This is a genomic window from Jeotgalibaca sp. PTS2502 (genome assembly GCF_001975685.1).
GTDB lineage: Bacteria > Bacillota > Bacilli > Lactobacillales > Aerococcaceae > Jeotgalibaca > Jeotgalibaca arthritidis.
The window spans coordinates 346027-807399 of record NZ_CP019433.1; the positions used below are offsets into that span (position 1 = coordinate 346027).

Below are 461373 nucleotides of genomic sequence, written 5' to 3' on the forward strand. Positions count from 1 at the left end.
CTTCTTACCTAGCATAAAGGAGTTTAATTTGAAAGACAAGAAGAAATACTTTTAAAACAAGTCAAAATTATTGGAAGTAAAGCTTTTCTTTTTCTAAAAAGGATGCTATAATCATTTTTATGCGACGAGGCGACTTGCAATGTTAATCATTGCAGTTGATGCGGGACATACGTGCTTAGCACACCACAGGAAGTGGATGTAAGATAAAGATGGATGTGAACCATTCTTTATCCATGAGTAATCATGCCGCAATAAAGAGGGGACTGGGAAATAACTCCAGTCCCTTTTTTATATACGAATAATTGTTGCGCAAATGTGCTCAAAAAGGCAGCCCCGACATGCGTTTCCCGAATAATACTCGGATGGTCTACGACCACCCTGCGTTTTTTCGGTCCAACGATTCGGGGCTAAACGCCTTTTTTCCCACTCTCCTCTTTTTCTGTTTCTATCCATATTGCTTTTTAAACCTTACCGCCACTGCTATACTTAATATGAAATAGGGATTACTTAAAGGAGGAAAAAACATGAAGAAGGGTCTTAGTATCATTGTTATTTTATTAGCATTTATTTTATCGGCTTGTTCTGACCAAGGTGGAAGCACGGATAGTTATTCGCCAGGTATGGTTGGTGATTATCAAGAAAATAGTTTGGATAGTGAATCAAATTTGATTGGTGAGAAGGTTATTAAGACAGTTACTTTGAATTATGAAACACTAGACTTTAGCGAAACACTATCTCATGTTCAAGAGACAATTAATGCTTTCCAAGCATATATTGAATATTCTTATGAATCGAGCTACTCACCATCAGGCACATTTGGACCTGATGCAAGAGAGTACAAACGTGTTGAATACACCTTGCGTGTGCCAACAGAAAATTTAAGTAACTTTTTAAAAGAGCTTGAGGGAATGGAGGCAACAAAGGTAAGTGAGCAAATTGGATCAGAAGATGTGACCCAAACTTATCGTGATACAGAAGCACGTATTGAAGTGCTAAATCAAAAAGAAACACGCTTAACGGAACTATTAGCAGAAGCAACGACGATTGAACAAATTCTTCAAATTGAGGATAATTTAAGTAACACAATCGCTGAACGGGAGAGTTTACAGACGCAACTAGAATCGATTGACGATTTAATTGCTTATACAGAAGTTTATTTAACTATTTCTGAACGACAACGCTTATCTGAAACACGTGGTAGTGGAATCTCATTCTGGTCACGGTTAAAAGAAGCCGTTCTAGATTCTATATTTGTTTTCTATTATTGGCTACAAGATGCGGTTATTTGGTTGGTTTATGCTTTGCCATTCTTAATTATTATTGGCTTGTTACTGTTGCTTTTCATGGGAGTGAGCCATTGGTTCCAACAAACAAGCTTTTACAAGAAAAGGGAAGAAAGAAGAGAAAAAGCATTAGTGGCACAACGTGAGCGATTGGCAAACCGTAAACGACCAAGCTCACCGTCAATAAAACCTGTCGAAAATAAAGTAAAACAGCCAACAGAAGCCGAAGATAAAAAAGAAACACCGCCTTCAGACCAAGGTAAATAGTTATGAAAGGAGCATTTCGATAAGAAATGCTCCTTCTTTTTATACCCAATATTATCTACTCTTGTGTTATGATTATCTTATAGAGGAGGGCTGGAAAATGACAAAAAAGAAACTTTTTGTGATATCTTTGGATGCGTTTGGCGATGCTGATTTGCAGTTTGCAGCAACACTGCCTCATTTTAAACGTATTATGGCTAAAAGTGCCCAAGTAACGGGTGTGCGGACGGTTTATCCATCTCTTACTTATATAGCACATACATCCATTGCGACGGGAATGTATCCAGATAAACATGGGATTATTAATAACACTCATTTACAGCCAGAACGTTTAGACCCTGACTGGTATTGGTATGCAGATGAAATCAAAACGGCAAGCTTTTTTGACGTTGCTAAAAAAGCCGGCTACACAACAGCAGCTATTTTGTGGCCAGTAACGGGTAGAAGCAAGTCGATTGATTATAATATTGCTGAAATTTTCCCCAATAAACCATGGCAAAATCAAGTCATGGTTTCTGCTTATGCCTCTACTCTAAAGTATGTTCTTGAAATGAATAACAAATATAAACATTTAAGAAAGGGAATCGATCAACCAGAATTAGATGACTTTGTAACAGCAGCAGCAGTGGACACGATTATCAATAAGAAGCCAGATTTAATAGCAATTCATTTAGTTGATCTCGATAGCATGCGTCATGAATATGGGGTTCGTAGCCATCAAGCTAGAGAAGCGATTATTAGAATGGATAACCGACTAGGCCAATTATTAGATGCTATGGAAGAAGCAGGAACTGCCGAAAATACCGTTCTTGCAGTATTGGGGGACCACTACCAGATTGATACCCATACTGTGGTGCGTCCTAATTATTTATTTTTAGATAAAGGGTGGTTGAATGTTAATCGTAGAAATGCGATTAAATCGTGGAAGGTGATTGTAAAGGCTGCAGATGGAGCAGCTTATATTTATCGAAATGATCCAACTATTACCAATAAGATGATTTTGGATGCTTTAAAGGGGATTGATTCTCGAATTGAGACGATTTATACAGCTGATGATATGAAGTGGGACGGAGCAGATTCCAACTGTATCTTTATGATTGAAGCAAAAAAAGGCTACTATTTTGCGGACGATTTGACCTATCCCTTTATGGAGAGTACAGCTAAGACTGTCAAAGGTAGAAAACTATTGAAAGCAACTCACGGTTTTCATCCTGAAAGGAAAAATTATACAACGATGATGCTCTTATCAGGGCCTGGTATTGACGAAAAGGCGAGACTTGATCGCGCACGTTTAGTAGATGAAGGCCCAACTTTCCTCCATGCCATTGGACTAGATTATCCAACTAAAACAGATGGTCGTATTTTGCATGAACTCTTTTTGAATAAACCAGCACAAAAGCGATAGCCATAACAGAGCTGTTGCTTTTTTTTGACTGGGATGAGTGGAAAAGTAAAAACTTAACAATTGAGGAGAACGTTCATTAAATGTTAACAAAGTATAAACAATAGACTCGCATCACTATGCATATATTGTAAAAATGGTAAAACATATTGAGAGTGTTTTCAATTTAACTGAAAAGCTATTATATGAGAGAATTGTGAACAGACCCTGTCAATTCTTTCATTAAAAGGGATCAGGAGTAGCAAGATTATTAGCAGAAAAATCTTTCCAGTGTTATGATAGGTATATAATTATCCTAATGATATTATCATTTATAACAGTGGTAAAACCATCAATTTTTTGCAGAGAGGAGCTATACAAATATGAAAAGAAATATCTTTCAAGGTTTAGAAGAAGAACTTTATTTGTTTAATCATGGTAATCATTTTGAAAGTTATCACGTTTTTGGAAGTAAACGAAGTTTTGAAAATCAGTTAGACGGTTGGCGTTTCACACTTTGGGCCCCTCATGCGAAGAATGTCTGTTTAGTAGGCGATTTCTCTCATTGGGAGAGCATCGAAATGAAAAAAATAGGTGAGACAGGGGCTTGGTCTGTCTTTACACCAACGGCTAAAGAAGGAGACTGCTACAAATATCAGATTGAAGACCAGCAAGGTCACCAATTTTTAAAAATTGACCCCTATGCGCATGCCTTTGAGCTTCCACCCAAAGATGCCTCTCTTGTTAGCGATTTGCCCGATAAGAAGTGGCGCGATGGCAGATGGCAAGCCAACAAAAAACGAAAGAAAATCTATCAAAAACCTCTTAATATCTACGAAGTTCATTTTACTTCATGGCGCCGCCATCCTGATGGGCGTTCATACAGCTTCAAAGAGTTAGCAGCTGAATTAATTCCTTATGTGAAAGAAATGGGTTATACCCATATTGAATTTATGCCTATTATGGAACATCCGTTAGAAGCATCATGGGGTTACCAAATAACTGGCTACTATGCTGTTGCTGCTAGATATGGAACAATTGAGGATTTTCAAAGCTTTGTAGAAGAGGCACATAAAAATGGTATTGGTGTCATTGTTGACTGGGTACCAGGACATTTTTGTCGTAATGACTACGCACTAGCCTATTACGATGGTAGCCCGACGTTTGAATACGATGATATCAATCGGGCCAATAATGTGAGATGGGGCACCTTAAATTTTGACCTAGGTAAAAATCAAGTTCATAGTTTCTTAATTTCCAATGCTATTTTCTGGATAAAAGAGTGCCATGTTGATGGTATTAGAGTAGATGCTGTATCTAACATGCTTTACTTGGATTATGATGAAGGGCCTTGGACACCTAATGAAGATGGTAGTAATGACAATAAACAAGGCGTTAATTTTTTGAAGAAATTAAACACCGTAGCATTTGGTTATGATGACACAACCTTAATGATTGCCGAAGAGAGCACGTCTTGGGCAAATGTCACAAAACCGGTTGAAATGGATGGCTTGGGCTTTAATTATAAATGGAATATGGGTTGGATGAACGATACACTTAAGTTTTTCTCGGTTGACCCTCTTTATCGTAAGGACCATTTTAATTTGCTAACGTTCTCCTTTATGTATTCCTTTAACGAGAACTTCCTCTTACCGATATCTCATGATGAAGTTGTTCACGGCAAGCGTTCCTTACTCGGCCGTATGCCAGGTGATCGCTACAATCAATTTGCTGGTCTAAGAAGTTTACAAGCCTACATGTTTGCTCATCCTGGCAAGAAACTTAACTTTATGGGGAATGAAATTGGTCAGTTTTTAGAATGGCGATTCAATGAAGAGGTAGAGTGGGGTGTTCTTCAACAGCCGTTTAATACCGAATACCAATTCTTCATTAAACAGTTAAACCAGCTTTATATAGAACAGAAAGCTTTACATGAAATCGACGATTCTTATACAGGTGTTGAAATAATCGATGCAGATAATCATGCTGAAACCATCTTGTCGTTTATTAGAAAATCAGAAAAAGAACGTGATTTCTTAATCATTATTAGTAATTTTACACCTATCGAGAGACGGTCATTTGTCGTAGGTGTTCCTTATGAAGGCACATATGAGGAGTTATTAAATACGGAAATGAAAGAATTTGGTGGTACTTGGACGACTAAACAGGCGGACATGAAGACGACAGAACAAAACTATAAGCAATTCAACCATATAATAGAAGTGACTGTTCCTGCTTCAGGAACGCTCTACATCAGACCAAAACGTATTTATGGTGTCACTAAAAAGTAGAAGGAGGGGAAGGGAAGACATCTTCCTGACAAATATGAAGAATGAAATGATCGCAATGGTTTTAGCCGGTGGACAAGGAACACGGCTAGGAAAACTAACACGTGAAACAGCTAAACCAGCAGTACCATTCGGTGGACGTTACCGAATCATTGACTTTGTTTTAAGCAACTGTACGCATTCTGGGGTTGAACAAGTTGGTGTTGTCACTCAGTATGAACCGCTCGAATTAAATGACCATATTGGTAACGGTGAATCTTGGGGTTTAAGTGGACACAACCGTAATGCGACTATTTTACAACCTTATACGAATTCCGAAGGCGAAAACTGGTTTACAGGAACAGCTAATGCCATCACCCGAAACATTCCTTATATTGATTCTCAAAATCCTGAATATGTTCTGATTTTATCAGGAGACCATATTTACAAAATGAACTATTCCACAATGCTTGATTCCCATAAAGAGCGCCAAGCTGACTTAACAGTAGGGGTTATTCCCGTACCTATTGAAGAAGCTTCTCGTTTTGGAATTATGAATACAGATGAAGACCATGCCATCGTTGAATTTGAAGAGAAACCTGCAGAGCCGAAGAGCAATTTAGCCTCAATGGGTATTTATATTTTCACATGGGATAAACTCCGCAAATATTTGGTTGAAGACCAAAAAAATGGGAAACAAATGGTCGATTTTGGGCATGATGTCATTCCTGCCTATCTAAAAAATAACGAAAAGATCTTTGCTTATTCTTTCAATGGTTATTGGAAAGATGTTGGAACGATCGAAAGCCTCTGGGAAGCGAATATGGAATTTTTAAATCCAAATCACAGCCTGCATATTCGTGATGACGAATGGCGTATTCATACGAAAAGTCCGATTGCACCGCCGCAATATATTTCTGAACACGGGCAAGTAACGAATGCGATGGTAGCAGATGGCTGTTATATTGATGGTTTGGTAGAAAATTCAATTGTTTCTCAAAATGTCCAAGTTGGCCAAGATAGCCAAATCTCAGATAGTATTATTATGGCAAATGCAAAAATAGGAAAAAATGTTGAAATTGCCTATGCCATTATTGGCGAACAAGCAGACATTAAAGATGGTAGCCGCATAATTGGTAAAAAAGGTGCGATAGAAGTCATCGGATACGCTGAAGTGATTGGAGGAACGGATAATGAAAACAAATAGTATGTGTGCGCTCTTAAGTTTAACAGATTCAAGTAGTAAAGATTTACAACCTTTAACTCGGTTTAGACCAGTAGCAGGCCTGCCATTTGCTGGACGTTATCGTGTGATCGACTTCTTACTTTCTAGCATTAGTCACGGTGGGGTTGACTCTGTTGGTCTCTTTATTGGTGGAAGTGGACGATCTATTTATGACCACATTAGAAGTGGCGCTGCGTGGGGATTAGAATCAAAACTTCGTGGTGGGATTTTTACATTCTCCCAAACCTATCTGAAACAGTTAATGGGTGACGAAAGTTTTGAAGATGATAATTTTTATGCGAATCATAAGGCATTTTTACGTAAATCATTAGCTAAGTATGTCTTTGTATCAGGTGGGAAAATTGTCGCTAAAGTTAATTTAAAAGACGTTCAAGCTTTTCATGCTAGTCAAGCTGATGACTTAACGCTTATCTATAAGACGGTTCCTGTTGATGCTGTTAAAGACCATCCTTATGAAAAAATTGTGATTGCAGACAGTAAACATAAATTGAAGAGCTTGATTTCAAGTTTAGATTGGAATTACCCACAAGAGACTGTTGGGCAGAGTATGAATATGTATCTACTATCTGTCAAAACACTCTTAGATATCATTGAAAGAGCTGATCGTGAAGGAATCCATATGGACATCGATCGATTAGTTGCCTATTACTTGCCATCGCTCAATGTCAATGCTTATGAATACAAAGGGCCAATGTCAAACTTAGATTCAATTGAGGCTTATTTTGAAGCTAATATGAGCTTACTAGACAAGTCCGAATACGATAAAGTCTTTTGTGAAGGTCAAGCCGTTATTACAAAGGCAAAAAGTGAAGCACCAACGTATTACTACCCTAAAGCGAATGTGAATAGTGCTCTTGTTGCAACAGGCTGTTCTATTTCCGGAACAGTTGAAGAATCATTGGTTTTTAGAAAAGTATGTGTTGAGGAAGATGCAGAAGTGCGTCATTCACTAATCATGCAAGGTGCAAAAATTGGAAAAGGTGCAATCTTAGAGTATTGTATTTTGGATAAAAATGTCACCATTGAACCAGGAGTTGTATTAAAGGGAACAAAAGATAAGTTGATTGTCATTGAAAAAAATAAACGTGTGACAGCTGAAGGATGAGTGAGAGATGAGAATTTTATTCGCAGCAGCTGAAGCAGCCCCCTTCTTTAAAACAGGGGGGCTGGGTGATGTTGCCTATGCTTTACCTAAAGAACTTGTAAAACAAGGAGTAGATATTCGTGTTGTTCTCCCTTTTTACAGCAATATGCCTCAAAACTATCAAGACATGGCAGAAGACGTGCTCCATTTTGATATGAAAGTAGGCTGGAAAACCGTCTACTGTGGAATAAAAAAAATAGAATTAGAGGGTGTCACTTATTATTTTATTGATAACCAAGACTATTTTTTCCGAGGTAACTTGTATGGTGAATGGGACGATGGGGAACGCTTTGGTTTCTTTTCGATGGCGATTATTGAAATGATGGAAAAAATTGATTTTATTCCAGACATACTCCATGTGAATGACTGGCATACAGCCATGGTTCCCGTGCTGTTAGTTGATAAGTACCATTGGATTGATGCCTATCGACATATTCGCAAAGTTATTACCATCCATAATATTCGTTTCCAAGGTGTTTATTCGCCTGAAATTTTATCGAGCGTTTTCGGAACAGGTATGAATATCTTTCATGAAGATGGCGTGAAGTACGGTGATAATGTTAACTATTTAAAAGGCGGTATTAATTTCTCGGATTATGTGACAACCGTTAGTCCGACTTATGCTAACGAAATTCAAACACCTGAGTTTGGAGAAGGATTAGAAGGTGTCTTACAATACAACAATTGGAAGATCAGAGGGATTATTAATGGCATTGATTATGACATCAACAATCCTGAAACAGATAATTTAATTCCACATCATTTTTCATTAACCGATTTTTCAGGAAAGGTTAAGAATAAACTGGCTTTACAAGAAAAATTAGGACTTCCTCAAGACGAGTCTATTCCATTGTTAGCGAGTGTTAGCCGCTTAACCGATCAAAAAGGCTTCCAATTGATTCAAGAAAAAATGCAAGAATTAATGGGAAGTCGAGACGTTCAGGTGGTTATTTTAGGAACAGGAGATCCTCAATTTGAAGATTCATTCCGATATTTCCAAAATGAGTATCCTGATAAATTTAGAGCGCTCATCGATTTTGATGTTGCCTTAGCACAGGAAATTTATGCGGCATCTGATTTGTTTTTAATGCCGTCAGCCTTTGAACCATGTGGCTTGTCGCAAATGATTGCCATGCGTTATGGCACATTACCCCTAGTTCATGAAACAGGTGGTTTAAAAGATACCGTCATGCCATACAACTCCTACACTGGAGAAGGAACCGGCTTTAGTTTCTATGGATTTAACGGTTATAACTTGTTAGGAACGATTTATCGTGCGCTTGATGTTTACGAAGAACAACCACAAGCTTGGGAGTTATTAATGAAACAAGCTATGGAAAAAGACTTCAGTTGGAAACAGCCAAGTCAACACTATATCGAATTGTATCAGTCGCTATGTCAGTAACCTAAAGCTGTTACGAGGAGGAGTAAAATGGGAAAAGTGAGTATTCAGCAATTTAAAAAGGATTTTGTCAAAGAGTTTGACCAGCTATATGCTTATAGCTACGATGAGGGAACACCAAGAGAACAATTTTTGGCCCTAGGTGAAGTCATTCGCAATTACTATATGGATAACTGGAAACAAACAATTTCTGATTATAAAACGAATGAAACGAAACAAATCTTTTATTTCTCCATGGAGTTTTTACCAGGAAGAATGCTAAAGAGCAACCTACTTAATCTGGATGTTTTGAAAACTGTTCAAGATGGATTGAAAGAACTCGGCCTCAATTTGGATGAAGTGAGCCGAGGAGAAGCAGATCCTGCACTTGGAAATGGTGGATTAGGTCGCTTAGCTTCTTGTTTTATGGACTCTATTGCTTCAACAGGATTAGCAGGTCATGGAAACGGTATTCGTTATCAATATGGTCTCTTTAAGCAAAAATTTATTGATGGTTACCAAATTGAATTACCAGAAAATTGGCTGAGAAACGGGAATGTTTGGGAAGTGCGTAAAGAAAATAAAGCGGTCATCGTTCGTTTTAGCGGTCAAGTTTATCTTGAACCAGATGATGAAGGTCGTCTCTATCCACGTTACGAAAATACGCAAAATATTCTAGCAGTTCCTTATGATGTTCCACAAGTGGGTTATAAGAATGGTGTTGTTAATAATCTTCGTTTATGGTCAGCGGAAATTCCTTATGGTGAAGAATATTTATTCCGAACTGAGGAAGAGCGCGATGCGGTTAATCAAATTACAGAAGTTCTATACCCGGATGACTCTAATTACGAAGGAAGACTTTTACGATTGAGACAAGAGTATTTCTTCTCATCTGCAGGTGTTCAGAGTGTGATTCGTTACTTTAAGCTATTGGATGAAGATTGGAGTCTATTGCCTGACAAGATTGGTATTCATATTAATGATACCCATCCAGCACTGGTTGTACCTGAATTAATGCGGATTTTAATTGATGAAGAAGGCTTAACGTGGGATCAAGCTTGGGAAATCACTAAGAAAACGATTAGTTATACTAACCATACCATTCTTCAAGAAGCGATGGAACGCTGGCCAGTGGATATGATGGCTCATTTACTACCGCGAATTCACCAAATTATTGTGGAAATTAATCGCCGTCATATTAATAAAAAGTTACCTTTGTATGGTGAAGAATTAACTTATCGAACAGCTATTATTGACCATGATCAAATTAAGATGGCTAACCTTGCTATTATAGGCAGTCATAGTATTAATGGTGTGGCGAAACTACATACGAATATTCTGATTAATGAAACATTGCATGATTTTTATCTCATGTATCCAAACAAATTTAATAATAAGACCAATGGGATTACACAACGACGGTGGGTACAGTTGTCTAATCCAGCTTTAACTGAGCTATTAGACAATACGATTGGAACAGATTGGAAATGCAATCCTGAAGAACTCATTTTACTTAAAACCCATGCAGATAACAAAACAGTCTTAGACAGACTGGAGACTGTTAAGTTAGACAACAAGAAACGTTTTGCTGCATACATTAAGAAAGAAATGGGTATCGAGATTGACCCAACCGCAATCTTTGATGTTCAAATTAAACGTCTCCATGCTTATAAGCGTCAGTTATTAAATGTTTTGCATATTTTGGAGCGCTACAACCGAATTAAAGATAATCCTGACATTGCGCTACCAAAGCGTGTATTCATATTTGGAGCAAAGGCTGCGCCAAGTTACCATTATGCCAAACAGATTATTAAATTAATCAATGCGGTAGCTGAAATGGTAAATAATGATCCAGAAATTAGAGACTTAATTAAAGTTGTTTTTGTGGAGAATTACGGAGTCAGTCTAGCTGAATTAATTATTCCAGCTGCTGATATTAGTGAGCAAATTTCACTAGCAGGAAAAGAAGCTTCTGGAACAAGTAATATGAAATTGATGGCAAATGGTGCTGTTACCATGGCCACTATGGATGGAGCGACCATTGAGATTCATGATGCTGTTGGCAAAGATAATATTTATATTTTTGGACTTAAGAACGAAGAGGTTCAAAAATTCTATCAAAACCAAAATTATAACGCTCGAACCATCTATGAAGGTAATGCTAGTGTGAAACGTGTTTTAAATATGTTAATTGACGGTTCTATTCCAGGCATTTTCAATGAAGGACAGGATATTTTTGATAGCTTAGTTAAATTTAATGACGAGTACTTCTTATTGAAGGATTTTGATTCTTTTATCAACGCCCAAATACAGGCTGATAGTGATTTCTTAGACAGAGACAAGTGGAATAAGATGGCTCTTTTAAATATTGCGCATTCGGGGCCATTCTCTTCTGACTATACAATCTTGCGCTATGCAGATGAGATTTGGAAGATTGAGCCTCAAGTGGATGATGCAACGCCGATCTACTCTAAAGTAAAACCAGCAGAATAAAGGATCATAAAAAGCGATAGGAAATGGTTATTTTCCTATCGCTTTTTTATTAGTCAGTATATTCTTTGTAATAAATAACAATTTCCTCTTCGGCTTCATCAAATAACTTAATTGATTGTGGTTGATGATCTTCAATGATGACATCGTAACCGAACGGGTCCTTGAAGATAATTTGATGATCTCTTATTTCTTGGAAAGCCAGTCGAAAAGGCTTTTCATTTGTTAAAACTGCTGAATCAGACTCTATGACAATAATAGAGCGTTTATCCGCAGAAAGCCATCTTCCGTTATATGGATCAAGTGGGTGGCTATTAGCTAAAGGGATATGTTTCTTTTTTAAATTCTTCTTGCTCAGACATAAGGGCATAAAACCGATAAAAAGAGGAAAAATAAACCACAAATATTTACTTGCTTTTTTTAACTTCAAATGAGCTCATCCTTTTTTAATTTCTATTACTATTATATATGTAAAGTTAAAAAATGATAGAAACAGTTCTACTACAAAATGATTACATTTATTTCACTCTTTTCTAAAATTACCATTGCGATTATAGCCGTGTCATGCTATCCTAACGATACTGTTAAAATGAAAAATAGATTAGAAAAAGAAAAATGATGAGGTATTGCGATGAAAGTTATAAAATTTGGAGGTAGTTCCTTAGCCAATGGAACACAACTTAGAAAAGTTTTAAAAATTGTTCAAGATGATCCCGAAAGACGTATTGTCGTTGTATCAGCTCCTGGGAAACGTTTTTCAGACGATAAGAAAGTGACCGATCAGTTAATAAAAATGGCAACGTTGGTTCAAAATCAGTCATCTTATAAGGTAGTCTATGAAGATATTATTAGCCGTTATGCTGATATTGCGGAAGAGCTAGAACTCGATAAGCAAGTAATAGTTGAAATTGAAAATCATTTCGAAAAATTGTTACGAACAGAATTTCGATCAACAGACTTGCAAATTGATGCCTTTAAAGCAAGTGGAGAAGATAACAATGCTAAACTAATCGCAGCTTATTTCAAAAAATCAGGATTGCCAGCTCGTTATTTAAATCCAAGAGAAGCGGGTATCTTTGTAACAAGTCAACCTGGTAATGCACGTATCTTGCCAGAATCCTATAACTTCCTTAGCCAACTAAGAGATACAGAGGAAGTATTAGTTATTCCAGGATTCTTTGGCTACAACGAAAACGATGAAATTATTACATTCTCTCGTGGTGGATCTGATATTACAGGAGCGATTGTTGCCAATGGTGTTCAAGCGACTCTTTATGAGAACTTTACAGATGTCGATGCGATTTATGTAGCAAATCCTAATCATGTGCCTGATCCAGAAAAAATTCACCATTTAACTTACACTGAAATGCGCGAACTCTCATATGCTGGTTTTTCAGTGTTCCATGATGAAGCGCTATTACCAGCTTTCCATGCAGGTATTCCAGTTCACGTGAAGAATACCAATAACCCTGAAGGTAAAGGAACTAAAATTACGCGGACGCGTCCTAAGACATCACATATTATTTCAGGGATTGCCTCTTCAAATGGTTTTGTTAGTATCCATGTTAGCAAATATTTGTTAAATAGAGAGCTAGGCTTTATCCGTAAATCAACGCAAATTTTTGAGGAACTTGGTTTAAGTATTGATCATATGCCATCTGGAATTGATGAAGTTACCTTTATTATTAGAAAAGATCAATTAACGCCTGGAAAACAGGCAGCACTATTATACCGTTTGAAAAACGAGCTAAGAGCAGATGACGTTCATGTTCAAGGAGATGTCTGTTTAATCATGATTGTAGGAGAGGGCATGGTTGCGTCTGTCGGAACAACAGCGCAAGCAACACAAGCCCTAGCAGACGCTGGTGTCAACTTGGTTATGATTAACCAAGGCGCATCAGAAATCAGTTTGATGTTTGGTATTATCGAAGAAGATGAAGAGAAGGCTGTTAAGGCCATCTATGATTCATTCTTTAACTAAAAAAATCTGGGAAATTTTGTAGTGACCCCCTAAATTCGGACGCGGATTTAGGGGGTCTTTTATATGGGCGAAAAATATAATAAAGAATTAAAAATAAGAATTGTAAGGGAACATAGTCGTGGGTACTCCACTAAGTTTCTATCTGATAAATTTGACATCGCACACGCTACTATCAAAACCTGGTGTCGACAATATCACATGTATGGTGAGGCGGGAATTGAAAAAAGTCTGTCTAAAACGAAATATAGTGGTGAATTTAAACGATCTGTTCTAAACTATAAACAGCTAAACAAGATGTCCTACGCTGAAACAGCTATACACTTTAGTATAAAGCACTCATCGACCATCGCCAATTGGCAAAAAATATATGACACTAAAGGGTTTAATGGCTTGAATGGTTCGCAGGGACGTCCTAAGAAAGAAGGAGCCTCTGATATGGTGAATAAAAAGCGTCAACCAAGAAAACTCACACAGTCTGAATTAGAAGAGCTTATCGTATTAAGAGAAAAGAACCAGCTGTTAGAAGCAGAATTAGCCTACCTAAAAAAGTTGGACGCCTTAATCCAGAAGAAATCACTCACAAAGAAAAAACCAAAATCATTCTAGAATTAAGGCTGGAACAACCTGATGTCACACTGAATAGATGGTTTAAACTAGCAGAGCTACCTAAGAGTTCATTCTATGAATGGAAAAATAAATTAAGTCTACAGGACGACATGGATCCCTTGGTCGAAGAGATTAAACACATTATCGCGGCATCAAATCATGCCTATGGCTACCGTAGAGTGACGATTGCTTTGAAAAAAATGGGATACACTGTCAACCATAAGCATGTGTTAAGAATTATGAGAGAGAATCATCTTCTGTGCGTAAAATTTACACGTAAAAATCGTCGCTATCGTTCATTTAAAGGAGAAGTCGGTACAATCGCTGAAAATCATCTCAATCGTAACTTTGTGACGACTCAACCCAATGAAGTTTGGGTCAGTGATGTGACCGAATTTAAAGTGGCAAATTCGGAAGAGAAACTTTACTTATCAGCGATTATGGATTTGTACAACAGTGAAATAATCGCCTATAGTATGAGTCAATCGCCGACTGTCAGATTGACTAATCAATCACTTGAAGAGGCGCTAACGCTGCTTCCTGATAAACACAAGCTTATGATACATACAGATCAAGGGTTTCACTACCAACATCAATCTTGGGTCAATCTACTTAAGAAGCATTCTATTTGTCAAAGCATGTCTAGGAGAGGAAATTGTCTGGATAATTCGCCAATGGAAAATTTCTTTGGTCTACTGAAACAAGAAATGTATTACGGTGAGACAACTGAAAGCATTCATCATTTAAAAGAAGCGATCGCTACATATATTTATTGTTACAACAATGAACGAATCAAAATAAAATTAAACGGCCTGTCACCTATTCAATATAGGTTACAAGCCGCTTAGAATAATTATTCAATTAAAGTCTAAAGTCCGTGTTTAAGGGTGCACTACATTTTCCCAGATTTTTTTATTGAATAAATTTAGATTGGTAATTTTTAGAAATAGTCATGAGATCACTATAAAATTGTGTTAATTCTTCTCTTAGGCCGTCGTCCGACAAATGTTGCAAGACACCGTCAATGACAGCAGCCTCTCTAACAGCATCATAAACAGGCAAATGATTCTCTGCCTTTACAAGAGCGATTTCTTTAGCGACATGCATACGTTTTTCAAATAAAGCTACTAGTTCTTTATCAATTTCAGTAATGGCTTGGCGTTCCTTTTCTAACATTCAATCAAACTCCTTCATTTTCAATTCTTATCTTAATGATAAAAGAAGAATAAAAAAAAGCAATGAAAATCGAAAATGAAACGTAAATTAGAATAGTTGTTGACAACATTAAAATATAATGATAAATTAGTAGCACTAAAACATTTAGGGGGGAAGTTAAGATGAAGTTAGTTCTACGTGCAGCATTTACATATTTTAACTACTTTTACTTTTACTTTTTTAAAGGTAAGAGTGATTTTTGTTGCACACAAATAGGATAACTACATCGAACATTCTCATAACAGTATTTACATAATGACGATAATAATCTCTGTAGCCTAGCAACGATGATCACCGGATAGGGATCATTGTCGTTGGGCTACTTTTTTGTTTTAGGAATAGGGAGGAAAAAAATATGATCATCACATTAGAAGAAACAGAAAATAAGTTAGCTCAGTTACCATACAAGAAAGCTAGTCGCGCATTGCATCCAGAAGACAGTGTCATAGATGTTGGCAATATAAAAATCGGCGGCGGCCATTTCGCTATGATTGGTGGACCGTGTTCGATTGAAACTTACCAACAATTAGAAGAAACAGCTTCTTATGTCAGAGCAGCAGGTGGTAATGCCCTTCGTGGTGGTGCATTTAAACCCCGTACCTCTCCTTATTCATTCCAAGGTTTAGGTAAAGAAGGTCTTGACATGATGCATGAAATTGGTGGGAAATTGGATATGCCTATTGTTTCGGAAGTGATGGCAATCAGTCAGATTGAATTATTTGAAGATGTTGACCTTTTTCAAGTTGGTGCTCGAAATATGCAAAACTTTGACTTACTAAAAGAATTAGGGAAGACAAATAAACCCATTCTATTAAAAAGAGGTTTGTCGGCAACCATTGAAGAATGGTTAATGAGTGCAGAATACATTATGTCAGAAGGTAACGAGAACGTTATTCTTTGTGAACGAGGAATTCGAACCTTTGAAACAGAAACGCGAAATACACAAGATTTATCGGCTATTGCGGTCGTCAAACAAGTCAGTCATTTACCAGTTGTTATTGACCCAAGTCATGCAGCGGGACGACGAGATATTATTGAATCTCTGTCACTAGCTGCTGTTGCAGCCGGAGCGGATGGCTTAATTATCGAAACTCATCCCGACCCAGCCAATGCAACGAGTGATGGTGATCAATCGTTATACCCAGAACAATACAGAGCGTTAACTGAAAAAGTATGGAAGTTACACGCATTTATGAAAGACCTACACGCTTAAGAAGAGGAAGGTGTCACCATGGAAACCGTTCATATAGGGGTTGATAAGCCCTATGATGTCAAAATTGGCAGGGGGTTGTTAAGAGAGGCTGACCGCCATTTAGCAGCTTTTGTTGAAAATAAGCACATTATGATTATTACAGATGAAACAGTTATGAGTCATGGCTATGTTGACCAACTTCAATTAGCCTTATCAGATATTACCGCTGGAATTCATGTGGTAGCTTTTCCAGCCGGTGAAGCGCAAAAATCAATGGATAATGTGGTGAGATTGGTCCAAAAACTCGCTGAATATAACTTTTCAAGACAAGATATGGTGATTGCTTTAGGAGGAGGCGTTATTGGGGACTTAGCTGGTTTTGTCGCTAGCATATATTTAAGAGGAATTGATTTTATTCAAATCCCGACAACACTTCTTGCAGCAATTGATTCATCAGTTGGTGGTAAAACGGCCGTTGATTTACCACAAGGAAAAAATTTAGTGGGTGCCTTTTATCATCCTAAGGTAGTGCTTTGCGATGTGGATACGTTCCAAACCTTGGAGCCATCGGTTTTTGAGGATGGTTGTAGTGAATTGATTAAGTACGGCATGATTATGAATCCTAGTCTTTTGGAGGCTCTGATCAATCGTCCGCGTCCTCTTCAAGCTAGCGATGACGATATTATCGAAATGGTTAAGGTATGTGTTGAAATGAAGCGACAAGTTGTCCTTGAAGATGAGTTCGATAATGGCTTACGACAACTGTTAAACTACGGTCATACATTGGGCCATGCCTTTGAACAAGTCAGCCATTATGACATCAGCCATGGGCGGGCTATTGCACAAGGGATGTCTGTTTTTCTACAAATGGCTTATAAAGACAATCAACTTGCAGATGATTATAAACAGACACTTGATCACTTGCTAAAGCAATATCATTTGCTAAATGAAAAATATCATTATAGCAGTCAAGAGCTCGCTAAAGCGATGATTAATGATAAGAAGAGACGAAATCAAGATATTACCATTGTTTTTCCGACTGAATTTGGAAAGGCTGATTTATTTCATTACGATGTTCAGTATTTCTTAGACTGGTTTGATAAGGAGTGGCAAACATATGACATCGATTCGTGATATTAGTGCAACAACAGAACTAGCTGCGGTGATTGGACAGCCTATTAAACATTCAAAATCACCAGCGATTTATAACTACTGCTTTGACCATGCTGGCTTAAATATGGTTTATCTAGCATTTGAAACGAGTGAATCAGAAACAGTTGACCGAATAAGACAGCTACAAGGGCTTGGTGCTAGAGGGATTAACGTGACCATGCCAGGCAAGGTGGAAGCTTTACAGTGTGTGAGTAAACTGGATCCCGTTGCGCGTTATGTGCAAGCCATCAATATGATTGTAAAAGAAAATAATCAGTGGGCAGGCTACAATACGGATGGCAAGGGATTTTGGGGATCTGTTAAAGCACAAGGACAAGAGTTAGTTGATAAAAAAATTGTTTTATTTGGTTCAGGCAGTACAGCCAGAGTGATTCTTGCGCAAGCAGTTGTTGAAGGCTCTAAGCAAGTGACAATTATTGCTCGCGGCTTGGAGCGGCCATTAGCCATCAAGGACGTTATCGGGCAATTAGAGGCCGATTATCCAACTATAAAGATAAACTTACTTGATCAGCAGAATGAAGAGCAGCTCAAACAAGCATTGTGGGAAGCAGATATTGTTGTTCAAACAACGTCAGTTGGGATGTCACCTCATCAAGATCAGTCTATTTTAAAGGATAGTGACTGGTTAAATCCCAATAGCTTTGTTTGCGATATCGTTTACGAACCAAGAGAAACATTATTTTTAAAGCAAGCGAAAAAGAGAGGCTGTCAGACGTTAGGTGGCATTCATATGTTAGTCTACCAAGCCAGTTTCAATTATCAGCTGTTTACAGGCGAAATGATGCCAGTTGCTGATGTACTTTCAATATTAGAATCGAAATAATGGATAGAATAGGGGAATGGATATGTTGAGATTTATTACAGCAGGAGAATCACATGGACCAGTATTAACAACGATAATTGAAGGATTGCCGGCAGGAATGCCATTTGATATTGAAGCAATTAACCAAGCCTTGGCTAAACGCCAAGAAGGTTACGGTCGTGGAAACCGTATGAAAATTGAGACGGATAAAATTCAAGTCACAGCAGGCGTACGCCATGGGAAAACTTTAGGATCACCTGTGACCCTATCCGTTGTCAATAAAGACTATAAAAACTGGCAAAGTGTCATGAGTGCAGAAGTTGTTGAAGAAGAGAAAGAGAAGAAGAGTCGTGTTGTTCACCGTCCTCGTCCAGGACACGCTGATTTAGTAGGCGGAATTAAGTACCACCATAAAGACTTAAGAAACGTTTTAGAGCGCTCTTCTGCCAGAGAAACGACTATGCGTGTGGCGATTGGTGCAGTGGCAACTCAATTATTAGAGCAACTAGGTGTTGAAGTGGTTGCTTATGTTTGCGAACTTGGTGGGATTAAAGGGCAAGTAGATGTGTCACAAATGCCATTAGCTGAAATTAGAGATCGTGCTAACCAATCACCTGTAAAAATGGTCGATGCTGATAAAGAACAACAAGTAAAAGACAAGATTGATGAAACGAAGAGAGCTGGTAATACATTAGGTGGCGTCGTTGAAGTTATTGCTGAAGGATTGCCAGTTGGTTTGGGAAGTTACACTCAATGGGATAAAAAGATTGATGCTAGACTTGCGCAAGCAATGGTCAGTATCAATGCTTTCAAAGGTGTTGAATTTGGTGACGGCTTTGAGGTAGGTAGACGTTACGGTAGTGAAGTAATGGATGAAATTGCTTATACACCAGAGCAAGGGTTTTACCGTTTAAGTAATCATTTGGGTGGTATTGAAGGTGGTATGACAAATGGGATGCCAATCATTGTTAGAGGTGTCAAAAAGCCAATTCCAACGCTTTACCGTCCACTACAAAGTGTTGATATTTATTCAAAAGAAGAATACCAAGCAAGTATTGAACGAAGCGATACAACCGCTGTTCCAGCAGCAAGTATTATTGCGCAAGCCGTTGTTGCGACAGAATTAGTTCAAGCTGTTTTAGAAAAATTCCCTAACGATAGTTTTGATGAATTGAAAAAAGCAGTTAACGATTATCGTGAATACAGCAAAAACCCGGATATGTGGATAGAAGAGGAGTAAACAAATGAGACCATTAATTCACCATGCCAAACAACTAAAGGGAACATTAACGATACCAGGCGACAAGTCTATTTCTCACCGTAGTATTATGCTAGGTGCGATTGCTGAAGGTAAAACTCGAATTACAGGCTTTCTTCGGGCAGAAGATTGCTTGAGCACGATTCAAGTTATGCGTCAGTTAGGTGCGACCATTCATGATGACGGTGAGAAAATTGTTGTAGAAGGTAAGGGAATGAATGGACTCACTGCTCCAAGTGAGTTACTAGATGTTGGAAACTCTGGCACGACGATTCGTTTGTTAGCGGGACTTTTAGCTGGACAACCCTTCAAGAGTGTTTTAGCAGGTGACCAGTATTTAAATAAGCGTCCTATGCAACGTGTCATTACGCCTTTAAGCCAAATGGGAGCAAAGCTTCATGGCCATGAAGGGACCGAATTACCGCCGCTAACAATTGAACCGGTTGATCACCTACAAGCGATTCGCTATGAGATGCCAGTTGCGAGCGCTCAAGTGAAATCCGCCATTATCCTAGCTGGCTTGCAGGCTGAAGGTGAGACGGTTGTTATTGAAAAGGAACGGTCACGTAACCACACAGAAGAAATGTTACAACAATTCGGCGGTCAAATTGATGTGAACGGGAAAGAAATCCGCCTAAAAGGTGGACAAACACTTAAAGGACAAACCATTGAAGTGCCAGGTGATATTTCCTCAGCAGCCTTTTTCCTTGTTGCCGGTTTAATTGTACCAAATAGTGACTTACTTTTAAAAAATGTAGGCATTAACGAAACACGTTCAGGTATCATCGATGTCATTAAAAATATGGGTGGTAATATAACCATTAGCATGCGTCCAAATGGGATTAGTGCGGATATTCGTGTTCAAACGAGCCAATTAAAAGCAACTACTATTAAGGGTGAAATGATTCCGCGATTAATTGATGAGATTCCGATCATTGCGCTTCTAGCAACACAGGCAGAAGGTGATACAGTCATTGAAGATGCTGAAGAATTAAAAGTAAAAGAAACGGATCGTATTCATGCGGTAGCATCTCAATTAAACAAGATGAATGCTCACATTAATGAGACGGAAGACGGCATGATTATTCATGGAGGCAGTTCATTACAGGGAGCAGAAGTAGATAGTTTTGGTGACCATCGCATTGGGATGATGCTGCAAGTCGCAGCGTTATTAACACAAAGCGAGGTTCATATGAAAGATGCGGACTGTGTAAATATCAGTTATCCGACTTTCTTTGATGAGATTGCTAGACTCGTTCAGGCCTAGAAAGGAAGGTGCGTGATGGCTGAAATATTAATTGGTTTTATGGGTGCTGGGAAAACAAGTGTCGGCATACAATTAGCTAAGGCATTGAATAAACCCTTTATAGATTTAGATGCAGAAATAACGAAACAGATTAATATGCCAATTGCGACTTACTTTGATCAATATGGCGAGCAAGCGTTTAGAAAAATTGAAGCAGCGACATTAAAGGAATACCACCATCAAAACGTAGTGATTTCAACAGGTGGTGGCTGTGTGGAAACAGCCGACTGTCTAAAACTCCTTCAAAATCATGACTGTGTTATTTATTTACAAGCTGGTTTTGAGACACTTTGGCAGAGAATTATTCAAGATACAACCAATATACGTCCGCTTGCACAAGCTAAAGAGACAGACACTGTTCAAGCCTTGCTTGAAAAACGCCTTTCTTTATACGAAGCTGCAGCTTCATATGTCATTCAAACGGATCAACTTTCTACAGAAGAAATAGTAAGTGTGATAACAGACAGTATTGATACTAAAAAGGGGTGATTTGCTTGATTTCAAATCGTATTCACCAGATTCAACTATCCGCAACATTAGCGGCAACTCAAAAGACGAGAGAGCTAAAGGAAGCGGGCATTGATGTGATTTCTCTTACAGTAGGGGAACCAGATTTTGATACCCCAGCTTATATTTTAGATGCGGCTAATCAAGCGATGTACGAAGGAAAGGGTCATCATTATACAGCTAGTGCGGGTATTAGCGAATTGAGAGAAGCAATCTCGACATACCATAAAAGCTATGATGACATTGACTACAGACCTGATCAAATATTCGTTTCAGCAGGAGCTAAGTTAGTTTTATATTACCTCTTTCAAAGTCTAATTAATGAAGGCGATGAAGTACTTGTTCCAACACCTTACTGGGTGAGTTATAGCGAGCAAATTAAGCTAGCAGGTGGTGTGCCTGTTTTCATAGAAACCCGTATAGATGATGATTTCGCAGTAACAGAAGAACTTCTGGAACGTTATACCACTAAAAAAACAAAGCTGCTTATTTTAAATTCACCGTCCAACCCATCTGGTGTGGTTTTTAATAAGGAACAGTTGACTACAATAGGAAACTTTTGTGTGAAGCATAATATTTTTATTATTTCAGATGAAATTTATAATCGACTTGTATTTAATGGTGCGACAAGTCCATCTATGGCGTCACTGTCAGAGGCTATCAAAAAACAAACCATTGTTGTTAATGGGATGTCTAAAGCATTCGCGATGACAGGATGGCGAATGGGTTATGCGATGGCAGACACCACCATTATTCAAGCTTTAGATAAAATAGCGAGTCAGACGAGTGGGAACCCAGCTGGAATTAGTCAGTATGCTGCTTTAGCTGCCTTAACCAATGCAACTGATTTTCTTAAATACAACCAAGCCTTATTTGAAGACCGACTCAATCATGCCTACCCACTCGTTGCGTCATTAGAGGGCTTCAAATTGCACGCTAAACCACAAGGGGCCTTTTATCTGTTTCCAGATTGCAAGGAAGCGTCAAAATTAACCGGTTATGATAATGTGGATGATTTTGTCATGGCCCTTTTAGAAGAAGCTCACGTGGGTCTTGTTGCTGGAAGTGGTTTTGGAATGCCAAACCATGTTCGTTTCAGTTATGCGACTTCAGAAGAGACGTTTCATGCAGGTGTTAGACGAATTGCTGAGTTTATTGAGAAGAAAAGAAAATAAGTCATAAAGAAAGTCATCAGGAGGTTTAACTATCCTGATGACTTTCTTTATGTTTAAAGGCGAGCAGACGGAGACCGTTTAGAATAACCAAAATGGTGCTTCCTTCGTGGCCAACGACACCAAGCGGAAGATTAATCAATTGAAGTAAGTTAGCAGTAATCAGAACGATAATCACAGCCAAAGAAAAAACAATATTTTGTAGGGTGATTTTCCTTAAACGTTTGGACAATAAGACGGAATAGGGAAGGAGACTTAAGCTATTATTAATGAGAACCACATCAGCTGTTTGCATAGCGATATCCGTTCCTTGGCCCATAGCAATCCCAATATCTGAATGAGCAAGTGCGGGTGCATCATTAATGCCATCCCCGACCATAGCAACACGCTTGTACTTTTTTTGTAAATCGTCTATTAACGTTGCCTTTTCAGCGGGCAAGCAATTGGCATAATAATCATCTAGTTCGAGTTCGTGGGCAATTGCTTGCGCCGTATAAAACTGATCTCCCGTCAGCATAACGGTTTGGATGCCTCGTGCTTTGAAGAAACGAATAACGTCCTTTGCCTCTTCCTTGACCGTATCGAGTAAGGCGAAATAGGCAATAATCTAATGATCTGCTGCCAAATAAATTAATGTTTTTCCTTCTTCGGATAAGCGTTGTGTTTCTTTTGAAAAAGGATTTACACCGTCAATAAAATCAGCTTTTCCTATTCGCCAGTCGATCTGATGATAATGTGCCGATAAACCAAAACCGGTTGAATCAATTTTATTAAGGAGAGATAGGGTATGAAAGGGTCTCTCTTCAATAAAGTTGATAAATGCTGCAGCAATGGGATGCGTTGATCCTTGTTCAAGGGCATAGACAATACTGAGTACTTCCTCTTCGTCATAGCGGTTATCAATAGCATAGTCCGTTACAACCGGTTTGCCATTTGTTAATGTAGCTGTTTTATCAAATGCGATGCAATCTAAATAGGCAAGATTCTCAATAGCGATCCCACCTTTAAATAAGATTCCAGCTTTAGCAGCATTAGAAATGGCGGATAGTGTAGCGGGGACTGCGGATGCAACAAGGGCACAAGGCGATGCTACAGTTAGTAAAACCATACTGCGATAAAAGGATTCACTCCATCCCCAGTCTAGAACAAAATAAAAAATAAATAACATGAGGCTGACAAAAATAAGGACAGCTGATACATAGTAATTTTCAAGTTTGGTAATCAAGCGAGCAGTTTTAGAAGGGGTGTTTTGAGCTTCTGTGACTAGACGAATAACTTGGGCAAACAATGTATCATCTGCTTGTTCATTAACGGTAATCGTAACCGCTTCTTGCAGATTAATACTGCCAGCATAAACTTGTTGGTCCTTTGTTTTCTCACTTGGCATAGACTCACCATTAATAGAAGATTCATCGAACATGCCAAATGCACTTGTTAATAAGCCATCAATAGGAACACTTTCTCCTTTAGCTACAAAAACACGATCACCGATCGTTAATTCGTTAACATCCACCTGCTCTAAACTCCCATCTAGTTGATAGCGTTGAGCAGTTTGTGGAACAATAGTCATTAATGACCGAATGGCATCGCTACTTTTCATTTGCGCATAATGTTCAAGTGAACCTGATAGAGAAAAAATAAAGATTAATAAGGCACCTTCAAACTAGTAACCGATCAATGAGGCACCAATGGCAGCCAAAACCATCAACACATCTACATTCAAGCGTTTATTTTTAACGGTATCAATAATGCCTTCTTTAGCTTGCGAATAGCCACCGATTAAAAAAGCACCGATAAAAATTAAGGCTGATTCTGTATCTAATTGAATAGTTTGAGCATAAAAACCAATTAAAATTAAAATACCACTTAGGAGAGTTGCTACCATTTTTTATATTTCTTTTTAAGACGTTTAACATTTCAATCACCTATTCTTTCTTATTTAAATCTATCAAAAAGAAATAGAAAGATTAATGATTTTGTTAGCTAGTAAATGACTCTCATTCTCCCTTATCATAATTTCTTCAAATATATGGGTCGAAAACGCAAACAACATCAATAGGAAAATAAAATGACTTGTGGTATCATTAATTAAAAGAAGAGATCAAACTATTGAAATGAATATATGTAAAGGTGGCGTTAATATGTTTAACTTCTTCAAGAAAGATAAAAAAGAAACAGTTGCACCAGTCGAAAAAGCGACATTGTATGCACCTGCAAACGGAAGAATTGTTCCGGTTACAGAAGTTGCTGATCCAGTATTCTCTCAAAAAATGATGGGAGACGGTTATGCTGTTATTCCAACAGATGGTGATATTTATTCACCAGTTGAAGGAAAGGTACTGAGTGTTTTTCCAACGAAACACGCGATTGGTATTCAAATGGCAAGCGGGATTGAAATTCTGATTCATATGGGATTAGATACAGTTGAATTGAATGGTAAACCTTTCGAGACATTTGTCAGTGAAGGCGATACGCTAACTGCTGATACATTAGTCGCAAAATGTGATTTAGCTTCATTAGCTGAGGCTGGTAAAGACAATGCTATGGTTGTTGTCATTACAAACATGGATAAGGTAAAAGAGTTTGTTCTAGACGAACATGCTGATGTTCAAGCTAAACAAGCAGTCGGTAGCGTTCAACATTTATAAGATAAAAAAAATAAGTGTATGGAAGTTTTTACTTCCATACACTTATTTTAATTAACTATTAAAATGTCACACAAACACACTCTGCTGCATATGTTTCTTTATCTAGTAATGTTAAATGACCGCTTTCTTGATCACGTTTGAATAATGTCAAGTTATCAGAATCTTGATGACCGACAATCACATATAATTCGTCCGGTGAAAAATTAAAGTCACGCGGTGTTTTTCCTTCAGTTGGAACAATTTCTAGTAATTCCAATGATTGGGAATCTTCAGAAACTGCAAATACGGCAATTGAATCATGACCACGATTTGAGAAGTAAACAAATTTACCATCGTGACTTACACGAATCGCTGCACCACTGTTAAATGATGTGTGTGTGTCAGGGATAGTCGCTACGCGATAAACATATGTAAATGAAGCAGTTGCTTCATCATAAGTTAAGATTTCAATCTCGTTACTTAGTTCGCAAACTAAATAAACAGTTTTGTTGTTTGGGTGGAAAACCAAATGACGTGGGCCTGAACCCGCTTTTGCTGTATAGGTGGCACGTTCGCTTAATTCACCGGCATCAGATACATCGTAGCTGACGATTGTATCTGTTCCTAAGTCACAGACAAGGAGTGTTTGTGAACCTGGTGCATAATCTGCGTAATGAACATGAGGAGATGCTTGGTTTTCGTGAACGCTACTTCCTTGATGGTGTTTGCGGTCCGTTTGAATGATACAACCATCTTCTTGTTCTTTGTAAACACTGACAAAACCACCGTGATAGTTGGCAGTGAACAATAAGCCGCGTTTTTGGTCATAGGAAATGTAGCAAGGTGCAGAGTCTTCAGAAGTTGTTGCTGCACGTTTCACATAATCTCCGTTTTCATCTAAATCGAAAGCTGTTAGCCCGCCACCACGTTCTTCTTTAGAAATGGTATACATGGTTTTTTTGTCATCAGAAAAAGTCAGATAAGTTGGTGTATCCACTTCTGCAATCAATTTGTAGTTAACTAATTGCTGAGTTTCTGTATTAAGGGTAATTTGGTGTACCCCTTTACTCGTTTGTTTTGTATACGAACCTAAGTATAAGGTATGCTCCATCAATTAATTCCTCCTTGGTGATAAGTCTTAGTGATAGTATATCAAATTATAGGAGAAAAACGCTTTATAATGAATAAAAAAACAAAAAATCTCAGATACTTTGTTTTATCGACTAATGTGATAGAATAACAGTATCATCGTATAAAGGAGCTTTTTAACTATGATTAGCGAAATTGTCCATATCGGAAAAGAAGCGGTTAGTACCGAAGAAAATATTCTAATTTTATTTGGAGAAGATGCATCTCCTGCAATAAAAAATGTGTCAGTTCTACAGTCCTTCAAAGAAAAGGATGATGATTTTGAATTAAAACTGAATCATACTATTACGATAGGTGATCAAGTTTACACCATAACCTTTGTTGGTGAAAATGTAAGTGCTAATTTACGTGCGCTAGGACATTTAACACTTGTTTTCAAAGAAGTCGATGAAGACAACTTTATTGAAACAAGTGTCTACTTAACTCCACATCAATTACCTCATATCGAGACAGGAATGACAATTACTTATCAATAAGTGAAAGTGAGTGAGTAGAATGGAGAGAAAACAAACAGATCATCATTTCCAAGTGACGAGAACATCTTGGTTTGAAAGATGGTTTTTAAATAATAAAATTGTAACGACCTTATTGATTGTCTTATTGATTTTATTAATCATTTTAATATTTTCAAAAATTTCACATCTGTTTCAACCGGTAGGTAGTTTTTTTAGTGTGATTGGCTTTCCATTGATTTTAAGCGGCATTTTATACTATTTAATGAACCCATTGGTGAACTGGTTGGAAAAGAAAAAAATAAATCGAACAGCCGCAATTTGGATGGCTTTTCTCGTTCTTGTTTTATTAATCATCTGGGGAGTAGCCATTTTAATTCCAGTTATTCGTGAACAAACGATAGGGATCATTGATGATATTCCTGAGTTCTGGGTTAAGATTAATGAGCTGTTTAACAATTTGTTTACCTACGACTGGTTCCGTTCTTTTCAAGAACAGTTTAAAGAGATTAATACCAGTGTTTTTGATGCCTTATCATCGTGGGCAAATAACTTCCTGTCCAATACCTTCTCAGGGATTGGTAGTGTGCTAGGCGTTGTGACGAATGTATTTGTTGGTTTGATTACAATGCCGATTATTTTGTATTACTTATTAAAAGAGGGGGATAAGTTTCCATACCAGATTCTTGCCTTCCTACCTACCCGCCACCGTTCAACCATTAGGGATTTACTGAAGAAAATTAATTTACAAATCAGTCAATATGTTCGCGGTCAAATCACAGTTGCCTTTTTCGTAGGCTTAATGTTTGTGATTGGTTATTCGATAATTGGGTTAAATTATGGAATCGTTCTTGGCGTTCTAGCTGGATTCTTAAATGTCATTCCATATTTGGGCTCTTTTTTGGCGATGGTTCCGGCTATTATTGTAGGCTTAGTTGATTCACCGATTATGTTAATTCAAGTACTGATTGTTTTTAGTATTGAACAGTTTATTGAAGGCCGTGTGATTTCACCTCAAATTTTAGGGAGTAATTTATCTGTTCATCCGGTTACCATCATGATCGTGTTATTAACGGCGGGTAAAGTGTTCGGCTTAGTCGGATTTGTACTAGGTATTCCAGGGTATGCAGTTTTAAAAGTTGTTTTCTTACACGTATTTGAGTGGTATAAGAGCTACTCTGGCTTGTATCATGAGCAGAGCCAAAGTCCACCAACATCTAACGTAATAGAAGAAGAGTAAAAAAGTGAAACGTCGTTTCACTTTTTTTGTGCATACGATTTGACACATGTGACAACTTGTCATAAAATGGGGTGTGTGTTGTGACAAGATGTCACTTTTTTATTTAATAGAAAGAAGGTGTGGCTTTGCCTAAAAAAACTTTTTTCAATTTATCAGATGAAAAACGCCAACGCTTAATGTCAGCCGCTTATGATGAATTTTCTAAGATGCCATTAGAAGAGGTCTCAATTAATGTGATTATTCAGCAGTCTGATATTTCAAGAGGGAGTTTTTACCAGTACTTTGAAGACAAGGAAGATTTATACTTCTATTGTCTTGATCTTTTAAAGAAAGACCAAAATGAGGGGATTTCGAATTGTTTTGTCCAAGCTAATGGCGATGTGATAGAAGGATTACGATTAACCTTTAAGTTTTTGTATCATTATTATGTTCATAGTGACTATAAACAGTTTTACCATCACTTCTTTGTCAATATGTCGTACAGAAGAAGTCGCAATATATTTGAAAAAGAGACGAAGGATAAACAAAACAAGGATCTTGTTTGTCGATATAAACACTTAGTTGATCATATTGACCAATCAAGTTTGAGCTTTAGTGGTGAAGAGGAATTATATGAGTTTGTTCAATATATTTTTCAAATGATTCATTGGACATTGTCTAAAGTCTTTCTCCAAAGTCTTTCAGAAGAAGAAGCGTTTAAGATGATTAACAACCGCTTATCGTGGTTGGAAAATGGTATTCGAAAAAAATAGAAACAATGTAGGAGGTTCTCTATGATTGAATTAGGGAAACGAATGTCATGGAAAGCATTTCTTGCTTCTGTGTTATTTATTATTATTCAGGTTTTTGCTGAATTAAATCTTCCGAATATGACATCAAGTATTATCAATGAAGGTATTGCAACTGGTGACTTGGATCATATTTGGAGTACAGGTATAAAAATGCTCATACTAACAGCTATTACGATTGCTGCTGCTATTGTAGGGGTATATATTTCTGCGCAAGAAGCGCAACGAGTAGGACGACAGATTCGTGGTGATATTTATAAAAAAGTCATGTATTTATCAAAAGATAAGGTGGATAGTATTGGAGAAGCATCATTAATTACACGTTCTACAAACGATGTTGAGCAAGTTCAATTAGTCTTTATGATGTTTTTGAGAATGATGATGTTTGCACCGATAATGGGAATTGGGGCAGCGGTTTTATCTTATACACAAAACCCAGATTTGGCTCGGATTTTCTTTGTATCTGTGCCCGTTTTAATTGTATTTGTATTTCTCATTATGAGAGCGGCTATTCCACTCTTTAAACTTATTCAAAGTAAGACAGATCGCTTAAACTTAATTTTCCGTGAAGGCTTAACGGGAGTGCGAGTTATTCGTGCCTTTAATAAAAGTAACTATGAAGAAGCACGATTTGCAGAAGCCAATAAAGACTTTATGGATAACAACGTAAAGGCCATGTCGATTATGAGTTTACTAATGCCAACAATGACACTGGTGTTAAGTGTGACAAATATTTCTATCGTCTTAATCGGCGGGGAATTCATCGCAATTGGAAATATGCCAGTAGGGAACTTAGTAGCCTTTATTAGCTATTCATTTATGTTACTGTTTAGTTTTATGATGCTATCTGTTATTTTATCAATGGTGCCTCGCGCCCAAGTTTCGGCAGCACGTATTAATGAGGTGTTAAACCTTGAAAGTAGCATTCAAGATGGCCCATACAGCTTTTTTGAAAGTCATACGAAAGCAGAAAGAGGAACACTTGAATTTGAACATGTGACTTATGCCTTCCCAAATGCTGAACGTGCGGCCTTAAAGGATGTCAATTTCTCAATGAAAACAGGTCAAACATTGGCTGTTATTGGAGGAACAGGGTCTGGTAAATCAACAATTGCTAACTTGATGATGCGTTTTTATGATGCAACAGAAGGTGTTGTTTCATTAAATGGTCGTGATTTGAAAGATTTAAAACAACATGATATTCATGAACGTATTGCTTATGTGCCTCAAAAAGCTAATTTATTCTCTGGAACTATTCGTTCTAACTTACTATTTGGTAATGCAGAAGCAGACGATAATGCCTTATGGAAAGCATTAGAAGTGGCGCAAGCCAAAGACTTTGTTAAAGGTCTTAAGCACGGTTTAGATTCTCCAGTTGAACAGGGAGGAACCAACTTCTCTGGTGGGCAACGTCAACGCTTGTGTATTGCACGTGCAATTGTGAAAAGTCCAGATGTCTATGTCTTTGATGATTCATTCTCTGCTCTTGATTTTAAAACAGATGCAGCATTACGTGCCGCTCTTAAGACAGATATTGATGATGCGATAGTCGTTATTGTTGCGCAACGTATCAGTACGGTTATGGAAGCAGATGAAATTATCGTTTTAGACAACGGTAATGTGGTCGGTCAAGGCAAGCATGATGACCTAGTAAGAGACAATCAAACGTACCTAGAAATTATGAAATCTCAATTTAAAGAAGGTGAAAATGAATGAGAAATGCACCACGAGGAGCAGTAGTCAAACCTAAAGATTTTTGGGGAACACTTAAACGACTGCTTAAATATATGTCATTGAAAAAATGGCTACTATTATTCGCCTTTTTACTATCAGGGACTGCTACTATTTTACAAATTTTTACACCAAAAGTTTTAGGTAGTGCAACAACGGTTATTTTTGAAGGTGTGATGAAAGGGTCTCAAGAAGGAGCAGATGGTATAGCTCGCTTCCCGATTGACTTTGATACGATTAAAAGTATCTTAATATTACTGTTTGGCCTTTATATTGCTAATGCTGTCTTGGGCTACATTGCACAGTTTACACTTGTTCGTATTGTTCAAAAAACGGTTTATGACTTGCGTCAAGACTTCAAGAAAAAAATGTCACGTGTTCCGATTTCTTATTATGACAGCAATAGTAACGGTGACATTATGAGTCGTGCTATTAATGATGTGGATAATATCGCGCGTCAGCTCGTTCAAATTGTTAACCAAGCGATTATTAGTGTCGTTCAATTTTTCGGGATTTTGATTTTGATGTTAACCATTAGTTGGAAACTCAGTTTAGTAGCCTTAATTACAGTTCCGTTAAGTGCCTTCATTATTTCGCGTATTGCCCCAAAGTCACAAAAGTATTTTGGCAAGCAACAACGTGAATTAGGTAAATTAAACGGACAAATTGAAGAGAATTTTTCAGGACATACCGAAATTATTGCCTTCAACCAAGAAGAAAAATCCATTGAAATCTTTGAAGAACAAAACGAAAAACTTTTTAAAGTTTCCTTTAAAGCACAATTTGTTTCAGGTGTTTTGATGCCATTGATGAACATGGTTAAAAACTTAGGTTATGTTTTTGTTGCTGTTTTAGGGGGATTGGAAGTTGCAAATGGGGCAATGAGTTTAGGTAATGTACAAGCATTCCTGACTTACACCAACCAATTCTCAGAGCCAATGAAACAATTAACCAATATCTTAAATACCATTCAATCTATTATTGCATCAACAGAACGTATCTTTGAAGTTTTAGATGAAGAAGAAATGCCAAACACTAAAACGAATAAACCAAAAGTTGAAACAGATGAGAAATTAACATTTGAACACGTTCGCTTTGGTTATGGCGATTCAGCTGACTTGATGACTGACTTTAATTTAAGTGTCAAAGCTGGTCAAATGATTGCTATTGTTGGACCAACTGGAGCAGGTAAGTCAACTATCATTAACTTATTAGAACGTTTCTATGATATTAGAGGAGGAAGCATTCGCTTAGATGGTACGGATACACGCGACATTGACCGTGATGAATTACGTAACCACTTTGCCATGGTTCTTCAAGATACATGGTTATTCCATGGTACTATTTTCGATAATATTAAATATGGTGCTCGAGAAGGTGTTTCGGATGAAGAGGTTTATGCAGCAGCTAAAATGGCTCATGCAGATGAATTTATTCGCACATTACCTGATGGCTACCAAACTTATCTGAATGAAGATGCAAGTAATATCTCACAAGGGCAACGTCAGTTATTGACGATTGCACGTGCCTTCATTCGAGATCCTGAAATTCTAATTCTTGATGAAGCGACATCGAGTGTTGATACGCGAACTGAAATTCTGATTCAACAAGCAATGAGAAAATTACTTGAAGGAAGAACGAGTTTCGTTGTTGCCCATCGTCTATCTACTATTCGTGACGCTGACAATATTATCGTTATGAACCAAGGAGACATTATGGAAACAGGTAACCATAATGAATTGATGGCACAAGGCGGATTCTACGCCGATTTATATAACAGTCAATTTAACGAAGCATCTTAATAATCATAAGAAAAGCGGACAAGTCCGCCTTGGCCTATGAAAAAATAGGACATTTGACCCTGAATTATCAGAAGACTTCACGCTTCAGCGGGTTAGTCGAATGATAGGCGTTAGCGAGCAGCGATGCGCGCAATGGGGCAAATTTATCTTTTTTTCACTAGGTCAGGACTTGGGAGCTAGACAGTGATGGCTGAACGTATAATCCCCTAGTCCATAAACTAGACGTCAGAAGGTTGAAACCTTCTGACGTTTTTTTATGTACAAGTAAAACTGTCGCCTGATATATTTTTTTCCTCACTCGATAGAGTTGTTGAAATTTAACCGATCTATGTTATACTTGATATATAACAAATAGAGCTGAGGTGGTTGAAATGTTTTTAGAAATTGAGCGGACGAGTCCGATTGCAATTTATACTCAATTGACTAGTCAAATAAAAAAAGCCATCGTCAAAGAAATTTTAGTCGAAGGGGATGACTTGCCGAGTGTTCGTGTTTTAGCGAGCGACCTAGGTGTTAATATGCATACTGTTAATAAGGCCTACAATATTCTGACAGAAGAAGGGTTGCTTTTAAAAAGTAAAAAAGGTTATGTCGTGAGCCCGAAAATTAATCGCCAAACTAACGAAGAGCAAGACGTTGAAATGAAGAAACGTTTGGAAGATGTATTAGTAGATATACTCGTTCATAATCATTCTCAGAAAACTGTTCAAGAATGGTTGTCGGAACTCACTGTAGCATTAAGAAAAGGGGATAACTAGGATGTGGTTATTTATTGGATCGATGGTACTTACCGTCATTACTATGGGGGTGACAACTGGCTTAACGCCATACTTTAGTCGAAGGGCAACACCATTTGGTATTAGTGTGCCAGTCGATGAGTTAAAGTCAGATTTTTTAAAAGGTCTCTTTAAGAACTATATCACGATTAATGTTGTGATCAGTGCATTACTTGCACTTCCCATGCTTATCATGCCCTTTTTTTTTAAGGATGAAGCGGTTGAGGTTGCGGTATCGATTTACCTTATAGTGAGTATCTTTTTATTTATGGCGATATCATTTGCCTTGTATCTGTTCTATCGAAAAAAAATAACGACTTGGAAAAGACAGTTTATTAATGACACATCAGAAATAAGAAAAACCGTTGTTATTGATACTAATTTTCATAAAGACTTAAAACTAATTTCCAGTCGTGCTGTCATTTTGTGGCAACTCTTTATTATTGTGATGACTACTTTGATTGCTTTATTGAATTATGATCGTATACCCAATCAAATCCCGATTAACTTTGATTCGCAGTTTCAAGCTAATCAATTTGTAATGAAGTCTTACGTCACGGTTTTAGCATTTCCTAGCCTGCAAATGCTAATGATTCCTATTTTATATTTATCCTACTATTCCTTTATTAAATCACGTCAAAAACTTTCTCCTTTGGCGCCACTTGTGTCCAGTCTAAAGAGTAAGCTATTTCGCCAAGCATGGACGCGTTTTTTCTTTGCAGTCTCGATATTGACACAGCTATTAATATCAGTCTTGTTTCTAACAACTACATTGTTGGATGAGACTTATATTTGGATTGCTATGGTATCTATTTTTACCTTTCCAGTCGTTACCATAGCTAGTTCGATCTATTTATCTCTTAAGTACGGTCAAGCTGGTGAAAAACTAAAAATTGACAATGATGATGAGACTAGCCAATACTACCAAGATCCCGAAGATAATGATAAGTGGTTAGCAGGAATGTTTTATTATAATCCCGATGACGCAGCTATTTTTGTCGAAAAACGCTTCGGTATTGGAACGACCGTAAATTTAGCCAGATGGCAGGCTTGGGCGTTCACATTAGGCATAGTGATTCTAACGTTAGCGATGGTCCTTTGGGGATTATTACTGGATCAATAAAAAGTATATAAAAATCCGTCAGGAAGATTTTTCTTCCTGACGGATTTATTTTATAGTCTAGGGGATTATACGTTCAGCCATCAATGTCTAGCTCCCAAGTCCTGGCCTACTGAAAAAAAGATAAATTTGCCCCATTGCGCGCTTCGCTGATCGCTAACGCCTATCATTCGACTAACCCGCTGAAGCTTGAAGTCTTCTGATGATTCAGGGTCAAATGTCCTATTTTTTCATAGGCCAAGGCGGACTTGTCCGCTTTTCTTATGCTAATAAGTTCTTTTTTTGATGGTTTTTAATAGCTAAATCAACAATACGTTCTGCTAAATGGTTGTTTCTAACTAATAGAGGACCATGGAAATAAGAGCAGAAAACATTTTTATAACGTGCGCCTTCTGTTTTATCCTCACCATTATTTCCTTTACCCACTTGAACAATACCTAAAGGCTGAACACCGTCACCTAAGAATGTCCGACCGTTGTGATTTTCAAAACCATTGTAAGTATCGCCTGTCTCTTCATCAACGATTGTAATGTCTCCGATAAAGCGATTATTATCTTGGTTCAAAGTGTAGTAATCAATAGCACTAATGCCACTAATTTTTTTACCTTTAGCATCGACATAGTAGTGACCTAATAATTGGTAGCCGCCACAAATGGCAAGTAAGACACCATCGTTATCAATGTAGGTTTTAATAGCATCAGCTTTTGCTTGGATATCTTTTGAAACGATATATTGTTCATAATCCTGACCGCCACCGAAGAAGACAAGATCATAGTCATTGGGATTGAAGGGTTGATTTAAACTTACAATGTCAGTTTCGACTTGAACGCCTCTTTGTTTAGCGCAGTATTGCAACATCAGTAGGTTTCCGTTGTCGCCATATGTATTTAATAGATTTCCGTATAAATGACCAATGCGTAGTTTCAACTATTTCATCCTCTCTTTGATGTAACCACGTTCTGCTAATTCTTTTCGTAAGTTAAGAACAGCTGTATAAGTTGCCATCACATAAATTTTTTCTGTCGGTTGATTTTGGAAAGAATCAATAAGAGAACCGACTGTATCGTAGCTCGTCATTTCTTCTTCAGAGAGTCCTGCAACTTTCAAACGCAATTGCATTTCCTCACGGCGAATACCACTTACGCTAACGCTCTCTATAGAATGAGTCGTTAGTTTTTCAAAATCGCCATCCCAAATCCAGCTCACGTCAGTACCATCTGCTGGACGGTCATTTAAAACAACCGAAAGTGAGAAGGGATCTGTTTCATAATCAAGCAAATCAATAATCTGGTTTAATCCCACTGGGTTTTTAATGAGGTTTAAAATAATCGTTTTATTACCGATTTTAATGGTTTCTTGGCGACCGAATTTTTGTTCAGCAGAAGAGAATCCCTTTTGAATCTCTTCAACGCTTAGGCCAAATTCTCGACCTACTGAATAAGCAGCTAGAGCGTTGTAAATATTATAGAGTCCAGCAACATTGATTTTAAACGGATGACCATCGATTTCAAAGGTTGATGATTGGTAATCCAAATGATCAACAGCTGTCACCGCGTACTTCAACTCAGGACGTTTAAACTCACAATTCGGACAATAGTACTTGCCAAGGTTTGCATAAGTATTAAATTTATAATGTAAAATATTTTGGCAGTTGGGACATAAGACACCGTCTGTATTATAGTGAGCCATTGTCTCGCCATCTTCTTGATGGTTAAAGCCAAAATAAATTTGTGGATTAACAATATCTTTAGAATTAAAAATAGGGCTATCACCATTAGCTAAAATAGTTGCATTTGGAGCTAGTGCAGCACCATCAACCATTTTTTGATAAATCGTATAGATTTCACCGAAACGGTCCATTTGATCACGGAAAACATTCGTATTCACAATAATTTTTGGTTTAATATATTTAGTCACATGAATTAAACTTGCTTCATCGACTTCAAGAATCGCCATTTTCTTTTGTCCAGCTTTTGTTGGTTGCGGATCTAAAAATGTCGAAATAATCCCTTGTGCCATGTTTGCACCTGTTGGATTGGTTAAAACGCGGTCAAATTTTTGTTGTAAAACATGGTAGGTTAGGGAAGTTGTTAGTGTCTTACCATTTGTACCAGTAATGATTGCGACTTCATAGTCTTTTGATAATTGTGCCAATACAGCTGGATCAATTTCAGCTGCCAGTTTACCAGGTAAACTGCTTCCGCCGTTCGTAAATTTACGTAGTGCCCATTGTGTTCCTTTTCCGACCGAAATGGCCAATGCTCCCCTTATACTCAAATGTATCTCTCCTTCAAAAATTCTCTTTGACATCATAGCATAAAACGTGTTTATTCTGAAAGCCGACGATAGCACGAACAGGTCGATAATCGTTAATTTTTAATATTTCTTAACATTCTGTTGAAATAAAACTGGATGATTGACTTTAAAGCTATTTCTTACTATTATATTACAAGATAATAACTATGGAAAATGTTGATGAGGTGTAAAATGGCACAATTATTTTTTAAATATGGCGCGATGAATAGTGGGAAAACAATTGAAATTCTAAAAGTTGCCCACAATTACGAAGAACAAAATAAGCCAGTATTAATTTTTACTAGTGCTATCGATGACCGTGATCAAGTTGGCTATGTCGCAAGTAGAATTGGTCTTCGTAGGGAAGCCTATGCTATTCGCGAGGACACAGATATTTATGAAGTGGTAAAATCTGAGAGGGAGAAACCATACTGTGTACTTTTAGATGAAGCTCAGTTTTTAGCTAAACATCATATATTACAATTAGCTAAAATTGTAGATGAGTTAGGTATACCGGTCATGGCTTTTGGTCTTAAGAACGATTTTACAAATGAGTTATTTGAAGGATCGAAGTATCTGTTGCTTTATGCAGATAAATTTGAAGAAATAAAAACAATTTGTTGGTATTGCCATAAAAAAGCATCGATGAACATGCGTATTATAGATGGTAAACCTGTCTATGAAGGTGAACAAATTCAAATTGGCGGCAATGAATCGTATATTCCAGTTTGTCGTAACCATTATTTCCATCCAGAACTGTAGGCTGCAGCAAACGATTTATATTTGAAAATAGAAGGGTTTTGAGAAAGATGTTTGATCAACTTGATGCATTCATCATCCGCTACGAAGAACTAGGAGAACTATTAAGTGATCCAGAGGTTATTTCGGATACAGCACGTTTGATGGAGTTAACGAAAGAAGAAGCAAATTTACGTCCAAAAGTAGAAGTATTTAGACGCTACAAAAAAATGGAAGAAGAAATTGCTGAGACAGAAGAGATGCTCTCTGAAAAATTAGATGCAGAAATGGCTGAATTGGCAAAAGAAGAACTATCTGAACTGAAAAATGAACGCATTGAACTTGAAGAACGTATTAAAGTTCTACTGTTACCTGAAGACCCAAATGATGGCAAAAATATTATCATGGAAATTCGTGGTGCTGCTGGTGGGGACGAAGCGGCTTTATTCGCAGGAGATTTGTTTGAAATGTATAGCAAATACTCTGAGAATCAAGGTTGGAAAGTAGAAGTCATGGATGCTAATATTACGGGCATTGGTGGTTATAAGGAAATTATTCTTATGATTAAAGGGCAAAATGTATTCTCTAAATTGAAATATGAAAGTGGTGCCCACCGTGTACAACGTGTGCCATCAACTGAATCACAAGGTCGTGTTCATACATCAACTGCAACAGTTGTGGTTATGCCAGAAATGGAAGAAGTAGAGCTAGACTTAGCTGATAAAGACATTCGTGTCGATATTTACCATGCAAGTGGTGCCGGTGGCCAGCACGTTAACAAAACAGCATCTGCTGTTCGGTTAACTCATATTCCAACCGGTATTGCTGTTGCCATGCAAGATGAGCGTTCGCAGCTGAAAAACCGTGAAAAAGCAATGAAAGTTTTGCGTGCACGTGTTTTTGATAAAATGTCTAGTGAAGCACAATCTGAATATGACGCAAATAGAAAATCTGCTGTGGGGACAGGGGATCGTTCGGAACGGATTCGTACGTACAACTTCCCTCAAAACCGTGTGACAGATCACCGTATTGGTCTCACTATTCAAAAATTAGATCAAATATTAAGTGGTAAGTTTGATGAGATCGTCGATGCTTTAATCCTCGCTGATCAAACTGAAAAACTGGAGAATTTAAATAATGGAATCAATTAGTACGCGAACATATCAGCAAGTTGTTCAAAGTGCCGTGAAATACCTAGAAAAATTAGAATTAAATACTTATATTGCAGAACGCTTACTCCTAGACCGATTGGATTGGACCAAGACAGACTTTATTCGTCACCTCAACGATACATTGGAAGAATCAGTTTATCTTCAGTATTTAGATGATCTTAATGAGTTTATCAAGGGGAAGCCATTGCAATACATCGTCGGTAAAGAATGGTTTTACGACTATACCTTAAAAGTCACTCAAGATACGCTTATTCCGCGACCAGAAACAGAAGAGTTGGTTCACCGCGCACTTAGTCATTTGAATAAAGTAGCCAAGGATAAACCTTTGCGTATTTTAGATATCGGAACAGGATCAGGTGCTATTGCAATTACGATGAAGAAGGAACGCCCGCAAGATGATGTAACAGCGACTGATATTTCTGAGAAGGCATTAGAAGTGGCTATTGAAAACGCTGGAACACATCAAGCAGCAATCCGCTTTTTAAAGGGAGACTTGCTTGAACCCGTGTCACTTGAAACCTTTGATTGTATTATCAGCAATCCACCTTATATTGGTTACGATGAAAAAGACTTAATGGATTCGTCTGTTCTCCAATACGAACCCCACACGGCTTTGTTTGCTGAGAATCATGGCTTGAGCCTATATGAGCGTCTTGCTTACGAACTGCCATTTCACTTAAAAACAGACGGTTGTTTATTTATGGAAATTGGTTTCCAGCAGGGTGAAAAATTGAAATCACTCTATCAACAAGCTTTTCCAGATAAAGAGGTTTCAATTGAAAAAGATATTAATGGCTTAGATCGTATGTTAATTGTTAAATAAAAAGAAAGAGCTAGGATGAAACTCCTAGCTCTTTCTCGCTTAACCGAACAATTCAAGCGTAATCACTTAATTATGTTCGGTTATTTTTGATTTTCGACAGCTGGAAACGCATCTTTATATAATAATGTGTGTTTTTTTATAGATTATTCTATTAAGCTAAAATGAACTGTGATATACTAAAGATAAATTTAATCATCCTTTAATAAAAAGGAGTTCAGGGGGAATGTTGAGTGTTTGATAAAGAAATTTTTGATGCAATTGAAAAAGAAAAAAATCGCCAAGAAGAAGGAATTGAGTTAATTGCTTCAGAAAACGTAGTATCAGTGGATGTTTTAAGAGCACAGGGCAGCATTTTAACAAATAAATATGCAGAAGGATACCCTGGCAGACGTTATTATGGGGGCTGTGAGTTTGTCGATGTCATTGAATCTTTAGCTATTTCACGAGCAAAGGAATTATTTGGCGCAGAATATGCCAATGTTCAACCACACTCAGGAAGTCAGGCTAACATGGCTGCTTATATGGCATTGGTTCAACCAGGTGATAAAATTCTTGGTATGGACTTGAATCATGGCGGTCATTTAACACACGGATCTGCTGTTAACTTTAGTGGTAAGAACTACCAATTCATTTCTTATGGTATTGATAAAGAAACAGGAGCAATAAACTACGATACCGTTCGTGAGATTGCTATTAAAGAACAACCACAATTAATTGTAGCAGGAGCAAGTGCTTATTCACGTCATATTGATTTTAAAAAATTCCGCGAAATTGCTGATGAAGTTGGCGCGAAATTGATGGTTGATATGGCTCACATCGCTGGTTTGTGCGCAACAGGTTATCATCAAAATCCTGTTAAATACGCTGATGTGGTTACTTCGACAACTCATAAAACATTACGTGGCCCTCGTGGTGGCTTAATCCTTGCGAAAAAAGAGTACGCAAAAAAATTAAATTCTGCTATTTTCCCTGGTATCCAAGGTGGACCACTTGAACATGTCATTGCTGCTAAAGCAGTTGCCTTCCTTGAAGCCCTACAACCAGAGTACAAAGATTATATTAATCAAGTTGTTAAAAATGCTAAAGCAATGGAAAATGCCTTTAAACAATCACAGTTTAACGTGATTAGTGACGGGACTGATAACCATTTGTTACTATTAGATGTTTCCCCTTATGGCATTAATGGAAAAGAATTGGAAACACTATTAGATGAAGTGGGTATCACCGTTAATAAAAATGCGATTCCATATGACCAACTACCACCTACAAAAACAAGTGGTATTCGAATTGGAACACCAGCGATTACAACACGTGGATTTAAGGAAGATGAATCGACAAAAGTAGCAGAATTAATTATAAAAGTAGCTGCTAATCAAGATAATCCAGCTGTTCTAGATGAAGTGAAAAACGACGTGCGTCAATTGACACAGGCCTTTCCACTTCACATTGGAAAATAAGTCAAATAATACCCGTCAAATGCATAAAATTTCTAGCCAAAATGATTGTAATACTATACAATAGAAAAAGTGAAATTTTGAGGGGGAATATAAATGGCACGAGTAACAGTTATGGATCATCCATTGATTCAACATAAATTAACCATTATTAGAAAAAAAGACACAGGAACGAAAGATTTTCGTGAAGTTGTAAGTGAAATTGCGATGCTAATGGCTTATGAAGTAACAAGAGACATGCCTTTAGAAGACGTGGAAATTGAAACGCCACTTGTTAAATCTGTTCAAAAAACATTGAGCGGTAAAAAAGTTGCCATTGTTCCCATTTTACGTGCTGGTTTAGGCATGGTTGATGGCTTCTTAGCAATGCTTCCAGCAGCTAAAGTAGGTCATGTTGGTTTGTACCGTGATGAAGAAACGCTTGAACCTCACGAGTATTTCGTAAAAATGCCTGCAGATATTGCAGAACGTCAATTATTTGTTGTTGACCCAATGTTAGCAACAGGTGGATCTGCCGTTGCGGCAATTGAAGCATTAATTAAACGTGGCGCAAAACCACAAAATATTAAATTTGTCTGCTTAGTAACAGCGCCAGAAGGTGTAAAAGTTTTAAATGAAGCTTATCCTGACGTTGAAATTGTTACGGCGGCATTGGATGAAAAATTAAATGAAGTTGGTTACATTCTTCCAGGTTTGGGAGATGCTGGTGACCGTCTATTTGGAACTAAATAGTCTAATAAAAACATGTCTTATCCTATGTGGAAAAGACATGTTTTTTTCAATATATTGCAAATGAGGAATTATTTACAAAATAAAAACAAGCATTTTGTTGTTCAATATTTAGTTACACAATGTTGAATTTACAATATATTGATTGATATGCGTAAAAAAATAATAAATATTTTTGATTATTTGGGTTAAGCGTGGTATTATGGTTTTGCAAATGAACCCTGCTGTTTTCATGGATAATGACATTAATTAAACTGGAGGGCTTATTCTAGCTGTATAGAAATGAAAAGAGGTGAAACGATTGGAACATGAATCGAAAGTGATTGAATTCATGGGGATTGGCTTTAGCGTAAATATTCTGATTAGTGTGGCAGTTACCTGCTTCATTGTCTTTCTATTTTGCTACGTTTGTACAAGGAATCTAACGCTACGTCCGAAAAAAGGGCAACTCGTTATCGAGTATATAGCTGATTTCGTAAAGAACATGATTGCAAGCTCAATGGACTGGAAGACAGGTGAACAATTTTTCTTGTTAGGTTTTACACTATTCCTTTTCATATGGGTTGCAAATGTCTTGGGGTTATTCTTAATTTTAAATATTGGAGGCTACTCTTACTGGAAGAGTCCAACAGCGAGTCCCGTGGTAACACTGGCGCTTGCTTTAATGGTACTTCTTTTAACGCATTATTTTGGAGCAAAAGAGCAAGGCTTCAAGGACTATTTTATGAATAGTTACATTCGACCGGTTCCGGTTTTAATGCCCATTAAGCTACTAGAAGAGTTCACAAATGCATTGACGTTAGCGTTACGTCTGTATGGGAACGTTTATGCTGGTGAAATTTTACTGGCCCTGATTGCTTCGTTAGCAAATGCAGCAGGACCACTGACATGGGTAGTGGGGATACCACTCCAAATGGTTTGGCAAGGATTTTCAATTTTTATAGGGTCTATTCAGGCCTTTGTATTTACAACCCTAACAATGGTGTATTTATCGCATAAAATTGAAGCAGAGTAAAAAAATAATATAAGTTTTTTAAAACAAAGGAGAAATTAATATGAATTTTATAGCAGCAGCGATTGCGGTTGCAGGAGCAGCCATCGGAGCTTCATTAGGGAACGGTAAGGTTATTTCAACAACAATCGAAGCGATTGCTAGACAACCTGAATTGCAAAGTAGATTACAAACGTTAATGTTTATCGGTGTAGGGTTAATTGAAGCTGTGCCCATTATGGCTGTAGTTATAGCATTCTTACTTATTTTCCAATAACCAATTAACAGATAAATTGATAGAGGAGGAGAGAATGTGACACTAGGCTTAATTTTAGGAGCTTCGACAACATTGGGTGATTCACTGGTAACATTGATTTCGTTTCTACTATTATTTGTTGTCATTAAAAGTGTTGCGTGGAAGCCACTAATGAATATGTTGGCTCAACGTGAAGAAGCGATTAATGCTGATCTTGATAAAGCAGAAACAGCTCGCCTAAGTGCTGAAATGCAACTAGCAGAGGTTGAATTACATCTTCGTGAAGCACGGACAAAAGCAAATGATACACTATCACGAGCACAAGCTGAAGGAACAGAAATGCAAAGAGCAATTGTTGAAGAAGCTAAGGAAGATGCTCGTAGAATTCGTACTCAAGCAGAAAAAGAAATTGATTTAGAGCGTAAACAAGCATTTACATCACTTCGTTCAGAAATTAGTGAAATGTCAATTAGCATTGCTGAAGGTATTATCGGTAAAGAACTGAATGCAGACGATCAAAATCGCTTGATTGAAGAATTTATAAAAGGATTGGAAGATTAATATGGAAAGAGAAATCATTAAAGACTCCTCTCTGAAACTATTCGTTACAACCTTTTATAACAACATTGAGAGTTCAGAAGTTGCCAACAAAATGGCTTATGAACTAAACCAACTTCGCGATAACCTACTTGAGGTTATGGAGGAAGAGAAAGACCAAGCTGTTATTGAACAAAAATTACGAATTGCGGTTCAATTCTTATCAGAGCCATCATTAGCATTTTTATCTGATATTGATACAGCAGCTTACGTTAATGCGATTAATTTGTTTGATGAGCTGCATCGTGAAGATCGGGAGCCGGTAAATATTACCATTACATCAGCAGTGGCGCTCACTCATGAGCAACGTGATCGTATCATTAAGGCCTTTCGTAAAAAAGTTGAAAATCATCACCTGTATGTCAAAGAGGTTGTTGATGAATCAGTGTTGGGCGGAGTTAAATTAGAATCTGATAATTATGCATTTGATAACACACTTCGTACAAAACTAAACGGAATGAAAAAATATCTATTAGAAGACCAATGAGATTGAAGAGGTGAAGAATGTGGCGATAGATAAAGATAATTTACATTCTTTGATAAAAGAACGAATCAGCTCTTTTCAATCTGTTCCAGAAATGGAAGAAATTGGAAAACTGACCTATGTCGGTGATGGGATCGCTAGAGCGACTGGTTTACAAGACGTTATGAGTGGCGAGCTCCTAGAATTTTCAAATGGTGCCATTGGTATGGCACAAAGTTTGGAAAAGGATGACGTCGGAATTGTTATTTTTGGTGAATTTGAGACCATTCATGAAGGTGACGTTGTTAAGCGTACTGGACGTATTATGGATGTTCCAGTTGGAGACGCTCTAATTGGTCGTGTCGTGAATGCTTTGGGACAACCAATTGATGGACAAGGTGCTATCTTAACGACTAAGAAACGCCCTGTTGAGAGTGAAGCACCAAGCGTTATGGACCGCCAATCTGTAGCAGAACCATTACAAACAGGATTAAAAGCCATCGATGCTTTAGTGCCAATCGGCCGTGGTCAGCGTGAGTTGATCATTGGAGACCGTCGTACAGGGAAAACAACCATCGCTGTTGATGCTATTCTTAATCAAAGAGGAAAAGATGTTATTTGTATTTATGTGGCAATTGGACAAAAAGAATCATCCGTACGTAATCTAACAGAAATGTTAAAACAACACCGTGCGATGGATTATACCATTGTCGTATCAGCAAGTGCATCACAACCAGCTCCAATGTTATACATTGCGCCATACGCTGCAACAGCAATGGCAGAGGAGTTTATGAATCAAGGGAAACACGTATTAATTGTTTATGATGATTTATCAAAACAAGCAGCTGCTTATCGTGAAATGTCATTACTATTGAAACGCCCACCTGGCCGTGAAGCTTATCCAGGGGATGTTTTCTACTTGCACTCACGTTTATTAGAACGATCTGCTAAGTTAAGTGATGAAATGGGCGGTGGCTCAATTACATCATTACCAATTGTTGAAACACAAGCAGGAGACATCTCAGCTTATATTCCAACGAACGTTATCTCAATTACAGACGGACAAATTTTCTTGGAGAGCGATTTATTCTTCTCTGGTATTCGACCAGCTATTTCAGCAGGTCTATCTGTTTCTCGTGTTGGTGGGGCAGCGCAAGTAAAAGCGATGAAGAAAGTAACCGGTACATTGCGTTTAGATCTAGCTTCTTATCGTGAACTTGAAGCCTTTACACAATTCGGTTCTGATTTAGACGTTTCAACACAACAACGACTAAACCGTGGTCATCGAACTGTGGAAGTTTTAAAACAAGACTTGCATAAACCGATTGCTGTTGAAAATCAAATTGTTATTTTATATGCCTTGACACATGGATTCCTGGATACCGTACCAGTTCGAGATTTAAAACGATTTGAAAAAGAATTGTTTAATTACATGAACATTAGCCATTCAAGTTTGATGAAACATATTGTTGAAACAAAATCATTGCCAGATGAAGAAGAATTATCAGCAGTTATAAAAGATTTTGTAGAGACCTTTGTTCCTCATAATTAAGAATGGACATCAAAGTAGCCAGTTGTTTTCTAAAGTGAGGTGAGAAAATGGCTTCTTTAATTGATATAAAAAAAAGAATTGCATCAACTAAAAAAACCAGTCAAATAACTAGTGCGATGCAGATGGTTTCTGCCTCTAAGCTAACTCGTGTTGAACAACAGGTTCGAAACTATCAAATGTATGCGAAAAAAATTAGAGAAATTGTGACACATATTGCAGGCTCTCAGCTGATGTTTCTTGAAGAACATGGTCATGTTGCCGCACAAGAACAGCAAGACATTGATTTTAATGACTTGTTAATTAGACGACCCGTTAAACGGACCGGCTATTTAATTATTTCATCAGATAAAGGGCTGGCTGGTAGTTATAACAGTTCTATACTGAAAGCAACACGTGATATGATTTTAGAAGACCATCAAACATCTGATGAATACGTCATTATCTCAATTGGTGAAACACTTGCTAATGATTTGAAAAAAAGCGGGATTCATGTTGAATATGTCGTTAGCGATTTAAGTGATCAACCTTCCTTTAATGAAGTCACGCAAGTGGTTTCGCAAGCAGTGAAGCATTTCCATGATGCTGTATTTGATGAACTGTATGTTTGTTATAATCATCATGTCAATGCATTGACATCACAATTTCATGTGGAAATGATGCTTCCTTTAGGTGATTTAGATCATGAAGAAGTAGAAGAGCATGAAATTGATTATCTGTTTGAACCAACTGAAGGTGACATTTTAGAAGTATTATTACCGCAGTATGCGGAAAGTTTAATTTATGGTGCCATTATTGATGCAAAAGCTGCTGAGCATGCATCACGTATGACGGCCATGAAGAGTGCAACAGATAACGCAAAAGACTTGATTGATCAATTGACAATGGAGTATAACCAATTGCGACAAGCTGCCATTACTCAAGAAATTAATGAAATTGTTGGCGGTGCACAAGCACTCGATTAATGATAAAGGGGATGCATGAATAAATGAGAACAGGACACATTGTTCAAGTCGTAGGCCCTGTAGTAGATGTTCTATTTCCGCTAGATAATGAACAACCAGATATTAATAATGCTTTATTGGTTGATAAGAAAAAACTAGATGGGACAATTGAAACCATTACACTAGAGGTCGTTCTGCAACTTGGTGAAGGGGTTGTCCGCACAATCTCGATGCAATCTACTGATGGCTTACAACGAGGGTTAGAAGTAATTGATACAGCTCATCCAATTAAGGTACCAGTTGGTCAAGAAACACTCGGCCGAGTATTTAATGTATTAGGACAACCGATCGACTTAAAAGAAGATTTTGCAGATGATTATCCGCGTGAATCTATTCATAAAGAAGCACCGAAATATGATGAATTAAGTAGTAGTTATGAAATTCTTGAAACAGGAATTAAAGTTATCGACCTACTAGCGCCATATTTAAAAGGTGGGAAAATTGGGTTGTTTGGTGGAGCGGGTGTTGGTAAAACCGTTCTAATCCAAGAATTGATTCATAATGTGGCTGACCAACATGGTGGGATTTCCGTCTTTACTGGTGTTGGAGAGCGTACGCGTGAAGGGAACGACCTTTACCATGAAATGCAAGAATCTGGTGTAGGTAAACGTACCGCTATGGTGTTTGGTCAAATGAACGAACCACCTGGCGCTCGTATGCGTGTAGCCTTAACAGGTTTAACGATGGCAGAATATTTCCGTGATCAAGAGAAACAGGATGTACTATTATTTATTGATAATATTTACCGTTTCACGCAAGCTGGTTCAGAAATTTCTGCATTATTAGGAAGAATGCCGTCAGCCGTTGGTTATCAACCAACCTTGGCGACTGAAATGGGGCAACTACAGGAACGTATTACGTCAACAAACGATGGCTCAATCACATCAATCCAAGCGATTTATGTACCAGCCGATGACTATACTGACCCTGCTCCAGCAACAACATTTGCCCATTTGGATGCAACAACTAACTTGGAACGTCGCTTAACACAACAAGGGATTTATCCTGCAGTTGATCCATTGGCATCATCTTCAAGTGCCTTGTCTCCTGATATTGTTGGAGAAGAACACTATGAAATTGCAACACAAGTTCAACAAATTTTACAACGCTACCGTGAATTGCAAGATATTATTGCGATTTTAGGGATGGATGAATTGTCAGATGCAGAGAAGACTTTAGTAGGGCGTGCGCGTCGTATTCAATTCTTCCTATCGCAAAACTTCCACGTAGCAGAGGCTTTTACAGGCGTTCCGGGGTCATTTGTACCTGTTAAGGAAACCGTTAAAGGGTTTAAAGGTATTGTAGAAGGTAAATATGATCAAGTCCCAGAAGAAGCATTCCGAAATGTGGGTTCCATTGAGGATGTTCTAAAAAAAGCAGAAAGCTTAGGGTATAAAGGGGTGTAGAGAATGGCTATTTTGAATGTGAATGTAATTACACCAGAAGGTATTATTTTTCAGCATCATGCCAAAGAGGTTCATGCTGAATCAACAGATGGTGGCATTACCATTTTGCCGAATCACACGCCGATTATTTTGCCGCTAAAAATTGGAGAGTTAAGAGTAACCCGTGTGACGGATGACTTTCAACAAAACCATATTGCAATTAACGGAGGAATCATGGAAGTCCGTGATAACGAAGTCAATATTATTGCCAATACAGCGGAACGTGCGAGAGATATTGATATTGATCGTGCTGAAATGGCTAAGAAAAAAGCCGAGCAAAAAATGATGAAAGCTAGAGACGAGAAAAACCAAATGGAGTTTCAAAGAGCAAAAGTTGCTCTTTCTAGAGCAATTAACCGTATTGGTGTCTCTGAAAAAAGAATGTAAGCAAAAGCCAATCTGTTTTTTAACAGGTTGGCTTTTTCAATTTCAACAATCGTATTATTTCATTTATTCCCTTCCCTGTTATAGAATTGAAACAAGGCATCAATTCATGAAAAAAGAAGGCACTTTCTATCGTGAAACTGTAATAAAGTCTTTTTATTATTTTATATAAGAGTCTCATATAAAAGGAAAGGTGTTAATTATGATGTCATTTTTATTAAAGTTATTAAGAAACTTTATACTTGTTTTTTTTTTCATCGATTTGTGTTAGTATAGTTTGAGACTATGAGGAGGTGTAGGTAGATGAACAGTTTATTTGTGTTTGGTCTATTGGAGCTAATTTCTCATATGTTATTTATTTTTTTGTCTTTTTGGGCTATGAAAGCAGTAAGAATAGAAAGTTGGATTCGAAAAAACCACGTCCCTGAAGCGAGAGTATTATATGTCTTGCTGTCAATTGCGTTAGGTTATACATGCAGCTCATTCTTTCTAGATTTTCTTCAAGTATCTAGAAGCCTATCCTTATTAATAACAAACTAAAATGTTTAAATACGATACAAATTAAAAAGGCGATTAAAAACGGCCTTACATTATCACGCACTTATTCTCGGAGGGATTTTTAAAAATGGAAAAAATGATTGTTCGAGGCGGTAATCGTCTTGTCGGAACTGTAAAAGTAGATGGCGCTAAAAACGCTGTGTTACCTATTGTAGCTGCAACAATTTTAGCATCTAAGGGAAAAACAACTCTTAAAAACGTTCCTATTTTATCTGATGTTTATACAATTAATAATGTATTGAGAAATATAAACATTGATGTTGATTTCAATGAAGAGGAACGTACGATTGAATTAGATGCAACTGGCGACGTTAGTTGGGAAGCGCCATTCGAATATGTTAGCAAAATGAGAGCATCTATTGTTGTAATGGGACCGTTGTTGGGTCGTTTAGGGAAAGCTAAAGTAGCACTTCCAGGCGGTTGTGCAATTGGAACCCGTCCAATTGATTTGCACTTAAAAGGTTTCGAAGCAATGGGAGCAACCATTAAAATTGAAAATGGCTTTGTTGAAGCGTATGCTGACAAATTAAAGGGCGCGCGTATTTATATGGACTTCCCAAGCGTTGGGGCAACTCAAAACTTGATGATGGGCGCTGTCTTCGCTGAAGGAACAACAACATTAGAAAATGCGGCACGCGAACCTGAAATTGTAGATTTAGCTAATTTCTTGAACCGCATGGGTGCACGCGTTTACGGAGCAGGAACAGAAACAATTCGTATTGAAGGTGTTGAAGAATTGCATGCTGTAGAACACAGCATTATTCCTGACCGTATTGAAGCAGGTACATTTATGGTAGCTGCTGCAGTCAGTAATGGAGATGTTTTCGTAGAAGACGCAATTGCTGAACATAACAAACCATTGATTTCTAAATTGAAAGAGATGGGTGTTACTATTCAAGAGAAAGAAAATGGTATTCAAGTTATTGGACCAAAACAGTTGAAAGCAACTGACGTGAAGACGATGCCACATCCAGGTTTTCCAACGGATATGCAAGCGCAAATGACAATTGCTCAACTTGTTTCTCAAGGAACAAGTACGATGACAGAGACCGTTTTTGAGAACCGCTTCATGCACTTAGAAGAATTAAGACGCATGAATGCTAACTTTAAAATCGAAGGACAAACAGTGCTATTATACGGTAACTCTGCATTCCAAGGCGCAGAAGTAGCAGCAACTGACTTACGTGCAGCAGCAGCTTTGATTATTGCTGGTTTAGTCTCTGAGGGCTATACGCGCGTAACAAACTTAAAACATTTAGACCGTGGTTATTACGGATTTGATGCTAAATTAAGAGGGCTAGGTGCTGAGATTGAACGTGTGAACGAAGAAGATCATGTTCTTTCAACAGCAGACCTAGATGCCTTATTTGTAGCAAAATAAACGAGATTGACGATATTTTTACAGAGTGAGAGGGGAACAATGTGGCTAAAGATATAGGAATTGACTTAGGAACAGCAAACGTATTAGTCCATGTTAAAGGAAAAGGGATTGTATTAAACGAACCTTCAGTTGTTGCTGTTGATACAACAACAAACCGCGTATTAGCAGTAGGGGCAGAAGCTTATCGAATGGTAGGACGTACGCCATCTAATATTCGTGTCATTCGTCCATTAAAAGGGGGCGTTATTGCTGACTTTGATATTACAGAAGCAATGCTGACGCACTTTATTGATCGCTTGAATGTAAAGGGCCTTTTAACGAAACCAAATATTTTAATTTGTTGTCCAACTAATATTACGACAATTGAGCAAAAAGCAATTATTGAAGCGGCTGAGAAGAGCGGCGGTAGAAATGTTTACCTTGAAGAAGAACCTAAAGTTGCAGCTGTTGGTGCTGGTCTAGATATTTTCCAACCAAACGGTAACATGGTTATCGATATGGGTGGTGGTACGAGTGATGTTGCAGTTCTATCACTTGGTGGTATTGTAACAAGTAGTTCAATAAAAACAGCTGGGGATAAATTAGATTCAGATATTATGAACTATGTCAAACGTGAGCACAACTTATTAATTGGTGAGCGTACAGCTGAACAAATTAAGAAAAATGTTGGAACAGCATTGTTGCCAGAGAAACTAGACAGTATGGAAATTCGTGGTAGAGACATGGTTACTGGACTTCCGAGAACTATTGTAATTACTTCAGAAGAAGTTTACAATGCTATGCATGATACGTTAATGTTGATTGTAGAGCAGGCTAAGGAAGTTCTTGAAATTACACCACCAGAATTAGGAGCAGACATCATTAATACTGGTATTGTCTTAACCGGTGGTGGAGCCTTGATTAAAGGCATTGAACAATTATTCAGTGATGAATTAGGCGTACCAGTCTTTACATCACCAGATTCATTGGACTCTGTTGCATTAGGAACAGGTATTTTACTTGAGAACATTGGCAAGCAAAAACGTAGCCGCCAATTTGGACCGAGCTGGTTTAGAAGGTTAACACAAAGAAACTAACAGTAAAGGACGTTAAATATGAAGTTTGATTTTAAACCTATTTTTAAATCATTATTCACGATTATTATTTTTGTGGCATTAGCCGTTGGTTTATTTGCTCTGGGGCTAATAATCGGTTATAGTGTTCTCGGTGATGGCGAAGCCATGCAAGTATTCGACCGCCAAACTTGGGAACATATATTGGAATATGTTAAATAAGAATAGAGAAGCGTTAACGTTCTTTATTATGTGCTCCATTAATGCGTCATAAAAGCCAAACAGCCATAAGTCATTCTATAGAACGACTTGTGGCTGTTTTTTTAGGCGTTTTTCATTGTCAAAGTTCTTGAAAATGATTGTTTATAAGGTTAACCTTTGCTATAATAATACTATTGTGTCTCCTTAGTGTAATGGATATCACTCAAGATTCCGGTTCTTGCGATGGGGGTTCGATTCCCTCAGGAGACGTAAATAGAAAAGATGGTTTGCGAAAAGTCGTCAAAAGTGTTGATAGAACAAGGTTTCTAAATGACACAATAGTATGAAAAGGACTTTTTTAAAATAATATCGGAAAAATATCGGCAAAAAAGGACTGGGAAATAACTCCAGTCCCTTTTTTATATACGAATAATTGTTGCGTAAACGTGCTCAAAAAGGCAGCCCCGACATGCGTTTCCCGAATAATACTCGGATGGTCTACGACCACCCTGCGTTTTTTCGGTCCAACGATTCGGGGCTAAACGCCTTTTTTCCCACTCTCTTTTTTTGTCCTTTTGTTCGATATCCTCACATAGTTTTTGTGATAAATCATCAAAAAACAATAGAAAAAGCAATTTGTGTTATAAAATCTAACAAAATGACGGTTTATTTTTAAAAATATTATGCTCTATAATTTTTGATGAAAAGGACAGTGAAAACTTGATATAACAACGTTAGTAAGCATTCTTCCAAACGTTAAATGAAACTATAGTTAGAATACACGTATAAAAATGAATTTACAATGAGAAACTATGAGGTTATAATGATAATACTTTTTAATGCTTATTGAGGAATAGGAGTGGAGCTATGACTTCGTATCATGATTTGAGTAAGAAGGAATTAACATCTAATGGAAAAAAATACCATTATTTTGATATTGCTGAAGTAACAACTGCTTTGGGTGTATCAATTGATAAGATTCCTTACACCATTCGTATTCTGTTGGAATCGTTAATACGACAAGAAGATGGTATCGATATAACAGAAACGAACATTGAACAACTAGCAAAATGGGCAGAAGATCGGCAAGATGGCGAAATACCATTTAAACCGACGCGTGTTATTCTGCAAGATTTCACAGGTGTTCCTGTTATTGTTGACCTAGCATCTATGAGAGAAGCGCTCATTCGCTTCGGTGGTATAGGTGACCAAATTAACCCAGAGATTCCAGTTGACTTAGTCGTTGACCATTCTGTTCAAGTTGATGCTTACCGAACGCCAGAAGCATTAGCCTTTAATGCTGCCCTAGAATTCGAACGAAACAAAGAACGCTATACGTTCTTGAAGTGGGCACAGAATGCTTTTTCTAACTATCGTGTTGTTCCGCCAGCGACAGGGATTATTCACCAAGTTAATATAGAGTATTTATCAGACGTCGTTGTTTCTAAAGAAGAAACGGGTGAACTGTGGGCATTTCCAGATAGTTTGGTTGGGACGGATTCTCATACAACTATGATCAATGGAATCGGTGTATTGGGCTGGGGAGTTGGTGGGATTGAAGCAGAGGCATGTATGTTAAATGAACCCTCTTACTTTCCAATTCCAGATGTAATTGGCGTGCGCTTTGTTGGTGATTTAAAAGCGGGCGCAACTGCGACAGACTTAGCTCTTAAAGTGACCCAAGTTCTTAGACAAGCAAATGTCGTTGGTAAATTTGTTGAATACTTTGGAGAAGGATTAGCATCACTAACGTTAGCTGACCGAGCAACCATTGCTAATATGGCGCCTGAGTACGGGGCGACCTGTGGCTTCTTCCCAGTTGATGATGAAACATTACGGTATATGGCGTTGACAAAACGTTCGGATGAAACCATAACTCTTGTGAAAGATGTTCTTACAGCTAATCATCTCTTTTATAAACCAGAGGTAGAGGCTGTATATTCAAATGTCATTGAAATTGATTTATCAGAAGTTGATTCAAACCTATCTGGACCAAAACGTCCGCAAGATTTAATTCCTTTATCTGATATGAAGAAATCCTTCCAAGCCGCTTTAGAAGGGCCAGAAGGCAACCAAGGTTTCGGCTTAGATTTAAAAGAATTAGAAAAATCAACAAAGTGTGTCATTGACGGTCAAGAACATGTAATCAAAACAGGTGATGTTGTTATTGCCGCTATTACAAGTTGTACAAATACGTCTAATCCTTTTGTTTTAATATCCGCAGCTTTATTAGCGAAGAAAGCTGCCGAAAAAGGCCTGTCAGTATCGCCAATTGTAAAAACATCGCTGGCTCCAGGGTCAAAAGTTGTGACAGCCTATCTAGAAGATGCTGGTCTGATGCCGTATCTAGAAGCGTTAGGTTTTAATTTAGTCGGCTATGGTTGTACAACGTGTATTGGGAACTCAGGTCCTTTGCTACCAGAAATTGAAGAAGCGATACAAACAGGTAATTTGCTAGTATCTTCTGTACTGAGTGGTAACCGAAACTTTGAAGGACGGATTCATCCTCTAACTAAAGCCAACTATCTAGCATCACCGCCTTTAGTTGTGGCCTATGCCTTAGCAGGTAATGTGAATATCAATTTAACCACTGAAGCACTTGGCAAAGACAAAGACGGGCGAGATGTCTTTTTAAGTGATATTTGGCCAGAAGCAACAGAAGTCAATGACTACATTGACAAATATGTTACGCCAGAACTCTATCAAAAATATTATGCAGAAGTTTTCCATGCTAACGAAGACTGGAATGCGATCCAAACCACTGATGAAAATGTCTATGAGTGGGATATGGCTTCAACATATATTGCTAACCCGCCTTATTTTGAAGATATGAGTCCAGAAGCAGGCGAGATAGAACCATTAGTTAATCTTGGTGTGCTAGCTAAATTTGGGAATTCTGTTACGACAGACCATATTTCACCTGCCGGCGCTATCGGTATGCGTTCACCTGCTGGTAAGTTCTTAAAAGAAAATGGCGTTTCGCTTCGAAACTTTAACTCGTTCGGTTCGCGTCGTGGTCATCATGAAGTCATGATGAGAGGAACCTTTGGAAATATTCGGATTCGAAATCAAGTGGCAGAAGGTACGGAAGGTGGCTACACCACTTATTGGCCAACTGGCGAGATTATGACGATATATGATGCAGCTATGAAATACAGAGAAGACGGTACTGGGCTAGTAGTAATAGCTGGTGAAGATTACGGTATGGGTTCTTCGCGTGACTGGGCTGCTAAGGGAACAAGTTTACTAGGTGTAAAGGCTGTTATTGCCAAGAGTTATGAGCGGATCCACCGTTCAAACTTAGTGATGATGGGTGTCTTGCCTCTTCAGTTCTTAGAAGGAGAAGATGCAGATACACTTGGTTTAACGGGTGAAGAAAGCTTCTCTGTTGATTTGCCAAGAGAAACTGGTATTCGTGAAGTTGTTAATGTTCGAGCGCTTCATCCAAATGGCGAAAAAATTAACTTCCAAGCAATTGTACGTTTCGATGCGGAAGCAGATATTCGTTATTACAAACATAAAGGTATTCTTCCGATGGTTGTCCGTAAGAAATTGGAAACCATGCAGACATGAATCCCGAAAGAATTGAAGGTGAAAGAATGGAAATTGTAGGCGGCTTAGCAAATATCTATGCTTGTGATACCGAAATCAGTTCGATCATTGATGATGAATTGGCGTACGCGGGTTATAGCATCCAAGAATTAATGAATAATGACGCTAGTTTCGAAGAGGTTATCTTTTTACTGTGGTACCGTCATTTACCGACTCAAGACGAGCTCGCAACTTTTCAACAAGAATTGAAAGATTGGTCGAGTATTTCAGGTGAAGTAGAAGCTTGTTTAAGAATTCAAACACGACAAAATCTTCATCCGATGAGTGTTTTACGTACGACGGTCTCTTTGTTAGGGGTTTTTGATCCTTATGCTGAAGAAAATTCAGAAAAATCAGTTAAGATTCAAAGCTTATCTTTACAAGCGAAAATGCCAACAATTGTTGCTGCTTTTTCAAGGCTTCGTAAAGGGTTGAATCCGATTCAACCGAGAAATGATTTAGGATTTACTGCTAATTTTCTTTATATGTTAACGGGTGAAGAACCGACAGCAACTCAGGTAAAGGCATTAAATCAAGCGCTTGTTCTTCATGCCGATCATGAACTGAATGCATCGACCTTTGCTTCTCGTGTGTCAGCGTCAACCTTATCAGATGTATACTCTTGTGTGACTACTGCTATTGGCACGTTAAAAGGGTCGCTTCATGGGGGAGCTAACGAGCGAGTATTTGATATGCTAGAAGAGATTTATAACAATGGAACAGCTGCAGAATATTTACAGAAAAAGTTAGATTCTAAAGAAAAAATCATGGGTTTTGGCCACCGTGTTTATAAAACAGTAGACCCACGTCAAAGTTATCTAAAAGAAATGGCTTATCAACTGACTCATGATACGGAAGATGCGAGATGGTACGATATATCAGTCGAAATTGAAGAGTATATCCGTGATGCAAGAGGGTTAATACCCAATGTCGATTTCTACTCTGCAACGGTCTATCATGTGTTGGGAATTGAAAGTGATCTCTTTACGCTGATTTTTGCTATGAGCCGTGTATCGGGTTGGTTAGCACATATTAAGGAGCAGCGCGAAAACAATAGTTTGATTCGTCCGCGTTCACGCTATATTGGCCCAAGTGGTCAAGTTTATATTCCAATTGACAAGCGATAGTAACCAAGGAGGATGTTTATGGTAGATGGAGCAAAAATTCAAGTGGTTGATGGTAAGTTAGTGACACCTGATTATCCTGTTATTCCCTTCATTGAAGGAGACGGGATCGGACCAGATATTTGGAAAGCAGCTGAACGCGTTTTTGATGCAGCAGTTGAGAAAGCCTATCAAGCAAAACGCAAAATTGTTTGGAAAGAAGTTCTAGCAGGAGAGAAAGCATATGACCAAACAGGAGAATGGTTACCTAAAGAGACCCTCGATGTGATTGATGAATACTTGATTGCTATAAAAGGACCTTTAACAACACCGATTAGTGGCGGTTTCCGTTCGTTGAACGTTGCTTTAAGGCAAGTGCTTGATTTATATGTTTGTTTACGGCCTGTTCGTTATTTCGAAGGGGTACCATCACCGTTAAAGCAACCTGAATTAACAGATATGGTTATCTTTAGAGAGAATACAGAAGATATTTATGCCGGTATCGAATTTGAGAAGGATAGTGACCAAGCACGGAAAATAATTGACTTCTTAATTAATGAAATGGGCATCAACAAGATTCGTTTCCCTGAAACAAGTGGGATTGGTATTAAGCCTATTTCTAAAGAAGGGACAGAGCGTTTGGTTAGAGCAGCTATTAGGTATGCCATTAAGGAAAATCGTCCGACAGTCACACTCGTTCATAAAGGTAATATAATGAAGTACACAGAAGGAGCCTTTAAAAATTGGGGATATGACCTAGCTGAAAAGGAGTTTGGCGATGCTGTCTTTACTTGGCAACAGTATGATCGGATTAAAGCAGCAGATGGAGCGGATGCAGCGAACAAAGCGCAAGACGAAGCTGTTGCTGCCGGTAAAATTATTGTCAAAGACGTCATTGCAGATATTTTCCTTCAACAAATTTTAACGCGTCCAGCTGAATTTGATGTTGTGGCGACTATGAACTTGAATGGGGATTACATTTCAGATGCTCTTGCTGCCCAAGTAGGCGGTATTGGTATTGCGCCTGGAGCGAATATTAACTATCTGACCGGGCATGCTATTTTTGAAGCAACACATGGGACGGCACCGAAATATGCAGGTCTTGATAAGGTTAATCCATCGTCAGTTATTCTCTCTGGAACTTTAATGTTAGAGCATATTGGATGGGGAGAAGCAGCTGATTTGATTATTGCTGCTCTTGAAAAAACCATTTCAAATAAAACGGTAACCTATGACTTTGCTCGTCTAATGGATGGCGCAACTGAGGTAAGCTGTTCGCAATTTGGAGACTTGTTAATCGAAAACTTATAAGGACTGATTAGAAACAATCGAAAAAACATTCGATTGTTTCTTTTTCGAGCAAATGTCCTATAATAATTTCAAAAGTTTGGTAAAATAGGTTAGAATAAGCTTCTTTCTAGGAAGGTCAAACAGCGACACTTAATTATTGACCTTGTTTGACCTTTGTTATACAATGAGAAATGTAAAGAGAGAAATTATCGCATAGGAGGAAACTAACATGAATTTAATACCTACAGTTATCGAACAATCATCACGCGGTGAACGCGCTTATGATATTTATTCAAGACTTTTAAAAGACCGCATCATTATGTTGAGTGGCCCAATTGACGACAATACAGCTAACTCTGTTATCGCTCAATTATTATTCTTAGATGCTCAAGATCCAGAAAAAGATATTTATATTTATATCAACTCACCAGGTGGTTCTGTATCAGCAGGGCTTGCGATTTACGATACAATGAACTTTGTTAAGGCAGATGTTCAAACAATCGCAATGGGAATGGCAGCTTCAATGGGTAGTTTCTTATTAACAGCAGGAGCTAAAGGGAAACGTTTTGCCTTGCCAAACGCTGAAATTATGATTCACCAACCATTAGGCGGTGCGCAAGGTCAAGCAACTGAAATTGAAATTGCTGCACGACACATTTTAAAAACGCGTGAGCGTTTGAATAAGATTTTATCTGAAAAAACAGGACAACCAATGGAAGTTATTGAGAGAGACACTGACCGTGATAACTATATGAGTGCTGATCAAGCAAAAGAATATGGTATTATCGATGAAGTGATGACAAGCTCTAAAAGTTTAGCGTAATGTGTTTAAGGCAGCCGATTATCAGGCTGCCTTTCTTATTGCGCATAATGGGACGACAAATGACCAATACAACTATTAAAAAATAGTAAGAAAACAAAGTTAAAAGTATAAAGGCTTGTCAAATGCTATTAAAATTGTTAGAATAAAATGCGTAAGGTTAAGAAATGCAGATTACTTCTCCTTTTTTCAACTAAAAATAAAATAATATTTTTTAAAGAAGAATTTTTCTTTGTTGGACTTAAATCGTCCAATATATTAGAGATGGGGGATTATATGAAGAATTCCATTTCCGTCTTACAGAAAATAGTTCCTGATTTATTATCAGTTCTTCATTCTCGTTATCGAATTTTGAAAGAGATTCGAGAGTCCGCACCAGTTGGACGACGGGCGTTATCGGAAAAGTTGAATCAGTCTGAACGTACCTTACGCACAGAAACAGATTTTTTACGAAAAAACGGTATTATCTCTAGTTCCAAGGCTGGTATGACCTTGACTCTTAAAGGGAAGAAGATTCTTTTTGAACTTGAACAAACTGTTGATCAGTTTATGAAGATGAATGAAAAAGAAGAGGAACTAGCTAAAAGGCTGAAATTACAACTCTGTCGCATTATACCGGGAAACCTTGATGATGACCCGGACGTGCTCGACCAGTTAGGAATAGCAGCAGTCGAAATGTTCGATGAGCTTTTACCAGAAGGTGAATTCATCGTTGCAGTAGCAGGTGGAAGTACCATGGCCGCTATGGCAAGACATATGACGACAGATTTATCTGATAATCGTAAGTTCACATTTGTTCCGTCACGAGGCGGCTTAGGTGAAGTGATGTCCATTCAAGCCAACACTGTGAGTGATCTGATGGCGCAAGCAACAGGCGGGGAAAATACAGCATTATTTGCTCCGGACAACCTAAGTGCACAGGCACTGGATTCATTGAAAGATGAACCAACCATTCGTTACACAATTAATATGATGAAACGTGCGAATTGCTTGTTATATAGCATCGGAAATGCTAAAGTTATGATGGAACGACGGCGCATGTCAGCTGACGAAAAAGAACGGTTAAATGAGAGTGAAGTAGTCGGAGAAGCATTTGGGTGTTACTTTGATGAAAAGGGTAATATCACCTCTCGTTTATCGCGTTTTGGTCTTCAAATGGAAGACGTCGAAGAAATTCCCTATGCGATAGCCATAGCAGGAGGAGAATTAAAAGCAAAAGCGATTAAAGCTTATTCACATATCGCACCTGATCATACATGGCTTGTAACAGATGAAGGTGCCGCTAACTCGATTTTAAAAGGGGATACCCTTTAAAATAAAAAAACTGATTATCCTAAAGGAGGAAATCTTAGTATGACAACAAAAATAGCAATTAATGGGTTTGGACGTATTGGTCGTCTTGCATTCCGTCGTATCCAAGAACTTGAAGGTATCGAAGTGGTAGCAGTAAACGACTTGACTGACGCAAAAATGTTAGCTCATTTGTTAAAATATGACACTACACAAGGACGTTTCGATGGTGAAGTTGTAGTTAACGAAGACTCATTCACAATCAATGGTAAAGAAGTTAAAATCTTCTCACACAGAAACCCAGCTGACAACCCATGGGGTGAGTTAGGTGTAGAATTTGTATTAGAATGTACTGGTTTCTTCAACAGTAAAGATGCAGCAATGGCTCATATCGAAGCTGGCGCAAAACGCGTTCTATTATCTGTTCCTGCAGGTAGCGATGTTAAAACAATCGTTTACAACGTTAACCATGAAACATTAACAGCAGACGATGTTATCGTATCTGGTGCTTCATGTACGACTAACTGTTTAGCTCCTATGGCTAAAACATTGAACGATGAGTTTGGTATCGTTTCAGGTCTTATGACTACAATCCACGCTTACACAGGTGACCAAAACACATTGGATGCTCCACATGCAAAAGGTGACTTCCGTCGTGCTCGTGCCGCTGCAGAAAGCATCATCCCTAACACAACTGGTGCTGCTAAAGCAATCGGTGATGTTTTACCAGAACTTAAAGGTAAACTTGATGGCGCTGCACAACGTGTTCCTGTAGCTGCTGGTTCGTTAACTGAATTAGTTACAGTTCTAGACAAAAAAGTTACTGTTGACGAAGTTAACGCTGCAATGAAAGCTGCTGCTAACGAATCTTACGGTTACAACGAAGATCAAATCGTTTCTGCAGACATCGTAGGAATAACTTATGGTTCATTGTTTGACGAAACTCAAACTAAAGTAATGACAGTTGGAGACCAACAATTAGTTAAAACTGTTTCTTGGTACGATAACGAAATGTCATACACAGCTCAATTAGTTCGTACTTTAGAATACTTTACTAACCTATAAGATTTGAATTAATCCGATAGCGGATCGTAAAGAACGAAAAGCGGGGAAGCATCGCGCTTCTCTGCTTTTTTTATGAAAACTCAAACTGGGGGTCATTCTATGACAAAGAAAGTTGTAACAGACTTAGCTGTAACAGGTAAAAAAGTTTTAGTTCGTGCAGATTTCAACGTACCAATGAAAGACGGCGAAATTACTAACGATAACCGTATTGTTCAAGCATTGCCAACAATCAAATATTTATTAGAAAATAACGCAAAAGTTATCCTATTTTCTCACTTAGGTAAAGTGAAAACGGAAGAAGACAAAGCTAAATTGTCTCTTAAACCAGTTGCAACACGCCTAGGAGAATTATTAGGCAAAGACGTAACATTTGTTCCGCAAACACGTGGTGCAGAATTAGAAGAAGCAATCAACAATCTAAAAGACGGGGATGTTTTAGTATTTGAAAACACTCGTTTTGAAGACGTTGATGGTAAAAAAGAAAGCAAAAACGATCCTGAGTTGGGTAAATACTGGGCTAGCCTAGGTGACTTGTTCGTTAACGATGCATTTGGAACAGCTCACCGTGCTCACGCATCTAACGTAGGAATCGCTTCAAACTTAGAATCAGCAGCAGGTTTCTTGATGGATAAAGAAATCAAATTCATCGGTGGCGCTGTTGACGAACCAGCACGTCCTTTCGTAGCTATCCTTGGTGGAGCTAAAGTAAGCGACAAGATTGGTGTTATCGAAAACCTACTAGAAAAAGCTGATAAAGTTATTATCGGTGGCGGTATGGCTTATACGTTTGCTAAAGCAGAAGGTAAAGAAATCGGTACATCTCTATTAGAAGCTGACAAAGTAGAATTAGCTAAAGACTTAATTGCTCGCGCAGGCGACAAATTAATTTTGCCAATCGACGCTCATTTAGCAACGACATTCAGCAACGATGCTTCAGCAGGTATTGTTTCTGCAGATGAAATGCCTGAAGATAAAATGGCATTAGACGTTGGTCCTGCAACTGTAGAATTGTTTGCTAAAGAATTAGAAGGCGCTAAAACAGTTGTATGGAATGGTCCAATGGGCGTATTCGAATTAGACAACTTTGCTAAAGGAACAATTGGTGTTTGTGAAGCTATCGCTAAATTAGACGATGCAGTAACAATCATCGGTGGGGGAGATTCAGCTGCTGCAGCAATGCAATTAGGCTTTGCTGAAGACTTTACTCACATTTCAACAGGTGGCGGTGCTTCTCTAGAATACCTAGAAGGTAAAGAACTACCAGGTGTTGCATCAATTTCTGATAAATAAAAACCGTTGTAAGATCAAGTAGGAGGATTATTATGCGTAAACCAATTATCGCTGGTAACTGGAAAATGAATAAAACTGCTGAAGAAGCGCACGCGTTTATCGAAGCAGTTAAACATGCCGTACCATCAAATGACAAAGTAGATTCAGTAATTGGATCACCAGCTTTGTATTTAGAAAAAATGATTTCAGATAGCAAAGGTACTGACCTTAAAGTTGCTGCTCAAAACTGCTACTTTGAAGAAGAAGGAGCATTTACAGGCGAAATCAGCCCGAAAGCTCTTGGTGCATTAGGAACTGACTATGTGATTATCGGACACTCTGAACGTAGAGAATACTTCCACGAAACAGATGAAGATATTAACAAAAAAGCACATGCAATTTTCCGTAACAACATGACACCTATCGTTTGTTGTGGTGAAACACTAGAACAAAGAGAAGCTGGGGAAACAAATGACTGGATTAAAGGTCAAATTACTAACGCTTTGAAAGATTTGACTGCTGGTCAAGTAGCTAGCTTGGTTATTGCTTACGAACCAATCTGGGCAATCGGTACTGGTAAATCATCGACATCACAAGATGCTAACGACACATGTGGCGTTGTACGTCAAACAGTTCGTGACTTATATGACGCTGATACAGCAGATAAAGTTCGCATCCAATACGGTGGAAGTGTTAAGCCAGAAAACATCCAAGAATACATGAGTCAAGAACATATTGACGGTGCTCTTGTAGGTGGCGCAAGTTTAGAAGCAGACTCTTTCTTGCAACTATTGGAGGCAGTAAAATAATGACTAAAAAACCTGTAGCAATCATCATTCTTGATGGCTTTGGTAAGCGTGACGAAACAGTTGGTAATGCTGTTGCTCAAGCAAATAAACCAAATTTTGACCGCTACTGGAACGAATTTCCTCATGCAACAATGGCAGCATCTGGTTTAGCTGTAGGCTTACCAGAAGGCCAGATGGGTAATTCAGAAGTAGGACATACAAATATTGGTGCTGGTCGTGTTGTCTACCAAAGTTTAACACGTATCGATAAAGCAATTAGTGATGGTGAGTTTTTAACAAACCCAGCATTAACAGCTGCTTACAACCATGCGCTTGACAATAACTCAAGCTTGCATTTATTTGGTTTGTTGTCTGACGGTGGTGTACACAGTCACATTAACCATGTACTTGCTTTGCTAGAGAGTGCAAAAGAAAAAGGAATCAAAAACGTTTACCTACATGCTTTCTTAGATGGACGAGACGTTGATCCTCATGCTGCACCTGGTTATATCAAGACAGTAGAAGATAAAATGCAAGAACTTGGAGTAGGCGAAATTGCATCAGTTTCAGGTCGTTACTATGCAATGGACCGCGACAAACGTTGGGAACGTGTTGAAAAAGCATATGACGCTGTTGTCCTTGGAAAAGGTGAAGAATTTACATCTGCTCAAGCAGTTGTAGAAGCAAGCTATGCAAACAATGTAACCGATGAATTCGTTATGCCAAGTGTCATTGTTAAAGATGGCAAACCAGTTGCGCCAGTTCACGATAATGATGCTGTTATCTTCTTTAACTTCCGTCCAGACCGTGCGATTCAATTATCAAATGCCTTTACAAATGTAGAGTGGGCAGAATTTGATCGTGGCGTACGTCCGGAAAATGTTAAATTTGTTTCAATGACACTATACCAAGATTCTGTTATTGGAGAAGTGGCTTTCCCGCCAATTCCATTAACAAACGTGGTTGCTGAAGTGTTGAGTAACAAAGGCTTAACACAGCTACATGCTGCTGAAACTGAAAAGTACCCACACGTGACATTCTTTATGAATGGTGGTAAGCATGATCCATATGAAGGCGAAGACCGTATTCTGATTCCATCACCAAAAGTAGCTACTTATGACTTAAAACCAGAAATGAGTGCTTACGAATTAGGCGATGCAATGGCGAATGCTATTGACGAAGACAAGTACGACGCTATCATCTTGAACTTTGCAAACCCAGACATGGTGGGACACTCAGGTATGTTAGAGCCAACCATTAAAGCAATTGAAGCTGTTGACGAAAACCTAGGTAAAGTCGTTGATCGTATTTTAGCACACGATGGTTACGCAATTATTTTTGCTGATCATGGTAACGCAGATACAATGATTACACCAGAAGGAACACCACATACAGCTCATACAACTGTACCTGTTCCTGTTATTGTAACGAAAAAAGATGTGACATTGCGTACTGACGGTAAACTAGCCGATGTAGCACCAACAATGTTAGATTTATTGAATGTTGAGAAACCAGCTGAAATGACTGGTGAATCATTGATTATTAAGTAATCACTGCTTGTAAGAAGTGGTTGCAATCTTAGTAAAAGTTGTCTAAAATTAGTATGTAAAACCAAGTATTGTTTTATAAAAAGGAGAGAAAAAAATGCCATTCATTACAGATATTTTGGCTAGAGAAGTTCTTGATTCACGCGGTAACCCAACAGTAGAGGTTGAGGTATACACAGAAAGCGGCGCATTCGGACGCGGTATGGTTCCATCTGGAGCATCTACTGGTGAACACGAAGCTGTAGAATTACGTGACGGCGACAAAGATCGTTACTTAGGAAAAGGTGTACAAAAAGCTGTAGAAAACGTTGAGCTAATCGCTGACGCTGTTATCGGTTTTGACGTACGTGACCAACTAGCTATCGATAGAACTATGATCGAATTAGATGGAACACCAAACAAAGGTAAATTAGGAGCAAACGCTATTCTAGCTGTTTCTATCGCTGTAGCTCGCGCTGCTGCTGACTACCTAGATGTACCTCTATACCAATACCTAGGTGGGTTCAACTCTAAAGTTTTACCAACTCCAATGATGAACATTATCAACGGTGGATCTCACTCTGACGCACCAATCGCGTTCCAAGAGTTCATGATTCTTCCTGTTGGAGCACCAACATTCAAAGAAGCACTACGTTGGGGAGCTGAAATCTTCCACAAACTTGCTTCAATCCTTAAAGCTCGTGGCCTAGAAACATCTGTAGGTGACGAAGGTGGATTCGCACCTCGTTTCGAAGGAACTGAAGACGGTGTTGAAACAATTCTTGAAGCAATTAAAGCTGTAGGTCTAGAACCAGGTAAAGATGTTTACCTAGGATTTGACTGTGCATCTTCAGAATTCTACGAAGACGGTGTCTACGACTACTCTAAATTCGAAGGTGAAGGCGGAGCTAAACGTACTGCTGCTGAACAAGTAGATTACTTAGAAGAATTAGTTAACAAATACCCAATCATCTCAATCGAAGATGGTATGGACGAAAATGACTGGGATGGATGGAAACTATTGACTGAACGCCTAGGCGAAAAAGTTCAATTAGTTGGTGACGATTTGTTCGTAACAAACACTGAAATCTTAAGCAAAGGGATTAAAAACCACATCGGTAACTCAATCCTAATCAAAGTTAACCAAATCGGTACTTTGACAGAAACATTTGAAGCAATTGAAATGGCTAAAAAAGCTGGTTACACTGCTGTTATCTCTCACCGTTCAGGTGAAACAGAAGACGCAACAATCGCTGATATCGCTGTTGCAACAAATGCTGGTCAAATCAAAACTGGTTCATTAAGCCGTACTGACCGTATCGCTAAATACAACCAATTATTACGTATCGAAGATCAATTAGGTGAACTAGCTGTTTACGAAGGTCTAGAAGCATTCTACAACCTAGAAAACAAATAATAACCGTTTAAGTTAAAAAAGCTCTACTTGCATGAAAATGCAGGTAGAGCTTTTTTGCGTTTATCGAACATTTTTTAGGTTTATAATTATGAGAGTTCGGAAATAGCTAAAATGATATAAATTTGAATAAGAAGAGGTTTATGTTAAAATCAACTAAAATGATGATTTAACTCCTAAAAGGCAAAAAAATATAATTTGTTATTCACGAATATTATTTTTTTAGTAACTTTCTCTTTTACCCTTTTTTAATTGTTAAAATCTGCTATAATAATTTATGAAAATAGAATTAAAAAAATATTAGAAAAAGCAAATGAGGCGATATGATGAAAACAACATGGAATTTTTCGGCTGGTCCAGCTGTCCTACCAAAATCTGTTTTAGAAAAAGCTCAACACGAATTACTATCTTATGAAAATAGTGGCATGTCCGTAATGGAGTTGAGTCATCGGTCCTCGCTTTTTCAAGCTATTATTGATGATGCAGAAGCTCATTTACGCCAATTAATGGCCATTCCAGATAACTATAAAGTTTTATTTATTCAAGGTGGGGCAACGCTTCAATTTGCTGCTGTACCGTTGAATCTTTTGAAAGATGGTAAGGCTGGTTATATTGTCTCTGGCTCATGGGGAGAAAAAGCTTATCAAGAAGCAGCAACTCTAGTTGGTGACCGAGCTGTTATCTTAGCAAACACAAAAGAAAACAAACATACCCTTATTCCTGAAGTTACAGAAATTCCAGAAGGATTAGATTATATTCACATCACAACAAATAATACGATTGAAGGAACAGCATACCAAACTATTCAAACATTTGGGGATGTACCAGTCGTAGCTGACATGTCTTCAAATATTTTATCTGCTAACTACAACGTCAGTGATTTTGGTCTAATTTATGCGGGAGCACAGAAAAATATTGGTCCAGCAGGCGTAACAATCGTCATTGTTCGTGAAGACCTCTTACAAGATACCCCAGGAATTCCAACTATGCTTGACTATAAGACATATGTCAGTTCTGGATCAATGTATAATACACCACCAACATTTTCGATTTATATGGCAAAATTAGTATTCGAGTGGTTAATCGAATTAGGCGGCGTTAGTGAAATGGTGAAAATAAACCAAGAAAAAGCGGGTCTTTTATATCAAACGATTGAAGATTCTGATTTCTACCAATCACCTGTTCAAAAAGAATTCCGTTCGCTAACGAATATTCCGTTTACACTAACAGATGACACTTTAACAAAAGACTTCTTAAAAGAAGCACAAGAGCGCGGTTTTGTTAACTTAAAAGGTCACCGTTCAGTAGGCGGTATGCGCGCGAGTTTGTATAATGCCTTTCCACTAGAAGGTGTTCAGGAACTAGTTGCATTTATGAAAGAATTCGAAGAAAACAGAGGAGCTAAATAAGCATGATGAGAGATATTCAAACCTTTAATATGATTGCAACAGAAGGGTTAGACCTTCTGGATAAAAAAGAATACAGCTTAAATGAGACACAAGACGCAGAAGCAATTTTATTAAGAAGTAAAAAAATCCATGATTTAACCTTTAATGAAAGCTTGCTTGCGATTGCGCGTGCAGGTGCAGGTGTGAATAACATTCCAATTGAACGTGCTTCAGAAGAGGGGATTGTCGTTTTCAACACACCAGGTGCTAACGCTAATGCCGTTAAGGAAATGGTTATTGCTGGTTTGATTATGGCAGCTCGCCCCATTTACCGAGGTATAAACTGGTTGAAAGAACTAGAAGGCGAGGATATTTCTGAGCAAGTAGAAGCTGGGAAAAAGCAATTTTCAGGAACAGAACTAGCTGGCAAAACATTAGGTGTAATTGGGTTAGGCGCAATCGGCTCTTTATTAGCCACAGATGCTTATCATTTAAAAATGGATGTTATCGGCTATGATCCATATGTATCAGTTGAAACAGCTTGGAATATATCAAGACGTGTTAAAAACGCGAAAACATTACAAGAAGTATTGAGAGATTCAGACTATATCTCAATTCACATTCCCGTAAATGCTAATACAGAAGGGTATGTTGATAAAGAATTTATTAACCAAATGAAAGACGGCGCTGTATTATTGAACTTTGCTCGAAATGAATTAATTGTTAAGGAAGACTTGTTAGAAGCATTAGAAGAAGGAAAATTGTCTAAATACGTGACCGACTTTGCTGAAAAAGAATTTTTTGACAACGATAAAATTATGATGTTCCCACATTTAGGCGCATCAACCGATGAAGCAGAGGTACAATGTTCAATTATGGCAGTCAAAACATTGAAATACTTCTTAGAAACAGGAAATATTATCAATTCTGTGAATTTCCCAACGATTGATGTACCATTACAATCACCACTACGTATTACCATTGTCAATCGTAATGTTCCTAATATGATTGGTCAAATTTCAGCAATTTTAGCCAAACATTTTGTTAATATTGATAATATTCTGAACAGGAGTCGTGGGAATTACGCCTATACGGTTATTGATATTCCAGAGGTTGAAATGTCCTTGTTAGAAGAGGTAACCGGTCAAATTCAAGAAATATCAGGTGTAATAAAAACGCGTATCATAGAAAGGAAGTAACAGTATTTATGGTAAAGATTAAACCGTTCCAAGCCGTTCGTCCCAATAATTATGATGTCGATAAAATCGCTAGTCTCCCATATGATGTGGTAAATGTTATAGAAGCAAAAGAACTAGTCAGCAATAATCCCAAGTCATTTTTAAGAGTTGACCGTGCAGAAGTAGACTTATCAGATGATGTTGCTGTTGATGATGACCGTGTTTATGAGATGGCAAAAACAAATTATCAAGACTTTTTATCAAAAGGATGGCTAGTAAAAGAAGAAAAACCAAGCTACTACCTTTATCGCTTGACACGTAATGGTAAATCGCAATACGGTATTGTAATGGCCATTTCAGTGGACGACTATATCAATAACACGATCAAAGTACATGAAAAAACACGTCCAGATAAAGAAATAGACCGTATTCGACATAATGATGCGCTTGATGCCAATACAAGTCCTATTTTTTTAACTTATAAAGACCATAGCGAACTTAACGATCTATTATTGGACTTTAAAAACCGCAAGATGGGGATTTATTGCTTTGAAAGCTTCTATAACGTGGAGCATTACGTCTGGAAAATTGACGAAGATGACTTAGTTGAAAAAATTACCAACTACTTTAGAGATGATATTGAGGCATTGTATATTGCTGACGGTCATCACCGTATGGCTGCTGCAGCTAAAATTACAAAACAAAGACGTGAAGAATTCCCTGATGAACCTGATGATGCAGAACTCAATTATTTCTTAGGAATTGCTTTCCCAACGTCTCAATTAGAAATTCTGCCATATAACCGTCTTGTTCATTTGCCATTAAAGGATGGCGATTGGGCAAAGATTGAGACTTATTTTACGGTTGAAGCCTTAGATGATGCGCAATACCAACCACAAGAAAAAGGTAGCTTCGGTATGTATATCGATAAGAAATGGTACAAGCTAACGATTAAAGATGACAAGAGACCTGAAAACTATGTAGATGGTTTGGATGCTTCTTTATTACAGAATTTCTTATTTGAACCAATATTTGGTATTACTGATCCCAAAACAGACCAACGTCTCGATTTTATTGGTGGTATTCACGATAAAGCAACCTTAATGAAATTAGCGGATAAAGACGCTAGCATTGCCTTTTCGCTTTATCCAACATCAATGGACGAATTATTGACGGTATCTGATCTAGGTGAGCAGATGCCACCGAAATCAACTTGGTTTGAGCCAAAGTTATTGAGTGGATTATTCTTGCATGAGTTGGAAACAGAAAAGGGTAAAAAATAGATTGACTACTAGAATCACGTGTTCAATTATGATATACTAAGCGGTAGTATTTAAAGGAGGTCCACCATTGTACGACGTCTTATTAATCGCTTTAATCATTGTATCAATTTTACTCATTATCTCTGTCTTGTTACAACCGTCTAAAACTAATGCAGCAAGTGCATTAAGCGGTGGAGCAGAGCAGTTATTTGGAAAACAAAAAGCAAGAGGCTTTGAAGCTGGTCTGAGAAGAGTAACAGCTGTATTAGGTTTTCTATTTATTGGTTTAGCTATTGCTCTAGCTTATTTGTCTTCAAATTAAAGATAATATGATGAATTTAAGAGAAAAGGACTGGGACTTTTGTTCGAGTCCTTTTTCTATTTAGTAGGTTTTTTTTGAAATCTAACGTACAATAAACGTAGAATATGAGCAGAGGAGTAATCACATGAAAGAAATAAAATTACCACAACCATTTTTCTTTGAAAAAGGGAAACGAGCAGTTTTGTTACTACATGCTTACACAGGCAGCTCGAATGACGTTCGGTTGCTTGGCAGAACGTTAGAGAGAAAAGGCTATACCGTATACGCTCCTCAATTCACTGGACACGCGACAGAGCGGTTTGAAGATATTCTAGATGAAGGCAGTCCCCAACAGTGGCTGGCAGATGGTGAAGCAGCAACAGCCTTTCTACGCTCAAAGGGCTACGAAGATATTGCCGTTATGGGACTTTCCATGGGTGGTATTATTGCAACACGTTTGCTTGAAACTGGCAATTATATCGGAGGCGGATCGTTTAACTCACCTGTTTTAAATATTGGTGATAGCAAAGTACCCGCTGCATTCGTTAATTACTATCGTACATTTAATAAACATATTGGCAAAACCTCAGAAGAAATTGAGGGTAATATTGACAGAATTAAAGAAAAGCTTGGTCAACAACTGGCTGAAATACGTGAGTTTACCGATATCGTTCAGGCAGACTTAGATAAGATTACCGGTAGTTACTATATTGCTTCTTCGGGTAAGGATGAATTGATTGATTATATGAATGGCCGTGTCTTAAGAGACGCCATTAACCATGCCACAGTCGACTTCCAATTTTTCCCAGAATCAACCCACGTGATTACTGTAGGATCAAAGCGCGACGATTTTGAAGCATCCGTCATCAACTACCTAGACAAGCTAAATTGGAAAGAGGAAAACTTATGACACAAACAGAACATGTTCTTAATCAAGTCATTGATTACTTACAAGAACATCAATACGACAGTTATTCAGTGAAGCAATTAAGCGTAGCACTAGGCTACGATGATTCGAAAAGCTTTAATAACTTAGTAAAAGCAATTGCTAAAGCTGAACAAGCTGGGCAAATTGTTTTAAACCGAGAAGGAAAATTTAGAATTAAACGAGATGATGCGACATTAGTCGGAACATTCCGCGCCAATGATCGCGGCTTTGGCTTCGTTGATTATGACCCAGCTGAAGATGATATTTACATCTCAAAAGAACAGACCGCTAGTGCCATGGAAGGCGATCAAGTCGAAGTTGTGATCACTCATAAACCTGAGCCTTGGAATAGTAAAGGTCCGGAAGGTAAAATCACTAAAATCATTTCACGAAAAACCAACCGCATAGTGGGTGAGTTTTTGCCTTATGATGCACCAAGAAGGGAGGAAACAGGCTATTTAGGTTATGTCATTCCTCAAGATAATAAAATTAAACAGATGATCTTGTATGTTCAGCCAACTGGTCTTTATCCCGTTGAGGGAAGCATTGTTGTCAGTGAAGTTGTTGACTATCCAAATAGTGATAATCCTGTTGCAATGACAGGTATCGTAACTCAAGAAATTGGACATAAAAACGCACCTGGTGTCGATATTTTGTCCATCCTTTATAAACTAGGGATTCCGACAGAATTCCCAGAAGGTGCTATTCAACAAGCAGAAGCCATTCCCTTTGAGATACCAGAGGACGAATATACGAATCGCCGAGACTTAAGAGACCAAGTGACCATTACGATTGATGGGGCAGATGCCAAGGATTTGGATGATGCCATTTCAATGACTATTTTAGCTAATGGAAACTATCAATTAAGTGTCCACATTGCGGATGTTTCTTACTTTGTAACTGAACACTCAGCGATTGACCGCGAGGCTTTTGAGCGCGGAACGAGTGTCTATTTAACAGACCGTGTGGTGCCAATGTTACCGCAGAAACTATCAAATGGTGTCTGTTCTCTCTTACCGCATGAAGACCGCTTGGCTATGTCGTGTGTGATGGAGATTGATTATAAGGGCGATATCGTAAAATACGATATTTTCCCGTCAATCATTAACTCAAACCAACGTTTTACCTATAGAGCAGTAAACGCCATTTTAGAAGAACGTGACCGTGAAACACGCGATGCCTTTATCGAGTATGTTAATCTACTTGAAGATATGGGCGGCCTTCATAAGATTTTAGAGAAAAAACGGAAAGTGCGCGGCTCGATTGATTTCGATACGACCGAATCAAAAATAATCGTTGATGAAGCAGGCCATCCTCTTGATATTAAAGTTGTGGAACGTGGTGTTGGCGAACGTCTAATTGAATCATTTATGTTAGCAGCCAATGAAACAGTAGCAGCACACTTTACGCGTCGTAAACTACCGGCTATTTACCGGATTCATGAGCAACCGGATCCTGTTAAAATGCTTCGATTTATGGAATTCGTGACGACATTTGGAATGGTGGTTACGGGATCGAACGAAAGTATTAAACCAAAGCAACTGCAAAACATTTTACAAAAAACGGCAGATGAACCATACCATGCCGTTGTTGCCAGCGTCTTATTACGGAGTATGAAACAAGCAAAATATGATACTAATCCAATTGGTCACTACGGTTTGGCGACTAAAGACTATACGCACTTTACATCACCAATCAGACGTTATCCCGACTTGATTGTTCACAGATTGTTGCGTATGTATCTGACTGACAAGCAAACCGCTGAACAACGTGATAAGTGGGAACAAAAACTGTCTGACATTTCTGTTCAAAGTTCAGTAACAGAACGCCGCTCAGTGGATGCAGAACGTGAGACTGACTCTCTGAAGAAAACAGAATTTATGGTTGATAAAGTTGGCCAACAATTCGAAGGTGTCATTAGTTCAGTGACTAAATTTGGTATCTTCGTTGAGTTACCAAATACCATTGAAGGATTGGTTCATATTTCGAATATGAAGCAAGATTATTTTAACTACCTAGAGAGCCATATGGTGCTACTGGGTGAACGAACAGGTATGATTTTCAGAATTGGTCAAAAAGTCCGTATTGAAGTAACTAAAGCAGATGTTGATTCACGTGAAATTGACTTCGCCTTAGTTGAAGATGATGAATTGACAGTGTATAATCAAGAGATACAAACACCTAGCCGCAAGAAGAATGGGAAGAGTAAACCGAGATCGAAACAAGACCGAGGTATGAAAGGTCACCGTAAAAGACGGAAAGATAACGGTGAATCACGAGAAAAGACTTCTAATAAACATGGCGGGGAAAAGAAAAAACGTTCTAAAAAGAAACGTTAAAAAATTCTGAAGCAGAAAATGAGGTAGAAGTGATGCCAAAGGGAGACGGAAAAGTTCTTGCCCAAAACAGAAAAGCCAGTTACGAATATAGTATTTTGGAAACATTTGAAGCAGGCATGGTTTTAAAAGGCACGGAAATTAAATCCATTCGTAATGCTCGTATTAACATTCGAGATGGCTATGTGTCCATCCGTAATGGAGAAGCGACATTGCAAAATGTACATATCAGTCCGTTTGAACAAGGAAATATCTTTAACCATGATCCACTTCGTTCACGCAAACTCTTACTGCATAAAAAGCAAATCAATTACTTAGCTAATCAAACAAAAACACAAGGGGTTACCGTAATTCCATTGAAAGTTTATATTAAAGATGGTTATGCAAAAGTGTTAATTGGTGTCGCTCAAGGTAAGAAAAAATACGATAAACGTGAGTCGCTAAAACAAAAAGATATGAAACGTGAAGTCGATCGTGCATTAAAGAATCGTTATTAGAATAAGGAAAGGGAGTAGTTTTTATGAAAACTACTCTCTTTTTTTTGTGACAAAAATGCGTATTTATTAAAATACTTTCATCAAATGTCTAATTTAGACTGTTCATTTGACGGTTTAAAAGATATGATAAATATAACGATGATTGTATGGAGGTTAGACCATGATTGTTCAAACAGATAAATACCTGCGATTACTGTCGAAAGAATATCCAACGATTGCCGATACGGTTACTGAGATCATCAACTTAGAAGCGATCATGAACTTACCCAAAGCGACCGAGCATTTTATTAGTGATTTGCACGGGGAATATTATGCTGTTCAACATGTTCTTAGAAATGGATCAGGTAACGTTAAAGAAAAAATTAAAGAGGTTTTCCAAGGTCGTTTAAGCACCAAGGAAATGAACCAGCTCGCTACCATTGTCTATTACCCCGATAAGAAAATAGACTTGATCGTAGCTTCACTTGAGAGTCAGGAAGAAATTGAAGAATTCTTTATTTTGACAACGACACGCATTACAGAACTCTGTGCCTTTGTTGTGTCTAAATATACCCGTTCGAAAGTTAGAAAAGCTTTGCCAAGTGATTATGCCTATATTATTGAGGAGCTTTTGTTCAAGGATGCAATAATGTCGAATAAAGAAGACTACTATGATAAGATTATTAAGACGGTTATTTCTTTAAAAAGAGGAAAAGAATTAATTTCTGCATTTGCCCATGTTATCCAACGACTAGTGGTTGACCATATACATGTGGTTGGTGATATTTATGATCGTGGCCCATACCCAGACCGTATTATTGACACCTTAATGGATGGTCATGAATTAGATATTCAATGGGGAAACCATGATGTGTTATGGATGGGTGCAGCGAGTGGTTCAGCAGCTTGTATAGCGAATGTGATTCGGATTTGTGCGCGCTATGATAATCTTGAAATTATCGAAGATGCTTATGGAATCTCGTTGAGGTCGTTGATGTTATTTTCAGAAATGAATTATACAGAAGATCGACACGAACCATTTATGCCAAAAATCAATCCAGACTCGGAAGAAAAAAATTATCCAGAAGAAATTCGTCAAATTGCGAAGATGAATCAAGCGATTTCGATTATCCAATTTAAGTTGGAAGGCGAGATCATTAAGCGTCATCCTGAATTTGAAATGAATGATCGCTTGTTACTGTCTGATATTGATTATGAAAAAGGAACCATTCGTCTAGATGGTAAGGAATACCCATTAACGTGTGACTACTTTCCAACGATTGATCCAAACGATCCCTACAAACTCACTGCTGAAGAAGAAGTGGTGATCCAACGGTTGACAGACGGCTTTATGAACTCAGAACGCCTTCACAAACACACCCAATTTTTGTACAGCAAGGGAAGCTTATATCTTAAATATAATGATAATCTTCTGTTCCATGGCTGTGTACCACTTAATAAAGATGGCAGCTTTATGGAGATGACGATTAATAATAAGTCATATAGCGGAAAAAACTTGCTAGATAAATACGAAGATATTTTGAGAAAAGGCTACTTAAACCGCAAAAATGGTCTAAGTAACCAAAAAAATCTTGATTATATCTGGTATCAATGGGAAGGAAAGGCCTCGTCACTTTTCGGAAAAGATAAGATGACGACCTTTGAACGCTTGTATATCAAAGATAAAGCAACCCATCTTGAAGAGAAAAATATCTACTACAAAGAGCGGGACAATGTGGCAACTTGCGAAATGATTTTAAGAGAATTTGATTTGGATCCGTCAAAAGGTCATATTATTAATGGCCACACGCCAGTTAAAGAAAAGCGTGGGGAAAATCCTCTGAAGGCTGATGGCAAGCTTATCGTTATCGATGGTGGCTTTTCAAAAGCTTACCAAGATACAACCGGTTTAGCCGGTTATACCTTATTATATAATTCATTTGGTATGCAACTCGTTTCTCATCAACCCTTTACTTCGGTAACGGACGCATTGGTTAATGAAATTGATATTGTGTCTACACGTCGAGTAGTGGACAAAGAACTAGAACGAAAAACAGTACGTGAAACAGATGTCGGCGTGCGTTTAACCCAACAAGTCAAAGATTTACAAAAATTATTGTTGGCCTATCAAGAAGGACGTATTGTCGAAACTGTCAAAACGAAATAGATTTTTAAAGAGGTGTAAGATGACTAAGGGAGTCACATTTTATTTTATGAGACATGGCGAGACCTACTTAAATCAGTACAATCGCATGCAAGGTTGGTCAGACGCTCCTTTGACTAATAGAGGGAAACGCGATGTATCACGCAGTGGAGCAGGACTAGCAAACATCAAGTTTGATGCTGTTTACTGCAGTGACTTAAGACGAACATTTGAAACAGCACAAATCATTTTAAATGAAAATGAACACAAAGACACACCGAGTGTGAAAGCAATGCCTGAATTTAGAGAAATTTTCTTTGGTTCATATGAAGGTTTGGATGCGACCGAAACATGGGCGCAGCTGCACCAGTTTTTAGGATTTGAAAATGGGATTGATTACTCAGATAACACATCCGTTATTAAAGAATTAAACGGAATGCGCAAAATGGATCCCTACCACGAAGCAGAAGACTACTTAACATTCTGGTTGCGTGTCGAACGTGGCTTAATCAAGTTAATTGATAAGCACCGTGATTCTGGACAAAACATTTTGATTGTTTCTCATGGGATGACCATTCGAAACATGATCCATGCTCTTATTCCAGATTTCGAAATCGATCGTCATTTAGATAATGCCAGTATTTCAGTGGTCAGTTACTATGAAGGCTTCTATCATTTAGAAAAATTCAATAGTACCGAACATTTCGCACCAGACAATACACCGAGTGGCAATGATGAGCCTACGAGCCATAAAATCTTGCCATCTGATAAAGAAACAGACGAATAAAAACGAAACCGGTCTTTGAAAGTGATCATTTACTTTCAAAGACTGGTTTTTTGGTTATTTCGGTTTTTGCAAATGAATAATGGTTTTCAAAGACCGCTTTTCCAATAAAAGAGGGGAAACAAAAAGCCCTTGAAAAAATCAAGGACTTTTGCATTCCAGACGGCTCTGGAATAGTATGGAGATGGCGGGAGTCGAACCCGCGTCCAAATATATCGGCACTTCCAAGTCTACGCTCATAGTTAAACAATTTAGAGTTCGCCTCGTGTTAGCCGTTTAACAGGCGTTACACAACGCTAACCTGATTAGTCTCTTCCGATTCCTCCAGGTGGAAGGTCACGGCGTAGTCCACTAAGTTTGAGACCCTTACTTGAGTACATGGACGATACCAAGAGGATCTTAGCTAGCTGGTTTTACGCAGCGAAAGCTAAAGTATTATTGTTTGTTTTTGCAGTTATATTTAACTGGAACGTTTTTGCGTAGCCGTAACCTACGAAGCGCGTCAAAAGCTCGACCTATACCTGTCGAATCCGTAACATCCCCTTAATCAGATTAAGGGTTACTCATATTGAGTACAATTAATTATACCGTAAAGCATTAATTTGTCAAATAAGTCACTTTTTTCAGCATAATGGCGTATAATTATTATTAAACGATATATGGGGGATATGATGGTCTTATTAAAACAACTGGCTTACGGAAGTCCCGACTACCAAGAAACCATAGCACTCAGAAATACAATAATGAGAGAACCGCTAGGACTATCCATTTACGACGAAGATTTAACGAATGAAGAAGAAGCCGTTATTATTGGTGCATTTAGCGACAGCAGTTTATTAGGCGTAGGAATTGCGATACTACAAAATAAAGACTATCACATTGACTACATTTGCGTAGATACACGACAACAACAAGGCGGGATTGGTCGATTAGTACTCAACGAATTAGAAAAAACAGGCCACAGCCAAGGGGCTAAATCGGTTAATCTAGCAGCACGACTATCAGCGCAAGGCTTTTATGAAAAGCAGGGCTACCATACCGTTGGAGAACCTTATATTATGCCATCTGCGCCAGTAGGACATATTCGAATGGAAAAATCTCTCGTGTAGCAGGTTAAGCTTTTCTCAAATTTTTGCGACATATTTTTATTTTAATCATTCTTCACGTATAATTAAACTAAGAGCTTTATTGTTACTCGCAAGTAAAAGAGTAGATGAGGAGTGAAAGCTATGTTTACCAAACAACGCTTAACAGCTGCCTATGAAGGTGCAAGGGTGGAAGTCTTTGATGAGACGACTAAATATGTATTCATCAGTGATCAACACCGAGGCGATGGCAGTTTATCAGACGAATTCACTCGCAACCGCAATATTTTTCAGTACGCCATTGATTACTATTACAAAAATGGGTACACCTATGTTGAAGCTGGTGATGGGGATGAACTGTGGGAGTACCAAGATGTCAAACACATCAAAAACGCTCATCCAGAAGTCTTTTCAACGATTAAGAAATTCTACGATGATGATCGTTTTATTATGATGTATGGCAATCACAATATCTATATGAAAAATCAGCACTATGTCGAAAAGCATTACGACCGCAACTACGATGAGTATTCAGAGACTTTTTTTGATTTTCTAAAAGACCTGAAGCCGATTGAAGCCCTTGTTTTAAAACACAAGAAGACAGGTCAAGAAATTTTTACTGTTCACGGTCATCAAGGGGATGCCCCCAACGATCAATTTTGGATGTTTACCATGCTATCGTTGAAATATTTTTGGCGCTTTCTACATGCCTTTGGGATTCGAAATCCAGTGAGTCCCGTTAAAAATATTCATCGCCGCCACAAAATAGAAAAAAATTATTCCAAATGGATCGCTGAAAATAAGATGATGCTCATTTGTGGGCACACTCACCGCTTTAAATTTCCAAAGAAAGCGACACTGCCTTACTTTAACATTGGGTGTTGTGTTTATCCGACGATTATTACGGCCTTGGAATTAAATGGCGAGATTATTCAGCTCGTTAGATGGAAAATAAAGGCTAATGAAGATGGGCTATTAAATGTGGTTCGCGAAGTGATGCGAGGACCGGCCCATGTATCTGAATTTGATATGAAACACCCCGACTATCAGGGTATTCTTTCGCTCGAAAGTGATACAGATAAACGATAATAAGAAAAAGAAAGCAGGGATTGAATGATTAACATTAAAAAACAGTCACTATTATTAGGTGCGGTTTTATTATTAGCAGCCTGTACCGATACAACTAATCCAAATGTGGGTTCAGCAGAAAGTAGCTCAGAAGCGGTGGTTGAATCGGTTGAAGAATCGGTTGAAGAATCAACGAACAGTGCAGTTGAAAGTGAATCAGTTGCTGAATCAACTGACGAATCAATTGACACGGAATTAAACCATGACGAAGCAGCAAAAATTGAAGCAGCAAAAATAGCGATTTCAGATTTAACTGGTTTAGAAGAAGGTGATGACTTCCTTTACCTGATTGATGGTGTAGAAGGAGAAATCGTATCTATTAATATTCGTGAAAATGGTGACGCAGCGGCTAGCTCAAGAGGATTTTTCCGATACGATAATGAAACAGGAAATGTACAGGAATTGGATATTATTACCAATGAGTATGTCGATTACCCTGCTAATTAATAAAATTAGAGAATAATTAGAAATACCATTGACATAGTCTCATTAGAAATATAGAATAGCTACATAATCAATAGTCAAATGACGAGAGGAGGAACTAAGATGCAAAATAGTATAATGGCAATGACTAGAAAAAACATGTTTAAAAACAGCATCTTAGTACTCCAAGCTGTCATTTTTGTGAATATTGAGCCTTAGGATTCTATTTTGTGATAAACAAAAATAAGAGTCCTCTTCTTGTTGAGTAAGGGCTCGTTGTGAAAGGTGGGCCCGCTCTTAGCAGCAGTCCATCTTTTCTTTTTAGCAAAAATATCAGTGTTAAACTGGAGGAATAACTATGACAGCAGAAAATCTTAAAACCGTAGACTTAGATTGGGAAAACTTAGGTTTTTCTTATATGAAGACAGACTATCGCTATATCTCTTCTTGGAAAGACGGCCACTGGGATGATGGCCAATTAGTAACAGATAATACCATTACGATTAGTGAAGGCTCTACGGCTCTACATTACGGTCAATCGTGTTTTGAAGGCCTAAAAGCTTACCGAACAAAAGAGGGCGATATCCAACTCTTCAGACCAGATGAAAATGCCAAACGCATGATTAAAAGTTGTGAACGTTTGATGATGCCAACAGTGCCGGTCGATAAATTCGTGGACGCCGTTAAACAAGTGGTTCGTGCGAATGAAGCTTGGGTTCCACCCTATGAATCAGGTAGTACCTTGTATATTAGACCTTATTTAATTGGCGTAGGGGACAATATTGGTGTAAAACCTGCACCAGAATATATTTTCTCTGTTTTTGTAATGCCAGTAGGTCCTTATTTCAAAGGTGGCTTAGCACCAACCAACTTTATTGTGTCTGACTATGACCGTGCTGCTCCGCATGGTACAGGTGCAGCTAAGGTAGGTGGCAACTATGCCGCAAGTTTACTGCCAGGTAAACTTGCTCATGACCGTGAATTTAGTGATTGTATTTATTTAGATCCAGCTACGCATACAAAAATTGAAGAAGTTGGCTCAGCTAACTTCTTTGCGATTACGCATGATAATGTGTTTGTGACACCGCAATCGCCGTCGATCTTACCAAGTATCACCAAATATTCACTTCTTCATATTGCTGAACATCTATTAGGCATGAAGGTAGAAGAGCGCGATGTTTATGTCGATCGTTTGAATGAATTTAAGGAGGCAGGTGCTTGCGGAACAGCTGCTGTTATTTCCCCGATTGGTGGCATTCAAAACAAAGATGATTTCCATGTGTTTTATTCGGAAACGGAAGTTGGACCGATTACACAGAAGTTGTATGAGCTACTAACAGCTATTCAATTTGGTGATATTGAAGGACCAGAAGGCTGGGTTTACAACGTATTTGAATAAAAATATACGGCTGATTCCAAGTGAATCAGCCGTTTTATTTTACCTCAGCCACAGGCTTTGGTAAGATGAAGCTAATAAAATAAAAGGTTGTGAGAGACATGGCTGCTTTATCAAAGGAAAATCAAAAATTTGATTTTGGGAAAATACTTGGCATCGCCATGACCCAATTTAAGCGTGCCGAAATGGGAAGACAGGCCGCAGAATTAGCTTACTATATTCTTTTGGCACTCTTTCCTATTTTACTTGCATTAGGAAATATCATTCCACTATTGCCCATACCAACCGAGCAAGTCCTTGAATATGTAGAAATAGGTGTGCCGACAGAAGTGGGATCTGTTTTATTACCTATACTAGAAGGCTATCTCAGTGGTGGGAGTAGCGGTGTCGTTTCAATAGGGGTGTTTGTATCGATTTGGCCGGCATCCAAAGCCTTTACCGTTTTCCAACGCGTTCTCAACCAAGTGTATAATGCTAAAGAACGTAAGAATTTTATTGTGACCCGAATCTTCTCCTTTCTGATTACAGTCTCGTTTGTTTTCTTAATTGGAGCGGTCTCCTTTATCTTTGTTTTCGGTAGAGAAATTTTAAACTTAGTCCAAAATATATTACCCGTCGACCTTGTCGGCATCATCACCACTTTTGAATATTTCCGCTGGATTGTTGCACTAGTCGTCTTAGTGGTGATTATGTCCTTTATTTACTTTATTGTGCCAAATGTTAGGTGGTCCTTTAAATTTGCTATTCCCGGTGCCGTTTTAGCAACGATAGGCTTCCTTGGTGTTTCCCAACTATTTACCTTATACATCCGATTTGCAGGAGGTCAAGCGATTGGGAACGGTGCGATAGGTGTCTTTATTGTTTTGATGATTTGGCTCTACTTAATTAGTAGCGTATTTATTGTTGGCGGCATTTTGAACGTTATTATTTATGACTATACTCATGAAAATAAAATTATCATCGATGAAGGTGAAACCTATCTATCAGTTGTCTATTCTGATAAAGCGCAAGACTATCTCGCAACGAAACAAATTTTAAGAAAAAGATTAACCAAAGAAAGTTTAAAAGTAAAGACGAAAGACTTGCCCGGACAAGAAGATTATTCTGACTGGCAACGTTAAGAAAAAAGGTAGGAGTCCTTTAAAGATTCTTACCTTTATTTTATTGATTTTTATCTATATAATAACTTAATGACGTTGTATTTAGAAAGAAAGGAATCACTCATGAGAAATCAGCAAAAAAATTCAAAACAAGATGTGTCCAAAATTGATTATGGCATCATCTTAGCGGTCATGTTGCTAGCTATTATTAGTATCGTGACACTCTATTCAACCATGTACCTAATGAGTAGTAGTCCAGCTATCCGTCCGGTTATTATGCAAATTGCCTGGTATGCGATTGGAACAATTGCTGCCATCATCATGATGAATTTTGACTCCGAGCAACTGTGGAAACTAGCTCCTATTGCTTACTTTTTTGGAGTTGTCTTATTGATATTAGTGCTCATTTTCTACGATAGAGAGATGGCCGCTAGTCAAGGGGCTAAGAGCTGGTTCTCCTTTGGACCTGTTACGTTTCAGCCTTCAGAAGTCGTTAAAATTTCACTCATTATGATGTTAGGACGAGTGATTACCAATCATAATATGGAAACAGAAGGGCGAACAGTTAAAACTGACTGGTTTTTGCTTGCTAAAATTGCCGCATGGTCGCTGCCACTGATTGTCCTCGTTTTGGTCCAAAATGACTTAGGAACCGTATTGGTTTATATGGCCATTATTATCGGAATGACCTTAATGTCTGGTGTATCGTGGAAAATTTTACTGCCTGTCTTCTTAATTATTGGTGGTGTAGGTGCGCTACTGATTTTCTTAGTTGTCTACGACCGACAACTCCTTATCAAACTAGGCTTTATGGACTACCAATTTGCCCGAATCGATTCGTGGCTCGATCCATTTGCGGATAGTAGGGGAGATGCTTTCCAATTGGCTCAAAGTATGAAGGCCATTGGATCAGGTAGACTTCTTGGTAAAGGAATTGGTGTATCAGAAGTTTACGTGCCAGTTCGCGAATCGGATATGATTTTCGCTACCATTGGTGAGAACTTTGGCTTTATCGGCGGCTGTTTCGTCGTTCTAGTTTATTTTTTACTCATTTATCAAATGGTTCGCATTTGTTTTGACACTCAAAATGAGTTCTATGCCTATATGACAACAGGTGTAATTATGATGATTTTATTCCACGTTTTAGAAAATATTGGGATGACAATCGGACTCTTACCGCTAACAGGGATTCCACTGCCGTTTATATCGCAAGGTGGATCATCCTTATTAGGAAACATGATGGGAATTGGTTTGGTCATGTCAATGAGGTACCACTATAAATCTTATATGTTCTCAGATGAAGCAGAACACTACGGTATGTAGAAAAGGGAGGAATATGTATGTTAGTCTATTACGGACATCCAACATGTACGACGTGTAAACGAGCAGAGAAATGGTTGGATGTAAACAACATTGCTTATGACTGGAAAAACATTAAAGAAGAAACACCGAGTAAAGAACTATTAACGCAATTATTAGAAAACGAAACGGTCACGAAACGTCGTTTGTTCAATACGAGCGGTAACTTATATAAAGAACTTGGCTTAAAGGATAAACTGGACGACTTGACAACCGAAGAAGCTGTCGCTTATCTTATTAATGATGGCATGCTAATCCGACGGCCGTTTGTTACAAATGGCAAAGAGGTCACAGTTGGTTTCAAAGAAGACCAATTCAGTGAAATTTGGGGCTAGGAGGAACAGAAATGGCAGAATTAAAATATAGTTTAGACGGCTTTTGGTTTGAAAAGGTAGACGGGCAGGTTGTTGTTGGTTTATCGGAAAAAGGCCAAGATGATCTAGGTGAAGTCAGCTTTATCGACTTACCATCAACTGGCGACATCAAAAAAGACGATACCTTAATTGGTGTGGAAGCAGCAAAAGCTGTTACAGAATTAACCTTGCCTCTAGACGCAACGATTGTGGAAGTGAATGAAGACTTGTCTGATCATCCTTCACAATTAAACAGCCAAGATCGTAGCGATACGTGGATTGTTAAATTAGTAGATGTTGATGAATCAGCATTTTCACAATTAAAGAACGAATCAGGCTTATCATAAGCAAAAGAGAGTCATCAGGATGAGTTAAAATCCTGATGACTCTCTTTTTAGTTATCCTTCAGCTCTTGCGACTAAATCATTGAAGAAAGCTTGGCTGACAGCATCATGAGGGATCATGGTTTCTGGATGCCACTGAATGGCAACCACATTTGAACCCATATCCTCAACCGCTTCGATAATACCATCTGGGCTATTGGCAACAACCCTTAATCCTTTTCCAACTTCCTTAAGGGCTTGGTGGTGGAAGGAATTAACCATCAATGATTCACCCGTTATCTCAGCGATGTAGCTATCCTTTTCAACACTGACCATATGAATCGGAATGTTAAAGGAAGAGCGTTGAACGTGCTGAATGAGCGTTTGCTCGTATTGACTGTCTAGGTCTTGGTATAAACTGCCACCGTAATAAACATTGACGATTTGCATACCGCGACAAATTCCTAAAACAGGGATGCCTTTTTTGATAGCTGCTTTTAATAAAGCGAGATCAAATAAATCACGCTGAGGGAAAATAGCCTGTAATTTTGAGTGAGGTGCTTCACCGTAATGCATAGGATTGACATCATGACCACCCGTTAAAATTAAGCCATCAATCAAACTGACATAACGCTCAGCATCTTCTTCACTTCCAACTGGTAGGATCAGCGGACTAGCTCCAGCAGCTTGAACGCCGCTAACGAAATTATGAGGTGTATAGGAAACGGAATTTCCTTCAAAGGCAGTTGTGACCTGTAAGAGTTGATTGCCAGAAATTCCAATAATTTTTTTCATGTTAAACATGCAGCTCCTTTAAATAATAGTCTTTTTTATTATGCCACAAATCAACAGTTTAAAAAAGACTGTTGGCTGATGTAAATAAGAATGATTATAAAGAACCAAAAATAGCCTATTATACAAGACTTCTGCGAGAAGTTATTGCGAATCATTCTCAGTTAGTTTAGAATGATTATAATGCAATGATAAAGAAATGAGAATTGCTGTAAAGATAAGAAGGAGAGGAAAGCGTTCATGTCTACTTTAGAAATAAAAAACTTACATGTTTCAATCGAAGATAAAGAAATCTTAAAAGGTGTTAACCTTGTTATGAATACAGGAGAAATCCATGCCATCATGGGGCCTAACGGTACAGGGAAATCTACCCTAGCTCAATCAATTATGGGACACCCAAGTTATACCATCACAGAAGGGGAAGTATTGCTAGATGGTGAGAACGTATTAGAGATGGAAGTGGACGAACGCGCACGTGCTGGTCTTTTCCTTGCGATGCAATACCCAAGCGAAATTACAGGAATTACTAATGCTGAATTCATGCGCGCAGCGATTAATGCTCGCCGTGAAGAAGACGATAAAATGTCAGTGATGGATTTCATTAAAAAATTAGATAAACATATGGATACATTAAGCATGCCAGAGGAAATGGCAGAGCGTTACTTGAACGAAGGGTTTTCAGGTGGCGAGAAGAAACGTAACGAGATTCTTCAATTAATGATGATTGAACCTAAATTCGCGCTTTTAGATGAGATTGACTCAGGTCTTGATATCGATGCCCTAAAAGTTGTATCAAAAGGGATTAATGCGATGTTATCAGATGGCAGTGATTTTGGTGTCTTAATGATCACTCACTATCAACGTCTATTAAACTATATCGAACCAACCTACGTTCACATTATGATGGATGGTCGCGTTGTAAAATCTGGTGATGCAAACTTAGCGAAACGTTTGGAAGCAGAAGGCTACCGCGGTATTCGTGACGAACTAGGACTAGATATTACAATCGAAGAAGAAGAGTAGGAGGACGAGAGAATGAAAGACGAAAAGTTGAACCATCTTCAAACCTTCTCGGCTTTCCAAGAAGAGCCTACTTGGATGAGTCAATTACGCCTCGATATGGCGGGAAAAGCTCAAAACTTGCCATTCCCAACAATTGAAAAGGTAAACTTCCATCGTTGGCCACTTATGGACGAGAAGATTGACACTGAATATGGTGAAGAATTAATTAATAGCCAGCAACACCAATATGCGCAAGGTGATAACGGTAAGATTGTTCAATACGGTAAAGTAACCTTATTTGAACAACTACCACAAGAATTAGTTGAACAAGGTGTTATTTTTACGGACATCTTTACTGCTATGAAGGAGCACCCTGAGCTAGTTGAAAAACACTTTATGACGCAAGCGGTAAAAGCAGATGAAAACAATTTAACTGCTTACCATGCAGCTTATATGAACAGTGGTGTCTTTTTATATGTACCGAAGAATGTTCATATTTCTGAACCACTCGAATCACTCTTTATTCAAAATAGCCATGTCAACGAGACATTCGCTAAGCACGTTTTAATTGTCGCTGATGTTAATAGTTCAGTCACTTATGTTGAAAAACTACAAACAGATGGCCCAGAAGCAAACACAGCTAATGTCGTTGTTGAAGTCATCACGAAAACAGGCGCACAAGTGAAGTTCTCTGCTGTTGACCACCTCGGTGAAAAAACGTCAGCCTACATTAATCGCCGTGGCCATTTAGCGAAAGATTCTTCTATTGAATGGGCAATTGGCGTTATGAATAACGGTAACGTGATTTGTGACTTTGATTCTGACTTAATGGGAGACGGCTCACACAGTGAAATTAAAGCTGTTGCCATCTCAACTGGTCGTCAAATTCAAGGGATTGATACACGCGTAACCAACTATGGTAACCACTCAATCGGTCATATTTTACAACACGGTGTTATTTTAGACCGTTCAACCTTAACCTTTAACGGTATTGGCCATATCATCAAAGGAGCGAAAGGCGCAGATGCACAGCAAGAAAGCCGTGTGTTAATGTTGTCTGAACAAGCTCGTGGTGATGCCAACCCAATTCTATTAATTGAGGAAAACGAAGTAACAGCAGGACATGCTGCCAGCGTTGGCCGTGTAGATCCAGAAGAAATGTTCTACTTACTGAGTCGTGGGATTCAAGAAGAAGAAGCAGAACGTTTGGTTATTCGTGGATTCTTGGGAACAGTTATTGCAGCTATTCCACTAAAAGAAATCCGTGATGAACTTGTTGATGTGATTGACAAAAAACTAACCGCAAGCCGATAAGCGATAAAAAAGGACTGATTGCAGTGCTCGATTCTCATACAATAAAAAAAGATTTTCCTATTTTGTCTCAAACTGTCAATGATGAACCATTGATCTATTTAGATAATGCAGCGACTACACAAAAGCCGACTGCTGTCTTGGATCAATTACGAGACTATTACCTAAACGATAATGCCAACGTCCACCGCGGCGTTCATACTCTGGCAGAACGAGCGACACAAGCTTATGAAGCCAGCCGTGAAAAGGTACGGTCATTCATCAATGCAGCCTCTACAAAAGAAGTCCTTTTTACAAGAGGAACGACCACTGCATTAAACTGGGTGGCCAGTGGCTTCGGCGATTTAGTTGTGTCGGCAGGGGATGAGATTTATATAACACCAATGGAACACCACTCTAATGTGGTGCCCTGGCAACAATTAGCCAAACGCAAACAGGCCAAGCTGGTTTATTTACCGATTACCGAAGACGGTGTCGTTGACCTCCTAGCCGCTAAGGACATCATTTCTGAAAAAGGAAAGATTTTGGCGATTTGTCATGCCTCCAATGTGATGGGGTCAACCCACCACATTCCCGATTTAGCTGAACTCATTCACCAAGTCGGCGGCTATATTGTCGTTGATGGGGCGCAGAGTGTGCCACACAAAAAGGTAGACGTTCAAGCTTTAGAAGCTGATTTTTTCGCTTTTAGTGGGCATAAAATGTGCGGGCCAACGGGAATTGGTGTATTATATGGCAAACAAACGCTGCTCGAACAAATGCAACCAGTCGAGTTTGGTGGCGAGATGATTGATTTCGTCTATGACCAAGAGTCAACCTGGACAGAACTTCCTTGGAAGTTCGAAGCAGGGACACCTAATATTGCTGGTGCGATTGGAATAGGAGCAGCCATTGATTACCTTGAAGCGATTGGAATGGATCAGATTGAAGCCCATGAACAAGCGCTAATAGCTCATTTAATGCCGCAACTAGCGGATATTGAAGGGCTGACGATTTATGGACCAAAAGACCACCGCAAGCGCTCAGGGATTGTTACCTTTAACTTAGATGGCGTTCATCCTCACGATTTAGCAACCGCCTTTGATATGGAAGGCATTGCCATTCGTGCCGGACACCATTGTGCCCAACCACTAATGAGACACTTAGACACGCCGGCAACTGCCCGTGCCAGTTTTTATTTTTATAATACTTTAGAAGATGTGGACCAATTCGTTGTGTCGCTCAAGACCATAAAGGAGTTTTTCACTAATGGCTTTATCTAGACTAGAAAACTTATACCGTCATGTCATTCTCGACCACTCATCCCATCCGCGCAATTTTGGCGAATTGGAACAAGCAACGGGAATGATTGAATTGAATAACCCAACCTGTGGGGATGTCGTTCAACTTCATTTGCAAATGGACGGCGACCGAATTGAAAATGTGAAGTTTTCAGGACACGGTTGTTCGATTTCCACTGCTAGCGGCAGTATGATGACTGAGCAGATAAAAGGAAAAACCATCCCAGAAGCACAAACGATGATTGAAGAGTTCTTGCTATTGGTTCAAGGGAAACTCGAAACAGAACACCACCACTTAGGCGACGCTGAAGTGTTAGGCGGCGTTTCTAAATTCCCAGCGCGAATCAAATGCGCCACACTCTCATGGAAAGCATTAGAACAACTACTAAACAACCAGTGATCATAAAGGAGGAATAAATAATGAGTGAAGTACCTGTAGTGGACGATTATAAATTTGGTTTCTCCGATGATGCCGAGATAATCTACACAACCGGAAAAGGCTTGTCTGAAGAGATCGTTCATGAAATCTCTAAGAAAAAAAATGAGCCACAATGGATGCTAGACTACCGTCTAAAAGCATTAGACGTTTACCGTAAAAAAGGATTGCCAGATTGGGGACCAGACTTGTCAGGCCTTGATTTTGACGATATTACTTATTACCAAACCGCAACAGACCGTGTGGCACGCACATGGGATGATGTGCCACAAAAAATTAAAGATACCTTTGAACGGATCGGAATTCCAGAAGCAGAACGTGCTTACCTAGCGGGAACGACGGTTCAATATGAATCAGAAGCCGTTTACCACAGCATGAAGGAAGAATTTGAAAAATTAGGCATTGTCTTTACGGATACAGATACAGCCTTAAAAGACTATCCTGAAATCTTTAAAGAGCACTTCGGAACAGTTGTCCCACCAACGGATAACTTTGAAGCAGCCCTAAACTCAGCCGTTTGGTCAGGTGGAACCTTTATCTATGTGCCTAAAAACGTGAAGTGTGAAGTACCACTTCAAACTTACTTCCGTATGAACAACGAAGGATCAGGACAGTTTGAACGTACCTTAATCGTTGTTGACGAAGGCGCAAGCATTCACTACGTAGAAGGCTGTACTGCACCAACATACTCAGAGAGCAGCTTACATGCGGCTATCGTTGAGATTGTGGTTAAGAAAGACGCTTACTGCCGTTATACAACCATTCAAAACTGGTCGAATAATGTTTATAACTTGGTAACCAAACGTGCTCACGCTTATGAGAACGCAACAATGGAATGGATCGATGGTAACTTAGGTGCCCATACGACTATGAAATACCCAAGTGTTTACCTAAACGGACGTGGCGCTCGTGGAACGATGTTATCTGTTGCCTTTGCAGGAGAAGGACAAGTCCAAGATACAGGCGCAAAAATGATCCATAACGCACCACAAACATCGAGCTCAATTGTTTCAAAATCAATTGCCAAAGATGGTGGCGCAGTAAACTACCGTGGTCAAGTTCGCTTCGGTAAAAAATCAGAAGGATCTATCTCACATATCGAATGTGATACCATTATTATGGATGACTTATCATCATCAGATACCATCCCATATAACGAGATCCACAACGGCAACGTCGCACTCGAGCACGAAGCCAAAGTATCAAAAATCTCAGAAGAACAATTATACTACTTGATGAGTCGCGGACTAAGCGAACAAGAAGCAACAGAAATGATTGTCATGGGATTCGTAGAACCATTCACCAAAGAACTTCCAATGGAATATGCAGTTGAGTTGAACAGACTGATTGCATATGAAATGGAAGGGTCAGTGGGGTAACACCTAATCATAAGCTAGAAACCTTTATACAATAGGGTTTCTAGCTTTTTTTTATTGCCTTTATTTTGAAAGGTCTGTGCTTTTGTCTGTGCATTGGTTAAAAACCAACAAAATTAGCAAACTTTGCAGCCGTCTTTTCTTTTTCTTCAGGCATCACATGAGAGTAAATTTCTAGAGTGACCTTCACATCTGACCAAGCCAATTTTGGATTGGTTGGTTTCTAGGTGACCACAAAAGTGTGGTGAGCATAATAAAGGGGGTGGCCGAAAAATCAGCCACCCTAATAATGAAACGAATGAGGTGAGCGTAGATTTGCGCTGAGCTATTAGGTGACCTAGCGAATTGCTACCAGCTAAATACAGAACAATAAGAGTAGAGCCGAAAATTCGCTGAATGAATTAGCTGGGCTGAGTTTTCAGCCGAGGTACTCCGTTCTTGGTCAGACCAGGGAAGGATACGTCTTATCAATCAGTAGAATCGGCGTTTTCTTTAATAGTAATGCCTATTTGAAGTTTGGCTCAATTTTGAGCAGAAGTATCTTTTTTTCAAAATTGAAATAAAGTAGGGTGAATGTTTCAAAAGGGAGGCAGCTGAAATTAGGCTGACTGGTTTACTTAGCAGGACGTGGTAACGAGAAAGTGTGGGAGTATTTTTCATTTTAGAAATCAGATGTATTTATATAACAAAAATGCTCTCATTAGTATTTTTATTTGGTATACTGAGAATTAAAAGGGAAGAGGTGTAGCTATATTGAGTAAAGTGTTTAATTTGGTAGAAGATAGTAAAGAAGATGAAAGAGTGTCAAATGACCAGCTTTTTAATATTAGTTCCTGGGGAGCAGACTTATCTTTTCGAGAAATATTGATGATGTATGAAGAGGATGAGCTAGTAAAACCAGAGCTGCAAAGGAATTATGTTTGGACAAAACTTGAGGCTAGTAGATTTATTGACTCTATTTTATTAGGATTACCAGTGCCTAGTATTTTTTTTGCTAAGATGGAAAATGAACAAAAATTAATTATTGATGGTTATCAGAGAATAATGACAGTTAACGATTTTGTTCGTGGCATTTTTAGTGGAAATGATCAATCATTCAAGCTATCAAATACGGAAGCTATTAACAAACGATGGAGGAATAAAACATTTGCGGAACTGACTATCGCTGAAAAAACAAGAATACGAGCAACTACGATACACGCAATCATATTTGAACAACGTGAACCGGATGATAACAGTGGAATGTATCAAATTTTTGAAAGAATTAACACAGGTGGAAAAACGTTGAAATCACAAGAAATTAGAAATTGTATTTATCAAGGAGATATGAATCAATTATTGATAGAGCTTAATGAGCTACCTACCTGGAGAAATCTCTTACAAAGTGATAAATTCGATTCTAGAATGCTAGATATAGAACTGGTATTAAGGTTTTTTTCTATGAATTATTTGTATAATCACCTTCCTGAAACACATTCGATAAATTTAACTAATTACATGAATGATGTTATGTTTAGTAAAAAAACAATGGACGGGAAAGAGAAAGAAAAGCTACAATTTACTTTTGAAAGAACGTTAGAGAAAGTATTTGAGTTATTTGGGGACAAAGCATTTCGAAAACCTAGTAATAATAATAGAAAAAGTAAAGTAAATCCAGTACTGTTTGATGCTGTTTCAGTGGCAACTGTCAAGGCTCTCGAAAATAATTTATCATTTCCCATTCAAAAAGAAATAATAGAAAGATACAACAATCTTTTCGAGAATGAAGAGTTTGTTGGTATGATTTCAAATCGAACGACTAATATTGAAAATATCATTGGTAGGATAGACTATATCTACAATGACGTTTATGGTGGTTAGTTTGTTATGGGAAAAAATATAAAAGAAGAAGAGATGTATAATTTAGATGTGGAAAGTAATTTACAAGAAGCTTTATCAGAATTAACTGCAATCAAAAATATTATTGATAAAAATAAGTTAGGCTCATCAGTTCCTTATCTAGTTAATTACGCAGTGATTAGATCTAGCGGTTGCTTGGAGAGATGTTACAAGCAATTGGTTTTTGATTTTCTACAAGTAGATCAGAAACATCAATTAAATAAGTATCTAAAGAATAATGTGTTAGAATCGTCATCTAATCCGAATACCGGAAATATTTTAAAGACACTCCAAGGTTTGGACGGTCAATGGTCTGAGAAATTTAGCAAACATATTACTGAGATTAGTTCTACTGATGGGCATAAATCTAATTTAAATAATTTAGTTCAGTCTAGAAATGATTTTGCGCATGGTGTTAATTTATCTAACTTTAAAATAGATACAATAATAAAAAATCTAGAATCAGGTATTTATATTTTAAGAATTCTTGATTGTGTATTGAATGATACTGAGGTAATTTATTGATATCAGGTTTTAAAAATGCATATAAAACTATCGACAAAGTAAACTATAATTCTACCGGCGTGGTGGATTTAATTTGTCTGTGCAAAGGTCTGTGTATATCTGTATACCTATATGAATCTACTTGATTACGAACTTGCTATAAAGCTGATTGTACCAAGCTAAATGAAGTTAAATAAACCTACTGAAATACCATAAATCGTATGGAAGGGTCTGTGGGGTAAACTATTATATACAGGTCGGGAACGTTGATATTACAACGTTTCCGATTTTTTTATAGCAATAAAATTCTAAAATGAATTACCATTTGAATTACCCCTGTATGAGGTGCTAAAAATTGATGTAATTCGCAAATTTATCCGCTACTTCTTCTTCTGCTTTTTTGGTAACATGAGATTGAAACAATGAATATAAGGAATATTAACTCCAAAAAATGAAAAATAGCTAACTTACTTAGAAAACATTATAAAAAAGAGTGGATAGAGTGAAAATTGGAGAGTAGATAGTATTTTATCTTTTTAATCATCTCAGAGAATAGAAGGTGGAATTATGAATAAAATAATTAAACAGAAAATTAAAGAAGTTGAAGAAAGAGAAAAGGTTAAAGTTATCCTAGCGGTTGAGTCGGGTAGCAGAGCATGGGGCTTTGAGTCAAAAGATAGTGACTATGACGTGAGATTCATCTATCTACGAGAAAAAGATGATTATTTGAAATTGGAAGGTCTAAGAGATGTTATAGAGTGGCAACTTGATGAAACATTAGCCATTAACGGGTGGGATATTCAAAAGGCTTTGAGATTACTGTATAAATCGAATCCTACATTATTTGAGTGGTGCTCATCCCCAATCGTTTATTATGAAACGTCTGAGGCTGATGAGTTAAGAAAGCTATTAACATCTTACTTTTCTGATAAGAAGCTACTTTATCATTATTGGAATATGGCGAGAACTAACTATCGTGAATATTTGAAGAACGATAAAGTAAAGGCTAAAAAATATTTTTACGTATTAAGACCAATTTTAGCTGCTAACTGGGTTCTAGAACATAATAACAATCCACCTATGGAGTTTGAAAAATTAATTGAAGATCAATTAAGCTCTGATCTAAAGCCTATTGTATATGACCTTTTAGAAAAGAAGAAATCAATTAACGAGCTAGATTTAGTGGATAGAATAGATGTCTTAAATCAATATATCGAAGAGAATATTGATAATCTAGAAGAGAAGGCTCAAAGTTTACTAGATAAAAATGATATCAATTGGGAGCCGCTGAATGAGTTTTTCTTGAAACTATTAGGTGAGTAGTTTTTATAATTCACCATAGTAGAGAATTTAGTAATATGGCAAATAAAAAACGATTAAGAATGCTAGCAAACAAAACAGGTAATTACTTTATATTTTTTTTCGTATAGATGTCCTAAGCGTAGAAAAATTATAAAATTAACCAAATAAAATATTCTTTTATCATCTATTATTATTTTTGTTTGATATAATTTATTTTATATAAATTATAATTGAGGCGGTATCGAATGTTTTCAATATACATGAATGAACAGGATAAAACGAATCAAATAACAGACTGGAGACTCTCGAGTAAAGGAAACCAATTGATGGTGACCGTAGATTTCCCCTCAGGTAAATCATTTACACAACCGTTAGACTTATGTAAGATTACACCGCAAAATGAAATAGAGGCAGGACTTTTATCTAGCGAAGAAAACATCTATCATCAAATAGATAAAGCGACTGAATATGGTGATAAATATCTTGTTGTAAACTATCCAAATGATCCAAAAAAGTATGTTATGAAGTCGGAGAACGTAAATATTATTGAGAATTCTAGCTTGAAAAACGAAAATATATTTTCTTATTTTACTAAAATTGTGAAAGAGCGTGTTAATCAGGCTAGTCCAAAGAATAAACCTATGGCCGAAAATATAGAGAGACAATTGAATAAAGTTATTCCTTATAAAGGAACTGCTCTACATGCTTATTGTTATGGTAAGAACGAAATTAGAGATTCTTTGGAGCATTATATTTTTCCGTTTGGTTTAAATGAGAGTCAATTGGAAGCAGTTGAAAATGCTTTTTCTTCCCAAATTAGCATTATTGAAGGCCCTCCTGGTACTGGAAAAACACAAACTATTTTGAACATCATTGCAAATATTTTAGTGAATAAAAAAACAGTGGCGATTGTATCAAATAACAATCCAGCAGTTGAAAATGTATATGAAAAGATGAAAAAAAAAGAATTAGATTACCTTGTTGCCAAACTAGGGAGTTCAAATAATAAAACAGAATTCTTTTCAGCATTGAAGGAAGTGCCACTTTATAATTCGGATTCTGAAGCTATTAGTATAGAGGAAATTGACGAGATTTTGGTAAAGGTGAGAACAGGCCTAACTACACAAAATATAGTGGCACAATTGATAGCAGAAATCAGTGAGCTATCTATTGAGAAAAAACACCTAGAAGAATGGTATGAGGAAAATGAACGTGGAAGTTTAATGAATGTTGGCAGATACAAATTGAGTCCAGAGAAAACTTCTGATTTACTTGCCTATATGAACTTCCTTTCTCCAAAAAAACTTTCTTTCAAAGAGAGGGTTCGTTTGTTATTAGATTTTCGAATATTTAGAACTAAGTTTTTAGATATTTATACTGAACGAATAAATTTTATGTATTCTTTACAGTGTTATTATTATGAAATAAAGCTACAACAAAAAGAGCAGCAATTAGAAAAGTATAAGAATGATTTGAAGAAAGATAACTTCAAACAATTATTAGAAGACTTAACTGACAAATCAATGCAATATCTTAATCAAGAATTATCCAAGACAATTCCATTGAATTCGAGTTTTACCAGCGATAATTACAAAAAGGATTTCTCTAATTTTATCAAGCGATTTCCTGTAATTGGTAGTAGCACACATTCGATTATTAATTCAATAGCGGATGGAGCTGTATTGGACTATGTCATTATTGATGAAGCATCTCAACAAGACATTGTTCCAGGTATTTTAAGTTTGGGATGTGCAAAAAATATTATTGTTGTGGGTGATCGTAAGCAACTTCCACATATACCAGAAAAAACAGACATTGCGGTTCCTTCTAAATATTATGATTGTACAAAGTATAGTTTGTTAGATTCATTTGTTAAGTTATTTAATGATCAAGTTCCAATAACCTTATTGAAAGAACATTACCGTTGTCATCCCAAAATCATCCAGTTTTGTAATCAGCAATTTTATAATAATAAACTAATACCGATGACTATAGATGAAGGAGAATCTTCGATTCAGCTTATTACCACATCTAAAGGAAATCATGCCCGAAAACGAACTAATTTGAGGGAAATCGAGTCTCTAATTGAAGTTGGTGGGTCTGATGAAATAGATATTGGTTTTATTGCACCCTATAATAATCAAGTCAACTTGGCAGGAGCTTATTTACCAGAAAAGTATGCTAGAGCGACTATTCATAAATTTCAAGGAAGAGAATGCAAAGAGATTATTTTTTCAACAGTATTGGATAAGAAAGAAAATAATCAAAACTCTATTAATTTTGTAGATGATCCCCATCTAGTTAATGTAGCCGTTTCAAGAGCGATTAATAAGTTCACTTTAGTAACTGGCGATGATGTATTTACAAGGAACAATCGAAGCTTAGCGGCTTTAGTTAGGTATATTAAATACTATGCTCCTGATGACCATGTTCATGATAGTCCTGTAATTTCAGCTTTTGATTTATTGTATAATGAGTACGATCGTTCTCTAGAAAAATTAAATGATAGATTGAATTTAAAAGATTCATATTTTAAATCTGAGCGGATTATGGCTGCCGTATTAAAGGACATTTTAAAGAAAGAAGAATTTATGTCTTTAAAATTTCATATGCAGATTGATTTAATTCAGATTGTCTCAGTTAAGAATAATTTATTTAATGAAAGAGAATTAGAATTTATGAAACAAAAAGCAAGTTGTGATTTTGTCATTTATTATAAGGTCGGGAAGAATCCAATGGGTGTCATTGAAATTGATGGTAGTAGTCATGAAAATAGGGTGCAGCAAGAGCGAGATGTACTAAAAAATGCTATTTTGCAGAAAACAGACATTCCTTTGCTTAGACTTAAGACAGTTGAGGGTAATATTGAGAAAAAAACATTATCATTTTTAAACGAGTGCATTATTAAGAGTCATGTCAATGAGAATTAAGGAAGTTAATTTTGGAGTTTTTTTACCTTTGCTTCTTTATTCAGAGCTTCAAGTGACTTTTTGCTCTCGAACCTCTGGATTTATCAAGAATAAAGAGGTTCAAACGTCTTTTCACTCCCGAACCTCTGGATTTATCAAAAAAATAGAGGTTCAAGCGACTTTCCACGCCTGAACCTCTTAATTTTTCCAAAATAAAGAGCTTCACTCCGATTTTTAACCTCGAACCTCTCAAACAGCGCAACCAAACCAAAAAGTTCTAACCTTCACAAACTGCGTTGCAAAATCCCGACAACTCCTATACACTTAATGTATCAAGATAAAAGGAGGAATCGCTATGAAAGGCTGGCAATTTGTAGGAACAAACGAACCGTTAGAACTGATTGAAAAGGCTGATCCAGTTGTTGAAGCTGGTAAGGTTGTAATAGATGTCAAGGTTGCAGGTTTGTGTCACTCTGATGTGGGTGTGTTGAGAGATCCAGGTTGGTTAGAATTACTTGGTGATTTACCGATTATTATGGGACATGAGGTAGCAGATGTTATTTCTGAAATAGGTGAAGGGGTTAGCGACTTTAAGGTAGGTGACAAGGTAGCGGTTTGCCCGACTGGCCCTAGTAAAACGACACCGGGTTATCATTATGACGGTGGATTTGGCACCAAAGTATTGGCGCCGGCAGAGGATTTAATTTTGATTCCAGATGGGGTGTCTTTTGCTCAAGCGGCAGCTGGAACGGATGCTGGGATGACGTCTTACCACGCAACCTTTACAAAGGGTGGCGTTGAAGCGGGCATGACTGTTGGGATGATTGGGATTGGCGGTCTGGGACAGATTGCGCTGGAAGCAGCTCTGGCTAAAGGAGCGAAGGTTTATGCTATCGATACGAATCCAAATGCAAGAGCTTTGGCAGAGGAATTAGGCGCGACTGGTGTGTTCGAAAATGTGAAAGATATTTCAAAGTATCAGCCAGATGTAATTATTGACTTCGCTGGCTTTGATATTACGACTCGAGAAGCACTAGAAGCAGTTGGCTTCCAAGGTAAAGTGGTGCTCGTCGGCATGGGTAAATTAGAAACGACCATTAATGTGACATCTATGATTACTAAACAAGCAACACTAATCGGCAGTAATGGTGGAACGAAGGAAGATATTATTGCGGTCTACGATATGATTGCTAAAGGACAGCTCCATCCAAAAATAACAGAGATCACATTAGATGAAATTCCAGAAGGGATTCAGTTGTTAGAAGATAATAAAGTGACAGGTCGTTTGGTTGCAGTAATTGATCGTTAGAAGTAAGACATTTTGCCTACTTTCTTTGAAATTCTGTTATCGGTATCAAATGCGATAAGACTGGGAAAATTAGACAAACTGTCTTTTTTTAACTGAAATTCCTATTGTCTAATTTAATGAATAGTGATATTCTTCATATATAGCGAAAGCGCTTGCTCATCGATGATTACTGGTTTTGTTGCCTTCATCGTTTTGCGAGTTATTTCTACTTGCTTAGTGTAATCGTTTTCCAAGCGGGTGCTCTGCTACTAAGGAGGGGTGGAAAGGGCAATAATTTCATTATCAAGAACAAGCTTTTATTTTTTTATATGAGCAAGGAAAAAATTAAGCGAATTGAGGAGATTAATATGAAAAAATCTTTACTTTCTTTATTATCAATGATGAGTGCAGCGACGTTATTGGCAGCATGTGGTGGATCTGATCCTGACGCAAGTTCAGGAAATGACGGTGGCGAAACAGCCGATGCAGGGACTGTTTACTATCTAAACTTTAAACCTGAAATTGCAGATGCGATTGAAGACTTAGCAGAAGCTTATACAGAAGAAACAGGCATTGAAGTGAAAATGGTAACGGCAGCGAGTGGTACCTATGAGCAAACCTTGAAAACGGAAATCACCAAATCAGCACCGCCAACTGTGTTCTTTATTAATGGACCAATTGGCTACAATAATTGGAAAGACTACACATTAGACTTAAGTAAAACAGACTTATACAGCTGGCTAGTTGATAAAGACTTAGCCATTACAGAAGATTTGAGTGTCTACGGCTTACCAATTACGGTAGAAGGCTATGGTATTATTTACAACAATGCAATTATGGAAACATACTTTGCTTCAGCAAATAAGAAAACAGACTATACATCAGTTGATGACATTAATAATTTTGATGCATTAAAAGCGGTTGTAGAAGATATGACAGCCTTGAAAGATGAATTAGGTATTGAAGGGGTATTCTCTTCAACATCTCTAGCATCTGGTGAGCAATGGCGCTTCCAAACTCACTTAGCTAACTTACCGATTTACTATGAATACAAAGATAAAGATGTTGATAGCTTAAGTGAAATTGATTTTACCCACTCAAAAGAGTACCAAAACATTTTTGATTTATACTTGAACAATTCAACAACAGCACCTGGATTGCTAGGAAGCAAAACAACGACTGATTCAATGACTGAATTTGCTTTAGGAAAATCAGCAATGGTTCAAAACGGGAACTGGGGCTGGGGCCAAATTAGTGGTACGGAAGGGAACGTTGTAAACGAAGAAGATGTTAACTTTATGCCAATCTATATTGGGGCTGAAGGTGAAGAGAGTCAAGGGCTAGCGATTGGGACAGAAAACTTCTTAGCAATCAACAGCCAAGCCGCTGAAGAAGATATTCAAGCCTCAATTGACTTTGTTGAATGGATGTACAGCTCAGAAACAGGTAAGGATTATGTGATTAATGAATTTGGGTTCATTCCAACCTTTAACAGCTTTACTGAAGATGAATTCCCAACTGATCCATTAGCACAAGATGTCCTTGCTTCAATGAATGATGAAATGCAATACAGTGTACCGTGGTCATTTACAACATTCCCAAGTGAACAGTTCAAGGATGATTTCGGTAGCGCATTATTAATGTATGCACAAGAGCAAGCAACATGGGACGAAGTAACAGAGACTGTTATCGAGTCATGGGCTCGTGAAGCATCCTTAACACAATAATGATACTGAATAGATTAGTCTTCTTAGAGTCTCTAAGAAGACTAATCTCATTATTTTTACGAAGATTGTACATCAATCAAACATACTAAAGTAACAATGATTTTTTTGAATAGGAGGTCATGGTTTTGCACAAATCACTAAAGAAATATTTTCCCATATTCGTTTTACCGACACTGGTCGCCTTCGTTATTGCCTTTTTAATTCCATTTGTATTGGGTGTTTATCTATCATTCACTGAATTTAATACAATCGTCGATGCAGCTTGGGTTGGCTTTGAAAACTATAAGAAAGCTTTTGCGGACCCTGGTTTTATGAGTGCCTTGTGGTTTACAGTGAAGTTTACAATCGTCTCTGTCATGACGATTAATGTGATCGCCTTTTTCTTAGCCTTGCTACTGACAGGCGCAATTAAAGGAACGAAATTATTTAGAACGGTCTTTTTCATGCCCAATTTAATTGGTGGTATTGTACTGGGCTATGTGTGGTTAGCTATTATAAACTCTATTCTTTATAACTTCGGCGTAACGATTACCTATAGTCCTGAATATGGCTTTTGGGGCTTGGTTATCTTGATGAATTGGCAATTAATAGGCTACATGATGGTCATTTATATTTCTGGTATTCAAAATATTCCAAATGACCTTTACGAAGCAGCCCGAATTGATGGGGCGAACAAACTACAAATTCTAAAAGACGTGACTATTCCCTTAGTCATTCCATCCGCAACAATTTGTTTATTCTTAACCTTAACTAACTCATTTAAACTATTTGATCAAAACTTGGCATTAACAAATGGTGCGCCCGCAGAAACAACAAATATGTTGGCGTTGAATATTTATAAGACATTTTACGGTCGTATGGGCTGGGAAGGTGTTGGACAAGCCAAGGCGGTTATTTTCTTCATCATCGTTGGGATTATCGCCATTACCCAAGTTTACTTAACACGTAGTAAGGAGGTAGAAAACTAATGAATACATCATCCAAAAAATTCAGCGATAAGGTCTGGTTCATTATTGTGTTGGCACTAGCGATTCTATTTTTAGCGCCTATTTTCCTTATCTTAATTAATTCCTTCAAGGGAAAACTGTTCATTAGTGAAGATCTGTTCTCGCTACCGAATGCAACAACCTTTGTTGGCTTAGAAAACTATACACGTGGGATTAGCACCGTAAACTTCTGGCAGGCCTTTATGTATTCTATTTTTATTACGGTATTCTCAGTTGGAACGATTGTCTTATTGACATCCATGACAGCTTGGTTTATTGTCCGTGTTAAGAATAAATTCACTTCATCTTTATATTATCTGTTTGTTTTCTCGATGATTGTACCTTTTCAAATGGTGATGTTTACACTCACATGGTTTGCCAACCAGTTAAGTTTAGACAATCCAATAGGCATTATTTTCATCTATCTTGGTTTCGGTTCGGGTTTATCCGTCTTTGTTTTCACAGGATTTATTAAATCCGTCCCCAAAGAAATTGAAGAGGCGGCTATTATTGATGGCTGTGGACCGATACGCACCTTCTTCTTAGTTGTCCTGCCGATTTTGAAACCAACTGTTATTACGGTAGCTATTTTAAATGCCATGTGGATTTGGAATGACTACTTATTACCATACTTGTTGCTAGGAACGGAATACAAGACCATTCCAATCGCCATTCAATACCTACAAGGCTCATACGGCAATACCGACTATGGTTCTCTCATGGCACTGCTTGTTCTAGCGATTATTCCAGTGGTAGTTTTCTATCTAGCCATGCAAAAGCACATCATCAAGAGTATTACCTCAGGGGCAGTCAAAGGGTAATTAGCCTTTGACTAGTCTTTTATCTTTTCTTTCCAAAGTGATGTAATAGAGAAGACAAATAAGAAACGGGGCGTGATGATGTATCAAGCAAATGAAAACCGTTATAAGAATATGAGTTATCGTCAAGTGGGTAAGTCTGGTTTGAAATTACCGGCAATTTCACTAGGCTTATGGCATAACTTTGGCGATGTTGATTCACTCGAAAACCAACGTGCTATTTTAAGAACGGCCTTCGATAATGGCGTTACCCACTTTGATTTAGCTAATAACTACGGTCCACCAGCTGGGTCGGCTGAAACAAACTTTGGTCGTTTGTTTAAGGAAGATTTTAAAACTTATCGTGACGAGCTCATTATTTCGTCTAAGGCAGGTTATTATATGTGGCCAGGTCCTTATGGTGAGTGGGGGTCTAAAAAGAGTATTATCGCTAGCTGTAATCAAAGTTTACAGCGGATGGGATTAGACTATGTGGATATTTTCTACCACCATCGTCCAGATCCCAACACGCCAATTATTGAAACAGCTCAAGCACTTGATTTATTGGTTAAACAAGGAAAAGCCTTGTATATTGGGGTTTCAAATTATTCGCCTGAACAAACAGCAGAGATTTCGAAATGGTTTAAAGAATGGCATACGCCATTTATTATCCATCAACCTGCTTATAATATGTTTAATCGTTGGATTGAAGACGGCTTAACAGATGTATTAGCCGAAGAAGAATTGGGTGCGATTGTCTTTAGTCCATTGGCACAAGGGTTATTAACCAACCGCTATTTAAATGGTATTCCGGAAGGTTCTCGTGCGCATCGTTCAGATAGCCCATTCTTGTCAGCAGAAAATGTCGATAACACCATCAATACGGTTCGCCAATTAAACGCGGTCGCAGAGAAACGTGGTCAAACATTGGCTGAAATGGCTCTAGCTTGGAACTTGCGTCAGCCTGTGGTTTCAAGTGTATTAATTGGGGCATCGCGTGTCAGCCAATTGGAGGACAACTTAAAAGCCCTTCAAAATCTTGATTTCTCAGCAGAAGAATTAGCAGAGATTGATCGTATATTAGCAAAATAAAGACTAAAAAAGGAGCAGGGGAATCATTTCCCTGCTCCTTTTAGCTCGTTTAATCGGTTAGTGTTTCGAGGATCGTTTTGACCGTAACGGTACCATAAAACAAATTGTTTTCTGTGATAATCACTCGCTCATAGACTTTATGGTTTGAGCGAGCCATGGCTAAATGTGAAACCGTATTGATAGGTGTATAGCGGTCCACAGATAAGAATTGCTTAGTCATCACATTCGCAATTTTTGTAGAGGGTTGGTTTTCTTCTTCCATCCATTCTAAAACAGTCTTTTGACTAATCAACCCAACCGGTCGCTTGTCTTTGACAACTGCTAAGGCTAAACATTCCGGATCGTTCATAAAATAAGTATAGACCTCACCGATCGTATCATCCGGTGAAAAGACATCTGTTTGAGTAGATAGACTGTCAATCGTCTGTTTATGCTGTTGACTCAGCTGCGATTTCTCGTTAAGCGTTTCAATTGTTTTAATGACAGTTGGTGGGATAGCTTGAATAGCCGTTTCAGGTTTTTGGAAATAATGACCTTGGCCGTAGTGAACACCTAATTTAATGATCGCTTCAAGTTCGGGATAGGTTTCAATGCCTTCCGCAATTAATTTAACATTTGAAACTTTAGAAAATTCAACCATTCCTTTAACGAGAGCCCTCTTGATATTACTCAAATGAATATTGCGAATCAAATTCATATCCAACTTAATGTAGTTGGGGTCAACATCACTAATCAGATTAAGGCCGCAGTGGCCAGCGCCAGTGTCATCAATTGCGATTTTATAATCTTGATTTTTATAATGTTCAATCGTCGCTTTAAAGCCACTCATATCATCAATAACCGTTCGTTCTGTTATCTCGAAAATGATATGAGTAGGAGAGATACCATACTGCTCTAAAAACGATTTAGAAAAACTCTCTTCTAAAGAATAGTTCGTCATAATATTAGGATTAATATTTACAAATATTTTCTTATTAAAATCAGGTGTTATAAAGGTTTGAACAGCCTCAAAAGCTCTTGTTCGACACAATAAGTCTAGTGGCCATAATAAGTCATATTGGTTAGCAGCCACAAATAATTGCTCTGTATTCTCAAACGCACTTTCGCCAACAATCCTGCTCAGTGCTTCATAGCCCAAAATATCACCATTTTCTAGCGATACTATTGGCTGAAAGACATTCCGTATTCGTTTTTCTTCGATAATACTTTTTAAGGATTCCTCTTGGCTAATCATTTCACACCTCCATCTTAAAAGAGTTGGTTCCTTTATAGTTTATTATAGTATATTTATCGGCTAAGTATACTATTTTTGTTGTGAATTTATCTGAATAAATATATTTTGGAATTAAGGGCTTATATTTCAGTACGAAAGTCTAATTTTAAAGGTGAATGGTCTAAATATGATGGTATATCTTTTTATAAATGAATTATAATAGGGTGTAAGCGTTTTATATGAAAGGAGTCTGCTATGACCACTTATACCTATACTAATCCGATTATTAAAGGGTTTAACCCTGACCCCAGTATTTGTCGTGTTGGGGATGATTTTTATTTAGCAACGAGTACCTTTGAATTTTCCCCGGGATTACCTGTTTATCACAGTAAAAATTTAATTGATTGGGAGCTGGTTAGTCACGGCCTATCACGACCAGAACAAATGACCTTATCACGTAAAATTCCGAGTGCGTTTGGTCTTTATGCGCCAACCATTCGGGAGATTAACGGCCGTTTTTATATGGTTTGTAGCAATGTTGCCGATGATAATTTTGCTCAAGGGAACTTTTTGATTTGGACGGACGATATTAGCGGTGAATGGTCTGATCCGATTTGGCTAGACACACCGGGAATTGACCCGTCACTTTTTGTGGATGACGATGGTACTGTTTATTATTCGGGTACGCATAAAGATATTTATGTGCGCCAATTAGGGGGAGTGTCACATGATTCATCAAACAATTGATTCATTTTATGAGAAAAGCTCTGCACGTTTAACGACCTATATTATTGAAAATTCGCCTGAGATTGATGTAAATCGTAAACGGCCGGCGATTATAATTTGTCCCGGTGGCGGCTATGAATTTTTATCCGATCGAGAGGCAGAGCCAATCGCAGTGAAGATGATGAGCTACGGTTATCAGGCGTTTGTGCTAGAATACAGCGTAAAACCGGCAGTTTATCCAACAGCTCTTGAAGAATTAGCCAGTGCCGTACGATTAGTCCGTCAAAATAGTGACGACTGGCACGTTGATCCAGAGCAAATTATTGTAGCTGGCTTTTCAGCTGGTGGTCATTTAGCTGCTAGCTTAGGTGTCTTGTGGCAAGACGACCATTTAGTGCAAGCATTAGGTGGAAAGAAAGAAGACTGGCAACCAAATGGCTTATTGCTAGCTTATCCTGTCTTATCAAGTGGCGAATTTGCCCATGAAGGATCCTTTAAGGCTTTGCTGGCAGACAATTATGCCAGCTTAAAAGACGAGCTATCTCTGGAGAAACGGGTGAGTGCATTAACGCCACCAACATTCTTGTGGCACACGCTAGAAGACGGTCTTGTACCAGCAGAAAATAGTTTGCTTTTTGCAGATGCTTTGCGAAAAGCGGGTGTCCCTTACGAATTACATATCTTCCCTAAAGGAGGCCACGGATTGAGTTTAGCGACACATGAAACAGGCGGCAGAGGCGATTACGAGCGTGACGAAGCCGTTGCCGTTTGGCCGCAACTCTTTGCAACTTGGGTTAAACATAACGTTAGTTAAATAGAATAAAGAGGTTCAGAGCCTAAATGCTGTTCGAACCTCTGAATTACTTAAAAATAAAGAGGTTCAGAGCCTAAAAGTCGCCCGAACCTCTGAATTACTTAAGAATAAAGAGGTTCAGAGCTAAAAAGTCGTCCGAAGCTCTGAATTACTTAAAAATAAAGAGGTTCAGAGCCTAAAAGCAGCCCGAAGCTCTGAATCACTTAAAAATAAAGAGGTTCAGAGCCTAAAAGCAGCCCGAAGCTCTGAATCACTTAAAAATAAATGTAAAGAACAGTTATAAAATGTAGGAAAATGACAATGTAAAATTGTTGGTTTTCCTACATTTTTTATATACTCTTCTTATCCCCTATAGAATTGGAGTGGAATAGGAATGAGAAGAGATATCAGAGAAGGAGTGAAAAAACATATGATTGATGGCATAAAGCCCAATTATACTGCGTTAGCGGAACAATACGGATGTGACTATCGTACGGTTAAAGCAGCGTTACAAGGTAATAAACCTAAAACAAGGAGGACATATCCGAGTAAATTAGATTCATTCAAACAAATCATAGATATTAAGTTAGAAGATCAATGTACCGCTAAAAGTATCTTCAAATTCATACAAAAGAAAGGGTTCGATGGGAGTTACAGTCTTGTTAGAGACTATTGCCGTGGAGTGAAAAAAGAACGGATACAGAAAGCAACGGTACGCGTCGAATATACGCCTGGTCTTTCAGCACAAATCGATTGGAAAGAAGAAATGCGACTGATAAGCAGTCAGGGAGAAGTCTTCCGCTTTAATATTTTTCTTTATATATTGCCCTACTCAAAGAAGAAATTTATTACGCTTACCTTTGATCGTAAACAAGATACATTGTTTGAGTGCATGAATGATGCCTTTTATCACACCGGTGGTGTTCCAGAAGAAATATGGTTCGATAATATGAAAACTGTCGTCGACCGATCACGAACTCAATTCTCTCAGGTTCATTTAAATGATCGTTTCTATTCTTTTAGTAAAGATGCAGGGTTCAGAACAATGGTCTGTCGCCCTTTTCGCCCCCAAACAAAAGGTAGCGTAGAAGCTCTCGCTAGAACAATGGACCGGTTACGGGTTTACAATCATGAATTTTATGATTCGACAGATCTCATTCGAATCGTTGACGAACTTTGTGATGAATTAAATTCGGAAGTGTCTCAAGCAACGGATGAGATTCCTGATATACTTTGGAAAATTAATGAAAAAGAGCACCTGCATAAGCTAAAAGATGACTTGTTAAATCCTTATTTTGAAGACTCTATTCGCCGTAAAGTCACAAAGGAAGCAATGGTCATTTTCCGCAAATGTAGGTACTCTGTAGACCCTCGCTATATCGGAAAAGAAGTTGACTTGGATCTTTCCGAAAACGAAGAGCACGTGCACATTTATTATAACGGAGAACAGATTCGTTCGCACCCACTTACCACAAAAAGATTGAACTATAACCAAGAAGATTTGGTTCAGATACTTAAATCAGATGTCATGAGCCACAAAGAAGAAGATGACATCCAAGAACATATTAAACGAAGTTTAAAGCAATATGATTTACTGGAGGTGCCTTCGAATGAGCAGTAACTATCAAAAGCTATTAAATAATCTAGAGGCCTTGAATTTAAAACATATGAGAGAATATGTGCCAAACTATGTTGAAATTGCCAATCGGGATGAGCTTTCTTTAACAGAAGCTCTTCTAGAATTAACTAATCAAGAATTAGATTTTCAAACGAATCAGACTGTGGAACGTGTCATCCAGCGCGCACACTTTCCCAAACGGACATCACTTGAAGAATTTGATTTCAACTTTCAACCAAGCGTTAACAAAAAAGAGATTCTAGACTTGAAACATATGGCTTTTATGGAGAAAAAAGAAAACTTAGTTTTCATTGGAAACCCTGGTGTAGGGAAAACACACCTTGTCATCGCATTAGGCATTGAAGCATGTCATCAAGGCTACCGTACACTGTTTATCAGTTGTCATGAATTACTTTTACGTCTTCGTTCTGCCTTTGAAAAAGGGACCGTCGATCGTGTTCTGAAACGATATGCCAAATATGATCTTTTGATCATTGATGAAATAGGTTATTTACCAATTCAAAAAGTTGAAGCTAACCTCTTCTTTCAACTATTAACGATGCGTTACGAAAAAAAATCAACAATGATTACGACAAATATTATCTTATCTCGATGGGGGGAGCTATTTCAGAATTCTGAAATAGCCGCCGCCATTCTTGATCGTCTGGTTCACCATGTTAAAGTCTTCAAGATTACTGGAAAATCATATCGTATGAAAGGGAAAATATAAATGGACTTCTAAATTAGACTGTCAAAAACCTACATTTTTATTCTGTCATAAACCTACAATTTTATACTGTCCTTGACAAAATAAAGAGGTTCAGAGCCTAAAAGTCGCCCGAAGCTCTGAATCACTTAAAAATAAAGAGGTTCAGAGCCTAAAAGTCGCCCGAAGCTCTGAATTACTTAAAAATAAAGAGGTTCAGAGGCTAAAAGTCGCCCGAACCTCTGGATTACTCAAAAATAAAGAGGTTCAAGCCATTAAAAGCGCTCGAACCTCTTTGTTTTTATTATCTCCGCTCAAAGTCTAAGTACCTGCTACCTTGATAAGATAATTTGCCGCTATCACCCTCAGCTAATTGCCCGTATTCTTTGCCACTTATTCGAAATTCAAGGCGCTGGCTGCCGTCGAATTGAAAGGTCACATAATAAGTCGTCGAAGTCGACGGATGATTGTGATGGATGCCTCCTGGACCATGATGAACATTGTTGTGCCGCTTAATATCTGCCCGTTTTGACGTGACGCGCGCCTCCACAGACCGAATCGGTGACTGATTATTGCTATTCCATGTTATGATGCCTCTGACCGCTTGGAAAATAATAGTGCCAATTACCATGATAAAGATGATCGGGATGAATGATTCAACTAGAAAAAACATGCCAACACTCCTTTATTTGCTCAATCGTTATCGTTACTTCCATTATACCCTTTAGAAAAGCCATTAAGCAATCGCATGATAGTATCATTAAAAGTGTTCTTTTTCTCGAACGTTACTGTTATACTAATTCAGCGATGAAAAAGAAAGTAGGACATTATGGAAAACAAAACATTTGAATCATTCGGTCTAAGCAATGAAATCCTGACAGCTCTAGCTAGCTTGCGCTACCGCAAACCAACAGCTGTCCAAGAAGAAGTGCTGGCACCAGCCTTAACTAAAAAAGATATTATGGCTCAGTCACAAACTGGTAGTGGGAAAACAGCTGCCTTTGGTATTCCCCTATGCGAACAAATTATCTGGGAAGAAAATAAGCCACAAGCTTTAATTATTGTACCGACACGTGAATTAGCGCTACAAATTAAAGAAGAACTAACGAACATCGGCCGCCTAAAACGTATTAAAGTGACAGCCGTTTTTGGGAAGTCTCCCTTTAAAATCCAAAAATCAGAGCTCAAACAAAAGAGTCATATTGTTGTTGGAACACCGGGGCGTTTACTTGAGCACTTGCAAGAAGGTACTTTGAAAGTTGATAAAGTAAACAGCCTTGTACTGGATGAAGCCGATGAAATGCTAAATATGGGCTTTATTGATCAAGTAGAAGCGATTATTGACTATTTACCAACCGACCGCCAAACCATGCTGTTTTCAGCAACCATGCCATCTGAAGTAGAGCGATTAGCTGAGTTCTATATGAAATCTGACCGTCTAGCATTGTCATTAGAATCAAAGCAAACAAAACCAGCTATTCAGCAATCGTTTATTAAAGTGGGAGACATGGATAAGCCACAACTCTTACTTAATTTACTAACGATTGAAAACCCTGATGCGAGTATTATTTTTTGTAATACAAAAGGGGCCGTTGACGACTTAGTGACCTTCTTAAGCAAAGAGGGCATAACTGTTGATAAATTACATGGTGGCATGGATCAAGATGATCGCCTAGCTGTCATGAGTGATTTCCGATTAGGGAAATTACGTTACCTCGTAGCGACAGATGTGGCTGCACGAGGAATTGACGTAGATACTGTTACACACGTCATTAACTATGATGTTCCTTTTGAAAAAGAAAGCTTCACTCATCGAACAGGGCGTACAGGCCGTGCCGGTCGAAAAGGCCTAGCCCTAACCATGGTGTCCGACAAAGACACTTACCAATGGCAAACGGTTCGTGATTATGCCTTTGACGAAACGGATGAGCTGACGGAAGTCTTTCCGCCGAGCCAACGCCTTGTATCGCGTATGCAAGCTGCCTTTGAAACGAAAAGCCAAAGTCGCCTGACACCAAAAGCTCCACGTAACAAAGACCTCAACAAAGGCATTACCAAAGTTTATTTTAATGGTGGAAAAAAGAAAAAATTACGTGCCATTGACTTTGTAGGGACTCTGACGAATATTAAGGGTGTGGATGCGGACGATATTGGCATTATTACCATTCAAGAAAATGTGACTTATATCGAAATTCTAAATGGCAAGGGAAGCTTCGTCATTTCAGAAATGCAAGATAGAACGATTAAAGGTAAACAATTAAAAGTAAGAAAAGCTCGTAAATAACCAATAAGCGCCAAGTTAAGAAATCACTTCTTAGCTGGGCGCTTTTTCTTATAGTGCGCTCCATTTTTGACTCTCTACTAAACAGGCATGCCTGATTTCATCAAAATGGATTTTTTCTTGGTTAATATAAATACCCATAGCATCAGCGCCTTTAAGATAGCCAACCACATCATCAAAATAATTGCCTTCATTGTCAACTGCTTCCAGTTGGATAGCGACTTGCTTGTTTTTGAGCCTCGCTTCTTCCAAAACTTGACCAATATCGTAGAGATCCATTTGTGGTTTTTGTCTATTGATGCTTAACTGCGCTGCAGCATATTTTTCCTGCTCTAACGAATGTTCAGATAGGTAAAATCCTGCCCATTTTTTCATACCACGATCGCGATAGTGGTCATTTAAATACTTACTCATCACTGAATACCCTCCATTCCGCCAGCATGGCCACCAACTAAGCTACTTCGATGAATGGCAGTTGCGCCATCCAGTAAACTGCTAGCGTGTACAAGTGACTGAAAGCCATACTTTTCTCTAATTTTATCTACCAAATAATCGAGTTGTTCTTCGGCGATTTGCTTTTCTGGGTCCTCAAATAGATCTAATTGAATATCAGAACTATAGCTTAGTTTAGAATAGGAAATTCCAATTCGCCTCACCGCTTGTCCACCATAATAGTTGTCAAACAGTTCTAAACAATAAGCAACCAATTTTTTAGAATGAGAAGTAGGTGGTATTTTGAGTTGACGAGAGAAACCTTCTGCCATTTCATATTTAGAGTAACCAACATACAAACTCACACATCCCGTTTGGCAGTGTCGCCTACGAATCCGAGCCGCAACTTGTTCAGCCATTTCACGAATGACAAGTTTAATTTCATGTCGGTAAAGGTAGTCTTTGGGCAAAATTTGCGAATTACCATAACTTTTCTCCAGAGGCTTATAGCGCTCGCGAATATTGCTACGATCAATTCCCCATGCGTTGGCAAACAACTGCTCCCCAATGATACCCATCTTTTCTTTTAACTGATAAAAGTCACTATGAGCCAGGTCGTAAACCGTGTGAATGCCCATTTTATTGAGCTTTAGTGCTGTTCGACTGCCGATTCCCCACATATCGCTCAAGTCATTTATTTTCCAGATTTTATTGGGAACATCTTGATAGCGCCATTCCGCAATAAAGTCGCGGTTATGCTTTGCCTCAATATCTAGCGCTAACTTAGCTAGTAACATATTATCGCCAATCCCAACGGTGACATACAGGCCAGTTTGCTGATAAACCTGTTTTTGAATCGTTCGGGCCATATCGTAAGCTGTTTTTTCCTTGAATAATGCTAGACTAGGGCGAATCGATAGAAAGGACTCATCAATGCTGTAAATATATAAATCTTCATCGCTGACAAAATGACGGTAGATTTGGTTAATCTCATTATTTTTCTCAATATAACGTGTCATTCGAGGTGGAACAACAATCAGATCAGGATGGGGCGGTATATCGTATTTGCGCGTCACATTGTTAATTCCGAGAATTTCTTTAGACTTGGGAGAGGCAGCTAAGACAATGCCACCATCGTTTTCAGCATTACTCATCACGACTAGTAAAGCTCTTAGCGGATGATAACCACGATCCACACACTCAACAGAAGCGAAAAATGATTTCACATCGATACACAAAATATCGTCGCTCCTCTCAGACGAATAATCGAACATCACCATCAATCCTCCTTTACCCATATTATAAGAACATACGTTCGATTTGTAAAGGGGAACAAAGAGGAAAGTTTTGCTAGAAGACTTTCGCTTGTTCACAGCGTAAGTTATAATGAAAGTTATATAACTACAACATATTGAAATTAAAGGAGCATGGTATAATAATGCAGGAGCAACAATCAAAAACACTTTATCAAGCGCTATGGAATAGTGCTGATATTTTGCGTTCAAAAATGGGAGCAGGTGAGTATAAGGACTATCTACTAGGACTTATTTTTTATAAATATTTATCAGATCGTATGCTTTATCACGCGGCTGACCTGTTAGAAAAAGAGGTTAATAATTTAGATGAGGCTCAACAAGTATATGTAGACGCCTTTAATGACCCAGAAGATAAAGACGATCTGATTGATACTTTAAAATATGATTATTCATATGCTTTAGAACCAGAATTGACTTTTACTGCTATTGTTCAAAGAGTTAATAAAGGTAAATTCCAATTGGAAGAGCTTGTTCAGGGGTTTAGAAATATTGAACAAAGCGATGAATTGTTTGAAAATCTTTTTGAAGACGTGGACTTATATTCTAAAAAATTAGGTGCAACTCCTCAAAAGCAAAATCAGACCATATCAGCTGTTATTAAAGAGCTAGCTAGTCTTGAGCTTGCTCATCAAGGTGATGCATTAGGCGATGCTTATGAATATTTAATTAGTCAATTCGCCTCTGATTCTGGTAAAAAAGCAGGTGAATTCTATACACCACAGTCTGTTTCAACATTGATGACACAAATTGTATTGTTAGGAAAAGAGAATCAAAAAGGATTTAGTGTATACGACCCTACGATGGGATCAGGTTCACTATTATTGAATGTAAAAAAATTATCCAACCAACCAGGAACGGTAAATTATTTTGGACAAGAATTAAACACGACTACCTATAATTTAGCTCGTATGAATATGATTCTGCATGGAGTAGACGTTGCTAATCAACATTTACATAATGCAGATACATTGGATGCTGACTGGCCAACAGAAGAACCAACAAACTTTGATGGTGTATTAATGAATCCGCCATATAGTGCAAAGTGGTCTGCAGATAAAGGATTTTTGGATGATGCTCGTTTCTCTATGTATGGCGTTTTAGCACCAAAATCAAAAGCTGATTTTGCATTTTTACTTCATGGCTATTATCACTTAAAAGATACGGGTGTTATGGCTATTGTTCTACCACATGGTGTTTTATTTAGGGGAGCAGCTGAAGGTAAGATTCGTCAAAGTTTATTAGAAAATGGCGCAATCGATACAGTTATAGGTTTGCCAGCAAATATCTTCTTTAGTACAAGCATTCCAACAACTGTTATTATTCTTAAAAAGAATAGAGAGAGTAAAGACGTTCTTTTTATTGATGCATCAAACGACTTTACTAAAGCTAAAAATCAAAACAATCTAGAAGAAGAGCATATACAGAAAATACTAGAAACTTATAAAAATAGAAGTCATGTAGAGAAGTATGCCCATCTTGCAACATTTGAAGAGATTGTAGAGAATGACTACAATTTAAATATCCCTCGCTATGTTGATACTTTTGAAGAGGAGGAACCAATCTCCTTAAAAGAAGTTTCAAAAGAATTAGCTGATATTGATAGACAAATTGCCGAGACAAATGCAGAACTTGCTAAAATGGCTCAAGAATTAACAGCAGCAACACCTGAGGCACAAGAAGAATTAGACTACTTTATTAACTTTTTAACAAGTATCGATTCAAAAGGTGGTGCTTTCAGTGACTAAAAAAGCGCCAGAAATCAGATTTAAAGGGTTTGAAGACGATTGGGAACAGCGTAAGTTGGGAGATGAGTCAATTATAGTTGCTGGTGGTGATATTGATAAACAAAAAATATCTGATGTAGGAAAGTATCCAGTATTAGCAAATGCATTAACCAATGATGGTATCGTAGGATATTACAAAGAAGAATATCGTGTCGAAGCTCCAGCTGTAACTGTAACGGGTCGTGGGGATGTGGGGCATGCACGAGCTAGAAAAGTTAATTTTACGCCAGTAGTTCGTTTATTAGCAGTTAAATCTGAACATGAAGTTGTTTTCCTTGAGAATGCAATTAACAATCATAGCGTGCTAGTGGAATCTACTGGTGTTCCGCAATTGACTTCACCACAGCTCGGAAACTATAAAATATACTTCCCTTCTTTTGATGAAGAAAGAAAGATAGGTGAGATTTTTAGTAACTTCGACCACTTCATCACTCTTCATCAGCGTCAGTCAAATCAATTAGAATTGATAAAACAGGCATTATTACAGAAGCTATTTCCCAAAGCGGGTGAAACCATTCCTGAACTAAGGCTTAGGGGCTTTAATGAACCTTTGGGACAGGAGAAGTTTGAAAAGGTGCTTAAAATACACCCTTTCCGTCAGTACTTGGCTGAATCTGTTGAAAATGGCAGGTATGAAATTGTTCAGCAAGGAGATAACCCTATTATTGGTTACGCAAATGGCGTACCTTTTCAAAATTTTGATGGTGTGACATTATTTGGCGATCATACGGTTTCTTTATATAAACCATCAAAACCTTTCTTTATAGCCACTGATGGAGTAAAAATTTTAAGTGGCGAAGATTTTAACGGAAAATACTTATATACAATGTTAGAGCGCTTTAAGCCTAAATCTCAAGGTTATAAAAGACATTTATCAATCCTTAAAAGTGAGGTAATCTATTATACTAAAAACAGTACTGAACAGGTGAAGATTGGAGAATTGTTTAGTCAATTCGATCGCATTATTACTCTTAATCAAAATAAAATAAAAAAATTGACAAAAATAAAAAAATCTCTCCTGCAAAAAATGTTCATTTGATTTTTATATTTACTCTTATTCTCCTAATATGTGTTTAGGTGTTTTACACCTAGATACTATTAGGAGGTTTTTTTATTGAACAAGAAAAATGAATCAAGTAAATTATTCCATATATATTTTGAGGGATGGGTGGAATTATATAAGGTTGGGGCGGTTAGAGATATTACTTTAAATAAATATTATATGACAAAAAAGAAAATTCAAGAGCTGGCTCCTGATCTCAAATTATGTGAGTTGACACGAACAACATATCAAACATTGCTAAATGATTATGCACTTACTCATGAGAAACAAACGACTATGGATTTTCACCATCAAATAAAAGGAGCGGTTCTGGATGCTGTTGAAGAGGGTTTAATTGCTTCAAACCCGACACGGAAAGTAATTATTAAAGGAAAAGAACCAAAAGAAAAGAGACAGAAATTTTTAAATCAATTCGAACTACAAGCATTAATAAAACAATTAAACCTTACACAAGAATTAAACTGGGACTGGTTTATACTATTAATAGCAAAAACTGGGCTTAGATTTTCTGAAGCTTTAGCACTTACACCAGAAGATTTTGATTTTTTTAATCAAAATCTGACAGTTAATAAAACATGGAACTATAAAACATCTGCTGGTACATTCCAACCAACTAAGAACAAATCTTCAGTAAGAAAAATACCGATTGATTGGCAGATTACAATGCAATTTTCAAATTTAGTTAAAAATTTAGAAAAAGACAAACCCATCTTTGTTGAAACAAGAGTCTTTAATTCTACAATTAACAAACGTTTGAATACATTATGCACACAAGCCAGTATTCCCATAATTACCCTTCACAGCTTAAGACATACACATGCTTCATTGTTATTATTTGCAGGTGTATCGATAGCCAGTGTCGCTAGACGGTTGGGACACTCCAGTATGTCTACGACTCAGGAAACCTACTTACATATTATCCAAGAATTAGAGAACCAAGATAATGAGAAAATAATACGACATTTAGCTATGTTAGGTTAAGTTAAAAAACCATCATATTCCTCAATGTAGAAAGGGAATATGATGGTTTTTCAGATAAACATTTTTGTTAGAAGAGATTTTTTAAATTGTTGGTAACCATTTATTTTTATTTGATAAAGGACGATAGTATCGTCTAAAGACTTGAAGAAGTCAGCAATTTTATATTGTTCTTCTTCTAAAGGCACTAAAAGTAATGCTTCTTTTAAGTCTGTAGAATTAATAGATTCAAAAGTTGAGCCAGTACTAAAACGTGTCCAAAATCCAATATCTTTCATTTTAATTAAGCTTTGATAAATAAAATCATTGCCTCTAATACCGGCGACTCCACGTCCTAAAACAACATTATAATCAGTCTTACCAACATCTCCAACAGGCGCTCTCACACTTAAAATAATATCATTAGGTTCTGCTGTTTTCGTTATTTGTGTAGTCCATATTCTAGGGGAAACGCGACCATTTTTCATATCAGCATTACCTTGAACTAAGATGTGATCATCAGAATTTTCTGTATAATTTTCTCCATTTGGGGATTGTCCCATAGTAATTTGACTAACATCAGATAACTTACGCTGTTCCCAAGATTCATTAAAGTTTGTAAATCGTAATTCAGGAACGGTCTCACCTGTTTTCGGAAATGATTTCTGTAATAATGCTCGTTTAAGTAGTTCTAATTGTTTTAACTTACGCTGATGAAGGGCGATAGTGTTATCAAGATATTTAAAGAAATTTCCAATACGCTCTTGTTCAGACATATATGGAATATAAAAATCTGTCTTAGAAACAGATCTCCAGTCTGAACGGGGCATTTTCGTTCCTGAAGTATCGTTAGCAACTTTTTGATATTTATCAGTTTGGATTAAATAATAGCAAAAATTTGGACTTGAATTTTTTGCTTCAAAAACCCAAAAGTCCCCTAGTGCAATACCTTTAAAATCAGTGAATAACCAATTTTTTAGATAAGGACGAAGTTTTCCGTAAAGGATATTATTTGGTTCAAATAGTATACCTTTTCTATTATCGAATTTTGAACTTATATCTTTGTTCAATCTACCTTCCCCAGCAATAATATCTTCAAATTCAATTTTTGGGAGATTAACTGAATCAGAGCTTTTATTTAATCTGTTTACTATTTGGCTAAACTTACGCTGTTCCCAAGGAAAAACAAAATGATTTTGTAACTTTCTTCACTAAATTCATAACTAAAATGATATACTTATTTTAATAGACTATAAGTAGAAGAGGGGGATTTTAGTTGCTTAAAATGACGCCTGAGCAAGTATTAGAAGATACATTAATTAATAAGCTTATAAATGGTGATTCTCAGTGGACCTATCGAGAAGACTTACGTACTGAAGAAGATTTATGGGAGAATTTCCGCCAAAAACTAGAAAATAATAATAAAGATATTTTAAAAGATAGACCTCTTACTGAACAGGAATTTTATCAAATAAAAAACCAGTTGAATTTTTCTAGCTTTTATAAAGCTGCTGAGTGGTTAACTGGAGAGAATGGCATCGCAAAAGTTGAAGTCCAACGTGAAGATGCTAGTCTAGGAATAATTCGATTAAGAGTCATTAATCGGCAAGATGTTGCAGGTGGAATATCATCTTACGAGGTTATTAATCAGTTTAAATCAGATAAACGATCATTTGAAGATTTAAATAGAAGATTCGATGTTACGCTATTAATCAATGGTTTGCCAATGATTCATATAGAGTTGAAGAATAGAAACCATCCTTATATGGATGCGTTTAGACAAATACAAAAATATATAAAAGAAGCTAAATTTACTGGGATTTATTCTACTCTTCAAATGTTTGTAGTTACAAATGGGTCGGATACACGATATATTTCGGCTAGTACAAAGCTAAACGAGCAGTTTTTAACTAAATGGGTTGATGGGGGTAATCATCCAGTAACAGATTATTTAGAGTTTGCTGAGGATGTGTTATCTATCCCAATGGCGCATAAAATGGTGACACAGTATACAGTTATTGACTATGATAAAAAGAATTTAATTGTTTTAAGGCCATATCAAATTCATGCAATAGAGGCTGTAAAGAAAGCATCTGGAGAGATGAAGTCTGGATATGTTTGGCATACTACAGGATCAGGAAAGACACTGACATCCTATAAGGTAGCTAGAAACTTATTACAAATCCCATCAATAGATAAAACCATTTTTATTGTTGATAGGGTAGACTTAGACCAACAGACAACTGCCTCATTTACGTCATATTCTAAAAATGACGTCATTGAAATTAATGAAACAGATAATGTTAACGACCTCATAAAAAAACTATTATCAGATGATAGAACGCTTATCATCACGACTATTCAAAAGTTAAATCATGTGATGAAGAGATTTGCTAAGCAAGAGGGAACAAAGCGCTATGAAAAATTAACGCAACGTAAAATTGCATTTGTTGTTGATGAATGCCATCGTGCAGTAAGCGCAATGAAAAAGCAAGAAATTGAAGAATTCTTTATCCATTCGTTGTGGTATGGTTTTACAGGAACACCGATATTTAAAGAAAATGCTAAAAAAGAAGTTGGTAACTTAGCTCGAACTACAGCTCAACTTTATGGAGAAAAGTTGCATGAATATACCGTAAAAGAAGCGATACATGACAGCGCAGTATTAGGCTTTCAAGTAGAGTACAAATCAACTTTTTCAGAAGATGAGCTTGATAGGATTATCAGTACAATAGAAGGAAAAAGTGAAGAACATGTTAGCATGATGGATCTAGAAGAGAAAGAAGTACGCTTGCCTAACAGTATTTATGAAAATGAGCAGCATATGCTTGAAGTTATTAACTCAATTATCAATAAATCACGTAAAAAATTAGGGTTCAACATTCAAGGCTCAGGAGAAACATTTAGTGCAATTTTAACGACATCATCGATTGCCCAAGCACAGAGATATTATGACTTATTTAAAAAAGTGAAAGCAGGAAAAACATCCGTTACCATTAGCGAGCAGACTAAAAAAAGGCTGCCGGATTTCCCTAAAGTAGCCATCACTTATTCAATATCTGAAAACGAAGAAGCATCGATTACGAATCAAGAAAAGATGAAAGAATCAATTAGAGATTATAATGAAGAATTTGATACTAATTTTTCTATGGAAACACTACGCGCATATAACGGTAATGTAAATGAGCGATTAGCTCGCAAGAAGGAAAGATATAAAGTTCGTTCAGAACAGCTTGATTTAGTAATTGTAGTTGACCGATTATTAACAGGCTTTGATGCGCCAAGTTTGTCAACTTTATTTATTGATCGACAACCGATGAAGCCACACGACTTAATACAGGCTTTTTCAAGAACAAATCGCTTAATTAATAAGTATAAAAAATATGGACAAGTAGTCACGTTTCAAACACCTAAAACATTTGAAGAACGTGTGAAAGAAGCATTGATACTTTATTCAAATGGAGGAGAGAATGACGTTTTAGCGCCAACCTGGGAGGAAGCAAGAAATCGGTTTATTAATGCTATTAATGAGATCGAAGAAATTGTGACCGATCCATTTGAGATAGACAATTTAAATAAGATAGCTTTGAAACGTTTTGTGAAGGCTTTCCAAACATTAGATCGGACATTTACAGCAGTTCAAGTTTATTCTAATTTTGAAGAAGATCAGCTAGGTACAATATTCCCTATAAAGATGTCAAAAATAGAAGAGTTAAGTGGCAAGTATGTAAATGCAATTGAAAAAATAAGAACAGAACCCGTTGATGCTGAAATTATTGAAATAGATATTGAATATGAATTAAAGTCAATAAAAACAGAAGAGATAAATTATGAGTATATTTTGATGTTAATCCAAGCGTTTGTACCTAGTGGTGATGATGAATATGAATTGCTTGCTAAGGAAGATGGTAAAGCAACCCAAGAAGTTAATAAATACTTAGATGAACTATCACAAACAAATCCAAAACTCTCATTGTTAATGAGAAATCTTTGGAATGATATTTTACAAGAGCCAGAAAGATATCGTGATCAAAATATTTCTTATATACTCCAAGATAGAGTTGAAAAGACAAGGGAAAATGTCGTACATGGCTTCTCGAAAAAATGGCACGTAAAAGAAGAAGATCTTAGTTATGTAGTGGCAAACTATAATCCTAAAAAAGAGAAACAAAGCGGAGAAAGTGAACTTAAACAATCATCTGATTATGAAGGGTATAAATTATCAGCAGAAGACCCAGTACCTAAATTACGTTATTGGAAGAATGTTCGAAAAGAATTAAACGATATTATGAATGAGGAAATTTTACCTTTGCAGCAAAGATAAAAAAATGAGTGCAACCTATGTTAAAAGGTTGCACTCATTTTTACTGCCGTTTAATATCCTTCACCAATTCCTTAAAGACTCTACCGCTAGAATCGCGCATCGCTTGGTGGAAGCTATCCTGTGTAATGGCTTTTAAACCAATATAGTAGCTGTCTCGGTCTGCCCAATCGATAAGAACGAGGCCTTTATCTAATTCTGGATGGAATTGTTGTAGGGTTCCATCAAGGATATAGATACCGCCGTTGTCTTTAAAAATAAGGGTACAGGTTATAAACCATTTGCCTAAACGATCTTTTTTCAAAGACACACCGACACCTAGTTGCTTCATCATTTCCGTAGCAAAACCATATTCACTTAAATGAAGTTGAACTTGACGTAAGCTTTCTTCTACCCAAATAGCAGCTTTACCCGTTAATTCCTTGCTATAGCGTTCAGGAGAAAGGGGCTCAAGGTAACTACCAAAAATATGAAAGGGATTGGTGTATTTACTTAAGTAGTCTAGGGGTTCAATTTGCTCGATGACAGCTTCAACAGTAGGAACTGGAACAGGGAAGCTAGGTTCAAATAATTCGACTTCACCTTCAGACTCTAAAAACAAATCAACATCACTTTGTCTAAAGCGATATTGCCCTGTGCGTCCACGTGTTTTGATAGCCTGAAGACGGCCATCACGTAACATATTACGAACGGTATTAGGATGAATATGTAATCGTTCAGCAACCTCATTTGTTGATAGTAGACGATCTTGTTTATGCTCCATTTCGTCACCTCTGTTATCATTTGTTATTCTTATTGTTGTAATTATATAATAAATGATAACAATCAGCAACACAGGGTTGAATTTATTCTTTATCAGTATGTTCCCTAATTAGCTTAACTAATGTTTGCCAATCCGTTGTAACAATCTCTTTTAACGAGCGCTTATATAAAACAGCGGCTGGGTGATAGATAGGAAAAATTAAATAGCTCTCTTCAGTTTTTTCATAGCGAGAACGATCATCAGAAATCTTATAAATAGGGCTCTCTAATAATTGACCATGATAAGTTGAAATAGTATAGGCATTTCCGAGAAGACGTTGGAGGGCAATGTTGCCCATGGGCGCAATAATTTTTGGTCGAATAGTTTGAATTTCATAATCTAGTAAGGGAGCTGACGCTTTTACTTCTGCTTTCGTAGGAGTACGGTTTGGATAACTATTGATTATTTTTCCTGTTTTATCAACCTTACTTTTTATTTTAAACGGACGACTTCGCACCGAACTCGTAATGTAAATATCTGAGCGGCTGAGATTAACCTGTTTCAATTCCATATCCAACTCTTTTCCCGCTTGACCGCTAAAGGGGATGCGACTAATAAGTTCTGTTTGACCAGGAGCTTCACCGACTAACATGGCGACCGCATCAAGAGGTCCTTTTCCTCCTAAGAAGCCTTCCAATTGAAATGACTTCGTTTTTTTGTTGACTTCATTAAGCAAATCCTGTGGGTATTCCATAAAGATGTCGCCTCCTTTTATTAATCTTATGATAAAATTTGAAGTAACATTTAGCAAACAATACGAAAAAGGGGGGCATGATAAACTCATCATAGCGTTAAAGGGGGAATTGAATCCTCTCGTTTTAAAAATCAATCACAAACCGAACGTTGAAACCAAATTAGGTATGACTTGGCAAATGGATCACCTTGATTACTTGAAAAACAAAAACTGGAATAATCTAAGCAAAAAGACTAGGGGTTTATAGTTTCAGCCATCAATGTCTAGCTCCCAAGTCCTGACCTAGTGAAAAAAGATAAATTTGCCCCATTGCGCGCTTCGCTGCTCGCTAACGCATATCATTCGACTAACCCGCTGAAGCGTGAAGTCTCCTGACAATTCAGGGTCAAATGTCCTATTTTTTCATAGGCCAAGGCGGACTTGTCCGCTTTTCTTATATTATAAAGTTGAAAACGCTTACTGATTCTGATAAATTAAAGATAGATTAAAAAAGGAGTGATTGTATGACACAAACCGTTTATACGAACTACTGGCAAGGGCGATACAACGACATTCGAAAAGAACACGGTAGCTATTTGACTGAAGAAGAAGCGATTGACGGCATTAAAGCGTGGTGGGAATTACATAAAGAAAAGCATGCTAATGTGAATTATAATCGCACTAATTCGGGCGCTTTAGAAATTACTTATGGGAATCATGATTATGTGTATCGGATTGAGAAACGAACGATTTCAGAAAAGTTACCCTCTCGTTCTTATCGTTTAAAAAAAGCTGGAGAAATTCAATCTTTACGATCAAAATATATGATAGATGAAGAGTTTTACTTGTTTGATGAGCTAGCAGAGCCGTTTCGGGATCGACTAGTCTTAGCAATGGCAGATGTCCAACGAGCAAGAAGCTTCCTTTACGATAGTGAAGGGCGCCTCATCCGTGAACTAGGAAGTAAACCGAATCGACATTTGTCAGGTGCTCTATCTTAAGAATAAACATCCTCTTAAAGGCGAATCAGCTAATAAGGGGATGTTTCAATTTGTGCTAAAAAATGATACGAATTTGGCCGAATCAGCTCTTTTTTATTCAATAAAACATAAGAAGTCCGATTAAAACGTTTTATTTCCGATTATTAGAAAAATCAAATAATATAATTCTGGTATAAGAATTACATCTTTGATATTCTTATTTTATAACACTTGTTTAAAACTGTTTTTTAATAAAAGTAATGATATTCATTTACCAAACAAGGATTTGTTAAAATATATTATTGAAAATAATGGAGGCTGTCCTATGATAGAAGTTATCGATTTAAAGAAAGTTTTCGATAATGGATTTGAAGCGTTAAAGTCTGTTAATTTTACGATAGAAAAAGGTGATTTAGTCTGCTTACTAGGCCCGAGTGGCTGTGGGAAATCAACGATATTGAACCTAATCGCAGGTTTACTTAGTCCAACAGACGGGGATATCCGTTTTGCAGACCAGTCTGTTGTCAAAACAGAACCAAAAGATCGAAACATCGGTTTTGTTTTCCAAAACTATGCGCTTTATCCGCATATGACGGTTTTAGAAAACATTATGTTTCCATTAACAGTAGGACAAAAGAAAATTTCTAAAGAAGAAGCAAAAGTAACTGCTGAAAAATTTATGAAATTAACAAATATTGAAGAGTTATACAACAAAAAGCCAGGCACACTGTCGGGTGGGCAACAGCAACGTGTAGCAATTACGCGTGCATTAGTTCAAAATCCAGAGGTATTATTGTTAGATGAGCCCTTGAGTAACTTGGATGCTCGTTTACGATTGAAGATTCGTGAAGAAATCAGACGTTTAGTGAAGGAAGTGGGAATTACAACGATATTCGTAACCCATGACCAAGAAGAGGCTCTCTCAATCAGTGACAAGATTATTCTTCTAAATGAAGGTGTTATTCAGCAAAATGATGATCCTCAAAACTTATACTTAGAACCAGCTAACTTATTTGTAGCGAAGTTTATAGGAAATCCAATTATTAATACACTTCCAGTAACCGTAAAAGATGGCCAGGTCATAAACGATCAGTTCCAATTCCAAGTTAGCCAATTTTCAGCTAGTCGTTTTAAAGAAACATTAATTGATGGTGAATATGTATTGGGAATTCGTCCAGAAGATCTATTGGTAACAGAGGCTGAAGGTCTCTTTACGACAGAACTAACCAATGTGGAATTAATCGGAAGAGAAAGAATTCTAAACTTCCAACTTGGTTTAGATCGAATGAAATCAATTGTTAGCATTGAAGAAGAATTAGAAGAAGGAACTTCAGTGACATTTGATTTGAATTATTCGAAAGCCTTTATCTTCAAGAAGACGGGAGAGCGTATCTATTAATGTTTAAACGAGGCTATAATCCTGAAAATCAGCTTAAAGCTTGGTTATTCCTTCTACCAGCTTTAACAGTTATTATGTTATTTAGTATTTATCCCTTATTCCGTTCGTTTTTTATGAGTTTCCAAAAAGGAACATTGGTTAATCCGCAGTACGCCGGTTTAGAAAACTATCAACGTGTCTTAACAGATCCTGTTTTTTACAGGGCTTTAGGTAATACGGGGCTGTTCGCTTTTACTGTTGTTCCAATTGGCTTACTATTGTCACTGATTGTGGCATGGATTATTTTTGAAAAAGTAAAACATAAATCTTTTTTTGAAACAATCTTCTTTCTTCCATATGTAACAAGTACCATTGCCATCGGGATTGTGTTCCGTTATTTCTTTAATGGGTCATATGGGATTGTCAATTATGTTTTGGGACTATTTGGTATCTCCGGTTTGAATTGGCTAGATGATGTTAGTCTTAGCATGCCAACCTTAATTATTTTTGGTGTTTGGACGAGTTTAGCCTTCAATATCATTATTCTACTAGCAGGCCTACGTAATATTGATGAAGAGCACTATAAAATTGCGAAGATGTTTGGTGCTGATAATTGGGAGATTTTCAGACGCATTACCTTCCCGCAACTCGTTCCGACCATTACCTTCTTATTAACGGTAAACTTGATTTCATCATTTAAAGTATATACGCAAGTTTATGCTTTATTTAATGGACAACCTGGGATTGCTAAAAGTGCAACAACGGCTGTCTTCTATATTTATGATAAATTCCATATTGCAGGTCGTCCTGGTTTAGCTATGGCGGCAACGGTTATCTTATTCCTGCTTATTTTATTAGTGACGTTTATTCAGAATCAACTATTAAAGAGAGTGGGGAGATAAGCATGAAACATGTCGCAACAGTTATATCAATGACATTCTTAGCTATCATGGCAGTCATTACCGTCTTTCCATTTATTTACATGATGCTAGCTGGCTTAATGACTTATAGTGAAGCAACAAGTATTCCGCCAACCATTATTCCAGAAACCTTCCAGTGGGGAAACTACTTAGAAGTATTTGAAACGGCACCTTTTGTTCGCTATTTCTTCAATACAGTTTTTGTTTCATCAGTGACGACTGTCGCAACAGTCTTCACATCTATTCTGGCGGCGTTTGCCCTAACTAGTTTAAAGTTTAAATTCAAAAAAGTTGTAATGGGAATCATGATTTCATTACTAATGGTTCCTTATGAATCCATTATTTTTACAAACTACAATACTATTTCTAGAATGGGATTATTGAACTCCTATTCTGCATTAATCATTCCGTTCTTAACGAGTATTTTCTATATTTACTATTTATACGGCTACTTGCAAAGTATCTCGAGTACCTTCTACAAAGCAGCTAAAATTGATGGCGCATCTGATATTGAGTACATCACTCGCATATTAGTACCAATGTCGAAACCAGCCTTAGTGACGGTTGGGATTTTAACCTTTATTTCAAGCTGGAACTCATTCTTGTGGCCGTTACTCGTAACCAACGAGAAAAAATTCCGACTATTGAATAACGGACTGTCTGCCTTTACAACTGAAAGTGGAAGTGCTGTGCACTTGCAAATGGCTGCAGCGACCTTAACAGTCATTCCAATCTTGATTATTTATTTAATTTTCAGAAAAGAAATTATGCAAGGAGTGGCGAAAAATGGTATCAAAGGATAAAACAACGGTTAGCTTTCACAGTGGGATTTTGACCATTGGGGGAACGGTAATCGAAGTGTCCTATAAAGATTCACATATTTTCTTTGACTTTGGAACGGAATATCGTCCAGAGTTAGGTCTAACTGAGGAAAGTTTAGAAACACTTCTGAACAATCGCTTAGTACCTGAATTGAAAGGTTTATATGACGACCGATTAGGCTATGTCTATAAGGGCGAAGATGAAAAAGAATATGCTCATACGGCTGTTTTCTTATCGCATGCCCATCTCGATCATTCTAAGATGATTAATTACCTTGATCCGAGTGTTCCGTTATATACAATGAAGGAAACAAAGGCAATTTTGAATTCATTAAACCGCAATGGTGATTTTTTAATTCCGTCGCCATTTGAAGAAAAAGGTTTTACGCGTGAGATGATTGGTCTTAATAATCATGACGTTATCCAAATTGGTGACATTAGTATTGAAATTGTCGCTGTTGACCATGATGCTTATGGTGCTGCTGCATTGCTTATTCGTACACCTGATCAATTCATTGTTTATTCAGGCGATCTACGCTTGCATGGCTACGATAGAGACAAGACAGAAACGTTCTGCAAGCTAGCGAAACATACGGATCTATTGATGATGGAAGGTGTTAGCATCAGCTTCCCAGAACGCGAACCAGATCCTAAACAGATTAAAGTATCAACTGAACAGGAGCTTATTCAAAAATTTGTTCAATTGATGACTGATTATCCAAAACGCCAGATAACATTTAATGGTTATCCAGCTAATATCCTACGCTTTATTAAATTAATTGAATTCTCGCCACGTACAGTTGTGTTGGAAGCTAATATGGCTGCCTTACTCAAAGAAGTACGCGATATAAATGTCCGCTATTACTATGCGGAAGATAGCACAATCATTCAAGCATTGGATCCATCGCTTGAATTACCTTACGAAGTTTTAATTAACGATGAGACAGAGTATTTGTGGCAAGTCGTTAATAAATTTGAAAACTTACAAGGAGGAGGCCTATACGTTCATAGTGACGCGCAGCCATTGGGTGATTACGATCCTCAATATGCCGTGTTCTTAAACACTTTGGAAGAAGCAAATGTAGAATTTGTTCGTCTTTCATTAACAGGACATGCTTTTGAAGATGATTTAAACGCAATCATTCAAATGATTGAACCAAAGCTATTGGTTCCTATCCATACGTTAAAACCAGAAAAACTGGAAAATCCGTATGGTGACAGAATTCTGCCGAACCGCGGCGATCAAATTATTTTATAATAGAGATAAGATTAAGGGGAGAGTATACAGATGAAGATCAATAAATTGGCAACAAAACTGTTTTTAGCAACAACAGCTCTAGTGCTTGGTGCATGTGGAGGAAGCAATGGAGAAGAAACAGCAAACAACGATGAAATCGTAACAGAGTTGCCAGAGGAGACAACTGTAACATTTTGGCATGCAATGAACAATGCGCAAGAAGAAGCATTAATTAAATTAACAGATGACTTTATGGCTGAAAACGAAAATATTAAAATCGAATTGCAAAACCAATCATCGTACGGTGATATGCAAGCGAAAATTAATTCGACTTTGCCATCTCCTAAAGATCTACCTACAATTACTCAAGCATACCCAGGTTGGCTTTGGAATGCAGCACAAGATGAGATGCTTGTAGATTTACAGCCGTATATGGATGATGCAACAATTGGTTGGGGAGACCAAGAAGAAATTATCCCATCGTTATTAGAAGGTGCAACAATCAATGACACGCTATATGGTATTCCTTTCAACAAATCAACAGAAATGTTGTTCTACAACGTTGATATGTTAGAAGAATACGGTGTTGATGTACCAACGAACTTCGATGAATTAAAAGAAGCATCTCAAACAATCTATGACAAATCAAATGGTTCAGTTGTTGGGGTTGGATTCGACTCATTAAATAACTACTATGCGATTGGTATGAAAAATAAAGGTGTTTCATTTAATAAAGACATTGCCTTAGACAGTGAAGAGTCTAAAGAAGTGATTAACTACTATGCAGATGGTGTTCGTGATGGCTACTTCCGTATTGCTGGGTCTGATGGTTATATGTCAGGTCCGTTTGCAAACGAACAAGTTGCAATGTTTATCGGCTCAATTGCTGGTGAAGGATATGTTAAAGCAGATACAGAAGGCAAATTTGATTATGACGTAGCAGCTCGTCCAGAAGCAATTAACTTGCAACAAGGAACAGACATTTACATGTTCAACAGCGCAACTGCAGAGGAACGTACAGCAGCATTTACTTATATGAAGTTCTTGGCTGAAGCTGAAAATCAATTGTATTGGGCAAACATGACAGGTTACATGCCAATTCTTGAATCAGTTGTAAACAGCGATGAATACAAAAATTCAACAGAAACAAAAGTACCTGCTCATTTGTCAGAAGCAACAAAAGAATTGTTCGCTATTCCAGTTGAAGAAAATGCTGATCCAGCATACAACGAAATGCGCGCAATTATGGAAAATATCTTAGTTAATACTGATAAAGATATTGATGAATTAATCCAAAATTCTATTCCACAATTAGAAGACGTTTGGAATCAATAAGATAAACGAACCGAGATCGTACACTGTACGCTCTCGGTTTTTTTGTCGCTTAATATATGGATATCGTTAACTCTTTTTTTCGATTACTGGTAAAGTTAAGTTAACATAGTTTTAAAGGAGAAAAGGGTTATGAAAAATCGATTGCTTTTACTGGCTTGTATCAGTTTGCTAGCAGGGTGTGGCTCTAAAGGTGCAGAAGAGGAGACTGCACAGAGCTCACAAGTTTCATTTGAAGAGAGTGTGAGTGAGTTATCATCGGTAGAGTCAAGTTCTGATGAACCTGTCATTTCTGAATCTGACACTCATATTTTCGACTTGTTGGTTGACGAGACAACATTTTTAAATGAGTATGGCTATCAAGCTTGGTTAGATTATAGCCGCATTACAGCAGCATATAAATTGGATGATGGCACAACAACAGGAAGCACCAGCGCTGAAATCGATGATATGTTAGATGGCAGTATTGAGAAAGTAGAAACCGTTATTAGTGAAAATGAAAAAATTATTCTCTATCGTTATCCTGATATAGAAGGCGGAGAATATAGCGAAGTATCTTCTTTCTTAGCGGAACTGAGTTTTTATTTTATTAACGATTCGCTTGTTTTTTCATCGGTGACTCCTGGGCTTTATCAATTATATATTGACCAAGCACAGCCCTACGAAGTATTAGGTAACTTATATACTGTTGATGAATTGAAACAAACGAACGCTCAAATTTTAACGATTGCAGAAAGTATGGTTAACGGTGAACTACTTCGTCAAATTATGGTGCCGGGTCAAGAAGTTGAAGGTCAGCAACACACAGGACTGAATGCTGTTTATTTCTTTGTATCTGGAACAGATATCATCCAATATGCCTACGTGCCCTTTGAAAATGTCTCACAGGATTTCCCTACCGGCTCAATTTTAACGTATAATAGTTATATCAACCATATTTCTAATCAATAGTGAAAAGTAGGTGGCAAAATGGATAAAAAATGGCAGTGTCTGCTTATTCTCTTTTCAGCGTTTATGCTGAATATGATGTCAACAGCAGAAGCATCGGCAGAAAATCGTTTGTTAGATTTACGTATTGATATTCAGTTAAATGAAGATGGTTCGGTGGATGTTACTGAGTATCGACAAACCGATATGGACGAAGGTACGGAACTTTATATCGTGATGGATAATTTACAGGAATCAGAATTGCTTGATTTTTATGTAACAGGATTTGATGAGAATAATGACTGGGACTCTTCAGATTCACAAGCTGAAAAAAGTGAACAATACGGTATCATCGAAACATCAGATGGCTTAGAACTCGTATGGGGAATTGGTGACTACGGTCAAAATAACTATGAGGTGCATTATAGTCTATCAGATGTTGTCAGACAGTTAGAAGATGGTCAATCTTTACTTTGGAACTTTGATACGTTTTCTGATATTCCAGCCGAGCAATTAGTCATTGAATTGTCCGGACCGCAACCATTTAGTCAAGAAAATACGAAGCTATGGGGATTTGGTTTTAATGGCGATATGACGATTGAAAATGGCAAGATTGTTTGGTTAGCCAATGAGCAAGTCGGCAACCGACAAAATGCCATTGTTCTTTTACAATTTCAAGATGGGATGTTTAATCCACAAGTGACAGAAGCGATGACAATAGCTGAGCAAGAAGAAATGGCAAAGGAAGGTTCAGCATATAATGTCGAAAATATGAGTCAGAGCAATGATAAAATTGCATTTGGAATAATAGGAACCATGTTGGCGGGTGGTGCGATAACGATAGGTGTCATTTTTAGACATATCTTTAAAGTGAAAAAAATAAAAGAAGAAGCAGGAGATATGCTATCTGGTTCAAAACGTATTCAGAAAAATAGCGGCCTTCTTTATGATAAGGTTCCGTTCGAAGACCGTGATTATCCTGGGCTGGCGTATTTACTTAATCAGTTTGCAACAGGTTATTTTGAAAATTATTTTTCAGTCTTTTTACTAGAGTGGGTAATAGAGGGTAAAATTGATATGGTTACTCGTGAGGAAAAAAGTGTGTTTAAAGATAAAGTAAAAACGGATATTGTTATACACGATTTTGAAGAAGCTCGAAAAAAAGAAGGTCGTAGTTTTGCATCATTCGTTGATGACATTATGGCAGATCCATCTAAAGAACGTTACGAAACAGGTATGTGGCTAATGTTATTAGAAGCTGCAGATCAAACCGGTTTAGTTAGAGATACAGCTATTCAAAGATGGGCAAATGATAATGCTAGCGATGTAGAAACCTTTGCGGACTTCTTAACTGACTATTCGATGCATTATCTTGAAGAACAGTCTCTCATTCAATTTGATGAAGTTCAAGCAGGTAGGTCACGGATACCTATTGCAATTGCTAGTCCAGAAGGTGATCTATTATTTGATCAATTGATTCAATTCTACAACTACTTAAGTCAAACTAAGTTAGATAAGTTGGAACAGGTGAATGTATCAATGGACGATTACTTAATTTGGAATAGTTTGTATAATAAGAATGATGAGCTGACTAAAGAATTCAAAAACTTTGTTCCCAAACCATCAGAGTCGTATAATCATGACAGTTACGATCATTATTATTGTTATTGGTATGGGACAAGAGGATTTAATCAATCTTGGTCACAAGGCTTATCAAGCGGTGGCTTCCACTCCAGTCAATCAGCTGACTATGGTGGTGGCGGTTCAACTTCAATCGGCGGCGGAGGCGGCGCTGGTGGAGGTGGCGGCGGTGGAGCACGCTAAGTTTAAATAACAGTAAGGGTGATTTTATGCATTCCGAATTATTAGCCAAGCATGGTTTAACACATTTTATTACAGGTTCTGATTATAACTTCCGCTATCAAACAGTAGGGGGAAATATTAAGAAAGAACTTGAACGAGCGTTAGCTCATCATCATCTATCCATTAACCAACTCTATACAGGGCACCAAAGTCATAGTGCGAATGTTCGTTATGTAGATGGTATAAATGGTGAACCCTTTGTTATTGGAAAAGCTTTTCAGGATACAGATGGATTAATGACAGATAAAAAGGGTGTGGCACTCTTAGTGAAATTTGCGGATTGTACACCACTATTAATCTTTGACCCTGTCAAAAAAGTTCAAACAAGTGTCCATTCAGGGTGGCGTGGAACTGTTCAACAGATATCCTTATCTGCTATCCAAATAATGGAAGATAAATTTGGTTGTAAGCGAGAAGACTTGCTGATTTATGTCGGTCCATCAATTGGACAGGCTCACTATCAAGTAGGTAAAGAGGTTTATGATGCGTTTGAATCATTTCCCGACCGTGATAGCTTCTTTACAGAAGACGGTGATAAGTTCCGTTTAAGTATGACTGATGCTAATCTATCTATTTTAAAACGAGCTGGTATCAGAGACGAGCAATTGGATGTATGCCGCGAATCCACATTTTCAAGTGACCATCTTCATTCAGCACGAAGAGAAGGTAAAGGTTATCAACTAAATGCGATGATTAGTGTTTTAAATTAAACAAAAGAGGCTAGGAAATTGATAAGCTCCCTTCAAAGTAGACACTGAAAAAAACAAACTACTTTGAAGGGGGTTTTTTTCTATGACTAGAAAACATACCGATCCAGAACTGTTACATTTAATTGATTTACACCTAAGGGGTGTTTCTTATCGAACGCTTGTTGATCAGCACCATCTCAAACTATCTGATACCACTTTTATGAATTATGTCCATCGGTACCAGGACCATGGCATGGAAGGGATCTGCTCCCAGAAGAATTACCGCAGTTACTCGAAAGAATTCAAGCAGAAAATTGTAGCTGAATACCTACAGACGGGTTACGGCTTTTCATACTTAGCCGCTAAATATAACATTCCATCTAAAACAACGGTAAACAAATGGGTAATTCGATATACTGAAGGAAAAGAGAATGAGACATATTCTCCGAAATCTGAGGTGTACAACATGACGGGTGTTAAAAAATCATATGAAGAAAAATTAAAAATCGTAGAAGATTACATAGCCAATCGCCTGACTTATCTGGAAGCAGCGGAGAAAAACCATGTAAGTTACAGTAACATTTATTCCTGGGTGAATAAATACAAAAAGCATGGACCGATAGGTCTGGAAGACAACCGGGGCCGCGGGAAGCCCACGGAAATTCAAACAACGGAAGAACGTTTAAACGCAGAAGTAGAGACACTCAAAGCCCAGAATAAATGGCTAGAAATGGAGAACGATGCGTTAAAAAAGCGCCGAAAAATCGCTGGGAATCACAAATCACAGGGGTTAGACAAGAAGTGGAATATTTAACTATTGAAGAATTAAAGCATAAATATCCCGTTATCCATCTTTGTGACATACTGGGTATCGCCAAATCCAGCTACTATAAGTGGTTAAAACGGGAACCCTCAGAAACAGAATTAAAACGCCTGAAACTGATGCGGGCGATCAAAGGAATCCACGAGGCATTCGGTGGGATTTACGGCTACCGAAGAATGACCATCTTTCTCAACTTTTTTAGAAGAGCGAAAGTGAATCATAAGTGTGTACACCGCCTCATGAGAATCATGGGGATCACAGCCGTCATCCGTCGCAAAAGAAGGAACTACGTGCCACACAAAGCCGCACATGTGGCTGAAAACATCTTAAACCGTGATTTCCACGCAGAAAGACCCATGGAAAAGTTATTGACGGATGTCACGGAATTCCGGTTGACCAATGGGACAAAACGTTACCTGAGCGCTATTTATGACCTCGGGTCAAAGAAAATCGTGGCTTATAAAACCAGTCACCGCAATGACAACCCGTTAGTACTGGATACACTAAAGCAGATTTTGGGTGATGTAAAGCCTGAAACCACACTGATTCATAGCGACCGCGGTTCCCAGTACACCTCCCATGCCTTTAACAAGATGATTAAAGATCACCAGATAATCCATAGTATGTCACGCGTCTCGAAATGTATTGACAACGGCCCTATGGAAGGCTTTTGGGGTACCCTCAAGGTGGAGATGTTTAACCTGGATACGTTTGACAGACCAGCGTACTTAGACCGGAAAATCAAGGCATACATCGCGTTCTTCAACAATGAACGCGTTACTTTGGATATGGGATTAGCAATTCCTACGGAAGAGAAGATTCTACAAATGATTACATAAACGCTACAAAAAAAGACCACACATTTTTACATGCATGGTCTAAAATACTTTGTTTTTTTACCTGTCTACTTGACAGGGGGCAGTTCAAATAACACCAGTCCCTAAAATATACACGAATAATTGTTGCGTAAACGTGCTCAAATGACGTTTATGAAGATGAAGTAGAAACAGATTCTACACAATATGTTTCAGCACCTCAGCCAGTTGTTCAACAAACAACGAGCGGCTTCAATTTTAATGGCCGTCACTTTGAGTTTAGCTGGTTCTCGGGATCGGGGCAAGTTCCTGCAGATAACGATGTTTACCGTTGGTCTGATGACCCATCTCACTATTTGATTGAAAGAATGGGAACAGCAGGGGCTTATATTAAAGAAATTGGTGTAGGGTCTCGATTTATTATTGATGGACAATCTTATGCAGTTTTTATGGTAGATTCAGGAATCGCTAACGACATGAATACTTATTACAATATGAAGGGTGTTGGCGCAAATGGTCGATTTGATTTAACAATCCGGTATGCTCATCCAAGCTAAAGTCATTAAAATAGCAGCTATAGAACTAAAGTGTTCGGTAGCTGCTATTATTTATTTTTTTAAAGTTTGTTTTTGACAAGCAAAACAAAAGGTGGTATTATTATTTCGAAATCGAAATAATTGACATAGATAGGAGGGAACGATATGTCGAATCGTACAACTAATTCTTTGAAAGCATTAACAGTATTAATGCGGTCGTCCCAACATGTTCAAGAAAGTATCAAACGTAGTATCTCTAACTTTGGTTTAAATCCTTCTGAATTTGGTGTACTTGAGTTATTATACCATAAAGGTGAGCAACCGATACAAAATATTGGAAAAAAAATATTGCTAGCAAGTAGCAGTTTAACCTATGTGATTGATAAACTAGAATCAAAAGGCTTGGTGTCTAGAAAACCGTGTGAAACAGATCGCCGCGTTATTTTTACTTCTATTACAGAAGATGGTCGCAAATTAATGGATGAAATTTTTCCATTGAATGAGAAAGATATTGAAAAGATCTTCCAAGCGCTTGAACCAAGTGAATTAGAGCAATATGTCGAACTTGTAAAAAAAGTAGGCATTCATGCAGAAACTCTAAATAAGAATAAATAATTTTTTAAAAACCTCAGGTGGATTGCCTGAGGTTTTTAAATTATATGGTAAAATGGAAGTTATAAACCTTTAAAGTTTAACTTAAACGAATGGGGCGTTAGCGAGTGTTCACTAATGGGAATCAACAGATTCATATCTACCATATCAATGACCTGCATTCTCATTTTGAGAACTGGCCAAAAATAAGACGATTTCTTCGCCAGAAAAAGGAAGAGCATCAGGCTAATGGAGAGACTGTTTTTATCTTCGATATTGGTGATTTTCTTGACCGAGTTCATCCCTTAACCGAAACAACAAATGGTAAGGCTAATATTGAATTAATGAATCAAATTGGCTTTGATGCTGTGACCATAGGGAATAACGAAGGCATTGGTAATACAAAAGACGTTTTAAACCGGCTTTATGAGGATGCTAATTTTCCGGTTTTGTTAGCTAATTTAGTTGATCTTGAAGATAGTAAGCAACCTGATTGGGCACAAGAAAGTCTCATTTTATCTACACCAGAGGGTTTTAGAATCGGTCTTGTTGGTATAACAGCACCATTGTATCTCAGTTATTTACCTAATGGCTGGCAGCCTAAAGAATCGTTTGAAGTGCTACCACTGTTATTACAAGAGCTGGCTCCCCAAGTAGACATGATTATTCTCTTGTCTCATATGGGAATTATTGAAGATGAACATATGGCTGAAATGTATCAAGACATTGATTTGATTTTAGGAGCCCATACTCATCATGTTTTATCAGAAGGGAAATTAATTGACAACTGTCTGTTAACTGGAGGAGGTAAATGGGGCGCTTATATTGGTCACAGTGTTGTGACTGTATCTCCTAATCATGACGTTATTGATAAAAAGACGGAACTTATTCATTGTAATGACTTAGCAGAATGGTCTTTGGATCAAAGTGAGATTAATCGTCTTTACAAGAAGGGGATTCAGCAATTAACCAGTCAAGTTGTAGCTGACATGCCAATTGAATGTCAGTCCGATTGGTACCATTCAACCAATCTTGTCCAATTAGGGCTTGAAGCCATTACAGAATTTGTTAGTATTGATATTGGATTATTGAATGCTGGTTTATTTTTAGACTCTCTTGCTAAAGGAGTAGTTACAAAAGCCGATCTCCACAGGATGTTACCTCACCCGATGCGCTTAATAAGGTGTAAAATGTTAGGTAAAGACTTTTGTCGGATGGTTTTCGATATGGAAGACCAACGCGACGAATTAAGAATTAAAACAGTGATGGGAATGGGATTTAGAGGAAAGGTATTTGGTGAACTCTGTTACAAAGGAATTAAAGTTGATGTCAAAATGGGAGTTATCTACTATAATGGAACAGTCATCAAAGATAACGATAACATTGAATTTGTGACAGTCGATCATTACCGCTATGTTTCCTTCTTTCCTCTGATTGAAAAGAAAGGCGAAAGTGAGTTGCTTTTTCCTCACTTTCTAAGGGATGTCGTAGGTCAATATTTAGAGAAGCATTTTCCAATTTCATATAGTAAATGAGGCGATAACGTGAGTGAGCAAAAGAAGAAAAAAGATAGTATAAAAGAGCAGTTAGATACAACATTAGAGACGCTTGCAACTCCTGAAGAGGAGGTAAAAAAAGAGGAAGAGAAAAAGCTTCCTCAAAGTCAAGTTGAATTGATAGAAGAAAACAAAGTCAAAATTGAGAACAGTATTTATACCATAGTGGTCAATCATCGTGATGCTGTACAAGCAGAAGCATTAGCAGGTCGTTATAACAGTATTTTAAATAAGTATGATTATATCGTTGGGGACTGGGGCTATGATCAACTTCGATTAAAAGGATTTTTCCATGATAGTAATCACCGAGCGGCTTTTGATAAAAAAATAAACTTTTTAGAAGATTATTTGTATGAGTTCTGTAATTTTGGTTGTGCATATTTTGTTTTAGAAAAAGATCAAGGTGATAAACCAGCGAAAAGTAAGAGCAAACGTCGGAAGAAACGACAAGTGAGAGATAAGGTTGTTGACGAGCAACAGCAACCACAAGCAAAAAAACAAAAGAAAAATTTTGCTATTAAAAATAGCGATTCAAAACCGCAACATAACCAAAAGAAACCAAATCAGCCGAAAAAAGCTGCTCAGCCAAAGACGACATTTAAAATTCACGAGAAAAAAGATTAAACGATAAGGGAGTGGTAACGATTAAAGCTTATAAAGGATATTTAATTGATTTGGATGGGACGATGTATAGCGGAACGCTACCAATTCCAACTGCGAAACCATTTATTGAAAATTTAGTCGCAAAAGACATACCGCATTTATTTTTAACAAATAATGCGACACGTACACCGGAAGAAGTGGCTGCTTATTTGAAAGAAATTTGTGATATTGATACAACGGCAGATCATGTTTACACCAGTGCTATCGCTGCTGTCGACTATGTGGTAAAAAAACATCCGGCGGCTAGAACCATTATTATTGGAGAATCGGCTCTAATTAAGGAGGCGGAGTCTAAGGGACTAACGTTAACGGATCAGGATGCAGATGTGGTTATACAAGCACTTGATCGAACACTGACCTATGACAAGCTCGCGACTGCGAATTTGGCAATTCGAAACGGCGCAGTTTTTATTGCCACTAATCCTGATACGAGCATCCCAACTGAAAAAGGCTTTCTACCTGGAGCGGGGGCATTAACGGCCTTTTTAAAAACAAGTACACAAAAAGAACCTATCGTAATTGGCAAGCCCTATGCCTTTATTATGGATGGTGCTTTAGAACGCTTAGGTTTAGCTAAAGAAGATGTTGTTATGGTTGGTGATAATTATAATACGGATATTCTAGCGGGGATTCATTATGATATGGATACCATATTAACTTTGACCGGTTTTACAAGCCGAGAGGATCTCTCTTATATCGATGAAAAACCAACTCATATCGTCAATGACTTAACAGAGTGGGTTGTGCTCTAATGAAGAAAACAAACTTGTTTATTTTTATTGGCTCAGTGGCTATTTTTCTATTTATTTTATCCTTTGCCATTGCTTTTACGATTAATTTTACACCCTTATATGCCTTTGATATCTCTTATTTAGATATTGAGCGGGCCACCGGTTTTTCTAAGGATGTCATTATGACTAATTATCGTATCCTTTTAGATTATTTGAATTTTCCATGGGTATCTGAATTGAATATGCCAAACTTTCCATCATCTGAAAGTGGACTCTTTCATTTTTATGAAGTGAAACGTTTATTTTTACTCGACTACACTATTATGATTATAACAGCTCTTTATAGCATATTTTTTATCAAACGTATCAAAAAAGAGGGGATGAGATGGCGGTTAATTTTACCGACTAAAATCATGATGGTTTTACCTGTGGTTGTTTTAGTGTTTATTTCTTTAAATTTCTCAACACTATTTACTACTTTTCATGAACTATTCTTCAATAACGATGCCTGGTTATTCGATTGGCGAACAGATCCTATCATTCTCGCTTTGCCACAGCAATTCTTTATGCATTGTTTTATAGCTGTCTTTCTTATCTTGGAAATTGGACTAGTGTTTGTTCATTTTTGGGCCAAGTCAGCAAACAAAAAACACCGTTCTGTTTAGGAACGGTGTTTTTGTTATTTCATAATGTCACTCTTATTGGGATCGTCATGAGCGATACGACTTGCTGCAGCTGCAGCAATGGCACCGACAATATCATCTAAAAAGGTATGACAATGCTCATCAGTTTTATCGTTTAGAGTGCTTAAGATGCCGGGTTTAACTTTATCGATGTAGCCATAGTTAGTAAAGCCTATAGAGCCATAAACATTAACAATAGATAGGGCGAGGATTTCGTCAATGCCGTATAGGCCTTCATCATTAATTAAAATGTCCTGAAGTGGTTGAGATAAAATACCTTTTTCAGCTAGAACATCAAGCTCGATACCTGTAATAACAGCATTTTGAACTTCACGTTTTGTTAGAACCGACTGCACATTTTCCCTACATAAATCAATTGATATGTCCTCTACATAATCTTTTTGAAGAAATAATACTAATTCTGCTATGTCATCTAGTTCAACACCACGCTCACTCAATAATAACAAAGCACGTTGATGTAATTCGCTACCGCTTTTTACCATATTGCTCTCTCCTTCATAGTTAGAATAAACTGGTTGAATGCATCGGTTGAACCCGATTGTTAGGGTTAATATAGGCCATGGCATTATTAACAGCAGTTGGCGCTTCACCAAAACCTGTTGCAATAAGTTTAACTTTACCATCGTATGTACAAATATCACCAACCGCATAAATACCTGGAATAGATGTTTCCATTTTTGTATTCACAACAATAGAATTTCCTTTGACTTCATAACCCCATTTTTTTAATCCACCAATTGAGGAAGAGAAGCCGTAATTAATTAAGAAATCGTCCACTTCAATCTCTTGAGTAGTATCTTTTCTTGATTCTTGTAGCACGACACTGGATAGGGTTCGTCCATCGCCTTTTATTTCGATGGGAACAAAAGGCGTTACAATTTCAACAGAAGATTTTGATAATAAATGAATACTGTGTTCTTGTGCACGGAATTGCGGACGACGATGAATGAGGTAGACTGTTTTAGCAATTGGTTCAAGTGTTAAAGCCCAGTCAACTGCTGAGTCACCACCACCGCAGATAGCGACTACCTTGTCCCGGAAACCTTCGATATTATTAACGAAATAATGAAGGTTAGCATCCTCGTATTGGTCTGCATGGTTGATTTCAAGTTTGCGGGGACGGAATGCGCCATTCCCAGCCGTAATAATAATTGCTTTTGTGTAATGCTTTTGTTTTGAAGTTTGGATTTCGATAATCCCATCCTCATCCTTGTGGAAGTCAAAGGCTTCTTCATTACAATGGATGGTTGTATCGAAGCGACTCATTTGTTCTTTCAAGTTCTTAATTAAATCTTCTCCAGTAATTTCTGGCAGACCAGCGATGTCGTATATTTTCTTTTCGGCGTAAAGCATACCTGGCTGACCGCCAATTTGAGGGAGCGCTTCAATAATTTTTACCTTTGCTTGTCTTAGTCCAGCATAAAAGGCTGTAAACATTCCAACCGGACCGCCACCTATAATCGTTAAATCAAAAATCTCTTTTTCACTAGTCAAAATAAAACCTCCAAAATCTATCAATTAACCTAGGCGAACGTAAATCATATTGACAACAAAAGTCACAGCAACTCCTGTTAGTAAACCAACAAAGACTTCCAAAGGTTTATGTCCAAGGTACTTCTTCAAAATCATTTTTGTATCATGAATAGGCTCTTTAACATAACCATCATCCTGTTGATTCGAAAGGTTTCGGATTTCCTTAATCATCTGAACAAGAACAAGTCCTTGTTCACCACTTTGTCTTCTAACCCCCATAGAGTCAAACATAACAATCACGCCAAAGGTTGTTGCAATCGCCACATAACCAGAAGAATACCCATATTCTAAAATTAAAGCAGTAATGAGTGCCGTTACGCCAGCCGAGTGTGAGCTAGGCATGCCGCCTGTTGTTGTGACAATAGAAACAGATGTTTTACTGTCTTTCAGTAACAAGGCGATGGGATATTTGATTGCTTGGGTAAAGATAATAGCTATTAAAGAACATATTAAAGGGAAATTATTAAATAGTATCATTTTATAAGCATCCTTCTCTAGTAATGAAATATAGGTATATGATAACACGAAAGCACTTAACTGACACAATAAAAATGACAGAAGATGTGGAATGACTTTCATACAATGTGATAGAATGGTAATTAAAGGGGGAGAAATAATGAATTTATATCCACAATTGCAAGAATCAATTGAAAATGAAAAAACAGTCATCATAAAAACAACAAAAGGTGACATTGAATTAAGACTATTTCCAGAGCATGCACCTAAAGCAGTTGAGAACTTTTTAGGACTAGCTGAGAAAGGTTATTACGATGGCGTAATTTTCCACCGTGTTATTAGCGACTTCATGATCCAAGGTGGTGACCCAACAGGAACAGGTATGGGTGGTGAAAGTATTTGGGGACAATCATTTGAAGATGAGTTCTCAATGGATTTGTTTAACTTGCATGGTGCTTTATCAATGGCTAATGCTGGTGCAAATACAAACGGTAGCCAATTCTTTATCGTGACTAGTAAACATGTTCAAGAAAATATGTTAGGTCAACTGAAAGATGGCGGCTGGCCAGAAGAAATCGTTGAAAATTACCGTGAAAATGGTGGAACACCTTGGTTAGATCATCGCCACACTGTTTTTGGACAAGTGAAGGCTGGTATGGATGTTGTTTATGCTATCGAAGGTGTCGCTAAAGGAGCAAACGATAAACCAGTAGAAGATGTTGTCATTTTAGGCATTGAACTATAATAAGACTTACTATTTCAACTCAATGGTAGGGCGATATCAGTCTGTCATTTTCTCCTAAAATCATGTTATAATGAATGTATGTATATGAAAAAGGAGAGTAACATCACTATGGACTATAAAATAGGGGATATTATTAAGGGAAAAGTAACAGGCATCCAGACATATGGTATCTTTGTTGCTCTTGATAAAAATACCCAAGGACTTATTCATATTTCGGAATGCAAACATGGGTTTGTAGCGGATTTAGATACAATGATTCAAGTGGACGACGATGTTGAGGCGAAAATCATTGATATTGATGAGTACACAAAAAAGGTCAGTCTTTCCTTGCGTGCGATGGAGACACTGATTGCACCGACACAGCCGCAACGTAAGAAACAAAGACGAAGACGGTATACACCTCAAATTGGATTTAAAACCCTACAAGATAAAATGCCGAAATGGATAGAAGAAGCGAAGCTTGATGAGAAAAATAGATTATCCAATATGAATGATAACCAATAGATATGATGGAAGTGAGATGAACAGGCATGACAGAGAGCAAACGTGTTGCTGGAACGATTATGGTAACCAACCAGCAAGGCGAAACATTTTTTCTAGTTAAAGACAACGATGGTGTTTCTTCATTTATTTATGAACGAATTGAGGAAACAGAGAAACTTCACATGGGTATTATTATGGAAACCTTGCTAGAGTTTGTAACGGTTGATTCAGAATCAATTCGATTGATGGATTTGACTAATATAAAAGTGCAAGATAAAACATCACCGTTGTTCGTCTTTGATTTAGTTGAAAGGCCTGAAGATGAAATGACGCTCTTAAATCAATCGGGATTGGTGACATGGCGAAGAACGAAAGACTTAACAGAACTGTTAAGCAAATGTGATTCAAATGTTGTTCCAACGTATAAAAGTTAATTGCAATAACTTATAAATGTATAAATGGATGGAGGAAGTAAAAAAATGGCACATATTCAATTTGATTATTCAAAAGCATTGAAATTCTTCGGTCAACACGAAGTTGATTATTTACAAGATCAAGTAACAACTGCTGATAAAGCATTAAGAGAAGGTACAGGTGCAGGTAACGACTTTACTGGTTGGATTGAGTGGCCTGAAAAATACGACAAAGCAGAATTTGATCGTATTAAAGCTGCAGCTAAAAAGATTCAAGACGACTCAGAAGTGTTAGTTGTCATCGGTATTGGTGGTTCATATTTAGGCGCTCGCGCTGCAATTGATTTCTTAAACCATACATTCTACAATGTGCAAAATACAGCTGACCGTAAAACACCTCAAATCTTCTTTGCAGGTAATAGCATTAGCTCTACTTATCTAGCAGATTTGATTGAAGTCATTGGTGATCGTGATTTTTCTGTTAATATGATTTCTAAATCAGGTACGACAACTGAGCCTGCTATCGCTTTCCGTGTATTTAAAGAATTACTAATTAAGAAATATGGGAAAGAAGAAGCTGTTAAACGTATTTACTCAACAACAGACCGAGCAAAAGGTGCGGCTAAACATGAAGCAGATGTAGAAGGCTATGAAACATTCGTTATTCCTGATGACATCGGTGGACGTTTCACAGTTTTAACAGCAGTAGGATTACTTCCAATTGCAGTTAGTGGAGCGGATATTGATGCAATGATGGAAGGTGCACGTGATGCTCAAGAAGCATACTCAAACCCAGATTTGAAAGAAAACGGTGCATACCAATACGCTGCGATTCGTAACTTGTTATACCGTAAAGGGAAAGTAACAGAGTTATTAATTAACTACGAGCCAAGCATGCAATACTTCTCAGAATGGTGGAAACAGTTATTTGGAGAATCAGAAGGAAAAGACTTGAAAGGTATTTACCCATCAAGTGCTAACTTCTCAACTGACTTGCATTCATTAGGTCAATATATCCAAGAAGGGCAACGTAACATTTTCGAAACTGTTATTAAAGTAGAGAATGCTCGTAAAAACATTACGATTCCTACTTTAGAAGAAGATTTAGATGGACTTAAGTATTTAGAAGGAAAAGAAATTGACTTTGTAAATACAAAAGCATACCAAGGAACACTATTAGCTCATACTGATGGTGATGTTCCTAACTTACTTCTAACAATTCCTGAACAAAACGCTTATACGCTAGGATATATGATTTACTTCTTTGAAATTGCTGTAGGTATTTCTGGTTACTTGAATGGTGTTAATCCATTTGATCAACCAGGAGTAGAAGCTTACAAGAAAAATATGTTCGCACTATTAGGTAAACCTGGATTTGAAGAGTTAGCTAAAGAATTAAACGAACGTCTATAATAGAATGAAGAGGAACATGTCCGCTTATAACGAAGCGGATATGTTTTTTATTTTAATCACTTTTAGAATTGACAGGGCTTTCATTATTGTGGTATAGTGTTTCTTACAGGGAGTTAAGAAAAAAGAAAGAAAATCGTTGACAACTATTTTACTTTCGTGTTACTATTTTCAAGTCGCTTCGAGAGCTTATCAAACAAGCGGAAAAAACTTTTCAAATAAGTTTTAAAAAACTGTTGACACATAATTAACACCGTGGTAATATATAGAAGTTGTCGCGACACAAGCTTAACGTAACACGTGATAACGGATTTGACCTTTGAAAACTGAACAAAGAATGAACGAACCAAACGTGCAGGGTCATTCTTATTAATAAGAATGACACAACGAATCGCGATAATAATCGCAAAACATTAAGTCAGCAAAAAGAGCTATTCAGCTTTTCATGTCGGGTTTCTGTACAAGAGCCCACACTTAACATGAGAGTTTGATCCTGGCTCAGGACGAACGCTGGCGGCGTGCCTAATACATGCAAGTCGTACGAATTGATTAAGGAGCTTGCTCCTTATGACGTTAGTGGCGAACGGGTGAGTAACACGTGGGTAACCTACCTTCAAGAGGGGGATAACATCCGGAAACGGGTGCTAATACCGCATAGTTTCAGCTTCCACATGGAAGCCGAAGGAAAGACGGCCTTTGTGCTGTCACTTGGAGATGGACCCGCGGCGCATTAGTTAGTTGGTAGGGTAACGGCCTACCAAGACGATGATGCGTAGCCGACCTGAGAGGGTGATCGGCCACATTGGGACTGAGACACGGCCCAAACTCCTACGGGAGGCAGCAGTAGGGAATCTTCCGCAATGGACGAAAGTCTGACGGAGCAACGCCGCGTGAGTGAAGAAGGTTTTCGGATCGTAAAACTCTGTTGTTGGAGAAGAACAAGTAGGAGAGTAACTGCTCTTACCTTGACGGTACCCAACCAGAAAGCCACGGCTAACTACGTGCCAGCAGCCGCGGTAATACGTAGGTGGCAAGCGTTGTCCGGATTTATTGGGCGTAAAGCGAGCGCAGGCGGTTCCTTAAGTCTGATGTGAAAGCCCACGGCTCAACCGTGGAAGGTCATTGGAAACTGGGGAACTTGAATGCAGAAGAGGAGAGTGGAATTCCATGTGTAGCGGTGAAATGCGTAGATATATGGAGGAACACCAGTGGCGAAGGCGACTCTCTGGTCTGTAATTGACGCTGAGGCTCGAAAGCGTGGGGAGCAAACAGGATTAGATACCCTGGTAGTCCACGCCGTAAACGATGAGTGCTAAGTGTTGGAGGGTTTCCACCCTTCAGTGCTGCAGTTAACGCATTAAGCACTCCGCCTGGGGAGTACGGCCGCAAGGCTGAAACTCAAAGGAATTGACGGGGACCCGCACAAGCGGTGGAGCATGTGGTTTAATTCGAAGCAACGCGAAGAACCTTACCAGGTCTTGACATCCCTTGACACTCCTAGAGATAGGACGTTCCCTTCGGGGACAAGGTGACAGGTGGTGCATGGTTGTCGTCAGCTCGTGTCGTGAGATGTTGGGTTAAGTCCCGCAACGAGCGCAACCCCTATTGTTAGTTGCCAGCATTCAGTTGGGCACTCTAATAAGACTGCCGGTGACAAACCGGAGGAAGGTGGGGATGACGTCAAATCATCATGCCCCTTATGACCTGGGCTACACACGTGCTACAATGGATGGTACAACGAGCAGCAAACCCGCGAGGGCAAGCGAATCTCTTAAAGCCATTCTCAGTTCGGATTGCAGGCTGCAACTCGCCTGCATGAAGCCGGAATCGCTAGTAATCGCGGATCAGCACGCCGCGGTGAATACGTTCCCGGGTCTTGTACACACCGCCCGTCACACCACGAGAGTTTGTAACACCCGAAGTCGGTGGGGTAACCCTTATGGGAGCCAGCCGCCTAAGGTGGGATAGATGATTGGGGTGAAGTCGTAACAAGGTAGCCGTATCGGAAGGTGCGGCTGGATCACCTCCTTTCTAAGGAAATTATATGGAACCTGCCGATGTTCACATTCTTGTTCAGTTTTGAGAGGTTAACTCTCAAACGCATTGTTCCTTGAAAACTGAATAGTATAACATGAAATATAAAGTAAGAAACCAAAACATTTTACCGCGTTACACGTTGAACAGTTTTTTAACGAAAACAGTTTGATAGTAAAGGCCAGCAATGGCTGAAACTTGACCATAGGTTAAGTGAATAAGGGCGCACGGTGGATGCCTAGGCACTAGGAGCCGATGAAGGACGGGACTAACTCCGATATGCTCCGGGGAGCTGTAAGTAAGCTATGATCCGGAGATTTCCGAATGGGGAAACCCAATATCTTTGATAGGATATTACAAACACGTGAATACATAGCGTGTTTGAGGTACACGCAGGGAACTGAAACATCTCATTACCTGCAGGAAGAGAAAGAAAATTCGATTCCCTGAGTAGCGGCGAGCGAAACGGGAAAAGCCCAAACCAAAGAGCTTGCTCTTTGGGGTTGTAGGACTGGGACGTGAGACTGCAATGGATAGCAGAAGCTGGCTGGAAAGCCACGCGAAACAGGGTAAAAGCCCCGTATGCGAAATCTAACGCAGCTCTACCAGTATCCTGAGTACGGCGGAACACGAGAAATTCCGTCGGAATCCGGGAGGACCATCTCCCAAGGCTAAATACTCCCTAGTGACCGATAGTGAACCAGTACCGTGAGGGAAAGGTGAAAAGCACCCCGGAAGGGGAGTGAAATAGTACCTGAAACCGTGTGCTTACAAGTAGTCAGAGCCCGTTAATGGGTGATGGCGTACCTTTTGTAGAATGGACCGGCGAGTTACGATCCCATGCGAGGTTAAGTTGAAAAGACGGAGCCGCAGCGAAAGCGAGTCTGAATAGGGCGAATGAGTATGTGGTCGTAGACCCGAAACCAGGTGACCTACCCATGTCCAGGTTGAAGGTGCGGTAATACGCACTGGAGGACCGAACCCACGCACGTTGAAAAGTGCGGGGATGAGGTGTGGGTAGCGGAGAAATTCCAATCGAACCTGGAGATAGCTGGTTCTCTCCGAAATAGCTTTAGGGCTAGCCTCGGATAAACGAATCGTGGAGGTAGAGCACTGTTTGGACTAGGGGCCCTTCTCGGGTTACCGAATTCAGATAAACTCCGAATGCCATGGATTCAAGTCCGGGAGTCAGACTGCGAGTGATAAGATCCGTAGTCGAAAGGGAAACAACCCAGCCCACCAGCTAAGGTCCCAAAGTATCTGTTAAGTGGAAAAGGATGTGGGGTTGCACAGACAACTAGGATGTTGGCTTAGAAGCAGCCATCATTCAAAGAGTGCGTAATAGCTCACTAGTCGAGTGACCCTGCGCCGAAAATTTACCGGGGCTAAACAGATCACCGAAGCTGTGGATTCAACCATTAGGTTGAGTGGTAGGAGAGCGTTCTAAGGGCATTGAAGCTAGACCGTGAGGACTGGTGGAGCGCTTAGAAGTGAGAATGCCGGTATGAGTAGCGAAAGACGGGTGAGAATCCCGTCCACCGTATGACTAAGGTTTCCTGGGGAAGGCTCGTCCTCCCAGGGTTAGTCGGGACCTAAGCCGAGGCCGATAGGCGTAGGCGATGGACAACAGGTTGATATTCCTGTACCAGTTGTTTTTGTTTGAACGATGGAGGGACGCAGGAGGCTAAGGAAATGCGTGCGATTGGAAGAGCACGTCCAAGCAACAAGTCTTGTAGAGAGTCAAATGCTTTCTACTATACGGACAAGTTGTGATGGGGAGGGAAATTTAAGTACCGAAGTTCCTGATGTCACACTGCCAAGAAAAGCTTCTAGTTAGAAACCAACTGCCCGTACCGCAAACCGACACAGGTAGTCGAGGAGAGCATCCTAAGGTGAGCGAGCGAACTCTCGTTAAGGAACTCGGCAAAATGACCCCGTAACTTCGGGAGAAGGGGTGCTGACCGCAAGGTCAGCCGCAGTGAATAGGCCCAAGCGACTGTTTATCAAAAACACAGGTCTCTGCAAAATCGAAAGATGACGTATAGGGGCTGACGCCTGCCCGGTGCTGGAAGGTTAAGAGGAGAGGTTAGCTTCGGCGAAGCTTTGAATTGAAGCCCCAGTAAACGGCGGCCGTAACTATAACGGTCCTAAGGTAGCGAAATTCCTTGTCAGGTAAGTTCTGACCCGCACGAAAGGCGTAACGATTTGGGCACTGTCTCAACGAGAGACTCGGTGAAATTATAGTACCAGTGAAGATGCTGGTTACCCGCGACAGGACGGAAAGACCCCATGGAGCTTTACTGCAGGTTGATATTGATTGTTTCTGCTACATGTACAGGATAGGTAGGAGCCATTGAAGTCGGGACGCTAGTCTCGATGGAGGCGCCATTGGGATACTACCCTTGTAGCAGGACCACTCTAACCCGCCACCCTTATCGGGTGGGGAGACAGTGTCAGTCGGGCAGTTTGACTGGGGCGGTCGCCTCCTAAAATGTAACGGAGGCGCCCAAAGGTTCCCTCAGAATGGTTGGAAATCATTCGTAGAGTGCAAAGGCAGAAGGGAGCTTGACTGCGAGACCTACAAGTCGAGCAGGGACGAAAGTCGGGCTTAGTGATCCGGTGGTTCCGCATGGAAGGGCCATCGCTCAACGGATAAAAGCTACCCTGGGGATAACAGGCTTATCTCCCCCAAGAGTTCACATCGACGGGGAGGTTTGGCACCTCGATGTCGGCTCGTCGCATCCTGGGGCTGTAGTCGGTCCCAAGGGTTGGGCTGTTCGCCCATTAAAGCGGCACGCGAGCTGGGTTCAGAACGTCGTGAGACAGTTCGGTCCCTATCCGTCGCGGGCGTTGGAAATTTGAGAGGAGCTGTCCTTAGTACGAGAGGACCGGGATGGACACACCGCTGGTGTACCAGTTGTTCTGCCAAGGGCATTGCTGGGTAGCTATGTGTGGACGGGATAAACGCTGAAAGCATCTAAGCGTGAAGCCCCCCTCAAGATGAGATTTCCCATCATTTTAAATGAGTAAGACCCCTGAGAGACGATCAGGTAGATAGGCTAGAAGTGGAAGTGCAGCGATGTATGGAGCGGACTAGTACTAATCGGTCGAGGACTTAACCAATAATAAAACGGTAATCAAGTAAAATAGGTTTTAAACCAAGGGTTTCATGTTAACTATTCAGTTTTGAGGGAACAACCTCAAAGAAACACTGTGGGCATAGCCCAAGTGTATCATGTCTGTAAACTGCTAAAGCAGCAACAGCCATGACAATATGTGCGGTGGCGATGGCAAGAAGGTCACACCTGTTCCCATCCCGAACACAGAAGTTAAGCTTCTTAGCGCCGATTGTAGTGAAGGGTTTCCCTTTGTGAGAGTAGGACGCTGCCGCGCATTTTTTATGTTGGAGGTTTAGCTCAGCTGGGAGAGCGTCTGCCTTACAAGCAGGATGTCAGCGGTTCGATCCCGTTAACCTCCATAGTCATAGCAATATGACAAAATTAGTCATACTTACATATCAACGTATTGTTGAGTCATTAGCTCAGTTGGTAGAGCATCTGACTTTTAATCAGAGGGTCGCAGGTTCGAGCCCTGCATGACTCATTTTTTGTTTTAAAAAATGAAATAAAAGGGTTATTATTTTCATAATACTATTTATATTGCCGGCTTAGCTCAGTTGGTAGAGCATCTGATTTGTAATCAGAGGGTCGAGGGTTCAAGTCCTTTAGCCGGCATTTTTTTGCGGAAGTAGTTCAGTGGTAGAACATCACCTTGCCAAGGTGGGGGTCGCGGGTTCGAACCCCGTCTTCCGCTTTTATTTTTTGATAAGCACCCATAGCTCAATTGGATAGAGTACCTGACTACGAATCAGGCGGTTGCAGGTTCGACTCCTGCTGGGTGCATAAAATTACGGGAAGTAGCTCAGCTTGGTAGAGCACTTGGTTTGGGACCAAGGGGTCGCAGGTTCGAATCCTGTCTTCCCGATTTTATTTTAAGCATTATGGGGGCTTAGCTCAGCTGGGAGAGCGCCTGCCTTGCACGCAGGAGGTCAGCGGTTCGATCCCGCTAGTCTCCATTCCATAATGAATTATGGTTAAAAGGTTTACGGTTCCGTGGTGTAGGGGTTAACATGCCTGCCTGTCACGCAGGAGATCGCGGGTTCAAATCCCGTCGGAACCGCCATGCGGGTGTAGTTTAGTGGTAAAACTACAGCCTTCCAAGCTGTTGTCGGGAGTTCGATTCTCCTCACCCGCTTTTGGAAGTAGGGCCTATAGCTCAGCTGGTTAGAGCGCACGCCTGATAAGCGTGAGGTCGATGGTTCGAGTCCATTTAGGCCCATATTTTTAATGGGGAAGTACTCAAGTGGCTGAAGAGGCGCCCCTGCTAAGGGTGTAGGTCGGATCATACCGGCGCGAGGGTTCAAATCCCTCCTTCTCCGTTTTTAAAAGAACAAGGCCCGTTGGTCAAGCGGTTAAGACACCGCCCTTTCACGGCGGTAACACGGGTTCGAATCCCGTACGGGTCATTTTTGTCTAGTTAAGTCTTAGTAATTGACTAGATATTAAAAATAGCATATTATTATTTTATCTCGGAGGATTACCCAAGTCCGGCTGAAGGGAACGGTCTTGAAAACCGTCAGGCGTGTAAAAGCGTGCAAGGGTTCGAATCCCTTATCCTCCTTTATAACTTTTCTAAAAGTTATCTATTATTTTACTATCGCGGGGTGGAGCAGTTGGCAGCTCGTCGGGCTCATAACCCGAAGGTCGCAGGTTCAAGTCCTGCCCCCGCAATATTATAACATTTGTTATGATCACTATTTTAAATAGTAAGGCTTGGTAGCTCAGTTGGTAGAGCACTTGATTGAAGCTCAAGGTGTCGGCGGTTCGATTCCGTCCCAAGCCATTTTTATTTGCGGGTGTAGTTTAGTGGTAAAACTACAGCCTTCCAAGCTGTTGTCGGGAGTTCGATTCTCCTCACCCGCTTAAAAGAAAAGGGCCCGTTGGTCAAGCGGTTAAGACACCGCCCTTTCACGGCGGTAACACGGGTTCGAATCCCGTACGGGTCATCTTAAGACCCTTTAAGCTATCTATCTTCCCAAATAAGGAAGATAGATAGCTTTTTTATTGTTTCTAACTCTAAAAAAACACACACTTCCTTTTTAAGGGAAGTGTGTGTTTAAAAAACCGGTAAGATAAAACTATAAATAAGTATAATGAAAAAAATGACGAGAGAAATATAGTTCGTCTTATTGAGCTGCTGTCTAATCTGAGTTAAACATAGGGGGCAGAGTGTTGCTATAAGAAAAAATCCAAATATAACAACGATATAAATGGATACTTTATTAATTAAAAGGACGACTACTGCTAACGTGCTGCCAACTAGAAACAAACCAGCTATAATGGGTTTGAATTTTAAATACACAAATCGTGAAAATTGACTTGGGTCTTGGTCGATCTGTAGCATTTTCCTTTGCTGAACAACGATAAGAATGCTCACAAAGCATAAGACTGGCAATAAGTAAGTAACGATTGTAGCTGAAATAAATTGAGCTTGGAAGTAAAAAGCTAATAAGTTTAAGATAAGTCCTTTGAAAAAGAGCTGAAGAACATAGTAAAATTCTGTTTGTTCTAAGCTTATTAATGGTTGATGCGCAATGTAAATAAATAGGCTATAGAGCAATAGTAGAGACACTGCTAACCAATTTACTGAAACTAGGATTAAAAGCAGTATAACAACGCCTATTACACCTAAAAGATGTCTTAATAAGGAAGAGTTAATCATTTTCCCTTGTTGTTTCTTAATAAGATACTTTTCTTGTAACCCAATGGCTAGTAAAAAAGAATAAAGTAAGAAAAATGGGTAAAGCTGAAAGGAATTTGCTTTTGCCCCTAGAATAGATCCAATCCCAATAGAAGCGAATGGCAGTAAGAGCCATGCTAGAAATGTATTGTTGAGATAGTTTAATAGATTTGTTTTGAGACTGTTCATTTTGTTCCTCCTCTGTTTTGAAGGCATATACTCCTTAATCATAGAAAAAGTACAACATGATGTCAAGAAAGACTTACTTCTAACCAAACATTTAGTTGCATTTTAACCTATAAAAGCGTATAGTTTAGTTGTTGCTCTTTTAAGGCTGAAAGCAATATCCCGATAGGATCCAATGAATGGATTTGCCTTGTAACCAAAGAAAATGGGGGAAATGAAAATGGTAGAAAAAAAATTATTTACATCGGAATCTGTAACGGAAGGACATCCAGATAAGATTGCAGATCAAATTAGTGATGCAATTCTAGATGAATTGTTAAAGCAAGATCCTAACGCACGTGTGGCATGTGAAACAATCGTCACAACTGGTTTAGTAATGGTGTTTGGTGAAATTACAACATCTGCTTATGTTAACATTCAACAAGTTGTTCGTGATACAGTAACAGAAATCGGTTATACACGTGGTAAATATGGCTTTGATGCAGAAAACTTAGCTGTAATGGTTTCTTTAGATGAACAATCTGGTGATATTGCATTAGGGGTTGATCATTCTCTAGAGACACGTGATGATGAATCTAGTGAATCAACAGGAGCAGGGGACCAAGGGCTTATGTTTGGTTTTGCTATTAACGAAACAGAAGAGTTAATGCCATTGCCAATTAGTTTAAGTCATCGCTTAACAAATCAACTTGCTAAGGTTCGTAAAGATGGGACATTAGATTATTTACGCCCAGATGGTAAGGCGCAGGTAACGGTTGAATATGATGATAATGGTAAAGCTGTTCGAGTTGATACTGTTGTCTTAAGTACACAACATGATGAGTTTGTAACCTATGAAACCCTTCAAGAAGATATTATGAGACATGTTGTTAAAGAAGTGATTTCTTCTGATTTACTTGATGAACAAACAAAATATTATATTAATCCAACAGGTCGTTTTGTAACAGGAGGACCGAAAGGCGACTCTGGTTTAACAGGTCGTAAGATTATCGTTGATACCTATGGTGGTTATGCGCGTCACGGTGGTGGAGCATTTTCAGGTAAGGATGCTACGAAAGTAGACCGTTCAGCAAGTTATGCCGCGCGTTATATCGCTAAAAATATTGTAGCAGCTGAAATTGCTGATAAATGCGAAATTCAATTAGCATATGCGATTGGTGTTGCAGAACCTGTTTCAATTTCGGTTGATACGTTTGGAACTGCAAAAGTGTCTGAAGAACGCATTATCGAAGTTGTGAGAGAACTCTTTACATTGACACCAGATGGCATCATTGAAATGCTTGATTTGAAACGTCCAATCTTCCGTAAAACAGCTAGTTACGGTCACTTCGGCCGAGACGATCAAGATTTTACTTGGGAACGTACAGATAAAGTAGCTATTCTAAAAGAGAAATTACTTTAATATGAAAACCAAAATTGACTGAAAAAAGTCGATTTTGGTTTTTTATTTTTTACCTTAAAGTTGCTAATTTAACAATTTATTGAAAAAAACACTTATAAATGGGTGTTTTTTCTAAATGAAATCGGTCACAACTTACATTTAAGAAATTTAGAATATCGTTAAATAATGACTATATAGAGTGATATGGTAAAAATACCACACTTTGAGTCAATGAAAGCGTTAAAGAAAACATAAGTGGTCATGGTTATGAAAGCGGTTATTCATTATAATAATTGTAATAGCCGAGAAGGGGGATTGCATGTTTGAAGAACAAGAAAGCGCTGTAGTCGCAGCCACTCGAATGAGAGGCATTACCTACTCCTTAGATTTCCATACGCATAAAGAATATGAGTTGGTCTTATTACATGGTGGTAACTGTCGTTTCTTAGTGGGCAATCAATTTTTTTACTTGCAGCCTGGACAGCTTTTAATGCTAGATGGTATGAAGATTCATAAAGCATACGTTTCTGGTGATCCCCAAGATTATGAACGAAGCGTTTTACGTTTTGATTCAGATTGGATTCGTCCGCTATTACAAGGTATAAATTTAGAACGATTATTAAATCTGTTTGAAGAGAATGGTAGCGGTTTAATTCGGATTTTTAAGAAGCGAGATGAAGCAATCATCGAGAATATGATCGGTGAAATCACAACTTTAGTCGACTTAGAGAAAAATAGAGTGAATGAAGCACGTTTGAAATTAGCGGTTGTTCAGTTACTGATTCAAATCTCTATTTCTACCGATCATATTATTCGTAAAGATCAAGGTTTTCGAGATGAGAAAACGGAAATCGTCGAAAAAGTATCTAATTTCTTGTTTAAGAATTATAACCGTTCTATTTCAATCGACGACGTATCTCAAGCGGTCAACCTAAGTAAGTCTTATATGTCTCATGTTTTTAAAGAAGTAACTGGACATACGATTATGACATACTTGATGCAATATCGTTTGTCGAAGGCGCGTAGTCAAATTACTCAGGAGCCAAATCAATTAATCAAAGTGATTTCTCAAGAAAATGGCTTTGAGAGTGAGGCTCATTTCAGCCGATTTTTTAAGAAAAACATCGGCCTTTCACCTAGTCAGTACAAAAAACAATATTATCAATTTATTAGTGGAGGAGAATTTAAATGACAGAAAAAGTAAAATTAGGAATTATTGGATATGGAGCAGAAGGTGGCATGTACGCTAGCTTCTTTGCGCAAAAGGATGAGCGTTTAAATGAAGATGTGATTGAATTAGCAGCAATTTGTGATATTGATCCAGCTAAACGTGAGAAAATTGCTAAAGACTTCCCAGGTTTACCTGTTTTTGATAACTATTTAGACTTATTAGATTCAGGCGTTGTTAATGCGATTGTCACAACTGTTCCTCACTATGATCACGTTGTTATGGGTATTGATGCCTTAAAACGTGGCATTCATTTATTAGGGGAAAAACCAGCTGGTGTTTATACAAAAGAAGTAGAACGCTTAATTGAGGCTTCAGAAGAATACTCAGACACTACGTTTGCTATTTTCTTTAACCAACGTACAAATCCATTATACCGTCGTGTGAAAGAATTGATGGATAATAAGGAAATTGGTGATTTACAACGTGCTACATGGATTATCACAACATGGTGGAGACCACAAGGCTACTACAACCAAAGTGGCTGGCGTGCAACTTGGGGCGGAGAAGGCGGCGGTGTTCTCGTTAACCAAGCACCTCATCAATTAGACCTTTTACAATGGATTTGTGGAAAACCAGAAAAGGTAATTGCTAAGCTACAATATGGTGCTGGACGTAACATTATTGTTGAAAATGAAGTCAATGCATTACTTGATTTTGGTAACGGTGCAACAGGTTCATTTATTACGTGTACGAACGATATGATCGGGACAGACCGTTTTGAAATTTTCGGTACAAAAGGAAAAGTCATTGTTGAAGATTCTAAAAAATTAATCATTAAAAAGCTTGTTAATCCAGAACAAGAAATTTCTGAGAAAATGGACATGGCTGATGTTGTGAAATTATTCATGGGTCAAATGAATATGTCTGATTATGTGAAAGAAACAGTTGAAGAATTTGAAATGGTTATGGGACAACAACATATTGATGTTCTAAATAACTTTGCTAACCATATTGTTAAGGGTGAGGCATTGTTAGCACCTGGTGCAGAAGGAATTAACGGTGTTCGTTTAGCGAATGCGATGCATTTATCTGATTGGTTAGATAAAGAAGTAGACTACAACCATGATCATAATCTTTATTTAGAAGAATTAAACAAACGTATTACTGAAGAAGGAAAATTTAGCACAAAAGCATAAGAGGAGGATTTTTTAATGGCTAAAATTGGTGTACAAGGTTCAACAGTTAAACAACAGTTTCAAGAACTAGGCGTTTACGAAAGGATGAAAAAACTATCTGAGATTGGTTATAAATCAGTAGAAATCTCACAAATTGAGACTTCTCCAGAAAATATTGAAGCAATTAAAAAAGCGTGTCAAGACTTTGACATGGAAGTAGCTGCTATGAGTGCGTCTCTAGAACCACAAGTAAAAGATGGCGAATCATTGACGACTCACTACGATAAAATTGTTGCCGATTGTAAGGCTGTAAATGCTGACTTATTGCGCATTGGAATGCTACCTATTCAAGCAATGGCTAGCTTAGACTTAGTTTTAGAATTCTGTGAAAAAGTAAATGACGTTACTCAAAAACTAAAAGAGGACGGTATTACACTTTACTATCACAACCATCACGTTGAATTCCGTAAGTATGACGGTAAATTCTTATTAGATATTATTCGCGAAAAAGCGCCACTACTAGGCTTCGAACTAGATGTTCATTGGATTCAACGTGGGGGAGCAAACCCACTTGAAGTGATTCGTGACTACAATGGTAAAGTTGAATTAATTCACTTGAAAGACTACCGTGTTGGTGAACTTCCTCAAGAAGCAGTAGATGCTTTATTTGAAGGTGATGCAAGCAAATTTATGGACAGCTTTAAGAACTTGATTGAATTTGCAGAACTTGGAACAGGTTCATTACCACTAAAAGAAATTATTGAAGAATCATTATCATCAGGTGTACGCTACTTATTAGTAGAACAAGATGATACATATGGTGTTGATCCTTTCAAAAGCTTGAAAGTATCCTATGACCATTTAGTTGAGTTAGGCTATTCACACCTATTCTAAACCATAAACAATCAGCTCTACTCATTGAGTAGGGCTGATTTTCTATTTTTTCTTTTCAATAGCAACCACAAAGGGTGGCTGATTTTTTTGATTAATAAAGCCATACTGTAAGACCGCATAGTCTTTTTGATCGAGCCTACTTAAGTAGCCAAGAAGGGCATCTTTTTCTTCTTGCCCTGTTGGATGCCCACTGTAAACCACGATAACGACCAAGGCCCCTATTCTTAAATGGGGGATGAGTTGTTTAATGCTTTCTATCGTAGATTCCTTTAGTGTCGTGATTGACTTGTCGCCACCGGGAAGGTAGCCTAAATTGTAAATAGCAGCACTAACTTGTTTTTGACTAGGTAAATAGTCTCCAATAAACTGGTGTCCAACTTGGTGTAAGTGTACTTGTTTACTCAGACCGGTTAGCAATAATTTCTCGGATGCCGTTTGAATGGCTTGTTCTTGAATATCAAAGCCAATGACACTGCCGTTTGGCCCAACTAAACTTGCCAACAGAATGGTATCGTGTCCATTTCCTACTGTAGCATCAATAACTAAATCACCAGTAATAACACATTCTTTTAAAAGGGAATGACTAAAATCAACAGCCTTTTTAAGCATGTTATGACCTCCTTTTTTTAAAATAGTATAGCACAGTGTTGACTAAGAACAAAAAAACGAAAGTATGTTTATTACAGTTTGATTACATTTATAACAAATTGTGAAAAAAGTAAAAAGAGAGTTAAAAACCCTCTATAATGGAGCTATCTGAAATGCTTTAAAATTCGATAGGAGTGGTTTATTTGAATATTTCTAGAAAACGGTTGCATACCATCAAACAAGCAAAAAACATACAAGATAAAATCCTTTCTTCTACAGAACAAATGAAAAAGGGCTTTGCCTTAATGGGAGCTTCTGCACTTGTATCTACTATTGCTGCGCCTATCCAAGCGAATGCCAAGGAAAATGATTCAGCCAAACAAACAACAACTAAAATATACTCTGATAATGCATTTTTAAATACGATTATTCCATCGGCTTCTAATAGTGCAGCTAATAATGATTTATATGCATCGGTAATGTTAGCACAAGCAATCCTTGAAAGTGGATGGGGAACAAGTTCATTGGCCTCAGAACCAAATTATAATCTATTTGGAATTAAAGGAAATTATAACGGTCAGACAGTTGAAATGAGCACCTTAGAAGATAAGGGTAATCAAAATTATTATGAGATAAAAGCTGAATTCCGTAAGTATCCGTCATATGCGGAATCTCTTGAAGATTATGCTGCTTTAATTAAAAACGGTACAAGTTGGGATTCAAATTATTATAGTGGTGCATGGAGATCGAATGCATCAACTTATGAAGATGCGACAGCTTACTTAACAGGACGCTATGCGACAGACAGTGCCTATAATACGAAATTAAATCGTATTATTGAAACACATGGATTAGCAGAGTATGATTCACCAACCACAACAACACCAGTAACACCAGTAACACCAGTAACACCAACCACAGTAACACCAGTAACACCAACACCAGCAACACCTGAACCTGCTGGTCAAACAGGCACAAGCTATACGGTCAAATCTGGTGATACCTTGTATCGCATTGCCTTAAGTAATGGGACTACTGTTGCTAATCTAACAACATGGAATAGTTTAAAATCAGAAAGTATTTACCCAGGTATGACACTCATCGTATCTAAAACGACTAGCCAGCCCGTTGAAACAGCACCAACAACTCCAACGGTAACTAATCCAGCTGTTAATACTAGCTCTTATACGGTCAAATCTGGTGATACGCTGTGGTCAATTAGTCAGAAGTATAAGGTGACTATTGCTCAAGTAAAATCTTGGAATAATTTGAAAACTGACTTTTTACAAGTTGGTCAGAAGTTAGTAGTTTCGACTTCAACAACACAAACAGGTCAAACAAATACAGGAAATACGACAACACCTAGTCAGACAGTGACTACACCAACGGCTAAAACAATTACCGTCGTTAATGGTGACACCTTGAACAAGATTGCGACTAAAGCAGGTATGAGTTTAGCAGAGCTTAAGTCAGTGAATAATCTGACGTCAGATGTGATTTACCCAGGTCAAATTTTATATACAACCACAAAAGCAACTACAGAAACAACCACAGTTGTTAAAGAACAAACTGTTCAACAAACTAAACCTAATCCGTCTGTATCTACGAAAACAATCACCGTCAAATCTGGTGACACACTGTATCGTTTAGCAACAAGCGCTGGTTTATCATTAGCTGAATTTAAGTCTATTAACAACTTGCAATCAGATCTGATTTATCCAGGTCAAGTGTTAGTAACATCAAAGACAACAGTCGTTGTAAAAGAGCAAGAAAAACCCGCTCAAACAACACCTGTAACGAACCAATCAACTTATACTGTTCAAAAGGGTGATACCTTATATGCAATTGCAACTAAAGCAGGCGCATCTGTTTCTCAAATAAGAGAATGGAATAAATTGGCTTCCGATTTAATTTTTGTCGGTCAGTCGTTAACGCTGGTTGGCAAAACAGCAGTAGTTGAACCAACCCAGACAATTGCTCCATCAGGGAGTTATGAAGTGAAGCGTGGCGACACACTTTACTCCATTGCTAAAAATAATGGTATTAGTTTGACACGGTTACTGGAAATAAATGATGTCAACTCATCAACGATCTATCCCGGTCAACTATTGAAAGTAAAGTAAGTCTTGAAAAAAGCCTATATATTTGATAAAATACGGTAAATAAATTGAAAAACGTTGAGAAGGATTAGTAGGCTAGATGAATCGATAGCGAGTGCATGGTTGGTGGAAATGCATGATTCAAATATCTGAACTCACCTTTTAGTTGTCATACTGAATATAGTAAGTATGACCGGTTCACCTCGTTAGCGGTATGAGAAGAGAATGATTATTCATTCTAATTAATAGGTGGTACCACGATAAAATCGTCCTATAGATTTCCCAAGGGGATTTCTATAGGCTTTTTTATTTTCTCAACGTTTTTACTATGTTTATAAAAAGGAGCAAAGAAACATGTCTTACAATCATCAAGAGATTGAGAAAAAATGGCAAAAGTATTGGGATAAAAACCAATCATTCAAAACAGAAAAAGGAACAGAAAAACCTAAATATTATATTCTAGATATGTTCCCTTATCCATCTGGGCAAGGCTTGCATGTGGGCCATCCGGAAGGCTATACAGCTACTGATATTTTAGCGCGTATGAAACGTTCACAAGGCTATAATGTTTTGCACCCAATGGGATGGGATGCCTTTGGTTTGCCTGCAGAGCAATATGCCCTTGATACAGGAAATGATCCTGCTGAATTTACAGCTCATAATATTAAGACATTTAAACGTCAAATTAAATCACTTGGATTTAGTTACGATTGGACAAGAGAAATAAATACAACCGATCCATCATACTACAAATGGACCCAATGGATTTTTACAAAACTATATGGAAAAGGTCTTGCTTACGAGGCAGAAGTATCCGTTAACTGGTGTCCAGCTTTAGGAACTGTTTTGGCAAATGAAGAAGTCGTTGATGGTGTGAGTGAACGTGGTGGACACCCTGTTTATAGAAAGCCAATGCGTCAATGGATGTTGAAAATCACTGCTTATGCAGAACGTTTGATTGATGATCTAGAGCTAGTCGACTGGCCTGACAGTATTAAAGAAATGCAACGTAACTGGATTGGTCGTTCTGAAGGATCAAATGTGACATTTGATATTAAAGGAACTGATAAAACCTTTACAGTCTTTACGACTCGCCCAGATACTTTGTTCGGCGCAACTTACACGGTTATGGCACCAGAATTGCCATTAGTTCAAGAGATTGTATCTGATGAGCAACGTGAAACTGTTCAAGCTTATATTGATTCAGTTGCTTTGAAGAGTGATCTAGAGCGTACAGAACTTTCAAAAGATAAAACAGGTGTCTTTACGGGTGCGTATGCGATTAACCCAGTAAATGGCAAAGAGATTCCGATTTGGATTTCTGACTATGTTCTGTCTACATACGGAACAGGTGCGATTATGGCAGTTCCTGCTCATGATACACGCGACTATGAATTTGCTAAAAAGTTTGAGCTTGAAATTATTCCTGTCCTTGAAGGCGGCAATGTTGAAGAAGAAGCCTTCACTGGAGACGGAAACCACATCAATTCTGACTTCCTAGATGGCTTGGATAAAGCAACTGCAATTCAAACTATGAATGAATGGTTGACTGAGCATAAGGTCGGCGAAACGGTTATTTCTTATCGTCTCCGTGACTGGTTGTTCTCACGTCAACGCTATTGGGGAGAACCAATTCCAGTTATTCACTGGGAAGATGGCACGTCAACAACACTTCCAGAAAATGAACTGCCTTTGTTGTTGCCTAAAACAGATAAAATCCATCCGAGTGGAACAGGTGAATCGCCACTTGCTAACATCGATGAGTGGGTGAATGTTGTTGATCCTGTTACAGGGATGAAAGGAAGACGTGAAACGAATACGATGCCACAATGGGCTGGTAGTTCATGGTACTTCTTGCGCTTTATGGATGCTCATAACAGCAATGCCATTGCAAGTGAAGAAGCAATGTCTTATTGGCAAAATGTTGACTTGTATATCGGTGGTGCAGAACACGCTGTTCTTCACTTACTATATGCGCGCTTCTGGCATAAATTTCTTTATGATATCGGTGTTGTTAAAACGAAAGAACCATTCCAAAAACTATTTAACCAAGGTATGATTTTAGGCGAGAATAACGAAAAAATGTCTAAATCAAAAGGGAATGTTGTTAACCCAGATGATATCGTTTCTGAGTTTGGTGCAGATACATTAAGACTTTACGAAATGTTTATGGGTCCTTTGGATGCAAGTACAGCTTGGAGTGAAAAAGGAATTGAAGCAAGCCGTCGCTTCCTTGATCGTGTATGGCGCTTGTTTATTGATGATAATGGTCAATTGCGTGACCGTATCACAAAAGTAAACACAGGTGAACTAGACAAGGTTTATCACCAAACAGTTAAGAAAGTAACAGAAGACTATGAACAACTACACTTCAACACAGCTATTTCACAAATGATGATTTTTGTTAACGAAGCTAACAAAGCAAAAGCTTTGCCAGTGGAATATGTTAAAGGCTTTGTTCAATTGCTTGCGCCAATTGCGCCTCACTTGGCAGAAGAAATTTGGGAAAAACTAGGCAACTCAGACAGCATTTCTTATGTGGCATGGCCAGGCTATGATGAAGACTATCTTGTAGAAGATGAAGTAGAAGTTGTTTTCCAAGTTAATGGGAAGGTGAAATCACGTGCCAAAGTATATGCATCTCTATCAAAAGATGAGTTAACTGATGTGGCGATGCAAGACGAGAAAATTAAAGAAGAAATTGCAGGGAAAACAATCCGTAAAGTGATTGCAGTTCCTGGTAAATTGGTTAATATTGTTGCCAACTAATATGTTTTAATAAAAAGGATTGAGCTGAGACGCTCAATCCTTTTTATATTGAGATGACTAATCAATATAGCCTTCAAAATATTGTTGTATCTTACATCTTATCCCCCAAATCTAAGATACAGCAAACTGTCGCCCAATCTTGTAGAGTGTGTCACCACTTTTAACCGTATAAGTTGTTGTCAATCCTGTGTTTGAAAGTGATTCAAGACCTGTTAGTTGAGAAATGGTCACGAAGCGATAGCCCATACTCTTTAAGGAAGGAATAATTTTTTCTAAAGCTGCTGGTGTACCACTTGCGCCAGCGCCTGTATGCATTAGAATGATAGAAGAAGGTGTCATTTGATTTAAAATATGATTAGTAATGGTCGTCGAGTAATTGCCGTTTCAATCGAGAGAATCGATGGTCCAAGGGCCGGTATAAGTATAACCACCATTTCCAACAGTTTAAAGAAGAAGTGAATGGGTTGAGCCGAATGGTGCCCAGAAGAAAGGCTTGGCTGATTGTGAAAGCAATCAAGAGGGTGACTAATCATCGTGTTGTCACTTTTTTGTGAGTTATCATGATAATACTCTTTCTATGTGAATGAAAATAATTACTAGCCACGTAATAAAGAAGCCTTTTCTTGCTTTTATTATATCACTTCTTATTAATAATGAACAGATTTATAGTTTCCGTTCTATAAAACCAAGATGGAAATATTAGCAAAGGAAAGCTATAATAGATAAAGGTCAAAAAGACATCTAATGAAAAAACAGGCAGAGGTTGAATAATATGCAAAATTATAAAACAAGAGCTGAGCGTAAGCGAGCTGAAAGGCTAAAGGAAGAAGAGCCTATTGAAATTGAAGAAGACTTACAACAAACGATTCAGTTTGACCAACCATTATTAGTTGATGAACTAGAAGAAGTTATTCGTAGCGAATCCGAAGAAAAAATGGTTGAAGGAACATTTTGGATGACTTTCGGAAGCATTTTTTCGCGTCTTTTAGGAGCACTCTATATTATTCCATGGACTGCTATGATGGGAGCCGGATCACAAGTTGGAAACGCCTTGCTTTCGGTTGGTTATGCACCATATCAATTGTTCCTATCAATTGGTACAGCTGGTTTTCCCTCAGCAATGTCAAAGCAAATCGCTGAGTTTAATGCTAAAAAGCAATATAAAGCAGGCCAAGACCTTTTCAAAAAGAGCTTACTTTTTATGCTCTTAACGGGATTAGCGAGCAGTGTTGTGATGTACTTATTAGCGCCATTTATTGCTGCTAATAGTCCAATTGCATCTTTAGCGGATAAAACCTTAGTAATTCGATCTTTAGCGCCGGCATTGCTAATCGTACCAGTGATGAGTTTAATCAGAGGGTATTTTCAAGGTTATCAGGATATGATTCCTTCAGCGATTACACAAGTCGTTGAACAAATTATTCGTGTTGCTTATATGTTATTAGCAACCTTTGTTGTCATGAAAATATTAGACGGAAGAGTTGCAACTGCTGTTGCTCATTCCACTTTTGCTGCTTTCGTAGGAGCCTTTGCATCTCTTATCATGTTGATTTGGTACTACCAACGACATATGAAAAAATATAGGAAGCTGTTGGCCGCTGATCAATCAACAGTTAGCATTGACATTTCGAGTGCCATTAAAAAAATGGTGGCTGAGTCGATACCCTTTATTGTCGTTGGTTCCGGGATTACTTTTGGCAAGTTTATTGATCAATTCACCTTTGAACCAATTATGCTTCGTTTGACGGATTACAATAAAGATGTCATCGGTGAATTATTTAGTTTATTTAGCTTTAACGCTGATAAATTAATTATGATTATTATCTCTCTAGCAGTAGGGATGTCAGCAACATCAATTCCTTTGTTAGTTGAGAATTTTATCAAGGAAGACTTTAAACAACTTAGAAAACAAATTGAGCAAATTTCAAAATTATTTTTCTTTGTTATGCTGCCAGCAGCCTTTGGAATGATGGTTGTATCACGACCTATTTTTTCTGTGTTCTATGGGTCATCGCAATATAATGCACTTGGCTCACAGCTATTAATGATTGCCTGTGTGATGAGTATTGTTTTAGGAGCCTTTACGATTGTAGCATCTATTTTGCAATCATTTGGTGACCATTTATCAGCTATTATTTATCTAGGCGTTGGTCTACTCGTAAAACTAGTTGTTCAGTATCCCTTTATCTATTTTTTTCAGACTGCGGGAACGCTATATGCGACAACTCTTGGCTTTTTAGTTACAACAGTCCTGTGTACGTGGAAAATTCATAAGCTTGTTCAACTAAAGTGGGATGAAACGCTACGAAGTATTGGTTTAATGGCCTTGATAACAGGCTGGATGACCGCAGTTGCTCACATTGTATTACGTCTATCTAGCTTATTTTTATCAACCGATAGAAGGGGAACAGCCTTTGTGATTGTGGTTTTAGTTGCTGGTTTTGGTGGCTTTGTTTATATCTATTTAGCTTTAAAAACAAAGATAGCAGACGAGGTATTAGGAGAACGTGTGGCAGGTTTGCGTAGGAAATTAAAGATATCATAAGGAGCGATCATGTGAGATTAGATAAATTTTTATCTCATACGGGATTTGGATCACGTAAAGAAGTAAAAGTCTTATTGAAACAGAAAAAAGTAGTGGTTAATGATAAAGTGGCCTCTAAGGGTGAGATGAAAGTTGATCTTAACCAAGACCAAGTCGTGGTTAATGGCGAACGTATTCAGTACCAAGAGTTCCACTATTTGATGTTACACAAGCCAGCAGGTGTACTGAGTGCAACTGAAGATATGAAGCAAAAAACAGTCATTGATTTGCTATCAGAAGAGTATCAGCACCTTAATTTATTTCCTGTTGGTAGACTAGATAAAGATACAGAAGGCTTGTTGCTCTTAACAAATGATGGCGAGCTCGCTCACTTTCTACTATCACCAAAAAAAGAGGTAGCCAAACGCTATTATGCAAGAGTGGCTGGCATTATGGATGAATCTGATTGTGAGGCCTTTAAAAATCGTATCGTTTTGGAAGACGGTTTTGAATGTCTGCCCGGAGAACTTGAAATCAAGTCAGTGAATGAAGAGAAACAAAAATCTGAAGTGTTTATTACCATTAAAGAAGGTAAATTCCATCAAGTTAAGCGAATGGTCAAAGCGAGAGGTAAGGAAGTCACTTATCTGAAACGTTTAACCATGGGGAGTTTAGTACTAGATCCCAAGCTTCAATTAGCAGAATACCGTTATTTAACTGAATCTGAATTAGCAGATTTAAAAGCGTATTTGCCAAATAAATAAGTGGAAATGCTGAATCAATCAGTAAAAAATGATAAGATAGAAGAATAGTGCTCCTAATGGGAGATAGAAGTTTAAAAAGGACGTGTTTTTATGGAAATCAATTGGCAAAGTGAAGTTGAAAAAAGAAAAGAAGATATTCTTGATGATTTATTTACAATTTTAAGAATTGATAGTGTTAGAGACGATGCGAAAGCAACAGCAGAAATGCCTGTTGGTCCAGGACCGAAAGAAGCATTAGAAGCGTTCTTAGCAATTGGTGAACGCGATGGTTTCCTAACTAAAAACGTTGGAAACTTAGCAGGACATATTGAATACGGAGAAGGCGAAGAATTGATGGGTGTCTTTGGACACGTTGACGTTGTACCAACTGGTAGCGGCTGGGACACAGATCCGTTTGAGCCTGTTATTAAAGACGACCGCATTTATGCACGTGGATCAAGTGATGATAAAGGCCCATCTATGGCAGGTTACTATGCCATTAAGATTATTCGCGATTTAGGACTACCTATTTCTAAACGTGTTCGTATGATTATCGGAACTGACGAAGAGAGCAGTTGGAAATGTATGGACCACTACTTAGCTCATGAAGAAACACCTGACTTTGGCTTTTCACCAGATGCGGATTTCCCAATTATTAACGGTGAAAAAGGAAACCAATCCCTTTATATCCAATTCCGTGGAGACAATAAAGGTGGTAAAAACCAATTGTTGAGTTTTGATGCAGGTTTGCGTGAAAACATGGTTCCTCAAGATGCGACTGCAGTCTTTACAAGTGAAGAAGCTGACGTTATCGAAAAAGCATTCTTTGAATTCGTTGAAAACAATCCTGTGACAGGAACTATTCATGTTGAAGGAGAACAAGTAACGATTGAGTTAGTTGGTAAATCATCACATGGTATGAACCCAGCTGGCGGAATCAATGCAGGAACCTACTTAGCTGTTTTCTTAAATCACTATCAATTTGGTGGAGACGCTGCTAAATTCCTACAATTGATTACAGACTACATTCACTTGGAACATACAGCTGAAAAATTAGGCTTAGCTCATACAGATGAAGTTATGGGTGAATTAACCATGAATGCGGGTATCTTTACCTTTACACCAGAAAAAGGCGGCAATATCGCCTTAAATTTCCGTTACCCAACAGGTGTAACAGCAGAAGGATTAGAAATTAAAACAGAAGCTGCTTTAAGCGAATTTGGTGTGACTATTGCTAGGAGTGACGGTAAATTACCTCACTATGTTCCAGCAGATGATCCATTGGTAAAAACATTATTGGACGTTTACGAAAAACATACAGGCCTAAAAGGACATGAACGCTCAATTGGTGGCGGAACTTACGGACGTCTACTAGAACGTGGCGTTGCTTACGGAGCATTGTTCCCAGACAGCATTGACACAATGCACCAAGCAAACGAGTTCCTAGCATTAGATGACTTGTTTAGAGCAACTGCTATTTACGCAGATGCGATTTATGAGTTGATTAAATAACTCTTAAATAAAAATAAAATAACAGAGACACGCGCTTTTAATAAGCGTTTGTCTCCGTTTTTTGATGGCGTAACTTCATAAAAATAAAATGTGTCTAAATCATAAACAATTCTTTTTAGTTAATTAAAAACCATCTAATAGCTATTTTTATAGTTTAAACTGGGTTACAATCATTTTTAAAAAGGGGTATACACAATGTCAACGGAGTTAATAAGTGAAGCGTTTAAAGATGTGTTTCAGATTGCTTTTAATATGGTGTTTCCATATATTGCTCTCATGTTGAGCTCAGAGTTTTTTGTTATTTCTGGTGTAAATATGTTTAAGTTAGCACGAGAAAAAAATTATTTAAAAATGATTGGAAAACTCATGTTACTGGTATTGTCCTTGCTTTTGTTTTATTGGGGAATTAATAATACAGCATTCAATGCTAGCATAATCATTTACCTTTCAATTGCTATTGGAGTATTGAAAGGGATGGTTACGATAACGAAGTAAATTTATCTGTTACCACGCGTTTTATTGTAACCATTATAGTAGGAATTATAAGTTTTGGTTAGATTTCGCTCAAGTTCATTTAGTGAGAAAAAATATTTACATATAGAGGTATGATTTTAATTTCAAATTGATTACTACTCCCTCTACCAACAAATTCAACCAATATTCACGCAAATTTGCATAAATGAAAAAAGATGCTATAATATATCTCATATGAAAGATATCAATACACGAGATTTTTGTTTTTTTGAGGACGTTTATTCACACTGGCGTAGCTATGGAGCTACAAGGATGTATTAGAGGTTAGGGAATACATCGTTTAAATGAGAAATAATTAAAAATGAAGTAATAGTTTTGCCCCACTTTAAATATTGAATATTGATTAGTTAGATAGCCTTCTCTAGTTTACTAGAGAAGGCTATCGTTCATTTTATGGACACAACTATTACTAAGAAATAACATTTTGAAATATTCATTTTGCTAAAAAATGCACAGAATATCCAAGATATTGATTTTTAAAGGTGATTTATTTATAAACTATCATCAAATTACTTATTAAAACAAAAAAACAATAAATGATTGTCATAAAAAAACTCAATAAACAACGTTTATCATCTTGCTATCTGAAACAAAGTTGTCATATTTATAATACAGACGAATAGCCTTTAAAATGATATACTCATTGAGGTATTAAAGGAAAAAGGAGAATCTTTGTTGAAAAAAAGATATTTTGCATTAGCATCTAGCATATTACTGTTATCATCATTCGGAAATTATACTGATATTCAAGCCCATAGTTTAGATGACTTAAATCGCGAAAAGCAAGAACTTGAACAAGAAACAGAAAATGTTGAAGAAGAAATTAATAAAAAAGAGTCATCAATTGTTGAACTCGAGAAGGAAAAAGATGACCTTCAAGCAAATGTTGAAGAGTTGCAAAAGAATATTGATCTCCTAATGAAACAGTTAGAAGAACAAGAACAAAAGCTCATTAATATAGAAGATAAAATAGTGTTATTGGTTGAACGGATTGAAGAGTTAGAAGTTGTTATTGAACAACGAACAGCAAAATTAAATAACCAAGCTCGTCTGATTCAAACAGAAGCAAACTTGACTGATTTTGTTACGATTGTTGCCAGTGCAGAGTCTTTCACTGACTTGGTCGGGAAAGTAGGTACAGTTAATCGTTTGATTACTGCTAACAAGGAGATCGTTCAGCAACAAGAAAATGATAAGTTAGAAGTTGAAGAATCGAAAGAAAAAGTAGAAGCAGAAAAAGTAGCTGCTCAAACTTTAAAACAAGAGATTACAATTTCAAAGAATAATGTCGTTGCTCAACAAGATGAATTAAATGTTGAGATTTCTAAAATCCTTGATAATGTTGCGTTAACTGAATCAGAAAAACAAGGATTAGAATCTACCAAAGCCTTATTAACAGAGAAATCAAGTCAAATTGCTAAGGATATTGCTAGCGAGGAGAAACGATTAGAAAACGAGCGTATTGCGCGTGAAAAAGCTGAAGCAGAAAAATTAGCTCAAGAAAAAGCAGCTCAAGAAGCAGCAAATAGTGTCGTTTCAACTGTTATAGAAAAATCATTAGCACCAGCAACTAATTCTTCAGGCTTTATTCGTCCGGCATCTGGTTATAATTCTTCGCCATATGGCTTTAGAATTAGCCCCGTTGACGGTGAACACCGTATGCATAATGGGACAGATATTGCAGGAGGTGGACCAATTGTTGCAGCGCAAAGTGGTGTTGTAGAGATTGCAGCATTTGATGCAACATATGGTTACCATGTTGTCATTAACCATGGCTCGATTAACGGTAAGGAAGTTAAAACGAAATATGCTCATATGACGCCAGGCCTACAAGTTGCTCCAGGGCAAAGTGTTCAGCAAGGGCAACAGATTGGAACAATGGGAACAACGGGTCAATCAACAGGTGTTCATTTGCACTTTGAAGTGTTTGAAAATGGGTCATTTGTTAATCCGATTAATTATATTTCAATCTAATCCGAAAGTCGCTGGTTTAACCAGCGACTTTTTTTTAATTCATTGCTATAATGGGTAGCGTTGATAGGGGGCAAGAGAGATGGAACGAATAACATCTACGAATAATCAAAAAATAAAAGAATGGCGGAAGCTTCATACTGCTAAGGGTAGAAAACAAGCAGGTTTGTATATGATTGAAGGGGAACACCTTTATATTGAAGCCTACAACCATCATATTAAAATTGAAGTAATCATAGTGTCTGACCATTACTTAGAAAAAAATCCTCATATTGAAGCAACAGTTATTGTTAGTGATTCTGTGATGCAGTCGCTGTCTCAAACGGAAACAGCACCGGGAATTATTGCCATTTTACCAATTGAAGAACCAACTATGCCAAGCCAATTAAATGGCAAATATATCCTTCTTGATGCCGTTCAAGATCCAGGTAACGCTGGTACGATTGTTAGAACAGCTGATGCTGCAGGATTTGATGGTGTTGTGTTTGGAACGGGATCGGTAGATGCCTTTAATGACAAGGTAGTTCGTTCTATGCAAGGCAGTCAATTCCACATACCCATTTACCGTGTGGATTTAGCTAATTTAATCAATTCCTTTAAAGAAGCAGGGACTCCTGTTTATGGGACAGCTCTTGATGAGCGTGCAAAAAGACACAAAGAAATTCCTTTTACTGATTCAGTGGCCATTATTATGGGTAATGAAGGTAACGGTGTTTCTAAATCTGTTTTAGAACAAACAGACGCTAACGTTTATATTCCAATCATTGGGAAAGCAGAATCTTTAAACGTTGCAGTTGCCGCAAGTATTTTGATGTATCATTTCGTTAATTAAAGTTGTTACCAATATGTGACATTTTTATCAAAATGACAAAAAAGTAAGATAAACCACTAGTCAAGCATTCAAATTCATGTATAATAAGAGACGTACTTTTAATAAGGAGAATGATGAATGACAGACTTGAAGTGGGGAAAAGATGAGGAATTCATTTCGTATATAAGCGATTTGTTGAAAACTGAAGAAGTTCAAATGTTAAAAGATATTACTCAGCACTATCACAGTACTCGTTTAGATCATTCAATCTCTGTGGCATACCGCAGTTATTGTATCGGCAAAAAACTTAACTGTGACGTTCGGGCTATATCAAGAGCGGGTCTATTACATGATTTGTTTTACTATGACTGGCGCACGACAAAGTTTGACGAAGGCTCTCATGCCTACGTACATCCAAGAATTGCGTGTGAAAATGCCTTGAAATTAACTGAATTATCTGATTTAGAAAAAGATATTATTCTAAAACATATGTGGGGAGCAACGATTGCTCTACCAAAATATAAAGAGAGCTACATTGTTACCTTAGTAGATAAGTATTGTGCTTGTGACGAAGCTTTATCACCTTATGTGAACCGTACGAGAGATACTTTTCGCGGCAAATGGGCCTCACTTAAAAGGAGTATTTTAACTAATACGATTAGTTTTTAATAAAACAGATAAAAGTGGACGATAATCGTCTGCTTTTTTACTAAATTAATAGAATTGAGAAGGTGTAAATAATGGGAAACATGAACCTTTCAGGTGACTGTATTTGTCCGCGTTTTGAAAAAACATTTACTATTTTGGGTAAAAAATGGACTGGTCTGATTATCGAAGTGTTATTAGTAGATAACCGCCGTTTCAAAGATATTTCAGAGCAAATTTCAGGAGTAAGTGACCGTGTATTGGTTGAACGTCTGAAAGAATTAGAAGAAGAAGGTATTGTTCTTCGAACTGAAAATGAAGAAGGCCCTATTAAAGTGATGTATAGCTTAACTGAAAAAGGAAGATCGCTAGAAAAAGTCATGGCTGAGATTCAAACATGGGCAGATAAATGGATTTGTGTAGAGGCTTGACGAAGTCTTGAAAGACTGTTAAATTAATTAAAGAATAAAAGAAATGCATAGACAGGAACTGCCTGCCAATTAGTACTGGTTACAGGGAGATTTGCCACAGACTGAGAGCAAATCAATCAGGAAGGGCATGTTTTCACTCCTTGAGCAGACTTTGGGATTTGCATAAGCAATGAATAAAGCTCCGGCAACTTTGTCGTTAATGAATGAAGTGTTACTCAATATGAGTAAAACAAGGGTGGTACCGCGATATCTCGTCCCTTTTTGGGAGGAGTTTTTTTGTGCATTTTTTTAGACTGTGAGGGAGAACAATGGATTTAAAAGACAAATTAAAATCGCTTCAAGTTGAAGCGTTAGAAAAGATTCATGCAGTAACCGATTTAAAAGAGTTAAATGATTTTCGTGTGGCTTATTTAGGAAAAAAAGGACCGATTACCGAGGCATTGCGGGGAATGAAAGATGTTTCTGCGGAAGAGCGTCCGGTTATCGGATCACTTGCAAACGAGGTGCGTGACCAATTAAGTGATGCCATCCAAACCGTTAAAGATAAACTTGAATCAGCTGCATTGGCAGAAGCATTAGCAGCAGAAACAATCGATGTGACATTACCCGGCAAAGAAATTGCGATTGGGACTAAACATGTCTTCACACAAATTATGGAAGAAATCGAAGACCTCTTTTTAGGTATGGGTTACCAAGTTATCGATGGGCCAGAAGTTGAGTTGGATAGCTACAACTTTGAAAAAATGAACTTACCAAAAGATCACCCAGCACGAGATATGCAAGATACCTTCTATATAACAGAAGAAGTTTTAATGCGTACACATACGTCGCCTGTACAAGCGCGTACTATGGAGAAACATGATTTTTCTAAAGGACCACTTAAAATGATTAGCCCTGGTAAAGTTTACCGCCGAGATAGCGATGATGCGACACACTCTCATCAATTCGCACAAATTGAAGGTTTAGTTGTAGCAGAAGGTATTACGTTGGCAGATTTAAAAGGAACACTTGATTTATTTGCTAAGAAATTGTTCGGTGCTGACCGTGAAATTCGTTTACGCCCAAGTTACTTCCCATTTACTGAGCCGTCTGTTGAAGTAGACGTGAGTTGCTTTAAATGTGGTGGAAATGGCTGTAATGTCTGTAAAGGTAGCGGCTGGATTGAAATTCTTGGGTCTGGTTTAGTTCATCCAAACGTATTGGACATGTCTGGTATTGATTCTAATCGTTATTCTGGATTTGCATTTGGATTAGGAATTGAACGTGTAGCTATGTTGAAATACGGTATCGATGATATTCGTCATTTCTATCAAAACGACAAACGGTTCTTAGACCAGTTCAAAGTGAAGGAGCAATAAACAATGAAAGTATCATATAAATGGTTACAAGAGTATTTAGAATTAGCAGACGTTGAACCCAAAGCGCTTGCGGACAGAATGTCACGTACAGGGATTGAAGTGGACGATGTTATTGAACCAGGAGCTGGTTTGAAGAAGATTGTTGTTGGTCATGCTTTAGACGTGATTGACCACCCAGATTCTGATCATCTACATATTTGTCAAGTTGATATCGGCGAAGAGGAACCGACACAAATTGTGTGTGGCGCACCTAATATCGCTGCTGGTCAAAAAATAATCGTTGCTTTGCATGGGGCACGCATTGCAGGAAACATGAAAATTAAAAAAGGTAAGATTCGTGGACAAGTTTCAAACGGTATGATCTGTTCGCTAGAAGAATTAGGTTATTCGGATAGCGTTATTCCAAAAAAATATGCAGATGGTATTTTTGTTTTACCAGAAGATGCGGAAGTGGGACAAGACATTACGACTGTTTTAGGATTAGATGATGCTATTTTAGACATTGATATTACACCTAACCGTGCCGATGCATTGAGTATGCGTGGAGTAGCTCATGAAGTGGCTGCTATCTATAATAAGAAAGCAAACTTTGCGACTTATACTCCGTCTCAAACAGAAGACAAGATTGACGATTATATGTCAGTAGCTGTTGACAATCAAAACGATTCACCAGCGTACCATATTCAAGTCATCAAAAACGTGACGATTAAAGAAAGTCCAATGTGGCTTCAAATTAAATTAATGAATGCAGGCATGCGTCCTGTTAACAATGTCGTTGATATTACCAACTATATTCTAATGGAGTATGGACAACCGTTACACGCTTTTGATTACGATAAAATAGGTTCAAAAGAAATTTTAGTTCGCCGTGCTAAAAATGGTGAACAACTAAAAACACTAGATGGTGTTGACCGTGAATTATCAGAGTCAAACATTGTCATCACAAATGGACAGGAGCCAATTGCCCTAGCGGGTGTGATGGGTGGCTTTGATTCAGAAATTACCGATTCAACAACAACTGTTGCTTTAGAATTTGCCTTATTTGATTCTTTATCAATCCGTAAAACTGCGACTGCCTTTAACTTAAGAAGTGAATCAAGTGCACGCTTTGAAAAAGGAATTAATGTGGCAACAATTGAAGAAGCTGGCCATCATGCCGCAGCTTTGATTCATGAGCTTGCTGGTGGTACGATCGTTGAAGGAACAGCATCGCAAACGAACTTAACGGTTGAAAATAAAGAGGTAGCAATCACTTTAGCTAAGATTAACCGTTCTTTAGGAACAGCGATTGAAATGACAGAAGTTTCAGCGATTTTTGACCAACTTGGCTTTGGTTACAGCGTTGACGGTGACCGTTTAACAATTTCGGTTCCGCCAAGGCGTTGGGATATTTCGATTGAAGCAGATATTGTTGAAGAAGTAGCTCGTATTTACGGCTATGATCGTTTACCAGCGACACTACCTGTGACAGCATCTATTCCAGGACAATTAACACCAGCTCAAAAATTAATTCGTCAAACCCGTCATGAGATGGAAGCATCAGGCTTAACGCAAAATATCAGCTATGTTTTAACAACAGCTGAAAAATCAAAAGCTTATACACAATACCAAGCAGAACCAATTCGTTTAGCTTGGCCAATGAGTGAAGATCGCAGTACGCTTCGTATGAACTTGGTATCAAGCTTGCTTGAAAATACGGCTTATAATGTGGCGCGTAATAATGCCGATATTCGTTTTTATGAGATTGGTAAAATCTTCCTTCCAGATTCGGAAGCTGTTTTACCACAAGAAAAAGAACAAGTTGCTGCTGTTTTAACAGGAAGCATTGTTCAAAAAGGATGGCAAACAAGCCGTGTAGCTGTTGACTTCTATCATGTCAAAGGTATTTTAGAAGGTTACTTTACACGTTTAGGATTAGCCGATAAAATCGTTTACCGCCCAACGCAAAGTATTGACTGGATGCATCCAGGACGTACAGCTGAAATTGTATTAGATGGAACAGTAATCGGTTATGTTGGCCAATTACACCCATCTGTTGCTAAGGACTATGACCTAAAAGAAACATATGCATTTGAATTTAACTTAGACCAAGTCTTAGCTACTGATAAGGAAGATATCAGTCAAGATCCAATTCCAAAGTATCCTGGAACATCAAGAGATATTGCCATTTTAGTTGACGCAACAGTGACCCACGAAGAGATTCGCAGCATCATTGAAGCAAATGCGGGCAAATTCCTCGTTAATATCCATTTATTTGATATTTATCAAGGAGAAGGAATTGAAGATGGTAAGAAATCAATGGCTTATTCATTGGCATTCTTAAACCCACAAGAAACATTAGTGGATGAAGATGTTCAAACAGCTGTTGAGAAGGTTGAATCGGCATTAGCTGAACAACTTTCTGCTAGTATCCGCTAAGAAATGAATTAAAAAGGATCAAACGTCTGAGAGTAAAATCTCAGACGTTTGTATCATATAGGAGAAAAATGGAGATGAAAAAAACAATTATCACGTTAATTTTGGGTATGTTAGTCGGATTTGTTGGTTTATTTGCAATTAATTCGTCAGACTGGCTTAATATCAGTGCTAATCACGAATCAAAAAGTGAACTAGTAAGAGAGCAATTAAGCGAGATACAAGAATTAACGACATTAAAATACGAATATAGCAATGTGATTATTAGCCGCACAGATAAGTCCTTATCCGTCTTAGGTTCTGATTTTTCTTTTGCAGAAGCGATTAAATTAATTAGTTATAGCGGGTATTTAAAAGCTGGAACAGATTTATCGAAACTTGATGTAAAAATTGACAGCGATGAACGGGTTGTCGTTACGTTAGATCAGTCCATCATTACGGATAATGTGGTTGAAGTAGATAAAACACGGGTTGAAGATATAGAGGGTGAATTATTTTCTGATTACCCATCACAGCTTATTTTTGATGAAATCAACAAAGAACGCGAAAAGATAGAAACAGATAAAATAGAAGCAGGTATACTAGAAGAAGCAGACCAACAAGCAAAAGAGATGATTACTAATTTACTTCGTGCTAGTGGTTACCAGACTGTTGAGGTTAAATTCCGCTAAATTTCATCTCAGCTATGTTAAAATAGATAAATGAGTAAGTATTTATTGAGGTGAAAAAAATTATGAGCGGGTTAACCTTTAGAACAAATCATCAAGTCAGAAGTCACGAATGTGATATTCAAGGAGAAATGACGATTCCATCACTCATAAATGAAATGGTTCATGTTTCTGGTGTCCAAAGTGCAGCGCTAGGTAATACAGAAGAGAGCATGCTTGAAAAGGGTTTGAGTTGGATTATTATTCAATATCATATGGACATTAAGCGTATTCCTAAAAAAGATGAAATCATTACCTTTGAAACAGAAGCATTGTCTTACAATCGCTTCTTTACCTACCGGGTATTTAGGGCATTTGATACTAGTGACAATTTATTAGTCGAAGTGATGACGACTTTTTCGATTATGGATATGGCAAGTCGCAAAATGACACGTATTGATAAGGCTATTGTAGCTCCTTATCAAGCAGAAGAAATTCGTTCACTATTAAGACAACCAAAAATACAGCCAGTGGACGAAGACAATCAACTGACAATGCCATACCGTGTGCGTTATCTAGATATTGATGCTAACAAACATGTCAATAATTCTAAGTATTTTGACTGGATTATTAATACGGTTGATATGGCATTTATGTTAGAACATCGCATCACAGCAATTACAATTAAGTATGAAAAAGAAGTGGAATTTGGCAATATGATTGATAGTAGCCTGTCGATGACAGAAGAAAGCAACGGTCAAATTGTCACTGCTCATCAAATTAAAAATGGTGATGTGGTTGCTTGTGTGGCGAATATCACTTGGGAAAAGCGCTAAAGAAAAGTAGAGAAGGCGAGGCATAAGCTAAACCTTCTCTACTTTTTACTGTTCAGAGTGGGAAAATATGGTAAAATAAAAGATATGTAGAAATGCAAGGAGGATGGAAAATGGCGGAAGAGAAGCGTCGCTATAAAACAACCATCGCAGAACGGCCATATACCATTGTGGCTAAGAAACCAGAAGAGCATTTAAAAGTGGTTTCGGAAATAGCGAATGAAAAAATTGATCAATTGAAAGACGTTATGCCTAACTTAGATGTGGAACAACGTGCTGTGTTAATTGCAGTAAATGCCATTTCAGAGTCTATGGAACGGCAAGCTGAATTAGATGAGTTAAAAGAGAAATTAGCAAGTCTTGAAAAAGAATTAAAGAAGAGACCAATCACATCTCCAAATCCAGTTCCTGATAAATCAGCTAAAACAGCTAAGAATGCTAAAAGCCGCTATGTTAGACCAACAACGGCTGCAGAGAATCGATTGAAACAAGCGCAACAACTTGAAACAACTCAAGAAAAAGAAGGCCAACTGCCTTCCAGAAATAGGTGATAACATGCTGACAATCATTATATTATTACTACTTTGTATGGGTGTCTATGCAGGCGTAAGAAGAGGCCTTGTTTTACAACTCGTTCATACTGCAGGCTATATCATATCTTTTTACTTTGCCCAACAGTATTATTTACAACTTGCAGAATACCTTGAAATGCTCGTTCCTTATGCGCAACCAGGCATTGATGATCAGATGGTGTTTTATGATGCCATTCAAGTGTTAAATCTTGATGTAGCCTTCTATAATGGCATCTCATTCTTGTTAATTATTTTTGTTGGATGGTTAGCAACGCGTATTATTGGTTATATGTTAAATTCCTTAACCTTTTTACCGGTTGTCAAACAATTAAATGACATTGGTGGCGGCTTGCTTGGCTTTTTAATGCAATATTTGGGGATATTTCTACTATTGTATATTCTGACCATGATTCCGTTTGAAGCTGTTCAGCAATTATTAGCGGATAGTAATTTAGCAAGATGGATGATCGCTAATACACCTTATTTATCATCAACCATTTCTGACTTGTGGTTAGGATTAGTTGGTCAACTATAAAAAAGAGAGAGGCGGGGCGTTGTCCCAGCCTCATTGTTTTGAATTAAAGTAAAAGAGGTGAACAAATTGAATGCAAAAACTTTAAAAAAACTAGAGTTTGAAAAGGTAGTTGGTCAAGTTGCCCAGTTAGCGGCGACAGAGCTTGGCAAGCAACAGTTACTCCAACTAGAGGTAAAGAAAACCTATGAAGAAGTCAATATCTTGCAGGAAGAGACGGATGACGGTCGTAAGTTATTACGATTAAAAGGTGGTATTCCTATGCCGCGTTTGGCTGATATCACTATGCCAATCAAACGCCTTCAAATCGGTGGTTCTTTGAATGGAAAAGAACTTTCGCAAATTGGACGTGTCCTTTCAACAACTAAAGAAATGTTACAATTTTTTGCAGACTTGTCTGAAAAGGAGATTGAACTCTATCAGCTCTATCAGATTGTTGATGGTTTAATTGATTTGCCTGACATTCGTAAAACGATTAAGCTATCCATTTCAGATGATGGTGAGATTTTAAGCGATGCAAGTCCGGAATTGAAACGTATTCGTCAGTCAATTAAAAGTAATGAAGGTCATGTTCGTGAAAAACTAGATGATATGATTAGGGGAAAAAAATCGCAATACTTGAGTGACACTATTATTACGATTCGTAATGATCGTTATGTGATTCCAGTAAAACAGGAATACCGTCATCATTTTGGTGGTGTGGTTCATGACCAGAGTTCCACAGGTCAAACACTCTTTATTGAGCCTCAAGCAGTTCTTGATTTAAACAACAAATTACGATCATTAAAATCTGAGGAACGTCAAGAAGAAGAACGTATCCTGTATGAATTATCGGCGGAACTTGCGCCATATACGAATGAGCTAGCGGCTAATAGTCAAGTCTTGACTAGATTGGATGTCATTAACGCAAAAGCAAGATATGCTGACAGTATTAAAGCAAGCCGTCCGCGTTTAAGCAGTCAAAATCACGTAGCGATTTGGGGTGCACGCCATCCGTTAATTGATCAAGAGCATGTAGTAGCCAACGATTTGATTATTGGTGAAGAATATCAGGCATTGATTATTACAGGACCCAATACGGGCGGTAAAACGATTGCTTTAAAAACATTAGGCTTAATTCAGCTGATGGGGCAGGCAGGCTTACAAATTCCAGCTGCTGAGAATAGTCAAATTGGTATTTTTACAGGTATTTTCGCTGATATTGGTGATGAGCAGTCAATTGAGCAGAGTTTAAGTACGTTCTCTTCTCATATGTCTAACATTGTAACAATCATTGATCAAATTGATGAAAAGAGTTTAGTCTTATTTGATGAGTTAGGATCAGGTACAGACCCTCAAGAGGGTGCCTCGCTTGCGATCTCGATTCTCGATTATGTCGGATCAAAAGGTTCTATGGTGATGGCAACGACTCACTATCCCGAACTGAAAGTCTACGCCTATAATCGTCCAGCTACCATTAACGCTAGTATGGAGTTCAATTCTGAAACGCTAGCACCGACTTACCGCTTAATGATTGGTATTCCAGGGCGAAGTAATGCCTTTGATATTTCCCGCCGACTGGGTTTAGCAGATCAGATCATTCAACAAGCTACAGGTTTTATTCAAGAAGATAGCCAAGAATTAAATGAGATGATTGCTGATTTAGAACAGAAACGTCGTAAAACTGAAGCTGAGTCTTATCAATTAAAGCAACAGCTAGCTGAATCAGATGCACTTTTAAGCGATTTAAAAGCAGCCAATGAGAAGTTAGACCATGACAAAGCAACCATTATTGCAAAAGCAAAACAAGAAGCCAATCAGATTGTTGAAACGTCTAAAGAAGAAGCTGAATTTTTAATGCAAGAAATTCGTGAGATGCAGATGAACTTAGGGACGTCTGCAGCTGTTAAAGAGCACGAATTAATTGATTTAAAAAAACAGTTTGATGATTTGAAACAAGAAGAAGATCTCTTAGCTAAGAATAAAGTCTTGCAAAAAGCCAAGGATAAAAAGCAATTGAAGCCTGGCGATGAGGTTATTACCGAAACTTACGGTCAACGCGGTAGTTTAATTGAAAAAACACCTAAAGGCGAATGGATTGTTCAAATCGGTATTATGAAATTAAAATTACCCGAATCAGATTTACGAAAAATTGAAGAAGAACCAAGTAAACAAGCTAGAAAAGTCAAACGTCAAATTGCAAATGTACGCTCAACAAGTGATAGTCATGTTTCAACGCAATTGGATTTAAGAGGCTTCCGTTATGAAGATGCTCTGATGGCGTTAGATAGTTACTTGGATTCTGCTCTGCTAGCTGGTTACCCGCAAGTGACCATTGTTCATGGTAAGGGGACGGGTGCGATTCGCCAAGGTGTTATCGATGCTTTAAAACGCCATCCGCAAGTCAAATCATTTGAGTTTGCGCCGCATAATGCAGGTGGAAATGGTGCAACCGTTGCGGTTTTTAAAGGCTAAGCAGATACCTAGCTAACAAAAAGTAACTTTGCTATAATGTGATTATGAATAGAGATAAAGGGAGGAAATATAAAAATGGTTAAAGCATTAACAGATTCAAACTTTGAAACAGAAACAAAAGATGGGGTAGTCCTAGTTGACTTTTGGGCAACATGGTGTGGTCCATGCCGTATGCAATCACCAATCATCGACGAATTAGATGAGGAAATGGGCGACAAAGTATCATTTGCAAAAATGGACGTAGACGCTAACCCAGCAACACCTCAAGAGTTTGGCGTAATGGGAATTCCAACACTACTTGTTAAAAAAGATGGCGAAGTAGTTGAGAAACTAGTTGGTTTCACACCAAAAGAACGCCTTGAAGAAGTATTAGAACAATATATCTAATTAAAAAAAGTAGCGACACAACACATGTCGCTACTTTTTTTATTCATAATTAACAATTAATTGAACCGTATCGGTAATGGCTTGTTCGGGGTGCTTGACTTGTACTTCGCAGGGCTTTCCTTTTGTTAAATCAATTTGTTCGGCAAGAAATCCTGCTTCTAAATGAAAGGATGCATCAGGCTTAAGTAAACGTGTCTCTATAACGGAGCCTGTTAAGTAGTAAATATCGCGGTGTCGTTCCTCTTTATGAAGACTAAGTGTACCAAATCCACAATATCGGAAAGACTCTTGCAAATCATTGACATGTATTAGTGGGAATTGCCGTGCCAGTTGTTTACCGCTCCAATATAAGATATCATCAGTTTCCTGACCTAAAATATTATTGAGTAAAAAGTCCCGAATCATAATAACGGGGAAGTGCTCGCTATTAATGAGTTTTTCACGATCATTAGTTGACATTTGATAACCTCTCTTTAAAACATTTAATGGTGTATGATTAGCATTTTTCTAAAAAATCAGGCATAATAAAAACATAGAATGAATAATTTTTTAGAAAGGGTGCTAATCAAATGAGAAATTTAAGAAAATGGATTGGCTTAATTTTTCTAATATTGCCAGTCTATAAATACATTCAAAACTGGAGAGAAGAAGAACGTGCTAGCCAGTTAAAAGGTAGAAGATAAAGATAGCTGACTACAGAAGGGCTGGAACAATGTTCCAGCCCTTACTATTATTGAATAAACTGACTCAGAATCTTAATGAAAATCTATTAAAGTCATTGTATCATATCCAAGCGAATCTGTTTATTATTTGTTATAATATTTCTAGTAATCAAATGTAGGTAAGGGAAAGATATCATGAGAAAAAAAGCAATCGGATTTTTAGATTCTGGTGTAGGTGGTTTAACCGTCGTTAAGCAAGCAATGAGACAACTACCTAATGAATTTTTTTACTATATTGGTGATAATGCGCGCTGCCCGTACGGTCCTAGGCCAGCTGAAGAAGTAGTTGAATTTACATGGGAACTGACGCAATTTTTAATGAATCAAGATATCAAATTACTTGTCATCGCATGTAATACCGCTACAGCAGTGGCTTTGGATGAGATTCGAAAAAGGGTAGATATTCCAGTTATTGGTGTTATTTTACCAGGTAGCCGAGCAGCACTGAAATATTCCAACAATCATCGTATTGGTGTCATCGGAACAAAAGGAACAATTGATAGTGGTGTTTATGAAAAGACCCTGCTTGATAAGGACGCGTCACTCTATATAAATAGTATCAGCTGTCCAAAGTTTGTTCCCCTAGTTGAGAGTAATCAATATCATTCTTCTATCGCTAAGAAAGTCGTTTTTGAAAGCTTACAGCCCTTAGCCAAGTTAAATATTGATACCCTTATTCTAGGATGCACCCATTATCCATTATTGAAACCTATTATTCAAAATGTCATGGGCGACCATGTCCATTTAGTCGACTCAGGAGCTGAGACCGTTTCTGAAGTGAGTACAATTTTAGACTACCACCAAATTGCTGCCTTAAGTGGTGATGAAAAAATGGAAAATCGTTTTTTCACGACAGGCTCAACAAAATTATTTTCTGACATTGCAAGTCAGTGGTTGGGAATAGAGGGATTAACCGTTGAAAAGGCAGAGGTAGAAAACCGTTAAAGGGGAATATTAAAATGAGTGAACAAAAGACTATTATTATTGCGACAAAGAATGAAGGTAAAGCAAAAGAATTTAAACAAATGCTTGAACCAAAAGGCTATTATATTAAAACCTTATTGGATTATCCAGATATCGAGGATGTTAAAGAGACCGGCTATACGTTTGAGGATAATGCGCGGTTAAAAGCCGAAACGATTAGTGAGCTTCTTCAAACAGCTGTATTGGCTGATGATTCGGGCTTGTGTATCGATGCCTTAGATGGTGCGCCAGGTGTTTTTTCAGCACGTTTTTCTGGAGAAGAGAAGAATGATGCACGTAATAACGCTAAAGTGTTAGCAATGTTAGGTGAAATGACGGACGTGGATCGTTCAGCTCATTTCCACTGCACCTTAGTATTAAGTAAACCAGGAAAAGAGTCACTTGTAGTAGAAGGTAAATTTCAAGGAGAGATTGCCCAATATCCTCAAGGAGACTCAGGCTTTGGCTATGATCCGATCTTTTTCTTGCCTGAATTAGGCAAGTCAGTTGCAGAATTATCGGAAGACGAAAAAAACACCATTAGCCATCGTGCGCTTGCGTTAAAAGAATTAGACAAACAGATTTCAGAATGGTTTGATTAAGGAGCGATAACATGCGTTTATTGATTGTCAGCGATAGTCATGGAGATAGTCATATTCTAAATCAGTTAGTTGATCGTTATCAAGATATGGTCGATAAGTTTGTCCATTGTGGTGATTCAGAACTTAGTGATCGCGATTTAGTATGGGGGGTTATGGATACAGTTGCAGGGAATTGTGACTTTTATGGCGATTTTAACATGAGTCATGTGGAGAGAAGTCTTGAGTTTCCCTATGGCATTGTTCATGGACACCATCATGATGTGAAGTGGAGCTTAGATAAACTAAAAGCATTCGCTGAAGCAGAAGCTTTGCGCTTTGTTTTTTACGGCCACTCCCATATCCTTGCGGCAGACTACGAAGATGGTGTCTTTTTTATTAACCCAGGCAGCATTAAAAGCCCAAGAGGATCGGTTTATGAGAAGACATATTGTTTATTAGAAGCTGCAGAAGAAGCTGTAGAACTAAAAGTATACAACGATAAGCACAAAGAGATTCCTTCTTTAGGAAAAAAATGGATACAAAGAGAACTTTAAAAAATAATTAAATAACGTGTTTGGATGATTATGAATAACAGATAACAGTGTATAATAAAAGAAGCGTATACACGAGGAGGATTTTGGAAATGATTAGCAAGGAAGTCCAATCTGTTTTACTTTTCGATAATGGGAAACCTTTTATCGTTTCAAGCGAAAACGTTGCTAACCTAAATTGTAATAACAATCTCTACCATGCATTATTAGTATTATCGCAAGTAAAATATAGTTCTATTCCTGTTTTAGATAATGAATCGAGAATCAAAGGTATAATTTCAATGCCAATGATTATTAATGCGATTATGACAGTTGATTCGATTCGATTTGAAGAAATGGAAAAATTGACTGTTGAAGAGGTTATGGATAAAAATGTACCGATTATACCAACGTCATTTGAGCTAGAAGAAGTTTTAAATAAATTAATTGATCATAACTTTTTATGTGTCGTAGATGATGAAGGTTACTTTAACGGTATTGTGACTCGTAAAGAGATTCTAAGACGTGTTAATCATTTGGTCCATGAATTACATCATGAATATGATTTAAAAGAGAAATTGATACTAAAACAATAAGTAGTTTAAACAAAAACGATTGAGAGAGCTCAATCGTTTTTATTATTCCAAGCTAATGTAAGACACAGCTTATTTTTATAGCGTGTATGGTTCAATCGAGAAAAAAAAGAACGCCCACAAAATATGTAACTATCTTATGGGCGTTTGTCCTGTCTTATTTAGCGTTTAAAATGCCATGTTTCGGCAGTTCGATATTTGCTTCTTTTAGAGCTGCCAAATATTCTGCTGAAAAGGTATCACGAATGCGAAATTGTTGACCATTTAACGTATAAAAAACAGTACTATAAGTCACCAAACCATTCCCTAGATTTGTAGGGCCAACATAATTTGGTCCTCTAACGATTTCAGGATATTCGGTTACCAACTGATTATTTTTTTCTTCAATGATCGATTTAATTTTTTCAAAATCACTATCCGGGTAAAGTGTGAGCTCAATCAATGCACGCATATCATTGCGCGAGTTATTTGAAATAGCATCAATAGTGTGATTAGGTAAAAAGTGGTGAGTGCCATCAAACCCTTTTAACTGCGTTGATCGCAGGCCAATGGACACAATCGAACCAGAAAACTCACCAATGGTTACAGAATCTCCCACATCAAATTGATTTTCCAGTAAGATAAAAAACCCATTAACAATATCACTAATAAAGGACTGAGCTCCTAAACCAATGGCAATCCCTGCAATTCCTGCACCAGCTAATAAAGTTGAAACGGGAATACCCACAATAGATAAAAGGGTATAGATGAGGAAAAATGAAAGGGCATAAGAGACGGCATTATCAACCATTTTGTAAATGGTATTTCGTCTATTTATGGAGAAGGTTTGTCGTTTGCTTCTAGTAGAAAATGCTCGCTTTAAAAAGAATTTGATAATCCGTCTAATCACCATAAATAGAATTAAAATAAAGAGAATATGAATAGATTTTGTCATCACTTGTGCGATGATTTCGGTCCAATCAATACTGTTCCACCATCTCACAAAATAGTTGGATGACTTTGTGACATTTTGAATTGTTTCATCCACTGCATTAGTTGTTACTGTACTCAATACAACCATCAAATCCCACCTTTAAATAAAAATCTACTCAAAGACTAACACGTTTAAAGAGTGAGGTCAAAGTTTTATAAAAAGTGGTTTCAATAGCATAATGAAAACCCATGTGGTATTATTTTATTAAGCAGAACATAAACATGATGCTGTTTTCTAGAAGCAAGCTAGTGCTTATGAATAAACGAAAAGGAGTGAGTGGTTCTTATGAGTTGGGGAAATATTGCTGCTCTTATCGCAGCTGTAGCGTTTGCAGTATTAGTTTTTTTCCTAGTATTAGCAATTAGAAAAGCTACTAAAATTTTAGATGATGTATCTAAAATCGCTGAAGAAGCAAATAATAGTATAACGGTTATTACCAAAGATGTGGACCATTTAGCAATTGAAGTAGAAGGATTGTTAAACAAAACAAACACCTTAATGGATGACCTAAATGGGAAAATCAGTAAAACAGACCCATTATTTACAGCCATCGGTGATATCGGCGTAACCGTATCAGATGTGAACCAATCTACCCGAAATTTGGCAAGTTCCATCACGAGTAACAAAAGTAGTAAGACGAGAAAAAAAGCCTCTACTATGAATAATTTGGGTAGAACAGCTGCAGCTATGAATCGTCGAAGAAAAGAACAAAAGGCTGCAAAAGAAACAGACATATCAATTTATTAAAAAAAAAGAAAATAATTAATTTTATTGAAGGAGAGAAGCATGATGAGTAAAAAAGACGGCGGTTTTGTATTGGGAGCAATTATTGGTGGAGCTGCAGCAGCGATTACAGCTTTGTTATTTGCACCTAAATCAGGTAAAGAATTAAGACAAGATATTTCTGATGAGTTTAATGACTTTATGGACACAGTTTATGACTACACAGACATTGCTGTTGAAAAAGGCAGCGAATTAGTTGAAGTAGCCAAAGAAACTGGTGAAGATATTAAAGTTAGCTTGAAAGATACAAGCGAAAACTTAAAATCTCAATTCAGTGAAACATCATCTAAAGTATCTGAAGACTTTAAAAAAGCAAAAGAAGAAGTCTCTCAGTCTGTAGCAGATATTAAAGAGAAAACAAAAGATGGTAAAGAAGTTGCAGAAGTGATTGCTGAAGAAGGCAAAGCTGAAGCAGAAAACGTTACAAAATAATATAAAATGCTGGTAGTCACTAAGACTACCAGCATTTTTTTATTGTTCAGATAGGATAAATGTTTTGTAAGCAGCAATATCAGTTGGGAAAGACGTAAAAGAATGGAATCCTGACTCATCTAAATAGCCGCAATCTTCAACACGCACGCCAATATCGTTAGGGATATAGATACCTGGTTCAATTGAGAAGCACATGTTTTTTTCAAGCTTCATTGTATTACCTTTCATAAGAGAAGGAAACTCATGAACACTTTGACCAAGTCCGTGACCTAGACGGTGGTTGAAGTATTGACCATAGCCTTCTGAATCAATCACGTTTCTAGCGATAGCGTCTAATTCTTCTGCTGTTGACGATAGGCTAGCTTGTTGAATTGCTTGATCGTGTGCCTCAAGAACAAGGTGATAAATATGAGATTGGTGGTCATTTGGTTTGTCTCCAAAGAATAGGGTTCGCGTCACATCACTTGCATAACCCCTATGCATCACGCCTAAATCAAAAAGAACAAATTCATTTTCTTTTAGTTGACGACTACCAGGTTCGCCATGAGGACTAGCTGCATTTTCTCCAAATAAAACCATCGTATCGAAACTCATTTCGCTAATACCACGTTTTTTCAGTTCGTACTCAATTTGTGCAACAACTTCTGTTTCTGTAACGCCCACTTTAAGCGTTCGAGCACCAATCTTAATCGCTTCGTCTGCCCAATAGCCAGCTTTTTCCATCAGAACAAGTTCATCCGCTGTTTTTTGCAAACGTAACTCTTCTAAAAAAGATGAGAAGTCATAATCAAACTGGCTGTTTGAGAAAGCTCTTTCTAGCGCCTCTTTTCGAGCAATGGTTAGATAATCTTTTTCAATGGCCCAATTTTGAACAGGTAAGTCAAGACTATCGACTTTATCTTTCAAGACTAACCAAGGATTTTCAGTATCTTGATAGCTGAATACATCAAAGCCTGACGTTAGTCGTTTAGCATCTTCAAATTCTAAACCTGGTGTAAAAAGAAGGGGCGGAGCGTCAGCAAATAAAATTGCTGCTAGAATTCGTTCGTGAGGTTCACTCTTGTAACCAGTTAAAAAGTTTATTACAATAGGATTATTGAAAAAGGCGATATCAATATTATCATCTTTCATTTTTTTACAAATACGTATTATTTTTTCGTTCATAGTCAGTCCTCCTAAGGTTTAAATCATTATAACACGAAACTAATCGAATGAAAGAGCATGTGAAATTTTCATGAAAACATTGGTGAAACGCTTGCATTTTTTTGAAAATAATGATAAATTCTTCTTGAGAATATAATTCAAACATTTTCAATTTGTAAATCATTCACTATGCTGAAAAGGGGAAAAAATATGGAAAAGCAAACAATCACTATTTATGATGTTGCACGTGAAGCGAATGTTTCAATGGCAACTGTCTCTCGTGTTGTCAACGGTAACCCAAATGTTAAACCAACAACACGTAAAAAAGTATTGGAAGTTATCGATCGTTTAGATTATCGTCCAAATGCTGTAGCGAGAGGATTAGCAAGTAAGAAAACAACAACAGTTGGGGTAATTATTCCAGATGTTACAAACTTATTTTTCGCATCATTAGCACGAGGTATCGATGATATTGCGACTATGTATAAATATAATATCATTTTAGCAAACTCTGATCAAAATGAAAGTAAAGAAATCCAAGTTTTGAATACCTTACTTGCGAAACAAGTAGACGGCATCATTTACATGGGTAACAAAATTACTGATGAATTACGTGCTGAATTCTCACGTTCAAAAACACCAGTTGTACTTGCGGGAACAGTTGATCCTGATCAACAAGTTGGTAGTGTTAATATTGATTATATCGCAGCAACAGAAGCCATTATTACAAAACTGATAAATGGTGGCAACAAAAAGATTGCTTTCGTTTCAACACCATTGGCTAATCCAATTAACGGTCAATACCGTCTAAAAGGGTATAAAAATGCCTTGTTATCAGCAGGAATCGCTTACGATGAGTCACTTGTACACGAAAGTGAATTAACTGTTGCAGCGGGTGAAGAATTAGGACCACGTTTACTTGAACAAGGCGTAACAGCTGCTTATGTGAGTGACGATGAATTAGCTATTGGTTTATTGAATGGTATTGTCAATGCTGGTGTAAATGTACCAGAAGACTTTGAAATCTTTACAAGTAATAACTCAAAAGTAACTGAGATGGCTCGTCCGCAATTAAGCTCAATTATGCTACCACTTTATGATATCGGTGCTGTAGCGATGCGTCTCTTGACGAAAATCATGAATAAAGAAGAGATTGACGAAAAGACAATTACTCTTCCTTACAAGATTGCTTACCGTGGTACAACTGCTAAAGAAGACTAACTTAAAAAAACCCGTTAGGCATCTGCCTAGCGGGTTTTTCAATGAGAAGGGGAAGTTAGTTGTTATTATTAGCGGCTTCTTCCTTCTTTTTCTTCTCTTCCTCTTCTTTTTTCTTAGCTTCTTCTTCTTTCTTCTGTTCTTCAGCTTTTTTCTTTTCTTCTTCGGCTTTCTTTTTCTTCTCTGCTTCTTTTTTCTTTTTCTCTTCGGCTTCTTTAACAGCTTTTACCTTTTTGTCCCAGTAAAGTTGTTTCAAGTCCTTATCGGAGGCACCTGGAGAGAAGTTATAAGTAATTGCTTTAGGAAGGTTATCAGCTTTGAATAATTCAGTCTTCTTAGTGCCATTAACTGAGACAGTCGTTGTTGTTCCTGGTATAGTCACTTTGCCGGCCAGTGTTCCGGTTTCAGCAACGACTTCTCTTTCTACAATCCCTTCAGGACGTGTAAAGGTTTGGTCAGTTCCGATAATTTCAGGACTAGCTGCATAGATTTTATTTGCTATCAGTGACCAATATCTCATGTTATTAGCAGAAGGTGCACCCGTTGAATAAGGATCGTAAAAAACATGATCTTCAATGGCATTATTATAGCCAATCCAAGAACTTAGAGTTACTTTAGGAGTACTTGCGATAATCCAATAGTCACGATTATGTTCAGAAGTACCAGTCTTAGCTGCTAGGTCAGCAGAGAAATTCAAATAATTTTTTATTTGGCTAGAGAAACCTAAGTCAATAACATCTCTTAAAATATCAATGGTTAGATAAGCTGTTTCTTCTGAGAAAACATCGCGCTGTTCTTTCTCGTGTTGGTAGATAATATTACCATCGGCATCTTCAATCTTTTCAATGAGATAATAGCCAATATAATCACCTTGATTAGCAAAGGTGGCAAAGCCTGTTGTTTGTTCAGCAACGGAAGTTCGTCCAGCGCCTAAAGAAAAGGCTGCATTTGCTTTGTAGTCATCAATCATAGTGTAGTTCATCATATCCATATATTTGTAAGGCTCTAAGCCAGACTCTAGCATGTTGAGATACAATTTACCAGTTGGATTATTCATCGATTGATACAAGGCTTCACGGGCTGTTACCATCTTATTTGAGATAACTTCACCAATGTTAGAAACATTCCAAGGCGCTCCTGAATAAGGAGTTGCCTGATCACCAATTTCAGAGTCAGCTAGTCTAGTAGCTGGCGTAATCACATTCATTTCCAACGCCGGAGCATAAACAGCTAACGGTTTGATGGTTGAACCTGGATCTCGATAAGTATCAAAGGCATGATCATTTTGATCAATAGAGAAATCTCGACCACCGATGAAACCAAGAATACGGCCTGTTTCATTTTCTAATAAAATGGAACCAGATTGTGCTAATTCAATAACTTCTTCCGTTTCGCCAGTTTCTTCATTCGTATAAGTATCTACAAAGGTAGGGCCCAGATTTTCACCATATTCAGCGACTGCTTCTTGCATCGCTTGATAAACAGCTTTATCAATTGTTGAAGTGACTTTATAACCTGATGTATTTAAAATGGCTTGATTACGGAAGTAATAGTCGTTATAAAGGTCGACATCAGCGTCAACTTCTTCAAAAGTTAAACCATTCTTCTCTGCTTCTATCGCCATTAAAATTTCAATAGCTTGTTTTTCAACTTGTTGATAGAGATAGTTATGACTGTTTTGTCCAGAGTTTTTAGCTGGAATGAAGTCTTGGGTAATATCATATTGGATGGCTTCATTGTATTGGTCTTGACTAATTTTTTGCTCTTCAAACATACGAGTTAAAACGGTCTTCATACGATTCACACCGTCAGAAAGGTCTTCTTTCAGTTCGCCATAAACAGTGTAGGGCGTATAAGTATAAGGGTTTTGCGGTAAACCGACTAAGAAGGCAGCTTGTGGCAAGGATACTTCGCTAGCGTGAACGCCAAAAATACCTGTCGCTGCTTCTTCAATGCCGGCAACATTACCACCGTTACTGTTACGGCCAAATGGTGACACATTCAGATAAGCGGTAATAATTTGGTCTTTATCGAAATAATTTTCCAAACGCATCGCAAGAAGTATTTCGTTCACTTTACGAGAAAATGTCACTTCGTGTGTTAAAATTTGCTGTTTGACCAATTGTTGTGTAAGGGTTGATCCACCAGTCGCTGATCCCAAACCAGTTACTTCAGTTATCAGTGCGCGAACAACAGCTTTCGGCACAACACCATTATGTTCATAAAAATACTCATCTTCTGTTGAAACTAAGCCGTCGATGACAAAAGGAGAAATAGCATCCTTTGTAATGATGGTTCTTAATAAATCTGTTCGTACTTCTGAAATGAGTTGTCCGTCATTATAGTGTAGACTAGAAATCAATTCTAGATTTCCAATTGCTTGTGCCATTTCATTTTCCGATGGCGGTTCTTCATTCGAAACTAGAGCTGCAAAATAGCCCATTCCTGTACCGAACGCTAGGAAACCAAGCAAACTGATAAATAAAACAACTGAAATCAATGTTGTTTTTATAACACCATAGGCTACATTAAATGTAAATAATCCTTTTGAAAGCAAGTATTGACTTTCCTTAGTCAATTTTCCTCGTCTAGATGGTTTTTGCTTGCTTTGTTTATTTTTGTGCTTGGAATAGAATGCTTTAAATGGATTTTTGTTTGATTGCTTCATTTGATCCCTCTTTCTTATTCATCCCATAATCTTTGATATTATAACAAAAATATAATGATATAGCTATTGTCGTGGCTGTATAGAAACAAAAAAGAAACCAGTATGTAATATACGGTTTCTTTTTTGTTTCTTAATGTGCAACGTCTTGGTTAATGGAAGCTAAACGTTCTGCCACAGCTTCTCTAGAAAGCTTGTGTTCTGCAACATAACGATTATTTTCTACAATACGGCAGTCATAGCAGCAACTTCTCATATAAGTATATTCATTTTCTTCTGAACATAGCATTTGACGGTTACAAGATGGGTTAGCACAGTTAACATAACGCTCGCAAGGTGTGCCATCGAACCAATCTTTGCCTACAATGACATGCTCTTTCCTGTTAACGTCTACTGCAATACGTTCATCAAAGACATACATCTTACCATCCCATAGCTCGCCTTGAACTTCTGGGTCTTTTCCATAAGTAGCAATACCACCATGTAATTGGCCAACATCTTTAAATCCTTCTTTAACTAACCAACCAGAAAATTTCTCACAGCGAATACCACCAGTACAGTAGGTAACAACACGTTTATCCATGAATTGTTCTTTGTTTTCTTGAATCCATTCTGGTAGTTCTCGGAACGAACGAATGTCTGGGCGGATGGCACCGCGGAAATGACCTAAGTCAAATTCATAATCATTACGGGCATCAATGACAACGGTATTGTCATCTAATAGTGCTTCTTTAAATTCTTGAGCGGATAAATATTGGCCAGTTGTTTCATTAGGATCTAAGTCATCTTCGCCCAATTGCAAGCTAACGATTTCTGGACGATAGCGGACAAACATTTTCTTGAAGGCATGGCCATCAGCCTCATCAATCTTCCACATAATATCGCTAAAACGCGGGTCGTTTTTCATATGAGCCATGTAAGCGTCTGTCTGCTCAATTGTTCCAGATAAGGTACCGTTAATACCTTCTCCTGAAACTAAGATACGTCCTTTAATTCCTAGGCTTTTACAAAAGTCTAAGTGTTGTTTGGTAAATAGTTCTGGTTCTTCAATCGTTACATATTTATAGAATAGTAACACACGATAAGATTCAGTCATATTAAAATTCCTCCGTTCATTATTCCTATCCAACGTCCAATTATACAATGAAAGACTAAAAATGGCTATACTTTGATTTAGTTAGTTGATTTATTTGGTCAGACCGAATAAAGATTATATAATGTTGAATAATAGAACAAAAGGGGTCTAAATGATGACAAATTGTTTACTAATCATTAATCCTTCATCAGGAAAAGGCAATGGTCGAGTACTAGAAAAACGAATAATAGACACATTGAGCCATTCTTTTAGTGAGATTAGCGTTGTCTATACCAATAGAAGGGGTGACGGCGAGCGTTTAGTTCTAGAGGCATCTACGAATATAGATGTCGTTTTTTGTGTTGGTGGTGATGGCACCGTAAAGGAAGTTGTTAATGGTATTATGAAAACTAATCAAGCTATAAAGCTTGGGATTTTGCCAAATGGGACAGTCAATGATGCGGCAAGGTCATTAGGCATACCAGTGAAAACAGAGGAAGCTTTGCTAGCCCTTAGAGACTTAGAGCTAACAAGCATGGATATCGGACAGGTTAATCATAACTACTTTATTTCATTGATTGCTATAGGTGGTATCCCAGAAGCCATTCATAATGTTAGTGTAGAAGCGAAATCTAACTATGGTATACTGGCTTATTTTTTCAATGGGGCTTTCTATGCGATCCGGCAAAAGCCATTCCATATAAGGTTAAAAACAGCGATGGAAGAAGACTCAGTAGAGACATCTTTATTTGTGTTATCTCTTCATCCAACAGTGGCATCTATGCCAAAATTTTTCCAAAGAGCACGCTATAATGATGGCCTCTTACATACGCTACTTTTTCCAAGTTTTCAATTTTTCGGTGCGGCTTTTTATGTGTGGCGCATTCTAAGAGGACGGATTAACCAAACCAAACGATTAACGTATGGAAGCTATCAACAGCTCATCATAGATTGTAATAATGCTAATTTAACAATCAATATAGATGGTGATAAAGAGGGGGCATTTCCACTTGATGTCACGATACTTCCGAGCGCTATCTCTGTTTACATACCAAAAAAATGAGGATTCTGACCAGCAGAATCCTCATTTTTTTAGATTTTATCTTCTGTTAATGCTAAGAAGGTATGAACATCTTTTTCCATAATAGCAAGACCTTGCTCCCAGAATGCTAGAGAACGAATGTCTTTTCCTAGATGCTTCATCACTAAGTCTTCTGTTTTCATAACAGCTGTATCTTTTAATAGCGCCATATATTTTTCTTCAAAGCCAGCTGGATTTTTTTGATACTCAGCGAAAATACTTAGGCTGAATAGGAATCCAAATGTATAAGGGAAGTTATAGAATGGCACATTATCGATAAAGAAATGTAATTTTGAAGCCCAGAAGTGTGGATGGTACTCACTTAATTGATTTTGGAAGGCTTCTTTTTGTGCGTCTACCATTAATTCAGATAAACGTTCAGCTGATACTAAGCCTTTTTGTCGTTCTGTATAGAAGGCTTGTTCAAACAAGAAACGAGCGTGAATATTTAAGAACATCGCTGTTGCATTTTCTAACTTTGTATTCAATAAAGAAATTTTTTCTTCGTCAGATTCAGCAGCATCCACTGTTGCGCTTGATACAATCGTTTCAGCGAATGTTGATGCTGTTTCAGCCACATTCATAGCGTAACGCGTATTCATTGTGGGTAAATCCCACATGGTATAAGAATGGAAAGCATGACCAATCTCATGGGCTAGTGTACTCATATCGCTAGCAGATCCAGTAAAGGTCATAAAAATACGAGACTCTTTAGATTCAGGAATACTTGTACAATAACCACCAGGACGTTTGCCAGCGCGGTCTTCTGCCTCTACCCAGCCATTTTCAACTAAGTCTTGAGCAAATTGCGCAAGTGTAGGTCCGAACTTAGCGAAATTTTCGACAATAAAGTCAACAGCTTCATCATAAGTAAACGTTCTAGCTTTAAAATCGCCAACTGAGACGGGGGCATCAACGTCATACCACGCTAGTTTTTCTTTGCCCATTAGAGCGGCTTTACGATTTAAAAAGTCTAAGTAAGGTTGCTTATGGTTAGTAATAGCTTGCCACATAGCATCCAGCGTTTCTTTTTCAATACGGTTATAGCGAAGTGGCTCTTCCATAAAGTCAGTTGAACCATGAAGTTTGTAATCTTCTAAACGAAAACCTTGCAAATGGTTTAATGTTTCAGCAAAGAGTGGCGCATAACTTGCCCAAGCTTCTTCCCATTTCACAAATAACTGTTGACGTACTGCTGGATCTGAATCGGAGTACATTCGGTTCATTGCTTGACCAGCTGACAACTCTTGAATGCGTCCATCTGCTGCTTCAAATGGTATTTTGATATAAGAAACTAAGGTGTCATAATGATTACTCCAAGCATGGAAGCCATCTTGACTTAGTTTAGACAGCATACTTTCTTCCGCTTCGCTTAATAAGCGGTTTCCTTTTTCTCTTGTTTCAGTTAGAGCAAAGGCTAAATTTTCAAATGCTTCAAGTTTAATAAGCGCTCCAAAATCTTCGTCAGTAATAGCCGCTAGTTTTTTTATAACAGATGTTTGAATAATTGCGTATTGACTAGATAGTTGCGCAATTTGATTGCGGACAATCGGTGCATGTGTGTTAGTAACATCAGCTGATTGAACAGCATTGATAAAACTAGCCGTTTGAGAAATCGCTTTAGTAATGATTTCTGATTGGGCGATTAGGGTTTGGAATGTTTGATAGTGTGGCTTATCTGATGCTGGTTCCCAACTCTCATTTAAGTTGAAATAAGCTTTCACATCTTCCTCAATCACAAGAAGTTTATCTTGAAGCTCTTTAGAATGGCTTCCACCTGGGAATATTGAGTCTAAGTCCCATGTTAACGGGTATTTCATAAAATTCTCCTTCCAAAATACAAAAATTAATAATCTTTATTAACTTTAGAATAAAGAAAGGAAAAATGCAAAACAAATTGACTAAAAGTTTTTAAGAAGGATTTGCACAACAGCCCTATAATTGCTAAAATAAAGAGGTTAATTAAACAAAGAGAAGAGGGATTGGATGGCTGGACATTCAAAATGGAGTAAAATTAAGAATTCTAAAGGTGCAGCAGATCAACAACGTGGAAAAGTTTTTCAAAAATTTTCCAAAGAGATTTATGTTGCTGCAAAAAGTGGTGGACCGGATCCCTCGTCTAACCCAGCATTACGCTTGAAAATCGAAAAAGCAAAAGCAGCTAACATGCCTAACGATAATATTAATCGCGCGATTAAAAAAGCATCAAGTTCTGGTGAAGGCGAAAACTATGAAGAAATCAATTATGAAGGATATGGACCAAATGGTGTTGGTGTTCTGGTATTAGCTTTAACAGATAACCGCAACAGAAGCGCAACAAACATTCGTGTGGCTTTCAATAAAAACGGTGGTTCTTTAGGTGAAACAGGCTCTGTTTCTTATATGTTTGACCGTAAAGGCTATATCGCTATTGAACGTGAAGGTTTGGATATTGATGAAGATACGATGATGATGAGTGTGCTTGAAGCCGGTGGGGAAGAGTTAGAAACATCTGATGATGTTTTTGAAATCTATACTGATCCAGCCGATTTGAATGATGTACGCGATGCTCTTGAAGCAGAAGGCTACAAGATTGCGCAAGCAGAATCAACAATGGTACCACAAACATTAATGGATATTGATCCAGATAAAGAAAATCAATTTAGAATGATGATTGAAAAACTTGAAGATGACGATGATGTTCAAGAAGTCTTTCATAACGCAAACTTATCAGAAGACTAAAAAAGAAGCAGCTCCTAGGAGTTGCTTCTTTCTTTGTTTTCAGCAGTTTCAATCATTTCATTCATCTTATGCTGATATTCTTCATCAGAAATGATGTAAGAGAAGCCTTCTCCAACAACATTTTGAACCTCTGAAATGACTACAAAGGCTTTATCATCAATAGAAGAAATCAACTTATTTAACGGCATAATTTGCTGGCGGTTAATGACAACCATAATTACTTTTTTATTGTCTTTACGATAATAACCTGATGCTTCAAATAATGTCATTCCTCGACCAATAACACGGTCAATCTCCCTTGAAATCTCCTCGTAGTGATCTGAAATAATAAAGACTGATTTTTTCGGATTAAATCCTTCTAAAATAAAGTTAAGTACCTTAGTTTGGATATAGAGATGAACGACGGTTAAGACGACATTTTCTAAGCCAATAATAAAAATGGAGGGACCAACGATTAAAACATCAATAACGACTAAGGCCGTTGCAGTACTCCAGCCTAAATACTTATTAAGAATTAAGGCAATAATATCTGTCCCAGCAGTAGAGCCACCAGCTTGCATAATGATACCGAGTGATAATCCAATCAAAGCACCCGAACAAATCGGTGCCAGAATGGGATTTGTCATCACAAATGCCCAGCCATAGGTTAATTCTAAAAAGACGGAAACCATAACCGTTGAAAAAATAGTCAATCCCATCGTTTTCTTATCTAAATAACGATAACCAATCGCTAAAATTATTGCATTTAAAACCATGGTTGTAATAGAAACTGGTATGTCTGATAAATAATAAATCATTAATCCAATCCCAGTTACGCCACCTTCACCTAAATGATTAGGGATAGAGAAAGTATTAATGGCAATTGAAAAAATAAATGCGCCAATGGTACATAGAAAAATAGATGTACTTGTTTTTAAATTCATAACGGTCCTCCTAAAAAACACTCGCTAGCTAGTATTATAACAAATTTCAAACTAAAAAAACGTAAATTGATTCTTTTGCGGATTATATATATGAAAGGAGCGAAGATGATGGAAGCAAAAATAACCGAAATGCTAGGGCTTGCAGTAAAAGCTGGAGTGAGTGATATTCATATTTTACCGAATAAGAACAGCTACGATATCTATTTCCGTGTGCCATCTGGTTTGAAGAAAATGATGATGTTGTCAGTCGTAAGTGGTGAAAAGTACCTCTCTTACTTTAAATTTCTATCGAATATGGATATTGGTGAAAAACGAAAGCCTCAGTCTGGAGCCTGTCATATTGTAATTAATCAGGAAGAAATTGAACTACGCTTATCAACAATATCGAACTATCGTTATCAAGAATCAATGGTTTTGCGACTTTTATATGACCACAATGATTGTAAACGAAATCAGATGCATGTGTTCTTTCCTAAAGATTATCAAACATTGGAAAAGATGTTAAAGGTTAAGAGCGGCTTAATCTTGTTTTCAGGACCCGTTAGTTCAGGAAAGACGACAACCATTTATCACTTTTTAAGAAAACTTTATGATGAAGAACCGTTGCAAATTATTACAATGGAAGAACCGGTAGAGATTAAAGAACCACGTTTTTTGCAATCAGAGATTAATGAAAAGGCGGGGTTAGTTTATGACGTTCTCATTAAGCAATCGTTACGTCATCATCCTGACATCTTAGTTATTGGTGAAATTCGCGATGAAAATACTGCCCGGATGGCTGTTAGAAGCGCACTAACGGGACATTTGGTCATTGCGACTATTCACGCCAAGGAGTGTATAGGTGTTATCACGCGTATGTTAGATTTGAACGTTTCTCATGAACAATTAAAGCAATCGCTGATTGGTATTGTTTCTCAACGTATGCTTAATAAATACTGCTACTTATGTGAAGGGGCGTGTTCAATCTACTGTTCTCATTTTTCTGTTTATGAGAAAAAGGCTATTTTATTTGAATTATTAAATGATCAGCCGTTAAAAAATATTCTTTACGAAGATGGGAGGGGAGCGCAGTTTGTTAGAATGAATCACAAATTGCGGAAAGCTTATGCCTGTGGTTACATCAGCAGTAAAGACTATGAGAGCAACCAAATCTTCTAAAAAGTGGAGCCTTAATCAACAGTGCTTATTTTTAAATCGGCTATCAGAGTTGCTAGCAGAAGGATTCTCTATCAGTGAAGCTATTTCTTTCTTAAAAATTATGATGGTGAAGCATGAATCTCAACTTGACCAAGTTGTTAAACGAATGGCATCGGGTGAGTCTTTTCCTTCAAGTCTGTCCAGTCTAGGCTATTCAGCAGACATTATCACACAGCTCCACTTTTCTATTCGGAACGGTCAATTAATCGAGACGCTATCATTTTGTGCAAGCCAAATGAAAAGAAAACAAAGCCAAAGCCAACAAGCAAAAAAAGTGATAGCTTATCCTAGTTTTCTCATTTTATTAGCGACACTTATGATGATTGCCATACGGCATTATTTACTGCCAACATTGGAAAGTTCAGTTACAAATGATAATAAATGGGGAATAATAATGATTATCTTTTTAGAAAAACTCCCTTATATGATGTGCAGTCTCGTATTTATTGTTTTGCTAGTCGCAAGTATATTTAACCGCTATTTAAATAAGAAATCAGCTTATGACCATGCCTGTTTTTTAATTAGGATTCCTATATTTGGAAAATGGTACTCAGATTATTATACCTTTTATTTTTCTCGTGAGTTAGGCTATGCCTTACTCAATGGTCAGTCTATATATCAATTTCTAGAGATGGTTTCCTCTGAGTCAACTAATCAGTTGCTTCGTGAGTTGGCCGATTTGTTTTCGGCTGATTTATTTGCCGGTTATGACTTACCGACTATCATGGCAAAATTTCCTATTTTTAGAAAAGAGCTAACCTGGATTATTTACCATGGTCAACTAACCAGTCAGTTGGGAAAGAAATTAAAGTTATTTTCTCAGGAGTGCTACCAACAATTAATGACAGATATTGAACGAAAGATCAATTATTTACAGCCTGTTTTATTTCTGTTAATTGGCTTAATGATTGTTTTGATTTACGGCATTCTTATGTATCCCATGTTGTCAATGATGAAAGGAATGTATTAAGATGAAAAAATTAATAAAATGTAATAACGAACATGCGTTCACTCTTGTAGAAATGTTGATTGTCCTCTTGATTATTTCTGTTCTTAGCTTGCTCATTATCCCTAATCTCAATGAAACTTCTAGTACAGTAAACGAAGATGGCATGGTGGCGCTAGAGCAATTAATTATTTCCCAACAAGATCTCTACGAACTTCGTAATGGCACAAGGCCATCTATACAAAAATTGGCTGCTGACAAGTATATTACCGACGCTCAGCTGAAAAAAGCGATTTCCTGGGGAATAATAGTTGAATAGTAAGTGGCAATCAGGATTTAGTTTACTTGAATCCTTGATTGTCCTCATGGTGACATCCCTTATATTTCTGCTGTCTTCTACAACTGCTAATCATCAAAGTAACAACATAGAGCTTCACTATTTCGTCAATCATTTTTTAACAGAGTTAGAGAAGGCTCAAAACTATGCAGTTATTCAGAATAAAGCGGTAAAAGTTGAAATAGTAACCATCAGTGGCATTACGACAATTCAATTCTTTACGTCTTCTCCTGATTACCATTTTAAAAAGGAACGCTTAGTTTTACCGACAGGTGTTCGAGTTGATAGGGACCAGTCATTTTGGGTGAAAGGAGACACAGGCTATATTCAGCCAACTACCATTTATTTTTCAAACAGTCAAAATGCTTACAAAATCACTATACAAATGGGAATGGGGAGGTATCGTGTTCAAGAAATTAAACAATAAGCGAGGATCAATTCTCTATGAGAGTTTGATTGCGATGATGGTTGTTAGTTTAATAACGACCATCCTTTTGCCTGCTATCATCGGTATGATGTCTGGCGTAAATAATGATAAGGAAGAAGTTGAAATATGGCGTTTTTGTTATGACAGCTTAATAGAAGCATCTATAAATGACCAAGTAACTGGGACAACTACTCGGTTATCCGATAATCTCCAATTAACAGCTTCTATAGCAAAAACAAAAGTATCTATTTATTGTCAATCTGTGAAAGGAAGTCGCTATGAAACGATTTATCTTGAGTAGGAATAGTAGAGGCTTTAGTTTGGTTGAAAGTCTGCTGGCTTTGTTTATCAATAGTTTAGTTCTGATATTACTAGGTCATGTGTTTAGTAGCTTACAACTCATTCAAACAACGCTTCATACTGATAAAAATATAGAGTGGCATTTATTTTTAAACCAGGTTGAAAATGACATAAACACTAAAACGTTAACTAAAAAAAGAGAACATGAACTGACATTTTTAGAGAAGAAGTCAACTGATGTCATTAGTTATGAGTGGCGTAACAGCGAAGTCGTTCGGACTAAAAATAGTAGTGGTTATGTTCCGATGATTAGTAAGTTAAAATCGGTCAGGTATGATGATAAATCATCTAACCAACTTGTCGGTGTCAGAATTAATTTTATTAACGGTCAAATATTAGAAGGGACGATTAAAGTTGAACGTCATAGCGAATAAGAGAGGGTCGATTCTACCACTAGTGTTAGTAGGGTTGTTTTTAACACAGCTTTGCTTTTTTAGTGTTTGCTATATTTACAGGAATCAAGCAGAAACCTACCAACTATTAAAAGAACATTACCAATCACAAAGTATGTTATTGATGACTGAGCAATTTATTAAAGAAGGTGAAAAGGAAAACGTCTATTCTTATAATATTGGTGACGTATCAGTTAGCTATGAAAGAGACCGAATCATTTTGACTAGCTGTTTGAACACAGGTTATCAGGAAAATTTAATCATCATAATTGAGGAATGAGCTGTTTGAAAAACAGCTCATCTTTAATTATGAAAAAACTTGCTCGCTATTTTCATAATTTTTACCTCACAGCTTAATTATTTGCTATAATGGGATAGGATTATGTCATTTTACGTTTAAACTTGAAAGGAAGTAGATGAAGTGAGTAGACTTTCAAACATACAAAAAGCCTTAAAAGAAGAAAATTTGGATGCTATTTTAGTAACTAGCCCATATAATTTGAGATATGTTTCTAATTTTACAGGTACAACAGGATTAGCAGTCATTACACAAGAGAAAGGTTTTTTTGTCACTGACTTCCGTTATACACGTCAAGCTGGCGAACAAGCTGATGATTATGAAGTTGTTCAAAATCGTGGACCAATCTATCATGAAGTCAAACGTATTGTAGAAGAAAATAAGATTGAGCAATTAGGCTTTGAAGATGCTTATGTTTCTTTTAGAAACTACGATGAATTGGAAGGTTTATTAGATGCTGACCTTGTTCCAATTAGCGGCTTGATTGAAGAGCTACGTGAAGTTAAAGATGAGGAAGAAATTGCAACAATCAAAAAAGCATGTGAAATTGCAGATGCTGGTTTCAAGTATATCCTTGATTACATTAAACCAGGTGTGTCAGAAATTGAGATTGCGAATCGGTTAGACTTCCATATGCGTGAACTTGGTGCAACAAGCGTTTCCTTTGATACAATCGTTGCAAGTGGTTACCGCTCAGCAATGCCACACGGCGTAGCTAGTGAAAAACTGATTGAACAAGGTGATTTTGTTACACTTGATTTTGGTTGCTACTACAATGGTTATGTGTCTGATATGACAAGAACGGTTTCTGTCGGTGAACCTGATGCAAAATTGAAAGAAATTTACGAGGTTGTTTTACAAGCACAACTAAAAGTAAATGAAGCAGCTAAACCGGGTATGACTGGTATCGAAGTCGATAGTATCGCAAGAGATTACATTACTGAAAAAGGTTACGGTGAATACTTTGGTCATTCTAATGGGCATGGTATTGGGCTAGAAATCCACGAAGGTCCAAACACCTCTCAAAAATCACCAAAAGTTCTTGTTGAAAATAATGTCATAACTAACGAGCCAGGTATCTATATTGATGGATTAGGTGGCGTGCGTATTGAGGACGATTTATTATTAACAAAAAATGGGAATGAAGTATTAACTTTTTCACCAAAAGAACTGATAATTCTCTAATAAAATGCCACCTAAAGCCAACAATATGGTAAACTAAAGCAAAAGTATCGCTCAGGAGGAAATAGAATGATTTCAGTAAACGATTTTAAAACAGGACTAACAGTTGAAATAGATGGCGGACTATGGCGCATTATGGATTTTCAACATGTTAAACCAGGAAAAGGTGCAGCTTTTGTACGTTCAAAATTAAGAAACCTACGTACTGGTGCTGTTCAAGAAAAAACATTCCGTTCAAATGAAAAAGTAGGTCGTGCACACATCTCTAACAGAAAAATGCAATACCTATATGCAAGTGTAGATGCTCATGTCTTCATGGATATGGACAACTACGAGCAAGTTGAATTAAACGAAGCTCAAATTGAAGAAGAACTAAAATACCTAAAAGAAAACATGGAAGTTCATTTAATTATGTACGGAGATGAAACATTAGGTGTTGAATTACCAAATACGGTAACATTAACTGTATCTGAAACAGAGCCTGGAATTAAGGGTGATACTGCTTCAGGTGGATCAAAACCTGCAACAATGGAAACAGGTTTAGTTATTAACGTCCCATTCTTCGTTAATGCTGGAGATCAACTTATCGTAAATACATCTGAAGGATCTTATGTATCACGCGCGTAAGCTACCAGAATAAAAGAGGAGGTAATCAAGATGGATGAAGCAAACATCTCGATTAGAGAAAAAAATGCATCTTTAGGAAAAATTGAAATTGCACCCGAAGTATTAGAAGTCATTTCAGGTGTTGCAACTCATGAAGTAGAAGGCGTATATGCCATGCAAGGATCATTTAAAAGTGGTGTAAATGAATTGTTAGGCCGTTCTGCTCACAATAAAGGTGTTCATCTTGAAATGGATGAAAATGGCCTGTCTGTAGACATTTATTGCTATATTAAATACGGCGCATCCGTTCCTAAAGTAGCTATGGAAATCCAACAAAAAGTAAAAGAACAAATTCTATTTATGAGTGATTTAGAAGTCAGCATGGTAAATGTTCATGTTGTTGGATTAGTAACACCAAAGGGAATGGAAAAACAAGAGCCGCTAACCGAGAAAGAAGCGGGTGAATAATCTGTGACTTTCCCAACACTTAATCGTCATCAAGTAAGGGAAAAGGCGCTTCAAGCGATTTTTCAACTAAAATCTAATGACGAGTTAGATATCGATACAGCTATTGAAATGGCAAGACTGAGTGGTTATGAAAAACAACATGACACAGATGGCTGGCCAGAAGAACCTTATTTGTATCGATTGGTAGAAGGCGTTTTGACAAATCAGGATCCTATTAACGAAAAAATCCGTCCTTATTTGAAAAAATGGACATTAGAACGGTTACCTAGAACGGATGTTATCATCTTACAACTCGCAGTTTTTGAAATGTTATTTGTTGATGAAGCGGATGTTCCAAGCCGTGTTGCATTAAACGAAGCCATCGAGTTAGCTAAAGAGTATTGTGATGACAGTTCTCGTAAGTTTATCAATGGTGTGTTATCGAATTTAATGACCCATACAGAAAATCCTTAATGAGTATTCATTAAGGATTTTTTATTGATTAAGGATTCTTTTTCATACTGATTTTTAAAGTCAGTTGATTATGGTAAAATGAAAGGAAATAACATAAAAGGAATGATGATATGGATACGCAACTACTTGACGGGAAAAAATTAGCACAAAAAATGCAAGCTGAGATGAAAGAACGTGTCTCGCTTTTGAAAGAAAAGGGAATCATTCCAGGCTTAACAGTTATTCTAGTAGGGGAAGACAAAGCAAGCCAAGTTTATGTTAGAAATAAAGAAAGACAAGCCAAACAGGCAGGAATTAACTCTAAAGTGATTCGTTTACCAGAAGAAACCTCTCAGCTAGACTTAATTAAACAAGTTGAAGAATTAAACCAAGATTCAACGGTACATGGAATATTAGTACAGTTACCATTGCCAAAACATATTGATGAACAAACCGTTTTATTATCCATTGCCTATGAAAAAGATGTAGATGGCTTCCATCCAATGAATATGGGGAATTTTTTCCTCGGAAATGATGGGGCATTGCCGTGTACACCTTATGGCATTATGAAATTATTAGCAGAATATGATATTTCTTTAGAAGGCAAGCGCGCTGTAGTTATTGGACGTAGTAATATTGTAGGTAAACCGATGGCGGTTATGCTGATGAACGAACATGCAACGGTAACGATTGCTCACTCACGGACACAAGACTTAAAAGCTTTAGCAAAACAAGCTGATATTCTCGTTGTTGCGATTGGACGCGGACATTTTATTACCGGCGACGATATTAAAGAAGGTGCCGTTGTCGTTGACGTAGGAATGAACCGTAACGATGAAGGTAAATTAATTGGTGATGTTGACACAGAATCAGTTAAAGGTATCGCTAGCTATGTCACACCTGTTCCAGGTGGTGTAGGTCCAATGACGATTACTATGCTATTAGACCAAACGATTCAAAAAGCGGAAGAATTAAACTGAGGTGAGTAAGTGACAACGCAGTATTTAACAGTTACCGCATTAACAAAATACATCAAGCGAAAATTTGATGCTGACCCTCATCTTGATCGTGTTTTTTTAACGGGTGAAGTTTCGAACTACCGTAAACGACCAAGACATCAGTATTTTAGTATTAAGGATGATCATTCTTTAATACAAGCGGTGATGTACCAAAGAGAATTTAATCAATTAAAATTTAATCTACAAGATGGTATGAAAGTCCTACTTATTGGTCGAGTAAATGTCTATGAACCAAGCGGGAGTTACAATATCGTTATTGAGCATATGGAACCAGATGGTATTGGCGCTCTGTATCAAGCTTATACAGAATTAAAAGACAAACTATCTAAGGAAGGGTTGTTTTCACGGACAAAACGCCCATTGCCAGCTTATCCCAAAAAAATAGCAGTGGTAACGAGTCCGAGTGGTGCTGTTATCCGCGATATTATGACCACCATTAAAAGGCGCTATCCGATTGCACAAATTGAACTATATCCAACGGTTGTTCAAGGCAAAGGGTCTGTTCAAAGCATTGTTGAGAATCTAAAACAAATTAACCGACAAGCTGACATTGATGTAGCGATTATTGGCCGGGGTGGTGGCTCCATTGAAGATTTGTGGTCGTTCAATGAAGAAGCGGTCATCAGGCAAATTGTAGAGATGAACATGCCGATTATATCCTCTGTGGGTCACGAGACGGATACCACTTTGTCAGATTTAGCAGCAGATATTCGAGCTGCGACACCAACTGCTGCAGCTGAATTATCTGTCCCTGTTTTAGCAGACCTTATTCAAGGCATTCAACAGTCTGAACAACGCCTATACCGTGCTTTAAAAAATAAACTGGCGGTTCGACAAGAAACACTGAATCGTTTAATGCATTCTTATGTTTTTCGTCAACCAAACCGTCTGTACGAAGGACATTTACAGAAGCTAGATCAGCTGTCGACACAATTACAGCAGCAAACACAGCAACATTATCAAAATAAATCTCGTCAGTTTGAACAACTAGATGCACGACTACGAGCTGCAAGTCCTAGAACGCAATTGGTACTTGCCCAACGCTCATTTGAAAACTTAGATAAACTACGAATAGCTAGCATGACACGCTATATGGATCAAAAGAAACGTGACTTTAGTCAAGTCATTGAGTCACTAGACTTGTTAAGCCCCTTAAAAATTATGGCCAGAGGGTATTCTTATACAACTCTAGATCAAACAATTGTAAAGTCGGTTCAACAGTTGGCGTTAGCTAAGACGATTGACGTGCACTTACAAGATGGGATTGTACGTGCCGAAGTAATAGATATTCAGGAGGAACACCATGAGTGAAATAAACATTGAGTCATTGACATTTGAACAAGCCATGAAAGAATTGGAAACAATTGTAACAAGCTTGGAATCAGGAGATGTGGCGTTAGAAGATGCGTTAAAACAATTTCAAGAAGGCATGGCATTGAGTAAACACTGCCAAGATACTCTTAATCATGCCGAACGGACATTAACAAAAATGATCGCTCCAGATGGCAGTGTTCAAGAGTTTGACGTAACTGAATAAGGAGTCGAAAACAAAATGGAAAAAGAGTTACTATTAGTTGAAGAAATGGCTTCTTTCGAGACCTATCTCATTGAATCTGTAAAAAAATATGCCCATACTTCAGATGAATTAATTGATGCGATGACGTATTCCTTGTCAACCGGTGGCAAACGGTTCCGCCCTTTGTTACTTTTGGCAGCAGTAAAGTTAGGAAAAGGATCAATGATTGATGCGTTTCCAGTGGCTGCAGCACTAGAGTGGATCCATACTTACTCATTAATTCATGATGATCTACCAGCGATGGATAATGATGATTATCGACGTGGCAAACTAACCACTCATAAAGCATTTAATGAAGCAACTGCCATTTTGGCAGGCGATGCGCTGTTAACAGCTGCGTTTAATATTATTTTGGACCAGGAGGACATTCCTGCTAACAAGCGCGTACAACTTGCGAAAAGTTTAGGTGAAGCATCTGGCGCAAATGGCATGGTCGCAGGACAAATGGCAGATATTCAAGGTGAGAGCGCATCATTAACGTTTGACGATGTTGTCGCTATTCATAAGAAGAAAACAGGAGCTTTAATTGAATTCGCTGTATTAGCTGGAAGCTTGATTGCAGACATGAGTGTTAATGCTAGTGTGTCGCTTCATAAATATGCAGAACACCTCGGCTTGGCTTACCAAATTCACAACGACTTAAAGGATGTTGTTTTAACAGAAGATGAATCTGGAAAGCAAGCCAATCGTGATCAAGCGCTTGGTAAAAACACTTATCCATCCTTATTAGGACTAGAAGCTGCCATTCAGAAACTTGACGATGAAATTGCGGAAGCAGAAAAGCAAATTGAGCTGATTAGACAATCAGATGATACCAAATTGAATTTAGCGTTATTAGACGTATTTATCGAGTTACTAGAATTTGTTAAGCTCGACCAAGGAGTTTAGAATGGAAAAAGAACGATTAGACTTACTCGTTGTCCAACAAGGATTAGCAGAAACACGAGAAAAAGCAAAACGGATGATTATGGCCGGTCAAATTTATGATGAAAATAATCAACGTTATGATAAAGCAGGTGAAAAAGTGAAAACAAGTCTCTCTTTACATGTTAAAGGTGAGCGCTTGAAATATGTGAGCCGAGGTGGCTTGAAACTTGAGAAAGCATTAAAGGAATTTTCAATTTCATTAGAAGATAAAGTCGTTTTAGATATCGGCTCTTCAACAGGTGGCTTTACCGATGTTTCACTACAAAGCGGTGCTAGCCATTGTTATGCTTTAGATGTCGGTACGAATCAATTGGACTGGAAGTTAAGAAATGACAACCGTGTTACTGTTATGGAGAAAACAAATTTCCGCCACAGTAAACCGGAAGATTTCACGGAAGGGCAGGTTCTTTTTGCTTGTATGGATGTGTCTTTTATTTCCTTGAAGCTTATTTGGCCAGTTTTAAAAACGGTTTTAGCAGCGAATGGAGAAGCTGTTGCCTTAATTAAACCGCAATTCGAAGCGGGTAAAGATAAAGTAGGTAAAAAAGGAATCGTCGCTGATCCACAAATCCATAAAGATGTCATTGAAGATATGTTAGCATTTGCTTGTGAAACAGGATTTAATGTTTTGAACCTATCTTATTCACCAATCACAGGGGGTACGGGAAACATTGAATTTCTTGTTCACTTGCAGTCAGCTTCAGAAGAAAAAGGAGCAATTGCTGATCATGTCTCTGTGACTGAGGTCATTAAAGAGGCTCATAGCCAATTAAAAAATAAAACCATTACACTCCGATAATGAACAAGAAGGAGAAAATCTATGCTTCAAGAATTATCCATTAAAAATTTTGCGATTATCGATAGCCTTAGAATTGGATTCGAAGGCGGTATGACGGTTCTAACAGGTGAAACGGGAGCAGGTAAATCCATTATTATTGATGCTGTTGGATTGTTAGCGGGTGGACGAGGATCAACTGACTTAATTCGTCATGGTGAAGATAAAACCGTCTTACAAGGTTTGTTTACTTTTCCAAAATCAACTATTTTGAAAGAACGACTAGAGACGTATGGGATTGATTATGATGACGACCAAATTTTATTGCAAAGAGAATTATCTCGTAATGGCAAAAATGTGGCCCGTGTTAATGGAAGTATCGTAACGGTTTCTATTTTACGTGAGATTGCCAGCCATTTAATTGATATTCATGGCCAAAACGAGCATCAAGAACTCATGAATGCCCAAAATCACCTTTATTTGTTGGACCAATTTGCTGATGAGCTAACAAAAAAACAGTTGCTACGTTATCAGGCGGATTACGATGCTTATAAACAGGCTAAAGAAGAACTGGAACGTTTGCAATCAGACGAGCAGGAAAATATTCAACGGATTGATCTACTGACCTTTCAAATTGATGAAATCGAACAAGCGAAGCTTATTGATAATGAAGAAGACAGTTTACTAGAAGAACGTAGTTTACTGGCAAACTATCAACGTATTTTAGAAGGATTAACGAATGCTTATCGGTCACTTCAAGGCGAAGAAGGTAGTGCAGCCATTGATCAGATTGGTTTTGGTATGGAATCCCTTGAACGTATTCAAGATTTTAGCCCTGCCTATGCTGGCTTTTATAGCAGCATATCAGAAGCTTATTATCAATTAGAAGATGTGATTGCATCTATTCGAAATGAAGTTGATGATTTAAGCTATGACGAAGGACGGTTGAATGAAATCGAACTTCGACTAGAGGTAATTCATCAGTTAAAACGAAAATATGGCGCATCAATCCTAGAAATTAAAGCGTATTATGAAAAGATTGTCTTAGAACTCGATATGATTTCGAATAAAGAAAGCTATATTGCACGTCTAACAAAAGAATTTAACCAAGCTAAAGAAACGGTTGAGAAGACGGGGGAAACATTAAGCACAATGAGGCATAAAGTTGCTAAAAAGCTTGAAGCAGATGTTGAAAACCAGTTAAAAGAACTATATATGGAGAAAGCAACATTTAAGGTTCATTTTAATGAACCGGCTGGAACCATTTATTCAGACGGCTTAGACCAAGTTGAATTCTACATCGCAACAAACGTTGGTGAACCGTTAAAACCATTGACTAAAGTAGCCAGTGGTGGTGAGTTATCACGGATGATGTTAGCCCTAAAAACAATTTTCACTCAAACTCAAGGCATAACTAGTATTATTTTTGATGAGGTAGACACAGGTGTAAGTGGTCGTGTTGCCCAAGCAATCGCTAATAAAATTCATGTTGTTGCTGCTCATTCACAAGTCTTATGTATCAGTCATCTGCCTCAAGTAGCTGCTATGGCAGACCATCATTTTTACATTGAAAAAGAAGTCACTGACAACCGTACGCTGACTCATGTTAATGCGATTAATGAAGATAAACGCACAATGGAAATTGCACGTATGTTAGCCGGCAGTGATATTACAGAACTGTCAATTGCTCACGCCAAGGAATTACTAGATTTGGCAAAACAACAATAGATGTAAGAAAGGAGCGGTCACTTTGAAGACCAATGTCATTGCACATAGAGGAAGCAAAGGGACAACTCCCGAGAATACCAAAGCTTCTTTCCTAGAAGCATTAGCAGTCAAGAGTGATGGTATCGAACTAGATGTCCATTTATCTAAGGATAATAGTCCAGTCGTCATACATGATGAAACTATTAATCGCACCACAAATGGTAAGGGTGCAGTTGTAGCGTATACGCTTGAAGAGCTAAAACAATTTGATGCCGGCAGTTGGTTTGCTGAGTCATTTAAAGAAGAGCGAATCTTAAGCCTAGAAGAGGTCTTATTCCTTTTATCAGAACGCGAATTTAAAGGCATATTAAATATCGAATTAAAAACTGATCAAAACGAGTACCAAGGCATTGAGGAAATTGTTCTAGCCTTAGTAGGCAAGATAAAACCTGACTTTCGGATTGTTTATTCGAGTTTTAATTATCGTACGCTAGAGCGTCTAACACAGTTAAATCCCGATGTTGAGTTTGCACTCTTATTTAATGAGAAAAATAAAAATCATAAACAACTTAAAAATGGTATAACAGTTTTAGCATGGCATACCGGATTAAAAACCTTACTCCATATACTGTTACAAACTCGGTCTATTCCTGTAAGAGTATGGACGGTAAATCATTCAGCTTTGTTAGCCTTTTGCTTTAGAAAAAAAGTTGATAGTGTCATTACGGATTTTCCTGAAAAGGCATTGCGTATTAGGAGGATCGTGCAAGGTGAATAAAAAAAAGAAAGTTATTGTTATTATGGGCCCCACAGCTGTTGGAAAAACAGCGTTGGGTGTTCAATTAGCTAAACAATACAACGGCGAAGTTATTAATGGAGATTCTCTTCAAGTTTATCGCACACTTGATATTGGAACAGCGAAAGTGACGGAGGAAGAAATGGATGGTGTCGTTCATCATCTGATTGATATTGTCGATCCAGCAGCGCCTTATACGGCAAGTGACTTTAAGGAAGCAGCTGAAGCAGCGATTGAAGCCATTCACCAAAAGGGCAAGCTTCCGATTATTGTTGGAGGATCTGGTTTGTATATTCAAGGCCTGTTAAGTGACTTAACGTTCGGCAATGCAGGTGATGATCTTTTATATCGCGCCCATCTTGAAGAGAAACTAGCTGAAACATCAGCTGAATCAATGTGGAATAGATTGTTGGCGATTGATCCGAAAGCGGCTCAAGCCATTCATCCTAATAATTCTAGACGGGTTATTCGAGCATTAGAAGCGATTCACGTCAGTGGTCAGTTGTTTTCAGATCAAGAGTTAGAGGTCAACGATCGGTACGATAGTTTGCTGATTGCTTTAAACTGTGACCGCGGACTCTTGTATGAACGCATTAACGGTCGCGTTGACAGCATGCTAGAAAAGGGTCTGCTAGAAGAAGCCCGTTTTCTTTATGATTTAGCAGAGAGAGAAAATAACCAAGCGCACAAGGGAATTGGTTATAAAGAGTGGTTCCCATATTTTGATGGACAGATTAGTTTTGACGATGCTAAAGAAGCCGTTAAACAAAACTCAAGACGCTATGCGAAACGTCAGCTAACTTGGTTTAGAAATCGCATGGCAAATGTCCATTGGTTTGATGTTTTTGATCAAAACTATCAGTTAGATGTTAATCAAGTTGTCACACATTTTATAGAAAGGGGTGATTAGTTGGAGACAGCTAAAGAGCAAGAACGCGTTATTCTGGTTTCTGTTCAGACACGTCAGACCGATGACCTATTTGACTATGAACTACAAGAACTAGCGAATTTGACGGAGACTGTTGAAGGGGAAGTTGTGGCCGTTTTAACACAGAAAAAGGATAGTATCGATCCTAGAACCGTTATTGGTAAAGGGAAACTAGAAGAGCTAACCCATTTGGTTGAAGAATTTAACCCACATACAGTTATTTTTGAACAAGAATTATCACCACGTCATCTTAGAAACCTACAAGAGGCGCTTCCGTGTAAAGTGATTGACCGTATTCAATTAATTTTAGATATTTTTGCAATGCGTGCTAAAAGTAAGGAAGGAAAACTACAAGTTTCGCTTGCCCAACTGAATTACCTTTTACCAAGACTAACGGGCCAGGGGGTCAATATGTCGCGTTTAGGTGGTGGAATTGGCACTCGTGGACCAGGTGAGACGAAGCTTGAAACAGACCGCCGTCATATTCATCGCCAGATCACTGAAATCAAAAAAGAATTGGAAGAAACAGAAAAACATCGTCAGCGCTCACGCGAAAAAAGGCAAGCGAGCGGTGTCTTTCAAATTGGTTTGATTGGTTATACCAATGCTGGGAAATCAACTATTTTAAACCGTTTAACGGATGCAGGAACGTTTGAAGAAAATCTCTTGTTTGCAACACTTGATCCATTAACACGAAAAATAGTCTTTCCAAATCAATTCAAAGCAACCTTAACGGATACAGTTGGTTTCGTTCAAAACTTACCAACGCAACTGATTCATGCCTTCCATTCTACTTTGGAAGAAAGTAGGGGCGTTGACTTGTTCCTTCATGTGGTAGATTCATCGCAAGAATTTGTTGGCCAACAAGAAGAAACAGTGCTCTCTTTAATAGAAGACTTAAAGATGCAAGAAACGCCGATTATTACGGTTTACAATAAAAAAGACATGATTCACGATACCTTCCAGCCTCATTTACACCCACATATTGTTATATCAGCTTTAGATGAGAATGATATTGCTAAACTGCAGGACTTTATGTGGAATGAAATTAAGAAGCATTTAGTTGCCTATGAGCGTGAGGTGCCATTGTTAGATGGTGGTAGTTTGTTTAATCAACTTCAACAAGAAACATTCGTTGAAGAAATGGATTTAATAGAAGAAAAGAATGTCTATTTGTTTAAAGGCTACGCAAAAAGACAGTCAAAATGGTTAGGAGATAGTCAAATAAATGAGTAACATTGAAGCAATTGTAGATAAAATTGACAAGCAACTACAACCTGTCTTTAAGCAGGTTCAAGATAATGCTTTGTTTAACCAAAAGAAAGTATTGGATGGTTTTAGAAACTGTAACGTCAGTGATTATCATTTTAATCCAAGTACGGGGTATGGTTACAACGATACAGGCCGTGATACCTTAGAAGAATTGTATGCAGACGTGTTTAAAGCAGAAGCAGCACTTGTGAGACCACAAATTATTTCTGGTACACATGCCATTTCGACTGCCTTATTAGGTGTCCTTCGTCCTGGAGATGACTTGTTGTATATCACAGGTCAGCCTTACGATACATTATTAGATATCGTTGGTGTAACAGGAAACGGAATTGGTTCTTTAAAAGAGTATCAAATCGGTTATGACCATGTTGATTTACTAGAAAATGGTTCAGTTGATTTTGATACAGTTGCAGAAAGAATATCAGAAAAAACCAAAATCATTGGTATTCAACGTTCACGCGGGTATGCGAACCGTCCATCATTTACGATTGAAGATATCCGTCAAATAATTGAACGTGTTCGTGAATTAGCACCTCATGCCATTTTCTTTGTCGATAACTGTTATGGTGAATTTGTAGAAAAGATGGAACCAATCGAAGTTGGAGCCGATTTAATTGCAGGATCCTTAATTAAAAACCCAGGTGGCGGTATTGTCAAAATGGGTGGCTATATAGCAGGTAAGGAAGAGTTGATTGAGAAATGTGCTTACCGTTTAACAACTCCAGGTATCGGACGTGAAGCAGGAGCAACTCTATATAGTTTATTAGAAATGTACCAAGGGCTATTTTTAGCACCTCATGTTGTTGGCGAAGCTGTTAAGGGAGCAATCTATACAGCAGCACTCTTAGAAGAAGTAGGCATAGAGTCAACACCAAAATGGAATGACCCTCGTACAGACCTTATTCAAATGGTCGAATTACCATCTAAAGAACAAATGATTGGCTTTGCTCAAGTTATTCAAAAATATTCACCAGTTGATTCAAATGTCACACCTATCCCAGCACCGATGCCAGGATATGAAAGTGAGGTTATTATGGCTGCTGGAACATTTATTCAAGGAGCAAGTATCGAGCTGTCCGCAGATGGGCCAATTCGCCCACCATACACACTTTATATTCAAGGTGGCTTAACATTCGAACACGTTAAACTAGCTGTTACAGCCGCTGTAGAAGACATATTCTTCAAAGACAAATGACCGAGGGAGTCTGAAAAGACTCCCTAAATATGCTTAATTGCAATATCAAATGCATAAAAAATTTTAAAAACCTTTATAGACAGCGAATTACTCAATAATCCAGTATTACCAATGGTTTGAAGCCTTTGTTGGCAGTGTGTATTTCGTCCCTTACCATTTTTCAGGTGAGTTGTTGGTGGTTCTGACCCAAGAGAATAGGTTGGCTGAGTCAAGAGAAGGAGCGAAGCGGCTCTTGACTCAGCTAAGCTGTTCTCTTATCCTATAAAACCAACAAAATACCTTAAGCTGCTTGTAACTTAGCTAACTCTTCCTGCAGGCGTTCTGCAGGTGTTGCATAGCCCATTATTTTTCTCGGTCTGTCGTTGATCGTATTAGTTACTGCCAGTAAATGTGCATAAGACAATGGACGCAGAGTGACTCCCTTTGGGATAAATTCTCGGAGCATGCGGTTGTGCCTCTCGTTCGTTCCTTTCTCCCAAGAAGCATACGCATGAGTAAAGAAAACCTGAACATCTTCAGTAATGCCTTCGATAAGCGACAGACTTGAAAACTCAGATCCGTTATCAGTTGTTAGGGTCTTAAACTGTTCCAGTCCCTGTTTTCTCATCAAATCAAGAACACCTTTTTGAACCACTATGGCACCTTTTCCCCAAACTTTCTTCGTTAGACAGTAGCGGGTTTTCCGTTCAACCATAGTGATGATGACAGGCTCATTTTTTATTTTCTTGCCTAATACTAAATCGACTTCCCAATGCCCAAAATCTTCTCTAGAGAGTATTTCTGGATCGCGTTCTTCGATACTGCGACCTAAGTGCTTAGCGTTATGACCTTTCGGTTCCGAAACGTTTTTCTTGCGTGGCCGCATCCGGGTCTTCATAGGTAAATCGATATTACGGATTGGGAGTACGGCAGCATTGATCAAGGCGTAAACTGTTTTCGTGCATGGTACGTGTTCGTCAGGGTGCGATTTTCTGTAAGAGTGTACAAAAGTATCCACACTATGAATCCGTAACCCCTTCATGGGTGCTAGATTTTCAGGTAAGGCAGCAAGGAAAGCTGCAGAATATTTATGATGATTCCGCGCATGCGAGTTCTCACGATTTTCTTTGTAAACCCGAGCGCCTGAGGCGGCAATATACTGCTCGTAATAATTGTGTTGATAGTCAAGTTGGCGCGTTCTGCCGCGTTTCAACTCACGAGAAACAGTCGATTGGCTGACTCCTAATTCACGCGCCATCTCCGCTTGTTTATAGGTACCGATTTTAGCCATCTGTTCCAGCTTTCCCCGTTGAATATCAGTAAGGTGTGTGAAGGTGCGGTTTTCTATGATACAATTATTATTAGTCATGTAGATACCCCTTATACTTTTGGTTTGGTCGCTTATAAGTATATCGTATCTACATGATTTTTTCGTTTATTTCCTTATGCATTTCATTTTACAATTTACCACTCCCTAAATATTAAAAATTATTTTAGAAAATCTGTTGACTTTAATTCAAAAATTTCATATAATTATAAATGTTCTGTTACAGAACACCGTGTTGTCTCAGTAGCTCAGCAGGATAGAGCATTCGCCTTCTAAGCGAACGGTCGGGGGTTCGAATCCCTCCTGAGACGTAAATAGAAAATGATAGTTTACGAAAAGACCTCCTAATGATAGGGGGTCTTTTGTTATATTGCTCTTTTTATAATTGCATATAGAAACCCTTTTTCAAAAATACATTTAATTGTTAATTTTGAAAAAAGTAATGCAATTTAATTCAAAAACACTCGATACTAATTCTATAATGTAAAGAACAGTTATAAAATGTAGGAAAATGACAATGTAAAATTGTTGGTTTTCCTACATTTTTTATATACTCTTCTTATCCCCTATAGAATTGGAGTGGAATAGGAATGAGAAGAGATATCAGAGAAGGAGTGAAAAAACATATGATTGATGGCATAAAGCCCAATTATACTGCGTTAGCGGAACAATACGGATGTGACTATCGTACGGTTAAAGCAGCGTTACAAGGTAATAAACCTAAAACAAGGAGGACATATCCGAGTAAATTAGATTCATTCAAACAAATCATAGATATTAAGTTAGAAGATCAATGTACCGCTAAAAGTATCTTCAAATTCATACAAAAGAAAGGGTTCGATGGGAGTTACAGTCTTGTTAGAGACTATTGCCGTGGAGTGAAAAAAGAACGGATACAGAAAGCAACGGTACGCGTCGAATATACGCCTGGTCTTTCAGCACAAATCGATTGGAAAGAAGAAATGCGACTGATAAGCAGTCAGGGAGAAGTCTTCCGCTTTAATATTTTTCTTTATATATTGCCCTACTCAAAGAAGAAATTTATTACGCTTACCTTTGATCGTAAACAAGATACATTGTTTGAGTGCATGAATGATGCCTTTTATCACACCGGTGGTGTTCCAGAAGAAATATGGTTCGATAATATGAAAACTGTCGTCGACCGATCACGAACTCAATTCTCTCAGGTTCATTTAAATGATCGTTTCTATTCTTTTAGTAAAGATGCAGGGTTCAGAACAATGGTCTGTCGCCCTTTTCGCCCCCAAACAAAAGGTAGCGTAGAAGCTCTCGCTAGAACAATGGACCGGTTACAGGTTTACAATCATGAATTTTATGATTCGACAGATCTCATTCGAATCGTTGACGAACTTTGTGATGAATTAAATTCGGAAGTGTCTCAAGCAACGGATGAGATTCCTGATATACTTTGGAAAATTAATGAAAAAGAGCACCTGCATAAGCTAAAAGATGACTTGTTAAATCCTTATTTTGAAGACTCTATTCGCCGTAAAGTCACAAAGGAAGCAATGGTCATTTTCCGCAAATGTAGGTACTCTGTAGACCCTCGCTATATCGGAAAAGAAGTTGACTTGGATCTTTCCGAAAACGAAGAGCACGTGCACATTTATTATAACGGAGAACAGATTCGTTCGCACCCACTTACCACAAAAAGATTGAACTATAACCAAGAAGATTTGGTTCAGATACTTAAATCAGATGTCATGAGCCACAAAGAAGAAGATGACATCCAAGAACATATTAAACGAAGTTTAAAGCAATATGATTTACTGGAGGTGCCTTCGAATGAGCAGTAACTATCAAAAGCTATTAAATAATCTAGAGGCCTTGAATTTAAAACATATGAGAGAATATGTGCCAAACTATGTTGAAATTGCCAATCGGGATGAGCTTTCTTTAACAGAAGCTCTTCTAGAATTAACTAATCAAGAATTAGATTTTCAAACGAATCAGACTGTGGAACGTGTCATCCAGCGCGCACACTTTCCCAAACGGACATCACTTGAAGAATTTGATTTCAACTTTCAACCAAGCGTTAACAAAAAAGAGATTCTAGACTTGAAACATATGGCTTTTATGGAGAAAAAAGAAAACTTAGTTTTCATTGGAAACCCTGGTGTAGGGAAAACACACCTTGTCATCGCATTAGGCATTGAAGCATGTCATCAAGGCTACCGTACACTGTTTATCAGTTGTCATGAATTACTTTTACGTCTTCGTTCTGCCTTTGAAAAAGGGACCGTCGATCGTGTTCTGAAACGATATGCCAAATATGATCTTTTGATCATTGATGAAATAGGTTATTTACCAATTCAAAAAGTTGAAGCTAACCTCTTCTTTCAACTATTAACGATGCGTTACGAAAAAAAATCAACAATGATTACGACAAATATTATCTTATCTCGATGGGGGGAGCTATTTCAGAATTCTGAAATAGCCGCCGCCATTCTTGATCGTCTGGTTCACCATGTTAAAGTCTTCAAGATTACTGGAAAATCATATCGTATGAAAGGGAAAATATAAATGGACTTCTAAATTAGACTGTCAAAAACCTACATTTTTATTCTGTCATAAACCTACAATTTTATACTGTCCTTGACATCTATAATTAAGAAATCTATTTATAAAGAAGAAGTTACGATAAAACATCACATAAACCTCCTTCCATAACCCTTCACAACATTTTTACCAAAATGGCTATTAATCCCTAAACTATTTAAAATATGTTATACTATTATTAGAAACTGTGTGGCCACTCATGCACGGAAAGCGAGGAGATCATTAGATATGGCTAAAAAGATTTCTGAAGAAACAAAAACGATGATTGAAACTCAACTACGAAAGGGTACAAGTAATTCTCGAATTGCGAGTTTACTAGGTGTTTCTTACGAGGATGCCCTAAAGGTTGTAGATACGATTAAAGAGTCGATTAGGCCGGATGTAGGGGATGAGATTCGCTTTACTTTTCGGGACCACAAGATGGTTGGTACAATCCAAAAACTATTGACTAATAGTGCGGTAGTTGAAATCAACTGGGAACAATCATCGGAAGTAATGAAGGACATTTGTGAAGATAAAACAATTGTTAACTTCAAAGATATTGATGAATTTATGAATACAGAAGAGTAAATCAAACCAAGAGAATCCATTATTCTCTTGGTTTTTTTGTTTTAATAAATTTTCTCAGAAGCTTGCTATATCAAGACTATTTTTTTAAGAAAAGATTAAGAAGAAGAAATATTAGTAAGATTGTTGACAGTTTTTTATTTTTTGTATATAGTTTGGATGTCAAATGGTTTGATAGTCAAACTATTTGGATTTCAAAGTTCTTTTGAGCTAAAATTTTAAAAGGAGGGAGCCATTCTTTGAGTCATTCTATCGAACAAATCAATTCATATTTAGTTTCGATTTTCAACGAAGTTCTTGATATTGAAGAAGATGCACTGCGAAGTAGTAATTTTTCTGATTTATCTATTAGCGAAATGCATACACTTGAAGCAATAGGTATGTATGCAGAACATACATCATCTGAAGTAGCTAAGAAATTGAATATTACTGCCGGTACCTTGTCCGTTGCTATCAACAGTCTCGTTAAAAAAGACTATGTTGTCAGACAACGTATGGAAAATGATCGCAGAGTTATTAAACTAGGTCTGACTAAAAAAGGTAAGCTTGTCTATCGTCTTCATGAAAAGTTCCATCGTGAAATGGTGAAACGAACAATTGAAGGTATGGATGACGAAGAAGTGGAAGTACTATTACGAGGTTTGAGTAACCTCCACAGTTTCTTATTCGAACTGGTTGAAAGTATTGGGAAAAGGTAATGTAAATGGGAATTAAGATCACAACAACCGGACATTATTTACCGCCACATATTGTGTCAAATCATGATTTAACTGCTTTTCTAGATACAAGCGATGAGTGGATAAAAAAAAGAACAGGCATTTCCCAACGACACATCTCAACTGGAGAAAATACTTCTGAATTAGCAGCGAAAGCCGCTAATGTTATTTTAGAAAAAAGAGGTATCTCTGGCGAAGAAATTGATTTTATTATTTTGGCAACCATGACACCTGATGCATCTAGTCCCTCATCAGCTTGCTTGGTCCAAGAAAAAATTGGTGCCACGAATGCATTCTGTTTCGATATTAATGCAGCATGTTCAGGATTTGTTTATGCTCTATCCACTGCTTGTCATTTAATGAGAAGTGGGATGTATAAAAAAGGACTTGTCCTTGGGGCAGAAACAATGTCAAAAATTGTAAATTGGGAAGACCGTTCAACGGCTGTTCTATTTGGAGATGGCGCTGGTGGTTTGTTACTGGAAGAATCAGAGACAGATCATTTTGTCGCTGAGGACTTACATTCAGATGGCTCACGCTTCATTGCGTTAACTGCTGATGATAAGATGGTAACTAATCCATTTGCAACTGCAACAGATGACGTTTTAACAGCAAAGCAGTACTTACAAATGGATGGCAGAGGCATTTTTGACTTTGTAATCCGCAGTGTTCCGAAAACAATTACTGATGTAGTTGCGAAAGGAAATCTAGTTAAAGAAGATATTGACTGGGTGGTTGCCCACCAAACAAATGTTCGTCTACTAGAAGCAATCAGTAAAAAGGTTAAGCTACCCTTATCTAAATTCGCATCAAATATTGCGGAGACAGGTAATACATCTGCAGCAAGCATACCTGTTCTACTCAGCCAAATGGTTGATTCAGGACAAGTGGCAATTGGAGATGGCAGTCACATCTTATTTACTGGTTTTGGTGGTGGCCTCACTTGGGGTTCCATCATTATCAAACTATAAAAAAATAAAAAAATGCACTTAAAATTTGGAGGAATTTAAAATGACATTCGAAAAAATTCAAGCAATTATTGTAGACCAATTGGACAAAGATGAAGCAGAAGTAACATTAACAACTAACTTCCGTGAAGATTTAGACGCAGACAGCTTAGACTTATTCCAAATCATCAACGATATCGAAGATGAGTTTGATATTAAAATCGAAAGTGACGAAGGAATCAACACTGTAGAAGACTTAGTAAAATATGTTGATGCACAACTAGCATAATTTTTTAAAGAAGAAAGTGGGCTCATGTATGAAATCTGTTTTATGTGAAATGTTGGGGATTGACTATCCAATCGTACAAGGTGCAATGGCATGGGTTGCCGATGCTGACTTAGCAAGTGCAGTTTCTAACGCTGGTGGCCTTGGTTTAATTGGAACGGGTCATGATACCGTAGATGTTGTCAACCACAAGATTGCTGACATGAAAGCAAAGACTAATCGACCATTTGGTGTAAACATTATGTTATTAAACCAACACGTTGAAGAAGTCGTTGATGCAGTATGTGCTTCTGGTGTAAAGGTTGTTACAACTGGCGCTGGAAGTCCAGGTAAATACATGGACAAGTTTAAGGCTGCTGGAATAAGTGTTATTCCAGTAGTCGCTTCTGTTGCCCTGGCTAGACGTATGGAAAAAGAAGGTGCAGATGCGATTATCGTTGAAGGTATGGAAGCAGGCGGACATATTGGGAAGGCAACAACCATGGCTTTATTGCCACAAGTGATTGATGCTGTCAGTGTGCCCGTTATTGCAGCCGGCGGAATCGGTGATGGTAGAGGGATGGCAGCGGCACTTATGCTAGGAGCTGCTGGTATTCAAGTAGGGACACGTTTTGTTGTTGCTCATGAATCAAACGCCCATGCTAACTTTAAACAATCCATTATAAAAGCTAAAGATATCGATACAGTTGTGACTGGTCAAATTACTGGCCATCCTGTGCGTGTATTACGCAACAAACTAACTCGTGAATATTTACAAGCAGAAAAAGAAGAAACTAGTAAAGAACATCCAAACTTTGAACGCTTAGAGAAATTAGCAGAGGGTGCTTTAAAACGTGCCGTTGTTGATGGCGATAAAAACAGTGGTTCAATGATGGCTGGACAAATTGCTGGTCTAATTAAAAAAGAAGAAACATGTAAGGAAATCATCGAAGACTACATGACTGGTTGTCGAGATGCTATCTCAAAACAAGCAGGTTTGTGGTTATAAAAAAACTGAGGTGAAGATATGTCACTGGCATTTGTTTACAGTGGTCAAGGTGCTCAGTATTTTGGTATGGGTAAAGAGCTTTATGATAATTATGAAATTGTCCGCTCTATTTTTCAACAAGCAAGTGAAGTTCTTGGCTATGATATGGCTGAACTTTGTTTTGAAGAAAATGATAACCTCCATTTAACTGAATACACGCAACCAGCAATTCTGACCGTTAGTTATGCGATCGATCAACTTCTTGCTTCAGAAGGTATCCAACCGACACATCTTGCCGGATTGAGCCTTGGAGAATATACAGCACTGGTGAAAGCCAATGCTTTTTCTTTTAATGAGGGGTTGAAATTGGTTGCTAAACGCGGCAAATTTATGACTGAAGCAGCACCAACCGGTACTGGTAAAATGGTTGCTGTTATGAATACTGATCGTGAAATGATCGAAGACGTTTGTCGACAAGCTTCTGAAACAGCTTATGTAGCACCTGCCAACTATAATATGCCAACACAAATTGTGATTGGTGGCGAAGTTGAAGGAGTAGATAGAGCCGTTGCTTTATTAGAAGAAAAAGGGGTGCGTCGAATGATTCCACTTCAAGTGAGTGGCCCATTCCATACTGCCTTATTACATCCAGCTGCTATTAAGCTAGCTGAACTGTTAAAGGATTTAACCATTAACGAGCCAACATTGCCCGTTATTGGCAATACCATGGCAGATGTCATGACTGGGGATCAAATCCCATATTTATTAGAAAAACAAGTTGAATCAGCGGTTAAATGGGAAGATGCCGTCCAAAAAATGATTTCAATGGGTGTCGATACATTTGTTGAAGTTGGTCCCGGAAAAACATTAAGTAAGTTTATTAAAAAAATCGATAAGCAAGTCACTGTTTATAATGTGGAGGATTTAACTTCCTTACAAAACACACTTGAAGGACTAAACGCTTAATATCGAGTAAAGAAATGAGGAAATCACTTGGATTTAAAAGGAAAAACGGTTGTTGTAACAGGGAGTTCCCGTGGGATTGGCGAAGCAATTGCTGAAGAGTTTGCAAAACAAGGCGCGAACATTGTTTTAAACGCTAGAAAACCAATTTCAGATGATATGATTCAGAAACTAACCGCTTTTGGTGTAAAAGTTGAAACGATTCTTGGCGATATTAGCGACTTTGAAGTAGCAAAAACAATTATTGAGAAAACAAAAGAGATTTTCGGAAGTGTTGATGTATTAGTTAACAATGCCGGAATTAATAGAGATAAATTATTAATGCGAATGGATGAAGAAGACTTTGATGTGACTTACCAAGTCAACTTAAAAGGCTCTTTTAATACCATTCGTCATGCATTACCAATCATGTTGAAACAACGTTCTGGATCAATTATTAATATTTCAAGTGTTGTCGGTGAAACAGGTAACCCAGGTCAAGCTAATTATGCGGCAAGTAAAGCTGGTATTATTGGTTTAACAAAATCTGTTGCGCGTGAAGCGGCATCAAGAGGGATTACGTGTAATGCTATTACACCTGGTTTTATTGAAACAGATATGACAGCTGCGCTTTCTGAGAAAAATCAAAAAGCTATGCTAGAACAAATTCCATTGAAAAAATTTGGAAAAACAAAAGATATTGCAGAAGCTGCTGTCTTTTTAAGTAAGAGTGACTATATTACGGGCCAAACCATTCGTGTGAATGGCGGCATGTACATGTAAGGAGGAAGCATATGAATCGTGTAGTAATTACAGGTATGGGCGCAATTACGCCATTAGGAAATACAGTAGAAGCATTTTGGGATGGTATTAAGAATGGTAAGAATGGTATCGCACCAATTACAAGATTTGATGCATCAGAAACAGGGATTTCTGTAGCGGCTGAAGTGAAAGATTTCGATCCGAAATTATACATGGACCGTAAAGAATTCAAACGTATGGATCTATACTCACAATATGCTGTTGCAGCTGCTGTTCAAGCAGTAGAAGATGCAAAGTTGAATGTTGAAGAAATTGATGCTAATCGTTTTGGTGTTATTATCGGATCTGGTATCGGTGGATTAAATGAGATGGAATCAGGCATTATTAAAATGCATAACAAGGGACCAAAGCGTGTACCACCAATGTTCGTACCCATGACAATTGGTAACATGGCTGCTGGTAATACATCCATTAAAGTAGGCGCTAAAGGAATCAGCTTAGATATCGTTACAGCGTGTGCATCAGCAACAAACTCAATTGGTGAAGCTTACCGCAACATTAAACACGGTTACTCAGATCTGATCTTAGCTGGTGGATCAGAAGGAACGATTTGTGAAATTGGTATTGCAGGATTTGCTGCTCTAACAGCTTTATCTGAAAGTACTGATCCAGACCGCGCATCAATTCCATTTGACAAACAACGTAATGGCTTTGTTATGGGTGAAGGAGCAGGCGTTCTTCTTTTAGAAAGTTTAGAGCACGCTCAGAAACGTGGCGCAACTATTTTAGCAGAGGTTGTTGGTTATGGTAGCAACTCAGATGCTTATCATATGACAGCTCCTTCTGTTGATGGTAGTGGTGCGGGAACGGCAATGATAATGGCAATTGAAGATGCTGGTATTACAGCTATGGATATTGATTATATCAATGCTCATGGAACAAGCACACCGGCAAACGATTCATCTGAAACAAAAGCAATTAAATATGCTTTAGGTGAAGAAGCTGCTGCTAAAGTTGCTATCTCAAGCTCGAAAAGTATGACAGGTCACTTATTAGGTGCAGCTGGCGGAATCGAATCTGTTGTTTGTGTTAAAGCAATCCAAGATGATTTCCTACCACCAACTATTGGCTTGAACGAACAAGATGAAAATTGCGACTTAGACTATATTGCTAATACAGGACGTACAAAAGAAGTACGTTATGCCTTAAATAACTCACTTGGTTTCGGCGGTCACAATGCCGTTTTATGCTTTAAGAAATGGGAGGAAGCGTAGTGGAATTCGATAATATTAAAGAGCTTGTTTCCTTAATTGAGGACTCATCTTTAACAGAATTTGAATATGTTCAAGACGGTACAGCGCTGCGCTTATCAAAAAATACAACACCTTCATTTTCTAAAGAAGGAATCACTGAAACAAAAGTAGAAACAACTGCGACAGAGCAAGTTGCTCCTAAACAAGAAACAGTTGTTATCAATACAGAATCAACAGTTATAGCAGCTAAAGAAGGAAAAGTGATAACTTCTCCAATCGTAGGTGTCGTATACTTACAAGCAAATCCTGAATCAGATGCATATGTTTCTGAGGGAGATCAAGTTAGCGAAGGCCAAGTTGTTTGTCTAGTTGAAGCAATGAAAATTATGAACGAAATTAAATCAGAATACACTGGTAAAGTGGTTGAAATTCTTGTAGAAAACGAATCAATTGTTGAATACAACCAACCATTATTCCGTATTGTCTAAGAAGAGGAGAATTATAAATGAGCTTATTAAGTGCACAAGAAGTTATGGATATTATTCCTAACCGTTACCCAATCTTTTTTATCGATAAAGTTGAAGAATTAACACCTGGAGAGCATATCGTTTGTTATAAGAATGTAACAATCAACGAACCATTCTTCCAAGGACATTTCCCAGGAGAGCCAGTTATGCCAGGTGTTTTAATTGTTGAAGCTTTGGCACAAGCGGGATCAATTCCATTGTTGAAATTGGATGAATTTGAAGGACAAACAGCTTACTTAGGTGGATTAAACAAAGTTAAATTCCGCCAAAAAGTTGTTCCTGGTGATGTATTGCGTCTACAAGTTGACATCGTTAAACTTAAAAAATACGCTGGTATTGGATATGGCCAAGCATTTGTTGGCGATAAAAAAGTTTGTGAAGTTGAAATGACATTTATTATTGGGAGATAAACCATGCTAAAAAAAGTATTGATAGCTAATCGGGGGGAAATCGCCGTTCGAATTATTCGAGCGTGCCATGAAATGGGAATCCAGACGGTTGCTGTCTACTCTGAGGCAGACCGTGAGGCATTGCATACCCAACTCGCAACAGAGGCCATTTGTATTGGTCCTGCTCGAGCAAGTGAGTCTTACTTGAATATGACAAGCATCTTAAGTGCTGCTGTTGTCACGGGTGCACAAGCCATCCATCCAGGATTTGGTTTCTTATCCGAAAATAGTATTTTTGCAACAATGTGTGAAGAAATGAATATTAAATTTATCGGACCTAAAGCAGAGACGATTGATTTAATGGGAAACAAATCAAATGCACGAAATGCCATGATTGAAGCTTCAGTACCTGTTATTCCAGGTAGTAAAGACTACATTGAAACAAACCAACAAGCTGCTGAAAAAGCTAAAGAATTAGGTTATCCTGTAATTCTAAAAGCTGCAGCTGGTGGTGGTGGTAAGGGTATGCGTAAGGTTATGGCTGAAGCAGAACTTCAAGCGCTCTTTTCTCAAGCTAAAGCAGAGGCTAAAGCAGCTTTTGGTGACGACCGGATGTATATTGAAAAAATTATCAGTCCTGCTCGCCATATTGAAGTTCAAATTTTAGCAGATGAGCAGGGTAACGTTATTCACTTAGGTGAACGTGATTGTTCATTACAACGTAATCACCAAAAGGTTCTTGAGGAGTCACCGTCCACTTATATTTCTGACCAAACACGTCAAGAAATGGGCGAAACGGCTGTTCGAGCTGCCCAACATGTGGGTTACGTTAATGCTGGAACGATTGAGTTTTTAGTCGATACAGATGAAAAATTCTACTTTATGGAAATGAATACCCGTATTCAAGTAGAGCATCCTGTAACAGAAATGGCAACAGGGATTGATATTGTCAAAGAACAACTTCGAATCGCAAGTGGCTTACCAATGGCGATCCAACAAGAAGATGTGACGTTGACAGGACATACCATCGAATGTCGAATTAATGCAGAAAATCCAGCTGAAGGATTCCGTCCATCATCTGGTACAATCGATTATCTCTTTTTACCAAGTGGTGGAAACGGCTTAAGGGTAGAAAGTGCGATGTACGGTGGTTATCAGATTCCTCCGTTCTACGATTCAATGATTGCCAAAATCGTAACAAAAGGTGAAAATCGTGAAGAAGCCATTGCAAAAATGAAACGTGCGCTACAAGAGCTAGTCATCCATGGTGTTGAAACCAATCAATATTTCCAAGAAGCAATCTTGGAGGATGAGCGTTTTGTTTCAGGTGATTTCGATACCGATTATTTACAAGCATCCTTTTTACAACATTGGCAACCTTCTCAACATGATTCATCCAGTTGAGAAGATAATTTAAGAGGCAAGAGGTGAGGAAATGAAACTATTTCGAAAACGTCCATACATATCTTTAGAACCAGCCGCTCTTCAAGAGGAGGTTCAAAAGCCGGTCGTGCCGGAAGGTCTCTGGGAAAAATGTCCAAATTGTAAAAAAACCATTTACAGCAAGGACTTAGGAACAGAAAAAATTTGTCCTCATTGCCAGTATAACTTTAGAATTTCATCTGAAGAAAGGATTCAACTGATTGTAGATGATGGCTCATTTGAAGAATGGGACGCAGTAATGCCAGTTGAAAACCCTCTAGACTTTCCTGGTTATGAAGATAAAATTAAGGCGACAAAAGAAAAAGCTCAAATCGACGAAGCAGTTGTGACGGGTCGAGCTGTTATTAAAGGACAATCAACGGTTTTATGTGTGATGGACTCCAACTTCTTTATGGGGAGTATGGGTAAGAACGTCGGTGAGAAATTAACGCGCGCTTTTGAACGCGCATTAGACTCTCAATTACCGATTATTGTCTTCACAGCATCTGGTGGTGCCCGTATGCAGGAAGGGATTCTATCCTTGATGCAGATGGCGAAAGTCAGCACAGCTGTAGCAAATCATAGTAAAGCAGGCTTGTTGTATATAACAGTCTTAACGGATCCAACAACGGGTGGTGTAACCGCAAGTTTTGCTCAACAAGGTGATATTATTTTAGCTGAACCTGGAGCAACAGTTGGTTTCGCTGGTAAACGTGTGATTGAGCAAACAATCAAAGCATCTCTGCCAGAAGGTTTCCAGACAGCAGAGCATGTCTTAGAAAAAGGCTTTATCGACCATATTGTTCCTCGAAAAGAACTCCGTTCAGAGCTTGGCTTTTTATTAGCCATTCACAGTAACGAAGAAATGAGGGTACAACATGACTGAAGCAAATGAAATTGTAAAAAACGCTCGAAGTGTGGAGCGCTTAACAACCAAAGAGTTTGCGGAACAACTATTTGATAACTTCTTTGAAATGCATGGCGATCGTCGATTTGGTGATGATCCTGCTATTATTGGAGGGGTTGGTCTCTTAGATGGATCAGCTGTTACCGTTATTGGTACTCAAAAAGGTCGCGATATCAAAGAAAATGTTTACCGTAACTTTGGTTCGCCACACCCAGAAGGCTATCGTAAGTCAATCCGCTTAATGAAGCAGGCTGAGAAATTTAATCGGCCGATTGTGACGTTTATTAATACATCTGGTGCTTTTTGTGACGTTGAGTCCGAAGACAGAGGAATTGGCGAAGCAATCGCTGAAAGTTTATTAGTGATGTCTCAACTAACGGTTCCGATTCTCTCAATCTTTATTGGAGAGGGAGGAAGTGGTGGTGCTTTGGCACTCGCTATGGGGAATAAGGTATGGATGATGGAAAATGCTATGTATTCCGTCTTATCTCCAGAAGGGTTTGCGTCTATTTTATGGAAAGATTCTTCTCGTAGTAAAGAAGCTGCTGAAATTATGAAGTTAACGCCAACAGACCTTCTTGAACTGGAAGTCATTGACAAAATCATTCCAGAAACACGACGTAAAGTTAAACTCAAAAAAGATGAAGTCTTGTTGAAAATGCGTGGTGAAGTTGCTGCAGCTCTTCGAGAAATGAAGCAATGGGACAAAGAAACCATCGTTGAACAACGACAAGAACGATTTAGAAAATATTAAAAGTTTGCTGGCTACCTTGTAGTCGGCGAGCTTTTTTTGTTATTGTATAGCTATATAACAAAAAAAGGAGGATAGCCATGTCAGATTTGATTCAATTTCCAAGAAATTTTGATTCCTATGTTCAGCAAGCTTTTTTAGCTTTTGAAGGTGCAGACCTAACAGCAACCATTGACTACGCTGAAAAAGCCTTATCAATCCAGATGGACAATGAGCTATTTAACTTTGTCATTAGCATGCTAGAAGAGCAAACCGACTATCAAAAGGCCATTGATTTGTTTAAAAACTATAAAGCTTATTTGTATGATTCCCATGCTCTAGCTGAAGAAGATATGCTCTTTGTTAGCTTACTTGTTAAAGCTGGCCATTTTGACCAAGCGAAGCAACAAATTAAACAACGGATGATTGAAGGTTCACGTTCCAGTGATCATCAGCATTTATTTAATATTTTGGATTATCAATTACAAGTGATTGAAAAGAAAGAGGAAGAGAACAAACAGAGAGAGATAGCAGCGATTGTAGCTGAGTTTAAGTCGTTTGAAATTTTACCGCTTTACAAGCAATTTTCCATACTCAGAAAATTAGAGAAATTACCGTTGTTAGCACTTATTCCTATAGCCGAGCAATTATTGTTATCTGAAAAGGTCCATCCTTTATTTAAAACTGACATTTGTCAGTTATTGATTAAGCAATCTTTTGAAGGGTCACTAACCATTAGGAAAGAATCTTTTATAGAGACGTATCTTATAGAGCAGTTAAAACCGATTGAAAAGACTTCATTTTATCAAGACAGTATCGAATTAATTCAAACAGACATTGATTTAGAGTCAGCATCATTTTTAGAAGCTAATTTATTTTTACACCTGTCTTACTATTATCCTTTTGAAAATCAAGCTTTTTCATCACCAAATGCTTGGATTGAAAGTATGTTGGGTTATAACACGAGTGAAAGAGATGCCATTCAATTAGCTGAAGAAGGTTTAAATCAACTAGGAAGTGTCTAGAGAAAGTTGGCATTGTTGACGGCGGTTACAATGACGCTTATAATTAATTCATAAGCAGGATTGCTGAAGGTTTTCTCATTGAAAAGGGGGATGTTACAATGGCTTATGGAGTTGTGAAATGGTTTGATAATGAAAAAGGTTACGGGTTCATCGATTTGGCTGATGACAAAGGTGATATTTTTGTTCATTTTACTGGCATTGATCATGATGGCTTTAAGACATTAAAGGAAGGTCAAGAGGTGTCTCTTACTATAGTAGAAGGCTCCAGAGGTCCGCAAGCAACCCAAGTGAGAGTAATCAATGGCATTGACGATTAAGATAAGAGGTGGTCACTGAAGTGATACGATTATTTATTGATGGTGGCTCCAATCCTAAAAAACAATGTTCATCAATTGGTATTTTATTAATCAATAATGGTAGGCAAACACAAATTGGTCAGAAACTAGCCAATTATGTTGATAATCATCAAGCAGAATATCTTGCTCTAATAAAGAGTTTAGAACTGCTGATTGAAAACGAATTAACTGAACAACTGATTCTTTGCCACTCGGATAGTAAGATGTTAGTTGATGCCGTTAATAAGCACTATACGTCTAACGATAAATATAAGTATTTACTAGAAAAGCTGTTAAGTCTTCTTCAGCACTTTTCTAACTTCCATTTAAAATGGATTAGTGAAAAAGAAAATAGAGGGGCGCACGAATTAGCTAAACAAGCCCTTTATTCTAAATAAAAACTGCCGGACGTAAAATTTCGGCAGTTTTTTTGTGTGCGCGTGTATGATACAGTTTAAAAAAAAGCTGTATCGAACTTTGAAGCAATAAAAAATGACCAGCACACTAGCTGGCCATTTACTTTATTTAGTTTCTTCTGTACGTGGCTTACGTGGTGCACGTTTGCCCCAATATTGGAAGTAATCTGTTCTTAAACGGCCATTGTAAAGTTTTCTCTTCTTAGTAGCTCTTTGACCATAGAATTCTTCGAATAATAAATCACTGGTAATAATGTATTTGCTCCATGTTTCTAGCGGGCGGAACACATCTCCCATTTCTTTATAGAGGCGTTCAACTGATTCCTGATCATCCATACGTTCACCATAAGGCGGGTTAGAAACAATCACACCGTATTCTTTTTCTGTTGTAAAATCTTTTAATTGCATTTGTTTGAAGCTAACAAAATCTTCAACACCAGCTTTTTCAGCATTTCGTTTAGCTATCTCAATCATACGACCATCGATATCAGAACCTTCAATGTCTAATTCTTTGGAGTAATCTGCAGCTAATTTAGCTTCATTTCGGTATGTTTGCCATTCATTATCTTGGAAAATATTCCATTTTTCTGCTATAAACTCACGGTTTATGCCGGGTGCAATATTTAAGCCAATCATTGCTGCTTCAATCACGATGGTTCCAGAACCACAAGTTGGATCGTAGAACGGTTTATCTGGATACCAATTTGTCAGTTTGACAAGAGCAGCCGCCATATTTTCCTTCATTGGCGCGCCACCTTTTTCAGTACGGTAACCACGTTTAAATAGACTGGATCCTGTTGTATCAATTGTAATCGATACTTCGTCTTTTAGAATCGCAACTTCAATGGGGTACTCAGCACCTGTTTCCGGTAGACGGTTACGACGGTGGTAGAAGTCTGATAGGCGATTAACAATTGCTTTTTTAACAATAGCCTGACAATCAGGTACACTGTATAAGGTTGATTTGTGAGATTTTCCAGAAACTGGGAAAGCAGCATCCATTGGTAAAATATCTTCCCAAGGTAGCGCTTTTGTTTGTTCAAAAAGATCATCGAATGTTTTCGCATTGAAAGTTCCAAAAACAATCTTAACGCGGTCAGCAGTGCGCAACCATAAGTTGGTTTTAACGATATCGGCGTTTCCACCTTGGAAAAATGCTTTTCCATTCTCAACTTGAACCGTGTAGCCCAAGTCTTTTAATTCGTTTCCAACAAGTGCTTCAATGCCACTAGCTGCTGTGGCAACTAATTGGTAATTTTTTTTCATAGTAACGTCCTTTCATAACACGAGGTATAAACAGTAGAAAAGGGCAGGACACCAGTCCCGCCCCGAATTGAATTCTGAACATCATGTGCGATTTTTATATGTCGCAAACATAAAACCTGATTCTGTAAATTCCTGTAAGCCATGTTTTGTCTCGCAAAAAAGTCAGGTCTTTTTTGCTGAGGTAATCATCTATCTGCATTACTGCCTCTCTTTTTCGTTCGATTCCTACTAAAGAGAGTGCCCCTACCAATGTTTGGGTTGCTCACTCGAGGGGTTTACCCGTTCCACTATTAAAGTTTCCTTCAATACTTCGTCACTGTGGCACTTTCAAGATTACTCAGGCATAGATAAAATCCTTAGCCTTTTTGTCTGCCGTCAATTAAAAATTGCCTTAGCTTATTGTTTCGCTAAGCACGAACACTACAAGCATCACAGCTTGTGTGAGCATGGACTTTCCTCAGTTTATTTAAAAACCGCGATTACCCAGAATTTACAGAGTTTCAAGCAACGGTTAATTATACGTAATTTTTCAGAAAAATCAATCGTTTAATAATAAATCGTCGTCTTGATGATCTTCTAACTTAGATCCAAAAACATGTTTTTCTAAATTAGATAAACGTTTCAAAATATCAAAGTTTGTTACACCGCTAGCAGGGCTAGAGCTTGATTGGCTACGGTTGCCTAATGCTGCTTGTTTTGTTAATTCATCAACACGACTACGTAGACGTTCATTTTCACTTTGCAAGAAAGCTAAATCTTTTTGATAAGATTCATAGTCGCGGATAATCATATCTAAAAATTCATCCACTTCACCAACATTGTATCCTCTCATGGAAGTTTTGAATTCTTTTTGTAAAATATCTTTTGTTGTTAAGTTTTTATCAGTCATCCATCACACCTCGTTCTTCAATCATTTTTTTCAAGATAATGATATAAATCATTTGTCATTTTCAATGAATTTTCTTCCTTACAATTATATCAAATAAAATGCATTGTGACAATAGAAGTGAGGAGATGCTATGAGCGGAATAATACTTACATTAAAATATAATTATAGATTTCAGCATTTCAAAATGTGATTGTTAGTGCTTTTTTGGAAAATTTGGTAAACTATTTTTAGTTATGACAAAGATAGTAAAGGGATGAATGATGTTAAAGGAATTGTTACAATCAAACTATTCAACAGAGCAAATCGCTCAATCGTTATTAGGAAAACTGCTTGTCCATGAAAAAGACGGCATTCGTCGTTCGGGTTTTATTGTTGAAACAGAAGCCTATTTAGGAGTAAGTGATAAGGCTGCTCATAGTTACGGAGGGCTACGAACGAAGCGGACGGAGATTATGTTTCAAGAAGCTGGCAGCATTTATACTCATATCATGCATACCCATGTCCTATTAAACATTATCACTCAACCAATAGGTACACCTGAGGGGATTCTTATTCGTGCTATCGAGCCTTATGAGGGGATATATGAGATGGAAAGAGCTCGTATAAGGCATGGACATAATCTAACGAATGGTCCAGGAAATTTAACAAAGGCTATGGGAATTGATATGGCCTATTATGGAAAAAGTATTTTGGGTAGTCAATTATTTATTGACGAAAATATAGAAAAACAAGCAAAACAGATTATCGCGACACCTCGAATAGGCATTCCTAATAAAGGGGAATGGACCGATAAAGCATTAAGATTTATTGTGGAAGGAAATCCCTATGTTTCAAAACGAAAAGGTAGCGTGGCTACGGACCAAGGTTGGTTATAAAAAGGAGGTTATGGAGATGCAAAAGAATATTATTAATAAGATCAAAGAAACACTTGAAGACATGAATATGCCGTGTGAATGGCGGGTAGAATGGTTCAAACAAAAACATATGATTGAGATTGTGGTGATGATTCCAGTTGCAATGCCACTTGATGAAAGAGTCAGCGATCAATATGGAACAGTCAACAGTCATGATCAATTTGTTTTTGAAGAAACGATATTGTTATTTGATAGTCGTTTAGCTGAAATTAAAAATGATAATTATTTGCTTTCTATTCCCTTTGATAAGGAGGATGGCTTATACGGAGGGACCATTGAGGCACTTTGTAAAATACTTAGGGTATCCGTTGTACAGGCTATTAGTGATTTAAACGAATTTATACACGATAATCAGACCGTTTTATTTGAAATGAAGTGGCATAATGACAACTACTTGAGTACAATTAAAACAATGAAGGATTTGAATCGATTCGATTATGTTGTTTATTCTTATCCGTCTGATATTACAGAAAAAGTGGTGGATGAAAATGAAGTGGAATGAAGTCGTCATTGTGACAACAACTGAGGCTGCTGATGCAACAGCTAACTTATTTATTGAAGCTGGTGCTCAGGGTACCGTTATTGAAGATGAACTAGATTTTATTAATTTGCAAGATGATGGCTTTGGCCAATTAAAAGATGATAAAGCTATGCCAACAAGTGATCAAGATGTATTTGTAAAAGCGTATTACCCTGACACGGATACTTTTTTAGAAACGATTACACTTATTAAACAAAAAATGTCAGCTATGGCAGAGATTGATCTCAATCTTGGTAAGTATGAAATCATTGTTAATGACGTCAAAGAAGAAGACTGGGAAAATTCGTGGAAACAATTTTACCACCCCATTCGAATTACCCGTTACTTAACGATTGTCCCATTTTGGGAAGATTATACGCCACAACAGGCTGACGAGAAACGTTTGTTAATGGATCCAGGTATGGCATTTGGTACAGGAACTCATCCAACAACCAGATTATCACTCGAAGCTCTTGAGACCGTCATCAGAGGTGATGAGAAAGTTCTTGATGTTGGAACAGGATCAGGTGTTTTAAGTATTGCAGCAAGATATTTAGGCGCAGGCGAAACATATGCTTATGATATTGATCCCGTTGCCATTCAACAAACCAAAAAGAATGTTGAGCTAAATGGGTTTACTGATTCAATTAGAATTGCTAAAAATAGTTTGTTAGAAGGGATTAAAGATGCTAAGGCAGATATTATTGTCGCAAATATATTAGCTGAAATTCTTCTCCTAATGATTTCAGATGCTTGGAATAATTTAAAAGACAATGGAACGTTTATTCTATCAGGAATCATCAACTCTAAAAAGGATGATGTTCTTCATGCTCTAATTGAACAAGGTTTTGTTATCGAAGAAATTAATAATTCAAAAGACTGGTACTGTATCATTTGTAAAAAGGAGGTAGAGGACTAGTCGTGCAACGATATATGATTGCTGAAAGTCTCGAAGACTTTTCTAACCGACCTATCTTTCTAAGTGGTGATCATTATCATCATATGAAAAATGTGATGCGGTTTAAACCAGAAACCAAAGTGTTCTTATCAGATCCAAACGCAAAGAGCTGTATTGCTGAAATTATTACCTTTACAGATGATAAAGAGGTTCAGTTGGCTTGGGTAGCGGATGAGGACAAAAATAATGAACTACCGATTGATGTGACCATTGTTTGCGGACTTCCAAAAGGAGATAAACTTGATTTAATTGCTCAAAAAGCAACAGAATTAGGTGTAAATCGAATCATTCCTTTTGCTTCTGACTATTCTGTTGTAAAATGGGATGAGAGCAAGAAAAAGAAAAAGACACAACGATTCCAAAAAATTGTCCAAGAAGCGGCGGAGCAATCTCATCGCCAACTTGTGCCAACAGTCCATCAAGCGGTTACCCTAAAGGAACTATTAGCTTTATCACAAAATTATTCAGTTAAGCTAGTTGCTTATGAAGAAGATGCTAAGCAAGGTGAGCAGGCTGTTCTGGCTAAAACCTTACAAAACCTTCAAAGAGGTGACAAATTATTAATAGTCTTTGGACCAGAAGGTGGTTTGTCAGAGAATGAAATCACGTCCTTCAAGGATGATGGTTTCTTAACCTGTGCATTAGGACCACGAATCTTGAGAACGGAAACGGCACCTCTTTACGCTTTATCTGCTGTATCATATCATTTTGAATTATTAAACGGAGGAGATTATTAATGATGAACATCAACAAATATATTGACCATACTATTTTAAAACCAGAGGCGACAGAGGCTGATATTAAAAACCTATGCGACGAAGCATTGGATTATGACTTTATGTCTGTTTGTATCCAACCTTACTGGGTATCAAAAGCAGCTGCTTTCCTAACAGGATCAGATGTTAAAGTTTGTACCGTTGTTGGTTTCCCACACGGAGCAAATACAGCAGAAGTGAAAACATTCGAAGCAAAACAAGCCGTTCAAAATGGAGCGCATGAAGTGGATATGGTTATCAATATTGGTGCATTGAAAGAAAAATCATACGACGTTGTTCGCCATGAAATTGCATCAATTGCTGAAGCTGTTAAAGGACAAGCAATTTTAAAAGTTATCATTGAGACAGCACTATTAACGGATGAAGAAAAAGTAGCTGCTTGTGAAATCGCGAAAGAGGCAGGTGCTGATTTCGTTAAAACATCAACTGGTTTCTCAACTGGTGGCGCAACATTAGCGGATATTCGTTTAATGCGTCAAACTGTTGGACCAGATATGGGTGTTAAGGCAAGTGGAGGCGTGCGTAGTTATGAAGATGCACAAAACTTTATCGAAGCAGGCGCAACACGCCTAGGAGCTTCAAGTGGTAAAGCAATTGTTGATGAGTGGAAAGCTGCAACAGCAAACTAATTTACAATAAGATAACTGGACTTCCAGTCTCTCCACTGAGACCCTAGAAGTCCAGTTTGTTTTTATATAAGTATAAACATAGATATCTAGCCTAAATTAGCGTATAATTGAAGGTAAAAATAAATAGAATGTAAAGGGGTGACAGAATGCCAAAAATAAAAAATTATAGTAAACAAGAAGTGATTGAATTATGCGCCTCTTACATGAGTCTTCCACACGTTGCCTTTGTTGAAAAAGCAGCTGACTTCGCTGAGCAAGCCCATAAAGGACAGATGAGAAAATCAGGGGAAGAGTATTTTGTTCATCCAACACAAGTGGCCGCAATTTTAGCCGAGTTGAAGCTGGATCCTGATACCATCGCGACAGGTTTCCTTCATGATGTTGTGGAAGATACGGATTATACATTAGAAGACATTGAGTATGAGTTTTCAAAAACAGTTGCTATATTAGTGGATGGTGTAACGAAATTAGGTAAGATTAAATACAAGTCTCATGAGGAGCAACTAGCTGAAAATCATCGTAAGATGCTTTTGGCAATGGCCAATGATATTCGTATTATTATGGTTAAACTTGCTGACCGTTTGCACAATATGCGAACATTAAAATTCCACCGTCCTGAAAAACAAAGAAGTATTTCGAATGAAACATTAGAAATCTATGCGCCGCTAGCTCATCGCTTGGGGATTAATAGGGTTAAATGGGAATTAGAAGATACGTCACTACGTTATCTTAATCCGCAACAATATTACCGTATTGTTCATTTAATGAATACCAAACGTGATGAACGGGAACATTATATTTCTGACACCATTCAAAAGATTACTGAATCGATCGATGAGCTTAGTATTGAGGCAGACATCTATGGCCGCCCTAAACACATCTATTCTATCTACCGTAAAATGAAAGATCAAAAGAAACAATTTAATGAGATTTATGATCTCTTAGCAGTCCGTGTTATTGTTGATTCTATCAAGGATTGTTATGCTGTTTTAGGTGCCATTCACACCAAATGGAAACCCATGCCAGGTCGCTTTAAAGATTATATTGCCATGCCTAAAGCGAATATGTACCAGTCTTTACATACAACCGTTATTGGTCTAAAAGGGACACCTATTGAAATTCAGATCCGTACAGAAGATATGCATCGTGTTGCTGAATTCGGGGTAGCTGCTCACTGGGCATATAAGGAAGGGACCGTTAAGAAAGTTGAGGGTGAAGAGAATAATCTTCAACAGCAGCTCAATTGGTTCCGTGACTTGATTGATCTACAGGATGATTCACGTAACGCCAGTGAATTTGTTGAAAGTGTAAAGGAAGATATCTTCAAAGACAAAGTGTATGTCTTTACACCAAAAGGTGACGTTATGGAATTGCCGTTTGGCGCTGGGCCATTAGATTTTGCATACAATGTCCATTCTGAGGTAGGAAATAAAACGGTTGGAGCAAAGGTAAATAATAAAATTGTGCCACTCAACTACAAACTACAAAATGGTGATATCATTGAAGTCATGACATCCCCTAACTCATTCGGACCGAGTCGTGACTGGGTTAACTTGGTAACAACCAACAAGGCAAAGAATAAAATTAAACGCTTCTTCAAGTTACAAGATCGTGAAGAAAATATTGAAAAAGGCCGGTCTTTGATGGAGAAACAACTCCAAGAAATGGACTTTGTGCCTAAAGATTTCCTAACGAAACCACTTCTGAAAGAAGCTTTACAACGTTTCAATATGCAAACTGAACATGATTTATATGCAGCTGTTGGCTTTGGTGAATTGTCACCATTTATTGTAGCCAACCGTATAACAGAAAAAGCGCGTCGTGAACGTGACCGTCAAGAACAAGAGCAAACAATGGAAACCATTGAGCAAAAGGCCAAAAAAGAACCAGCTAAAATGAAAATCAGACATGAGAATGGGATTGTTATTCAAGGAGTCGACAATTTATTAATTCGTATCAGTCATTGTTGTAATCCTGTTCCTGGTGATCAAATTGTTGGCTATATTACAAGAGGCCGCGGCATTTCCGTTCACAGAACTGATTGTCCAAATGTTCAATTATCAGATGATAATAAAGACCGACTCATCGATGTTGAATGGGAAGATTCTGGCTCGTCTCATATTGATTATGAAACTGAATTGTTGGTAGAAGGTTATAACCGTTCAGGCTTATTAAATGAAGTGTTACATGTCATTAATTCAATGACTAAAAATCTTAATAGCGTGAATGGAAAAATTGATGAAAATAAAATCGCTACAATCACATTAAAGCTGGGAATTCAAAATTTAAGTCAATTAGATAAAATTGTTGATAAAATCAAAAACATTCCTGACGTTTATAGTGTGCGTCGTGTAATTTCATAAATATAAGGAGTGTTTGGTCTTGCGCGTTGTTATACAGAGAGTATCACAAGCATCTGTTGCTGTAGATGAACAAATCGTTGGTCAAATTGCTAAAGGCTTTCTCCTGCTTGTTGGTGTTGGAAAAGATGATAGTGAGGAAGATGTCGATTATCTTGTCCGTAAAGTTTCACAATTAAGGGTATTTGAAGATAACGAAGGTAAGATGAACCTGTCCTTAAAGGACATTAATGGTGCTATTTTGTCCATTTCGCAATTTACCTTATTTGCATCAACTAAGAAGGGTAACCGACCAAGTTTTACTGATGCGGCTCAACCGGAAATAGGGGACAAATTATATCAATTATTCAATCAAAACTTGAGAGAAAATGACTTCCGAGTTGAAACAGGGGTATTTGGTGCTGATATGCAAGTTGGCCTGATTAATGATGGGCCAGTGACGATTTTAATAGATAGTAAAAGCAAATAAATAAAGAAGAAGCTGGGATAAAAGTCCCAGCTTCTTCTTTATTGTTATTGGAAGTATTCTGTTAAAGCTTGTAAAATACTCGTTGAAACGAGATCACGGTAATAATTATTATCGAAAACAGCTGCATCAGAATCATTATTCATATAGCCCAGTTCTAATAGAAGGGCAGGTTGTGTATTTTCACGTAACACTAAATAATCACCAAATGCTACACCATTATTTGGTAGCGGTAAATTTTGCGCTAGTTTACTGTTAACCAAATCTGCCAAGTAAGAATCGGTATTATCATAATAATAAGTTGTAAATCCACTTGCTGACATACCTTCAGGTGTTGAATCATAGTGCAAGCTGATAAATAAGTCTGCTCGATAACTATTACTTATCCATACCCGTTCATCCAAAGAAACAGATGCATCAGTCGTACGCGTTAAAATAACATTAGCGCCAACTGCCTCAAGTTTCTCTGCTAATTGTTCTGCTGTGGACATAGTAACGTCTTTTTCATATACATAAGACCCTAGAGCACCAGGATCAGAACCACCATGGCCAGGATCAATAACGATGGTTGCTTCGGATAGAGTTGTTGTAATAACAGGTGCTTCAGCTTGAGAGCTTTCACCGCTTAGGTCAACTAACCAATTGGCTACATAAGCTTGAGAGCCATCAGTCAGAATAATTTCATAAAAGTCACCCACAGAACGGCTAAATGTAAAACTTTCACCTTGAGAGGCTGTATAAACCACGTCGTCATTTAGCGAAGGACCAATACGTAGATTAACACGTTCACTCGTAATCGTTACAGTAGAATCAGTTGTCTCACTAGGCGTTTCTGTAACAATTTCCTCTATTTCAATCGTACCAGGGGTAATATCAACTAATTCTGATAGAATCCAACCGACACGATTATTAAAGGCAATTTGACTCCAACCATTTTCTTCATAGAGAAGGTTGAACTGTTCTCCTGACGAAGCTGTTCCAATGATTTCTGAATCAGAATTATTTTCTTCTCTAACATTGACAGATGACGCAGCAACTGTTGCCATTAAGTTTTGGCTAGCTGCTACTTCAGTGTTATCAATCAACCAACTCGCAATCCAACCAATACGACCATCATCTAGTCGAACTTTGTACCATTCGTTTCGCTCAGATAGGACATTGACACTGCTGCCACCTTGAACTTGCGTCATAATATCATAAGAAAGGCCAGGGCCGAGTCTAACATTTACAACGCTTGCTTCAACTAGAACATTTGTGTAATTCGCTAAAGCAACGGTTCCCACAGAACCGAGTGTCATAAAAAAGATCAATAGTAGAACGAGCATAGCGTTTCTACTAATTCTAATTGCTCTCAATGAGTGCCCCCCTTTCAAAAAATACTCTTTGGTTCATATTATAGCAAACCTATGAAAAGATATGCAAAGCCTTTTCAATTTTCCTTTAAATAAATCAACTTATTGCTTTTAGAAATTTTTTCTCATGGTTTTTTCATTTTTATCTTGACAAAAGTTACATAGTCTTGTATCGTTGAGTTAATATTTTTCCTGTGAAGATTAAAGTAAAAACATATCTTTTTGTTCTAGAGAGAGTAACCGTGGCTGAAAGTTGCTCCTAGAGGTAGTTTTGAAAGACGAGTTGGAGGATTGGTAGTGAAAAGCTGCCACGTAACAGGCGTTAACTGTAAGAGGAGAGTTTATACTCTCGAATTAAGGTGGCACCGCGTCCTCATCACGTCCTTACCCAATTATTGGGTATGGGCTATTTTTTTTGCACAAAGGAAATAATTTTGATTTTAAAGGAGAGAAAACCGATGATCCAAAGGCCAAAAGGAACATCAGATATTTATCTTGATGATATGAAAATCTGGCAATACGTTGAAGAGACAGCTAGAATCGTTATGCATGATTACCGTTATACAGAAATGAGAACCCCGTTATTTGAAAGTTTCGATTTATTTTCAAGAAGTGTTGGCGATACAAGTGATATTGTATCGAAAGAAATGTACGACTTCGAAGATAAGGGTGGTAGAAGAATTGCCCTAAAACCTGAAGGAACAGCACCAATCGTTCGCTCATATGTCGAAAACAAATTATTTGGTCCAGAATATCCAAAACCATTAAAAGTTTACTATTTGAGCCCAATGTTCCGTTATGAACGCCCACAAGGTGGACGTAGTAGACAATTCCACCAACTCGGAATAGAAGTGTTAGGAAGTAATAACCCAGCAGTTGATGTAGAAGGTATGGCGTTAGCATGGGATTTATTAAATGAAATTGGTATTAAAGATGTCCGTCTCGTTATCAACTCGCTTGGTAAGAAAGAAGAGCGTGCAACCTATCGTCAAGCTCTTATTTCATACCTAGAGCCATTCTTTGAAGAATTAAGTTCAGATTCTCAAAAACGTTTGCACCAAAACCCATTACGTGTACTTGATAGCAAAGACACACGTGATAAAGAACTCGTTAAAGATGCGCCAAGTATTTTAGATTTCTTATCTGAAGAATCAAAAGCACACTTCGAAACAGTTCAAGCGATGTTAACAGCTTTAAATATTCCATTTGAAATTAATGCTAACATGGTAAGGGGTTTAGACTATTATCAAGACACTATCTTTGAAATAATGACAACATCAAAAGTATTTGGTGCTGAAACAACCGTTTGTGGTGGTGGACGTTATAATGGTTTAGTAGAAGAAATTGGTGGGCCAGCAGATCCAGGTTTTGGATTTGCTTTTGGTTTAGAACGCTTAATCTTAATGATTAAACAACAAGAAATTGAGATTTCAGAAACAGATGAATTAGATATTTATGTGGTTGGCCTAGGCGAAGAAACGAATTTAGAGACTCTAAAAATTGTTCAGGCTGCTCGTCAAGCTGGTTACTCAGCTGACCGTGATTATATGGACCGTAAAGTTAAAGCACAATTTAAATCTGCTTCAAAATACGGTGCAAAAGTCGTTATTACAGTAGGTGCTGATGAATTAGAGAAGAAAATCGCTAAATTTAAAGTGATGGAAACTTCTAAAGAATCAGATGTCGCTCTAGCTGATATTTATTCAAACTTTGAACATGTTTTCAATACAAATACAACAGATATGACGGCTTTCAATGAATTTTTTGGTAAAGAATAACAGCTTTAAGGAGAGATTGAGATGGAGAAAAGAACCCAATATTGTGGTCTGATAACAGAAGAATATGTAGGACAAGAGGTTGTCGTTAAAGGATGGGTGAATCGCCGTCGAGATCTAGGTGGATTAATTTTTATTCATCTGCGCGACCGCGAAGGTATTTTGCAAATCGTATTCAACCACGAACACGATGCTGCTTTGTTTGAATTAGCAGAGGGCGTTCGTAGCGAATACATTTTGGAAGTAAAAGGGACAGTAGTTAAACGTGAAGCAGATCAAGTGAACCCTAATATTAAAACAGGTACAGTTGAATTAGAAGTTAGCCAAGCAACGGTTCTTGCTAAAGCAAAAACACCGCCGTTTTATATTGACGATGACAATGCAGTTTCAGATGAATTGCGGATGAAATATCGTTTTATCGATTTACGTAAAGAAAAAATGCTAAATAACTTAAAATTGCGTCATCAAACAACGCGTTCAATTCGTCAATACTTAGATAATGAAGGATTTATGGATGTTGAAACACCTTATCTGACAAAATCAACACCTGAAGGGGCACGTGACTATGTTGTGCCATCTCGAGTTCATCCAGGATCATTCTATGCTTTGCCCCAATCGCCACAGTTGTTTAAACAATTGTTAATGGGCGCTGGTATTGACCGCTACTACCAAATCGTTCGCTGCTTCCGTGACGAGGACTTACGTGGTGACCGTCAACCTGAATTTACCCAAGTTGACCTAGAAACAAGCTTCCTATCAGCTGAAGACATTCAAACAATGACAGAAGAAATGCTTCAAAAAGTGGTTCGTGAAACGATTGGTCTTGAGATTCCAGTACCGTTCCCGAGAATGACTTACGATGAAGCAATGAATCGTTTTGGATCAGATAAACCAGATACGCGTTTTGCTTTGGAGCTTATTGACTTAGAAGCTTTTGCTCAGAAAACATCGTTTAATGTCTTTAAACAGGCACTAGCTAATGGCGGACAAGTAAAAGGCTTAAACTTAAAAGGAAAAGCTGATTCTTATTCACGTAAAGATATGGATGGCCTAACAGACTACATCAAACAATTTGGTGCGAAAGGTCTAGCATGGGTTAAAGTAACCGAAGAAGGCCTTAACGGAGCTGTTGCTAAATTCTTTGCAGATGATGCTGATCAATTAATCGCAGCTATGGATGCTGTACCAGGCGACTTACTGATGTTTGTTGCAGATAAAAAAGATATTGTAGCACAATCATTAGGCGAGTTGCGTCTGAAATTTGGTCGTGAGTTCAACATGATTGACGAAAGTAAGTTTAACTTCCTCTGGGTAGTTGACTGGCCGTTACTTGAGTATGATGAAGAAGCGAAACGTTATGTTGCTCTACATCATCCATTCACGCAACCAAAAGAACAGGACGTTGCGCTATTAGCTGATAATCCAGCTGCTGTTCGCGCTCAAGCTTATGATATTGTTCTCAATGGTTACGAAATCGGTGGCGGATCGCTGCGTATCTATACTCGTGAGGTTCAAGAGAAAATGTTTGCTGCTTTAGGATTTACACCAGAACAAGCAGAAGCAGAATTTGGTTTCTTATTGGAAGCATTCGATTATGGATTCCCACCACACGGCGGTATCGCACTTGGGTTAGACCGTTTAGTTATGCTATTAGCTGGTGAAAATAACATTCGTGAAGTTATCGCTTTCCCTAAAAATGGTAAAGCATACGATCCGATGACAAAAGCTCCAGGAGACGTTAGCGACGCACAATTGCAAGAACTTAACTTACGTTTAACAGTAGAAGATTAATGACCGAACAGGTTGGGGATGCCTCCAACCTGTTTTTTAGAAGGGAGAAACATATGCTAAAAATCGGATCACATGTATCAATGTCAGGGAAGAAAATGATGGTTGGGGCCGTTGAAGAGGCTCATTCTTATGGATCGAATACCTTTATGATCTATACTGGAGCACCACAAAACACGAGACGGAAAGCCATAGATGAGATGAATATCCCAGCTGCGCAATCGTTAATGAGCGATTATCAAATGGGAGATATTGTTGTTCATGCGCCTTATATTATTAATTTGGCTAATACGACTAAGCCTGACCATTTCGAATTTGCGACAGCCTTTTTACGAGAAGAAATCGTGCGAGCGCAAGCTTTAGGAGCTAGTCAAATTACCATGCACCCAGGTTCGCATGTTGGAGCAGGTGCTGATGTAGGTATTGCACAGATAATAAAAGGTTTAAATGAGGTTTTAGAACGCAATCAGACGGCTCAAATTGCTTTAGAAACAATGGCAGGAAAAGGAACAGAGATTGGGAGAACCTTTGAAGAGTTAGCACAAATCATTAATGGTGTGACCTTTAATGAAAAATTATCAGTGACGTTGGACACTTGTCACACACATGACGCAGGCTATGCTATTCGTAATGACTTTGATGGTGTTTTAGAAGAATTTGATCGCATTATTGGCTTAGATCGCTTGAAAGTGATTCATGTCAACGATTCTAAAAATGAGCAAGGTGCTAAAAAGGACCGCCATGCCAATATCGGCCATGGCTATATTGGTTTTGACGCACTCAATCATATTGTTCATCACCCTCAATTAATGGATTTACCAAAAATTTTAGAAACACCTTACGTAGGTGAAGATAAAAAGAATAAGCAGCCGCCGTATCGCTTTGAAATTGATATGTTTAGAAAGCAAGGGTTCAATCCAAACTTACTGGACGATATTATCAACCAATAAGGTCATATAAGAAATTTTTATTTACTCAAGTGTGCGATACAGCTCAATTATTGAAGCTGTATCGTACACTTTTATCTTAAATTGTACGATACAGGATGCTTCGAACAGTCTGTATCTTACGTTTAGGCTCTTGAATGTAAGATACAGCTGATATTTTTAGTCTGTATCTTACATCTCGACAAAAAAGGGCAGGGGTAATTTCCCCTGCTCTAAAATATAGACGACTAATCTTTTCGGACTCTTTATTTATTTAAAACATTTTTAATAATAATCTCTGTTGTTTCTTCAATCGATCGCTTAGCGACATTAATAATATAACAATCGAGTTTCTCATAGAGTTCGTCAGCAAAAGCAATCTCTTTCTTCACACGGTCAATGTTAGAATAAACCGTCTCTTCTGATAAACCGTAAGCTATCATACGCTCTTTTCTAAAATTAACGAGCGTTTCAATATCATTGGTTAAGCCAACAATTTTTTTTGGATTAACTTCCCATAATTCATCAGGAATCTGGGCTTCAGGCAAGATGGGTAAATTAGCGACGCGAATATTTTTATTAGCAAGGAACATGGATAACGGTGTTTTAGATGTTCTTGAAATACCTAATAAAACTAAATCAGCTTCCAGCAAACCCTTTGGATCTTTACCATCATCGTACTTAACAGCGAATTCAATAGCACTAATACGGTTAAAATACTCATCATCTAACTGGTGGGAGGCACCGGCACGCTTAATGGGACTTTGATTGGTAATTTCTGAAACACCTGATACAAGGTCTTTTAAAACGTCATAACAACGAATCTCATTTTCCTTGCAATAGGCTTCTGTAAAACTGCTTAGGTTGTTAGTAACCAGTGTATGGATGATAACAGCTTCTTTTTCTTTTGCTTGAATCAAAATATTTTCTAGCTCAGTTTCCTTTCTGACAAAGGGGAATTGATGAATAACAGTTTCCACATCAGGGAACTGAGATAGTACTGCGTTCAATACTTTTCGAGCCGTTTCGCCGACTGAATCGGAAATAACAAAGAAATTTACGTGATGATTTTCCATAGTGACACCTCAACTTTTTTTATTGCATTCTTCCATTCAATATACTACAGTATGGGTATAATGAACAGTAGGAGGTGGCAGAATTGGGACAAACACTAGTTGATCAATCTTTAAGACGTATGAAGGACAACGGTCTAAAACATACTGCAAAAAGAGAAGAACTGATTAAACTATTCGCAGAAGAAGAACGCTACCTAACAGCAAAAGACGTTCAACAAAAGTTAGAAGTTAGTTACCCAACCTTAAGCTTCGATACTATATACCGCAATCTTTATTCATTTGTTGATATTGGTATTTTAGAAACAACCGAACTTAATAATGAAAAACTTTTCCGCATCACATGCTTGCAAGATGGGCACCATCACCATCATTTCATTTGCGAAGAATGTGGGAAAACCATTCAATTGGAAATGTGTCCGATGGATTTCTTTAAGGAGCAGCTACAAAATTGTACCCTGAAAACCCATCGCTTTGAAATTTTCGGAAGCTGCAATGAGTGTAACGCTAACAAGTGATTTTACATATTGTCATTTAACTCTTATTTTTGCATTGCAAATGCTTGGAGCTGTGTTATAATATCAAAAGAACATTTTCATTAAGAATATAAAAACATTTTTAATGGAACGGTTACTTTTAATGCTCGGAGGGAGGGAATATTAATGTCAAAAACAGTTGTTCGTAAAAACGAATCTCTTGACGATGCTCTTCGTCGCTTTAAACGTACTGTTTCCAAGACAGGTACTCTTCAAGAAGCCCGTAAACGTGAATTCTATGAAAAACCAAGTGTGAAACGCAAGAAGAAATCAGAGGCAGCTAGAAAACGTAAATTCTAATTGTTGCATCGTTAAAGATAAAAAGGATTAAGGCTTATGTCTTAATCCTTTTTTTGTGTTTAATTATCTGAGAAATTCGTGAAAAGAATGGAAATATGACGTCAGTAATTGTGGTCTGTGCTATAATTAGGTCAAAATAAATGGAATTTAATCAGAGAGGTGTAACATATTTGATTGAAAATGAGACACACGATGTAACCGTTGGTATGGATATAGACGATGCTGAACTATTACCCATGTTGTTTGGTTCTCAAGATAAAAACCTACAACTTTTAGAAACTAACCTCAATGTCACCATTAATAGTAGGGGAAGCCATATTGATATTACAGGTTCTCAGACGAATACAAAAGTCGTTAAGTCCTTATTAAATCAAGTGGTAGACTTACTTAAAAAAGATATTCAAATAACACAGGCAGATATACTAACAGCTATCAAGATGGCTGAACGAGGCAGTAGCGATTATTTTTCTACTTTGTATGATGAAGTTATAGGGAAAACCTATACTGGAAAATCTATTCGAGCGAAAAATATCGGTCAGAAACGTTATTATGAAGCTGTCCATAAGAATGATATTGTCTTTGGAATTGGACCAGCTGGGACGGGTAAAACATTTCTAGCTGTTGTTATGGCCGTTCAAGCCTTGAAAGCAGGACGAGTTCAAAAGATTATTTTAACGCGTCCCGCTGTTGAAGCAGGAGAAAATCTGGGCTTTCTTCCAGGAGACTTAAAAGAAAAAGTAGACCCATACCTCAGACCTGTTTATGATGCTTTATATGCTATCTACGGTGTTGACCATACAACGCGGTTAATGGAAAGAGGGGTCATTGAAATTGCGCCACTCGCCTATATGCGTGGTCGGACATTAGAAGAAGCTTTTGTTATTCTAGATGAAGCACAGAATACGACTGGCGCGCAAATGAAAATGTTCCTGACTCGTTTAGGCTTTGGTTCTAAAATGATTGTCAATGGCGATAAAACACAAATAGACTTGCCAAAAGGGGCCTCGTCTGGTTTGATTGATGCTGAAAAGAAATTAAAAGGGATTAAAGATATTGCTTTTGTGGCTTTCGATGCGCATGATGTTGTTCGCCATCCTGTTGTTGCCAGAATTATAGAAGCCTATGATAAAGAAGGAGATACGAATAAATGATTGATATAGATGTAATTGATGAAACAAGCCGTGTTTCAGAGAAAGATGAAGCGTTGGTTCTTGATATTATTTCGTTTGCTGCCACTTACTTAGACCTTCCGCCACATTCAGAATTATCGCTTAGTTTTGTCGATAATGAGCGTATTCGCGAAATTAATCGGGACTATCGAAACAAAGATCAAGCAACTGATGTTATTAGCTTTGCTTTAAATGATGATGAGGAAGATGATTTCCCCGTAAATCTAGAAACACTTGGTGATGACTTCCCAATGAATTTGGGTGATATCATTATTTCGATTGATAAAACAGCAGAACAAGCAGAATCTTATGGTCACAGCTTTGAGAGAGAACTTGGCTTTTTAGCCCTTCATGGATTCTTGCATTTAAATGGTTATGACCATATGACAGAAGAAGATGAAAAGGAAATGTTTGGTCTGCAGAAAGAGATATTAGATGCCTATGGACTCAAAAGAGAAGAATAACAGTTCAAAGCGTAATATTTGGAAGAATCCTACCTTTCTTGTATCCTTTGGTCATGCTTGGGATGGGGTCAAACTTATTTTAAAAGAAGAGAGTAATATGCGCCATCATGCATTTATTGCCTTATTACCCATCTTGTTTGGTTTTTTCTTTCAAATTAGTGGCTTAGAGTGGATTGCTCTTATTAGTTGTATTTTTCTTGTTGTCATGATGGAATTTGTTAATACTATATTTGAAACGGTAGTGGACATGGTAACCGATTATGAATACCACCCACTGGCTAAGAAAGCTAAAGATATAGCCGCAGGAGCCGTTTTAGTTGCAGCAGTTTTTTCTATTATTGTTGCTGCCATTATATTTCTGCCAAAAATTCTTGCATTATTTTTCTAGGGAGGTATTTATTTTATGCAAGACAATCAAGCATTTAAATCAGGCTTTATATCTATTATAGGAAGACCCAACGTTGGGAAATCGACACTATTGAACCGTATCGTCGGACAAAAAGTGGCGATTATGAGTGATACACCACAGACGACACGTAATAAGATTCAAGGCGTTGTCACAACCGATCAGGCGCAAATGGTTTTTATTGATACACCTGGTATCCATAAACCGAAACATCGCTTAAATGACTTTATGTTGCAGAGTGCATACAGTACATTTAATGAAGTTGATATTGTGTTATTCATGGTTAACGCAGAGGAAAAACGTGGAGCAGGCGACAACTTTATTATGGAACGTTTGAAAAACATTCGTACGCCTAAGTTTTTGATTATTAATAAAATTGATAAAATTAACCCAGAGTCTCTATTAGAAATCATTACAGACTACACCTCTGTTCAAGAGTTTGATGAAGTTATTCCAATTTCAGCAACAAATGGGAACAATATCGAATCTATGCTAGAAACGATTCAAAACTATTTACCAGAAGGTCCACAATACTATCCAGCAGATCAAGTAACAGATCATCCGGAATACTTTATTGTGTCAGAGTTTATTCGTGAAAAAGTCTTGCAATTAACACGTGATGAAATTCCACATTCGGTGGCAGTTGTTGTGGAATCCATGCAACGTAATGAAAATAATAAAATCCACGTTCATGCCACTATCGTTGTAGATCGTGCTAGCCAAAAAGGAATGATTATCGGTAAAGGCGGAAAAATGTTGAAAGAAATTGGGACGCGTGCGCGGCGCGATATCGAAGTCATGTTAGGTGATAAAATATTCTTAGAATTGTGGGTAAAGGTACAACGCGATTGGCGTGATAAGCAAACCCATTTACAAGAATATGGTTATCGCAAGAAAGATTATGAGTAAAACAGGCTTTCAAACATTCCAGGGGATTGTTATTTCGGTTAGAAAGCATAAGGAAACGGATGCACTCGTTAAGATTTTTACACTTGAGTATGGAAAACGTATGTTTTTTGTACGGCATTACTTTAAATCAAATTTCCAAATGAAGGCATCGTTACTTCCTTTTACACACGCTAGCTATATTGGGACCATTAATGATGATGGTTTGTCCTTTTTAAGAGACTATCAGTCGGCTGAAAATTATACTGCTATTCAGCAAGATGTTTATTTGAATGCTTATGCCACCTACATGGCTAATTTAGCTGATGCTGCTATGGAAGACCGCATACCAAACAAAGAGTTGTTCGGATTGCTGCAACAATCATTAGACGCAATGAACAATAAGAATGATGGTCAAACCATTATGAATGTCTATGAGATGAATCTGTTAACGTATTTTGGTGTTCATCCGCAGTTATCATCTTGTCGAATTTGTGGGAATCCAAATGACCCTTTTGATTATTCGGCTAAGCATTCAGGTGTTTTATGCACCAATCATTTTCACGAGGACAGGCACCGACTGAATGCTCATCCAGCTGCTATTCATTTTTGCCGTATTTTTTTAAGAATTAAGCCCAATCAAGTTGAGCGTATCTCACTAAAAGATGACACTAAAAAGGCTATTCAAGACTTTATTGATTTTCTTTATGATGAGTATGTTGGAATCAAGCTAAAAAGTAAATCCTATATTGATCAAATGAAGGAATGGGAGAATGTCTTGCAATTGTCAGTGGAGAAACGTAAAGCTGATGAATCTGAAAACACATAAAAACCTTGACTTTAATGGGTTAACTGTTTACTATTATGGTTATAATTAAATAAGAACGTTGACGATGAGAGTACATACAATATGATGCTAAAGCGAGTTTGGATAGGTGAGAGCCAAACGCATGCAGTTGTCATGGAAAGGCACATCTGAGTTTTACCAATGAAGAGCTGGTCTTAACCAGAAATAGGGTGGAACCGCGAGTATAAACTCGTCCCTATGTTGCTCCGCGAGCAGCATAGGGACGTTTTTTTGTCTATTATTAAAGGAAAAGAAATGAGGAGAATCACTATGGAAGAAAAAGTAACCGTTCAAAGAATGATACAAATCCTTCAAAATTATTGGGCAGAGCAAGGCTGTCTGCTTTTAAATGCATACGACACGGAAAAGGGAGCAGGGACAATGAGTCCGTATACATTCTTGCGTGCAATTGGTCCAGAACCTTGGAATGCAGCATATGTAGAACCATCCAGACGACCAGCTGACGGCCGTTATGGTGATAACCCAAACAGACTATATCAACATCATCAATTCCAAGTTGTGATGAAGCCGTCACCTGACAACATCCAAGAACTTTATTTAAAGAGTTTGGAAGCTTTAGGAATTAACCCGTTAGAGCATGATATCCGTTTTGTTGAAGATAACTGGGAAAATCCATCTCTAGGATGTGCTGGTTTAGGGTGGGAAGTTTGGTTAGATGGGATGGAAATCACTCAATTTACATACTTCCAACAAGTTGGCGGTTTGCAATGTAGCCCTGTAACAAGTGAATTAACCTATGGGATTGAACGTTTGGCATCATACATTCAAGATGTTGACAATGTTTACGACCTTGACTGGGTAGAAGGCGTTAAGTATGGCGAAATTTTCTATCAACCAGAATATGAACATTCAAAATATTCGTTTGAAGAAAGCGATCCAGAATTACTAATGAATTTATTCAATGCCTACGCAGAAGAAGCAATGAAACAAATTGACAATAGCTTAATCCATCCAGCTTATGATTATGTCTTAAAATGCTCACATGCATTTAACTTGTTAGATGCCAGAGGGGTGGTTTCTGCTACAGACCGCGCTGGTTTTTTAGCAAAAATTAGAAATATGGCACGTAAGTTAGCAAAAGCATTCGTTGAATCAAGACGTAATCTTGGTTTTCCACTTCTTTCAGAAGAAGAACGTCAACGTTTATTGAAGGAGGAGCAAGCATGAGCGGAACATTATTATTAGAAATTGGTTTAGAAGAAGTACCTGCACGTTATGTGAAGAGTAGTAGCCAACAATTAAAAGAGCGTATGGAACAATTTTTGAAAGTAAATCGTGTTATTTTCGAGCGAGTTGATTATTTTGGAACACCAAGACGACTTGCTGTCATGGTTCATGGTTTAGCAGATAAACAAGAAGATCTTCATGAAAAAGCAAAAGGACCAGCTAAAAAAATAGCTGTCGATGCTGATGGTAATTGGACAAAAGCTGCGCTTGGATTTGCAAGAGGACAAGGTGTTACCGAAGCAGACCTTTACTTTGAAGAATTAAAGGGGGTCGAATACGTCTATGCCAATAAAGAAGTTCTTGGTAAAGAAACAAAAGATGTTCTAACAGATTTAGGACAAGTTATCGATGCTATGACATTCCCAATTACGATGCACTGGGGAAATAGTTCTTATGAGTATATTCGTCCGATTCACTGGTTAGTTGCCATGTTGGATAATGATGTTATTCCATTTACGTTTCTTGACTTAGAAAGTGGTCGTCAATCGCGCGGTCACCGATTCTTAGGGCAAACAGCTACATTTGATCATGCCGCAGATTATATTGAAAAACTAAGAGAGCAATTTGTTATTGCTGATTTAGACGAACGTAAAACGATGATTAGCCATCAAATTGCTGAGATTGAAAAAGAAAATGCTTGGATTATCCCAGCTGATGAAACATTAATGGAGGAAGTTGTTTCTTTAGTTGAATATCCAACGGCATTCTTTGGCAGTTTCGATGAAAAATACTTATCGCTACCAGAAGAAGTGTTAATTACAAGTATGAAAGACCACCAACGTTACTTTGAAGTGACTTCTGCTGATGGTCAATTGCTACCTTACTTTATTTCAGTTCGTAACGGTAATGCAGAACATATTGATATGGTTAAAAAAGGAAACCGCAAGGTGTTAACAGCTCGTTTGGAAGATGCCTTATTCTTCTTTGAAGAAGATAAGAAGCAAACCATCGACGAGGCACTTAAGAAATTAGAGAGCGTGTCATTCCATGCTAAAATTGGATCAATCGCTCAAAAGACAGCCCATACTGGTTTACTAGCAGCAGCTATTGCTGAAATGGTTGCTTTGGACGAAGATTCTCAAGTATTGCTAAAACGTGCAGCAGAAATCTATAACTTTGACCTTGTTTCAAACATGGTCGGAGAATTCCCTGAATTACAAGGAATCATGGGTGAAAAATATGCGATTCTAAAAGGTGAACATCCGGAAGTTGCGACTGCAATTAGAGAACGCTACTTGCCGCTTTCAAGTGACGGTGACTTACCACAAACAGCTATTGGTGCAGTCTTAGCTCTTGCTGATAAATTAGATAGCATTATTAGTTTCTTTAAAGTTGATATGATTCCAACCGGTTCTAATGACCCTTACGCCTTAAGAAGACAAATGATTGGTGTTGTCCAAATTCTTGAAAATTTCCATTGGACATTGCCGTTAGACAGTTTCTTGCAACAGGCTTTGGAAACTGTTTACGCCCTTGAAAACAATGACGAAAAAGCGCAATTAATCAATCAATTTATTCAGTTTGCTAAAGGTCGTATTCAACAAAAATTACAAGGCTATCATGTTAATCATGACGTGCAAGATGCGATTCTTGGTTCAACTGAAAATAACTTGCTAGAATTGATTGAAAATGGTCAAACACTTCATAGCCATCAATCAGATGATGATTACAAAGCAGTGATTGAAGCATTAGCCCGTGTAGTTAATATTTCACATCAAATCGAAAAACCATTTGATACTGATAGTAACGTGTTTGAAACAGCTAGTGAGAAGAACTTACACGTTCAAATTAACCACGTAAAAACACTTTGGGATAAAGCAAATTCTGAAGAACGCTACGATCTATTAAAAGAAATTGCACCAGTTATTACCACTTTCTTTGATGAAAACATGGTTATGGTTGATGACGAAGCAGTTCGAAATAATCGCTTAAACCTTTTAGCAAGTTTAACAGAGCTTATTTTAGAGTTCGCTGATGTTAGACGTTTAATCACAAAGTAATGATTCAAGTCAACGAAAGGCTAGGATAGTGTCCTAGCCTTTCCTATTGTTTTAAAATCAAAGATAAATATTCTTTATGTCGGTCGCTCAATGTGTTAAATTAGAGTAGACTAGTAAAGAATGTTTGCTAAATAATAAAGAGAAACGAGGATATAGGAGTTAAGACTTCTTATATCCAAGGAGGACATCAATATGTCAATGTTTTTAGATCACGCACAGATTAATGTAAAGGCCGGTAATGGCGGAGACGGCATGGTTGCATTTAGACGTGAGAAATATGTACCAGATGGCGGACCAGCAGGCGGCGATGGCGGTAAGGGCGGTAGTATCATCTTTGAAGTAGACCCTGGACTACGCACTTTGCTTGATTTCCGTTACAATCGTCATTTCCGAGGTATCCCTGGCGAACATGGAATGAGTAAAAGTAAATACGGTAAATCTGCAAAAGATACTTACGTGAAAGTGCCACCAGGTACGATTGTTCGTAATGCAGAAACAAATGAGTTAATGGGAGATTTAACCGAAATTGGTCAACAATTAGTTGTTGCTAAAGGTGGTCGTGGTGGACGAGGAAACATTAAGTTTGCGTCACCTAGAAACCCAGCCCCAGAAATCGCTGAGAATGGCGAACCAGGGGAAGAATTTGTTCTAAATCTAGAATTGAAAGTTATCGCTGACGTTGGGTTAGTTGGCTTCCCATCAGTAGGTAAGTCTACTATTCTATCAGTTGTATCAAAGGCAAAACCAAAAATTGCTGCTTATCACTTTACAACTATTGTGCCTAACTTAGGTATGGTACAAGCACCAAGTGGCGGTCAATTTGCTATGGCCGATTTACCAGGTCTGATTGAAGGGGCATCACAAGGTGTTGGTTTAGGAATTCAATTCTTGCGTCATATTGAACGCACACGTGTTATTTTACATGTTATTGATATGGGAGCTACTGAAGGTAGAGATCCATTCGATGACTATGAAAAAATCAATGCTGAATTGGAAAACTATGAGTTAAAATTACTTGAACGCCCAACAGTCATTGTTGCTAACAAAATGGATGTTGAAGGCGCTGAAGAAGAACTTGCTAAATTCAGTCAAAAATTAGAAGAAAAATTTGCTGGACAAGATGTTCCAAAAATATTTGAGATTTCTGCATACCAAAACAAAGGCTTCGGCCCGTTGTTAGATTACACAGCAGAATTACTGGAACATACAGAAGCATTCCCATTATTTGATGAAGAAGAATTAATTCGCTCTGTTGAATATAAATTGGATGACCCATCTGATGAAATTATTATTAACCGCGATCCAGACCGTACATGGATATTAAGTGGTGAGAAACTAGAGAAACTATTCTTGATGACGAACTTCCACCATGATGAAAGCATCATGCGTTTTGCTCGTCAACTTCGTGGAATGGGAATCGACCAAAAACTTCGTCAACGTGGGGCAGAAGACGGCGATCTTGTCCGTATTATGGATTACGAATTTGAATTCGTAGACTAAAAACCCGCTAGATGAAGAGAAACGAGTGTTTGCATCATGAAAATTCAATTTTTGGGGACGGGATCTGGTGTCCCGTCAACCAATCGAAATCTATCCTGTATTGCGCTAAAACTATTAGATGAACGAAATGACATTTGGCTGTTTGATTGTGGAGAGGGTACACAACAACGTATTTTACGAACAACCTTAAAACCTCGTAAAGTTAATAAGATTTTTATCACACATTTACATGGGGACCATATTTTTGGTCTTCCTGGTTTTCTAAGTAGCCGCGCTTTCCAAGGTGGCGATACGCCATTGACGATATACGGACCAAAAGGAATCAAAGACTTTGTCTTAACGAGTTTAAGAGTTTCTCAATCTCATTTACGCTATCCGATTTTTTTCCATGAAATAGAAGAAGACGGGGTAGTTTTTGAAGATAAAACCTTTAAAGTGACATGTGCTAAGTTAGCACATGGCATTCCTTCCTATGGATTCAGAATTGAAGAGGCTGACTATGTCGGTGAGCTGTTAGTTGAAAAATTAAAAGCGGATAATATTCCATCCGGACCATTATATGGAAAACTAAAAAATGGGCAGACGGTGACTTTACCAGATGGTCGATCAGTTAATGGGAATGACTATATTGGTCCTTCTGTGAAGGGGAGAACAGTAACCATTTTAGGAGATACAAAACGAACTCCTGCTAGTACACAACTAGCCATGAACTCAGATGTGTTGGTTCATGAATCAACTTTCTCAAAGGACAACCAAAAAATTGCGAGAGATTATTTCCATTCTACCTGTGTAGATGCTGCTAAAGTAGCTAAAGAATCAAACAGTAGCCAGCTGTATTTAACTCATATCTCTTCACGCTATATGGGTAAAGAACAAGCTCAACTGCAAAATGATGCTCAAGCAATTTTCCCAAATTCAACATTAGTTCATGACTATGATGAATTTGACATTCCGTTAATTAAATAAAAGTGACTATGTGAGGTGTGTTAGTGATGAAAAACCAATGGAGATTAGTATTAATTATTGTTTTAATGACGATTATCAGTGTGTTTGCTGTTTTAAACGTGGAAAGTGTACCCGTTAGTTTTGGTTTTACAACGTTTGCTGCACCACTTATTATTATCATCTTTGTTTCTTTACTATTAGGTGCTTTATTAACATTACTTGTTTCAACAATGGCAAGTGTTCATCGAAAAAAAGAATTAAAGACCTTGCAAGCTGGAATTTCACAACTTGAAAGTCAGTCTGGTCAATTAAGAGACGAGATTAAAGCTGAGTACACTGAAAAAATAACAGCACTTGAGGAGACCATTAATTCTAAGGATAATAAAATTAATAGTTTAGAAAATGAGCTGGTTAATCAAATTACTTACAATAATGTGAATAACGTTAAACCAACCTCACAAGATCCTGTTGAATAAAAATGGAAATGATGATCGCCTGTTTTTAACAGGCGAATTTTCTTTGAAATGAAAAAGAGGGAGATAATAATTTGTTAGATGCAAGAATGAACTGGAAACAAAAAGAGTATCCGTTTGACGAGCATGTCATCAGTCATTTAGCTGAAGAGACAACTTATAGTCAAGCTTTTTTAAAACTATGTTTACAGCGGAATTTAGATACCATTGAGAAAATAAATGACTTCGTTCATCAGAGTGACGTGTCTTACCACGATCCATTCCTGCTTTATGATATGGAACGCGCAGTCAATCGGATTTTCCAGGCAATTGAATCGGAAGAAGCTATATTGGTTTATGGTGACTATGACGCTGATGGTATAACCAGTACGGCTATTTTAGTTGAAGCAATTGAAGAGTTGGGTGGGAACGTGACCTTCTATTTGCCTAACCGTTTTAAAGATGGTTACGGCCCTAATGAACGCGTCTTTCAAGAGCAAATTGAAAGTGGTATTGAGTTGATTGTAACGTGCGACAACGGCGTTATGGGACATGATGCCATCCAATTAGCGAATGAAAAAGGTGTTGATGTGATTGTAACCGATCACCATGAATTACCTACAGAATTACCTAACGCTTATGCTATTATTCATCCTAACCATCCATCTGGCGGCTATCCATTTTCTGATTTATCTGGAGCTGGTGTTGCCTTAAAATTGGCTGGCGCACTCCAAGACAGAATCCCTTACGAATACTTTGATATTGCAGCTGTAGGTACTATTGCAGACTTAGTTAGTTTAACGGATGAGAACAGGTGGCTTGTAAAAAAAGGATTGGAAATTTTAAAACAAAGCGAACGTATCGGCTTATTGATGTTATTAGAAAAAGCGGGAACTTCTCTAGAAGGTGTTGATGAGGAAACCATTGGCTTCACCATTGGTCCTCGCTTAAATGCACTCGGTCGTTTAGGAGATGCTTCTCCTGGCGTCGAATTATTGACTTCCTTTGATGAAGAACGCCTGGAAGAAGTGGTCGAAGAAATTCAACAAACAAATTCGAAAAGACAAGCCATTGTCAGTGAGATTGTTGAATCAGCGACAGCTAAACTAGAACAACTCTCGTCTCTGCCAAATATCATCGTTTTAAGTGATCCGAATTGGCACGAAGGTGTGTTAGGTATTGTCGCGAGTCGCTTAGTTGAAGAAACAGGTCGACCAACGATTTTGCTTGCTGAGAATTCAGAAACAGGGCTGGCTAAAGGGTCAGGTCGAAGTATAGATGCTGTCCATCTGTATCAAGCATTGTCCGCTTGCTCAGATTGTATTCTGAAATTTGGTGGCCATAAGATGGCAGCAGGCTTGAGTGTTAGTGTTGATCAAGTTAATCAACTAAGTTACGAGCTGAATAATGTCACATCAGTCTATGCTGAACAGATTAAGCAAGGTGCGACAATCGAGGTTGATGAGTACTTAGATGTTGATGAAGTTACTTTGGATTTTCTAAATGAGATTGATCAGTTGAAACCTTTTGGAACAGATAATCCTAAACCAATCTTTGCCTTTAAGGATGTCCCTGCACAAAATATTAAACAAATAGGAGCAGATCAAAAGCATCTTAAATTTTCTTTATACTCCGAAAAACAAACACTTGATGTTATTGGTTTTAACAAAGGGCATTTAGCTTCCTTTATGCCTGAAATGGAAACCATATCCGTAATAGGCGAATTGGGGATTAATACTTGGCGAGATTTATCGAAACCACAATTACAGTTAAAAGATTTGACCATTGAGCATGTTCAGTATTTTGATAAGCGAACATCTCAAGTCCAAGACGAGTCTCTTAACATTGAGAATAGTGTTTATCTGTTTTTTAACCGTGCCTTTTTTGATAAAACAGCTGATCACTTGCCAAATAGCAGTGTCTCAGTTTTATTGGAAAGTAGAGATGATATCCCACCATTTGAAGATGAATTAACAAATCTGATTATTATTGATTGCCCAAGTAGTCTAGACTATTTGACTTACTTCTTGGAAAGACATAAATTTAATAACTATTATATTTATGCCTATCCGATTCAAAGTATAACGGCTGAAGGAATCCCTAATCAAAAGGTGTTTGCTCATGCTTACCGTTATTTTAGAACCCACCAAAATATGGATGTTCGAAGCAAGTTAACTGACTTGGCCCAATACTTAAAAATTGATAAGAATTTGTTGATTTTTATCATATCCGTGTTTTTAGAAGCAAAATTTGTTACAATTGATAACGGTATAATGAATCCAAATCCGCAACCTGAAAAAGTCAATTTGGAAGAAACCAATACTTATAAACAAAGAATAAATAAAATGAATGCTGAGAAACTATTTATTTACCAGCCATTCCAAGAATTGATTCAGTGGATTAAAGCTTGTGATAAGTAGTTATAGGAGGAAATTTTGATGGATTTTAAAAAGTATATTGCTGATGTGAAAGATTTTCCAGAAGAAGGAATTATTTTTAGAGATATTTCACCATTAATGCAAGACGGCGATGCTTATGCGTCTGCAATTGCTAAAATTGTAGAGTATGCAAAAGATAAAGGTGTCGACAAGGTTGTTGGGCCTGAAGCAAGAGGATTTATGGTAGGTTGTCCGGTTGCAGTAGGATTAAATTGTGGTTTCGCAATGGCCCGTAAAAAAGGTAAATTGCCTCGTGAAACAGTAGAAGTCGCTTACGGTTTAGAATATGGTGAAGCTGTTCTTCAATTACACAAAGATGCTGTTTTACCTGGTGAAAAAGTATTAATCTGTGATGATTTACTTGCAACTGGCGGAACAACATTAGCAACTGTTGAATTAATTGAAAAATTAGGTGGCGAAGTTGTTGGTTTAGCATTCTTAATAGAATTATTGGATCTAAAAGGAAGAGAAAAAATCTCTGGCTACGACATTTTTAACCTAATGGAATACTAAAATCAAAAAGGAGATTGAGCATTTGCCTAATCTCTTTTTAAATTTGACAATAAAACAGCCAGAGAGTATGCTACTTTCTGGCTGTTGCTATTAACTGATATGAGTTCTGTATAAGCCGACAACTTTACCTAATATTTGTACATAGTCCAAAATAATCGGTTCAAGTTCATCATTTTCTGGCTGCAATCGGTAATGATCTGTTTCTTTATAGAATCGTTTACAGGTTGCTTCCTCGTCCTCTGTAATAGCAATCACAATATCGCCATTTTCAGCAGAAGCTTGTTTTCGAACAATAACCGCATCGTTATTGTAGATTCCTGCATTAATCATACTGTTTCCTCGGATGGTTAGCATAAATAAGTCATCCGAACTATTTTTTAAGTTCGGTGGAATAGGGAAGAAGTCTGTTGCTTCCTCAACCGCCAAGATTGGCTCACCAGCCGTGACCACGCCTAGTAGCGGCATTTGATCGCTCTTGATTCCTAATTGTTGTAAACCTAATTCAGTGACCTCAATAGCTCTTGGTTTAGTCGGGTCTCGATAGATATATCCTGCTTTTTCTAATCGAGCCAAATGGCCATGAACGGTTGAGGTAGATGATAGGTTTACGGCATTACCAATTTCTCTTACCGTTGGTGGATAACCTTTTTGCTGAACTTCCGTATAGATGAAGTGCAAAACATTCATTTGTCTTGAGTCTCTACCTTTAGTCATCGGACCATCATCTCCCATATTTTTATAGTGTTATTTTATCACATCTAAACAAAAGAATCAAACAGATGTTCGGGTTTTAAAAAAAATGAATAATTGCGCTTTTCTATTTCCTTTTTGGCGAATATCTTGTAATATATTTAAATGAGGACTTTTGGAAGGAGGATACAAATTGAGTACAAGTGCATGGATTTTTATTGTTATTTTAGGGGTACTTTTAGGAGCTGTAGGGGGCTTCTTTTTGGCACGTCGTTATATGATGAATTATTTTGCTGAAAACCCACCTATTTCAGAAGATATGTTACGCAACATGATGATGCAAATGGGTCAAAAACCATCAGAACGCAAAGTGAAACAAATTATGGCTTCTATGAAAGGTCAAAACAAGAAAGCTAAAAAGAAATAATTGAATGAAATAATGAAAAATGTGGATGCTTGTTTGGGTCCACTTTTTTGTTTTGTATGAACTTAGAAGGAGGGAAACCCGTGCAAATCTTTAAAAAATTAAAGTGGTTCTTCAAGCAAGAATGGCGTTCTTACACAGTGGGGGTCTTTTTCTTAATTGTTGTAGCTTTGATACAAGTTGTTTCACCCCGAATAGTCGGAAATATTATTGATGATATTAATGAGCAATTGTTAACACCTAGAAGTTTAATGATTCAAGCAGGGATTATCCTATTATGTGGTATTAGTCAATATATTTTTCGCTACATTTGGCGCATGGAAATTTGGGGAACGTCTGCTAAACTTGAAAAAATACTTCGAATACGCTTATTTAATCATTTTACGAAGATGGATGCCGAATTTTTTCAAAAATATCGTACAGGAGATTTAATGGCTCATGCTACTAATGATTTGAATGCCATTCGTATGGTTGCAGGTGCAGGAATTCTGACCCTAGCTGACTCGATCTCATCGGGTGGAATTACATTTTTAACAATGTTGCTAACTGTAAACTGGAAATTAACATTAATCGCCATGATACCAGTGCCAGCTTTAACACTTGTTTCAAGAATGTTAGGGAAGAAAATTCATCGAACCTTTAGGAAAGCCCAAGCATCCTTTTCAGCCTTGAATGATAAGACACAAGAAAGTGTTACGGGAGTAAAGGTGATTAAAACTTTTGGCGAGGAAAAGGAAGATATTGCTGATTTTGAATCGAAGACTCGTGACGTTGTTTTAAAAAACAAAGAGGTTTATGCGATTGATTCGATGTTCAGACCGGTTGTTATTTTTGTTATGGGTATTTCATATGCCTTATCTTTGATTTTTGGGGCTTACTTTATTCAAAATGGCGAAATGACTATTGGTAACCTCGTAACATTCTTCAGCTACATTGCTCTAATGAGGTGGCCAATGCTTGCTGTTGGTCGATTATTGAATGTTTTAGAGCGAGGTAGCGCTAGTTACAGCCGTATTGATGAACTGCTTCAAGAACAATCACGTATTATTGAACCCAAGCATGCAATTACTCAGCCACTAGATGGTGACTTAGAAATTGCGATTCAATCATTCCAATATAGCGATTCAGAACAAATCTCGCTTAAGGATATTGTTATCCATCTTCCAAAAGGACACACATTAGGTATTGTGGGTCGAACTGGATCAGGAAAAAGTAGTCTGTTTAGTTTGTTGCTAAGAGAATATGATCACTATGATGGCATCATTAGTTACAATGGCATTAATATTAAGGATTATAGCTTGGATAGTTTGCTAAGCGGCATTGGTTATGTGCCACAAGATAACTTTCTTTTTTCAACAAATGTAGCAGATAATATTCGATTCGCCAATCCAGCTTATTCAGACGAAGAGGTTTACGAAGCAGCTCGAATTACAGCGATTCATGATGATATTCTCGGTTTTCCAAATGGCTACAATACATTGGTAGGGGAACGTGGCGTGTCCCTTTCTGGTGGTCAAAAGCAACGGATTTCGATTGCTCGCGCCGTGATTACGCAACCAGAATTATTGATTTTAGACGACTCCTTATCAGCTGTTGATGCAAAAACAGAAGAACAAATTTTAAGTCAATTGAAAGAAAAAAGAAAGAATCAAACAACCATTATCGCAGCTCATCGTATTTCGAGTGTGATGCACGCTGATGAAATCATCGTTCTAGATAATGGCACTATTGTGGAACGAGGAAATCATGAACAATTAATGCAAAACCAAGGCTGGTATCGTCGAATGTATGAGAAACAGCAATTGGAAAGCAAGTTAGAAGGTGAGAAATAATGGAACAATCAGTTTGGTCTAAAACCATTCCGGTCAAAGAACAAGTTCGAGTTGTTAAACGAATTGTAGCTTATGCGTTACCTTTTAAATCACCATTTATTTGGTCCTTTATTTTTGGTATCGGACTAGCTATAACCGACGTTGTCTCCCCTAGGATTATTCAAGTATTTCTCGATAACTATGTCACTCAAGGGAAAGCAACCATTTCGATTGCGATTCAATTTTCACTATTATACATGTTATCGATTATCATCAGCATGATTACGATGTATTTTCAGAATTACCTATTTAGCATGGCGTCCGAAAAAACAGTCGAAAATATACGGAATCAACTGTTTAGAAAAGTTAATCAACTCGGCATGCGATATTTCGATCAAACACCGGCTGGTTCAATTGTTTCTCGTGTGACAAATGATACGGAAACAATTAAAGATTTTTGGGCTGTCTTCTTGGCTCTAGCAGAGGGTCTTTTAAGTATCGTAACAGTGTTTATTGCGATGTGGGTATTAGATGTAAAAATCACCTTAACCTTTCTATATTTCTTACCTGTTATGACATTAATGGTATGGTTTTACCAACGTGTCAGCACTCGTGTATACCGCACAATGAGAGAAAAACTAAGTGAGCTAAACACAAAATTGAATGAAAATATACTAGGTATGTCTATTATTCAACAGTTCCGCCAAGAAAAAAGACTGCAAAAGGAATTTAGTGATGTTAATGAAGAGTATGCGCGTGGCAGAATAGCCATGGTTAGGATGAATGCCTTGCTTCTTAATCCCTTTATCAGTTTGTTACAAGCCATTGCATTGACGGTTGTTTTGTATTTGTTTGGTGGACAGTCATTTGACCAATTTGTGGAGATAGGGGTTATTTATTCCTTTACTAGCTACATTAACAACTTCTTTAGACCCCTTGGAATGATGATGGACAACTTGAGTGTTTTTCAAGACGGGATTGTGTCAAGCTATCGTGTCATCCGTGTACTTGATCATGATGAACTAGTCCCTCAACAACATGAAGAAGCTAATTTAGCTATTACAAAAGGTAAAATTGAGTTTAAAAATGTGACATTCGCCTATGATAACGGACATAACGTTTTGAAAAACATTAGTTTTACTGCTAATCCTGGCGAAACGGTTGCTTTGATTGGACATACAGGTAGTGGTAAAAGTTCGATTATTAATGTCCTCATGCGTTTTTATGAGTTTTACGAAGGGGATATACTGATTGATGGACAATCAATTAAAAAATATCCAATCGAGGAAATTAGAAGACAGATGGGGCTTGTTCTACAAGACTCATTCTTGTTTTATGGTGATGTTAGCCGTAATATCCGTCTCATGAATGATGAGTTGGATGACGTAGCTATTCAGGATGCTGCAGAATTTGTTCACGCCAATCATTTTATCGAGCAATTACCTGAGCAATACCACGCGAAGGTTATTGAGAGAGGGGCTTCTTACTCAAGTGGGGAACGCCAACTGATTTCTTTTGCACGGACGATTATCCGCGACCCTAAGATTTTAGTTTTAGATGAAGCGACTGCTAATATTGATACGGAGACAGAATTGTTAATTCAAGAGAGTATGAATAAAATGCGAAAAGGGCGAACAACGATAGCGATTGCCCATCGCTTATCTACGATTCGTGATGCTGACCTCATCTTAGTTCTTGATAAGGGTGAGATTATCGAACGTGGTAAACATGATGATTTGATTGCTAAAAAAGGTATTTACTACGATATGTACCAACTACAATCAATGTCAGATTAACACAAAAAAACAGAGCTTAGGAGCTCTGTTTTTTTGTATAGTCATATTTAAAATTAGGATTGACTTCATTGTCTAAACGATCAAATGAATCCATTAAAGCTTGATCGATAGCTGATAATTCATCTTTGCTAATTCGTTTGCCTTCCGGTAAACGAATCGGATCACCAAAACGAACAAATGCATTTTCTCTTTTAATTAAAGCTTTTAAAGAAAACGGTCCTTGGAAAACGACCGGTACAATCGGAACTTTGGCTAAGCGAGCCATAGCGGACGTACCGCCTTTAATTTCATTATCATAGCGAGAACCAGTAGAGAAAATAAAAATATTACGTTCGCCTTCTTTTAGAATATTAACGGGTTGTTTTAAGGCGCTAGGACCTGGATTTTCACGGTTAACAGGAAAAGCGTGCATTTTTCTTAAAAACCAATTAATGAAGCCTTTTTTAAATAGCTCTTGTTTAGCCATAGTAGAGTATACATGGGGATAGGCTGCCACAGCTATAAAAATGGGATCAAGCCAACTTCGGTGTGGTGCCGCTAAAATATATGTTTCAGCTTGTGGTAATTTTTCTTTATTCTGAACGTCAGTCTTACCATTTAATAGCCAGACAATAAATCCGACGATTCGAACAACACAATTGTAAAACAATAGGAAACCTCCTTTTTGTAATCAAATAATCAGTTATCTTAGTATGCGATACTATGACAGAATTTTCAAGAAAATTTTATTATGATTTTTCTTGCATTTTTTTCAAATAAACGTATAATGTAAGACGGTGCTAAAACACCAAAAATTTCACACCTCAATGGATGCAGGGATGGGTGCTTCGATGAAGTCATACTTGTAATTGAAGTTGGGGGAGGAAAAATACAAAACCAAATGGAGGAATACAACATGGCAGTCATTTCAATGAAACAATTGCTAGAAGCTGGTGTTCACTTCGGTCATCAAACACGCCGTTGGAACCCAAAAATGAAACAATATATCTTTACAGAAAGAAACGGTATCTACATTATCGACTTACAAAAAACAGTTAAGTTAGTAGATAACGCATACAACTACATGCGTGAAGTCGCTGAAGATGGCGGCGTTGCTCTTTTTGTAGGAACAAAAAAACAAGCTCAAGAAGCTATTAAAGATGAAGCTATCCGTTCAGGACAATACTTCGTTAACCACCGTTGGTTAGGTGGAACATTGACTAACTGGGATACAATCCAAAAACGTATCAAACGTCTAAAAGACATCGAAAGAATGTCTGAAGATGGTACTTTCGAACTTCTACCTAAAAAAGAAGTTGGTATCTTACGTAAAGAACAGGAACGTCTTGAAAAATTCCTAGGCGGTATCAAAGATATGCCAAGAATTCCAGATGTCATGTTCATCGTTGACCCAAGAAAAGAAAGAATCGCTGTTCAAGAAGCTCATAAATTGAACATTCCTATCGTTGCTATGGTTGATACAAACTGTGACCCAGATGAAATTGATGTGGTTATTCCATCAAACGACGACGCTATTCGTGCCGTTAAGCTAATCACTGCTAAAATGGCAGATGCTTTCATCGAAGGTAACCAAGGTGCTGACCAAGCAGTTGAAGAAGCTTTCTCAACTGAAGAAGAAGCAACATCATTAGAAGAAATCGTTGAAGTTGTTGAAGGAAACAACGAAAACGCATAATCAATTTTTCTAAGAAAATAGTTGATTGAACATGGCTGTTTCAAAATAAGAATGATATAGCAGGACAAAGCCAGCATATTTTCTATTTTGAAACAGTTTTTATATGAAAACAATTATAATAGGAGGTTTTTTAACATGGCACAAGTTACCGCAAAAATGGTAAAAGAATTACGTGATATGACAGGCGTTGGTATGATGGACGCTAAAAAAGCTTTAGTAGCTGTTGATGGAGATATGGATCAAGCAGTAGACTACTTAAGAGAAAACGGTATGGCTAAAGCAGCTAAGAAAGCTGACCGTATCGCAGCAGAAGGGTTAGCAAACGTTTATGTTTCTGGAAACACAGCAGTTGTTGTCGAAATTAACGCTGAAACTGACTTCGTTGCTAAAAACGATCAATTCCAAAAATTAGTTCAAGACGTAACAACTCTAATCGCAGAAAACAAACCAGCTAATGTTGAAGAAGCATTAAACTTATCAACTGAAGAAGGTACATTAAGCGACACAATCGCTACTGCAACATCAGTTATCGGAGAAAAAATTTCTCTACGTCGTTTTGAAATCGTTGAGAAAACTGATTCTCAATCTTTTGGAGCATACTCTCACCAAGGTGGACGTATCGTTGTTCTTTCTGTACTAGAAGGCGCTGACGAAGAAACTGCTAAAGACATTTCAATGCACGTTGCAGCAATCAATCCTAAATACGTTTCTCGTGAAGAAGTTTCTTCAGAAGAATTAGAACATGAGAAAAAAGTTCTAACTGAACAAGCTCTAAACGAAGGCAAACCTGCTAATATCGTAGAAAAAATGATCGTAGGACGTTTGAACAAATTCTTGAGCGAAATCTCATTAAATGACCAATCATTCGTTAAGGATCCAGATATGACTGTTTCTAAATTTGCAGAATCTAAAGGCGGTTCTGTGAAATCATTCATCCGCTTCGAAGTGGGCGAAGGCATTGAGAAACGTCAAGAAAACTTTGCTGAAGAAGTTATGAGTCAAATTAAAAAATAATCAAATATGAATAGAGCCTGGGGCAATTGTCTCAGGCTCTCTCACTATACCGAACTATATCAGTCAAACTGGATTAAAATGGAGGATTTATAATGGTTGAACCTAAATATAAACGCGTTATATTGAAGTTGAGTGGTGAAGCTCTTGCCGGAGAAGTTGGCTTTGGAATTAACCCACCTGTTATCAAAGAAGTTGTTAAAGAAATTAAAGAAATTCATGCCTTAGGAGTAGAAATTGCCATTATTGTTGGTGGTGGAAATATTTGGCGTGGTACAACTGGCGCTGAAATGGGAATGGAACGTGCTCAAGCTGATTATATGGGAATGTTAGCAACTGTTATGAACTCTTTAGCATTACAAGATGTTCTTGAAAATGAAGGAGTTCCAACACGCGTTCAAACATCTATTGAAATGAGACAAGTTGCAGAGCCTTATATTCGTAGAAAAGCAGTTCGACACCTTGAAAAAGGCCGTATTGTTATTTTTGCAGGTGGTACTGGCAACCCATACTTCTCAACAGATACGACAGCAGCATTGCGTGCAGCAGAGATCGAAGCAGATGTCATTTTAATGGCAAAAAACAATGTTGATGGCGTTTATTCATCAGATCCAATGAAAGATAGTTCAGCAGTTAAGTTTACTGAATTGACACATCTCGATGTCATTTCAAAAGGATTGCAAGTTATGGATTCAACCGCAAGTTCACTAAGTATGGATAATGATATTCCATTAGTTGTTTTTAATTTAAATACTCCAGGAAATATCCGTCGTGTTATAATGGGAGAAGAAATTGGTACAACTGTTAGGGGGAACAAATAATGAAAGATATTCTAAAAAATACGGAAGACCGTATGAAAAAAGCAGAAGAAGCATTAGAAAGAGAACTAGGTTCTATTCGTGCAGGTGTTGCAAACGCAAGTCTACTGGATCGAATTGAAGTTGAATACTACGGTGTGCCAACGCCGGTTAATCAACTTGCTTCAATTACAGTACCCGAAGCGCGTATGCTAGCAATCACACCTTACGACAAATCAAGTCTTGGAGATATTGAACGCGCGATTCACCAAAGCGATCTAGGAATCAGCCCGACAAATGACGGAACACTCATTCGTCTTGTGATTCCAGCGTTGACAGAGGAACGTCGTAAGGACTTAGCAAAATTAGTAGGAAAAGATACTGAAAATGCTAAAGTTGCTGTTCGTAACATCCGTCGTGACGCTATGGACGCTTTGAAAAAAGCTGAGAAAAACAGTGAAATTACAGAAGATGAATTACGTACAAACGAGAAAAAAGTTCAAGAACTAACGGACAACAGTACAAAACGTATTGATGACATTGCAGCTAAGAAAGAAAAAGAATTGTTGGATGTTTAAACCTTTTGCCCAGAGCTTGCTCTGGGTTTTTTTATAGACTAGGGGATTATAAGTTCAGCCATCAATGTTTAGCTCCCAAGTCCTGACCTAGTGAAAAAAAGATAAATTTGCCCCATTGTGTGCTTCACTGCTCGCTAACGCATATCATTCGACTAACCCGCTGAAGCGTGAAGTCTCCTGACAATTCAGGGCAAATTTCCTATTTTTTCATAGGCCAAGGCGGACTTGTCCGCTTTTCTTATAGAAAGGCTCTTTCCTAAGTTTTTTGTAATTTTACATTCATTGTTGGTAATAACTGGAATCTTTGATAAAATGGAGTGAGCTAAAGACTAAAAGGTAGGTATAAAATCATGGCTTTTTTTGAAAAATCAACAGAAACACCATTTAATGAAAAGGGTCAAATACCCAATCATATCGCTATTATCATGGATGGTAATGGTCGATGGGCAAAAAAAAGAATGATGCCTCGTGTATTCGGACATAAAGAGGGTATGAATACTGTTAAAAAAATTGCGGTTCATGCTAATCAATTAGGCATTAAAGTTTTAACTCTTTATGCATTCTCAACTGAAAATTGGAAAAGGCCCAATGATGAAGTGTCTTTTTTAATGAATCTACCCATCGATTTTTTTGATGTATTTATGCCTGAATTGATTGCTAATAATATCAAAGTTCATGCAATTGGATGGATTGATCTGCTGCCGGAGAAAACAAAAGCAGTTGTAGAAAAAGCAATGGAGGAAACAAAGCATAATACTGGCCTAATTTTGAACTTTGCTTTCAATTATGGCTCGCGTCATGAAATGCTAGAAATGGTACAGAAAGCTGTGGAGCAAGCACAAAACGGTAACCTTTCTAAAGATGATATTACAGAAGAGTATATTTCTGACAACCTATTTACGGGTCCTCTAGGAGAATTTAAAGATCCAGAGTTACTCATCCGTACAAGTGGTGAAATTAGAATTAGTAACTTTTTATTATGGCAAATCGCATACAGTGAACTTTATTTCACAGATGTTTTATGGCCTGATTTCTCAACAGATGCTTTAAATGAAGCGATCGGAGAATATCAAAAGAGAAACCGTCGCTTTGGCGGTCTATGAGGTGAATTATGAAAACTAGAACAATTACGGGCCTCGTCGCCTTGTTGGTCTTGTTGCCAATTGTTTGGTATGGTTCGTGGCCATTAGTTCTCGGAACAGCTGCAATGGGCGTTATAGGTGTTTCAGAAATGTTCGCAATGAAGAAAAAGAATTTTTGGAGTTTAACAGGAATATTGACATCCTTGGCGACAGTGATGATCATTGTACCAACGACTTATTTATCGTTTTTACCACAAGGGATTGACATTACGACTGTATTTTTCCTGTTTGCAATGACGTTATTAGTGATGACTGTTTTATCAAAGAACGATTTTACTTTTGATGATGCAGGGGTCTTTTTACTAGCTGCAATCTATATTGGAACAGGCTTCCATTATTTTTTACAGACAGCGTTATTCAGTTTTAGAATGGTCTTGTTTGTATTACTATTAATCTGGGCAACAGATATCGGAGCCTATTTAGTTGGAAAACAATTTGGAAAAATAAAATTAGCACCGGTTATTAGTCCTAATAAAACAATTGAAGGTTCTCTTGGAGGAATGGTACTATCAGTTATTTGTGGTATACTCTTTATTCAATGGTATAACCCTTTAAACTTATCAATCCCCATTGTTATATTGCTTGCAGTATTAACATCTATTGTCGGGCAATTAGGTGATTTAACAGAATCAGCCTACAAACGTTATTTTGGCGTAAAAGACTCTGGTAAAATTTTACCTGGGCACGGTGGTATTTTAGACCGTTTTGACAGTATGTTATTCGTTATGCCACTCTTTCAACTCCTACTAGCAATTTTTAATATCAACTAACCATCCCAGTATAACAGTTAGGAAGTGCATCATTTTGATAAGAACAATTATCACCTTTATCATCATTTTCAGTGTTCTAGTGATTATCCATGAATTTGGTCATTTTTATTTTGCTAAACGAGCAGGAATTTTAGTGAGGGAATTTGCTATTGGCATGGGCCCTAAAATTTTTTCTTACCGCAAAAACAATACCACTTACACCGTTCGTCTATTACCGCTTGGGGGCTATGTCCGAATGGCTGGTTACGGAGACGATGAAACGGAGTTAAAGGCGGGAATGCCGCTCAGCGTTGTTTTGGATGGAAAAGGAGACGTTACTCACATTAACTTGAGTGAAAAGCAACTTATTGATGCTGTTCCTCTCGAACTTACTCACTTTGATTTGGATCGCGATATGGTGATTGAGGGCGTTGTTCCTGGTCAGGAACAAGCAAGCCGATATGGCGTAAAACGAGATGCTTTAATTATTGAAACTGACGGAACAGAAGTACAAGTGGCTCCTATTGATGTTCAATTCCAATCGGCTTCCTTGTTTAACCGTATGCTAACAAACTTTGCAGGGCCAATGAATAACTTTATTTTAGGTGTTATTGTTTTTTCTTCCTTAGCTTTTATGCAAGGTGGGGTAGCAGTCAATCGTTCTCAAGTAGGGGATGTCGTTACAAATAGTCCTGCACAAGAAGCAGGTATTCAAGCCAATGATGTCATAACGGCTATTAACGGTCAGGAAGTTAGCACTTGGTCTGAAATGACCGCACTAATTCAAGAAAATCCAGGTAAAGATATGGAGCTTTTAATTGAGCGAGATGAAGAGGAACAACATATTCAGCTAACCTCAGATCCTGAAACAGGACTGATTGGTATTCAACAAAGTATTGATCGCTCTTTTGGGGCTAAAATCATGTATGGTTTTTCTCAAACTTGGTTTGTAATCAGTTCTATATTCAGCCTCATTTTGTCAATGTTTACTAAGGGATTTGATATAAATGCCTTTGGTGGGCCTGTAGCGATATACGCTGCAACGGAAGAAGTCGTTAGCTATGGTTTTTATAGTATTTTAAGTTTCTTAGGGTTTTTAAGTGTTAACTTAGGTACTGTTAATCTCTTACCGATCCCGGCCCTAGATGGCGGTAAAATCCTGCTTAACATTATAGAGGGTGTGAGAGGCAAACCACTAGAACCTGAAAAAGAGGGTATTATTACTGTTATCGGTGTTGGTTTACTCTTTATATTGATGATTTTAATTACATGGAATGATATCCAAAGATTCTTCTTTGGTGGCTAATAAACTAAAAAAGTTCAAAGATCTCAATCAATGATGTCTTTGACTTTTTTTCTTGATAGAAAGTTGGGTAGATTGGATGAATAAAAAAGAACTTTTCCAGCAGCTGCTAGAACAAATTCAGCTGAAAAATGAGGTAGACTATCTACCGTATTTTAATGAGGGTGAAGTAGAGCAAGTTTATGTTTATAAAAAATCAAAAGTTTGGCATTTTATCCTTCGCTTCCCTGATATTTTACCTTTTGAAATCTTTCAAGCCTTGACCTCGAATTTAACACGCGCTTTTAAGACCATTGCAGACATTGATTTGCAATTAAAGGCTGAAAAGCCGGTAATTACTGATGAAAAAATTATAGATTATTGGGACACAGTCATTAATCGTAGTAATATCTCGTCACCAATCGTAAAAGACATTTTGAGAAATCACGCACCTATTGTACAAGATGGTGTTGTGACATTACAGTTAGCTAATGAAATTACTAAAAACCACTTGAAAGACAATTATCTCTCTCTTATTCAACAAAATTTCTTAGTCCTAGGTTTTCCAGAGTTTAAAATTCAAGTTGAGTTGAATGAAAAAGCATCTGAAGAGATGCGTACACGCTACTTGGAACGTAAAGAAGAACAAGAAGCGATTATGATTCAGCAAGCTGAGAAAAACTTGAAGATTTATGAAGCAGAGCAAAGTAAGAAAGCCGATAACGGTGGTATGGTTGAAGGACCACTTCAGCTTGGCTCTAATATTCCAGATAAAGAAGAGCCGAGACAAATGATTTCAATAACAGAAGAGGAACGGTCTGTTATTGTTCAAGGACATGTTTTTGATAGTGAGGTCAGAGAACTGCGTTCGGGAAGAAAGTTACTTATTTTTAAAGTGACTGACTATTCTTCTTCATTTAGTGTGAAGATTTTTTCTAATAATGAAAAAGATGAAGCAAACTTTGAAAAAGTGAAAAAGGGCATTTGGGTTCGGGTTCGAGGTAGTGTTCAAGAAGATACCTTTATGAGAGATCTCGTGATTAATGCGAGAGATGTTAATGAAGTAAACGTTCCTGAACGTAAAGATTATGCTCCTGACAATGAAAAACGTGTGGAACTGCACTTACATTCGAATATGAGTTCAATGGATGCGACGAATAGTGTATCTGATTTAGTTGCTCAGGCAGCTAAGTGGGGCCATAAAGCCATTGCAATTACTGACCATGCGACTGCTCAAGCCTATCCAGATGCTCACGCTGCCGGCCAAAAGCATGGCATAAAAATCCTTTACGGTGTTGAAGCAAACATTGTCGATGATGGGGTTCCCGTTGCCTACAATCCTGTTCACAAAGAGTTATCAGAAAGTACTTATGTTGTCTTTGACGTTGAGACAACCGGGCTATCAGCCGTTTACGATACCATTATTGAGATTGCGGCCGTTAAAATGTACAAGGGAAATGTGATTGATACATTCGAAGCATTTATCAATCCTGGGGTTGCCTTATCACAACTCATCATTAACTTAACAGGGATTACAGATTCGATGTTACGCGATGCACCGAATGAAGCAGCTGTTATGCCTAAATTCCGGGAGTTCTGTGAAGACGGTATTTTAGTTGCCCATAATGCATCATTTGATATGGGTTTCATTAACAAATCCTATGAACGTTTAGGGTTAGGAGAAGCACCAAATCCTGTTATTGATACACTGGAGATGTCTCGCTTTTTACATCCGCAACTAAAATCACATCGTTTGAACACACTAGCTAAACGTTACAACGTTAATCTGGAACAGCATCACCGGGCTGTTTTTGATGCGGAAACAACAGGCCATTTGTGCTGGATTTTTATAAAAGAAGCTAAGGAAGATCACAATATCCTCTATCACGATCAACTAAATGATGGTGTTGGAAAAGGGGACTCCTATAAACAAGCGCGTCCATTCCATGCGACGATTATAGCCAAAAACCAGGACGGTCTAAAAGATTTATTTGAATTACTCAGTCTGTCATTTGTGCAGTACTATTACCGAGTACCTCGTATCCCACGCAGTCTCTTAATGGAGAAACGTGAAAATTTATTAATTGGATCTGCTTGTAGCAATGGCGAAATATTTGAAGCTATGATGCAAAAAGGTAAAGAAGAAGCCAGTGAGCGTGCAAAATTCTACGATTACATCGAAGTCATGCCAAAAGGGATTTATAAACCTCTTATTGAACGTGAATTAGTGAAGAATGAAAGTGATTTAGAAGAAATCATTTCCGAGCTTGTTACAATTGGTAAGGAACTAAATAAACCCGTTGTGGCAACAGGGAATGTCCATTATTTAAACCGTGAAGATGCCATTTACCGTGAAATTTTGTTAGGATCACTCAAAATTAACCAAGGTAAAAAGCTAAACTTGCCGGAAGCACATTTTAGATCAACCGATGAGATGTTGAATGATTTTAAATTCTTAGGTAAAGAGGTCGCTAAGGAAATTGTTGTTGAGAATCCTAACCATGTTGTCGATATGGTTGAAGAGATTACGCCAATTAAAGATAAATTATATACACCAAATATCGAAGGCGCCAACGACGAAATTAAAGAGCTCTCTTATAATGAAGCGAAACGCCTTTATGGTAAAGATTTGCCAGACATTGTTGTCAAGCGGTTAGAAAAGGAACTAAAAAGTATTATTGGGAATGGGTTCGCTGTTATCTACTTGATTTCACAAAAACTTGTTCATAAATCCAATGAGGACGGCTATCTTGTTGGGTCACGGGGGTCAGTTGGTTCAAGTTTTGTGGCTACTATGACGGGGATTACGGAAGTAAATCCGTTACCGCCTCACTACCGCTGTCCAGGCTGTCATTATAGTCACTTCATTAATGACGGGTCGATTGGTTCTGGTTATGACTTGGAAGAAAAAGCATGTCCAAGCTGTGGCACGATGATGGACCGTGACGGCCATGATATTCCATTTGAAACATTCTTGGGCTTCTATGGGGATAAAGTTCCCGATATCGATTTGAACTTCTCGGGTGAGTATCAAGCACAAGCCCATGCTTATACGAAAGTTCTTTTTGGTGAAGACTATGTATTCCGTGCAGGAACAATTGGTACAGTAGCGGATAAAACAGCTTATGGTTATGTTAAAGGTTACGAACGAGATCATGGTTATCATTATTCAGCTGCAGAAGTTGATCGGTTAGCTAAAGGCTGTACAGGTGTTAAACGGACAACCGGACAGCATCCGGGTGGGATTATTGTTATTCCAGACTATATGGACGTTTATGATTTTACACCAATCCAATTCCCTGCTGATGACCAATCATCCGAATGGAAAACAACTCACTTTGACTTCCATTCTATTCATGACAATGTCTTGAAACTGGATATTCTAGGTCACGATGATCCGACAATGATTCGGATGTTGCAAGACTTATCCGGTATTGATCCTGTTACGATTCCACCAAATGATCCTGAGGTTATGAAGATATTCTCTGGAACAGAGGTCTTGGGTGTCACACCAGAGCAAATTTTTAGTAAGACAGGTACACTAGGTGTTCCGGAGTTTGGAACGCGCTTTGTTCGGGGCATGCTCGAACAAACGAAACCAGCAACCTTTGCCGAATTACTTCAAATTTCAGGTCTATCGCATGGGACCGACGTTTATTTAGGGAATGCGGAAACCTTAATTCGTGAAAATAATATTCCACTTGCCGATGTTATCGGCTGTCGTGATGATATTATGGTTTACTTAATCTATCATGGCATGGAAGATGGTATTGCGTTCAAGATTATGGAGAGTGTTCGTAAAGGTAAAGGCATTCCAGATGACTGGCAAGCAGACATGCGAGCTAATAATATTCCAGAATGGTATATTCAATCGTGCTTAAAAATCAAATACATGTTTCCGAAAGCCCATGCGGCAGCCTATGTTTTAATGGCACTTCGTGTTGCTTACTTTAAAGTTCACGATCCAATCTTGTATTACTGCGCTTATTTCTCAGTTCGTGCTTACGACTTTGATTTGGTAGCTATGTCACAAGGTAAAGAAGCCATTAAAGCTAAAATGAAAGAGATTATGGATAAAGGGCTAGAAGCATCGGTTAAGGAGAAGAACCTCTTAACGGTACTTGAAATCGCTAATGAAATGGTAGAACGCGGCTTTGAATTTAAAATGATTGATATTGATCGCTCTAATGCCACCAACTTCATTATTGATGGTAATAGCTTAATTGCGCCATTTAGAGCAGTACCAAGTTTGGGAGAAAACGTGGCCAAGCAAATTGTCATTGCGCGTGAAGAACAACCATTCTTATCAAAACAAGATTTACAAACAAGAGGTAAAGTCTCTAAAACCATTATTGAGTACATGACTGAAAATGGTGTTTTAGACGGTATGCCAGATGAAAACCAATTGTCACTATTTGACTTCTAAAAAGCCGCTTTTCTTGCTTTTTAAGGATAGATAGTGTATGCTTTATAAAGAATAAAGTTGCTGAGGGAGTGAGCGGAGACGCTCGCTCTTTTTAACGCATAGGGCACTAAAATTTGATTTGAGAGATTATAAAGGGAGGGTTTTTGTGAGCCGAGTAGTTGATGTTGTAAAGGAAGCAGTCTTGCCTGTTGTCGATGAACGTAACTTTGAATTGGTTGACGTAGAATTTTTGAAAGAAGGTAAAAATTGGTTTTTACGTATCTACATTGATAAACCAGGTGGAATTGATATTGAAGAATGTGCATGGGTAAGTGAGCGCGTCAGCGATATTATGGATCAAATGGATCCAGATCCAATTCCTCAGGCTTATTTCTTAGAAGTATCCTCTCCGGGTGCAGAAAGACCATTAAAGACAGATAAAGACTTACAAAATGCCGTTGGAAGCTACGTCAACTTGTCTTATTACCAAGCCATCGATGGAGAAAAATCCCACGAAGGAACGCTTTTAGAAGTTACAGAAGACAACGTGAAACTTGAAATTAAAATTAAAACACGTGTGAAAACAATTGAAATTCCGCGTGAAAAAATTGCGAAAGCAAGACTAGCCATCCAATTTTAAAGTGAAGCAGGGAGTGAATTAGAAAAATGAATAAAGATATGCTTAGTGCTCTAGATGTATTAGAAAAAGATAAAGGTATTTCAAAAGAGATTGTCATAAGTGCTCTTGAGGCAGCTTTAGTTTCTGCATATAAACGTAACTATGGACAAGCACAAAATGTTGATGTTGAATTTAACGAAAAAAATGGTGATATCCATGTTTATTCAGTTAAAGAAGTTGTCGATATGGTGTTTGACTCAACTTTAGAAGTAAGCATCGAAGATGCGATTGAAATTAATAAAGGCTACGAAATCGGTGATAAAATTCGCTTTGAAGTGACACCACGTGACTTTGGACGAATTGCAGCACAAACAGCTAAACAAGTTATTATGCAGCGTATCCGTGAAGCAGAACGCAGTATTATTTATGATGAGTTCATTGCTTATGAGAATGATATTTTAAATGGTGTTGTTGAAAGACAAGATTCTCGTTATATCTATGTTAACTTAGGTAAAATCGAAGCTGTTCTATCAAAACAAGAACAAATTCCAGGAGAAGAGTTCCAACCACATGACCGTATTAAGGTTTATGTGACAAAAGTTGAAAACACATCAAAAGGCCCTCAAATTTTTGTAAGTAGAAGCCACCCTGATTTGTTGAAACGTTTATTCGAACAAGAAGTTCCTGAAATTTATGACGGTGTTGTTGAAATTATTTCAATCGCTCGTGAAGCAGGGGACCGTTCGAAAATCGCTGTTCGCTCACGCGACGTTAACGTTGATCCAGTCGGAACATGTGTAGGCCCTCGCGGACAACGTGTTCAAGCGATTGTTAATGAATTAAAAGGCGAAAACATGGATATTGTGAAGTGGGATGAAGACCCAGCACAATATATTGCAAATGCTCTAAACCCAGCACAAGTGGTTCATGTTGACTTTGAACCTGCAAAAGGTAGCTGTACAGTTGTTGTTCCTGATTATCAATTATCACTTGCCATTGGTAAACGTGGACAAAACGCACGTCTAGCTGCTAAACTAACAGGCTTTAAAATTGATATTAAATCAGAAACAGATTATGGTGTCATGATGGCAGAACAAGCTGACACATCAGAAGTTGTTGAAGAAGAGATTTATATATCAGATATTGATGAAGTTCTTGAGATGGATGCTGTTAATCCAGCAGAAGTCATTCAACAAGTAGATGAAGTCGCTGAAGATATCTTGGATGCTGACGAAACAGAAAATCGTATCGCTGAAGTGGAATTAGATCCTGAAGAAGATTATAACGAATTATTAAATGACTCTGATCAATAAATAAGAGGTGACGCTTTATGAAGAAAAAGAAGATTCCAATGCGTCGTTGCATTGTATCAAATGAAATGAAGCCTAAAAAAGAAATGATTCGAATCGTAAGAACACCAGAAGGGATTCTTGAAATAGACCCCTCTGGAAAAAAGAATGGTAGAGGTGCGTACGTTTCTTTAGAACCTGAATTAGTTGAAAAAGCTAAGAAGAACAAGATGTTTGAGCGTCAGTTCGAAGTAGAAGTATCCGACGACTTTTACCAAGAATTATACGATTACGTTGATCACCAAAAAGCTAGGAGCCAGATTAATGGAACAGTCTAAAAAGCAACTGAACCTACTTGGCATTGCAACACGAGCAAGAAAGCTAATTAGCGGGGAAGAGCTAACGATTAAAGCGATTCAACGTCATGAAGCGAAACTTGTTATTGTTGCAACTGATTGTAGCGATAATACAAAAGAAAAACTATTAAACAAATGCACCTACTATAAGGTTCCTTTTGATAGCTCATTCACATCTGATGAAATAAGCATTGCAATTGGAAAAAGTCGCTCAATTTGTGCCTTTACTGAAAAGGGATTTGCTGACAGTTATTTAAAGCTGAAAGGAACGAACAATATGAGATAAGGACGGTGAAGACATGGTTAAAAAAAGAGTCTACGAATATGCTAAAGAACATAACACATCTAGTAAGGACGTTATCGAAAAAGCAAAACAAGCGGGACTAAACTTTCAAAGCCACATGTCAATAATGGAAGATGAGGATGTTAAAAAAATGGATAAACAAATGAAGAGTAAGAATGAAGCGCCTGTATCTTCCCATAACAAGAAAAATACAACAGTTTCACAAAAAACAACAACGACTAACCAAAGTGCTAAGCCAGCAAGTAAACCTGCTGCTAAAAAAGCTGACGGACAAAAGCCAGCAAGCCAAGGCAACCGTCAACCTGCACGAGGTGGAAATCAAAGTAACTTTAATAATAATAGAGGTAAAGGCGGCTTTAACAAACGTAACAACCGTAATAAAAAGCGTGATAACCGTGCGCCTAAACCACCTGTACCACAACGTAAATTCCGTGAATTGCCAGAAACATTTATTTATACAGAAGGTATGAATATTCAAGATGTTGCTAAAAAACTACACCGTGAACCAGCAGAAATCATTAAAAAATTGTTCATGATGGGGATTGTAGCAACTCAAAATCAACCGCTAGATGCTGAAACACTAGAGTTGATTGCAGCTGATTATGGCATTAACGCAGAACAAAAAATAGAAGTTGATATTTCTGACTTGGAAGTTTACTTCGAAGAAGATGATAACAAAGAAGAAATGACAACTCGTCCACCAGTTGTTACCATTATGGGACACGTTGACCATGGTAAAACAACACTACTTGACTCACTTAGAAATACAAAAGTAAGTTTAAGTGAAGCTGGTGGAATTACACAGCATATCGGTGCTTACCAAGTTGAAATTGATAAAAAACCAATCACATTCTTGGATACACCAGGACATGCGGCCTTTACAACGATGCGTGCGCGTGGAGCGGACGTAACAGATATTACGATTATCGTTGTTGCAGCTGATGATGGTGTTATGCCACAAACAGTTGAAGCGATTAACCATGCGAAAGCAGCAGATGTTCCGATTATCGTAGCAGTTAACAAAATTGACAAACCGACAGCGAACCCTGACCGCGTTATGCAAGAATTAACAGAACATGGTTTAATTCCTGAATCATGGGGTGGCGATACCATCTTCGTTAACATCTCAGCTAAATTTGGTGAAGGTATCGACGAACTATTAGAAATGATTTTATTAGTTGCTGAAGTACAAGAACTGAAAGCTAATCCAAATCGTTTAGCAATCGGTAGTGTCATTGAAGCACGTCTTGATAAATCAAAAGGACCGATTTCAACATTACTAGTACAAGCTGGAACATTAAAAGTAGGAGATCCTATCGTTGTAGGTAATACATTCGGTCGTGTTCGTGCGATGACTAACGATCAAGGTCGCCGTGTAAAAACAGCTGGACCATCTATGCCTGTAGAAATTACTGGCTTGAACGAAGCACCTCAAGCTGGTGACCGTTTCGTAGTCTTTGAAGACGAAAAAACGGCACGTTCAGTTGGGGAAGATCGTACTAAACGTGCACAAGTTGAATCACGTAACAACCAAAACCGAGTGACATTAGATAACTTATTCTCTAGCTTGAAAGAGGGAGAATTGAAAGAAGTTGGCATTATTATTAAAGCTGACGTTCAAGGTTCGGTTGAAGCACTTGCTGGAAGTTTACAAAAGATTGAAGTAGAAGGCGTTCGTATCCGTATTATTCACTCGGCTGTAGGTGCGATTAACGAAAGTGATATCACACTAGCTGCAGCAAGTAATGCGATTATTATCGGGTTTAACGTTCGTGCAACACCTCAAGCTAAGATTCAAGCAGACCAAGAAAGTGTTGATATTCGTCTTCACCGTGTTATCTATAGCGCAATTGAAGAGATTGAAACAGCTATGAAAGGGATGCTTGATCCTGAGTACGAAGAAAAAATCACTGGATCTGCGCTTATTCGTGAGACGTTTAAAGTATCTAAAGTGGGTACAATCGGTGGTGCATTCGTTACTGATGGTGTCATCAAACGTAGCAGTGGCGTTCGTGTTATTCGTGATAACATTGTTATCTTTGAAGGCGAACTAGCGAGCTTGAAACGCTTTAAAGACGATGCTCGTGAAGTAGCAAAAGGATTTGAATGTGGTTTAATGATTGAAGGCTACAACGATATTCGCGAAGATGATGTCATCGAAGCATTCGAAATGGTTGAAATCGTTAGAAAATAACGTTATCCTGTTACTACGACAGCTATAAAGGAGAGAATGACATGGCAAACTATCGCGCTGGTAGAGTAAAGCAAGAAATCTTACGTGAAGTAAACACCATTTTGTCAAAAAACATCAAAGATCCACGTATCAAAGATGTGACAATTACTGATGTTGACCTAACGGGTGACTTGCAAAACGCAACCATTTACTATAGTACGCTTCAAGAACTAGCAAGTGACCGTGAAAAGGTTCAGCTAGGCTTGGAAAAAGCAACAGGCCTAATTCGTAAAGAATTAGGATCAAAATTATCTTTATATCGTACGCCAGAAATAGAATTCAAGCGTGATGAATCAATCGCGTATGGTAATAAGATTGAAGAATTAATTCGTCAAATCCACGATGAGGATGACGCGAGATAATGGAAAAACACTAGGGAGTTCAGCTCCCTAGTGTCTTTTTGTCCTAACTGTAAGATACAGATCAAAAAAGACAGCTGTATCTTACAGTTAGGCTCTAGAATGTAAGATACAACCTCCCAATAACGATCTGTATCTTACATTTCTACTCTCAAATGTAAGATACAGAAGAGATTTCAGAGTTGTATCGACTAACTAAAACGGGATATATTCTTACAGACACTATTTTTACTGTTATATGATAAAATGAATTACAAAAGACAATAAAGAAGGTGAACAAATGAGTCTTCAATTTATTTTAGGTCAAGCAACGGCAGATAAGCGACATGCCTATATTACTGACATAAAAGCCCGACTTAGAAATAATCCTCAAGCTAAAGTGTTCATTGTCGTACCTGAACACGCCAAGTTTGAAGGTGAGATGACTGTATTAGAAGATTTATGGAAGCAAGACGATGAGCAACACGCATTTTATGGATCAATTAACCTTCAAATTTTTAGTTTCAGCCGACTAGCTTGGTTTTTTCTAAAAGATGAAGAAATTTATCAAAAAAAGCGATTAACGGATATCGGAATCAGTATGCTATTAAGAAAGCTATTGCTTGAGTCACGGGAAGATTTTATTTTATTTAGACGAGAAATTGAAAAAGATGGTTTCATTGAGCAGTTGACTATGCTCTTTAAAGAGTTTAAAGCTGGAAATATCAGCATAGAGGACTTAGAGCAAGCGGTTGACCGTGAATCTCGTTCAACACGCTTGTTAGATCAACAACAAAAATTAAAAGAGATTTTGCACATTTACCGTCAATACTGCGCGGTCGTTGATGAGAACTATGTTCAATATGAGTTATTGCTAGAAACATTAGCTCAAACGATCTATAGTAGCGAGATGGGCGAGACTTACTTATATATCGATGGTTATTATCATTTTACTGCACAGGAAATGCAAATTATTCAGGCTTTTCTGCATCAAGCCAGTCAGGTCACCATTGTTTTAGATTTAGATAAAGCTTATATTGACCAGCCACCTGAATTACAGAACCTGTTCCATGCTGCTGGTTCAACTTATTTCCATTTATATCAATTTGCACGTTCCAATGGTGTCCCTGTCTTACAAGACCAGCGGATTACGAAAGATACGGATGGCTATGATCCAGCTATGCTTCAACTCGACCGTTATTGGGTGAATAGTTCATCTGGAAATAGAAGTAGGTTAACGATAGAATCTAACGAAGATACGACGCCATCAGACAAAATACATATTTGGTCATGTGACAATAAGCAAGCTGAAATGTTCCATGTTGCCAATAGTATTAATCGTTTGATGATTGAAAAAGGCTATCGATACAAGGACTTTTTAATTATGGCTCGACGAGTAGAAGATTACGAAACTATTTTGAAACCACTTTTTGAAAAAGCAAATTTAAATGTCTTTTATGATAAGGCCGATGAAATGCAACACCATCCATTTGCTGATTTTCTTGACAGCTTATTCCGAATAAAGTTCCATTACTGGCGCTATCCTGATTTAATGCGGATGCTGCGAACAGAACTTTTTCTTCCACAAACTGAAGAGAAACTTTCGTTGGAAGTTCGAAAAGAACAAGTCACCATTTACCGTGATATCATCGATAAGACTGAAAATATTATGCTAGCTTTCGGTTATGAAGGAAATGCATGGTTTAAAAAGACAGAGTGGTCTGCTTATCAGTTCAATGAGCTGGAAGAAGGGGAGGAAACTCCTCAACAACCGCTAGGAATGGCAGAAGCTAACCAAGTAAAAACTTTCCTTCAGGAGCGTTTATTGCCGTTCTACAAGCAATTAGAAAAAGTTAAAACAGGGCGGGAAGCTGCTAGCTTGCTTTACCATTTCTTAGAAACTAACAAAATTGACCAACAGCTTCTATTTTGGAGAGATTTAGCTATTGAAGAAAATGATTTAGAAAAAGCCCGTCAGCATGAGCAAGTTTGGAAGACGTTTATTTCGTTACTCGATGAATATGTCGAAACGCTGGGTGATTATGAGTTCGATGCCAAGATGTTCTATGATATTTTGATGACTGGTTTAGAAAATGCGACCTTTAGTATTGTGCCGCCAACGCTCGATGAGGTCATTTTCTCAAGCATTGAAGGAGCGCGATTCCAGACTGCAAAGGTAGCCTTTATCATTGGTGCTACTCAAGATAATTTACCTAAAGTTCATGAAAATAAATCGTTGTTAACGGAAGAAGAACGAGAAAGTTTACAGACTAGTTTGCAGGCCGATAGCAAGTATTTGAATCAGTCTGTCTCAGAATCGACAGCTTCAGAGCCATTTGTGGCTTATCAAGCCTTTTTAGCGGCTACTGATCAGTTGTTTATCACTTATCCTTTAAGTATTGATGGCAGCAATCGTGTCCAAAAGATTTCTCCTTATGTTTCTCGAATCGCAAAAGATCTCAAGATTCCTACTCAATATAAGGCAGCTGATATCACTGATTCAGACAATCAAATGGATTTCATAGGAAATAAAATCCAAAATATTAGTCAATTAGTTAAATTAATTCGTCATCAAGTCACATCAGAACAGAAAATGCCAGTAATCTGGCGACGAATTTTATCTTACCTTTACCGAGATGAAACAGTCTCAGCTGATTTAGAACGTATTTTTAGAAGTTTAAAATACAAGAATATTCCTAGCCATTTAACAGCAGAACTTGCTGAGAAACTCTATGGGAAAAATCTTTTTCTATCCGTTTCACAACTGGAAAGTTATTATTTAGATGCCTATAGTCATTTCTTAAAATACGGTTTAAAGCTAAAAGAAAGACAAAAGTATGAACTTACAGCGGCGGGAACAGGTGAATTTTACCATGAAGCTTTAGAATATATTGTTTCTCGAATGGCACAAGAGCCACTTTTAACACCGCAATCAATTGATCAGATTACTTCTGACGTGTTAGATATGCTGTTTGGGTCTCATAAATACCAGATCCTTTCCAGTTCAAATCGAATGAGCTTTATTCAGGACCAGTTACGAGATACGATTAGTCATCTATCACAAATGCTCTTTAAGCAACAAAACTTAACCCATTTCCAAAATATTAAAACCGAAGCAGTCTTTGGACCACCAGGTTTGAATAATGACTTGGAAGGAATGGTTTTCCCTTTAAACAACAATCGTAAGCTCTATTTAAGAGGGAAAATAGACCGAATCGATAAAGTCGAATCGAACGGGCAACTTTATTTATCTGTTCTAGACTATAAATCAAGCCAACATAGCTTCCAGTTTATCGATGCTTATTATGGATTGGCTATGCAGATGATTACGTATTTAGATGTAGCAATGCTTAATGCAGACCGGCTTAACCTCAGCAATGCAAAAGCAGCCGGGGCCTTTTACTTACACGTTAAAAATCCACTCCTAAAGGTCCTAAAACGCCCTGAGGAAGAGGAACTAACGCAATTATTACTCGGTGAACATAAGCTTAAAGGCTTATTAGTCGCTGAAACCGACTTAACAGCTGCTATTGAACCGGATATAGAAGCAGGTCAATCAGGATTAGTATTGCCTTTCCGCTATAAAAAATCAGGTGATTTCTATTCTAATTCCAACGATTTAGTTAGTCGGCAAGAATTGGATTTATTAATTAAGAACAACCGTCGCCGTATTCAAGAAGCCGGTAATCAAATTTTATCTGGCGACTTAAAGATGAATCCTGTTAAGGATCGCTTATTTATACCGTCAGTTCAAGGGCCTTACCGGGCTATTTCACAGTTTGACAGTACCTTAATAGAAAACCGCTATCGTCGTCTTGAAAAACTCAATAAGGCGATGGTATTAGAGAAACTAAAGCAAGAATTTGAAGAGGAGGATGAGACAGATGGCCATGATACCACCAAAAACGACCAATGATCGCTTTACTGATGATCAATGGCAAGCCATTTATCAAACAGGTGACAATATTTTAGTCGCAGCCTCTGCAGGTTCAGGTAAAACGACTGTTTTAGTGCAACGGATTATTGAAAAAGTAAAAAATGGGACGAACGTCGATGAACTTTTAGTTGTCACGTTTACAGAGTCAGCTGCCGTTGAAATGAAAGAGAGAATTGGTGTGGCCATTCAAGAAGCGATTAACACAGCAGTCAACGATGAACAGTATCGGCATTTAATGCGTCAAGTCACCTTATTGCCGCAAGCACATATTTCAACCATCCATGCCTTCTGTTTAAAAGTGATTCAGCGCTTTTTCTATCTAATTGAAATTGATCCTGTTTTCCGTATTGTCGCTGATAATATTGAAGTTGAAATGACTAAAGAAGATGTTTGGGAACAACTAAAAGAAGAGCAATACGGCATTGCCGGCACAACCTTCAAGCAACTGGCTCGGGCGTATTCCAATGACCGCAGTGATGAGGGCTTAAAAACACTCATTTTCTCTCTTTATAACTTCTCACGGGCAAATCCTGATCCAACGCGGTGGATTAATTCCCTTGGAGATTTGTATGATTTAACGGATGGCTTAGTAAATAGTCGTCTCTATCAAGAATTACTTCTTCCACAAATGAAAACGGAGCTTGAGTCAGCTATTTACAGCTTAGAGATGGGCATTCATCAAGCCGGTGAATCGGAGCATACCTTAAAACATCACGATTTAATGATGGCTGAGCGTGATGGTATTATTGCTATTCAAGACGCAGTAATGACCAGTCGTTATCAAGAGGCCTATGATTTAATTGATCGCATGACGTTCGAACGATGGCCGTCTGTGAAAAAGGATAATCCTGATAAAGAGCTGATTCAAGATATGAAGCGATTAAGAGACCAGGCCAAGCAAACTGCAATCAATGTAAAAGAGCAGTTTTTCAGCCGACCTCTGGATGAACAAGAAGAGATGATTCAGCAAACTAAACCGTTTATTGAAGAAATGATCCGTGTTACGTTACTATTTACAGATATGTATTGGCAAAAGAAACAAGCAGATAGTGCGCTTGATTTCAATGACTTGGAGCATATAACACTCGATATTTTAATGCCTTTAAAAGACGGCAAACGTCAGCCTAGTGAAGCAAGCTTATATTATCGCCAAAAGTTTGAGGAAGTATTGATTGATGAATACCAAGATGTTAACCAGCTGCAAGAAAGTATTCTGTATGGCGTAACGAGACATCAGCCAGAAACAGAAAACTTATTTATGGTAGGGGATGTCAAACAATCTATCTATGCTTTCCGTTTAGCGGATCCTGGTTTATTTTTAGCGAAATATGAACAGTTCGCGGAAAAAGAGGGCGGCGAACGGATTATATTAGCTGAAAACTTCCGTTCAAGAGGCGAGGTTATTTCCTTTACTAACTTTATTTTTACCCAGCTGATGGATAAAGCAGTAGGGCAAATGGCTTATGATAAACTCGCTGAATTAAAGCAAGGTAATTTGTCATTTCCAGATGTTTCCGACTGCAAAACTGAACTGTTAATTTATTTAAAAGGGAAATCAGACGAGGAGACACTAGCAGCAGAAGACCACCTTCAAGAAGATGTTGACTTTGAAGCTGCTATTGATGATAAGGCGACGGGTGAAGTGACCATGGTTGCTCAAACCATCAAAGACTTGATTCAAAACAAACAGACCATTTATGACAAGACAACAAAATCTCAGCGACTGATTGGTTTTAAAGACATTGTCTTATTGACACCGACTAAGAAAAATAATTTATTGATTCTAGAAACCTTTAAAGAATACGGCATTCCTGTCATTTTAAATGACTCACAGAGCTTCTTCCAGCGAACAGAAATCACTGTGATGCTATCTCTACTAAAGGTGGTTGATAATCCAAGGCAAGACATTCCACTAGCTGCAGTCTTACGATCGCCTATTGTCGGCTTAAATGAACGCCAATTAGCAACTATTCGATTAAGCCAGCCTAGCGGAGACTACTATGATGCCGTTCAACATTTTTTAAGTGACTATGAAGAAGGAAAACTCGAAAAAACAAGCGAAACAATGAGTTGTTATGAAAAAGTAACTGCCTTTATGATACAGTTAAATCGCTGGCGAGATTTTACAAAACAAAGTAATCTTGTCCAATTAATTTGGCGAATTTATGAAGAAACAAACTTTATAGATTATGTTGGTGGAATGGCCTCTGGTAAGCAACGTGTTGCTAATCTGCATGCCCTTTATGAGCGTGCTAAAAAATACGAATCATCCAACTATAAAGGTCTTTTCCAGTTTGTTCGCTTTATTGAACGCATCCAGGACCGTGATCAAGATCTAGCTGAGCCAACAACCTTTAGTGAAGACGAAGATGCCGTTCGTATTATGACTATTCATGCTAGTAAAGGGTTAGAGTTCCCAATTGTGTTTATTATGGATATGTCCAAACAGTTTAATATGCAAGATTTACGGAAACCGTATGTCTTTTCTGACCGTTATGGGGTGGGTACTGACTTTATTGATGTCGATCAGCGGATTAAGTACCCCTCACTAGTTACTTATGCCTTTGCCAATGATAAGAAAAAGAACCTGTTAGCTGAAGAAATGAGAAAGCTCTATGTTGCCTTGACGAGGGCAGAGCAAAAACTCTACTTAGTTGGGTCTTATGAATCAAAAGAAAAAATGTGGCAAGAATGGGGCAAAGCCGATGAAGCTGCTGGCCGTTTACTACCAGATCATTTGCGCTTAGCTGCAAATAATTTCATGCAATGGGTAGGCTTAAGCTTGTATCGTCACCAGCTCGTTGACCCTGATTCTGAAATCAAGACTTACCGTGGCGAAATCAGCCAATATCCGGTGACCTTTGATGTGTCCTTTTATAGTGCTGATGACCTATTAGGGAATATTGTGACCGTTAATTTAGACGACGATATTGACTGGGATAATCATATCCAAACAACCATTCAACAAGCAGATACAATTGAACGCGAGCTTGATTTCAAAACAGCAGTTGCCCTAATGGCATATACTTACCCGCACGAAGCTGCAACACAAACAACTAGCTATCAATCTGTATCAGAAATCAAGCGACTATTTGAAGATCCTGACAATGCCCAGTTGTTGCAACTCGATGTTAGTCAGCAAAGTGGTAGAGGACGTTACGTCGAACCTAGCTTACAGCGTCCGAATTTTTTGCAGGAAGAAAGCCAACCGACACAAGCCGAAATAGGGACAGCCGTTCACTATGTTCTACAAAATGTGGTTCTTTCCGAATCGGTTACAGCTGAAAAACTTGATTCCTTAATTCATCAATTAGTTTCAAAAGGAACTATTAAGGAAAATGTTGGTAAGCGAATTGATAAACAGCTTATTTTAGACTTTTTTGAAACAGCGCTTGGTCAACGTATTCAAGAACATGCCAACTTGGTTCATCAAGAAGTACCATTTACCATGTTGATGAAGGCAGGGCATATTTTTGAAGGCATTTCACCAGATTCAGATGACAATTTACTCATTCACGGGATTATCGATGGTTTTATTGAGTTTGATGATCATATTATCTTGTTTGATTTTAAAACAGATTATGTCGGCAATAAACAAGATGAGATTATCGCTAAATATAAAGGACAGATGATTGTCTACCGAGAAGCTCTCGAGAAAATTAAGCAGAAAAAGGTGACTGAAGCCTATATTTGTTTACTCTCTGCTAATCAAAATATTTTATTATAGTCAAAAACGAGAGTGGGAAAAAAGGCGTTTAGCCCCGAATCGTTGGACCGAAAAAACGCAGGGTGGTCGTAGACCATCCGAGTATTATTCGGGAAACGCATGTCGGGGCTGCCTTTTTGAGCACGTTTGCGCAACAATTATTCGTATATAAAAAAGGGACTGGAGTTATTTCCCAGTCCCTGTTTGAGTGAATAGAAGGGCAATTTCTCGTTTCTACTCGCTCAAAAGGAGGGGACTGGGAAAAAACTCAGTCCCTGAATAAAGAAAATCCCCAACTCTTTCTAAATTGAAGGAGTTGGGGATTTTATTGTTTTAAAAGACATAGTGAGCCAAATACCTTATAATTTAAGTACGACCAAAAACCAAAGGAGTGACTCACCATGTATCAAAATTATAACACAATGGAGACGGCCTTAGCACTACAATTGGATTTTACAATCCCGAGTGATCACGAAGCACGCCTCATCAGCCGTTTCGTCGATTCGATTCCTTCGGAATTTCTCCTGGAAGAGACGTCTCATACAGGTCGCCCTGCCTTTCATCCCGCGATGCTTTTGAAGATGTGCTTATTTGCCTATAGCCGCACCACATTTTCCGGACGCAAAATGGAACGCATGAATGAAGAATCGATTCCCATGAAGTGGTTGACAGGCGACACTTCTGTTAGCTACAAGACAATCAACAATTTCCGTTCAAGCGAGCATGCATCAAAGCTTATTAAGTATGCCTTCATTCTTTTCACAACACTCTTGAGTGACAACGGCTTGATTCACGAAGATGCGTTATATATCGACGGTACGAAGATACAAGCCGATGCAAATATTTATAGTTTTACTTGGAAGAAAGCAATCGAACGCTATGAAGCAAAACTCAATGATAACGTTTCGAAATTGTATGATGAACTCGTCCAAGCAAAAGTAAACCTCGCTTTATCGGAAGAGACATTGAAAACAGCAGAAGGTATTAAAGAAATAATCGGTTCTCTCGACAAGGAACTTGTGGCCGTCGAAGCTGCGATTACAGAAGAAAAAGTGGTTCCTAAAGGTGGTTCGGAACAGAAGCGACGTCGTCGCATCCTCAAAAAATACCGGAATAAATGTAAAAAAGATTTCTTACCGCGTAAGCAACGCTATGAAGAAGCAAACGCCACATTTGAAGACCGAAACAGTTTCTCTAAAACAGATACGGACGCAACGTTCATGTGCATGAAAGAAGATCCGATGAAGAACCGTGAGTTGAAACCGGGCTATAATCTTCAGGTCGCATCGAGCAATCAGTTTGTCATCGCCTATGATATTTTTTCAAATCCGACGGATACACGCACGTTTATCCCTTTTTTGGAATCCATTCAAACGTTGGATTTATTCACGTATATCGCTGCAGATGCCGGTTATGGCAGCGAAGAAAATTACGAGGCGGTTCTGGATACCTTTGGTAAGGTTCCGCTCATCCCATACGGCATGTATCATAAAGAAAACACTAAAGCCTATCGCTCTAATCCTAAACACCGCTATAACTGGGATTATGACGAGATCGAGGATGCCTATACAGATTTAGACGGTGTACGCTTTAGTTTCTCGCATTACAGTACGCGAAATGATAAGAATGGTTTTCAAAGACAATTTAAAGTATACAAGGCTGATGTGGAACAACAGGACGAGTCGCGCAATCAATTAGCCAAGACACCGAAAGGTGCCCAGCGCCAGACAGCGGTCAACTATAACTGGGAATACTTCAAGCAGCATGTAAAAGAAAGCCTTGAGAGCGATCGTGGAAAAGAAATCTACGCACAACGAAAAATCGACGTAGAAACTGTTTTTGGTCGTATGAAAGGTGTATTTGGCATGCGCAGAACTCATGTCAGAGGCAAGCAAGCCGTTCATAATGACATCGGGATCATGCTTATGAGCATGAATCTTACAAAACTAGCCCTTGAGGCTAGAAGAAAAGCGGAAGCTTTTTACAAAAATCCAGTGAAAAATAAAAATCGCAATGAAACAATCAGAATTATGATTATTTCATTACGCTTTTTTTATTTAAGGCTAGTTATTTCCCAGTCCCCTCCTTTTTTAATTAATAACTATAAACATTACCAGCATTCCACAATAGGAATTCAGTAACACCATGATCATTTAGTGCTTGTACTTGTGCCATAACTTCTTCGTTGCCGTAGTCTTTATAATAACCAGCGCCTAAGTATGAAGCTGTAAAGTCTTGTAACCATGGGCGAGTCACTGGTGTATGGTCTAATGACTCAAGTAAAGGTAATTCCACCTTCATGTATTCATCAACCACCTCATAAGGGTGTAAGTCTGGTGCATCAATCCCAAAGTAAGATGCGCCCCAATGACTTGGATAAATCATAGATGAAATAACATCGACATGAGAAGCAATATTGCTGAAGTTTTGTCCAATACCGGGTGCTTCTGGAACTGTTGCAGCATAACCGAAAATATCAACGGATACTTCAACACCGTACGGCATCAATTGTTCGCGGGCATAAGCTACAAAATCAGAGACAGCAGCCACACGTTTTTGAACATCATCCATATCAGCATCTGCATAGTCACCCATATCATAAACTAAGTCTTCTCCCCATACTTCAAATCCTTCTGGGAAACGAACATAGTCAAACTGGATTTCCTTAAAGCCAACTTTAGCCGCTTCAATTCCAACATTTATGGCGTAATCCCATGTCTCTTTCATAAAGGGATTAATAAAAGCTTCACCATTGCCAGCTGTCCAAACTTCACCACTAGGATAACGGAAGGACATTTCAGGTTGTGTTTTTGGTAGTTCTGAATCTTTAAAGGCAACCACACGCGCGATGGGATAAATTTGATTCTCTTCTAATTTTCCAATTAACGCATCAATATCCTCAATAGTAGTAATGGTGTTACTTTGTAAATGTTCATCATCCGTATCGAATTGTGTTGTAACAAAACCAAAATCATCTTTAATATCAATAACCATAGCATTTAAATCATTGCTGTTTAAATAACTAATCATATCATCCATTTTCTCAGTGCTACCGGCTGAATTAGCTGTTAAGTAAATGCCTTTAACCCCATCTTCCGGGTAAGCTATGTCAACACCACTATCATAGAAAAACTTTTTCGGCAGACTCTTAACTTCAGGAGCCTTTAAAAACGGTTCTTGTCTTAATGATAATGTAGTCGCTTCTTGGACTTCACTTGCTTTTACTTCTGACATAAAAGGGGATCCTAAAGTCAGTAATGCAGAAGCTGTTAGTAATTTTAAAAATCGATGTGTCATTTATTAGTCTTCCTCCCGTTCTGGTGACGCAATTAAAGCTGGATCGACCATCTCATAGCCTTTTTCGCGAAGACCATCAATAATGTCTCCAATGGCCCCCGCTGTCCATTCACGGTCATGCATCAATAAGTTTGCGCCGTTGCCTAAGAATTCCGTATTAACCATAATATCAGCTAGGGCAGGGGTATTCATATACGCCTCTTCCCAATCATAGCCATACGTCCAATTCATCATAGTCATTTTTTCTTCTTCGATAACAGCTAACGTATTATCATCGTATTGACCATAAGGCGGTCGGATGAAACGAGGACGTTGGCCCGTAATGGCTTCAATATTATCGTTTGTTTTCACGATTTCTTCTTTTTGTTCTTCATAAGTTAAACTATGGAAATCTGGATGAGAATAAGAATGATTACCAATTTCAAATCCCATATCATAAATTTCTTTAATTATAGCTTGTGATGTCTCATCTTCTAAAAACTGTCCTACAACAAAGAAAATGGCATTAGCGTCTTTTTCCTTTACGGTATGAGCAATAGCTAGTGAATAGCTATTAGGTGGTTGAGGTGCATCATCAAAGGTCAAAAGGGCGACTTCTACTGGTGCATCGTCAATCGGTTCAACCGTGAAAATAGCTTGATTAATGTCATACTCATAAGCAACGCTTTCTTCTTCGATGACGTCTTGTGAAGAAGCGTTAGAACTTGATACGTCTTCTGACGAAGAAATAGTCTCTTGACTAGATTGAGTCGTTTCTGTTTCTGGTGAATCTGATGAACAAGCTGCTAATAAAGAGACAGCCAACAATAGTAATAATGATTGCTTCATAGCGAATAAACTCCTTATTTGTCTTGTAGTGCTGTTAATTCAGCCATTAATTCCTCAAATTGGCTATCAAATGATGCCAATAACTCAACTAAAGGTTGAATTTTTTCTAGATTAGTATGACTTGTTGCATTTAAATGATCAATGCCATTATATAGGGTGTTGAAATCCGCATCGTCTGATCCAAATGATTCAAAGGTCGTTTTTTCCTCAGCTAACTGATTGTCATAAGTCTCAACATAATCTGTTAAAGTTGTTTGAATGTCCGTAACAGTTTGAGAAAGTATTTGAACAGCTGTTAGGGGAAGTTCTTCGTCGTCTTGTTTATTTAAGCGAAATGTTTCATTCTCTAAATCTTTTAGTAATTTTTGAATGCTAGCTAGTTGTTCGCGACGGCTGTCAATATTACTGAACAATTGCGCAGAGCCATCCTTAAAACTGACTAGGTCTTCATCTGATACTAGTGATGCGTCAAATTCCTCCTGCATACTAGCTTCTTTAGATTGAATTTCATTTAATGAAACAACCAACTCTTCTTTAATTTGGCTGACAGATTCAACATTTTCTTGAAGGTCTGCAGCCCCGTTTGAACAAGCCGCTAGAAACAAGCCACTTGTTGCCAAAATCAAATACATCTTTTTCAAAATAGCGTCTCCTTTATCAATAAGTTCTAAACCTATAAAACATTATAACTAAACTCTTCTTTAGAATTCAAGGCACAAGAGCACAATTCGTTAATTCCATCTGAACTTGCCCTTTAGCTTTTTCACATTTTCGTTTACAATAGAGAAGTATTGAATAATGTAAGTAAGTGAGGGGACCCAATGATTTTTTATTATATCATCGCAGTGTTATTAATTATAATTGATCAAATTAGCAAATGGTTAATCGTTCAGAATTTTGCTTTGTATGAAGAAAAGGTACTTGTACCAGGCTTTTTCTCTTTGTTTTATATCCAAAACAAGGGGGCGGCATGGGGGATATTCGAAGGAAAAATGATTTTCTTTTATATTATTACTGTTCTGGTAGTTGGTTACTTGGTTTATACCTTCCATAAATACCCGATCAAAAGTAAGTTAGTTGGTTATAGTTTTTCATTAATTTTAGCTGGAGCGATTGGTAATTTTATCGACCGCTTATTGAATGGCTTTGTTGTTGATATGTTCCGTCTGGATTTCATCAACTTCCCTATTTTCAACGTAGCAGATGTTTGCTTAACAGTTGGGGTAGCATTAATGATCATTCATGTACTATTTTTTGAAGAAAACGAAGAGAGAAAAGGATAATAAGATGACTGAAAGAACGTATTCCCTTAATGTGAATAATGAAGAAGGGCGAATTGATAAAGTGATAACTGAACGGTTCAGCTCGTTCACAAGGACCCAAATTCAAAGCCTATTGAAAGAAAAGAAAGTGACAGTTAATGGACAAATCGTGAAAGCTAATTATAAAGTCCAAGCGGGCGATCAAATCGTGATGACTGTTAAGGAAAAAGAAATTGTTTCAATCCAAGCGGAAGCAATGCCGCTTCATATTGTTTATGAAGATGATCAGCTAGCCGTTATTTACAAAGAATCTGGCATGGTTGTTCATCCTTCTAAAGGCCACCTATCAGGCACCTTGGTGAATGGCTTACTTTACCATTTTAAAAACTTATCGGATGGTACAGGTGAATTTAGACCCGGTATCGTTCACCGTATTGATAAAGATACATCTGGTTTATTAGTGATTGCTAAAACTAATGAAGCACATGAACACTTGGCACAACAATTTCTCAACCACACAACGGAACGTGTTTACACGGCGTTGGTTCATGGTGAAGTAGAGCATGATGAAGGTCGGATTGATGCACCAATTGGTCGGATGACAAATAATCGGATGAAACGAACGGTTACCCTTGAAGGTCGTCCTGCTGTGACACATTTCAAACGCTTAGAGCTATATCATGATTTTTCACTTCTTGAATTAACGCTTGAAACAGGTCGCACTCACCAAATTCGTGTTCATATGACCTACATTAATCACCCTGTTGTCGGTGATCCAATGTACGGACCTGCTGCTAGCGTAGATAAGAACGGCCAATATTTACATGCAGGTGTTCTTGGCTTTGAGCATCCTACAAGTGGTGAATGGTTACGGTTCGAGCAACCATTACCTGATTATTTCGTTAAAAAGTTAGAAATGCTAGCAGAGACTAATTGACAGTTCGTCATCTTTTGATTATGCTTAATTGAATAATAAAACAAGCAACCTTTAACACAGTCCAGAGAGGCTAAAAGGAAGTCTATTATGAGTGTCGTTTTTTGACTAATGGAACCCTTATGCGCTTTTTGGCATAGGGGTATTTTTTATAACATCATTTAAAGGAGAATAACTATGAAAAAAGAAATTAGTATTATGGATGAAGCAACGATGAAGCGTTCAATTACTCGAATTACTCATGAAATTTTAGAACGAAATGGCGGAACAGAGGACTTAATTTTAGTCGGTATTCGCACGCGTGGTATTTACCTAGCAGAACGAATCGCAAACCGGATTAAGGATTTTGAAGATGTGGCAGTACCGGTTGGGGAACTAGATATTACCCTTTATCGTGATGACCAACATTTTGCTGAAGGTGAAGATCCTGTTTTAAACGCAACAAATCTGCCGTTTTCAGTAGAAGGAAAACACATTGTTTTAGTCGATGACGTGTTATTTACAGCTCGGACGATTCGCGCGGCAATGGATGCTGTTATGGATCACGGCCGAGCTAACCGTATTACAGTAGCCGTATTAATTGATCGAGGTCACCGTGAATTACCGATTAAGGCTGATTATGTTGGTAAAAACATTCCAACAGCAATTACCGAACAAATATCTGTGAAGCTTCAGGAATATGATGGTCAAGAACAAGTGACCCTTATTAAGGATAGCGCCGAATAAAAGGAGGATTTCCCGTGACCAAACCAATGATAGCACTTGATTTTTCAACAGCTGACGAAACAAAACAGTTCTTATCTCAATTTTCAAACGACCGCTTGTATGTCAAACTGGGAATGGAATTATATTACCAAAATGGCCCTGAAATTGTAAAATGGGTAAAAAGTTTAGGTCATGATATTTTTCTAGACTTGAAACTGCATGATATTCCTAATACCGTTTATCGCGCCATGAAAGGTCTTGCGGCACTAGACATTGATATGATTAATGTTCATGCTGCCGGTGGATCAGAAATGATGAAAGCCGCTAAAGAAGGCATTATCGATGGCACACGAGCTGGTTCGACCGTTCCAAAATTGATTGCCGTTACACAGTTAACCTCAACAACCGAGTTAGCTATGCAAACCCAACAGCTCATCCCAGTGTCATTAATGGATAGTGTTATCAACTACGCAAAAACAACTCATCAATCTGGTTTGGATGGTGTCGTTTGTTCTGCCTGGGAAGCTAGCGCCATTAAATCTGCAACTTCAAGAGACTTTTTATGTGTGACACCCGGTATTCGCCCAGCAGGTGCTAGCCTAGGAGACCAACAACGTGTTGCCACACCTGATAAGGCACGTGAAATGGGATCATCTTATATCGTAGTCGGTAGACCGATTACTCAAGCAGACAATCCGGTAGAAGCCTATCATACAATCAATAGACAATGGAATGGAGCGTAATAACATGACAATTGCAGAAAAAGTTGCCCAATCACTACTCGATATTCAAGCTGTTAGCTTGAGCCCCCAAGAACCCTTTACATGGGCTTCAGGCTTAAAAAGTCCGATTTATTGCGACAATCGTATTACCATTAGCGTACCAGATGTTCGCACACAAATTGCGAATGGCTTAGCTGATTTAATTAAAGAAAAATATCCTGATGTTGAAGTGATTGCAGGAACAGCTACAGCGGGTATTCCACATGCTGCCTTTATTTCACAAGTCATGAATTTACCCATGATTTATATTCGTGGGAAAGCAAAGGACCATGGCAAAGGCAATCAAATCGAAGGACGCATTCAAAAAGGGCAAAAAATTGTCTTAGTTGAAGATTTAATTTCAACTGGTGGTAGCGTGATTGAAGCTGCTCAAGCTGCAGAACGCGAAGGGGCTGTTGTTTTGGGCTGCGTTGCTATTTTCTCTTACGAATTACAAAAGGGGAAAGATAACTTTGCTGCCAGCGGTTATCGTATCGACACATTATCGAACTATACAACCCTTCTAAACGTGGCTCATGATACAAAGGCAATTACAGAAGATGAATTGACGCTACTTCAATCATGGAGCAACGATCCTCAAGCTTGGTCAGATGCTATTAAATAATAAAAAAATCGCTCATCCATTATGGACGAGCGATTTTTTTATTACTGTCTAAGTTGATCGACAAATTCTTTTGATGGTGTGACAAACAAAGTTGTTTGATTAGTATAAATAACAAAACCAGGTTTGGCACCGTTTGGCTTTTTAACGTGTTTTACTTCGACATAATCAACCGGTACGTTAGCGGATTGCTGGTACTTAGAATAATAAGCCGCAATAGTCGCTGCTTCTAGTAAGGTTTCTTCAGAAGGCGCAGAACTTTCAACAATCACATGTGACCCTGGAATATCTTTAGCATGGAGCCAGAAATGATTGTTTCGGGCTTTTTTAAGGGTTAATTCATCATTTTGTGTGTTGTTTTTACCGACTAGAATAGACGTGCCATCTGTTGATTGGAATTTATGTGGCTTGCTGACTTTTTTCTTTTTATTTTTTTGAGATCGTTTTGACTTCAAGTAACCAGACTCTTTTAATTCATCACGAATATCTTCTAAATCTTGTGGATCGGACAAATTAATTTGCGTTTCAATCGAGTCTAAGTAGTCATTTTCTTCTTTTGTTTTTTCTATTTGCTCGTTTACATACTTCACTGAAGTCGTTAACTTATGATAACGACTAAAATATTTTTGAGCATTTTGAGAAGCCGTTAATGACGGGTCTAGGTCAATGACTAATTCCTCATCATCCTGGTAGAAGTTAGGTAAGCTAACTTGCTTACTACCTTTTTCAACTTGATGAAGATAAGCCGTTAAAACTTCTCCCTTAATGCGGTAGTCATCCGCAGATTCACTTCGTTTTAAGGAATCCTCTAATTTTTCTAACTTCTTCTTATTTTTTTGAAGGTCAGTTTGGATAATACGCAGTAAATCAGAGGCGACTTGCTGAATGCGATCACGACTCGCCTTATGCTGATAGTAATGATCTAACAAGGCACTCGGGCTATCCCATTCTCTAGCTTCTCCCTCAATCGTTTCAAAATGATAGGGGGTAAAGCTTTCTTTTCCCTTATTAGAAGTAAAAAGGGTGGGCTTTCCTGATTGCACAGCTCTAACAAAGTGAGCTACTGCATCAGATATGACAGGATGACTGGTTTGATAATAATGAAAGATTTCTTCACTACTATCTCGACCAATCCCTTGGTAGCGAGACTGGATGTCTTTAGCTGATTCAATAGTATCTTCGACTTGAATCGGTTCAAAGGGATTCAAACGATCTTGATGGGGTGGTAAGACATAGTCTGCACCTGGATAAGTTGACCGGTAAGAGTTTTGATAAGCTGGGACATGCTTCAACGAATCCATAATCTTGTTGGTTTCATTATCAACTAAGAAGATGTTACTGTGTCTGCCCATTAGTTCAATGACCAAGTTGACGTGTTTGCGGTCACCTAATTCGTCAAAGCGCAGAATTTTAAATATCACAATCCGGTCATTATGATACTGGCTAATCTCCTCAATCAAGGCACCTTCAATATTTTTTCTTAGAAACATACAGAAGTTAGGCGCTTGGTCGGGATTAGATAGACCTTCTTCTGTTAATTGGATACGCGCATAAGAAGGGTGGGCTGATAATAATAATTTTTGATTTTTTCTATTAGCACGAACCGTTAATAAGAGTTCATGCGGAAATGGTTGATAGATTTTACTAATTCGACCATTTTCAATTTTTTCTTTTAATTCATTAACAATAATATGGGTAAATATGCCATCGTAAGACATGAGAAAACCTCCCTTTCTAACCCTTTAATTATAGCATATGGCTGATCATTCAATCATTTTTTTCATTATTTTTGTCAACACGCCAAATTCGTCTCTATTCACTACCAAATAAAGGGGTGTTTCTCTCTTTCGTCGCTTGACCTTATAATCCTTTGTTTTATAATTATAGTCATACATCATCAAGATAGCGGTTGATAGTTCGGGGGGATTTAACAACGAGCTATTTTGAGATAGTGAGAGTAGGCAGTTAAAGGTAACTGTTTACTCTCATTTTTTTCTCATTTTGCTATTGACTTTTAATCTTCTAAACGATAGTATGAGTATATTAAATTTGTAGAGGAGACGTTAACATGTCAAAAGCATTGAATCAAACAAACTTTATGAACTTTTACTGGCACAGCCACATGGAGTAGGTTGTTTTCTTTGGTGACACGTTAACTGTCCATAGATACAACCTCAGAGCTATCTGAATGTATCTATGTGGAATACTGAATATAACTATTCGCCACATAGACCAATTTATAGTCTATGTGGCGGTTTCTGTTTAAGAAGACTGCCCTGATGTCATTCAGATGGCAGTTTTTTTCTTATCATTAATACACATTATTAGGAGGTATTACAAATGACAAATTATTCTAACTATTTAAAATCAGCTGCAACATTACTATTAGGTTTAGGGGTAGCTGCATGTGGCAGCGGTTCTGAAACGGAATCAGTGGCTTCTTCAACTTCTGGAGAAGATTTACCTTATATCGGTATTCTACAACTCACATCTCACCCAGCCTTAGATGCCATTTCAGAAGGTATTATTGATCAATTGGCAGAAGCTGGCTATGTGGACGGCGAGACAGCTGTGATTGATTTGCAAAATGGCCAAGGTGATCAAGCTAACTTACAGTCAATGACTGATCGCTTTATTGCTAATGATGCCGACGTTTTGGTAGGAATTGCAACGCCAGCTGCTCAAACACTAGCGAATTCGACGCAAGATATTCCGATCATCCTAGGAGCGGTAACCGATCCTATTGCAGCAAACCTAGTTGAATCACTAGAGGCACCTGGTAAAAATATTACCGGTGTGAGTGATAAAATTCCAGTTGAAGCACAGTTTGAGTTGATTCAAAGCTTGCTACCTGATATAGAGACAATCGGCTTCTTCTATTCTTCTTCAGAAGATAACTCAATGAGTTCCGCTAAGGAAGCTGAAGCGATTGCGAAGTCACTGGGTATCGAAGTCATTACGAAAACAATCACATCTACAAATGATGTGGCGCAAACAGCTGAATCTTTAGCTAAAGATGTGGATGCCATCTGGGTTCCACTTGATAATACCGTTGCTTCAAGTACGGCAACACTTATTTCAGTAACTGATTCATATGGTATTCCAGTCTTCCCATCTGTTGATACAATGGTTGAAGAGGGGGGACTAGCTACTGTTGGCCTCAATCAATACAACCTAGGTGTGCAAACTGGACAAATGACAGTTGCTGTATTAGAGGGTGAAAATCCTGCTGAATACGCTATTCAATTACCTAATCAAACAGAGTCGATTTTAAATTTAGAAAAAGCCTTACAATTAAATATTAACGTGCCAGATTCCGTTAAAGAATCTGCCATTATTATCGAATAGAAAGAAGGAATAACCGTATGAACATGTTAGTTTCTGCTGTAGCGCAAGGGTTAATATGGAGTTTGTTAGCATTAGGACTGTATATTAGTTTCCGTGTCCTTGATATAGCAGATATGTCTACTGAAGGAACATTTACATTGGGAGGAGCCGTTGGGGTCCAATGTATCACCTTAGGATTGAATCCATTTCTATCCGTCTTTATCGCCATTTTCGCAGGTGCTCTAGCAGGCGCCGTAACGGGATTTTTAATTACAAAATTAAATATTCCAAGTTTACTAGCTGGGATTTTAACTATGACGGGTCTTTATTCCATTAACTTAAGAGTCATGGGAAAAGCAAACCTTAATATCTTAGGAATGGAAACTATTTATTCTAAGTTGGCAGCGATTAACTTACCAAGACACTTAGATACCATTTTAATCGGTTTACTATTCGTTGCGGTTATTATTGCTATTTATACCTTATTCTTTAAAACAGAATTTGGACAAGCCTTAATTGCAACTGGCGATAATGAAGCGATGGCACGTTCTTTAGGTATTTCAACGAATACCATGAAAACAATTGGTTTGATGATGGCCAACGGTATTATTGCTTTAGCAGGTGCTGTTATCTCGCAAAGTAATGGCTATGCCGATATTCAAATGGGTATTGGGGCGATCGTTATTGGTTTAGCTTCGATTATTATTGGTGAGGTACTCTTTTCAAATGTGACCTTTACAGTACGTTTAATATGTTTAGTAGTCGGATCCGTTTTGTATCGTTTAATTATGGTATTAGTACTTGAAGCTGGTTTGAATCCAAATGACTTCAAACTCATCTCAGCAACGATGCTAGCTATCTTCCTTGCTTTACCAAAGATAAAAGAAAAATACTATATCTGGCAATACAGCAAGAAGAATGCTCGAAAAGGGGGGAAATAGAATGACTCAAACAGATGCAATTTTAACATTACAGAACGTTTCAAAAACATTCTACCCAGGTTCGATTAATGAAGTGAAGGCTTTACAAGATATTAATTTAACGGTTAATAAAGGCGACTTTATTACACTGGTTGGTGGTAACGGTGCTGGAAAATCAACCTTATTGAATGCTATCTCAGGCTATTTCTTTCCAGACAGCGGTCAGATTACCATCAATGACCAAACGATTACCTATTTAAAAGAAGAAAAACGGGCGCCATTTATTAGTCGTGTTTTCCAAGATCCTAAAATGGGAACAGCTCCACGGATGACGGTTAAAGAGAACTTAGCTCTTGCTTATAGACGTGGCGAGCGCCGTCGCTTAAAAATCGGTATTAGCCAAGAAGAAAAACAACTCTATCACGAGCAATTACAATCACTTGGACTAGGCCTAGAGAGACGTATGGATGCAGAAATCGGCCTATTATCAGGCGGACAACGTCAATCAATTGCGTTATTAATGGCTACATTGAAACGACCTGATATTCTGTTATTGGATGAGCATACTGCTGCCTTAGATCCTAAAACAGCTAAACTTGTTCTAGAACTGACCGATAAAAAAGTGAAAGAAATGGGATTAACGAGTATTATGATTACCCATAACTTACAAGACGCATTAACTTATGGTAACCGCATGTTAGTCCTTCATCATGGTCAAATTGTCAAAGACTATTCTCAAGCAGAGAAGGAACAATTGACGACAGAAGCTGTCTTTGCTGAATTACAATCACTCGCAATGAATGATGTTTTAGTATAACCATTGAAGTTAGGAGGAATCCTAACTTCTTTTTATTTGTTCGTGTTTTGACGTTTTTTAATAAATAACTAGCCCTCAAAGTTTGAAAATAAGCTTTTAAAACGATTAAAATCATTCTATGTTCCAAATTTAACTGATTAATGTTAAGATATATCCATAATAGACTAAGGAGAATCGCTCAATGGAATTACTAGAACAAGAAATACGAGAAAATGGACAAGTCTTAGAAGGCGGCGTCCTTAAAGTTGATAACTTTTTAAACCACCAAATTAACCCTAAACTTATGAAGGCTCTAGGCGATGAATTCGCTCAACTATTTAAAGACGCAGGCGTGAACAAGATTTTAACGGTTGAAACTTCTGGTATTGCACCAGCAGTATTTGCTGGCTTAGAACTAGACGTTCCTGTTGTATTTGGAAGAAAAAATAAGAGCTTAACACTACAAGATAATATGTATACAACTAGCGTTTACTCTTACACCAAACAAATCTCAAATGAGATTTCTATCTCAAAAGATTATCTAACTGCATCAGACCGTGTGTTAATCATTGATGATTTCCTAGCAAATGGTCAAGCTGTGGCAGGTCTTTTATCAATCTGTAAGAGTGCCGGAGCTGATGTTGTTGGTATTGGTATTGTAATTGAAAAATCTTTCCAAAAAGGACGCCGTTGGGTTGAAGAAACCGGTATTCGTATCGAATCATTAGCAAGAGTCGCTAGTTTAGACAATAATCAAGTGGTTTTTGTTGGTGAAGAAGGTACTGAAAGCAATGAGTGATTCACTGTTCCATACTGAAGTCGTCAATGAACATGGTATAAGCGGAGAAGCTTATATCAAAGACGGTTTGAAGGTTATGGTTAGTAGTCCTTTATCAGACGAAGAGGGGACGAATCCAGAAGAATTATTTGGTTTAGCTTGGGCAACTTGCTTAAACGCTACGATTCAAGCACTTTTAAATGGTAGAGGGTTGACTTCAAAAAGTAGAGTAGAGGTTGCTGTTGACTACGAGAGAGAAACAAATGGTATTGGTTTCTACTTTGATCTGCATGCTTATGTAGCGATCGAAGGGGCTAGTATAGATGAAACAGAGCGATTCATGAATAGCGCTCACCAGAAATGTCCTGTTTCTAAAATAATTGGTGATTACCAGCATACACGATTAACTGCCGTACCGTTCAAATAGAACGGTACTTTTTTTTATAGTATGTTAAAATAAAATATGATCATACATAGGTATGTGGATTGATGCCTGTATATAGGAGATGATAGTGTGTTAAAAGGTAAAAAAGTAACGGTCTTTGTTACTGGCGGTATTGCCGCATACAAGTCAGCAGACCTCGTTAGAAAATTTATTAAAGCGGGCGCCGACGTTCGTGTTGCGATGACTAAGAGTGCAACTGAATTTATTACGCCATTAACCCTTCAAATTTTATCCAAACATGATGTGATGGTAGATACCTTCGATGAGAAGCATCCTGAGGTTGTTTCACACATTAACCTTGCAGACTGGACTGAACTAGCCGTTATCGCACCCGCAACAGCGAATACTATCGCAAAGATGGCCAATGGTATTGCAGACGATGCCGTATCAACCGTTCTATTAGCCGTTACAGCACCACGATTAATTGTCCCGGCTATGAACCAACATATGCTTGAGAATCCAGCCACTCAAGCCAATCTACGAAAGCTGGAGTCATTCGGCTACCAGATCATGGAACCTGATACAGGTTTCCTAGCTGAAGGATACGAAGGGAAAGGGCGCATGCCTGAACCACAAGCGATTGTTGAAGCTGCTCATCTATTATTAGTTGACCGTTCAACCGACTTACCTTTAATTGGCAAAAAGGTCATCGTATCAGCAGGCGGAACAAGAGAAAAGATTGATCCGGTTCGCTACTTAACCAATGAATCATCCGGAAAGATGGGGCACCGCATTGCAGAGGCTGCCCGAGACCTAGGAGCCGATGTCACATTAGTAACAGCTTCATCATTAGAACATCCGTTCGGAGTCCGTGTAAAAGCCGTCTCAAGCGCTAGAGAGATGCAAACTGCCATGATGGCAGACTTTGATACAGCGGACATAGTCGTAATGGCTGCAGCAGTATCTGATTACCGACCAAAGAACCAGGCTGACCATAAGATTAAGAAAAAGTCCGGTGACTTACAAATCCTACTAGAAGAAAACCCAGATATACTAGCAACAATGGGACAAGAAAAAAATAAGCAGTTTTTAATTGGGTTTGCAGCTGAAACAGATCGCGTTGAAGAATATGCTAAAGGCAAGCTTAAACGCAAAAATGCAGATATGATTGTCGCTAATGATGTGTCTAAAGAACACGCAGGCTTTAACAAGGATACAAACGAAGTCATTATTTTCCAAGTTGATAAAGAAGCGATTCATATTGAAACAAAAACAAAAGCAGCAATCGCAACTGATATTTTATTAGAAGCAATCAAGACGATGCAAAATAATGATTTATTAAACAAATAAACCATCACAAAAATTTCAAAAACCGTTATTTTTATTAAAAGGTGTTTTTAGACATCAAAATGATAAAAATGACGGTTTTTTAAGTTAGTTATTAAGTAGATTAACTATATACATAACTTTGTATAATATATATTATGTAAACTAAAAGATTAAAAATAATAGTAACAACTAATTATTCGTAGCCTCTTCATTCGTTATAGCTAATATTTCATTAGATATTATAATGTTTGCAACTATTTTATTTAACATCTTATTTTTTAAATTATCGCATCATTATAACTAATATTAGCAAACAACAGCTTGATCCTGTCTGATGACAGCATTCAAAATCACTAATAGTCCATCAGATTACTCCTTAGAACTCCAATCGATTAATCTTTTTATATATGAGCTTCTTTATATGCTAACAGATCAAACTCTCAAAGATCAGATAATCAATCCATTTATTTATTGCCAACTTTCTTTTATTTTCGTTTTGGGATATTGAATTTGGATTAAATTATCTTCTTTCCGGAGTGGTCGGGGTCATTCTGATTGTTTATATAAGACACAGTAAGCTGAAGCAGAATAGCAGTCAAGTTAAAAAGAGTGAAAATTAATATGCAAAAACACCCACTATCTTCTTTTTGAAAGACAGTGGGTGTTTCTTATGATGAGTTTGTACTCTTTCTGCTGTTTACTTTAGCTATTCTCTTTTAATAATGCTTCTTCTATTCCGATCATTATATCGGCTGCCCCGTCAGATTCATTTGAACAAACAACTGAACAAACTGACAAATCCGGATAATAGGCAGAATGGAAACTCACTCCCGGATCATATCCCATTATGTGATACCTCAGAACAGTATCTTCTGAAGTTTTCTTGATCCACATTCCATAACCATAATAGCTATTTTCATCCTCAGGATCTTGTGCATGCGCAAATAACAGCTTGTGCGTATACGCTTCACTTAAAAGGTCAAAATTCATGAGAGACCTCCACAGCTTAGACATATCATTCGCCGTTATATAGGCACCCCCATCTGAACCACCCTTTACAGGCATTGAGTAGATGTTTGATTTCCATGTTCCGTCATCATTATCGATATAACCCAATGCTGTACGTTCAGGTAAAGAATCAAAGGAAAAGTAGCCTGAATCATTCATATTTGCTTTATCAAATATGTTTTTCTGAATATAATCGGAAAATTCCAGCCCACTTACTTGTTCAACAATCAAACCTAACAAGATATAGCCGGCATTATTATATTGAAAAGCCTCTCCTGCTTTTGCTTTCATAGGCTCATCCTGAAATAAGGGCAGGAAATCCTTTAACCGCCTAATGTGGTACATAGGACGCGTTATCCAGACTTCTTCAAAATCATCCATTGTATCTTCATCAAAATAGTCTGCTATTCCAGAAGAGTGTGTAAGCAGATGATGAACGGTTACTTCTTTATCAGTATTTTTCAGCTCATATTCTATGCACTCACTCAACTTGGAGTCAAAAGAGAGTTTATTGTCTTCAACCAGTTGACATATCGCTATTGCGGTAAATAATTTACACCCCGATGCTATGCCATAACGAGTAGCAGAGCCATTCCCCACTTTATCTGAACGATTTGCATAGCCATAACTTTGTTCCAGTAATATCTCGTCGTTTTGTTCAACGCGTATAGATCCTGAAAATTCAACCTCAGCTTGAATCTCCGAAATAGTGTTTAATAAATTTTCTTTCATATTGATTACCCCCGTTGATTATATTGTTACTACTATCATATATAGTATTCAAGAGTTATCTTTTTCTTGAATATGTATAGTTTAACCAACTATACATTCCCCGTATGTCCTCCTGTTTAATAGTCTCCATTTGATTATAGCAAACATTGATAAGCCTTTCATGTTTTTATAGTATATACCACTAGTGTTGCATTAAACTATTAATCATTTCATGGTATAAAAAAATTCTTTATAATGGAGATGGATGACTTATCCAAGACCAATACAAAGGACTACACATGGATAAGTATAAAACAAATAGCGACTTACATTTTTGACAGAGGCTACTTAGACTTTGAACGGTTCGATCAGCTCCATTGGGATGGTTACTTCTTTGTCACACGAGTGAAGAAAAATACGATTGTGCATGTTCTTGACGCATTTGATACATCCGAATCATCCGATGTCATTAGTGACCAGCTGGTTGCACTGGGGAAACAAAATTACATCACTAGCCGCTTTCGACTGGTGACCATTCGCCGAAAAGGACGGTCTAATCTACGCATTGTCACCAATCGCCATGATCTTCCGGCGGAAGAGATAGGAAAAATGTATCAGTCAAGATGGCAGATTGAGTTGTTTTTTAAACATATCAAGCAGCACATGACCATCAAAACCTATTTCTCAAAATCGGAAAATGGCGTGGCTAATCAGTTATGTCTGGCAATGATCGTTTACTTACTGACTTTACTTATAAAGCTCGAACTCAATTTGAAACAGACATCATTTCAAATTTTGAGACGGTTACGGTCGGTTCAATTTGAACCGTATACGTACTTTAAGAAACTATTCGAGCCAGATTAAGTGTCGATTGTCGCAAACCGGTGTGGATAAAACAAAATAACATTAAAATTTTCTGGAAAAAGTCATCCCTTGCGCTAGCAATTGACTTTTTTGTGAAAATTTACGAAAACAACTTGTGATTAAGTTAACAATTCATCAATTAACAATCATTACTTTTTAATGCAACACTAGTGATATTTTTTGTATCTTTTATCGTCAATCTAAAAAAAAGAAATTAAATAATGGATTTATAGTCGTTCTTCATATGGTTGTATTGACACTATATTTTACTAACAGTTTTTCTCTGCCATATGTGTTTTTTGATACAGTATGGTGGACAATGGCAGGAGCTGGCATAATCTGTTGTATTAATCTTTTCAAAGAAAAATCGAAATGGTTGTTTTTGTTAGTTCCCTCCACATTTATTTTCATTCAAATTTTACCTATAACCCTGTTGTTAAACGATATGTAAGAAATACTTTTTAAATTAATTCTCAGGTTAATTTAGGCTTGTTGGAACTTTATCTAAGTTTTTAATAAGAATAGTTGATTGTCAGGTGCATAGTAATAAAATTCATTATTTTCCAACAAAACAATAAGCTGATTTTCTGAAGATGATTCTATTATGTAGGTTTCAGTATTATTAACGTCACTAAAAGTCCCTTCGTCTACTAATTCCGAATTGTAATAAACTTCATACCTACCCTTTCGATCAAAAGACAACATATAAATATTTGGCGGCATTGTTTCTGATTGATAAGATCCAAGTAAAATTGGGTGTTTTTGGTTGCTATTCTCCCAAAACCAAACACTTAAAATAATCACTAGCAAAGATAGAGCAATAGTTATCTTCGTTTTTTTTTCACAGTCTCTTCTCCTTATTTTTGTATTTTTTATAAATGTAAGCTACGAAAATCAAAATAAACACTATAAACGAACAGCAAACAAGCACATTCCCTAAAGGATAATTGATAGATCCTGCAGCCCAAATTTCTTTTGCTTGTTCCTCAGGTAAATCAATACCACTAGCTGGGAAGAAGTTTAATCGTAAAATAATACCAACAATCAGCAAACCCATATTCCACTTAAAAACAGTGCTTAAATCAAGCCTATTTAGAATATAATCAATTCTTTTTTTCATTGCTCTCCTCCAAAATCACAGATTTAAAACCAATCAAATTCATGTTTTCTTTTGAGATTTAAATTTATGTCTTTTTCAGCCATAGCTGTTTTAAAATCATTAACTGTCAAATAAGTTGTTACTTCGTGAGTATCCTTATTAAGAATAAGATAGTTCAATTCTCTAGAATTCAATTCAACAAGATAGCTGGCTACTATGTAGTTGTCATCCCAGTTTAATCTAACAAGCAAATCTGTAAAGCTCTTATAGTGTCCATCGTTATCATCAAAAATAATAGACGAGTATGTTGCAGAAATACTGTTGACATAGTAATGATCATCAATACTGATGTTCCTGGTGCTCTATAGCTATTATTAGGATTTTCTCTATAGATAAGCCAACTACTCGTAATCAAAAACAAAAGCAACAGAGATACTAACATTTTTATCTTCACTCTTATAACCTCCTGTTAGCTCTTATTGTATTATAACACTTTTTATATAACATCATTATTATAGAAACATAAGGTTTATTTATAATATTCGTAAAATCTCCTACATTTCATCCTTAACTTCCGCGTTATATTTTAGTCTTATGCTATAATCGACTAATACTATTTTAATTTTGAAAGGAGAATGAAGATGGAATTAGGAGTGAATGCACTGGTAGAATCCCCTTCTTTATTAGGTTTATTACCTTTAGTGGTTTATATTGTCCTTATTTTTATGAATCAAAGTAATTTGTTAGCAACGATTATTGGGATTGCTATTGGCGCGATTTTAATTGGCCATGACTTAGGTATGTTGGCTGCTGATTTTGCAGGCAGTTTAGGGTCTTTTGTGGCGACAATTGGATTTATTATTATGTTAGGGGCTGCTCTTGGCCGTCTCATGAACGCCAGTGGTATTACTGAGACATTAGTTTATTGGATTGTTAAAGGGTTAAAAGTGAATTCGAAAAACAAAGCTCGCTTCGCCCTTATGGTGATTTCGATTATCATTTGTGGGTTATTGGGCACATTAGGTGGCGGTAATGCCATTATTGCACCTATTATTATTCCTGTTTTAGCTAGTATTGGTTTAACGCCGACAGCTACGGCTTTAATCTTAAAAAATGCAGGTGAAGTTGGTTTAATTTGGGGGCCATTAACAGGTGTTACATTGGCTATGTTAGAGTTGACGGACATGTCATATGGTGAATATATGTTGTTCGCAGGACTGCCGTTTGGTCTATTATGGCTAGCAGGTACGTGGTTTGCATCCATCCATATTCAAAAGCAAACAGAAGGCAAAGAACACTATGATTTGTCGCAAGCTGTTGATTTTGATCAGTTTGTCGTTAGTTCTAAAGAACGTCAAGCAACTATTGCCTTTATTGTCTCCTTCTTAGCGCTTGTTGTCTTTGGTGTAGTAACTGGTCAAGGAACAAATTATGCGATTATCGTCATGATTATTTTAATGATTATTGTTGCCCTCTTCGGCCGCATTCATCCAAAGGTAGCAGAAGAAAAAATTGTGGAAGGTGTTGCCAGTATGGCAGATCTCTTCCTCATTTTTATTACGATTGATGTTTTACTTGAAATGGTCACAGCTGCGGGCGGTTTTGAGGCTTTATCTGAACTCCTTCAAACGACATTTACCAATATTAGCGCACCAGCTGTTATGTTAATTTCAGCGATTGTCGGTGGCTTGGGTGTCGAAGCTGCTGCGGTGGCAGAGTTACAAATTATTACTGATATGTTTAAACCGATGATTGAGTCATCTGGTCTTCCTCTGCAGATGTTTGCCATCTCGCTCTTATCCGCAACACGCTTAACTGGTAGTATTTACCCGACTTCTAACATGATTGGTCAGCTTGGCATTGCCCAATCGTCAAACACGAAATTAATGTTAAAAGGAAATTGGTTAAGTATCGCCCCACTAGTGATTTGTATCATCATTTGGGCCTTTGTTGGTGTTAATTTGTTTTAGGAGGATAACCATGAATTATATTGATTTACACGCAGATACCATTTTACCGCTCATGCAAGCTGGCGAAGCAGCATCACTCTATGATGTTGAGAATACTCATATTAACATCCAAAAACTTCAAGCTGGTCATGCATTGGCTCAGTGTTTTGCGGTTTGGCTGCCAGATGGTCAGTTTGATCAGATGACGATTCATCCTGAGTTTAGCCCGCAAAATCATGAAGAAGATATCGCCTATATCAAAAAAGCTGTTGATCGTCTTAACAAAGAGATGGAAAAAAACCATGAACATATGGCTTGGGCGAAAAACACTGCTGATATTCAAAAGAATAAAGCTGCTGGCAAGATTTCAGCTATCTTAACACTAGAAGATGCTCGTGCGGTCAATAACTCGCTTGATAATCTTGATATGCTTCATAAAATGGGATTCGGAATGATGGGAATAATCTGGAATCATGAAAACTGTTTTGGTTATCCTAACAGTTTAGATCCGGAACTCAACCAAAAAGGGTTAAAACGATTTGGAATTGAAGCAACTCAGTATATGAATGAATTGGGTATAACAGTCGACGTGTCTCACCTCAATGATGGTGGTATTAGCGATGTGCTTGCATATTCAAAACAACCTGTCGTTGCTACTCATTCTAATGCCCGTTCTATTGCTCATCATTCGCGTAACCTAACTGATGAACATATTAAGGGAATTGCCAATTCAGGCGGTGTAGTTGGTTTGTGCATCTCGCCTCGCTTTTTAAGAGGATCTGGTGATGACTCTACCATTTCTGATATGATTCGCCACTTGGATTATTTATATAACTATGGTGGTGAGGATGTACTAGCAATTGGGACTGATTTTGACGGTACGAGTGGACAGTTTGAGATTGCGTCTCCGCTTGATATGCCAAAACTCTTTGAACGCTTAGAGGCACATAAATGGCCACATAAGCGAATTGAGAAACTTGCCTATCTTAATGCTAGCCGTATTTTAACGAAATAATAAAACAGTAGCCATTAATATCACATTCAATGGCTACTATTTTATATAAAGGGACAGTTGAGTGAAATCATTCTTATTAAGGCGTATAATAGAATGAGATGAGCTTTTTTATGGGAAGGATGATGTTAAATGTTAAAAGCCATAAATAAAATACCAGCTGGAACGTTTTTACTCCCACTGATTGTGAGTATGATACTTTTCACTTTTTGGCCGAATTTGTTTCATATTGGAGGATTAACTGAGTCGTTGCTAACAAGCTCTGGAACTGGGTTTATTTCAGCCGTATTATCATTTTCTACTGGAACACGCATTAATATTAAAGTACTTAAACGACTACTCAAGCACCAAGGCGTTTTACTATTAACCAAAGTTATAATTGCACTTATCTTGTCTTTTGCCTTTTTAGCTGTATTTGGTACAGATGGATTTTTGGGTGTTTCTTCAATAGCCTTTGTCGGGGCTATGTTCAGTTTAAACCCCGCTGTCCAAGTGTCTATTTTAGACAACTACGGTTATAAAGAAGATTCAGCAATTATGGGTCTATCTGCAGCTGTGACACTCCCGATGCTGCCCCTTATTGTCTTCATGCTCTTTTATTCGAATGCTAGTTTAACGGAATTGAATTGGATGCCGATTGTTTCAGTACTCTTGCCATTCCTCATTGGGATTATCTTAGGAAACTTAGACCCAGCTATTGGGAAACTATTTGGTCCACTTGTTGGGGCATTACTACCCTTTTTTAGGTTGGAATTTGGGTCAATCGATGAATCTAAAAGATGCCTTATCTGCAGGCTTACCAGGTCTGCTACTGACACTAATATTTATAGTGATCATGTCATCTCTCTATCTAGTCGACCGTTTTATATTAAAAAAAGACGGGATTTCTGCTCTAGCAATGATGACAGTTGCCGGCATATCAACTGTGGTTGCGCCAACGATTGCCGAGGTTTTCCCTCATTTACAAGCTGAAGTAACAGCAGCCAACTCACAGATTCTACTTGCATCCATCATTACCTCCATTTTCACCCCATTATTTATTGGTTATACGCAAAAAAACCGCCAGGCTTAATGTCTGACGGTTTTTTCTTTAGTTTTGGATGTAAGCGACTAATAAGTTAAAGGTATTTTCTAAAGCATCCACGTGCGTCCGCTCCATACCATGGCTACTTGCCACACCAGGCCCAATTAACGCTGCTCTAATATTAGCCCCGCCTCTTAGTGCTGCTGATGCATCACTGCCGTACATAGGATAAATATCAACCGCATAGCTAAGTTCATTTTTCTGAGCAAGGTTAATTAAATGAGTCGTTAGTTCATAGTCATAAGGACCAGATGAATCTTTCGCACAGATAGAGACATCGTATTCGCTACATGCTAAATCTAATCCAATACAACCCATATCGACTGCCAATAGTTCCGTAATATTTTCAGGAATAAAGGACGCACCATGCCCAACTTCCTCATAAGTTGAGAAAATAAACGTTAGATTTGTCGCTGGAGTAATAGTCTTGTCTTTGATTTGTTTTAATAAACTCACTAATAAGGCAACTGATGCTTTATCATCTAGAAAACGTGATTTTACAAATCCAGATTCAGTAACAACTACTTTAGGATCATAAGCAACAATATCACCGTTTTGAATGCCAAGGTTTTGAACGTCTTCTTTTGTTTTAACACGTTCATCAATCTTAACTACCAAATTATCAACGTCTCTTGCTTTTGTTGCTGCATCTGGGAAAACATGGATAGATGGTGTATTTGATAGAATCGTTCCACTATAAACCTTGCCTGAACGCGTCATAATATCACAGTACTCACCGTCTAATGTTGGCGTTAGTGGTCCGCCTAGTTTGGTTAGTGCTAAAGTCCCATCACTATTGATTGAACGAACCATTAGCCCTAATGTATCCACATGACCACTTAGTCCACGCGTTACTGACGTATCCTTACCTGCTACTTCAACGAGTAAATTCCCTTTTGGTGTTGTCTTTGTTTCATATCCCAATGCTTCAATACGCTCTCTTAGAAAATCAATAGCGTTTTTAGTATAGCCAGTTGGGCTATTAATAGACAGCAACTCTTTTAAAAAGGAGACTGTCGTTTCTTTTTCAAACATCATTCCACACTCCTTTATCTTTTTCTATTATAACGCTAGTCACTTTATTTAAGCGAGTATTATTGGCAATTAAAAAATTAAAAGATAGCCTATGACCACAAGTAAACTGCTAAGTAGTGTCCCCAATAGGTAATACTCCGCAAATTGTGGGCTTTCAGAAATTTTATTGTATCGAGCAATTGATTTAGCCGTTAAAATAAAGCCAATTGCGGTGTACTGACTCACCGATAGCATCAAAAAGATAAATAAACGTTCAAATATCCCAATTAAGGAGCCGGCATTCGGTACGCCCTCGTCATCTTCACTTGTATCCGGAATCGGTCGATAAACATATAAAACTTTTTTAATGGTAATACTAGCTGGTTGCATAATAAAGAGCAGCATAACCACCCAAGCTAACAGCTCAGTCGGTTGAATCGCTAACTGACTAAAAAAGCGCGTTAAGATAGGCAGATACTCAAATGGCTCCTGGATAAAACTGAGTCCAATAACTGCTAGAACGATACAACCGAGATGGAGCATTTGATCAATAACAAATAAGCGGGCTTCTTTTTGATAGGTTGTCAGTCGGCGACGACTCATCCTGTGTTTAACGGAGTCAATGACTAAGTGAGCGATCGCTAGTAGAAAGACAGTCACTAGCATTGACCAACTGAATAAGAGTATTGCTAGCATAAACATCGTGAGAGCGTAAATGCTGCAATGGGTGAATAATGCGCCTTTGTCTTTATCTTTTGTTTTGGCTATCGCATGGGATTGGAAATAAAAATCTCCTAAAAAATGACCCATTAATAAGAGTAGGAAGACATCTTTTAGCATGTGATTGTCCCCCTTAATAGACGTGTTGCTTGTTGAAGGGCATTCTTATAGTTATAGTAACTGGTCGCTTTTAAGACTTTATTAACGCTGGATTGCCCAATACCTAGTGCTTCTGCTGCATGATACTGATTCTCAGCTTGATTGACATAGGCATAGAGTACCTCTTTTTGGCGGTCAGTCCATTTCGACTTAAGTGCCGTCGTCAGTGAAAGAATAGTATTTAAGGCTATTTCAACATTGGAACCATCCTTTTGTAAACGAATCAGAGTGTTTGTTTCTGGCTGATGGTGCTTTCGTTCACTGTCCTCGATCTGTTCAATCATCTCTCTAGCTAAGTGATAAGCCGGTCCATCCATTTCCATAGAGTTAGTAGGGTTAATTGTCGTCGTAATTTGCCCCACACCTATTCCAAAACGGAAGTCAACGGGAGACATGGCTAACTCTAGTTCAAATAAAATAGCAAACAGGTCTGCTTCTGGATGCAAGAGCCCTTGAAAGCTATCTCCTAGTGTAATCATAAAGTTTGACGCAATATTAGCTTGATACTTATTATTGATATGGTCAAGTACACCCTTGAACGTTTCTTGAGTCTTATTTCTATTTTCTAAATGCCTGGAGTCTTTTATATCGCCAATAATGGCAATAAAGCTTTGATTTCCCATATAATCACCTCTTTAGGGCATTATAACATAAAATCGCCTTTAAAGTGAATTATAAACAAAAATGCCCTTATAAACGAATCTTTTAGAAAGATTCACTAATAAGGGCATTAACAAGGGACTCATTTAATTTATTGGAAATCTATAACCATTCTACCACGGATACTGCCATCTTCTGTTTGCAGGTAAAACGTCTTTTATTTTTTGTAAATAGCTATGTTATAATAGTATCAACAAAAAACAATATAGGTGATTATAAATGGTATTATCAAAGAAAAAAGCAAGAGATGTACTTGAACAGATTATTGCGCTTTACCCTGATGTTAAAACAATTCTAACTTATCGTAATAATTTTGAATTACTTATTGCGGTTCTGTTAAGCGCTCAAACAACTGACATTGCGGTTAATAAAGTCACACCCGTATTATTTGAACGTTTTCCGACACCCAAGGATTTTGCAATAGCGTCACCAGAGGAAATTGAACCTTATATTAAGACGATTGGGCTCTACCGTAATAAAGCCAAGCACATCTATCAATGTGCCAATCAACTAGTCGAACAATTTAACGGTGAAATCCCTCATACACGACCTGAATTGGAATCATTAGCCGGTGTTGGCCGCAAAACAGCTAATGTGGTTTTAAGTGTTGGTTTCGATATCCCGGCATTCCCAGTAGATACCCATGTTTCTCGTGTTTGCAAGCACCACAAGATCGTGCCTCAAAATGCAACACCCCTTCAAATAGAAAAGATCGTCACAGCTATCTTACCCCGTGACTTATGGAATCAAGCCCATCATTCGATTATCTTTTTTGGAAGAAATATTTGCTCCCCAAGAAATCCAAAATGTGATGAATATATTCATTAAAAATATAAGAAGCCAGAACATCAATTTACGAAAGATGTTCTGGCTTCTTATATTTATTTCGTTAGTAGTACTCCCCTGTAAAACGTTTATTCAATCTGCTCTTCTGCTGGTTTTTCATCCAACTCTAGGTACTTTATGTCCTTTTATTACCAAGTCTTTTTTATAACTTTTAGCAACAGAGGCATGCTTACCCCTGAAGTAGATTATAGCGACTGACCTTCTTCTTTCTTGAAGTACTCTTGGCTTGCAATCCAAAGATAGAGTTCTATTTTTTCGTCTGAACGTGATAACTCTAATTTGCTTGGTTCATTTTTGTATATCGGTAACCCCAAAAAGAGTATCAGTAACAAAACCACATGAGTTATTCTTATCAAGGAAAGAGAGGTATAAAAATTTAAAAGATAGCCTTCAAAAACTACCCACAGTACAAATTGAACTATGTTGTTCAGAACTCGTATAATTAACTACTTCTATTCACATACCAAGCAGACTGTGCTTCCCACATTGTTGCATATTTGCTCTTACGCTCAACCAATTCGTCATGACACCCGATATCAACAATCTTCCCCTTGTCCATTACTACAATTCGATTAGCAAACTTGGCCGAAGCAAGACGGTGTGTTACAAGGATAGAACATTTATCTTTGGATAAACGCTTAAATTGGTTATAAACTCGTTCTTCCTCAATTGGATCCACAGCAGCGGTTGGCTCGTCAAGTACAATGATACTATTTGTTCTATAAAGCCCGCGAGCTATTGCTATTCGTTGCCATTGTCCTCCAGAAAGATCAATACCACCAAACTCCGTTGAAAGCATTGTATCAAGTGTGACAGAGTCTTCATAAAATTCACAATCTTGAAGAACTCTCTGTATGCTATCATGATTACGAATTTCCTTCGTATTACTGATAGCTATATTCTCTGCTAATGTCATCTTGTAACACAAAAAATCTTGAAAAACGGCCGAAATATCTCTAAAAATTGAACCGGGGTGTGTATTACTACTATTTTGTCCACCTATTTCTACTAAACCATTATCGGGACGGTAAAGTCCAATAAGAAGGCGTACCAAAGTGGATTTGCCAGCACCATTCTCGCCCACAATTGCAATTGTTTCACCCTCTGCGATAGTAATCGTTGCACTCTGAACTGCAATTTCACTTGTTCCAGGATAAGTAAAATTGACATCTTTTGCTACAATTCCTTTTGAAAAATCAACAACAGCCTTTTTTCCATCCATTTCTTCCATATCCATCAATCTGTAGTATATTTCAATTTTACCTATCGTTTCACTACCTTGACTAACCTGTATTGATACTAGTTCCTCAGCCATGGAAAAAATTTGTGAAAGTACTCCAAAAATAGCTACAAAGGTACCAATACTAATCTCTCCAGACATCGCAGAATTAAAAAGCATTATAGTTGATACTCCGAATCCAATAAATGACACCAAACTAAGAATTAATCGGATAAAAGCAGCTTTTCGTTCTACTTTCCACGTCTTTTTTGACAATAGTAACAATGTGTTACTGAAGAAGTTCCTAAAAAAATCAAAAGCCCCTAGTATACGAGTTTCTTTAAAAGTCTGTTGGCTTGATATAGCTTTTTTGTAGTAGCTATACTGACGACGAAGAGGCGCACTTTCATTTTCTAACCCTATAAACACCTTCATCTGAAATAACTGACCCAAAATCGCTGGTACAAATGACAGAAAAATTATTAAAGGGAGTAGAGGCGATAATTCAAAAAAATAAATGGATACAGATGCAAAAAAAACACCATAATATGTGAACAGACGTAAGCAATTGCTAGAAAAACTTCCTAACGCCTCATATTCTATACACCTTTTCGTTTTATCTATGTTATCCAAAAAGTTGGGATCTTCAAAATGTTCTGCTGATACACGACTAAGCTTTAGCATAAGTTCTGACATAAACTTACCAACATTTTTATATGATACATAACTTTGCAAGTACTTATCAATGCCCCTAAGTACCTGTTGACCTATCGTTATAGCTGCCATTGTGCCTAGTGCAACCCCAACCTGTGAATAACTAGCATTCCCTCTACTCGCCTCAGTGATTAAATCAAATAACTTTTGTGTGAAAAAAATACCTACTATCCACGAAAGAGAGCTGAGTACTGCAACACAATGTTCTGAAACAGCCCAACCTTTGGATGTCTTGATATACTGTAAAATAGATCGAAACACAACGTATACAATTCCATACTTGGTTTTTTTCTTCATCATTCATACCACCTCCTCTGCGATTCGAACATATTAGCATATGTGCCACTCATTTTAATTAATTCATTGTGTGTTCCTTTTTCTATGATTTCTCCACCATCTATTACTAAAATTTCATTGGCCAACTTGGTAGAACCTAAACGATGACTGATAAAGATTGTAGTTTTCCTTTTCATAAGCTCTTCAAATTCTTGATAAATTCTACTTTCTGCAATTGGATCCAAGGCAGCTGTTGGCTCATCTAAAATCTTGATAGGTGCCGGGCTTATTAAGGAACGCGCAATCGCTACTTTTTGCCACTGTCCACCTGATAGTTCTAAACCATCTTTGTCAATTTTTCCGAGAGGTGTATATAATCCATCTTTCAAATTTGCAATTGTGTCAGTCAAGGCAACCTTATCAGTAACCTTATGAATCTCTTCCACACTTACATCCTTTGAAGCATTACCAAGTGCAATGTTGTCCTTAAGTGAAACCTCATATCGAGCAAAATCTTGATACACAACTGAAAATATTGCCTTTAAAGTAGATGTCGCGTATGTACGAAGTTCTTTTCCATTAATTAAAATCTCTCCGTCATACATATCATATAGCCCCGTTAGAAGCTTAATAATGGTAGTTTTCCCCGACCCATTTGCACCAACAAAAGCATAATGCTTATTGCCCTGAATATCAAAAGATACATTGCGCAAGGTGTAGTGTTCTGCGTTTGGATATTTAAACCACACATTTTTAAATGATAGACTTTCAAAAACAGGTGGTATTTTATCAGGTAAATCAGTTGCACCATCCTGTAAATCTAGAGCCATGAATACCGTCAAATCATCCATGCACCTTTTAGCATATGAAAGGTCTTTTGCTGACTCTTGTAAGGTCCCTCCAATGGTTGTAGCCATTGAAAAAACAGCGGAAACAACTCCCATGAACATACCTGGGCTTAAAGTTCCAGCTATAACAGGCTTTATAAGAGTAAATGATATGAGTAAAGCAATTACTGACATAAAAATACCGGTAGCCTCTATAGCTATTTTTGTTCTAATGCCTACTTTTTCTTGTATTTTTCTAGCTATTTCAAAGTGATTGCTATGAAGATTTACAATATAGTCGGCATACCCAAAAAGAGTACGCTCCTGTGTAGCTTCACGACTAGTCAATATATCATCGCTATAATAGCTAAAACGATGTTCATAAGGCCAAGCTTCCATCCAAGCATCGTAATTTTCACCACCAGCTTTCAGTGACATCCAAAACAAAGGTACGCTTAAAATGGCAATTAATATGGCTGCCCACCAAACCTGTGCCAAAATTAAAGTCAAAATTGCAGCTATAGAAACAATACTACGAGCAATTACAGCACAGGCACGTACACCACTTAGTAGGTTCACCACAATACCTTCAGATAAACGCTCTACTAGTTCCCTAGTATTAGAATCTTCAATATATTTATATTTCAGACTTGCCTGTGTGTCTAAGATAGCAGGTTCAAGCTTAAGTTCCATGACAATTTTTAGTCTTGACTGCAATACCCCAAAAAAATTATCAATTATGTTACTTATGGCAACAACACCTAGAAGGACTCCAAGTGGAGCATATATGGTACTTACTAATAACTTATCTGCAAATACCGCAAAAGCAGTATCTACAAAAAATGATGTTGCGTAAACAACCACAAACGTCGATATTATAGCCTGTATGAGTTCCAAAAAAACATAAGCCACTATTAATAATGGAGAAATTTCATAAGGAATACGCAGTACATCAATCCATTTGTATTTTCTTGCTTCTAACATTAAATTATGCCCCGCTCTATAATTTTTTTACTAAATATTGATACTAATGCTGATAGTTCCCCATAAATAATTCTTCATATGTCGTCTTTTTATCACTATAACCACATCTAACACCAAATTCAAACAATCTTGGGCTAGCTGAGATTATCGGATGATTCATTCTTTGGATATCGCCAGTTACTATGGTTCTCACAACTTTAACATTCATACCCGGCTTGGTTAACTCAACATAATAGACATCTCCACCAATTTTTTCCTTAATCAGCCTCGTTATTTTTTGAATAAGATCATAGGAGCTGTTAAATTCAAAAACTGATTTTCCTATTAATGTTTTTCCATCTGTTTTTCCTAGCACATCCTTGTTTACAACAAAGTGTTGATTATAAAGATTAACTAGACTTGAAGATAAAACATTTCTAGTTATTGAGCTAGATTCACTACCGCCAAAAAGAGAATCGCAAAATTGTGCAGCTTCTGTAATAGAACGTTCAAGCGCTATTTCTGATGATACATGACATCCGAAACCATTATAAGAATATTGCGAAAAATCCTCTCTATTTGTTATATACGTTCTAAATACAGGTATTGTCAAATCATTCGTATAGTCTCGTGTTATGATATCATATCCCATTGACTTAACCTTTGCTACAATTTCTTTAACTTTTTCACTGCTCGAACTTGTATAGTCAACTATAGGCAATGTATACGGGTTGGCTTGACCTATAATCCAAGCGTCATGCTCAATGACCTCAAAAAGCCCATGTAATATAGCATCCTCTAATGTTGCACCTGACGCAACTCCAGTTGATGCTGTTCCGAACAATGTACCCTTAAGTTCAACGTCAAACATAAACACTAAAAAAGCCGGTACTAATTTTTTACCTGTACCAGATAGGGAAGTTGCAACAACCCAATCAGTTTCAATATTTTCATCAAACTTATCGTAAGCAGTATTTGTGTTCATTATCGTTCTAGCTAAGTGTGGCATATCTATAGCAAATTTCTTTATATCTCTGTATCTAGCGGCAATGATTGGAATGTCACCTGTGTATTGTCTACTAATATGCTCTATCATCTCAAAACCTGCAGAAAAATAAGCTTGAGATTTTGTAAGACCTTTGCCGGCCCCCCTATCAGATTTTAGAATATATGGTAAATCGCATGTACTCATTTCATCAAAATATGCGCTAAAAGAAGGTGCAATATCTCTAAAAGGATTACCATCATCAAACTCAATTCTAATTTTAGATCCTAATTTTTTAAGGTCTGTGTCTAGTATTTCCTTTGTTTCACTTTCGCTTTTCGAACGAATGCCGCCAGTTTGGTATTTGATGGTATCGTATGATAAGTTGGGAGAGTTTGTGCTTAAAATTTGTTTTAAATTGGTCTCCGTATCAATTTTAATGTAATTTTTATTAATGCCTTTGCAAAAATCGCAGTAAGTGGTAGGCAACTTTTCAACTTTGTCTACACACAAAGTTGATGTTTTAAAGAAGTATTGGCAGTTTATAAGTTCTGACGAAAATCCGTTAAAATACATTGTTATTTCATCATATACTTTATTAGCCAAGTGAGGTATAACGCTTTCATGAAATTCAAATAAAGCACTAGAAATGTTATATGAATATTTAAGTTTTTTTAAATCATTAATCTCTATCTTTTCATCGCAAGGAATATGAGTGTTTATATTTTTGAGTTTAGAGCTTATAATGCATTCTAAGCAGACACTTTTTTTTGGTATAACTAGCGGTCCTGCCATAATATCAATTCCATTAAAATTAACTTGGACAAAAGGCTTATTATAATTATATAGTTTTTTATTTACACTCAATAAATCTGTATATGTACAATCGGATGGAGCAAATATAGCAACATCAAAATCATAAATAAAAGTATCTTCAAGAAATTTAAGAGTAGTTGTACGAAAAGATTCTTTAATTTTATAAAATTCATTACTAAAAGCACCATCTCCTATCACTAGCATTCTTGGTACTTTTTTTGTTGTAAAATTATTTTGAGTTATCTTTATAATTCCTTCATTCAAAATAGTTAGTAGAAAATTACTTACTTCTTCAATTGAATATCTATTTTTAAATATATTTTCAATTTCTTCAAAGGTATTATTTCCATCAACATATAATAATACCTCTTCAAGAAGAGTAGGTTCACAATAAAACACCTTGATTTCTCCTGAAAAAAAAGAAGAAATCACCCTATCGTTATCGTTTTGATAACTGTATAATTCATTAATTAATGGTATGTCGTATGGATCATATCTCATAATCTTTGCTCCTCCACAACTAATAGTTACATCTATTTTAAATTTCAACTAACCATAAATCAATAGGCATTGGGCAAGAGAGTACGTCTTGTCCAATGCCTATTGATTTATGGCACAGTTACTGTATTATTTCTTTTTCTGTTCGTTTCCATTTTGGCTTCCACCAAATGGTTTTGCTACCTGTTCTTTTTGCTCTTTAACTACGTTAATCTGCATAATAACACACCTCCATTCTCAAAAAATATAATCTTAAGATATATCTTAGCAAATACTCTTAGGCAAAACTTTAAGAGAATAAATACTAAGATTCCTATCTCAATAAAAATTATATATTTCTTTATATTTTTTGTCAATAAATATGTAATTTTTGAATTTACCGCTTTTACGGCAACAAAATTTTGAAATTGTTAAATATAGTCGTACATGCTCTTTTAATACCCATTTTTACTTAATGGTTTAAAATAAGTGTATAAAAATTTAGAAGCATAAATGAATTTTAAAAATTATCCAGTCGCTTCATTCACAATAATGATAATTGTTTTGAACGTTGCTCTATTCTATTAAAACATCAAATATCAATGGGATAAAAGGTGAGAATTTTGAGACTTTTCGTATAAATGATACCGATAAAACTTTATTTTCTTTTTTAGCTGAAATTATTGGATAATTCATTCTTTTTTTATTTGACACTAAAAACCAATTTCAAAGTAAAATCTATTTAACAATCAAAAAGTCTTCACTTCTAATTTAATCCACATGTTTTCCACCAAAAATTTTTCTCGTATCAAAGCTGTGATTTGGAGTAGTATTTACTCTTGTGTTAACTTCATAATCGATGAGTAGAAAATATCCAGAAAAATTATTTCCTAGTGACTTTAATCTCCACAAGTCCACCTGCAGGAATGTCTTTACCCGCAAAGGCGCTTCTTGCTGAATAAGGTTTACTTTCGCAAAATCATCCAACGTTAGTTTTTCATCTGCTAAAACTGCACCAATGTTTTTAAGTACTTGTTTTGTTTGAACTATCAACCCTTCTTCCAATGCGTTTTTTTCTCATGTTCCTTAAATAAGTTCCCTATGTTAACGCTTAGGAACCTTGTTTTAATATGTTGTTATTTGTATTTTTTTGTCATCATTTGTTATCGCTTTAAACAAGCGATTACTTCTATTTCTACAAGGGCTGAAGCAGGTAAATCTTTGACGGCAAACGCGCTTCTAGCCGGATATGGTTGTTCAAAGTGTTCTGCATAGACAGCATTCACTTTAGAAAAATCATTTATGTTTTTTAACAGAACCGTAACCTTTATCACATGGTTTAAATGAAGGTTAGCTTCTGCTAATACAGCTTGAATATTTTTAAAGGCTTGACGAGTTTGGGCTTCCACCCCTTCTTCCAGTCCTCCTTTTTCTCGATTAATCCCTAGTTGTCCGGATAAAAAAACGAAATCACCCGTAACAATCGCTTGTGAATAAGGTCCGAGTGCTTCAGGAGCACGGCTTGATTCTAACTTATACATTGTTTTTCTCCTATCTTTCGCCTGTACGGCTCTTTACTTGAACTGCTTTCTTTAATCCACGAGCTACACCTTGAATCATTGGCATAGAACCTAAATCGATATTACCGCCTGAAACAATTAGTCCCACATTTTTTCCTTGTGGCAAGCGGTCATTATGAGCTAATAAGGCTGCTAATGAGGCTGCTCCAGCTCCCTCGACGAGAGTTTTGTTACGCTCTAACATCCATAAAATAGCATCGGCAATTTCTTCCTCTGTGACAGTCACAATATCATCAACGTATTGCTTTGTAACAGCATAAGTCTTTTCGCCTGGTTCCTTAACAGCAATTCCTTCAGCAATTGTATCAACGGTATCTAATCGTTTGATTTCGCCTGTTTTAAAGGCATGGTACATGGAGGCAGCTTCTGCTGCTTCGACACCAATGACCTTAATACTCGGCTTGATGGCTTTAGCTGCTAGTGAGACACCACTGATTAAGCCGCCGCCACCCACAGGACAGATAATGATATCCAGATCTGGTTCTTGTTCAAGCATTTCCAACGCAATCGTTCCTTGGCCTGCCATGATATAGTAGTCATCGTAAGGATGAACATAAGTGACATCGTTCTCTTCATAATACTTTTGTGCCGCGTCTCCTGCTTCTTGGTAGCTATCTCCAACAAGAATGACTTCTGCACCGTAACCAGTAGCCGCATTGATTTTTGCTTGGGGGGTTGTCTTAGGCATGAAAATTGAGGCTTGTACCCCTAAGCGGTAAGCGGCCATGGCAACGCCTTGTGCATGGTTACCGGCACTTGAACTAATGACGCCTTTTTCTAATTCTTCAGCTGTTAACTTATGAATTTTGTAGCTGGCGCCTCTCAACTTAAATGATCCAGTCTTTTGCTGATTCTCCATTTTAAAATGGACATGACGATTGACTCGATCGTCCGTCATGCTAGAGGTAACCATAGGTGTATTATGGGTCACATATTCTTCTCTTAAATAGTCCCAAGCATCTTGAACCATTTCTAACGTTAATTGATTTTCCATACGATCACGTCTCCTTCTCTATTCAACTATAAAAAGACCTCGTTAGATTATCCATACAATCTAACGGGGTCTTTTTAGCTGGTTATAAAATAAGCGAGCGTACCCAATTAGATTTTAGCATCTACTTGGGCATAACAATGATTAGCACCTCATAGATACAAACTTTCGTTTTAACGTGTTTGTATCTAACGTTCAGACACAAACACTATCTAATGATGCTAATAATAAGCTGTGTGTTCATTTCCTTTAAATCGGTCTTATTCATTGTTATTTCCTCGTTTCTATTTTTTTCGATCAATGGTAATCCATGGTCGACCGTTCTCCCACCGCACGCGGACAGGAATTTTATAGGTTTCACTTAACCATTCATCCGTTATTAACGCTTCTTTCTTACCTTTTGCAACAACCTTACCGTCTTTTACGAGTAAGACATGGGTAATGACATCGGTTATTTCTTCGATATAGTGTGTGACATAAACAAGGTGACAATGGTTAGCAGTAATGGCATCCATCATATCGAGTACGTCTTCTCGGGATAATAAATCTAACCCTGAACACGGTTCATCCATAATTAATAAATCAGGCTGGTTCATTAATGCCCTGCCAATGAGTACCCGCCGCTTTTCACCTTGTGATAGATGGCGGTAGGCTTGCTCTCGTAAGTAGGCAATACGAAGGGTGTTCAAAATTTCATCCGCCCGCTCATGATCGTCTTTAGAAATAACTTGGTTACTATAAACGCCTATTGAAGAAAATTTACCACTTAAGATAACATTTTTAACCGTTTGTTTATTAAAGGTCGATCCAAATTTTTCTAAAGAGCTACTCATAAAGCCAATACGTTCACGCATTTTAGGAATACTAGCTTCTCCAAAGGTTGTATCCAATACCTGAACCTGGCCAGAAGTTGGGAAATGGTAACCCGTCACAATATTTAAAATAGACGTTTTACCAGATCCATTCAACCCAAGGACAGCCCATTGTTCACCTTCGTTCACTTCCCAATTAATATCCTCTAAAATATCATATCCGTGTCTCGTCCAGGTCACTTGCTTTAACGAAATCAGTTTACGCATGGGTTATCCTTTCTAAGCGATTGCTTTTGCCAAGGAAAGATTAGTCAACGAGTGAGTCTCCAATAAATGGCATTAGGCCACGTAATTCTTTTCCTACCGCAGTGATTGGGTGTTCAACTTCAGCACGTTTAACGGCATTGAATTTCGGACGTCCTGCTTGGTTTTCTAAAATCCAATCTTTAGCAAATTCACCGGTTTGAATATCTTTTAGAACCGCACGCATATTATTTTTTGTTTCTTCTGTAACAATACGCGGTGCTGTAACATAATCCCCCCACTCAGCGGTATCTGAGATGGAGTAGCGCATGTTTTCTAAACCACCCTCGTAAATGAGGTCAACAATTAATTTCATTTCATGCAATACTTCAAAATAGGCACTCTCTGGTGCATAGCCTGCTTCTGTTAGAACTTCAAAACCTGCTTTAATTAAACCCGATACCCCACCACAGAGAACTGCTTGTTCACCAAACAAATCTGTTTCTGTTTCTTCACGGAAAGTCGTTTCTAAGATACCAGCTCGACCGCCACCAATACCACCTGCATAGGCCATTCCAATTTCTTTAGCTTGGCCTGTTGCATCTTGGTATACACCGACAAGAGAAGGTACGCCAGCGCCTTCTTCATAAGTACGGCGAACAAGGTGTCCTGGTCCTTTAGGTGCAATTAAGAAAACATCCACATCACTTGGAGGAACAATTTGGCCATAATGGATGTTGAAGCCATGAGCAAAGACAAGGGCATTGCCCGCTTCTAGATTAGCTTTAATTTCTGCTTCGTAAACAGCTTTTTGATTTTCGTCTGGTAGTAAGATCATAACTAGGTCTGCTTCTTTTGTTGCATCAGCAACTGATTTTACATCAAAGCCATCTTCTTTTGCCTTATCAAAAGATTTACCTGAACGAAGGCCAATAATAACCTTATGCCCGCTATCACGTAAGTTTTGTGCATGGGCATGGCCTTGTGAGCCATAGCCGATAATTGCAATTGTTTTTCCTTCTAAAAGTCCTTGATTAACGTCTTTATCATAAAATACTTGTGCCATAAATTGAATTCCCCTTTTCCTGTTTGTTTGTTTTTTAATAAAATAGCTAACGGTTATTTATTTTTCCCTCTTGGGAAGGCAGTGATACCTGTTCGTGCCAGTTCTTTAATGCCATAGGTTGATAAGAGATCGATGATAGCATCAACTTTATCGGTTTTACCTGTGACCTCAATAGTCAGTGAGTCTTTCGCGACATCTAACACACGCGCTCGAAAAGGATTAATCACACCATAGATTTCGTGGCGGTTAGTTGGTGTCGTACTGACTTTAATTAAAGCAAGTTCGCGTGCAACAATTTGTTGGTCGGTAATGTCGACCACCTTAATCACATCAATTTGCTTGTTTAGTTGCTTAATCACTTGCTCGGATTGAATGCTAGAGGTAATGTTTACTTCGAAGGTCATTTTAGAAACGCCAGCTGTTTCGGTCCCACCTACAGTAATACTATTAATATTAAATCCTCGTTTAGCAAGTAAGCCGGTAACACGGTTTAATACGCCGCTTGAGTCTTTTACAGTTGCTGTAATTATTCGTCGCATGGCGGCTTCACTCCCATCATTTCATCATTTCCTTTTCCGGCTGGCACCATCGGAAATACCTTTTCATCTGGTGTGACACGAGCATCAATAACAACCGGGCCATCCTCATCAAAAGCAGCTCTTAAGGCAGCTTTCACTTCTGCTTCTTGGCTAATGCGAACCCCTTTAATGCCATAACTCTCTGCCAGTAATACAAAGTCGGGGTTTCTGCCTCCTCCAAGAAGTGATTCGGAGTAGCGTTCTTCATAGATGATTTCTTGCCACTGGCGGACCATTCCGAGTGATTCGTTATTGACAATAACAACCTTGACAGGCAAGTCGTAGTCCTTAATAGTCGCTAGTTCCTGACTAGTCATTTGAATGCCACCATCACCAAGGATAGCAACTACTGTTTCACCAGGTCGGCCAATTTGGGCGCCTAGAGCAGCTGGAAGGCCGAAGCCCATTGTACCCAGACCACCTGACGTAACAAAGTTGTGGGGTTGGTCATATTTATAAAATTGTCCTGCCCACATTTGGTGTTGACCCACATCAGTTACGACTACTGCCTTACCTTCAGTCGCATGGTAGATTTCTTCAATCAACCATTGCGGTGAAATGCTATCTTCTTTGTTTTGGTACCAGAATGGGTAGTCATTTTTATTGGTTTGCGTTTCAGCTTCCCAATCACTAATATCTAGTTGATCAATATCAATTTCCAAGAGTTTAATCAAGGCTTCTTTGGCATCAGATACAATCGGATATTTAGTTGGGACATTTTTACCAATCTCTGCTGAATCAACATCAATGTGAGCAACAACTGCTTGTGTCGCAAATTTACTTAGATTCCCAGTCAGACGATCATCAAACCGTGATCCAATATTAATTAAAAAGTCACAGGCTTGAATGGCTTTGTTAGCGGCATAGCTGCCGTGCATCCCACCCATACCTAATGCTTGCGGGTGAGTTTCTGGAAAGGCACCTAAACCTTGAAGTGTCGTTACAACAGGAATGTTGTGTTTAACCGCAAAGTCATAGAGCTCTTTGTGGGCTTCCGCAAACTTCACACCAGCTCCTACTAGTAATAGCGGTCTTTCAGCTACTTTTAATCCATTCATCAAACGCTGGATTTGCAATTGATTAGGATAAACCGTTGGCTGATAGCCTGGTAGATAAAAATCAGTATCAAACTCATCTGTGTCTAAAAAAGTTTCTGCAACGTTTTTAGGTAAATCAATCACAACAGGACCCTTACGACCCGTTGTCGCAATATGAAAAGCTTCTTTAATAATTCTTGGTAAATCATGAACATCTTGAACTTGATAGTTATGCTTCGTAATGGGTGTTGTCAAACCAATCATATCTGCTTCTTGGAAGGCATCCGATCCAATAAAAGCAGCTGATACTTGACCAGTAAAAATAACAATTGGTAGTGAATCGATCATAGCATCCGCAATACCAGTAATTAAATTCGTTCCGCCTGGACCAGAAGTTGCAATAACCACACCGGGTTTACCGGTTACGCGAGCGTAACCTTCTGCTCCATGGATTAACCCTTGTTCGTGACGGCACATAATATGTTTGAAGTTTGGCTTAGCACGGTACAGCGCATCGTAAATCGGTAAGACAGCACCACCCGGGTAACCGAAGACAACTTCAACGTCTGCGTCAATTAATGATTGAACAAATAAATCTGCTCCGTTCCGCTTTCGTTTTGTTTTGGGCATTTCTTCTGTACTCATGTTCCATCCTCCTTGGTTAGCTTAAACGTTATCATGGTTAAATCATTTTTATTAAAAACAAAAGACCTAGCTAGATTTATAAAAATCTAACTAGGCCTTTAAATGTGTCCATAAAATTAGGGAGCATAGCCTGATTAGATTTTTTATCATCTATACAGGCGTAACAAACTAAATTAGCACCTCATAGATACAAACTCTCGTTTCACGTGTCTGTATCCGTTGAGAAGATACAAACACTATCTAATGACGCTAATTAATAATAAATTGTTTGTTGGCATGCAATTGTTTCCCATGAGAACCGCTCCCCTAAATTTAATTAATTTCTAATGTGAATATAATATTAATCTAACTCATTCAAAGTGTCAATGTTTTTTAACCTTTTTTTAATTATAAGTGAATATTACTACTCGTCTTTTTTCCAAAAGTCAGTAATAGCTCCTTTAGATGAGCTAGAAACAATATGAGCGTACTTGCCTAATACACCTCTAGAATGCAAGTCTGGCAAGACAAGTGCATCACGACGTTTAGCAAGTTCTTCATCAGAAACAACCATTGTTAACTCTTTAGTATCCTGATCAATAATAACCGTATCACCTGTTTTCAGTAGCGCAATTGGGCCACCAACTTGGGCTTCAGGTGCAATATGACCTACAACTAAACCGTAAGTTCCACCAGAGAAACGCCCATCGGTAATAAGCGCAACGGTTTCTCCTTGACCTTTCCCAACAATCATACTTGAAAGTGACAACATTTCTGGCATTCCCGGGCCGCCTTTTGGTCCAACATAACGAACAGCAACCACATCGCCATCGACAATATCATCTGCGAGAACAGCTTGGATGGCTTCTTCTTCAGTATTAAACACTTTGGCTGGTCCTTCATGTCGTCGAACTTTTACACCTGATACTTTAGCAACTGATCCGTCTGGTGATAAGTTACCGTGAAGAACAATAAGTGGCCCATCCTTACGTTTTGGATTTTCAAGTGGCATAATAACTTGTTGTCCTTCTTTCAGTGATGGGACTTCTGCTAAGTTTTCAGCAATCGTCTTACCTGTAACCGTTAAACAATCGCCGTGAATAAAGCCATTTTCGTAAAGGTACTTCATAACAGCTGGCACGCCACCTACTTCATAAAGGTCTTGGAAAACATACTGCCCACTTGGCTTCAAGTCAGCCAAATGAGGAACTTTTTCTTGGAAATCGTTGAAGTCGTCCAACGTTAATTCAACATTTGCAGCATGAGCCATCGCCATCAAGTGAAGAATGGCATTGGTTGATCCACCTAGCGCCATAACAACGGTAATCGCATTTTCAAAGGCTTTTCTAGTCATAATGTCGCGCGGGTAAATTTGATTTTCGAGTAGTTTATAAACAGCTTCACCAGCTGCTTCCACGTCTTTTAATTTATCTTCTGTTGTCGCAGGGTGCGAAGAGGATCCTGGTAGACTCATCCCCATTGCTTCAATAGCAGATGCCATCGTATTGGCCGTATACATCCCACCACAACCACCTGGTCCTGGACAGGCATTACATTCAATTCGACGTACTTCTTCCTCTGTCATATCATTATTATTCCATTGGCCGATTGCTTCGAAGACTGATACTAAGTCAATGTCCTTGCCATCTAGTTTCCCTGGTGCAATAGTCCCACCATAAACGAAGATCGATGGGATTTGCGAGTTAGCAATAGCTATCATACAGCCCGGCATATTCTTATCACAGCCTCCAATGGCGACAAAGGCGTCACAGTTGTGTCCGCCAACTGCTGCTTCAACTGAGTCAGCAATAATATCACGAGACGGTAATGAATAACGCATTCCTGGTGTTCCCATAGCAATGCCATCTGCAACCGTAATTGTTCCAAACTGAACGGGCCAGCCACCAGCTGTTCGAATACCCTTTTTCGCTAATTTCCCTAAATCATGGAGATGGATGTTACATGGCGTGTTTTCTGCCCATGTACTGATAACACCAATAATCGGTTGCTTAAACTCATCATCCCCCATTCCTGTTGCGCGTAGCATGGCGCGGTTAGGTGATTTTACAACACTGTCATACACATTACTTCGGATTCTTATATCTTTTTTTGGTTGTTCGCTTGTCATTAACAGACACTCCTTTCAACTTTCTTGCTCGGTTATTTTTATGGTGTTTTCATATGGTTTTAATTATATTCTAACAGAAAGAAAATAATCTGCCAGTGCAATATGAAAAAATGATGAAATTATCTACTTGCAAAAATGAGTATTTCATGAAAAAATAAAGAAAATTAATTATTGTAAGTTTGAAAGGAATCGATAGTTATGCCAGAATTAATCACTATGAATGAACGCGCTCAAGAACGCAGCGATGAGATTATTAAAAAACTTGAAAATATTTTTGATCCAGAAATCGGCCTAGATATTTACAACCTTGGCCTCGTGTACGATATTCAACTGTCTGAGGACGGTCTTTGCGAAGTAACAACGACCTTTACCGGCATTGGATGTGACTGTATCGAATCCGTTCCAGGTGAAATAAAAGAGGGATTACTGCAGATTGATGGTATTACTGCCGTCGATGTTAAAATTGTGTGGAGCCCTGCTTGGAAGATGACACGCATTAGTCGCTTCGGTCGAATCGCATTAGGAATTAATCCAGGATAAAAAAAAGAGCCAGTAGTTGGTGGTTGTCCACCTTCTACTGGCTCTTTTTTTATTAGCCGAGAGTCTCTGCTACTTTATTTTTTGGTTTATAGCGTGATAAGAGGAGCACGGAAACGAGTACAACCGCAATACCGATTAGTTCAAATACGCCGAATTGTTGTTTAAAGACGACAACTGAGAGTACAGCTGCAAGCAAGGGTTCTAAGGCCGTCATAATCGAGGCTAAGGATGGATCAATATACGATAGACTTGCAAGATAGGCAATAAAGGCAACTGCAGTCCCAAACACAATAATTAGTGTCAAAAGAAGGACGCTATGAGTGGTTAAGCTAAAGCTTGGTTGCCAGAATGGTTGGATGAATTGAAACACCAGTCCGCCAATTAGCATTCCCCAGCCTACAATCATCGGTGAGCCGTATACTGCTAAAATTTTACGGGGTTGGATGCTGTAAAAAGCAACTGCGACTGCTGACCCTATTCCGACGGTAAAACCGATTAACGAGACCGACATCTTAGAAAATTGCCCATTTGTAACGATAAGCAAGACTCCGAAAAAAGTCGCTAATACGAGTGCAAATTCAGTAGCATAAAGTTTTTTCTCTCGGCTAATTAAGGTATATAAGTAAACAAAAATTGGTGCTGTAAACTGTAGAATCGTTGCTAAAGAGGCACTACTTACTTCAATAGCCTTGAAAAAGAGGTATTGCACGCCTACCATACCGACTAATGAGAATAATAATAATTGCAAAACATGTTTCTTGTTTTTAAAAATGGAAAAAATAGGATCTTTCCGAAGAATAGAGCTGTAAGTTAAGATTAATAACCCAGCCATCGTTAAACGTGTACTCACCAGCCATTCACTTGACGCTTGATAATCGCTAAATAGTAGTTGGGCAAAAATGCCAGATGCTCCCCATAAACTACCGCCTAGCCCGGATAGTAATATACCCTTTAATTTTTGATTCATTGCTAACCTCCCTTTATTAATATGGTCATTATAAACGGGATAATTGGATTTGACTATCTTGTTTTTTGATTTGTATCAACAAAAAAACAGCCATTGCAATCGTCGCAATGGCTGTTTTACCTCTTTATTTAGAATGGTGAGTCTAAAATACGACTTAAGAATTCTTTTGTGCGTTCTTCTTTCGGATTGTTGAAGATTTCTTCAGGTGATCCTTCTTCTGCAATAACACCTTGGTCCATAAAGACAACACGATCTGCTACTTCACGCGCAAATTGCATCTCATGGGTTACAACGACCATAGTCAGCCCTTTATCTGCTAGCTGTTTCATAACACGCAACACTTCTCCAACCGTTTGTGGATCGAGTGCTGATGTTGGTTCATCAAATAACAGTAAATCTGGCTCCATTGCTAGTGCGCGTGCAATAGCGACACGTTGCTTTTGACCACCTGATAGTTGTGCAGGACGAGCATGGATAAATTGTCCCATACCCACTTCTTCCAAGAAGTGTAAGGCTCTTTTTTCAGCTTCTTCTTTGCTTACTTTTAAAACATTAATTTGGCCAGTCATACAGTTTTCAAGCACATTTAAGTTATTAAATAAATTAAAGTGTTGGAAGACCATTCCTACTTTTGAACGATATTGGAATAAATTTAGGGAGTCTTCTAAAATACTGTCATCTCGGTAAATAATATCACCAGTCGTTGGTTTTTCTAATAAATTTAAGCAACGCAATAAGGTTGATTTACCTGACCCCGATGCACCAATTAGACAAACGACTTTACCTTCTTCTACTTCAAAATTAATATTCTTAAGAACTTCGCGTTCGCCGAACTTTTTGCTCAGCCCTTTAATTTTCATTACAGAAGTCATTAACTTTGCACCTCTTTATCTAACGTGATCACTTGGTTTTGATTACCACCAACCAGATCATAATGTGTTGGTCCGTCTAGTTTTTTCTCAAGAAAACGTAAGATACGCGTCACCGAGAATGTCATAATTAAATACAAAATACAAGCTACTGTAAACGGCCCGAAGTAATCAAAGTTAATCCCTGATACTGTTTTTGTTTGAAAGAACAATTCCGTTACTGAAATAACATTTAAAACAGATGTGTCTTTAATATTAATAACAAATTCATTACCAGTCGCTGGTAAAATATTCCGCCATACTTGTGGCATAATGACAATTCTCATCGTTTGAAAGTGAGACATCCCAATTGCTTCTGCACCTTCATATTGGCCTTTATCAATTGATAAAATCCCACCGCGAACGATTTCAGTGATATATGCGCCTGTATTAATCGAAACAATAAAAATAGCGGCAAAAATACGGTTCATATCCCAACCAAATGCAATGGCAGATCCGTAATAAATCACCATTGCTTGCACGATCATCGGCGTACCACGGAAGAATTCAATATAAATGGTTGTTAAAAGATGCAGACCTTTTAAAGCGTAGCGTTTAAAGCCTTTGTCTGGATGTGGGATGGTGCGAATCACACCAAGAACAAGACCAATGAGGAGACCAATAATGGTCCCGATCATTGAAATGTATAAAGTAACCCAAGCACCATTTAAGAAAAGCGGTGCATTATTTTGAAAAATATTCCATAAATGACTCAATTGATGTCAGCTCCTACTATTGTTGGGCTGCTGGTTGATTAGCAACCGCAGCATCCATGATTTCTTGTCTCTCTTCGTCAGAGATTTCGCTTAAAATGGCATTCATTTTGTCTAAATCTGCTTCGTCTTTACGTACGCCAATCGCAATTGTCGTATCTTCTGGACTTGTTTTGAAACCATCTTCGAATTCAACAAAACTAAAATCACTATTTGCATTTGATGCACTTACTGCCTCAGGATATTCTGATACATAGCCATCAATCACACCTGCTTGAAGCGCCACACGCATAGCAGAGAAATTTTCCATTGCTGTTTGCTTGTTAACACCTTCAATTTGGTCAATGACATTATAATGGAAGGTATTCAACTGAGCCGTTACCTTTGCAGAGTTAAAATCTGCTAGTTTTGTGGCATTAACGAAGTCACTATCTGAAGCGACTACCATAACCAATTGCGACTCTAAATAAGGATCACTAAAGGAAATGGTTTGTTTTCTTTCTTCTGTTGGAGACATACCAGCGATAATGGCATCAATTTTCTTAGCTTGAAGAGCTGGTACTAAGCCATCCCATTCTGTCTTAACGATAACTAATTCTTGTCCCAAACCTTCAGCGATTTTCTTTGCAATCTCAACGTCATAACCACCAGCATATTCATTTGTACCGTCAATCGGAACACCGCCGTTACTGTCATCTAGTTGCGTCCAGTTATAAGGGGCATAGGCAGCCTCCAGTCCAACAACAAACTGATCATCCTCTGCAGCTGATGACTCTGCGTTACTACCATTACCACAAGCAGCTAACAAAGCTAGCGATCCTAATAACATAGCAGCATAATTAAATTTCTTTTTCATACGAAACGACTCCCTTTTATTTGTATTGAGAATACAAAAAAACCGTGAGCAAAAGGCCCACGATTGGTATCGTCCTTTTGCCCCAATATGAACAGCGCTTCAAAAGATAAAATGGGCATTTTATCTCGACAGTCCTATACTTATTCAGCATAGACCCAGCACCTGAACGGCACTTCGGCGAATTCCCCTTTCGTATCCTACTGATGGTTTTCGCGTCCTCTGATTCATATTGTTTTGATATTCTACTGGTGTAACTATAATAGATAGCAAAGCGAATGTCAACCTCAGATCGTTAATCTAGCATATGATTAGGCAAAAATATAGCTGTTCGTTACAATAATAATAGAATTTAAAGAAGGAGGACATGTGATATGATACCAAAAATTATTCATTACTGCTGGTTCGGTGGCAATCCATTAGGCGAAAAAGAAGAAAAAATAATAGCAACTTGGGAAAAATACTGCCCTGACTACAAAGTTATGGTGTGGAATGAAGACAATTTTAATGTTGATCAAATGGGCGATTATGTGAAAGAAGCTTATCAAGCTAAAAAATGGGCTTTTGTTTCTGATGTTGCTCGACTCTATGCCTTAACACAATACGGTGGTATCTATATGGATACAGATATGGAGATTATTAAACCACTTGATCCGCTACTTAAATTGGATGCTTTTATGGGCTTCGAAGTGGAAACAACCATTTCAACGGCTATTATTGCTGCCAAAGAAAATCATCCGACCTTCAAACAACTTTATGACGATTATAATGACCGTCATTTCATCAATGATGATGGGTCTTATGATGAAACAACCAACGTGATTCGTATTACTGAAATTTTTCAAGAAAATGGTCTCTTACTAAATAATGAAAAGCAGACCGTGATGGATGTGACAATCTTTCCCCGTATCTACTTTTCACCAAAAAGTTATTGGACACAAGAAATCAACGCCGGAGAAGAAACATATGGCATTCATCAGTATTCGGGGTCTTGGTTATAAAAATAGGGGCTGGGAAAAAACTCCCAGCCTCTTTCCTATACCCGAATAATGTAGCGTAAATGTGCTCAAAAAGGCAGCCCCGACGTCCACTTCACGAATCATGCTCAGATGGTCTGCAACCATCTTGCGCTTATTCGCTCCAGTGATTCGGGGCTGAACGCCTTTTTTCCCACTCTCCTTTTATTCATTATTTAACGATGATATGCATTAAAATACCATTTGTATCTTTAGCTTTTAAAACACCAGCTTCTTCTTCGTATGAAATACCATTTTGATCAAAGCGGCCTTTCAAAGCGAGCAGTTCATCTTGGTTTGGCAATACCCAAGTATAGTAAGCCATTCCGAGTTGGTCTTCTTCTGGTTGTGGCAATAACTTTCCAGCCCAAGTGTTTGATCCAACATGGTGGTGATAGTCTCCTGATGCAAAGAATTTAGCTTGACCGAAATAGTCAGATTTTAGTCCTAGACCAATTATATTCGTATAGAATTCACCGTTCTCTACTAAATCTCTAACTGTTAAATGGACGTGTCCCATAATCGTACCAGCTGGCAAACCTGAGAAAGGTTTCTTAACAGAGCCTAATACGCCTTCTGCATCCATTTGAATGGTAATACCTTCGATTCTACCATCTTCTCTTACGTCCCACTCAGAACGGTTTTTATCAGCGTAAACCTCTACACCGTTTCCTTCAGGGTCGTTAAAGTAAATCGCTTCACTGTACCCGTGATCACTTGCGCCACCTAATGGGTACTTTTTAACTAATAGGTTATATAAAAATTCGCCTAAGTCACTTCTCGTTGGCAGTAAAACCGCATGGTGGTATAAGCCCGCTGTCACTTTCTTCTCAGCTGCTGGATTAATTTTGATTAATTCAAACAATGCCTCTCCGGTTTCTTTCACACCTAGTGTTACACTGTTATCTGTTTGAGCAAGGATTGATGTCCCCATAATTTCTTGGTAAAATTGTGTCATTTTTTCTAAATCATTTACTTTTAATGCTACTTTCCCTAACGTCCATGCTTGTGTCATGATAAAAATACTCCTCTTTTTATATGTTATAAGTAATCTTTTTTCTTTAGCCAAAATACAGTGAGTATCCCGAGAATGATAGAGACGCCAACTAATAATAGAAATGCAAAACCATCATCTTCAAACGGTAGAGCTACATTCATGCCCCAATAAGAGCCAATAATGGTCGGAATGGTCAAAACAATAGTCAGTGATGTCAAAAACTTCATAATGTTATTCAAGTTATTAGAAATCACACTTGAAAACACTTCACTGAGATGACTAATCATTTCATCGGATTCTTTCCGCATGACCTTTGCTTGGTTAGATAAGACACGGATGTCATGCAACAGTTCACCTGCGTCTGACCCCTTACTTTCATTTAAGTTATCAAACAGATGAGCGATAATGTCATGGTTCTTGGTAATACCCGTTTCAAAATAAACCAGACTTTTATTAATGGCGATCATTTTATAAAAGGCTTCATTCCGAGTTGTGTGGACGATGTTTTCTTCCATATTTTCAATCATGTCATCAATTCGTGTGATGGCCTCAATGTATTCATTGGTGAGCTGCCAGAGCAATTGTAAAATAAAGAGAGAATCATCGTAGTTTCCGTTGCTATTCAGAACATTTTTTAGAAATGGGGGTTCTTTTGAATAAATCATAATGACCTTTTTTTCTAATGTAATAATTGAGATCGGCAATGTTTGATATTCAAGTCGATTAGTTTCATCAATTTTTATTAAAGGATAGAGAAACAATAGCAATTGGATGTCTATTTGCTGACTATTGCGAAAGGTTTCTTTTCTTGGAATCATATAGCGGTTTAAGCTATCTGTAATAAAATCCAGCGGTATCTCTTCTTTTTGATGCAAGTCATCCATTTCGTCTTGAGACGGATTATCATACAAAATCAGGGTTGCTTGATTACTATCCTTGGTCTCCACAAAGTGTTGCCCTTCTAACCGAAAAGCTCTCATCTTGTTCACTCCACTCTATTCAATGATAAAGGTTTCTAATGTTGATGCTAATTCCGTATACGGATCATCTGACCACCAATGTCTGCCATTGCCTAGACACTGACAATAATAAGCTATCTCATCTTCTTTCATGCTTTTCCGAAAATGGACATGTCCCATCACACTATGTCGGATTGGATAATCCTCATACAAGGACATATAACTCTTACTACCCAAAAAGGCATTGTAATAATCATAAACCCGGTGCGGCAAAGGTACGGTAAACTGGGGATGTGTGACGATATGTGTCATCAAAATTATTTGACGATCATCAACAGACTGGCAGTCTACTTCTAGCTGTTGCCGCATGGCTTCTGCTACCTCTTGATCGCTTTGCTTCCATTGTACATATAATCGATCATTCCAGCCACCAATACGCAATTTCTTCTGCTCAAATTGTTCAGTTGTATAACTTTGACTGGCAAATCCATAATCATACCAACCTGGATTCCCCACAACTGACCATTTGTCATTTAGTAAGAGTGGTTTGCCGACAGGCGAATCCTCCCTTTGTAAAAAGGTTTGGTAAATACGCTCTGTGTCAGTATCCTTATTACGAATCGACCAAAAATCATGGTTACCTGGAACAAATAGTAGCTTTGAAACCCTATGATTAACCATTTGATCTAAAAATTGAATGCTATCTTGGTAATCCGATGATATATCACCAGCCATTAGTAGTAAATCAATTTCATTATTGTAGAGTAATTGAGCGAGCAACCGGTCATACGTGTCTCCTCTATTTAGTTTCTTTCTATTTGTGTCAATATGTAAGTCAGATAAGACACCTATTTTCATGCTGTTTACACCTCACTAGCTGTGCTCACTTAAGAGTATAACATATATCTCGAAATGAAGATATTATTTTTTAAGATATTTTTATTTTTAATGATATTATTATAAAAACCGCTATGTTTTTAATAAACACAGCGGTTTTGGATTAGTTTGTATATGCTTCTGTTAATTGTGGAACAACTTGTTTCTTACGTGACACAACGCCCGCTAAGAAAGTTTGGTGATTATCCAATTGAGCGTTGAAGGCTTGTTCAATTTTAGCAACACCTGATCCAATTGCTAAGATCGTTGAATCACTATCAATAATATTCGTTACAATTAAGACAAATAAATCATAATTTTCTTTTGTATTTTCAGCAGTCATTAATGCCATTAATTCATCTTGACGTTTTAAAACATCTTGGAAATCAACCGTATTAACTTGTGCCACACGAACAGTTTTGTCAGCCATTGGGAATGACTTAGCATCTAAATCAAGTAAATCTTTTGATGAGAGATCATCTAGATTTGTACCAGCTTTTAGCATAGCTAAACCGTAATCTGATGAATCAACGCCAGCGATTTCAGCTAAAGCGGCTGCCGTTTCAATATCTTCTTGCGTACATGTTGGTGATTTGAACAATAAGGTATCAGAAATAATAGCTGATAACATCAACCCTGCGATTTGCGCTGGAATCTCGATATTTTTTTCTTTAAATAGTTTGTAAATAACTGTGTTTGTACAGCCTACTGGTTCTGCACGGTAATAAAGTGGATTTGCAGTTTGGAAGTTACTAATACGGTGGTGGTCAATCACGTATTGAACGTCTAAGTCAGCAATATCTGATACACTTTGTTGGAATTCATTGTGGTCCACAAGCGCAACAGCTTTCACTTCGTTTGCAGCTGTTTCGATGACGCGTGGTGCTTCAGTATTAAACTGGTTTAATGCATATGCCGTTTCATCGCTAACCTCTCCTAGCGCAACAGCTTCTGCTTCAACGCCGATTTGATTTAAATAATATGCAAATGAGATTGCTGATGTAATTGCATCTGTATCCGGATTTTGGTGTCCGAAAACTAATAATTTTTCCATAGTTTAATGTCCCTCTTTCATTTCTTATCTTTTTTAATGATAATCAAAAAAAAGGAAAAGGGCAACGGTTATCTCCCTTTTCCTTGTAGATTTAATTTGCTTTTAAGTAACCTTTATACTCATCACAGCGTAATAATTTCCGAGCATTCTCCACACGTTCTGCTGTTGGAGGATCAATGCCTTCTAATTTATAAGGAATACCCAAGGCTTGGTATTTATAGATCCCCATTTTATGGTATGGAAGAATCTCTACTTTTTGAACATTTTCCAAAGTGGCAATATAGTCGCCTAATTCTTTCAAATAATGGTCATAGTCAGTTCGCTCTGGAATTAAAACGTGACGAACCCAAATCGGCTGGCCGATTTTTGATAAATATTGGGTCATATCAATGATGCTCTCATTACGCCACATGGTTAGTTCTTTATGTTTTTGGCTATTAATGTGTTTAATATCCATTAACAATAGGTCAGTAACCTTCATTAATTCTTCAAAACGACCAAAAAACGGTTCATCATAGGTAAACGGTTGGCCACACGTGTCAATCGTTGTATTAATGCCTTGTGCTTTTGCTTTTTGGAAGAGTTCAATAATAAAGTCAATCTGTAATAATGGTTCACCACCACTAATGGTAATACCACCCTTTTCTCCCCAAAACTCTCTATATTGTAATGCCATTTCTAATACGTCATCTGTTGTCATTTCATTTCCGCCACCCATATTCCATGTATCTGGATTATGGCAAAATTCGCATCGCATGCGACAACCTTGCATAAAAACAATAAAACGAATACCAGGTCCGTCAACCGATCCGAAACTTTCAGTTGAGTGAACAAATCCTGTTAGTGCGTTAGTCATCGTCATAACTCCTTTTCTCTTTGCTTCTTTCCCATCAAAAAGAGAGATAAGGGGCTCTCTCCCTTTGATGGAAAACGGATGAATCATTGACTCATCCGCATCCGATTGGTCTTACATGCTTTCGTGCATTGTACGGTTAATAACGTCCAATTGTTGTTCACGTGTTAATTTAATAAAGTTAACAGCGTAACCTGATACACGAATGGTTAATTGTGGGTAGTTTTCTGGATGCTCCATAGCATCTAGTAAAGTATCACGGTTAAATACGTTAACGTTCAAGTGGTGACCACCTTTACGTGCGTAACCATCTAACATACTTGCTAAGTTTTCTTCTTGAATATCAGCCTCACGTCCTAGTGCTTTTGGAACGATTGAGAATGTATTTGAGATACCATCTAATGAGTATTGGTAAGGGATTTTAGCAACTGATGATAAACTTGCTAGAGCACCATGTGTATCTCTACCGTGTAATGGGTTCGCTCCTGGCGCAAATGGGACACCCGCTTTACGTCCATCTGGTGTTGCTCCTGTACTCTTACCGTAAACAACATTTGATGTAATCGTTAAAATTGATGTTGTATGTTTTGCATCACGGTAAGTTTTGTGTTTCTTCACTTTACTCATGAAGTCTTTCAATAACCAAATACCAATATCATCAGCACGGTCATCATTATTACCATATTTTGGATAGTCGCCTTCGATTTCGAAATCTACTGCGATACCATCTTCATCACGAATAACTTTTACTTTAGCATGTTTAATAGCTGATAATGAGTCAATCGCTACAGAGAAGCCAGCAATACCTGTTGCCATTGTACGAACGATATGTGTATCATGAAGCGCCATTTCTAGATCTTCATAGCTATATTTGTCATGCATATAATGAATAACATTCAATGTATTGAGGTACAATCCTGCAACCCATTCATTCATTAAGTCATATTTCTCCATTACTTCATCGTAGTCTAAGTATTCAGATGTAATTGGTTGGTATTTAGGACCAACTTGTTTCTTAGTTACTTCATCTACACCACCGTTAATCGCATATAGAAGTGTTTTCGCTAAGTTGGCACGAGCACCAAAGAATTGCATTTGTTTACCAATACGCATAGCTGACACACAACATGCAATACCGTAATCATCGCCCCACTCTAGACGCATCACATCATCATTTTCGTATTGGATTGAGCTTGTTTCAATCGAAATATGAGCACAGAATTTTTTGAATGCTTCAGGCAAATGCGTTGACCATAATACAGTCAAGTTTGGTTCTGGAGCTGTTCCCATATTTTTAAGTGTTTGCAAGAAACGGAAGCTACTCTTTGTCACTAATGTACGACCATCTTCACCCATACCACCAATTGACTCTGTTACCCATGTTGGGTCTCCTGAGAATAATTCGTTGTAATCAGGTGTACGTGCAAATTTAACCAAACGTAATTTCATGACAAAGTGGTCAACAATTTCTTGTGCTTCGATTTCAGTCAATGTACCATTCTCAAGATCACGTTGAATGTAGATGTCTAAGAATGTTGATACACGTCCTAGAGACATAGCTGCACCATTTTGTTGTTTTACAGCTGCTAGATAACCAAGGTATAACCATTGGAACGCTTCCTGTGCTGTTTCAGCAGGTCTTGAAATATCAAAACCATAAATATTTCCAAGTTCTTTTAATTGTTTCAATGCACGGTATTGCTCGCTCATTTCTTCACGTAGACGGATAATATCTTCTGACATTGTACCGTTTCCTACCACTGCATAATCTTTTAGTTTTTCTTGCATTAAGAAGTCAACACCATATAGTGCTACACGACGGTAGTCTCCGATAATACGGCCACGTCCATAAGCATCTGGCAAACCTGTAATAACTTTATTTGAACGTGCTGCACGCATTTCTGGTGTGTAAGCATCGAATACACCTTGATTATGTGTTTTTCTGTAGTCACGGAAAATTTTAGATACTTCAGCATCAATTTCATAACCGTAAGCTTCTGCTGATTGCTCACTCATACGAATACCACCAAATGGTTGCAATGAGCGTTTAAATGGTTCGTCAGTTTGAACACCGACAACTTTTTCTTTGTCTTTGTTTAAGTAACCAGGACCATGAGATGTAATCGTTGATACAATTTTTGTATCCATGTCTAGAACGCCACCAGCATCGCGCTCTTGTTTTGTTAAATCCATAACTTGTGCCCATAGCGAGTTAGTAGCTTCTGTTGGACCCTCTAAGAAGTCAGCGCCATCTACGTAAGGTGTATAGTTTTGTTGAATAAAGTCACGAACATCAACTTCTTCTTTCCATGTTTTACCTTTAAAGCCTTGCCATTGTTCCATTTGTATTGCCCCCTATTTTAAATAGCTTATTGTGATTTATGTAACACACTTTATGCCATTATTATAACACGTTAAAATGATTGTGCAACACTTTTCAAGCTTTTTATTTTATTTATTTTAAACGTGTGAAGAAACCCGATAAAACATTGATTTAACAGCGTTTTATCAAACGTCAAACATCGTGTTTTATTCACCTTTTAGACAATTTTTTTTTAAAAAAGAAACAGACTGTATTATACAACAGTCTGTTTCTGTACTAATTTGTGTTACTTTATTCTTCTAATTGTGAAAGGTCATGTATTTTTTTAATCGTAAAAATGTTGCCTTCATCTCGTTCTACAAGAAGAGCACTACCATTAGTGTAGCGAGCTGTAAATGGAATAGACTTGCTATAGACTTCTTTATCTTGCCCTCTCGTTGTCCGAAGGGCATATAAACTGTTAGCATCTGTTCCCGCATCGACGAAGATAATTCGGTGTGGGTTAGCCTTTAATTCTTTAATCAACATTAAGCCGCGTTTTGCTCTTCCTAAACGAGGGATTTCTCCAGTTCTAAAACGTTTAGCATTGCCACGTTGCGTCAAAATTAGGATTGGATACTTTTCATTGTCTAGTTCAAAGACTGCACCACCGACAACATAGTCATTTGCCTTTAGGTTAATAGCTTTAACACCACTTGTTCGTAAGCCCGTTGGTGATACTTCGTCGAGTACGTAACGTAAGCTAAATCCGCCGTTTGTAATCAACAATACTTCATAAGATGTATTTGTTTCATCAACAAAATAAATATTTGTGACACTATCTGTTTCTGTTTTTAGTTTAATCGCTGTTGTTTTCTTTCGTTTATAGCCTCTAAAACTTTGATAATCAGATAGCAGTGACCGTTTCATCATACCTTCCTTTGTCATGAAGACAACCGTTTGTTTATCAGTTAACGGTTCAGCGTGACGAGTAATTTTAGCGGCGATAATTTCTTCATTACTCGAGAATGGGATACTTTGCGATAAGTGATGCCCCATGTCTTTCCATTTTAATTCAGGCAATTCATGAATTGGAAAATGCATGTAATCGCCCTTGCTAGTGAAAATCACAATAGCATCCAAGGTTGATGCTTTTTCAATTAACAAAGGTTGATCACCTTCACGAAGTCCAATATCATCTCGTTCGCTTGCAGCGAATGATCGTAAAGTGGTTCGTTTATAATAACCTTCTTGGGTTAAAACCACAAACACTTCTTCTTCAGGAATTAAAACCTCTGTTTCAATCTTAATTTCTTCAATTTCTTCTTCAACCACAGACAGTCTTGGCGTTGCGTATTTTTTCTTAACCTCATTTAATTCATTTTTCATCACACGTAATAATGTTTGCTCATTTTTTAAAATACTATTGTATGATGCAATTAATTCGCTTAAGTCTAATCGTTCATTTTGTAATGCAACAATATCTGTATTGGTTAACCGGTATAGCTGCAAGGATACAATCGCTTCTGCCTGAGCTTCTGAAAATTGATAAGCATCAATTAAGTTGTTTTTAGCGTCGCGTTTGTCACTCGAATTACGAATCAATTGAATCACTTCATCCAAAACGGAAATAACCTTAATCAAAGCATCTACAATATGCAAGCGTGTTTCTGCTTTTTTCAGATTGTAGCGTGTACGTCTGCTAATAACTTCCTTTTGGTGTTTAATATAGGCGTTTAAACTATCACTTAATCCAACTTGCTTTGGCATCAGTTCATCAATAGCAACCATATTGAAGTTGTAGTTTACTTGAAGATCAGTATTTTTGAAAAGGTAATTTAAAATCCCCTCTGCATTAACATCTTTCTTCAGTTCAACAACAATCTGTAAGCCTGTACGGTCAGTTTCGTCACGAACTTCAGCAATCCCTTCAATTTTACGATTGATACGGATTTCGTCCATTTTCTTCACTAACTGGGCTTTGTTAACTTCATAAGGAATTTCATTGATGACGATTTGTTGCTTACCGCCTCTTAGAGACTCTATTGTTGTCTTTGAACGTACAACCACTTTCCCTTTTCCGGTTTTGTAAGCCGATTTTAAACCATCTATCCCTTGAATAATCGCTCCTGTTGGAAAGTCTGGTCCCTTAACAAAGGTCATCAGCTTATCTAAACTCGCATTGGGATGGTCAATTAAATAAGTTGTAGCATCAACAATCTCACCCAAATTATGAGGTGGGATATCGGTCGCATAACCTGCTGAAATCCCAGTTGTCCCATTAACTAATAAATTGGGATAACGAGCTGGTAATACCAATGGCTCTTCATCCGTATCATCAAAGTTCAACATAAAATCAACGGTTTCTTTATCGATATCACCTAATAATTCGCTAGCAATTTTTGATAATCTTGCTTCCGTGTATCGCATAGCTGCAGCTGGATCACCGTCCATACTACCGTTGTTACCGTGCATTTCAATTAGAGGTTCACGTATCTTCCAGTCTTGACTTAAGCGAACCATCGCCTCATAAACACTGGAGTCCCCATGAGGGTGGTAGTTACCTATAACATTACCAACTGTTTTAGCTGACTTACGGAATTGCTTTTCGGCAGTATTACCACTAACATACATGGCATATAAGATACGACGCTGTACAGGTTTTAGACCATCGCGAATATCAGGAAGCGCACGGTCTTGGATGATGTATTTAGAATAGCGACCGAAACGATCACTCATGACATCTTCCATCATTAGTTCTTTAATATCTTGTCTTTCTGCCAATCTTATTCACCACTTTCAATATCCAAAACAGTTTGGTCGATACCATCAAACGATGCATCGGCTTCTGTATGAGTTTTTTCATGACGGATTTGTTTCTTTACTTGTTGAGTTGCTTCTGAACGTTCGTCTTTTTCTGTTTCTTCTAGAATACTTTTATCATCTTCCAGTGTAAACTGGACATGACTTTCAATCCATTTACGCCGTGGTTCTACTTTATTACCCATTAAGGTCGTCACACGTCGCTCGACCTGAGCTTTGTCATCAATGACAACTCGAATAAGTGTACGAGTTTCTGGATTCATCGTTGTATCCCACAATTGGTCAGCGTTCATCTCACCGAGCCCTTTATAGCGTTGCAAAATATAACCTTTGCCAACTTTTTTAATTTTTTCGTCCAACTCTTTTTCTGTCCAAGCGTATTCAATAACTTCTTTTTTTCCACTGCCTTTTGATACCTTATATAAGGGTGGCTGTGCCAAGTAAACTTTACCGGCTTCTAGAAGTGGCTTCATGTAACGGTAGAAGAATGTTAATAGCAAAGTTTGGATATGAGCCCCATCGGTATCCGCATCAGTCATAATTATGACTTTATCGTAATTACTGTCTGCAACTTCAAAATCAGTTCCAACACCAGCGCCCACAGTATGAATAATGGTACTGATTTCTTCATTTTTCAAAATATCCTGCATGCTAGCGCGCTCAGTATTAATAACCTTCCCTCTTAACGGTAAGATAGCTTGGAATTTACGGTCACGTCCCTGTTTAGCAGATCCACCAGCAGAATCCCCTTCGACTAAGTACAATTCATTTTTCTTAGCATTTTTCCCTTGAGCAGGTGTTAGCTTGCCAGATAAAAGTAATTCGCCCTTTTTCTTTTTACCATTACGTGATAGTTCTCGCGCCTTACGAGCAGCGTCACGCGCTTCTCTCGCTTTTAATGATTTACGAATGAGCATTTGTCCAATTTCACCGTTCTCGATTAAGAAAAAACTTAACTTCTCATTAATTAAATTATCAACGATTGGGCGAGCTTGTGGTGTTCCTAGTTTTTCTTTTGTTTGTCCTTCAAACTGTAGAATCCCTTCTGGAACGCGCAAACTTAAGACAGCTGTCAGTCCTTCACGAACGTCGCTGCCTTCTAAATTTTTATCTTTTTCTTTTAACAAGGCAATTTTACGGGCGTATTCATTAAATGCTTTTGTCATTCCTGTCTTAGCACCAATCTCGTGGGTTCCACCATCTTTAGTCCGTACATTATTAACAAAAGATAAAATGGTTTCCGAATAGCCATCGTTATATTGGAAGGCAAACTCCACTTCAATACCTTCAATAATTCCTGAAAAACTTGTAATCTTAGTTAAGGTGTCTTTTTCTTCATTTAAGTAGGCAACAAATTCACTGATTCCTTCTTCGTAATAGAAAACCTCACTCTTATCATGACGTTCATCAGTTAAGGTAATCTTCAACCCTTTTAAAAGGAAGGCAGATTCTCTCATTCTTTCTGCCAAAATATCATAAGATAGTTGAGCTGATCCGAAAATCTCACGGTCTGGTAAAAAATGAATAGATGAGCCACTTGAAGTAGCTGTTGTTTTTTCTTTTTTTAGTTTTCCGGCTGGTTTACCGCCATTTTCAAAATTTAAATGATAGACCATTTTATCACGTGTCACGCTAACTTCTAAGAATTCGGATAGGGCATTAACGACACTCGCACCTACACCGTGCAAGCCACCAGATGTTTTATAGCCACCTGCTTGGCCAAATTTACCACCTGCATGTAGGACGGTAAAAATAACTTGAATCGTCGGTATTCCCGATTGATGCATACCAGTTGGCATCCCGCGTCCGTTATCCTTAACAGTGATGCTTTGGTCAGCGTGGATAGTAACAGCTATTTCATCTGCAAAACCAGATAGGGCCTCATCGACAGCATTGTCGACTATTTCATATACCATGTGATGCAAACCACGACTATCCGTAGATCCAATATACATCCCTGGCCTTTTCCGAACGGCATCCAGCCCTTCTAAAACCTGTATTGAATTATCATTATATTCGTTGCTTTTCATTCGTGTCATAGTTAAACCCCTTTATTACTTCTACGGAATTCGAACATCCATTCTATTATAATACTGTAAATGCGCTAAATTGTAAAAGGAAAATCATATCATTATATCATTGAAAGGATTGTTTTAAAGGCATTTCGCAACTTTTTTTAGGAATCGGTTGCAAAAACTTAGTATCAATCAAACCAAAAAGATGGTAAACTAATAAGGTATTATTTTTATTCTTACTATAGGAGTGAATTAAGTGATTTCACTGATTACCATTATTGCAGCATACTTATTAGGATCTATCCCGTCTGGTGTTTGGATTGGAAAATTATTTTATCACAAAGATGTACGCGAATACGGCAGTGGAAATATGGGAACAACCAATACGTTCCGAGTGCTTGGAACAAAAGCAGGCATCATTGTGTTAATCATGGATATATTAAAGGGGTCTGTAGCAACCTTACTTCCTATTTGGTTTGGCTTATCCTTGCACCCTCTTTTAACAGGGGTCATTGCATCTGTGGGTCATACAATTCCAATTTTCGTCAATTTTAGAGGAGGTAAAGCTGTAGCAACGAGCGCTGGTATTATCCTCGCTTACAACCCTTTGTTTTTCACATTAGCTATTAGTAGTTTTTTAATTTATTTATTTGTATCAAGTATGGTAAGTTTCGCTAGTATGGCAGCTTGTTTAACAGCTGTTGTCATTTCTTTTTTTATGGGAGATATTTGGTTAATTATAGTGACCATTTCTTTAACGTCTTATATCATTTACCGACACCGTGCAAATATACAACGTATTAAAGAGGGCACAGAATCATTAGTACCATTCGGACTACGCTACAACAAGCAAAAGGATTCTAACTAAAAGAAAGAGAGCGGTCGGGGCTAATTGCCCTTTCACCGCTCTCTTTTTATGCTAATTTTTCTTTAATCATGGTCAATAATAAAGGTGAACTGACTCTAATATACGTTCCCTTCATCCCCAGTGATTTAGATTCTAAAATGCTAGCTGATTCTAATTTTCTTAAAGCATTCACGATGACTGAACGTGTGATTTCCTTTTTAGCGGCTAGCTGAGACGCATTAATACGTGTTTCCAAACCATCAATGGTTTTAAAAATCTCCGTAATTGCTTCAGTCTCGCTAAACGACAAAGACTGTAGCGCAATTGCTACTGACGTCTCCGCACGAGCAGCTTCGTCGGTCCGAACATTAATTAAATGAAGCATCTCCATACCGATAACCGTTGCGCTATGTTCAGCTAGAATCAAATCGCCATTATCAAAGGGATCATTTAGCCGTGCAAAGATTAAACTACCCAATCGTTGCCCTGCTGCAAAAATAGGAACAATAGTCGTTAAGCCGGTTACGAAAATATCTCGTGTTTCAATCGGAAAAGCCGTCATACTCGATTCAATCCCAATATTAGCTGTCGTATTTTTCAACTTGTTTAATTCCTTTGAGTAGTTGCTAGGAAACTTTTTATCAAACAACATCTGCTTCACACGCTCGTTATTGATATTAATCGCTTCACTAAAGCCTAACAAAGTTCCTTCAACGTCAATTAAATAGGCATTAGCACCTAAAATATCTGCTAAATGCTCTGTCATCTCTAAGAAAGGCAAGTTGCTCTCTTCTTCGTTTACTACTTTTGTTGTTACAAATCCGTCCCCTTTTTGAAGTAAACGATTAATCGTTCGTAACCTTTCTAATAACTCTTCCATCTCTTACCTCACAGTATATAACGTCTTAAATCATCATCTTGAATGATATGGGATATTTTTTCATCCACATATTCAGCCGTTATGGTTATTTGTTGACCAGGCATATCTGGGGACTCGAATAGCAAATCCTCTAATAGTTTTTCTAAAATGGTATGCAAACGTCTTGCCCCAATATTATCTGTCTCATCGTTCATCTCAGCCGCATTAGCCGCAATCCGCTCAATGGATTCTTTTGTAAAGGTCACCACTACTTCTTCTGTTTCTAACAATGCCTTATATTGCTTTAAGAGTGCGTTGTTAGGTTCTGTTAAAATACGGACAAAATCTTCCTCAGTTAAATCATCTAACTCAACGCGGATTGGAAAACGGCCTTGCAACTCTGGAATTAAATCGCTCGGCTTAGATACGTGAAAAGCACCAGAAGCAATAAAGAGAATATGGTCGGTTTTAATATTACCATATTTCGTTGCAACTTGTGACCCTTCAACGATTGGTAGAATATCACGTTGAACACCTTCACGAGATACTTGTCCACCTTGGTCAGACTTTGATGTGATTTTATCAATTTCATCAATAAAAATAATCCCATTTTCTTCTGCAAGTTTTAAAGCTTCCATTGCAATATCATTTTTATCAATTAGTTTATCAGTTTCTTCATCTACACAGATAGTTATGGCGTCCTTCACTTTCATCGTGCGCTTTGTTTTGCGTTTAGGAGTCATCGATTCTAGTGCAGACTGCAGCATCATCATTTGCTCATTACCACCCATTGTACCGAGTGGGCTAGACGACTTTTCTTCTACTTGAATAGTCACTTCGCGGTTATCTAGTACACCTTTACGCAATTGCTCAACAATATCCGCTCTAGCCGATGAAATTTCAGCAGTCACTTCTTCTGCCTCTTCTTCACTAGCATTATCCATTGCTGGCAAGCCGAATTGTTGGAACATGTTTTGGAAACCATTGCTATCAGCTGTTTTCTTCTTTTTTATACCTGGTTTCAATGCCTTAGCTAGCCGTTGTAAAGCTTTTTCGTATGCTTTACTATAGACATCACTTCGTTTTTCTTCTTCTACAAGCGCCATGGCATTTTCAACTAGGTCTCTAACCATTGATTCAACATCACGTCCGACATAACCGACTTCGGTAAACTTAGTTGCTTCCACTTTTACAAAGGGTGCATGAACTAAATTCGCTAAGCGGCGAGCAATTTCTGTTTTACCAACACCTGTTGGTCCAATCATTAAAATATTTTTTGGTGTGACTTCTTGTTGCATTTCTTCATCCAACATCATACGGCGGTAACGATTACGAAGCGCTACTGCTACGGCTTTCTTGGCGTCATTTTGACCAATAATATAGCGGTCTAACTCGGTTAATACTTGACGTGGTGTTAAATTCGTTTTCGTTTTCAACATTATTCTCTCCTCTTAGGCGAATTCATCAACAATAATATTATCGTTCGTATAGACACAGATTTCAGACGCAATTTGTAGGCTTTGCTGCGCCATCTCTTTAGCAGTTAAATTCGTACTATTTCGTTTTAAAGCGCGTGCAGCTGCCAAAGCAAAATTGCCACCTGATCCGATAGTTAAAATTCCATCATCTGGTTCAATAACTTCACCGCTTCCTGATACTAAATACATTTCATCTTTATTCATCACAATTAATAAGGCTTCTAACTTTTGTAGAGCGCGGTCGCCTCTCCAAAACTTAGCAACTTCGATAGATGCACGAAGAAGATTGCCTTTGTGTTGCTTTAATTTCTCTTCAAACCGATCTTCAAGCGTAAAGGCATCAGCAACGCCTCCTGCAAAACCAACAATAACTTCATCATTATAAATACGACGAATTTTACGAGCAGAGCCTTTCATAATCACTTGCTCACCCATTGTGACTTGGCCATCACCAGCCATTGCAGATTTCCCATTATGTTGTACAGCACAGATTGTTGTCATTATGATTCTCCTCTATTCTTTCGTTTTGCGCGTGGATGGTAAGCACGATAATTCTGTTGCAAAACATCCTTGGTTACATGTGTATATATTTGTGTCGATGATAAGCTGGAATGACCGAGTAACTCTTGAACGGTCCGCATATCTGCCCCACCATTCAACATATCCGTTGCAAAGGTATGGCGCAGCATATGAGGATGCAAATGACCAGTCATGCCAGTTTTTTTCATAATTGTATTTAAAATATGTTCAATGCCTGTTGATGTAAGCGGATCACCTAAACGGTTAATAAAAAGCGTATCATGTTGCTTATTAAATTTCGCCATGAGTGGCTGACGTCCCTTTTCAAGGTAATCTTCCAAAGCAGTTAGGGCAAATTGTCCAAACGGCACGTAACGCTCTTTGTTCCCTTTACCGACTACTAAAACGACGCCTAGTGTAAAATCAATATCACTGATTTGAATTGTTCGGCACTCGCTCACACGAATCCCAGTCGCATAGAGCAGTTCTAAAATCGCCACATTTCGGTAATCTAGCGCTTCTGTTCCTTTTGCTGTCTCAAATAATTTTTCTAATTCTTCATCATATAAATATTTAGGAAGCCGTAAAGACCTATTTTTAAAACTAATGGTGGAAACAGGATTTTCGTCGATATGCTTTTCACGTAATAAATAGCCATAAAAACCTCTTAAACTTGATAGGATACGTGATATGGTGTTCCTACTCAACGCTTCTTCATCTAGAAAACTCAAAAAGGTCCGCAAGTCAAACAAACGGACATCGAGAAACGAGGCTGTGCCACTTCCTGCTAAAAAACTTTCAAATTTCTTCAAATCTTGTAAATAGGCTTTTACTGTTTCATCAGAATAGCGACGTTCAATCGCTAAATAATGAATAAACCCTTCTATTAAATAATTGTTTGATTTCAAAAAAATCCCTCCAGCAACTTACGTTAAAAATATCATAAGGCTGGAGAGATTTCAATTGTTCAGTTTTAAGTTTAAAAGATTATTAACTCTTCAGCCTTATTTTTGCAGGCTTTCTTCGTAGTCACAGTGGCTACATTTGACTTGCATGCCGCCTCTAACTTTTTTCTCAACTAAATAATGCTCGCATTTCGGACAATCTCTACCGACTGGCTTATCCCATGAGACAAAGTCACATTCTGGGTAACGATCGCAACCATAAAAAATACGTTTTTTCTTAGATTTACGTTCAATAACGTCGCCTTCTTTACACAATGGACACGTCACATTGATTTTCTTCACGATGGCTTTCGTATTTCGGCAATCAGGGAAATTACTACATGCATAGAATTTACCAAACTTACCTAGTTTGATGACCATCGGATGACCACACAACTCACAATCAAACCCTGCTGGTTCATCTTTAATTTCGATTTTTTCCATTTCAGCTTCAGCTTTCGTAACATCTTCTTTAAAAGGCTTATAGAATTGGTCAATAACAGTTACCCATTCGATTTTACCTTCTTCAACGCTGTCTAAATCTTTCTCCATTTCTGCCGTAAAGGAAACGTTAACGATATCAGGGAAAAACTCATTAACGACTTGGTGAACAATCGTTCCAAGCTCTGTTGGCTCAAAACGTTTAGCGTTCAATTTCACGTAATAGCGTCTTTGAATGGTTTCAATAGTCGGTGAGTAGGTTGATGGACGACCCACACCATTTTCTTCAAGCGCGCGAATTAATGTTGCTTCTGAATAACGAGCAGGTGGTTGTGTAAAGTGTTGGTTTGGAATAATGTCTTTCGAAAAGACTTTATCGCCTACTTCAAGATCTGGAAGCATATTATCCTTTTTCTTGCTATCAACATAAACTTTACGGAAACCTGGGAATTTCTCTTTCGATCCATTCGCACGGAAAATAATGTCACCATTTGTTAAATCAACACGCATCGTATCAAAAATCGCTGCAGTCATTTGACTCGCTACAAAACGTGACCAAATTAATTGATACAGTTTGAACTGATCCTTCGTCAAATACTGCTCGATATCTTCTGGTTTACGAAGGGCACTGGACGGTCTAATTGCCTCATGAGCATCTTGTGCTGAGCTTGACGTTTTATCTTTACGCGGATTGTTTCGTGCATACTCACTGCCGTATTCTTTCATAATAAAATCATGAGCTTCACTTACAGCGCTGTCTGCAATACGGGTTGAATCGGTACGCATATAAGTGATTAAACCAACTGAGCCTTCCTTACCGATTGCAATTCCTTCATAAAGCTGTTGCGCAACCATCATTGTTTTACGTGTTCTAAAATTTAATTTATTACCCGCTTCTTGTTGCAAGCTTGATGTTGTAAATGGTGCGGCTGGGTTTCTCTTTTGTTCTTTCTTAACGACATCGCTGACTAAGAACTCATTACCTTTTAAACCTGAAATAATTGCTTTTGCTTCTTCTTCATTGTTTAAAACGAGCTTCTTATTTGCCTTACCATAAAAGGCCGCTTCAAAGATCTTACGATCCTTTTGGAAGGTACCATCTAAAGTCCATGACTCTACTGGTTTAAAGGCATTAATTTCGTCTTCTCTATCAATAATTAACTTCAAAGCAACCGACTGAACACGTCCCGCACTCAATCCTTTTTTCACTTTCTTCCATAATAAAGGCGAGATAGAATAACCAACTAGTCGGTCAAGAACACGTCTCGCTTGTTGGGCATCTACTAAGTCCATATCTATGGGGCGTGGGTTTTTAATCGCTTCTTTTACAGATGTTTTTGTTATTTCATTATAAATAACACGGATATTATCGGATGGGTCTAGTCCTAGTAAATATGACAAATGCCAAGCAATTGCCTCTCCCTCTCTATCCGGGTCAGACGCGAGAAATATTTTTTCAGCGTTTTTTGCATATTTCTTTAATTCTTTAATAATGGGTCCTTTTCCTCGTATGGAAATGTAATCGGGTTTATAGTCATTATCATAGTCAATTGCCATACGACTTTTCGGCAAATCACGGAGGTGTCCCTTACTTGCGACAACCTTATAATTACGTCCAAGATATTTTTCAATTGTTTTTGCTTTGGTTGGGGATTCAACAATCACCAAGTATTTATACGCCAAAGGAAAACCCCTTTCTCTCTTTTTATTCGATTAAAATAGATCGAACTAAAATCGTAAATCATCTTATGCTACTATACATCACTTTGTCAAATTTATTTTATTTTTATTTGTCAAAAAAAACTTATAATTGCCACAAATGTGTCATTTCTTCGAGAATATCATCGGCAGTCATCACTAATTTTGCTCCTGCACGAATCAAGTGATTGGTGCCACTACTGGCTGTTGTTAAAATACTGCCAGGCACTGCAAACACTTCTCTATTTTCCTGTAAGGCTAAATTTGCCGTTATCAAACTTCCAGAGCGTTCTTTTGCTTCTACCACAAGCGTACCTTGACACAATCCGGCTATGATACGATTCCTCATTGGGAAATGAGAACGGTGGGGTTTTTTACCGAGTGGGTATTCACTAATCACCAATTGCTTATCTAGCATGTGTTGTTGTAAATGTTGATTCTGAGATGGGTAGTAAACATCCAACCCCGTTCCGATAACCGCAATCGTGTCACCTTTCAATCGAATCGTTTGTTGATGAGCATATTGGTCGATTCCAGCAGCTAATCCACTAACAATCGTCACATTTTTTGCAACTAAGGCTGGTAATAGAACAGCCAAAACCTGTTCACCATAAGCAGAGGCTCTTCGACTACCAACGATAGCCAATCGTCTACGCTTTGTCAATTTCCAGTCTCCTTTGTAAAAAAGAACAACCGGTGGGGAATGAATTTCTTTCAAGGATGGTGGGTAATCCTCATCAATAATAGTAGAAAATTGAATGTTTGCTGACTGATAATCTTTTAGAACTTTTTCATACGCAGGGTCACACTTTCCCACTACAATTCGGCTATCCATTACTTGCAATAAATAATGGCGTTTGACTTCGTCATTTGTGTTAGCGATTACATTCATTTCTTTAGCAGATAACTCGCCCATAATAGCCAATTGGATGAGCAAGTCTCTTAGGTCAGATTTTAGCATAAAAAAGCCTCCTTATATATGTCTCTATATATAAATAGAACAAAAAGAGGCTTTTGCGTTTTTTTATTTCATTTTTTGTGTCATTGATTTGATTGGTTCAAAACTTCTACGATGAATTGGCGTTACACCATATTGGTCTAACCCTTCTAAATGAGTCTTTGTCCCATAACCAGCATTCTTCTCAAAACTATAATGTGGATAGACTTTAGCATAGTCCTTCATCAGACTATCGCGATAAACTTTTGCTACAATACTAGCAGCAGCAATCGAATAAGACTTGGTGTCCCCTTTAATGAGTGACTCTTGCTTAAATGGCAGATCTAACGTCATGGCATCTATTAGCAAAGCATCTGGTTGAATACCCAACGCTCCCACCGCTTGTTTCATGGCTAGTTTGGTTGCTTGATAAATATTTAACTCATCGATTTGTTGGTTGTCAACGACACCTATTCCGACTTTAGCACATTCCCATATTTCTTTCGACAATAGGTTTCGATTACTTTCCGATAGTTTTTTTGAATCATTAATCGGTAGCGCAGGCATATCAGATGGTAAAATAACTGCCGCCGCAACAATTGGACCTGCTAGAGGGCCACGTCCCACTTCATCAATGCCCGCAATAATATGATAGCCTTCGGTCATTAATTGTCTTTCGTATGTCAACATTTTCTCGCGATGAGTAAGTAATTGCTGACCCTTTTCATAGCGACTATGCCATTGCTTTAAAGCAGTCTGAATACCTTTTCGTTCATCTTTGGCAATAGCCAATAGACGTTCATCACTAGGATCTGTTATCTGTAACAACTGTTCTTTGAGCGCTTGTATAGTTGGTCGCTTCTCCATTAGTCTAACTCCACTTCAACAGTCGGGTCTTGAGGAACTGGGTCAAGTGTATATGTCCCTAATTTCCCATCACGAATATCAAAAATCAACTTTTCGCTGGCACGATCATAGTCGTCACCAAAGTTTAATTTCTTTGTTAAGGCCATTAAAAAGTCTGGCAATTCCTCATCAGTAACATCTTCGTTCAAATGGTAGTAGGATTGGATACGACCAGGATACTCTGCCTTAAAGAATTTTAAAGCGTACATAGCAATGTCATCTTTATGGAAGAGCGCATCTTTAATCGCACCGGTTAGTGCTAAGTGAACACCCGTTTGAGGGTCTTCAAACTTATGCCATAGGATACCAGGTGTATCTAATAATTCAAATTCATTTCCAATTTTCAACCATTGTTGGTGTTTGGTTACACCTGGTTTATTGGATGCTTTGGCACGATTTTTCTTAATCATTTGATTAATAAAAGTCGACTTACCTACGTTAGGAATACCGAGTACCATTAAACGTGTCGCACGGGGTTTCATTCCTTTTGATACCCAGACTTTGTGTTTTTCTGCCATCATTTCTTGAAGAACTTTTTTAACATATTTAATATCATTTTGATTAAATACGTTAACAGCGATGGCTTTTTGATTTTCATTCTTTTTATTATAATATTGTAACCATTTTTCTGTTTTACTTTGGTCAGCTAAATCTAATTTATTCAAAATAATTAAACGTGGTTTGTGACCGACAATCTCATCTATCAATGGATTCGAACTAGACTCTGGGATTCTTGCATCAACAAGTTCAATAACAATATCCACCATATTTCTATTCTCAATTGCTTCACGCTTGGCTTTCGCCATATGTCCTGGAAACCATTGAATAACCATATTTATACACTTCCTTATTTCATTGTCTCACAGCTTTTTACGCTATCAAATGCCTTACTATCATAACATAGTTGGCTTTAGAAAAAAATTATTCTTGTTTCTTTTAGGCTCTATTAAAGTTTATTGTTGATATAAGGTAATAAATTAGAACTTCCATTTTTTAGGAAGTTCTAATTAGTAATAATCTCTTATTCAATTAACGCACCCGTTAGTTTAATAACCGATTTACCTTATTTCCATCTTCCAATTGTTCTTGCACAAGACTTATTAATTCTTCTTCATTGTTAAATTCACTTAACTCTTTACCATACCACTTTTGTAATTCTTCCTTTGTTATTTTATATTCATCATTTTCAAAAACGAAGGTAATCCACTCTGCATTATCAATTAAAGCGAACAGGAAGGTAGCATTGTAAATTACCGTTTCTTCATATTCCTCTTCTATCATTGTCGCATCAATTTCATTGTACGTTAAAGTCATTCCATATGGCTCTGATTCTGTTTGAAGTGAGACTTCATTAAATTCCTCACTATGTTGTAATTGCCCAATAATGTTAATTACTGCACTGTTATCGCCTATTAAAGTGCCCTCGTATTGAAAGATATTTTCATTTGTTGTATTTTTTTCATTGTTATCTGAACTACATCCATTTATGAACATCAAAATTAACAATGAAAAGAAAATATATTTTGTTACTTTTTTCACCTTTCAGTCACCCTTTCTTCTGTCTTACATTATCTTAACATAGAATATTAAAACCCTTTTCAATGTATTCTACTTCTTTAATTTTATAAATAAGGTGCTTAATCCTTCTTGAAAATTGCACCCCTTTAGTTGAAGAGTTTTTAGTTATTCATTTCTTCCCACTTACTCAAATACATACGTTCTTTTAAGTTTTTGGGATTACCTATTTTACAAATAAATTTTAAACTATTTCCATCTGGGTCATTGAAATGAATTTTGGTGTGTGCATAATCATTGTGAGGCATCACAAAAGGTTCGATAGGTTCAAAACCAAAAGCCTCCCTTGGTTTATACCCTTTATTTTTAAGCCAACTAACTGAATTCTTTAATCCTTCTATCGATATCTGAAACGCTATATGTCTTATCGAAGGATGGTATTCAAGTTATACTTTATCAGTTTTTCATAATCCCAACCTTATCTTTTTCAATACATAAAAATGCCAAACTATCCTCAATGATATGGTCAAGTTCAAGCCCAATCCCAATATGAAACTTTATTGAACGCTTTAAATCACTTACTGGTAAATGTGCTTCATATAACCCTTTTATCATTTCAAAAATCCTTCGATATCTATTTTTTCTTGTTAAACTCTTCTGCCTCGTTAGTTGAATAAGCAACAGTGTTTATACAGCAAATTTAGTTAACCTGATTGTATCATAAGTTTCTGAACTCTAACTAAATTCCCTTTAATAATCAAGTCATTCATTGTTACTTCATTTCTTTGATGTTGGATACTTTCCAAGACCTGAAACCAAGCAAGGTAATTGTTTAAATATTTGGTCGCAACACCATTAAATCGTTGTATCCATCCTTTTAGTCTTCTATGATAATTATTCACGTTCTGGATGTGATAAAGCCCCTTCGTACGAATTTTACCATCGGACTTGAATTGGTAAATATCCATTCCCTTTTCAGCAGCATATGTTTTAAATGCGCGCCAAGAATCTGTGCATAGTATATTTTCACTTGAAAGCCTATGTCCGATGGCTTTGTCTAATTGGTTTTTCATTAACCTACCCATACCTAATATCTGCGAAAAGGTGGTTTTGTCACGGTCTCTTGCAACCAATACACATACTTGTTCATTGCTTATACCACGTTTCTTCGCAGAACCACCACGTTTACGTGGCTTTCTACCTTTGATTTTTCTTTGTCCCTTTTCTGAGTACAGGAAATAGGTCTCGTCCATCTCTACGATACCTTCAAAATTTGGGATTTCAATTTTCTTTAACGATGATAATAGTTTGTGTCTCCAATAAAACAAAGTGACGTGAGTGATGTTTCCGATTAAATCAGCAGATTTACGAAGAGAATAACCTTCAATCATACATTCAACAAATTTACTCCATTGGTTAAGGTGGACGAGTTCGATAAAGAACTGTATTTGTGAGGTCAGTGAATGTCTTTTTACAAGCCTTACAGCGATAGCGTTGCTTTTTAACCTCTTCGCCATCAACAATTGTTGTATACTTTCCGAATCGAACAATATGTTCTGATGCACAATCAGGACATTCATAGCCATTCTTATTCTTACGTTCAGATATTTCGTGAAGAACAGTTCCAGTCGAACTTGATGCAGTAAGTGCATCAATTAAATATTCACGCAATTTGTGCTTCTCTGCTGGATTTAGTTTTTGAATGGTTTTAAGGATTTCAGTCGCTCTCACAATCATCACCAACCCTATTATAGATAGCTTAATCATCGAACTTTAGTTCCTAAAAATCAATTATCAACAACTAACTTTAACAGAGCCTTCTTTTAAAAAAAGAAGTTGAGATACTGTAATCTCAACTTCTCTTGTTAGAGGTGATGCTCTATTCATTTTTTTCAAGAAAGCCAGCCCGATTTAATGGCCAAATTCTTAAACTGGTTGTTCCTTCAATCAGCTCTTCTGAAACAAATCCAAATACGCGACTGTCTTTGCTACGTGATCGATTGTCTCCCATAACGAAATACATGCCTTCTGGTACTTGATAGCTATCACTCTCAGGTATATCCATCAAGGTAAAGTCCGGCGTTAACGTACTATCTTCTTTTTCAGCTTGCAAGCTTTCTAAGTAGTGTTCTTCTACTGCTTCGCCATTCACATACAACAAATCGTCAAGATAGACGATCTCATCTCCTGGCATACCAATAATCCGTTTGACATATTCTTCGTTCTCTTTAGCCCCTTCTGGATCAGGAGCAGGAAAAACAACGACATCAAAACGGTCAATTGAGCCCAAACGATTTAAAATCAAACGGTCGCCGTCTTGCAAAGTCGGATACATAGACGGTCCCACAACTTGTAATGGGAAAAACAAATACGCTCGTATCAATAAAAACAAGATATAAGCAATCGCAACCGAAAATAAGATGTTTAGGACTTCTTTGAAAAAACTACCAGTCGACTTAGAAGCTGCCGATTTTTTATTTTTCCATTGTTTTTCTGTTTGTTTATTCATCATCATGGCTCCTTTTCGTTCGACGGTTTAAAAAGAATACTACGGAAGAATGGCTATTTTATCAAAAGGATAAATAACCAATCTTGCTTTCCCTTCAATCGACACTTTCGGAACAAAACCAAACATTCGGCTGTCTTTGCTACGTGATCGATTGTCACCCAAAACATAGTAATTCCCTTCAGGGATAACGTCTAAACCCGTTAACGATTCCAGGGTAAAGTCCGCAGTATCGACTTGATTCTCTTCATTTTCTAGGTCGAGAAATGGCTCATCAATTGGCTCATCATTAATATAGAGTTGATCGTCTTCATAACGAAGACGTTCACCAGGTAAGCCAACAATACGCTTAATAAAGGCTTCGCCTTGACTATCATGGAACAAAATAATATCGAATCGCTCCAATGTTGTAAAGGGCTCATAAACAATATGCGTATTATGTTCCAAAGTAGGTGACATAGAACTGCCTTCCACCTTAACCGGAATGAAAACAAAATAGCGTATAAAAACGGCAACAGCTAACGAAAGTAATAACAATCGCAAGAAGTCAGTTATTTTTTTTGTTTTTGAACGCTCTATTTCCATCTATTCACTCATATCCCTTAACACGTCAATCGCTTTTTTAACTTGCGTATCATTTTCAGCAATGACTTCTCTTAATTTTTCAATCAATTTTCCGCCTGTTTCTTCTGTTAATTCGCCCGTTACTTCTATGCCAACACTCATTTGGAAATCCTTAATCGCAACGAATGTTTCTTCATCAAAGTAACCATCAGCGGTAACTTGAAAGCCAACAGCCGCTAACATTTTTTCAAGATTTAAAACAGCACTGGATACTTCTCCGATTTCGTATGTTTGCGTAAAGTCAATTAAGGTTAAAAAGGCAAAATCGGGTAATTCTACTTCAAAGTCTGGTTGAATCCCTTCATCATGAATCCAATTGCCATTTGGGGTTAACCATTTCGCAACGGTTAATTTTAATTCATTGTCTTGACTTAATGGGTAAATGGATTGAACGGTCCCTTTACCAAATGATTTGACACCCACTAATGGAATACCTGCTGCTTCTTGTAAAACACCGGCTAAAATTTCAGACGCACTAGCGCTGCCTTCATCAATCAGCATGACGGACGGCTCTGTAATTTGGAAATCACCGTACTCTTTATCGCTTGCTAACACTTTTTGTGGTTCAATGCCACGTTCTTCCGTTTGAACGAGAACGGCTCCGTCTTCAACGAACATATTTCCAATTTTAATAGCTTGATCTAACAAGCCACCTGGATTTTGTCTGAAATCAAAAATAAATTTTTCAACCCCTTGATTTCTCAACTCAGTAACAGCTGAAACCATTTCATCATAGGTTGGACGAGAAAAGCTAAAGACACTGACGATGCCAATAGTTGGATCATCTTCAAGTTGTTCATAGGCGACTGTTTCAATTGGAATAGTGTCACGGACAATATCGACTGTAAAGGTTTGGTTTCCCCTTTGAATTTCTAATGTGACAGCTGTTCCTTTTTCACCACGAATCAGGTTGACCGCTTCAGTGGTTGTCATCCCTGCTAGGGAGGTTCCATCTGCACTTAAAACAATATCATTGGGTAACAAGCCTGCTGCCTCAGCAGGTGCTCCTTTAATCGGTGAAACAATAACAATTTGATCATTTAAGCTAGTAATTTCAGCTCCAATCCCTTCGAAGGATGCAGAGATACTCTCATCCAGAGTATCACTTTCATCTACATCTAGAAATTGGCTGTACGGATCACCGACTGCATCAACCATTCCTTTTAGGGCACCATTTAAGAGCGTTTCGCTGTCGACTTCATTAATATGGTATTGAGAAATCAGTTCATAAACTGCTTGTAGATTATCAGAACCTGGTATCGCATTAATACTTGAGTTTTGACTGCCAGTCAGTCCGCTTAAAGGATGGCTATTGGTCTCTTTATCTCCTACAAAAAACCAAGTTGTTAGAACTGCTATAACAGCAACAAGAATCAGTGATATAAAATAAACAGGGAGTTTTACCCCTATTCGTTTCTTTTTATTTCTAGGTTGTACTTTTCTTTTTTTCTTTTCTTCATTCATCTAACAAGGGTCACCTCCAGCTGGTCTTCGAATCGCTTATTTTAAGACACTTTCAAGCGCAACTAACATCATATCGTTGAATGTTGTTTCTCTTTCTTCCGATGTTGTTTCTTCACCTGTTAAAATGTGATCACTAATTGTTAAGATCGCTAATGTATTAACGTGGTGTTGTGCACCTAACATGTATAATCCTGCTGCTTCCATTTCAACTGCTAGAACACCGTAGTCAGCTAATTTTGTTTTGTCTAATTCGGCGTTATAGAAACGGTCAGATGATAGAACATTTCCAACATGAACGTTAAGATTTTTTTCTTTAGCTACTTGATACGCATCGTGAAGCAAGTTAAAGTTTGCAATTGGCGCAAAATTTACTTGATTATGGAAAATATTTTGAACAACACTAGAATCTGTTGTTGCAGCCTGAGCTAAGACAATATCACGGACATGAACATCTTCTTGAATAGAACCAGCAGAACCTACACGAATTAAGTTTTTCACACCATATTCTGTAATTAATTCGTTGGCATAAATCATAATAGACGGTAATCCCATACCAGTTCCTTGAACAGACACGCGTTTCCCTTTGTATGTTCCTGTGTAACCAAACATATTACGAACAGAGTTGTATTGAACAACATCTTCTAAATATGTGTCTGCAATGTATTTTGCACGTAATGGATCTCCTGGTAATAAAACTGTTTCTGCAATTTCTCCTACTTTAGCCGAAATATGTACACTCATGATTAAATTTCCTCACTTTTCATTGTTGTTTTATTAGCTTGCTCTTTTCTTTCGATATACTCTTGGTACATTTCATCAAATGTATCCATAAATTCTGTGTATTCACCGCTCAATTCCAAATAATCAGCTAAGTCAGCATAATTGGAATATGATCGTGGAAATCCGCTATCTGCTTCTAACAGGTTAGCAAAAGCTGTTAAAGTATCCTGTTTATAAGGATCTCTATAAGTCATTGCAAATTGAAAAAATTGTTGATCCAAATTATCCACCTCTTTTATCTTTGTCTCTTCATTGCAAAGACCTTTTCCCTATTGTAGCAAATTTTGCTTAGGGATAGTGAGTTGAATTGTATATTCTTTATTATCTTTGTCAATCTGAAGAACTTTTATTTGGTCAACTTGCTCCGAAACGAGCTGATCTAATCGAACAATCAAATATTGGTCATCAGGATTCACATCTAATGGTAAATCCGATTGAAATTGATTGGCCATAATTGCCAACGTTTGCTTGAGCGGTAAAGATAAGTTACCTAACTGTATGCTGTTCACCTTCAATTGTAGATTACCGTCTTCCATTGGAAAGGGCTCTGCTTCAACAACATAGTCGACTGGAATACCCAACACGCTTAATTGACCGGTCATGCTAATTATTTCAGTGACACTTATCGATGAGACACTCTGATTTTGACTAGCGTTTAATGCCTGTGATAGCAATGCTTCTATATCTCCATTCTCTAAAACGACCGTTGCTTGCAATTGATCAGATGTCGGCGATACTGGACCCGTTTGTTCAACTGATTGATCGGCTGTTGTTTTAGAATTGGAAAATAAGCTGACTGATAGACTGATGATCAGCAGTAGATTTAGTGTTACTAAAATCAAAAATGCCCATTTCCATTTATTTTGTCTATCTATCTGACCTTTTTCCACTTGAATCCTCCTTTACATATTTTTAATAGTCATGAAGCCTTAATTTTCATAATTTTACCATTTCTTATGCTATACTGTCATTAGATTAACTTGTAATTGTTCGACTTAAGGGAGGATTACTATGACAACAGACATTCAAATGAAAAAATCAAAAGAGATACTAATGGAAGTTCTAAATGCCGTGACACATGGGATTGGAACGCTTCTAAGTATCGTAGCACTTGTCTTCTTAATTATGAAAGGACTCGACGCACAAAATACGGTTCATTTTTCAGCTTATCTGATTTATGGTATTTCAATGATTTTACTTTTTCTTTCATCTACCTTATACCATAGTTTCAGTTTCACAAGCTACTACAAGGTATTCCGTTATATTGACCATGCAGCTATCTATTTGTTAATCGCTGGGAGCTATACACCCTTTGCTTTAATCGCTTTAAAAGGAACGGCTTCAACATTTTTATTTGCAACGATTTGGTCAATTGCAATTGTGGGTGTCATCTTAAAAATCTTCTTTGTTGGGAAATTTAATGGGATTTCAACCATTTTGTATTTAGTCATGGGATGGTTAGCTATTTTCCTTATCGGTCCTATTTACCAACATTTAGGTACCAACGGCTTGATTTTATTAATATTAGGTGGTTTAAGCTATAGCTTAGGAACCATTTTCTATGCTAATAAAAAATATGGTATCATGCATGTCATTTGGCATTTGTTTGTATTAGCGGGCGCTGCCTTCCATTACTTCTGTATTTTACTTTATGTATAAAAGAAAAACGGTTTGGGAAAAATCCCAAACCGTTTTTTATTTGCGTATATATTTTAAGAATTCATGGTCGTGCTTATTTTTTTCATCGCGAATGCCTGGTATTTTTTCAACTAACTGCCAATCTTCCCAGTTTACTTGTGGAAAAAAGGTGTCACCGTCAAAATCACCAGCAATCTTAGTTTGCCATAAGACATCTACAACTGGCATAAACTGCTTGAAAATCTCGCTCCCACCAATCACATAAATATCTTCACTATTACCAACAATATCATCAAGATGATGAACAACTGTCACACCATCCGCTTGATAATCCAATTGTCTTGTCATAATTAAGTTTTGACGATTAGGTAATGGTCGGTTTCCCATACTCTCAAAAGTTTTTCTCCCCATAAGAACCGTATGGCCCGTTGTGGTTTCTTTGAAAAACTTCATATCATTTGGTAATTTCCAAGGTAATCCGCCATCTTTCCCAATAGCGCCCTTTTCATCTTCAGCCCATACAAAAATAATCATTCAGTGATTCCTCCTAAACAGCAATCGGTGCTTTAATACGGGGGTGGCTCTTGTAACCTTTGACGATAATATCATCTTTTTCCATATCAAAAATTGATTTCTCTGGGTGTTTGATTACTAATTCTGGCAAGTCATGCGGCTCACGAGACAATTGTTCCTCAATTTGATCCATATGGTTTAAATATAAGTGAGCATCCCCAAAGGTATGGACAAAGTCGCCGACTTCTAAGCCTGTTTCATTAGCAATCAAATGCGTTAGTAAAGCATAACTCGCAATATTAAAAGGTACACCGAGAAAGACATCTGCACTTCTTTGGTAGAGTTGGCAACTAAGTTTCCCATCCGCTACATAAAACTGGAATAAAGAATGACACGGCGGTAATGCCATATTTGGAATATCTTCTGGATTCCATGCGGATACCATTAGCCGTCTCGAATCGGGATTATGTTTAATCATTTCAACGACATCTTTAATTTGGTCAATTGTTTCACCTTGACTCGTTTTCCAATGACGCCACTGTGAGCCATAGATTTGTCCGAGTTCGCCGTGTTTACTGGCGAAGTCATCATCTTCTAGAATACGATTTTGAAATTGGGTTAGCTCTATTTGGTAAAGCTCATTAAACGCCTCATCTTCCAAGGAGCGACGACCAAAATCGGTCATATCTGGTCCTCTATAATCAGCTGACTTAATATAACGTTCAAAAGCCCACTCATCCCAGATATGGTTATTATTTTCTAACAAATAACGAATATTGGTATCACCTTTTAAAAACCACAGTAATTCGCTTTTAATTAATCCAAATGCTGTTTTTTTAGTTGTTAATAAAGGAAATCCTTTTTGAAGGTCGAAACGCATTTGATAGCCGAAAATACTCTTCGTTCCTGTTCCAGTACGATCTGTTTTTACAACACCTTCGTCTAGAATTTTTTGAGCAAGTTCTAAGTATTGCTTGGTCATCCTTTTTTCACCTCAACCTTTTATTCATTTATAAACTGACTAAGATACTCGAAACGTTCCCACTTGTCAGATACAGCAGCTTCAGCTAAATCAAGCTGCTCTTGCAGTTCTGCTAGTTTGGAATAATCACTTGCGTTGACTGCCATCTGCTCTTTTAACTCATCGACAGTTTCTTCTGCTAGCATAATATCTTCTTCAATTGTCTTCCATTCCATTTGCTCAGAATAGGTTAGTTTGACTTTTTCGTTTTTCTTTTCTGCTGTTGGAATAGCCTCTTTTATAGCTGTTTTTTTCTCAGTTGCTTCACTGGCTTTATCTTTTAAGCCACTCTCGATATAGTCTGTCATGTCGCCATAGAAAAGAGCTGGACCAGTTGGGTGGTCAATAACCAATAATTTATGCGCAACTTTATCCAAGAAATAACGATCATGAGAAACAACCAATACAGCGCCTTGGAAAGTGGTTAAATAATCTTCTAAAACGGTCAATGTTTCAATATCCAAATCATTGGTTGGCTCATCAAACAGCAAAACATTCGGTTGATTCATCAAAATTTTCAATAAATACAACCGTCTTCTCTCACCGCCTGACAAGGTGCGGATCAAGCTACCGTGCATCTCACGTGGAAACAAAAATGTTTCTAGCAACTCGGTAATGCTGACAACAACGCCGTCTTTTTTCTTAGCTTCCTCTGCAATTTCTTGCAAATAGTTAATCACACGTTTATCTTCTGGGAATGGTTCCATAATTTGGCGGTAGTAACCAATGCGAACCGTTTCACCAACAACTAGTTTACCTGAAACTGCCTCTAAATCCCCGGCTAGCATCCGTAAAAAGGTCGTTTTACCAGAGCCGTTTTCACCAACAATCCCAATGCGGTCGGTCGATTGGAAAATATGACTAAAATCATTCAAGATGGTTTTTCCACCGATTTCTAACGTCACATCTTCTAAATTAAAGACACGCTTACCTAAGCGAGAACTTTCTAAGCCAATTTCAATTTGCTGGTCATCTTTTACTTGTTGCTTAACACCCTGAGATAAATCTTCGAAGCGGTGAATACGCGCTTGCTGCTTAGTTGTACGAGCCTTCGCTCCTTTACGCATCCAAGCCAGTTCACTCTTATACAATTTTACTTGCTTATCATCCATTTTCTGTTGGATAGCTTCGCGCTCAGCTTTTTGCTCCAAGTATGACGCGTAATTACCCTTGTAACTCTCAATCTGACCATGCTTCAATTCCAGCATATGGTTCGTTACTCGCTCAAGGAAGTAACGATCATGGGTAATCAGTAACAACGCCCCCTTATACTGAGCCAAATATTTCTCTAACCAAATAATCGCATCCACGTCTAAGTGGTTAGTCGGTTCATCTAAAAGTAATAAATCTGGCGATTGGATTAACACTTGTGCCAACCCAACACGCTTGCGCTGACCACCAGATAATTCACCAATTTTTTTTTCTAATTCAGTAATGCCTAATTTATTTAAAATCGTTTTAAATTGAACTTCTGCTTGCCACGCATCTTTCGTATTCATTTCTTGTTCTGCTTTAGCATAGGCTTGCTGGTAGCGATCATTCATGCTGTCTAATGAAAGAAGTGAAACGGCACGCTCATAATCGCGAACAACGCGAGCGAGTGGCGAGTCACCCTCAAATACAGCTTCAAAAATGGTATGATTATCATCCATTTCAGGTTCTTGAGACAAATAACCAACACGAAAATCAGTCGGTTTTTCAATTCTACCTGAATCCGGCTCTTCTTTGCCCGCTAAAATTTCCATAAGCGAACTTTTACCACTCCCGTTTGGACCAATTAATCCCACATATTCGCCTTCACGAATGGTAAATGAAACCCGGTCAAATAGTTGTTTAATTCCATATGTTTTTGATAATTCAATTGCTTTTAAATCTTTCATTTTTCTATAACCTCAGTTCACATTAGCATTCTTAGCCATTATAGCACACTCTATAGTGAACTGATTTTTAAAATAGACCGGTTACTGTACCATCTTCTAAAACATCCATGTTTAAAGCTGCTGGCTGTTTCGGTAAACCAGGCATCGTTAAAATGTCACCTGTTATGGCAACTAAGAAACCTGCACCAATTTTTGGTACAAATTCGCGAATCGTAATCGTAAACCCTTCTGGACGAGCAAGCTTAGATGGATCATCTGATAAAGAATATTGCGTTTTTGCCATACAAACCGGTAAATGTTCCCAGCCATTACGGTTAAATTGCTTGATTTGTGTTTCAGCTTTTTTACTATATTGAACATCAGAACCACCGTAAATGGTTTTTACGACGCGAGAAATTTTCTCTTTAATCGTTGTTTCATCAGCCACATATAAGGGACTAAAATATGTTTCTTGGTCGCATGCACGGACAACAGCTTCAGCCAATGCAATTCCGCCATCTGGGCCATTTTCCCAAACAGACGCTAGCACGCACTCAACACCCATTTGTTGGCAAGCTTCTTGAAGGGCATCAATTTCTTCTTGAGTATCATGAACAAATTGATTGATTCCAACAACAACTGGAATACCATAAGACTGCATATTTTCAATATGTTTTTGAAGGTTAACGAAGCCGGCCTTAACTGCTGCAACATCTTCTGTATCTTTCAATTTATCTTTAGGAACACCACCGTGCATTTTCAATGAGCGAATCGTCGCAACAATGACAACGGCATCTGGGTGCTTACCTAAAACCGGTACTTTAATATCTAAAAACTTCTCAGCTCCTAAATCAGCACCAAAACCCGCTTCAGTTACAACGTAATCCGCTAATTTCAGGGCTGATTGAGTCGCAATGACACTGTTACAGCCATGAGCAATATTTGCAAACGGTCCTCCATGAACGAAAGCTGGTGTATGATAAAGGGTTTGAACGAGATTTGGTTCAAGGGCATCCTTTAAAATGAGTGTTAAAGCTCCTTCCATTTTTAAGTCACGAACGGTCACTGGCTTACGGCTTGTATTGTAACCAATCACAATATGAGCTAAACGGTCTTTTAAATCATGAAGAGAAGTCGCTAAACATAAAATGGCCATAATTTCGCTAGCAACAGTAATATCAAAGCCATCTTCTCTGGGTACACCATTCGTTGGGCCACCTAAACCGATAACAACGTTTCTCAGCGCACGGTCGTTAATATCTAAGACACGTTTCCACGTAATGCGGCGTTGATCAATTTGTAGCGGATTACCTTGCTGGATGTGGTTATCGATAAAAGCGGCTAGGGCATTATTTGTTGCTGTAATGGCGTGCATATCGCCAGTAAAATGAAGATTAATTTCTTCCATTGGCTGAACTTGCGCATAACCACCACCTGCAGCTCCGCCCTTCATTCCCATCGTTGGCCCCATTGACGGTTCTCTTAAAGCAATCATCGTTTTTTTACCAATTTTAGCTAGCGAATCGCCAAGTCCAACTGTCATCGTTGACTTTCCTTCGCCAGCTGGCGTCGGGCTAATAGCCGTTACTAAAATTAATTTGCCATTTTCTTCTTGACCTAAGTCTTTTATTTTATCCCATGATAATTTAGCTTTATATTTACCATACTGTTTGATGTCATCTTCCCCAAGACCTATTGTCTTTGCAATGGTCATAATCGGTTCCATTTGGTTTTCCTGTGCAATTTGAATATCAGTTTTCAATCAACTCAACCCCATTCGAATTATTTTATTCATTTTACCAAAGTTTTGAATTAAAAAATATCTATATTCTGTTCTTCTTTTTAATCTTTTCCTCATTCATTTAAAACTGGTCGGCACAAACTGAAAATAAGGTTCGCTATCTCTTTTATTCAAAAAAATAAAGACGCCATTTTCTGGCGCCTCCTATTTATACTATTGGTGCAACCCAATATCATTTCGATAAAAACTATCAGGAACAGTTAACTGTGTGAGTTGTTTATAAACCTGGTCACGGCATTTAGAGAATTCATTCGCTTGAGCTGTTACCATCAAAATTCTGCCACCATTAGCAACTAGTTGGTCATCGTCTTTGCTAACACCGGCGTAACGAATGGCATCAGCTACGGTTTCTTCGGTTAGCTGAATCGGCATACCACGCTTATAGTCTTTTGGGTAACCTTTTGCCGCTAAAACAACCCCAAGGCTTTTTTGATCAGACAAACTGATTTTAAAAGGTTGCTGATTAATATGTGCCAGTGTCACATCATAAAAATCATCCTCGATTAAAGGTAATAGAATTTGTGTTTCTGGATCACCAAAGCGCGTATTAAATTCGATGACATAAATGCCTTTCTCAGTTTTCATCAACCCAGCATATAAGACACCCGTAAATGAACATCCTTGGCTAACCATTTGATCGATAACCGGTTGGATAACACTTTGATTTACTTCATCCAGTAATTCATCAGCCCAATCAACAGGTGCATAGGCCCCCATGCCGCCTGTATTTAAACCTTTATCGCCATCGCCAACTCGCTTATAGTCACGAGCTGTTCCGACCGGAATGGTATGCTTGCCATTAACAAGAACAAAATAAGAGAATTCTTCGCCGACTAAGCACTCTTCAATGATGACATCCGACTGATGGTCAATCATCATCGCCTTTAGTGTTAGCTTAGCATCTTCAAAATCTGGTGAAATAGTTACACCTTTCCCTTGTGCAAGACCATCTTCTTTTAAAACAATTGGAAAGCTTTGCTCAGCTAAATACTCTAAAGCATTGTCGAAATCGTCTGACTTAAAGTAACGATAGGCTGCCGTTTTAACATCAGCTTTTTCCATAACAGCCTTCGCAAAAGCCTTCGAAGACTCCAATTGAGCAGCTTCCTTAGTTGGTCCTACAACCGCTAATCCCTCTTCTGAAAAACGGTCTACAATTCCTAGATTTAAAGGAACTTCAGGACCAACAAATGTAAGAGAAACAGCTTCTTCCTTAGCAAAATGAAGTAATGCTTCAATATCCTCTACAGTTATAGCAACACATGAAATGGCTGCTTCATATTCATTAGCTGATTGAACCATACCTGGATTACCTGGGGCAACAAAAACTTGGTTAACGTGCGAACTTTTGGCGTACTGCTTAGCAAGAGCATGCTCTCTACCGCCTGCTCCTACCACTAAAATGCTTGTTTTGGTCATAAGTGGCCGGCTCCTTTTTTAATGTTTGAAATGACGGATACCCGTTTTTACCATTGCCATAGCTGCTTCATCACAGGCTTTGACTGAATCACTATCTTTTAGAGACCCACCCGGTTGAATAACGGCAGTAACGCCGTATTGGTTAGCAAGTTGAACGGTATCGTCCATTGGGAAAAAGGCATCACTAGCCATAACTAATAGCGTATCATCTAGAGTTGTTAACGCTTCTTTAGCTTGTTCTAACGCAATTTTAGCAGCGCCAACACGGTTCATTTGGCCTGAACCGATTCCTAACGTGCGATAATCATTTGTTATTACAATGGCATTACTCTTCACGTGTTTACATACTCGCATACCAAAGCTCATTGCTGTTAATTCACGCTCTGTCGGTTGGCGCTCAGTCATCGTTTCCCATTGGTCAAATTGTGTTAATTCTTTTGAATCATCCACATTTTGAACAAGTAAGCCACCAGAAACTGAACTATATTCCCATTCTTTTTGGTCATGCGACTCTGGAAAGTTGAGGGTCATTAAGCGAAGATTTTTCTTTTTCGCTAATAATTTGAAAGCATCCTCATCAAAAGATGGTGCAATAACAATTTCTAAAAAGATTGTATGTAGCTTTTCAGCTAACTCTAAACTAACAGGACGATTGACAACAACAATTCCACCAAAGATGGAAATCGGATCTGCTTCAAAACAACGATCAAAAGCTTGTTCGACATTGTCTCCAATAGCGACACCACAAGGATTCAAGTGTTTGACAGCTACAGCACAAGCTTCTGGGAACTCTTTAATGATTTGAAGGGCCGCATTAGCATCTTTAATATTATTGTACGACAGTGCTTTACCATGCAATTGCTCTGCTCGAGAAATACTATAGTCAGGCGCATTTAATTGCGTATAGAAATCAGCTTCTTGGTGGCTATTTTCGCCATAACGAAGGCTTTGGTTATGCTCGTAAGATAAAACTAATTGTGGCCAATTCGCTTCTTTTTCTAATGGCTCAAACGATTCTGTTAAGTAATTAGCAATTAGTGAATCGTAGTAAGCTGTTAATTGGAAGACCTTTTTAGCTAAGTATTGTCTAAAAGCTAAGTTTGTTTGACCAGTTTCATCTAATTGACTAATCAATTGATCGTAGTCTCTTGGATCTGTTACGACTGTGACAGATTGATAGTTTTTAGCTGCACTTCTCAGCATGCTTGGACCACCAATATCAATGTTTTCAATCGCATCACCCAATGTCACATCAGCTTTCGTGATTGTCTCTTTAAAGGGATATAAATTAACAACAACGACGTCAATTGGTAAAATCCCATGTTCTGACATAGCTGCTTGATGCTTTTCGTTACTTCTAAGTCCTAACAAACCACCGTGAATTTTAGGGTGAAGTGTTTTTACACGACCGTCCATCATCTCTGGAAATTCCGTTACACTTTCAACGGCTGCTACTGGAATACCGGCATCTTCTAATGCTTTTAACGTTCCACCTGTACTTAGAAGAGATAGACCAGCTTTTATTAAACTTTTGGCTACTCTTTCAATTTCTGTTTTATCTGACACACTGATTAAGGCATAACGTTTGGTCATGAATATGCGCACTCCTTTTTCGTTACTTGTTGAATAATTTCTGGGTAAAGTCGGTGTTCAATTTGGTGAATTGCTTCTTCTAGCGTTTCTAAATCCCATCCATCTTGAATGGCTACTTCTTCTTGGGCAATAACGGGGCCCGTATCAATGCCGTTATCAACATAATGAACCGTTACACCCGTATGAGTAGCTTTTGCATCAAAGGCCTCTTTAATGCTGTCTTTACCCGGATAAGCTGGCAAAAGCGATGGATGAATATTCAAAATGCGATTAGGGAATCGATTCAACAATGGTTGACCAATGATTCGCATGAAGCCTGCTAAAACAATCCAGTCTACTTGATGTGTTTCCAAGAAAGAAAGAATAAATCCTTCCCACTTCTCTCGTGTTGCACATTGTTGTGGTGCACAAACAAAGAATGGAATATTATGTTCGATGGCACGCTCAATCACGTATGCATGCGGATTATCACAGAATAGACAAGCAATTTCAGCGTCCAAGCGACCTTCTAGTGACGCTTGGATAATAGCTTCAACGTTAGAGCCATTTCCTGAAGCGAATAAAGCGATTCTCATATTAGTTTGATTCCTCCATTGTTAAGATAAGATCTTTGTCATCAACTTTCTGACTCATTTCACCAATAACAACTGCATCTGGAATATGTTGGCAAACTGTTTCAACATCTTCCTTTGCAACTGCAGCGATCATTCCAATCCCCATATTGAACACTTGATACATATCATCGGATGATACATTCCCTAGTTCTTGAATGAGCGAAAAAATTGGATGAGGTTGCCATTTAGATGTATCGATATGAGCCGTTAATGTCGTTTCATCAAACATTCGCGGCAAATTCTCAGGAAAACCACCGCCTGTAATATGAGCAAGGCCTTTTATCAGTCCTCTTTTTAATAGTGGTAGTAAATCATTAACGTAAATACGAGTAGGGGTTAGAAGATGATCAATCAGAGACTTTCCGTCTTCTAGTAATTGATCATATTGCCAATCATTATCCTTGAAGAACACCTTTCTAACGAGAGAAAAACCATTAGAGTGAATGCCAGAGCTTGGAATCCCCACTAAGACATGGCCTGCTTCGACCTTTGTCTTATCTAGCATTTTTTTACGGTCAACAATGCCGACGCAAAAACCAGCTAAATCAAAATCCTCTTTACCATAAACATCTGGCATTTCAGCTGTCTCACCTCCAATTAAAGCAGCACCAGCCTCGACACACCCTTGTGCCACTCCAGAGACAATCGCTTCAACCGTTTGAGGGTCATTTTGACCAACTGCTAAATAATCCAGGAAAAATAATGGTTCTGCACCTTGAGCTAATACATCATTCACACACATTGCTACGCAATCAATGCCAATCGTATCGTACGTTTTTGATTGTTGAGCAAGGATAATTTTTGTCCCAACGCCATCCGTTCCAGAAACAAGAATAGGCTGCCCATCTTTATGGTTTGATAAATCAAATAAGCCTCCAAAGCCTCCAACTTGAGACATCACTTCAGGACGGTTGGTACGTTGAATATGTTTTTTCATGCGTTCAACTGCTTCATACCCCTTCTCAATTTGGACACCAGCTGCTTCATAAGCAGAATGCTTACCTTCAGTCATCAACATGTTCCCCTTTCAAAATTTTCTTTTGGATGGTTGTTAATTGTTTTTCTAATCCTTCTTGATAATCACCTAATGGCGCAGGATAATCGCCTGTAAAAGCAGAAATACATATTCCTTTATGAGGTGCGTCAAAATTTAAGCCGATACTTTCAATGGTTCCCTCTACCGATAAGAAGGACAAGGTATCTGCACCTAGATAATCTGTCATTTCAGCAACAGTCATGTTAGCTGCTAGTAACTCTGAACTGGTACTCATATCAATCCCATAGTAATTTGGGAAACGGAATGGGGGGCTCGTGATACGAACATGTACTTCACGCGCACCCGCTTCTCTTAACAATAAGATTAGGCGTTTCATCGTTGTTCCTCTAACAATCGAATCATCCACAAGGACAATTGATTTACCTTCTACAACTCCGACAACAGCAGATAGCTTTTTACGAACACCTTGTTCTCTTAATTCCTGAGTTGGTTCAATGAACGTTCTTGCAACATATTGGTTTTTAACAAGTCCCATTTCATATGGTATACCACTCTGTTCAGCGTAACCTGTTGCAGCAGATAAGGATGAGTTTGGCACACCGATCACCATATCCACTTGAGCTGGTGGAGCCTGCTCAAGTGCTAATTGACGACCCATGGCTTTTCGGGCACTGTGGACGTTAATACCAGCAATATCAGAATCTGGTCTTGCGAAATAAATATATTCCATTGCTTCAATGGCAATCATCGTTTTGTCCGTATAAGAACGGATCGTAATCCCATCGTCATTAATAATAGCATAGTGACCAGCATGAATATTTTGAACAAATTCAGCGCCAACAACATGTAGTGCACAGCTCTCACTCGTTAAAATGTAAGCACCATTCTTCATTTTCCCAATAACAAGCGGACGGAAGCTATTTGGATCAACAACACCAATTAAGGCATCGTTTGTTAGAATCGTATAGTTAAAACCACCTTGTATTTGGTGAAGCGCATCCTCTAATTTTTCATAAAAATCATCTTTTTTACTGTGACGGATTAGGTGAATTAACACTTCAGAATCAGATGATGAGTTAAAAACAGCACCTGATTCTTCTAGTTCTCTTCGTAAACTCTGAGCATTAGTAATATTACCATTATGAGCCAAGGCAATATCTTGGTCATGAAAATGGAACAAAAAGGGCTGGAAGTTATTTAAATTGTCGTGTCCACCATTTGTCGCATAGCGAACATGACCAATCGCACGGTCTCCTGTTAACGATTCTAAATCTTCTGCATTTTTAAAGACGTGGCTTAACAAGCCAATCCCTCGGAAATTTTTTAATGCTTGACCATCACCACAGCTAATACCTGCTCCTGCTTGCCCACGATGTTGGAGGGCATGTAAGCCGAAAAAGGTAACGCGATTAGCTTGAGGATGATTCCATACGCCAAAAACACCGCACTCTTCATTAATGCTTCTGCTGTGATCCGATTCCCACTCCATAGAGAGGAGACTATTGTCTTTTTCATAAAAAAATGGGGGTACTACTGCTTCGTTTTCTAAGCTTTTAGAAGACATGGGATAACCTCTCTCCACTTGGTCTCAATATCAGAACGTTTAAATGCTATGTCAGTTTCATTTGTTGATAATGAGATTTCATCTGATTTCGTCACGCTACCTAGAACGGCAACAGGAACATCTCCTGGGATAGACGCTTCGAATTGGTCTTTCTTATCTTGGGGTACAGTAACAATAAAGCGTGACTGTGTTTCGCTAAATAATTGAGCATTATTTAAATCTGCTTTAACATCAAATCCAAACTGAGTTGTAAAAACAGCTTCCATTAATGCTGCAGCAAGCCCACCTTCAGAAATATCATGCGCACTTGTTAAGAAGCCCGCTTGGTTAGCTTGGCGAACGAAAGCTTGATTTTGATATTCTTGTTCCATATCAAAATCAACTAAGCCAGAAATTTGACCGACTTGTACTTTTTGAATGAGTGAACCCGCATAATTATCTTTTGTTTCACCAATAACATAAATAACATCGCCTGCTTGGTTAAAGTGTTGCGTTAAAACATGATCAACATCTTCAATCAATCCAACCATTCCGATTGTTGGTGTTGGATAAATAGCACCATTTTTATTTTCATTATAAAGTGACACGTTACCTGAAATAACTGGTGCATCGAATCGTTCACAAACTGCTGAAATACCTTTTGCAGATTCTTGTAGTTCGTAGAAGATTTCAGGGTTTTCTGGGTTACCAAAGTTCAAGCAGTCGGTAATAGCTAGTGGGTAGCCACCTGAAGCAACAATATTTCGAGCTGCTTCTGCTACTGCAATTTGTCCGCCTACATATGGATTTAAATAAATATAACGGGCATTACAATCTGCTGTCATCGCTAATGCTTTACGTGTGCCTCTAATGCGGACAACCGCTGCATCACTACCAGGTCCCACAACAGTGTTTGTTCGAACCATTGAATCGTAAGTTTCATAAATCGGTGCTTTACTTGCTAAATCAGCCGTTGTTAATAGATTAAATAAACTCTCTTTTAAATCATCCACTTTTGGCACAAATGCTGCTTCTGTTTCGTATTGACTCATACGGGCAGGCTTGGTTGCTTTATTTTGATAAACAGGAGCATCTTCTGCTAGAGAATCAACTGGAACATCTGCTACTAATTGACCACCTTGGAAAACTTTATAACGATCGCCTTCTGTTACTTCACCAACCGTCACAGCATCCAAATCATAGCGTGCAAATAATGCCTCTACTTCTTTTTCATAACCTTTTTCAACACATAACAACATTCTCTCTTGCGATTCAGATAGTAAAATTTCATACGGTGTCATACCTGTTTCACGTTGAGGCACATCGTCTAGATTTAATAAGATACCCGCACCTGCCTTAGATGCCATTTCAGAACTAGATGATACAAGACCAGCAGCACCCATATCTTGGATTCCCACTAAGTGGTCGTCTAGTTCTTTAATTAATTCCAGACAAGCTTCCATTAATAGTTTTTCCATAAATGGATCGCCAACTTGAACCGCTGAACGTTGACCACTGTTTTCATCACTAAATTCTTCACTCGCAAATGTTGCGCCATGAATCCCATCACGGCCTGTCTTAGCGCCAACATACATAATGGCATTCCCAACACCACTCGCTTGCCCTTTTTGAATATCAGCATGGTCAATAATCCCTACACACATAGCATTTACTAGTGGGTTACCTTCATAAGAAGCATCAAATTTCGTTTCTCCACCCACTGTCGGAATACCAATACAGTTTCCATATCCGCCAATACCATCAACAACACCAGAAAAAATACGTTTTGTTTGTGGATTGTTTAATTCACCAAAACGCAAAGAATCTAGCATAGCGATCGGTCTTGCGCCCATACTAAAAATATCACGGATAATACCACCAACACCTGTAGCAGCCCCTTCATAAGGCTCAACTGCTGATGGATGATTATGGCTTTCCATTTTAAAAACAACTGCTTGTTGATCGCCAATATCTACAATTCCAGCACCTTCACCAGGCCCTTGAATAACTTGTTTTCCTTTTGTAAAGAATGTTTTTAAAACAGGTTTTGAGTTTTTATAAGAACAGTGTTCACTCCACATCACCGAATATAAGCCTGTCTCAGTGTAGTTAGGTAAACGACCTAAAATTGTTTGAATTAATTCAAATTCTGAATCTTTTAATCCCCATTGGCGAAAAATACCTGATTTTTTTACGTCTTCCGGCTTCATAGCTTGTAACAGCATGTTGATCCCCTTTCTTACTACCATTTTTTATTTATGAACGAGCGTTTTAGCTAGTGATTGGAACAGTTTCAAGCCGTCTTTGAATCCGAGTATGTCTTCAACTGCTCGCTCTGGGTGAGGCATCATGCCAAGAACATTACCAGCTTTATTTGTAATTCCAGCAATATTAGCTAAACTACCGTTCGGGTTATCATCCGATGCGTAGCGGAATACAATTTGGTTATTAGCTTCTAATTCAGCTAATGTTTCTGGATCACAGTAATAATTTCCTTCAGCGTGCGCAATAGGTAATGTAATCTCTTCGTTTTTTTCATAAAGGTGGGTAAATAATGTGTCATTGTTTTCAACAACTAAACGTTGTGGTTTACAAACAAATTTCAAATGAGTATTTGAGTGAAGGGCTCCTGGTAAAAGACCAGCTTCTGTTAAAATTTGGAATCCATTACATGTTCCAAATACAGGTACACCGGCTTCAGCTTTTTGAATAATAGCTTCCATAATGGGTGCAAAGCGTGCAATCGCTCCACAACGTAGATAATCCCCATAAGAAAACCCACCAGGAATTAAAATCGCATCATATTTATCTAAGTTGGTCTCGCGGTAGTCGACATATGAGACATCTTCTTTTAAGACAGAATCAATCGCCTCAAATAAATCAATATCGCAATTAGATCCAGGAAATACTACTACTGCAAATTTCATCTTATGCCTCCTCGATTTCGTAACGGTATGATTCCATTGTGACATTTGCTAATAATTGATCAGCAATGGCTTCGATAGTACGTTCAACTTCTGCACGATCATTTTCTTCAACTGTGATTTCAAAATATTTACCCATTCTTACAGATGCAACAGATTGATAATCAAGTTGATGAATGGCCTTCTTAACAGCTTCCCCTTTAGGGTCTAAAATTGATTCTTTATAAGTGATATAAACTTTTGCTAAATACATGACTTCACTCCTTGAATTTTTTGAATATTCGTTTTCTAAACCTTACATGATTAAATTAACATTAAACATTAAATAACTCAATAGCTTTAGCTAACATTTATTAATTGTTTTTATTTATTGTTCGTTTTTTACTCATTGTGATTCTTAACATTAATTTTTTGATCCCATAAATGACAAAAAGACGAATAAAGCAGATTCCAAATTAAATCTGCTTTATTCGTCTTTTAACGTTCAAATCGACTAGTCAATGTGTGTTTATGTGCTACCGATTCATTAAGGAGTGTTATATGCCCCATTTTCCGATTGTATTTGGCTTCGCCTTTTTGATAAAGATGAACATGTGCTTCTGGATAATCATGCCAGATAGATGGGATTAAGACTAAATCTTGTCCTAATAGATTGATCATATATGCATCCGCTAAGCAAGATACAGCCGCCAAAGGGCGACCGCTAACTGCTAAAATATGTTGGTCAAACTGAGAGACATTGCAACCTTCAATGCTGTAATGTCCAGAATTATGAGGACGCGGTGCTAACTCGTTAACAACGATTTCATGATTATTTAATACAAAAAATTCAATGCCCAAAACCCCTACTAATTGCGCTTTTTCAGCAATCTGGCAGGCAGATTGTGTTATTGCATCAGTGATTTCTTTCGAAAAATCCGCTGGAGCCTGACTTGTAAATAAAATCCCATCTTGATGATTATTTTCACTAATTGGAAATGTTTCGATACGCCCATATTGATCTCTTGCAACCATAATAGATGCCTCTGTTATAAAATCACAGAATCCTTCTAATATACAGTTCTGATTGACCAATGATAGCAGATTTGAGTCAGCTAGATTGCTTGCACTCTTAATAACCATCTGACCTTTTCCATCGTAGCCAAAGCGGTTTGTTTTCAAAACAGCAGGATAACCGGATTGAAGGAGTGCCTCTCTGAGGTCTTCTAATGAATTAATTTCCCAATAAGGAGCTGTTTTTATGTGAATGCTGTTTAGCCAACTTTTCTCTTTTAACCTATTTTGAGAATGTAACAAAAGCGACGTTCCTTGAGGCAAAGAAACTATCGATTCTATCTTTTTTAGGAGTTCCCCATTAATATTTTCGAACTCATAAGTCAAAACGTCTACTTTTTTACAGAAGTCTAACAGTGCTACTTCATCATCAAAACTTCCGACTTGATGCCAATTTGAAACCGCAAAGGCACATGACTCAGGATTAGGATCATAAGTCGCCACTTGGTAACCAAATTTTTGGGCAGATTGGGCTAGCATTTTACCTAGCTGTCCTGCTCCAATTATACCAATGGTTGATTGAGGAGCTAGTGGCTTAATCATAAGAGATCCTCCGTACTTTCTTCTGCCATTTTTTTCTGCTGGTTATTAAAGTCAGTTAAACGGTTTAAAAGGTCCTTGTCTGTTAAAGTGAGAATTCTGGCTGCGAATAAAGCCGCATTTTTAGCTCCAGCTGTTCCAATAGCCATCGTAGCAACCGGAACACCTCCCGGCATTTGGACGATTGATAGTAATGAATCAATGCCGTTTAATGTACTTGATTTTATTGGGACACCAATGGTCGGTAAGCTTGTTTTGGCAGCAATCATACCTGGTAAATGCGCGGCACCACCAGCTCCTGCAATAATGACCTGATAACCCTTAGATGCGGCCTCTTCTGCAAACTGAAACATTTGGTCTGGCATGCGGTGAGCAGAGACAACTGCTTTTGTATAGGGAACTTGAAGTTCATCAAGTAAGTCTGCACATTCTTTCATCTGCGTCCAATCTGATTTACTACCCATAACGATAGCAACTTTGGGTTGATTATAATCTGTCATTCGCTAAAACACTCCTTTTCATAGAAAGGATAGCATATTAATTGTTCTTTTTCCATTTAAAAACAAACTTTTATAAAAATGTTTTATTTATTGTTCGTTAATATGAAAAGTGATTAAATATGATTAAAACAAAAAAAGGCTAGATTTTTTACTAGCCTCTTCCTTAAATGGTTAATTATTATAAACTCTCTACTTCTGTTTTAACAGGTTCTGAATCGGTATGTAGGTCTGGTTGTGTTTGAAGTGTTTCATTCAATTCACTCAACTTTGACCCAACATTGTGGTTGCCAACATAGCTATTAATCAACTCTGAAACATCTAATCCTAACGTTTCCTTCAATGATTCTTGGATACTTGCTAATGTTCGAGTCGTATAGCCACTCACTTGTGAAACGCCCTTACCTTCACCGCCATCAATAATGGTTATCTTATCAATATTACTAATTGGTTCTGCAGCATTTTTAACAATTTCAGGGTAAACTTTTAGTAGCTCTAACATAATGGCTTGTTGTCCGTATTCTTTATAGGCTTCAGCTAGTTTTTGTGCTGCCTCAGCTTTGGCACGACCAATCTCAGCAATGTTTAAGGATTCTGCTTCCGCTTTAGCGCGTCCAACTTTGGAAATACTTTCAGCTTCGGCCTGCGCATTTAATTCAATTTCTTTAGCTGATGCTTCTGCATCTAGAATCCGTTTTTGCTTATCTGCTTCAGCACTTTGAACATCAGCATAACGTTTGGCATCTGCAGATTTTTCAACCTCAGCTTCTAACTTCTTAGCTGCCAAAAGAACTTCTTCTGTTTCAATTTCGATTTGTTTACGACGGTCTACTAATTCAATTTCTTTTTGTTTTTCAACTAATTGTTTTTTCAAGTCTGCTTCTTGTAGCTCATAAGCACGGTCCGCAATCGCTTGTTGAACATCTTGCTCTTTTTTGTATTCTGCTAGTTTTAATTGTTTATCTTTTTCAGATAAGGCAATTTCACTTGCTCGGCTGTTTTCAGCTTCTCTTGCTTGTTTCATCGCATCTGCTTTTTGAATAATGGTTGTCTTTTCAGCTTCAGCCTCAGCAATTTCAGCATTTTTCTTTGCTTCCGCAATTTGAGGGCGTCCCAAACTTTCTAAATAACCATTCGAATCAGCTACATCTTTAATGGTAAAGGATACAATCTTCAAGCCCATTTTTTCTAAATCGTGTGATGCTACTTGTTGAACTTGAGCCCCAAATTCATCACGTTCACGGTAAATTTCTTCAACCGTTAAACTACCAAGAATTGCTCGTAAGTGTCCTTCCAATACTTCTTGTGCTTCCTCTTCTAATTCGTGTGTTTCCTTACCTAAGTATTGTTCAGCAGCAGTAGCAATTTCTTCTACAGAAGAGCCAATTTTGATAATAACAGTACCTGTAGCAGAAATAGGAACACCTTGTTTGGTATAAACTTCGCTCGCGCCTACTTCTAACTTACTAGACATTAAAGAGAGACGTTTACCTTCTTGGAATATAGGCCATAAGAATGTCCCACCTCCACGTACAATTTTCATTTTATTATTTTCTTTATCGGTGAAGACATTTGTGCCATTCCCCAAAAAACTCCCACTGACAATTAAAGCTGTATCAGGAGAAACTGTCACGTAACGCCCAATAATGGCTACTAAAAATACGATAATAATAGCAGCTAAACCAATCCAAATAAATAAATCTTCCATTCAATATCACCTTTCTTTTCTTTTTTATTTTATTTTTCCCCAATGACTTTCTAATGGGGGTAAAAATAAGTCTTCTTCATAAGGTGTTACATAAACAATGCCACCATCAATATCCATCACACGAATTTGTTCTCCTGTCGCAATACGAAGAGGTGAATCATCATCGGATGATTGATAGATTTTGGCTGTCATTGGTACATTACCAAAGATAGTATACAGCACCACTTCACCCACTGTATCGAGATTAATGGTAACGGTGACTCTCCCTTTTTCACCAATGTAGTCTTTGCGAGATAAGAGAGCATTAGTTTCAGCTTTCGTTTGAAAAGGAACAAAGACAAACAGCTTGATCAAAATGATCACTAACGAAATCGCTAAAAATAGAGCGATTAATAGTAGCGTCTGATGAGATGACTCCATACTAAACTTTGTTGAAATAAGACCAACAAAAAATAGACTGATAAACAAATCGCAAATATCATAGAAATCAACTGAAATAATGTCTTTAACGGGAATACAAATCAGTGCACCTATAATGCCTGTTGCCATTAATCCAGTCGCTAAGGTCATCGATTCAAATAACGCAGACAAGCAAACCTCTCCTTTCTCCTTTGATATTGCTTTTTTATCCTACAATTTAATTGTACGCTTTTTTCAGACAATAGTAAAATATAATTTTACTATTCTTCACAAAACAGACAAAAAAATCCCTAACTCGTTGAATATGCGGGCTAGGGATTCGTTCTATCCTTTTGTACCACTCGTTAAGTTGTGTGTCTAGATGAGCGTTACAGCCGTCAAAATAGGTCTGTATCACTCTCTTTAATTTTTTATACTTATTAGGTACTAATAGATCAAGCTTCTACTCTTCATCCATCTTCAGAACCGTCATGAATGCCTCTTGTGGAACCTCAACGTTTCCGACTTGTTTCATTCGTTTCTTCCCTTCTTTTTGTTTCTCTAGTAACTTACGTTTACGAGAAACGTCACCACCGTAACATTTAGCAAGAACGTTCTTACGCAATGCTTTAATGGTTGTACGAGCAAGGATTTTATGTCCAATTGCAGCTTGAATAGGAACCTCGAACTGTTGACGTGGAATAATCTCTCTTAACTTTTCAGTAATCGTACGTCCTCGGTTATAAGCAAAATCGCGGTGAATAATCGTACTCAAGGCATCCACAACTTCGCCATTTAATAAGATATCCATCTTCACAAGACGGCTTGGTTGGTAGCCAATCATTTCGTAATCAAGTGAGGCATATCCTTTGGTGCTTGATTTCAATTGATCAAAGAAATCAAAAATAATTTCTGCCAATGGAATTTCATAAACGACATTCACACGGTTGTCATTCAAATATTCCATGGTCATAAAGTTACCACGTTTACGTTGTGCAATTTCCATAACAGCTCCAACATAGTCATTTGGAACCATGATATTTGCTTTTACATATGGCTCTTCAATACTTTCAATTTCCGTTGCATCCGGTAGTTCAGATGGGTTATCAATTTGAATACTTGTGCCATCCGTACGGTTAACATTATAAATAACGGATGGTGCAGTCGTAATAATCGCTAAATCAAATTCACGTTCAAGACGTTCTTGAATAACATCCATATGAAGCATTCCTAGGAAGCCAGTACGGAATCCAAAGCCTAACGCTTGAGATGATTCTGCCTCAAATTGTAAGGATGCGTCATTTAATTGAAGCTTCTCTAGAGCTTCACGTAAATCATTAAAGTCAGACGAATCAACTGGGTAAATCCCACAGTAAACCATTGGATTTAACTTGCGGTAGCCATCCAATGCTTCTGAGGCTGGATTGTCTGCCAAAGTAATGGTATCTCCTACACGTGCATTTTGAATGGTTTTAATGCTGGCTGTTACATAACCCACATCTCCAACCATTAAATAATCACGACTGATTGGTTTAGGAGAGAAAATCCCGACTTCTGTTACGTCAAATTCTTTTCCATTTGACATCATGCGGATTTTATCACCGGGACGTAAGACACCATTCTTAACACGAACGTTCAATACAACACCGCGGTATGGATCATAAGCCGAGTCAAAAATCAAAGCTTGTAATGGTTCTTCTAAATCACCAGCTGGCGCTGGAATTTTTTCTACAATTTGTTCTAGTAACTCATCAATACCAATTCCTGCTTTAGCACTTGCTAAAACTGCTTCGCTAGCATCAATACCAACAACATCTTCAACTTCTGCTCTAACACGTTCTGGATCAGCAGCTGGCAAGTCAATTTTATTAATAACGGGTACAATTTCAAGATCATTATCAATTGCTAAATAAACGTTTGCTAATGTTTGCGCTTCTACACCTTGTGCCGCATCAACAACTAAAATAGCCCCTTCACAGGCAGCTAAACTACGGGATACTTCATAAGTAAAGTCGACGTGTCCGGGTGTGTCGATTAAGTGGAAGATATACTCTTCTCCATCATTCGCTTCATAAGTTAATTCGACAGCATTCAATTTAATCGTAATACCACGTTCACGTTCTAGATCCATTGAATCTAAGAGTTGCTGTTGCATCTCTCTATCAGCAACAGTATTAGTAGCCTGCAAAATGCGATCTGCTAATGTTGATTTCCCATGGTCAATATGGGCTATAATAGAAAAGTTTCTAATTTTTCTTTGACGTTCTTTCATTTTCTCTAAGTCCATTGAACTACTCACTCTCTTCTTCAAACTATATACCTTACGATTATATCAAGTATCAAGCAAAGTAACAAGTTACTATAGGCTAAGAAACCATCTTCATAGCTGTTTTTAATGGCATTCTTACCCAGATAAAAAGCACTCTAGATAAACTCTAAAGTGCTTTTCTATCGCTATTTCTTTTTACCTTTAGATTCAAAGTTAAAGGCATCTTTCATTTTATTGAAAAAACCGCCTTCGTCACCTGTTATACTCTCGCCACTTGCTTCAGCGAAGGCATGTAAGGCTTCTACTTGCTGCTCATTCAAGTTCTTAGGTGTCACAATGCTAACTTTCACATGTTGATCACCATTCCCCGTGCCTCTTAGGCGAGGTGCACCCTTGCCTCTTAAGCGGAAGTTTGTAGCAGTTTGTGTACCTGCTGGTATTTTCAGCTTCACATTACCATGGACAGTTGGAACTTCAATTTCTGTTCCAAGTGCCGCTTGAACAAATGAAATGGGTAGAACGTAGTAGATTTCTGCACCATCGCGGTCAAAAATGTCGCTCTCTTCAACAGAGAATACCACATACAAGTCTCCATATGGCCCACCATTTGAACCAACTTCACCTTGGCCAGCAAGACGTAATTGTTGTCCATCTTCCACTCCAGCTGGAATCGTTACATTCACACTGTGTTCTTTTTCAACGTGTCCTTTGCCGTGACAGTCGTGACACTTATCAACGATTTCTTTTCCTGATCCTTGACAAACATCACAAACTGCTTGTTGCATGACACGTCCAAACGGTGTATTGCGTTCCACTTGTACAGCACCTGCTCCGTGACATTTTGAACACGTTTTTGGTGTTGTTCCGGGTTTTGCACCACTACCCGTACAGGTTTTACATTCTTCTTCACGTGCATAACGGATTGTTTCTTCTTTACCAAAAATAGCTTCTTCAAATTTCAAATGCAGACGGTATTGCAAATCTGCCCCTTGACGTGGTGCGTTGTAATTTCGAGAACGACCGCCACCACCAAAGAAAGTATCAAAGATATCATCAAAACCGCCTGTAAAGCCACCGAAACCACTGCCACCAAAGCCGCCACCACCAAATCCTGAACCAAAGTTAGGATCTGTGCTAGCATGACCATACTGATCGTAAGCAGCACGTTTTTGAGAGTCACTCAAGACTTCATATGCTTCTGAAACTTCTTTAAATTTATCAGCAGCATCTTCTGCTTTATTGATATCGGGATGATATTTTTTTGAAAGCTTTCGATAGGCTTTTTTTATTTCATCGTCTGAGGCTGTTTTTGAAACGCCTAATACTTCATAATAGTCTCTTTTCGCCATTATATTTCCTCCATTAGATCACCATGATACGGAAGCAATTCCGCACATATTTCATTATTTACTCTATATCAGCAAGAAAGCTGTCCGTGTTTCATAGTCGCTCAAGAGTTTTGGCAACCCAATCAATCAAACACGTACAGACCAAATCGATCTGTACGTGTTATAAGCTCACCAATAAGAACCGTTGACTTTATTAATCGTTGTCAACCTCTTCAAAGTCTGCATCTACAACGTTATCGTCGTTAGCAGCTGATGATTGACCTTCAGTTTCGCCACCAGCAGCTTGTTGTGCTGCTGCCGCTTGTTCGTAAAGTTTAACAGTTAGATTTTGTACAACTTCATTCAAAGCATCACGTTTTTCTTTCATTGCTTCTAAGTCGTTTGCTTCAACTGCTGCTTTCAAAGCATCACGTGCTTCTTCAGCTGCTTTCACGTCTGCTTCGTCAACTTTTCCTTCAAGTTCTTTCAATGTCTTGTCTGTTTGGAAAATTAATTGATCAACTTCATTACGTAATTCAACTTCTTCTTTACGTTGTTTGTCTGCTTCAGCGTTTGCTTCAGCATCTTTAACCATTTTTTCAATTTCTTCGTCTGTTAGACCTGACGATGATTTGATTGTAATTTGTTGTTCTTTTTGTGTTCCTAAGTCTTTTGCACTTACGTTAACGATACCGTTTTTGTCAATATCAAATGTTACTTCGATTTGCGGAATACCACGTGGTGCAGCAGGAATATCATTTAATTGGAAGCGACCTAATGTTTTGTTATCTGCCGCCATTGGACGCTCGCCTTGTAAAACATGTACGTCTACTGCTGGTTGGTTGTCTGCTGCTGTTGAGAAGACTTGTGATTTACTTGTTGGGATTGTTGTATTACGGTCAATTAGTTTCGTAAATACACCACCCATTGTTTCAATACCAAGTGATAATGGTGTTACGTCAAGGAGAACGATATCTTTAACGTCTCCAGTAATAACCCCACCTTGGATTGCAGCACCCATTGCAACTACTTCATCTGGGTTAACTGATTTGTTAGGCTCTTTCCCTGATTCACGACGAACTGCTTCTACGACTGATGGGATACGAGTTGACCCACCAACTAAGATAACTTGGTCAATTTCACTTTGGCTGATACCAGCATCTTCAATAGCACGACGTACAGGAATTTTAGTACGTTCTACTAAATCGTGAGTCAATTCATCAAATTTAGCACGTGTTAATGTCATTTCTAAGTGCAATGGGCCAGAAGCACCAGCAGTGATAAATGGTAAACTAATTTGTGTTGACGTTACACCTGATAAGTCTTTTTTAGCTTTCTCAGCAGCGTCTTTTAGACGTTGTTTTGCCATTTTATCGTTTGCTAAGTCAACGCCGTTTTCTTTTTTGAATTCTTCAACCATGTAAGCAATGATTTTGTTATCAAAGTCATCCCCACCTAAGTTGTTATCACCTGATGTACTTAATACGTCGAAGACACCGTCTCCTAATTCGAGGATAGAAACGTCGAATGTTCCCCCACCAAGGTCAAATACAAGAATTTTTTCTTCTTTATCTGTTTTATCTAGACCATAAGCTAAAGCTGCAGCTGTTGGCTCGTTAACAATACGTTCAACCTCTAAACCAGCAATTTTACCAGCGTCTTTTGTCGCTTGACGTTGTGCATCGTTGAAGTATGCAGGTACAGTAATAACCGCTTTATCAACTGTTTCACCTAAGTATTCTTCAGCATAGCTCTTTAGGTATTGTAGTGTCATAGCAGAAATTTCTTGAGGTGTATAAGATTTACCCTCTGCTTCTACTTTGAAACCAGCTTCACCCATATGGCGTTTTACAGAGCTGATAGTATTTGGGTTTGTGATTGCTTGACGTTTTGCAACCTCACCTACTTGGATTTCACCATTTTTGAAAGAAACAACAGATGGTGTTGTACGGTTTCCTTCTGGGTTTGGAATAATTTTAGCTTCTCCACCCTCTAATACTGCTACAGCAGAGTTTGTAGTTCCTAAGTCAATACCGATCATTTTACTCATAGTTAAGCATCTCCTCTAATTTAAAATTTTATTGGTTATTATTGCGCGACAACAACCATTGCTGGTCTAAGTACACGCTCTTTTAAACGATAGCCTTTTTGGACAACTGCTACGACAGTATCCGCTTCTTGTCCTTCTTCACGTTCTTGAACCTGAATGGACATATGGAAATTCGGGTCGAAAGGCTCATTAATTGGATCAATGATTTCTACCCCTTCACTCTTTAATGCCTCTAGCATTGAGTTATAAACCATTTCCACGCCTTTTTTGAAGTTTAGGGCTTGATCGCCTTCTACTTCAATCTCTAAAGCACGTTCTAAATTGTCAACAACCGCTAATAATTCTGTTGCTAAAGATTGTGAACGAAATTTCGCAGCGTCTTGTCTTTCTTTAGCATTACGTTTTTGAATGTTAGCTAATTCTGCTTGAACGCGTAAATAGCGATCTTGCATTTGATCTAATTCTTCAGTTAGCTTGTCAACCTCAGATATAGTCTCTTCTGCAACTGTTTGATCAACAGCTACTTCTTCGTTTTCAGTTAGATTATCTTTTTCTTCCACGACGATTCTCCTTTGCTATTCTTCATAGAATTGCTGCATGCTGTCGGATAATTCATCACTTGTCACACGCATAATTCTAATAATTTCATCATATGGCATGTTAGTGGGGCCAAGTAAGGCAATCATTCCTGTACCTCGCTTACCTGCACTATAGGTTGCCGTAATTAAACTTAAATTGTCCAACAATTCATTATTCATTTCTGTACCAATTCGAACACTGATGCGATTTGAATGATTCAATAACAATGGTCGAAGCTCACTACTCTCATGAATTAATGAATAGAGGGATTTGACTTTTTCACGATCTTGCAATTGGTCAAAGTCAAAATAGTTAAGGAGATTCATTTCTCCGCCGACATAAACGCGATTATTGTCCATTTTAGAAATAATGTCTTTAAAAATGGCAAACAAATCTAATTCATAATCGACATATTTGGTGATTAAAGCTGGAATATCCGTTTGAAGTTTCTTGTAAACCTCGCTTAAGGCTAGACCAGTTAATTCATCGTTAAAAATAGTAACGATTTTTTCCAATTTGCTGGAATCAAAGTTTCGACCTAAAGAAAACATTTTACTTTCAATGTAACCTTTATCAGTCACCAAGATTGCCATGTACTGTCCGCTCGTTACCGGTACAAGTCTAAAACCAGTTAACTTACTGTTAATCTTCTCGGGACCAATACTGAGAGCAGTATAATTCGTCAAATAAGAGAGCATACGGGCTGACTTTTCAACCATTTCTTGTGCTTCTTGATAAGGCGAGTGTATGGACTGTTGGATTTTTTTCCTCATTTTTTCTTCGGAAGAACTATCCAACCCTTGCTGAAGTAAATAATCAACATAATGACGATAGCCTAAAATGGATGGTATACGTCCAGAAGAGGCATGTGTTTTTTTGAGAAAACCTAATTCTTCAATACGCATCATTTCGTTTCGAATGGTCGCAGGCGACACCGATAAATTAGTCTCGCTCAATAAGGTTTTGGACCCCATTGGTTCACCGTACTCAATATAATGCTTAATAATTTGGTTTAATATCATCAACTGTCTTTCCGTTAACATTTATTCACCTCACTTTAGCACTTAAACACATAGAGTGCTAATCCATAAATAAATTTATCATGACGCTGTATGTTTGTCAACAGAATTAGCTTGATAAATAAGCATACTTTTCTTAAGTATCTTTTAAGAACGATCGAAATACCTCATTACCTAAAAAGACACCCTTTTTCGTTAAGCGAATGTGATTGTCTTCTATCTTGATGAGTTGTCGATCTAAGAGCATATCCAATTCCTCTTGGTAGACAGATTCTGTTGTTTGATCAAATTTACATTCAAACAAAGAGCGGTCTACTCCCTTCATCGTTCGTAGACCTAACATGAATTCTTCTTCCATTTTATTTTTCTGAGTCAATGATTGTTGGTAAATAATCGGTGACTGCTTAGCTCGTAATGGTTCAAGATAATGTTGGATAGGTCCATGATTGTTATAACGCGTATCGCCTAAATAGCCATGTGCACCGGCTCCAAATCCAAAGTAGTGATTATTTTTCCAATAAGCGAGGTTATGTTGCGATTGGAAGCCTGGTTTAGCGTAGTTTGAAATCTCATATTGATGGCGCCCTGCCGCTTCCATCGTTTCCATAGCAAGTTCAAACATATCTGCTTCATCATCTTCACTCGGCAATGGTAATTTTCCTTGTCTCATTAAGTTATAGAAAATGGTTTTGTTTTCTAAAATCAAGGCGTAAATGGAATAATGTGGTAAATCTAATTCCAATGCTTTTGTTAGTGTTTCTTGAAAACTTTCAATTGTTTGCGTCGGCAGTCTAAAAATCAAATCAATACTAATGTTTTCAAAACCTGCTCGTCTCGCATCATCCACACAACGGTAAACCTGATCAGATGTATGAATACGACCAATACGCTTTAAAATAGCATTATCAAAGGATTGAACACCCATACTGATTCGGTTAACGCCGTGCTCTTTTAAAACGGCAAACTTTTCAAAACTAGCACTTTCTGGATTCGCTTCAACAGTAAACTCAGCCCTCTTATCCATTGGGAAGAGAGTCTGAACACCACTTAAAAGGCGGTCTAGTTGTGGTGCTGTTAGAGTCGTTGGTGTTCCTCCACCAATATAAAAAGTTTCCAATTTTTCCTGAGGATGACGCTCTTTCATAATAGCCATTTCAGTAATCACTGCATCAATGTATTCTTCAACCGGTTGTCCTTCTAGAAAAACCTTATTAAAGTCACAGTAAAAGCAAATATGGTCACAAAATGGAATATGCAAATAAGCTGCTGTCATTCCGTCATCTCCGCTCTCGAATCAGAGGTAATGCTTATTTGTTGTGGGTGGCTGTCAAAGTAAGTTTCTGTATCAATTTTATCTTGATCGAGCTGCTCAATTAAACCTTCGATACCTGTAAACTTCACTTCATCTCTCAAGTAATGGTGCCAACGCACGGTTACTTTTTCACCGTAAATCATCTTATCAAAGTCAAAAATATTAACTTCAACTGTTTTTTCACGGTCTTTTTCAAAGGTAATATTGTAGCCAATTGATGCCATTCCTCGATACCACTTATCCTGTACCTTAATAGAAACGGCATAGACTCCGACTTTGGGTAAGCGAATGTATTTGCCAATTTTAATATTAGCAGTTGGATAACCTAATTCGCGACCTCTAGCGTCACCATGCATCACGCGACCATCAAATTGGTACGTATACCCCAACATTTGGTTGGCTTTTGTTAAATTGCCTGTATCAAGTGCCTCACGAATACTTGTTGAGGAAATTTTCTCTTTATTTTCAGCCACTTGGGGGCTAATTTCAACAATATCAAAACGACTTTTAGCGTATTGTGGCAAATGTGCCATATCAGCAATCGTCTTGGGACCATAAGTATAGTCGAATCCTGCGACAATCGCATCGGCATTAAGACCGATAATATAATCATCAACAAATTCTTGTGGTTTTAGTGTTCCAAAATCATAGGTAAAGTCGATAACATAAAAATAATCAACACCAAAGCCTGTCATTAATTCAATCTTTCGTTCTGGTACAGACAAATATTTCATTGTCTCAGCATCCAATTTTTTATAAACAATGCTTGGGTGCTGGTTGAATGACATCACAGCTAGTTTGCAATTTCTTTTCTCGGCTTCTTTTTTAGCTCGATTGATAACGGCTTGGTGTCCAATATGAACGCCATCAAAATAACCCAATGCTAATACCACTCGGTCAGTCGGAATTTCTTCTTTTTTGTAGGGGTGATGTAAATAAATAACTTCCATGATTAACTCTCTTTCCTCTTTTCAGAATGAAGACAAAAACATTTTTCTCGGCTTCTTAAATCCTGCTCGCTTTGGATGATTCTCATACAATGCTACCAAATTCTCACCATAATAGAAAGCAATCAGTTCCGAGCTCGTTAAGTTGTCAAATGCCTCATTTTCAATAACAGCGCCATTTTTAACACGTTGCCATAATTCATCATTTAAATGATAAGCAGGTAGCTCGTCAAATACACCTTCAATAGGCATTAAAATCGTTTCAACTTTGTTTTCTTCAGCCAATTGTCTCACTTGACTAAGCGTGTAGCATTGCTCTTTAGCAAATGGACCGCTCTTTGTGCGTGTTAACTGAGACATGTGAGCAGGATAGCCTAAACGTTCACCCAGATCAACAGCAAGTGTCCTGACATAAGTCCCTTTTCCACAGCTAACTGCAAAGGTCCAAGAAACCGTTTTGGTATCTGAATTATAAACCGGTGTACTTGTCCGCTTGAATTGATAGATATTAGCTTTACGTTTAGGGCGTTCAACCGTTTCGCCATTTCTTGCATATTCATACAATCGTTTACCGTTAACTTTCACTGCCGAATACATGGGTGGTATTTGAGTGATTTCACCGATAAAGGTCGTCATCTGCCGGTCAATTTCTTCTTCTGACAAGAGACCTTCTACAGCCTTTTGATCAACCACTTCACCGTGGGCATCTTCTGTTGTTGTAGAGAAACCAATCGTGATTTCTCCTTCATATTGTTTTCCCATATCTGTCATAAATTCTGCCGCTTTAGTAGCAGGGCCTAGACAAATCGGTAACACACCATCGACTTGAGGATCTAGTGTCCCTGTATGGCCAATTCGTTTCATTTTTAATATTTTTCTTAATTGAAAAACGCAATCATGACTTGTCATACCGCGTTCTTTCCAGAGTGGCAAGATTCCGTTCATTGTTACTCCCCCGTTCTATACAATGTATGATTATAACATAATTCAGAAATGAAAAGCTGCTTTTGAACCGAAATTCAAAAGCAGCTTTTTAATAAATATAATAGATGACAATTAGCCAAACTAGTAGTCCGATTCCAAAACAACCATAAAAATAACGGTGTCTTGTCTTATGACGAAAAACTTTCATCGCAATTAACCCGCCAATTCCACCCGATAAGCTACCTAGCCATAACAAGGTCTTTTCTGAAATGCGGTAGTGGTTTTTTCGAGCTTTGGATTTATCAATTCCCATCATTATAAAAGCAAGAACATTTAAGAGCAGTAACGCAATGCCCAGTCCCATCATACTCGGTCTCATAAAGCAGAATAGTGATTGCTTTGACGAATAATTTCAACAATGACTTGAGTTGCTTTCACCATAGCATCCGTTGAAATAAATTCATAGCGACCATGGAAGTTCTCACCGCCGGCAAAAATGTTTGGTGTTGGTAATCCCATATAAGTTAACTTAGAACCATCTGTTCCACCACGGATTGGTTCAATAATTGGTTGAATCTCTAACTCTTTCATTGCTTGCTCTGCTAACGTCACAGGACGCATATCTTTTTCTAAAATTTCGCCCATGTTGTAGTAAGAATCGTGCATATCAATTGTAATACGCGGTTCTTTAAAGGTTTTGTTCATACGTTCAGCGATAGCTAACATGTTTTCTTTTTTCGCTTCAAAAAGAGCACGATCATGGTCACGGATAATATAAACCATTTTGCTTTCTTCAACTGTTCCTTCGATACCAAGTAAGTGATAGAAACCTTGACGTTCATCTGTTTGCTCAGGAACTTCATCAGCTGGCAGTTGAGCATTGTAAGCCATCGCCAAACTAATCGCATTTACCATAGTATCTTTAGCTGTTCCAGGGTGAACATTTTTACCTTGAATAGTAACCACTGCTTGGGCAGCATTAAAGCTTTCAAATTGTAGTTCCCCGACAGGACCGCCATCCATTGTATAAGCAAAATCACACTTAAAGGCTTCAACGTCAAACAAATCTGCCCCTCTACCAATCTCTTCGTCTGGACCAAAGGCAACTGCAATATCACCATGTTTAATGGTGTCGTCTGCTAGAATAAGTTCCATTGCAGTCATGATTTCAGCAATTCCTGCCTTGTCATCTGCTCCAAGTAATGTCGTTCCATCAGTGGTGATCAATTCTTGGCCCATGTAGTTGTTTAGGTTAGGAAAATCTTCTGGTGATAAGACAATATTTTTTTCTTTATTTAAAATAATTGCTTCACCGTCGTAATTTTCTACAATCTGTGGATTAACATGAGCTGATTCAAAATCAGCTGTATCCATATGAGCAATAAAGCCGATTGCTGGTAGTGGTTCTGTTGTGTTAGCTGGAATACGAGCCGTTACGAAACCATTACTCTCATTATAATGAATATCTGATAAGCCAATTGATGCAAGTTCAGGCATAATGATTTCCTTAGCAAAGGCAACTTGGCTCTGTGTTGAGGGTACAGTTGTACTGCTCTCATCTGAACGTGTATCGAATTTAACGTAAGTAAATAAACGGTTTTTTAATGTATTATGCATGTGTTTAATCTCCTTAGTAATTATTATAATTGACTATCAAATAGGAATGGATTGGTATCAATTGTAGATGACATTAGTTCAATCTGCCAACCCAAGTCTGATTGCCATTCATTAACCATGTCATACAGTTTTGGTATACATACTTTTTCAATATGGTGACCAGGATCGATGACTAGTAGGCCTGCTGCTTGCATATCATGAGCGGTATGATAGTAAACATCGCCTGTTATATAAACATCGGCTTCTTTGTCAATGGCTTTTTGGTAATACTTTCCAGCATCACCACCGCACAAGGCCACTCGTCTGATCGTTTGATTTAGGTTATTTTGAGGCGCAGTTACTCTCAGTCCATCAACTTGGAAAGCTTGTTTCACATAAGTTACAAAATCAACCACACTCATGTCCTCTTTTAAATTACCTACTCTGCCTAGACCATAAGATTGCGCTTGCTTCTGATCAATTGAAAATGAGTCATAAACCGGTTCTTCATAAGGATGAGCTTGCTTCATAGCATAAATCACCTCTGACAGATAACGCTCTTCTACGACTACTTCAATTCGTTCTTCTTCAACTATTTCAGCTTGATTAACTTCCCCAATAGTCGGATCTGCATCATTAATGGGTGTAAAACGTCCCTTACCCTCAATCGAATAAGAACAGTCTTTATAGTTATCAGTAACATGACCAGCACCTGCTTTAGTCATTGCAACTCTGACAGCTTCTGCATGCTCTTTTGGTGCGTAAACAGATAAACGCTTTAGTGGAATCGTTTTGGAAACAGCCATCACTTCGACATCTTCTAATTGAAGTTGATCTGCCAACCAATCGTTCATACCACCTTGTGCATTATCTAAGTTTGTATGGGCCGCATAAACCGTAATATCGTGTTTAATTAAGTCAGCATACATATTAATTTGAGGGTTAGAAAGATCCAACCGCGCAATCGGACTATAAATAGGTGGGTGGTGGGCTAAAATAAAGTCCACACCGTGTTCAATTGCTTCTTGTACCACTTCAGGACGAACATCTAGCGTGACCATGATTTTAGTCACTGGTCGTGATAAATCGCCAACATGCAAACCGATAGGATCTCTCTCCTCAGCCAACCAAGTTGGAACAACTTTTTCAAATTGCTTCACGAACTCATAGCCTGTTAAGGTTGTCATGCAATCTCCTCCTGTATTTTAGTCATAAAGGCTTCAACAGTTTTTTTCTTTTCTGACACATCGCGTTGTGATTCATTTAAGCTATTTAAAATATAGGTGTACTTATCGTATTCTCTTTGCCATTTTTCAATAAAAACCGGACCTTTCTCTTGACGCAGTTGTTTACCAAAAATAAAGTCATCCTCAGTATACGCACTAATGTCATCACTTGGTTCAGCTACAATGATTTCATAAATCTTATCATTTTCTTTCAAAATCGCTTCAGAAATAATGCCATAGTTATTATCAAACAACCACTGTCTTAATTTTTTCTCACCGTTATTAGGTTGAAGAATCAATCGCTCAACTGTTTCTAGTCGGTCATCTTCCTTACCCGCATCCAAAATGCGAGCAATTAAATCGCCTCCCATCCCACAAATCGTAATGGTGTCAATGTCATCACTCTTTTCAATAACTGCTAACCCATCACCTAAACGTGCTTCAACAACTGCTTCAACATTCGATTCTTTAATTTGTTTTTTAGCTGATGCATAAGGACCAATGACAACTTCGCCTGCAATCGCAAAGCTCACTTCTTCTTTCTGAGCCAAATGGCATGGCAAATAAGCATGGTCAGAGCCAATATCCGCTAACCTTGCGCCTTTTTTTATATAGGATGCAGCAGTTTCTAATCGTTTTGATAGTTGATTATCGTTCACTTTCTGCTCCTCCTTTCACATTGTCAGTACTGCCTTTAATTTTAGCAGTTTCACCTTATAAATTAAAGTAAAGGCTAAAAAAAGAGGATAGAATGTTAGCTTCTACCCTCCATCATTTTATTCTAAAAAGTCTTTTAGTTGTTTTGAGCGGCTTGGGTGTCGTAATTTTCTAAGAGCCTTAGCTTCAATTTGACGAATACGTTCACGCGTCACACCAAACACTTTACCGACTTGCTCCAAGGTGCGAACATTACCATCATCTAGACCAAAACGTAGACGAAGCACGTTTTCTTCACGGTCTGTTAGGGTGTCCAAAACTTCTTCTAGTTGTTCTTTTAGAAGCGTTTGAGCAGTATGTTCAGCTGGACTAGTTACTTCTTGGTCTTCAATAAAATCACCTAAATGAGAATCATCTTCTTCACCAATTGGCGTTTCTAATGATACGGGTTCTTGAGCGATTTTTAAGATTTCACGAACTTTTTCAGTTGGTAAGTCCATTTCAGCACCAATTTCTTCCGGTGTCGGTTCGCGACCTAAATCTTGAAGAAGTTGACGTTGTATACGAACTAATTTATTAATCGTTTCAACCATATGAACGGGGATACGAATCGTACGAGCTTGGTCAGCGATTGCACGTGTGATTGCTTGACGAATCCACCAAGTCGCATAAGTAGAGAATTTAAAGCCTTTCTCATGGTCAAATTTCTCAACAGCCTTCATTAGTCCCATATTACCTTCTTGAATCAGGTCTAAGAAGTGCATACCACGGCCAACATAACGTTTAGCAATCGATACAACAAGACGTAAGTTTGCTTCAGCTAATTCTTGCTTCGCTTCTTGGTCGCCATCTAGAATACGAATTGCCAAGTCACGTTCTTCATCAGCAGTTAGTAATGACACACGACCGATTTCTTTTAAGTACATTCTAACTGGGTCATTAATCTTAACGCCAGCTGGTGCAGAAAGTTCTTCTTCCTCTGCAGCTTTGTCTTTTTCTTTTTTATCGTCTTTTTTGCTTTCATCTGTCTTAAGCTGACGAGCAGTTGGTCCACCGTCTGCATCAACGACACTAACGCCGCTGTCTTCCATTTTTTGGATTAATTTATCCATTTGGTCCGCATCGAGTTGGAAAGGTGTTGCAATTTTGTCAGTTAAATCATCATAGAAGATTGAGCCTAACAGTTTATGCTCTTTAACCACCTGATTGGTTACTTGCTCGAGTGTTTTGCCTTCTTCATTTTTATTAATGGCCATAAAAAATTCCTCCATTTCAATACGGATTATTTCTTAACAAGCTTTAGCTCTCTTGTTAGATTGACAATGTCTTCCAACAAGCGCATGGCTTGGTCTTTATCTTGTTGGCGTGTGGCTTCTGCCATCGCCCGTTTCTTTTGTTCAAGTTGTGTCTCTATAGGAGACTTTGAACAAATAATCGTGACTATATCACTGATTTCTTGACTAGAGACATCCGATTGAAGATCAATCATCTCTATTTCGATAATCGTGGTGACTAAGTGTTGATCCTTAATCCGATCTAAAAAGCGATCGATTTGACCGACTTGCCCGCTTTCTTGGTAAAACGCATCATAAAGCAAATAAATCGTCTGTAGCGATTCACTGACAAAGTTAAAATCTGTCGTTAATTCCTTTAAATAATGCCAAGCCTCTTCATAATGAAAAAGTCGATACATCAACTGACGTTCTGAAATCTGCAAGGGTGTTAGCTTTTGTTTGACGCTCATTGATTCAGTTGAAATAGGTGCTCGTCTGTCTTGCGTTTTCTTCTTAGTTTGGTCTTTTTGTTGATTCAAATAACCTGTCTGATAATCTTGGAGCTGTTTTTTAAGAACCGCTAAGTCAAGTTTAAATTCACTTGCTAAGTCTGTTAAATGCATTTCTCGTTCAATAATCGAATCAACATGGACTAAACGCTTCAATACTTCTTCTAAATACTGTAGGCGATTTGCCTCTGTATCGAGATTGAGTTTTGTTTTTAAAAAGCGTGATTGAAATTGAAAGGCCGTTTCTTTTTGATTATTGATGATATCTCGAAAAGCTTGAGCTCCCTTTTGACGGATAACGTCATCAGGGTCCATACCTTTTGGCAAAGGAATAATAGCCAATTCAAAGCGGTTGCCCTGAGCTAATCCCTCAATCGCCTTATTCGTTGCTTCCATTCCAGCACGATCACCGTCATAGGCAATGGTAACCGAATCAACAATTTTATTTAAAATTCTAATTTGTTCTTCTGTCAGTGCTGTCCCCATAGAAGCAACACCATTCGTCACACCTGCTTGCCACGCTGAAATTACATCCATATAGCCTTCAAAAAGCACCACTTCTGAAGTTTTGCGCATTTGCGATCGGGCTTTATCTAGATTAAAAAGAAAATAACGTTTAGAGAATATCGCTGTTTCAGGACTGTTTAAATACTTAGCTTCATGGAAACTCTGATCATTGAAATCATCCTCTCCAGGAAGAATACGTCCAGAAAAAGCGACTACTTTTCCCTTTTCATTTCTAAGCGGAAAGATAATTCTAGAGCCAAAGCGATCAAGTAATTCTGCTGAATCACTACGTTCTGAAAAAATGCCACTTTCTCTTAATAAGTCATCTGAATGTCGATCTCGTTTTAAAATTTGATAAGTTGTGGTCTTATTTGGAGGTGAGAATCCAATTTGGAATTCTTCAAGTAGTTCAGTCGTAAAGCCACGTTCCAGTAAATATTCGAGAGCTTTTTCTCCTGTTACTGTATTCATCAAAATCTGATGGTAGTAGGCAGACGCTGCTTCATGGATTGCAATGAGCTGTTCTTTTTTATTTTGGACAGCTGTCTTCGGTTGATTGTCGATAGCAATATCAACTTGGAGGTCGGATAATTCTGCTGCTCGTTTGACTGATTCAACAAAGTCTAACCCTTCAACTTCCATTAGAAAACGAAAAACATTACCACCTTGCCCACAACTAAAACAATGAAAAATCTGTTTCTCTTCTGTTACAGAAAAAGACGGCGTTCGCTCATCATGAAACGGACAAAAGCCAAAGTAGTTTTTCCCTCTTTTTTTAAGTTGAACATATTGACTCACAACATCAACAATATTCGTCTCTGTTCTTATTTGGTCAATTGTTTCTTCAGGTATTCGAGTTGCCATAGAATCACCTCACATACTCGCCCAATAGCAATTGAATTGGGCATAAAAATACAACTTATATTATAGCAAATTTCGCCAATATTAGCAATCAGTTGAACCATAGAAAACGCATTAGGGCCGAGTTATACTCAGCCCTCTCGCTTAAATACTATTTTCCTGAGGGATTTTAACAAACATCAATAAAATCCCCCCGATAATAAATAAAATAATAAGAGCAAAAACCCCATCTAAGGAATTGCCAGTTAACTGTGCGATAATCCCCACTAAAAAGGGTCCTACTACAGCTGCGAATTTTCCGAAAATATTATAAAAACCAAAAAATTCATTCGCTCGCTCTTTTGGAATAAGTTGGCCAAATAGTGATCGACTAAGCGATTGTACCCCACCTTGAGCGGTCCCTACTAATAATCCTAATATAATAAATGCTGTTAAGCTATCCAGCTGCAAAGCATAAATACAAATAAAGGTATAAGTCACAATGCCGACGAAAATCATATTTTTAGCGCCAAAGCGTTTTGCTAAGACACCATACAATATGGAGAATGGAAAAGCAACAAACTGAACAACCAACATAACCACAATTAAATCGTTAGAAGATAGTCCTATGTCACTCCCAATAGCCGTAGCCATTTTAAAAATAGTTCCCACACCATCGATATAGAAAAAGTAAGCAATTAAGAATAAGAAAGCTTGTTTATAAGCTTTAATCCCCTTCAATGTTCCCCATAACCGTTTAAAACTATTTTTAATGAGCTGAGTCTCACGAGGAATATAAGACTTTTGTTCAACATGACGCCAGTAAGGAATCGTAAAGACAAACCACCAAATAGCGGTCATCACAAATCCTAATTTCACTAACAAGGTCTGAGAAATCGGTAAAATACCCGTCAATTGAAAAATAATAAAAATAACAAAGGGTATCGAACTTCCAATATATCCCCAACCAAAGCCAGCTGAAGAAACCCTGTCCATACGATCGTTGGTCGTAACATCAATGATCGAACCATCATAAAAGATATTTGCGCCAGAAAAACCAATCGCGGAAATCACATAGAAGATAAACAGATACAACCAACTTCCCTCTGGCGCAAACGAAAATGCCAAAGTTGCGATAATCCCACTCAATGTGAAAAAAGTAAACATGGGCATCCGTTGATTTTTATAATCAGCTAGCGCACCTAGTATAGGCGCTAAAACAGATACAATTAATGTTCCAATCGCATTCGCGTAGCCCCAGTAAGCTGTTGAGGTCGCATCACTGAGACCGCCAGAACTTGCGACCGCCTTAAAAAATAAAGGAAAAACTGCGGTTGTAATCATAATAGAGTAAGCAGAATTAGCCCAATCCTGCATAATCCAACTACGTTCTTCTTTCGTATATCTGAATTTATTTGCCGATTTTTGTTTCATGATTTGACTCCTCCACTCTAGCCGACTCTATGCTAAATATTTCTGGATAACACCCCATGCTTTGTCTTTTCCTTCGCCAGTTTCAGATGAAAAGACAATTAAATCTTGATCACTTGCTAAATTCAATGCTTTTTTAGTCCGTGAAAAATGTTGATTCCATTTTCCGCGTGGAATTTTATCTGCTTTAGTAGCAATAACCGTGTAAGGAATGCCGTAATATTCAATAAAATCTTTCATTTGAATATCATCAGCTGTTGGAGGATGACGAAAATCAACCATTAAGAACACGTGACGCAATGTTTCACGTTGTGTAAAGTAAGTTTCTAACATCTCGCCCCATTTTTCACGCTCAGTTTTAGAAACTTTTGCATAGCCGTAACCCGGCACATCAACAAAATAAAAGGTCTCATTGATTAAATAGTAGTTTAATGTTTGTGTCTTCCCTGGTTTACTTGATGTACGAGCAAGTGCTTTTCTACGAATCATTTTATTGATAAATGATGATTTCCCAACATTTGAACGTCCTGCTAGGGCGAATTCTACCAATCCTGTATCTGGGTATTGTTTCGGACTAACGGCACTAATAATCATATCTGCTTTTGTTACGTGCATAACGATCACTTCCTTTTCATGGCATAAAGAACCAATGTACGGGGGTTAGTCCTATACATTGGTTCTCCTATCTTTATTAACTAATTAATCGTTGGTCTTCTCCGTAAAGAAGTGGTTTACCTTGACCTTCGATAATGTCTTTTGTAATGATTACCTTCGTAATTTCATCACGACTTGGGATTTCATACATAATGTCTAGCATGACATTTTCAATAATCGAACGAAGGCCACGTGCACCTGTATTACGCTCGATTGCTTTTTTAGCAATCCCTTCAAGTGCTGCCTCCTCGAATTCAAGCGTCACGCCATCTAATTCAAGTAATTTTTGGTATTGTTTGACTAAAGCGTTCTTTGGCTCAGTTAAAATTCTTACAAGGTCGCTTTCTGTTAATTTTTCCAAAGCAGCCATAATTGGCAAACGACCGATAAATTCAGGTATTAAACCGAATTTTAATAAGTCTTCTGGAATAATTTGTTGCATCAAGCTCTTGTCGCTTTCTTCTTTTGCTTTAGCAGAATTAAAGCCAATAACTTTTTCGCCAAGTCTTTCTTTTACAATCGTTTCAATACCATCAAAAGCACCACCAACAATAAATAGAATATTAGTTGTGTCAAATTGAATAAATTCTTGATGTGGGTGTTTACGTCCGCCTTGAGGTGGAACATTTGCTACTGTACCTTCAAGAATTTTCAGTAAAGCTTGCTGTACGCCTTCACCACTTACATCGCGTGTAATCGATACATTTTCACCTTTACGGGCAATCTTGTCAATTTCATCAATATAAATAATGCCACGTTGTGCGCGTTCGACATCGTAGTCTGCTGCTTGAAGGAGTTTGAGTAAGATGTTTTCAACGTCTTCTCCCACATAACCTGCTTCTGTTAAACTTGTCGCATCTGCAATCGCAAATGGAACATCTAAAATACGTGCTAGCGTTTGACCTAGGAAGGTTTTACCTGATCCTGTTGGTCCGATGAGACAGATATTACTCTTTTGTAATTCTACTTCACCATCTTTTTGATTAGCCATTTGAGTGATTCGTTTGTAATGATTATAAACAGCAACAGATAATGATTTTTTAGCACTATCCTGTCCAATTACATATTCGCTTAAAATATGACGAATTTCTTGTGGTTTAGGTACGTCACCGAATTCTACTGTTTCGTTGCTGTAGATTTCTTCTTCCATAATTTCCTTGCACAAATCGATACATTCGTTACAAATGTATACATCTGGACCAGCAATAATTTTCTTTACTTGGTCAGACGATTTTCCGCAAAAGGAACAATGAATGCTTGTGCCATCATCTCGGAACATATGCATTCCCCTTTCTAACTGATGTATGTCATTTCAACTTGATACTTCTATTTTACCATAAAAGCTAAAAGTAGATAGTCAAGCTTTTTTATAATGCACTTTATCTTAACACATATTAGTCAAATCACAAATAATCTGTTTATCTTTCTCAAAAAAATAAAGAGACATTGCTTGCGGCAGATGTCTCTTTATAAAATCAAACGACTTATGCTTCTACTGAAGAATCAGTAATCAAAGTCATAGCTTTCTTCATTTGGATATCGTTTGTTAACATATCGTCATTGATTAATGAACGAACACGTTTAACATCCATGTTGTATTGTGTAGCTAGTGTTTCGATTTCTTCGTTAATTTCTTCTTCAGTTACTTCAAGACCTTCTGCTTTGATAATAGCTTCAAGAACTAGTGTTGTTTTTGTACGAACATCAGCATCTTGTTCCATTTGTTTGTGAAGATCTTGTTCAGTTGTACCAGTAATTTGGTAGTACATTTCTGGCGAAATACCTTGACGTTGCATATCGTTCAAGAATAGATCCATTTGACGGTGGACTTCGTCATGAACCATCACGTGTGGTAATTCAACAACTTCTGCATTATCAACTGCTTGACGGATTGCTGCTTCTTGAACAACTTCATCAGCTACAGCGTTTTTGCTTTCTTCTAATTCTTTACGAATTTTAGCTTTTAATTCATCCAAAGATTCAACTTCGTCGTCTAAGTCTTTAGCGAATTCATCATCTAGAGTTGGTAATTCTTTTGTTTTAACTTCGTGAACAATAACTTTGAATGTTGCTTCTTTACCAGCTAAATCAGCTGCATGGTATTCTTCAGGGAATGTTAGAACAACATCTTTTGCGTCGCCAGCTTTTGAGCCAACTAATTGTTCTTCAAATCCTGGAATAAATGAGTTAGAACCTAATTCTAGTGAATGGTTTTGGTCTTTTCCACCTTCAAACGCTTCTTCACCTAAGAATCCTTCGTAGTCGATAACAACTGTATCGCCTTCTGCTGCTGCATCTTCTTTCAATACTAATTCAGCATGACGTTCTTGGCGTTGTTTCAATGCATCTTCAACATCTGCATCTGATACTTCGCGATCTTGTTTCTCAACTGTTAAGTTTTTGTATTCGCCTAGTTTAACTTCTGGTTTTACAGTCACTTCCGCTGTCATCACCCAAGCTTCGCCTTTTTCCATGCTCTTAATATCAATCTTTGGTTGAGCAACTGGATCAATGCCTGCTTCTTTAACAGCAGCTTCATAAGCAGCTGGTAGAGCAGCATTCAACGCATCTTCGTATAATGATTCTTCGCCGTATTGTTTGTTAAATACATGACGAGGAATTTTTCCTTTTCTAAATCCAGCAACAGAAATGTTCTTTTTAACACGGTTAAATACGTTATCCATTTCAGTTCTAATTGTTTCTGCAGGTATTTCAAATGTTAGGACACCTTCGTTAGTGCCTGTTTTTTCCCAATTTGCAGTCATTATCTTTCCTCCAAAAATCTATCATTTTTCGCAATGGTCCAACCATTGCATACTAAGCCAGTGTACACTAGAAACGCTTTATTGTAAATAAAAAAACCCTGCGCATTTGTAGAGAAACTTGAAAAATAAGAAATTGGTGGTAAAATCTTACAGAATTGACTATATACTAGGGCTAAATAAAAAATTAGAAAAACTTTAAACGATTTATTTACCCATTTCTAAAAAATATTGCTACAATTCAATAGAGGAAGTGAGAAATAATGAACTATCCAAATGGAAAACCGTATATAAACAACCAACCTTCTTCAAAGAAAACAAAAGCAGATCGCCCTGTCCAATATGGCAAGCGCGGGATGACATTGGAGGAAGAAATCACACAAGCAAATACGTTTTACTTGGAGCGACAAGTGGCGGTCATTCACAAAAAGCCAACGCCTATCCAAGTTGTCAAAGTGGATTATCCAAAGAGAAGTGCTGCGGTCATTAAAGAAGCTTATTATCGGCAATCATCAACAACTGACTTTAATGGCATTTATCGTGGTTTTTATATTGATTTTGAGGCTAAAGAAACACGCAACAAGCAATCTTTTCCCCTCAAAAACGTCCATGACCATCAAATTATTCATATGGACCACTGTCAAAAACAAGGCGGGATTTGTTTTGTCATGATTCGTTTTTCTGAATTAAATCGTGTTTTTCTATTAGAAAGCCACTTTTTATCAGAGTTTTGGTCCAATCAACATAAAGCTGATGGTCGTAAATCCATTCCCCTGTCGTTTATAGAGGAATATGGCTATGAAATTTCATACGGCTACCAACCCATCCTCGATTATCTAAAAGTTGTTGATGATATTATCAAAAAGAAAACAGAGGTGAATCAACATGCCAAATAATGGGCAAACAAGAGTCTCTAGAAGTCAAAAAAAGCAACCTAAAGGCAGAAAAAAGACGGTAAAAAAGAATAAAAAAGGATTATGGAAGAAACTATTCCTCGGATTAATTGCCATCGGTTTTATTGGTCTTTTATCAGGAGCAGGCCTTTTCTTCTATTATGCATCAAACTCACCAGAAATTAATCGTGATAAGTTAGTTGATACTGTTCCATCACAATTACTTGATATAGATGGTGATGTCTTTATTGAAATTGGGGCTGGATCACAAAACCAAGAATTAGTTAATATGGAAGATATTCCTCAAGTCTTAGCAGATGCGATTATTTCTATTGAAGATCAACGCTTTTATAGCCACATTGGTGTCGATCCGATTCGAATAGCCGGAGCATTGATGGCTAACGTTCGCGGTGGCGGCATTTCTCAGGGTGGAAGTACGATTACTCAGCAGTTAATTAAACTAGCTTACTTCTCTACTTCTGAAGAAGATCAAACCCTTGAACGGAAAGCCCAAGAGGCGTGGATGTCCATTCAATTAGAAAAAGAATTAAATAAAGATGACATTTTAGCGCTCTATATCAATAAGGTTTATATGGCAAACAATGTCTACGGTATGGGAACTGCTGCTGAATATTATTTTGGAAAAGAACTAAGTGAGATTAATTTAAGTGAAGCTGCCATTTTAGCAGGTATGCCACAAGCGCCTTCTTTCTATGATCCTTACCTTAATCCTGAAGAAACAACAGAAAGACGCGACCTTGTTTTATATATGATGGTTGAAAATGAGAAAATAACCCAAGCTGAAGCGCAAGAAGCAATGAGCATATCAGTAGCGGATGGTCTTGTTGATCACTCAAACGATACGGACCTTTCCTTAGTCGTCGATGCATACATTCAACTTGTTATGGACGAGGTAAGAGAAAAAACAGGTTTAGATGTTGAAATGGGTGGTTTAGTTGTTCAAACGAATTTAGATTTAGATGCACAACAACGCTTATATGATATTGTTAACTCCGATGACTACATTACTTTCCCAGATGACGAACTGCAAACAGCGGCCACTATGGTTGATGTTAATACAGGTGCCATTAATGCCGTTATTGGGAATCGGAAAATTAATAATCAATTAGCCGTTAACTACGCTAATCAAACGATTCGAAGTGTCGGATCAACGATCAAGCCGTTGATTGATTTTGCACCGGCGATAGAATACTTAAACTATTCAACTGGTAGCCTGATAGTCGATGAAAGATGGACTTACCCTTCTGATGGTGTTGAGCTCTATAACTACGATAGACTGTTTAAGGGCGATATGACAATCAGAGAATCTTTAGTCGATTCTAGAAACGTGCCTGCAGCAAAACTTCTTCAAGAAGTTGGCTTCGACAATGCTAATTCATTTTTAAATCGCCTAGGCATCAAAATTTATAATGGTAATCAACAGGAACTCGTGGATTCAAATGCCATTGGTGGAGAAATTTCAAATGTTAATCTAGCTGCTGCTTATGGTGCCTTTGCAAATGGTGGTACTTATTATGAGCCATATACCGTTCAATCCGTAACAGCGTCTGACGGCGAAACATTTGAGTTCCAATCATCCGGGACAGAGGCGATGAAGGACTCGACAGCTTATATGGTAACAGATATGCTGAAAGATGTTATTCCACAAAGCGCTCCTGAAGCCGACATTAGCGGTCTAGTACATGCTGGAAAAACAGGTACCACTGACTACTTGGAAAGTGAGTTAGATTCCGTTGGAGGCGTTGGCGTAGATAATATTGGGAAAGATTCTTGGTTTGTTGGTTATACACCAAGTCACTCAATAGCAGTTTGGCTGGGATACGCTCAACCACTGGAATACGGCAATTACCTTGATTATGAAACACGAAAAATTACCCGTTATATTTACAGTGAATTAATGAGTTACGTTTCGCAAGATTTACCCTATGAAGATTGGACGAGACCTGATTCAGTGGTAGAAGCAACTATGGAAAAATTCTCGAATCCAGTTATGAAACCTGGTCCAAACACCCCTTCAAATATGACGATTACAGAATTATTTGTCAAAGGGTTTGAGCCTACTCAAGTTTCTAAAAAATATGGTGAGAAGCTAACCGCACCTACTGGGTTAAAAGCCTCTTACGATAAGGATAAAAAAGAATTAACCATTTCATGGGATGCTTATAAACTAACAGCTGAAGATAATCGTACGCCACAGTTTACTGTTACGGCTGGCGGACAAAGTCAAACGACAACCGAAACAAGAATTGTTCTTAAAAATCCTCAGCCAGGAGATATTGCCATTAGCTTGATCGCTAAAGTTGGTTCTAACAACTCTCCTGCTGCGACTATTACTATAAAGATTGAAGAGGAAAAAAAGGAAGAAAAAGAAGAGGAGAAACCTGAAGAATCTTCAAGCGAAAGCCAGTCTTCAAGTTCTCAAGCAGAAACCTCCTCAGAACCGGCTTCAAGTGTTGAAGAATCAAAACCTGATGAGTCAACTCCTCCAGAAACCCCAGCTCCAGAGGAATCTAGCAGTCAACCTGCTCCAACCGAGCCTGCTGGTTAATAGATGAATACATGAAAGCCGTCAGTTTTCTGCTGACGGCTTTTTTCAGTGAAATCTGTCAAGTAGCACATTTTTCATCGCTCACTCGACATTTCCTACAATGATTTACAAAAAAACAGATTGAAACGTCTCTCGTGATGAGCTTCGTCTCAATCTGTTTGATTTCTATTCTTCTAACCAGTTAAACAGCGGAATCAATTCCTTTTCATCAGTAGGAGCTGATTCTTTATTTTTCGAGTGAGCAAATCGCTTGGTCTCTTCCTTGGCTTGGCTAGAAGAGCGAATATTCTTCTTATCCCATGATAGTAAAATGCGATCGATATATTTCAAGCTATATTTTTGGTTTAAGACTGCTTCCCTTAAAGCTTCTAAAATAATGTCCTGAGAATAATGATCGCGATCGAGCCATTCACCAATGGTTTGCATTTCAATAGGTGTCAAGAGGCGGCCAAATTCTTTCTGGAAGATTTCAAGTAAATTGATTGATTGCTGTTTTTCTTCAAACAGACCTTTTTTACGACTCAGCAATTCTTGCAACTTCTTATATAAAGGTAGTAAAGAATAGCTATCGACAACCTTACCTTGATCATCCTTTTCAGTTGAAATGGAGATAATATTCTTTTGGATAAGGCTATGTAGAATTGAAAAAATATCAGCCTCTGTTCTATCCATGCGGTTAGCTATTTCTGCCATATTTGGAAAAAAAACAGACTGATCAAGATAACTTTGCATCTGAATAATAAAAATTAATTCCGTTTCATCTAAGCCAATTGTCGCATAGTGCTGAAGTAAACTATTATGAATAACTGTTTGGCCACTAGCTAGCCATAATTGAAGTGAATCAGTCATGTTTTAAAACCTCTCTTTTAAAAAAGTGGAACAGCTCTCATAACGAAACTGTTCCACTAACATTATTTATTATGGATAAATACGGTTTAACAAACGTGGGAATGGGCTCGATTCACGAATATGTTCAATTCCTGAAATCCAAGCTACTGTACGTTCTAATCCAAGACCAAATCCAGAATGCGGAACAGAACCATATCTTCTTAAATCTAAATACCAGTTATAATCCTCTAAGCTTAAACCAAATTTCTCAATTTGGTCACTTAGTTTGTCATAATCAACTTCACGTTCACTTCCGCCGATGATTTCACCGTAACCTTCTGGCGCAATCATATCCGCACATAGAACAACGTCATCACGATCTGGGTGTTCTTTCATGTAGAATGGTTTAATTGCTTTCGGATAATTTAAAATAAAGACAGGTCGATCAGATTGGTTAGCGATGAATGTTTCATGTGGTGATCCAAAGTCATCTCCCCACTTAATATCGTCGAAGCCATTCTCATTCACTAACGAAATTGCATCGTCGTAAGAAATACGGTCGTAAGGTAGTTGTGTGTAACGTTTTAGAGCCTCTTTATCACGTTCAAGCACATCTAAATAATAATCACAGTTATCCAATACAGATTGTACTAAGAAGCTAACATAATTTTCTTGAACAATTAAGCTATCGTCTTGAGACATAAATGCCATTTCAGGCTCAATCATCCAAAATTCAATTAAATGACGACGTGTTTTTGATTTCTCAGCACGGAATGTTGGTCCAAAAGAGAAAACTTTTCCAAAAGCCATTGCTGCAGCTTCCATATAGAGCTGACCACTTTGTGATAAGTAAGCCTCTTGGTCAAAATACTCCGTATGAAACAGTTCAGTTGTTCCTTCTGGTGCACTTCCTGTTAAGATAGGTGGGTCAATTTTTAAGAATCCTTCTTTGTTAAAGAATTCATAAGTTGCACGGATAATTTCATTTCTAATTTTCATGATGGCATGTTGTCTACTTGAACGTAACCATAAATGACGGTGGTCCATTAGGAATTCAGTACCATGTTCCTTTGGTGTGATGGGGTAATCATGGCTTTCACCAAGAATTTCAATATTTTGAACAAGTAATTCATAGCCTAATTTTGAACGGCTATCTTCTTGAACAATGCCATGTACAATAACAGATGTTTCTTGTGTTAATGATTTAGCTATGTCGAAAATTTCTTCACCGACATCATTTTTAACAGCAATCCCTTGGAAGTAGTGATCGCCATCTCTTAGTTGTAAGAAGGCAATTTTACCACTACTACGTTTATTTGTTATCCATGCTCCAATTTTTACTTCTTTACCAACAAAATCTTTGGCTTGTTTCATTGTTATTAGTTCCAACAGTTATTTCCCCTTCACGTCAATTAATTGTTTTTTTTCATTTCTATAAACTGTTTCATACGGTTAACAGCCTCGAGTAAAACAGACTCTTCTAATGTATAGCTAATTCGGATAAAGTCTGGTGCTCCAAATCCTTCTCCAGCTACAACCGCGACTCCTGCTTCTTCAATCAAACCGAGAGCAAAATCAGAAACCGATTGATAACCGGTCATCTTAGCAGCTTCACTACAATCAGCAAAGATATAGAAAGCGCCCTGTGGTTTCGTTACTTTGAAGCCAGGTAGCTTTTCAACCAATGGGTAAACATAGTTTAACCGTCCTTCAAAAATCGTTCTCATCTCTTCTACAAAGTCTTGGCTAGAGCTTATTGCTGCTAGTGCACCATATTGACTTGGGCCAGCTGGATTTGATGTAGAATGACTTGAAAGCTCCACCATCTTGTTAATAATGGCTTGATCACCAATCGCATAACCGATCCGCCAGCCGGTCATGGCATAACTTTTCGATACACCATTGATTAAGAAGGTCTGTTTCTTGATTTCATCAGACAATGATGCAATCGAAACAGCTTCATTTCCATTATAGCAAAGACGGTAATAGATTTCGTCCGCAACAATTATCATATCATGTTTTACTGCCCAATTTCCAATCTCTTTTAATTCATCTTTAGAATAAACTGTTCCGGTTGGATTGTTAGGCGAATTAAGAATAATGGCTTTTGTACGAGCGCTTCGTTTTTTTTTCCAATTCTTGAACAGAAACTTTAAAACCGTTGTCCGCTTTTGCTGTTACAATAATAGGAACACCTTCTGCTAGCTTCACTTGTTCTGTATAGCTAACCCAGTAAGGAGATGGAATTAACACTTCATCTTCCTCATCTAGGATGACTTGAAACAAGGTATATAAGGCGTTTTTTGCGCCTTCTGTTACAATAACTTGGCTCGCTTGATAATTTAATCCATCATAAAGACGATGGTAATCAACAATTGCTTGACGAAGTGGCAAAATGCCCGCAGTAGGTGTGTAATGATTTGCCCGATTATCTAGAATAGCTGCAATAGCAGCATCTTTTACAACTTGCGGCGGATTCAAATCTGGTTCTCCAACTGTTAAACTAATAATATCTTTCCCTTTTTCCTTCATCTCTTTTACTTTAGCAGCGGTTGCTAAAGTGGGAGATTCTTCAATCACAGACATTCGTTTTGAAATGTGGAACATCTTCCTAACCCCATTCTATATACTTTGATATTCTTTTAATAGTTCGCCTGTTCTAACTGACAGCCAAACATATTCTAACTGACCATTTGAATCTTTATAAGCAACTTCCCAAAAGGGCTCGTTATCTTCGATACCTAAACGCGCTTCAAGCACCTTAGCAGGTTCTTTTATGGATTTAAGAATAGCCTTGGCTTCATTCTCTGTTACAACTTCTTCAGCATTAAGTACGGTCACGTCCCCACCATCTTGTTTAACTATCACATAGAGGTACTCATTTTCAGTCGTATAACCTGCTACCGTGAAATAAGTATCGTTACTGCCGTTATACCAATAAAAGTTCTCTACTTTCTGAATATCGGCATTCTCTTTAGCAATTTGAGATACTTCTATCTCCGCTTGATCCATCGGTTGTTGCGAATAGAATAAAATAGAATAAGAGCTGACAATTAATACAAAAAGAACAACAATCAGTCCCATTACAATATTTCTCTTCAAAAAAGTACCCTCTTCCATTAATTTTTGCTATAAAAAATCTACTCTCTAATCATACTCAAATTTAGAGGAAAAAGAAATCAGTCACGCTCTTTTTTAGTGAATTCTTTGATTTTAGCCTCGACATTTTCTAATGGCATCGTAATCAATTCACTGCCACTTGGCAATAATTTCTTAATCTTATAAGCATATGAGCTAGCTACAATCCGATTGTCCAAGCAAATAACTAACCCCTCATCACTATCCCTGCGATTAATCCGACCAATTCCTTGCATAAGCTTAGATAGCATTTTTGGTAATAAATCCTGTTTAAAACTATTTTTTGAAACACGTTCTAAGTAAGCAGATATGGCTAAGTTTTCAGGGCTAGCTGGCGACTCAAATGGCAGTCGTGTAATAACTAAGACATCAATAGACTGGTCTGGAAAGTCAATGCCTTCCCAATACATGCCGCTTCCTAACAAAACAGCCTGACTAGACTCAGAAAAACGTCTGAAAATCCGTTTTCTACTCCCGCTGAATCCTTGTGCTAATACTTCTATCTCATTATCTCGGTAAGCAGCGTTACTCCGAACATGATTAAAGACATCCTCTAATGCTTGATTGGCATTAAAGAGCATCAACATTTTATGCGGGCTTTCAGTTGCCGTTTCCACAATAAACCGAGCAATTGAGTTTGTCCATTTTTGATAATTTGTCTCATGCAAGTTAGGAATATCAGACGGAACAAGGATAGTCATATTCTTTTGGATCTCATTATTAAACGAATAAGTGTAATCAGCTAATTTTTCAATTCCTAGTTTTCTTGCAGAGTAACCTTTCGCTTCTTCTGTCATTAAGGTCGCACTAATATAGGCTGTTTTTAAGAACGTTTCTTGAATCTGCTCTTGCAATTGATGACCGCTATTCCAGTTTGCTTTTTTTAAGGTATAAAAAAGATGAACTGCTTGCATATCAATCTCTAAAGAAACATAGTCAAATTCTGATAAATCAGCAAAAGAAAGCAAATGACAGCTCAGCTTCTCAATTTTAATAATCAGATTTTGAACACGTTTGTTAAACTCAGATTCTTCGTAACTACCCGTTGAATCAAGATACCGTTTTGCAGTCAAGACAACCTCATCGATATGATGACTGAATTTCTTTAGTATTCGTTTGAAGAAAACATCTGCTATGACGGCTGAATCTAAGTTAACCTTCCGATCAATCATGTCATGTTTTGTCTGTTCACTTAAATAATCTTCAAGGTTTTCTAAACTCATCGCTAATTGGCCTAGGGCGAATTCAACATTAATCAACTCATAGTGAGGAAAGGCTTGAGTGGCTCTACTCTCTAAATGCTCACGGTAGGTTCTCACATCTATAGAGAATTTCTCGATTTTTCGTTTAGACATGGTGATAGGTAGAGAAACGCTCTTATTTTCTTGATAAATATCAGGTAAGCGGTGAGCTTCGTCTACCAACAAATATGGTTTTTTTATTTTTGATAATTCCTTAATCCTATCAAAATGATGCGTTAAAAAAGCATGGTTCGTCACTAATATACTAGCTTCTTCAGCCTCTTGATGATAATGATATAAAAAATCAACCTCATGCCACTTTCCCCCAATAGGCTCATCATTATGCTGATACGAAACGGCTTCAAGTAAAGCAGATGTTTGGTGACTGTTACTTAATTCTGACAAATCACCCGTATTTGTTTCTGTTAGCCAGACAAATAAACTCATAGCGACAAGTCCATCCATAGTTGAGAGATTATCTAAGGCAGTTTTAGCGAATCGTTCCAAATGAATAAAATGGGTCTTGCTCTTTAATGAAGCGACATTTGCTTTAAAAGGTAAATAAGCTATTAAACGTTCTAGAGTGGCCTGTAATTGCTCTTGCAACAATAAGGTTGAACTACTGATGACCACTTTTTGATCAGGATCAGCTGCCAGTAATGAAGGAATCAAATAGGCATAAGTCTTCCCCATTCCTGCTGGTGCCTCAACGGCTAGAATTGTTTCATCATCCTTGAAGAATGAGTCAATCATCGTCATCATTTTGGCTTGAGGTGGTCGGTAACGGTAATTAAGTTTATTTAAAAAGTCAGAATCAAGAAAGCCTTCAATAGCAAGTGTTTCTTTCACTCGATGAGCAGTTTGTTCATTAAAAGTGGTTTTCTTTTTAAGGGCAATTCCTTCCACAACAATAAGCTCATTAGATAGTTCTGCTTTTATTTCTAATGCCATTGTTAAACAGCCATCAAAAAATAAAGAGGTATCTTTCTGAGTGTGCTCAGCAAGTTGTGCCAGCTTTTCTAGTGTCACTAATGGTAATTCCACTGCTTTTTTCATGAGTAATAAGAACAACTCAGCGGTTGCTCGCGCATCTCCTGCTGCATCATGAATATTTGTATGGTCGATATCGAATTGCTTAGATAAGTCCGATAATCGATAGCTGTGACAAGTCGGATATAATATCTTTGTCAATTCAACGGTATCAATTCCTTTTTGAGTAAGTGGTGGCAATCCCGCATCCACAAATGATTCATTTAAAAACACATAATCAAAACCAATGTTATGGGCTACAATGATGCAGCCGTCTAATAGACTATAAAGATAGTCAGCCACATCTTCAAAATAAGGGGCATCTCTAACATCTTTGTTACTAAATCCAGTTAATTCTCTGATGAGTGGTGGAATCGTTTGACCTGGATTGACCACCACATTATAGTCTTGAATCAATTGCTTGTCTTGAATCAAGCTAATACCTATTTGGAATATTTTATGTCCTTTTCGATAACTCGAACCTGTCGTCTCCAAATCAACAACAGCATAAATTTCATTCTTATAGCTCATTTTATACTGCTCCAATTCACATATCTGTACTTATTTATTTTACTAAAAAAATAGCAATAGTTGTAGTCTTTCACGCAAAGATTCCATAAAATAAGCAAAAAGAAAAGAGCCTTATCGTTAGATAAGACTCAATTGAATGATGATAATTAGTTTTCAGGATAAATTTCATTGACATCTTTATGAGGATCAATCACAATGTAAAGCTTACCATCACCAACTTTTGATGATTGATATTCATTATCGTTGCCATCAGTGTCTAGAGCTTTGTATGGGAAATAAATACGGTCGCTTTGAACAATAACATCTGACTTTGGATGATCTTCATCTTGGTAAAGAATATCCATCATTTCAATATCTTGATATTTTCTTACGCGGTCAAACATACCCGCTTCGATTCCACCCAAGTTAATATCAACTGATTTAACATGGTCTGCTTCTTGATAAATTTCAATTCTTAAAGATTCACATGGATGAATTTCTTGGAATTCACTGTTTCCAATACGACCATATGATGTTGTCACTTGTTTTATCCACAAGTCACCTATATTTTCACGACTAATTGTCCAAGTTTCACCGTTACGGAAAATAAATTTCAAGCTTGACATTACTTTTTTCATTTTCTCACTCCTGACTTATCTTTCATATGAATATTTTATCACAATTTACATAAAATGAAAAGACATAACTCAAAAAATTAAAATGCTTTTATCTATTTAAAGGTATTTTTTTACTTGTCGAACAAAACGACATTTTGTTAAAAAAATCATAAACTTTTCTTTTTAATGATTTTCCGCTTATGTTCCCCAATGGCAATAATGTCATCATCACTGCGAACGACAAGCGAAAACGAATAGGCCTTGCTTGATAATTCTTTTATTCTGCTTTCGATTTCCACGTTAGATCCTAATCCTGTTGTTGAGTGATAATTCAACCTGATGAAGTGACTGACAGAAGCATCATCATCTTCCAATAACCCTTCTATCATCGCTTTACAAGCTTCTTCGATATAAGAGATTAATCGTGAAGAGGATAAAAAAGCATGGTCTTTAAAGTCGAATGAATCATCACAGTCTTCCTTTTTTACAGTAAAGTTGCTATAACTTACTTCATCTAAATAAATGGAACGTCTTTTAATGATAAAATCTTTAATAGCCAATTCATCATTAACAAGCTGTTGGTTGATAATCCGTTTCTTGACATCATTTAAAATGACACCCAAATATGGACCGCCACGATTAAAACCAAGTAATTGGATAACATCATTCCCATTTATCTTCATATCTTGAACAGAATGAATTGGAAGAGTTTTATCTAGTGCTAATAGACGGTTCATATCATTTTCGATGCCAAATCCAGTAACAATATGCTCGATTTCTAAGGCAATATCAACACCTGTTTCGAATAATAGCTGGTTGTCCCAGAAATACTCTAAACGGGCTCTTAGAGCTGTTAGAGCTATTCTAACGTTAGTTATTTCCTTATTTGACAGCTTCCACGCTCTTAAAAACCCTGTCGCTTCCTCATCTGTAATCTTTAAAAAATAAAGAAGGACCGTCCACGCCATAAGTGGCGACTGAAATTGAAGTGGAAATAAGGCAAGATCAATTAAATCGTCTCCTCTATTTTGGAATCCTGGGCACATTTGGAATAAGCGTGTTTCTACAAAAAACTTGATCCCTCCCTTTCTATTCCGACCGATTAGGAGTTTTGTCCATTCTTCTCGTGTCCGTTCGACAGCAATTTTTGAAAGTAACGGATGATAGTAGCAAACTGCTTCTTTGGTATTCTCTTCTACTTCAAACGCTAACTGGCTCATAAAGCGTGCTGCTCGCATCATTCTTAATGCATCTTCACGGAATCGTTCAGAGGGATTACCTACTGCTCGGATAATCTTTGCTTTTATGTCCCGCTGTCCATCAAAAGGATCTTCCAATTGGCCTTGGCGGTTTAATGCTATCGCGTTAATCGTAAAATCACGTCGTTTGAGATCCTCTCTCAAACTCCTCACATAATTTACTTTTTCAGGTCGTCGAAATTTTTCGTACTTTGATTCTGTTCGAAAAGTCGTAATTTCATATGTTTCTTTTTCATGTAAAACCATTACGGTACCGTGTTGAATTCCGACATCAAACGTCACTGGGAAGAAGCGTTTAATTTCTTCCGGAGTTGCGCTACTAGCAATATCCACATCTGAAATGGGTAGGCCTAATAAGGTATCTCGGACACCCCCACCTACAAAATAAGCTTCATAACCCTCTTTTTCAATTCGTTCTAAAATAGAGGATGCTTTATTAAATTCAGGTATTTGCTTTATATTAATCATGTCAAATCCAATCTATTACTCTTAGAGCGAGTAATCTATATCTTATTTTTTTCATCCATTGCTTTTAACTCTTTTGTATATAAGTTAAAATCGTCTTGATTCTTATCAACAAGCGCTTGATCAATCAAAATCAAGAGTTGATTTTTTCTTTCTTGCCAAGATAAACGTATCAATGATTCTTCAACACGAGCAATCAGCTCTGATGAAAATTGATCTTCTCCTTCTAAAAATGGGTTCTCTTCAAGTACACCATAACGAGACTGAATGTGATAGGCATCATTAAAATAGAGCTCTAGGAAAAAATCTTCTTTCCAGTTCAAACGTAGGTCATGAAAAGCTTGTTCCGGATCATCAAACCGTTTACCTTCCTTAAAATAAACGAATGGCTCATTGGAGCTACCAACAGTCGCTAGCCCCATACCTCGGTTTGTTAAGGCGATGTTTTCAACAAAATGGATGTTTTTTAGCAGCAGTTCATGATTTAATAAGTAGTTTAAAATCCATAGTGATTCTCTTCTTTTGAGCTGGTAATTTTGGATAAACCATGTAATGAATGATTTCTTTTCTTCCAGAGTTGGCCGTTTCATATTCTCCTCCCCTTTCGGTTATTAGTCACCCGCTAATAAATGGTCTCTTAGTTCATTGAAATAAGGATGATTGGCATCTAACATTAGCGCCTTGGCTACTAATTCTGCTAATTTCTCTTGGTTTCCTTCTTCTCTTAAAAAGTCACTGTAGTCTTCTAAGAAGGATAAGTTATCTGCTAATGTCAGATAGGCTTGTTCAAACGATAACGCTGCCTTGTCGTAATTTTCAAGTTCATTATAAGCTTTTGCTAATCGCCATTGAAATTGTGGATTTTGCTTATTGGCTTCATCCTCAACTTCAATCACGTTGACGACTTCCTCAAAAGCATCTTTACCGATCAACAAATCTAACTTTAGCAACTGAGCTTCCATTAAATCTGGCTCTAATCCCAGTGCACGGTCTAGAGCAGCTTCTGCTTCTACCTTATTATCTAACTTAAGGTTTAATTTAGCTTCTAATAAATAATAATCTGCTTGGAAGGCGTTGACAGCAATCGCTCGCTTGACCATTTCAAGCGACTCTTGATGTTGATGGTCTTCATCTAATGAGACTGCTAAATAGTAGTAAGCCGTATTGTAGTCAGGATCCTTCTCAAGTAGCTGTTCAAAAATTTTAATAGATCGGTTATACTGCTTGACTTGCAAATAAGCAAATCCCAGCTGGAATAAACTATCAGACGTATGTTGGTCATCATACAGTTGCTCCAGATACTCAATCCCTTCTTCAAAATTACCAATCACATTATGGCAGTCTGCTAATAAAATAAATAGGTTTTCTTGCCACATAGTTACGGTGTCTTTTTCAACTAAATCTTCATAGAGACTAATGGCTTCTTTATATTTTCCATTTGAATGATATAACTGTGCCAGCGCATAAGTTAAGACAACTTCATCTGTCAAGATTTTCATAGCTTCTTTAATCTTGTATTCACTAACTTCGTATAGTCCCATTGTTTGATAAGCATCTGCCATCATTAATAAGGCGTTTGGATATAAGTCACTCGTTTGATCGACTTGGAGAAGAATATCCAGTCCATCCTCAATCCGATTTTGATCAATCGCAATTTCGGCCAAGAATAAATCCCATTCAGTTAAACCCGGAGCTATTTCTTTTAGTAAATCATAAACGTCCTTAGCTTGGTCTAAAAAACCTGCTAAGTGTAAGGCTTGACCGAATTCTGCAAGTCCATTGACATCTTGCTCTTCCTTCGACTGCTTAAGCGATTGTTCAAAATGAACGAACGCTTCCTCTTGTTCATTGAGCCTGATTGCTTCAAACATTTTTTTTGCTTCATTATTCAATACGTCCACCTACCCTATGCTTCTGAATTCATTTTACCACAATCTTAAATTTCTGTAAGTAAATGGCTATTTTTAGACAATAAAAAAACCGAAGACATCATGTCTTCGGCCTAGATAAGTTTAATTACCCTTTAACTGCATCTTTCAATGCTTTACCTGGTTTGAAAGCAGGTACTTTAGTTGCTTCGATTTGGATTTCTTCCCCTGTTTGAGGGTTACGTCCCTTACGAGCAGCACGGTCACGTACTTCAAAGTTACCAAATCCGATAACTTGAACTTTTTCACCGTTTTGTAAAGCTTCTTGAATTGCTTCGAATAATGCATCTACAGTAGCTGTAACTTCCTTTTTTGTAAGGTTTGTTTTATCAGCAACGCGTTCTACTAATTCAGCTTTGTTTGTCATGTTGTTTTCACCTCCTGCCAAAAAAAGAAGATCCATGCTTTTATAGCTATCTATTAAAAAACATGATGAACTACTTTTGAGTGGTCCAAAAATAGTGAAGGACTACCAACTTTTCATCGGTAATTCCTAATACAGAATATCATAGAATAGTTGGTACTGCAATGATTATAACGTTTTTTCGACCGTAATTTCACTTTATTTCTTTTGTCTTGCAATAATTCTAAATGGTGTACCATCAAAACTAAAGGTGTTCCGAATTTGATTTTCAATAAAGCGCTCATAAGAAAAATGGAGTAACTCTGGATCATTTACAAACAAGACAAATGTTGGTGGTTTAGAGCCAACTTGTGTCATATAATAAATTTTCAAGCGTCTTCCTTTGTCAGTTGGCGTAGGATTTCTCGCAATAGCATCCATTAGGACATCATTCAATAGCGATGACGAAATACGACGATTTTGAGATTCGCTAACCTCTTTAATTTTTTCAGGAATTTGAACAAGTCGTTGTTTAGTTAACGCTGATACATAAATAATAGGCGCATAAGATAAATATTGAAACTCATCACGAATTTTTTCTTCAAACTTATTCATCGTGTGATTATCTTTTTCAATTTTATCCCACTTGTTAACGACAATTACAATACCCTTTCCTGCATCATGAGCATAACCGGCGACACGTTTATCTTGTTCTTGAATACCTTCTTCAGCATTCAACACCATTAAGACAATATCAGAGCGGTCAATCGCACGCATAGCACGCATCACACTGAATTTCTCAGTTGATTCTGTTACCTTTCCACGTTTACGAATTCCAGCCGTATCAATCATTTTAAATTTGACACCTTCGTCGTCAACAAAGCTTGTATCAATGGCATCACGCGTTGTACCTGCAATGTCTGATACAATCACGCGGTCTTCGCCTAAAATGGCATTCACAAGCGATGATTTCCCAACATTTGGTCGACCAATTAAACAGAAATTAATCACATCATCTTCATCTTGGAAATGTTCTTCCGGTGGCAACTCAGATACAACAGCATCCAACAAGTCACCTAGGCCTAAACCGTGGCTTCCTGAAATCGGATAAGGTTCGCCTAATCCTAAGCTATAAAAATCAAAAATATCAGCACGCATCTCTGGATTATCCGCTTTGTTAACTGCAAGTATCACCGGTTTACCAGATTGATAAAGTAAGCGTGCAACGTTCTCATCACCTTCTGTTACACCTTCACGTACACTGGTGATAAAGACAATAATATCAGCTTCTTCCATTGCAACTTGAGCCTGCAATTTAATTTGGCTCATAAATGGTTCATCCTTTAAATCAATTCCACCTGTATCGATGATATCAAATGTACGGCCTAACCATTCACCTTCAGCATAAATTCGGTCTCTCGTCACTCCAGGAATATCTTCAACGATGGAAATCCTTTCTCCCGCAAGACGATTAAAAATAGTCGATTTTCCGACGTTTGGTCTTCCTACAATTGCAATAACAGGATTCGGCATTTTCATCACTCCCAAATTTTATTTAATCCATAAAAAAGGACATGGATAGACATCCATGTCCTATCAGCATTTTGTTTATTCGTTATCCTGCAAGTCTTTTAGTTGTTCTCCAAGAACATCACCTAATGTAAAGGATGAGTCAGATTCATCTTCATAAGATCCTGTATACTCTTCTACAGTTTTAGATGATGCTTCTTCTTCTTTTTGAGCTTGCAAAGCTTTGATGCTCAGTGATAGTCGGTGTTCTTCTGGTTTAACGTCTAACACTTTCACTTCAATTTCTTGGCCTTCTTCTAGAACTTCATGAGGCGTTGCAATATGTTGGTGAGAAATTTGAGAAATATGAACTAATCCTTCTACACCTGGGAATACTTCAACAAACGCACCAAAACTAGTTAAACGCTTAACAGTTCCTGTTAATACGGAATCAACAGCTGCTTTTTCTTCAACTAATTCCCATGGTCCTGGTAGTGTATCCTTGATACTTAATGATACACGGCCACGTTCTTTATCTACTGATAATACTTTAACTGTTACTTTTTCTCCGATCGTTAGCACATCACCTGGGTTGTTCACATGTTCGTGAGCAATTTGAGAGATATGAACAAGTCCATCAACGCCACCAAGGTCAATAAATGCCCCAAAGTTTGTTAAACGAGCCACTGTTCCTTCTACTGTGTCCCCTTCAGCTAATTTAGACATTACTTCTTCACTCATTGTTTCTTTTTCAGCTTCAACAACTGCTTTGTGAGATAGAATTAGACGATTTTCGCTTGGCTCCAATTCAACAATCTTGAATGTCATTGTTTTTCCTTTGTAGCTAGAGAAATCTTCTACAAAGTATTCTTCTACCATTGATGCCGGTACGAAACCACGAACACCAACATCAACAACTAAACCACCTTTAACAACTTCTTTAACAGGTGCTTCAATGTACTCATTATTGTCATATTTTTCTTGTATATCTTTCCAAACTTTTTTAGCGTCTAGACGACGTTTAGATAATAAGAAGCTGCCATTTTCTTTGTCTTTAATTTGTTTAATAACGACTAAGTCAACAACATCGCCAACATTAATCACTTCTTTGATGTCATCAAAAGGTTTCGCAGATAGCTCTTTGTAAGGAATAACACCTTCTACGCCTCGTCCGCTAATACCAACAATAGCTTGGTTATCTTCAATTGTTAGGACTTCTCCTTGAACCGTATCTCCAACCTCAAGTGGTGGATATGCGTCCAACATTTGATCCATCGTTACTAATTCTTCTTCATTTGCTTGTGAATGCTCTTTAATATCTGCCATATGCCTATTCCTCCTAGTATCATTCTTACGCAAGTTTATCCGCTCAAATTTCCAAACAGACAAACAATTGAAAACGTATAACCATATAGAATCATTTTAACATTTTCTTGATATATCGTCCAGTAATGTCGAATTTAGAACCCTCTTTGGCAGGATTATTTTAGTTTTTTTAATCTTTCTTTAGCCAATCTAAGAACTTCTTCAACGACTTGTTCAATTGTTAGGTGAGTTGAATCTAATTCAATTGCATCTTCTGCCTTTTTCAAAGGTGAGGCTGTACGAGTTGAATCATAATGATCCCGTTCGATCAGCTCTGTCGTTAATTGTTCTAAGGAAACTGACATGCCTTTGTCAATTGACTCTTTATACCGTCTTAGTGCACGTTCTTCTGCAGATGCGATCAGGAAAACCTTCAAATCAGCTGCTGGTAAAACAACCGTTCCGATGTCACGACCATCCATCACAATTTCTCCTGTTTTAGCAATGTGTTGCTGGCGTGCAACCATTTCCGCTCTTACCTTTTCATGGGAAGAAACTAAGCTCACATTTTGAGTGACGTCTTTTTCTCTAATTCGGTCAGTAACATCTTCTCCGTTAACAAAGACTTTTTGTTGGTCGCCCTCATATGAGAAAGTAATCTCAATTGTATTTAATAGAGAGACTAATGCCGCTTCGTCCTCTAATACTAACTCAGCTTTTAAAGCTACATAAGTCAACGAACGATACATTGCTCCTGTATCGAGGTAGATAAAGCCAAGATGACTAGCTACTTTTTTAGCGATGGTACTTTTACCGGCAGATGCCGGTCCATCAATTGCAATACTGAAATTTTTCAAGGTTTTCCTCCAAATAGTGATATAGTTACTCAAAAACCAAGGTCTGCGTTTAACGCAGACCTAAGGGGATTTCTATTATTTAACTTTTAAAACGACGCCAATTTCTGCTACTTCGCTCGTTAAGCCATTTGCTTCTTTTAATTCATCCAAAGTCATACCATGATTAACCGCAATGCGATATAAATTATCGCCAGCTTTAATCGTATATGTATTTGAATAAACACCATCATTAGGCTCTTCTTCCACTGGTGTTGATTCAACTGGTGGTGTTGCTTCTGATGAAGGAGTTGAACTTTCTGGTTTTTCTTCAGATTCGATTGGACGAGATTCAGATGATTGTTCGTCTACTGACTCAGATGAGGATACCGATTCTTCACTAGATTCCTCCTCTGAAGAAACCTGACTTCCAGATGCCGACTGAGCTGATTGTGGTTTTTTAACCATTACTTGTTCAGCAGTCTGTGGTTCAGGATCTTTTTTAGTTTTTTCACTCCATGCATAAGTTGCAAACGGGATGACAAGTACAGCGAGAAAGACAAATAGAATAACCTTATATAAAGGAGCTACTTCTTTTTTCTTATAATTTCTGGCAGAACGTGAATATTGACGGGTATTGTTGCTATCGTCTTCTCCAAAGCGTCTAGACCAAGGCTCTTCTTGATTATTATTTTTCTTACTCATCCACTTTCCTCCTAAAACTTCATCGACCTTATTGTAGCACATTTAATCTACTAAAAAAGTTATTTTTTTAAATCAAACAGTTCTTTAATCAATTCTTTCCAATTTGTTAATGTTTTTTCTTGCTGACTAACTAATACACGCTGACTAGACAATGCCTGTAATAAAGGCTGGTTATCCGGCTGACAATGTGAACAGCACCACATTGGTTTCTCTTGGGTATCGTGTTCAAAATATCGCGAAATAACATCCCTTCGACACTGATTAGCTTCAATAAACTGCTGCATGGCTTTTAATTGATTTGTTCGGATGAGTGTACGGTTTTCAACAAAGTCAAGTGCTTGGTCACTAGTCATCTGTTTATAGCGAATGATTTGCAACATGGCTTGATCAGCATCTGATAGATTAACCAGTTGAGAGTCCCTCGTTTGAAGCAAGGTGTCCAATACACCCTTTGTTAAGGCTGTCTCAATCGTTTTTCTGTATTTAAAGGACAAGTCTGTATAGCTGTATAACAAAGTAGCAATACTCTGTTTGCCATCACGCCCCGCTCGACCAACCTCCTGAATATATTCTTCTACGGTATTAGGTAGGTGGTAATGAATAATACTGCGGATATTCTCTTTGTTAATTCCCATTCCAAAAGCGGATGTCGCACAAATTACATCTAACTTATTGCTCAAAAACTGCCTCTGGATAGTTGTCCTGTCTTCTGAGCTACGATCAGCATGATAGGTGTCCACCTTAAGTTGTGTTCGGTCGCTAATTAACTGGCTAACGCTATCAGCTTGTTTTTTACTAGAAAAGTAAATAACCGCTGGCATCGGATAATCTGCCAGTAACCTTATGAGTTGATCATCCTTCTCTTGTGGATGAATTTCCATAATGTGATAAAAAATATTCGAGCGATTAGGGTCTGTTCGGTCTAACATAACATTATCCTTTAAGTGTAATGTTTCTTGAATATCACTAATCACCGTTCGAGGCGCTGTTGCTGTTAGCGCAAGGGTGCGTGGATAAGCGAGTTTGCTCCGAACATCTCCTAAATACAAATAATCCGGTCTAAAATCTTGTCCCCACTGGGAGATACAATGCGCTTCATCAACGACAAATAATCCGATTTTAATCTCACTCAGTAATGACATAAAATAAGAGGACTGTAACATTTCTGGTGATACAAATAAAAATTTATATTGACCTAAATGTTGTTCAATATAGTGGCGTTCTGGACGAGATAGCATACTATTGAGAGCTGCTGTTCGTTTCTCTCCTGCTAATCGCATCTGAGCAACTTGATTATCCATGAGTGATAATAAAGGTGAAACGATTAGAACCATCCCGTCTAACATATAGCCAGTAAATTGATAGATAAGTGATTTCCCTGTTCCAGTTGGAAGAACTGAAATAACATTTTTGCCGTTAAGTAATGCTTGAATCGCTTCTTTTTGCCCTGTTTTAAAGTGGTCAAAACCAAACTGGTCGGATAAGATGAGTTCAAGATTTAGTTCTTCCACACTAGTCCTCCTCCATTCATAATTTGCATCAAACGATTTTCAAAAAAACTAATCTTCGGAAAATGGCTTTGAATAGCTTGATAATCCAAGGCTAGACCCTCATTGTTTGCTTCAGTTACAAAGGTCATCATCTCTGCCGTTAAAATTTTATCGAACGGAAAATGACGATACAAAATCGCAATTTCTGATAGATGATCATTTATTGTTGAAGCTTTTAAGTCTCTCATATGAGCAATTCTATCCAATTGATGACCTGCCATCCATAATACATATGTATCCCTTGTACTTGGGGGACATAATCGCCCTTCTAAGGATAATTGCTGATAGATGTGAGAGATGAGTGGGAAGCTGTGTTCTTTAAGCGAAACAGCATCCATTAGCCTTAACCAATCTTGATGCCAAGCCATTAAAATTTCTGTTTCTTCTAACCCAGTTGATAACGAAAGCTGATTTGCTGTTTTTCGACTAATCCTATTCCCTTCAAATTGACAAACGAATAGTTCTGCCTGAAGTCCGTCAACCTCTTCCAACAATCGAATGAGTTCATGTCCCAGTTTCTTTGCTAATACATCTTTTTTGATTTGCTGTTCTTTAATATAACTTTTAAGCCAATTTTGCTCTGTTAATCGTAATTGCAGAGGCACGTAATGGTTATTTTTATGAGCTGATTCTGATGAAACTTGAATCAAGAATAAAAAACGACTTTTAAATTGTGGTAAAATTAAAGCATGCCTCATCTGACCACTTTCTATCATTCTAGTATGGTTTCTGAAAAAATCTTCACAAAGCTTTTGACCCTTTTGTGTCAATAGAAGGCCTTCAGTTGTTGATGTTAATAAGCCAACTTGTTCAAAATAATTAAGCTTATTTTCAAAACGATCACGTTTCAATTTACCGAATAAGCCGTAGTAAGACGCCAATTGATAACGGATAGCTTGTAACATGACGGATACCGTTCTCTTGCCAGATACAATATGGTAAAGTGAATTTGTTTTTCTAGGCTCTTTCATTGAAAAAATATCTAAAAACAGATAATCTAAATATGTGAGTTCCACAATTGCACCTACCTCTTTACAGAAAGTTGTGTTCTTATGCATTATACCAAAATTAACAGGGAAAGTTGTATTGCTTGCGGATTATGCCAATTAATAGCGCCAGATTTATATGAGTATGATCAAGATGGCATAGCCTATACAAAAAAAGACAACAATAAAGGTATCATTGCTGTCGAAAACGATGAATTAGACGTATTCAAAAAAGCATATACGAGTTGCCCAACTGGCGCAATTATTCGTTCTAATACGCCATTTGAATAATAAAAAATGAGGTTGGAAAAAATCCAACCTCATTTTTGTTATTCATTATCCTAATTAGTCAAGCAATTTTTACTTAACTGCCAGCATTTTATTTTGTTTAACAAGCCAAGGTCGCAATTTAGGCAGCACCATTAAAAAAACAAGACTAATAATCGTTCCTTTTATCAAATTAAAAGGTACAACACCTGCTAAAATGTATTCTGTTATGTTCCCGACGCTAAAGTTCAAAATCTTCAAATATAAAGGTGTAATAATATACAGATTAGCAATCGTCAGAACGACTGTTAATGAGAGTGTTCCCAATAAAAATGCTACAGTCGCACTTTTTTGACTCTTCGATTTTTTAAGCAACCAGTAAGCTGGGAAACAGTATGATAGTGTTGCAATGAAACTTGCAAAATCACCAATCGGATAGCCCATATCCCCGCCAGTTTGAATATAGTGTAAGATGGTCCGTATTAAGGTCGACATAACGCCACCGATCGGACCGTACAATAGAAATGATAGTAAGATCGGTAAGTCACTAAAATCTACTTTCAAATAAGAAAAAGCGGGTATAACAGGAAATGCAATAAACATTAAAACAAATCCTAATGCCCCAAATAATGAAATACCAACTAAACGATGTGTGTTACCTTTCAACATATGAATTCCTCCTGCGAAACTATCTCAGAGAATCCGTTTCTAAGACAACAAAAAAGACCTATTTCACCCTGTCTTCTAAAAAAAGGTAGAAATGGCCCTTTGATAACATGCATATCAAAGAAACATTATCTTCTTCCATCCAGACTATACTGTCGGTACTGGAATTTCACCAGTTCAACTTTTATCAAAACGGATAAAAGCTCGTGGACTCTAACCACCGGTCGGGAATTTCACCCTGCCCTGAAGACGTTTCATATTTTATTTATTTTTTATAGTTTCACTATACACCATTGTGAATAAATAGTCAAACCTTATTTTTAATTTGAAGTATTTTTTTCGTTATCGTAGAGTTCTTCCGCATACGGAAGTGTCACAATAAAAGTTGTTCCCTCATCCTGAACGCTGTCAACTGTCACTTGACCTTTATGTTCATAAATAATCGAATGAACGAGAGACAGTCCAATACCGGAGCCATTGCTTGGTCTTGACCTTGCCTTATCATCTTTATAAAATCGCTCAAAAATAAATGGAATACTCTCTTGTGTAATACCAATCCCATTATCAGATACTTTTATCAATACCTTGTCCAAGACATCATCCAAATGAACATGGATACGAATAAATCGTTTATCTCTGGCTTCTGGATCTGCAGAATAGCGGATGGCATTATCAATCAAATTATAAAAAACATGGTGCATTTTTTCTTCATCACATAATAAATACTCTAAGTTATTTTCGATTTCAACAGAAAAATCAATCTGCTCTTTCTCCAATTTATCCTTAAAACGATGATGAAGACGATCAAAAAAGTCATGCAATCGAACCATTTCATAATTCAAATTGACATAACCAGCCTTTATTCTTGAAAGATCTAGCAAGCTATCAATGGTCAAACTCATTTCTGTTGCCTCATCATAAATAATTTTTGCCATTTCATTCTTTTCTTCAACACTCTCAGCGATATTATCAAGAATTGCCTCGCTATAGCCTTTAATCGTTGATAAAGGTGTTCTAAAATCATGAGAAACATTTGTAATTAAATCTTCTCTCATCGATATTAGCTGTTTGGCGTAGGTAACATCTTCGATAAGTAATAAAATACCGTATACACTATCTGAATTAGCTGATAACAAGGTTGAAAAACGAATATCAAAAATCTTTTGATTGTTTTGTAGTTCCATTCTTTGCCCTGCCTTATTGTTAAAGCAGTCCTCAATAATAGAATGGAACCTATCATCAATACCATCATCATTTAATTGGTCGGTCTTAATAAAAGAAGCATAATAGTGTTGTCCTAAACTATTCATCATTTTGACGGTTTTTTCGACATCAATAAAAACAACACCAATATTTAATGACTCATAAATGTGCTGTAGCAGTTCTTTTTCTTGTGTATTCATAATGGTACTTGCTTCCAATGCTTTACCTAGCTTGCTGACTGAGCTAGCTAAATTACCAATTTCATCATTAGTTTTGACTGAAATACGCGATTCAAAATTATTTTCTGAGTACTGAAACGCAGCTTCCGTTACTTCTTTAATGGGTTTTTGAATTTTCCGGTACTGAAAATGATAAACATAGGAAAAAACTGCTAGAAAGAGTAGCAAAATAATTAAAAACAACTTTTGATTGTTGTTAATAAACGTATAGTAGGCTCCAACACTTTTTGATAGGACTAGTATATTGCCGTTTTCAATAAAACTAACTGATACAAAAAAAGAATACTTACGATTAGAGTGTTTCTTATATTTTACTAACTCACTGACACCTTCTTGATTGTCAAAAATTTCCCTTGCCCGATCACTATTCAAAAAATGATCGATGACAAGCTTTGACTGATTTTTAGCTTTTTCAGAGCCATTTAACTCATAAAGTTGTCCATCCTGGATAAAAAGCACGCTAATATCTTCTGGTATATCCAATTCTTCTGTTTCAAGGGTGGCAGTCAAACGTTCTTCCGAGAGTATATATTCTTGAACCCCTCTTAATGAATCTTCTGTTGTTTCAAAAAAGGAGTGGCCCAGAGAGTTTCTTAAATTACGAATTTCTAGAAAATTTAAAACCGAAAGCAAAATAATACCTGCAACGGAAAAAATCATCATATTTGTTAAGGTTAGGTTTTTCCTTTTCATAGCTTATGAATCTCATTAGCTTTTTGATAATCCGTTTCGATAGGAGAAAACTTATAACCCGTTCCCCACACAGTAACGATCATTTTTGCTATGTAAGCTGATTTTTTTTGTAGCTTTTCACGCAAACGCTTGATATGAGTATCAACTGTTCGCAAATCTCCAAAATAATGGTAGCGCCAAACTTCTTTCAGTAACATCTCTCTCGTAAATACTTTTTCAGGATTTTCAGCTAAGAAAAGAAGTAAATCAAACTCTTTGGGTGTCAATGTTAGAGGGTCCCCACTAGCAAGAACAAGTCGTGAGTCTGGGAAAATCTCTAAATCAGGATAAGTAATCGCAGATGTTTCTGGTTCCTCAACCTTTGTCCGTTTTAAAACTGCCGCTATACGCAACATAACCTCTCTCGGACTAAATGGTTTAACAATGTAATCATCTGCACCCGCTTGAAATCCTTCCACTCGCTGTCCTTCGTCACCACAAGCAGTAATCATCATAATCGGTGTTTCCTTTATTTTACGAATTTCCTTGATTACTTCTAGCCCATCTAATTCAGGAAGCATAATATCGAGTAAGACAAGATCATAATCTTTTTCTTGCATCATTCTTAAAGCTTGAGTACCGTTCACTGCTTCAGCAGATGCATACCCTTCCTTCATTATGTATAATTTCAAAAGGCGTCTGATACGCTCTTCATCATCAACAATGAGTATTGTAGTCTCTGAGTTAGCCACTGAACCCACCCTTTCTGCTAATATTTATTTTCTTTTTTACAGTTTACGAGCAACCGTTGTTTCCTTAGCTAAATTTTTTAATTTATCAATTTCAAACCCTTTTAGCTCTCGATACATACCAGGTTGCAAACCATCTAGCGTTAGGAAAGAAAATGCTTCTCTTTTTAATTTTACAACAGGACAGTTAATCGCATCAAACATTTTTTTCACTTGATGGTTCCAGCCTTCATGAATGATCAATTCAACAATAGCCGTATTCTTTTTACGATCCTCTGAAATCAGCCTTGCTTTGGCTCTTGCAGTTTTTCTACCGTCAATGATAATGCCTCTTTGAAGTTGGTTTAACTGTTGTCTGGTCGGAATCGCGCTAACCTTAGCCACATAAGTTTTATCAACTGTGTATTTAGGATGCATCAATAAATTAGCAAATTCCCCATCATTAGTTAGAAGGAGTAAACCAGTTGTATCAAAATCCAATCGGCCGATTGGGTAAATCCGTTCTACTATATTAGGAAAATAATCTGTTACAACGGGTCTACCGCGATCATCTGAAACAGATGATAGAGTATTTTTAGGTTTATAGAATAAGAAATAAACCGGATGCTCTTTGTAAATAGGCAGACCATTCACTTCGACTAAATCTTTTGAGGATACTTTTATACCTAATGTTTTAATGATTTCGCCATTCACTGCGACTTTTCCTTGAGTAATTAACTCTTCTGCTTTTCGTCTTGAAGCAATCCCCGCATGGGCAATTACTTTTTGTAGTCTTTCCATTTCTCATCCACCTAGTCTTGTTCTATTCATCATCACTTACTACTTCGATTTGTTCACTACCATCATGACTAAATAAATCGAAAATTTCGTCTTCCATCTCAAACAATGCCTCTGCACTTGGTAATTCATCCAAGTCTTTTAAACCAAAGTAATTCATAAAATAATCTGTTGTTCCATAAATAATAGGTCGACCTGGCGTTTCAGCTCTACCAATTTCCTTTACTAACCCTCTAATTAGCAACCTCTGAAGCATACCTGAAGATTGGACTCCTCGTATTTCATCAATTTCAATCCGCGTAATCGGCTGCTTGTAGGCAACAATGGCTAATGTCTCAAGGGCTGCTTGAGATAAATGTGACGAAAAAGGCGATGTTGCATATTGGCGAATTAATTCGGAATAATCTTTCTTGGTTGCCAACTGAAATCGTTGTCTTGTTTCTATAATCGTCAATCCAGTGTCAGCTTGCGAATCATATCTCTCATTCAACTGTGAGATTAAGTGATGAGCTTCTAATGGGGTTACTTGCAGTAGGGACATGATATCTTCGATACTCAATCCCTCATCTCCTGCTACAAATAACAGACTTTCCAATGCGGCTTCATGATTCATCTTCGTCTGCGTCCTCCCATAACCGTTTCAATAAAATGTCGCCATACGTAACATCTTGAATAAAGTAAATTTTCTTTTCCCTTACTAGTTCAAGCATGGCCAAAAAGGTTGTTACAATATGTGTCCTTGTAGCAATTTCATAAAAATCAGTAAAAGGAATCGTTGCATGCTTAGCTTTTTTTAACTGGTCAAACTTATCAAGGATATCAACCATCGTTTGATCCACTGAAGATTCCTCTTGATTTAATCTGGCACTTAAGGGCGTTTTTCGTAATAATTTTTGATACATTTTTTGAAGAGCTGTGATTAAATCCTCTGAAGAGACTTCTCCTGGTGATAAAGGAATAGACTGACGGTAACTATCTAAATCTGCCGGCAACTTTGTAAAGAAGTCACCACGTTCGATTTCCATTTCCTTCAAAACTTTAGCAGCTTCCTGAATACGTTTATATTCAAGAAGTTGATTAATGAGTTCCTCACGAGGATCTTCCCCTTCCTCATAAAAGTCATCTTCAATTTCAATTTCTTTTTTAGGAAGTAACATGCGACTCTTGATTTCTAATAAGGTAGCTGCCATTAAAAGGTAATCCCCTGCAATATCTAGTCGCAACTCCTGCATAGTTTGAAGATAATGAAAATACTGATTCGTAATTTCTACCATTGGGATATCGAAAATATCAACTTTAAGCTCCTTAATAAGATGCAAGAGTAAATCCAAGGGCCCTTCAAATGATTCAAGCTGGATAGTTAGTTCATTTGTCTCATTATTCATATATCATCATCCAAATCTGGCGCCGTTTCTGCATTTTTTTGGACCCACTTTGCAATAATTGGCGCTGTTTCTAGTGTTCCATTTATCGCTTGGATAGGATAGATAAGGGTTAATTTATCGAGCATCTTATAGATTAACCCTTCATTTCTAAAGGAAGGATTGACCGAAAGATGACGAATTAAAACAACAGACTCAGAATATTCAATTCCAACTAATGCAACAATATTATCAGTATCTGTATCGCGCCAAAGAAACAGTTTTTTATCTTCTTCCTGAATGTAAGTCGCCATTTCTTTTTGCAAGCGATCAACATTTTTTAAATCCGCCACATATGAGAGCAGGCCCATAGCAATCTTTTCATAGTTTTGATTATAAGAAATAAGCACTTTTTTCTCCTCGCACATAGACAAAGTGATCAATGGTATTGCTTTGTCATTTTTTGTTTCATTTTCATTATACATGATGAAATTATAACTTTACCATATGAGGATGTGAATCTCAAATGAATAGAGAGACAGCATTGTTACAGTGCTGCCAAAGTTTCTTTTAATAGTGTTTTAAATGTTTCATTAACTCGAGTAGAAACATCAACCACTTCTTGATGGTTTAAGCTTGATTGCATACCCGCAGCTAAGTTGGTAATACATGACATTCCAAATACACGTAAACCTGCATGTCGAGCGACAATCGCTTCAGGAACTGTTGACATACCTACTGCATCTGCTCCTAAAATACGCGCCATTCTAACTTCAGCTGGTGTTTCATAAGTTGGTCCGCTAAAGCCCATATAAACACCTGTTTGAATTGATACATTCAATTTTTTAGCTACCTCTTGAATAATAGCTTGGTATTCGGGATCATAAGTATGACTCATATCTGGGAAACGTGGTCCCATTTCCTCATCATTATGGCCGATAAGTGGATTTTGGCTCGTAAAATTGATGTGGTCTGTAATCAGCATTAAATTGCCCGGTGTAAATTCAACATTAACACCACCTGCTGCATTTGTTAAACCAATTGATGTCACACCTAGTAACTTCATTACTCGAATCGGCAATGTCACTTCTTGAATGCTATATCCTTCATAAAAATGGAAGCGGCCTTGCATGGCAACAACAGTCTTACCACTTAATTCACCGTAAACCAATTGGCCTTTATGACCTGCAACAGTTGAAGTTGGAAAATGTGGAATATCTGAATAAGAAACGATCACAGGATTTACAATTTCGTCTGCTAAATCTCCTAAACCTGACCCAAGTACAAGACCGATTTCTGGTTCTAGTAATCCTTTTTCTTTTAGATAAGTAACTGTTTCCATTACTTGTTCATGTTTCATTTGTTTACCTTCTTTCTTTTAGTTAAGTTTATCGAGGAAGCTCGTACCATGTTCACTTTGTTCTACACCAAAGTTATCAGCAATCGTAGATGCGATATCAGCGAAATAACCTTGTGCTAAAGGACCGCTATCTTTCATTGATTTACTATAAGCAAGTAATGGGACATATTCTCTCGTATGGTCTGTTCCTCTAAATGTAGGATCATTACCGTGATCTGCTGTAATGAGCAATAAATCGTCCTCTCGCAAGTTTTCTAAAACCTCAGGAATACGTTGGTCGAATTCTTCTAGAGCTTGTCCGTAGCCTTCTGGATTGCGGCGATGACCGTAAATCGCATCAAAGTCAACCAAATTCAAGAAACTCATCCCCGTAAAATCACGTTTCAAAACGTCAACTAACTTGTCTACACCATCCATATTGCTGACAGTACGAATAGAATCTGTAATCCCTTGTTCATTGAAGATATCGCTAATCTTACCAATAGAGATAACATCGTAATCAGCTTCTTTCAAATGATCCAATGTAGTTTTACCAAATGGGCTCAAAGCATAGTCATGACGGTTACTTGTACGGTTAAAGTTTCCTGGTTCTCCTAAGTAAGGACGTGCAATAATACGACCAATCATATACGGATCTTCTAAGGTGATTTTACGTGCATACTCACAAATTGCGTATAACTCTTCTAACGGAATAATGTCTTCATGTGCTGCGATCTGTAAAACAGAATCTGCAGATGTATAAACGATTAAGTCCCCCGTTTTCATTTGATGTTCGCCGTATTCGTCTAAAATTTCTGTTCCACTTGCTGGCTTGTTACCAATTATTTTACGATTTGAAAAGGTTTCTATTTTGTTAATTAAATCTTCTGGAAAACCATTTTCAAAAACACGGAATGGTGTTGTAATGTTCAACCCCATCAATTCCCAATGTCCCGTCATTGTATCTTTACCAACAGAAATTTCTTCTAATTTTGTATGGTAGCCGATTGGATTTGCTTCTTTTTTAATTTGTTCGATGTCACGGATATTACCCAATCCCATTTTCTCCATATTAGGGAGATTTAATCCTGCTGTTTCAGCAATGTGGCCGAGTGTATCTGATCCTACATCACCAAATTGATCAGCATCTGCTGCCTCTCCAATACCAACTGAATCCATTACTACAACGTGAATACGATTATACTTTTTCATCATTTACCTCCTAGTATCACGCACGTGGATGGTGCTTGCGATAAGACTCAACCATGCGTTCTTTTGTAATATGTGTATATATTTGTGTTGTTGAAATATCAGAATGCCCCAGCAATTCTTGAACGACTCTTAAATCTGCACCGTTCTCCAAAATATGGGTCGCAAACGAATGTCGCAACATATGTGGCGATATTTTTTTATGAATACCCGCCTCTAATACAATCTTATTTAGATTTTTCCAAATTCCTTGTCTGCTGAATCCCTGTCCATGGAAGTTTAAAAACAAATACGGACTTTCTTTTCTGCCTTTACTAAGAGATGTTCGGCTAAAGGCTAAATATTCTTCAACCCAATAAATAGCTTCTTCACCTAGAGGGACAACACGCTCTTTGTCTCCCTTACCTACTGTTTGAATAAATCCCATTTCTAAATGAAGTTCAGACAGCGTTAAATGAACCAATTCACTGACCCTTAAACCTGTCGCATACATAACTTCTAAAATGGCACGGTCCCTTACTCCGAGAACCGTTGTTGTATCTGGCGTTGATAAAATTCGGTCTACCTCATCAACTGTTAATGATTTTGGCAAACTCTGTTTTTTCTTTGGCAATTTGATTTCTTCCATTGGGTTATGAGAGGATTTTGATTCAATTAGCAAATAGTGATGAAACTTTCTTAAACACGAAATCATCCGACTAATCGACGAAGAGGCCAGTTGTTCTTGATTTAACTGCTCTAGGAATAGAAAGATATCTGTTTTTTTCACTTCAGAAAAAGAATGGAGCTTGTGTTCAACAAGGAAACGGTGATATTTCATCAAATCTCTTCGGTAGCTTTGAATACTATTTGTTGCTAAGCCCTGTTCAATTCGCAAATGGTGCAGGTACTCCGTCATCACATCTTCCATTTACTTGCGACCTTTTTTGCCTGAAACGGTGATTTTGGCTGGCATTTCTTGACACTCAGAACAAATTCCATAAAAAATCAAACGGTGGTCTGCCACTCGGAAATTGTACTTTTCCTGCATGCCTTTTTCTAACTCATAGATCAAATCATCGTAAACTTCTTGAATATTACCACAAGTTGTACAAAGTAAGTGAAGGTGCGATGGCTTATTACTTTCTTTTCGAATATCATAGCGAGCTAATCCATCTTCGAAAAGAACCTTATGTGTAATTTGTAATTGCGTGAGTATTTCTAAGGTGCGATATACTGTTGCTAGACCAATATCGGGATTAGTCTGCCTTAAGTACATAAAAATTTCTTCTGCACTTAAATGATCATTATCAAGAAGAACTTTTACCGTCGCTTCACGTTGTGGTGTTAATTTAAACCCACCTTTTTGTAATGCGGTTTTAATACTATCAAGTGATTGTTCAGGCAAACCATCCACCTCCTTAGATGTTTTTATTTAACGAGTTTCGTTTGACCGTCTTCTTGCACAATTAATTTGTTTTTCATCAAGCGGCCCAGTGCACGTTTAAACTGTGCTTTACTGATACCAAAATAATCACGAATCTCATCTGGGTTACTCTTATCAGTATAAGGTAGTGATGATGTTGGGCTTTTCTCAAGTAAAGCCATAATCATTTGCGCATCATCCTCTAGCGCTTCATGGGCGCGAGGCTTCAATGATAAATTCAACATACCATGTGGACTAACACCAATAACACGTGCCTCAACTTGTTCACCTAAACGTGGCTCTGCATCACGTTCTGTAGGATGAATAAAGCCGATATGGAAATCATCTGTCAAAACAAATGTACCAACCATTTTCAAACGATAAACCGTAGCTGTCGTGTTTTGATTCTTCCAATCGTCTTGTTGAGAAGGAATACGTGAAATAGAACGGAAAATATCCTCATCAGCTAGTTCTCCCCAAATACGATCTTTCAAATCAATTCTCAAAGAGATCATCAAGCGATCTCCTTTTTTAGGCCATAGACTCTTCAATTCAGGCATGTTGTCTAAAGAAACAACAATATCCTTGTCTTCTAAACCAATATCAACGAATACACCTAAATCACGTCTCACATCCGTTACAACACCCCATCCGTAATGGCCAATTCTAACCTTAGGGATTTGAGTCGTTATTTTTAATTGCTTATTCATATTTTCATAAACAAAACCTTTAACCATATCACCAATTGACAATTCAGATTCGACTTCTTTTTTATCTAGTCCATAAGTAATACCATTCTTTTGTACAAAGTATGATTTCTCATTTTGATCTGTTACCATCGCCGTTATGACAGTTCCTAATTCATTATTCATAGTCTTCTCCATCCTATCTCTATATCTCTTTTCATTTTATCATAGTTGAACTAGTTTATACCAAATAACCGATGAGAAAATACTAAGAAAACGCAAGATATAAACAAAAAAAGGAAAACATCGAAATGTTTTCCTTTTTGCTTTAATAATTAGATTGCTGTTGTTGCGCCACGGTAGATAATACCACGACGAGAATCAACTGTAATCACTTCACCATTTTCAACTAATGATGTAATGTTTTCAGCACCTACAACAACAGGAATACCTTGAGCGATTCCTACGACTGCTGCATGGCTTGTTAATCCACCTGCTTCAACAACAAGTGCGCTTGCTTTTTCAATAGCTGGCATATAGTCTTTGTCAGTTGATTTCACAACTAATACACAGTCTTCTGTAGCATTTTTAATTGCTTCTTCTGCTGAAGTTGCAACAACTGCTCTACCAACAACTGCTTCTTCGCCAATCCCTTGGCCATTTTGCAATTTCGAACCAATTAATTGGATCTTCATCAAGTTTGTTGTTCCACGTTCACCAACTGGTACACCAGCAGTAATGATGATTAGGTCGCCTTCTTTAGCGTAGCCATTGTTTTTAGCAACGATTGCTGCTAAGTCCATCATTTCATCTGTTGTAGATGGTTTTTTAGAAACATATGGGTAAACACCATAAGATAAAGCCAATTTACGTGCTTGGCTTTCTGAGAATGTTACCGCAACAATGTGTGCTTTAGGACGGTATTTAGAAATCATACGTGCTGTATGTCCTGATTCAGTCGCCGCAACGATTGTTTGGATGTTTAAGTTTTTAGCAGTGTGTCCTACTGATTGGCCGATTGCTTCAGCCATATCTGTTTTTGAGTAAGCTTTCAATGCAAAGGCATCTTGACCAACGCGAGCTTCTTCAGCACGAATTGCGATTGTTGCCATTGTTGTTACAGCTTCTACTGGGTAGTCCCCTGCAGCTGTTTCACCAGAAAGCATAACTGCATCTGTTCCATCGAAGATTGCGTTAGCCACGTCTCCAGCTTCCGCACGTGTTGGACGTGGGTTGCGTTGCATTGAGTCTAGCATTTGAGTTGCTGTAATAACTGGTTTGCCTAGACGGTTACATTTTTCAATCAACATTTTTTGTGCAATAGGAACTTCTTCTGTTGGGATTTCAACACCTAAGTCTCCACGTGCAACCATTAAACCATGAGAAACTTTCAAGATTTCGTCGATATTATCGATACCTTCTTGGTTTTCAATCTTAGGAATAATTTGAATGTTAGTTGCGTCATGTTTTTCTAAAATTTCAGAAATTGCAAGAACATCGCTTGCACGACGTACAAATGAAGCAGCAATATAGTCAACATCGTGTTCGATACCGAAGATAATGTCAGCCGCATCTTTATCAGTGATACCAGGTAGGTTTGTAGAAACACCAGGTACGTTAACACCTTTTTTATTTTTTAGGATTCCTGAGTTTTTAACAACTGTAACAATCTCACCATTTGCAGTATCAAGATCTGTTACTTCTAAGTCAACTAAACCGTCATCTAAAAGGATATGGTTTCCAACAACAACGTCATTGATTAAACCTTCATAAGAAATTGAGAATTTCTCTTTTGTTCCTTCAACTTCTGTCATTGAAATACGAACTGTTTCACCACTTACAAGTGATACAATACCATCTTTCATGTTATGAGTACGGATTTCTGGTCCTTTTGTATCTAAAAGAATAGCAACCATTTTCCCTGTAATTTTTGATGCTTCACGAATATTTTTAATACGAGCTAAATGCTCATCGTGGTCACCATGTGAGAAGTTAAGGCGACATACGTTCATCCCCGCTTCAATTAATTGAACTAGTGTCTCAACCGATTCACTAGCTGGTCCGATCGTACATACAATCTTTGTTTTCTTCATGTATAAATCTCCTCTTCTGTATTTAATAAAATTAAGAAAATTAGAATGAAATTTCCTTATTGATTTGATATAACGAAAGGTACGGAACGTGACGCTTGGTTTCTAGTGTTTCAATAATATCATTGAATACAATCTCTGTACCTCGAATACCGACACAGATTCCACCTTTACCTTCCTCTAATAATTGTACCGCATTATAGCCGAATAAACTACCTAAAACTCGATCTCGAGCAGAAGGAGAGCCCCCTCTTTGAACGTGTCCTAAAACAGTTACACGTGTATGATAGTTTTTATGTTTTTCAAGTTCAGCAGCAAAAGCATTCCCGTTCATAACGCCTTCAGCCAAAAGAATAATCGTGTGTTTCTTACCACGACGTCTTCCTTCTTCGATTTCGTTAACAATTTCATCCATATTGAATTCGACTTCAGGGATAACGATACTTTCTGCACCACTACCGATACCAGTCCATAAAGCGATATCGCCTGCATTACGTCCCATTACTTCAATAATAAACGTGCGAACATGACTTGTTGCAGTATCTCTGATTTTATCAACAGAATCTAGAACAGTATTAATAGCAGTATCAAATCCTAGTGTGTAGTCTGTTCCAGCAATATCATTGTCAATCGTACCTGGGATTCCAATAGTTGGAAAACCTAATTTAGTTAAAGCAGCACCACCACGGTAAGACCCATCTCCACCGATAACGATTAAGCCATCAATACCAAATTTTTTAAGTTGTTCAATACCTTTTTGTTGTCCTTCGATATTAGCAAACTCTGGATAACGTGCTGAATATAAAACAGTACCACCACGGCTGATAGTGTCCCCAACATCATCAACTGTTAACCGGCGAATATCTCCAGCAACCATACCAGCATAACCATAGTTAATACCGTATACTTCCAATCCATCATAAATCCCTTTTCTGACAACTGCTCTAATGGCAGCGTTCATTCCTGGTGCATCTCCACCACTTGTTAAAACTGCAATTCGTTTCAATTCATTCACCCCATCAAAAATTGAGAAAAACTTTTTTTAATATTCCCATATTATCTTACCATTGTTTTCATTAAAAGTCTCACTTGTATTTGCTTTTCTTAAAAATCTTGTTATCGGTACCACTAAAGAAGTCAATATCCTTGTCTATTGTAATACCACACGGTCTTCACCCATAATTGTGACAAGTTTCCCAATAACATCCGACTCATCATCAATATTGTAAGATTCGTCTAACAAAATATTGCGACTATTAACCTTGTCTACAATAACCACTTGGCAATCACCTGGGTAATCCTTTAATAATTGTCTAATTTCTTGAAATTGTTGGTCGTAATAAATAGCATCAGATAACAGAATGAAGCAACGCTTCTTCTTTTTTGGCTGTTGAGCAATATAATGTGTCAACTCCTCCATATTCTGAACAATCAGAGACGATTGATTATCGGATCGTTTAGATTCATACTTTCCTCCAACAACAACAAGCATGCCTTCTTTTAACAACCGAATAAAGCGAACATATTGCTCCGGAAACAAAATGAGACTGAGTTGTCCGGTTGTGTCAGTCAGAGTAACAAAGGCCATTGGATCACCCTTTTTAGTTTTAATTCGTTTCACCTCACGAATTAATCCCATCGTTCGAACCGCCTTCCCTTCAGTCAACTCCGCTATATAAGCACGGTTATCGTCCTTATATAGAGAGGCGTAAGCCTCAATAGGATGCGGCATGAGCGAGTAACCCAAATATTGCTCTTCATATTGCGCTAGTTCCTCTTCTGTTTTTTCTTCCTTCTCAACATAGCGCGGTTCTAACACTTGGATTAAATCAATATTATTACCACTATAAGCAATACTTGACAGCATTCCCGGTAAAGAAGCTAGTAAGCTTGCTCTTGTATGACCAAAGGAATCAAAGACGCCACTATAAATGAGTGCCTCAATCAGATCGTCCTTTAACCACTTTTCAGGTAATCGTCTTAAAAACTGAATAAAATCTTGGTAGGGTCCGTGTTGCTGGCGCTCATAAATAATATGACTGATAAAATCCCTTCTCAAGCTCTTAATCGCACTTAGACCCATTCGAATGGTGTCGCCATCAACCGTGTAATGCCAATCACTTTTATTAATATCAGGATAAGTCAGCTTAATCGCGCGTTTAATAACGTCTAATAAGTAGCTATTCATCTTATCTGAATGTGGGTTTGCTGAATTTAATAATGCTGCAAAAAAAGCAGCTGGGTAGTGTGTTTTCATATAAGCCATTTGATAGGCTATGTAGGAATAAGCCACTGAATGCGAGCGGTTGAAGCCATAATTAGCAAAACGTTCAATGTAGTGGTAGATTTCCTCTGCAGTTTGATAAGGATAGCCTTTAGAGACTGCACCGTCTACAAAATGTTTCTTTTCTCTATCTAGAATCGCTTTTTCTTTTTTACCAATCGCTCGTCTTAAAATATCTGCTTCTCCCAGTGTGAAACCAGCCAAGGTAGAGGCAACTTGCATGACTTGTTCTTGATAAACCATAATGCCATATGTAACTTCTAAGATAGGTTCTAAATCTGGATGCAAATAATCAATCTTCTGCTGTCCTTTTTTTCGACTGATAAACGTATCGATCTGCTCCATTGGACCTGGACGATAGAGGGCATTAACAGCAACTAAATCTTCTAGGTTTTCTGGTCCTAATTTACGCAACACGTTTTTAATTCCTGCTGATTCAAACTGAAATACACCATTTGTGTCACTTCTTCTAAATAAAGCCATTGTTTCAGGATCATTGACGGGGATCGCAAAGATGTCTAAGGATGACCCATTAACTTCTTTCGCTAGCTGAATACTCTCGTCTAATATACTTAAGTTTTTCAAGCCTAAAAAATCCATCTTTAATAAACCGATTTCTTCTACATTCCCCATTGGGTATTGGGTTAGAGACAGATCATTTTCTCTGAGTTGCAAGGGAATAATATCAACCAGCGGGCGATCACTAATCACAACACCGGCAGCATGAGTCGAAAAATGTCTCGGTACGCCTTCAATTTTAACAGCTGTTTCAAACAACAGCTGGTTACGAGGGTCTTTTTCAACGAGTTGCTGCAATTTTCGAGATTGCTTATAAGCATCCTTTAATCGAATACCTAATTGACTAGGTATCGCATTCGACCACTCGCCTGCTTCTTTAGGCGTCAACCCAAACACTCTAGCTGTATCTCTAATTGACATTTTAGCAGCCAATGTTCCAAAGGTAATAATTTGAGCAACATGGTCACTGCCGTATTTTTTCTTTACATAACGCAATACATCGTCACGACGGTTATCAGGAAAATCTAAATCAATATCAGGCATATTGTAGCGTTCTCTGTTTAAAAAACGCTCAAACAATAAATTAAAGGCAATCGGATCAACATGGGTAATGCTGAGTACATAAGCAACGAGAGAGCCCGCTGCTGATCCACGACCAGCGCCAGGTAAAATATTGACTTGTCTTGCATAGGCCATCACATCCCATACAATTAAAAAATAATCATCAAAGCCCATTTCATGAATGACTTCTAACTCATAAAGGAGTCGCTCTTGGTAACGACTGTCTGGCTCGGCTACCCGTGCTTCTAATCCTTCCATGCAGAGTCGTTTCAGATAATCAGAACTTGATACACCTTTTGGGACCGGATACTTAGGTAATAAGGATTGATTTAGTGGGATTTGGATATTAATCTTACGGGCAATTCGTTCCGTTTCATCTGCCGCTTCTTTTAAATCCATGTTTAAAAAGCGGTGATAAGCCTCTTCAGCCGTTGTCAAATAACGTTCTCCGCTCATCTCTACCGATTGGGTATCGATTTGTTCATTATTCGAAATGGCTTGTAAGACTTGACAGCTAAACTGGTCATCTGAATTCAAATAGGAGACTTCATTTAAGGCGACGAGTGGAACAGTCATTTCTTGACTCAATTGTTGAAGCGGTCGAATCAGTCGGGTCATTTGTCTGTATGCGTGAACCCCTAAATAAAAGTCCCCTTCTGTTACTAAATTCTTCCAAAAAAGACTAACCGATTTGGCCTGTTGGATATTGCCATCAGCTAACAGCGCTGCAACTTCGCTCTTATCTCCTGCAGTTATAGCGATTAAATGATTTAACCCTTTTTCTATTTCATTTTGAAGCAACTGATCATCTTCTTGACTACGAAGGGTGGATAATTGCATCAACCGTTGATAGCCTTTGTAATCCTTAGCCAGCAAGACCATTGGAAAACGTCTCTCTGTCATGACAAAGCCTTTGACATCTAATTGAATGCCAATGATAGGCTGGATACCAGCTTTTTCACATAATTTGTAAAAGTCAACTTGACCATACAAAACATTATGATCAGTTAAAGCTAGCGCTTTGTAGCCCCGTTCTTTAGCAGCATAAACAAGGTCAGAAAGCCTCGTTGTACTTTGGAGCAATGTATATGAACTGATTACTTGAAGTTGTACGAATGTCATCGTAACCCTCCTTCCTCTTCTTGTATTATATCGTATTTCCTAGCTTTGATGTAGGTAAAAAGCAGCATCATCTTGTCACTTTCATCGGATAAAAACTTGTCATCTTTAAAATAAGTGCTAAAATAAGAAACGAGAGAAGGTGCAAAAAGATGAAATTTGTTGTGTGTTTATTTTGGGGATTTATTTTAGGGCAAGTTGCTTTCTATATTGGCGGCGCTTTGGAAACAAATTCTTATAACTTTGTTCACGCATCTGTTATGGGAATTGCTGTTGCTGTCATCGTATTCCTATTAACAAGCGCTTTTCCGAAAACGGCAGAGTCTAAAAAAGCATAATGATTAACCATTAAAATCCCCCTTCAGATAATCTGGAGGGGGATTTTTGCTGTTATTATTTAACAAACATGGCATCGCCAAAACTAAAGAAACGGTAACGTTCTTTAACGGCATGCGCATAGGCATTCAGAACAGTCTCTCTGCCAGCAAATGCACTGACTAGCATAACGAGTGTTGATTTTGGTAAATGGAAATTTGTAATAAAAGCATCTACAACCTTAAATTGATAGCCAGGCGCGATAAAAATACTCGTCCAATCACTATCTGCCTTAATCTCACCGTTAAATTTTGTACCGACCGTTTCAAGTGTCCGAATAGATGTTGTTCCGACAGCAATAATTCGACCACCCTTTGCTTTAGCTTCATTTAATAAATCTGCGGTTTCTTGAGGCAATGAATAAAATTCTGAATGCATTTCATGCTCACTCAAATCATCAGCAGAAACAGGTCTAAAGGTACCTAAACCAACATGCAAGGTTAAGTACGCAACTTTAACGCCTTTTGCTTCAATTTTAGCTAATAGCTCTTGAGTAAAATGCAAACCTGCTGTTGGAGCTGCTGCTGAGCCATTCTCTTTGGCATAAACAGTTTGGTAACGATCCGGATCATCTAAACGTTCTTTAATATATGGTGGTAAAGGCATTTCTCCTAAACTCTCCAATACTTCTAAGAAGATTCCTTCATAGCTAAATTCAATGATGCGTCCACCGTGGTCTTTTTCACCCACAACTTCAGCAGTTAACATCCCATCACCAAATGAAATCTTTGTTCCGATTTTAGCCTTTTTGGCTGGCTTAACGAGCGTTTCCCACCGGTCTCCCTCTTCATTGTTTAATAACAATACTTCTAAGTGCCCTCCTGTATCAGGTTTCACACCATGTAAACGAGCTGGTAAAACACGAGTATTATTTAAAACGAGAACATCGCCTGCTTCAAATTCATCAATTACATCATAGAAGTGCTTATCTTCTAGTTGGTTAGCTGAAGAATCCAGCTTCAATAAACGAGATGCTGTTCTATTCTCTAAAGGTGTTTGAGCAATTAGTTCCTCAGGTAGATAAAAATCAAAATCACTTGTTTTCAACATTATTCCTCTATTCTTTTCTAGCTGTCTTTATTTATCATAAGTGTAGCCTAAATGATCATAGGCTGCCGCAGTGACCATTCTACCACGTTGTGTCCGTTGCAAGAAACCAATTTGCAAGAGATAGGGTTCATACATATCCTCAATGGTTTCTCTATCCTCACCAATTGTAGCCGCAATTGAAGCTAAACCAACCGGGCCGCCACCATAAAAATCAATCATAGTGGTTAAAATCCTGCGGTCGGTTGCATCCAGTCCTTCTTTATCCACTCTTAGCAAGGTTAATCCTTTTTCTGCAACCTTAGCTGTAATCATGCCATCCTCATAAACTTGAGAAAAATCGCGAACCCGTTTTAAGAGACGATTAGCGATACGGGGTGTTCCTCTTGAGCGTCTGGCAATTTCAATCGCGCCATCTTCTTCAATCTCCGTTTTTAAGACGCTTGAAGAACGAATAATAATCTCTTTTAAATCACTATGATTATAATAATCCATTCTCAAAACAATTCCAAAACGTGCCCGCAACGGCGCCGACAAACTACCAGCCTTGGTTGTCGCACCAATTAAGGTGAAAGGAGGTAAGGTAAAATGAACAGGTCTAGCAGTCGCATCTTGACCAATAATAATATCGACAAAGTAATCTTCCATAGCCGAATACAGGATTTCTTCAACAATCCTCGGCAGACGATGGATTTCATCAATAAATAAGACATCCCCTGGATTTAATTCGTTTAACAACACCATTAAGTCACCAGGTTTTTCAATGGCAGGTCCACTTGTTGTATGCATATGAACACCCATTTCATTAGCGATGACACCAGCTAATGTTGTTTTACCTAGCCCAGGCGGTCCATAAAGTAACACATGGTCTAACGCTTCGTTACGATGCTTGGCTGCTTGGATATAAATATTGACTTCATCAACTACTTTTTTCTGACCGATATATTGACTAATTTGTTGCGGTCTAAGTGATTCTTCTACCGCTTCTTCGTTCCAGTCTTCAATATCGGCAGATAACATGCGTTCATCTGTCATTAGCCGCCTGCCCCCTTTCTAGTTCTTCAATAATAGTTTAAAGGCCATCCGAAGTAATTCTTCCGTATCTTTCGCATCCGCCTCTTCCAGTTTTGGTTTAATTTTATTAACTTCTCGAGCTGAATAACCCAAACCAACTAAGGCTTCCATAGCTTCGGAAAGGTGTTGCTTATTGAGCGTTGTTTCTTCAACCGGTATAATCGGCAGTTGACCAACTTCAACTAAAACATCGTCTAACTTCCCTTTTAAATCAAGAATAATTTGTGATGCGGTCTTCTTACCCACACCTGGAAACTTGGTTAGATAAGTGACATGCTCTGTTTCAATAGCTTGAACTAAGCCAGTATGATCTTCATTTGCTAGAATTGACAAGCCACTTTTCGGACCAATCCCTGACACACTAATCAACTTTAGATATAATTGCTTTTCATATTCTTCTTTAAAACCATATAAGGTTATCGCATCTTCCCTAACGGCTTGGTGGATATATACCATCACTTCTTGGTCTAAGAGCGACGTAAAGCGGAAAGGATTCGCAACTTGAATTTGGTAGCCAATTCCTTGAACGTCAAGGACAATATAGAGCGGCTTAACGCTAACTAATGTCCCACACATATATTCATACATCCTGTTTAACATCCCTTCTGGATTAAATTCCTGACTATCATCTTACCATAATAGGCGTAATAAGGCAGTTTAAAACAGAAAAAAGATGAGATTTACTCATCTCATCTCTTGCTGATTATTTTGATTCAAACAATGATAGGTAATCGCTGTATCCTTCTTTTTCTAAATCATGTACAGCTACGAAACGCATTGCTGCTGAGTTGATACAATAGCGCAAGCCACCCATCTCAGCTGGTCCATCCTCGAAAACATGGCCAAGGTGAGAATCAGCTTCTTTACTTCTCACTTCTGTACGAACGCGAGATAGTTTTGTATCTTCTTTTTCTTCCAATTTAGCAATTGGTTTTGAAAATGATGACCAGCCACAGCCTGCATCGTATTTATCTAATGAACTGAACAATGGTTCGCCACTCACCACGTCCACATAAATTCCTTCTTGATAGAAATCGTCGTATTCACCTGTAAACGGACGCTCTGTTGCTTCGTTTTGGGTTACTTCAAATTGAAGAGGCGTCAAACGATTGCGTAGTTCTTCTTTTGATTCTTTCATCCTAATCATCCTTTATCTTAAAATCTGTTTCTATTTTACCTTATTAAAGGCAGAAACCATAATTTTTTGTTTCAGTGCGGATCTTGAATACGTTTAAACATTTTCTCCATGTCATTATTGGTAAAATGAATGAGTACAGGTCGACCATGCGGACAATTATAAGGATTAGTAGTCTTAGACAAATCAGCTAATAGGATCCTTGCTTCGTGGTCATTGAGATGGTGATTAGCTTTGATGGATCGTTTACAACTCATCATAATCGCCGTTGCTTCTCTTAGTTTTTTAACTGATAAATGACCATCTTCCAAAACCATCCTGATAATATCATCCAAAATAGCTTCTTCTTGACCGGCCTTAAACCAAGTTGGATGACGGTCTAATAAGAAGGTCTGTTTTCCAAACGGCTCAAGAAAAATACCTATTTCTTCGAGATTTTCTTGATTTTCTTTGACTCTTAAATAGTCATCCAAAGCTAAGTCAATGGTAATCGGAACTAACAAGCTTTGTAAGTCACGTGATACCTTCGCGATTTCTTCTTTATAGTATTCGTATTTGATTCGTTCTTGAGCAGCATGCTGATCAACAATATACAACCCTGTTTCATTCTGGGCAAAAAGATAGGTGCCATGCATTTGTCCAAAGTAATACAACTCCGGAAAATGGTGAACAGGCTCTTCTTTCAAGGTTCGCTCGGCGGTCTTTAAACTTTTTTCGTTATGATTCTCACGAACAAAAGTCGGCTCAATTTTTGGCTGATATTCCATTTTTGGCTCTATCCAATCTATCGACTCATTTTCTGTATGGTTAATGGCTTGATTAGCCTCTTCGACTGTAAAATCTTCCTGAACAACTTCTTCATCTGTGTAATCTGTCTGTTTCAAAACAGATTGAAAAGATGCTTCCATGGGCTCAATCGGATTTTCAAAACGAATATGCGTCTGTTCATGTTTAGCTTCCACTTCAATCGGTTGTCGTTTAAAATCAACATTTTCAAAGCCACTTGGAATAAAGGTTTTATCTTTTAACCCTTCTTGGATAGCAGAGATAATTAATGCCACCAATTCTTTTTCTTTACTGATACGCACCTCTTTTTTAGAGGGGTGAACATTCACATCTAATAACAGTGGATCAGTCTCAATATTAATAACTGCAATTGGAAACCGCCCTACCATCAGTCGTGAGCCAAAGCCATCAACAATGGCATTCTGTAGTAGAAAATTACGGATATAACGGCCATTTAAAATTATCGTTAAATAATTTCGACTCGCTCGTGTTATTTCTGGCATAGTCACCAAACCAGAAACACGAAAATCTAGCTGTTCAGCCTGAACTTCAATCATTTTACGGGCTACCTTCGTTCCATAAACACCGGCAATTGCTTGCTTGAGGTCACCGTTACCACTTGTTCTCAGTAGTTGGTTGTTATCATGGTAAAGACGAAAGGCAATTTCTGGATGGCTTAGCGATATGCGGTTAATAATATCGGTAATATTAGACAATTCGGTTTGAAGGCTACGAATATATTTTAGGCGTGCCGGCGTATTAAAAAAAAGACTCTCTACCGTAATAGCCGTTCCCTTTGGACTCCCAAAGGTTTTGTCTTCAAATATTTTTCCGCATTCAATTTTAAGCAGTTTACCAGGTAAATGCTCTGTCGCCGTTTCTACTGTCACTTTGGAAACAGAGGCGATACTTGGTAGTGCCTCACCCCTAAACCCTAATGTGTGGATACGGAAGAGATCTTCTCTTGAATAGATTTTACTGGTCGCATGACGTTCAAAGGCTAATGCTACTTCATCAGGATGAATGCCTTGGCCATTGTCACTCACTTTAATCTTTTTTAAACCAGCTTCTTCTACCCAAATATCAATTTGGCTGCTCTTAGCATCAATGGCGTTCTCAACCAACTCTTTTACAACAGAAGAAGGTCGCTCAATGACTTCTCCTGCTGCAATCTGATTCGTTAATTGTTCAGGTAATTCTCTGATTGTTGCCATGGCAGTTCACCTCATTTTTTATCCAGCATTTTTTTCCATTGATTGACTTGATACATGATATCCATCGGTGTCATGCTTTCTAATCGCAACTCTGACATTTCTTTCATAACTTGCTTTTCATTAATGTTTTCTTCAAGTTCTCCAAACAAAGACAACTGACTAATGTCTTCTTCAACAACGCTTCCTGTCAGATTTGCTTCAGTTTCTAAGCGATGCAAGATTTCTCCAGCTTCTGTTATTAACGACTCTGGCATACCTGCTAGTTTAGCAACATGAAGGCCGTAACTCTTATCTGCAGGGCCATTCATAATTTTATGAAGAAAGACAAGTTCGCCATCTTGTTCGATGGCCCCGACATGAACATTACGAAGACCAGCTAACTCTTCTTCTAAGGCCGTCAACTCATGATAATGAGTTGAAAACAAAACTTTCCCCTTATCATGACGGTGCAAGTGCTTCAGGATTGCTTCCGCCAAAGCCATCCCATCATAAGTAGCTGTTCCACGACCAATTTCATCAAATAAAATTAAACTGCGTTCTGTCGCAAATTGGAGGGCTTGGTTTGTTTCAACCATCTCCACCATAAAGGTACTTTGACCTGAATACAGATCATCAGCTGCACCAATACGGGTGAATATTTGGTCAAAAACGGGTAATTCTGCTGTCTCAGCAGGAACATAACAACCCATTTGAGCCATAATCACAATTAACGCGAGTTGACGCATATAAGTACTTTTACCAGACATGTTAGGTCCTGTTACGAGCAGAATATTGTTATCATTTGTCATTTCCAGGTTATTAGAAACGTATTGGTCTTTTCCTAAAACTTCCTCGACGACTGGATGACGGCCTTCTGTAATGTGAATATGTTTAGATGTCGCTGAAAGAATCGGTTTATTGTAGTGATAACGTTCGCTAATTTCGGCAAAGCTTTGTAAGACATCTAGTTCTGAAATTTGCTTAGCTAATTGTTGCAGGTCTTCGCTATAGTGTTTTACCTTTTCTCGAATAGCAATAAATAACTCATATTCAAGCGTAGCCGATTTTTCTTCTGCCTCTAAAATAATGCGTTCTTTTTCCTTTAGCTCTGGTGTAATGAATCGTTCAGCGTTGGTAAGGGTCTGCTTACGGTCATATAAGCCTTCTGGTAGATTTAGGACATTGGCTTTTGATACTTCAATGTAGTAACCAAATACCCGGTTATAACCGATTTTTAAGGTTTTAATACCAGTGCGTTCTCTTTCTTGTTGTTGAAGCGCTGCAATCCATTTTTTTCCATTAGCCATAGCATCACGGTAGTAATCAAGTTGATCATTATAGCCATCTTTAATAACATTGCCTTCTGTAATTAAAAGAGGAGAATCTTCCATAATTGCCTGATCAATCAAGTCTCTTAATTCTGGCATTTCTGCAATTTTACTTAAGGTAGACTGCCAGATTGCTTCATCAACCTGAACAAGCAGTTGTTTGATTTTCGGTAGTTGATCTAAAGATGTTTTAAGTTGAATTAAATCTCTACCATTGACATTCCCAAAGGATACCTTAGCCACTAAGCGTTCTAGATCATAAACCGATGACAAGGCATCATTAATATCCATTCGCTCAAAATAATGGTCAAGTAAGCTAGCAACCTTTTCTTGCCTGCTTTCGATTTCTGTTTTGTTGATCAATGGTTTTTCTAGCCATTGTTTCAATCGTCTGCCACCCATAGCCGTTTTGGTTTGATCCATCAGCCAAAGTAAACTTCCTGCTTTTTGCTGGTCACGAATAGATAAGGTTAATTCTAAGTTTCGTCTAGCATAGGCATCCATTTTCAAATATTGATCAGCTTGATAACGGACAGCAGTTTGGATGTGCGTTAAACTTCTTTTTTGGGTAACTGCAAGATAATCTAACAAGAGATTAACAACACTTTGACAAGCTACTTCCGTTAAATCCTCTAATAAATGAGCATAATTATCGGACTGGTCTACTTTCTTATGAGACGAAATTAAGACACCCAAGCGTTGTTTCAAAACTGGCGCGATTGCAGAACCCTTGCCTTCTACAATGATGACCTCTTTAGATTGCAAAGCTTGAATTTCGTTTAAGACTGCATCTTGATTGTCTAATAAAGTCACTCGTAATTCACCCGTCGTAATATCAGCGTAGGCTAAGGCATAGCTTGAAGACCGTTCTTCAATAGCAACTAAAAAATTATTGCTACTGCCACCTTTTTCATCCATATAGGTTCCTGGCGTCAAGACTTGGACAACCTCACGTCTAACCATGCCTTTAGTTGCTTTAGGATCCTCCATCTGCTCGCAAATAGCGACTTTATAACCATTATGAATTAAGGTTCGAATATATTCAGTCGATGAGTGATAGGGAACTCCGCACATTGGAATAGGATCATCTGCATTTTTATTCCGACTAGTTAAGGTAATTTCTAGAATTTTCGCTGCTTTAATCGCATCGTCATGAAATAACTCATAAAAATCCCCTAAGCGATAAAATAAAAAAGCATCTGGATGCTGTTCTTTAATTTTAAAATACTGTTCCATCATTGGCGTTTGTTTTGTTTTTTGTGACATTTTTCCACCTCAATAACATTCTCTTGCTAGTTGGTATCTGTGCTACTATTAGCAGCTGCTTCGATTTTGCTAAACAAGAGTTGAACAACTTCGTTAGCCTCCCATAAGGAATCTTTGTAAGCTTTTACGGTAATGTTCTCGTCTAATTCTTTATTTAATCGATCAAGCTCCTTCAATGTCGCTTGATAGGCCTCTGGTTTTTCGTAATATTCGAAATTAACCAAGTCTCGTTGCTTATCTTTAATAGTCTCAACAAGTTCATCTAACCAATCATTCTCTTGAACTTCTTTTTCCATTTGCTGATAACGAATAATTTCTTCTTTTTTTTGAAGAAGTGCAATCAATTTGTCCAATTCTTCATCAACTTGTTTCTCAATTTCTGGTCGTTTTTCCATTAGTTAATCACTCCCAAATGGTCGATCATCGTTAATTACAATATTCTCAATCCGAATGGCTTGGCCATTTGAAGAATCAATCTCAAGAAAACAACCACTCAATAATTTACGGCCTTGCTCTGGAATTTCATGGCGAACTGGCAATTGACTTAAGAACTTCTCAATAATAATGTCACGTTCAACACCTAAAATACTGTCATAGGCACCTGTCATTCCAACATCCGTTAAATAAGCCGTTCCTTTTGGTAAAATACGTGCATCGTTCGTTTGAACATGGGTATGCGTCCCCACTACAGCAGACACACGACCGTCTAAATACCAGCCCATCGCTTGTTTTTCACTGGTTGTTTCCGCATGAAAATCAACAAAAATACAAGAGGTTTCTTTGCTGACTTCATCTAAAATAGCGTCCATTTTCCGAAAAGGATCATCTAAACTATTCATTAGTGCACGCCCTTGCATATTTATAACAGCGATTTTCTCTTGATTGATATTAATGACTTTGTAACCAATACCGGGCGTTCCTTCAGGGAAATTAGCTGGACGAATCATTTTTACTTTCTCATTATCAATAAAATTGAAGATATCTCTGTTATCCCAAGTGTGATTCCCCATAGTAACCAAATCTACACCTGCTTGCAAAAATTCCTTATAGATTTTTTCTGTAATTCCACGACCTGATGCCGCATTTTCCCCGTTAACAATCGTCAATTGAGGGCGATATTTCCGCTTCAACATTGGTAAACTTTCCAATAGCATGTTTCGTCCAATAGACCCTACAACATCTCCAATAAATAGTACTTTCATGATTTAAATTTCCTCATCTCTACATTTCTCTTATGCTTTATCTTAACAATAATTTGTTTTTTTGCATAGAAGTAAACGCCCAATATAAGAAAAGCGGACAAGTCCGCCTTGGCCTATGAAAAAATAGGAAATTTGTCCCTGAATTGTCAGGAGACTTCACGCTTCAGCGGGTTAGTCGAATGATATGCGTTAGCGAGCAGCGAAGCGCGCAATGGGGCAAATTTATCTTTTTTTCAGTAGGGCAGGACTTGGGAGCTAGACATTGATGGCTGAACTTATAATCCCCTAGTCTAAAAAAAAGCCAGGACAGTTGTCCTAGCTTTCGGATTATTATTTTGCATATTCTATTGCTCTGGTTTCGCGTATAACCGTAACCTTGATGTGTCCCGGATATTCTAGCTCTTCTTCGATTTTTGTTTTAATATCGCGTGCTAATAAGATCGCATGAGAATCATCAACATTCTCAGGGCTAACCATAATTCTTATTTCTCGTCCTGCTTGGATTGCAAAACTACTTGAAACTCCGTCAAATTCATTTGCAATTCCTTCTAATCTTTCCAGCCTGCGAATATAATTTTCAAGTGATTCACTTCTTGCTCCAGGTCGGGCAGCTGACAGCGCATCTGCTGCTGCAACTAAAATAGAAATAATATTAGTTGGTTCAACATCTCCATGGTGAGAGGCAATCGCATTCACAACAATGGCATTTTCTTTGTAGCGTTGGGCAATTTCTGCACCAATCTCAACGTGTGATCCTTCAATTTCATGATCAAGCGCTTTACCAATATCATGAAGCAAGCCTGCTCGCTTAGCCATCGTAATGTCTTCGCCTAATTCGCCAGCCATTACACCAGCTAATTTTGCAACTTCAATACTATGATTTAAAACATTTTGTCCGTAGCTTGTACGGAAATACATTCTTCCAAGAATCTTAATTAGGTCAGGATGTAATGAGTGAATACCAACTTCAAAGGTTGCTTGTTCACCGATTTCTCTAATGCGTTCATCCATCTCTTTGCGGGCGCGATCAACAGCTTCTTCAATTCTAGCCGGATGAATCCGTCCATCTTGAATTAAACGTTCCAATGCAATCTTAGCAGTTTCACGACGAATTGGATCAAATCCACTTAGAACGACTGCTTCAGGTGTATCATCAATAATCAAATCAATCCCTGTTAGTGTTTCTAAAGTACGAATATTACGTCCTTCTCGTCCGATAATTCTACCCTTCATATCATCGTTTGGAAGTGTCACAACTGTAACAGTTGCCTCAGACACAAGATCAGCTGAACTACGTTGAATCGCTTGTAAAATAATATTCTTAGCTTTACGTTCTGATTCATCTTTCGCACGTTGTTCTGACTCTTTAACTAAGACAGCTCGTTCATAAGTTAACTGCTCCTCAGTTTCCTTCATAATGATAGCTTTTGCATCTTCTCGTGACATGGTAGCGATTCTTTCTAGCTCTTGTTGTTGTTCTTCAATAATAGTCTGAATTCGATTTTCTTCAGAAGTTAATGTTTGATTTCTCTTTGCAAGATTTTCTTCCTTATTCTCAATCGTCTTTTCACGTTTGGATAAAGTATTCTCTTTTCGATCCAAATTCTCTTCCTTTTGAATCATGCGATTTTCTTGTTTGAGTACGTCATTTCTTCTTTCTCGAAGTTCTTCTTCAATTGTTGAACGGTATTGATGGCTTTCTTCCTTCGCTTCCAACATGGCCTCTTTTTTCATGGTTTCAGCATCTTTTGCTGCTTCTTCCAAAATTGAGGTTGCTGTATTCCTTGCACCGGCAAGCTCTTTTTCATGATTCGATTTCCGATAAAAGTATCCGATAACGACACCAATAATTAAAGCTATGATAGCGAAGGCAATTTCAATCAATCCCATAAATTCACCTCCGTATCTATTTAGTTGGTCGTTAAAAAATTTTTAAAAATATTTTCTAATGTCTGCACAAGTATCTTACTTATACATATACCAATTTTAAACTTTGTTTGGCATACTGTCAATCAGATTATAGATAGATTAGAAAAATAGACTCTGTTGTGAAATCGATTCACAACAGAGTCTGTCAACATTCTTATTCTTCGTCTAACAATTCAACTGGACCAGTTACGGGCTCTTCCTCTACGACTGGATCACCAATACCGAATTCAGCACGAACCTTACGCTCGATTTCTTCACGGATTTCTGGATTTTCAACTAGGTAAGCTTTGGCATTTTCTCTACCTTGACCAATTCGGGTATCCTTATATGAATACCAAGATCCGCTCTTATTAATAATATCCTTGTCTGAAGCCATATCAACTATTTCTCCAATAATCGAAATACCTTCCCCGTACATAATATCAACTTCTGCAACTTTAAACGGTGGTGCTACTTTATTTTTAACAACTTTGATTTTAGTACGGTTACCAATCACATCTACGCCGTTTTTAATTTGTTCTGCACGACGAACTTCTAAACGAACGGTTGAATAGAATTTCAAAGCACGTCCACCCGGAGTTGTTTCTGGGTTACCAAACATAATTCCAATTTTCTCACGAATTTGATTGATGAAAATTGCAATAGTTTTTGTTTTGTTAATTGAGCCAGATAGTTTACGCAATGCTTGAGACATCAAACGCGCTTGAAGACCCATATGAGAATCTCCCATTTCACCTTCAATTTCAGCACGTGGTACTAAAGCCGCTACCGAGTCAATCACGACAATATCAATCGCTCCAGATGAAATCAATGCATCTGCGATTTCGAGTGCTTGTTCTCCTGTATCTGGTTGAGAAAGTAATAATTCATCCACATTTACACCAATAGCACGAGCGTACTTTGGATCAAGCGCATGCTCAGCATCAATAAAGGCTGCTACGCCGCCCTTTTTCTGTGCTTCTGCAATTGCATGTAAAGAAACGGTTGTTTTACCAGAAGATTCTGGTCCGTAAATTTCAATAATTCTTCCACGTGGGTAGCCACCAACACCAAGTGCAATATCTACAGCTAATGATCCACTCGGTACAGTCGATACTTCTGTATCGACCTTGTCCCCCATTTTCATAACAGAACCTTTTCCGTAAGTACGTTCAATTTTCTTTAACGCTTCATCGAGCGCTTTTTGTCTATTTTCATTATTTGTTGACATGATTTAACCTCCATAAGAGTATTCAGTGTTTCTTCTTTTCCGCATTCTTATCTTATCCTTTTCCAAACAAAAAAGCAAGCAAAAAGTGAACAAACGTTCGCTAGTTTTATTCTGCTACTAACCGACGAATTAAATCCAACCCTTGCATCACAGCATGTTGACGATTACCATTTCGGTCCTTCATAAAACGATATTGTTTTGCAAATGGCTCTTTTCCTGCTTGGCTAATGCCAATCCAGACCGTTCCAGCAGGTTGATTTTCCAAATCATCTGGACCAGCAACACCCGTAAATGAAATAGCTATATCTGTTTGAAAGAATTGACGACAAGCTTCCGACATAGCAATGGCACATGCTTCACTTACCGTACCCTGTTCATCGAGCAATTGCTGGGAAATACCTAAACCATTCCGTTTAATGGCTTCATCATAAGCAACCATGCCACCCTTGAAGAATTGACTGCTTTTAGAAATAGAGACGAGAGTCGATTGAAACAAGCCGCCCGTCAAACTTTCTGCAGCGCTAATGGTCATCCCTTTACTCGTTAACAACTGACCGACAACATTAGCTAAGCTGTTCTGTTCACCTTCCCCGTAGTAATAGTCACCCACACTGACCAATACGTCTTTCACCATTTGTTCAAGCAATTGATTGCAATCATCGGCATCTTTCCCACTTGCAGTAATTCTGAGCGACACTTCATGACTACCTGCATAAGGCGCCAAAGTTGGATTGGTTTGTCCGTCAATTAAGGGAGCAAGACGACTTGCTAATGTTGACTCACCAATACCATAAAAGCGAAGTGTTTTTGATAGAATATAGTGTCTATCGCTATTGATTTCTGCCAGTAGAAACGGCATCAGCTCTGATTGAACCATTTCTTTCAATTCATTTGGTGGGCCGGGCAAAACAACGTAGGCTGTTTCTTCTTTTTTGATGTAACTTCCTAAAGCATGTCCGTTCATATTTTTAAAAGCGAGTCCATTCTTAAAGTAAACAGCTTGTTTTTCATTGTTAGCTGTCATCTCTCGACCCGTTTTTTCAAAATAATTCCGAATGTGAGCTAAGCCGTCTGAATCAAGCGCTAAAGGCTCATTTAAATAACTAGCAATTGTTTCTTTCGTTATATCATCTTGGGTTGGGCCTAAACCACCTGTAAAGATTAATAAGTCGCTCCTCTCTTCCGCAATTTTAATGACATCAATCAACTTCTGTCTGTTATCACCAACAACCGACTGATGATAAGCGTTAATACCGACAGCAGCTAGTTCTCTCGCAATAAAGGCTGCATTCGTATTAACAATCTGTCCTAATAATAACTCTGTTCCAACCGAAATAATTTCTGCAATCATCCTATCGCTCCCTCACTATTAATATCCGCAAAAAAGATCGTTTTCCATTAAAAAAACAGCAGAATTCACTATTTTTTAACTATAGCGTCTATTTCTGCTGTTTTCTTCTTATTTGATTATTATTGATTAAAGGAATCTTTAAAAACGTGCTTATTCTTAATAAAATAATCTGCTCCCGAATAAATAGTAAACATTAAGCAGATATAAAGTAAGACTGTTCCAATTGGGAACCCAGTCATCGCTAGCGGAAAATCATCTAAAAACAACATGATAATAGCCAACATTTGCGTCACCGTTTTAATTTTACCTGGCCAAGCAGCAGCCATAACCTCGCCGTCTTTTACCAATAGAAGACGTAGACCCGTTACCGCTAATTCTCGGCATAAAATGATACTAACTATCCAAGCAGGTGCTAGTCCTTTTTCAACTAAAACGATAAAAGCTGCTGCAACGAGCATCTTATCTGCCAAAGGATCAGCAAATTTTCCAAAGTTCGTTACTAACCCATCTCTTCTGGCAATATAACCATCCAGCCAGTCTGTAAAACTTGCAACTGCAAAAATAATAGTCCCAACTAATTGGGCAAGAGGGACAGATGAGCCCCATAATTCAATATTACCCCATTCTAAAGGTAAGGATAACAATAGTAAAAAGATTGGAATCATAAAGATTCTAACCACAGTAAGTTTATTTGGTAAGTTCACGTTTTCTCTCCTAACTTTTGATTCAGACTACTCATTAAAGTTAATATACAGGGTTTGAGTCTGATTCGTTTGACTATCTTCCGGCTTTTCAATTTCTTGTCCATCAATTGATACCGTTGTTGATGGCAAATAGCCGATTCTAATCGCCATTTCTTTTGTTCCTTCTGCAACAGCTATCTCTTGGCTACTTCCTGCAGCAATTGTTCCTTCAAAAACAACAGCCTCATCTAAGGTGACCCTCACCCATGAACTGCCACTACTATCAATGGTTATTTGCGCCTGTGTGGGAAGCGTTAGCCCTTCAGCTTGATACTGCACACGGTCAGTAACCGTTTCGTCTCGATTAACAACTGTTTCATCATTATTATCTTCTTCGCTTGACTCAACCGCCGTTTCATCTTCATCGTTAGCTGGTTCACTACTTAAACTTTCGATAGACAGCGATTCACTTTGGTTAATAATACCTCCTGGCTCATCGGAACCATTTGAGTTATCACGCATAAAGAAGAAATAAAACCAAATCATCCCTAGTACCAAAATAAGTAACAGCACCATCAGGAACGTTGGTAAATTATTATGCGATGAACTGCTATAGGTAAAATCAGTCTCTTTAGAAGAGCGTTTTAAGTCAGCTCGTTTTGGTAAAGGAACTTCAGATGTCTCTTTTTGGTTTAAGTGGGTAGCGATGACATCAGTGTTTGTTTTTGGCAATTCTGTTTCATTAATCGTCATGCCTAAAACTTCAGCGTATTGCCTAATAAAGGCTTTTACAAAAAAATCGCCCGGTAATTCCTCTAATTTATTCTCTTCAATAGCGATTAAATAGTGTTTCTGAATTTTAGTCAGTTGTTGAACATCATCCAAAGTGTATCCTTTTGTGAGTCTTGCCTGCTTCAATTCTTCACCAATATGATTTCTCTCATCCATACATGCACCACCTTATCTCTACTCAATAGCTATTATAACATAATCGCTATTGATGATATCAAACAGACACTTGTCTTTTTAATTTTTTATTACTTTAACCAACCACCACTTACAGTGATGATCTGCCCAGTCATATAAGAACTATTTGGCTTGAGAATTTGTTCCACCCAGAAGCTAATCTCATCTGGTCGAGCTAAACGCCCAAGAGGAACAGAATCGATTAACTCTGTTAATTCCTCATCACTGTAGTGCTGATTCATATGAGTATCAACTGCTCCTGGACTAACCGCATTAACCGTAATTCCCCATGAAGCCACTTCTTTGCTGTATGCTTTCACAAATGCATTTTGAGCACCTTTTACAGTGCTGTAAAAAACTTCATTACTACTCCCCATTTCACCATAGACAGAACTGATAAATACAACTCGCCCTTCATTCGATTGATGAATTTTATTTTGGAAAGCTTGCGTAATCAAGATTGGTAATTTGACATGCATAGTCCATAATTGATCCATTTTATCTGCAGTCAATTCATCAAGCAAACCATAATCCGTTATGCCGTGTGCAAATACAATAGCATTCAAAGAAAAAAGCTGGTTTTTTAGTGCTGACACAGCATCCAGTGACTCTAGATTAGCTTGCACAAGAAAAAAATCTTGTTTCGGATACAAGGCAGTAAAACGCTCGACTAACTGAGCGACTTTATCTCGGTTTGAGTGGTAGTGAAGATACAAAGACCACCCATCTGCTGCCAGCTTCTCGGCAATACTACTCCCAATATCGCCAGACGCACCTGTTATTAAAGCTGATTTCATATTACTGCTCCTTTTTAGGGTGAATCACAAAAGATGAAATAAGTTGCTCTTTAATATACTTTTGTGCAAATTGCTTGATATCATTGAATTTAATTTCTTCAATTCGGTCCATACGCTCGAACATTTCAATCCCAGAGAAGTACAAGGAACCGTATTGGTTAGAAATATATTCCAACGAATTAAAAGCTTGCAACTGCTCACCAATAAATGCGCGCTTCAAGAGATTAAAGCTATCTTCGTTAAAGTCAGCATCATTCTCCCAGTTCAATAAAATCGCCTTTAAGCGCTCAATGATGAGTTCAGGTTGATCCGTATCCGTTTCAATTGACATGAAATTAAAACTACGGTCTGTATTAAATGAGTAGCCAAAACTATCGTCAATTAATCCTTCGTCATAAAGCGTATTGTAGTTTTGAGAACCGCGGCCGAACAATAATTCCATGAATAAGTTGCCTAATAGATAATAGGTATCGGCTTCGCTTCCCTCTGGAACAGCACGAATACCTTTAACGCCCATCGCTACTTTTGATCGCTTCACATCCATTTCGATGGCAGTATGTGATTGGATACTTTTTATTTTTTCAGCTGGTAAAAAGCGCATAATATGATCTTCTTTTGGAAACTCTTTTTTACTTTGGTTATCTTGAATCAATTGAATCACTGATTCAGGATCAAAATTACCGATTACAACAATATTCATATTTGATGGGTGATAAAAGGTCTCATAGCACTGTTGCAAAATTTCAGGTGTAATTTTTTGAATACTATCCACCGTCCCAGCAATATCAATAGATAGTGGGTGATTTGGATACAGATTCTTCAGCAAACCATAAAATAACCGCCAATCGGGCAAGTCATCATACATTTTAATTTCTTGCTCGATAATCCCTTTCTCTTTCTCAACACCATCATAAGTAAAACGCGGACTTTGAACAAAATCCAGTAATGTTTCAATATTTTCTTCCGCTTTACTTGTCGCTGAAAATAAGTAGCTAGTACGGGTAAACGAGGTAAATGCATTAGCAGATGATCCTAATTCTGCAAAATCTTCAAACGCATCGCGTTCTTCCCCTTCGAATAACTTATGCTCCAAGAAATGAGCAACACCATCTGGAACAACGACTGCTTTATCTGAACCAATCGGCACAAAGTGATTATCAATCGAACCAAAATTAGTTGTCATAATCCCATACACTTTAGCGAATTGAGGCTTAGGAATCAAAATGACTTGTAAGCCATTATCTAACGTTTCATAATAAACTGTTTCATCTAAAAGAGGATAGTCTACTTTATGCATCTGCTTCCTCTCCTTTCAAAAAGAATACTGCTTCCAGTTTCATATTTTTGGCAACAGAAATAATATCGTCTTTCGTTACAGCCATTAAAGCTTCAATCCATTCTTCTTCAGCTATTTGGCGATTTAACAGAAGCTCACTCGTATAAATTTTAGCTAGAGCTTGACCTTGATTATCATCATTTTGTTTATAATGGTTAATTAGCATTTCTTTGGTTTGATTGATTAAGCTATCACTGAAATCACCATTTTGCATATCTGCTAATTGTTCTAGAACAATGGTTTCAACCATCTCACGCTTAGCAAAATCAATCCCAGTACTAACGACTAACTTACCACGAAGGTTATCTAATGAACTGGATGCCGAATAGGCTAAACTTTCTTTTTCACGCACATTTTGGAACAATTTCGAGTGTGGAAAGCCACCAAATAAACCATTAAATACCATTGCAGCATAATGATTGTCTTGTCCAAAATAAATATTTGAAGAGAAACCAAATAACAACTTCCCTTGATTGACATCGGATGCCTCTTCTTGTTTATTAACATCATTCTTTTCATTATTTCTAATGAAAATAGCGGAATCAGAGACCTGACGATCTTCAAAGGGGTTAGTCTGTAAAATCGCGCTAATGCGGTCGTAATCAACATCACCAGATACAAAAATATCTGTTGTATCTTGCTGAATCATATTTAAGTATGTCTGATACAAAGTCTCTTCAGTTATCAGTTCTAAACAATCAGGATTTCCAATTCCTAGATGAATCTGATCTGTCCCTTCAAATAATAACTGATTCAAACGGTATCGAGCGTAAGCAGATTTATTCTCTTCAAGAGATTCAAAGTAGTTCTTTAGATTTAAACGCTCACGGTTGAAGGTTTCTGCGTGAAAGGTTTGATTCTGTACGTTAGGATTAAAAATAATCTCTCTCATAAAGTCAAATGCAGCTTCCAATAAGCTGTTATCACCGCCGATAAACTTATCATTTACTAATTTCAAACGTAGTGTCACAACATGTTGACTGCCATAGCGTTGGGAACTTGAGCTTAGACTAGCACCATACAACCAAGACATATGTTGATCCATCAATTTTTGGCTCGTATATGTTTTAGTATTCGTTACCATCATATTTTTTAAGAGTGTTCGAGCAGTTGCCTGGTCAGCTTGGTAAGCTGTTCTAAATTTGTATTCAATGATTATCGTTTTAAATTTTTTTGTTTGT

411 protein-coding genes, 19 tRNA genes, 3 rRNA genes, 2 other RNA genes, 6 pseudogenes, 3 riboswitches and 2 other annotated features (1 of these 446 only partly in view) are annotated in these 461373 nt (G+C 37.8%); of the genes and pseudogenes, 275 read left to right on the forward strand and 166 right to left on the reverse strand.

What is annotated here, in order from left to right:
- The first annotated feature begins 524 nt into the window (after nucleotides 1-524).
- The 7 genes from BW721_RS01730 to BW721_RS01760 all read left to right on the forward strand — a co-directional run bounded on the left by BW721_RS01730 (nucleotide 525) and on the right by BW721_RS01760 (nucleotide 11459).
- On the forward strand, nucleotides 525-1550 hold the full coding sequence (locus BW721_RS01730) for a DUF4349 domain-containing protein (protein WP_076765547.1): 1026 nt from the start codon (nucleotides 525-527) through the stop codon (nucleotides 1548-1550).
- Between the two features lie 97 nt (nucleotides 1551-1647).
- Complete coding sequence (locus BW721_RS01735; RefSeq protein WP_076765548.1) at nucleotides 1648-2952, forward strand: alkaline phosphatase family protein; 1305 nt, start codon at nucleotides 1648-1650, stop codon at nucleotides 2950-2952.
- Between the two features lie 359 nt (nucleotides 2953-3311).
- Nucleotides 3312-5219: a 1,4-alpha-glucan branching protein GlgB gene (gene glgB, locus BW721_RS01740; protein ID WP_076765550.1), complete on the forward strand. Its 1908-nt coding sequence runs from the start codon at nucleotides 3312-3314 to the stop codon at nucleotides 5217-5219.
- 34 nt (nucleotides 5220-5253) lie between these two features.
- Entirely contained in the window at nucleotides 5254-6402 is a 1149-nt protein-coding gene (locus BW721_RS01745; protein WP_076765552.1) for a glucose-1-phosphate adenylyltransferase, read from the forward strand.
- A complete protein-coding gene (glgD, locus tag BW721_RS01750; protein ID WP_076765554.1) occupies nucleotides 6389-7546 on the forward strand; it encodes a glucose-1-phosphate adenylyltransferase subunit GlgD in 1158 nt (385 codons plus the stop codon). The genes BW721_RS01745 and glgD overlap by 14 nt, the downstream gene beginning before the upstream one ends.
- Nucleotides 7547-7553: 7 nt before the next feature.
- Nucleotides 7554-8990: a glycogen synthase GlgA gene (gene glgA, locus BW721_RS01755; protein WP_076765556.1), complete on the forward strand. Its 1437-nt coding sequence runs from the start codon at nucleotides 7554-7556 to the stop codon at nucleotides 8988-8990.
- A 27-nt stretch (nucleotides 8991-9017) separates the two neighbouring features.
- Complete coding sequence (locus BW721_RS01760; RefSeq protein WP_076765558.1) at nucleotides 9018-11459, forward strand: glycogen/starch/alpha-glucan phosphorylase; 2442 nt, start codon at nucleotides 9018-9020, stop codon at nucleotides 11457-11459.
- Between the two features lie 49 nt (nucleotides 11460-11508).
- Here BW721_RS01760 and BW721_RS01765 read toward each other — a convergent pair whose 3' ends face one another.
- A complete protein-coding gene (locus tag BW721_RS01765; RefSeq protein WP_076765561.1) occupies nucleotides 11509-11886 on the reverse strand; it encodes a DUF4828 domain-containing protein in 378 nt (125 codons plus the stop codon).
- Between the two features lie 201 nt (nucleotides 11887-12087).
- Here BW721_RS01765 and BW721_RS01770 point away from each other — a divergent pair, with 201 nt between their 5' ends.
- From BW721_RS01770 to BW721_RS01780, 3 genes are all read left to right on the forward strand, one after another.
- Nucleotides 12088-13437: an aspartate kinase gene (locus BW721_RS01770; protein WP_076765563.1), complete on the forward strand. Its 1350-nt coding sequence runs from the start codon at nucleotides 12088-12090 to the stop codon at nucleotides 13435-13437.
- A gap of 63 nt (nucleotides 13438-13500) precedes the next feature.
- The gene (locus tag BW721_RS01775; protein WP_083686754.1) at nucleotides 13501-14043 is read left to right on the forward strand and encodes a helix-turn-helix domain-containing protein; all 543 of its coding nucleotides are present in this window, start codon (nucleotides 13501-13503) and stop codon (nucleotides 14041-14043) included.
- A gap of 8 nt (nucleotides 14044-14051) precedes the next feature.
- A complete protein-coding gene (locus BW721_RS01780; RefSeq protein WP_232222957.1) occupies nucleotides 14052-14891 on the forward strand; it encodes an IS3 family transposase in 840 nt (279 codons plus the stop codon).
- Between the two features lie 64 nt (nucleotides 14892-14955).
- Here the strand turns inward: BW721_RS01780 and BW721_RS01785 are convergent, their stop codons facing one another.
- Nucleotides 14956-15219 (reverse strand): chorismate mutase, encoded by a 264-nt coding sequence (locus tag BW721_RS01785; RefSeq protein WP_076765568.1) that lies wholly within the window; start codon nucleotides 15217-15219, stop codon nucleotides 14956-14958.
- Nucleotides 15220-15613: 394 nt separating this feature from the next.
- On the opposite strand from BW721_RS01785, the gene aroF reads away from it, so the two are divergent.
- Genes aroF through BW721_RS01820 form a run of 7 tightly spaced genes read left to right on the forward strand, consistent with a single transcriptional unit; the run spans nucleotide 15614 to nucleotide 22671 of the window.
- Nucleotides 15614-16471 carry a 3-deoxy-7-phosphoheptulonate synthase gene (aroF, locus tag BW721_RS01790; protein ID WP_076765569.1) on the forward strand — a complete coding sequence of 286 codons (858 nt, stop codon included), beginning with the start codon at nucleotides 15614-15616 and terminating at the stop codon, nucleotides 16469-16471.
- Nucleotides 16472-16489: 18 nt separating this feature from the next.
- Nucleotides 16490-17584 carry a 3-dehydroquinate synthase gene (aroB, locus tag BW721_RS01795; RefSeq protein WP_076765573.1) on the forward strand — a complete coding sequence of 365 codons (1095 nt, stop codon included), beginning with the start codon at nucleotides 16490-16492 and terminating at the stop codon, nucleotides 17582-17584.
- Nucleotides 17568-18446, forward strand: coding sequence for a shikimate dehydrogenase (aroE, locus tag BW721_RS01800; protein ID WP_076765575.1), 879 nt, complete (start codon nucleotides 17568-17570; stop codon nucleotides 18444-18446). The genes aroB and aroE overlap by 17 nt, the downstream gene beginning before the upstream one ends.
- Before the next feature lie 25 nt (nucleotides 18447-18471).
- Nucleotides 18472-19665 (forward strand): chorismate synthase, encoded by a 1194-nt coding sequence (gene aroC, locus BW721_RS01805; protein ID WP_076768617.1) that lies wholly within the window; start codon nucleotides 18472-18474, stop codon nucleotides 19663-19665.
- Between the two features lie 4 nt (nucleotides 19666-19669).
- Complete coding sequence (aroA, locus tag BW721_RS01810; RefSeq protein WP_076765577.1) at nucleotides 19670-20950, forward strand: 3-phosphoshikimate 1-carboxyvinyltransferase; 1281 nt, start codon at nucleotides 19670-19672, stop codon at nucleotides 20948-20950.
- Nucleotides 20951-20965: 15 nt separating this feature from the next.
- The gene (locus tag BW721_RS01815; RefSeq protein WP_076765579.1) at nucleotides 20966-21478 is read left to right on the forward strand and encodes a shikimate kinase; all 513 of its coding nucleotides are present in this window, start codon (nucleotides 20966-20968) and stop codon (nucleotides 21476-21478) included.
- A 5-nt stretch (nucleotides 21479-21483) separates the two neighbouring features.
- Nucleotides 21484-22671 carry a pyridoxal phosphate-dependent aminotransferase gene (locus BW721_RS01820; RefSeq protein ID WP_076765581.1) on the forward strand — a complete coding sequence of 396 codons (1188 nt, stop codon included), beginning with the start codon at nucleotides 21484-21486 and terminating at the stop codon, nucleotides 22669-22671.
- 25 nt (nucleotides 22672-22696) lie between these two features.
- Here BW721_RS01820 and BW721_RS01825 read toward each other — a convergent pair.
- Nucleotides 22697-24268: pseudogene (locus BW721_RS01825) on the reverse strand (heavy metal translocating P-type ATPase).
- Nucleotides 24269-24331: 63 nt separating this feature from the next.
- Nucleotides 24332-24553: a hypothetical protein gene (locus tag BW721_RS12025; RefSeq protein WP_232222933.1), complete on the reverse strand. Its 222-nt coding sequence runs from the start codon at nucleotides 24551-24553 to the stop codon at nucleotides 24332-24334.
- A gap of 256 nt (nucleotides 24554-24809) precedes the next feature.
- On the opposite strand from BW721_RS12025, the gene BW721_RS01830 reads away from it, so the two are divergent.
- Nucleotides 24810-25316 carry a PTS sugar transporter subunit IIA gene (locus BW721_RS01830; RefSeq protein WP_076765583.1) on the forward strand — a complete coding sequence of 169 codons (507 nt, stop codon included), beginning with the start codon at nucleotides 24810-24812 and terminating at the stop codon, nucleotides 25314-25316.
- A 58-nt stretch (nucleotides 25317-25374) separates the two neighbouring features.
- Here BW721_RS01830 and BW721_RS01835 read toward each other — a convergent pair whose 3' ends face one another.
- Nucleotides 25375-26406, reverse strand: a complete 1032-nt coding sequence (locus BW721_RS01835) for a lactonase family protein (RefSeq protein WP_076765585.1) — start codon at nucleotides 26404-26406, stop codon at nucleotides 25375-25377.
- A gap of 160 nt (nucleotides 26407-26566) precedes the next feature.
- On the opposite strand from BW721_RS01835, the gene BW721_RS01840 reads away from it, so the two are divergent.
- The 7 genes from BW721_RS01840 (at nucleotide 26567) to BW721_RS01870 (ending at nucleotide 34356) form a co-directional block, all read left to right on the forward strand.
- The gene (locus BW721_RS01840) at nucleotides 26567-26920 is read left to right on the forward strand and encodes a PTS glucitol/sorbitol transporter subunit IIA (RefSeq protein WP_076765587.1); all 354 of its coding nucleotides are present in this window, start codon (nucleotides 26567-26569) and stop codon (nucleotides 26918-26920) included.
- A 19-nt stretch (nucleotides 26921-26939) separates the two neighbouring features.
- Nucleotides 26940-28136, forward strand: a complete 1197-nt coding sequence (locus BW721_RS01845; protein WP_076765589.1) for an AI-2E family transporter — start codon at nucleotides 26940-26942, stop codon at nucleotides 28134-28136.
- A gap of 125 nt (nucleotides 28137-28261) precedes the next feature.
- On the forward strand, nucleotides 28262-28888 hold the full coding sequence (locus BW721_RS01850) for a TetR family transcriptional regulator (RefSeq protein ID WP_076765591.1): 627 nt from the start codon (nucleotides 28262-28264) through the stop codon (nucleotides 28886-28888).
- A 21-nt stretch (nucleotides 28889-28909) separates the two neighbouring features.
- A complete protein-coding gene (locus tag BW721_RS01855; RefSeq protein WP_076765592.1) occupies nucleotides 28910-30640 on the forward strand; it encodes an ABC transporter ATP-binding protein in 1731 nt (576 codons plus the stop codon).
- Nucleotides 30637-32457 carry an ABC transporter ATP-binding protein gene (locus BW721_RS01860; RefSeq protein WP_076765594.1) on the forward strand — a complete coding sequence of 607 codons (1821 nt, stop codon included), beginning with the start codon at nucleotides 30637-30639 and terminating at the stop codon, nucleotides 32455-32457. Before BW721_RS01855 ends, BW721_RS01860 begins: the two co-directional genes overlap by 4 nt.
- A gap of 371 nt (nucleotides 32458-32828) precedes the next feature.
- On the forward strand, nucleotides 32829-33215 hold the full coding sequence (locus tag BW721_RS01865) for a GntR family transcriptional regulator (protein WP_076765596.1): 387 nt from the start codon (nucleotides 32829-32831) through the stop codon (nucleotides 33213-33215).
- A gap of 1 nt (nucleotide 33216) precedes the next feature.
- Nucleotides 33217-34356, forward strand: a complete 1140-nt coding sequence (locus BW721_RS01870) for a DUF1648 domain-containing protein (RefSeq protein WP_076765599.1) — start codon at nucleotides 33217-33219, stop codon at nucleotides 34354-34356.
- Nucleotides 34357-34614: 258 nt separating this feature from the next.
- Here BW721_RS01870 and BW721_RS11900 read toward each other — a convergent pair whose 3' ends face one another.
- Nucleotides 34615-35280 carry a type 1 glutamine amidotransferase gene (locus BW721_RS11900; RefSeq protein WP_076765601.1) on the reverse strand — a complete coding sequence of 222 codons (666 nt, stop codon included), beginning with the start codon at nucleotides 35278-35280 and terminating at the stop codon, nucleotides 34615-34617.
- Nucleotides 35281-36630: a Mur ligase family protein gene (locus BW721_RS11595; protein ID WP_076765602.1), complete on the reverse strand. Its 1350-nt coding sequence runs from the start codon at nucleotides 36628-36630 to the stop codon at nucleotides 35281-35283.
- Nucleotides 36631-36840: 210 nt separating this feature from the next.
- On the opposite strand from BW721_RS11595, the gene BW721_RS01885 reads away from it, so the two are divergent.
- The 38 genes from BW721_RS01885 (at nucleotide 36841) to BW721_RS02065 (ending at nucleotide 76400) form a co-directional block, all read left to right on the forward strand.
- Nucleotides 36841-37410, forward strand: coding sequence for a thymidine kinase (locus BW721_RS01885; RefSeq protein WP_076765604.1), 570 nt, complete (start codon nucleotides 36841-36843; stop codon nucleotides 37408-37410).
- A gap of 47 nt (nucleotides 37411-37457) precedes the next feature.
- Nucleotides 37458-38537: a peptide chain release factor 1 gene (prfA, locus tag BW721_RS01890; RefSeq protein ID WP_076765606.1), complete on the forward strand. Its 1080-nt coding sequence runs from the start codon at nucleotides 37458-37460 to the stop codon at nucleotides 38535-38537.
- Nucleotides 38524-39381 carry a peptide chain release factor N(5)-glutamine methyltransferase gene (gene prmC / locus BW721_RS01895; protein ID WP_076765608.1) on the forward strand — a complete coding sequence of 286 codons (858 nt, stop codon included), beginning with the start codon at nucleotides 38524-38526 and terminating at the stop codon, nucleotides 39379-39381. The genes prfA and prmC overlap by 14 nt, the downstream gene beginning before the upstream one ends.
- Before the next feature lie 230 nt (nucleotides 39382-39611).
- Nucleotides 39612-40838: a serine hydroxymethyltransferase gene (glyA, locus tag BW721_RS01900; protein WP_076765611.1), complete on the forward strand. Its 1227-nt coding sequence runs from the start codon at nucleotides 39612-39614 to the stop codon at nucleotides 40836-40838.
- 93 nt (nucleotides 40839-40931) lie between these two features.
- On the forward strand, nucleotides 40932-41567 hold the full coding sequence (upp, locus tag BW721_RS01905) for a uracil phosphoribosyltransferase (RefSeq protein ID WP_076765613.1): 636 nt from the start codon (nucleotides 40932-40934) through the stop codon (nucleotides 41565-41567).
- A gap of 298 nt (nucleotides 41568-41865) precedes the next feature.
- Nucleotides 41866-42579: a F0F1 ATP synthase subunit A gene (gene atpB / locus BW721_RS01910; protein ID WP_076765615.1), complete on the forward strand. Its 714-nt coding sequence runs from the start codon at nucleotides 41866-41868 to the stop codon at nucleotides 42577-42579.
- 40 nt (nucleotides 42580-42619) lie between these two features.
- Nucleotides 42620-42832, forward strand: coding sequence for a F0F1 ATP synthase subunit C (gene atpE, locus BW721_RS01915; protein WP_076765617.1), 213 nt, complete (start codon nucleotides 42620-42622; stop codon nucleotides 42830-42832).
- 36 nt (nucleotides 42833-42868) lie between these two features.
- Nucleotides 42869-43372 carry a F0F1 ATP synthase subunit B gene (gene atpF / locus BW721_RS01920; protein WP_076765618.1) on the forward strand — a complete coding sequence of 168 codons (504 nt, stop codon included), beginning with the start codon at nucleotides 42869-42871 and terminating at the stop codon, nucleotides 43370-43372.
- A 1-nt stretch (nucleotide 43373) separates the two neighbouring features.
- Entirely contained in the window at nucleotides 43374-43895 is a 522-nt protein-coding gene (locus BW721_RS01925) for a F0F1 ATP synthase subunit delta (RefSeq protein WP_076765620.1), read from the forward strand.
- A gap of 19 nt (nucleotides 43896-43914) precedes the next feature.
- Entirely contained in the window at nucleotides 43915-45423 is a 1509-nt protein-coding gene (gene atpA / locus BW721_RS01930) for a F0F1 ATP synthase subunit alpha (RefSeq protein WP_076765622.1), read from the forward strand.
- A gap of 47 nt (nucleotides 45424-45470) precedes the next feature.
- Nucleotides 45471-46385 carry a F0F1 ATP synthase subunit gamma gene (locus tag BW721_RS01935; RefSeq protein ID WP_076765624.1) on the forward strand — a complete coding sequence of 305 codons (915 nt, stop codon included), beginning with the start codon at nucleotides 45471-45473 and terminating at the stop codon, nucleotides 46383-46385.
- 23 nt (nucleotides 46386-46408) lie between these two features.
- A complete protein-coding gene (gene atpD / locus BW721_RS01940) occupies nucleotides 46409-47830 on the forward strand; it encodes a F0F1 ATP synthase subunit beta (RefSeq protein ID WP_076765626.1) in 1422 nt (473 codons plus the stop codon).
- 3 nt (nucleotides 47831-47833) lie between these two features.
- The gene (locus BW721_RS01945; RefSeq protein ID WP_076765628.1) at nucleotides 47834-48256 is read left to right on the forward strand and encodes a F0F1 ATP synthase subunit epsilon; all 423 of its coding nucleotides are present in this window, start codon (nucleotides 47834-47836) and stop codon (nucleotides 48254-48256) included.
- Between the two features lie 375 nt (nucleotides 48257-48631).
- Nucleotides 48632-48793: a DUF1146 family protein gene (locus BW721_RS01950; protein ID WP_232222959.1), complete on the forward strand. Its 162-nt coding sequence runs from the start codon at nucleotides 48632-48634 to the stop codon at nucleotides 48791-48793.
- Between the two features lie 85 nt (nucleotides 48794-48878).
- Nucleotides 48879-50192: a UDP-N-acetylglucosamine 1-carboxyvinyltransferase gene (gene murA / locus BW721_RS01955; RefSeq protein WP_076765632.1), complete on the forward strand. Its 1314-nt coding sequence runs from the start codon at nucleotides 48879-48881 to the stop codon at nucleotides 50190-50192.
- 41 nt (nucleotides 50193-50233) lie between these two features.
- Complete coding sequence (locus BW721_RS01960; RefSeq protein WP_076765634.1) at nucleotides 50234-51268, forward strand: rod shape-determining protein; 1035 nt, start codon at nucleotides 50234-50236, stop codon at nucleotides 51266-51268.
- A gap of 18 nt (nucleotides 51269-51286) precedes the next feature.
- Nucleotides 51287-51466: a DNA-directed RNA polymerase subunit beta gene (locus BW721_RS01965; protein WP_076765636.1), complete on the forward strand. Its 180-nt coding sequence runs from the start codon at nucleotides 51287-51289 to the stop codon at nucleotides 51464-51466.
- A gap of 177 nt (nucleotides 51467-51643) precedes the next feature.
- A tRNA-Arg gene (locus BW721_RS01970) sits at nucleotides 51644-51715 on the forward strand.
- Between the two features lie 297 nt (nucleotides 51716-52012).
- Complete coding sequence (locus BW721_RS12315) at nucleotides 52013-52099, forward strand: hypothetical protein (RefSeq protein ID WP_156892260.1); 87 nt, start codon at nucleotides 52013-52015, stop codon at nucleotides 52097-52099.
- Between the two features lie 213 nt (nucleotides 52100-52312).
- Nucleotides 52313-55018 carry an aconitate hydratase AcnA gene (gene acnA / locus BW721_RS01975; protein ID WP_076765639.1) on the forward strand — a complete coding sequence of 902 codons (2706 nt, stop codon included), beginning with the start codon at nucleotides 52313-52315 and terminating at the stop codon, nucleotides 55016-55018.
- A gap of 26 nt (nucleotides 55019-55044) precedes the next feature.
- Nucleotides 55045-56163, forward strand: a complete 1119-nt coding sequence (locus BW721_RS01980; RefSeq protein WP_076768618.1) for a citrate synthase — start codon at nucleotides 55045-55047, stop codon at nucleotides 56161-56163.
- Between the two features lie 18 nt (nucleotides 56164-56181).
- Nucleotides 56182-57450 (forward strand): NADP-dependent isocitrate dehydrogenase, encoded by a 1269-nt coding sequence (gene icd / locus BW721_RS01985; protein WP_076765641.1) that lies wholly within the window; start codon nucleotides 56182-56184, stop codon nucleotides 57448-57450.
- A gap of 208 nt (nucleotides 57451-57658) precedes the next feature.
- Nucleotides 57659-58252 carry an ATP-dependent Clp endopeptidase proteolytic subunit ClpP gene (gene clpP, locus BW721_RS01990; RefSeq protein ID WP_076765643.1) on the forward strand — a complete coding sequence of 198 codons (594 nt, stop codon included), beginning with the start codon at nucleotides 57659-57661 and terminating at the stop codon, nucleotides 58250-58252.
- 273 nt (nucleotides 58253-58525) lie between these two features.
- On the forward strand, nucleotides 58526-59563 hold the full coding sequence (locus BW721_RS01995; protein ID WP_076765645.1) for a sugar-binding transcriptional regulator: 1038 nt from the start codon (nucleotides 58526-58528) through the stop codon (nucleotides 59561-59563).
- A gap of 39 nt (nucleotides 59564-59602) precedes the next feature.
- Nucleotides 59603-60604, forward strand: coding sequence for a type I glyceraldehyde-3-phosphate dehydrogenase (gene gap / locus BW721_RS02000; RefSeq protein ID WP_076765647.1), 1002 nt, complete (start codon nucleotides 59603-59605; stop codon nucleotides 60602-60604).
- A gap of 99 nt (nucleotides 60605-60703) precedes the next feature.
- Nucleotides 60704-61894: a phosphoglycerate kinase gene (locus tag BW721_RS02005; protein WP_076765649.1), complete on the forward strand. Its 1191-nt coding sequence runs from the start codon at nucleotides 60704-60706 to the stop codon at nucleotides 61892-61894.
- Nucleotides 61895-61926: 32 nt separating this feature from the next.
- Nucleotides 61927-62682 carry a triose-phosphate isomerase gene (gene tpiA, locus BW721_RS02010; protein WP_076765651.1) on the forward strand — a complete coding sequence of 252 codons (756 nt, stop codon included), beginning with the start codon at nucleotides 61927-61929 and terminating at the stop codon, nucleotides 62680-62682.
- Nucleotides 62682-64211 carry a 2,3-bisphosphoglycerate-independent phosphoglycerate mutase gene (gene gpmI / locus BW721_RS02015; RefSeq protein ID WP_076765653.1) on the forward strand — a complete coding sequence of 510 codons (1530 nt, stop codon included), beginning with the start codon at nucleotides 62682-62684 and terminating at the stop codon, nucleotides 64209-64211. The genes tpiA and gpmI overlap by 1 nt, the downstream gene beginning before the upstream one ends.
- A gap of 94 nt (nucleotides 64212-64305) precedes the next feature.
- Entirely contained in the window at nucleotides 64306-65604 is a 1299-nt protein-coding gene (eno, locus tag BW721_RS02020) for a phosphopyruvate hydratase (RefSeq protein WP_076765654.1), read from the forward strand.
- Nucleotides 65605-65927: 323 nt separating this feature from the next.
- Entirely contained in the window at nucleotides 65928-67010 is a 1083-nt protein-coding gene (gene serC, locus BW721_RS02025; protein WP_076765656.1) for a 3-phosphoserine/phosphohydroxythreonine transaminase, read from the forward strand.
- A 5-nt stretch (nucleotides 67011-67015) separates the two neighbouring features.
- Nucleotides 67016-68188, forward strand: a complete 1173-nt coding sequence (locus tag BW721_RS02030) for a phosphoglycerate dehydrogenase (RefSeq protein ID WP_076768619.1) — start codon at nucleotides 67016-67018, stop codon at nucleotides 68186-68188.
- A gap of 8 nt (nucleotides 68189-68196) precedes the next feature.
- A complete protein-coding gene (locus tag BW721_RS02035) occupies nucleotides 68197-69450 on the forward strand; it encodes a DUF1015 domain-containing protein (protein ID WP_076765658.1) in 1254 nt (417 codons plus the stop codon).
- Nucleotides 69451-69517: 67 nt separating this feature from the next.
- The gene (secG, locus tag BW721_RS02040; RefSeq protein ID WP_076765660.1) at nucleotides 69518-69751 is read left to right on the forward strand and encodes a preprotein translocase subunit SecG; all 234 of its coding nucleotides are present in this window, start codon (nucleotides 69518-69520) and stop codon (nucleotides 69749-69751) included.
- A 124-nt stretch (nucleotides 69752-69875) separates the two neighbouring features.
- Nucleotides 69876-70640: an alpha/beta hydrolase gene (locus BW721_RS02045; RefSeq protein ID WP_076765662.1), complete on the forward strand. Its 765-nt coding sequence runs from the start codon at nucleotides 69876-69878 to the stop codon at nucleotides 70638-70640.
- Nucleotides 70637-72997 (forward strand): ribonuclease R, encoded by a 2361-nt coding sequence (gene rnr, locus BW721_RS02050; RefSeq protein ID WP_076765664.1) that lies wholly within the window; start codon nucleotides 70637-70639, stop codon nucleotides 72995-72997. Before BW721_RS02045 ends, rnr begins: the two co-directional genes overlap by 4 nt.
- Nucleotides 72998-73029: 32 nt before the next feature.
- Nucleotides 73030-73491, forward strand: coding sequence for an SsrA-binding protein SmpB (gene smpB, locus BW721_RS02055; protein ID WP_076765666.1), 462 nt, complete (start codon nucleotides 73030-73032; stop codon nucleotides 73489-73491).
- A 160-nt stretch (nucleotides 73492-73651) separates the two neighbouring features.
- Nucleotides 73652-75637: a fructose-1,6-bisphosphatase gene (locus BW721_RS02060; RefSeq protein ID WP_076765668.1), complete on the forward strand. Its 1986-nt coding sequence runs from the start codon at nucleotides 73652-73654 to the stop codon at nucleotides 75635-75637.
- Nucleotides 75638-75656: 19 nt separating this feature from the next.
- On the forward strand, nucleotides 75657-76400 hold the full coding sequence (locus tag BW721_RS02065; protein ID WP_076765670.1) for a histidine phosphatase family protein: 744 nt from the start codon (nucleotides 75657-75659) through the stop codon (nucleotides 76398-76400).
- Nucleotides 76401-76573: 173 nt separating this feature from the next.
- Here the strand turns inward: BW721_RS02065 and ssrA are convergent.
- Nucleotides 76574-76940, reverse strand: a transfer-messenger RNA (tmRNA) gene (gene ssrA, locus BW721_RS02070).
- A 128-nt stretch (nucleotides 76941-77068) separates the two neighbouring features.
- Between ssrA and BW721_RS02075 the strand changes: the two genes are divergently transcribed.
- From BW721_RS02075 to BW721_RS02110, 8 genes are all read left to right on the forward strand, one after another.
- Nucleotides 77069-77506, forward strand: a complete 438-nt coding sequence (locus BW721_RS02075; RefSeq protein WP_076765672.1) for a GNAT family N-acetyltransferase — start codon at nucleotides 77069-77071, stop codon at nucleotides 77504-77506.
- 120 nt (nucleotides 77507-77626) lie between these two features.
- Nucleotides 77627-78571, forward strand: coding sequence for a serine/threonine protein phosphatase (locus tag BW721_RS02080; RefSeq protein WP_076765674.1), 945 nt, complete (start codon nucleotides 77627-77629; stop codon nucleotides 78569-78571).
- Between the two features lie 24 nt (nucleotides 78572-78595).
- On the forward strand, nucleotides 78596-79057 hold the full coding sequence (locus BW721_RS02085) for a hypothetical protein (RefSeq protein ID WP_076765676.1): 462 nt from the start codon (nucleotides 78596-78598) through the stop codon (nucleotides 79055-79057).
- A 334-nt stretch (nucleotides 79058-79391) separates the two neighbouring features.
- Nucleotides 79392-80432 carry a branched-chain amino acid aminotransferase gene (locus BW721_RS02090; protein WP_076765678.1) on the forward strand — a complete coding sequence of 347 codons (1041 nt, stop codon included), beginning with the start codon at nucleotides 79392-79394 and terminating at the stop codon, nucleotides 80430-80432.
- Nucleotides 80433-80530: 98 nt separating this feature from the next.
- Nucleotides 80531-81550 (forward strand): YihY/virulence factor BrkB family protein, encoded by a 1020-nt coding sequence (locus BW721_RS02095; protein WP_076765680.1) that lies wholly within the window; start codon nucleotides 80531-80533, stop codon nucleotides 81548-81550.
- 102 nt (nucleotides 81551-81652) lie between these two features.
- Entirely contained in the window at nucleotides 81653-82852 is a 1200-nt protein-coding gene (locus tag BW721_RS02100; protein ID WP_076765682.1) for an FtsW/RodA/SpoVE family cell cycle protein, read from the forward strand.
- 17 nt (nucleotides 82853-82869) lie between these two features.
- The gene (locus BW721_RS02105; RefSeq protein WP_076765684.1) at nucleotides 82870-83223 is read left to right on the forward strand and encodes a Spx/MgsR family RNA polymerase-binding regulatory protein; all 354 of its coding nucleotides are present in this window, start codon (nucleotides 82870-82872) and stop codon (nucleotides 83221-83223) included.
- A gap of 11 nt (nucleotides 83224-83234) precedes the next feature.
- Complete coding sequence (locus BW721_RS02110; protein WP_076765686.1) at nucleotides 83235-83588, forward strand: glycine cleavage system protein H; 354 nt, start codon at nucleotides 83235-83237, stop codon at nucleotides 83586-83588.
- Between the two features lie 51 nt (nucleotides 83589-83639).
- Here the strand turns inward: BW721_RS02110 and BW721_RS02115 are convergent, their stop codons facing one another.
- Entirely contained in the window at nucleotides 83640-84359 is a 720-nt protein-coding gene (locus BW721_RS02115) for a gamma-glutamyl-gamma-aminobutyrate hydrolase family protein (RefSeq protein ID WP_076765688.1), read from the reverse strand.
- Nucleotides 84360-84596: 237 nt separating this feature from the next.
- On the opposite strand from BW721_RS02115, the gene sufC reads away from it, so the two are divergent.
- From sufC to mgrA, 14 genes are all read left to right on the forward strand, one after another.
- Nucleotides 84597-85379, forward strand: coding sequence for a Fe-S cluster assembly ATPase SufC (sufC, locus tag BW721_RS02120; protein WP_076765690.1), 783 nt, complete (start codon nucleotides 84597-84599; stop codon nucleotides 85377-85379).
- A gap of 12 nt (nucleotides 85380-85391) precedes the next feature.
- Nucleotides 85392-86672: a Fe-S cluster assembly protein SufD gene (gene sufD / locus BW721_RS02125; protein WP_076765691.1), complete on the forward strand. Its 1281-nt coding sequence runs from the start codon at nucleotides 85392-85394 to the stop codon at nucleotides 86670-86672.
- A gap of 23 nt (nucleotides 86673-86695) precedes the next feature.
- Nucleotides 86696-87931, forward strand: a complete 1236-nt coding sequence (locus BW721_RS02130) for a cysteine desulfurase (RefSeq protein ID WP_076765693.1) — start codon at nucleotides 86696-86698, stop codon at nucleotides 87929-87931.
- Nucleotides 87918-88349: a Fe-S cluster assembly sulfur transfer protein SufU gene (gene sufU, locus BW721_RS02135; protein ID WP_076765695.1), complete on the forward strand. Its 432-nt coding sequence runs from the start codon at nucleotides 87918-87920 to the stop codon at nucleotides 88347-88349. Before BW721_RS02130 ends, sufU begins: the two co-directional genes overlap by 14 nt.
- Before the next feature lie 20 nt (nucleotides 88350-88369).
- Nucleotides 88370-89764 carry a Fe-S cluster assembly protein SufB gene (gene sufB, locus BW721_RS02140; RefSeq protein ID WP_076765697.1) on the forward strand — a complete coding sequence of 465 codons (1395 nt, stop codon included), beginning with the start codon at nucleotides 88370-88372 and terminating at the stop codon, nucleotides 89762-89764.
- A 759-nt stretch (nucleotides 89765-90523) separates the two neighbouring features.
- Entirely contained in the window at nucleotides 90524-91621 is a 1098-nt protein-coding gene (locus BW721_RS02145) for a DUF262 domain-containing protein (protein WP_083686895.1), read from the forward strand.
- 6 nt (nucleotides 91622-91627) lie between these two features.
- On the forward strand, nucleotides 91628-92164 hold the full coding sequence (locus tag BW721_RS02150) for a HEPN domain-containing protein (protein WP_076765701.1): 537 nt from the start codon (nucleotides 91628-91630) through the stop codon (nucleotides 92162-92164).
- Between the two features lie 546 nt (nucleotides 92165-92710).
- Nucleotides 92711-93466, forward strand: coding sequence for a nucleotidyltransferase domain-containing protein (locus BW721_RS02155; RefSeq protein ID WP_076765704.1), 756 nt, complete (start codon nucleotides 92711-92713; stop codon nucleotides 93464-93466).
- A 224-nt stretch (nucleotides 93467-93690) separates the two neighbouring features.
- A complete protein-coding gene (locus tag BW721_RS02160) occupies nucleotides 93691-96375 on the forward strand; it encodes an AAA domain-containing protein (protein ID WP_076765706.1) in 2685 nt (894 codons plus the stop codon).
- 334 nt (nucleotides 96376-96709) lie between these two features.
- Nucleotides 96710-97663 (forward strand): zinc-binding dehydrogenase, encoded by a 954-nt coding sequence (locus BW721_RS02170; RefSeq protein ID WP_076765710.1) that lies wholly within the window; start codon nucleotides 96710-96712, stop codon nucleotides 97661-97663.
- A gap of 347 nt (nucleotides 97664-98010) precedes the next feature.
- Nucleotides 98011-99369, forward strand: a complete 1359-nt coding sequence (locus tag BW721_RS02175; RefSeq protein ID WP_232222934.1) for an ABC transporter substrate-binding protein — start codon at nucleotides 98011-98013, stop codon at nucleotides 99367-99369.
- 119 nt (nucleotides 99370-99488) lie between these two features.
- On the forward strand, nucleotides 99489-100337 hold the full coding sequence (locus BW721_RS02180; RefSeq protein ID WP_198031394.1) for a carbohydrate ABC transporter permease: 849 nt from the start codon (nucleotides 99489-99491) through the stop codon (nucleotides 100335-100337).
- Complete coding sequence (locus tag BW721_RS02185; RefSeq protein WP_076765714.1) at nucleotides 100337-101176, forward strand: carbohydrate ABC transporter permease; 840 nt, start codon at nucleotides 100337-100339, stop codon at nucleotides 101174-101176. The genes BW721_RS02180 and BW721_RS02185 overlap by 1 nt, the downstream gene beginning before the upstream one ends.
- A gap of 78 nt (nucleotides 101177-101254) precedes the next feature.
- On the forward strand, nucleotides 101255-102244 hold the full coding sequence (gene mgrA, locus BW721_RS02190) for an L-glyceraldehyde 3-phosphate reductase (protein WP_076765715.1): 990 nt from the start codon (nucleotides 101255-101257) through the stop codon (nucleotides 102242-102244).
- Nucleotides 102245-102293: 49 nt separating this feature from the next.
- Here the strand turns inward: mgrA and BW721_RS02195 are convergent, their stop codons facing one another.
- Nucleotides 102294-103478, reverse strand: coding sequence for an EAL domain-containing protein (locus BW721_RS02195; RefSeq protein WP_076765717.1), 1185 nt, complete (start codon nucleotides 103476-103478; stop codon nucleotides 102294-102296).
- 234 nt (nucleotides 103479-103712) lie between these two features.
- Here BW721_RS02195 and BW721_RS02200 point away from each other — a divergent pair, with 234 nt between their 5' ends.
- The 4 genes from BW721_RS02200 (at nucleotide 103713) to istB (BW721_RS02215) (ending at nucleotide 107324) form a co-directional block, all read left to right on the forward strand.
- Complete coding sequence (locus BW721_RS02200) at nucleotides 103713-104204, forward strand: family 43 glycosylhydrolase (protein ID WP_083686758.1); 492 nt, start codon at nucleotides 103713-103715, stop codon at nucleotides 104202-104204.
- Entirely contained in the window at nucleotides 104185-104997 is an 813-nt protein-coding gene (locus tag BW721_RS02205) for an alpha/beta hydrolase (protein ID WP_076765719.1), read from the forward strand. The genes BW721_RS02200 and BW721_RS02205 overlap by 20 nt, the downstream gene beginning before the upstream one ends.
- Nucleotides 104998-105370: 373 nt before the next feature.
- A complete protein-coding gene (gene istA / locus BW721_RS02210) occupies nucleotides 105371-106597 on the forward strand; it encodes an IS21 family transposase (protein WP_076765721.1) in 1227 nt (408 codons plus the stop codon).
- Nucleotides 106587-107324: an IS21-like element helper ATPase IstB gene (gene istB / locus BW721_RS02215; protein ID WP_072693368.1), complete on the forward strand. Its 738-nt coding sequence runs from the start codon at nucleotides 106587-106589 to the stop codon at nucleotides 107322-107324. The genes istA (BW721_RS02210) and istB (BW721_RS02215) overlap by 11 nt, the downstream gene beginning before the upstream one ends.
- 280 nt (nucleotides 107325-107604) lie before the next feature.
- Here the strand turns inward: istB (BW721_RS02215) and BW721_RS02220 are convergent, their stop codons facing one another.
- A complete protein-coding gene (locus BW721_RS02220) occupies nucleotides 107605-107973 on the reverse strand; it encodes a DUF2500 domain-containing protein (protein WP_076765722.1) in 369 nt (122 codons plus the stop codon).
- 156 nt (nucleotides 107974-108129) lie between these two features.
- Here BW721_RS02220 and BW721_RS02225 point away from each other — a divergent pair, with 156 nt between their 5' ends.
- Nucleotides 108130-109584 carry a DEAD/DEAH box helicase gene (locus BW721_RS02225; RefSeq protein ID WP_076765724.1) on the forward strand — a complete coding sequence of 485 codons (1455 nt, stop codon included), beginning with the start codon at nucleotides 108130-108132 and terminating at the stop codon, nucleotides 109582-109584.
- 48 nt (nucleotides 109585-109632) lie between these two features.
- Here BW721_RS02225 and BW721_RS02230 read toward each other — a convergent pair whose 3' ends face one another.
- A complete protein-coding gene (locus tag BW721_RS02230; protein ID WP_076765725.1) occupies nucleotides 109633-109995 on the reverse strand; it encodes a hypothetical protein in 363 nt (120 codons plus the stop codon).
- Nucleotides 109995-111296, reverse strand: a complete 1302-nt coding sequence (locus BW721_RS02235) for a Y-family DNA polymerase (RefSeq protein ID WP_232222935.1) — start codon at nucleotides 111294-111296, stop codon at nucleotides 109995-109997. Before BW721_RS02235 ends, BW721_RS02230 begins: the two co-directional genes overlap by 1 nt.
- A 155-nt stretch (nucleotides 111297-111451) precedes the next feature.
- On the opposite strand from BW721_RS02235, the gene BW721_RS02240 reads away from it, so the two are divergent.
- The 3 genes from BW721_RS02240 to BW721_RS02250 all read left to right on the forward strand — a co-directional run bounded on the left by BW721_RS02240 (nucleotide 111452) and on the right by BW721_RS02250 (nucleotide 115157).
- Nucleotides 111452-113074: a type I restriction-modification system subunit M gene (locus tag BW721_RS02240; protein ID WP_076765727.1), complete on the forward strand. Its 1623-nt coding sequence runs from the start codon at nucleotides 111452-111454 to the stop codon at nucleotides 113072-113074.
- On the forward strand, nucleotides 113067-114152 hold the full coding sequence (locus BW721_RS02245) for a restriction endonuclease subunit S (protein WP_076765729.1): 1086 nt from the start codon (nucleotides 113067-113069) through the stop codon (nucleotides 114150-114152). Before BW721_RS02240 ends, BW721_RS02245 begins: the two co-directional genes overlap by 8 nt.
- A 75-nt stretch (nucleotides 114153-114227) precedes the next feature.
- Complete coding sequence (locus BW721_RS02250; protein WP_076765731.1) at nucleotides 114228-115157, forward strand: site-specific integrase; 930 nt, start codon at nucleotides 114228-114230, stop codon at nucleotides 115155-115157.
- A 50-nt stretch (nucleotides 115158-115207) separates the two neighbouring features.
- Here the strand turns inward: BW721_RS02250 and BW721_RS02255 are convergent, their stop codons facing one another.
- Nucleotides 115208-116203 (reverse strand): restriction endonuclease subunit S, encoded by a 996-nt coding sequence (locus tag BW721_RS02255; RefSeq protein ID WP_232222936.1) that lies wholly within the window; start codon nucleotides 116201-116203, stop codon nucleotides 115208-115210.
- A 215-nt stretch (nucleotides 116204-116418) separates the two neighbouring features.
- Between BW721_RS02255 and BW721_RS02260 the strand changes: the two genes are divergently transcribed.
- A complete protein-coding gene (locus BW721_RS02260) occupies nucleotides 116419-119457 on the forward strand; it encodes a type I restriction endonuclease subunit R (RefSeq protein ID WP_198031423.1) in 3039 nt (1012 codons plus the stop codon).
- A 40-nt stretch (nucleotides 119458-119497) separates the two neighbouring features.
- Here the strand turns inward: BW721_RS02260 and BW721_RS02265 are convergent, their stop codons facing one another.
- Nucleotides 119498-120217 carry a helix-turn-helix domain-containing protein gene (locus BW721_RS02265; protein ID WP_076765735.1) on the reverse strand — a complete coding sequence of 240 codons (720 nt, stop codon included), beginning with the start codon at nucleotides 120215-120217 and terminating at the stop codon, nucleotides 119498-119500.
- Nucleotides 120218-120299: 82 nt separating this feature from the next.
- Complete coding sequence (locus BW721_RS02270) at nucleotides 120300-120950, reverse strand: uracil-DNA glycosylase (protein WP_076765737.1); 651 nt, start codon at nucleotides 120948-120950, stop codon at nucleotides 120300-120302.
- 503 nt (nucleotides 120951-121453) lie between these two features.
- Here BW721_RS02270 and BW721_RS02280 point away from each other — a divergent pair.
- The 17 genes from BW721_RS02280 (at nucleotide 121454) to BW721_RS02365 (ending at nucleotide 137456) form a co-directional block, all read left to right on the forward strand.
- Complete coding sequence (locus BW721_RS02280; RefSeq protein ID WP_076765742.1) at nucleotides 121454-121930, forward strand: hypothetical protein; 477 nt, start codon at nucleotides 121454-121456, stop codon at nucleotides 121928-121930.
- A gap of 304 nt (nucleotides 121931-122234) precedes the next feature.
- Entirely contained in the window at nucleotides 122235-123308 is a 1074-nt protein-coding gene (locus BW721_RS02285) for an ABC transporter ATP-binding protein (protein WP_076765744.1), read from the forward strand.
- The gene (locus BW721_RS02290; protein ID WP_076765746.1) at nucleotides 123308-124189 is read left to right on the forward strand and encodes a carbohydrate ABC transporter permease; all 882 of its coding nucleotides are present in this window, start codon (nucleotides 123308-123310) and stop codon (nucleotides 124187-124189) included. The genes BW721_RS02285 and BW721_RS02290 overlap by 1 nt, the downstream gene beginning before the upstream one ends.
- A 2-nt stretch (nucleotides 124190-124191) precedes the next feature.
- The gene (locus BW721_RS02295) at nucleotides 124192-125010 is read left to right on the forward strand and encodes a carbohydrate ABC transporter permease (RefSeq protein ID WP_076765748.1); all 819 of its coding nucleotides are present in this window, start codon (nucleotides 124192-124194) and stop codon (nucleotides 125008-125010) included.
- A complete protein-coding gene (locus BW721_RS02300) occupies nucleotides 124994-126286 on the forward strand; it encodes an MBL fold metallo-hydrolase (protein ID WP_076765750.1) in 1293 nt (430 codons plus the stop codon). Before BW721_RS02295 ends, BW721_RS02300 begins: the two co-directional genes overlap by 17 nt.
- A gap of 30 nt (nucleotides 126287-126316) precedes the next feature.
- Nucleotides 126317-127600 (forward strand): extracellular solute-binding protein, encoded by a 1284-nt coding sequence (locus tag BW721_RS02305; protein ID WP_076765752.1) that lies wholly within the window; start codon nucleotides 126317-126319, stop codon nucleotides 127598-127600.
- Nucleotides 127601-127729: 129 nt separating this feature from the next.
- The gene (locus BW721_RS02310) at nucleotides 127730-128548 is read left to right on the forward strand and encodes a hypothetical protein (protein WP_076765753.1); all 819 of its coding nucleotides are present in this window, start codon (nucleotides 127730-127732) and stop codon (nucleotides 128546-128548) included.
- 18 nt (nucleotides 128549-128566) lie between these two features.
- Nucleotides 128567-130348, forward strand: coding sequence for a DUF2207 domain-containing protein (locus tag BW721_RS02315; protein ID WP_076765755.1), 1782 nt, complete (start codon nucleotides 128567-128569; stop codon nucleotides 130346-130348).
- 26 nt (nucleotides 130349-130374) lie between these two features.
- Entirely contained in the window at nucleotides 130375-131097 is a 723-nt protein-coding gene (gene pgeF / locus BW721_RS02320) for a peptidoglycan editing factor PgeF (protein WP_076765757.1), read from the forward strand.
- A gap of 82 nt (nucleotides 131098-131179) precedes the next feature.
- Nucleotides 131180-131890 carry a helix-turn-helix domain-containing protein gene (locus BW721_RS11760; protein WP_156892174.1) on the forward strand — a complete coding sequence of 237 codons (711 nt, stop codon included), beginning with the start codon at nucleotides 131180-131182 and terminating at the stop codon, nucleotides 131888-131890.
- Nucleotides 131878-132738: an IS3 family transposase gene (locus BW721_RS02335; RefSeq protein ID WP_076765759.1), complete on the forward strand. Its 861-nt coding sequence runs from the start codon at nucleotides 131878-131880 to the stop codon at nucleotides 132736-132738. The genes BW721_RS11760 and BW721_RS02335 overlap by 13 nt, the downstream gene beginning before the upstream one ends.
- Nucleotides 132739-133070: 332 nt before the next feature.
- Nucleotides 133071-133271: a hypothetical protein gene (locus tag BW721_RS02340; protein ID WP_156892176.1), complete on the forward strand. Its 201-nt coding sequence runs from the start codon at nucleotides 133071-133073 to the stop codon at nucleotides 133269-133271.
- 144 nt (nucleotides 133272-133415) lie between these two features.
- A complete protein-coding gene (locus tag BW721_RS02345; RefSeq protein ID WP_076765762.1) occupies nucleotides 133416-133865 on the forward strand; it encodes a MarR family winged helix-turn-helix transcriptional regulator in 450 nt (149 codons plus the stop codon).
- Nucleotides 133866-133969: 104 nt separating this feature from the next.
- Nucleotides 133970-135376: a bifunctional metallophosphatase/5'-nucleotidase gene (locus tag BW721_RS02350; protein ID WP_076765764.1), complete on the forward strand. Its 1407-nt coding sequence runs from the start codon at nucleotides 133970-133972 to the stop codon at nucleotides 135374-135376.
- A 9-nt stretch (nucleotides 135377-135385) separates the two neighbouring features.
- Nucleotides 135386-136021, forward strand: coding sequence for a YutD family protein (locus tag BW721_RS02355; protein ID WP_076765766.1), 636 nt, complete (start codon nucleotides 135386-135388; stop codon nucleotides 136019-136021).
- Between the two features lie 11 nt (nucleotides 136022-136032).
- A complete protein-coding gene (locus BW721_RS02360; RefSeq protein WP_232222937.1) occupies nucleotides 136033-136812 on the forward strand; it encodes a TIGR01457 family HAD-type hydrolase in 780 nt (259 codons plus the stop codon).
- Nucleotides 136812-137456 carry a TIGR01906 family membrane protein gene (locus BW721_RS02365; protein ID WP_076765768.1) on the forward strand — a complete coding sequence of 215 codons (645 nt, stop codon included), beginning with the start codon at nucleotides 136812-136814 and terminating at the stop codon, nucleotides 137454-137456. Before BW721_RS02360 ends, BW721_RS02365 begins: the two co-directional genes overlap by 1 nt.
- A 14-nt stretch (nucleotides 137457-137470) precedes the next feature.
- Here the strand turns inward: BW721_RS02365 and BW721_RS02370 are convergent, their stop codons facing one another.
- The 3 genes from BW721_RS02370 to BW721_RS02380 are packed head-to-tail and all read right to left on the reverse strand — an operon-like array spanning nucleotide 137471 to nucleotide 139505.
- Nucleotides 137471-137977, reverse strand: coding sequence for a phosphatidylglycerophosphatase A family protein (locus tag BW721_RS02370; RefSeq protein ID WP_076765771.1), 507 nt, complete (start codon nucleotides 137975-137977; stop codon nucleotides 137471-137473).
- A 19-nt stretch (nucleotides 137978-137996) separates the two neighbouring features.
- Entirely contained in the window at nucleotides 137997-138989 is a 993-nt protein-coding gene (locus BW721_RS02375) for an NAD(P)/FAD-dependent oxidoreductase (RefSeq protein ID WP_076765773.1), read from the reverse strand.
- A 24-nt stretch (nucleotides 138990-139013) separates the two neighbouring features.
- Entirely contained in the window at nucleotides 139014-139505 is a 492-nt protein-coding gene (locus BW721_RS02380) for a divergent PAP2 family protein (RefSeq protein WP_076765775.1), read from the reverse strand.
- Nucleotides 139506-139644: 139 nt separating this feature from the next.
- On the opposite strand from BW721_RS02380, the gene BW721_RS02385 reads away from it, so the two are divergent.
- The 24 genes from BW721_RS02385 (at nucleotide 139645) to BW721_RS02500 (ending at nucleotide 149634) form a co-directional block, all read left to right on the forward strand.
- A complete protein-coding gene (locus BW721_RS02385; protein ID WP_076765777.1) occupies nucleotides 139645-140229 on the forward strand; it encodes a peptidylprolyl isomerase in 585 nt (194 codons plus the stop codon).
- A gap of 108 nt (nucleotides 140230-140337) precedes the next feature.
- Nucleotides 140338-140733, forward strand: a complete 396-nt coding sequence (locus BW721_RS02390) for a CvfD/Ygs/GSP13 family RNA-binding post-transcriptional regulator (protein ID WP_076765779.1) — start codon at nucleotides 140338-140340, stop codon at nucleotides 140731-140733.
- A 26-nt stretch (nucleotides 140734-140759) separates the two neighbouring features.
- Complete coding sequence (locus BW721_RS02395) at nucleotides 140760-141146, forward strand: hypothetical protein (RefSeq protein ID WP_076765781.1); 387 nt, start codon at nucleotides 140760-140762, stop codon at nucleotides 141144-141146.
- A 45-nt stretch (nucleotides 141147-141191) separates the two neighbouring features.
- Complete coding sequence (locus BW721_RS02400) at nucleotides 141192-142538, forward strand: glucose-6-phosphate isomerase (protein WP_076765783.1); 1347 nt, start codon at nucleotides 141192-141194, stop codon at nucleotides 142536-142538.
- 472 nt (nucleotides 142539-143010) lie between these two features.
- Nucleotides 143011-144566: ribosomal RNA gene (locus BW721_RS02405) — 16S ribosomal RNA — on the forward strand.
- Nucleotides 144567-144776: 210 nt separating this feature from the next.
- Nucleotides 144777-147692, forward strand: a 23S ribosomal RNA gene (locus tag BW721_RS02410).
- Between the two features lie 154 nt (nucleotides 147693-147846).
- Nucleotides 147847-147962: ribosomal RNA gene (gene rrf / locus BW721_RS02415) — 5S ribosomal RNA — on the forward strand.
- The 16S, 23S and 5S rRNA genes sit together here with 17 tRNA genes alongside, the layout of an rRNA operon.
- A gap of 12 nt (nucleotides 147963-147974) precedes the next feature.
- Nucleotides 147975-148047 (forward strand) — tRNA-Val (locus tag BW721_RS02420).
- Between the two features lie 52 nt (nucleotides 148048-148099).
- Nucleotides 148100-148172: transfer RNA gene (locus tag BW721_RS02425), tRNA-Lys, on the forward strand.
- 58 nt (nucleotides 148173-148230) lie between these two features.
- Nucleotides 148231-148303, forward strand: a tRNA-Thr gene (locus tag BW721_RS02430).
- A 7-nt stretch (nucleotides 148304-148310) separates the two neighbouring features.
- A tRNA-Gly gene (locus BW721_RS02435) sits at nucleotides 148311-148382 on the forward strand.
- A 15-nt stretch (nucleotides 148383-148397) separates the two neighbouring features.
- Nucleotides 148398-148471, forward strand: a tRNA-Arg gene (locus BW721_RS02440).
- An 8-nt stretch (nucleotides 148472-148479) separates the two neighbouring features.
- Nucleotides 148480-148553 (forward strand) — tRNA-Pro (locus BW721_RS02445).
- A gap of 18 nt (nucleotides 148554-148571) precedes the next feature.
- A tRNA-Ala gene (locus tag BW721_RS02450) sits at nucleotides 148572-148644 on the forward strand.
- Nucleotides 148645-148675: 31 nt separating this feature from the next.
- A tRNA-Asp gene (locus BW721_RS02455) sits at nucleotides 148676-148751 on the forward strand.
- Between the two features lies 1 nt (nucleotide 148752).
- Nucleotides 148753-148823 (forward strand) — tRNA-Gly (locus BW721_RS02460).
- 10 nt (nucleotides 148824-148833) lie between these two features.
- Nucleotides 148834-148907 (forward strand) — tRNA-Ile (locus BW721_RS02465).
- Between the two features lie 10 nt (nucleotides 148908-148917).
- Nucleotides 148918-149007: transfer RNA gene (locus BW721_RS02470), tRNA-Ser, on the forward strand.
- A 15-nt stretch (nucleotides 149008-149022) separates the two neighbouring features.
- A tRNA-Glu gene (locus BW721_RS02475) sits at nucleotides 149023-149094 on the forward strand.
- Nucleotides 149095-149159: 65 nt separating this feature from the next.
- Nucleotides 149160-149249, forward strand: a tRNA-Ser gene (locus BW721_RS02480).
- 37 nt (nucleotides 149250-149286) lie between these two features.
- Nucleotides 149287-149359 (forward strand) — tRNA-Met (locus tag BW721_RS02485).
- Between the two features lie 39 nt (nucleotides 149360-149398).
- Nucleotides 149399-149471 (forward strand) — tRNA-Phe (locus BW721_RS02490).
- A gap of 9 nt (nucleotides 149472-149480) precedes the next feature.
- Nucleotides 149481-149551: transfer RNA gene (locus BW721_RS02495), tRNA-Gly, on the forward strand.
- An 11-nt stretch (nucleotides 149552-149562) separates the two neighbouring features.
- A tRNA-Glu gene (locus BW721_RS02500) sits at nucleotides 149563-149634 on the forward strand.
- Nucleotides 149635-149744: 110 nt separating this feature from the next.
- Here BW721_RS02500 and BW721_RS02505 read toward each other — a convergent pair.
- Nucleotides 149745-150557 carry a hypothetical protein gene (locus BW721_RS02505; RefSeq protein WP_076765785.1) on the reverse strand — a complete coding sequence of 271 codons (813 nt, stop codon included), beginning with the start codon at nucleotides 150555-150557 and terminating at the stop codon, nucleotides 149745-149747.
- 140 nt (nucleotides 150558-150697) lie between these two features.
- Nucleotides 150698-150777: riboswitch (SMK box riboswitch) on the forward strand.
- On the opposite strand from BW721_RS02505, the gene metK reads away from it, so the two are divergent.
- The 4 genes from metK to BW721_RS02525 all read left to right on the forward strand — a co-directional run bounded on the left by metK (nucleotide 150775) and on the right by BW721_RS02525 (nucleotide 155175).
- A complete protein-coding gene (gene metK / locus BW721_RS02510) occupies nucleotides 150775-151956 on the forward strand; it encodes a methionine adenosyltransferase (protein WP_076765787.1) in 1182 nt (393 codons plus the stop codon). It overlaps the preceding riboswitch by 3 nt.
- 298 nt (nucleotides 151957-152254) lie before the next feature.
- A complete protein-coding gene (locus BW721_RS02515) occupies nucleotides 152255-153127 on the forward strand; it encodes an AraC family transcriptional regulator (RefSeq protein WP_076765789.1) in 873 nt (290 codons plus the stop codon).
- Nucleotides 153124-154302, forward strand: coding sequence for a Gfo/Idh/MocA family protein (locus tag BW721_RS02520; protein WP_076765791.1), 1179 nt, complete (start codon nucleotides 153124-153126; stop codon nucleotides 154300-154302). The genes BW721_RS02515 and BW721_RS02520 overlap by 4 nt, the downstream gene beginning before the upstream one ends.
- A gap of 15 nt (nucleotides 154303-154317) precedes the next feature.
- Complete coding sequence (locus tag BW721_RS02525) at nucleotides 154318-155175, forward strand: sugar phosphate isomerase/epimerase family protein (RefSeq protein WP_076765793.1); 858 nt, start codon at nucleotides 154318-154320, stop codon at nucleotides 155173-155175.
- A 42-nt stretch (nucleotides 155176-155217) separates the two neighbouring features.
- Here BW721_RS02525 and BW721_RS02530 read toward each other — a convergent pair whose 3' ends face one another.
- On the reverse strand, nucleotides 155218-155784 hold the full coding sequence (locus BW721_RS02530) for a tRNA (mnm(5)s(2)U34)-methyltransferase (RefSeq protein WP_076765795.1): 567 nt from the start codon (nucleotides 155782-155784) through the stop codon (nucleotides 155218-155220).
- Between the two features lie 182 nt (nucleotides 155785-155966).
- Between BW721_RS02530 and BW721_RS02535 the strand changes: the two genes are divergently transcribed.
- Both BW721_RS02535 and leuS read left to right on the forward strand, forming a co-directional pair.
- Nucleotides 155967-157886 carry a LysM peptidoglycan-binding domain-containing protein gene (locus tag BW721_RS02535; RefSeq protein WP_076765797.1) on the forward strand — a complete coding sequence of 640 codons (1920 nt, stop codon included), beginning with the start codon at nucleotides 155967-155969 and terminating at the stop codon, nucleotides 157884-157886.
- Between the two features lie 45 nt (nucleotides 157887-157931).
- Nucleotides 157932-158139, forward strand: a binding site (T-box leader).
- A 77-nt stretch (nucleotides 158140-158216) separates the two neighbouring features.
- Nucleotides 158217-160631, forward strand: a complete 2415-nt coding sequence (gene leuS, locus BW721_RS02540; protein ID WP_076765800.1) for a leucine--tRNA ligase — start codon at nucleotides 158217-158219, stop codon at nucleotides 160629-160631.
- A 111-nt stretch (nucleotides 160632-160742) separates the two neighbouring features.
- On the opposite strand, the gene BW721_RS02545 is transcribed toward leuS, so the two are convergent.
- Nucleotides 160743-160970 (reverse strand): LysM peptidoglycan-binding domain-containing protein, encoded by a 228-nt coding sequence (locus BW721_RS02545; protein ID WP_156892177.1) that lies wholly within the window; start codon nucleotides 160968-160970, stop codon nucleotides 160743-160745.
- 433 nt (nucleotides 160971-161403) lie between these two features.
- On the opposite strand from BW721_RS02545, the gene BW721_RS02550 reads away from it, so the two are divergent.
- From BW721_RS02550 to trxA, 16 genes are all read left to right on the forward strand, one after another.
- Nucleotides 161404-163176, forward strand: a complete 1773-nt coding sequence (locus BW721_RS02550; protein ID WP_083686760.1) for a putative polysaccharide biosynthesis protein — start codon at nucleotides 161404-161406, stop codon at nucleotides 163174-163176.
- A gap of 11 nt (nucleotides 163177-163187) precedes the next feature.
- The gene (locus BW721_RS02555) at nucleotides 163188-163919 is read left to right on the forward strand and encodes a pseudouridine synthase (protein WP_076765804.1); all 732 of its coding nucleotides are present in this window, start codon (nucleotides 163188-163190) and stop codon (nucleotides 163917-163919) included.
- Between the two features lie 90 nt (nucleotides 163920-164009).
- Nucleotides 164010-165410, forward strand: a complete 1401-nt coding sequence (gene pepV / locus BW721_RS02560; protein ID WP_076765806.1) for a dipeptidase PepV — start codon at nucleotides 164010-164012, stop codon at nucleotides 165408-165410.
- A 195-nt stretch (nucleotides 165411-165605) separates the two neighbouring features.
- Nucleotides 165606-165905 carry a hypothetical protein gene (locus BW721_RS02565; RefSeq protein WP_076765808.1) on the forward strand — a complete coding sequence of 100 codons (300 nt, stop codon included), beginning with the start codon at nucleotides 165606-165608 and terminating at the stop codon, nucleotides 165903-165905.
- Between the two features lie 714 nt (nucleotides 165906-166619).
- Nucleotides 166620-167918: a peptidoglycan DD-metalloendopeptidase family protein gene (locus BW721_RS02570; RefSeq protein WP_076765810.1), complete on the forward strand. Its 1299-nt coding sequence runs from the start codon at nucleotides 166620-166622 to the stop codon at nucleotides 167916-167918.
- A 79-nt stretch (nucleotides 167919-167997) separates the two neighbouring features.
- Nucleotides 167998-168747 (forward strand): TrmH family RNA methyltransferase, encoded by a 750-nt coding sequence (locus tag BW721_RS02575; RefSeq protein ID WP_076765812.1) that lies wholly within the window; start codon nucleotides 167998-168000, stop codon nucleotides 168745-168747.
- A 117-nt stretch (nucleotides 168748-168864) separates the two neighbouring features.
- Nucleotides 168865-169395 (forward strand): HD domain-containing protein, encoded by a 531-nt coding sequence (locus tag BW721_RS02580; RefSeq protein ID WP_076765814.1) that lies wholly within the window; start codon nucleotides 168865-168867, stop codon nucleotides 169393-169395.
- A 71-nt stretch (nucleotides 169396-169466) separates the two neighbouring features.
- The gene (locus BW721_RS02585) at nucleotides 169467-169802 is read left to right on the forward strand and encodes a winged helix-turn-helix transcriptional regulator (RefSeq protein WP_076765816.1); all 336 of its coding nucleotides are present in this window, start codon (nucleotides 169467-169469) and stop codon (nucleotides 169800-169802) included.
- A gap of 308 nt (nucleotides 169803-170110) precedes the next feature.
- Complete coding sequence (gene pheS / locus BW721_RS02590) at nucleotides 170111-171160, forward strand: phenylalanine--tRNA ligase subunit alpha (RefSeq protein ID WP_076765818.1); 1050 nt, start codon at nucleotides 170111-170113, stop codon at nucleotides 171158-171160.
- Nucleotides 171161-171163: 3 nt separating this feature from the next.
- Entirely contained in the window at nucleotides 171164-173578 is a 2415-nt protein-coding gene (gene pheT, locus BW721_RS02595) for a phenylalanine--tRNA ligase subunit beta (protein ID WP_076765820.1), read from the forward strand.
- A 74-nt stretch (nucleotides 173579-173652) separates the two neighbouring features.
- The gene (locus BW721_RS02600) at nucleotides 173653-174246 is read left to right on the forward strand and encodes a DUF4230 domain-containing protein (RefSeq protein WP_076765822.1); all 594 of its coding nucleotides are present in this window, start codon (nucleotides 173653-173655) and stop codon (nucleotides 174244-174246) included.
- Nucleotides 174247-174308: 62 nt separating this feature from the next.
- Nucleotides 174309-175058: an acyl-[acyl-carrier-protein] thioesterase gene (locus BW721_RS02605; protein WP_076765824.1), complete on the forward strand. Its 750-nt coding sequence runs from the start codon at nucleotides 174309-174311 to the stop codon at nucleotides 175056-175058.
- Between the two features lie 110 nt (nucleotides 175059-175168).
- The gene (locus tag BW721_RS02610; protein WP_076765826.1) at nucleotides 175169-175606 is read left to right on the forward strand and encodes a cell division protein ZapA; all 438 of its coding nucleotides are present in this window, start codon (nucleotides 175169-175171) and stop codon (nucleotides 175604-175606) included.
- A gap of 4 nt (nucleotides 175607-175610) precedes the next feature.
- On the forward strand, nucleotides 175611-176162 hold the full coding sequence (locus BW721_RS02615) for a CvpA family protein (protein WP_076765829.1): 552 nt from the start codon (nucleotides 175611-175613) through the stop codon (nucleotides 176160-176162).
- A gap of 66 nt (nucleotides 176163-176228) precedes the next feature.
- The gene (locus BW721_RS02620; RefSeq protein WP_076765831.1) at nucleotides 176229-178613 is read left to right on the forward strand and encodes an endonuclease MutS2; all 2385 of its coding nucleotides are present in this window, start codon (nucleotides 176229-176231) and stop codon (nucleotides 178611-178613) included.
- 75 nt (nucleotides 178614-178688) lie between these two features.
- Nucleotides 178689-179000: a thioredoxin gene (gene trxA, locus BW721_RS02625; protein WP_076765833.1), complete on the forward strand. Its 312-nt coding sequence runs from the start codon at nucleotides 178689-178691 to the stop codon at nucleotides 178998-179000.
- Nucleotides 179001-179039: 39 nt separating this feature from the next.
- Here trxA and BW721_RS02630 read toward each other — a convergent pair whose 3' ends face one another.
- Nucleotides 179040-179459 (reverse strand): DUF2507 domain-containing protein, encoded by a 420-nt coding sequence (locus BW721_RS02630; protein WP_076765835.1) that lies wholly within the window; start codon nucleotides 179457-179459, stop codon nucleotides 179040-179042.
- A 398-nt stretch (nucleotides 179460-179857) separates the two neighbouring features.
- Between BW721_RS02630 and racE the strand changes: the two genes are divergently transcribed.
- The 4 genes and pseudogenes from racE to cbpB all read left to right on the forward strand — a co-directional run bounded on the left by racE (nucleotide 179858) and on the right by cbpB (nucleotide 182392).
- The gene (gene racE, locus BW721_RS02635; RefSeq protein WP_076765837.1) at nucleotides 179858-180667 is read left to right on the forward strand and encodes a glutamate racemase; all 810 of its coding nucleotides are present in this window, start codon (nucleotides 179858-179860) and stop codon (nucleotides 180665-180667) included.
- 17 nt (nucleotides 180668-180684) lie between these two features.
- Nucleotides 180685-181287, forward strand: a pseudogene (locus BW721_RS02640) (XTP/dITP diphosphatase); the annotation flags it as partial.
- An 11-nt stretch (nucleotides 181288-181298) separates the two neighbouring features.
- Complete coding sequence (locus BW721_RS02645; RefSeq protein ID WP_076765841.1) at nucleotides 181299-181820, forward strand: YfcE family phosphodiesterase; 522 nt, start codon at nucleotides 181299-181301, stop codon at nucleotides 181818-181820.
- 89 nt (nucleotides 181821-181909) lie between these two features.
- On the forward strand, nucleotides 181910-182392 hold the full coding sequence (gene cbpB, locus BW721_RS02650; protein WP_076765843.1) for a cyclic-di-AMP-binding protein CbpB: 483 nt from the start codon (nucleotides 181910-181912) through the stop codon (nucleotides 182390-182392).
- Nucleotides 182393-182546: 154 nt separating this feature from the next.
- Here the strand turns inward: cbpB and BW721_RS02655 are convergent, their stop codons facing one another.
- Nucleotides 182547-183449: a mechanosensitive ion channel family protein gene (locus BW721_RS02655; protein ID WP_076765845.1), complete on the reverse strand. Its 903-nt coding sequence runs from the start codon at nucleotides 183447-183449 to the stop codon at nucleotides 182547-182549.
- A gap of 198 nt (nucleotides 183450-183647) precedes the next feature.
- Here BW721_RS02655 and BW721_RS02660 point away from each other — a divergent pair, with 198 nt between their 5' ends.
- The gene (locus tag BW721_RS02660) at nucleotides 183648-184109 is read left to right on the forward strand and encodes a DUF948 domain-containing protein (protein WP_076765847.1); all 462 of its coding nucleotides are present in this window, start codon (nucleotides 183648-183650) and stop codon (nucleotides 184107-184109) included.
- A 42-nt stretch (nucleotides 184110-184151) separates the two neighbouring features.
- Entirely contained in the window at nucleotides 184152-184577 is a 426-nt protein-coding gene (locus BW721_RS02665; RefSeq protein WP_076765849.1) for a YtxH domain-containing protein, read from the forward strand.
- Nucleotides 184578-184616: 39 nt separating this feature from the next.
- On the opposite strand, the gene BW721_RS02670 is transcribed toward BW721_RS02665, so the two are convergent.
- A complete protein-coding gene (locus BW721_RS02670; RefSeq protein WP_076765851.1) occupies nucleotides 184617-185741 on the reverse strand; it encodes an aminopeptidase P family protein in 1125 nt (374 codons plus the stop codon).
- A 189-nt stretch (nucleotides 185742-185930) separates the two neighbouring features.
- On the opposite strand from BW721_RS02670, the gene ccpA reads away from it, so the two are divergent.
- The gene (ccpA, locus tag BW721_RS02675) at nucleotides 185931-186941 is read left to right on the forward strand and encodes a catabolite control protein A (protein ID WP_076765853.1); all 1011 of its coding nucleotides are present in this window, start codon (nucleotides 185931-185933) and stop codon (nucleotides 186939-186941) included.
- 55 nt (nucleotides 186942-186996) lie between these two features.
- On the opposite strand, the gene BW721_RS02680 is transcribed toward ccpA, so the two are convergent.
- Together BW721_RS02680 and trhO are read right to left on the reverse strand one after the other, a co-directional pair.
- Nucleotides 186997-189606 carry a transglycosylase domain-containing protein gene (locus BW721_RS02680; protein WP_076765854.1) on the reverse strand — a complete coding sequence of 870 codons (2610 nt, stop codon included), beginning with the start codon at nucleotides 189604-189606 and terminating at the stop codon, nucleotides 186997-186999.
- A 130-nt stretch (nucleotides 189607-189736) separates the two neighbouring features.
- The gene (gene trhO / locus BW721_RS02685) at nucleotides 189737-190699 is read right to left on the reverse strand and encodes an oxygen-dependent tRNA uridine(34) hydroxylase TrhO (protein WP_076765856.1); all 963 of its coding nucleotides are present in this window, start codon (nucleotides 190697-190699) and stop codon (nucleotides 189737-189739) included.
- A gap of 154 nt (nucleotides 190700-190853) precedes the next feature.
- On the opposite strand from trhO, the gene BW721_RS02690 reads away from it, so the two are divergent.
- Entirely contained in the window at nucleotides 190854-191741 is an 888-nt protein-coding gene (locus tag BW721_RS02690) for a diacylglycerol/lipid kinase family protein (protein WP_076765858.1), read from the forward strand.
- Nucleotides 191742-191770: 29 nt separating this feature from the next.
- Here the strand turns inward: BW721_RS02690 and BW721_RS02695 are convergent, their stop codons facing one another.
- Nucleotides 191771-193579 (reverse strand): M3 family oligoendopeptidase, encoded by a 1809-nt coding sequence (locus tag BW721_RS02695; RefSeq protein WP_076765860.1) that lies wholly within the window; start codon nucleotides 193577-193579, stop codon nucleotides 191771-191773.
- Between the two features lie 166 nt (nucleotides 193580-193745).
- On the opposite strand from BW721_RS02695, the gene BW721_RS02700 reads away from it, so the two are divergent.
- The gene (locus BW721_RS02700) at nucleotides 193746-194480 is read left to right on the forward strand and encodes a YebC/PmpR family DNA-binding transcriptional regulator (protein ID WP_076765862.1); all 735 of its coding nucleotides are present in this window, start codon (nucleotides 193746-193748) and stop codon (nucleotides 194478-194480) included.
- Between the two features lie 14 nt (nucleotides 194481-194494).
- Here the strand turns inward: BW721_RS02700 and BW721_RS02705 are convergent, their stop codons facing one another.
- A complete protein-coding gene (locus tag BW721_RS02705) occupies nucleotides 194495-195403 on the reverse strand; it encodes a YitT family protein (protein ID WP_076765864.1) in 909 nt (302 codons plus the stop codon).
- Nucleotides 195404-195511: 108 nt separating this feature from the next.
- Between BW721_RS02705 and comGA the strand changes: the two genes are divergently transcribed.
- From comGA to BW721_RS02810, 21 genes are all read left to right on the forward strand, one after another.
- On the forward strand, nucleotides 195512-196561 hold the full coding sequence (gene comGA, locus BW721_RS02710; RefSeq protein ID WP_232222938.1) for a competence type IV pilus ATPase ComGA: 1050 nt from the start codon (nucleotides 195512-195514) through the stop codon (nucleotides 196559-196561).
- A complete protein-coding gene (gene comGB, locus BW721_RS02715; RefSeq protein WP_076765867.1) occupies nucleotides 196539-197570 on the forward strand; it encodes a competence type IV pilus assembly protein ComGB in 1032 nt (343 codons plus the stop codon). The genes comGA and comGB overlap by 23 nt, the downstream gene beginning before the upstream one ends.
- A gap of 1 nt (nucleotide 197571) precedes the next feature.
- Entirely contained in the window at nucleotides 197572-197865 is a 294-nt protein-coding gene (gene comGC, locus BW721_RS02720) for a competence type IV pilus major pilin ComGC (RefSeq protein WP_076765869.1), read from the forward strand.
- Nucleotides 197858-198310: a competence type IV pilus minor pilin ComGD gene (gene comGD, locus BW721_RS02725; RefSeq protein WP_076765870.1), complete on the forward strand. Its 453-nt coding sequence runs from the start codon at nucleotides 197858-197860 to the stop codon at nucleotides 198308-198310. The genes comGC and comGD overlap by 8 nt, the downstream gene beginning before the upstream one ends.
- Entirely contained in the window at nucleotides 198288-198611 is a 324-nt protein-coding gene (locus tag BW721_RS02730; RefSeq protein ID WP_156892178.1) for a type II secretion system protein, read from the forward strand. The genes comGD and BW721_RS02730 overlap by 23 nt, the downstream gene beginning before the upstream one ends.
- Nucleotides 198589-199044, forward strand: a complete 456-nt coding sequence (gene comGF / locus BW721_RS02735; RefSeq protein WP_076765874.1) for a competence type IV pilus minor pilin ComGF — start codon at nucleotides 198589-198591, stop codon at nucleotides 199042-199044. The genes BW721_RS02730 and comGF overlap by 23 nt, the downstream gene beginning before the upstream one ends.
- Entirely contained in the window at nucleotides 199025-199342 is a 318-nt protein-coding gene (locus tag BW721_RS02740; protein WP_076765876.1) for a hypothetical protein, read from the forward strand. The genes comGF and BW721_RS02740 overlap by 20 nt, the downstream gene beginning before the upstream one ends.
- 141 nt (nucleotides 199343-199483) lie before the next feature.
- A complete protein-coding gene (locus BW721_RS02745; RefSeq protein WP_076765878.1) occupies nucleotides 199484-200545 on the forward strand; it encodes a M24 family metallopeptidase in 1062 nt (353 codons plus the stop codon).
- A gap of 66 nt (nucleotides 200546-200611) precedes the next feature.
- Complete coding sequence (efp, locus tag BW721_RS02750) at nucleotides 200612-201169, forward strand: elongation factor P (RefSeq protein ID WP_076765880.1); 558 nt, start codon at nucleotides 200612-200614, stop codon at nucleotides 201167-201169.
- 30 nt (nucleotides 201170-201199) lie between these two features.
- Nucleotides 201200-201616: an Asp23/Gls24 family envelope stress response protein gene (locus BW721_RS02755; RefSeq protein ID WP_076765882.1), complete on the forward strand. Its 417-nt coding sequence runs from the start codon at nucleotides 201200-201202 to the stop codon at nucleotides 201614-201616.
- A 3-nt stretch (nucleotides 201617-201619) separates the two neighbouring features.
- A complete protein-coding gene (nusB, locus tag BW721_RS02760) occupies nucleotides 201620-202069 on the forward strand; it encodes a transcription antitermination factor NusB (protein ID WP_076765884.1) in 450 nt (149 codons plus the stop codon).
- A 110-nt stretch (nucleotides 202070-202179) separates the two neighbouring features.
- The gene (locus BW721_RS02765; protein WP_076765885.1) at nucleotides 202180-203028 is read left to right on the forward strand and encodes a bifunctional methylenetetrahydrofolate dehydrogenase/methenyltetrahydrofolate cyclohydrolase; all 849 of its coding nucleotides are present in this window, start codon (nucleotides 202180-202182) and stop codon (nucleotides 203026-203028) included.
- 9 nt (nucleotides 203029-203037) lie between these two features.
- Entirely contained in the window at nucleotides 203038-204378 is a 1341-nt protein-coding gene (gene xseA, locus BW721_RS02770; protein ID WP_076765887.1) for an exodeoxyribonuclease VII large subunit, read from the forward strand.
- Nucleotides 204371-204604, forward strand: a complete 234-nt coding sequence (locus BW721_RS02775; protein WP_076765889.1) for an exodeoxyribonuclease VII small subunit — start codon at nucleotides 204371-204373, stop codon at nucleotides 204602-204604. The genes xseA and BW721_RS02775 overlap by 8 nt, the downstream gene beginning before the upstream one ends.
- A gap of 15 nt (nucleotides 204605-204619) precedes the next feature.
- Nucleotides 204620-205531, forward strand: a complete 912-nt coding sequence (locus tag BW721_RS02780) for a polyprenyl synthetase family protein (protein ID WP_076765891.1) — start codon at nucleotides 204620-204622, stop codon at nucleotides 205529-205531.
- A 1-nt stretch (nucleotide 205532) separates the two neighbouring features.
- Entirely contained in the window at nucleotides 205533-206369 is an 837-nt protein-coding gene (locus tag BW721_RS02785; protein WP_076765893.1) for a TlyA family RNA methyltransferase, read from the forward strand.
- 21 nt (nucleotides 206370-206390) lie between these two features.
- Nucleotides 206391-208073 (forward strand): DNA repair protein RecN, encoded by a 1683-nt coding sequence (recN, locus tag BW721_RS02790; RefSeq protein WP_076765895.1) that lies wholly within the window; start codon nucleotides 206391-206393, stop codon nucleotides 208071-208073.
- 22 nt (nucleotides 208074-208095) lie between these two features.
- Nucleotides 208096-208830, forward strand: a complete 735-nt coding sequence (locus tag BW721_RS02795) for a glycerophosphodiester phosphodiesterase (RefSeq protein ID WP_076765897.1) — start codon at nucleotides 208096-208098, stop codon at nucleotides 208828-208830.
- Between the two features lie 22 nt (nucleotides 208831-208852).
- Nucleotides 208853-209758 carry a tRNA (adenosine(37)-N6)-dimethylallyltransferase MiaA gene (gene miaA, locus BW721_RS02800; protein ID WP_076768625.1) on the forward strand — a complete coding sequence of 302 codons (906 nt, stop codon included), beginning with the start codon at nucleotides 208853-208855 and terminating at the stop codon, nucleotides 209756-209758.
- Nucleotides 209759-211012 (forward strand): GTPase HflX, encoded by a 1254-nt coding sequence (gene hflX, locus BW721_RS02805; protein ID WP_076765899.1) that lies wholly within the window; start codon nucleotides 209759-209761, stop codon nucleotides 211010-211012.
- Nucleotides 211005-212243 carry a methionine gamma-lyase family protein gene (locus BW721_RS02810; protein WP_076765901.1) on the forward strand — a complete coding sequence of 413 codons (1239 nt, stop codon included), beginning with the start codon at nucleotides 211005-211007 and terminating at the stop codon, nucleotides 212241-212243. Before hflX ends, BW721_RS02810 begins: the two co-directional genes overlap by 8 nt.
- Nucleotides 212244-212523: 280 nt before the next feature.
- Here BW721_RS02810 and BW721_RS02815 read toward each other — a convergent pair whose 3' ends face one another.
- Nucleotides 212524-213591 (reverse strand): IS30 family transposase, encoded by a 1068-nt coding sequence (locus BW721_RS02815; RefSeq protein ID WP_076765119.1) that lies wholly within the window; start codon nucleotides 213589-213591, stop codon nucleotides 212524-212526.
- 195 nt (nucleotides 213592-213786) lie between these two features.
- On the opposite strand from BW721_RS02815, the gene BW721_RS02820 reads away from it, so the two are divergent.
- The 19 genes from BW721_RS02820 to BW721_RS02910 all read left to right on the forward strand — a co-directional run bounded on the left by BW721_RS02820 (nucleotide 213787) and on the right by BW721_RS02910 (nucleotide 228302).
- Nucleotides 213787-213860 (forward strand) — tRNA-Arg (locus tag BW721_RS02820).
- A gap of 279 nt (nucleotides 213861-214139) precedes the next feature.
- Nucleotides 214140-215366: an IS21 family transposase gene (istA, locus tag BW721_RS02825; protein ID WP_076765903.1), complete on the forward strand. Its 1227-nt coding sequence runs from the start codon at nucleotides 214140-214142 to the stop codon at nucleotides 215364-215366.
- On the forward strand, nucleotides 215356-216093 hold the full coding sequence (gene istB / locus BW721_RS02830; protein WP_072693368.1) for an IS21-like element helper ATPase IstB: 738 nt from the start codon (nucleotides 215356-215358) through the stop codon (nucleotides 216091-216093). The genes istA (BW721_RS02825) and istB (BW721_RS02830) overlap by 11 nt, the downstream gene beginning before the upstream one ends.
- A 264-nt stretch (nucleotides 216094-216357) precedes the next feature.
- The gene (locus BW721_RS02835) at nucleotides 216358-216699 is read left to right on the forward strand and encodes a DUF2187 family protein (protein WP_076765905.1); all 342 of its coding nucleotides are present in this window, start codon (nucleotides 216358-216360) and stop codon (nucleotides 216697-216699) included.
- A gap of 236 nt (nucleotides 216700-216935) precedes the next feature.
- Complete coding sequence (gene fabT / locus BW721_RS02840) at nucleotides 216936-217394, forward strand: fatty acid biosynthesis transcriptional regulator FabT (RefSeq protein WP_076765907.1); 459 nt, start codon at nucleotides 216936-216938, stop codon at nucleotides 217392-217394.
- A gap of 5 nt (nucleotides 217395-217399) precedes the next feature.
- Nucleotides 217400-218383, forward strand: a complete 984-nt coding sequence (locus BW721_RS02845; protein WP_076765909.1) for a beta-ketoacyl-ACP synthase III — start codon at nucleotides 217400-217402, stop codon at nucleotides 218381-218383.
- A gap of 40 nt (nucleotides 218384-218423) precedes the next feature.
- Nucleotides 218424-218648, forward strand: coding sequence for an acyl carrier protein (locus tag BW721_RS02850; RefSeq protein WP_076765911.1), 225 nt, complete (start codon nucleotides 218424-218426; stop codon nucleotides 218646-218648).
- A gap of 28 nt (nucleotides 218649-218676) precedes the next feature.
- The gene (fabK, locus tag BW721_RS02855) at nucleotides 218677-219633 is read left to right on the forward strand and encodes an enoyl-[acyl-carrier-protein] reductase FabK (protein ID WP_076765913.1); all 957 of its coding nucleotides are present in this window, start codon (nucleotides 218677-218679) and stop codon (nucleotides 219631-219633) included.
- A gap of 18 nt (nucleotides 219634-219651) precedes the next feature.
- Entirely contained in the window at nucleotides 219652-220578 is a 927-nt protein-coding gene (fabD, locus tag BW721_RS02860) for an ACP S-malonyltransferase (RefSeq protein ID WP_076765915.1), read from the forward strand.
- A gap of 27 nt (nucleotides 220579-220605) precedes the next feature.
- Nucleotides 220606-221337 (forward strand): 3-oxoacyl-[acyl-carrier-protein] reductase, encoded by a 732-nt coding sequence (fabG, locus tag BW721_RS02865; protein WP_076765917.1) that lies wholly within the window; start codon nucleotides 220606-220608, stop codon nucleotides 221335-221337.
- Nucleotides 221338-221348: 11 nt separating this feature from the next.
- The gene (gene fabF / locus BW721_RS02870) at nucleotides 221349-222590 is read left to right on the forward strand and encodes a beta-ketoacyl-ACP synthase II (protein WP_076765919.1); all 1242 of its coding nucleotides are present in this window, start codon (nucleotides 221349-221351) and stop codon (nucleotides 222588-222590) included.
- Nucleotides 222590-223057 carry an acetyl-CoA carboxylase biotin carboxyl carrier protein gene (gene accB / locus BW721_RS02875; RefSeq protein ID WP_083686764.1) on the forward strand — a complete coding sequence of 156 codons (468 nt, stop codon included), beginning with the start codon at nucleotides 222590-222592 and terminating at the stop codon, nucleotides 223055-223057. The genes fabF and accB overlap by 1 nt, the downstream gene beginning before the upstream one ends.
- 17 nt (nucleotides 223058-223074) lie before the next feature.
- Nucleotides 223075-223506 (forward strand): 3-hydroxyacyl-ACP dehydratase FabZ, encoded by a 432-nt coding sequence (gene fabZ, locus BW721_RS02880; protein ID WP_076765923.1) that lies wholly within the window; start codon nucleotides 223075-223077, stop codon nucleotides 223504-223506.
- Between the two features lie 3 nt (nucleotides 223507-223509).
- A complete protein-coding gene (accC, locus tag BW721_RS02885) occupies nucleotides 223510-224889 on the forward strand; it encodes an acetyl-CoA carboxylase biotin carboxylase subunit (protein WP_076765925.1) in 1380 nt (459 codons plus the stop codon).
- Nucleotides 224890-224920: 31 nt separating this feature from the next.
- Complete coding sequence (gene accD / locus BW721_RS02890; protein WP_076765927.1) at nucleotides 224921-225793, forward strand: acetyl-CoA carboxylase, carboxyltransferase subunit beta; 873 nt, start codon at nucleotides 224921-224923, stop codon at nucleotides 225791-225793.
- Nucleotides 225786-226568 carry an acetyl-CoA carboxylase carboxyl transferase subunit alpha gene (gene accA, locus BW721_RS02895; protein ID WP_076765929.1) on the forward strand — a complete coding sequence of 261 codons (783 nt, stop codon included), beginning with the start codon at nucleotides 225786-225788 and terminating at the stop codon, nucleotides 226566-226568. Before accD ends, accA begins: the two co-directional genes overlap by 8 nt.
- A 77-nt stretch (nucleotides 226569-226645) precedes the next feature.
- A complete protein-coding gene (locus BW721_RS02900) occupies nucleotides 226646-227569 on the forward strand; it encodes a hypothetical protein (protein WP_076765930.1) in 924 nt (307 codons plus the stop codon).
- Between the two features lie 98 nt (nucleotides 227570-227667).
- Nucleotides 227668-227886 (forward strand): cold-shock protein, encoded by a 219-nt coding sequence (locus BW721_RS02905; protein WP_076765932.1) that lies wholly within the window; start codon nucleotides 227668-227670, stop codon nucleotides 227884-227886.
- A 20-nt stretch (nucleotides 227887-227906) separates the two neighbouring features.
- On the forward strand, nucleotides 227907-228302 hold the full coding sequence (locus BW721_RS02910; RefSeq protein ID WP_076765934.1) for a ribonuclease HI family protein: 396 nt from the start codon (nucleotides 227907-227909) through the stop codon (nucleotides 228300-228302).
- 123 nt (nucleotides 228303-228425) lie between these two features.
- Here BW721_RS02910 and BW721_RS02915 read toward each other — a convergent pair whose 3' ends face one another.
- From BW721_RS02915 to gpsB, 3 genes are all read right to left on the reverse strand, one after another.
- On the reverse strand, nucleotides 228426-229586 hold the full coding sequence (locus tag BW721_RS02915) for a THUMP domain-containing class I SAM-dependent RNA methyltransferase (RefSeq protein ID WP_076765936.1): 1161 nt from the start codon (nucleotides 229584-229586) through the stop codon (nucleotides 228426-228428).
- A gap of 130 nt (nucleotides 229587-229716) precedes the next feature.
- An RNA gene (rnpB, locus tag BW721_RS02920) (RNase P RNA component class B) lies at nucleotides 229717-230077 on the reverse strand.
- Between the two features lie 47 nt (nucleotides 230078-230124).
- A complete protein-coding gene (gpsB, locus tag BW721_RS02925) occupies nucleotides 230125-230475 on the reverse strand; it encodes a cell division regulator GpsB (RefSeq protein WP_076765938.1) in 351 nt (116 codons plus the stop codon).
- 260 nt (nucleotides 230476-230735) lie between these two features.
- On the opposite strand from gpsB, the gene BW721_RS02930 reads away from it, so the two are divergent.
- The 7 genes from BW721_RS02930 (at nucleotide 230736) to dtd (ending at nucleotide 237101) form a co-directional block, all read left to right on the forward strand.
- On the forward strand, nucleotides 230736-231350 hold the full coding sequence (locus BW721_RS02930) for a DNA-3-methyladenine glycosylase (RefSeq protein WP_083686766.1): 615 nt from the start codon (nucleotides 230736-230738) through the stop codon (nucleotides 231348-231350).
- Between the two features lie 16 nt (nucleotides 231351-231366).
- The gene (locus BW721_RS02935; protein WP_076765942.1) at nucleotides 231367-231891 is read left to right on the forward strand and encodes a DUF3013 family protein; all 525 of its coding nucleotides are present in this window, start codon (nucleotides 231367-231369) and stop codon (nucleotides 231889-231891) included.
- Nucleotides 231878-232828 (forward strand): 50S ribosomal protein L11 methyltransferase, encoded by a 951-nt coding sequence (gene prmA, locus BW721_RS02940; RefSeq protein ID WP_076765944.1) that lies wholly within the window; start codon nucleotides 231878-231880, stop codon nucleotides 232826-232828. Before BW721_RS02935 ends, prmA begins: the two co-directional genes overlap by 14 nt.
- 2 nt (nucleotides 232829-232830) lie before the next feature.
- Nucleotides 232831-233604 carry a 16S rRNA (uracil(1498)-N(3))-methyltransferase gene (locus BW721_RS02945; protein WP_076765946.1) on the forward strand — a complete coding sequence of 258 codons (774 nt, stop codon included), beginning with the start codon at nucleotides 232831-232833 and terminating at the stop codon, nucleotides 233602-233604.
- A 2-nt stretch (nucleotides 233605-233606) separates the two neighbouring features.
- Nucleotides 233607-234272 carry a deoxyribose-phosphate aldolase gene (gene deoC / locus BW721_RS02950; RefSeq protein ID WP_076768626.1) on the forward strand — a complete coding sequence of 222 codons (666 nt, stop codon included), beginning with the start codon at nucleotides 233607-233609 and terminating at the stop codon, nucleotides 234270-234272.
- A gap of 146 nt (nucleotides 234273-234418) precedes the next feature.
- Complete coding sequence (locus BW721_RS02955; RefSeq protein ID WP_076765948.1) at nucleotides 234419-236635, forward strand: RelA/SpoT family protein; 2217 nt, start codon at nucleotides 234419-234421, stop codon at nucleotides 236633-236635.
- A 19-nt stretch (nucleotides 236636-236654) separates the two neighbouring features.
- Entirely contained in the window at nucleotides 236655-237101 is a 447-nt protein-coding gene (dtd, locus tag BW721_RS02960) for a D-aminoacyl-tRNA deacylase (protein ID WP_076765950.1), read from the forward strand.
- Nucleotides 237102-237145: 44 nt separating this feature from the next.
- On the opposite strand, the gene BW721_RS02965 is transcribed toward dtd, so the two are convergent.
- Entirely contained in the window at nucleotides 237146-238453 is a 1308-nt protein-coding gene (locus tag BW721_RS02965; RefSeq protein ID WP_232222940.1) for an N-acetylmuramoyl-L-alanine amidase, read from the reverse strand.
- A 182-nt stretch (nucleotides 238454-238635) separates the two neighbouring features.
- Nucleotides 238636-238839, forward strand: a binding site (T-box leader).
- A gap of 69 nt (nucleotides 238840-238908) precedes the next feature.
- Here BW721_RS02965 and hisS point away from each other — a divergent pair.
- The 3 genes from hisS to BW721_RS02980 are packed head-to-tail and all read left to right on the forward strand — an operon-like array spanning nucleotide 238909 to nucleotide 242963.
- Nucleotides 238909-240228: a histidine--tRNA ligase gene (gene hisS / locus BW721_RS02970; protein WP_076765952.1), complete on the forward strand. Its 1320-nt coding sequence runs from the start codon at nucleotides 238909-238911 to the stop codon at nucleotides 240226-240228.
- 21 nt (nucleotides 240229-240249) lie between these two features.
- Complete coding sequence (gene aspS, locus BW721_RS02975) at nucleotides 240250-242016, forward strand: aspartate--tRNA ligase (protein ID WP_076765954.1); 1767 nt, start codon at nucleotides 240250-240252, stop codon at nucleotides 242014-242016.
- 53 nt (nucleotides 242017-242069) lie between these two features.
- A complete protein-coding gene (locus BW721_RS02980; protein ID WP_076765956.1) occupies nucleotides 242070-242963 on the forward strand; it encodes a deoxyribonuclease IV in 894 nt (297 codons plus the stop codon).
- A gap of 242 nt (nucleotides 242964-243205) precedes the next feature.
- Here BW721_RS02980 and BW721_RS02985 read toward each other — a convergent pair whose 3' ends face one another.
- Nucleotides 243206-244015: a pyruvate, water dikinase regulatory protein gene (locus tag BW721_RS02985; RefSeq protein ID WP_076765958.1), complete on the reverse strand. Its 810-nt coding sequence runs from the start codon at nucleotides 244013-244015 to the stop codon at nucleotides 243206-243208.
- A 119-nt stretch (nucleotides 244016-244134) separates the two neighbouring features.
- Here BW721_RS02985 and BW721_RS02990 point away from each other — a divergent pair, with 119 nt between their 5' ends.
- The 14 genes from BW721_RS02990 to BW721_RS03055 all read left to right on the forward strand — a co-directional run bounded on the left by BW721_RS02990 (nucleotide 244135) and on the right by BW721_RS03055 (nucleotide 257715).
- The gene (locus BW721_RS02990; protein ID WP_076768628.1) at nucleotides 244135-244530 is read left to right on the forward strand and encodes a Fur family transcriptional regulator; all 396 of its coding nucleotides are present in this window, start codon (nucleotides 244135-244137) and stop codon (nucleotides 244528-244530) included.
- 144 nt (nucleotides 244531-244674) lie between these two features.
- The gene (gene rpsU / locus BW721_RS02995) at nucleotides 244675-244848 is read left to right on the forward strand and encodes a 30S ribosomal protein S21 (RefSeq protein WP_010053707.1); all 174 of its coding nucleotides are present in this window, start codon (nucleotides 244675-244677) and stop codon (nucleotides 244846-244848) included.
- Nucleotides 244849-245054: 206 nt separating this feature from the next.
- Entirely contained in the window at nucleotides 245055-245999 is a 945-nt protein-coding gene (locus tag BW721_RS03000; RefSeq protein ID WP_232222961.1) for a PhoH family protein, read from the forward strand.
- Nucleotides 245999-246481, forward strand: a complete 483-nt coding sequence (gene ybeY, locus BW721_RS03005) for an rRNA maturation RNase YbeY (RefSeq protein ID WP_076768629.1) — start codon at nucleotides 245999-246001, stop codon at nucleotides 246479-246481. The genes BW721_RS03000 and ybeY overlap by 1 nt, the downstream gene beginning before the upstream one ends.
- Entirely contained in the window at nucleotides 246453-246869 is a 417-nt protein-coding gene (locus tag BW721_RS03010) for a diacylglycerol kinase (RefSeq protein ID WP_076765963.1), read from the forward strand. Before ybeY ends, BW721_RS03010 begins: the two co-directional genes overlap by 29 nt.
- 15 nt (nucleotides 246870-246884) lie before the next feature.
- Entirely contained in the window at nucleotides 246885-247796 is a 912-nt protein-coding gene (era, locus tag BW721_RS03015) for a GTPase Era (protein ID WP_076765965.1), read from the forward strand.
- A complete protein-coding gene (gene recO, locus BW721_RS03020; protein WP_076765967.1) occupies nucleotides 247789-248601 on the forward strand; it encodes a DNA repair protein RecO in 813 nt (270 codons plus the stop codon). The genes era and recO overlap by 8 nt, the downstream gene beginning before the upstream one ends.
- Before the next feature lie 288 nt (nucleotides 248602-248889).
- Nucleotides 248890-249807, forward strand: a complete 918-nt coding sequence (gene glyQ / locus BW721_RS03025) for a glycine--tRNA ligase subunit alpha (RefSeq protein ID WP_076765970.1) — start codon at nucleotides 248890-248892, stop codon at nucleotides 249805-249807.
- On the forward strand, nucleotides 249804-251867 hold the full coding sequence (gene glyS / locus BW721_RS03030) for a glycine--tRNA ligase subunit beta (RefSeq protein WP_076765972.1): 2064 nt from the start codon (nucleotides 249804-249806) through the stop codon (nucleotides 251865-251867). The genes glyQ and glyS overlap by 4 nt, the downstream gene beginning before the upstream one ends.
- 192 nt (nucleotides 251868-252059) lie before the next feature.
- Complete coding sequence (gene obgE, locus BW721_RS03035; protein ID WP_076765974.1) at nucleotides 252060-253367, forward strand: GTPase ObgE; 1308 nt, start codon at nucleotides 252060-252062, stop codon at nucleotides 253365-253367.
- Between the two features lie 36 nt (nucleotides 253368-253403).
- The gene (gene rnz / locus BW721_RS03040) at nucleotides 253404-254333 is read left to right on the forward strand and encodes a ribonuclease Z (protein WP_076765977.1); all 930 of its coding nucleotides are present in this window, start codon (nucleotides 253404-253406) and stop codon (nucleotides 254331-254333) included.
- Nucleotides 254334-254359: 26 nt separating this feature from the next.
- On the forward strand, nucleotides 254360-254788 hold the full coding sequence (locus BW721_RS03045) for a lipopolysaccharide assembly protein LapA domain-containing protein (RefSeq protein ID WP_076765979.1): 429 nt from the start codon (nucleotides 254360-254362) through the stop codon (nucleotides 254786-254788).
- A gap of 71 nt (nucleotides 254789-254859) precedes the next feature.
- Complete coding sequence (gene recJ / locus BW721_RS03050) at nucleotides 254860-257184, forward strand: single-stranded-DNA-specific exonuclease RecJ (protein ID WP_076765981.1); 2325 nt, start codon at nucleotides 254860-254862, stop codon at nucleotides 257182-257184.
- An 18-nt stretch (nucleotides 257185-257202) separates the two neighbouring features.
- On the forward strand, nucleotides 257203-257715 hold the full coding sequence (locus BW721_RS03055) for an adenine phosphoribosyltransferase (protein WP_076765984.1): 513 nt from the start codon (nucleotides 257203-257205) through the stop codon (nucleotides 257713-257715).
- A gap of 90 nt (nucleotides 257716-257805) precedes the next feature.
- Here BW721_RS03055 and lexA read toward each other — a convergent pair whose 3' ends face one another.
- Nucleotides 257806-258429 (reverse strand): transcriptional repressor LexA, encoded by a 624-nt coding sequence (gene lexA, locus BW721_RS03060; protein ID WP_076765987.1) that lies wholly within the window; start codon nucleotides 258427-258429, stop codon nucleotides 257806-257808.
- Nucleotides 258430-258598: 169 nt separating this feature from the next.
- Between lexA and BW721_RS03065 the strand changes: the two genes are divergently transcribed.
- The 3 genes from BW721_RS03065 to BW721_RS03075 all read left to right on the forward strand — a co-directional run bounded on the left by BW721_RS03065 (nucleotide 258599) and on the right by BW721_RS03075 (nucleotide 262436).
- On the forward strand, nucleotides 258599-258832 hold the full coding sequence (locus BW721_RS03065; RefSeq protein ID WP_076765989.1) for a YneF family protein: 234 nt from the start codon (nucleotides 258599-258601) through the stop codon (nucleotides 258830-258832).
- Between the two features lie 80 nt (nucleotides 258833-258912).
- On the forward strand, nucleotides 258913-260661 hold the full coding sequence (locus tag BW721_RS03070; RefSeq protein ID WP_076765991.1) for an ABC transporter ATP-binding protein: 1749 nt from the start codon (nucleotides 258913-258915) through the stop codon (nucleotides 260659-260661).
- Entirely contained in the window at nucleotides 260661-262436 is a 1776-nt protein-coding gene (locus BW721_RS03075) for an ABC transporter ATP-binding protein (RefSeq protein WP_076765993.1), read from the forward strand. Before BW721_RS03070 ends, BW721_RS03075 begins: the two co-directional genes overlap by 1 nt.
- A 16-nt stretch (nucleotides 262437-262452) precedes the next feature.
- Here the strand turns inward: BW721_RS03075 and BW721_RS03080 are convergent, their stop codons facing one another.
- Nucleotides 262453-263085 carry a lysophospholipid acyltransferase family protein gene (locus BW721_RS03080; protein WP_076765995.1) on the reverse strand — a complete coding sequence of 211 codons (633 nt, stop codon included), beginning with the start codon at nucleotides 263083-263085 and terminating at the stop codon, nucleotides 262453-262455.
- A 246-nt stretch (nucleotides 263086-263331) separates the two neighbouring features.
- Here BW721_RS03080 and rpsB point away from each other — a divergent pair, with 246 nt between their 5' ends.
- The 17 genes from rpsB (at nucleotide 263332) to BW721_RS03165 (ending at nucleotide 288998) form a co-directional block, all read left to right on the forward strand.
- On the forward strand, nucleotides 263332-264111 hold the full coding sequence (gene rpsB, locus BW721_RS03085; RefSeq protein WP_076765997.1) for a 30S ribosomal protein S2: 780 nt from the start codon (nucleotides 263332-263334) through the stop codon (nucleotides 264109-264111).
- 135 nt (nucleotides 264112-264246) lie between these two features.
- Nucleotides 264247-265125, forward strand: a complete 879-nt coding sequence (gene tsf / locus BW721_RS03090; protein WP_076765999.1) for a translation elongation factor Ts — start codon at nucleotides 264247-264249, stop codon at nucleotides 265123-265125.
- A 92-nt stretch (nucleotides 265126-265217) separates the two neighbouring features.
- A complete protein-coding gene (gene pyrH / locus BW721_RS03095; RefSeq protein ID WP_076766001.1) occupies nucleotides 265218-265943 on the forward strand; it encodes a UMP kinase in 726 nt (241 codons plus the stop codon).
- Nucleotides 265943-266497 carry a ribosome recycling factor gene (gene frr, locus BW721_RS03100; RefSeq protein WP_076766003.1) on the forward strand — a complete coding sequence of 185 codons (555 nt, stop codon included), beginning with the start codon at nucleotides 265943-265945 and terminating at the stop codon, nucleotides 266495-266497. The genes pyrH and frr overlap by 1 nt, the downstream gene beginning before the upstream one ends.
- A gap of 350 nt (nucleotides 266498-266847) precedes the next feature.
- Complete coding sequence (locus BW721_RS03105) at nucleotides 266848-267600, forward strand: isoprenyl transferase (protein ID WP_076766005.1); 753 nt, start codon at nucleotides 266848-266850, stop codon at nucleotides 267598-267600.
- An 8-nt stretch (nucleotides 267601-267608) separates the two neighbouring features.
- On the forward strand, nucleotides 267609-268409 hold the full coding sequence (locus tag BW721_RS03110) for a phosphatidate cytidylyltransferase (protein ID WP_076766007.1): 801 nt from the start codon (nucleotides 267609-267611) through the stop codon (nucleotides 268407-268409).
- Between the two features lie 37 nt (nucleotides 268410-268446).
- On the forward strand, nucleotides 268447-269694 hold the full coding sequence (gene rseP, locus BW721_RS03115) for an RIP metalloprotease RseP (RefSeq protein WP_198031428.1): 1248 nt from the start codon (nucleotides 268447-268449) through the stop codon (nucleotides 269692-269694).
- 76 nt (nucleotides 269695-269770) lie between these two features.
- Entirely contained in the window at nucleotides 269771-274096 is a 4326-nt protein-coding gene (locus BW721_RS03120) for a PolC-type DNA polymerase III (RefSeq protein ID WP_076766011.1), read from the forward strand.
- Nucleotides 274097-274241: 145 nt separating this feature from the next.
- Nucleotides 274242-274715: a ribosome maturation factor RimP gene (gene rimP, locus BW721_RS03125; protein WP_076766013.1), complete on the forward strand. Its 474-nt coding sequence runs from the start codon at nucleotides 274242-274244 to the stop codon at nucleotides 274713-274715.
- 26 nt (nucleotides 274716-274741) lie between these two features.
- Nucleotides 274742-276007: a transcription termination factor NusA gene (nusA, locus tag BW721_RS03130; protein ID WP_076766015.1), complete on the forward strand. Its 1266-nt coding sequence runs from the start codon at nucleotides 274742-274744 to the stop codon at nucleotides 276005-276007.
- 17 nt (nucleotides 276008-276024) lie between these two features.
- Nucleotides 276025-276321: an RNase P modulator RnpM gene (gene rnpM, locus BW721_RS03135; protein WP_076766017.1), complete on the forward strand. Its 297-nt coding sequence runs from the start codon at nucleotides 276025-276027 to the stop codon at nucleotides 276319-276321.
- Nucleotides 276308-276625 carry a L7Ae/L30e/S12e/Gadd45 family ribosomal protein gene (locus tag BW721_RS03140; protein ID WP_076766019.1) on the forward strand — a complete coding sequence of 106 codons (318 nt, stop codon included), beginning with the start codon at nucleotides 276308-276310 and terminating at the stop codon, nucleotides 276623-276625. Before rnpM ends, BW721_RS03140 begins: the two co-directional genes overlap by 14 nt.
- A gap of 13 nt (nucleotides 276626-276638) precedes the next feature.
- On the forward strand, nucleotides 276639-278837 hold the full coding sequence (gene infB / locus BW721_RS03145; RefSeq protein WP_076766021.1) for a translation initiation factor IF-2: 2199 nt from the start codon (nucleotides 276639-276641) through the stop codon (nucleotides 278835-278837).
- Between the two features lie 41 nt (nucleotides 278838-278878).
- Nucleotides 278879-279238, forward strand: coding sequence for a 30S ribosome-binding factor RbfA (rbfA, locus tag BW721_RS03150; protein ID WP_076766023.1), 360 nt, complete (start codon nucleotides 278879-278881; stop codon nucleotides 279236-279238).
- Nucleotides 279239-279515: 277 nt separating this feature from the next.
- Nucleotides 279516-283130, forward strand: a complete 3615-nt coding sequence (locus BW721_RS03155; protein WP_076766025.1) for a PD-(D/E)XK nuclease family protein — start codon at nucleotides 279516-279518, stop codon at nucleotides 283128-283130.
- A complete protein-coding gene (gene addA / locus BW721_RS03160) occupies nucleotides 283099-286878 on the forward strand; it encodes a helicase-exonuclease AddAB subunit AddA (protein WP_076766029.1) in 3780 nt (1259 codons plus the stop codon). The genes BW721_RS03155 and addA overlap by 32 nt, the downstream gene beginning before the upstream one ends.
- Nucleotides 286879-287258: 380 nt before the next feature.
- Nucleotides 287259-288998 (forward strand): IS1182 family transposase, encoded by a 1740-nt coding sequence (locus BW721_RS03165; RefSeq protein WP_076766031.1) that lies wholly within the window; start codon nucleotides 287259-287261, stop codon nucleotides 288996-288998.
- On the opposite strand, the gene BW721_RS03170 is transcribed toward BW721_RS03165, so the two are convergent.
- From BW721_RS03170 to BW721_RS03180, 3 genes are read right to left on the reverse strand one after another with little or no spacing between them, the layout of a single operon-like run.
- Nucleotides 288952-290154 (reverse strand): putative glycoside hydrolase, encoded by a 1203-nt coding sequence (locus BW721_RS03170; RefSeq protein ID WP_076766033.1) that lies wholly within the window; start codon nucleotides 290152-290154, stop codon nucleotides 288952-288954. The two genes, BW721_RS03165 and BW721_RS03170, sit on opposite strands and share 47 nt — an antisense overlap.
- A gap of 3 nt (nucleotides 290155-290157) precedes the next feature.
- Complete coding sequence (locus BW721_RS03175; RefSeq protein ID WP_076766035.1) at nucleotides 290158-290982, reverse strand: polysaccharide deacetylase family protein; 825 nt, start codon at nucleotides 290980-290982, stop codon at nucleotides 290158-290160.
- Nucleotides 290983-290996: 14 nt separating this feature from the next.
- The gene (locus BW721_RS03180) at nucleotides 290997-291614 is read right to left on the reverse strand and encodes a YkyA family protein (RefSeq protein ID WP_232222962.1); all 618 of its coding nucleotides are present in this window, start codon (nucleotides 291612-291614) and stop codon (nucleotides 290997-290999) included.
- Nucleotides 291615-291803: 189 nt separating this feature from the next.
- Between BW721_RS03180 and lspA the strand changes: the two genes are divergently transcribed.
- The 5 genes from lspA to pyrE all read left to right on the forward strand — a co-directional run bounded on the left by lspA (nucleotide 291804) and on the right by pyrE (nucleotide 295269).
- Entirely contained in the window at nucleotides 291804-292265 is a 462-nt protein-coding gene (gene lspA / locus BW721_RS03185) for a signal peptidase II (protein WP_076766039.1), read from the forward strand.
- A gap of 4 nt (nucleotides 292266-292269) precedes the next feature.
- Complete coding sequence (locus tag BW721_RS03190; RefSeq protein ID WP_076766041.1) at nucleotides 292270-293181, forward strand: RluA family pseudouridine synthase; 912 nt, start codon at nucleotides 292270-292272, stop codon at nucleotides 293179-293181.
- A 174-nt stretch (nucleotides 293182-293355) separates the two neighbouring features.
- Entirely contained in the window at nucleotides 293356-293904 is a 549-nt protein-coding gene (pyrR, locus tag BW721_RS03195) for a bifunctional pyr operon transcriptional regulator/uracil phosphoribosyltransferase PyrR (protein ID WP_156892179.1), read from the forward strand.
- A gap of 26 nt (nucleotides 293905-293930) precedes the next feature.
- On the forward strand, nucleotides 293931-294626 hold the full coding sequence (gene pyrF / locus BW721_RS03200; RefSeq protein WP_076768630.1) for an orotidine-5'-phosphate decarboxylase: 696 nt from the start codon (nucleotides 293931-293933) through the stop codon (nucleotides 294624-294626).
- 4 nt (nucleotides 294627-294630) lie between these two features.
- Nucleotides 294631-295269: an orotate phosphoribosyltransferase gene (gene pyrE, locus BW721_RS03205; RefSeq protein WP_076766045.1), complete on the forward strand. Its 639-nt coding sequence runs from the start codon at nucleotides 294631-294633 to the stop codon at nucleotides 295267-295269.
- A gap of 41 nt (nucleotides 295270-295310) precedes the next feature.
- On the opposite strand, the gene BW721_RS03210 is transcribed toward pyrE, so the two are convergent.
- A complete protein-coding gene (locus BW721_RS03210; protein WP_076766047.1) occupies nucleotides 295311-296984 on the reverse strand; it encodes an NFACT RNA binding domain-containing protein in 1674 nt (557 codons plus the stop codon).
- A gap of 622 nt (nucleotides 296985-297606) precedes the next feature.
- Between BW721_RS03210 and trpX the strand changes: the two genes are divergently transcribed.
- From trpX to coaBC, 6 genes are all read left to right on the forward strand, one after another.
- On the forward strand, nucleotides 297607-298614 hold the full coding sequence (gene trpX, locus BW721_RS03215) for a tryptophan ABC transporter substrate-binding protein (protein ID WP_076766049.1): 1008 nt from the start codon (nucleotides 297607-297609) through the stop codon (nucleotides 298612-298614).
- A 17-nt stretch (nucleotides 298615-298631) separates the two neighbouring features.
- Complete coding sequence (locus tag BW721_RS03220; protein WP_076766051.1) at nucleotides 298632-299534, forward strand: ABC transporter permease; 903 nt, start codon at nucleotides 298632-298634, stop codon at nucleotides 299532-299534.
- A 1-nt stretch (nucleotide 299535) separates the two neighbouring features.
- Nucleotides 299536-300330, forward strand: a complete 795-nt coding sequence (locus BW721_RS03225) for an ABC transporter ATP-binding protein (RefSeq protein WP_076766053.1) — start codon at nucleotides 299536-299538, stop codon at nucleotides 300328-300330.
- A gap of 181 nt (nucleotides 300331-300511) precedes the next feature.
- Nucleotides 300512-301108 (forward strand): xanthine phosphoribosyltransferase, encoded by a 597-nt coding sequence (locus tag BW721_RS03230; protein ID WP_076766055.1) that lies wholly within the window; start codon nucleotides 300512-300514, stop codon nucleotides 301106-301108.
- Complete coding sequence (locus tag BW721_RS03235) at nucleotides 301101-301514, forward strand: OsmC family protein (RefSeq protein ID WP_076766057.1); 414 nt, start codon at nucleotides 301101-301103, stop codon at nucleotides 301512-301514. The genes BW721_RS03230 and BW721_RS03235 overlap by 8 nt, the downstream gene beginning before the upstream one ends.
- Before the next feature lie 87 nt (nucleotides 301515-301601).
- Nucleotides 301602-302822 carry a bifunctional phosphopantothenoylcysteine decarboxylase/phosphopantothenate--cysteine ligase CoaBC gene (coaBC, locus tag BW721_RS03240; RefSeq protein WP_076766059.1) on the forward strand — a complete coding sequence of 407 codons (1221 nt, stop codon included), beginning with the start codon at nucleotides 301602-301604 and terminating at the stop codon, nucleotides 302820-302822.
- 681 nt (nucleotides 302823-303503) lie between these two features.
- Here the strand turns inward: coaBC and BW721_RS03245 are convergent.
- Complete coding sequence (locus tag BW721_RS03245) at nucleotides 303504-304541, reverse strand: serine hydrolase domain-containing protein (RefSeq protein ID WP_076766061.1); 1038 nt, start codon at nucleotides 304539-304541, stop codon at nucleotides 303504-303506.
- A gap of 234 nt (nucleotides 304542-304775) precedes the next feature.
- Between BW721_RS03245 and BW721_RS03250 the strand changes: the two genes are divergently transcribed.
- Entirely contained in the window at nucleotides 304776-305384 is a 609-nt protein-coding gene (locus BW721_RS03250) for an IS4 family transposase (RefSeq protein WP_076766063.1), read from the forward strand.
- Nucleotides 305385-306225: 841 nt separating this feature from the next.
- On the opposite strand, the gene BW721_RS03260 is transcribed toward BW721_RS03250, so the two are convergent.
- The gene (locus BW721_RS03260) at nucleotides 306226-306504 is read right to left on the reverse strand and encodes a hypothetical protein (protein WP_076766067.1); all 279 of its coding nucleotides are present in this window, start codon (nucleotides 306502-306504) and stop codon (nucleotides 306226-306228) included.
- 620 nt (nucleotides 306505-307124) lie between these two features.
- Here BW721_RS03260 and BW721_RS03275 point away from each other — a divergent pair.
- The 4 genes and pseudogenes from BW721_RS03275 to BW721_RS12155 all read left to right on the forward strand — a co-directional run bounded on the left by BW721_RS03275 (nucleotide 307125) and on the right by BW721_RS12155 (nucleotide 310516).
- Entirely contained in the window at nucleotides 307125-308453 is a 1329-nt protein-coding gene (locus tag BW721_RS03275) for a Na+/H+ antiporter NhaC family protein (protein WP_076766081.1), read from the forward strand.
- 10 nt (nucleotides 308454-308463) lie between these two features.
- On the forward strand, nucleotides 308464-309447 hold the full coding sequence (locus tag BW721_RS03280; protein ID WP_076766084.1) for a dipeptidase: 984 nt from the start codon (nucleotides 308464-308466) through the stop codon (nucleotides 309445-309447).
- Nucleotides 309448-309636: 189 nt separating this feature from the next.
- Nucleotides 309637-310116, forward strand: a pseudogene (locus BW721_RS12320) (2-keto-3-deoxygluconate permease); the annotation flags it as partial.
- A gap of 94 nt (nucleotides 310117-310210) precedes the next feature.
- On the forward strand, nucleotides 310211-310516 hold the full coding sequence (locus BW721_RS12155) for a 2-keto-3-deoxygluconate permease (RefSeq protein ID WP_250637835.1): 306 nt from the start codon (nucleotides 310211-310213) through the stop codon (nucleotides 310514-310516).
- 18 nt (nucleotides 310517-310534) lie between these two features.
- On the opposite strand, the gene BW721_RS03290 is transcribed toward BW721_RS12155, so the two are convergent.
- From BW721_RS03290 to BW721_RS03300, 3 genes are all read right to left on the reverse strand, one after another.
- Nucleotides 310535-311563 (reverse strand): M42 family metallopeptidase, encoded by a 1029-nt coding sequence (locus tag BW721_RS03290; protein WP_076766086.1) that lies wholly within the window; start codon nucleotides 311561-311563, stop codon nucleotides 310535-310537.
- 69 nt (nucleotides 311564-311632) lie between these two features.
- Nucleotides 311633-312382 carry a DUF3307 domain-containing protein gene (locus BW721_RS03295; protein ID WP_076766088.1) on the reverse strand — a complete coding sequence of 250 codons (750 nt, stop codon included), beginning with the start codon at nucleotides 312380-312382 and terminating at the stop codon, nucleotides 311633-311635.
- Nucleotides 312376-313044: a SatD family protein gene (locus tag BW721_RS03300; RefSeq protein ID WP_076766090.1), complete on the reverse strand. Its 669-nt coding sequence runs from the start codon at nucleotides 313042-313044 to the stop codon at nucleotides 312376-312378. Before BW721_RS03300 ends, BW721_RS03295 begins: the two co-directional genes overlap by 7 nt.
- A gap of 256 nt (nucleotides 313045-313300) precedes the next feature.
- On the opposite strand from BW721_RS03300, the gene nth reads away from it, so the two are divergent.
- Entirely contained in the window at nucleotides 313301-313909 is a 609-nt protein-coding gene (gene nth, locus BW721_RS03305) for an endonuclease III (protein ID WP_076766092.1), read from the forward strand.
- A 460-nt stretch (nucleotides 313910-314369) separates the two neighbouring features.
- On the opposite strand, the gene BW721_RS03310 is transcribed toward nth, so the two are convergent.
- The 11 genes from BW721_RS03310 to ilvD all read right to left on the reverse strand — a co-directional run bounded on the left by BW721_RS03310 (nucleotide 314370) and on the right by ilvD (nucleotide 329263).
- Nucleotides 314370-316160 (reverse strand): ABC transporter ATP-binding protein, encoded by a 1791-nt coding sequence (locus BW721_RS03310; protein WP_076766094.1) that lies wholly within the window; start codon nucleotides 316158-316160, stop codon nucleotides 314370-314372.
- The gene (locus BW721_RS03315; RefSeq protein WP_076766097.1) at nucleotides 316157-317947 is read right to left on the reverse strand and encodes an ABC transporter ATP-binding protein; all 1791 of its coding nucleotides are present in this window, start codon (nucleotides 317945-317947) and stop codon (nucleotides 316157-316159) included. The genes BW721_RS03310 and BW721_RS03315 overlap by 4 nt, the downstream gene beginning before the upstream one ends.
- A gap of 43 nt (nucleotides 317948-317990) precedes the next feature.
- Entirely contained in the window at nucleotides 317991-320228 is a 2238-nt protein-coding gene (locus BW721_RS03320) for a YcaO-like family protein (protein WP_076766099.1), read from the reverse strand.
- A 747-nt stretch (nucleotides 320229-320975) separates the two neighbouring features.
- Nucleotides 320976-321269, reverse strand: a complete 294-nt coding sequence (locus BW721_RS03325; protein ID WP_076766101.1) for a RidA family protein — start codon at nucleotides 321267-321269, stop codon at nucleotides 320976-320978.
- Between the two features lie 98 nt (nucleotides 321270-321367).
- Complete coding sequence (locus tag BW721_RS03330) at nucleotides 321368-321745, reverse strand: RidA family protein (protein WP_076766103.1); 378 nt, start codon at nucleotides 321743-321745, stop codon at nucleotides 321368-321370.
- Nucleotides 321746-321755: 10 nt separating this feature from the next.
- On the reverse strand, nucleotides 321756-322778 hold the full coding sequence (gene ilvA / locus BW721_RS03335) for a threonine ammonia-lyase (RefSeq protein ID WP_198031397.1): 1023 nt from the start codon (nucleotides 322776-322778) through the stop codon (nucleotides 321756-321758).
- Between the two features lie 281 nt (nucleotides 322779-323059).
- Complete coding sequence (locus tag BW721_RS03340) at nucleotides 323060-323854, reverse strand: ABC transporter ATP-binding protein (protein WP_076766104.1); 795 nt, start codon at nucleotides 323852-323854, stop codon at nucleotides 323060-323062.
- A 40-nt stretch (nucleotides 323855-323894) separates the two neighbouring features.
- On the reverse strand, nucleotides 323895-324896 hold the full coding sequence (gene ilvC / locus BW721_RS03345; RefSeq protein ID WP_076766106.1) for a ketol-acid reductoisomerase: 1002 nt from the start codon (nucleotides 324894-324896) through the stop codon (nucleotides 323895-323897).
- A gap of 53 nt (nucleotides 324897-324949) precedes the next feature.
- Entirely contained in the window at nucleotides 324950-325435 is a 486-nt protein-coding gene (gene ilvN, locus BW721_RS03350; protein WP_076766108.1) for an acetolactate synthase small subunit, read from the reverse strand.
- The gene (ilvB, locus tag BW721_RS03355) at nucleotides 325423-327156 is read right to left on the reverse strand and encodes a biosynthetic-type acetolactate synthase large subunit (RefSeq protein WP_076766110.1); all 1734 of its coding nucleotides are present in this window, start codon (nucleotides 327154-327156) and stop codon (nucleotides 325423-325425) included. The genes ilvN and ilvB overlap by 13 nt, the downstream gene beginning before the upstream one ends.
- Nucleotides 327157-327559: 403 nt before the next feature.
- A complete protein-coding gene (gene ilvD, locus BW721_RS03360) occupies nucleotides 327560-329263 on the reverse strand; it encodes a dihydroxy-acid dehydratase (protein WP_076766112.1) in 1704 nt (567 codons plus the stop codon).
- A gap of 198 nt (nucleotides 329264-329461) precedes the next feature.
- Here ilvD and BW721_RS03365 point away from each other — a divergent pair, with 198 nt between their 5' ends.
- On the forward strand, nucleotides 329462-329803 hold the full coding sequence (locus BW721_RS03365) for a metal-sulfur cluster assembly factor (RefSeq protein WP_076766114.1): 342 nt from the start codon (nucleotides 329462-329464) through the stop codon (nucleotides 329801-329803).
- A gap of 52 nt (nucleotides 329804-329855) precedes the next feature.
- Here BW721_RS03365 and BW721_RS03370 read toward each other — a convergent pair whose 3' ends face one another.
- The 3 genes and pseudogenes from BW721_RS03370 to BW721_RS12325 form a co-directional block, all read right to left on the reverse strand.
- A complete protein-coding gene (locus tag BW721_RS03370) occupies nucleotides 329856-330770 on the reverse strand; it encodes a DMT family transporter (RefSeq protein WP_076766116.1) in 915 nt (304 codons plus the stop codon).
- Between the two features lie 128 nt (nucleotides 330771-330898).
- Nucleotides 330899-331642, reverse strand: a complete 744-nt coding sequence (locus tag BW721_RS03375) for an amino acid ABC transporter ATP-binding protein (protein ID WP_076766118.1) — start codon at nucleotides 331640-331642, stop codon at nucleotides 330899-330901.
- Nucleotides 331642-333247: pseudogene (locus BW721_RS12325) on the reverse strand (ABC transporter permease subunit). Before BW721_RS12325 ends, BW721_RS03375 begins: the two are co-directional and overlap by 1 nt.
- An 84-nt stretch (nucleotides 333248-333331) precedes the next feature.
- Nucleotides 333332-333477, reverse strand: a riboswitch (Lysine riboswitch).
- 141 nt (nucleotides 333478-333618) lie between these two features.
- On the opposite strand from BW721_RS12325, the gene BW721_RS03390 reads away from it, so the two are divergent.
- Nucleotides 333619-334245 carry a glycosyltransferase family 32 protein gene (locus BW721_RS03390; protein WP_076766123.1) on the forward strand — a complete coding sequence of 209 codons (627 nt, stop codon included), beginning with the start codon at nucleotides 333619-333621 and terminating at the stop codon, nucleotides 334243-334245.
- 187 nt (nucleotides 334246-334432) lie between these two features.
- Here the strand turns inward: BW721_RS03390 and BW721_RS03395 are convergent, their stop codons facing one another.
- From BW721_RS03395 to parE, 8 genes are all read right to left on the reverse strand, one after another.
- Nucleotides 334433-335275, reverse strand: a complete 843-nt coding sequence (locus BW721_RS03395; RefSeq protein ID WP_076766125.1) for a VOC family protein — start codon at nucleotides 335273-335275, stop codon at nucleotides 334433-334435.
- A gap of 26 nt (nucleotides 335276-335301) precedes the next feature.
- On the reverse strand, nucleotides 335302-336237 hold the full coding sequence (locus BW721_RS03400) for a magnesium transporter CorA family protein (RefSeq protein WP_076766127.1): 936 nt from the start codon (nucleotides 336235-336237) through the stop codon (nucleotides 335302-335304).
- A 15-nt stretch (nucleotides 336238-336252) separates the two neighbouring features.
- On the reverse strand, nucleotides 336253-337074 hold the full coding sequence (locus tag BW721_RS03405) for a metallophosphoesterase (RefSeq protein WP_076766129.1): 822 nt from the start codon (nucleotides 337072-337074) through the stop codon (nucleotides 336253-336255).
- A 142-nt stretch (nucleotides 337075-337216) separates the two neighbouring features.
- Complete coding sequence (locus BW721_RS03410) at nucleotides 337217-338146, reverse strand: manganese-dependent inorganic pyrophosphatase (RefSeq protein ID WP_076766131.1); 930 nt, start codon at nucleotides 338144-338146, stop codon at nucleotides 337217-337219.
- Between the two features lie 91 nt (nucleotides 338147-338237).
- Nucleotides 338238-339002 carry a pyruvate formate-lyase-activating protein gene (pflA, locus tag BW721_RS03415; protein WP_076766133.1) on the reverse strand — a complete coding sequence of 255 codons (765 nt, stop codon included), beginning with the start codon at nucleotides 339000-339002 and terminating at the stop codon, nucleotides 338238-338240.
- A 111-nt stretch (nucleotides 339003-339113) separates the two neighbouring features.
- Nucleotides 339114-341342, reverse strand: a complete 2229-nt coding sequence (gene pflB, locus BW721_RS03420) for a formate C-acetyltransferase (RefSeq protein WP_076766134.1) — start codon at nucleotides 341340-341342, stop codon at nucleotides 339114-339116.
- Between the two features lie 271 nt (nucleotides 341343-341613).
- On the reverse strand, nucleotides 341614-344085 hold the full coding sequence (parC, locus tag BW721_RS03425) for a DNA topoisomerase IV subunit A (RefSeq protein WP_335617480.1): 2472 nt from the start codon (nucleotides 344083-344085) through the stop codon (nucleotides 341614-341616).
- Between the two features lie 2 nt (nucleotides 344086-344087).
- Complete coding sequence (gene parE / locus BW721_RS03430) at nucleotides 344088-346163, reverse strand: DNA topoisomerase IV subunit B (RefSeq protein ID WP_076766136.1); 2076 nt, start codon at nucleotides 346161-346163, stop codon at nucleotides 344088-344090.
- Nucleotides 346164-346395: 232 nt separating this feature from the next.
- Here parE and plsY point away from each other — a divergent pair, with 232 nt between their 5' ends.
- The gene (gene plsY / locus BW721_RS03435) at nucleotides 346396-347007 is read left to right on the forward strand and encodes a glycerol-3-phosphate 1-O-acyltransferase PlsY (RefSeq protein ID WP_076766138.1); all 612 of its coding nucleotides are present in this window, start codon (nucleotides 346396-346398) and stop codon (nucleotides 347005-347007) included.
- Between the two features lie 46 nt (nucleotides 347008-347053).
- Here plsY and codY read toward each other — a convergent pair whose 3' ends face one another.
- The 17 genes and pseudogenes from codY to BW721_RS03520 form a co-directional block, all read right to left on the reverse strand.
- Nucleotides 347054-347866: a GTP-sensing pleiotropic transcriptional regulator CodY gene (gene codY / locus BW721_RS03440; RefSeq protein ID WP_076766140.1), complete on the reverse strand. Its 813-nt coding sequence runs from the start codon at nucleotides 347864-347866 to the stop codon at nucleotides 347054-347056.
- 8 nt (nucleotides 347867-347874) lie between these two features.
- Nucleotides 347875-349284, reverse strand: coding sequence for an ATP-dependent protease ATPase subunit HslU (hslU, locus tag BW721_RS03445; RefSeq protein WP_076766143.1), 1410 nt, complete (start codon nucleotides 349282-349284; stop codon nucleotides 347875-347877).
- 12 nt (nucleotides 349285-349296) lie between these two features.
- Nucleotides 349297-349824 (reverse strand): HslVU peptidase proteolytic subunit, encoded by a 528-nt coding sequence (hslV, locus tag BW721_RS03450; protein WP_076766145.1) that lies wholly within the window; start codon nucleotides 349822-349824, stop codon nucleotides 349297-349299.
- Nucleotides 349824-350750, reverse strand: coding sequence for a tyrosine recombinase XerC (gene xerC, locus BW721_RS03455; protein WP_076766147.1), 927 nt, complete (start codon nucleotides 350748-350750; stop codon nucleotides 349824-349826). The genes hslV and xerC overlap by 1 nt, the downstream gene beginning before the upstream one ends.
- Before the next feature lie 96 nt (nucleotides 350751-350846).
- Nucleotides 350847-352910 carry a type I DNA topoisomerase gene (gene topA, locus BW721_RS03460; protein ID WP_076766149.1) on the reverse strand — a complete coding sequence of 688 codons (2064 nt, stop codon included), beginning with the start codon at nucleotides 352908-352910 and terminating at the stop codon, nucleotides 350847-350849.
- Nucleotides 352911-353031: 121 nt separating this feature from the next.
- The gene (gene dprA / locus BW721_RS03465; protein WP_076766151.1) at nucleotides 353032-353886 is read right to left on the reverse strand and encodes a DNA-processing protein DprA; all 855 of its coding nucleotides are present in this window, start codon (nucleotides 353884-353886) and stop codon (nucleotides 353032-353034) included.
- Nucleotides 353887-353949: 63 nt separating this feature from the next.
- Nucleotides 353950-354729, reverse strand: coding sequence for a ribonuclease HII (locus BW721_RS03470; protein WP_076766153.1), 780 nt, complete (start codon nucleotides 354727-354729; stop codon nucleotides 353950-353952).
- The gene (gene ylqF, locus BW721_RS03475; protein ID WP_076766155.1) at nucleotides 354729-355601 is read right to left on the reverse strand and encodes a ribosome biogenesis GTPase YlqF; all 873 of its coding nucleotides are present in this window, start codon (nucleotides 355599-355601) and stop codon (nucleotides 354729-354731) included. The genes BW721_RS03470 and ylqF overlap by 1 nt, the downstream gene beginning before the upstream one ends.
- A gap of 208 nt (nucleotides 355602-355809) precedes the next feature.
- Nucleotides 355810-356307, reverse strand: a complete 498-nt coding sequence (locus BW721_RS03480) for a DUF4825 domain-containing protein (RefSeq protein WP_076766157.1) — start codon at nucleotides 356305-356307, stop codon at nucleotides 355810-355812.
- 432 nt (nucleotides 356308-356739) lie between these two features.
- Entirely contained in the window at nucleotides 356740-356898 is a 159-nt protein-coding gene (locus BW721_RS11905; protein ID WP_198031399.1) for a hypothetical protein, read from the reverse strand.
- Nucleotides 356899-356970: 72 nt separating this feature from the next.
- Nucleotides 356971-358014: pseudogene (locus tag BW721_RS03490) on the reverse strand (IS1595 family transposase).
- A gap of 148 nt (nucleotides 358015-358162) precedes the next feature.
- Nucleotides 358163-358792 (reverse strand): signal peptidase I, encoded by a 630-nt coding sequence (gene lepB, locus BW721_RS03495; protein ID WP_227004599.1) that lies wholly within the window; start codon nucleotides 358790-358792, stop codon nucleotides 358163-358165.
- A 39-nt stretch (nucleotides 358793-358831) separates the two neighbouring features.
- Entirely contained in the window at nucleotides 358832-359374 is a 543-nt protein-coding gene (gene lepB, locus BW721_RS03500; protein WP_076766159.1) for a signal peptidase I, read from the reverse strand.
- Nucleotides 359375-360877, reverse strand: coding sequence for a S41 family peptidase (locus BW721_RS03505; protein WP_076766160.1), 1503 nt, complete (start codon nucleotides 360875-360877; stop codon nucleotides 359375-359377).
- Between the two features lie 36 nt (nucleotides 360878-360913).
- Nucleotides 360914-361618, reverse strand: a complete 705-nt coding sequence (deoD, locus tag BW721_RS03510; protein ID WP_076766162.1) for a purine-nucleoside phosphorylase — start codon at nucleotides 361616-361618, stop codon at nucleotides 360914-360916.
- 2 nt (nucleotides 361619-361620) lie between these two features.
- A complete protein-coding gene (locus BW721_RS03515) occupies nucleotides 361621-361878 on the reverse strand; it encodes a YozE family protein (protein ID WP_076766164.1) in 258 nt (85 codons plus the stop codon).
- 48 nt (nucleotides 361879-361926) lie between these two features.
- Nucleotides 361927-362547: a DUF2140 family protein gene (locus tag BW721_RS03520; RefSeq protein WP_076766166.1), complete on the reverse strand. Its 621-nt coding sequence runs from the start codon at nucleotides 362545-362547 to the stop codon at nucleotides 361927-361929.
- A 121-nt stretch (nucleotides 362548-362668) separates the two neighbouring features.
- On the opposite strand from BW721_RS03520, the gene trhA reads away from it, so the two are divergent.
- The gene (gene trhA, locus BW721_RS03525; protein WP_076766168.1) at nucleotides 362669-363316 is read left to right on the forward strand and encodes a PAQR family membrane homeostasis protein TrhA; all 648 of its coding nucleotides are present in this window, start codon (nucleotides 362669-362671) and stop codon (nucleotides 363314-363316) included.
- 36 nt (nucleotides 363317-363352) lie between these two features.
- On the opposite strand, the gene BW721_RS03530 is transcribed toward trhA, so the two are convergent.
- The 34 genes from BW721_RS03530 to tig all read right to left on the reverse strand — a co-directional run bounded on the left by BW721_RS03530 (nucleotide 363353) and on the right by tig (nucleotide 403663).
- Nucleotides 363353-363829 carry a dihydrofolate reductase gene (locus tag BW721_RS03530; protein WP_076766170.1) on the reverse strand — a complete coding sequence of 159 codons (477 nt, stop codon included), beginning with the start codon at nucleotides 363827-363829 and terminating at the stop codon, nucleotides 363353-363355.
- 13 nt (nucleotides 363830-363842) lie between these two features.
- Entirely contained in the window at nucleotides 363843-364790 is a 948-nt protein-coding gene (locus tag BW721_RS03535; protein WP_076766172.1) for a thymidylate synthase, read from the reverse strand.
- Between the two features lie 20 nt (nucleotides 364791-364810).
- Nucleotides 364811-366709, reverse strand: coding sequence for an ABC-F family ATP-binding cassette domain-containing protein (locus BW721_RS03540; RefSeq protein ID WP_076766175.1), 1899 nt, complete (start codon nucleotides 366707-366709; stop codon nucleotides 364811-364813).
- Nucleotides 366710-366776: 67 nt separating this feature from the next.
- Nucleotides 366777-368450: a formate--tetrahydrofolate ligase gene (locus BW721_RS03545; protein WP_076766177.1), complete on the reverse strand. Its 1674-nt coding sequence runs from the start codon at nucleotides 368448-368450 to the stop codon at nucleotides 366777-366779.
- A 192-nt stretch (nucleotides 368451-368642) separates the two neighbouring features.
- Nucleotides 368643-369908: a phosphoribosylamine--glycine ligase gene (gene purD / locus BW721_RS03550; protein WP_076766179.1), complete on the reverse strand. Its 1266-nt coding sequence runs from the start codon at nucleotides 369906-369908 to the stop codon at nucleotides 368643-368645.
- A gap of 18 nt (nucleotides 369909-369926) precedes the next feature.
- Entirely contained in the window at nucleotides 369927-371501 is a 1575-nt protein-coding gene (purH, locus tag BW721_RS03555; RefSeq protein WP_076766181.1) for a bifunctional phosphoribosylaminoimidazolecarboxamide formyltransferase/IMP cyclohydrolase, read from the reverse strand.
- Complete coding sequence (purN, locus tag BW721_RS03560) at nucleotides 371498-372076, reverse strand: phosphoribosylglycinamide formyltransferase (RefSeq protein ID WP_076766183.1); 579 nt, start codon at nucleotides 372074-372076, stop codon at nucleotides 371498-371500. Before purN ends, purH begins: the two co-directional genes overlap by 4 nt.
- 1 nt (nucleotide 372077) lies before the next feature.
- Nucleotides 372078-373127, reverse strand: coding sequence for a phosphoribosylformylglycinamidine cyclo-ligase (gene purM, locus BW721_RS03565; protein ID WP_076766185.1), 1050 nt, complete (start codon nucleotides 373125-373127; stop codon nucleotides 372078-372080).
- The gene (gene purF / locus BW721_RS03570) at nucleotides 373120-374601 is read right to left on the reverse strand and encodes an amidophosphoribosyltransferase (RefSeq protein WP_076768634.1); all 1482 of its coding nucleotides are present in this window, start codon (nucleotides 374599-374601) and stop codon (nucleotides 373120-373122) included. The genes purM and purF overlap by 8 nt, the downstream gene beginning before the upstream one ends.
- Before the next feature lie 56 nt (nucleotides 374602-374657).
- Nucleotides 374658-376880, reverse strand: coding sequence for a phosphoribosylformylglycinamidine synthase subunit PurL (gene purL, locus BW721_RS03575; RefSeq protein WP_076766187.1), 2223 nt, complete (start codon nucleotides 376878-376880; stop codon nucleotides 374658-374660).
- Between the two features lie 27 nt (nucleotides 376881-376907).
- Nucleotides 376908-377582 carry a phosphoribosylformylglycinamidine synthase subunit PurQ gene (gene purQ / locus BW721_RS03580; protein ID WP_076766189.1) on the reverse strand — a complete coding sequence of 225 codons (675 nt, stop codon included), beginning with the start codon at nucleotides 377580-377582 and terminating at the stop codon, nucleotides 376908-376910.
- 1 nt (nucleotide 377583) lies between these two features.
- Complete coding sequence (gene purS / locus BW721_RS03585; RefSeq protein ID WP_076766191.1) at nucleotides 377584-377832, reverse strand: phosphoribosylformylglycinamidine synthase subunit PurS; 249 nt, start codon at nucleotides 377830-377832, stop codon at nucleotides 377584-377586.
- A gap of 224 nt (nucleotides 377833-378056) precedes the next feature.
- Entirely contained in the window at nucleotides 378057-379175 is a 1119-nt protein-coding gene (purK, locus tag BW721_RS03590; RefSeq protein ID WP_076766193.1) for a 5-(carboxyamino)imidazole ribonucleotide synthase, read from the reverse strand.
- Nucleotides 379172-379672, reverse strand: a complete 501-nt coding sequence (gene purE, locus BW721_RS03595) for a 5-(carboxyamino)imidazole ribonucleotide mutase (RefSeq protein WP_076766195.1) — start codon at nucleotides 379670-379672, stop codon at nucleotides 379172-379174. The genes purK and purE overlap by 4 nt, the downstream gene beginning before the upstream one ends.
- A gap of 178 nt (nucleotides 379673-379850) precedes the next feature.
- Nucleotides 379851-381377, reverse strand: coding sequence for a flotillin family protein (locus BW721_RS03600; RefSeq protein WP_076766197.1), 1527 nt, complete (start codon nucleotides 381375-381377; stop codon nucleotides 379851-379853).
- A 24-nt stretch (nucleotides 381378-381401) separates the two neighbouring features.
- On the reverse strand, nucleotides 381402-381968 hold the full coding sequence (locus BW721_RS03605) for an NfeD family protein (RefSeq protein ID WP_076766199.1): 567 nt from the start codon (nucleotides 381966-381968) through the stop codon (nucleotides 381402-381404).
- 271 nt (nucleotides 381969-382239) lie between these two features.
- A complete protein-coding gene (lepA, locus tag BW721_RS03610) occupies nucleotides 382240-384063 on the reverse strand; it encodes a translation elongation factor 4 (RefSeq protein ID WP_076766201.1) in 1824 nt (607 codons plus the stop codon).
- 167 nt (nucleotides 384064-384230) lie between these two features.
- The gene (dnaJ, locus tag BW721_RS03615) at nucleotides 384231-385397 is read right to left on the reverse strand and encodes a molecular chaperone DnaJ (protein WP_269466486.1); all 1167 of its coding nucleotides are present in this window, start codon (nucleotides 385395-385397) and stop codon (nucleotides 384231-384233) included.
- Between the two features lie 190 nt (nucleotides 385398-385587).
- Complete coding sequence (dnaK, locus tag BW721_RS03620; protein WP_076766206.1) at nucleotides 385588-387423, reverse strand: molecular chaperone DnaK; 1836 nt, start codon at nucleotides 387421-387423, stop codon at nucleotides 385588-385590.
- Nucleotides 387424-387461: 38 nt separating this feature from the next.
- Complete coding sequence (grpE, locus tag BW721_RS11910; protein WP_076766208.1) at nucleotides 387462-387983, reverse strand: nucleotide exchange factor GrpE; 522 nt, start codon at nucleotides 387981-387983, stop codon at nucleotides 387462-387464.
- Between the two features lie 15 nt (nucleotides 387984-387998).
- Entirely contained in the window at nucleotides 387999-389045 is a 1047-nt protein-coding gene (gene hrcA, locus BW721_RS03630; RefSeq protein WP_076766209.1) for a heat-inducible transcriptional repressor HrcA, read from the reverse strand.
- A gap of 112 nt (nucleotides 389046-389157) precedes the next feature.
- Nucleotides 389158-390294 (reverse strand): radical SAM family heme chaperone HemW, encoded by a 1137-nt coding sequence (hemW, locus tag BW721_RS03635; RefSeq protein ID WP_076766211.1) that lies wholly within the window; start codon nucleotides 390292-390294, stop codon nucleotides 389158-389160.
- Nucleotides 390291-391283 (reverse strand): riboflavin biosynthesis protein RibF, encoded by a 993-nt coding sequence (gene ribF, locus BW721_RS03640; RefSeq protein WP_076766212.1) that lies wholly within the window; start codon nucleotides 391281-391283, stop codon nucleotides 390291-390293. The genes hemW and ribF overlap by 4 nt, the downstream gene beginning before the upstream one ends.
- A 21-nt stretch (nucleotides 391284-391304) precedes the next feature.
- Nucleotides 391305-392225: a tRNA pseudouridine(55) synthase TruB gene (gene truB / locus BW721_RS03645; protein WP_076766213.1), complete on the reverse strand. Its 921-nt coding sequence runs from the start codon at nucleotides 392223-392225 to the stop codon at nucleotides 391305-391307.
- Nucleotides 392226-392313: 88 nt separating this feature from the next.
- A complete protein-coding gene (locus tag BW721_RS03650) occupies nucleotides 392314-392571 on the reverse strand; it encodes a DUF1294 domain-containing protein (protein WP_198031402.1) in 258 nt (85 codons plus the stop codon).
- Between the two features lie 8 nt (nucleotides 392572-392579).
- Nucleotides 392580-393821 carry a peptidase T gene (pepT, locus tag BW721_RS03655; protein ID WP_076766217.1) on the reverse strand — a complete coding sequence of 414 codons (1242 nt, stop codon included), beginning with the start codon at nucleotides 393819-393821 and terminating at the stop codon, nucleotides 392580-392582.
- Between the two features lie 23 nt (nucleotides 393822-393844).
- Complete coding sequence (locus BW721_RS03660; RefSeq protein WP_076766219.1) at nucleotides 393845-394987, reverse strand: Nif3-like dinuclear metal center hexameric protein; 1143 nt, start codon at nucleotides 394985-394987, stop codon at nucleotides 393845-393847.
- Nucleotides 394984-395685 carry a tRNA (adenine(22)-N(1))-methyltransferase gene (locus BW721_RS03665; RefSeq protein ID WP_076766220.1) on the reverse strand — a complete coding sequence of 234 codons (702 nt, stop codon included), beginning with the start codon at nucleotides 395683-395685 and terminating at the stop codon, nucleotides 394984-394986. The genes BW721_RS03660 and BW721_RS03665 overlap by 4 nt, the downstream gene beginning before the upstream one ends.
- 117 nt (nucleotides 395686-395802) lie before the next feature.
- The gene (gene rpoD / locus BW721_RS03670) at nucleotides 395803-396939 is read right to left on the reverse strand and encodes an RNA polymerase sigma factor RpoD (protein ID WP_076766222.1); all 1137 of its coding nucleotides are present in this window, start codon (nucleotides 396937-396939) and stop codon (nucleotides 395803-395805) included.
- 26 nt (nucleotides 396940-396965) lie between these two features.
- Nucleotides 396966-398837 carry a DNA primase gene (dnaG, locus tag BW721_RS03675; protein WP_076766223.1) on the reverse strand — a complete coding sequence of 624 codons (1872 nt, stop codon included), beginning with the start codon at nucleotides 398835-398837 and terminating at the stop codon, nucleotides 396966-396968.
- 141 nt (nucleotides 398838-398978) lie between these two features.
- Nucleotides 398979-400247 (reverse strand): MFS transporter, encoded by a 1269-nt coding sequence (locus BW721_RS03680; protein ID WP_076766224.1) that lies wholly within the window; start codon nucleotides 400245-400247, stop codon nucleotides 398979-398981.
- Between the two features lie 27 nt (nucleotides 400248-400274).
- Nucleotides 400275-400859: a ribosome biogenesis GTP-binding protein YihA/YsxC gene (yihA, locus tag BW721_RS03685; protein ID WP_076766226.1), complete on the reverse strand. Its 585-nt coding sequence runs from the start codon at nucleotides 400857-400859 to the stop codon at nucleotides 400275-400277.
- Between the two features lie 76 nt (nucleotides 400860-400935).
- Nucleotides 400936-402177 carry an ATP-dependent Clp protease ATP-binding subunit ClpX gene (clpX, locus tag BW721_RS03690; RefSeq protein WP_083686772.1) on the reverse strand — a complete coding sequence of 414 codons (1242 nt, stop codon included), beginning with the start codon at nucleotides 402175-402177 and terminating at the stop codon, nucleotides 400936-400938.
- 205 nt (nucleotides 402178-402382) lie between these two features.
- The gene (gene tig / locus BW721_RS03695) at nucleotides 402383-403663 is read right to left on the reverse strand and encodes a trigger factor (protein ID WP_076766230.1); all 1281 of its coding nucleotides are present in this window, start codon (nucleotides 403661-403663) and stop codon (nucleotides 402383-402385) included.
- A 260-nt stretch (nucleotides 403664-403923) separates the two neighbouring features.
- On the opposite strand from tig, the gene recU reads away from it, so the two are divergent.
- Both recU and BW721_RS03705 read left to right on the forward strand, forming a co-directional pair.
- A complete protein-coding gene (gene recU, locus BW721_RS03700) occupies nucleotides 403924-404556 on the forward strand; it encodes a Holliday junction resolvase RecU (RefSeq protein WP_076766232.1) in 633 nt (210 codons plus the stop codon).
- Entirely contained in the window at nucleotides 404546-407122 is a 2577-nt protein-coding gene (locus tag BW721_RS03705) for a PBP1A family penicillin-binding protein (RefSeq protein WP_076766234.1), read from the forward strand. Before recU ends, BW721_RS03705 begins: the two co-directional genes overlap by 11 nt.
- 165 nt (nucleotides 407123-407287) lie before the next feature.
- Here BW721_RS03705 and BW721_RS03710 read toward each other — a convergent pair whose 3' ends face one another.
- The 16 genes and pseudogenes from BW721_RS03710 to BW721_RS03785 all read right to left on the reverse strand — a co-directional run bounded on the left by BW721_RS03710 (nucleotide 407288) and on the right by BW721_RS03785 (nucleotide 425398).
- The gene (locus BW721_RS03710) at nucleotides 407288-407971 is read right to left on the reverse strand and encodes a DnaD domain-containing protein (protein WP_076766236.1); all 684 of its coding nucleotides are present in this window, start codon (nucleotides 407969-407971) and stop codon (nucleotides 407288-407290) included.
- A 69-nt stretch (nucleotides 407972-408040) separates the two neighbouring features.
- Nucleotides 408041-409324 carry an asparagine--tRNA ligase gene (gene asnS / locus BW721_RS03715; protein ID WP_442905239.1) on the reverse strand — a complete coding sequence of 428 codons (1284 nt, stop codon included), beginning with the start codon at nucleotides 409322-409324 and terminating at the stop codon, nucleotides 408041-408043.
- Between the two features lie 38 nt (nucleotides 409325-409362).
- Nucleotides 409363-410557, reverse strand: a pseudogene (locus tag BW721_RS03720) (pyridoxal phosphate-dependent aminotransferase).
- 15 nt (nucleotides 410558-410572) lie between these two features.
- Nucleotides 410573-411052 carry a cell wall elongation regulator TseB-like domain-containing protein gene (locus BW721_RS03725; protein WP_076766240.1) on the reverse strand — a complete coding sequence of 160 codons (480 nt, stop codon included), beginning with the start codon at nucleotides 411050-411052 and terminating at the stop codon, nucleotides 410573-410575.
- Between the two features lie 77 nt (nucleotides 411053-411129).
- Entirely contained in the window at nucleotides 411130-413889 is a 2760-nt protein-coding gene (locus BW721_RS03730; RefSeq protein ID WP_076766242.1) for a helicase C-terminal domain-containing protein, read from the reverse strand.
- A gap of 146 nt (nucleotides 413890-414035) precedes the next feature.
- Nucleotides 414036-414506, reverse strand: a complete 471-nt coding sequence (locus tag BW721_RS03735; protein WP_076766244.1) for a hypothetical protein — start codon at nucleotides 414504-414506, stop codon at nucleotides 414036-414038.
- Nucleotides 414507-414652: 146 nt separating this feature from the next.
- Nucleotides 414653-416212 (reverse strand): CCA tRNA nucleotidyltransferase, encoded by a 1560-nt coding sequence (locus BW721_RS03740; protein ID WP_076766246.1) that lies wholly within the window; start codon nucleotides 416210-416212, stop codon nucleotides 414653-414655.
- A gap of 35 nt (nucleotides 416213-416247) precedes the next feature.
- Nucleotides 416248-416799: a YpiB family protein gene (locus BW721_RS03745; protein ID WP_076766247.1), complete on the reverse strand. Its 552-nt coding sequence runs from the start codon at nucleotides 416797-416799 to the stop codon at nucleotides 416248-416250.
- Nucleotides 416800-416820: 21 nt separating this feature from the next.
- The gene (locus BW721_RS03750; RefSeq protein WP_076766249.1) at nucleotides 416821-418101 is read right to left on the reverse strand and encodes a tetratricopeptide repeat protein; all 1281 of its coding nucleotides are present in this window, start codon (nucleotides 418099-418101) and stop codon (nucleotides 416821-416823) included.
- Nucleotides 418102-418225: 124 nt separating this feature from the next.
- Nucleotides 418226-418504, reverse strand: a complete 279-nt coding sequence (locus BW721_RS03755) for an HU family DNA-binding protein (protein WP_076766251.1) — start codon at nucleotides 418502-418504, stop codon at nucleotides 418226-418228.
- Nucleotides 418505-418699: 195 nt separating this feature from the next.
- The gene (der, locus tag BW721_RS03760; protein WP_076766253.1) at nucleotides 418700-420013 is read right to left on the reverse strand and encodes a ribosome biogenesis GTPase Der; all 1314 of its coding nucleotides are present in this window, start codon (nucleotides 420011-420013) and stop codon (nucleotides 418700-418702) included.
- A 75-nt stretch (nucleotides 420014-420088) separates the two neighbouring features.
- Entirely contained in the window at nucleotides 420089-421315 is a 1227-nt protein-coding gene (gene rpsA, locus BW721_RS03765) for a 30S ribosomal protein S1 (RefSeq protein ID WP_076766255.1), read from the reverse strand.
- A gap of 155 nt (nucleotides 421316-421470) precedes the next feature.
- Nucleotides 421471-422151 carry a (d)CMP kinase gene (gene cmk, locus BW721_RS03770; protein WP_076766256.1) on the reverse strand — a complete coding sequence of 227 codons (681 nt, stop codon included), beginning with the start codon at nucleotides 422149-422151 and terminating at the stop codon, nucleotides 421471-421473.
- Between the two features lie 75 nt (nucleotides 422152-422226).
- Nucleotides 422227-422832, reverse strand: a complete 606-nt coding sequence (locus BW721_RS03775; protein WP_076766258.1) for a LysM peptidoglycan-binding domain-containing protein — start codon at nucleotides 422830-422832, stop codon at nucleotides 422227-422229.
- A 59-nt stretch (nucleotides 422833-422891) separates the two neighbouring features.
- On the reverse strand, nucleotides 422892-424343 hold the full coding sequence (locus tag BW721_RS03780; protein ID WP_076766260.1) for a RecQ family ATP-dependent DNA helicase: 1452 nt from the start codon (nucleotides 424341-424343) through the stop codon (nucleotides 422892-422894).
- A complete protein-coding gene (locus BW721_RS03785; protein WP_076766262.1) occupies nucleotides 424331-425398 on the reverse strand; it encodes a helix-turn-helix domain-containing protein in 1068 nt (355 codons plus the stop codon). Before BW721_RS03785 ends, BW721_RS03780 begins: the two co-directional genes overlap by 13 nt.
- A 36-nt stretch (nucleotides 425399-425434) precedes the next feature.
- Between BW721_RS03785 and BW721_RS03790 the strand changes: the two genes are divergently transcribed.
- Nucleotides 425435-425659: a ferredoxin gene (locus BW721_RS03790; protein WP_076766264.1), complete on the forward strand. Its 225-nt coding sequence runs from the start codon at nucleotides 425435-425437 to the stop codon at nucleotides 425657-425659.
- Between the two features lie 69 nt (nucleotides 425660-425728).
- Here BW721_RS03790 and BW721_RS03795 read toward each other — a convergent pair whose 3' ends face one another.
- The 15 genes from BW721_RS03795 to dnaE form a co-directional block, all read right to left on the reverse strand.
- Nucleotides 425729-426304, reverse strand: coding sequence for an ECF transporter S component (locus tag BW721_RS03795; RefSeq protein ID WP_076766266.1), 576 nt, complete (start codon nucleotides 426302-426304; stop codon nucleotides 425729-425731).
- 123 nt (nucleotides 426305-426427) lie between these two features.
- Nucleotides 426428-426556: riboswitch (FMN riboswitch) on the reverse strand.
- 65 nt (nucleotides 426557-426621) lie between these two features.
- Nucleotides 426622-428436, reverse strand: a complete 1815-nt coding sequence (locus BW721_RS03800; RefSeq protein WP_076766268.1) for a HAMP domain-containing histidine kinase — start codon at nucleotides 428434-428436, stop codon at nucleotides 426622-426624.
- A complete protein-coding gene (locus BW721_RS03805; RefSeq protein WP_076766270.1) occupies nucleotides 428433-429167 on the reverse strand; it encodes a response regulator transcription factor in 735 nt (244 codons plus the stop codon). The genes BW721_RS03800 and BW721_RS03805 overlap by 4 nt, the downstream gene beginning before the upstream one ends.
- A 36-nt stretch (nucleotides 429168-429203) precedes the next feature.
- Complete coding sequence (locus BW721_RS03810) at nucleotides 429204-429944, reverse strand: pseudouridine synthase (RefSeq protein WP_076766272.1); 741 nt, start codon at nucleotides 429942-429944, stop codon at nucleotides 429204-429206.
- A gap of 22 nt (nucleotides 429945-429966) precedes the next feature.
- Nucleotides 429967-430554: an SMC-Scp complex subunit ScpB gene (scpB, locus tag BW721_RS03815; protein WP_076766274.1), complete on the reverse strand. Its 588-nt coding sequence runs from the start codon at nucleotides 430552-430554 to the stop codon at nucleotides 429967-429969.
- Nucleotides 430544-431326, reverse strand: a complete 783-nt coding sequence (locus tag BW721_RS03820; RefSeq protein WP_076766276.1) for a segregation/condensation protein A — start codon at nucleotides 431324-431326, stop codon at nucleotides 430544-430546. Before BW721_RS03820 ends, scpB begins: the two co-directional genes overlap by 11 nt.
- Complete coding sequence (locus BW721_RS03825) at nucleotides 431323-431787, reverse strand: N-acetyltransferase (protein WP_232222941.1); 465 nt, start codon at nucleotides 431785-431787, stop codon at nucleotides 431323-431325. Before BW721_RS03825 ends, BW721_RS03820 begins: the two co-directional genes overlap by 4 nt.
- A 62-nt stretch (nucleotides 431788-431849) precedes the next feature.
- Complete coding sequence (locus BW721_RS03830; RefSeq protein ID WP_442905240.1) at nucleotides 431850-432644, reverse strand: purine-nucleoside phosphorylase; 795 nt, start codon at nucleotides 432642-432644, stop codon at nucleotides 431850-431852.
- Between the two features lie 36 nt (nucleotides 432645-432680).
- Complete coding sequence (gene deoB / locus BW721_RS03835; RefSeq protein WP_076766282.1) at nucleotides 432681-433853, reverse strand: phosphopentomutase; 1173 nt, start codon at nucleotides 433851-433853, stop codon at nucleotides 432681-432683.
- 16 nt (nucleotides 433854-433869) lie between these two features.
- Entirely contained in the window at nucleotides 433870-434760 is an 891-nt protein-coding gene (xerD, locus tag BW721_RS03840) for a site-specific tyrosine recombinase XerD (protein ID WP_076766284.1), read from the reverse strand.
- The gene (locus tag BW721_RS03845; protein WP_076766286.1) at nucleotides 434761-435237 is read right to left on the reverse strand and encodes a Fur family transcriptional regulator; all 477 of its coding nucleotides are present in this window, start codon (nucleotides 435235-435237) and stop codon (nucleotides 434761-434763) included.
- A 23-nt stretch (nucleotides 435238-435260) separates the two neighbouring features.
- Nucleotides 435261-436127, reverse strand: a complete 867-nt coding sequence (locus tag BW721_RS03850; protein ID WP_076766288.1) for a CvfB family protein — start codon at nucleotides 436125-436127, stop codon at nucleotides 435261-435263.
- 149 nt (nucleotides 436128-436276) lie between these two features.
- Entirely contained in the window at nucleotides 436277-438034 is a 1758-nt protein-coding gene (gene pyk / locus BW721_RS03855) for a pyruvate kinase (protein WP_076766290.1), read from the reverse strand.
- Nucleotides 438035-438074: 40 nt separating this feature from the next.
- Nucleotides 438075-439037, reverse strand: a complete 963-nt coding sequence (pfkA, locus tag BW721_RS03860) for a 6-phosphofructokinase (protein ID WP_076766292.1) — start codon at nucleotides 439035-439037, stop codon at nucleotides 438075-438077.
- Between the two features lie 144 nt (nucleotides 439038-439181).
- Nucleotides 439182-442517: a DNA polymerase III subunit alpha gene (gene dnaE / locus BW721_RS03865; RefSeq protein WP_076766294.1), complete on the reverse strand. Its 3336-nt coding sequence runs from the start codon at nucleotides 442515-442517 to the stop codon at nucleotides 439182-439184.
- 149 nt (nucleotides 442518-442666) lie between these two features.
- Here dnaE and BW721_RS03870 point away from each other — a divergent pair, with 149 nt between their 5' ends.
- Entirely contained in the window at nucleotides 442667-442852 is a 186-nt protein-coding gene (locus BW721_RS03870) for a YjzD family protein (RefSeq protein WP_076766296.1), read from the forward strand.
- A 55-nt stretch (nucleotides 442853-442907) separates the two neighbouring features.
- Here the strand turns inward: BW721_RS03870 and queA are convergent, their stop codons facing one another.
- From queA to yfmF, 16 genes are all read right to left on the reverse strand, one after another.
- The gene (gene queA, locus BW721_RS03875; protein WP_076766298.1) at nucleotides 442908-443939 is read right to left on the reverse strand and encodes a tRNA preQ1(34) S-adenosylmethionine ribosyltransferase-isomerase QueA; all 1032 of its coding nucleotides are present in this window, start codon (nucleotides 443937-443939) and stop codon (nucleotides 442908-442910) included.
- 27 nt (nucleotides 443940-443966) lie between these two features.
- On the reverse strand, nucleotides 443967-444971 hold the full coding sequence (ruvB, locus tag BW721_RS03880) for a Holliday junction branch migration DNA helicase RuvB (protein ID WP_076766300.1): 1005 nt from the start codon (nucleotides 444969-444971) through the stop codon (nucleotides 443967-443969).
- Between the two features lie 18 nt (nucleotides 444972-444989).
- Complete coding sequence (gene ruvA / locus BW721_RS03885) at nucleotides 444990-445598, reverse strand: Holliday junction branch migration protein RuvA (protein WP_076766302.1); 609 nt, start codon at nucleotides 445596-445598, stop codon at nucleotides 444990-444992.
- A 115-nt stretch (nucleotides 445599-445713) separates the two neighbouring features.
- Entirely contained in the window at nucleotides 445714-446148 is a 435-nt protein-coding gene (gene msrB, locus BW721_RS03890; protein ID WP_076766304.1) for a peptide-methionine (R)-S-oxide reductase MsrB, read from the reverse strand.
- Nucleotides 446149-446219: 71 nt separating this feature from the next.
- Complete coding sequence (gene mutL, locus BW721_RS03895; RefSeq protein ID WP_076766306.1) at nucleotides 446220-448145, reverse strand: DNA mismatch repair endonuclease MutL; 1926 nt, start codon at nucleotides 448143-448145, stop codon at nucleotides 446220-446222.
- Nucleotides 448146-448156: 11 nt separating this feature from the next.
- Nucleotides 448157-450718 (reverse strand): DNA mismatch repair protein MutS, encoded by a 2562-nt coding sequence (gene mutS / locus BW721_RS03900; protein ID WP_076766308.1) that lies wholly within the window; start codon nucleotides 450716-450718, stop codon nucleotides 448157-448159.
- A gap of 26 nt (nucleotides 450719-450744) precedes the next feature.
- On the reverse strand, nucleotides 450745-451113 hold the full coding sequence (locus BW721_RS03905) for a YlbF family regulator (protein WP_076766310.1): 369 nt from the start codon (nucleotides 451111-451113) through the stop codon (nucleotides 450745-450747).
- 3 nt (nucleotides 451114-451116) lie between these two features.
- On the reverse strand, nucleotides 451117-451920 hold the full coding sequence (locus BW721_RS03910; protein WP_076766312.1) for a TIGR00282 family metallophosphoesterase: 804 nt from the start codon (nucleotides 451918-451920) through the stop codon (nucleotides 451117-451119).
- 330 nt (nucleotides 451921-452250) lie between these two features.
- Nucleotides 452251-453810 (reverse strand): ribonuclease Y, encoded by a 1560-nt coding sequence (gene rny / locus BW721_RS03915; protein WP_076766314.1) that lies wholly within the window; start codon nucleotides 453808-453810, stop codon nucleotides 452251-452253.
- Nucleotides 453811-454003: 193 nt separating this feature from the next.
- Complete coding sequence (gene recA, locus BW721_RS03920) at nucleotides 454004-455059, reverse strand: recombinase RecA (protein ID WP_076766316.1); 1056 nt, start codon at nucleotides 455057-455059, stop codon at nucleotides 454004-454006.
- Between the two features lie 106 nt (nucleotides 455060-455165).
- Nucleotides 455166-456410: a competence/damage-inducible protein A gene (locus tag BW721_RS03925; RefSeq protein ID WP_076766318.1), complete on the reverse strand. Its 1245-nt coding sequence runs from the start codon at nucleotides 456408-456410 to the stop codon at nucleotides 455166-455168.
- Between the two features lie 119 nt (nucleotides 456411-456529).
- Nucleotides 456530-457114, reverse strand: coding sequence for a CDP-diacylglycerol--glycerol-3-phosphate 3-phosphatidyltransferase (gene pgsA / locus BW721_RS03930; protein WP_076766320.1), 585 nt, complete (start codon nucleotides 457112-457114; stop codon nucleotides 456530-456532).
- Between the two features lie 27 nt (nucleotides 457115-457141).
- Nucleotides 457142-458041 (reverse strand): helix-turn-helix domain-containing protein, encoded by a 900-nt coding sequence (locus BW721_RS03935; protein WP_076766322.1) that lies wholly within the window; start codon nucleotides 458039-458041, stop codon nucleotides 457142-457144.
- A gap of 89 nt (nucleotides 458042-458130) precedes the next feature.
- Nucleotides 458131-458856 (reverse strand): elongation factor P 5-aminopentanone reductase, encoded by a 726-nt coding sequence (gene ymfI, locus BW721_RS03940; protein WP_076766324.1) that lies wholly within the window; start codon nucleotides 458854-458856, stop codon nucleotides 458131-458133.
- Between the two features lies 1 nt (nucleotide 458857).
- Nucleotides 458858-460153, reverse strand: a complete 1296-nt coding sequence (yfmH, locus tag BW721_RS03945) for an EF-P 5-aminopentanol modification-associated protein YfmH (RefSeq protein WP_076766326.1) — start codon at nucleotides 460151-460153, stop codon at nucleotides 458858-458860.
- A protein-coding gene (gene yfmF, locus BW721_RS03950; RefSeq protein ID WP_076766328.1) for an EF-P 5-aminopentanol modification-associated protein YfmF crosses the window boundary here: on the reverse strand, nucleotides 460146-461373 show its 3' portion. It continues 41 nt past the right edge of the window; the window shows 1228 of its 1269 coding nt (coding positions 42-1269); the start codon falls outside the window, past its right edge; the stop codon is at nucleotides 460146-460148. The genes yfmH and yfmF overlap by 8 nt, the downstream gene beginning before the upstream one ends.

Bases quoted from the DNA above. Each gene is read 5' to 3' on its own strand.
- mgrA (WP_076765715.1), top strand. From the start codon at position 101,255: ATGTATCAAGCAAATGAAAACCGTTATAAGAATATGAGTTATCGTCAA.
- BW721_RS02205 (WP_076765719.1), top strand. From the start codon at position 104,185: ATGATTCATCAAACAATTGATTCATTTTATGAGAAAAGCTCTGCACGT.
- atpD (WP_076765626.1), top strand. From the start codon at position 46,409: ATGAGAACAGGACACATTGTTCAAGTCGTAGGCCCTGTAGTAGATGTT.
- accC (WP_076765925.1), top strand. From the start codon at position 223,510: ATGCTAAAAAAAGTATTGATAGCTAATCGGGGGGAAATCGCCGTTCGA.
- BW721_RS03370 (WP_076766116.1), bottom strand. From the start codon at position 330,770: ATGAATCAAAAATTAAAGGGTATATTACTATCCGGGCTAGGCGGTAGT.
- BW721_RS03405 (WP_076766129.1), bottom strand. From the start codon at position 337,074: ATGAAAATAGGTGTCTTATCTGACTTACATATTGACACAAATAGAAAG.
- lspA (WP_076766039.1), top strand. From the start codon at position 291,804: ATGATTTTTTATTATATCATCGCAGTGTTATTAATTATAATTGATCAA.
- mutL (WP_076766306.1), bottom strand. From the start codon at position 448,145: ATGGCAACAATCAGAGAATTACCTGAACAATTAACGAATCAGATTGCA.
- BW721_RS03165 (WP_076766031.1), top strand. From the start codon at position 287,259: ATGTATCAAAATTATAACACAATGGAGACGGCCTTAGCACTACAATTG.
- obgE (WP_076765974.1), top strand. From the start codon at position 252,060: ATGTCAATGTTTTTAGATCACGCACAGATTAATGTAAAGGCCGGTAAT.
- BW721_RS03320 (WP_076766099.1), bottom strand. From the start codon at position 320,228: ATGAGATATGATCCATACGACATACCATTAATTAATGAATTATACAGT.
- BW721_RS02065 (WP_076765670.1), top strand. From the start codon at position 75,657: ATGACTAAGGGAGTCACATTTTATTTTATGAGACATGGCGAGACCTAC.
- accD (WP_076765927.1), top strand. From the start codon at position 224,921: ATGAAACTATTTCGAAAACGTCCATACATATCTTTAGAACCAGCCGCT.
- accA (WP_076765929.1), top strand. From the start codon at position 225,786: ATGACTGAAGCAAATGAAATTGTAAAAAACGCTCGAAGTGTGGAGCGC.
- serC (WP_076765656.1), top strand. From the start codon at position 65,928: ATGAAAACAACATGGAATTTTTCGGCTGGTCCAGCTGTCCTACCAAAA.
- comGC (WP_076765869.1), top strand. From the start codon at position 197,572: ATGAAAAAATTAATAAAATGTAATAACGAACATGCGTTCACTCTTGTA.
- fabD (WP_076765915.1), top strand. From the start codon at position 219,652: ATGTCACTGGCATTTGTTTACAGTGGTCAAGGTGCTCAGTATTTTGGT.
- BW721_RS02295 (WP_076765748.1), top strand. From the start codon at position 124,192: ATGAAACATGTCGCAACAGTTATATCAATGACATTCTTAGCTATCATG.
- tsf (WP_076765999.1), top strand. From the start codon at position 264,247: ATGGCACAAGTTACCGCAAAAATGGTAAAAGAATTACGTGATATGACA.
- BW721_RS02285 (WP_076765744.1), top strand. From the start codon at position 122,235: ATGATAGAAGTTATCGATTTAAAGAAAGTTTTCGATAATGGATTTGAA.
- BW721_RS02655 (WP_076765845.1), bottom strand. From the start codon at position 183,449: ATGGTTGTATTGAGTACAGTAACAACTAATGCAGTGGATGAAACAATT.
- trxA (WP_076765833.1), top strand. From the start codon at position 178,689: ATGGTTAAAGCATTAACAGATTCAAACTTTGAAACAGAAACAAAAGAT.
- gpmI (WP_076765653.1), top strand. From the start codon at position 62,682: ATGACTAAAAAACCTGTAGCAATCATCATTCTTGATGGCTTTGGTAAG.
- purE (WP_076766195.1), bottom strand. From the start codon at position 379,672: ATGACAGATTATAATCAACCCAAAGTTGCTATCGTTATGGGTAGTAAA.
- BW721_RS03505 (WP_076766160.1), bottom strand. From the start codon at position 360,877: ATGAATGAAGAAAAGAAAAAAAGAAAAGTACAACCTAGAAATAAAAAG.
- BW721_RS02060 (WP_076765668.1), top strand. From the start codon at position 73,652: ATGATTGTTCAAACAGATAAATACCTGCGATTACTGTCGAAAGAATAT.
- BW721_RS02315 (WP_076765755.1), top strand. From the start codon at position 128,567: ATGGATAAAAAATGGCAGTGTCTGCTTATTCTCTTTTCAGCGTTTATG.
- yihA (WP_076766226.1), bottom strand. From the start codon at position 400,859: ATGCACGTAACAAAAGCAGATATGATTATTAGTGCCGTTAGTCCGAAA.
- prfA (WP_076765606.1), top strand. From the start codon at position 37,458: ATGTTTGATCAACTTGATGCATTCATCATCCGCTACGAAGAACTAGGA.
- BW721_RS03140 (WP_076766019.1), top strand. From the start codon at position 276,308: ATGGAACAGTCTAAAAAGCAACTGAACCTACTTGGCATTGCAACACGA.
- recN (WP_076765895.1), top strand. From the start codon at position 206,391: ATGCTTCAAGAATTATCCATTAAAAATTTTGCGATTATCGATAGCCTT.
- BW721_RS03935 (WP_076766322.1), bottom strand. From the start codon at position 458,041: ATGGATGAGAGAAATCATATTGGTGAAGAATTGAAGCAGGCAAGACTC.
- gpsB (WP_076765938.1), bottom strand. From the start codon at position 230,475: ATGACTGATAAAAACTTAACAACAAAAGATATTTTACAAAAAGAATTC.
- BW721_RS02545 (WP_156892177.1), bottom strand. From the start codon at position 160,970: ATGACACCTTCTTCTATCATTCTAATGCATACAGGCGCTGGCGCAAGT.
- BW721_RS03000 (WP_232222961.1), top strand. From the start codon at position 245,055: ATGGATATAGACGATGCTGAACTATTACCCATGTTGTTTGGTTCTCAA.
- BW721_RS02380 (WP_076765775.1), bottom strand. From the start codon at position 139,505: ATGATACTATTTAATAATTTCCCTTTAATATGTTCTTTAATAGCTATT.
- BW721_RS02520 (WP_076765791.1), top strand. From the start codon at position 153,124: ATGACAGAAAAAGTAAAATTAGGAATTATTGGATATGGAGCAGAAGGT.
- BW721_RS02400 (WP_076765783.1), top strand. From the start codon at position 141,192: ATGGCACATATTCAATTTGATTATTCAAAAGCATTGAAATTCTTCGGT.
- BW721_RS01815 (WP_076765579.1), top strand. From the start codon at position 20,966: ATGGCTGAAATATTAATTGGTTTTATGGGTGCTGGGAAAACAAGTGTC.
- infB (WP_076766021.1), top strand. From the start codon at position 276,639: ATGGTTAAAAAAAGAGTCTACGAATATGCTAAAGAACATAACACATCT.
- sufU (WP_076765695.1), top strand. From the start codon at position 87,918: ATGGCTTTATCTAGACTAGAAAACTTATACCGTCATGTCATTCTCGAC.
- BW721_RS02345 (WP_076765762.1), top strand. From the start codon at position 133,416: ATGTCGAATCGTACAACTAATTCTTTGAAAGCATTAACAGTATTAATG.
- BW721_RS02985 (WP_076765958.1), bottom strand. From the start codon at position 244,015: ATGGAAAATCATCACGTAAATTTCTTTGTTATTTCCGATTCAGTCGGC.
- purK (WP_076766193.1), bottom strand. From the start codon at position 379,175: ATGATTAAGCCACTAGCTCCTCAATCAACCATTGGTATAATTGGAGCA.
- BW721_RS02645 (WP_076765841.1), top strand. From the start codon at position 181,299: ATGCGTTTATTGATTGTCAGCGATAGTCATGGAGATAGTCATATTCTA.
- BW721_RS01980 (WP_076768618.1), top strand. From the start codon at position 55,045: ATGGAAATTGTAGGCGGCTTAGCAAATATCTATGCTTGTGATACCGAA.
- gap (WP_076765647.1), top strand. From the start codon at position 59,603: ATGACAACAAAAATAGCAATTAATGGGTTTGGACGTATTGGTCGTCTT.
- BW721_RS02225 (WP_076765724.1), top strand. From the start codon at position 108,130: ATGGAAAACAAAACATTTGAATCATTCGGTCTAAGCAATGAAATCCTG.
- lepA (WP_076766201.1), bottom strand. From the start codon at position 384,063: ATGGACTTAGAGAAAATGAAAGAACGTCAAAGAAAAATTAGAAACTTT.
- smpB (WP_076765666.1), top strand. From the start codon at position 73,030: ATGCCAAAGGGAGACGGAAAAGTTCTTGCCCAAAACAGAAAAGCCAGT.
- ilvA (WP_198031397.1), bottom strand. From the start codon at position 322,778: ATGGAAAATCAATTAACGTTAGAAATGGTTCAAGATGCTTGGGACTAT.
- BW721_RS01870 (WP_076765599.1), top strand. From the start codon at position 33,217: ATGTGGTTATTTATTGGATCGATGGTACTTACCGTCATTACTATGGGG.
- tig (WP_076766230.1), bottom strand. From the start codon at position 403,663: ATGACTGCAAATTGGGAAAAAACAGGCACTAACGAAGGTGTCCTAACA.
- rpsA (WP_076766255.1), bottom strand. From the start codon at position 421,315: ATGGCAGATATTAAAGAGCATTCACAAGCAAATGAAGAAGAATTAGTA.
- BW721_RS02515 (WP_076765789.1), top strand. From the start codon at position 152,255: ATGTTTGAAGAACAAGAAAGCGCTGTAGTCGCAGCCACTCGAATGAGA.
- BW721_RS01855 (WP_076765592.1), top strand. From the start codon at position 28,910: ATGATTGAATTAGGGAAACGAATGTCATGGAAAGCATTTCTTGCTTCT.
- glyS (WP_076765972.1), top strand. From the start codon at position 249,804: ATGAGCGGAACATTATTATTAGAAATTGGTTTAGAAGAAGTACCTGCA.
- fabK (WP_076765913.1), top strand. From the start codon at position 218,677: ATGAAATCTGTTTTATGTGAAATGTTGGGGATTGACTATCCAATCGTA.
- pheS (WP_076765818.1), top strand. From the start codon at position 170,111: ATGGATTTAAAAGACAAATTAAAATCGCTTCAAGTTGAAGCGTTAGAA.
- frr (WP_076766003.1), top strand. From the start codon at position 265,943: ATGAAAGATATTCTAAAAAATACGGAAGACCGTATGAAAAAAGCAGAA.
- purM (WP_076766185.1), bottom strand. From the start codon at position 373,127: ATGACTGAAGGTAAGCATTCTGCTTATGAAGCAGCTGGTGTCCAAATT.
- BW721_RS03375 (WP_076766118.1), bottom strand. From the start codon at position 331,642: ATGACTTCTGTAATGAAAATTAAAGGGCTGAGCAAAAAGTTCGGCGAA.
- aroA (WP_076765577.1), top strand. From the start codon at position 19,670: ATGAGACCATTAATTCACCATGCCAAACAACTAAAGGGAACATTAACG.
- BW721_RS03755 (WP_076766251.1), bottom strand. From the start codon at position 418,504: ATGACAAACAAAGCTGAATTAGTAGAACGCGTTGCTGATAAAACAAAC.
- BW721_RS02100 (WP_076765682.1), top strand. From the start codon at position 81,653: ATGAGAAATCAGCAAAAAAATTCAAAACAAGATGTGTCCAAAATTGAT.
- rnz (WP_076765977.1), top strand. From the start codon at position 253,404: ATGAAAATTCAATTTTTGGGGACGGGATCTGGTGTCCCGTCAACCAAT.
- pyrH (WP_076766001.1), top strand. From the start codon at position 265,218: ATGGTTGAACCTAAATATAAACGCGTTATATTGAAGTTGAGTGGTGAA.
- purQ (WP_076766189.1), bottom strand. From the start codon at position 377,582: ATGAAATTTGCAGTAGTAGTATTTCCTGGATCTAATTGCGATATTGAT.
- ilvN (WP_076766108.1), bottom strand. From the start codon at position 325,435: ATGCGACGAATAATTACAGCAACTGTAAAAGACTCAAGCGGCGTATTA.
- BW721_RS03650 (WP_198031402.1), bottom strand. From the start codon at position 392,571: ATGATGGGACTGGGCATTGCGTTACTGCTCTTAAATGTTCTTGCTTTT.
- BW721_RS02615 (WP_076765829.1), top strand. From the start codon at position 175,611: ATGCTGACAATCATTATATTATTACTACTTTGTATGGGTGTCTATGCA.
- BW721_RS03055 (WP_076765984.1), top strand. From the start codon at position 257,203: ATGGATTTTAAAAAGTATATTGCTGATGTGAAAGATTTTCCAGAAGAA.
- aroB (WP_076765573.1), top strand. From the start codon at position 16,490: ATGGAAACCGTTCATATAGGGGTTGATAAGCCCTATGATGTCAAAATT.
- istA (WP_076765721.1), top strand. From the start codon at position 105,371: ATGAGAAGAGATATCAGAGAAGGAGTGAAAAAACATATGATTGATGGC.
- BW721_RS03230 (WP_076766055.1), top strand. From the start codon at position 300,512: ATGGAATTACTAGAACAAGAAATACGAGAAAATGGACAAGTCTTAGAA.
- yfmH (WP_076766326.1), bottom strand. From the start codon at position 460,153: ATGCATAAAGTAGACTATCCTCTTTTAGATGAAACAGTTTATTATGAA.
- BW721_RS02915 (WP_076765936.1), bottom strand. From the start codon at position 229,586: ATGAAAAAAAATTACCAATTAGTTGCCACAGCAGCTAGTGGCATTGAA.
- tpiA (WP_076765651.1), top strand. From the start codon at position 61,927: ATGCGTAAACCAATTATCGCTGGTAACTGGAAAATGAATAAAACTGCT.
- dnaG (WP_076766223.1), bottom strand. From the start codon at position 398,837: ATGGCAACTCGAATACCTGAAGAAACAATTGACCAAATAAGAACAGAG.
- ilvB (WP_076766110.1), bottom strand. From the start codon at position 327,156: ATGAGTACAGAAGAAATGCCCAAAACAAAACGAAAGCGGAACGGAGCA.
- BW721_RS02680 (WP_076765854.1), bottom strand. From the start codon at position 189,606: ATGAAGCAATCAAACAAAAATCCATTTAAAGCATTCTATTCCAAGCAC.
- ruvB (WP_076766300.1), bottom strand. From the start codon at position 444,971: ATGACAGATGAACGCATGTTATCTGCCGATATTGAAGACTGGAACGAA.
- BW721_RS03190 (WP_076766041.1), top strand. From the start codon at position 292,270: ATGACTGAAAGAACGTATTCCCTTAATGTGAATAATGAAGAAGGGCGA.
- pepV (WP_076765806.1), top strand. From the start codon at position 164,010: ATGGAAATCAATTGGCAAAGTGAAGTTGAAAAAAGAAAAGAAGATATT.
- BW721_RS02115 (WP_076765688.1), bottom strand. From the start codon at position 84,359: ATGAAAAAAATTATTGGAATTTCTGGCAATCAACTCTTACAGGTCACA.
- BW721_RS01770 (WP_076765563.1), top strand. From the start codon at position 12,088: ATGAAAGTTATAAAATTTGGAGGTAGTTCCTTAGCCAATGGAACACAA.
- BW721_RS03170 (WP_076766033.1), bottom strand. From the start codon at position 290,154: ATGACACATCGATTTTTAAAATTACTAACAGCTTCTGCATTACTGACT.
- BW721_RS03535 (WP_076766172.1), bottom strand. From the start codon at position 364,790: ATGACCAAGCAATACTTAGAACTTGCTCAAAAAATTCTAGACGAAGGT.
- ylqF (WP_076766155.1), bottom strand. From the start codon at position 355,601: ATGGTTATTCAATGGTTTCCAGGACATATGGCGAAAGCCAAGCGTGAA.
- BW721_RS03410 (WP_076766131.1), bottom strand. From the start codon at position 338,146: ATGGAAAAATTATTAGTTTTCGGACACCAAAATCCGGATACAGATGCA.
- BW721_RS02990 (WP_076768628.1), top strand. From the start codon at position 244,135: ATGAAGGACAACGGTCTAAAACATACTGCAAAAAGAGAAGAACTGATT.
- hisS (WP_076765952.1), top strand. From the start codon at position 238,909: ATGATCCAAAGGCCAAAAGGAACATCAGATATTTATCTTGATGATATG.
- istA (WP_076765903.1), top strand. From the start codon at position 214,140: ATGAGAAGAGATATCAGAGAAGGAGTGAAAAAACATATGATTGATGGC.
- BW721_RS02575 (WP_076765812.1), top strand. From the start codon at position 167,998: ATGGAACGAATAACATCTACGAATAATCAAAAAATAAAAGAATGGCGG.
- addA (WP_076766029.1), top strand. From the start codon at position 283,099: ATGGCCATGATACCACCAAAAACGACCAATGATCGCTTTACTGATGAT.
- BW721_RS03290 (WP_076766086.1), bottom strand. From the start codon at position 311,563: ATGTTTGAAAAAGAAACGACAGTCTCCTTTTTAAAAGAGTTGCTGTCT.
- BW721_RS03225 (WP_076766053.1), top strand. From the start codon at position 299,536: ATGACTCAAACAGATGCAATTTTAACATTACAGAACGTTTCAAAAACA.
- pyk (WP_076766290.1), bottom strand. From the start codon at position 438,034: ATGAAGAAAACAAAGATTGTATGTACGATCGGACCAGCTAGTGAATCG.
- recU (WP_076766232.1), top strand. From the start codon at position 403,924: ATGAACTATCCAAATGGAAAACCGTATATAAACAACCAACCTTCTTCA.
- BW721_RS02775 (WP_076765889.1), top strand. From the start codon at position 204,371: ATGAGTGAAATAAACATTGAGTCATTGACATTTGAACAAGCCATGAAA.
- BW721_RS02905 (WP_076765932.1), top strand. From the start codon at position 227,668: ATGGCTTATGGAGTTGTGAAATGGTTTGATAATGAAAAAGGTTACGGG.
- rpoD (WP_076766222.1), bottom strand. From the start codon at position 396,939: ATGGCCATTAATAAAAATGAAGAAGGCAAAACACTCGAGCAAGTAACC.
- BW721_RS02090 (WP_076765678.1), top strand. From the start codon at position 79,392: ATGACAGCAGAAAATCTTAAAACCGTAGACTTAGATTGGGAAAACTTA.
- BW721_RS03745 (WP_076766247.1), bottom strand. From the start codon at position 416,799: ATGAAACGGCCAACTCTGGAAGAAAAGAAATCATTCATTACATGGTTT.
- BW721_RS03155 (WP_076766025.1), top strand. From the start codon at position 279,516: ATGAGTCTTCAATTTATTTTAGGTCAAGCAACGGCAGATAAGCGACAT.
- istB (WP_072693368.1), top strand. From the start codon at position 215,356: ATGAGCAGTAACTATCAAAAGCTATTAAATAATCTAGAGGCCTTGAAT.
- BW721_RS03810 (WP_076766272.1), bottom strand. From the start codon at position 429,944: ATGGAAAGACTACAAAAAGTAATTGCCCATGCGGGGATTGCTTCAAGA.
- purH (WP_076766181.1), bottom strand. From the start codon at position 371,501: ATGACCAAACGTTATGCCTTAATCAGTGTGTCAGATAAAACAGAAATT.
- pflB (WP_076766134.1), bottom strand. From the start codon at position 341,342: ATGGAACAATGGCAAGGCTTTAAAGGTAAAACATGGAAAGAAGAAGTT.
- BW721_RS11905 (WP_198031399.1), bottom strand. From the start codon at position 356,898: ATGATAAAAGGGTTATATGAAGCACATTTACCAGTAAGTGATTTAAAG.
- BW721_RS03470 (WP_076766153.1), bottom strand. From the start codon at position 354,729: ATGGAGAAGCGACCAACTATACAAGCGCTCAAAGAACAGTTGTTACAG.
- BW721_RS03250 (WP_076766063.1), top strand. From the start codon at position 304,776: ATGGAGATGGATGACTTATCCAAGACCAATACAAAGGACTACACATGG.
- BW721_RS03330 (WP_076766103.1), bottom strand. From the start codon at position 321,745: ATGTATAAGTTAGAATCAAGCCGTGCTCCTGAAGCACTCGGACCTTAT.
- BW721_RS03275 (WP_076766081.1), top strand. From the start codon at position 307,125: ATGGAATTAGGAGTGAATGCACTGGTAGAATCCCCTTCTTTATTAGGT.
- BW721_RS02530 (WP_076765795.1), bottom strand. From the start codon at position 155,784: ATGCTTAAAAAGGCTGTTGATTTTAGTCATTCCCTTTTAAAAGAATGT.
- dnaE (WP_076766294.1), bottom strand. From the start codon at position 442,517: ATGACATTCGTACAACTTCAAGTAATCAGTTCATATACATTGCTCCAA.
- BW721_RS03175 (WP_076766035.1), bottom strand. From the start codon at position 290,982: ATGAAGCAATCATTATTACTATTGTTGGCTGTCTCTTTATTAGCAGCT.
- BW721_RS03315 (WP_076766097.1), bottom strand. From the start codon at position 317,947: ATGTTAGAAGCAAGAAAATACAAATGGATTGATGTACTGCGTATTCCT.
- xerD (WP_076766284.1), bottom strand. From the start codon at position 434,760: ATGGAAGATGTGATGACGGAGTACCTGCACCATTTGCGAATTGAACAG.
- BW721_RS02230 (WP_076765725.1), bottom strand. From the start codon at position 109,995: ATGAGTAAGTATTTAAATGACCACTATCGCGATCGTGGTATGAAAAAA.
- ymfI (WP_076766324.1), bottom strand. From the start codon at position 458,856: ATGAAATCAGCTTTAATAACAGGTGCGTCTGGCGATATTGGGAGTAGT.
- nth (WP_076766092.1), top strand. From the start codon at position 313,301: ATGGTATTATCAAAGAAAAAAGCAAGAGATGTACTTGAACAGATTATT.
- BW721_RS03075 (WP_076765993.1), top strand. From the start codon at position 260,661: ATGGAACAATCAGTTTGGTCTAAAACCATTCCGGTCAAAGAACAAGTT.
- BW721_RS01885 (WP_076765604.1), top strand. From the start codon at position 36,841: ATGGCACAATTATTTTTTAAATATGGCGCGATGAATAGTGGGAAAACA.
- BW721_RS02390 (WP_076765779.1), top strand. From the start codon at position 140,338: ATGGACTATAAAATAGGGGATATTATTAAGGGAAAAGTAACAGGCATC.
- BW721_RS02075 (WP_076765672.1), top strand. From the start codon at position 77,069: ATGGTCTTATTAAAACAACTGGCTTACGGAAGTCCCGACTACCAAGAA.
- BW721_RS01840 (WP_076765587.1), top strand. From the start codon at position 26,567: ATGATTAGCGAAATTGTCCATATCGGAAAAGAAGCGGTTAGTACCGAA.
- rbfA (WP_076766023.1), top strand. From the start codon at position 278,879: ATGGCAAACTATCGCGCTGGTAGAGTAAAGCAAGAAATCTTACGTGAA.
- BW721_RS02280 (WP_076765742.1), top strand. From the start codon at position 121,454: ATGACACAAACCGTTTATACGAACTACTGGCAAGGGCGATACAACGAC.
- parE (WP_076766136.1), bottom strand. From the start codon at position 346,163: ATGACACGAATGAAAAGCAACGAATATAATGATAATTCAATACAGGTT.
- BW721_RS02850 (WP_076765911.1), top strand. From the start codon at position 218,424: ATGACATTCGAAAAAATTCAAGCAATTATTGTAGACCAATTGGACAAA.
- pyrE (WP_076766045.1), top strand. From the start codon at position 294,631: ATGACAATTGCAGAAAAAGTTGCCCAATCACTACTCGATATTCAAGCT.
- BW721_RS03260 (WP_076766067.1), bottom strand. From the start codon at position 306,504: ATGAAAAAAAGAATTGATTATATTCTAAATAGGCTTGATTTAAGCACT.
- BW721_RS03280 (WP_076766084.1), top strand. From the start codon at position 308,464: ATGAATTATATTGATTTACACGCAGATACCATTTTACCGCTCATGCAA.
- BW721_RS02610 (WP_076765826.1), top strand. From the start codon at position 175,169: ATGGCGGAAGAGAAGCGTCGCTATAAAACAACCATCGCAGAACGGCCA.
- BW721_RS03120 (WP_076766011.1), top strand. From the start codon at position 269,771: ATGAATAAAAAAGAACTTTTCCAGCAGCTGCTAGAACAAATTCAGCTG.
- BW721_RS02365 (WP_076765768.1), top strand. From the start codon at position 136,812: ATGAAGAAAACAAACTTGTTTATTTTTATTGGCTCAGTGGCTATTTTT.
- BW721_RS02155 (WP_076765704.1), top strand. From the start codon at position 92,711: ATGAATAAAATAATTAAACAGAAAATTAAAGAAGTTGAAGAAAGAGAA.
- ccpA (WP_076765853.1), top strand. From the start codon at position 185,931: ATGGAAAAGCAAACAATCACTATTTATGATGTTGCACGTGAAGCGAAT.
- BW721_RS01745 (WP_076765552.1), top strand. From the start codon at position 5,254: ATGAAGAATGAAATGATCGCAATGGTTTTAGCCGGTGGACAAGGAACA.
- BW721_RS03905 (WP_076766310.1), bottom strand. From the start codon at position 451,113: ATGGAAAAACGACCAGAAATTGAGAAACAAGTTGATGAAGAATTGGAC.
- BW721_RS02290 (WP_076765746.1), top strand. From the start codon at position 123,308: ATGTTTAAACGAGGCTATAATCCTGAAAATCAGCTTAAAGCTTGGTTA.
- purD (WP_076766179.1), bottom strand. From the start codon at position 369,908: ATGACCAAAACAAGCATTTTAGTGGTAGGAGCAGGCGGTAGAGAGCAT.
- BW721_RS02755 (WP_076765882.1), top strand. From the start codon at position 201,200: ATGGATGAAGCAAACATCTCGATTAGAGAAAAAAATGCATCTTTAGGA.
- BW721_RS03680 (WP_076766224.1), bottom strand. From the start codon at position 400,247: ATGAAACAAAAATCGGCAAATAAATTCAGATATACGAAAGAAGAACGT.
- BW721_RS02980 (WP_076765956.1), top strand. From the start codon at position 242,070: ATGCTAAAAATCGGATCACATGTATCAATGTCAGGGAAGAAAATGATG.
- codY (WP_076766140.1), bottom strand. From the start codon at position 347,866: ATGGAAGAGTTATTAGAAAGGTTACGAACGATTAATCGTTTACTTCAA.
- BW721_RS02565 (WP_076765808.1), top strand. From the start codon at position 165,606: ATGTCAACGGAGTTAATAAGTGAAGCGTTTAAAGATGTGTTTCAGATT.
- BW721_RS02220 (WP_076765722.1), bottom strand. From the start codon at position 107,973: ATGTTTTTTCTAGTTGAATCATTCATCCCGATCATCTTTATCATGGTA.
- BW721_RS03820 (WP_076766276.1), bottom strand. From the start codon at position 431,326: ATGAATAATGAGACAAATGAACTAACTATCCAGCTTGAATCATTTGAA.
- BW721_RS03600 (WP_076766197.1), bottom strand. From the start codon at position 381,377: ATGGAAGATTTATTTATTTGGATTGGTTTAGCTGCTATTATTATCGTA.
- purN (WP_076766183.1), bottom strand. From the start codon at position 372,076: ATGAGAATCGCTTTATTCGCTTCAGGAAATGGCTCTAACGTTGAAGCT.
- BW721_RS02260 (WP_198031423.1), top strand. From the start codon at position 116,419: ATGACGCCTGAGCAAGTATTAGAAGATACATTAATTAATAAGCTTATA.
- atpE (WP_076765617.1), top strand. From the start codon at position 42,620: ATGAATTTTATAGCAGCAGCGATTGCGGTTGCAGGAGCAGCCATCGGA.
- BW721_RS02370 (WP_076765771.1), bottom strand. From the start codon at position 137,977: ATGGTAAAAAGCGGTAGCGAATTACATCAACGTGCTTTGTTATTATTG.
- BW721_RS02005 (WP_076765649.1), top strand. From the start codon at position 60,704: ATGACAAAGAAAGTTGTAACAGACTTAGCTGTAACAGGTAAAAAAGTT.
- BW721_RS03710 (WP_076766236.1), bottom strand. From the start codon at position 407,971: ATGACTGATTCACTTCAATTATGGCTAGCTAGTGGCCAAACAGTTATT.
- BW721_RS02085 (WP_076765676.1), top strand. From the start codon at position 78,596: ATGATTAACATTAAAAAACAGTCACTATTATTAGGTGCGGTTTTATTA.
- lepB (WP_227004599.1), bottom strand. From the start codon at position 358,792: ATGAATAAACAAACAGAAAAACAATGGAAAAATAAAAAATCGGCAGCT.
- istB (WP_072693368.1), top strand. From the start codon at position 106,587: ATGAGCAGTAACTATCAAAAGCTATTAAATAATCTAGAGGCCTTGAAT.
- BW721_RS02935 (WP_076765942.1), top strand. From the start codon at position 231,367: ATGCAAAAGAATATTATTAATAAGATCAAAGAAACACTTGAAGACATG.
- glgA (WP_076765556.1), top strand. From the start codon at position 7,554: ATGAGAATTTTATTCGCAGCAGCTGAAGCAGCCCCCTTCTTTAAAACA.
- rpsB (WP_076765997.1), top strand. From the start codon at position 263,332: ATGGCAGTCATTTCAATGAAACAATTGCTAGAAGCTGGTGTTCACTTC.
- icd (WP_076765641.1), top strand. From the start codon at position 56,182: ATGGTAGATGGAGCAAAAATTCAAGTGGTTGATGGTAAGTTAGTGACA.
- BW721_RS02240 (WP_076765727.1), top strand. From the start codon at position 111,452: ATGCAGGAGCAACAATCAAAAACACTTTATCAAGCGCTATGGAATAGT.
- BW721_RS02900 (WP_076765930.1), top strand. From the start codon at position 226,646: ATGTCAGATTTGATTCAATTTCCAAGAAATTTTGATTCCTATGTTCAG.
- BW721_RS03390 (WP_076766123.1), top strand. From the start codon at position 333,619: ATGATACCAAAAATTATTCATTACTGCTGGTTCGGTGGCAATCCATTA.
- BW721_RS02030 (WP_076768619.1), top strand. From the start codon at position 67,016: ATGAGAGATATTCAAACCTTTAATATGATTGCAACAGAAGGGTTAGAC.
- leuS (WP_076765800.1), top strand. From the start codon at position 158,217: ATGTCTTACAATCATCAAGAGATTGAGAAAAAATGGCAAAAGTATTGG.
- ribF (WP_076766212.1), bottom strand. From the start codon at position 391,283: ATGGAAGTTATTTATTTACATCACCCCTACAAAAAAGAAGAAATTCCG.
- deoB (WP_076766282.1), bottom strand. From the start codon at position 433,853: ATGAAAAAGTATAATCGTATTCACGTTGTAGTAATGGATTCAGTTGGT.
- pflA (WP_076766133.1), bottom strand. From the start codon at position 339,002: ATGACTAACGCACTAACAGGATTTGTTCACTCAACTGAAAGTTTCGGA.
- BW721_RS02580 (WP_076765814.1), top strand. From the start codon at position 168,865: ATGACAGACTTGAAGTGGGGAAAAGATGAGGAATTCATTTCGTATATA.
- BW721_RS01845 (WP_076765589.1), top strand. From the start codon at position 26,940: ATGGAGAGAAAACAAACAGATCATCATTTCCAAGTGACGAGAACATCT.
- BW721_RS02605 (WP_076765824.1), top strand. From the start codon at position 174,309: ATGAGCGGGTTAACCTTTAGAACAAATCATCAAGTCAGAAGTCACGAA.
- BW721_RS03705 (WP_076766234.1), top strand. From the start codon at position 404,546: ATGCCAAATAATGGGCAAACAAGAGTCTCTAGAAGTCAAAAAAAGCAA.
- aroF (WP_076765569.1), top strand. From the start codon at position 15,614: ATGATCATCACATTAGAAGAAACAGAAAATAAGTTAGCTCAGTTACCA.
- acnA (WP_076765639.1), top strand. From the start codon at position 52,313: ATGACTTCGTATCATGATTTGAGTAAGAAGGAATTAACATCTAATGGA.
- BW721_RS01835 (WP_076765585.1), bottom strand. From the start codon at position 26,406: ATGGAGCATACCTTATACTTAGGTTCGTATACAAAACAAACGAGTAAA.
- recO (WP_076765967.1), top strand. From the start codon at position 247,789: ATGAGTAAAACAGGCTTTCAAACATTCCAGGGGATTGTTATTTCGGTT.
- BW721_RS03910 (WP_076766312.1), bottom strand. From the start codon at position 451,920: ATGAAAGTACTATTTATTGGAGATGTTGTAGGGTCTATTGGACGAAAC.
- BW721_RS02035 (WP_076765658.1), top strand. From the start codon at position 68,197: ATGGTAAAGATTAAACCGTTCCAAGCCGTTCGTCCCAATAATTATGAT.
- BW721_RS03790 (WP_076766264.1), top strand. From the start codon at position 425,435: ATGCATTATACCAAAATTAACAGGGAAAGTTGTATTGCTTGCGGATTA.
- comGB (WP_076765867.1), top strand. From the start codon at position 196,539: ATGAGAGCAACCAAATCTTCTAAAAAGTGGAGCCTTAATCAACAGTGC.
- BW721_RS02665 (WP_076765849.1), top strand. From the start codon at position 184,152: ATGAGTAAAAAAGACGGCGGTTTTGTATTGGGAGCAATTATTGGTGGA.
- queA (WP_076766298.1), bottom strand. From the start codon at position 443,939: ATGTTGAAAACAAGTGATTTTGATTTTTATCTACCTGAGGAACTAATT.
- fabZ (WP_076765923.1), top strand. From the start codon at position 223,075: ATGAGCTTATTAAGTGCACAAGAAGTTATGGATATTATTCCTAACCGT.
- BW721_RS01775 (WP_083686754.1), top strand. From the start codon at position 13,501: ATGGGCGAAAAATATAATAAAGAATTAAAAATAAGAATTGTAAGGGAA.
- BW721_RS03180 (WP_232222962.1), bottom strand. From the start codon at position 291,614: ATGTATTTGATTTTGGCAACAAGTGGCTTGTTTCTAGCGGCTTGTTCA.
- trpX (WP_076766049.1), top strand. From the start codon at position 297,607: ATGACAAATTATTCTAACTATTTAAAATCAGCTGCAACATTACTATTA.
- glyQ (WP_076765970.1), top strand. From the start codon at position 248,890: ATGGAAGAAAAAGTAACCGTTCAAAGAATGATACAAATCCTTCAAAAT.
- clpX (WP_083686772.1), bottom strand. From the start codon at position 402,177: ATGTTCCGAGATGATGGCACAAGCATTCATTGTTCCTTTTGCGGAAAA.
- hslU (WP_076766143.1), bottom strand. From the start codon at position 349,284: ATGTTGAAAACGAAAACGAATTTAACACCACGTCAAGTATTAACCGAG.
- BW721_RS03775 (WP_076766258.1), bottom strand. From the start codon at position 422,832: ATGAGTAAGAAAAATAATAATCAAGAAGAGCCTTGGTCTAGACGCTTT.
- eno (WP_076765654.1), top strand. From the start codon at position 64,306: ATGCCATTCATTACAGATATTTTGGCTAGAGAAGTTCTTGATTCACGC.
- BW721_RS01935 (WP_076765624.1), top strand. From the start codon at position 45,471: ATGGCTTCTTTAATTGATATAAAAAAAAGAATTGCATCAACTAAAAAA.
- BW721_RS03925 (WP_076766318.1), bottom strand. From the start codon at position 456,410: ATGATTGCAGAAATTATTTCGGTTGGAACAGAGTTATTATTAGGACAG.
- der (WP_076766253.1), bottom strand. From the start codon at position 420,013: ATGCCGAATCCTGTTATTGCAATTGTAGGAAGACCAAACGTCGGAAAA.
- rnr (WP_076765664.1), top strand. From the start codon at position 70,637: ATGACACAAACAGAACATGTTCTTAATCAAGTCATTGATTACTTACAA.
- dnaK (WP_076766206.1), bottom strand. From the start codon at position 387,423: ATGAGTAAAATGATCGGTATTGACTTAGGAACTACAAACTCTGCTGTA.
- BW721_RS02550 (WP_083686760.1), top strand. From the start codon at position 161,404: ATGCAAAATTATAAAACAAGAGCTGAGCGTAAGCGAGCTGAAAGGCTA.
- BW721_RS02690 (WP_076765858.1), top strand. From the start codon at position 190,854: ATGACAAATTGTTTACTAATCATTAATCCTTCATCAGGAAAAGGCAAT.
- BW721_RS03310 (WP_076766094.1), bottom strand. From the start codon at position 316,160: ATGATGAAGAAAAAAACCAAGTATGGAATTGTATACGTTGTGTTTCGA.
- BW721_RS02195 (WP_076765717.1), bottom strand. From the start codon at position 103,478: ATGATTAGCCAAGAGGAATCCTTAAAAAGTATTATCGAAGAAAAACGA.
- BW721_RS02270 (WP_076765737.1), bottom strand. From the start codon at position 120,950: ATGGAATACCCACAGGATTTGCTTAATGAAGTCAACAAAAAAACGAAG.
- msrB (WP_076766304.1), bottom strand. From the start codon at position 446,148: ATGAAAGAATCAAAAGAAGAACTACGCAATCGTTTGACGCCTCTTCAA.
- BW721_RS03105 (WP_076766005.1), top strand. From the start codon at position 266,848: ATGGCTTTTTTTGAAAAATCAACAGAAACACCATTTAATGAAAAGGGT.
- BW721_RS02170 (WP_076765710.1), top strand. From the start codon at position 96,710: ATGAAAGGCTGGCAATTTGTAGGAACAAACGAACCGTTAGAACTGATT.
- deoD (WP_076766162.1), bottom strand. From the start codon at position 361,618: ATGAGTGTACATATTTCGGCTAAAGTAGGAGAAATTGCAGAAACAGTT.
- BW721_RS03210 (WP_076766047.1), bottom strand. From the start codon at position 296,984: ATGTCTTACGATGGCATATTTACCCATATTATTGTTAATGAATTAAAA.
- murA (WP_076765632.1), top strand. From the start codon at position 48,879: ATGGAAAAAATGATTGTTCGAGGCGGTAATCGTCTTGTCGGAACTGTA.
- BW721_RS02200 (WP_083686758.1), top strand. From the start codon at position 103,713: ATGACCACTTATACCTATACTAATCCGATTATTAAAGGGTTTAACCCT.
- trhA (WP_076766168.1), top strand. From the start codon at position 362,669: ATGACAACAGACATTCAAATGAAAAAATCAAAAGAGATACTAATGGAA.
- BW721_RS02765 (WP_076765885.1), top strand. From the start codon at position 202,180: ATGGATACGCAACTACTTGACGGGAAAAAATTAGCACAAAAAATGCAA.
- rny (WP_076766314.1), bottom strand. From the start codon at position 453,810: ATGGGATTGATTGAAATTGCCTTCGCTATCATAGCTTTAATTATTGGT.
- hslV (WP_076766145.1), bottom strand. From the start codon at position 349,824: ATGACAACAATCTGTGCTGTACAACATAATGGGAAATCTGCAATGGCT.
- BW721_RS03540 (WP_076766175.1), bottom strand. From the start codon at position 366,709: ATGAAAGATTTAAAAGCAATTGAATTATCAAAAACATATGGAATTAAA.
- miaA (WP_076768625.1), top strand. From the start codon at position 208,853: ATGGGCCCCACAGCTGTTGGAAAAACAGCGTTGGGTGTTCAATTAGCT.
- BW721_RS01760 (WP_076765558.1), top strand. From the start codon at position 9,018: ATGGGAAAAGTGAGTATTCAGCAATTTAAAAAGGATTTTGTCAAAGAG.
- aroE (WP_076765575.1), top strand. From the start codon at position 17,568: ATGACATCGATTCGTGATATTAGTGCAACAACAGAACTAGCTGCGGTG.
- metK (WP_076765787.1), top strand. From the start codon at position 150,775: ATGGTAGAAAAAAAATTATTTACATCGGAATCTGTAACGGAAGGACAT.
- pyrR (WP_156892179.1), top strand. From the start codon at position 293,356: ATGAAAAAAGAAATTAGTATTATGGATGAAGCAACGATGAAGCGTTCA.
- BW721_RS02310 (WP_076765753.1), top strand. From the start codon at position 127,730: ATGAAAAATCGATTGCTTTTACTGGCTTGTATCAGTTTGCTAGCAGGG.
- BW721_RS02150 (WP_076765701.1), top strand. From the start codon at position 91,628: ATGGGAAAAAATATAAAAGAAGAAGAGATGTATAATTTAGATGTGGAA.
- glgD (WP_076765554.1), top strand. From the start codon at position 6,389: ATGAAAACAAATAGTATGTGTGCGCTCTTAAGTTTAACAGATTCAAGT.
- nusA (WP_076766015.1), top strand. From the start codon at position 274,742: ATGAATAAAGATATGCTTAGTGCTCTAGATGTATTAGAAAAAGATAAA.
- BW721_RS03245 (WP_076766061.1), bottom strand. From the start codon at position 304,541: ATGAAAGAAAATTTATTAAACACTATTTCGGAGATTCAAGCTGAGGTT.
- BW721_RS02815 (WP_076765119.1), bottom strand. From the start codon at position 213,591: ATGACTAATAATAATTGTATCATAGAAAACCGCACCTTCACACACCTT.
- BW721_RS03530 (WP_076766170.1), bottom strand. From the start codon at position 363,829: ATGATTATTTTTGTATGGGCTGAAGATGAAAAGGGCGCTATTGGGAAA.
- sufB (WP_076765697.1), top strand. From the start codon at position 88,370: ATGAGTGAAGTACCTGTAGTGGACGATTATAAATTTGGTTTCTCCGAT.
- BW721_RS01865 (WP_076765596.1), top strand. From the start codon at position 32,829: ATGTTTTTAGAAATTGAGCGGACGAGTCCGATTGCAATTTATACTCAA.
- BW721_RS02845 (WP_076765909.1), top strand. From the start codon at position 217,400: ATGGGAATTAAGATCACAACAACCGGACATTATTTACCGCCACATATT.
- BW721_RS02110 (WP_076765686.1), top strand. From the start codon at position 83,235: ATGGCAGAATTAAAATATAGTTTAGACGGCTTTTGGTTTGAAAAGGTA.
- BW721_RS11760 (WP_156892174.1), top strand. From the start codon at position 131,180: ATGACTAGAAAACATACCGATCCAGAACTGTTACATTTAATTGATTTA.
- ilvD (WP_076766112.1), bottom strand. From the start codon at position 329,263: ATGACAAGCGAACAACCAAAAAAAGATATAAGAATCCGAAGTAATGTG.
- pgeF (WP_076765757.1), top strand. From the start codon at position 130,375: ATGCATTCCGAATTATTAGCCAAGCATGGTTTAACACATTTTATTACA.
- BW721_RS02630 (WP_076765835.1), bottom strand. From the start codon at position 179,459: ATGTCAACTAATGATCGTGAAAAACTCATTAATAGCGAGCACTTCCCC.
- BW721_RS03220 (WP_076766051.1), top strand. From the start codon at position 298,632: ATGAACATGTTAGTTTCTGCTGTAGCGCAAGGGTTAATATGGAGTTTG.
- BW721_RS03830 (WP_442905240.1), bottom strand. From the start codon at position 432,644: ATGGAAACAGTTACTTATCTAAAAGAAAAAGGATTACTAGAACCAGAA.
- pheT (WP_076765820.1), top strand. From the start codon at position 171,164: ATGAAAGTATCATATAAATGGTTACAAGAGTATTTAGAATTAGCAGAC.
- recA (WP_076766316.1), bottom strand. From the start codon at position 455,059: ATGTCAACAAATAATGAAAATAGACAAAAAGCGCTCGATGAAGCGTTA.
- deoC (WP_076768626.1), top strand. From the start codon at position 233,607: ATGAACATCAACAAATATATTGACCATACTATTTTAAAACCAGAGGCG.
- BW721_RS02780 (WP_076765891.1), top strand. From the start codon at position 204,620: ATGGAAAAAGAGTTACTATTAGTTGAAGAAATGGCTTCTTTCGAGACC.
- BW721_RS02600 (WP_076765822.1), top strand. From the start codon at position 173,653: ATGAAAAAAACAATTATCACGTTAATTTTGGGTATGTTAGTCGGATTT.
- pepT (WP_076766217.1), bottom strand. From the start codon at position 393,821: ATGCATAATACATTAAAAAACCGTTTATTTACTTACGTTAAATTCGAT.
- racE (WP_076765837.1), top strand. From the start codon at position 179,858: ATGAGAAAAAAAGCAATCGGATTTTTAGATTCTGGTGTAGGTGGTTTA.
- purS (WP_076766191.1), bottom strand. From the start codon at position 377,832: ATGTATTTAGCAAAAGTTTATATCACTTATAAAGAATCAATTTTAGAC.
- lexA (WP_076765987.1), bottom strand. From the start codon at position 258,429: ATGACTAAAGGTAGAGACTCAAGACAAATGAATGTTTTGCACTTCATC.
- prmA (WP_076765944.1), top strand. From the start codon at position 231,878: ATGAAGTGGAATGAAGTCGTCATTGTGACAACAACTGAGGCTGCTGAT.
- BW721_RS01730 (WP_076765547.1), top strand. From the start codon at position 525: ATGAAGAAGGGTCTTAGTATCATTGTTATTTTATTAGCATTTATTTTA.
- rnpM (WP_076766017.1), top strand. From the start codon at position 276,025: ATGAAGAAAAAGAAGATTCCAATGCGTCGTTGCATTGTATCAAATGAA.
- BW721_RS12025 (WP_232222933.1), bottom strand. From the start codon at position 24,553: ATGGTAGCAACTCTCCTAAGTGGTATTTTAATTTTAATTGGTTTTTAT.
- truB (WP_076766213.1), bottom strand. From the start codon at position 392,225: ATGAACGGAATCTTGCCACTCTGGAAAGAACGCGGTATGACAAGTCAT.
- BW721_RS03740 (WP_076766246.1), bottom strand. From the start codon at position 416,212: ATGATTAATATAAAGCAAATACCTGAATTTAATAAAGCATCCTCTATT.
- BW721_RS02670 (WP_076765851.1), bottom strand. From the start codon at position 185,741: ATGAACGAAAAAATAATACGTATTTGTAAAAAAATGAAAGATGATAAT.
- BW721_RS02080 (WP_076765674.1), top strand. From the start codon at position 77,627: ATGTTTACCAAACAACGCTTAACAGCTGCCTATGAAGGTGCAAGGGTG.
- sufD (WP_076765691.1), top strand. From the start codon at position 85,392: ATGAAAGACGAAAAGTTGAACCATCTTCAAACCTTCTCGGCTTTCCAA.
- BW721_RS03295 (WP_076766088.1), bottom strand. From the start codon at position 312,382: ATGCTAAAAGATGTCTTCCTACTCTTATTAATGGGTCATTTTTTAGGA.
- trhO (WP_076765856.1), bottom strand. From the start codon at position 190,699: ATGACTGAATCTTATCGTGTGTTACTATTCTATAAATATGTAACGATT.
- scpB (WP_076766274.1), bottom strand. From the start codon at position 430,554: ATGAATCATGAAGCCGCATTGGAAAGTCTGTTATTTGTAGCAGGAGAT.
- ruvA (WP_076766302.1), bottom strand. From the start codon at position 445,598: ATGTATGAATATATGTGTGGGACATTAGTTAGCGTTAAGCCGCTCTAT.
- BW721_RS03795 (WP_076766266.1), bottom strand. From the start codon at position 426,304: ATGTTGAAAGGTAACACACATCGTTTAGTTGGTATTTCATTATTTGGG.
- BW721_RS02785 (WP_076765893.1), top strand. From the start codon at position 205,533: ATGGAAAAAGAACGATTAGACTTACTCGTTGTCCAACAAGGATTAGCA.
- BW721_RS02160 (WP_076765706.1), top strand. From the start codon at position 93,691: ATGTTTTCAATATACATGAATGAACAGGATAAAACGAATCAAATAACA.
- glgB (WP_076765550.1), top strand. From the start codon at position 3,312: ATGAAAAGAAATATCTTTCAAGGTTTAGAAGAAGAACTTTATTTGTTT.
- BW721_RS03235 (WP_076766057.1), top strand. From the start codon at position 301,101: ATGAGTGATTCACTGTTCCATACTGAAGTCGTCAATGAACATGGTATA.
- BW721_RS01785 (WP_076765568.1), bottom strand. From the start codon at position 15,219: ATGTTAGAAAAGGAACGCCAAGCCATTACTGAAATTGATAAAGAACTA.
- BW721_RS01950 (WP_232222959.1), top strand. From the start codon at position 48,632: ATGAAAGCAGTAAGAATAGAAAGTTGGATTCGAAAAAACCACGTCCCT.
- BW721_RS02700 (WP_076765862.1), top strand. From the start codon at position 193,746: ATGGCTGGACATTCAAAATGGAGTAAAATTAAGAATTCTAAAGGTGCA.
- BW721_RS01995 (WP_076765645.1), top strand. From the start codon at position 58,526: ATGAAGAATTCCATTTCCGTCTTACAGAAAATAGTTCCTGATTTATTA.
- BW721_RS02180 (WP_198031394.1), top strand. From the start codon at position 99,489: ATGGTTTTGCACAAATCACTAAAGAAATATTTTCCCATATTCGTTTTA.
- BW721_RS01860 (WP_076765594.1), top strand. From the start codon at position 30,637: ATGAGAAATGCACCACGAGGAGCAGTAGTCAAACCTAAAGATTTTTGG.
- BW721_RS03825 (WP_232222941.1), bottom strand. From the start codon at position 431,787: ATGTATAATGAAAATGAAACAAAAAATGACAAAGCAATACCATTGATC.
- comGF (WP_076765874.1), top strand. From the start codon at position 198,589: ATGAAACGATTTATCTTGAGTAGGAATAGTAGAGGCTTTAGTTTGGTT.
- BW721_RS02505 (WP_076765785.1), bottom strand. From the start codon at position 150,557: ATGAACAGTCTCAAAACAAATCTATTAAACTATCTCAACAATACATTT.
- BW721_RS02810 (WP_076765901.1), top strand. From the start codon at position 211,005: ATGAGTAACATTGAAGCAATTGTAGATAAAATTGACAAGCAACTACAA.
- BW721_RS02525 (WP_076765793.1), top strand. From the start codon at position 154,318: ATGGCTAAAATTGGTGTACAAGGTTCAACAGTTAAACAACAGTTTCAA.
- BW721_RS03300 (WP_076766090.1), bottom strand. From the start codon at position 313,044: ATGGGAAATCAAAGCTTTATTGCCATTATTGGCGATATAAAAGACTCC.
- BW721_RS03870 (WP_076766296.1), top strand. From the start codon at position 442,667: ATGAAATTTGTTGTGTGTTTATTTTGGGGATTTATTTTAGGGCAAGTT.
- comGA (WP_232222938.1), top strand. From the start codon at position 195,512: ATGGAAGCAAAAATAACCGAAATGCTAGGGCTTGCAGTAAAAGCTGGA.
- BW721_RS02305 (WP_076765752.1), top strand. From the start codon at position 126,317: ATGAAGATCAATAAATTGGCAACAAAACTGTTTTTAGCAACAACAGCT.
- asnS (WP_442905239.1), bottom strand. From the start codon at position 409,324: ATGAAACAAGCCAAAGATTTTGTTGGTAAAGAAGTAAAAATTGGAGCA.
- BW721_RS01830 (WP_076765583.1), top strand. From the start codon at position 24,810: ATGTTTAACTTCTTCAAGAAAGATAAAAAAGAAACAGTTGCACCAGTC.
- BW721_RS02955 (WP_076765948.1), top strand. From the start codon at position 234,419: ATGCCAAAAATAAAAAATTATAGTAAACAAGAAGTGATTGAATTATGC.
- BW721_RS03010 (WP_076765963.1), top strand. From the start codon at position 246,453: ATGCCTATGGACTCAAAAGAGAAGAATAACAGTTCAAAGCGTAATATT.
- pyrF (WP_076768630.1), top strand. From the start codon at position 293,931: ATGATAGCACTTGATTTTTCAACAGCTGACGAAACAAAACAGTTCTTA.
- BW721_RS02930 (WP_083686766.1), top strand. From the start codon at position 230,736: ATGTTAAAGGAATTGTTACAATCAAACTATTCAACAGAGCAAATCGCT.
- BW721_RS02835 (WP_076765905.1), top strand. From the start codon at position 216,358: ATGGCTAAAAAGATTTCTGAAGAAACAAAAACGATGATTGAAACTCAA.
- BW721_RS02045 (WP_076765662.1), top strand. From the start codon at position 69,876: ATGAAAGAAATAAAATTACCACAACCATTTTTCTTTGAAAAAGGGAAA.
- BW721_RS02395 (WP_076765781.1), top strand. From the start codon at position 140,760: ATGACAGAGAGCAAACGTGTTGCTGGAACGATTATGGTAACCAACCAG.
- BW721_RS03850 (WP_076766288.1), bottom strand. From the start codon at position 436,127: ATGAATAATGAATTAGGAACTGTCATAACGGCGATGGTAACAGATCAA.
- BW721_RS02105 (WP_076765684.1), top strand. From the start codon at position 82,870: ATGTTAGTCTATTACGGACATCCAACATGTACGACGTGTAAACGAGCA.
- BW721_RS02385 (WP_076765777.1), top strand. From the start codon at position 139,645: ATGAATTTATATCCACAATTGCAAGAATCAATTGAAAATGAAAAAACA.
- BW721_RS02660 (WP_076765847.1), top strand. From the start codon at position 183,648: ATGAGTTGGGGAAATATTGCTGCTCTTATCGCAGCTGTAGCGTTTGCA.
- BW721_RS02300 (WP_076765750.1), top strand. From the start codon at position 124,994: ATGGTATCAAAGGATAAAACAACGGTTAGCTTTCACAGTGGGATTTTG.
- BW721_RS03735 (WP_076766244.1), bottom strand. From the start codon at position 414,506: ATGAAAAAAGTAATGTCAAGCTTGAAATTTATTTTCCGTAACGGTGAA.
- hemW (WP_076766211.1), bottom strand. From the start codon at position 390,294: ATGACAGCAGCTTATTTGCATATTCCATTTTGTGACCATATTTGCTTT.
- BW721_RS03340 (WP_076766104.1), bottom strand. From the start codon at position 323,854: ATGCGTAAACTGATTTCGTTAAAGCAAGTGACCTGGACGAGACACGGA.
- efp (WP_076765880.1), top strand. From the start codon at position 200,612: ATGATTTCAGTAAACGATTTTAAAACAGGACTAACAGTTGAAATAGAT.
- BW721_RS02695 (WP_076765860.1), bottom strand. From the start codon at position 193,579: ATGAAATACCCGTTAACATGGGACTTAGACTCAATATTCCCAGGTGGA.
- era (WP_076765965.1), top strand. From the start codon at position 246,885: ATGCAAGACAATCAAGCATTTAAATCAGGCTTTATATCTATTATAGGA.
- BW721_RS03365 (WP_076766114.1), top strand. From the start codon at position 329,462: ATGCCAGAATTAATCACTATGAATGAACGCGCTCAAGAACGCAGCGAT.
- BW721_RS03110 (WP_076766007.1), top strand. From the start codon at position 267,609: ATGAAAACTAGAACAATTACGGGCCTCGTCGCCTTGTTGGTCTTGTTG.
- ilvC (WP_076766106.1), bottom strand. From the start codon at position 324,896: ATGGCACAAGTATTTTATGATAAAGACGTTAATCAAGGACTTTTAGAA.
- BW721_RS03660 (WP_076766219.1), bottom strand. From the start codon at position 394,987: ATGACAACCTTAACAGGCTATGAGTTCGTGAAGCAATTTGAAAAAGTT.
- BW721_RS03395 (WP_076766125.1), bottom strand. From the start codon at position 335,275: ATGACACAAGCATGGACGTTAGGGAAAGTAGCATTAAAAGTAAATGAT.
- sufC (WP_076765690.1), top strand. From the start codon at position 84,597: ATGTCTACTTTAGAAATAAAAAACTTACATGTTTCAATCGAAGATAAA.
- BW721_RS01735 (WP_076765548.1), top strand. From the start codon at position 1,648: ATGACAAAAAAGAAACTTTTTGTGATATCTTTGGATGCGTTTGGCGAT.
- BW721_RS03045 (WP_076765979.1), top strand. From the start codon at position 254,360: ATGAAAAACCAATGGAGATTAGTATTAATTATTGTTTTAATGACGATT.
- cbpB (WP_076765843.1), top strand. From the start codon at position 181,910: ATGATTAGCAAGGAAGTCCAATCTGTTTTACTTTTCGATAATGGGAAA.
- aspS (WP_076765954.1), top strand. From the start codon at position 240,250: ATGGAGAAAAGAACCCAATATTGTGGTCTGATAACAGAAGAATATGTA.
- fabF (WP_076765919.1), top strand. From the start codon at position 221,349: ATGAATCGTGTAGTAATTACAGGTATGGGCGCAATTACGCCATTAGGA.
- clpP (WP_076765643.1), top strand. From the start codon at position 57,659: ATGAATTTAATACCTACAGTTATCGAACAATCATCACGCGGTGAACGC.
- BW721_RS01925 (WP_076765620.1), top strand. From the start codon at position 43,374: ATGGAAAGAGAAATCATTAAAGACTCCTCTCTGAAACTATTCGTTACA.
- hrcA (WP_076766209.1), bottom strand. From the start codon at position 389,045: ATGTTAACGGAAAGACAGTTGATGATATTAAACCAAATTATTAAGCAT.
- BW721_RS03400 (WP_076766127.1), bottom strand. From the start codon at position 336,237: ATGAGAGCTTTTCGGTTAGAAGGGCAACACTTTGTGGAGACCAAGGAT.
- BW721_RS02585 (WP_076765816.1), top strand. From the start codon at position 169,467: ATGGGAAACATGAACCTTTCAGGTGACTGTATTTGTCCGCGTTTTGAA.
- prmC (WP_076765608.1), top strand. From the start codon at position 38,524: ATGGAATCAATTAGTACGCGAACATATCAGCAAGTTGTTCAAAGTGCC.
- mutS (WP_076766308.1), bottom strand. From the start codon at position 450,718: ATGTCACAAAAAACAAAACAAACGCCAATGATGGAACAGTATTTTAAA.
- BW721_RS01965 (WP_076765636.1), top strand. From the start codon at position 51,287: ATGAAGTTTGATTTTAAACCTATTTTTAAATCATTATTCACGATTATT.
- dprA (WP_076766151.1), bottom strand. From the start codon at position 353,886: ATGCTAAAATCTGACCTAAGAGACTTGCTCATCCAATTGGCTATTATG.
- BW721_RS03730 (WP_076766242.1), bottom strand. From the start codon at position 413,889: ATGAGCTATAAGAATGAAATTTATGCTGTTGTTGATTTGGAGACGACA.
- BW721_RS03800 (WP_076766268.1), bottom strand. From the start codon at position 428,436: ATGAAAAGGAAAAACCTAACCTTAACAAATATGATGATTTTTTCCGTT.
- lepB (WP_076766159.1), bottom strand. From the start codon at position 359,374: ATGGAAATAGAGCGTTCAAAAACAAAAAAAATAACTGACTTCTTGCGA.
- BW721_RS01945 (WP_076765628.1), top strand. From the start codon at position 47,834: ATGGCTATTTTGAATGTGAATGTAATTACACCAGAAGGTATTATTTTT.
- BW721_RS02175 (WP_232222934.1), top strand. From the start codon at position 98,011: ATGAAAAAATCTTTACTTTCTTTATTATCAATGATGAGTGCAGCGACG.
- purF (WP_076768634.1), bottom strand. From the start codon at position 374,601: ATGGAGTGGGAATCGGATCACAGCAGAAGCATTAATGAAGAGTGCGGT.
- rpsU (WP_010053707.1), top strand. From the start codon at position 244,675: ATGTCAAAAACAGTTGTTCGTAAAAACGAATCTCTTGACGATGCTCTT.
- purL (WP_076766187.1), bottom strand. From the start codon at position 376,880: ATGCTGTTACAAGCTATGAAGCCGGAAGACGTAAAAAAATCAGGTATT.
- BW721_RS02185 (WP_076765714.1), top strand. From the start codon at position 100,337: ATGAATACATCATCCAAAAAATTCAGCGATAAGGTCTGGTTCATTATT.
- BW721_RS02705 (WP_076765864.1), bottom strand. From the start codon at position 195,403: ATGAATTTAAAAACAAGTACATCTATTTTTCTATGTACCATTGGCGCA.
- BW721_RS12155 (WP_250637835.1), top strand. From the start codon at position 310,211: ATGAATCTAAAAGATGCCTTATCTGCAGGCTTACCAGGTCTGCTACTG.
- upp (WP_076765613.1), top strand. From the start codon at position 40,932: ATGGCACGAGTAACAGTTATGGATCATCCATTGATTCAACATAAATTA.
- BW721_RS02265 (WP_076765735.1), bottom strand. From the start codon at position 120,217: ATGGAGCATAAACAAGATCGTCTACTATCAACAAATGAGGTTGCTGAA.
- BW721_RS02095 (WP_076765680.1), top strand. From the start codon at position 80,531: ATGGCTGCTTTATCAAAGGAAAATCAAAAATTTGATTTTGGGAAAATA.